The organism is Salinivibrio sp. YCSC6 (genome assembly GCF_004916735.1).
Taxonomy (GTDB): domain Bacteria; phylum Pseudomonadota; class Gammaproteobacteria; order Enterobacterales; family Vibrionaceae; genus Salinivibrio; species Salinivibrio proteolyticus.
The window spans coordinates 2,074,157-2,535,529 of record NZ_CP039516.1; the positions used below are offsets into that span (position 1 = coordinate 2,074,157).

The window sequence follows — 461,373 nt, forward strand, 5'->3', positions numbered from 1 at the left end:
AATGCCATCGCGTACTTTTCTTCGCGCAACAACGCACTTTTGGCGACGGCCAACCAACGACCAATGATCGATGGGTGGTCACTCACTTCAAGGTGCGATGGCTCTAGCTCAGCAAACGGCCCTTGACTGCCTATCAGCCAGCCACGCAGGGTTCGCATACTAACACGCTCACCATCAAATGGATTGAGGTATACGGGGGTGTCTTCTAACTCATCAATGCGCAACAGCAGCTGAGTTGGAAAGCCTACCGGTTTGACGGGTAGCGAGAGGCGCTCACACAGGTACAAAAAGATCGCACCTAGCGAGACTGGGATCCCTTTTTTGCGCGACAGTACATGGTGAATAAAGACGTTCTCCGAGGAAAAGTATTGCTCGAAGTCGCCCGTAAATTGCCATTGATGATAGAAAAGGCGACGCAAGCCCTCGAGGCGCAAAGCCATATCGGGTTCGCTACCCAGCAGATGTTCGGCTTCGTCCGCCAACAGCTCCAGTGAGGCCTGAACGTGATTAACATCGATCGACGGATCGAGCGCGTGGTTCAATGTTAAGGCGCCCTCTGCCAGTGTGAGCTGATCCAGTTGTTGATCGGTTAATGGCATCCTGTTATCCCATTAGGTGTGGTACTTTCGTTAACGCTAAATTGGCTGCTGCATACGCCCAACCCAAGGCGCCAAAGAACGCAAAGGTGCGAAAGAGTTTGCCACGGCTGTAGTGCAAGGTGACAAATCCGAGCGCAATGTAAGCCAGTACACAAGTCAGCTTTTCGGTCATCCACGCCCCGCTTGGCGTAAATGGCACAAAACCTGTTACAAAAATCAGGCCAATTCCGGTGGTCAATAATACGGTATCGACAACATGGGGTGTCACTTTGACCCATTTTTTGTTGAGCATCTCACTGCCACGCATCACCCAGAAAAAGCGGATCACGAACAGCGAAAGGCTCAAGACAATACTCAATAAATGGGTATGCTTTAGTGCCATGTAGATCATAAAAAGTTCCTGCTTCCAGTCAGTTAGAATTATACGTTCTGAGCGACAGTGACTCTATCGAGCCCAGCGAGATCCTGCTGGGTTGCAATATTGCCCCATCCTTGTCGTTGCCAAAGCGCGCGCACTGCTGCGCCTTGGTCATAGCCATGCTCTACCATTAGCCAACCAGATGCGGCCAAATATGTCCGCGCAGTCGCACCAATGTGGCGAATATCTGCCATCCCGCTCTCGTCTGCCACCAACGCACTCGCCGGTTCAAACCGTACGTCGCCTTGCTGCAAATGCGGATCGGCACCGTCGATATAGGGCGGGTTGCTGACAATCAGATCAAAAGGCTGCATGTCGCTGAGCGCATCAAACCAATCACTTTGAATAAAGTGCGCATTGGTGATTTGATTGTCGTGTGCATTCCGGCTGGCTAATAATACCGCCTCAGGCATCACATCGACGCCCACCACAGTGGCATCGGCACGCTCTGATGCAATCGCCAATGCAATCGCCCCCGTGCCTGTGCCTAAATCCAATACCCGACATGGCTTATCCGGTAACACCGCCAGTGCTTGCTCGACTAACAGTTCCGTTTCTGGGCGTGGGATCAAGGTCGCGGGCGATACCGACAGGCGCAGCGTCCAAAAGTCGCGATAGCCAAGAATATACGCCACGGGTTCGCCTTGCAGACGACGCGCAAACAGCTGACGAAACTGGGCAAGCTGAGCAGCGGTCAGTTTACGGTCAGGCCAGGTATACAAATAACTGGTGGGCTGATCGAGCACGTGACAAAGCAGCACCTTCACGTCAATGGCCGCCGAGCCATGCCCGACAGCGCTTAATTCATGGGTACTATCCGCTAACAGTGCGCTAATCGTGGCAGTCATAATTATTGTTGCTCTGACAACGCCGCGAGTTGGTCGGCCTGATGCTCTTGAATCACAGGGTCAACCAAGCTATCCAAATCGCCTTGCATCACTTCATCTAAACGATAAAGGGTTAAGTTAATACGGTGATCAGACACTCGGCCTTGTGGATAGTTGTAAGTACGGATACGGTCGGAGCGATCGCCTGAGCCTAACAAGTTACGACGTGTTGAGGCTTCTTCGGCAGCGCGCTTTTCTTCTTCCGCTTTAATCAAACGAGCGGCCAGTACTGACATCGCTTTGGCGCGGTTTTTGTGCTGCGAACGTTCGTCCTGACACTCCACCACTGTGCCGGTTGGCAAGTGGGTAATACGAATGGCCGAGTCGGTGGTGTTAACGTGCTGCCCCCCCGCACCCGATGCACGGAAAGTGTCCACTTTCAAGTCAGCAGGGTTAATCTCTGGAATTTCTGCTTCTGGCACTTCAGGCAAGATAGCAACGGTACACGCAGAGGTATGTACGCGGCCTTGTGATTCTGTCGCCGGCACGCGCTGGACACGGTGGCCGCCAGATTCAAATTTCAGCACACCATATGCGCCCTCGCCTGCCACGCGCGCGATCACTTCTTTAAAACCGCCGTGCTCACCATCGCTCGCGCTGATGATTTCAATCTTCCAGCCACGTTGCTCGGCATAACGGCTGTACATACGGTATAGGTCGCCTGCGAAAATCGCGGCCTCATCACCGCCAGCGCCGGCACGGATCTCAAGGAAGCAGTTGCGATCATCATTAGGGTCTTTAGGGAGGAGCAAGATTTGCAGCTCGTCGGTCAAGTCGGCAATGCTCTGCTTGGCCTGTTCGACTTCCTCTTGCGCCATTTCGCGCATCTCTGGATCGTCCTCATTTGCCATTTCTTCTGCGGCTACCAAGTCTTCTTGTGCTTGCTTGAACTGACCAAAACACTTAATCACTTCTTCAAGCTGAGAGTATTCTTTTGACAGCGCACGGAACTTGTTCTGATCGTTAATGATCTCTGGCGTACCCAACAGGTGCTGAACTTCTTCATAACGCTCGGCCAGTGATTCTAGCTTGGCTAAAATTGATGCTTTCATAAATCTCTTCGTTAGTTATCACTGTCCAGCCCAAGACAGGCACGCATCACCGCCAGTTTTTCTGGCTCACCATTTTGTGCTGCTTGCTGCATTGCCTGTGTCGGCGTATGGATCAGTTTATTTGTTAGACGATTGCTCAATTGGCGCAATACGCTTTCGGCATCTGCGCCATTGGCCAACGCCTGAATGCTTTGTTCAAGCTCGGCTTGTTTGATCTGCTCCGATTGAGTGCGGAATTGCTTAATACTATCAACCGCCTCTCGTGAGCGTAGCCAACGCATGAAATCGGCGCTTTCTTCCGTCACGATCGCTTCGGCTTGGATCGCGGCTACTTTACGCTGTTCGCGATTGCGTTCCACGATAGATTGCAAATCATCCACACTATACAGATACGCGTCGGCTAGGTTGCCCACTTCTTCTTCAATGTCTCTTGGCACGGCGATATCGATCAGCAACATTGGCTGGTGACGGCGCTGTTTCAGTGCTTTTTCTACCATGCCTTTACCGATAAGCGGCAACGGGGCGGCCGTTGAGCTAATCACGATATCTGCTTTCGCCAAGTGCTCTGGGATCGCTTCAAGCCCAATCACCTGCGCATTAAATTGGTCTGCCAAACACTGCGCACGAGATTGAGTCCGATTGGCCACGATAATGTTGCTGCACTTGTGTTCATGCAGGTGCTTGGCCACTAATTCTATCGTCTCACCGGCCCCGACCAGTAAGGTGGTGACGTCGGATAACGACTCAAAGATCTGACGCGCTAAGGTACAAGCCGCAAAAGCAACAGAGACCGCATTGCCGCCGATGTCCGTTTCGGTTCTCACCCGCTTGGCAACGGCGAACACTTTTTGAAACAGCTTTTCCAGCGGGCCCGCAATCAGATTGGCTTTTCCGGAACTGGCATAAGCCTGCTTCACTTGGCCTAGAATTTGTGGCTCACCGAGTACCAAAGAGTCCAACCCACACGCTACGCGCATCAGGTGTTTCACCGCCGCTTGTTCCTCGTGATAGTAAATGCTTGCCATCAAGCTATCACTGCTTAGGTGATGAAAATTGGTCAACCAATCCACCAGCACGCCGATCCCCGGCTGACGCATGTCGGCGTACAGCTCAGTACGGTTACACGTTGAGACGATCACACAGCTTCGCACTTGAGGGTGGTCGGTCAGTTGCTGCAACGCTTGTTCCAGTTGTTGCGGCGAAAAGGCGACTTTCTCCCGCAAGTCAACGGGGGCCGTTTTGTGATTGATTCCGAGAACTAACAGGCTCATGAAGCGTTGTTACCGACAGCACCAGTAAGGATTGGAGCGGAGGATTTTACTTGATGGCCCCCGTGAATTAAAGCGAACATTGATATGCATCATCCTCTTGGCGTGGAAATGTGAAGCCTCGCGAGATTGGTGGCTTCCTCGCCAAACCCGTACCGCATGCACGGATACAGGCACGATAGGCGTCTTCTTTCTCCGCACAGCTTGTGGCAAAGTAAGCGCATCACGGCCCTGATGCCGCTTTATTGACGTCAAAGAAAGGATACTCAGCACATGCTTGCTCCCCTACGCGCCTGCGTCATCGCCGCCTGTATTGCCATTTTATCGGGCTGTGCCACCGCTCCACCACCGTCGACCCAATGGCAAGCGCATCAGTCGGCGTTAACGGCCATCGATAGCTACACGGCGAAAGGCAAGGTCGCGTTTATTTCACCCCAAGAGCGGTTTTCAGCGAATTTGTATTGGCATCATCAGCCAAAACAATCCACGCTCCGTCTGACCAATTTTTTAGGGACCACGCTGCTCTCGCTGACTATCGGTCCACAGCGTGCCACCGTGGTGGATGACCAAGGCCAAGTTTATACCGACTCAAATGCAGCTCGCTTAATTGAGCGGTTGACCGGCATGTCGTTACCGATTGACGCGCTGCCCGCTTGGTTGCTTGGCTTGCCACAATCGCGAGATCAATTTGAGCTCGGCGATGACAACCGCCTCGCCCGTTTAAGTAACGCCCAAGGCTGGACCATTGATTATCTCGGTTACGATGGTAGCACGCAGCCGGCGCTGCCTTCGCGTATCACCTTAAAAAGCTCCCAGCAAACCGTAAAGCTGGTTATCTCCAATTGGACGCTTGATGATGAATGACACCACATTTTGGCCCGCTCCCGCCAAACTGAACCTCTTCTTGTATATCAATGGCCGCCGTGAGGACGGCTACCACGAACTCCAAACCTTGTTTCAGTTTTTGGACGTGGGCGATACCCTTGCCATTACGCCTAACCAAACAGGGACGATCAGCCTCAGCCCTGCCATGGAAGGAGTGAAAGAAGACGATAACTTGATTGTCAAAGCCGCCAAGGCGCTGCAAGCCCACACAGGATGTCCCTACGGGGCGCACATTGATATCGACAAACGGCTCCCTATGGGCGGTGGATTAGGTGGCGGGTCATCAGATGCCGCCACCACCTTGGTTGCGCTCAATCATTTATGGCAGACCCAGGTCAGCGCTGATGAATTGGCGGCTCTTGGATTGCGTTTGGGCGCTGATGTGCCTATTTTTATTCATGGTCAGGCAGCATTGGCTGAGGGCGTGGGTGAAAAATTTACACCGGTGTTACCGGAAGAAAAAGTTTACTTAGTGGTTAAGCCGGACGTGTCGATTTCGACCGCTGCAATTTTCACGCATCCTCAGTTGCAAAGAAACACGCCAAAGCGCACAGTTTCTGAGCTAATGGGGCAAAAATACGAAAACGATTGCGAAAAGATAGCCCGTAAACAATTCCCCGAGGTTGATAAGGCTGTTTCGTGGCTGCTAGAATACGCGCCGTCTAGGATGACTGGGACAGGCGCGTGCGTGTTTGCCGAGTTTGACACCGCACAAGATGCCCAGGCCACACTCGACATAATGCCTAACTGGCTGACAGGGTTTGTTGCACGTGGGTTGAACCGTTCACCCCTACTTGATGCGCTACAGCAGCAAACTGTGAGTCAGTGACTACTAAATGGATGCAACCCGAGGTTTCCACCGTGCCTGATATGAAGCTGTTCGCTGGTAACGCGACACCCGTTCTCGCCCAACGTATCGCAAACCGTCTTTACATGTCACTGGGTGACGCCACTGTCGGCCGTTTTTCTGACGGCGAAGTGTGTGTTCAGATTAACGAGAACGTGCGCGGTAGTGACGTGTTCGTCCTCCAATCTACCTGTGCACCGACCAATGACAACTTAATGGAATTGGTCGTGATGATAGACGCGTTCCGACGTGCATCGGCAGGTCGTATAACCGCAGTAATCCCTTACTTTGGTTATGCCCGTCAAGACCGCCGCGTACGTTCCTCCCGTGTTCCTATCACCGCAAAAGTTATTGCAGATTTTCTTTCCAACGTTGGCGTTGACCGCGTCCTTACCGTTGATCTCCACGCAGAGCAAATCCAAGGCTTCTTCGACGTGCCTGTCGACAACATCTTTGGCACCCCTGTTTTGCTTGAAGACATGCTAGCGAAGAACTTGGAAGATCCTGTTGTTGTCTCTCCTGACATCGGCGGCGTGGTTCGTGCGCGTGCAACCGCGAAACTGCTCGACGATACCGACATTGCCATCATCGATAAACGTCGTCCACGTGCGAACGTGTCTCAAGTTATGCACTTGATTGGTGACGTTGAAGGCCGTGACTGCATCATCGTTGATGACATGATCGATACCGGTGGCACTCTGTGTAAAGCCGCTGAAGCGCTGAAAAACCGTGGTGCTAAACGTGTATTCGCTTACGCGACTCACCCTGTATTTTCTGGCGACGCGCCGAAAAACATTGCGGAATCTGTCATCGATGAAATCGTGGTGACCGACTCCATTCCGCTAAGCGCAGAAATCCAAGCGACCGGCCGAGTCTCACAACTGACTCTGTCTGGCATGCTAGCGGAAGCGATTCGCCGTATCAGCAACGAAGAATCCATCTCTGCGATGTTTAATTCGTAATAGACGCATCCTTAGTAACAGCGCCCTGCCTCTGAGCAGGGCGTTTTTTTATCTGTCTATTTTCAGTGCTGACTCGACCGCTGAGTCGTAACAATGGTAGGATATGGCGCCTTTTGGGGTGGGCAGAATGCTCACCGGCTATGATGGGTAGATAAACAGCGAGAAACATCGTGAGTAATCAGATCCGCTTATTAGTTGGATTGGCCAATCCGGGGCCAGAATATGCCCAAACACGCCACAACGCGGGCGCTTGGGTCGTGCAAGAACTTGCGCGGATCCACAATGCACCGCTGAAAGAAGAAAAAAAGTTTTTTGGCCTGACCGGCCGCATTACCGTACACGGTCAAGATCTGCGTTTGTTGATCCCAACCACTTACATGAATTTGTCCGGTAAAGCCGTTCAAGCACTGGCTAATTTTTACAATATTCCCGTCGATGCCATCATGGTGGCGCATGACGAGCTAGACTTGCCACCGGGTGTGGCAAAGTTTAAGCAAGGCGGTGGACACGGAGGGCACAATGGCCTGCGTGACATCATCAGTAAATTAGCTAACGATAAATCGTTCTACCGACTCCGGATTGGTATTGGCCATCCGGGTCACAAAGACAAGGTAGCGGGATATGTGCTCACCAAAGCCCCCGCCAACGAGCAAAGCCTGATCGAACAGGCCACGGACGAGGCGGTTCGTAGCCTCGATATCTTGCTCAAAGACGATCTTGCCAAAGCGCAAAACCGTCTGCATACCTTCAAAGCACAGTAATTTTTGATTAAAGGGTTACCATCTCATGGGTTTTAAATGTGGCATCGTGGGCCTACCAAACGTAGGTAAATCCACTCTGTTTAATGCACTGACCAAAGCTGGCATTGACGCAGCTAACTTTCCATTCTGTACCATCGAGCCAAACACAGGCGTGGTGCCTGTGCCTGACTTGCGCTTGGATGCGTTAGCCAAGATTGTTAACCCCCAAAAAGTGCTGCCAACCACCATGGAATTTGTGGATATCGCGGGACTGGTAGCCGGTGCATCACGTGGTGAAGGCTTAGGAAATAAGTTCCTCGCCAACATCCGCGAAACCGATGCAATTGGTCACGTGGTACGTTGTTTTGAAAACGACAACATTGTTCACGTTGCCGGTAAAGTCGACCCTGCGGATGACATCGATGTTATCAACACCGAGCTGGCACTGGCCGACCTTGAAAGCTGTGAGCGCGCCATTCAGCGCAACACCAAAAAAGCTAAAGGTGGCGACAAAGACGCCAAGTTTGAGCTAACAGTGCTTGAAAAACTGCTGCCTGTGCTGGAAGAAGGCAACATGTTGCGTTCTGTCGAGCTAAGCAAAGAAGAAGAAGCGGCAGTACAATACCTCAACTTCTTGACGCTTAAGCCCACTATGTACATTGCCAACGTCAACGATGATGGCTTTGAAAACAACCCTTACCTCGACAAAGTACGTGAGATTGCCGCGCAAGAAGGTGCCACCGTGGTTGCCGTGTGCGCGGAAATTGAAGGCGAAATTGCCGAGTTAGACGCCGAAGAAGCGGCTGCGTTCTTGGAAGAAATGGGGCTGGAAGAGCCAGGCCTTAACCGTGTGATTCGCGCCGGTTATGAACTGCTTACCCTGCAAACCTACTTCACGGCGGGTGTTAAAGAAGTGCGTGCTTGGACCGTGCCAATTGGCGCCACAGCACCGCAAGCGGCGGGTAAAATCCACACTGACTTCGAAAAAGGCTTTATCCGTGCTGAAGTGGTCGGTTATGAAGACTATATTGCGAACAATGGCGAAAGCGGCGCGAAAGAAGCCGGTAAATGGCGCCTAGAAGGTAAAGACTACATCGTAAAAGATGGCGATGTGATCCATTTCCGCTTTAACGTATAAGCGCGTAATGCCTCTTGGGTGAGTTGTCGAGACCCCACCCTTATCAGATAAAACCAGCCTCCGGGCTGGTTTTTTTATTCCCACCGTTCAACGCGGTCCGCCCCCTCCTCGGTAGGCTTTGCCGCTAAATTGTCCAAAATGGCGATTATTGCAGCCAATGAATGCAAAATCGCAAAAAAAACAATAACCAGACCTTGACGACTTTCGCCCAGATCCGCATAATTCGCAGCGTCTTAAGGCACTACGCCTGACAGAGTGGCTACGTAGCTCAGTTGGTTAGAGCACATCACTCATAATGATGGGGTCACAGGTTCGAATCCCGTCGTAGCCACCATTATTTTTATAATTCGGTCTGCGTTTTCGTCACCGGGTTATCCACCTTTTGCGGAGGTGGCGGAATTGGTAGACGCGCTAGCTTCAGGTGCTAGTGTCCGAAAGGACGTGAGGGTTCAAGTCCCTCTCTCCGCACCAAGTTAGGCAACGCCTACTGGGGTATCGCCAAGCGGTAAGGCAACGGGTTTTGATCCCGTCATTCCCAGGTTCGAATCCTGGTACCCCAGCCATATTAAAAAGCCCACATCATGTGGGCTTTTTTGCGTTTAGGGACATAAAAAACGTTCCGCGTTATTTCCCTGCTTGTTGATGTTCATTCCCAGCCAATTCATCCTAACAACGTTTCTCCCTTTCAATTTGCGAGCAAAGAGACCTCGGCCAAGTGAGCGCAGTGCTAGCCGTTCACTTGGACTCTAGTATCTGGCTGATTGCCATAAAAAGCTCGTTGGAGAATCGAAGAGCTCGAACCTAACTAGACCCACACTGTGACTAGTTTTAAAAAAGAAGATATCCTGCGGTAAACCCAACCACCATCACGACGATAGCCGTAAGCGCCATATTGCTGATGACCCATTCGTCCATTATCTACTCCTCATGTATTTGTGCCTTCATAAAACTATACCAGAGAAATACCATTCATTTGTTGTACCGCCTCACCTCTTCATCCTGTGCGTAAAGAAGACTTAGACTTGCTAGACACACCAGTCTGTAATCGTTTCGTACGCACGAAATAATAGATGCTTAAGATGGGGGCTGTATTCGCAATATCTGATGAAAACGAAAACTACACTGACGACAATCTCAGACAACTTCATACTATTACGCTGGAAGTGTGGAGTTAAGTAACTATTGCAGCCCTAATTTCCTCTTCGGGTGCTCTGAACGTGATTTTTCGCAGAGTCCGTATTCGTGGATTCAATCTTACAGCCTTTTAAAACCAAAATCGTTACGTAACTTCTGCATAAGCGGAATAAGGAGAACACTAACCAAGTAAATATCGAAGAGACCGAATATTTACTTATTGTGACAATAAGACATAAAGCCAATCAGGAATAACGAAACAAGCAGCGATTGTCACCACAGCGAACACTAATAATCCGTAATGGCTTGCGGTTGGTTTTGCAAAAAGATGTTTTTGATTAATGATAAAAATTTGTTGTTCTGCAGTCACGAAGCCCCAGCGATGACTTACTAGTACACCAAATAAAAGAAAGACAAACGTACCGATTGGTGCGAACCAAGGCCAAGCCACATCAAGATACTTGGCAATAAATACCGCCATGACACTCGTGATACTCCCAACAATAACGCCTTTTTCATTTGCTTTCGTCCAAAACAGACCAAGTACAAATGAACCCAAGCGTATACCAACAAAAATAGAAGTCAGACTAGCGATGGTTTTGAGCACCGATTCGTTCGATACCGCTAAGAGTGCTGGCACCATTACCATGGCTGCGGCAAGCAAGCTGATCTTTCTTGCAACTGTTTCATAGTGCTTATCGTTGGCGCTCTTGCAAACGAAACGTTTGTAGATATCGAATGTTGCGACCGTCGCCATTGAATTATAAGTTGAATCCAACGTCGACATTGCAGCCGCTGCTAATGCTGACAGAATCAAACCAACCACGATTGGATTAGTATGTTTGAAAACAAAATCCAAAATCACTTCGTTACTATTTTCAAACGATTGAGTTTGATAGAAAACACTCAGCAGCACACCGAGTATCGCAAAGAATAAGTACACAAAAAACGCACCATAACCGCATAACAGCATCGACTTCTGCGCAGTCTTTTCACATTTAGTCGCCAGAGTACGTTGAATGATCAATTGATTGGTACCATACACACTCAAATGCAAAAAGCTCACAGCAATTACACCTGTCCAAAGTGTGGTATCCACGCCTATGTCAAAGTCCAAATTAATTATATTCAGGTGATCACGAGAAAGGTAACCAGCCGTATTGATATCTGACATTAGAATGATAACTATGGCAATACAGCCTACAACCAATACGGCAGATTGCATCATATCAGTCCAGATAACAGTGGAAATCCCTCCTACATAAGTATAGAAGGCGGTGAAAATACTGATGTAGATAATAGCCTCTGAAATACTTATAGGCAGAACTTGTACTAAGATAAGCGCCACTACATACAAGATAACACCAGCAGAAATACATTGAACCACAATAAACACAATCGAGTTGATGGTTCTTGCATACACACCAAAACGGTGCTCAAGGTATTCATAAATAGAAGTTAGACCCAACTTATAGAAAACGGGGACGAAGAAAATGACTGAGAAAAAGATGACAATGGGATAGTTAAGATGAATGCTCATCGCTTCCATACCAGAGCTATAAACCCATCCAGGCATCCCTACAAACGTCATCGCACTAATGTAAGTCGCAAGTATCGAAACACCAGCCGTAAACCAGCCAAATTGTTTCCCACCTGTGGAAAAGTCAGCATCACCACAGTGGCGCTTACCCACTAAGAAGCTGATTATTATGGTAATTGTTATATATAACGCAACTACCAAAAAGCTTGAGTACGTAACCATTAAAAGGTTTCCCTAATGCTGGGTAGCTCATTATCATTTCCAGATATTACTTCAAAAAATCACTTCCGAATAAAAACCCCGCTATAAATGTGATTCTTGTCACTAATAAAGACGAACACATACACATTATTTCCTAGAACTTTAAGTAATGAGATCATTGTCACCAAAACATAAAAATGGGTACGTATTCATCGAAAGGTTGACCATGATCACGGTTCTAATTGACTTAAAAAAACTATGATTCAGCCCAGAGCGAAATAGAAGATGATTCCTACAAAGTCGTGTTCATTGAGTTTGCAAAGCTTTACTCCCCCATTTAAATAGAGGTTTATCGGTCATGGATACTAAAAAACACATGAGCGAAGTTCCTATAGTTCAAAGGATAGCTGCCTATCTGGCGATACTAGTTGGTTACTTTTTTTATTGTTATAACTTTGTGATTATTGACTACGTACGCCCGTATATTGTTGAAGAGTATGATGGTATTAGCTTGTCAGATACTGCCCAGTTTTATACGTGGCAGTCGGTTGGCGCACTCATCGGTGCATTGAGCTGTGCCTGGTTCGCAACAAAACTTGGTAAGAAATCCACGCTTATTACAATCACAGCTCTTAACGGTGGCGCAACTATCATCAATATGATGTTCAGTGACTACACAATGTGGGCAGCAATGCGTTTCATCATTGGTTTGTCACTGGGTGGTTATTTCACCGTGGCCGTTAGCCTAATGATAGGCCTATTTACGCCAACGGTACGTGGTAAGTTGACGGCATTCGCATCTTCTATGTTCTCGGTAGCATTGATGGCAATGGGTGCATATGCAGCATTTATTGCAAGCATCGATGCACCATGGGAAAGCCTAATGCTTGTAGGTGGTATCCCACCATTGGCAGCAGCTGTGGCCATGATCTTTGTACTACCTAGCGACAGCAAAGTGATCGCTTACGGTGAAGAAGAGCAAGCAAAGGCGGAAGTATCAGATATACCAACGAAAAAAGGCTCATGGGGCGAAATGCTAGCCAAGCCTTACCGCAAAATCACATTAACGTGTCTAGTACTAGCTGGCCTTAACTTCTACGGTTTCCAATTCTTTGGTGGCTTTGTAACCACTTACCTACGTGATGTACGTATGTTCGACGGTGCAACCATCGGTCTCATCTTCTCTACCTCAGCTATTGGTTCACTATTTGGTGCATGGTTCTGGGGTTGGGTAGCTGACAAATTCGGTCGGAAGATGAATGCGCTTGGCTTCATCCTAGCAGGTATCATGGTTTCAATCTTCTTTGTTGCACCGGGCGATATGGTGATTGGTGGCCTAAATATGCTGGCTATACTTGGCCTGATTTACAACTTCGGCCTGTCTTCTTCAGCGGTATGGGGTGGTTACTTCTCAGAACTGTTCCCAGCACACCTACGTAGCTACGGCGCAGCGCTATTCCACGGAGGTCGTATCCTCGGTATGTGGGCACCAATGGTACTTATCTTCATCCAAGAGCGTACCGATCTACAAACCGCAATGTGGGGTTCACCAATCATATGGATCCTTGCTGGTCTTCTATGGCTATCACTGCCAGAAACCCTAAAAGGCGGCGTTTTCGACAAGGGCAAAAAAACTGCAGCAGTAAAAGCGTAACTGAATTTCAAAAACTCCGGCTGGTCCCGTAGCCGGATGAAAAAAACTTAATTTCGGGTCCTATTCACAAAGCAGACTCGATAGCAAATGAGAGAGTTTATTATGTCTAAATACCAAGAAGCGAAACGCGTTGTTCGTGAATACTTCAGCGCAATGGAAAACGCAACTCACGAGAACGTGGCAGAAGTACTTAAAGCATACACGTCAAAAGAGTATCTGTGGCGTGGCGTTTATCCATTCCGTGAGCAACAAGGCGCTCAAGCAGCGGCTGATATTTTCTGGGCCCCTTTGATGAAATCAATGACTCGCATGCAGCGTCGTCAAGACATCTTCATCGCTGGTGAGAACGAAGTAACATCAGGTGAAATCTGGGTAATGAGCATGGGTCACTTTATGGGTCTATTCGACACTGAATACCTAGGTATGCGCCCAACTGGCAAAATCATGAACATCCGTTACGCAGAATTTAACTGTGTTGAAAACGGCAAGATCACTAAGACGGGCTTATTCCTAGATCTATTAGGTGTGATGGATCAGGCGAATTGTTATCCACTACCTCCATCAACAGGTAAGCACTTCGTATATCCCGGCCCTCGTAACCATGACGGTCTACTATTTGACGATGCAGCACCAGAAGAAGGTATCGCAACACTAGCACTAGTGAATAAAATGGTTGATGATCTATCTGCACTGAACGACAGCGGCGCCATGGGTTGCCCACCAGAAGTTCTTGAGAAAAGTTGGTCAAAAGACATGATTTGGTACGGCCCATGTGGTATCGGTGCCTCCTACACTATTCCTCGTTACCAACAGCAGCACCAATTACCGTTCCGCAATAATCTGAAAGATAAAAAGTTTAATGGCCACGTTTGTCGTTTTGCAGAGGGCAACTTCTCATGTTTCTTCGGCTGGCCAAATCTATCTAACACACCAATTGGTGGTTTCCTAGGTATGACGGGCGGTGAAATCCGTGCAGACATGCAAGTGGTTGATATTTACTATCGTGATGGTGACAAGCTATCGGAGAACTGGGTACTGATCGATCTTCCTTACTGGTTAAAACAGCAAGGTCTAGATGTATTCGAACGTACTAAACAAATATTCAACCCTTCTATATAAGAAAACTGGGGAGTGACTTTTACACTCCCCTTTATGACTGTGTACCTATCCGTGTTATTCTAGATAAGGTTAAATTTACTTATGAATCGACTTGAATGACCTCTGCAAAACAAACCGCTACATCGAAAGACGTCGCCAGACTGGCTGGTGTTTCTCAATCTACTGTATCGCGTGTATTTGTGGCGGGTAGTTCAGTGTCAGAAAAGACCAAGCAAAAAGTCTTTGAAGCAGCGAAAGCCCTGAACTACCGCCCAAATGCTTTTGCGCGCAGCTTGACTACTAGCGAATCTAAGTTGATTGGTTTAGTTTTCCCGGATGCAGACTACCCTATCCACATGAAAACACTTCAGTTGATTTCAAGTGAGTTACAGAAACAAGGGTACTCAGCAGTATTGATTCCATGGCAAGTGGATGATGAGGAAAACTATTCGATTCCGAACATCTTCCAGTACCGAGTAGATGGTGTAGTTGCTGCTTCTGCCACCTTCAACAAATCACTGTATGAAGAGTGCGAAGAGTTCAACATTCCTATCGTTCAGTATGCACGTGTCGTTGACGGTACAAGGAGTAGTTACGTAATCAGCGATAACTATGAAGCTGGCCAACAAGCAGCGCAGCTACTACATGAAAGTGGCGTGAAAAATGCGGTTTATCTTACTGGTGATGTACCAACGTTTACCAATGTCGAGCGCCAAAATGGCTTCACTTCAGAGTTTAGATACCTTACCGGTATTACCCCGCGCGTCATTGAATCGAGCTACGACTACGCAAGTTCACTGGATGCAGTACGAGAATTGCTAGCCAATAAGAATCGGCCAGAGGCTGTCTTCTGTGCTACCGATAATCTTGCAATGGCAGTTATAGACATAGCCCGGATCGAATATGGCATTAGCATTCCAACAGATCTGAAAGTTATTGGCTTCGACAACATTCCACAAGCAGATTGGTTAAACTACCAACTAACAACTTTCCGACAAGATTTCAATCGACTAGCGCGCGAGTGCGTAAAAATCATCGTTGACCAAATCAATAATGAAAACAGTACTTTGGTGAAGATGATGATACCAGTAAAACTGGTCAAAAGAAGCACTACGTAACAATGCTCCAGCGCCAGCCTAACAGATACTACTTAACTCGTATAAGGTCTGACAGTTAATAAGTATAAGAGCAATGGTTAAATGATCGTCTACACTAGGCCAGCTTAGATTGAGTCATCAACGATAATCTGGGTACCGAAGGCAACGGATTTTGAACCCGCTACACCACGATTCCCAGCTTGGCGAGTTCTGCGCGGCATTGCTGTGCATCGGTAAAGGGGATACCCGCCATGCCTAGCGCTTTGGCACCTTCTACATTCGCAACCCTGTCATCCAAAAACACACAAGAGGCTGGATCGAGGTGGTAGTCATCCAACAAGCGTTGATAAATGGCAGGCTCGGGTTTTAGGTACCCTACTTCGGCTGACACGATGGCACCATCAAACAGCGACCAAAACGCATAGCGCTGTTTTAAGAACGCAACAATTTCGCGCACATTATCGGTTAACGCATAAACATCGTATCCGGCCTGTTTGGCCGAGTGAAGTAACTCGACACTACCGTAAAGGCAAATTTGAGTCTGTTTAATGTAATAAAACAGTGCCTCAAGCTGCGTAGGACTTAGCGACGTTTCTTTGGCAAAACGTTGCTTGGCTTGCGCTTCGGTGAGCGTGCCACGGTTCAGCGCTTGCCAAGTGTCACTGGGGAAGATTTGATTGGCATACGCGTGGGCATCCGCCGCGTCCCCTAAGGTTAGACGGATGATTTCTTCCGGTGACCAACGCACCATCACATTGCCAATATCAAAAATAATCGTCTGGTAGTTCACCATATCGCGTTCTTGCTCTTGTCGCGAAGATTAAAGCCCTAACGCATACTTCAATACATGTTTTTTCACTGGGCCACTGTGTTCGGCCAGTTTGAACACCGCATTGCGCGCCAGTTTTAAAGGCGTAATTCGATTGCTAAACGCGGCATAAAACACATCCATGCCGGTTTGCATCATCATGTTATCGGTGCGGCGGGCTTTCTCATAAGCTGCTAATGTCGCATCATCCTGCCAGTGTTCGCCTGCATCGGCACAAGCATCCAGCAGGGCCGCTACATCTTTAAAGCCTAGGTTCACCCCTTGCCCAGCGAGTGGGTTAATGGTGTGGGCAGCATCACCAATCACCACAACGCCATGACGATGGTACTGCTGCGCATGGCGTCGCGTCAGCGGGAATGCGCCCCAGTTCACAGGCGTTACCTCTCCAACTTCGGCGGGGAAATTTGCCACAATCTCTGCTTTTAACTGCGCCGCATCTAACTGACACAATTGCTGAATACGTTGAGGGCTGTCGTACCACACCAAGGAAGCTTGCTGGCCGCAAAGCGGCAAGAAGGAACGCGGCCCAGAAGGGAAGAATTGTTGCCACGTGATATCTTGCTGCGGCGACGCGGTTTCGACATTGATCAGCATGCAATGTTGGCGATAGTCCCAACTGGTGATGCCAATTTTGGCGTAATCTCGCACTCGGGAGTTTGCGCCATCCGCACCAATCAACCACGGCGCTGTCAGTGTGTCGCCGTTGTCTAACTCAACATAGTGTTGCTGCCCTTTTTGATGCATTGATGTAATCGACGCGGGCGAGAAAACGTGCAAGTTGTCATAGCGTGAGAATTGCTGCCAGAGTCCGAGTTGAATCAAACGATTTTCGACCATATATCCCAGTTGGGGTAAGTCGAGTTGTTCTGCGCTAAAGCAGACACGGCTGTCTTCCGCTTCCCACGTTTCTAGGCGGCGATATGGACACACACGCATAGCTTCAATGTCCGTCCATGCCCCTAACTCGGACAGTAGCGCCACCGACGCATGAGAGATAGCCGAAACACGAAGATCCATTGGCTGTGAGGGCGAAAATGACTGGGGAACTTGGCGCTCAATCAATGCAACCTGACGCCCCTGACGCGCTAATCCCAACGCAGTGGCTGCACCCACCATGCCACCGCCAACAATAATGATTTCAAATGGGTTCATGACTATCTCTTTTTACCAGCAATGAGGGCATTCTACTGAAGGTTAACGAGAATTCGACCTAAATCAGATCAAATTGCGTCAATGTTCTTGGCAGTAACCACCATAAATGCGAGTCAGGTTGTGTCCTTTGTCAATGCCTTACCAAGATTGAAGGTTCTGAGGATCATTTCATCGGCCCTGTGATCTGGTCAGCGTTATTGGAAAGCAGTACAATACGCGGCTTGCCAAGCTGATTGACTGGTTAAAAACCACACAGCTTGAGGGGTAATGTCGACCATAAGATTAAAAACGAGCGTAAAGTTACATGGCTAAGAAACTGCTGATTAAAACCTGGGGTTGCCAAATGAATGAGTATGACTCATCCAAAATGGCAGATCTGCTCAATGCTTCCGGTGGTTACGAGCTGACCGAGCAACCAGAAGAAGCAGATGTTCTCCTCCTAAACACCTGCTCTATCCGTGAAAAAGCGCAAGAGAAGGTTTTCCACCAACTCGGGCGTTGGAAAACACTGAAAGACAAAAATCCAGATTTGGTGATCGGGGTTGGTGGCTGTGTAGCAACACAAGAAGGCGACCACATCCGTGAGCGCGCACCCTATGTGGATGTAATTTTTGGCCCGCAAACGCTGCACCGCCTTCCTGAGATGATCAAACAATCACGCTCAGATCATGCGCCCGTGATGGACATTACCTTCCCGGAAATCGAGAAATTCGACCGTCTTCCCGAGCCGCGTGCAGAAGGACCGACCGCTTTCGTTTCGATTATGGAAGGCTGCTCGAAGTACTGTACCTTCTGCGTGGTGCCTTATACGCGCGGTGAAGAAGTGAGCCGTCCGCTCGACGATGTCCTGTTTGAGATTGCCCAACTGGCCGAGCAAGGCGTCCGTGAAGTGAACCTGCTGGGACAAAACGTGAACGCCTATCGTGGTGAAATGCACGACGGTGAGATTTGTACCTTTGCCGAACTGCTGCGTTATGTGGCCGCGATCGATGGCATTGACCGTATTCGCTACACCACCAGCCATCCGGTTGAGTTTACTGACGATATCATCGAGGTGTATCGTGATACGCCGGAAGTGGTGAGTTTCCTCCACTTGCCGGTGCAAAGTGGTTCGGACCGTATTCTGACTATGATGAAGCGTCCGCACACCGCTATCGAATACAAGTCGAAAATTCGTAAGCTGCGTCAAGCGCGCCCTGATATTACCATCAGCTCTGACTTTATCGTCGGCTTCCCGGGTGAAACGGACCAAGACTTTGAAGCGACCATGAAGCTGATCACGGATATCGACTTCGATATGAGCTTTAGTTTTGTGTATTCACCACGCCCTGGGACGCCAGCCGCCGATATGCCTGACGACACCCCAGAGCAAGTGAAAAAAGAACGTCTGTACCGCCTGCAGCAACAAATTAACAGCCAAGCGATGCGTTACTCACGCCTGATGCTCAACACGGAGCAACGTATTCTGGTTGAAGGCCCATCTCGTAAGAATCTGATGGAGCTACGCGGCCGTACCGAAAACAACCGTGTCGTTAACTTTGAAGGCTCTGTCGATTTGATTGGCCAATTTGTTGACGTCAAAATTACTGAAGTGATGCCAAACTCGCTCCGCGGTGAGCTGGTTCGTACTGAAAAAGATATGGACCTGCGTGTCGCCGTCTCGCCAACCGAAATCATGGCGAAAACACGTAATGAAAACGAGCTTGGCGTTGGTGTATATACTCCTTAAGGAGTTCATCGATTCAAAGGCGCCGGGAAGCCGGCGCCTAAAGCGAGGATAACCTTGTCTAAAATTATCACTCTTGATCTTACTTTAGAGCCAGCCGATAACACCCGACTCGCCAATCTTTGTGGCCCGTTTGACGACAATATCAAACAATTAGAACGCCGCTTGGGTGTGGAAATTAATCACAGACACAATGCGTTTTCGATTGTTGGCAAGCCACATACCGCTAATGCCGCGGTAGATATTCTCAAGCATTTGTATGTTGATACTGCCCCAGTGCGTGGCAGCTACCCAGACATTGAGCCGGAAGCCATTCACTTGGCAATCAAAGAATCGGGCGTACTCGAGCAAACCACCGAATCAAGCATCCCATACGGTAAAGAGATTAATATCAAAACCAAAAAAGGGGTGATCAAACCGCGTACGCCAAACCAAGCGCAATATATTGCTAACATGGTTAGCCATGACATTACCTTTGGTATTGGTCCGGCGGGAACCGGTAAAACCTACTTGGCGGTCGCAGCGGCGGTTGATGCACTTGAGCGCCAAGAAATTCGCCGTATTTTGCTGACACGTCCTGCCGTAGAGGCCGGTGAAAAACTGGGCTTTTTGCCCGGCGATCTCAGCCAAAAAGTCGATCCTTACCTGCGCCCTTTGTACGATGCCTTGTTTGAAATGCTTGGCTTTGAGCGCGTTGAAAAGCTGATTGACCGTAACGTGATTGAAGTCGCGCCGCTGGCCTATATGCGTGGCCGTACCCTCAATGACGCTTTTATTATTCTCGATGAAAGCCAAAACACGACGGTGGAACAAATGAAAATGTTCCTGACTCGGATTGGCTTTAATTCGCGCGCTGTGATCACCGGTGACGTGACACAAGTGGATTTGCCACGCAACGCGAAATCAGGCTTACGTCATGCCATTGAAGTGCTTTCTGATGTCAAAGAAATCAGCTTCCACTTCTTTCAAGCTGACGACGTGGTTCGCCACCCCGTGGTGACGCGTATTGTTCAAGCCTATGATAAATGGGAAGCGGAAGATGCGCGTGCACGCAAAGAAGCCGAAGCGCGTCGTCGTGAGGCACGCGAAGCACAAATGAATACTGAACACAGCCAATCGCAGGAACAATCATGAGTTATTACGTGGATGTTCAGCTGGCGTGTGATAATACTGACGGGTTGCCTTGTGATGATCAGCTCCAAGCTTGGTTTGAACACGCCGTACGCAACGCGCGTGAACAAGCGGAAGTCACGATTCGTCTGGTTGACGAAGGTGAGAGCCAGAGCTTGAATCGCGATTATCGTGGCAAAGATAAACCCACAAATGTGTTATCGTTTCCGTTCGATGCCCCTCCCGGTATCGACATTGATTTGCTCGGCGATCTGATCATTTGCCGCCAAGTGGTTGAGCGTGAAGCTGAACAACAAGGCAAGCGACTAATGGATCACTGGGCACACATGGTCGTGCATGGCAGTTTACACCTGCTTGGTTACGACCATATTGAGGATGATGAAGCCGAGCAAATGGAAGCCTTAGAGCGTGACATTTTAGCTACCATGGGGGTGCCAGATCCCTATGCGAACGACTTCATTGAGCGTTAACTAACTGAATGAATTTGAATGAACGACGATAATTCGCAAAACGCAGACGGTCCGAGTAGGAAGACCTTCTTCGAGCGGCTAGGACAGTTTTTCCAAGCTGATCCTAAAGACAGACAGGAACTGGTGGATGTGTTCCGCGATTCAGAGCAAAACGCCCTGATCGACCATGACACAAGAGACATGCTGGAAGGTGTCATGCAAATCTCCGATATGCGTGTTCGAGATATCATGATCCCCCGCTCGCAGATGGTAACCGTTGAACGATCGCAGTCTTTGGAAGCGATCATTAATATCATCATTGATGCCCAACACTCGCGTTATCCTGTGATCAGCGATGACAAAGACCATGTTGAAGGCATCTTACTTGCGAAAGATCTGCTGCGCTATTTGCGCCCAGATGCCGAAAACTTCGATATCGAGAAGGTGTTACGCCCTGCCGTGGTGGTACCTGAGAGTAAACGCGTTGACCGCTTACTCAAAGAGTTCCAAGAAGAACGCTACCACATGGCGATCGTGATCGATGAATTTGGCGGTGTATCGGGCGTGGTCACCATTGAAGATATCTTGGAAGAAATCGTTGGCGAAATCGAAGATGAGTACGACGAGGACGACGAACAAGAAATCCGTCAGCTAAGCCGCCATACCTTTGCGGTAAAAGCACTGACCACATTAGAAGACTTTAATACACACTTCGGCAGTCAGTTCCAAGACGATGTGGTAGACACCATCGGCGGCTTGGTTATGACCAGCTTTGGCCATCTGCCCGATCGCGGCGAGGAAGTGGATATCGAACATTTCCACTTTAAGGTGACCTCGGCAGACAGCCGTCGTATCATTCAGCTACAAGTCACCATTCCTGACAGTAGCGAACCTCAAAGTGAAAGCGATTAATCACATTGTGCGTCAAATTGGGCAGCCCCTCGCGGCTGCCCTGCTTGGTGCCAGTGCCACCCTTGCCTTTGCCCCCTTCTCTTACTGGCTGCTAATGCCGGTATCGCTTTGGGGTCTATTCCTGTTGCTCCAATCCGCCTCTCCCAAAAAGGCCAGTTTGCTCGGCTTTTGCTGGGGGCTCGGTCAATTTGCCACCGGCGTTAGCTGGGTGTATGTCAGTATTGACCATTTTGGAGGTATGCCCGCCATAGCAGGCTTGTCCTTAATGGCGCTGCTGATAATGTATCTTGCGTTGTATCCCGCGTTATTCGCCGGTGTGTTAGCGCGCTGCTCGGTACGCCATACCGCGATTAAGTGGCTGATTCTTGCGCCTAGCCTATGGCTCGTGGCCGACGGGTTACGAGGCTGGGTCTTCACCGGTTTCCCGTGGCTGTGGCCCGGCTACAGCCAAATTGATAGTCCTTTAGCTGGCGTGGCGCCAGTGCTCGGTGTGCAAGGCATCACTTGGCTGCTGGTGCTAATGGCAGGGTTGGCGACTTTAATCACGCCCAAATGGGGCGCTTGGCAAGGACGCAAGCAGTTAGCTGGTCTCGCGGCGATCGCTGGCCTATCCGCGTGTGCCTACGGACTTAACACCATCCAATGGGTTGAAGCAAATCCTGAGAAACAACAAACGGTTTCACTGATCCAAGGCAATATTCCCCAAGCGTTAAAGTGGCGTCCCGATCAACGCTGGCCAACCTTAATGAAGTACCTAGATCTCACCCGCCAACATTGGGATAGCGATGTGGTGATCTGGCCAGAAGCGGCCATTCCGGCGTTGGAGCGTGACTTACCACGCTTTTTTGAGCAATTGGATACCGCCGCGAAAAATAACCACACCACGGTCATTACCGGCGTGTTAGACCAAAATTCGGCAGGGCAATATTTTAATAATGTGATTGCGGTTGGCGCCGATACGCCTAGCTATCAGTATCCCGCGCCGAAGCAATACAGCAAGCATCATTTGCTCCCGTTTGGTGAATTCGTTCCCTTTGAATCGTTACTGCGTCCGCTTGCGCCTTTATTTAATTTGCCCATGTCTTCGTTCTCACCGGGCGAGGCCATACAACCGGCATTACCGGCCAATGGCTTGGCCTACATCACGGCGCTTTGCTACGAAATTGCGTTTCCAGCGCAAATTCGCGCCAACTTGACGCCGGACAGTAACGCGATTATCACTTTGTCGAATGATGCATGGTTTGGCCGCTCAATTGGCCCATTGCAGCATTTAGAAATTGCGCGGATGCGCGCGCGTGAGTTTGGCTTGCCGGTCATTCGTGCCACCAATAATGGTGTGACTGCGATTATGGATGCACGCGGCAATATTCAGCAATCCCTCCCGCAATTTGAAACCGGTGTGCTTACCACCACCGTCACCAGCACTGTGGGTATCACCCCCTATCGCCAATGGGGTAATACCCCGCTTTGGATTTGGGTGGCGATAAGTGGGCTTATTGGCTGGCGATATCGCGGCCAGCCTTGTCATCGCACCCCACGGAAAATTTCCACACGCGCCTGACATTTGTCCGCCTAAACTGACGTAACGTGTGATGTGAAAGACTCACTTTGATGACGAAGAGGGATAAAAACATGTTACGTCGTTCTTATGTATGGTTGAGCATGGCGTTAGTGGCACTGACCGCCCTAGTGGGCTGTGCTACCCATTCTCAGCAGGATCAAATTAGCCAAGCAAACCTGGCACGCGATCAGTTTTATCAATATCCGCAAACCCAACCCTTTTTTGATAACGCCTATGGCTATGCCGTGTTTCCTTCAGTCGGTAAAGGCGGCTTTTGGGTGGGCGGCGCATACGGTAAGGGCGTGGTCTACCGCCAAGGTCAGCCGGTCAGTGCAGCTGAGTTAAAGCAAGTGTCGGTCGGTCTTACTTTTGGCGGACAAGCCTTCAGCGAAATCGTCTTTTTTGAAGATCAAGCCGCGTATGACCGCTTTATGAAGGGACAAGTAGAGCTGGGCGCACAAGCCTCCGCGACTGCCTTAACCGAAGGCGCCTCTGCGCAAGCCGGCACCGCAGGCACCTCGGCGTCAGCCAGTAATCGTCAGTCAAAAGCCTATTACGTTAATGGTCTGACTGTCTTTACCCATGCTAAGGGTGGCCTGATGGTCGAAGCGGCACTTGCAGGTCAGCAATTTAGCCCGGCCAGCTGGTAGTCGCAGTGATGAACCATCTATCTTAAACGGGACAGCCAAACGAAAAAGGCCAGCGTCATACGCTGGCCTTTCTATTCGTGTGTCGTCGGCATGCGGTTACGAGGCCTGCCAAACAAACCACAGTGTCGTGTCGTCCTCAGCCAAAACATCTCCTTCGAGTGTCGGCTCATTGTTGAGTCGAACGCCCTCGTCCGAGCTATCTAATGCTGAACCGGCTGGCTGCTGTGGTGACGTTTCCATCTTCTCATTACCCGCATAATCGAGCCGTTCTTGCGGAGTCATAAGACGGATTTCGCGATTCGCGGTCAGCTCGTTAATCAGAGCTTGTTGTGACGCAGCTAAACGTACCGTAAATCGCAACGCATCTCCTTCGAGCTCCGCTAGATGTGCGCTTTGTAGCGCATTTAATCCCGCTAATGTGCGCTCTAGCTGGACATAATCATCACCATCTTGTACGCCTGCAATCGCCAACGTCACCGCTTGACTGTCATCATTTTGATCAAACACCACGGCAGTACGGGTCGCATAATAATCGGCAACCGCATTGATCATGGCCGCACTGTCACCTTGCCCGCGCTGTTGATCGGCTTGCAAGTCGCTCGCATCGGGGAAGAATTGCCAACGTATGCCCTGCGGGATCAGTTTGGCAATCACAATACCGTCCGCTTGATAGCGCTGACTTGCGTCGCTAACCGGACCAATAAAGCCTCCCCAAAGATCACTGGCAGAGATAGCCATCAGATCATCAAAATCACCCACCGGCACCAATACGGGCAAACCACGCTTGGCAGCACTGTCTCGCAAGGCGTCAACCAAAGCCACATCGCTTTGTTCCCACACAATCTCGCGTTCAGCACCACGATCGTCCACCAGCCATACTAAAACGGACGGACGCGGCGTACCCCATAAAGGCAACCCCGCATCACGCAGCAGCGCTTGCACTTGCTGGCTATCAAAGCCCACTTCAAGGGTCCGTACCGATTCATTGTTCTCCGTACGCGCCGTTTCACCATACCCTAACTGGGTGATCAAACCATCCACATCATTAAGACGATTCTGCACACTGGGATTATCGGCAATGTCACGTTGTCCCGAGACTTTGACCAACACATCCAGCAAGCCTTGTTGCTTAGCCGCTTGTTGCGATGTTTGAGCGCCGTTATCTAACGGTACGCTTGCATGGTACAAATTACTGGCAAAGGCACTGGGTAGCCACAGCATAGCCATCACGGCCATTACAAATCGGATCATAGTTTTTCCACATTGATTGATGGGATGTTGGGATCATAAGCGCTCTTGTCCTCTCTCAGCAATGCTCTTACCTAAAAAAGACCAGATTCCTAACCGCTAGCTCACATAGTCCTCTCAGCGCGCTGGGTCTCGCCACTAAAGTGCAATCCGTTACATTGTTTTTTTGCTACCGATCTCACATTGATAAATATGACAAGCATCACATCTTGGCTTTGTGCTAATATCTCGCGATTTTTTTTGGAGGTGAGACTATGATGCAAGTTTTACAAGGCGCACAGATGCTATTTGTTGCATTTGGCGCATTGGTATTGGTGCCATTATTAACCGGGCTTGACCCCAATGTGGCCCTCTTTGGTGCCGGTATTGGAACCCTGATTTTTCAACTTATCACCCGTCGCTCCGTCCCCATTTTCCTCGCCTCTTCTTTCGCTTTTATCGCTCCCATTCTTTACGGTGTTAACAACTTTGGTATTCCCGCTACTATGGGCGGTCTAATGGCGGCTGGGGTGGTTTACCTGATTATGGGCGGCATTATCCGTGTCAAAGGCGTCGACATTATTCACAAGTTGTTGCCACCTGTGGTGGTGGGTCCTGTCATTATGGTGATTGGTCTGGGGCTTGCGCCAACCGCGGTCAATATGGCGTTGGGGAAAAGCGGCGATGGCGGCACGCAAATTATCGCCGGTGATGTTGCGATTTGGATTTCGTTGCTATCGCTGCTGACTACCATAGTGATCAGTGTGTTTGCTAAAGGCTTCTTTAAGTTGGTGCCGATCTTGGCGGGTATCGTGGTGGGATATATCGCCAGCCTCATCATGGGTGTGGTCGATTTCAGCGCTGTGACTCAAGCAAGCTGGTTCGCCATTCCCGCCTTTACACTACCGGAATTTAATATCAACGCTATCTTATTCATGATCCCCGTGGCGATCGCTCCCGCTGTTGAGCATGTGGGCGACATGCTGGCGATTTCGAATGTCACCCGCAAAGACTACCTGAAAAAACCCGGTCTTCACCGCACCATGGCAGGTGACGGTGCCGCGACCATTGCCGCGTCTTTGTTCGGTGCACCACCTAACACCACGTACAGCGAAGTCACCGGTGCCGTGATGCTCACCAAAGCGTTTAACCCAGTGATTATGACCTATGCTGCATTAACGGCGATTGTGTTGGCCTTTGTCGGTAAGCTGGGCGCGGTGTTACTGACCATTCCTTTGCCTGTCATGGGCGGGATCATGATCTTGTTATTCGGCTCTATCGCGACGGTGGGATTAAATACCCTGATCCGCAATCAAGTCGATCTACATGACTCTCGCAACCTCGCGATTGTCGGTGTGACCTTGGTCTTTGGTATTGGCGGCATGGCCTTTGGCATCGGCGATTTCAGCTTACAAGGCATTAGCCTGTGTGGTCTAGTCGCGATTGTGCTCAACCTTGTGTTGCCACGTAAAATGGGCGAAAACCATATTGTTGACAGTGCGCAGATGGAAGAAGGCTCGCACTAATCCCCGATCGAAAAAGGGCGCCGAAGCGCCCTTTTGGATTTTCCCACCTAAGGTGGTTGGGTTGATTAACCTTGCGCCGCACGCGCTTCAACAAGCTTAATCGCTTGCTCAATACGCGCGACCACACGGTCTTTACCAATCAGGTGCATGACCGCATCCACAGAAGGCGACTGACCACCACCAGTGACCGCAACACGCAATGGCATACCCACTTTGCCCATACCCACATCCAAATCGGTACAGGTATCGGCGATCACCGCTTTTAAGGCTTCCACGCTCCAGTCTTGCAGCGCTTCAATTTTGCCTTTCGCCACTTGTAATGGCTCTAGTGCCACCGGACGCAGGTGCTTTTTCGCCGCCGCTGGATCGATCTCATCAAAATCTTGATAGAAGTAACGGCTTTGCTCCGCCAGCTCTACCAAGGTATGACAACGCTCGCCGACCAGCTGGATCACGTCGGTGATGGCCGGGCCTTGGCTAATGTCGATACCAGCTTGATCGAGGTGCCACTGCAGGTGCTGCGCGACCTCTTGCGGATCGGCATGCTTGATGTAGTGGTTGTTCAACCACAGCAGCTTTTCAGTGTTAAACGCTGAGGCTGACTTGCTAATCGCTTCAAGGCTAAACAGTTCAATCATCTCATCGAGCGAGAAAATTTCTTGGTCACCATGTGACCAGCCCAAGCGCACCAAATAGTTCAGCAACGCATGAGGCAAGAAGCCCTGATCGCGATATTGCATAACGCTGACCGCACCGTGGCGCTTAGACAGCTTCGCACCGTCGTCACCAAGGATCATCGAGCAATGCGCAAACTCAGGGACCGGTGCGCCCAGAGCTTTGTAGATATTGATCTGACGTGGGGTGTTGTTGATGTGGTCTTCACCACGCACAACTTGGGTGATCCCCATATCCCAGTCATCCACAACCACACAGAAGTTGTAGGTTGGGCTGCCGTCGGTACGGCGGATAATCAGATCATCCAGTTCACTGTTCGCAATTTCAATACGGCCGCGGATCTTGTCGTCAAAGACAACCTTACCCTCTTTCGGGTTGCGGAAACGGATCACATGGGGGTCATCCGCCTTGGCGTTTTGATTCGCTTCAATCACTTTTGGATGATCAGCGTCGTAGCGTGGCTTAAGACCGTCTGCTTTTTGTTGCTCACGGATCTCATCGAGCAGCTCTTTCGGGGCATAGCATTTATAGGCTTTGTCTTCCGCCAAAAGTTGGTCAACAAGCTGGTTATATCGGTCAAAACGCTTGGTTTGATAATATGGACCTTCATCCCACGTTAAACCCAACCATTCCATCCCTTCTAAGATGGCGTCGATGGCCTCTTGGGTTGAACGCTCAAGATCAGTATCTTCAATACGCAATACAAATTGACCGCCTTGGCTGCGTGCTGCTAGCCAAGAATAGAGTGCTGTACGCGCACCGCCCACGTGCAAAAAGCCGGTTGGGCTGGGGGCAAAGCGGGTTTTGATAGTCATTAGGATCCCTATCCCAGTGGTGAGAATGATGAGTGACAGTTAGTTTACCAGTACAGGTAAATTCCACAATCGAGGCCACGGGATTCCCCCGAAGCCTCGCGGTATTTATTGGTTAATCAATGCCAGCATGCCGTCTTCATCTAACACGGTCACACCTAAATCTTGCGCTTTGGTCAGTTTCGAGCCAGCGGCTTCACCGGCAATCAAGATATCTGTTTTCGCCGATACGCTTCCGGTCACTTTAGCCCCTAACGCTTGCAGCGCGGCTTTTGCATCCGTGCGCGACATTTGCGACAAGGTACCAGTCAACACGATGGTTTTTCCCGCCAAAGGCTGTGCTTGCGCATCCGTTTGTTGGGCCACTTCCGGCCAGTGGATCCCAGTTTCCAACAGTGCATCCAACACATCTTGGTTGTGGGGCTCGGCAAAGAAGCGAACAATATGGCCCGCCACAATCGTCCCAACATCAGGGACAGCAATCAAGGCTTCTTCATCCGCGGCGCGCAGCGCGTCGAGGGTTTTAAAATGTGTGGCCAGATTTTGTGCCGTGGCTTCGCCAACCTCACGGATCCCCAACGCATAAATAAATCGAGGCAAGGTGGTCGCTTTGGCTTTTTCTAGCGCATCAATCAGATTTTGTGCTGATTTTGGCCCCATCCTATCCAAGGAGGTGACACGGCCCGCCGTGAGGCGAAACAGATCTGCGGGAGTATGGATCAGCTCTTTTTCAATCAGCTGCTCAACGATTTTATCACCGAGGCCATCAATATCCATCGCCTTACGCGAGGAGAAATGCTTGATGGCTTCTTTACGTTGCGCAAGGCAAATTAACCCGCCAGTACAACGCGCCACGGCCTCACCCTCAACACGAGTGACCGCAGAATCACAGACAGGACAGGCTGTTGGAAAAACAATCGGCTGCGCATGTTCAGGACGGCGGCTTTCTACCACACCGACCACTTGTGGGATCACATCCCCTGCGCGACGGATCACTACGGTATCCCCGATATGAACCCCTAAACGCTCAATTTCATCGCCATTGTGTAAGGTCGCATTGCTGACCGTCACGCCCCCGACAAAAACAGGTGCCAGTTTTGCGACCGGTGTGATGGCTCCCGTCCGTCCCACTTGGAACTCAACATCGTTGAGAGTGGTAATTTCTTCTTGAGCCGGGAATTTATAAGCAATCGCCCAGCGGGGAGCGCGCGCAACAAAGCCTAAGGTTTGCTGGCTTTCAATGCTGTCGACTTTTATCACCACCCCGTCAATTTCATAGGGCAATGCATCACGTCGGGCTAAGATGTCTTGGTAGTAGCGTTTGACACCAGCTAAATCCGTCACCTGTTTGACTTCAGGGCTAAGCGCTAGCCCCCACTGTTTAAGCTTTTGCAGGCGTTGGAACTGCCCTTCGCCAAACGGTGTCGACATAATGCCAACGGCATAGGCGTAAAAACTAAGCGGACGACTGGCGGCGACTTTGGGGTCCAGTTGACGCAGACTACCAGCGGCAGCATTGCGCGGGTTGGCAAAGGTTTTATCCCCTCTCTTGAGGGCCGCTTCATTCAGTGCCTCAAAGCCCGCTTTAGGCATAAAGACTTCACCGCGCACCTCAAGGCGCGTCGGCCAATCTCCCGCCTGCAACGTCAACGGGACGTTACGAATCGTTTTCACATTGTGGGTGATGTTTTCACCTGTGGTGCCATCGCCTCGGGTAGCAGCTTGCACCAAGACACCATTTTCGTAAATCAAGCTAACCGCCAAGCCATCAAGTTTTGGCTCACAGGTATAGGTGACCGACTCACCATCACCGAGTCTGTCTTTAACACGGCGTTCAAAGTCAGCCAGATCGTCATCACTGAAGGCATTGCCCAAAGATAACATCGCCAACTCGTGGGTGACCGTCTCAAACGCGCTAAGCGGTGCGCCACCCACACGCTGACTCGGCGAATCAGCCGTCACCCATTCAGGGTGCTCTGCTTCAATGGCCAGCAACGTTTGCATTAAACGATCGTACTCCGCGTCCGGCAGCTCAGGGCTGTCTTCGACATAGTAGCGATAGGCATGGTAGTTAAGCTGATGCTTCAACGCATCCAGTTGTTCTTTGCTGTAAGCCATGATTGATCTGTTGTGACTGATTGAGTGACAGGCAAGTATATACGTATTAACGGCGAAGATGGAGATGTGCTCGAGCAGGTGGTCGGCCGATGAACAATCACCGGCCAACTTCGACCTATGCGGAGAAGGCTTTAACCCGATCTCGGTATTCGTCAAGGCGAGACGGCGTCATCATGGCGCGCGCATCGTCAAGCACCAGCCCGCCGAGCTCATCGGCAATCTGCTGCGCGGTTTGTAGCATCAGTTTGAAGTTTTGTTCCGGCTCACCATAACAAGGCAAGGTCATGAAGAAGCTAATTCCAGGCGTTTCAAAGCCATCAATATGACCGATATCAAAGGTCCCTGGTTTTACCATGTTCGCGACACTAAACAGCACCTTGCCCGTGCCTGACGGATCGGAATGACGGTGATAAATCCCCATATCACCAAAGCGCAAGCCATGCTGTTCAAGGCTGTTGGTTAACTCAAGACCGTTGAAAATGGCATTGTTATTGGCATGAACATGCAAAACAAGCACTTCAGTTTCATCTTCCGACTCAGCGGCATCATTTTGCTCTGCGTCATGCTCGGCAGTATCTGGTTGCGGCGTGTCATCACTGACCGGCGCAGTATCCTCACCGTATTCTGCTTGATGGGCGGTAAAGGGCGCGGCGGATTGCTCGCTAGCAGCAGGCTCAGGGGCATCGTCAGCTGCCGACATGGATGGAAAAGCAGGCTCGACGGGGTCTGTCTTCGCCGATTCGTCGGCAAACAAAGGGTCGACATCGGGCTTATCACCAAAACTAACCGCTGGCTCTTTGCGGCTGGGTTTCGGATTGTCGCCAGAGGCGCTTTTGACGACTCGGACTGCGCCTATCCCGTCTTGATCAAACCCTTGGCCGTCTTTGCTGTCATCCAATTTTCCCAGCGGCTTTTCACCAAACTTGGTGCTCTTTTCTTTCTTATTGGTCCAGAGGCCATGCAACAGCAAAGCTGCAATTGCTAATGCTCCCAAAACAATCAGTACAAGGCGCAATTCCTGCATCGTCGATTCTCAAATCTGTGTTTGTTCAGCGTATTGATTAGCTTATGGCATAGCGTGCGCAGATACGCAAACGCTTTGTCGATCATAAGCGGGCCACATTGACTAACGCAATGCGTAATCGGTCAACTTAGTTAACTGTATCAAAAGTTGGGGAGAATTTAACGAATACAGCGACAGAAATGCGTAAAGTTTCCACGCATTTGACCGTTGTCAGCACCTCGGTTGGGCCAGTAGTATAACCACAAATCAAAAAGGAGATGTCATGACCCACCGTGTTCATCCTCAGCTTCGAAGCGGGGCTGGCTATTTGTTACAAGGTTTTTCACTAATGCTGACGCCGGGATTACGGCGTTTTGTCGTGATCCCGATTATCGTCAATGTGTTATTGATGGGCGGCGCATTTGCTTATTTGTTGTCTCAATTTGGCGATTGGATTGATACTTGGCTTGCGACCCTCCCAGAATGGCTATCTTGGCTGTCCTTTGTGCTTTGGCCGTTGGTCGTGATTGCTATCTTAGTAGTGTTTTCCTACTTCTTTAGTACTTTAGCTAACTGGATTGCAGCACCATTCAACGGTTTATTGGCGGAGCATTTAGAGGCCAAGCTGACCGGCGCCCCCTCGCCTAATGACGGCATGCTCGATGTGGTTAAAGATCTGCCACGGGTAATGAAACGCGAATGGCAAAAACTGATGTACTACATTCCCAAGGCGCTGGGATTGCTGCTGCTATTATGGATCCCCGCCTTAGGCCAAACACTCGGTCCTGTGTTGTGGTTTTTATTTAGTGCTTGGATGATGGCCATTCAATACTGTGACTATCCATTTGATAACCACAAGGTGGCCTTCCCCACCATGCGCGACAGCCTGAAACAACGCAGAGGCACATCGCTCAGCTTTGGGGCTGTGGTGATGCTGTTTACCATGACGCCAGTCCTGAACCTGTTAGTTATGCCTGCTGCCGTATGTGGCGCCACTGCATTGTGGGTCGACACTTATAAGTCACGACTCGGGCGCTACTAGCTGGTTGTGACCTTACCCAAAAGCCTCTACGCTCAGAGAGAAAAGCTCACAATTTCAGTGGGCTTTTCTTCTATTTGCCAATCATATATTGGTCGATGTCACAATAAGATATAACCAACTGATCCTTTTCAAAACAGGCATCAGAGATATGCTTATAGCCAAACTAATCGGTGTCATGAAGGAACGATACAATGGGTAAGATTTACGAAGACAACACACAAACTATCGGTAATACCCCGCTGGTTCGCCTCAATCGCGTAGCTAAGCCAAACGTGCTCGCCAAAATCGAAGCGCGTAACCCGAGCTTCAGCGTCAAGTGCCGAATCGGCGCCAACATGATTTGGGACGCCGAGAAAAAAGGCACCTTGAAACCCAGTATTGAGCTGATTGAACCGACCAGTGGTAACACGGGGATTGCACTCGCTTATGTTGCCGCCGCACGTGGTTATAAACTCACCCTAACGATGCCTGAGTCGATGAGCTTAGAGCGTCGTAAGCTGCTTAAAGCGCTGGGCGCGAAGCTGGTGCTGACCGAAGCGCCGAAAGGCATGAAAGGGGCGATCGCAAAAGCAGAAGAAATCATGGCCGCAGAGCCCGGCAAATACCTAATGCTGCAACAGTTCGATAACCCTGCTAACCCTGAAATTCATGAAAAGACCACGGGACCTGAGCTGTGGGACGATACAGATGGTGAGATTGACGTGTTTGTTGCGGGTGTCGGTACTGGCGGAACACTGACCGGTGTTAGCCGCTACATCAAAAACACCCAAGGTAAGGCGATCACGACCGTCGCCGTTGAGCCTGCAGAGTCGCCTGTGATTGCACAAACTTTGGCCGGTGAAGATGTGCAACCTGCCCCTCACAAAATTCAAGGCATTGGCGCGGGCTTTGTTCCTAAAAACTTGGATGTCAGCCTGATCGACAAAGTGGTTTCCGTCACCTCAGATGAAGCCATCGACATGGCACGTCGTCTGATGGAAGAAGAAGGCATTTTGGCTGGTATTTCATCAGGTGCGGCTGTGGTCGCTGCCAACAAAATTGCTGAGCTTCCTGAGTTTGCAAACAAGAAGATCGTCACAATTTTGCCAAGTGCTGCAGAACGTTATCTCAGCTCACCGCTGTTCGCAGGCATGTTTACCGAGCTAGAAAACGAACAGTAACAGCAGGTTAGTGCGTAAAGCACATTTACCTCCCCCTGACAAAAGGCCCACATCGGGCCTTTTTTGTTTGATTTTTATATTAAGCTTTAGTAAAAAACGTCTGCCTTTTTATTTTCCGCATCAAAATAAAAGCGACATCACCTGATGAGCGGAAGGTCAAAAACGGCAAAAAGATGACAGGAAATTGACATGGATTAAGCTATACGGTCAATTTCTTGGTTAGGTTAACGCCAACGGATAGCGAAAATGCCCGTCAGCGGTTAAGCTAATCTTAGATTTAATACATAGATTTAAAAAAATAGAGATACGGGGTGAATCATGTATAAGAAGCAAGTTGAAATTACTGCAGAAAACGGCCTACACACTCGTCCAGCAGCGCAGTTCGTGAAAGATGCGAAAGCCTATGATGCTGACATCACTGTTGAGTCTAACGGTAAAAGCGCGAGCGCAAAAAGCCTGTTCAAACTTCAAACCCTTGGCTTGACCAAAGGCACCATGGTGACTATCTCTGCTGAAGGAGCGCAAGCACAAGAAGCGGTTGATCACCTAGTAAAACTGATGGGCGAGCTGGAGTAATCCGGCTCTTTTTCTATCGGTTTTAAGTTTGGTAAACGTAAGGTAAAGCTATGATTTCAGGCATCCTGGCATCACCTGGTATTGCTTTCGGTAAAGCACTGCTGCTGCAAGAAGAAGACGTTGTAATCAATAAAAACAAGATTGCCGCGTCTCAAGTCGATCAAGAAATTCAGCGCGTATTGGATGCTCGCGAAAAGTCTAAGACGCAACTTGAAGCGATCAAAGACAAAGCAAGGGAAACCTTCGGCGAAGAGAAAGAAGCCATCTTCGAAGGTCACATCATGCTGCTAGAAGATGAAGAGCTGGAAGAAGAAATTGTCAGCTTCATCAAGTCAAACCTAGCAACCGCCGACCACGCCATCTACAGCGTGATTGAAGAACAAGCGGTGACGCTTGAGTCACTCGACGACGATTATCTGAAAGAGCGCGCCGCAGACATTCGTGACATTGGCTCACGCTTTGTGAAAAACGCGCTAGGCATCAACATGGTGTCTCTCAGTGCAATTAACGAGCAAGTGATCTTGGTCGCCAACGATTTAACGCCTTCTGAAACGGCGCAAATCGACCTGAACCATGTGCTGGGCTTTATCACAGACATTGGCGGACGTACGTCTCACACCTCGATTATGGCACGCTCACTTGAACTTCCAGCCGTGGTGGGTACTAACGATGCGACTGCGAAAATTAAAAATGGCGACATGCTGGTACTGGATGCCGTAAACAACAAGATTGTTGTGAACCCATCTGAAGACGAGTTGGCGAAATTTAAAGCCATTCGCGATCAGTACCAAGCAGAAAAAGCTGAGCTGGCGAAATTGAAAGATTTGCCTGCAATTACGCTGGACGGTCATCAAGTTGAAGTCTGCGGTAACGTAGGTACTGTCAAAGACTGTGACGGTGTCAACCGTAACGGTGGTGAAGGTGTCGGTCTTTACCGCACCGAGTTCCTATTTATGGACCGTGATTCACTGCCTACCGAAGAAGAACAGTATCAAGCGTACAAAGCGGTCGCTGAGGCGGTTGATGGTCATCCAGTGATCATCCGTACCATGGACATTGGTGGCGATAAAGATCTGCCGTACATGGATCTGCCTGACGAAATGAACCCATTCTTGGGTTGGCGTGCAGTGCGTATCAGCTTGGATCGTCGTGAAATTCTGCGTGACCAACTCCGTGCTATTTTGCGTGCATCTGCACACGGTAAAGTCCGCGTGATGTTCCCAATGATCATCTCTGTTGAAGAAATCCGTGAGCTGAAAACCGCGCTAGAGACCTACAAAGCTGAGCTGCGTGAAGAAGGCCTCGCCTTTGATGAGTCACTAGAAATTGGTGTGATGGTAGAAACACCAGCGGCCGCCGCCATTGCTCATCACCTTGCTAAAGAAGTCGACTTCTTCAGCATCGGAACTAACGATTTGACCCAGTACACCCTGGCTGTCGATCGTGGCAACGAACTGATTTCTCACCTGTACAATCCGCTGTCACCTGCAGTATTGACGGTTATCAAGCAAGTGATTGATGCCTCACATGCCGAAGGTAAATGGACCGGAATGTGCGGAGAACTTGCAGGGGATGAGAAAGCAACGTTACTATTGATGGGTATGGGCCTGGATGAGTTCAGTATGAGTGCCATCTCTATCCCTCGCATCAAGAAGATTATCCGTAATGCCAACTTTGCTGATGTGAAGGCGATGGCCGACACAGCCCTCAATCTGCCAACTGCGGCAGAAATCGAAGCCTATGTCGAAAAATTTATTGCGGAAAAAACCGTCTGCTAATATACAATCAGCAAAGAATTACTGCTTAGGAGCAACACTATGGGTCTGTTCGACAAACTGAAGAAGTTGGTGTCAGAAGACAGCAACGACGCAAGTGCTATTGAAATTATCGCCCCATTATCGGGTGAGATCGTCAACATTGAAGACGTGCCTGATGTTGTGTTTGCTGAGAAAATCGTCGGTGATGGCATTGCAATCAAGCCTTCAGGCGACAAAATGGTAGCACCTGTAAACGGTACTATCGGTAAGATTTTCGAAACCAACCACGCTTTCTCTATCGAGTCTGAAGATGGCGTTGAGCTTTTCGTTCACTTCGGTATTGATACCGTTGAGCTGAAAGGCGAAGGCTTTAAGCGTATTGCAGAAGAAGGCCAAACAGTGAAAGCGGGCGACACCGTGATCGAGTTTGACTTGGGCATGCTGGAAGAAAAAGCTAAATCAACGCTAACACCGGTTGTTATCTCTAACATGGACGAGATCAAAGAGCTGACTAAGCTTTCTGGTGCCGTCACTGTGGGTGAAACACCTGTACTGCGCGTGACCAAGTAATTCAAATTTGGTCGACGATAAGAAAACGCAGCCTCCGGGCTGCGTTTTTTATTGCCCGTTATGCAACACCGGGTTGGCTAAGACGCTCCACATATTGCGCTAACGTGGTCTGTGAAGGCATAAACATAATGGCGCCGGTCACCGCTTGGGTAAAGCTTAACATCATGTCGGTTTTGCCATCGCGTTCACCAAACATGCTATCTAACATCACATCCAACGGATGTTGCTGTTGGCAATAGGCGAGAAACAATAGCCCATGCTCGCCACTGACACTGCCGTATGGCAGGCTCTGACGAAGAATTTTCAGGCCGACCCCGTTTTCTTTGATGTCCACCCGCCCAACGTGGGATGTATCCGGCATGTCCTCAAGTTCGATGGAGTCAGGCTTGGTGCGTCCAATCACCTTTTCTTGTGCCGCTTGCTGTAACCGCTCCCAAGCTGGTAGATCATGGACATAGCGTTGGACCAAAGCCACACTACCCCCAGCAAACGGTCCGTCTGGGATCACTGCAACCGCTTCACGCGCAAGGCCTTGCGGATTTTCCGTGCCATCGATAAAGCCTGTCATATCACGCGCATCGAGATAGCGGAACCCTGCTGTTTCATCCACCACATCCACGACTTTCTTAATGGGCGTTAACCATTGTTGAAAAACATAGAAATTCAAATCGTGCCGCAAACCATGAAGATGAATAAAAACATCACAGTCAGTGTGAGGCGCCCGATGTTTGCGACTCTCTCGGGGATGAAAGTCTGTCACGCCCTCCGGATAAGCTAACCCGTGGGCACGACAAAAAGCCGGGCTAAATCCAACCGCCACGCCCATCTGAGCATCACCGAAGACCTCTTGCGTTTGCTTAGCAATCTCAGCCAACCGCTGACATTGCTGTAGCACCAAGGCGGCATCGTCAGTGACCTTAAGCATCACATACAATGCATAGGGGCCACCATCAGGGACAATCGCGGACTGTGCCTGTGTCATGTTACTTCTCCTTTGTACTTATTGTTGTCTGTGGCGCTTAAATGTAAGCCGCGGATAAATTGGTAAAAAAAACGTTTCACCCGTCGGCTTCTTAACCAATACAAGCTCCCCCACACCACCCATAATCCGTGGCATGCAATCAACCAATGAAACTGCCCGTCAGTGGCCATTAACGTCCTAAGCACCTGCGCCCCTTCCCAGCACCAGACCGGCCAAATTAAGGCATAGCCCCAATGCCAAAGGCGCTGAGCCCACCAAGGTGCGCGGTGACAATTGCCAACCAACAACAGAAGTATGAGAGGCAACACGCCCACCGCCAAACTGGCGTACAAAGCAGATTTGTCTGGATAAAATAGTGCCAACAATTCACTGCCTTGCTGTCGACTAACCCCTGCCATCGCCAGCAGCCACCATGCACGGCTTAATAAAATAAGACAGACCAGATAAGTTACGGGCGCTTTTAAAAAGCCCTTCTCGTCATAATGATGAAGTGTGTCCATGTGTATGCCAATATCATTGCGCTATTGACCAACATGACGCCCACGCCGAAAAACTGCAAGATCCCGATGAGAATTTGTTACTCTATTCACCTGATTTATCATCCGCAGTACGGAGCGAACATGGGTAAACAAGCAGCCGCTGTCTCGCCTGAAACACAGCAAGAAGCCATGCGTGTGGCCAAAGCGACACAAAAGCCCGGGCAAACCAAAGCCCAAACCAAACTGATTGCCCAAGGCATCGAGAAAGGTATTGCGCAATATAAGAAAGAGCAAAAAGCCAAAGCGCGCGCACACGACAAAGCTCGGAAGAAAAAACAAAAACAAGCGAGTGAGCATACCGACACTGTCACTGCTAGCGCACCGCCACAACCGACAACATCTGCGCGCGATCGCAGCGATAGCCGTCTACCTTGGCTATTATTGGTGATCAGTTGGATTGGCTTTATTGGTTACCTATGGGTGGGATAATGATAAGAACACGGACATTGGGGTTACTCGTGGCATTGACGCTTACAGGGTGCTCGACAGGAGACAAGATCATGAAACAGCCGCCGGTTACCGCCTGTGGAGACAGCCCTAACTGCGTATCAAGCAAGGATACTCGACCCAAGTTTGCATTATCACCTTTCACCCTGACCAGTGAGTCTGTCCGGTTTGACGATATCGTCAACACCATTGCCAGTCTATCGGGCGCGAAGCTTATCTCTCAACAAGATAACTATGCCCACTTTACCTTCACGACCCCAGTGCTGCGCTTTGTCGACGACGTCGAAATATCAGTGCACGGCACAGAACTGGCGCTGCGCTCCGCATCTCGTGTTGGCTACTATGATTTTGGTGCCAATCGACGACGCGCTGACGCAATTCGTCAGGCGTTACGCGATACCAAACTCATTACACCGTCGCCTTAGTTGATATAAGAACGAATATCGCGCTTCTTATCTTCAACCCAGTCGCGGCGGAAGGGGCCCCAGTCTTTTAGCTGGTAGTACCCATCATTATGGCGCTTGCCATCTTGGATAAAGGTCATATCGATTCCCAAACCCGATAGCGACTTTAAGACATCTTGAATGGTGCGACGTGGCCAGCCCGTCGCTTCAATTAAGCGCGGTACATTAGGGCGTTCCATTTCTTCAACAAGCGCGGCGAGATACAAGCGCCGTGCAAACACAGGATTTAGTTCCATACGAACCTCCGAAAGTTCTGATTAATCCCATTATTCATGTCGGGTAATAGGAGGTTTTGCGTTCGATCAAAACGCCATCAAATCGACGTGCTGCAGGCGTATTTAGCGGGAGAATTCACAGTCTGCGCGAGATCTCTACCTTGCTATTCATCAGCACATCGATCCCGCGCTAGGTATTGCGTTCACTCTCAACCAGTGTCACTCTTTAATCACGCAAAAACACGACCTAAAAAATCATGACAACTGTATTTGGCATTAAAAACTGCGACACCCTAAAAAAAGCGCTGAAATGGTTAGATAACCAAGGCATCGACTATCAGTATCACGATTATCGCAAGGATGGCTTAGACGCGTCGCTGCTGCGCACCTTCGTTGCTGAGCTCGGCTGGGAAGCGTTGGTGAATAAACGCGGTACGACCTACCGCCAACTGAGCGATGAGCAAAAAGCCAGCCTCGATGAAGCCAGTGCGATAGCCATCATGCTCGATAACCCTGCGATCATTAAACGCCCCCTACTCGTACACAAGGGTAGCTACTATCTCGGCTTTAAAGAGAACCAATACGCTGACATTTTTGCGTAATGTGATATTCCGTTCATTCTCGTTGTAAGGAAACTAAGATGACTGACAGTGCTACCCTGTCTTTGGCAAAAGATTTGATTAACCGTGAATCAGTCACCCCAGAGGATGCGGGCTGCCAAGATGTAATGATTGCACGCTTAAAAGCATTGGGCTTTACCATTGAGCCGATGGTCTTTGAAGATACCACCAACCTGTGGGCACGCCGTGGCACCCAAGGACCATTATTTGCCTTTGCTGGTCATACCGATGTGGTGCCCGCCGGACCGCGCGATCAGTGGCACACGCCACCGTTTGAAGCCGTGGTGATTGACGACCATCTCCATGGTCGCGGCGCCGCCGATATGAAAGGTTCACTGGCCGCAATGGTGGTGGCGGTTGAGCGTTTTGTCGCTGAAAACCCAAACCATCCCGGCTCGATTGCCTTTTTGATCACCTCGGATGAAGAAGGGCCATTTATCAATGGTACGACGCGCGTGGTTGATACACTGGTCGCACGCGATGAAATCATTGATATGTGCATTGTTGGTGAACCTTCGAGTACCCATCATGTGGGGGATGTGGTCAAAAATGGCCGTCGTGGATCGATCACCGGCGATTTGTATGTGCAAGGCACTCAAGGGCATGTGGCCTATCCTCACTTAGCCAATAACCCCGTACATCAGGCCATGCCGGCCCTGACTGAGCTCGCGCAAACGGTGTGGGATAACGGGAACGACTTCTTCCCGCCGACCAGCTTTCAAATTCCTAACATTCAAGCGGGAACTGGGGCTGCGAATGTGATCCCGGGCGAGTGTCATGCACAGTTTAACTTCCGCTTTAGTACCGAGCTTGATAGCGAAACCATCAAGCAACGGGTCTACTCCATCCTTGATGCTCACGGGTTGGAGTATCGTCTTGAATGGACCCATAGCGGCGATCCCTTTTTAACCGACAAAGGCACCCTACTCGATGCAGTGGTCGAAGCGGTGGAAGAAGTCAATCATCAAACGCCCCAGCTGTTAACCACAGGCGGCACGTCTGATGGTCGCTTTATTGCTAAAATGGGCGCACAAGTGATTGAACTGGGTCCGGTGAATGCCACAATTCATAAAGTGAACGAGTGCGTCAGCATTCCCGATCTTGAAAAGCTCACCGACATGTACCAAAAAGTGCTGGAGAAAGCCCTACGTTGACCTTAAGCCTTGCACAATTAACCGGGCAAGATACGCAATTTCTCGTGCCAATCAATGCCCGGCCAAATGCGCCTTGTTTGCACCCCGAAGTGCTTGAGCACCTTGAGGCATTGCGCCACAGTGCGCATCAAGCCGGCTTTACGCTAACCATCGCCAGTGCCCATCGGCCTTTTGATAGACAACTGGCGATTTGGAATGGCAAATATCGAGGCGAAAAGCCGGTCTTAGACGACCACGGCCAACCGATTGACATTCACACCCTCACGGATAATGAACGAGTGCGAGCAATCTTGCGTTGGTCCGCCCTGCCGGGCACCAGCCGTCATCATTGGGGAACGGATTTGGATGTGTTTGACCAACAGGCATTGGCACCCGGTGAATCGTTAGCGCTGGCACAAGCAGAATACGATCATGGGCCTCAGGCCCGATTCGCAACCTGGCTGCACGCTCATGCGCCGCGCTACGGATTTTTCTTTCCCTATGCGCAGGACCAAGGAGGCGTTGCTCGCGAGCCGTGGCACATTAGCCATATTGCCACTAGCCAACCTCTGCTTAATGCCTTGACCTTAGATGGCTTGCATCACGTAATTGCGCAAGCGCCCATTCTGGGACAGCAGGCTATTCTTGAACAACTAGATTGGATATATTCAACCTATGTCACCAACATCTGCGAGGTGCACTCATGGAATGGCTAACCAATCCTTATGTGATTATCGCGATTGTGGTCGCGGTCGTGGTCAGCAATATTATGGCGCTTAAGTACACAGCGAATGCTAAGTTTGGGCTTAAATATAAAGATAAAGATAAACCTGACGATAAAACCGACGCCGACGAAACACACCCCGACGACACACCATCGACAAAAAAATAGCGCCATCATGGCGCTATTTTCTCTTAAACAAACGCAAACGTTTGCGTTTTTAAGCCAAAAAATTACAGGTTCAGGCCGATACGCTTCGCCACTTCGATGTAGGCTTCAACAACGCCACCCAAACCTTGACGGAAGCGGTCTTTATCCAGTTTTTCTCGGGTGTTGGCATCCCACAAACGGCAGCCATCTGGGCTAAACTCGTCACCGAGGACAATGTTACCTTGATGGTCAACACCAAACTCGAGTTTGTAATCCACCAGCAACAAGTCACCTTCAGCAAACAAAGCTTTCAGCACATCATTAACCTGATAGGTCAGCGCTTTCATGGTTTCCAGTTGTGCTTGTGTGGCAAACCCTAGCGACTCACAGAGCGACTCATTGACCATAGGGTCATGCAACGCATCATTTTTAAGAAACAGCTCAAATGTCGGTGGCGTCAACGCCGTGCCTTCTTCAACGCCTAGGCGGCGACACAAAGAGCCGGCGGCAATATTACGGACCACACATTCTACTGGGATCATCTCCAGTTTTTTTACCACCGCTTCGGTATCAGACAGTAGCTGATCCATTTGGGTCGGGATGCCAGCCGCTTCCAGTTTTTGCATGATGAAGTGGTTAAACTTGTTATTCACTTCCCCTTTGCGATCTAGCTGCTCCACTCGCTCACCGTCAAACGCAGAGGTGTCGTTACGAAAGTGCAGAATAAAGCGGTTTTCATCATCAGTTGCATACACAGACTTCGCTTTGCCGCGATACAACTCAGCACGTTTTTCCATTACCTATACTCTCCATTAGGCGCTAAAAACGAGGGACGCCATAAGGCGTCCCTGGGTGATTATGGGGTTGGCGCATTGCCAAGCTGGGCAATAACCGCTTTCAGTGCAGGACTCAAGGCTTTGAGCGTTTCCTCTTTCACTGGTTTCCCTTTGCTGGTGGTCACGTTGATTGAGGTTCGGTTCCCCAAATCGCCTAACAGCAAGGTATAGCTATTATCGCTTAAACTAATTGGCGCAACGCCCAACGCTTGCCAACTTTCATCGCTGGGTGCGACGTGGCGTGTTTTCACAGTGCCTTGCGACTGATTGCGGCTTTCAATGGAAAAACCGAGCGGCTTGATGATCGCTGGCAGCTTTTCCCACACCACATCATACGGCGCGCGGGCAATAATAACCGGCAAACCGCTGCGATCAGTGCCAAAGCTGATTGGAATATCAGACTGGCGCTGCTGTGCGACACGGCGAGCTTCGGCACGCAAGGCGGCATCATGACTCACCGTGATCAAATTAGTCATCAAGGTGTTATAACGCTCGCTTAGGGCGGGTGTCAGCGGCTGCTCACCTTTTTGCGCACGCCATTCAATCAAGTTGACACCGAGGGCGAAACGACGGCCCTGCTCCAGGCGAGCAATACGAAAGCGCGCCTGATGCTCGCTGTCTTCTTTTTCCCACGCAATCCAGCCCGTCTCGAGCTGATTCTCTTCGCGCTGAGCAACCGGGATGGTGCCGTCATCCGCCAAGCGCTCCACGGTTTGCCAAAGTGACGACAGCTGCTTTTCATTCACCACCGCTAAGGTAACCCCGCGGCTGTCTCGCTCAATACGTGCTCCCGGCACAAGGTCCAACACCTGACGCGGCGGACGAATGTCTACGTCTTTGCCCACCTCTCCCTCAAAATCTTGTGATGGGATTTGGTAGTTGCTTGAAAAGTAGGGCGCTTGGTCTGGCAAAGTTTGCCATTCTGAAAGCGGGGTCGTGTTTAAATAGTCGAAATCATCTTTCGCCTGACGACGTTGCTCGGCGCCACCACTGCAAGCAACCAATCCGGTTACCATGATGGCACAAAGGCCGAGCCTAAATACTGGTTTCATTCGCACTCCAACAGCTTAAACAACACCTGCAACCTGCATGGCCTCGCGCACGGCGGGGCGCAAGTGTTCGCTTAATTCGGTTAATGGCAGACGTAGATGGCCATCCTCAATCAAGCCCATTTCACGGACTGCCCATTTCACAGGAATCGGATTGGCCTCGTCAAAGAGGTGGCGATGCAATGGGATCAAGGTTTCGTTAATCGCGTGTGCTTGGTCAGCCTCTCCAGCACGGGCGAGTTGGATCATTTTCGCCATCTGTGCCGCAGCCACGTTATTGGTCACGGAGATCACACCGTGGCCCCCTGCAAGCACAAAATCGAGCCCTGTTAAATCATCGCCACTGAATAAGAGGAAATCGTCGCCACAAAGTTCCTTATGAATGGCTACGCGGCTCACATCTGCCGTGGCATCTTTTAAGCCGATGATGTTGTCAAACTGTGCCAAACGCGCCACGGTTTCGGGTTGTAAGTCAACGGCGGTACGCCCAGGCACGTTGTACAAGATTTGTGGTAAATCGCTTGCTTCGGCGATCGCTTTGTAATGCTGGAACAAGCCTTCTTGAGTGGGCTTGTTGTAATAAGGGGTCACGCTCAAACAAGCTGCAACGCCTGAGCCTGCAAACATTTTACTGAAGGTAATAGCTTCATGAGTGGCATTGGCCCCCGTACCCGCGATCACAGGGATACGGCCATCGGCGAATTCCAAGGTCTTTAAAACGACCTTGATATGTTCGTCAACCGTAACAGTCGACGACTCACCGGTCGTACCAACTGCGACAATAGCATCGGTTCCCGATTGGATATGGAACTCGACCAGTTTTTTCAGGCTAACGTAATCAACTTCGCCGTGTGCATCCATTGGTGTGACAAGCGCCACAATGCTTCCAGAAACCATGTTTGTCTCCCTTCGTGTTAATGATGCAATGTTACTTTTGGCGTCTGGCAAACACAAGAACAACCCTACGCGCAACACAGGATTACCAGAAAATTTTTTCGTCGCTGCCAGACCGTGTGATAAAGGTACCATTCAAGGTGACCAACATGGGGTTAATTTCCGGTCAAAGGATGTCAGCGCACAGTGATCGCCACATCAGCGGGTTGCGTAAATTCGTCAAGTCCCTATCATCGTTGAATAACTCGCGAACAACAAAAAGGAAACCTCCCGCATGCAAACCTTGACTGCTGGCGCCACCGCGCCTGACTTCTCACTACAAGATCAAAATGGCGATACGGTCACGCTTAGCCAATTCAAAGGCGACAAGCGTGTTCTGGTTTACTTTTACCCAAAAGCTATGACCCCGGGCTGTACGACGCAAGCTTGCTCACTGCGTGATACCAAAGCCGAACTGGATGCGTTGGACACCGTGGTGTTGGGGATAAGCCCCGATCCGGTAAAAAAACTGGCGCGCTTTGTTGAGCGTGACTCACTGAATTTCACCTTGTTAAGCGACGAAGACCACGCTGTCGCGGATGCTTTTGGTGTTTGGGGACCGAAGAAATTCATGGGTAAAGAGTACGATGGCATTCATCGCCTCAGCTTTTTAATTGGCAAAGATGGCAATGTTGAACATGTGTTCAACAAGTTTAAAACCAAAGACCATCACCAAGTTGTGTTGGACTACTTACAGCAAGCCTGATAGCGGTTATCACCATTCTTTTCCCTTAACGACAAAGAGCATGGCAAACGCCATGCTCTTTTTGTGGGAGCCAATACGCCATTAACCCACGGGTTTGGCTAATCCTTCTGGGTAGCCCCGCTCCGTTGCTAATTGACACGCGGTCGCAACGATCTGCGCGTGACTCGGACGCGGCAAAGGATAGGTTGCGTCAGGCGAAAGCCATCCAACATCTTCAAAGTGCGAGAGAACCTTGTTGATGGCAGTCAGTGCCGAAGAGGCTTTGACAATCTCTAAACGTGCATAACGATCACCATCGAACGACACATCAGAGGCACGCAAAGACGGATCCTCTCCGGGGATCTGTTGTGCGCCACACAGTGGTTTCCCCCCCACTTCAGCGTCCTGAAAATCAGGGAGCCACTGCGCGAAGTGCGCAATTGCCCGCTCGGTGCGCTCGCAGGCATGTGACCATGACCAACCTTGATCGATGTTTTTCACATACTCGGCAGCCACAGCCGGCTGCGCCGAGTCGTGGGTGCTACTGACTAAGCCCCCTTCGAACAAAGTAATGTCTTTGGTCATGCCATGGAGCTGGAAGAAGCCATCAGGATACGGCGTCAGCTGCGCCATGCCTTGTGGCGTACCGCGTTCACCGTGAACAATGATTTCTGGCCACTGACAAGTAGTGCTTGGCCAATGGGCAATGTAAGCCGCTTTGTATTCGACAAGACGACGACGCGCAAAACCCGCTTGATCATCAATGGTACCGGTTCTAAAACCCGCCGCATTAATCAGATAATCCACATCCGTTGATTGAACTTGCCCGTGTGCATCTTGGTAGGTGACTGTCCACCCCGCGCCATTTGCTTGGGTGTTAATCACTTTATGATTAAACGCGAGCTGGCAGTGCGAGACGTCGGCAAGGGCGAGTTGCGCTTCAGCGGCAAGGCGGAAAACACTCAAACCATACTCTTGTACCAATACCAGCGGATACTTCATACTATCGAGGCGCAAGGACTGTGCAACGGGCCACATCCAGCGTTCGGCCGCGTCGGTTAAGCTTTCATAGTCTCGCTGTTTCAGCGCGGCTAAATCGGCTTGATGGAAGAGGCGAAAATACTCTTCGGGTTCGCCCATCACCTTGTTGGCATTATCCATCTCGACAAGTTGCGCGTAGCGTGCATGCAGGGTCTCTAGGCGCGCAATCACACTATCCAGAGATCCTTTATCTTGCTGAGGAACAGCCAGAACCGTAGGACGACGGTTGACTGAGTGTGGGTACATGCGCACTGTCGCAACGGACTGCTCGAGCAAGGTTAAGCACTGATCGAGTGAAATTTCGCGGTAGAGGTTGCCCCCTGCATGCAAGTGACAAATAGGGGGACCATTCACTAACCCAGTGCCTGCTTCAAACAACTGGGTGTCGATGCCACGCTCTGCCAGCCGCAGCGCCGCCGTTGTTCCCGCGACACCGCCACCAATGACCGCGACACGAAACCGATTTACCTGTGTTTGTTGTTGCCTATGTTGTTCCATGCCAACTCTTTTCTATGTACTGCTTTTTCTGGGCCAAATTGGTGCGGAAAGGCATGCGCTTCCCCGCTCAACCTTGTTTATTAGAGCGGCGAACGTGAGATGGATCACTGAGCATCAGGTTTCGGGTCGTCCTCAAGCTCAATCACAGGCAACGCCTGCCAAACCGCCTTCACCAAGGTCGCCAATGGAATAGCAAAAAATACGCCCCAAAAGCCCCAGAGTCCACCGAAAACCAGTACGGCTATTATGATGGCGACGGGATGCAAGTTGACAGCCTCAGAAAACAGCACTGGCACTAGTACATTGCCATCAAGCGCTTGAATCACGCCATAAGCAATCATGACGTACCAAAACTCAGGCGTGAGCCCCCACTGAAACAGCGCCACGATTGCGATTGGTAAGGTGACAACCGCCGCACCGATATAGGGGATCAGCACCGAGAACCCGGTCGCTACGCTAAGCAGTACCGCATACTCGAGCCCTAACACGCTGAACGTCACATAGCTCACGCTGCCTACGATCAAAATTTCCGTGACCTTGCCACGAATATAATTGGAGATTTGTTGGTTCATTTCATGACCCACACGCGAGGCTAAGCGTCGATTACGGGGCAATAAACCTTTAAACGTCGCCAACATTTCTTGCTTATCTTTAAGCAGGAAAAATACCAACAGCGGCACTAACACGAGATACACCGCCAAAGCGACCAAGTTCACGAGCGAAGACAGGGATCCTTTCACCAAGGTTTCGCCCATACGTAGCACGTTATTTTGCAGCGTATCGACAAAGGTGTTGATCATATGAGGCTTGATCAATTCAGGGTAGCGTTCAGGCAAGCTTAGCATCAGCGCCTGCACGTTATTAAACATGTTGGGCACATCCGCCACCAAGTTTACCCCTTGGTTCCAAATGGTCGGCACTAAACCAAAGGCCGCCATCATAGTCATGCCCACGAACAAAGTGCTGACCACCATCACCGACAAGGTGCGCGGCAAACCAATGCGGGTTAAGCGATTAACGGGCCAATCCAGTAAGTAAGCAATCACAATGGCAGCCAGTAACGGCGCCAGTAAATTGCCAAAGAAATAGATAGTGATAAAGCCAACCAGCAAGATGGCAACCAAGCTCACTGCATGTGGGTCGGAGAAGCGCCGCCGATACCAGCGGTTTAACATATCAAACATAATCGATCCGTTATTCTTTGGTTACTTTCAAGCGCGCCTGTTGTGGCCTATCCAGCCACTCGATGATAAAGGTTTGCTGTTCAAAATAGCGCGGAATGTCTTGTTGCGCGCCGGCATCCCCCAGCAAAATGATAAGCTGATCACCCTGTCCTAACTGTGCGGCAGCACGTTTGGCAAGCAGTAATGCCATCGGGCAGACATGCTCACGTAAATCAAGCGTTTGACATTCCATTCTGTCTCACCGGTAGGTATTATCGCCTGCATTGTAATGGACATTAGACAGAACGCCAACGAAACCCACACGCATTTTATTGGTCTGTATCCTAGGTTACATTCCGTTTGCTAACGAAAGGTTCACGCTATCATGCCGCTACGTGCTTTGCGCCATTCACACTCTCTTCTGCCGTCTAAACGGTCGGGTCGCCGCTTGTTGGCCTATCTGTTAGCGGGCCTTTTGGCTACCGCCCCCGCAACCGCCAGCACCGAGCAATATGGATTCGATTTACCGGATATCGGCACCGCCGCTGCGGGGACACTGACCATTGCGCAAGAGAAGGAATTTGGTGATGCCTATATGCGGATGCTGCGCGCCAGTAAACCCATTATCAGCGACCCATTGCTTTCTGAGTATGTGAATGCGCTCGGCCATCGTCTTGTCGCCAATGCCAATGATGTGCGCACCCCTTTTCAGTTTATTCTCATTGATAACCAAGCGATTAATGCATTCGCGTTCTTCGGCGGTTATGTCGCTATGCATTCTGGCTTGTTTTTACATGCCAATACTGAGAGTGAACTTGCGTCCGTCATGGCGCATGAAATCGCCCACGTGACCCAGCGTCACTTAGCCCGCAGCATGGAAGACCAAGCCAAGAAATCCCCACTGACAGTGGCCGCACTGGTGGGGTCGCTGATGCTCGCCATTGCCGCACCAGAGGCCGGTATTGCCGCTGCCCATGCTGCCACAGCAGGCACCATTCAAAGCCGTATCAATTATACGCGCCGGAACGAAGAAGAAGCCGATCGGATCGGAATCGACACCTTAGCTCGCGCCGACTTCGATGTCAGTGCAATGCCTCGCTTTTTCACTCGACTGGCCGATGAATATCGCTACGCCAGTAAGATGCCGGAATATTTCAGCACTCACCCGTTACCCGAATCACGTATTACCGACTCTCGGGCTCGAGCGCGGCAATACCCTCAAAAGCGTGTGCCTCTGTCGCCCGACTACCAACTGGCACGTGCTCGCATCGTGGCCCGTTATAGCGGCATCGCCGCCGAATCGGCCATGGATTGGTTCGAGCGTAAGCTGAAAAAAGCATCACCGGCGGAAAAACAAAGCCTCAACTATGGCGTGGCACTCTTGCACATTGATGCGCGTCGCTTCGATGAAGCACGCGCTTTGCTAACCCCCCTTATTCAAGCGCAACCAAACAATCGCTTTTTCATCGATGCGATGACAGATCTTGATATTGGCGAGAAGCACTTTGAGAAAGCGCTTTCACGGCTAAATGATGCACTCGCCAATCAGCCCGACAATCGCGTCCTACTCCTGAACCGTGCTTATACGTACGTCAAAGCCCAACGGGGTCAGGAAGCCATTCCGGCGCTCGAGCGTTATACCCATCAATATCCCGATGACAGTAACGGCTGGTTTTTGTTACAACAAGCGTACGAGAGTACCGGTACGCATCGGGATGGCGAGCTTGCCGCCCAAGGCGAGCGCTACGCGTTGCGTGGTCAATGGTCAAAAGCCATTCGTAATTACACACAAGCCAGCCAACTTGTCGAGTTGGGAAGCTTGGCACAAGCACGCTATGATGCGCGGCTTGATCAGCTTCGTCATCAGCAAGCGCGCTTTAACGCCCTAAAAGATCGTTAATTCATTCAAATAAGGATATCTGTCGTGACCACTATTACGCTTTATCACAACCCGCGTTGTTCCAAAAGCCGTGAAACACTTGCACTGCTCGAATCCAATGGCGTGCAACCAAACATCGTTAAGTATCTGGAAACGCCTCCGTCAGCCGACACGCTGACCGCCTTGAAAGATAAGCTCGGCATCCTCTCATTCCGCGACATGATGCGTACCAAAGAAGCAGACTATAAAACCGCACAGCTGGGTGATGCCAGCGTGACGGAAGCACAACTGCTCGACGCGATGGTCAACAACCCTAAACTCATTGAGCGCCCGATCGCCGTTAAAGCTGAGCGTGCCGTTATTGGTCGTCCACCAGAAAATGTCCTGGATCTTTTGGCATGACAAAGGTACTGGTGCTTTACTACAGCCGCTCAGGCAATACGCGCAAACTGGCGCAACAGCTTGCGCGAGGCATTGAATCTCAGGGCGTGGAGGCAGTGTTACGTACGGTGCCAGAATTGCCGAGTTACACAGACGGAAAAATATCGGCCCATTCAGCCAGCGATCCTTTTGTGACTCGCCAAGACTTGCTCGACTGTGACGGGCTAGCCTTGGGTAGCCCGGTGCGTTTCGGCAATATGGCCGCGCCACTCAAGCATTTTATCGACAGTACCAGTGCCGAGTGGCTCTCTGGGGCCTTAATCGATAAACCTGCCGCTGTGTTTGGGGCCGGTTCTATGCTTCATGGTGGACAAGAAACCACCCTGCTCACCATGACGGTGCCCCTGCTACATCACGGTATGATTCTTGTTGGCGTACCGCACAGTGAAAGCGCACTGCACACCACTCAAGGCGGTGGTTCGCCCTATGGAGCCTCGAGTGTGAGCGACGCTCAAACGCCTTTGCTCGCCGATGAGAAAAAAATAGCCAACGCGCTCGGCCGACGGCTCGCTTCACTCGCGCGCACGCTCAACCCCACTAGCTCGTAAAAGGACATCACAGTGACTGACCCTCGTCTTGCATTGATGCGTAAACTCTCGCTTGCCAGCAACCTTGGCCTAATCGCTTGGGTAGCGCTTTGGCACGCCTACCTATCTCCTCACCCACACTTAAACGCGTGGGCGGTCACGATCGGTTGGCTGGTGCCTTTGCTGTTGCCACTGCCTGGATTGATTAAGGGCAAAGCGTTCACTCACGCTTGGGCCAACTTTATTTTAATGTTTTACTTTTTGCATGCCCTGACCCTGATATATGTCGATGAGGGCGAGCGCTGGCTGGCAGTCGCCGAGCTTGTGCTGGTCAGCTGTGCATTTTGGAGTAATATTGTGTTTGCCCGCTGGATGGGAAAAGCGCAAGGACTTAAATTGCCTCGACTATCTCAGGTTGAGAAAGAAGAAAAAGCACGCTTTGAAAGTGCCAAAGGTGAAGAATAAGCCCGCCTGAGGCATGGATAACGCAAGGGCCGGGATTGCCGGCCCGCTTTTGATTTAGGCTGGGTAAGCGCGACGGGTAAAAAAGCGATGCCCGCATTTCACACAAGGATGAATCACATCCACGCGATTATGGCGAGTCTGGTGCTGGCATTGTTCACATTGCAATATACCTAACCCCACAATCTCCCCGGCTTCATACACCCCTTGATGCTGCAAATCATCAAACACTTCACGCCATTCCAGCTGCGTTCGGTCGGTGATCTCCGCCAGTTGTTCCCAAATGGTGTCAGCAATCAGGTCGTTAAAAACTTCACTGTCTATCTCATCGGCCTGTGATTTGTCATATTGCGCGCCAAACGCTCTGACATCACGTTTGAAGTACGCCTCAATCAATGCCCATTCATCTTTGGTTAAATCCGCTGCGGCCTTAAGGTATTGCTCCGACAACTCCACCCAGCGCGCAAGGGATTCAGGACTGTTTTCCAGCGCCTCTTTAACGCGCTCGATGATGCTTTGTTGGGGATCTTTCTCTTTATTCATCGTCCTGCTCCTGATTCAAGTGTTGTTGCGGTCTTTGCCTTTCGTTATTCTATGACGATATTTCTCTTTCAGGTTTTACCTTTCTCACAGAATCTCGGAAGCCATCGATGCAAGAACAATATAGCCCGCAAGATATTGAACAAAAAGTTCAAGCCCATTGGGACGAAAATAAAACCTTTGTGGTTCATGAAGACCCTAACAAAGAAAAATTTTATTGTCTTTCTATGTTCCCGTACCCTAGTGGTCGTTTGCACATGGGACATGTGCGCAACTACACCATCGGTGACGTCATTTCACGCTACCAGCGCCTGCAAGGTAAAAACGTGATGCAGCCTATCGGTTGGGACGCTTTTGGCCTACCCGCTGAGGGCGCGGCGATTAAAAACAAAACCGCACCGGCACCTTGGACCTACGAAAACATTGATTACATGAAAGGCCAGCTGAAAATGCTGGGCTTTGGTTACGATTGGAACCGTGAAGTCGCCACCTGTAGTCCCGATTACTACCGCTGGGAACAGGAGTTCTTCACCAAACTTTACAACAAAGGGTTGGTATACAAGAAAACCTCGTCGGTAAACTGGTGTCCGAATGACCAAACCGTTTTGGCCAATGAGCAGGTGCACGAAGGCTGCTGCTGGCGTTGTGACACACCGGTCGAGCAAAAAGAAATCCCGCAGTGGTTTATTAAAATCACCGACTATGCAGAAGAGCTGTTGCAAGACATCGATAAATTGGATGGTTGGCCAGAAATGGTTAAAACCATGCAACGCAACTGGATTGGCCGCTCTGAAGGGGTTGAACTGACTTTTGAAGTAGAAGGCGATCACCCTGCACTGGATGTGTACACCACGCGTCCTGATACCCTGATGGGCGTCACCTATGTGGGCATTGCCGCTGGTCACCCACTTGCGGATGCCGCTGCCAAACAAAATCCAGCGCTGGCTGAATTTGTACAAGAGTGCCGTAACACCAAGGTTGCTGAAGCAGAGCTTGCAACCATGGAGAAAAAAGGCATGGCAACCGGCTTGTACGCGACACACCCTCTAAACGGTCGTCGTGTGCCTATCTTTGTCGCCAACTTTGTCTTGATGGACTACGGCACAGGCGCTGTCATGGCCGTGCCAGCACACGACCAGCGTGACTTTGAGTTCGCCAGCAAATACGGCCTCGATATTGAACCGGTGATCCTTGACGAAAATGGCCAAGCGCCAGATCTGTCCGAACAAGCGCATACCGAGAAAGGCAAACTGTTTAACTCTGGCGAATTTGACGGCCTAGACTTTGATGCCGCTTTTAATGCGATTGCCGCCAAGCTTGAATCGCTGGGTAAAGGCAAGAAAACCGTTAACTTCCGTCTGCGTGACTGGGGCGTTTCTCGTCAGCGCTACTGGGGTGCACCTATCCCAATGCTGAACACAGAAGACGGTGAAGTGGTGCCTGTCCCTAGCGATGAGCTGCCTGTAATCTTGCCAGAAGACGTGGTTATGGACGGCGTGCAAAGCCCGATCAAAGCCGATAAGCAATGGGCGCAAACCCAGTATCAAGGCAAGCCTGCACTGCGTGAAACCGACACCTTTGATACCTTCATGGAGTCATCTTGGTATTACGCGCGCTATTGTTCGCCACAAGCAGACCAAATGCTCGACCCAGCAGCCGCGAACTACTGGCTGCCGGTGGACCAGTACATTGGCGGAATTGAACATGCGTGTATGCACCTGCTTTACTCACGCTTCTTCCATAAACTGCTCCGTGACGACAACATGGTCGACAGTGACGAGCCGTTTAAGCAGCTACTTTGCCAAGGCATGGTGCTTGCCGACGCCTTCTACTACAACGATGAAAAAGGCGTGCGTGTTTGGGTCTCGCCAACCGATGTAACCGTCGAACGCGACAGCAAAGGCAAGATCATCAAAGCTATCGACAATGAAGGACGCGAAGTCGTGCACACTGGCATGACCAAGATGTCAAAGTCGAAGAACAATGGTATCGACCCACAATTGATGGTCGAAAAATATGGTGCCGACACCGTACGCTTGTTCATGATGTTTGCCGCGCCAGCAGAAATGACCCTTGAGTGGCAAGAGTCAGGCGTCGAAGGCTCTCACCGCTTCTTGCGTCGCGTGTGGAAATTGGTTTACGAGCACAGCGCAAAAGGTGCCGTTGCAGCACTCGATGCTAGCGCCCTGAACAATGAGCAGAAAGCACTACGCCGTGACGTTCACAAAACCATTGCTAAGGTGAGTGACGACATGGGTCGTCGTCAGACGTTCAACACTGCGATTGCTGCGATTATGGAGCTGATGAACCGTTTGGTGAAAGCACCACAAGAGAGCGAGCAAGACCGAGCCGTGCTGGATGAAGCGCTGAAAGCGATTGTTGTGATGCTCTATCCAATCACCCCACACATCAGCTTTACGCTGTGGGAAGCGCTGGGTGAACAGCACATTGATGACGCCCAATGGCCACAAGCTGACCAAGACGCCATGGTTGAAGATGAAAAGCTCATCATCGTCCAAGTTAACGGAAAACTGCGTGCCAAAATCACCGTTGCCGCTGACGCCGAAAAAGATGCGGTCGAAGCACAAGCGATGGCTGATGAAAATGTGGTTAAGTTTACTGACGGGAAAACCGTGCGCAAAGTCATCTATGTACCAGGTAAACTGGTCAACATTGTTGCTAACTAAACAAGGAGCAGTAGCGTGACCCTGTTTAAACCTGTGTTTCGCTTCCTGCTTGTTGCGGTGGTCGCTTTGACCACCGCCTCTTGCGGGTTTGCCTTACGTGACAGCTACAACTTACCGGACGAGGTCACGCAAGTGTCGTTAACCAGCGTCGACCCCTACGGTGAGCTCACACGCCAGCTTCGCAATCAACTCAATCAACATAAGGTTGAACTGGTTGCACCAGCCAATACAGTGACCAATATTCACCTGCTTGGCGAAAGCAATAGCGAACAAACTCTATCGCTTTACCAAAACAGCCGTGTCGCAGAGAAAGAGTTCCGCTACGTCGCTCGCTACCGGGTGACTGTGCCGCAAAAAGGCAGTTATACTTTTTCAACCACGCTAAGTCGTAACTTCCTCGATAACCCGCTGACTGCATTGGCTAAATCGGTCGAGCAAGACAAGCTGGTTGCGGAGATGCGGACCGAAGCAACACGCCAAATCATGCGTCAACTCTCTCAGCTTAAAGGTGATATTGCCGAGTTTGAGCGCCGTGAGGCTGAACAAGCAGCGTTGGAACAGCTTGAACAAGGTGAGCGTCCAACCAAGCCAGAAATCATTATTGAAACGCGTCAGACTGAGACTGATACCGCGCAATGATGAGAACCTATCCAGAACAATTGGCGCAGCAGCTCAAGCAGCCACTGCGCCAAACCTATCTTGTGTTTGGCTCTGATCCTCTGCTTAAACTCGAATCACGCGATGCAATTTGTCGCTCCGCTCGAGAGCAAGGGTTTGAAGAGCATCATCGCTTTATCATTGATGCTCAGCTCAATTGGCAGGAGGTGATTGATTGTTGCCAAGCGCTGAGTTTGTTTTCTTCACGCCAGATTATCGAAATCACCTGCCCAGAAAACGGCCTTAACACCACACAAGCCAAGCAATTGGCTGACATCGCGCAATGGCTTAATCCTGATATTTTATTGCTGGTGCAAGGCGAGCGTTTAAATAAAAAGCAAGAGTCTGCCAAGTGGTTCACCGCCTTGTCTCAGCACGGGCTCTATGTGGTGTGTAACACACCCGATGCCCGCCAGCTGCCGCGTTTTATCGAGCAGCGCTGTCAAGGGCTGGGGCTTAAACCGGATCAACCGGCATTGCAGCTATTAGCGCAATGGCATGAAGGCAACTTACTGGCGTTGGTGCAAAGCCTGCACATACTGCAGTTGCTCTATCCGGACGGCGCTTTAACGCTCCCTCGCATTAAAAGCGCCCTGTCGCGCCATCATCATTTTACGCCTTTCCAACTTACCGATGCGCTATTAGAAGGAAAAGCGCAGCGCGCGCAGCGTATTTTGGAGCAGCTCTATGCAGAAGGAAACGAGCCTACCTTATTGCTACGATTGATCCAAAAAGAGCTCAAGCAGCTTTATGTGATCCATGAGCAAGGCCAACAAGGGCGACCATTAAACAAAATATTCGACCAACTGCGGATCTGGCAAACACGCCGACCAATGATGATTGCCGCGCTGAATCGCTTAACGCGACCGCGTCTGACTCAGCTTTTGCGGCAACTGGCTCAGCTCGAAATCAGTCTAAAAACCGATTACAGCCGCGATCCTTGGCCTGAATTGCACTATTTTTGCGCACTCATGTGCCAAACGCCTGAACCTCAGCCGCGCTAATGTGTCCAAATGGCAAGTGAGTGATATACTCGCTTGCCAGTAATCCAAACGGTAACCATAGAGGTCTCTTTTGCAAGCTACCGAGTTACAACAGTTTGTGGCCGATAAGGTCGATGATATGAAAGCCAGTGACATTGTGACACTGGATGTCCGTGACAAATCTTCCATTACCGATTTTATGGTGCTGTGCACCGGTAACTCCCGTCGCCATGTTGCTTCAATTGCAGAGCATGTGCGTGACGAAGCCCAAGCTATCAATATCGGCGCGATGGGCATGGAAGGCCAAGACGACAGCGAGTGGGTCGTGGTCGATTTGGGCGATGTGATGGTGCATGTAATGCAAGAAGAACAGCGCCAGCTCTATCAACTGGAAAAGCTCTGGAACTAATTGATGAAGATTCAGTTGATTGCCGTCGGCAATAAAATGCCGAAATGGGTTGAGCAAGGCTTCGCCGAGTACCAGCGCCGTTTTCCCAAAGATATGCCGTTAGAGCTGATTGAGATCCCCGCGGGAAAACGGGGCAAAAACGCCGACATTGCCCGCATTCTGCAAAAAGAAGGCGAAGCTATGTTAGCCGCGGTCAACCGCGGCAGCCGTATCGTGACACTCGACATTCCCGGTAAACCATGGGATACCCCGCAATTGGCTGAACAGTTAGAGAAATGGAAGCTTGACGCTCGTGACGTGGCGATCTTAATTGGCGGGCCAGAGGGATTGGCACCAGAATGTAAGGCCGCTGCGGAACAAAGTTGGTCTTTATCGCCACTGACACTGCCCCATCCGCTGGTACGTATTGTCATGGCTGAGAGCCTATATCGTGCGTGGAGCTTAACGACTAACCATCCTTACCATCGAGAATAATCACGGATGAAGCGCCAACGAAGTCAAATTCGCGACCATAGCGCCGAAGCGGCGCTGTTTGTCCGCCGAGCGATTGTCTGCTTCGTCGGGATTATTGCCTTAGTCGGGATCTTGCTGACCAACCTCTACCACATTCAGGTGGTTGAGCACCAAGATTATCAAACGCGATCAAATGATAACCGCATTAAAGTGGTGCCTGTCGCGCCCAACCGCGGTCTTATCTATGATCGCAACGGCAAATTGCTCGCAGAAAACCGTCCGGTATATCATCTCGAAATCACCCCTGAGCAAGTCGATGATATGCCCGCCACCTTGGCGCGCTTACAGTCATTACTGTCGCTGTCTGACAGTGATATCGACAACTTCCAAAAAGAACGCAGACGTTCGCGTCGCTTTAACGCGGTGCCGCTAAAGACCCAGTTAACCGATAAAGAGGTCGCCATCTTTTCCGCCCACCAGCACCAGTTTTCTGGGGTGGAAATCAAGGCGTATCTAAAACGCCACTACCCTTACGGCGATGCGCTGACCCATGTGCTCGGTTACGTTGCAAAAATCAACGACCGTGATATTGCCAAACTGCGTCAAAAAGATGTGCTTAATAACTATCGCGCGACGCGTGACATCGGCAAACTCGGCATAGAAAAATATTACGAGCCCGTGTTGCATGGTAAAGCGGGCTATCAAGAAGTCGAGGTGAATAGCCGAGGCCGAATCATCCGCACCCTAAAATATGTGCCACCCGTGCCGGGTAAGGATTTGATCCTCAATCTCGATATTGATTTACAACTTTATATCCGTGGCATCCTAGGCGATCGCCGTGGTGCTGTAGTTGTGCTCGATCCGAAAACATCTGGCGTTTTAGCCATGGTATCGACCCCCAGCTATGACCCGAACCTTTTTGTTCACGGCATTTCCAGCACCCAATACAGTGCCCTGCTCAATGACAGAGACAGACCATTGGTAAACCGTGCGACATTAGGCATCTATCCGCCGGCGTCGACGGTGAAGCCCTTTATTGCCGTCGCGGCACTGGAAGAAGGGATTATTACCACCAAGACGACCCGTAACGATCCCGGTTATTGGCGGATCCCCAACTCTAATACTCGCCCTTTCCGCGACTGGCTTCCATGGGGGCATGGCCGCGTTAATATCGTTCAGTCGATTGAAGAGTCGGTAGACACCTTCTTTTATCAAATCGCCTATGACATGGGTATTGATAAAATCTCTTTGTGGATGGAGAAGTTCGGCTTCGGCCAATACACTGGCATAGATATCCAAGAAGAAAGCAGTGCCAATATGCCTAACCGAGAGTGGAAAATGAGCCGCCACCGCCAACCTTGGTACAAAGGAGACACCATTCCTGTCGGCATTGGTCAGGGCTATTGGACCGCAACCCCAATGCAAATGGCCAAGGCACTGACCGTGGTATTGAACCGCGGCGAAGTCAGAGCGCCTAAATTATTGATGCTATCGCGCGATGAACAAGGCATGCATAAACCAACGCCTGAACCTTACCCACCCATAAAAGGGGTGAGCGATAAGTATTGGGACGTCGCCCTTGAAGGGATGCGATTGGTTAATCACGGTCGTAAAGGCACCGCAAGACGCTCGTTCCGTACCGCAAAGTATGTCTCTGGCGGGAAATCCGGTACCGCGCAAGTGTTCGGTTTGGGCGAAGATGAAGAATACAACGCCGACGAGATTGCTGAGCACTTACGCGATCATGCGCTTTACATTGGCTTTGCCCCCTTTGAACATCCCAAGGTGGCAGTCTCTATGGTATTAGAAAACGCCGGAGGCGGGTCAAGCAACGGGGCGCCCATTGCCCGTCGTATTTTTGATCATATCTTGATTGAAAAAGACGCTGAAGAGAACAAAGAGGCAAAACAATGAGTTCCTTAGCCCAAGTAAGCAGTAAGCGCTCGTTATTCGATCGCTTACACCTCGACTTGCCCTTGCTCATTGGCATTCTATTACTGATGGGCTTTGGCCTTGTGGTTATGTACAGCGCCAGTGGCCAAAGTATGGCGATGATGGAGCGTCAAGCAGTTCGGATGCTGCTAGCCCTGTCGGTGATGTTTGCGCTGGCGCAAGTGCCCCCGCGTCATTATGAGTTTTGGTCACCGTATTTATATGTGATTGGCGTGGCCCTTCTGGCGGCGGTCTTATTGGTAGGGGAGACGGCAAAAGGAGCCCAGCGTTGGCTTGACCTTGGCGTGGTCACCTTTCAGCCTTCCGAGATAATCAAACTGGCGGTGCCGCTCATGCTGGCCCGTTTTATCGGCAAGGATCCGCTCCCGCCGAAGTTTACGACCTTGCTGATCGCGCTCTTTTTGTTGTTTATGCCTACCATTATGATCGCGAAGCAACCCGACTTAGGCACCTCTATTCTTATTGCCGCGTCAGGCGTCTTCGTACTCTTTCTCGCGGGGATCAGCTGGAAGCTGATTACCGCCGCTGTCGTTGCTATCGCAGGGTTTATTCCTGTGCTGTGGTTTTTCTTAATGCACGACTATCAGCGCACCCGCGTGCTCACGCTCTTTAATCCAGAGTCTGACCCATTGGGGGCGGGCTATCATATTATTCAGTCTAAAATTGCAATTGGTTCCGGCGGGCTGGCCGGAAAAGGCTGGTTACATGGCACACAATCGCAGCTCGAGTTTCTCCCTGAGCGCCATACCGACTTTATCTTTGCGGTCATTGCCGAAGAATGGGGATTAATTGGTGTTTGCGCCCTGCTCGCCTTGTACCTGTTTTTGATCGGTCGTGGGCTCATGTTGGCTAGCCGTGCCCAAACTGCATTCGGCCGTATGATGGCCGGTAGTATCGTACTCAGCTTTTTTGTTTATGTTTTTGTCAATATTGGTATGGTCAGCGGCATTTTGCCTGTGGTTGGGGTACCCTTACCTCTGATCAGCTATGGCGGTACCTCTATGGTGACCTTGATGGCTGGTTTTGGCATTCTCATGTCCATTCATACTCATCGAAAAATGCTATCTAGGGCTTAATAAACATGCGAGCGATTGTAATTCTTTTCGCCATGCTCCTGAGCGCGTGCAGTACGCAACAGGGCCGATATCAAATGGCTGACGACCAAGCACCCGAGCGCCTTCCTGAGCAGGTGCACACTGATGATGCCCAGCCAAGGTATGAGCCTTATAGCTTAGCTGGCAACAAAGACTACACCTTAAATGGTCAACGCTACGAAATACTCCGTGAGCCTCGCGGTTACCAAGAAGCGGGTATTGCCTCTTGGTACGGCCAAAAATTCCACGGCCATAAAACCTCTAATGGCGAAGTGTATGACATGTATTCCATGTCTGCGGCGCACAAAACCTTGCCTTTGCCGAGCTACGTCGAAGTCACCAATCAAAATAACGGTAAAAAAGCGATTGTACGCGTCAACGATCGCGGCCCTTTCCATAACGAGCGCCTGATTGATCTCAGCTATGCGGCTGCAAAAAAGCTTGGTGTTTTGCAAACAGGTACCGCACCAGTCGCACTTCGTTTAATCTCCCCAGAGAAACCCGCGCAAGATGAGTGGCATTCGGCCCGCCATCATGCGTACTATGTCCAGTTGCTTGCATTGTCCGATGGATTAAAAGCCAGCCAAAGTGCGGAACAATTAACGAAAGCACACGGTCTACCTACCCACATTGCTCGCCGCGACCAAGTGTATCGTGTGCGTTTTGGTCCGTTTTACGACCGTGGCCAAGCTCAGCAAGCGATGCAAGTCGCTAAACAGCATCAACTGCCGGGCGCTTTTATCGTCACCGAAGCACTTGTTAATGACGACACATCTGTCACAAGTGCTAAAACAAACAATCAGTGAGTTAAAGGAATCGAGCCTGTCTCTCTGTGCTCAATTTGGTATAGTGAGCTTACAGTATCGACATCGATAACCGACAAAAGTACTAAAAATGATGAAAAAATCCGTTTCCCGCATGCGTACATTGCTATCTGCTGCGCTTTTCGTATCAGTGACGGCCCAAGCCGCGCCCGCTGTTGTACCCGATGCTCCACAAATTGCCGCCAAGGGCTACGTGCTTATGGACTACCACTCCGGTGAAGTCCTTGCCGAAAATAATGCCTACAAACGCCTTAACCCGGCCAGCCTCACCAAGATGATGACCAGTTATGTGATTGGCCAAGAGGTTGAGCGCGGCAACATCTCCATGGATGATGACGTGGTGATCAGCGAAAATGCGTGGGCGAAAAACTTCCCAGGTTCATCCAAGATGTTCATCGAAGTCGGGACCACGGTGAAAGCAGCCGACCTTAACCGAGGCATTATCATTCAATCAGGCAACGATGCCTGTGTCGCGATGGCGGAACATGTCGCGGGCTCTGAAGATGCTTTTGTGGATCTGATGAACCGTTGGGGTGAAACACTGGGCATGGACAGCACGCATTTCTCGAATGTGCATGGCCTCGACTCTAAAGATCTTTACACTACCCCTTATGACATGGCGTTACTGGCGCAGGCGCTGATCCGTGATGTGCCAACGGAATACCGCATTTACAAAGAGAAAGCGTTTACCTACAACGGGATTACCCAATACAACCGCAATGGCCTATTGTGGGACAAGAGCCTTAACGTTGACGGTATCAAAACGGGCCACACCGATGGTGCCGGCTATAACCTGGTGAGCTCAGCCACTGAAGGCGAGATGCGTTTGATTGCTGTCGTGATGGGCACCAAAAGTGCTAACGCACGTAAAGCTGAAAGTAAAAAGCTATTGAACTATGGCTTCCGTTTCTTCGAAACCGTCGCCCCACACAAAGCAAATGAAACCTTTGTGACTGAAAAAGTGTGGATGGGGGATACCGATGAAGTGTCACTCGGGGTGACCGAAGATACCTACGTCACACTTCCTCGCGGCAAAGCACAAGATCTAAAAGCGAGCTTCGTGCTGGAAAAAACCCTTGAAGCACCGATCAGCAAAGGGGATGTAGTAGGCAAGCTGTTCTATCAAGTGGATGGAGAAGATGTTGCCGAATACCCTCTGGTTGCGTTGAACGACGTCGAAAAAGGTGGATTATTCAGCCGGTTAATTGATTACATTGTTATGATGTTTCAAAACTTACTGGGCTAAGCCGCTTACCATTTAGTCCCATTCCCGCCCACCAACTTGGTGGGCGGCTTGTTTTCTGTCCCAGAGCAGATTAGTATTTCGCGTTAATCGTGATCCATCGCACATAGGTATGCCGTTCTCGGCCTGCCCATTGGGAGTTAACATGCAAGAGCAACCAAAACTAAAAGACTTGCTGGAGTTTCCTTGTCAGTTTACTTACAAGGTTATGGGCCATGCTAAGCCTGAATTGCCGGACCTTGTTCTAGGTGTGATCCAGCAACATGCGCCAGGTGACTACAGCCCAAAGGTGAAACCGAGCGCAAAAGGTAACTATCACTCGGTATCGGTGACCATTACTGCCACCTCTATCGAGCAAGTAGAAACCTTGTATAAAGAACTTGGCGAGATCGAAATCGTTCGTATGGTTCTTTAATCAGAATACCCACACGGCTGGCGGCTTTTAATCACGCCGCCAACCTCTATAATACCCCCACAGATAACAATATGGGTAATCGGTTTGCAGCACCAACTAGTTGTTAGATATCTGGGCCGCCGACCTTATCCGCAAACCTGGCAGCAGATGCGTGACTTCACGGATAGCCGTGATGCACATACTTGTGACGAAGTCTGGTTGGTCGAACATGATCCCGTCTTCACCCAAGGTCAAGCGGGTAAACCGGAACACGTTTTGGTCCCTGGAGACATCCCCGTCGTACAATCAGATCGAGGGGGACAAGTGACCTATCACGGTCCCGGTCAGTTAGTCGTTTACTTTTTAATTGATTTAAAACGTAAAAAAGTCGGCGTTCGAGAACTGGTTAGCCATATTGAAAATCTCGTTGTCGCTACCCTCGCCCATTATGGCGTAACCGCCTACGCGCGTCCCGATGCGCCCGGTGTGTATGTGGATAGCGCAAAAATCTGTTCCCTTGGGCTCCGTATTCGTCGCGGGTGCTCATTCCATGGACTGGCACTCAACATCAATATGGATTTATCTCCATTTCAACGCATTAACCCCTGTGGGTATGCGGGGATGGCGATGACGCAACTGAGTGATCAGGTTGAAGGCGCAACCCTAACAGACGTCCAACCTGTGCTAGTAGACACTTTAACTCAACAACTGGGATATACTCAGGTTGAGGTTACAACGGAAAGCAGCGATTTATGAGCAAACCGATTCAGATGGAACGCGGCGTTAAGTACCGCGATGCCGAAAAGATGGCGCTTATCCCGGTCAAAAATATGCCGACCGAGCAAAAAGAAGTGCTGCGCAAGCCTGATTGGATGAAGATCAAGCTCCCTGCCGAAACCTCTCGCATCAAAGAAATTAAAGATGCGATGCGCAAAAACAACCTTCACTCTGTGTGTGAAGAGGCCTCCTGTCCAAACTTGGCAGAGTGCTTTAGCCACGGTACCGCCACTTTCATGATTTTGGGTGCGATTTGTACCCGTCGTTGCCCATTTTGCGACGTCGCCCATGGCCGTCCGGTTGCCCCTGATGCGGACGAACCCAAGCATCTGGCGCAAACTATTAAAGACATGAAGCTTCGTTATGTCGTGATCACCTCAGTTGACCGCGATGACCTTCGCGATGGCGGGGCACAGCATTTTGCCGACTGTACCCGTGAGATCCGTGCGCTCAACCCTGAGATCAAAATCGAAACCTTGGTACCTGACTTCCGAGGCCGAATGGATCGCGCCCTAGATATCCTGCGTGACAATCCACCGGATGTGTTTAACCATAACTTAGAAACAGCGCCTCGCTTGTATCGTAAAGCGCGCCCCGGTGCCAACTATCAGTGGTCACTGGATCTGCTGAAAAAGTTCAAAGATATGCACCCAGATGTTCCTACTAAGTCTGGACTCATGATGGGCTTGGGCGAAACCAAGGAAGAGATCATTGAGGTTCTGAAAGACCTACGCGCCCACGGTGTCACCATGCTGACGTTAGGTCAATACCTTGCGCCAAGCCGCCATCACCTTCCGGTTGAACGTTATGTGCCGCCCGAAGAGTTTGATGAGCTCAAAGCTATCGCGCTGGATCTTGGCTTTACCCATGCTGCATGTGGTCCCTTTGTCCGCTCTTCATACCATGCTGATTTGCAAGCCAAAGGTGTCGAGATTAAATAAGTCTCTATGCTGAGAATACAAAAAAGCCGCGCTCGCGCGGCTTTTTTTACGTTTTGCATATAACTTGCGTTTGTATGCTTAAGTTATTGACGCGTCAGGTAATCTGCTTTTCCGACCCACTTATACGTGGTCAGCTCTTCGAGTCCCATCGGGCCGCGCGCATGCAGCTTTTGCGTTGAAACAGCCACTTCCGCGCCTAAACCAAACTGGGCACCGTCAGTAAAACGGGTTGAAGCATTGACATAGACTGCAGCCGAGCCCGCACCATTGATAAAGGCTTCAGCAGCATCAATATCATTGGTCAGAATCGTGTCTGAATGGCTCGCATTGTGTTCGCGCATATGACCGAGCGCGTCGTGCACATCGTCAACCACAGCAACACCGAGCGTTGGACCCAACCATTCAGTATCAAAGTCTCCCTCAGCGGCTTCACGAAGCTGTGCGACACCGTCAAGGTAGGGCAAAGCACTATTCGCTGCGACAATCTTCAGTTTCTGTGCGTTAAGCGCTGGGATCAGGCGTATAAACAACTGTGCCGCGACTTGCTTGTGCACCAATAGCGTATCCAAAGCGTTACAAGCGGATGGACGGTCTGTCTTCGCATTAATGATCACATCCGGTGCGCGTTCAAGATCGGCACTTTGATCCACATATAAATGGCTGATCCCAAAACCACCAATAATCACCGGAATCGTGCTGTTTTGTTTACACATTTTATGCAAACTAGCACCGCCGCGCGGAATAATCATATCCACGTACTCGTCCATGGTCAGCAGCTCTGCGACCAATTCTCGGTCAGGCTTTTCGATGTATTGCACCGCTGATTGCGGTAGTTCAGCCTTGCTCAGTGCAGATTGAATCACAGTGACCAACACTTGGTTGGTCGCAAAGGTTTCTTTACCACCACGTAAAATACTGGCATTGCCCGTTTTTAGACACAGTGCGGCAATATCGATGGTGACGTTAGGGCGCGCTTCATAAATCACACCGACAACCCCCAGAGGCTCACGGCGCTTCGATAACGAAAGGCCATTTTCGAGCACTTTATGGTCAAATTCTTGCCCAACCGGATCGGGCAACGACACCACATTACGCACATCTGCAGCAATCGCCGATAAACGTGCTGGCGTGAGTGCTAAGCGGTCGATCAACGATTCGCTCATACCCGCCGCGCGTGCGGCTTCTAAGTCCGTTTGGTTAGCCGCTAAAATACTCGCTTGTTGCGCCTCTAATTCGTCCGCAATGAAGATCAGCGCGCGATTTTTTTTCGTGGTGGAAGTTGTCGCGAGTTGGTAAGCCGCCTCTTTGGCCGCTTTCCCCATCATTTGTAAACTCATGTTGTGTGCATCTCTTTTATTGATCGCCAATAACGACAAGGTCGTCTCGGTGTATGGCTACCGGTCCATACTCATAGCCTAAAATATCTGCGATTTGTTGGCTATGTGCACCTGCAATACGGCGAAGATCGGCCGCGGAATAACGGCAAATACCGCGCGCAAGGCATTGCCCCTCTACAGAGTAAATACGTGCGACTTCGCCACGCGCAAAGTCACCTTTGACGCGTACGATGCCTTTACTTAGCAAGCTGCTACCTTTTTGCGTCACTGCCGTCACCGCACCGGTATCAATGGTAATATCTCCCGCAGGAGGTGGTCCGGCTAATATCCAGCGTTTACGGCTCTCTAATGGGCTTTCTAACGGCAAGAATCGAGTGCCTGCGCTGTTACCGGCGACCACGTTTTGGATCACTTCAGGCTTGCTGCCAGCGGCAATCGTGACTTCTATGCCCGCACGTCGCCCAATATCTGCAGCCTGCAGTTTCGTAGCCATGCCACCGGTGCCAAGACCTGTAACACTGCCTCCCGCTAATTTGCGTAAGGTTTCATCAATCGTATGGACTTCCCGAATAAGCTCGGCATCGGGTTGCGTTCTCGGATCCGCCGTAAAGAGTCCGGGTTGGTCAGTAAGCAGCAATAATTTATCTGCGTTGGCTAAAATTGCCACCAGCGCTGAGAGGTTGTCGTTATCACCGACTTTGATCTCAGATGTCGCCACCGCATCATTTTCATTCACAATGGGAATGATGCCGTTGTCGAGTAAAGCATGGAGCATGTCTCGCGCATTGAGAAAACGCTCGCGGTGATCCAAATCAGCGCGGGTCAGCAGCATCTGTCCGACTTGAAAGCCATAAAGACTGAAAAGATGCTCCCAGGTTTGAATTAAACGGCACTGCCCGACGGCTGCGAGCATCTGCTTATTGGCGACCGTGTCAGCCAATACCGGATAATCAAGGTGCTCTCGTCCAGCAGCAATCGCTCCCGAAGAGACAATGATCACTTGATGGCCTTGTTGGCGCAGGCGCGCGCACTGACGAACCAACTCAACCATGTGGGCTTGGTCAAGGTGTTGCGAACCGCCAGTCAGCACACTGGTGCCTAATTTTACAACGATGGTTTGAGAAGAGACGGTGGCTGCAATGTCACCGTCTCGAAGCGCGTCTTGAACTGTCATGATTGCCTGATTGACTAAAAGATAGATGTCTCTTTTATCAATCCCATGCCCATTTAACAAGGACTGAAATCAGGCAAATCACGTTTTAGTTAGAAAGGGCGAGTTCAGGCTCGGTCAGTTTTTGACTTGGGGAAAGGGAGAGCGATAGTTCATCGACCACCAATTGGCATAATTTGGTGTAGAAACTATCAAGGGTTTTCTCAACCTCAGCGCGCTGTTTGGCAGGGACAGCTTTTGCTAACCATTCCCCGTGCTCGTCATAGAGGCCATAACCGTAGTGATAACGGAACCCATCGTCTTCTGGGGTAAGCACTAGCCACCAGCCCCAGAATTCGCGCGCGTCGGGCTCCTTTTTCGCATCGACGCAGACAGACAAGCTATCAAAAAAATAGCTTTGTTCATCAGATTGCCCATCACGAAAATAAGGGCCCAGCGCAGTAAAACGTGTTTTTAACCGTCCATGAGAAAGCGGGAGCGTTTGGGTCATGGTGTCCTCCAGTGGCACTCTATCTACCTAAGTTCAAGGTATATCATGACGTTATCAATCAGGTGAACGCCAATCCCCCGCTTTCCGCACTCGATCACACCTTCGCCACCTTAGTTACAAAATATTGGCAAACCAAGAGACGGTCTCACACAACGCACGATGATAGCCGTCATGCAAAGGCGTATTCGGCAATGTCACCGCTTTACCACCACGACTATAGGTCGCAATCAGTTTATTGTCGGATTCTGGACAAACCGGATCATCTTTTAAGCTCAAGGCTAAAATGGGCACATCGGTGCGCCGTCCGGTGAGTAAGCCTTGGTTTTTGAGTGACCACGCCTGCAAGCGTGTCCGAAGCGTGTCGATAGGAATATGGCGACCGAGCCGCGACCCTAGTGTATCGAGGTACATGGGCGGCATTTTCTTCATCATTTGTGCATTGGTTAATAGCGAATGCACGATGCCTCCCAGCGCCGCACTCGCTTTGACTCTATGTGGTTCAAGAAAGGCTAACCGAACCGCTGGATTGGCGCCAAACCGGATCCCCATGGTGCCCACGCGGTGGTGATCCACCCAAGGTACCTCCGCCAGTTTATCTAACATGGCACGATGTAAGCGGCTGGTATCTTCATTGAGATGCCAATGACTGCTGTGCCCCACTGAGGGCATATCTAAGGTCAATACTGCGATATCTGCGGGAGCAAAGTAATCGACGAATACCCGCCATAAATCGGTTTGCAAACTGTCTAAGCTGCCACTGAGAATAACCACCGGCAGAGTCGCATCGGTTCTTGGCAGATACAGGTAACCTTTTAGCGATTTGCCATCGAGCGTTGTTTCTACGGTTTTAACCGTGAAGGGAAGCTTATCCATGGCATGCTCAAAGGCTTTGTAGGCCAGCGTTTCCGATTGCAAAGCGAGCGTATCGCCTTTGAGGTGAGGATACGCCGCGATACCGAAATAGGTACAGGCTTGCAGCCATTGCTGACTCGCTGCTTGATGCTCTCCTTTGTCTACCAGCGCTTGGGCGCGCTTTTGGTGCTGCATGCCCACTGCTGTCCACTCGTAGTTCCAATTTCCCGAGCGGTAGCCTTCTACCGTATCCAGCAGACTGTCAACGGAGCGTGAATTATCCGAATGAGCAATACGGGCAAAAATGGCTTCCATCTCTACCGGATCCACTCCTTGCCACGTCCATTGTCCACGACGCCGCATTCGATACCAGCTGCGCTCACTATCTCCATCAAACGCCGAATAACTCGCTTGATCGATTTGCTGGATAGCGCCAAACAATGTCGACGTTTCTTTGGCATGTCTGTGTTTGGCAAACAGCTTGACCGACAAATTTTGAGATTCGCTTTCCGACACGTTCACTCCCGAGCGTTCAGTTTATGACGCTCCTAGTGTAAACCATACTCACAGCAAGGCCATGATTTTCAGTCAATCGCGTCCCTAGAAACGAAAAAACGCCGCAACTGTGTGCGACGTTTTGTTGACAGCAGATTATCAATAACCTTGCTGGCTATTATTTGGCAATCGGATCCACATAGCTCACCGCCATATCCCACGGCTGCTCAATCCATGTGTCTTGCGCAATATCGACGATATAATCGTCAACAAGATGCTTACCCGCCGGTTTGGCGCTTACAGTCACAAAGCGTGCTTTAGGATAGAGTTGGCGCACCATTTCTGCGGTTCCGCCTGTATCAACCAAGTCGTCCACCACAATAAAGCCTTCACCATCCCCCGGTGCTTGTTTCACGACACGCATATCGCGCTGATGATCATGATCGTAGCTCGAGATACACACCGTATCGACATAGCGAATGCCTAGCTCACGGGCCAGAATGGCGGCAGGCACCAAGCCACCGCGACTCACAGCAATAATTCCCTGCCACTGGTCAGCGGGTAGCAGCCTCTCCGCCAATTGGCGTGTGTACATCTGCATGTTGTCCCAGGTGATGATGAACTTGTTACTCATGATGAAAACCTCGTGGCGTTTCTCGCCTTGTTATAACGTCAATGTGGGCGGCTGTTTTACACCAAGAAAACGAACTTGAGTAAGAACAATCCAGCCAAGATCCAGATACTGACAGGGACCTCACGCCCTTTGCCCGCAAAGGTTTTTACGGCACAAAACGCAATAAAGCCAAGGCCAATCCCGCTCGCAATCGAGTAAGTGAGCGGCATCAGCAAGCACACCACGACCACCGGTGCGGCTTCGGTCAAATCTCGCCAGTTAATCCCTACAAGACCTGACATCATCAAAATCGCAACATAAAAGAGAGCGCCAGCTGTTGCATACGCTGGGACCATACCTGCTAGCGGCGCAAAAAATAGCGCAAGCAAGAATAAGATCCCCACAACGACAGCAGTGAGTCCTGTACGGCCACCCGCTGCTACCCCTGACACACTTTCAATATATGAGGTTGTATTCGACGTGCCTAAAAGCGCCCCGACCGATGTCGCGGTACTGTCTGCCAGTAATGCACGATTTAAACGCGGCAGTTTACCATCTTTGTCCAAAAGTTCCGCGCGCTGTGCCACACCCACTAAGGTTCCTGCAGTATCAAAGAGGTCAACAAACAAAAATGCAAACACAATAGACACCAGACCAACTTCAAGGGCTCCGGCAAAATCAAGCTGCATAAAGGTCGGCGCGAGGCTTGGCGGCGCAGACATCACGCCATGGTAAGGGACATCCCCCGCGACAATACCAATCACGGTGACCACTAAAATCGCAATCATGACCGCCCCTTTTAGGCCACGATGCACCAAACCGATAGTAAGGAAAAAGCCAAGTGCTGCCATCGCCGGGGCAAATGCCGTCACATCACCCAGTGCGACAAGGGTTGCCGGGTGATCCACAACGATCCCCGCGTTTTGCAGTGCGATGAGCGCTAAAAACAAACCGATACCCGCCGAGATACCGGTGCGCAGTGACATAGGAATCGAGTTGATAATCCACTCACGAATTTTCAACACACTGAGTAGAATAAAACACAAGCCCGAAATAAACACCGCAGCCAGCGCAACCTGCCACGAGTGACCCATTTGCAGCACCACTGTGTAGGTGAAGAAAGCGTTAAGGCCCATACCTGGCGCTTGAGCGACCGGATAGTTGGCGACAATTCCCATCACAAAACAGCCGACGGCAGCAGCCAAACAGGTGGCAACAAATACGGCGCCCTTGTCCATTCCTGCTTCAGCCAAAATAGATGGGTTCACGAAAATGATGTAGGCCATGGTGAGGAAGGTAGTCACACCGGCAATAACTTCGGTGCGAAGATCCGTGCCATGATCGCTGAGTTTAAATAAACGCTCTAACATCGTTGGTATCCCGAATAAAAGGTGGCGCATCATAAGATGCAAAAGGAAAACGTTTGCGTGTCAAAAATTGGCGCAAATCTTACCGATCGATGAAGGAAATTTCCAGCACGAAACCGCATGAATTGATCGGAATGTCATGGCTCTCGTGATGGTTGCCAACAAGATTGTCTATCATGACTGGCTTATCAGGCACCTGACATACAACCCATAAAAAAAACGCCACAACATTGTGTGGCGCCAGAACTAAAGCGTTTGCTTCTGGATCAGAAATGTCTCTGTAAGAGCGGGGGAATCGTAAAACTTACTTGCGGTACCCGAACGGCGCCGGATACGTAAATCCTTTGGTATACACTGACTGTTGGTTCCAGTAGTAGTTAGATACCATACCTTCCATCGTTTTTACCTCTCTCAAGTTTAAACCTAATGTTGTTCACATTTTGTCTCGGTTCCTTGGAGGCGAATACTCGGGTTCACTCCATGAACAATCGATAACCTGTGTTATCAGTGTCTAGATAATAACCCACACGTAATTATATTACAAGCAATAGAGTGACTAGAGTCACAAAAAGTTCATATTTGGTAGTTTTATTACGCCTATCACGCCTAGATATCCGGCATGCACTCTGTTTTTCCTTCCCTTGATCCTGCGACTGTCACCACCTAGTCGACAGTGGTATGCTTGGTAAAGTCCATCTATTTCAGTAAGGCCTACTGTTTAAAAGGCCAACAATAAAATAAAATGGAGTCTACCGTGTCTGAGATCAGCCAATTATCACCCCAGCCTGTTTGGGCTTTTTTTGACCAGATTTGTGCTATTCCACATCCCTCTTACCACGAAGCACAATTGGCAGCATTCATTGTCGATTGGGCGAAAGGCCGAGGTTTAGAGGTTCGCCAAGATCCCACTGGCAATATTTTTATCCGCAAACCGGCGACGCCGGGAATGGAAAACCGAAAAGGTGTAGTACTACAAGCCCACCTTGATATGGTGCCGCAGAAAAACGAGCACACCGAGCACGACTTTACCACCGATCCGATTCGCCCTTATATCGATGGCGAGTGGGTCACGGCGGATGGCACGACATTAGGCGCCGATAACGGTATTGGAATGGCCTCCTGCCTTGCCGTCTTAGCGGCTGATGACATTGAACATGGTCCGCTCGAAGTGTTGCTCACCACCAACGAAGAAGCTGGGATGGACGGTGCATTTGGCCTAGAAGCAGGCTGGCTTGAAGGGGAAGTGTTACTGAACACAGACTCCGAACAAGAAGGGGAAATCTACATGGGCTGTGCGGGCGGCGTCGATGCTAGCATGCACTTTCCGGTCGAGCGTCATCCCATCGGCGACAATTTTGCGCGTTTTACTGTCGGTATAAAAGGCCTTAAAGGCGGCCACTCTGGGGTGGATATTCACACGGGTCGCGCCAATGCCAATAAGCTACTTGCACGCATGCTCAGCCATCACCTCAGTGGGGTTGATGTCAGTCTGATTGCATTGCGAGGCGGCACATTGCGTAACGCCATCCCGCGCGAAGCCTTTGCAGATATTGCCGTGCCAGTCGAACAAAAAGACGCATTAGCCGCGGCGATAGATAACTACGCGCAGTTGCTTCACGATGAGTTGGGACGCTTGGAGGAGAACGTCACTGTTGTACTCGATGCGTCCGACAATCAAGCCGACCCATTGACCCGTGCCGTACAATCTCGGCTACTCGCGGCCTTAAACGCGGCGCCAAACGGTGTTATACGGATGAGCGATGATGTTCCGGGTGTGGTAGAAACCTCACTGAACTTAGGCGTTATCCAAACCGATGAGCATACTATTACGGGATTGTTTTTGATCCGCTCATTGATCGATTCAGGGCGAGAAATGGTGCAAGGCATGCTGCGCTCACTGGCCGGTTTAGCAAACGTGACCGTCGAGTTTTCCGGCGCATACCCGGGGTGGAAGCCTGATCCGGACTCTGAAATCATGCATATTTTCCGCGATACCTATGAAGCTATCTATCAGCGTAAGCCTGATATCATGGTGATCCACGCGGGATTAGAATGCGGTCTATTTAAAAAACCTTATCCGGATATGGATATGATCTCGTTTGGTCCAACGATTAAGTTCCCTCACTCACCTGATGAGAAAGTGAACATTGAAAGTGTGGGTCACTATTGGCAACAAATGCGCGCTATCTTAAAAGCAATTCCTGACAAGCGTGCTTAAGCGAGTAAACTTAGCTGGGGGTCATTGTCGTCCCCCAGCCCTACCGACAAACCAATCAGCCGCACCGCTCTACCCTCGCCTCGATAAAACGCTTCATGCAACAAGGTATCAAATAGCCCTCGATCTAACCGCTCACAGCGGTGTGCAACCGTCGTGGTTTGAAAGTCGTTGAATTTGAGTTTGACTCCTTGGCGACAAATCCGCCCATTCGCATCGGCTTTTTCGAGTCGCCGTTGGAGCTCTTCGTATAAAGTGTCTAGCCACTGTAAACAATCATTCAGCGCTGCAAGATCTTGCGATAAAGTGCGCTCTACGCCAACGGATTTACGTATCCGCTCCACTTGCACTGGACGTCGATCAATACCGTGTGCTCGCTGCCATAGTACCTGCCCAAATTTACCAAACCGCTGGATCAGTTCACCATGATCGCTACACTGCACATCTCTACAGGTAAACAAATTCAGCTCATGAAGCTTGGTTAAGGTGACACGTCCTACGCCAGGAATGCATTGCAAAGGGAGCTCAGCCACAAAGGTGTCGACCTCGTCAGGGGTGATCACGCATAAGCCATCCGGTTTGTTGATATCTGAGGCGACTTTGGCGAGAAACTTGATTGGCGCGACGCCTGCCGACGCGGTTAATGATAGCTCGTCGCGAATAGTGTGACGAATCGCTTCTGCAATGCGGGTTGCCGAGCCTTGATGACTGTCGCAATCTGTAACATCTAAGTAAGCCTCATCAAGAGAGAGGGGCTCAATAATATCGGTATAACGATGAAAAATAGCATGAAGCTGCTGAGAAACGGCGCGATACTTGGCCATATTGCCACGCATAACCGTCAGACCGGGACATAGTTTAAGTGCTTGAGCCGTCGCCATCGCGGAACGGATCCCAAAGCGACGCGCGGGATAATTGCAGGTTGCAATCACCCCTCGCCCATCAGGTGACCCGCCAATCGCAAGAGGCACCTGTTGTAAGGCAGGGTTATCACGCATCTCCACTGCCGCATAGAAACAATCCATGTCGATATGGATGATTTTCTTCATGACAATCCTGCATGGCCACCAGATAAGACAGAGTGACTCACTGGTGGCTATCTACTGTACACCTGATCGCGTCAGGTCTTTGCTAGATAATTTGGTTTTTCTTCCACTCACGGGTTTTCTCTGCACGCGCTTCTCGCTTTTTACGTGCATCGCACGGCTCTGGGCAGTCGCATTCTTTTTCAATACCGATTGCGCCTAGGCCACCACAGCTCCCACTGATGGTTTTTTGCTGTACGATGTAGCCGATCGCCATCCCTGCAATCACAAGTACAAAAACAGCAAAGGTGATAAGAAATACTGACATAATTGCTCACCAACTATCGTTATTGCGTATTTAACGCTTTAAATAAGGCTTAAACGCCTCAGATGCGATTTCTTTAAAACCGTCATCCGTTTTCACTACCATAAAGGCAGGAATATTGGCTTGATTTGCCAATGCAACGGCTTTCTCTGGTCCAAGTACCATGAAGCCTGTTGCCAAACCATCCGCCGTCATACAAGACGGGTCTAACACAGTGACAGACACTAAGCGATGATGAATCGGTCGTCCTGTTGCTGGATCAATGATGTGCGAATAGCGTACCCCATCATGCTCAAAGTAATTGCGATAATCCCCTGACGTGGCAACCGCCATATCCCCAGGCTCAATAATCTCTTGCACCGACTGTGTGCCGGCACTAGGCTTTTCAATCGCGATGCGCCAAGGTACACCGTCTTGGTTCACACCTTTTAATTGTAACTCACCACCAATCTCAACCAAATAGTTATCGAGACCAAGTGACGCCAAATACTCAGCGACCACATCTACGCCGTATCCTTTGGCGATCGTTGACAAGTCGACATAAAGGTCAGGATTGGTTTTGGTCAACTGATTTCCCGATAAAGACAGGCTCTCTAACCCCGTCATCGCCATTCGCTGTGCGATTTCTTCGTCGGTCGGAATATTCTCTGGTCGTTTTTCAGGGCCAAAGCTCCAAAGATTCACTAACGGTCCAACCGTGACATCTAACGCGCCGTCGGTGAACGCGTTAAGACGCATCGCTTCTTTCACCACTTTCGCCGTCGCGTCAGATACCTCAACCGGAGAGTCAGCACGATGTTGATTGAAACGGCTCAGCTCCGAATCGTCTCGATACGTCGACATCTGGTCATTCACCAGCTCCAAACGCTTATCGATTTCTTTTTGGATAACAGCCTTCTCGGGCGTGTTTTCCGTTGCAATGTACTTAATGGAGTAATACGTACCCATTGTACTGCCATTAAGATGGACCAGCTCAGGTGAACGCTCACAACCGACCAAAGCCACGAGCAGTGTCAGCGTTGCCACACAGCCTAACCAAAACTTCTTCATATGGGTGTCCTTCGACGCGAGGTTGATACGTAAAATGGCTGACCCAAAGGCCAGCCATTAAAAGGTAAGTCGCACGTTGTGATCTTAGCCGCCGAAGTCATCCAGAAGGATGTTTTCGTCTTCAACACCTAAGTCCTTCAGCATACCAATAACGGCTGCGTTCATCATTGGTGGACCACACATGTAGTATTCACAGTCTTCTGGCGCTTCATGATCTTTGAGGTAGTTCTCATAAAGCACGTTATGGATAAAGCCTGTGTAACCATCCCAGTTATCTTCTGGTAGTGGGTCTGACAGTGCACAGTACCACTTGAAGTTATCGTTCTGCTCTTGAAGCATATCGAAATCTTCAACGTAGAACATTTCACGCTTAGAACGTGCACCGTACCAGAAGGTGATCTTACGATCTGAGTTCAGACGTTTAAGTTGGTCAAAGATATGCGAGCGCATTGGTGCCATACCGGCACCACCGCCGATAAAGACCATTTCAGCGTCGGTATCTTTCGCGAAGAACTCACCGAACGGTCCTGAGATCGTACACTTATCACCCGGCTTCAGTGACCAAATGTAAGACGACATTTGGCCTGGTGGCACATCAGGGTTACGTGGTGGTGGCGTTGCCACACGCACGTTCAGCATGATGATGCCTTCTTCTTCAGGGTAGTTAGCCATTGAGTAAGCACGGATGATTTCTTCATCCACTTTTGACTCATACCGGAACAAGTTGAACTTCTCCCAGTCTTCACGGTATTCCTCAGGAATATCAAAGTCTGAGTACTTAATGTGGTGCGGTGGCGCTTCAATTTGAATATAACCACCTGCACGGAAAGGTACAGACTCACCGTCAGGAATGCGCAGCTTCAGCTCTTTGATGAAAGTGGCTTTGTTGTCGTTAGAAATAACTTCACAATCCCACTTCTTCACGCCAAAGATTTCTTCTGGCAATTCGATCTTCATGTCTTGCTTTACAGCAACCTGACATGACAGACGCTCACCTTCACGTGCTTCACCTTTGGTGATGTGATCAAGCTCGGTTGGCAGAATATCACCGCCACCTTCTTTGATTTTTACGCGGCACTGGCCACATGAACCACCACCACCACAGGCAGAAGAAACAAACACACCAGCACCGGCCAGTGCACCAAGCAGTTTACCGCCTGGCTGAGTAACGATCGCCTTTTCAGGATCGTCATTGATATCAATTGTGACGTCACCGGTTGGTACCAGCTTGGACTTGGCGAACAAAATCACCAATACCAGCGCCAGTACAATCAGAGTAAACATCACTACACCAAGAATAATGTCCATTGACTATTCCTTTTCTCGCAGTTTACCCGGCTTACAGTTGCACACCAGAGAAAGACATAAAGCCCAATGCCATCAAACCAACTGTGATAAAGGTGATCCCCAAACCACGCAGTGCTGGCGGCACGTCTGAATATTTCATTTTCTCACGGATACCCGCTAGGGCGACGATGGCTAGCATCCAGCCCACCCCAGAACCGAAGCCGTAAACCACTGACTCTGCGAAGTTGTAATCACGCTGAACCATGAATGATACGCCACCGAAGATGGCACAGTTCACCGTAATAAGCGGCAGAAAGATACCCAGCGCGTTGTAAAGCGGCGGGAAGAAGCGGTCGAGTACCATCTCAAGAATCTGTACCAACGCCGCGATAACGCCGATGAAGGTAACAAAGTTCAAGAAACTCAAATCGACGCCTTTCACCAGCGCGTCTTCACGCAGAACCAAGTTGTAAACCAAGTTGTTAACCGGCACTGAGATGGTCAGTACCACAACCACGGCCACACCCAGACCAAATGCGGTTTTTACTTTCTTGGATACGGCCAAAAAGGTACACATACCAAGGAAGAATGCCAGCGCCATGTTCTCGATGAAGATAGAGCGCACTAGCAGGCTCAAATAATGTTCCATGTGCTATTACTCCTTCGCTTCAACTTGTTCAGGTTTGAAGGTACGCACAATCCAAATCAAAAAGCCGATGAGGAAGAATGCAGATGGGGCCAGAAGCATCAAACCGTTTGGCTGATACCAACCCCCTTCATTGACCACAGGTAGAATAGACACACCAAACACTGAGCCAGAGCCCAGTAGCTCACGGAAGAACGCGACTGTCATCAGCACAAAGCCGTAGCCTAGTGAGTTACCAATACCGTCAATAAATGATGGCAATGGCGACGACTTCATCGCATACGCCTCAGCACGGCCCATCACGATACAGTTGGTAATAATAAGACCAACGAATACCGACAACTGCTTAGAAATGTCGTACACGAACGCTTTCAATGTTTGGTCAACCACGATAACTAACGACGCAATGATCGCCATCTGGACGATGATACGTACGCTGTTAGGAATGTGGTTACGGATCAAAGAAACACACAGGTTTGACATCGCCGTTACGAACATCACCGCCAACGTCATAACAAATGCAGTTTGCATCTGTGTGGTCACCGCCAAGGCCGAACAAACACCGAGGACCTGTAAGGCAATCGGGTTATTGTCCAGTACCGGTGACAGAAGGTTTTTCTTCAGTTCTTTAGCTTCAGCCATCGATCAGGCCTCCCTCGCGAACTTTTGCTAGGAATGGACCAAAGCCCATGTCACTTAGCCAGAAGTTAAACTGGTTCTGAACACCATTACTGGTTAGGGTCGCTCCCGACAATGCATCGATACCGTGCTCACTACCTTGAGGAGCGCCGCCTTTAACGATGCGAATCGCTGGCTCGCCCTGCTCGTTGAATAGCTTTTTGCCATCCCACTGCGCGCGCCATTTCGGGTTTTCAACTTCACCACCTAGCCCTGGTGTTTCACCTTGCTCGTAGTAAACGATGTCAGCAACTGTGTTACCGTCGGGTTCTACCGCTACGAATGCGTACATCATGCTCCAAAGGCCAGAACCATTGACGGGCAGAATCAGACGCTGAGTTTGGCCCGCATCATCTTTAACCAAGTAGACCTTGGCCACGTCAGGACGACGACCGATATCAGCAATGTTTTCATCGCCACTCAGCTTTTTCGACAAGGCCGGATCATTGGCAGCCGCACGCTGATCGTAATCAGCTGCCGATTCAACGTTGACCGTCTCAGGGCTAACAAATTCACCGTCATCTAGGCTGACTAGACGAGTCTCAATGTACTTGTTGTAAGCATCATTGATCGCACTTTTGCCACCCGTGACATCAATACCAGCCACCGAAAGGATGTTTTTCTGTACGTCTAGCTTTGCATTAATTTGTTGCAAAGGACGTAGCGCTACTGCTGCACCAGACACCACAATCGAGCACACCAAGCTCAATGCGATAACAACGAGCAGCGTCTTTTTAATACTATCGTTACTACTTGCCATTACGAGCCAGTCTCCGTTTGATGTTGCCCTGAATCACCAGGTTATCGAACAGTGGTGCAAACAGGTTCGCGAACAAGATCGCCAGCATCATTCCTTCTGGGTATGCTGGGTTAACCACGCGAATAATCACGGCCATCGCACCAATCAAAATGCCGTACCACCATTTTGCTTTATTGGTGAACGCAGCAGAGACAGGATCCGTCGCCATGAACATCATACCGAACGCAAAACCACCCAGTACAAGGTGCCAATGAGCAGGCATGCTAAACATTGGGTTGGAATCAGAGCCAATCACATTGAACAAGGTTGCCGCGGCGACCATACCGAGGAAGGTACCCAAGATGATTCGCCATGATGCAATGCGCATGTAAACCAGCGCCGCACCACCAATCAAGATGGCAAGCGTCGATACTTCACCCATTGAACCTGGGATGTTACCAATAAAGGCGTCCATCCAAGTCATGGTTTGACCGGTCACGTTGTGCATCAGCGCCATTTCACCGCCGGTTGACCATTGACTCAGTGCAGTCGCACCCGAGAAGCCGTCCGCAGCGGTCCATACCAAATCACCAGAGATTTGAGCAGGATACGCGAAGAACAAGAATGCACGGCCAGCCAACGCAGGGTTCAAGAAGTTACGGCCTGTACCACCAAAGATTTCTTTTGCAACCACCACACCAAAGGTGATACCCAAAGCGGCTTGCCACAATGGCAGCGTTGGCGGAACGATCAGTGCAAAAAGAATCGAGGTCACGAAGAAACCTTCGTTCACTTCGTGCTTACGGATAATACAGAACAGTACTTCCCAGAAACCACCCACGATAAACACGGTGGCATAAATAGGCAGGAAGTAGGTGGCACCCAAGACCATTTTGGTACCCCAACCTGCACTCGCAAGCGGCCCCGCAATCGCCTCAGTCAGCCAGTAGTGCCAGTTCCCTTCAATGATTTGCGCAAGCTGCGCGCCTTCATATAAATGGTTCAGGCCCATAATGGCTTGGTTACCTGTGTTGTACATACCCCAGAACATTGCGGGGAACACAGCAAACCACACCATGATCATGATGCGTTTCAAATCGATGCTGTCACGCACGTGAGCGCCAGCTTTGGTCACCATGCCTGGCGTGTACAAAATGGTCGCGACCGCTTCATACAATGCAAACCACTTCTCGTGTTTACCGCCTGGCTCAAAGTGTGGCTCGATTTGCTCTAAAAAGTTTTTCAGGCTCATCTGTTACCCTTCCTTCTCAATTTTTTCCAGGCTCTCGCGGAGCATTGGGCCAAATTCGTACTTGCCAGGGCAGACAAATGTACAAAGTGCCAAATCCTCAGGATCTAACTCCAGCGCGCCTAACTGTTGCATACTATCTGTATCACCGGCACAGATATCACGCAGCAGCATAGTCGGCTCGATATCCAGCGGCATTACTCGCTCATAGTTACCGATTGGCACCATGGAACGATCACTACCGTTGGTCGAGGTGGTCATATTGAAAAGTTGGCCTTTGAACAGGTGGCCGAGGTACGCACGGGTCACAGAGAAGCGGTTTTTGCCGGGAGATAACCAACCGAACAGCTCTTTCTCATTACCTTCGCGTAATACAGACACTTGCAGGTGGAAACGGCCAAGATACGCATGAGGACCAGTCGCTTTGGTGCCCGAGAGTACAGAACCAGAGATAATACGGCACTCGCCAGCCATTAACTCACCGTCCGTCAGCTCATCGAGGTTAGCGCCCAGTTGAGTACGTACCAAGCGTGGCTTATTGACCATAGGGCCAGCTAAGGCAACCACGCGATCGGTGTTAAGTTCACCGGTCAGGAATAAATGGCCAAACGCAATGACGTCTTGGTAGTTTAGGTGCCATACCATTTTTTCCATACTTGCTGAGCGCAAGTGATGGATATGGGTACCGACAAGACCAGCTGGGTGAGGACCAGCGAAGACATGCTGCTCAACGTTTGATTGCTTGCTAGTCGGTAACTCTACGTCTGCTTTACAAACGAATACCGTTTTTTCGGTAAGGCGAGAAACCACATCTAGGCCCGCAACGAAAGCCTCTTTTTGCTCATCAATGATCACTTTCGGATCCGCAGCAAGCGGATTGGTGTCCATGGCATTGACAAAGATAGCTTCCGGCACGGCATCAACCGCAGGCGACTTGCTAAAAGGACGAGTACGAAGCGCTGTCCACATGCCAGACTCGACCAGTTGGTCAACAATGGCTTGGCGATCTAGCGATGCCAACTGTGAGGCTTCATATTTATTAAACGTGACTTGCTCGTTTCCATCGACTTCAATGACGACAGACTGAAGAACACGCTTGGCACCGCGGTTAACTTCAACCACTTTACCAGCTGCTGGTGCAGTAAATTTCACGCCCGGATTCTTTTTATCTTCAAAAAGAATCTGACCTTTTTTCACTACATCACCCACACGCGCGTGCATGGTGGGGCGCATTCCAACGTACTCTTCGCCAAGCAAGGCGACTTTCTTGACGGCTGGGCCGTCATTTATCACCTGAGTAGGAGTCCCGGCAATAGGGATATCCAAACCCTTTTTTATTGTAATCATACGCACTTGCACTACATTAACGGGAAAAAGAATTCTGTTATTGCGCAGTTAAAGACACGACTTTCGACTGTTTGGCGGCCATGACGGCCCACCGTCGCAACATCCTGCTAACCAAATCGTTACACAAAGGTAGCCTAGGTTAGTCTTTAAGCGCCGTATTCTATCACTAACCCCAGCGTTGATTCTATGGGTATTGTCACTGGAGCGTGGCAATTATCCATACCTGTACAAACAATACTCGCTGTAAGGTCACAGTTTCACTGCTGTTTTTTTGTTCACCTTAGCAGGCAATGCGAATGCTCGCCTGTGCTGATGAAACGAAAGCCCTACGCAGTTACCACTCACCGAACCGCTCATATTTATGTAAGAATTTGTTGCCACAACGTGAAAACTCAACATCAGCGCTGGCGCTATTTGCCCCCACCGCGACAAGCGGGTGAATCCGGAGCTTGCGCTTGTGACGTCCACTCTTGCGGCGTGTAAGTGTGGATCGCCAACGCATGAATATGATGGGCCAACTCATCAGATAAGGTCGCATTCACTGCGCGGTGACGTTGAATTAAACGCTGACCGTCAAATGCCTCTGATACCACCACGACTTTAAAGTGGCTCTCTGACCCTTCTGGCACGTTATGCATAAAGCTTTCATTACGCACATCCAGAAAGCTAGGCGAAAAAGCCTGCTCGAGCTTCTCGGTGATCTGTGTTTGTATTTTCATTTTGCTTCCCACATTTTACACGGGGAGCACAGGTGCTCTCAGTGTAGATGCTATTGATGATTTTGCGACTTTCGCGGTGGCGTGAGCTTTCAACACCAGAGATGACGCCACGTTTTAAATTGCAGTCTCTGGCTGAGTGCGACAATATACCCACTTTATCTATCGCGACGCAAAAACTCCGATGAAGACTGAAATGACGACGCCTGCGGGCCAGCCATTAATACTCCACCGTTATCCCCGACGTAAAAACGAGACGCTGCAAGCGTTCGACGCAGCCGACGAATACTTGATTGAGCACGTGGCTGAGTTGTCATTACCGGCCGGTGCGCGTGTGTTGATCATCAATGATCACTTTGGCGCGCTAAGCTGCTGGGCGTCACAACAAGGCTATGACACGATTCAAGTCAGTGATTCGGTGGTGGCACAACAAGCAACTGTCCAGAATTTAGCCGCCAATGCCCTGCCTAGCGTCGTCCAATTAACCAGCTTAGAGCCGCTGCCAGAGCGCATCGATGTGGTGCTATTACGGATCCCGAAAAGCACACGCATGTTGTCATGGCAATTACAGCAACTTGCCGCGATCACCGATTCATCCATTCCCGTCATCGCCGCGGCGAAGGCCAAAGAGATTCACACCTCAACGTTAAACCAGTTTGAGCACCAGCTCGGCAACACAGTGACTTCACTGGCGAAGAAAAAAGCACGCTTAGTATTTTGTACGCCGCGTGACGACAAACCCGAGTTAATCGACCAGCTACATACGTTCGATGTGCCTGATTACGCCATGACACTGGCGAATTTCCCCAATGTATTCTCTGCGCAAAAACTGGATATTGCGGCGTATTTGATGTTACCGCACATTCCGAGTGAACCCGGATTAAAAAGGATTGTCGATCTAGGGTGTGGTAATGGTGTGCTTGCCTTGCAAGCCGCTCGAAACAATCCAAATGCCTTTATTCATGCCGTTGACGAAAGCCATATGGCTGTCGCATCGGCGCAACGTAACCTTTTAGCGCATCACATTGCGCCCACGCGCTTTGAGTGTGAAGCGCGGGATTGTTTGAGCGAGTTTGCACACCATGATGTGGACTTGGTGATGTGTAATCCACCATTCCATCAACAACAAGCCATTACCGATCATATTGCTTGGCAAATGTTTTGTGACGCAAAACGTGTTCTGACCAATCGTGGCCGCCTTTTAGTCATCGGAAACCGACATCTCGGCTATCATGCTAAGTTAAAACGCCTTTTTGGTAATGTCTCCGTCATTGCGTCGAATAAAAAATTCGTTATTCTTCAAGCAGTACACGCCCAACATTAAGTAAAGGATGCTGAACACAATGAAAAAACTGCTCGTTGCCGCTGCCGTGCTTATCCTAGCAGGCTGTTCATCGCCGCGTGATCCGCAACTGACTATCGCGCCCAAACCCGCCACCTCAAACCAACAGCAAGTGAATAACTTGCCCGTAGTTGTGAAAAGCCGTGATCTACGTACCGCCCAGTTTGTGGCTGTCATTGACAGTGGTCGCTCTAACGTGAAGCCACTGCATGCTAGCCAGAATCTGCGCGTTGTCTTAGAAGACACCCTTTCTCGCCAACTTTCTTCGCAAGGCTTCCGTGTGGTGGCGAATGGCCCGGGAACACTGCGCCTCGATATTCTTGATGCCCTCGTGCGTGTAAAACACACGGTGTTTAAGCACAATATGGAAGCGTCGGTCCAGCTTCAGCTGGTCGCAGAGTCTCCTGATGGTCGCTTCGTGAAGCGTTACACTGGCAAATCAACCCAAGAAGGGATCAGCAGCGCATCGCCTGATGATATCGAAATGGCTCTGAACAACTTGCTTGAGGCGGTACTGCAAGATATTGCCAACGACGAGCAGTTGCTTAAGCACATGAAAGAGCACTTTTAATCATGCGTACCTTCTGCATGATGTGCATGCTTGCGTTGGCTGCATTGCCAGCGCAGGCGGAAGTGTTGGTGAAGGTGGATACAACGCTCGGCGCATTTACGCTCAGTCTTGATGAGCAAAAAGCGCCCAAAACCGTGGCTAATTTTCTCCGTTATGTTGATGATGGCAGCTATGTTGGCTCTCAATTTCATCGCGTGATCCCGGGGTTCGTGGTCCAAGGTGGTGGGTTTGATAAAGACCTTGAGCGCCTGCCGGTATATGACACGGTTGACAATGAATCCACTAATGGCCTGAGCAACCGACGCGCCACGATTGCGATGGCCAGAACCAATGACCCCGATTCGGCCACGCGTCAATTTTACATTAATATCAACGATAACGGCTTTCTGGACGCCACGCCCAACAAGCTTGGCTACACCGTTTTTGGTCGAGTGGTTGAAGGCTTTGTCACGGTGCAAAACATTTCATCTCAATCAACCGTGACGATCCCAAGCAAGCGGATGCAAGACGTACCACAACAACCCATTGTGATAAATAGCATCTCTCGAATATCTTCTCAGTAGCTGACAGGCAGGCTTGCGATCATGTTACCTAATCTTAAGGGGGCGCTTGCGCCCTATGCCGACCGCCGACTCCTTTATGTGTTCTTAATGGGCTGCTGTAGCGGCTTTCCTTGGGTGTTAATCGGCTCCAACTTAAACGGCTGGCTCGCGGATGAAGGGCTCTCTCGTACCGCGATTGGTCTATTCGGCTCGGTGTTTGTGCTGTATGCGGTGAACTTTCTCTGGGCGCCTTTGATTGATAGACTCAAAGTGCCCATGCTTAATGAGCGCTTCGGACAACGCCGCAGTTGGATATTGCTCACCCAAGCGCTGATTCTGATCGCAACCTTGGCCTTATCTCAGCTTAATTTACACGGCTTGACAGCCATTGATCCTTGGGTGACCACTGTGGTGCTTTCATCGCTGATTTTTGCGATTGCACTCGCCTCTGCCACTCAAGATATCGCCATTGATGCCTTTCGTATTGATAATTTTGCGGAGCATGAGACCGATAAGTTCCCACTTGCCTCTGCCATGTCCGTCATTGGATGGTGGACGGGATATTCTCTGCCCGGTTACATCGGTTTTATCAACGCTGACGCCATCGGTTGGAATCAGGTGTATGTGATCATGGCAGGGTTTGTAGGCTTAATGTTACTGGCCACCTTATTCGTTAAAGAGCCTGCCAGTGACCGCGAACAGCGCCAAGATGCCGCGACCCGTTACTATCTAGGGAAAGGATACAGCAGTGCACGCACTTGGTTAGTAGTGACTGTGTTTGAACCTTTTGCCGAGTTTTTCCGCCGCAACGGTGTAAAAGTTGCGTTAGCCATTCTGTTGTTTGTTTTTCTCTTTAAGATTGGCGAGGCCTTTTTGGGCCGGATGTCGATTGTCTTTTACAAAGATGTTGGCTTTAGCAATGAGCAAATTGGTTATTACTCCAAGCTCGTAGGTTGGGGACTGACCGTGGTGTATACCCTAATCGGCAGCTACATTAACTTGCGCTTTGGGGTAATCAAAGGCTTGTTTATTGGCGGGGTGGCCATGGCCTCCAGTAATTTGATGTTTGCTTGGCTTGCTGTGGTGGGACCAGACGAGCACCTGCTGCTAGGCGCGATACTGGTGGATAACTTCACCTCGGCTTTCGCCACCATTGCCTTTGTCTCTTTCTTGACCTTCTTAACCGGGCGCGCTTTTTCCGCCACTCAATACGCGCTGCTTGCATCGTTGGGTAACCTTGGCCGTACCTCTCTCGCATCCTTTAGCGGTATGATGGTGGATTGGCTGGATAGCTGGTCAACATTTTTCGTAATAACCTCATTGATGGTGATCCCAGGTCTAGTCATGCTGCTCTATATTGGTAGACAATTTAGAAAAGAATCATCGCACCATGACGAACTTTCTGGACAATGTCTAAAAACCCGGCAGGACTAGCGTTTCCCCATCACAGCGGAGTGCAAAAAATTGTGCTCCGCACGTCATTTTCTTTCAATCAAGATCACATAAAAATGACATGTAATCGAATACATGCCATCTTCAGTCACATCTAAAATTCATGTCTACATTTGTTACATTCTTTATGGTGAACTTAATCAATATACTGCCTCCATTGAACTCAACGGTTACACACTTAAGCAGAGGCAGTCACCATGAAAAAGTCCCTACTCGCACTTGCCGTCATGGCAGCTAGCGCCGCACCTATCGCCAACGCGGCTGATTACTCAGACGATATCTATAAAAACGATCATAAATGGCTTCAGTTTAACGCCATGTATGCCATCAACGAGAAACCTCAGTTCGGTCCTGACACCGATAAAGATCATAATTACCTCGAGATGGAATTTGGCGGCCGTAAGGGTGTGGTTGATCTCTATGGCTATGTGGACATCTTCGATCTTGCCGAAAGCGATAGCGACAACAACAATAAAAAAGGCGCGCCTAAAGCCTTTATGAAGCTAGCACCACGCTTCTCAATTGACGGCATCACCGGGCAAGACTTGTCGTTTGGCCCTGTACAAGAAGTATACTTCTCGACTTTGTTTAACTGGGGTGGTGGCGATAGTGACACTAACAACTCGTTCTGGGGTGTCGGTGCCGATGTTGAACTGCCTTGGTTTGGCAAAGTAGGCATGAACCTTTACGGTTTGTATGACATCAACAAAAAAGACTGGAACGGTTACCAATTCTCGACCAACTGGTTTAAGCCTTTCCACTTTTTCGACAACGGTAGCTTCTTGTCTTATCAAGGCTATATCGATTACCAATTTGGTGCCGATGACACTTTCAAAGGCAAGAGTCAAGCGACCCACGGCGGCGCGATGTTTAACGGCCTATATTGGCACTCAGACAACTATGCCCTCGGTTATGGCCTTAAAGCCTATAACGATGTCTACTTGATTGAAGATGGTGGCACAACGGAAAGCTCAGGTATTTCCCACTACCTAAGCGCCACCTACAAATTCTAAGTGACTGCGCCGGCCTCTCGGTCGGCGCTTTTTTCCTCCCCCAACTTGTTTCTCTGTCTTGCTCCTACCTCGTGATAAACTATGCACTTTTAACCGCTCTGAGCTTGTCATGAACATAACTTTTATCGGTGTAGGCGCAATTGGTACTTTGTGGGCAACCCAATTAGTACAAGCCGGTCATCGCGTGCAGGTGATCACCCGTGCAGGCACAGAAGTGTGTCGGCAATTGGTACTCGACAGCCATACCGTGACGGTCCCCGCTAACCAGCCACAAGCCATTACCGATTGCGATCTATTAATGGTGTGTACCAAGGCTTATGACGTCATGCCTGCCTTACAACCTATCATCGAGCAGCTTCATCCCGATACAATTATCGTCTTAATGCACAATGGGATGGGACCGCATGCGCAAATCAAAACGCTAGTGAGTCCGTCGCAACCTTTATTGCTCGCCACCACCTCACACGGCGTCTTTAGCCCCTATCAAGGGAGCTATCAGCATACCGGCCACGGAGAGACTTACATCGGCGCGGCGAATCAAGCAGGTCAGCAGTGTGCCTTTGTCGCCGAGGTGTTGGATCATGCCTTATCGCCAGTGTACTGGCACGAAGCGATTATCCATCAGCTATGGCATAAGCTGGCGGTTAATTGTGTGATCAATCCACTCACCGCGATTCATCAAGTGAATAACGGAGCATTATTATCTGCCGACTACCAAGACACCATCCAGTTACTTTGCCAAGAACTTGCCCGTGTGATGCAAGCTGACGGACTCGCCACCCATGCCGAACAGCTAAAAACACAAGCACTGACAGTGGCACGCGCCACCGCAAATAACTATTCATCAATGAATCGCGACTGCTATCATGGCAGAAAGACAGAGCTTGAGCAGATCACAGGCTATTTATTGGCTCGAGCGGCACATCATCAGATTAAGGTGCCTACCCACCAGGCGCTATATGATGCCGTGAAGCAACGTGAGGTACAAAAAGGATAATCATGAAACCGATTAACGTCTTAGTATGCGTGGCACCCGGCAGCGAGGAAATGGAAACCGTCACCGCCATTGATGTGATGAAGCGGGCTGGTTTTTGTGTCACCGTTGCCAGCGCCGACCCTGAAGGTTCACTCACTTTAACCTGTTCTCGTGGCGTACAATTAGTGTGCGATGCACCTTTGGCGAGTGTGGCCGACCAGCCGTTTGATTGCGTCATTTTACCCGGGGGTATTGATGGGGCGCAGTGTTTAGGCGACAGCGCGATCGTGACAGAAATTATCAAACAACAGCAAAGTGACCATGCATGGGTCGCGGCTATCTGCGCGGCTCCCGCGCTTGTTCTGCAGCGCCACCAGCTTTACCCCACCTCTCATATCAGTTGCCATCCCAGTGTCAGCGAGCAGATCCCAGAGCAATGGCGCAGTCGTCGCCGTGTGATGACTGATTATGATCACAAGTTGATCACCAGCCAAGGCCCGGGATCTGCGCTCGAATTTGCCATTGAGATTGTTCACGTCTTGGCAGGGAAAGCACTGGCCTGGCAGGTTGCCGAACCTATGGTCCCCCTCCCAAACTTGCAGTACGAGAAAAAATTCGCCGAATAAAAAAACAGGCAGCGAGGCTGCCTGTTTTTTTGCTTAAATCGAGCTTTTTCGCGATTAGCCGCGATAAACTTTGACATTTTCAAAGCCCATATCTTTTAGATACAGCGCTTGAAGACGGCTCATCACACCACGCTCACAGTACAGCAAGTAGGTTTTGCTTTGGTCTAGGTCGCCAAAGCGGGTCGCTAATTTAAAGAAAGGAATATGAACAACGTCAGTGCCGTCGATGTTCAGTGGCTTTTCCTCTTCTTCATCACTGCTGCGAATATCAATGACAATCGCGCCTTGCTCGGCCTCGTTAACCAGTTCAACCTCGGGAGCCTTTTCCTGACTGAGTTTCTCGATATCGCGAATATCCATCACCGAGGCATTGTTAACCACTTGCTCCAGTAACGCGAAGTCAAATTTCGCTTCCTCGGCCTCAAGTTTGGCTTTCTCGGCTTTGATCGTTGGGCTTTTCGAAATCACACCACAGAATTCAGGCATGGTTTTAGCGAAGTCTTCAGTGCCGATTTTGCGGGCTGTCTGGATAATGTCTTCTTTATCCCAGTTGATCAGCGGACGCAGGATTAACGTGTCCGTCACGTTATCAATCATGCGTAAATTGGTTAGAGTTTGGCTCGACACTTGCCCTAAGGCTTCGCCGGTGACCAGAGCTTGAATACCGAAACGCTCGGCAACCATGCTTGCCGCACGCATAAACATCCGCTTGAGCACGACTCCCATCTGACCATCATCGATGTTTTCGAGGATACTGGCGACAACCGGCTCAAAGTCGATAGAAATAAATTTCACTTTCGCCGACGAGCCAAACTTGTTCCACAGGAAGTGCGATACCTGCTGCACACCCGTTTCATGGGTTTTGCCGCCTAAATTGAAGAAGCAATAATGAACCTTGCTACCGCGCTTAATATGCAAGTAACTCGACACCCCTGAGTCGAACCCTCCCGAGATCAAGCTCAGCACATCTTCTTGCGTGCCGAGAGGGAAGCCACCCAAGCCAGTATGACGGTGCTTTACCAAGTTCAGCTTATCGTGGTCCACTTCCATCATCACGGTCACGTCAGGCTTTTTCAGCTGTACGCTGGCGGTCGGAACGGCTTGGTTTAACCCACCTCCTACGTAACGCTCTACATCAATCGAGGTAAAGTCATGCTGGCCGCGGCGTTTTGCACGCACGCAAAAGGTTTTTCCTTCGATTTGATGACGAACACCCTCAAGGGTGAGTTCATAGATGTGGTGTAAATCGTTAAATAACGTTTGCTCAACCTCAAGCACCGTCTGCACGCCCGGCGTGTTGGTTAATACATCCAGGACAAGCTGACGCTCGTTTGGTTGTTTTAACGTCACCTCAATGTGATCCCTACGGTTATATACTGCCGTATTATCTGTCCGACGCTTTAAAATATTACGAATATTGCATTCGAGGATTTTAGTAAAACGCTTTCTAACAGACTCACTTTTGACGATCACCTCAGGGTGAATTTTAACGATAAACTTCATAACCGGTTCGATACAGCTGGAAACAAGGTCGCGGATTATACAATAACCACGTCCCAGCTGAAACCGGGCATTTTTGCGTCTAAACAAAAGTGAAAAACCTGACCGTAATAAACGTTTTTAATCAATCCATTACGGTCAGAATCTAGCTTATGGGGTAGGTGGAGCCGCATTGTCGGCCGATATTTCATCTGAAAAGCTGGGTTTTCCTTGGATCACAGCGATTTCTACACGGCGATTGGCCGCACGGTTATCGGGCGAGTTATTGGGCGCGCGAGGCTGAGTGTCTGCCAACCCTTCCACTTTCATGCGCAAATGGTTAAACCCGGGCACTTTTTCCATTTCTTGCGCCACCGATACCGCACGCTGCGCGGATAAATCCCAGTTGGAACGGTACAGCTCCGATTCCAAAGGTGTGCTGTCCGTGTGGCCTGACACTTTGATTTCACCGGGCACATCTTTCACCAGTTCCGCAATTTGGCGCACCATGGGGCGGAACTTGGGTTGCAAAAAGGCCGAATTTTGTGGAAATGCGCCTTTTTCCCGAATACGGATCACCAGTTGTTGACCCAAGTTTTCAACTTCAACGGCTCCTTCTTCGATTTCACGCTCTAACGCCTGCACAATCATCTTTTGCAACTGTTCCATTTGCTGCTGGCTTTGTTGCTGCTCCAGTTGAGAAGCAACCTGTGCACTGGTGCCTCCCTCCATATCCGACGCAGTGCGTTGTGAGCCGCCCGAGCGGTCCGATTCGCCTTCTTGGAAATTAAGCGTTCGTTGGGTCATGTCGATGGTTTGCTGCATGATCACTTCGATAGGGGTCGGCTCTGGTCGCCCCGGACGGAACTCTTGCGCAATCACACTGGTACCTTTGGGAATGTCTTTAACTTCCAGAACATTTTGTACCCCGAAGGCAAACTTCATCGACCCTGCTATCTGCTTAAACTTCAAAACGTCCATCTCAGAGAAGGACAGCAAAAGCACGAAAAAGCACATCAGCAGTGACATCAGGTCAGCGAACGTCCCCATCCACGGCGGCAGGCCGGGCGGTGGACATTTGCATTCCTCTTCTTCTTGTTGTGCCATCTAGACTCCTTACCCACGGTTCACTGGCGTGAGCGGCCAGTGCTTAATTATCGACATCCACTTCACGTTTGCTCTCGTTGAGGTAGTTTTTCAAAAATCCGTCGATAACACGCGGGTTTTGCCCATCCTGAATGGCCAACAAGCCATCCATAATTAAGCGCCGATTCAGTTTTTCTTGCCCTTTACGCAACGCAAGCTTGTTAGCGATCGGTGTTGCAACCATGTTGGCGAGCATGGCGCCGTACATGGTGGTCAACAAGGCCACGGCCATCGCAGGGCCTATGGCTTTCGGGTCATCCATATTGGAGAGCATCGCCACCAGACCAATCAAGGTCCCGATCATCCCCATTGCCGGCGCAACATCGGCTAACGCCGCATAAAAACTGATCCCGTGGTCGTGACGCTCCTCGGTCAGACTAATGTCTTTTTGCAGGGTGGCTCGCACCACGTCCGCATCGTGTCCATCCACCAGTAAGTCGACCCCTTTTTGCATAAACGAGTTACTGACTTCCATCTCTTCTAACGCCAAAAAGCCGCCTTTACGGGCGGCATCTGCCATTTCAATAATCTTGGCAATCAAGTCTTCCGGATCGTCCGACTTAAACATGAACGCCTTGCCTGCAATCTTAAAGCAAGCAAAAAACTGTCCCATGGTGTATTTGGTCAACACCACGAAAAGACTGCCCCCGATAACAATCAGCACGGACGGCACGTCGAAGTACATGTTCATGGTGCCGCCCAACAGCATGGCCATAATGACGAATGCGAACGAGCCTATAATGCCGATGAGCGTCGCTATATCCACGTCAGTCTCCCTTAGATTACATCGGTTCGTTATTATTTGTTTTTGTTGTCTTTGGTTGTATCGGCAACCAATCCTATAGGTTTAGCGCAAATCCGCAAATACCAACAAGCAGAATGCGTGATTTGCAAAGCAGCGTTTGGGGCACAAAAATCGCCTGATGAATTTGACCCCCTGTCAGCACTGGGTTAACGTCTGCCCCTCCCTCTCTAATTTTATTGCATCATGGCTGTGAAGAAACCAGAAAATATGACCTTTGAGGACACCCTCAAAGAGTTGGATGCGATCGTCGGTGCTTTAGAGACTGGCGACCTCGCCCTTGATACGGCAATGAAGCGCTTTGAGCGCGGTATTGCGCTTGCGCGCCAAGGACAAAAAACCTTAGCAGATGCTGAACAGCGCGTTGAGATTCTGCTCTCTCAAGATGATGACGCGCCACTGACTGAATTTTCTCACGACGACAATGACTGATTCCGTTGTACAGCTCGCGCTGCGGGAGACGCAACACCGCAGCAACCAACAGCTATCGCGTTGGCTAGACACACTCTCGCATCAAGATTTACCGCTTATTAAAGCAATGCGCCACGGCTTACTGCTCGGCGGCAAGCGCGTTCGTCCTTTCTTGACCTATGCTACCGGACAATTGTTTGGCGTGCCCATCACTGATTTGGACACGCCCGCTGTGGCGGTAGAGTGCATTCACGCGTACTCCTTGATCCACGATGATTTGCCCGCCATGGATGATGATAGCCTGCGACGAGGTCAACCGACTTGCCATATCGAGTTTGATGAAGCGACCGCCATTCTCGCCGGGGATGCCTTACAAACCTTGGCGTTTACGGTGTTATCCGAAGGGTCGCTCAATCCAAACGCTGAATCTTACCGTATCGATATGATCAGAACGCTTGCAAACGCCAGTGGCGCCAGTGGAATGTGTCTGGGTCAAGCGCTCGATCTCGCCGCCGAAGGCCAACACGTCGGGTTAGAGGCGTTAAAACAAATCCACCGTAACAAAACGGGGGCATTAATTCGAGGCGCGGTCAGACTGGGGGCTTTTGCCGCTGGCGAGAAAGGGGTGACGCACCTTGATGAGCTGGATACCTTTGCCAACGCCATTGGCCTCGCGTTCCAAGTGCAAGATGACATTTTAGATATCACAAGCGATACCCAAACATTGGGGAAACCGCAGGGATCTGACATGAGCGCGGATAAAAGTACCTACCCTGCGCTACTCGGTTTACAGGGCGCGCAAGAAAAAGCACAGCAACTTTACCAAGAAGCACTACACGCGCTGCATGCGATCCCCTACAATACCGAACAACTGGAAGTTTTTGCCCGATATATCATCGAGCGCAACAACTAGCATTACCAATAAAAGCGCCGAACCACTATGACACTGGATATATCAAAGTACCCTACACTCGCGTTGGCTGATACGCCGGAAGAGTTACGCACCATTCCGCGTGATCACCTTCCTGAACTGTGTGATGAGCTGCGTACCTACTTACTTAATACGGTCAGCCACTCAAGTGGTCATTTTGCGTCTGGACTTGGCACTGTCGAGCTGACTGTCGCACTCCACTATGTCTATAACACTCCTTTTGATCACCTTGTTTGGGATGTCGGTCACCAAGCCTACCCACATAAAATTTTGACGGGTCGGCGCGAAAAAATGCCGACGATTCGCAAAAAGGGCGGATTGCATCCCTTCCCGTGGCGCGAAGAAAGCCCCTACGATGTGTTGTCGGTAGGCCACTCTTCGACGTCAATAAGCGCCGCATTGGGGATGGCCATTTGTGCCGAAAAAGAAGGGAAAAACCGCAAAGTCGTTAGTGTGATTGGAGACGGAGCCATCACCGCGGGGATGGCATTTGAGGCGATGAACCATGCTGGGGACGTGAAACCCGACATGCTGGTGATCCTCAACGACAACGAAATGTCGATTTCAGAGAATGTTGGTGCTCTCAACAATCATCTGGCGCAGCTTCTTTCTGGTAATTTGTATACCACCATCCGAGAAGGGGGCAAAAAAGTCCTGTCGGGCGCGCCACCAATTAAAGAGCTGGTCCGTCGTGCTGAAGAGCACCTCAAGGGGATGGTAGTACCGGGGACCATGTTCGAGGAACTCGGCTTTAACTATATCGGCCCTATCGATGGTCATGACGTGGAAGAGCTGGTTAAAACGCTAAAGAACATGCGTAACCTGAAAGGGCCACAGTTCTTGCACGTGATGACGAAAAAGGGCAAAGGCTACGCGCCTGCGGAAAAAGATCCGATTGGGTATCATGCCGTCCCTAAATTCGATCCAAGCGTGCATACCCTGCCGAAATCAAAGCCAGCCAGCCCGACATTTTCTAATGTCTTTGGTGACTGGTTGTGTGATATGGCCGAGCAGGATGACAAACTGCTCGCCATTACCCCGGCGATGCGTGAAGGCTCTGGTATGGTGCGATTTTCCAAGGCGTACCCTGACAAATACTTCGATGTTGCGATTGCCGAACAACATGCCGTCACCCTAGCGGCAGGTATGGCGATTGGTGAATACAACCCTGTGGTAGCTATCTACTCCACCTTCTTACAGCGTGCGTACGATCAGCTGATCCATGATGTCGCCATTATGAACTTACCGGTGTTGTTCGCGATCGACCGCGGTGGCATCGTGGGCGCCGACGGCCAAACGCACCAAGGGGCATTTGATTTAAGCTACCTAAGATGCATCCCGAATCTAGTGGTGATGACGCCAAGCGATGAGAACGAATGCCGGCAAATGCTCTATACCGGTCATATTCATCAGGGCCCGGCCGCAGTGCGCTACCCGCGCGGGGGAGGCATGGGCGTTGATATTGAGCGCGATATGCATGCACTCCCTATCGGTAAAGGCGTGCAAAAACGCCAAGGTAAGCGCATTGCGCTACTTAACTTTGGTACTCTGTTGCCCGGCGCCCTCGCGGCAGCAGAAGCGCTTGATGCAACCGTGGTAGATATGCGCTTTGCTAAACCTCTGGATACCGATTTAGTGGCAGAAATGGCGAAAACGCATGATTGCCTTGTCACTATTGAAGAAAACGCCACCGCTGGCGGGGCGGGAACCGGTGTGATTGAAAGCTTAATGACGCAAGGTATCATTAAGCCGGTATTGCAAATTGGCTTGCCCGATCGCTTTATTCCACAAGGCACTCAGCAAGAATTGCATGCTGAGCTGCAATTAGATGGTGAGGGGATCGAAGCGCAAGTGCGTACTTACCTCGATAAAATAGGCCTGTCTTTATAAGACGGGACATTTAGACTAAAAAAGCCCGCGATATTAAGCGGGCTTTTTGATCCGTTATTACGCCATCATCTTGGCGATGATGACGATTACTTGGTACCGAAGATTTTATCGCCGGCATCACCTAGGCCAGGTACGATATAGCCTTTGTCATTCAGCTTTTCATCGATAGATGCAGTATAAAGCTCGACATCCGGATGCGCTTTTTTCAAAGCTTCAATACCCTCTGGGGCAGAGACTAACACCAACACTTTGATATGTTGACAGCCTTGCTCTTTGAGCAAATCGATAGTGGCAATCATAGAACCACCCGTTGCCAGCATAGGATCGACCACCAGCGCCATACGCTCGTCGATATTGCTCGCCAACTTGTGGAAATACGGTACAGGCTCTAGCGTTTCTTCATCACGGTAAATGCCGACCACACTGATACGGGCACTTGGCACATGCTCCAGCACACCGTCCATCATACCGAGCCCTGCACGCAAAATAGGCACCACGGTGACTTTTTTGCCTTTGATTTGATCAACGCTGACTGGACCGTCCCAACCTTCGATGGTCACTTTTTCTGTTTCGAAGTCTGAAGTGGCTTCGTATGTCAGTAGGCTACCCACTTCAGTGGCAAGCTCACGAAATCGCTTAGTGCTAATATCCCGCTCACGCATCAATCCAATTTTATGCTTCACTAACGGGTGCCCGACTTCCACGACCTTCATCTTAGACTCCTTACAAAAAACAAATTCTCGGTAGTATACACGAAAGGGTTTTGCTAGCGTAGATCAAAGGCTTGACATCTCGCCTATTTCCTCACCAAACAGCTGACGCAAACGTTTTCCTTTCTAATTATCTACTGATAGAATAGCGCCGACTTTTGACTTCCAACTCCGGCGAGGAATTGCAGTGAGCGGTAAACAATCATCTCTTAGCTACAAGGATGCAGGTGTCGATATTGATGCGGGTAACGCCCTAGTCGACCGTATCAAAGGCGTCGTCAAACAAACTCACCGTCCTGAAGTAATGGGCGGCTTGGGCGGGTTTGGTGCCCTGTGTCAGTTACCGACCAAGTATAAAGAACCCGTGCTGGTGTCCGGCACTGATGGGGTAGGAACCAAATTACGTTTAGCGCTTGATGCCAATAAGCACGATACGATCGGCATTGATTTGGTCGCCATGTGTGTGAACGATCTGATTGTTCAAGGGGCTGAACCACTCTTTTTCCTCGACTACTACGCGACCGGAAAATTAGACGTCGAGACAGCGGCCGATGTGGTCACAGGGATTGCTCATGGATGCCAACAAGCCGGTTGTGCCCTGATCGGTGGCGAAACCGCTGAAATGCCGGGCATGTACTCAGGGGATGATTATGATGTCGCTGGGTTTTGTGTCGGGGTCGCGGAAAAATCCGCATTAATTGATGGCAGTAAGGTCGGTGAAGGCGATGCTTTGATTGGTCTGGCTTCTAGCGGTCCTCACTCAAACGGCTACTCTCTGATCCGCAAGATCTTGGAAGTCAGCGAGGCTGATTTAACCATGCCACTCGAAGGCAAACCTTTGATTGAGCACTTGCTGGCACCGACCCGTATCTACGTAAAGTCAGTACTCACTTTACTTGAGCAATACCCTGCTCATGCCATTTCTCATATTACCGGTGGTGGCTTCTGGGAAAACATTCCCCGCGTATTGCCTCAAGGTACAAAAGCCGTTATTGATGGAAATAGCTGGCAATGGCCAGCCATCTTTAACTGGTTGCAGGCACAAGGCAATGTCAGTGACTATGAAATGCTGCGCACCTTTAACTGTGGCGTCGGCTTAGTCATCGCGCTACCGCAAGCACATGCCGACCAAGCGATCGCACTGCTCAATGAGTCAGGGGAAACCGCTTGGCAGTTGGGCCATATTGCAACAAGTGCTGACGGCGAAGCGCAAGTGGAGTTGGTGTAATGACAAAACGCATCGTGGTGTTGATCTCAGGAAGTGGCAGTAATCTTCAGGCTTTAATCGATAAGTGCCCGCAAAACGCAAAGATTGTCGGCGTGATTGCAAACAAGCCAGATGCCTACGGCCTAACCCGCGCGGATAATGCTGGAATCGAGACTCGCGTGCTCGAAAACTCGCGCTATGACACTCGCGACGCTTACGATCATGCGTTGGCAACCGCCATTGATGCGTTCGCTCCTGACTTGGTCGTTCTCGCCGGCTTTATGCGTATACTCACCCCAGCCTTTGTCGAGCACTACCAAGGACGGATGCTGAATATTCATCCGTCCTTGCTCCCCAAATACACGGGCTTACATACCCACCAGCGCGCGATTGATGCGGGTGATACCGAGCATGGCACCTCAGTGCATTTTGTCACAGAAGAATTGGATGGTGGCCCGGTGATTTTACAAGCACGTGTCCCCATTTTTTCAGAAGACGACGCCAATACCGTTGCAGCACGGGTGCAACAACAAGAGCACCAGATTTATCCTTTGGTTGTTCGCTGGTTTGTCGAAGAGCGCTTACGCATGGAAGCTGGCCAAGCTTGGCTTGACGGTACGCCTTTGGGCCCTGCTGGCTATGCCGCTGATGACGATGACGACCTAAAAGCCTAGTGTGATTCGCCCTGATCAAAAAAGGCGCCTGATGGCGCCTTTTCTATGCTGGCAAGACCGCAATCAGGTCGTTGTATACTGATCTTGATTGGTGCAATACACTTCACCAAAATGGAAGACGCAGTACTCTCCTTCTGCCATTTTGTGCCAGTTTTCATTATTGGTTAGCGGCTGGGTCGCGATCACAGTGACGACATCATTGGGCGTAGTCTCCTCATGAAAATCAACCGTCATTTCCTGATCGATCAAGCTCGCTTTACCAAACGGGGCCCGCCGCGTAATCCAGTGCAAGTTATTACTGCAATACGCCATCACATAGTCACCATCGCTAAACAGCATGTTGTACACTCCAAGTGCACGTAACCGATCGCAGCGCGAGGCGATAAAGTCGAACACCTCACACATGTTATCGGGTTGCTGTGGGTAGTGCTTGTATAGCTCATTAAGCAGCCAACAGAAGGCTTTTTCACTGTCGGTTTCTCCCACAGGCTTAAAGTGGCCCGTTTCTAAGCTTTCAAACCCAGATAGCTGACCATTATGGGCAAACGTCCAATAACGTCCCCAAATTTCGCGAGTAAAAGGATGCGTGTTTTCAAGGCTGACGCCACCTCGATTAGCCTGACGAATATGACTGACTACCGCACAGCTTTTGATCGGATAACTGGTTACCAACTCAGCCACTTTAGATTGGCAGCTTGGGGCGGGATCTTTAAAGGTGCGAAACCCTTTCCCTTCGTAAAAGGTAATGCCCCAGCCATCTCGATGCGGCCCTGTTTTTCCGCCGCGCTGAATAAGCCCAGTAAAACTAAAACAGATATCCGTCGGCACATTGGCACTCATGCCAAGCAGTTCACACATTCTTTCATCTACCTCCGAGCATTAGGCCGCCATTTCCTTTTCCACCAGCTGGATAAGAATATGGATAATCTTAATATGGACTTCTTGAATACGATCCGCATAGCCAAAATGAGGGACACGAATTTCGATATCCGCAAGACCAGCCATTTTGCCGCCGTCTTTCCCAGTCAGCATGATGGACTTCATGCCTTTCGCTTTCGCCGCATCGATCGCGTTAAGAATGTTGCCTGAGTTTCCTGAGGTAGACAGACCAAAGAGGACGTCGCCTTTCATGCCGACGGCTTCAACATAGCGTGAAAAAACAAACTCATAACCAAAGTCGTTGGAAACACAAGAAAGGTGGCTTGGATCAGAAATCGCAATCGCAGGATACCCCGGACGGTTTTCACGATAACGGCCCGTTAACTCCTCGGCAAAATGCATGGCATCACAGTGCGAGCCACCGTTCCCACACGAAAGCACCTTGCCACCCGCTTTGAAGCTATCGGCCAATAGCTTGGCAGCTTCTTCAATTTGTTGAATGTTTTTGTCGTCACTTAAAAAGGCATTCAAAACGGTAGCTGCTTCCGACAGCTCACCGCGAATAATATCTTGGTACATGGCATGTTCCCATCGTTGAAAAAGGCCAGGCTCTCACTCTGTGCACCGGGGGTGAGAGCGGATTTAAGGTCAGTGTAACCGTATCGTTTTGTGCCTGTCGACTGCCGCTTGCGTGTTGGTCTCGAGCTAGGTCACGTTTGTTCAAATGGCAACCTATCTTTCCAACTTTGGCGGAGAATGATTGATGATTTTCTCACCTTGCAAGCCACATCACACCGTACCAATTTACAAATATTTAAATTTTTGCTTACATTAAGTGGTACGACCTCTTACCTCAATTGAGGAGAGGCTAACTAAATCGAAGGAGATGACGTGATGGCGACAGGGTTATTTATCGCTGCCATGCTGATTGTGGCAGGCGTACTCGCATACCATCGTGCCAATTTGCTGGTTTCAACAGCTGTATTGGCTGCGGGACTAGTAGTAGGGACTTTACTGGGGAGTGTTGGACAGATCACTTGGCTGATATTTGCCGTAATCGCACTGCCACTAAATATCGCGACATTCCGTCGCAACTGGATCAGTAAACCAGCGTTTAAAGCGTTTAAATCTGTGATGCCAGAAATGTCAGCCACAGAAAAAGAAGCCATCGACGCAGGTACAGTATGGTGGGAAGCAGATCTTTTCCGTGGTACGCCTGACTGGAACAAATTGCATGATATCCCAGCACCACGTTTAAGTGCCGAGGAGCAGGCGTTCCTGGATGGCCCTGTGAATGAAGTCTGCCGTATGGTTGATGACTATCAAGTCACCCACGAGCTGGCAGATTTACCACCTGAGGTATGGCAATACCTGAAGGACAACAAGTTCTTCGCCATGATCATCAAAAAACAATATGGTGGCCTCGAGTTCTCCGCTTACGCCCAGTCTTTGGTGTTACAAAAACTGTCTGGCGTGTCAGGCGTACTGTCATCTACGGTCGGGGTCCCTAACTCTCTCGGTCCGGGTGAGCTATTGCAGCACTATGGTACCGAAGAGCAAAAAGACCACTACTTACCGCGCCTTGCCGAGGGTAAAGAAATTCCATGCTTTGCCTTAACCAGCCCAGAGGCTGGCTCCGATGCGGGCTCGATCCCTGACTACGGAGTTGTCACAAAAGGGATGTGGGAAGGCAAAGAAGTGCTGGGGATGAAAATCACCTGGAACAAACGCTACATCACCCTAGCCCCTGTCGCTACCGTACTCGGTCTCGCGTTTAAACTTCGCGATCCTGACCATCTACTTGGCGATCAAGATGAACTTGGTATTACCTGTGCACTGATCCCGACCGATTTAGAAGGTGTCGATATCGGCCGTCGTCACTTCCCTCTCAACGTTCCATTCCAAAATGGTCCGACACAGGGTAATGACGTCTTCGTTCCAATGGACTTTATTATTGGCGGCCAGAAAATGGCGGGCCAAGGTTGGCGTATGCTAATGGAGTGCCTGTCGATTGGTCGTGGTATCACCCTACCATCGAACACCACCGGCGGCTTGAAGTCAGCAGCATTGGCAACCGGTGCTTATGCGCGTATTCGTCGTCAGTTCAAATTGCCGATCGGTAAAATGGAAGGTATTGAAGAGCCTCTAGCACGTATCGCAGGCAATGCTTACGTAATGGACGCCGCCAGTGCCCTGACCGTGACTGGGATTGACTTGGGAGAAAAACCGTCGGTGATCTCCGCCATCGTCAAATATCACTGTACGCATCGTAGTCAACAAGGTGTGATTGATGCGATGGATGTTGTGGGCGGTAAAGGTATCTGCCTTGGTCCTAAAAACTTCTTGGGACGCAACTATCAAGGCTCTCCCATCGCCATAACCGTTGAAGGCGCGAACATTTTGACGCGTTCGATGATCATCTTCGGTCAGGGGGCGATCCGCTGCCATCCGTTCGTACTGGATGAAATTCGTGCCAGCGAAGACACCGATTCGCAACGTGCGTTAAGTGCCTTTGATCGCGCACTGTTTGGTCACGTTGGCTTTGTGATGAGTAACCTTGCTCGCACATTGTGGCTGGGCCTGACCGATGGACGCTTCTCGAAAACACCACGTAAAGATGAAACACGACGTTATTACCAGCAAATGAACCGCTACAGTGCGGCATTAGCGCTGCTGGCTGACGTTTCAATGGCGGTTCTCGGGGGTAATTTGAAGCGTAAAGAGCGTCTGTCTGCGCGTCTGGGTGATGTGCTTAGTCAGCTTTATCTTGCCTCTGCAACCATGAAACGTTACGCCGATGAGGGCTATCAGAAAGACGATCTGCCATTGGTTCATTGGGGTATGCAAGATGCCATGTACCAAACTGAGCAAGCGCTGGATGAGTTCCTTGCCAACTTCCCAAATCGTATGATTGCAGGATTGGTACGTGCCCTCGTGTTCCCATTAGGTAAAGGTCGCCGCAAACCAAGTGATCGCTTAGACGGTAAGCTTGCAGTAATTTTGCAATCGCCAAGTGCAACACGTGATCGCATTGGCCGTGGACAATTCTTCGAGCCTGGTAACGCCATTGGGAATATCGAAAAAGCGCTTCACGACATTCTCACTGCAGAGCCGATCCACAAAAAAGTTTGTGACGGTATTGGCGAGAAACTGCCATTTATGTTCTTAGACCAAGTGGCACAGAAAGGTCTGGATGCGGGCGTGATCAGCGAACAAGAAGCACAGCTACTCCGTGACGCCGAAGTGGGTCGACTAGAAACCATCAATGTTGATGACTTCGATCCTGCAGAGCTTCCTGCTGCATCAACCAAAGTGGGAAAGATGCATGATGCAGCTTAATGATTCGCGTTAAGCTGCCCAACCAAACCAAAAAGAGAAGGCAATTGCCTTCTCTTTTTTTATTCTTTACTTCTCTTTTTTATTCTTTATCCGGTTTATCCATGTCCAACTCATCGCCCATCTCTTCACGCGCACCTTCATCGGGTGGCGGCGCTTCCAATTCTTGAGCCGCTTCAGCGAGCTTACGGGCTTTGCGCTTTTTCAACACAAACCAAACCGCTGCGCCGAGCAAAAGAATCAATAGATTCCCTACACCGATAATCAGTAACGATGTCGTGCGTGCCTTTTCCTTCTCTCGCTCACGACGCCGCTCTTCCGCTGCCGCTTGCAATTCGCGCTCTCGCGCCAACCGCTCGGCTTCTGCTTGTTCAAGCGCCTCATAATCGGTCACTGCAAACGTCTGCTCAGGTAAACTAAAAACCAGCGGTCGGCCTGACAATAAATCCGTCGCATAAAGCATACTACTCCATTTGTACTGGCCCGGCGTGGATGCATACGGGATGTCCAGTGTCATCGTCATGGATTTATCATCGTTCGATGTTTGGTAAACTGTGGTCTTCCCTTCCGTGTCGATAAATTTAGCATGCACCGATATGCTACCCGGCTCAATACTGGCTTCCTCGGCCTGAATAACCAGCTTGTGTGGCTCATCATCAATTTGGCTTTGTTTAAACGTCGCCATCAATGGCGTCGGGTACACCAGCACTTCTTGCTCTAAGGTGCGGAAAAAAATGCCATTGCCTGACGTCACACGCGCTCGGTATTTACCGGGCATCACATTCACCGGCAGTGCGACGGTGAAGATGCCATCATTGGGCTTTTCATCTAACCCCGTCCCGTCGTCACTAAAATGCCCGAGTGAGCGAGGCTGAGGGCGCTGATCAGGGTTGAGCGATTCAGGATCTTCGACGTACTCGGTAAAGGTGACATTCAAATCAACGCGCTCGATGAAATCGCGCAGGATGAGAGGCTCATCGCCAAGTTTTAATCGCGCCGTGAACTTCACCGTTTCCCCCTGATATAAACGTGGAGGAAGATCATCAACCTGCATACGCAGATCGCTTAGCACTTTTACTTTGTTATCAGGGCTAACTCGGCCAATCGCTTGCCACGGACCGGGCATGGGATCAGTGATAGAAACGATATCCATGTCCGATTCTTGGTGCCAAGAAACTTTATCTGGGTGTCGCCATGCGTAGTACTTAGTGCCGTCGGGGCGCACAAGGACCACAGGGACACTGGGATCTTCTCGGTAAATCACGAACGCGGCACGCTCAATGGTAGGATCAACCCGAAAGCGGTTTTCCAGCAGACGTATTTCTTGCTCACTGGCTTGCGCCAATAATGGGATACAAAGACAGGCAGTCCACCACCGCTTTTTCATGTGCTCTCCTACTGTCGCCAAAGACAGCTACCATTTTGCTCAATAAAATCTAAACGCGCTTCGTGTGCACTTAGTTCATCGGCGGATGCGGGGATAATCTTTAGCGGTTTCTGACGTTTGACCGAACGCGGCGCCATTGGGCTCGCATTGTCCGTATCGGTTCCCGCGTTAAAAGACAGGCTGGTTTGCCCGCCCGTCATCAGTAAGTAAACGTCGGCTAAGATCTCGGCATCAAGTAATGCCCCGTGCAACGTGCGGCGAGAATTATCAATACCATAGCGCTCACATAAAATATCTAAGTTATTGCGCTTACCCGGGAAGATTTTCTTCGCCATGGCAAGGGTATCTGTAATCGAACAGATCTCACTCGTCTTTAACGCCACTCCCAGATTTTTAAACTCGTAGTCCATGAAGCCGACGTCAAAGGGCGCATTGTGGGCAATTAACTCCGCCCCTTCGACAAAGGACACAAATGCCTGATGCACATCGGCGTATGTCGGTTTGTCGGCGAGAAAAGCATCCGTGATACCGTGTACTTCAATAGCTTCAGGATCAATCGCACGTGTCGGTTTAATGTAGGCATGAAAGTGCCGACCGGTTAGCTTACGATTGATAATTTCAACCGCGCCGATTTCGATAATGTTGTGTCCCTGGTAATGAGGGCCACCTTCGCGGTTCATACCTGTGGTTTCGGTATCAAGAACAACAAGGCGATCGTAATTCGCTTTCATGGCAATACTTATGTCAAACTTGGCAGATTCTAATTCCCGATAGTACCAAAGATGACCAAGCAGGTAGAAATTTTCACAGACGGTTCATGCCTCGGTAACCCAGGTCCCGGTGGTTACGGTGTGGTGATGCGTTATAAACAGCACGAAAAAACCTTGAGCGCCGGTTATACCCTCACAACGAATAACCGTATGGAGCTCATGGCGGCTATCGTCGGACTGAACGCCCTTACCGCGTCATGCGAGGTCGTGCTTACCACAGACAGCCAATACGTGCGCCAAGGGATCACACAATGGATCCATAATTGGAAAAAACGTCAGTGGAAAACTGCAGATAAAAAGCCAGTGAAAAACGCTGATTTATGGCAGCAACTCGATGCTGCAGCCGCCAAGCATACGGTGACGTGGAATTGGGTAAAAGGCCACGCTGGCCACCCTGAAAACGAACGTTGTGATGAATTAGCCCGAGAGGCGGCCAATCACCCTACTCTGGTTGATGAAGGGTATCAGCCGCAATAAGCAGGTTTTTATCCACCGTTTGGCACCACCCCACCTAAAGGCGCAACGGCTTTTTTCAGTTTCCAGCGTGGTTTGATGGGCTTTAACGGATAGCTGCGTTTACGGGCGATAATAAAGTAGACGCAGCCGACAAAGGGCGTGAATTCAGCAAAGCTGCTTTCTACCCAAGCGTGTCTCGCCTTGGGCTGTTTCGTTGGCCACAAACCAAAGTGCGTTGCAGTGGTCACCTCATAATTCATCACACTTAGCCAATCGCGGATCCTCAGTGGAGAAAACATACGTCCACTCCATGGCAGTCGCTGTCCGCGTCCCCGCAATACGCGCTTGATTCCCATCACGCTGGTCGGGTTGACGCCGGATAAAATAAGATATCCATCGTCAATCATCACGCGATCCACCTCACGCAGCAGCCGGTGAGGGTCATCGCTATAGTCGAGCTGATGAGCCAGTAAGCACGCATCAAACGATTTTTCGATGAAAGGAAGCGCATAATGGTCTGCGGTTAAGTTGCGCATTGGATTACGTTTATCCACACAGACTTGGTGTTGAATGTTACACTGTTGGCTGACCAGTTCGCAGCTTAGCCCGCCGAGCTTCAATAAATGGTAGCCAAACAGGTTAGGCAAGCATTCATCTAAACGCGTTTGTAACTGCGCTCGTGTCCAATCCCCATACGCAACTTGGTCCCACGTATAGGGGTAATCATAGTGATAATCGATGCGCGCTGGTTTCATGGTCAAGGCTCATTCTATTGCTGGAGAACCCAATGCTCAGTGTCAAAAGCATACCTGCATTTAACGATAATTACATATGGCTCATTATTAGTGAAGATAACCGTTGTGCGGTGGTCGATCCGGGTGAAGCACATCAAGTTATCGACTACATTCAGGCACATGAGTTGACCTTATCCTGCATTTTAATCACACACCATCACTGGGATCACACCAATGGCATTGAAGATTTAGTACGCTTTGCGCCAAGTGCTGCGGTGATAGGTCCCGATGTAAAGCCTATCCCTCGACTTACGATGGCAGTGAAAGACGGTGACCAGATCGATGTATTTGATCACCGTTTTCTGGTGGTGGGCGTAGAAGGCCATACCGAGGATCATATCGCGTTTGTCGGCGATGGTAAGCTATTCTGCGGCGATGCTCTATTTTCAGCAGGATGCGGCCGCTTACTCGGAGGCACCGCAGAACAAGCCGTTAACTCATTGAAAAAGCTTGCATCCTTACCCATCGAAACTCAGGTTTTTTGTGCGCATGAATACACGGCGGCCAACGTCGCTTTCGCATTAACCGTTGAACCGGAAAATGATGCGCTACATTTGTATAGAGAAGAAGTAAATAGGTTGCGTGCGCAGCAAAAACAGACTCTACCGAGTACCATTGAGCGCGAACGGCGCATAAACCCATTTTTACGAACGAGCGAACCGACTGTGATTCAAGCGGTGAGTGGCCGAGCCACTGATGACAGTGAGCTAGAAGTATTCAGGGCTCTGCGGCAGTGGAAGGACGAATTTTGAGCTGAGTCTCTTGTCATCAATAGAGCCAGCCCCTATTATCATCGGCTATTTTGGACGAAGGTTTTATGCAATGAAGTACCGTTTTGTTATCTTGAGCACCCTGTTGCTGAGCGGCTGTCAGCTGACAGGTGATGCTCAGAATACGGATATCGCAACAAAAAAGACCCCAGTCGCGGCTACTCCGGTTAAAGCAACACCGACCGTTTCCGCGACCAAGAAACAACCGACCCCAGCGACACCAACGGTACTTTCACCGCAAATGCAGGAGGATGTGTGGCAACGAATCAGCATGCAGCTGTCACTGCCCGTCCCTAATAACAGCGCTATCCGCCAGTACCGCAATTGGTACCTGAAATATCCAAACCATATTGCCACCGTCGCGGAACGTGCCACTCCTTTCTTGCACTTAATTGTTGAGAAAGTAGAAGCGCGCAATATGCCGCTTGAGATCGCATTGCTACCTATCGTCGAAAGCTCGTTTGATCAATTTGCATACTCTCACGGTCGTGCCGCTGGCTTATGGCAGTTTGTACCAGCAACCGGTGAACGCTTCGGGCTGGAACAAAATTGGTGGTATGACGGTCGTCGTGATGTGGCAAAAGCCACCGATGCCGCCTTGGACTACTTGGAATACCTTAACGGTATGTTTGATGGCAATTGGCTTCACGCTATTGCCGCCTACAATTCCGGTGAAGGCCGCGTTGCTCGTGCGATTCGTAACAATGAGAAACGGGGCAAGCCAACCGACTTTTGGCACCTCGATTTACCCAAAGAAACCAGTAGCTACGTCCCCAAGCTGATTGCACTGGGCGACGTCATTCGTCATAAAGATAAATATGGCCTTGAGGTTCCCGCCATCGCGAACAAACCTGCACTGGCATTGGTTGAACCCAATATCCAAATGGACCTAGCACTGGCAGCCAACTATGCTGGCCTGAGCGTGTCAGAGTTACAAAGCCTTAATCCGGCTTACAACCACTGGGCAACCGCACCTGCCGGCCCGACCCACTTGTTACTTCCCATCGATAAAGTCGATCGTTTCAACACCGAACTGGCGAAAAATAACAACCAAGGGCTACGTGTGGAGCGTTATTACGTCCAATCGGGCGATAGCCTGAGTGAAATTGCCGCCCACTACAACACGACGGTCAAGGTACTACAGCGCGCTAACCAACTGAGTACCACACGTATCCGTGTCGGTCAGCCTCTGATGATCCCAGTCTCATTGAAAGACGAATCTCAGTACACCTTAAGCGCCCCTCAGCGCCTTGCAGCATTACAAGCCGCTGAGCGCGACGGTTACAAGCGTACCCATACAGTGCGTAAAGGGGATAGTTTCTGGACAATTGCTCGCCGCTATGACGTTGACTACCGACAACTGGCAAAATGGAATGGCATGAGTCCTCGAGATACCTTGAGTATTGGGCAAAAGCTGGTCGTTTGGGATAAAAACGATAACGCAAAACGTGTTTGTACCATCACTTATCAGATTCGCCAAGGCGACTCCCTAAGCAGCATTGCGCAGCGTTACAATGTGTCCGTGTCTGATCTGGTTAAGTGGAATCAGCTACGCAAGAACGCCTATATTCAGCCGGGCCAGCGCCTCACCCTGCATATTGATATCTCGCGGAGTAGCGGCTCATGATGGTAGCGTCCTCCAATCCTTTGTTCGCCTTGCGTGATATCGTAATCCGGCCGAGTGCCTGCTTTGCCGCATTGAGCCAGCGTCCTGCATGGGCGTGGTTGGCGTACTTATTACTGTGCTTTAGCTCAATGGCGTTTTGGAACGCCTACTTCGACCACACTGATCTGGCTACCCTTCAGCGAGTGTTAATTCAAACACTCTCTATGTCCGAAGGCGATGCCCAGCAATGGTTGGAACGTGAGACCCTATTGGCGTCAGAGGTGCTAGGAGACTGGTTTGGACGCGCGGCGGTCATCTTCGCGCTGGCACTTTGGTTCCGTCTTGCCACTAAACAAGAAGCACCAACTTTTGGCTACCGACATTGGCTTGCGGCAACCAGCTTTATCCTACTGCCCGCCATCGTGGGTGATCTGGCCAGCTATACCAATATGATGTTGTCACCGAGTTTCATTCTACCTGCCCACGCAGATCTCAACAGCCTGAACGGACTGTTAAAACTGCCGTTGACGTCAGAGTGGAGTGCTTGGGCGGCGAGTCTACCCATTCTTCTTCCTTGGTATTGGGTGCTCAGTATTACCGTCTTGGCCCTCTGGACGCCACTTGAACAAGGTAAAGCGATTGTGGTTGCCACCCTGCCTTGGTTTGCCGTCTTTGGAGGATGGGCCCTGATGATTGCCGTTAGCTAATCACCCTCAACTGCGCCTCCATCGGAGTATGATCGGAGGCGCCGTTATCCAACGCTTTTGCGCCTTCCACCACTAACCCTCGATAAAAAACATGATCCAACGGCAAGCCAAATTTCGTGATCCGCTCATCAGGGCTAAACGCCATTTCCTGAAGCGATAATCTAGAGACCATTGCCCTTACCGCCTCTAAACGACGCTGAGACCAAGTATTGAAGTCTCCAGCGAGAATAATCGGCCCTTCAACCTGCGCGAGCACTTTTTCTAACGCCGCCAGCTGTTTCTTATACGCTGACATGGCGTACGTAAAGTTAATGCTATGAATATTGACCACTGCCAGTCGCTGACCATTAGACAGTTGATATTCGCTGTACAAAGCACTTTTCGGCAGCCTTAGATAAGGTTCAACGGCAGTATATGCACAGCTATGCATCGGATTAACCTGAGACAAATTCATCACCCCAGCCACAGCATCTTGCATAGCAAACGCATAAGCCTGATCGTAGTGAAGTGAGGCTTGGTTTATCCAGCGAGCAAGCTGAGGACCAAAACTGGCTTCTTGCAATAACATTAACCGGTGAGGGTCACGGTATTGACTCAGCGCCGTCTCCCAATGAGGACGTTGCTGTTTATAAATATTCCACACCAGTAATGAAAAATGCCCGTCTTCATCCAATGGAGAAGCATGAATATAATCAACACATTGCCGGTGAATACCTGAGACGGTATGCAACTGGGTACTATCTGGCACGGTAAAATAGCCATTTACACCCACCACAGCGGCCGGCACTAGAATCGCTGTGCCCCACGCCATCGCTTTACCAATTCGCCGTTTCATCACGTCTACCACTTTTGATTACTCAGCCACTGTGAGTATAACCTGCCATCAGTTCGGGCGCCGATTTTGCGCGTCTTGCGGTTAAAATACAAGCAAAGATCTCACTTTATGACTTGCCGATAATCGAGCCCCAGAGATAGGATGTGAGAGCAATAATAACAATATACATTCAAGGAGCGACGCCACATGCTCAATAACCTATTTGTGTATGGCACCCTGTGTCCGGGGGAACGGAATCATTATTTACTTGCCGATGTTCAAGGAGACTGGTATCCCGCTACATTGCAAGCAGTACGCACGGATCGTGGATGGGGATCGGCAAAAGGCTATCCAGGGATTGAACTCAGTGACAATCCCGACGATATCGTGCACGGTTGGTTGTTAAAAGCAAAAGACCTCACGGCGACCATCCCCCAATTAGATGAATTCGAAGGGGCAGGCTATCAACGCGTTATTGTAGAAATTCGTTATCAACCAAATATGGATATGGTACAGACCACGACCGCCTTCACTTATGAGCTCTGCTTTAGTCATCAGCCAGAAGAAGCAGGCCCAAGCCAGTTTGTCGCCAAAAACTATTAGCGCTGTCAGACAGTCAAAAGCACCGACAAGCGTCAGTGCTTTTTGAGTAGCAGAGATAGATGGGTTCGACCGGTAATATTGAGATCAAAAAAAAGCACCGACAAATGTCGATGCTTTTTAGATGGCAGGGGTGGAGGGATTCGAACCCCCAACACGCGGATTTGGAATCCGCTGCTCTGCCAATTGGAGCTACACCCCTATAAGTAGTGGCGGAGTGGACGGGACTCGAACCCGCGACCCCCGGCGTGACAGGCCGGTATTCTAACCAACTGAACTACCACTCCGCACCAATTCTTTCTCATCAAAGTCTTACGCATATCTGCTTTGATGCTTAAATTGTGTCTAATTAAAGTCCTACATGTAGCTGCTTTAATTAGGTTATCTTATTTGATGCGATGAGGATGTTGAATCGAGACGCGCAGTGTATGCCAATACATGAGCATCGCAGATATCAACAGCATCGAGCTATCAATAAGATGAGCCGTTTTTGCCTTCAGATTTTTCCAAAAATCTGAAAACAAGAAAGTAAGCCTGGCGATGTCCTACTCTCACATGGGGAGACCCCACACTACCATCGGCGCTGCTTCGTTTCACTACTGAGTTCGGCATGGAGTCAGGTGGGTCCAAAGCGCTATGGTCGCCAAGCAAAATTTTGTGTGTCTTCACTTTTCAGTCAAAACACTTAATCTAGAAAGCTGTTCGTTCTCGCCACAATCAACTGGCTTATTTTAAGTCCAACCCAAAACCTCTTGGGTGTTGTATGGTTAAGCCTCACGGGCAATTAGTACAGGTTAGCTCAACGCCTCACAGCGCTTACACACCCTGCCTATCAACGTCGTCGTCTACGACAACCCTTTAGAGAGCTCGAAGCTCTAGGGATGACTCATCTCGGGGCCAGCTTCGCGCTTAGATGCTTTCAGCGCTTATCTGTGCCGAACTTAGCTACCGGGCAATGCGTCTGGCGACACAACCCGAACACCAGCGGTTCGTCCACTCCGGTCCTCTCGTACTAGGAGCAGCTCCCCTCAATCATCCAACGCCCACGGCAGATAGGGACCGAACTGTCTCACGACGTTCTAAACCCAGCTCGCGTACCACTTTAAATGGCGAACAGCCATACCCTTGGGACCGACTTCAGCCCCAGGATGTGATGAGCCGACATCGAGGTGCCAAACACCGCCGTCGATATGAACTCTTGGGCGGTATCAGCCTGTTATCCCCGGAGTACCTTTTATCCGTTGAGCGATGGCCCTTCCATTCAGAACCACCGGATCACTATGACCTACTTTCGTACCTGCTCGAGCCGTCACTCTCGCAGTTAAGCGGGCTTATGCCATTGCACTAACCTCACGATGTCCGACCGTGATTAGCCCACCTTCGTGCTCCTCCGTTACGCTTTGGGAGGAGACCGCCCCAGTCAAACTACCCACCAGGCACTGTCCTCACCCCGGATAACGGGGCTAAGTTAGAACATCAAACATACAAGGGTGGTATTTCAAGGATGGCTCCACAGCAACTGGCGTCGCCGCTTCAAAGCCTCCCACCTATCCTACACATGTAGGCTCAATGTTCAGTGCCAAGCTGTAGTAAAGGTTCACGGGGTCTTTCCGTCTAGCCGCGGGTACACAGCATCTTCACTGCGATTTCAATTTCACTGAGTCTCGGGTGGAGACAGCGTGGCCATCATTACGCCATTCGTGCAGGTCGGAACTTACCCGACAAGGAATTTCGCTACCTTAGGACCGTTATAGTTACGGCCGCCGTTTACCGGGGCTTCGATCAATGGCTTCTCTTGCGATAACCACATCAATTAACCTTCCGGCACCGGGCAGGCGTCACACCGTATACGTCATCTTTCGATTTTGCACAGTGCTGTGTTTTTAATAAACAGTTGCAGCCACCTGGTATCTGCGACTGCCCATAGCTCCATCCGCAAGGGACTTCACCGCGGGCAGCGTACCTTCTCCCGAAGTTACGGTACCATTTTGCCTAGTTCCTTCACCCGAGTTCTCTCAAGCGCCTTGGTATTCTCTACCCGACCACCTGTGTCGGTTTGGAGTACGGTTGCTACTTACCTGAAGCTTAGAGGCTTTTCCCGGAAGCATGGCATCAATGACTTCACCACCTTGGTGGCTCGACATCGTGTCTCGGCCTTGATTTCCCGGATTTGCCTAAGAAATCAGCCTACGCACTTGAACCTGGACTACCATCGCCAGGCCCACCTAGCCTTCTCCGTCCCCCCATCGCAGTAAGCAGCAGTACGGGAATATTAACCCGTTTCCCATCGACTACGCCTTTCGGCCTCGCCTTAGGGGCCGACTTACCCTGCCCCGATTAACGTTGGACAGGAACCCTTGGTCTTCCGGCGAGGAGGTTTTTCACCCCCTTTATCGTTACTCATGTCAGCATTCGCACTTGTGATACCTCCAGCATGCCTCTCAGCACACCTTCAACAGCTTACACAACGCTCCCCTACCCAATATCCATAAGGACATTGCCGCAGCTTCGGTGTATCGCTTAGCCCCGTTACATCTTCCGCGCAGGCCGACTCGACCAGTGAGCTATTACGCTTTCTTTAAATGATGGCTGCTTCTAAGCCAACATCCTGGCTGTCTGAGCCTTCCCACATCGTTTCCCACTTAGCGATAACTTTGGGACCTTAGCTGGCGGTCTGGGTTGTTTCCCTCTCCACGACGGACGTTAGCACCCGCCGTGTGTCTCCCGGATAGTACTTACTGGTATTCGGAGTTTGCAAAGGGTTGGTAAGTCGGGATGACCCCCTAGCCTTAACAGTGCTCTACCCCCAGTAGTATTCGTCCGAGGCGCTACCTAAATAGCTTTCGGGGAGAACCAGCTATCTCCGAGTTTGATTGGCCTTTCACCCCTAGCCACAGGTCATCTCCTAACTTTTCAACGTTAGTGAGTTCGGTCCTCCAGTTGATGTTACTCAACCTTCAACCTGCCCATGGCTAGATCACTCGGTTTCGGGTCTAATGCTAGCAACTACACGCCCAGTTAAGACTCGGTTTCCCTACGGCTCCCCTATGCGGTTAACCTTGCTACTAACATTAAGTCGCTGACCCATTATACAAAAGGTACGCGGTCACCCCACAAAGGAGGCTCCCACTGCTTGTACGTAGACGGTTTCAGGTTCTATTTCACTCCCCTCACAGGGGTTCTTTTCGCCTTTCCCTCACGGTACTGGTTCACTATCGGTCAGTCAGGAGTATTTAGCCTTGGAGGATGGTCCCCCCATGTTCAGACAAGATATCACGTGTCCCGTCCTACTCGATTTCACGACTAAGGCGCTGTCGGTTACGGGGCTATCACCCTTTATTGCCAGGTTTTCCAACCTGTTCACCTAACGCCTAAGCCGCTTAAGGGCTGCTCCGGGTTCGCTCGCCGCTACTGCCGGAATCTCAATTGATTTCTTTTCCTTCGGGTACTTAGATGTTTCAGTTCCCCGAGTTCGCCTCTTAGCGCTATGTATTCACGCTAAGATACCTGCTTATGCAGGTGGGTTTCCCCATTCGGAAATCCCAGACTCAAATGGCTTTTACTGCCTTATCTGGGCTTATCGCAAGTTAATACGTCCTTCATCGCCTCTGACTGCCAAGGCATCCACCGTCTACGCTTAGTCACTTAACCATACAACCCCAAGAGGTTTTATTTACGGCGAGATTGTCTAAAAAAGAAATCTGCGTCGCAAAACCACTGAGTGTTGAATCATCAACTAATTAAGATTTTGTTTTTGCCGGACTCAAAATAGAGACTTTGCTTATCACTAAGACAAAGCCCAAGCACACTTGATTGTGTGAGTGACATTTCTGTCACTGATTGAGAACTTTACTGTCATTCTTTAAGAATGACTTGTCAGCTTTCCAGATTGTTAAAGAGCATGTGTGTCTATCATAAAGACAAACCACTTTATTATTTGCTTTCAGACACAGCTTTTCGCAACAGGAGATAACTGCTGTGAAAAACGAATAATAAAGTGGTGGAGCTATGCGGGATCGAACCGCAGACCTCCTGCGTGCAAAGCAGGCGCTCTCCCAGCTGAGCTATAGCCCCAATATGATATGGTCTTTCTCTTTGAAAGAGAAATGGTGGGCGATACCGGGCTCGAACCAGTGACCCCCTCCTTGTAAGGGAGGTGCTCTCCCAACTGAGCTAATCGCCCATCCTTCAGACTTGGTGGAGCTAGGCGGGATCGAACCGCCGACCTCTTGCATGCCATGCAAGCGCTCTCCCAGCTGAGCTATAGCCCCGCGTCTGAGAAATGGTGGGTTGTACAGGATTCGAACCTGTGACCAATTGATTAAAAGTCAACTGCTCTACCAACTGAGCTAACAACCCAAGTGGCGTCCCATAGGGGAGTCGAACCCCTGTTACCGCCGTGAAAGGGCGGTGTCCTAGGCCTCTAGACGAATGGGACGCATCGATATGTTTGGGAACATATCCTCTTTAATACTTCAACCTATACAATCTGTGTGAACACTCGCAAAAATAGCGTCAGTAAGGAGGTGATCCAGCCCCAGGTTCCCCTAGGGCTACCTTGTTACGACTTCACCCCAGTCATGAACCACACCGTGGTAAACGCCCTCCCGAAGGTTAAGCTATCTACTTCTGGTGCAGCCCACTCCCATGGTGTGACGGGCGGTGTGTACAAGGCCCGGGAACGTATTCACCGCAGCATTCTGATCTGCGATTACTAGCGATTCCGACTTCATGGAGTCGAGTTGCAGACTCCAATCCGGACTACGACAAACTTTAAGGGATTCGCTTAACATCGCTGTCTCGCTGCCCTCTGTATCTGCCATTGTAGCACGTGTGTAGCCCTACTCGTAAGGGCCATGATGACTTGACGTCGTCCCCACCTTCCTCCGGTTTATCACCGGCAGTCTCCCTGGAGTTCCCGACATTACTCGCTGGCAAACAAGGATAAGGGTTGCGCTCGTTGCGGGACTTAACCCAACATTTCACAACACGAGCTGACGACAGCCATGCAGCACCTGTCTCAGCGCTCCCGAAGGCACTCCTCTATCTCTAAAGGATTCGCTGGATGTCAAGAGTAGGTAAGGTTCTTCGCGTTGCATCGAATTAAACCACATGCTCCACCGCTTGTGCGGGCCCCCGTCAATTCATTTGAGTTTTAACCTTGCGGCCGTACTCCCCAGGCGGTCTACTTAATGCGTTAGCTCCGAAAGCCAAAGTCTTAAACCTCAGCCTCCAAGTAGACATCGTTTACGGCGTGGACTACCAGGGTATCTAATCCTGTTTGCTACCCACGCTTTCGCATCTGAGCGTCAGTCTTTGTCCAGGGGGCCGCCTTCGCCACTGGTATTCCTTCAGATCTCTACGCATTTCACCGCTACACCTGAAATTCTACCCCCCTCTACAAGACTCTAGCCTGCCAGTTTCAAATGCGGTTCCGAGGTTGAGCCCCGGGCTTTCACATCTGACTTAACAAACCGCCTGCATGCGCTTTACGCCCAGTAATTCCGATTAACGCTCGCACCCTCCGTATTACCGCGGCTGCTGGCACGGAGTTAGCCGGTGCTTCTTCTGCAGCTAACGTCAAGCAATGCACGTATTAAGTACACTACCTTCCTCACTGCTGAAAGTGCTTTACAACCCGAAGGCCTTCTTCACACACGCGGCATGGCTGCATCAGGGTCTCCCCCATTGTGCAATATTCCCCACTGCTGCCTCCCGTAGGAGTCTGGGCCGTGTCTCAGTCCCAGTGTGGCTGATCATCCTCTCAAACCAGCTAAGGATCGTCGCCTTGGTAAGCCATTACCTTACCAACTAGCTAATCCTAACTGGGCCCATCCCGACGCGATAGCTTACATGTAGAGGCCACCTTTGGTCCGTAGACATTATGCGGTATTAGCCGTCGTTTCCAACGGTTATCCCCCTCGTCAGGGCAGGTTCCCAGCCGTTACTCACCCGTCCGCCGCTCGACGTCCAGTAAATCCACCGAAGCTTCAATACTGCCGTTTCCGCTCGACTTGCATGTGTTAGGCCTGCCGCCAGCGTTCAATCTGAGCCATGATCAAACTCTTCAATTAAAGTTTTTTCGAAACCGAAGTTTCAGCTCAATGAATACTGATTACTGTTTATCTCCGAAGAGAAAAACGAATTGACTGTGCCGAATAACTAAAAGTTATCGTTTGGTCACTCAGTTCATCGAATAAATCTTTTTGTCTATTCTCAACGAGTGCCCACACAGATTGCATAGGTCAAATTGTTAAAGAGCGTCGCTCAATCTTGAGCGGGAGTGGCATTTTACGCCACCGAGGCAGTGAGTCAAGCTTTTTGTTTACTTGGCTTTGCTGCCGTTTGTTAGCGCGGTTTGCCGTGCCAACGAGGAGCGAATTATAGGGTGATAAATTTAAGTCGCAAGTCTTTTTTTCAACGAAATTAACCGTTAGAACAAATTATCACCAAAAAGGTACAAAAGTGTGATTCTGATAGGCTCGCGTGTGAATTAGCTCAATGTACTCGGAACATCTGCGATGGAATCCACCACGCAGGTTGCTAACGATTCCCCTTCCTCGGTCACAGGCTTTCCTGATCTCACGAGAATACGGGTAGCCACACCGGCAGCTTGTGCAGCCTTCATGTCATCAGCTTTATCACCGACCATCACCGAGCGTGACATATCAATATCGAGCTCCTGCTGAGCCTCAATCAACATACCCGGCTTGGGTTTGCGACAATCGCAATCAATCCGATACTCACCGACCCCTTCACTGGCATGGTGTGGGCAGTAATAAATACCGTCAAAGTCCACGCCCTTGTCAGCAAAGTTCCAATCCATCCATTCCGTTAGCTGCAAAAAGTCTTGCTCAGAGTAATAACCACGGGCGATACCGGCTTGGTTGGTCACCAGCACTAATAAATACCCTTTTTCTTTTAGGGCGCGGCATGCGTCGAACACACCTTCGATATACTCAAAATTATCGATATCCGCCACATAGCCGTGGTCGACATTGACCACACCATCGCGATCAATAAAAACAGCGGGAAAACTCACTCACAATTCCTCATTCAGTGTCAGGCGATAATTATGACATGCTGCGTGGTTGCTTGCATCTTTGCATACTCAATGAAACTCGCGTGTTAAGATTAGCGTGCGTCTATTAACCGAACTTCACCCTATGCAAGATACTTTCTCTATCTCTCCTGTTGGCACTTTGATTTCTCCGTTTAAAGAAAAGTTTGCTGTGCCGCGACAACCGGGCCTAGCGCCTAGTGCCTTGGCATATATTGAATTGCGCGGTGACGCGAATCAGCTTGATGCGGTAAGAGGCATTGAGCAGTTTTCCCACCTTTGGTTACTATTCTTGTTCGATCGTAATTTAGATAAAGGTTGGTCCCCGACAGTTCGTCCCCCGCGTTTGGGTGGAAACGAGCGAGTCGGCGTCTTTGCCAGTCGTGCGACCTTTCGTCCCAATGGTATCGGAATGTCGGCGGTAGAGCTGGTTCGCGTTGAATCTACTCCGGGCCAAGTCCGGTTAGTCGTACGGGGGTGCGATCTTGTCAATCGAACGCCAATTATCGATATCAAACCTTATATCCCCTACTCTGATTGTCTTGATAGTGCTCAGGGCGGGTTTGCTCAGCAAAAGCCTGACTTGATGCCAGTGCATTTTTCCAACCCCGCCCTCGCGACACTCTCTCAACATCCTGAGGGCACATACCAACGCCAAGTGATTGAAGAGGTGCTCGCACAAGACCCTCGCCCTGCCTATAAAAAGGGCAAGCCAGATGCTAAGCACTATGCCGTCCACCTGTTCGATTTCAATGTGCGTTTCACGGTGTCTGACGACCAGATTCACGTTGAGACCATAGAAGCTTTTGTCGAAACTCCCCCGCGCTGTTAATATGCCCTACTTATTATTGATCGCTAATATCAACGGATAACTTTAAATGCGTACCAGTCAATATCTGCTTTCTACTTTGAAAGAAACCCCTAGCGACGCAGAAATTGTCAGCCACCAGCTGATGCTGCGCGCAGGTATGATTCGTAAACTTGCTTCAGGTCTATACACTTGGCTGCCGACCGGTGTACGAGTGCTACAAAAAGTTGAGCGCATTGTACGGGAAGAAATGAACAAGTCAGGCGCTGTCGAGACGCTTATGCCAGTGGTACAGCCTGCAGATCTATGGCAAGAAACAGGACGCTGGGAAAAGTTTGGTCCAGAACTGCTTCGCATCGCGGATCGTCACGAACGTCCCTTTGTACTTGGACCCACGCATGAAGAAGTGATTACTAACTTGGTGCGCAACGAGATTAACTCGTATAAGCAACTGCCGATCAATCTGTATCAGATTCAAACCAAATTCCGTGATGAAGTGCGTCCGCGTTTTGGCGTGATGCGTTCACGTGAATTTATTATGAAAGATGCATATAGCTTTGATATCGATAAAGCGGGTATGGAGCAAAGTTACGAGAAAATGCGTGCCGCCTACTGCGCCATTTTTGATCGTATGGGCCTTGATTACCGCGCGGTATTGGCAGACACAGGAGCGATTGGTGGCTCCGCGTCACATGAGTTCCACGTACTTGCTGGTAGCGGAGAAGACCTGATTGCTTTCTCCACCGAGTCCGATTACGCCGCCAACATCGAAAAGGCAGAAGCACTCGCGCCTAAAGATCAGGCTGAGGCGCCAACCCAAGCGATGGAATTAGTCGACACGCCAAATGCAAAAACCATTGCCGAGTTGGTGGAGCAATTTAAGTTGCCGATCGAAAAAACCGTCAAGACCTTGTTTGTTAAGGCCTCTGATGAAGTAGACGCCGACCTGATCGCGCTGATTATCCGCGGCGACCATGAACTCAACGAAGTGAAGGCAGAAAATCTTCCTGAAGTTGCAGCGCCATTAACCTTTGCGACAGAAGAAGAAATTCGCGCCTTAGTCGGTGCCGGTCCCGGTTCACTAGGTCCGGTCAATCTTCCTGCGCCGTTTATTGTCGATCGCAGCGTCGCGGTAATGAATGATTTCGGCGCCGGTGCCAACATTGACGACAAACACTACTTTGGCATCAACTGGGGCCGTGACGTTGAACTTGGCCAAGTTGCCGATTTGCGTAATGTAGTTGAAGGCGATCCTAGCCCATGTGGCAAAGGCACCTTGATGTTTAAGCGCGGTATTGAAGTTGGCCATATTTTCCAACTGGGTAACAACTACTCGGAAAAAATGGGCGCAGGCGTCCTCGGCCAAGATGGCAAAAATACAACCCTAGAAATGGGCTGTTATGGTATTGGTGTGACACGTGTAGTTGCCGCTGCGATTGAACAAAACCATGATGAAAATGGCATCATTTGGCCAGACGCGATTGCACCGTTTACCGTTGCGATTGTGCCGATGAATATGCACAAGTCTGAGCGTGTCCGTGAAGCGGCTGAAAAGCTTTACGCTGATCTTACTGCTGCCGGTATCGAGGTACTCTTTGATGATCGTAAAGAACGTCCTGGGGTAATGTTCTCAGACATTGAACTAGTGGGTGTGCCGCATACCATCGTAATCGGTGAGCGCAGCATGGATAATGGCGTATTTGAATATAAGCATCGTCGCGACGGTGAGAAAGTGCCGTTCGCTATCGACGACGCCTTGTCGTTTATCCAAGCAAAACTGGCTTAAGCCTTATCGTCTAGAGAGTAAATGCCCCGCGTTGCGGGGCATTTTTTTAACCGATCGCTTGCTGGTACGCTTTTTCAGCAAATGACCAATTCACCACCTTCCACCACGCGTTCACGTAGTCAGGACGTTTGTTCTGGTAGTTAAGATAATAAGCGTGTTCCCAGACATCACACCCTAAAATCGGTTCACCTTTGACCTCTGCAATATCCATCAATGGATTGTCTTGATTAGCCGTTGAGGTGATCGCAAGCTGGCCATCCTCTTTCACCACCAGCCACGCAAAACCTGAGCCAAACTGACCAATTGCCGCCTGACTAAAAACCTCTTTAAATGCATCAAGCGAGCCGAAGGTCTCGACAATCGCATCGTAGAGTGCGCCTTCTGGCGCAGGCTTAGGATTCGGCGTCATCGATTGCCAGTAAATCAGGTGGTTATAGTATCCTCCCCCATGATTACGAATCGCTGCTGGCAGCGACGAGATATCTCGAAACAAATCCTCAACCGGCTCACCATCGCGGTCTGTCTCTTTTATCGCAGCCACGAATTTATCGAAATAGGTTTTGTGGTGACGCTGGTGATGAATGCGCATGGTTGCCTCATCGATATGCGGTTCGAGAGCATCATAGGCATAGGGTAAATCGGGAAACGAATAAGTCATCTTGTCACTCCATCGATTAATTGACCTCCTCACCATAGATCGAATTGATAATGATTTTCAACCTCATTATCTGTAATGAAAAAGAAACGGACGTTGTGATGACTAACGCGCGACAGGGCGCCTGAAGTAACTATAATCAAGCTGTTAGCCTTTTAACGTCGTCGGTTATATGTCTACACACAAGCCTAAAATCGCTCTCGTTCTGACTGGTGGTGGTGCGCGTGCGGCCTATCAAGTCGGTGTATTGGCTGCCATTGCTGAATGGTACCCTCGCGTTCACACCAGTCCATTTACGATATATTCCGGCACATCTGCCGGAGCAATCAATGCGGTGTCTCTGGCTAGCTACGCGTCATCTTTTCGACTTGGCGTCAAAAAGTTGTCATGGCTGTGGCATCGGCTCGATACATCGCGTATTTTTGCCAGTCAGCCTCTTGGTCTGTTAAGTCACCTTGCTAGCCAAACAGGACAGCGCTTTCAGTCACGCTATCAACCCACTTCACCTTTTGGCCTGTTAAATAATCGCCCATTGCGTGAATTGCTTAATCAAACCATTAATTTTAATAAGTTAAACTATCAATTACTGTCCGGTCACCTTCATGGCCTATCGGTGACCGCTTCCAACTATCAAACCGGCCAATCGGTCAGTTTTTTTCAAGGTGATGCCAGTATTTCGCCATGGGAGCGGGCACGAGCTGTCGGCCGACGCAGTCAACTCTCGACAGAGCATTTACTGGCCTCTTCAGCCATTCCCTTCGTGTTCCCTGCCTCACGCATTGGCCATGAGTTTTATGGGGATGGTGCGATTCACCAAATCGCCCCTTTGCGACCGGCGATTAAAATGGGGGCGGAGCGGATCCTCATTTTGGATTTAACCACAGGTATTCGCACTGCTGGCAATATCGACCCGTCAGCGCCAGGGCTCGCGATGCTGGGCGGTCACCTGATGAACGCAATATTCGCTGATACCTTGTCGGCCGACTTAGAAAACTTGCAGCGCATGAACCAAATTCACCTTGCCCTGAACGACGCGCAGCGCCACCAGCTAGGGTTAAGAAAAGTGAATGTCTTACACCTGCGTCCATCGGTCCCTTTCGAGCCCGTAGCCAAGCGTTTTTATCGCCATATGCCCTTTGCCGCACGTGCCCTGTTAAGGCTTTTAGGCATCAATGCCTCACAAGATGCTACCTTTGCCAGTTATTTATTGTTCGAGCCGGCATATCTTCGCCAGTTAATTGACATCGGCTACCAAGACGCACAGAATCACAGATCCCAAATCCTCTCCTTGTTGATAGAATAGTCATCCAAAAAGAACGAGATAGATCGCAGCCAAACGACGTCTCTTCGCCTTGATAATAGGCTGGCATGGATTCTGCTTATTCAGCATGACCCACAAATCAGATAGCTGTTGATTATTAATGACTGCCTCGCACTTAAAGCAATTCACACACTCTGGCATCGCCCCGCGTAAAGTTCCGCTGGGTGCTGATCAGCGTTTGTTGTTGCTACAAAAACTGCAAGGACACCTCGATATCAAGGTATTGTTTGAGGTGTATGCACGAGAGGTAGAAAAGCAGATTGATATTGGTCGTATCATTTGGGAGCACGACGAAATCTCAAATATTATCCGTCGGGGTGAGCAACATACTTTCCGCCAAACCTTCGCGATTAAATTTAATAAGCAACCATTAGGGGTGCTGCAGTACTCCACTCCGTATAAACTTGATCCGGATGAAATTAGCCTGTTACACACCTACCATAAGTTGCTTGCCGGTCCGCTGACCAATGCGGTTGAATATACCCGTGTAAAGAACATGGCACTGCTGGATGGATTAACCGGACTGCACAACCGAACCAGCTTTGAGCAGGATTTGCAGCACGCGGTTGCAGTTTGTGAGCGGCAAAATATTGGCTTGGTCATGATGATGTTCGATATGGATAACTTTAAACAAGTCAATGATAACTATGGCCACCTAGACGGTGATAAAGTGCTTCGTCGTTTTTCGCTGCTGGTCAAAGAAGCCGTGCGTGGTAGCGACCGCTGTTATCGCTTAGGCGGTGACGAATTCGCGGTCTTGCTACAGCCCGCCGGTGATGATTCAGTCGCCAATGTCACCCATAGAGTCAAACATCTGGTCACCAATGACCGATTACTCAGCGCGCACGATATCAGCGCGTCGGTTGGCTATGCCCAATATCGTAAAGGTGATAACAGCGTTTCGCTTTATGAGCGTGCCGATCAGAGCATGTATCGCCAAAAACGCGCTCGCTAACCCTTTTCTCAACGCCTCTCCTTTCGCTATAGTGCGTGCAGTACTATTGAGGAGATCCATTATGAAAGTTGCAGATTGCTGTGAACTCATCCGCCAGCGCTATGCCGAGATTGGCAGTGGCGAACAAGGCTACATTCCTGCCGCTATCAGCTGCGCGCTGAAAGCATTAAATGATGTCGCAAGTGACGAGAGTGTTTCGCCAGCTCGTCGTGAACAAGCCGCATTTGCTGCTGCCAATTTATTGATTAGCGATCACGAGGATTAAGATGGATTTGAAAAACTATGCCTCGATGGATCCTGTCATGCTCATGAGCATTATTAACATGAAGCTACGCGATGAGTTTGTCAGTTTAGAGGACTTAGTACGTTACTATGATATCGACCGCGAGACCTTGTGCGCGCGCTTAGCGGATGCTGGCTTTACGTATTTAGAAGACGCCAAACAGTTCCGTTAACTCATCTCGCCTTGCCTGTTAAGCAGCGATAAAAAAGCGGACCGATGTCCGCTTTTTTAGTGTCATCATTTGGCTTTTAGCCAAGTGAGACCCACAACACTGTGGCTACCAACACAGGGCAAACAAACTTCACATACACAGGCCAGATTTTCCAGAACAGACTCTGCTCAATATCATCATAACCTTCGCGCAATGCCGCTAGCTTGCGATCACGCGACCAAATCCAACCACCAAACAGACAGAAAAGTAGCGCCGCAAAGGGTTGGAAATATTGGGTCGCCACCCTCGCAACTAAGCCAAATAGCGCACCGAAGTTAAACACAATCACCGCACTGCAGAGCGCAATCACACCCCCTAACACCCAGCTGGTGATTTTCCGGCTTGAGCCCAAGCGCTCACTGGCCAGCGCAACAGGACATTCCAGCATAGAAATCGAGGATGTCAGGGCCGCGATGGTCATCAGCAAAAAGAAGACGAGAGACACGTACGGACCTGCCGCGCCTAAACTTTCAAACAATAAAGGCAACACAGTAAACACCAAGGTATCGGCACTGAGCAAACTGCCGTCTTGCGCATAAATCTCAACGCCTTGATGCATGGCAACAAACATCGCTGGCAACACTACTAGCCCGGCAATCACCGCCACAGCGGTATCGACCAAAGTGACACTCAGTGCCATTTTCGGCAGGTTTTCTTTGTGGCTAAGGTACGAGCCATAAATCAGCATGGAGCACCCGCCAATCGTCAGAGAGAAGAAGCCCTGTCCCATGGCTGCTAATAGCAAATCTTTGTCCATCACTTTGCTAAAGTCGGGGATCAGGTAGTGCTTTAAGCCTTCTGTCGCACCGGGTAGCGTCATGATATAGACAAACATCGCAGCAAAGAGGACAAACAGCGCGGGCATGAGACGGGTTGACCAACGCTCAATCCCCTGCTTAACCCCCGCCTGTACGATCACAATGGTGAGCACATAAAACACCACCGCCCCAAAGAGATTACGTGATGCTGAGAAGCCTTTTAACCAAGCGGATGCGTCTGAAAACTGGAAAATGTCTGCCACTGCAGCCAATAAAAAAGAGACTAACCATCCGCCTACAATGCTGTAAAACGCCAAAACCATACAAGGTACAGCCAAGCCAATCAGCCCCACGCCACTGCCAAAACGCTTCAGAAGAGGGTTATCACTCAGCGCACGCATGCTGTCCAACGGGTTAGCGCGGCCATGACGACCAATCGCCATCTCCACCACCAACATGGGAAAGGCAACGAGTAAGATCATCAGTAAGTAGACTAATAAAAAAGCGCCGCCCCCGTTGCTCGCCGCCTGCGTTGGGAACCCCCAAATATTGCCTAGTCCCACAGCCGCGCCGGCTGCAGCAAGGACAAAGCCTATTCGGGTGCCAAATAATTCACGACTCGATGCCATTACTTCTTTACCTCAATGTATCATTAGACTAGTACATTAAGTAATTCGGACAATTTTAGCAAGTGTCGTTTATCTGACTGGTGGTTTTATGAGCAGGCAGATAATTGGCGTGTAAGGGATAAGTTAAGCAGTGTTTTCCCGCTCCCAGACTAAACGCCATACCTTCCCGACCGCTGATTGACTCACAAAGCAATCCGCCACGGCGATTACACCACGCTCGTCGCAAAGGATTGGCAAGCGACGCCGCTGCCAACTTGGAATACCGTATTCTTGATAAAGCTTCTTGAGTTTACGACGGCCTTGCCGCCCGGCAGGATGGGCGCTTAACCCGCTGGGATTAAACTGCACCGATAGCCAAGACTGTGGCAAAGGACCTAATGCCAATCCTTGCGCGCGCTCTGTATAAGGAAGAAGCACCAAACGCCCTAATCCATCCGGCAAATGTAATGGCGATTGTGGCGTCAGTTTACCTTGCCATGCAGTGACATCCGCGGAGTCAGCAATAAGATACAAACGCTGCTGATAACGACGAATGCTCTTTCCATCAACCGACAGTTGCGGGTTAGCATCCGCTCTTGCCTGCACCACATCCTGGATCAGCGTATTAAGCTGAGCCTGAGTTAAAATCAGATCATGGTACTTCAACCAGTGTCGTAACATCGCTCGACACAGAGCAAGATCCGTAAGAGGGAGATGTGCCAAAGACAAACTGTTGTCCGTATCGATGGCGTTTTCGACCAAAGGGGCGACAAATGTTGCTAAGAGTGCCGCTTGCTCTTGGCACAATTGCTGCGTGCGTTGCACGGCAGTGCGAAACCCCGGCCAACGCGCGTCAGCTTCTGGGAGCCATTGTTGACGGATAAAATTACGATCAAAGTGTGTATCTTGGTTGCTCGGGTCTTCCACCCATGCCAACCCTTTTTGACGCGCGTAGTGATGCAATTGCGCCCGTGACGCTGCCAACAAAGGACGGACTAAGAGCCCTTTGCCGAGTGTTCTCACAGTGGGCATTCCCGCCAATCCTTCCAGACCACTTCCTCGCTTCAATGCCAAAAAGAAGGTCTCGACTTGATCATCGCTGTGTTGCGCGGTAAGAACGAGTCCATGGGGTTGGAGTAACTCTTGAAAGGCTTGATAGCGTGCCTCTCTAGCTGCATGCTCTGTGCTTAACTCTGGGTCGAGAGTGACATGTTTTAGGATGAAGGAAAAACCCGCTTGCTCCGCCCAAACCTGACATTGTGTCGCCCACTTATCGGCATCAGCATGCAAACCATGATGAACATGACACACGGAATAGTCGTGCTGCGGATGCTGGCCGCGATAACTGGCCAATAGATCCAGCAGCACCCGAGAGTCTAATCCCCCACTCAGGGCTAAAAGAATTTGTCGTGGCTGAGCCGTTAGCGGCGCCAGTGTGTCTGTCAGGTATTGGATGAGCATAAGCATCTGTCATTGTGAGTCTGCGCCTATTGTTGCTGGCGCGTAGCAAAAAGAAAAGGGCCATTAGGCCCTTTCATTGTGCTCGATTGCCGAGTGGCAATTAGCAGTAACCATAACTGAGCAAACGCTGATATCGGCGGTCGCGTAGGCTTTCAGTATCCAATGCTTCCAAATCCGCGAGCTGGCTAATCAAGGTTTGTTTAATGCTTTGTGCCGTCGCTTTCATATCGCGATGCGCACCACCTAGAGGCTCTTCAATCACAGCATCAATCAAGCCCAGCTCTTTCAAGCGTGGCGCAGTCATACCCATTGCGTCTGCCGCTTGTGGTGCTTTGGCCGAATCACGCCACAAAATAGAGGCGCAGCCCTCGGGCGAAATCACTGAGTATGTTGAATACTGGAGCATATTGACGTAGTCACCAACACCGATCGCCAAGGCACCGCCTGAGCCGCCTTCACCAACCACATTACAGATCACCGGCACGGTCAGGCCCGCCATTTCCTTCAAGTTACGTGCAATGGCTTCTGACTGACCACGCTCTTCTGCCCCCACGCCTGGGTAAGCACCGGCAGTATCAATAAAAGTGATCACTGGCATGTTGAATCGCTCTGCCATTTTCATCAAGCGTAATGCTTTGCGATATCCTTCAGGCTTTGGCATACCAAAATTACGCTTTACCTTCTCGTTGGTATCACGGCCTTTTTGGTGACCGATGACCATCACTGGACGCCCTTCTAAGCGTGCAATACCGCCTACTAGGGCTTTGTCATCCGCATAGGCGCGATCGCCCGCCAGCTCGTCAAATTCGTGAAAGATAAGATCGATATAATCATAGGTGTAAGGACGTTGAGGGTGGCGCGCCAGTTGTGCCACTTGCCATGCCCCTAAATCACCAAAGATCTTGCGCGTAAGCTCAAGACTCTTGGTTTCCAGTTGTTCAATTTCCTTATCAAGATTAACCGCATCTTCTCCGCCACGCTTGGAGACAGCGCGAAGGGCTTCAATTTTAGCTTCTAGCTCTGCGATCGGTTGTTCGAATTCTAAAAAGTTAAGACTCATACCAAGAGAATCCTATTGGTCACCGCCGGTGTACGCGATGCGTCACCAGCTAAGCTTAGTTAAACTCTAATTCGACCTGCTCGTCGCCAAGCAAGCCTTTTAAATTATCGATCAGTTCATCCGCGGGGGTAATTCGCCACTCCGCCCCTAAACGTAACCGCGCCCGTGCATCACGGCGCTGGTAATAAAGATTCACTGGCACAGTCCCTGAACGGTACGGTGCCAACGTATCATGAAACCGTTCAAAAAACGGGGCATCAATTTGCTCTTCCATGATAGAGATGCCCAAACAGCGCGCATATTTTTCTCGCGCTTGACTGATGTCCATGATTTCACGGGCCGTCATTTTAAGCCCACCATTGAAGTCATCAAAGCTGACCTGTCCTGAGACCACCAGAATTCTGTCTTTCTCCACCAGATCGAGATATTTGTCGAGTACGTCAGAAAAAAGCATCACTTCCATGCGGCCCGAGCGATCATCAAGGGTTAAGATCCCAAGACGAGAACCGCGCTTGGTGGTCATGACACGCGCCGCAATCACAAGACCGGCGACCGTAGACACCACATCACGCTTAGTGGCATGCGCGTCTTCCAATCGCCATGTCACATAGTGTTTAAGCTCTTTACGATAGCTATTGATGGGATGGCCGGTCAAATACAACCCTAGGGTTTCTCGCTCCCCTTCCAGCCACACTTTATCTGGCCAAGGTGCCACATTCGCATAGGCGTGCTCGACCTCTTCCGGTGCATCCGTGAGGACACCAAACATATCGGTTTGTCCGTAAGACTCGGCTTGATGATGCTGACTGGCCGCGCGAATAGCGTCATCGAGTGATGCCATCATTGCCGCTCGATGAGGGCCAAGCCTATCCATGGCGCCTGCGCGAATCAAGCGTTCAATCACACGCTTATTGACTTTTTTGGTATCAATGCGCGCACAGAAATCAAATAAGTCACGGAAGTAGCCATCTTGCTCTCGCGCCGCAACTATATTGTCGATCGGCCCTTCACCCACCCCTTTAATCGCGCCAATACCGTAGACAATCTCCCCTTTGTCATTGACGGTAAAGCGGTGCAAACCCGCGTTCACATCTGGGGGGAGTACCGTTAGTTTCATGCGACGGCACTCTTCCACCAGTCCGACAACTTTATCGGTGTTATCCATATCCGCGGTCATAACGGCGGCCATGAATTCAGCCGGATAATGCGCCTTTAACCACAGTGTTTGATAAGAGACCAAGGCATAAGCGGCGGAGTGTGATTTGTTGAAACCATAACCGGCAAACTTTTCCACCAAGTCAAAGATACGCATGGCAAGTTCGCCATCAATGCCGTTTGCGATCGCGCCTTTTTCAAAGATGTCGCGCTGCTTGGCCATTTCTTCGGGTTTTTTCTTACCCATCGCACGACGTAGCAAATCGGCGCCGCCGAGCGTATACCCGGCTAAGATCTGGGCAATTTGCATCACCTGCTCTTGATACAAGATGATGCCGTAGGTCGGCTCAAGGGTCTCTTTCAGTGACTCATGTTGCCACTTTTCATCGGGATAAGAGACTTGTTCTCGTCCGTGTTTACGGTCGATAAAGTTATCCACCATCCCTGATTGCAATGGGCCTGGGCGGAACAGAGCCACCAGTGCGATCATGTCTTCAAAACAGTCCGGTTGGAGACGCTTGATCAGCTCTTTCATGCCCCGCGATTCCAGCTGGAACACAGCTGTCGTCTCTGCCTTACGCAGCATCTCGAATGATGCTTGGTCGGCCATCGGAATCGCCGCGATATCGATAGGATCTTTGCCTTGCGCTTGTAAGCGAGGGTTAATCATTCCCAGCGCCCAGTCGATAATGGTCAGCGTCCGCAGCCCCAAGAAGTCAAACTTCACAAGACCGGCCGTCTCAACATCGTTTTTATCAAACTGGGTGACAGGGTGGTGCCCTTCACTGTCACAATATAGCGGTGCAAAGTCCGTAATCGTCGTAGGTGAAATCACCACCCCGCCCGCGTGCTTACCCGCGTTACGTGTCACCCCTTCGAGCATGCGGGCCATGTCGATCAACGCTTTGACTTCTTCGTCTGCGTTATAAACCTCAACCAACTGCGGTTCAGCTTCAAACGCCTTTGCCAGCGTCATGCCCGGGTCGGGCGGCACCAATTTAGAAATACGGTCAACAAACCCATAGGGGTGACCCAATACACGACCCACGTCTCGGATCACCGCTTTGGCCGCCATGGTACCGAAAGTAATGATCTGGGATACCGCATCCCGGCCGTACATTTCGGCCACGTGGTCGATCACCAAATCACGCTTATCCATGCAAAAGTCGACATCGAAGTCGGGCATGGAAACCCGCTCTGGGTTCAAGAAGCGCTCAAAAAGCAGATCAAACTCTAGGGGATCCAAATCAGTGATTTTAAGGGCGTACGCAACCAAGGAGCCGGCCCCGGAACCCCGTCCGGGTCCCACCGGAATATCGTTATCTTTTGACCATTGGATAAACTCCATCACGATCAAAAAGTAACCAGGGAAGCCCATTTGGTTAATCACACCGAGTTCACGGTCAAGGCGTTCGTCGTATTCAGGTCGCTTAAGGGCGCGCTCTTTCTCATCGGGGAAAAGAAACGCCAGTCGCTCTTCTAGGCCTTCTTTGGCGCGTTTGACCAAGTACTGATCAATCTCCATCCCTTCGGTTGGGAAGTTCGGCAGGAAGTATTCATTAAGTCTGACCGGCACATTACAGCGCTTGGCAATTTCCACGCTATTTGCCAATGCTTCTGGGATATCCGCAAAGAGCTCGCACATCTCTTGCTCGGTGCGCAGATATTGCTCGGCACTGTAGTTTTTCGGGCGACGTGGGTCGTCTAACGTATAACCATCGTGGATGGCCACACGGATCTCGTGGGCGTCAAACTCGTCGGGCGAGATAAAGCACACTTCGTTCGTCGCCACCACTGGCAGGTCGTGCTCGGTGGCAAAGTCGACCGCAAAGTGTAGGTACACTTCTTCATCCTGACGTCCGGTGCGAACGAGCTCCATGTAATAAGCATTGGGGAAATGGGCTTGATAAAAACGGGCGCACTCTTCAGCAAGCGCCTTATTGCCTTTCAGTAAGGCTTTGCCCAAGTCTCCTCGGCAACCGCCAGATAATACAATCAACCCGTCAGCGTGTTCTACCAGCCACTCTTGGTCGATCACTGGCGTATGTTGAACATGGCCGCGCAAGTAAGCTTTGGAGATCAGTAAAGTGAGGTTTTTATATCCCGCTTTATCCGCGGCAAGAAGGGTCAGCTGACATAATTCATCGCCAAACGCCTCCGATTGCACCTTAAAATCGGCACCAATGATAGGTTTCACACCCACATTATTCGCGGTGTTATAGAACTTTACCAACCCACAAAGGTTGCTAAAGTCTGTCAAGGCCATCGCAGGCATGCCCATTTCGGCCACTTTCTTAACCAGTGGCGGGACTTTGGACAACCCATCGACCATGGAGAAATCACTGTGAATACGTAAATGGACGAAACGTGGCTCAGACATAAAACTCGTTACTATCTAGGGATTGGAAATGATAAAGCGCCGTCACTTACGCTAAACCAAGGGCGCGTTTAACCGGTTTAAAGCTTTTTCTGTGCATTGGTAAAGCGCCATGCTCACTCAATGCGGCCATATGCGCCTTGGTAGGATAGCCTTTGTGCTGGGCAAATCCATAGGCCGGATAGGCGATGTCCAACTCAGCCATTTCTCTATCACGGTCTACTTTCGCCAAGATCGACGCCGCACTGATCTCGGCGACACGCAAGTCGCCTTTCACCACTGCTTGCGCCGGCATCGGGAGCGAGGGAACACGATTACCATCAATCAATGCGTAGTCGGGAGTCACGGCAAGGCCTGCAATAGCGCGTTGCATCGCGACCATGGTGGCCTGAAGAATATTTAAGCGATCAATTTCTTCGGGCTCTGCGCGCCCTACCGACCACGCCAGGGCTTTGGCTTTGATTTCATCGTACAACGCGAGACGTTTTTTCTCACTCAGCTTTTTTGAATCGGTGAGCCCTTCAATCGGTTGATTCGGATCGAGGATAACAGCCGCTGTGACAACCGCGCCCACCAAAGGACCTCGCCCAACTTCATCCACGCCAGCAATCAAGCGTGCGTCAGGGTATACAAATGCCTCATCTGTCATGATTTTTTACTAACTCTAATACTGCGGAGGCTGCAGAGGCATCCGCATCTTTACGAATGGTTTGATGCAGCTGTGTAAAAGTCTCAAGCAAGGCTTGGTTATCGCCATCCAACATGCGTGAAACAGCTGCTGCCAGCGCCTCAGGCTCGCACTCTTCTTGCAATAATTCGGGCACCAAAGGGGCATCAGCGAGGATATTGGGCAAAGACACATAGCGCGTTTTGAGCAAACGCCGTGCTAGCCATGCAGTCAAAGGCTTCACTTTATAGCCTACAACCATGGGACGCTTCAGCAACATACACTCAAGGGCAACGGTACCAGAGGCCAGCAGCACCGCATCAGAAGCACTGATCACTTGCCTTGCCGTATCATTCACCAAGGTAAATGACAATTCCGGCGCATGGATTTGCCACGCCTGCTCGAATTGTGCCCGGCGTGCGTCATTCACCAAAGCGACCACAAAGCCGAGATCAGGATACTGCTGTGACAGACGCTGGCAGGTTTGCAAAAATGGCGGCGCCAACATTGCCATCTCACTCCCACGACTTCCCGGCAAGACGGCTAACCAACGTTTGTTGGTATCCAGCCCCAACGCTTGTTGTGCCTCGCGCTGATCGACTTGCATGGGAATGCTATCAGCCATGGTGTGGCCGACAAACGCGCAAGGGACGTTGAACTTATCGTAAAACGCTTTTTCGAACGGCAAAAACGCCAAGACAAGATCGGTCGCGGCCGCAATTTTAAAAATACGCTTTTGACGCCATGCCCAGACCGAGGGACTGACATAGTGAACCGTTTTAATGCCGGCCTGTTTTAACGATGCTTCGAGACGTAAGTTGAAATCAGGCGCATCAATACCGATAAACACATCGGGGGGATGGGTAGTGAAGTGTTTGACGAGGCTCGCTTTAACCTTCAGCAAACGGGGCAAACGGCCGAGCACTTCAACCAGCCCCATTACAGCAAGCTCTTCCATATCAAATAGGCTCTGGCAGCCTTGCGCTATCATGCGCGGCCCACCAATACCGACAAATTCCACATTGCCGTATTGGGCCTTAATTGCCTTGATAAGACCTTCACCTAAAACATCGCCGGAGATTTCTCCGGCGACAATTCCCACTCGTAATGGACGTTCGCTGGGCAACATTAACGAATGATGCCTCGTGTTGAACGTTCAAAGAAATCAACAAACAGGGCCAAGGCAGGATCGTCCTCGACCTGGCTAGCCAACATCTGTTTGACCTCTTCAAGGGTTTTACCGGAACGATACATGTTCTTGTAAACCGCACGAATCGCACGAATCGATGCTTTCTCGAATCCGCGACGCTTCAATCCTTCCACGTTAATGCCGAAAGGCGCGCAGTGGTTCCCCTGAGCCATCACATAGGGGGGGATATCTTGGACCACAATAGAACCGCCCCCCAACATCGCATGGCTACCCACCACACAGAATTGGTGAATCGCAGACATGCCGCCCACAATGACGTAATCGTCGATGTGTACATGACCGGCTAGGGTCGCATTGTTGGCAAAAATACAGTGATTTCCGATCACACAATCGTGTGCCACGTGGGCGTTGATCATGAATAGGTTATCATTGCCAACTTTGGTCTCACCTTTGTCTTGTACCGTACCACGGTGCATGGTGACACTTTCACGAATGGTGTTGCGATCGCCAATTTCTAGCGTCGTGGGCTCACCCGCATATTTCAGGTCTTGGCACGCTTCACCGATCGATGCGAATTGATAGATGCGGTTATCTTGGCCGATACGCGTAGGACCTTTAATCACGACATGCGTCATGACTTCAGTACCCGCACCAATCTCAACACCTTCTCCGATAAAAGAAAATGCGCCAATCTTAACGTTTTCTCCCAATGTCACCCCGTCTTCTACAACGGCGGTCGGGTGGATATAGGCAGTTTCGTGGATCACAATTAGATCTCTCTTCTTGCGCACTTCAGTTCCGCCGAGCAGACAACGTCTCCGTCTACTTTCGCTACTCCGGTAAAGGCAGCAATTCCTCGGCGCTCTTTAATAAACTCCACCTCGAGGACCAGTTGGTCTCCCGGTGTAACAGGACGGCGGAATTTCGCGTTATCAACGCTTGCAAAATAGTATAGCTCGTTGTCTTTTGGCTTCCCGAATGTCTTAAATGCCAGCAAGCCAGTGGCTTGCGCCATTGATTCAAGGATCAATACGCCAGGAAACACAGGCAACTGAGGAAAGTGGCCGGTAAATTGAGGCTCATTCACGGTAATGTTTTTTATCGCGTGAAGGTATTGGCCTTCTTCATAATCGGTAACGCGATCGATCAACAAAAACGGATAGCGATGTGGTAGCAGCTCTTTGATTTCGTTGATGTGTAACACTTTGTTTTCGCGAGTCAAGGTAGTATTCCCGTTCAAATCCAATACTGACTTCTTTAACGCAAAACGGCCCGCGTTTTTGAGGCGGGCCTGCAATCTGTTGCGTTAAGCTTGGTTATCGAGCTGTTTTTCGAGCTCTTTTAGCCGCTTGTGCATCTCGTCAATCTTGAGCACACGCGCGGCTGTTTTCCGCCACTCGCGGTTGGGCTGTAACGGAATGCCGGACGAGTACATGCCCGGCTCAGTAATCGGTCGCATTACCATCGCCATACCTGTGATGGTAACGTTGTCTGTGATTTCCATATGGCCATTAAACACACTGGCGCCGCCGATGATGCAGTGCTTACCTACTTTTAGGCTGCCTGCCATCACAGTTGCACCAGCCACTGCCGTGTTTTCGCCGATCGATACATTATGCGCAATCTGACACTGGTTGTCGATAATCACGCCATCAGCAATGCAGGTATCGTCCAATGCACCACGGTCAATGGTCGTACACGCACCAATTTCGACCCGATCACCAATCACAACACGACCTAGCTGCGGGATCTTAATCCACTTACCTTTTTCATTCGCGTAGCCAAAGCCATCCGCGCCGATTACGGTTCCCGCCTGTACCAAGCAGTCCTCACCCAAAACCACATCATGGTAAATGGTGACATTGGCCCAAAGTTTGGTTCGTGCACCCAGTTTGGCGCCTTTACCGACAAAACAGCCCGCACCAATCTGCACGCCATCACCAATTAAGGTTCCGGACTCGACCACCGCGTTAGGACCAATCGCCACGCCTTCACCCAGAATGGCATCTTCGGCAACGACCGCCGTCGGCGCAATGTCAGTGGCACAGGCAGGTGTGGTATCTAAAATTTGGGCCACTTTGGCATAAGCCACATAAGGGTCAGCAACCACCAAGGCATTGCCTTGGCAGTATGACACGTCCGCTTCTTTCAGCATCACCGCACTGGCACGGCACTGCGCCAAGTGTTTGCGGTATTTCGGGCTCGATAAGAAGGTGATTTGCCCTTCTCTCGCTGAATTCATCCCTGCTAGCGAGGTTATTGTTACAGCACCGTCTCCGTGGAGCTGAGCGTCCAGTTTTTCCGCTAATTCAGCGAGAGTAATCGAAACCATGGGCTCCTCGATTGTTTGTTATTTTACTGCATTAATGACTTTTTCAGAGAGATCGTCGCCTGGGTTAGCGTACAAGATGGCATTGGCATCCAATACAATGTCGTAACCTTCTTGCTCAGCCACTTGATCGATGGCGGTTTTTAGCTTTTTGACCAGTTTAGACTCTTCTTGGCCACCACGCTTGCGTTGATCTTCCTGTAACGCTTTTACTTTTAATTTGTAGTCCGACTCCATCGATTGGAGTTCACGCTGCAGTTTGATGCGCTCATCTTCGCTCATCAGCTCGCCGTTGCGTTTCAGCTTTTCAACCCCTTCTGAGAGCTTTTCTTTCATGCGCTCAATTTCCGCTACACGGTCTTTGAATTCAGCACGCAGCTTTTCGTTAAGGTTGTTTTTTTGAGCCAGCTGAGACATCACCGCCCCAGTCGATACGTAGCCCACTTTCTGTGCAGCATCAGCCGCTGATGCGTACATGGACGTGGTCAGAATTGCGACACTAAGTCCCGCTGCTTTCAAAAATGATTTCACAATAGTCTCCTTTCTGATGATCAGAATGTGCGCCCGATAGTGAAGGTAAAGAACTCTTCATCATCGCCAGGCTGGCTTGTAATAGGTTTTGCAATAGAAAACACCAAAGGTGCCATCGGTGACATCCATTGTAGGGCTACCCCGTAAGAGGCACTGATATTGGATGGATCTGAGTAATCTTTCGTGCCAGCGGGATAACCATTTGCTACCAGTTCACTACTGTCAAACTCGGTGTCCCACACTGAGGCGGCGTCCACAAAGACACTGGTACGAATTTGCTGACGCGCTTCGTCAGAGGCAAACGGAGTGGGCACAATCAGCTCTAAGCTACCTTGTGCGATGGCGTTACCACCCACTGCATCACTCGAACCATAGCTACCTTCGCTATACTCTTTATCTCCGTCCGGCTGAACAGAACCGCCACTTTCCTTGTCTTTGTAAATGGCTTTGGGTCCAACAGTGTTCGAGCGGAAACCACGCAAGGTCGAGAAACCACCCGCGTAATAGTTTTCATAAAACGGCAACATATGATCTTGGCCATTGATCTGGCCATAGCCATTGCCGTAACCAAGGCGACCACGCATCAACAGCGTGAACTCATGCTCTTGAGTTAACGGCACATACTGGCGGATATCATATTGCATTTTAAAATACTGGACGTCAGAGCCCGGCACTGTCATTCGGTAAGAAGCTCGCTGATAGTTACCTGCCGTAGGGAAATAACCACGGTTGAGGTTATTACGCGTCCATGAAACGGATAAATCAAAGTCATCAACTTCCAAACCACCATTGCTAGTTTGATGATCCTTGTGACGCTCCATAAACTTGTCAATTTGGTAATACTTACCGATGTTTTCGATTTTGTTGTGGGTATAGCCCAACCCAAAATCAATTGAGTTCAGTTCATCGGTCCAAAAGCCCCACGTCAGTTTCGACCCATAACTTTTATTTGTGTACTCGACGATGTTCGCGTCTCGCGCCTCAAACTCGTTATAGAACACCTTGCCTCCGAGGCTAACACCATCGAGGGTAAAGTAGGGGTCACGATACTCAAGCGTCAGGTTCTTACGGTAATCGTTAACCATGGCATTAATACCAAAGCGATTACCCGTACCAGCAAAGTTATCTTGCTGCAGGCCCAGCTGTAAGCTCGCTCCTGATTCGGTACCATAGCCGATACCAAAGTTGATACTGCCCGAGTTGGCTTCTTTAACCTTATAATTCACATCGACCTGATCGTCGGTGCCAGGAACCCGCTTAGTGTCTACTTCAGCACTTTGGAAAAAACCGGTTCGGTTGAGACGCTCTTTACCACGACTCACGGCTTTAGCATTAAGCCAAGTGCCTTCAAGTTGACGCATCTCACGGCGCAGCACTTCATCCTTGGTGGTGGTATTACCGGTAAAGCGAATGTTTCGGACATAAATACGTTTGCCCGGCTCAACGTTGACCGTCAGCGACACTTGCTGATTCTCATCATCAAACGTCGGCAAGGTACTCACTTTCGGGTAGGCAAAGCCGGTTTCACCGAGGTGGCGTTTAATCGCCTCTTCCAACGCTGTGACCTTGTCCCCGTTATAGGTATCACCTCGGGTAAAGTTCACTAGCGAGCGGTAGATCTCCTCATTCTCAGGATCGCCACGGAAGCTTAGATCCGCCACTTGATAGGGCTTGCCTTCGTTAACATTTAAGGTGATGTATACACCTTTTTTATCCGGAGAAATCGCCACTTGGGTCGACTCAACGCGGAACTTCAAATAGCCGCGATTTAAGTAGTAGCTGCGTAGCTTTTCCAAGTCACCCGCCAGCACTTGCTTTTGGTATTTCTCGTTAGCCAAGAAGTTCCACCAAGGAACATCAACACGCAAGTCGAAATTATCGCGCAGCTCTTCATCACTGAAGACTTGGTTGCCCACAAAGTTAATCTGCTCGATTTTTGCAGAAACACCTTCGGTGAAGACAAATTTCAGATCCGCACGGTTACGTGGTAAGGGTGTGACCACGGCTTTCACCGATGCACTGTATTTTCCCACGCTGTAGTAGAAATCTTCTAAGCCTTTTTCAATCTTGCTGAGCTTGGTGCGGTCTAACGCCTCACCTACACGCAACCCTGATGCGGTCAGGTTTTCTTTCAGTTGCTCTTCTTTGATGGCTTTGTTGCCTGAAAACGAAATGCTGGCAATGGTTGGGCGCTCGATCACTTTCACTAAGAGTGCATCATCATCACGATAAACCCGCACATCCTCAAAGTTACCCGACGCAAACAGAGCATTGATGACATCCGCGACATCGCTATCATCCACCTTGTCTCCAACACGCACCGGCATAGAGAGCAATGCTGCCCCTAAACTAACTCGCTGTAGGCCCTCAAAGCGGATATCGCTGACTTGGAATGTATCCGCATGCGCCACACTGCTACTGACTAAAAGAGACGCTATTAATAGTTTTTTCATCGCCATGTGCTTCTGACTTATCCTTGAATACTAACCGTTTAAAGTCGGGCGAAGTCGTTAAACAATGCCACTGCCATTACCATCATCAACACGGCAGCGCCGATGCGATACCCAAAGTCTTGTACGCGCTCTGGTACAGGCCGGCGTGTTACCGCTTCAATACCAAAGAACAATAAATGCCCGCCGTCCAAGACCGGTAGAGGTAGCAAATTGATAATGCCGAGGTTAACGCTGATCAGCGCCATAAATCCTAAAAATGAGATCAACCCGATCTCTGCTGTCATCCCTGCGCCTTTGGCGATAGAAATCGGCCCGCTCAGGTTATTGACACCCACATCCCCAACAATCAGCTTTTTCACCATATTCACGGTGAGGCTGATAACCTGTCCGGTTTTACTCACTGCCTCAGGGATTGCCGCCAGCGGCCCATATTGCTGCGTAAAACGATAAGCCTCCGGCCAAGGTGCCATTTGCGGCGCAATACCTGCGTACCCGGTGACCTTGCCATTACTTTCACGCGCATCCGGTGTTAGGTTTAACACCTGCTCACGCCCGGCGCGCGTCACCGTCACCTGCAGCGGTTGATTCGGGCTTGCTTGTACCGCCTCAACCAGTTCAGACCACGCTTGTAATCTGTTGCCATCAATCGCCACTAAGGTGTCACCAGACGCAATACCAGCCTTCGCAGCGGCACTGCCCTCCACCACCTGGGCCACATCGAGTGTAATCGCAGGACGGTAAGGGGTGATCCCTAAGGTTGTCAGCGGAGACTCAGTCTCTGGATTAAACTGCCACGCGGTTAAATCCAATCTGTAGTCCCGACTATAACTGGATGCCACATCGGGCTTTGCTGTCATGGTCATCTGCTCATCACCGATATGGTTGATGAGTGAGAAATTAACAGCCTGCCAATCTGCGGTTTCGACGCCCGAAATATGGGTAAGTTCCATACCCGGTTCAATTCCGGCCTCTGCAGCGATGGAGTTGGGGGTTATTTGACCAATGACGGGTTTAACCGCTGGGATCCCCATCATGAAAATCAACCAATAAGCGACCACCGCAAAAAGAAAATTGGCAATAGGCCCTGCGGCGACAATTGCACTGCGTTGCCACAGCGGTTGATTATTGAATGCACGTGGTTTGTCATGCTCAGCGACCGCCTCAATGCGTTCGTCGAGCATTTTGACATAACCACCTAACGGAATGGCAGCAATGACATACTCGGTATCGTCTTTGCCCCGCCAGCGCCATAGTGCGCGCCCAAAACCAATCGAAAAGCGCTCAACTTTTACGCCACAGCGGCGCGCGACCCAAAAGTGTCCATACTCATGAATGGCCACCAACACACCGAGAGCGACAATAAATGACGCTGCGTTCCATAGAAATGCACTCATTTTGCAACCTTAGCAATGTGCTCCTTAGCCGTAATTCGCGCCATTCTATCCAGCTCCAGCAGGCAATCCAAGCTTGATGGCGAGCGAAGTGTGCTTTGTGATAACACCGCCTCATTAATCCGTGCGATGTCCATAAAGCCTATCTGCCCTTTCAAGAAGGCATCCACTGCTTGTTCATTGGCGGCATTGAGTGTCGTTGTCGCCGCCTGCCCCTGCTGGCACGCCTCAATCGCCAAAGACAAGCAAGGATAACGACGGGCATCCGGTGCCATAAAGGTAAATTCGCCAATTTGGGTAAAGTCGAGCGGTGCAACCGACGTCGTCACACGTGATGGATACGCCATCGCATGGGCGATAGGCGTACACATATCAGGGGTGCCTAATTGGGCGAGTACCGAACCATCGCTCATTTGCACCATCGAGTGAATAACCGATTGGGGATGAATCACAACCTCGAGCTGATCGGCACGTGCATTAAATAACCAGCGTGCTTCAATATACTCCAAGCCTTTATTCATCATGGTGGCGGAATCAACGGAGATTTTTGGTCCCATCGACCAATTGGGATGAGCAACTGCTTCCGCTACGCTCACGGTATGCAAGGTCTCAGGTTCACGATAACGGAAAGGCCCCCCTGAGCCTGTGAGCAAGATTTTGCTCACGCCAGCAGCACTCAGATCGCAGCGGCCAGGGTTAGCTTGTACAACCTGCGGTAAGCACTGGAATATCGCATTGTGCTCACTATCGATAGGTAATAGCTCTGCCCCATGTTGATAAACTGCATCAATAAAGAATTGCCCTGACATCACCAAGGCCTCTTTATTGGCAAGCAAAACGCGCTTACCCGCTTTCACCGCAGCCATAGTCGGCATCAAGCCTGCCGCCCCCACCACGGCTGCCATCACCATATCCACCTCAGCCAAAGATGCGAGCGTGCATAAACCTTGCTCTCCGGCCAACACTTCTGTGTTAAGCCCTTTCGTTTTCAGCGCTTGCGCCAATTCCAATGCAGCGTTCTCATCGGCCATGGCCGCAAAACGCGGCCGCCAATGCAAACACAGGCGAGTCATCTTTTCCACATTGGTATTGGCCGCCAGTGCGGTCACTTCGAACTGTTGAGGGTTAGCCTCAACCACAGAAAGCGTACTGGTTCCGATCGAGCCAGTGGCACCTAATACAGTGATTTTTTGCATGTGATACGCTCGTTTTACTTAATTCGCAAACGCGAAATACAGCACGGTAAAAACGGGAAATGCAGCGGTCAAACTATCAATTCGATCCAAAATACCGCCGTGGCCAGGTAATAAATTCCCACTGTCTTTCACGCCAGAGACACGCTTAAACATGCTCTCTGCCAAATCGCCCAGCACCGATGCTAACGCTGTGACCACAGCGATACAAAGCAGCGCGCCCACGCTCGCAAAGTGAATATCGAGAAGCTGCGCACCGGCCCATGTCACGGCAACGGCGGCCACGAGCCCACCAAGCAAACCTTCTAGGGTTTTATTGGGGCTCACCGCCGGCGCCATTTTATGTTTACCGAACGCTTTACCCGCAAAGTAGGCACCGCTATCCGCACACCACACCAACACAAACACCAGAAGGACCAGTTTCGCACCGTAATAGGTGGAAAACTGATAGTCTGCGGCGCGTAAAATCAACACGCTCCACATAAAGGGCAATAAGGTCAAAAGACCGAATAGCTGGCGCAGTAAGCGACTGTGCGTCCAAAGCGCTCCGGATTTTGGAAAGGCTAAGACCAACCCGGTGGCAAACAACCACCATGCTGCCCCCGCCGCTGCTACCGAAAAGGGCGCCACCGCTAAGTGGCTCAGCGCATAGGCACTAAAAGGGAGACTATAAATGGATAGCGCCAATGCCGCAGCTGGAACGATAAAGGTGAGCCATCTTGAAGAGCTGGACACAAACTGTGTCCACTCCCAATGCCCGAGCAGCGTCACAGCCGCAATCACCGCAACAAACGCGGGAAAAGGCAAATAAAAAACAGCGGCGACCACCAAAGGGACTAACAAGGCCGCGGTTAAAACACGTTGTTTGAGCAAACTGATTCCTCGTGGTTACTTATCGGTTGTTAGCATGGCTTTGATTTGCTCGCCGGTACAGCCAAAGCGTCGTTCACGATTGACATACCAAGCGACCGCATCGAACAGGCTTTGCTCGTTGAAATCGGGCCAATATTGTTCTGTAAAATACAACTCGGCATAGGCGGCTTGCCACAAGATGAAGTTACTAATGCGACATTCGCCACTGGTGCGGATCATTAGATCCACATCGGGTAAGTCAGATAGCATCAATTGACGAGCAATATCTTGCTCTGTGATATCGCTGACCTGTAATTGACCAGTCGCGACTTGCTCTGCGACACGACGTGCCGCTTGAGTGATATCCCATTGCCCACCATAGTTAGCCGCAATATTGAGCACGAGTTGATCGTTATTTGCGGTCAAAGCTTCAGCTTCAGCAATTTTTTGTTGTAGCGATGGGTTAAATCGAGAGGTATCACCGATAACGCGAAGTTGGACACCATTTTTGTTCAAGCGTTTGACTTCGCGAGAAAGCACACTGATGAACAACTCCATCAGCACACTGACTTCATCTTCTGGCCGACGCCAGTTTTCACTGCTGAACGCAAACAAGGTTAGGGCTTTTACCCCAAGCTCCGACGCCGCCTTCACCGTTTTACGCACTGCTTTAACACCGGCTTTATGCCCAAATACACGGGCTTTGCCTCGCGCCTTTGCCCAACGTCCGTTTCCATCCATGATAACGGCAATGTGCTGCGGTAGGGCGGCAGACTCGAGCTGCGCATCAAGAGACTGGGAACTCATGTTTCTCCTTGGCAAATAAAAAGCGCTGTACTGCACGCACAGCGCTTTGACATTGGTGGTAAAGTCTAATGAGATTTAGACTTCCATCAACTCTTTTTCTTTTGCATCAAGAAGCGCATCAACATTCTTCACCGCAGCATCCGTCAGCTTTTGAATTTCATCTTGTGCACGGCGCTCGTCATCTTCAGAGATTTCTTTGTCTTTCAACAGTGCTTTAAGGTCACTATTAGCGTCACGGCGGATGTTACGTACCGCAACGCGGCCTTGTTCGCCTTCTGCGCGCACCAACTTGACCATCTCTTTACGACGCTCTTCTGTCAATGGAGGAAGCGGCACACGAATCACGGTACCTGCTGATGCTGGGTTAAGGCCCAAATCTGCAGTCATGATCGCTTTTTCAACGGCTTGTGCCACTTGCTTGTCAAAAACAGTAATCGCCAAGGTTCGTGCATCTTCAGCAACGATAGAGGCGAGTTGCTTCAACGGTGTTGGTGCACCGTAGTATTCAACCGTAATGCCTTCCAACAAGCTTGGGTGGGCACGACCGGTGCGAAGTTTTGAAAGATTGTGTTTAAGCGCTTCTACACTTTTATCCATACGCGCTTTGGCGTCTGCTTTAATATCGTTAATCACTGGAGGTATCCTTGCGATTGAATTTTACTGTCCGATTATGCCACTAAATCGGCTTAGCTGTTAGTAATCAGAGTGCCTTCTGTTTCACCCATCACGACACGGCGTAAGGCGCCCGGCTTATTCATGTTAAACACACGGATCGGCATTTGGTGATCGCGTGCTAACGTAAATGCGGCCAAATCCATTACTTTCAACTCTTTTTCGAGTACATCTTGGTAACTCAAGGTTGAATAAAGCTCAGCATCTGGGTTTTTGGTTGGGTCATCACTGTATACGCCGTCGACTTTTGTTGCTTTGATCACCACGTCAGATTCAATTTCAATGCCGCGTAGGCACGCCGCTGAATCCGTGGTAAAGAAAGGGTTGCCCGTTCCGGCAGAGAAAATCACCACACGGCCATTACGAAGCTGGCTAATCGCTTCAGCCCAGTTATAGCTGTCACACACACCATTAAGTGGAATGGCGGACATCACTCGTGCGTTCACATAGGCACGATGAAGTGCATCACGCATTGCCAAACCGTTCATCACGGTGGCCAGCATACCCATGTGATCGCCCACAACACGGTTCATTCCCGCTTCGGCAAGACCAGCGCCACGGAATAAATTACCGCCGCCGATGACTAATCCGACCTGAACACCTAACTCGACCAATTCTTTAATTTCTTGTGCCATACGGTCTAGCACAGTTGGATCGATACCGAATCCATCGTTGCCCTGCAGGGCTTCACCACTGAGTTTAAGTAAAATGCGTTGATATGCAGGCTTAGGATTTGTAGTCATGTCACTACCTTATATTAGGCACTAAGTTAGGGAAGAAGGTTATGGAAAGGCCGCGGCGAATACCGCGGCCTGAATCAGAAAAATTAGCCTTTTTGTGCAGCAGCTACTTCTGCAGCAAAGTCTACTTCTTCTTTCTCGATGCCTTCGCCCACTTCAAAGCGGATGAAGTTAGTCACTTCGGCACCTTTTTCTTTCAGCATTTGGCCCACAGTTTGCGCTGGGTCCATAACAAATGCTTGACCAGTCAGAGAGATTTCGCCGGTGAATTTCTTCATACGGCCAACAACCATTTTCTCTGCGATTTCAGCAGGCTTGCCTGACTGCATCGCGATATCAACCTGGATTTGTTTTTCTTTCTCAACCACGTCAGCTGGTACGTCTTCTGGGTTAACGTACTCAGGCTTAGATGCAGCAATGTGCATAGCAACGTGCTTGATGGTTTCTTCGTCAGCGTTTGCAGCTACAACCACACCGATGCGGTCGCCGTGACGGTAAGAACCTACTTTCGCGCCTTCGATGAATGAAACACGACGGATGTCCATGTTTTCACCGATTTTTGCAACTAGCTCAGCACGCTGCTGTTCGAATTTTTCTTTCAGCGCGTCGATTTCTAGGCCTTCTGCCAAAGCAGTTTCAGCCACTTGGTTAGCAAATGCAGCAAAGTTAGCATCTTTAGCAACGAAGTCAGTTTCACAGTTGATCTCAACGATCGCTGCTTTGCCTTCGCTTTCTTTAACCAGAATCACGCCTTCAGCAGCAACACGGCCAGCTTTTTTCGCTGCTTTAGCCGCACCACTTTTACGCATGTTTTCGATCGCGACTTCGATGTCTGCGTTCGCTTCAACCAGTGCTTTTTTACATTCCATCATGCCAGCGCCGGTGCGCTCGCGCAGTTCTTTAACCAGGGCAGCGGTAACAGTTGCCATTGTTCAATCCTCGATTCGAAACTATTTGGGTAAAAAACAGGGGCCCGACTTCGGCCCCTGCTAACCATACTTAGCTTACAGCATGAAAGATGACACGCTGATGGCTAAGAACGCTCACAAGGAGCTGTTGTCTTACTCAGCGACTTCAACCAGCTCGTCTTCTGCTTGCGCAACGATGTCTTGGCTACGGCCTTCTTTGTATGCGTCAGACGCTGCGTTCAGGTAAAGTTGGATAGCGCGGATTGCGTCATCGTTACCTGGGATTACGTGGTCAACGCCGTCTGGGTTAGAGTTAGTATCTACTACCGCAAATACTGGGATACCCAGGTTGTTCGCTTCTTTGATAGCAATGTGCTCGTGATCCGCATCGATAACGAACATTGCATCAGGCAGGCCGTTCATGTTTTTGATACCACCCAGAGACTTCTCAAGTTTTTCCATCTCACGAGTGCGCATCAGCGCTTCTTTTTTGGTCAGCTTTTCAAACGTACCATCGGTAGACTGGGTTTCCAGGTCTTTCAGACGCTTGATAGACATACGAACGGTTTTCCAGTTGGTCAGCATGCCGCCCAACCAACGGTTGCTCACATAAAACTGCTCGCAGTTTTCTGCTGCCGCTTTTACCGCTTCGCTTGCTGCGCGCTTAGTACCAACGAACAGGACTTTACCTTTACGCTCACCGATTTTTGACAGTTCAGCCAAAGAATCGTTAAACATTGGTACAGTTTTCTCAAGGTTGATGATGTGTACTTTGTTGCGAGAACCGAAGATGAAAGGCTTCATCTTAGGGTTCCAGTAACGGGTTTGGTGACCGAAGTGTACGCCCGCCTTGAGCATGTCGCGCATTGAAACAGTAGCCATGATAATTTCCTCTTGGGGTTAGGCCTCCACATATCCCATTTGACCGACCCGCACAGGGCACCCCGGACAATGTGACGATATGTGTGTGATTTAAAATAAAAAGTGTTTAGTGAAATGCCATCAAGATGAAACCTGACAAAAACAGATTGATCACAATGACGGATTTCGGCGCGCTTTATACCACATAAAGTAGGCAAAAATCCAGATAAATTGCCCAAGCGAAGGCCGGTTTGTCGTATTGCCGCACCACTGCCCAAACGGCGAAAGGTGTGGTTCTGGTTTCCAGAAACCGCCCAGCTTGATACCATGTGCCCACTTCAATGTGTCTGCCCCGCGCTACCGGTGACCAAAGCGTAGCAGGTCAAAGCAGCGCATGCCTGATTTATCAGGGTGTGAGGTCCCTCACGCTCTGACGCTCATTGCCTCGATGAGCGAGACGAATTAAGTGAGAAAGCAAAATGACGATCCCAATTAAAACAGCAGAAGAAATAGAAAAAATGCGCGTTGCCGGTCGGTTGGCCGCAGAAGTGCTGGAAATGCTGGCCCCACATGTAAAGCCAGGCGTTACTACGCGTGAACTGGATGACATCGCGCACAAATATATGACTGAGGTGCAGGGCACCACACCCGCTACCTTGAATTATCACGGCTTCCCTAAATCCATGTGTACCTCTATCAACCACGTGGTTTGTCACGGGATCCCTTGTGACGAAGATGTGCTCCAAGATGGCGATATCGTCAACATCGACGTCACCGTTATTAAGGATGGCTATCACGGCGATACATCGAAAATGTTTTTGATTGGTGAGGTCTCTTTGGAAGACAAGCGCCTTTGCCGTGTCACCCAAGAAAGCCTTTATCATGCCATCAAAAAGGTGAAGCCGGGCGCTACAGTTGGTGACATTGGTACTGCTATCCAAAAATTCATCAAAAGCAGCAACACTCGCTATTCGATCGTTAAAGAGTACTGTGGACACGGTATCGGTGCGAGCTTCCATGAAGATCCACAAGTGGTGCACTACAAAAACAACGACCGAACCATCCTCAAACCTGGCATGTGCTTTACCATTGAGCCTATGATTAATGCAGGTAAATACGGTACCGTGCTTGATGAAGACGATGGTTGGACGGTTTATACCATTGATGGCAAGAAGTCAGCGCAGTGGGAGCACACCCTGCTGGTGACCGAAACTGGGGTGGAAATCTTAACCCTTCGTGAAGAAGAAACCATCCCACGTCATATCAACCACTAAGACTCTGATAAAAGCCGGGCTTGCTCCGGCTTTTTTATGCGCAAAGGAACGCCATGACAGACACAGTGATCACACCACAAAGTTTGACCCAAGACCAATTGAGCCCAGTGGCACTCAAAGCCCAATTTCAGCACCTCCTTGAGCAACAGAAGCAAGACTTCCTCGCCAATGTTCCGGTGCCTGAACTGGTCTATCAGCGTAGCGACTACATGGATGCGCTGATGCACAGGCTTTGGCAGCATTTTGGTTTTGACCAGCACCCTCATCTCGCCTTGGTTGCAGTAGGTGGCTACGGTCGGCGTGAACTCCACCCCCTGTCTGATATTGATCTGCTATTACTTTGCCAAGGGCCATTAGACGAGTACCAGCAACAAAAACTCAGTGAATTACTGACCTTATTGTGGGATCTCAAACTTGAAGTGGGCCACAGCGTGCGCACGGTCGATGAGTGCATCAGTGTCGGGCTCGACGATCTGACGGTGGCAACCAACCTGCAAGAAGCACGCTTATTATGCGGCAGCGAGCGGCTATTCAATGCGCTGGAACAGCGCGTTCATGCGGATGACTTTTGGCCCAGCGAGCGTTTTTATCGCGCGAAAGTGGAAGAACAGAAAGCCCGCCATCGCCGCTATCATGACACCGCCTACAAGCTGGAACCAGATCTGAAGTCAAGCCCCGGTGGACTGCGCGACATCCATACCCTCGCTTGGATCGCCCGACGCCATTTTGGCGCCACCAGCCTGCGTGAGATGAGTCACTATGGCTTTCTGACTGATGCCGAGTATCGCGAACTGAATGAGTGCCAAAACGTACTCTGGCGGATTCGCTTCGCGCTTCATTTAGAACTGCGCCGCTATGACAACCGGCTGACCTTCGCGCACCAAACCTCCGTTGCCGAATTGCTAGGCTATCGTGGCGAGGGAAATCGTGCGGTAGAGCAAATGATGAAAGACTTCTTTCGCACGCTCGGTCGGATCGGCGAGCTTAACAAGATGTTGCTGCAAATCTTCGATCAAGTGATTATCGACAATGGCCGCCCGGGCCAAATCGACATTCTGAGTGACGATTTTCAGCGCCAAGGCAATGCGATCGAAGCGCGCAAACCGGCACTATTTCAAGCACGCCCTGACACCATTCTCGATATGATGCTCCATGTGGCTGATGACACCACCATAGAGGCCATATCGGCGCCGACCCTTCGTCAACTGCGCACGGCACGTCGTCGGCTTAACCATTTTTTGTGTCAGCAACAAGACGCTCGCGAAAAATTTATGGCCTTGGTGCGCCACCCCAATGCGCTGCATAAAGCCTTTAGTTTGATGCACCGCCACGGCATTATGTCAGCCTACCTGCCGCAGTGGAGTCAGATCGTCGGACAAATGCAGTTCGACTTGTTCCACGTCTATACCGTGGATGAGCACACCATTCGCTTGCTTAAACACATGCGCCTTTTTGACGATGAGGCCAACCGAGAACGTCACCCCATTTGTTGTGATATTTTCCCTCGACTCGCACGCCGCGAGTTACTGCTAATCGCAGCTATCTTTCATGACATAGGCAAAGGGCGCGGCGGCGATCACAGCGAAATTGGTGCCATCGAAGCCCATGACTTTTGCCTTGAGCACGGCTTATCTCGCCCTGAAGCGAATATTGTCAGTTGGCTGGTGCGAAACCACCTCCTGATGTCCGTGACTGCACAACGTCGCGATATTTACGATCCCGACGTGATCACCGACTTTGCCAAAGAAGTGCGCGATGAGGAGCGGCTTGACCTGCTAGTGTGTTTGACCGTCGCCGACATCAATGCCACCAACCCTGACTTATGGAATAGCTGGAAACGCACCTTGATCGCAGAGCTCTATTACTCGACGCAAAAAGCCTTGCGCCGCGGACTAGAGAATCCGCCGGATGTCCGTGAACGGATCCGCCATAACCAACACTTAGCAGCCGCCATGCTGCGCAAGCAAGGGCACAGCCCGCGTGATATTGAGTTGCTTTGGCAACGCTTTAAAGCCGATTACTTTCTCCGCCATACCCACAAGCAAATCGCTTGGCATAGTGAACATTTGCTCCACCATCAAAGTGACCAACCTTTGGTGTTGGTGAGCAAAAAGGCGACCCGAGGCGGAACCGAAATCTTTGTTTATTGCCAAGATAGGCCCAGTTTATTTGCGCGCGTGGTTGCCGCATTAGATAAGAAAAACCTGAGTGTCCATGATGCACAGGTTATGACCAGCAAAGATGGACATGCACTCGATACCTTTATGGTCATGGATCAAAATGACGAGGCGATTCCCCTCGACCGTCATCCCCGGATTATCGAAGGGGTCGCCAAGGCCATTGAAGAAACGGGCAAGATCACCATTCCGCGTCGTCGAGCGCCACAAAAGCTCAAACACTTTACCGTCAAAACTCAGGTCCTTTTCTTACCAACCAAAAATGGACGCCGCACCTTGATGGAGCTGGTAGCCCTCGATACACCGGGTTTGCTGGCCCGCGTTGGTGCCGTGTTTGCGCGGCAAGGCGTCAGTGTTCATGCAGCGAAGATCACGACCATTGGTGAGCGGGCAGAAGACTTTTTTATTGTAACGGATGCCCAAAACCAAGCCCTGACATCTGAACATCAAGCGCAACTAAAAACCGCGCTAGAGAAGACGCTATCGCAAGCAAAATAGCCAAAGTGGTCACGGTAATTGGTGTAGCTGACGGGCTACACTGAGCCCTGTATCGAAACGCTGGCTCACAGCGTGTACGACGTCAACTTATGAGGTGGTTATGTACCAACAGTTAAAAAATATCGGCGTTGAGCATCCAGAGAAAATCGAGCGTTATTCACTGCGCCAAGAAGCCAGTTATGACACGCTGAAGATCTATTTTGAAAAGCAAAAAGGCGAATTGTTCGCTAAGAGCATGAAGTTTAAATACCCACGCCAGCGTAAAAATGTGGTCGTGGACAGTGGCACGGGGCGCTTTCGTGAAGTCACAGAGATCAATCGCAGCTTATCACTGGTGATTGATGAACTGGACCAAATCGTCCAACAAGAACAAGCCGAACATGATGTAAAACAGAAGATCCTGACCGATTTACGTCATCTTGAGAAAGTCGTCGCCAGTAAAATCGCTGAAATTGAATCTGAGCTGGAAAAACTCTAATCAGCGCAGGCAGCTCCAGCGCTCATACAGCCTAACAATGCGTCGTGCTGTTCGGCACGACGCCCTGCTAATTTCCCATTAAATCCGCGTTATCAGGCCATTGCCAGGCAAACGCCTCCATCAGCGCTTGCCACTGGTTGTCAATCGGCGCCGTCACCGTTAGAGACTCACCAGACACAGGGTGTTCAAAACACATCTGGCTTGCGTGCAACAGTAAACGATGACAATCAAAGTGGTGACGAAAAACCCGGTTATGCCGTCCATCGCCGTGGGTGGTGTCGCCAATAATCGGATGACTGAGATGATGCATATGTCGACGCAACTGATGTTTGCGACCGGTATGCGGCTGCATGGCGACTAAACTATACCGGCTGGTTGCATAACGCCCCGTCGCGATCGGTAACTCTATTTTCGCTAATGGCTGATAGTCGGTGATCGCCGACTTGGCTTCCGGCGCCTGGCTGGCATGCTTATCAGCAATCTTGTCTTGTTCTTCCACCAGCGGATAATCAAGCTGGCCGGCGTCTGTTATCCAGCCTCGGACGATGGCATGGTAGCCCTTTTTAATCTGGTTGTTGGCAAACTGTGGCATCATTGCCGCGGCAACGTCACTGGAAAGGGCAAACACCAAGACACCAGAGGTGGGTTTATCAAGCCGGTGGAGTGGATAGACATGTTGGTCAATTTGATCCCGTAACGTTTGCATCACAAAACGGGTCTCACCTTTATCCAACCAAGAGCGATGAACCAGCATACCGGCAGGTTTATTGACCACCACCAAGTGATCGTCTTGATATAAAATACTCAGCGGCAGGTCTGTCATTGATCGGCAAACAAACTATCAATCCGCACAACCACAGCGACCACCTCACGATGTCCCGCTTGCTCTTTCATTGCTTCTTCCACATAAGGTGAAATTTCAAAGTTACGCGGTAAAGTCTGCCCAGCATCAATCAGTGCACGCATCTTAGGTACAAAAATCCATTGCAGCCATTCGTGGCATGCCAACGTATCGACAGCAAAAGGCTCAGTGCTCGCGAGACGCTCATCCGACGGTGGCGTCGTTTGCCATAGCGCGTGATCATTTAGCACTTGCTCCAACTCATCAAGAAGTTGGATACATTGAAAGTGAAGACTCATTGATACCCTCATCACTTAGTGTTTATGGAAACCGCGAAGCATACCATGATCAAGCCAAAGACAACACGCACAAGGCAAGCATCAACTGGGTGAAAACTGATATACTCCCGCCCATCAAGCGAAAACAGCGAGCGGATATCATGGAATCTTTTCACGCGCTGAGCACCCTTTTTGATCATGCCCAGTGTCAGTTTAGCGTCTACGACTTAGGCCGACGTGTTTGCCTTCTCGACGATGCCGAGTTTCGTGCCGTTGAGGCGAACCAACAACCTTACCCTTACCCTCTGCGCCATCATGCGCATATGGCTGTCGCGTTCTGGCCAAAGGGCGGCGCACCTTGGGTATGGTTTTTGAAAATGCCACTGGATGAGCGAGGGCTACTCAGTCACACCGCGATGGGCGACTTTCTGCAATATGTCAGTGCAGCCATGGGGGAGAATTTAAGCGCAACGCCGAACAAAGCGCAGCGAGAGAAGCTGGCTAACAACCCTTACACCTTCACCCCAACCGATGACAAGATGGCGATGTTTCATGCTTCGCTCACCTACTCGCTCGGTCGTCCCGCGAGCCAATATTACGAACAAGCTCAACACTATTTAAACGGTGAACTCGGCTGGGATAACTGGCAAGGCGTTGGCCTACAAGGCTTGGCAGATATTTGCGTGCGTATGCACGAGCAAAACAATGCCACGCGAGTAAGAAAAGCGATCGCCAATATGCCAACCACGCCGCAATATGCATTGCTGGGGTGCTTGGAGCACTGCACCTTGAGCGACAAGCTTGCTGCCACCTTGCGCACGCTATTTAGCGATTTGTGTGAGAGCCAAGAAGTCGACCTCTTTTTCGTTAGCGCATTATTGCGCGCCCATGCGGGTGCACCAAAAGCACAGCGCGATCAATTGATCCGTGCCGTATTAGCTAAACGCGCACTCCACCATCAAGAGATCTTTGTCGCCATCGCGGGGCGGTGCTGGGATGGATTAACCGATGATGCGGTATTGGATGCCTTTTTAATTGCGATTGCCGACCAACATGACCCGGCGCTATTCCAACAAATCTATGCCGATCTGGTGATGATGCCTGAGCTTCGCGGTGCATTATTAAGCCGCTTGCATGGCAATACCTCTCCGGCACTGACTCAGGCGATGGCTCGTCTGCAATCGGCAGTGAAGCAACCCCATCATGATCACTGATCTTGTTACCCTGTTACTCGTCTTTGTCGTCGCGATGCTGTTTTGGCAACAGCGGCGGCAAAGCGAGCACGCGCATCGATACATTCAGCATTATTGCCAACATATGGGGCTTCAGGTGTTATCCATTGCGCGCGGTAAGCATCGGCTCACACACACCGATCAGGGCTGGCGCTGGGTAACACATTACTGGTTTGAATTTTCATCGACCGGGCAAGATAGCTATACCGGCCATGCGCAGTTGCGAGGATTTCGCTTAAAAAGCATCGACACGCCGGTCCATACCATGCCTGTACAATAAGGCCCATACCCACACAATCGCGCCATATTCGCGCAAATGGATAAGCTGTACTAGAGTAACAGTATGATGCACACGTCGCGCGACACGCGAGTAGTACGTGACAGGGAGTCACCGGAAAAGATGGGGTAACCGCTCATGTTTACCGGCTACAAAAAGGAAGGGCGCAGCTTGCGCCGCGCCCGAGAGTTTTACTTGCAGCTATCCTGCTACTAAAAGGTGCTCCCTGCATCATTCCTTGATCAGTCGCCGATTCCTTCAGCGTCGTTCCATGTCTCTCCGTCTTGGAGGTGTCCTTTCGTCATCCTGACAAACCGAAATTCCCGTTTTCGATAAGCTCTCCATCCTGGAGGTGTCCATGACTTCGTCCTGAAGTATTCCTTAAGCCCCCATCCTGGGTTGTCCTAAGTCTTCCTGACGTACAAGCTTCCTGCTTGTAGAGAACGGTTCCATCCGATGTCCTTCTGCAATCCTTGCCAGCGCTTCATCCTGAAGTACTGCCTCATCCTGAGGTACCGAGTCCTTGGTGATTCCTGTTCCCTGTGTCAGTTCCCTTCCGACACCGATAAGATTACGCGACTGAGCCTTTGGCACAAGGCATCACAACGTGCGCGATGTCTCAATTTTATCCCAATCTTATAAAACAAAACATAAACTATTGTTTTTATTAAACTAAAAGCCAACCCCTTCTCGTTTAACCCGGTACGATTCTGCTTTTCTCCCACGCCTTTGTAAGAGATATCTCACAAGCGAACCAGCACTTTGTCCCTACCAGAGTACAAGGCAAGCTGTCTAGAGGATTGCTATAGTCAAATAATGGATGCATAGACTAGGTTTGAGGAGCGACAATGGAAACTTTCCAGCACGATTTAACGCACTTGTTTGAGCAATTAGGCCTAGCAAGCGACCAGCAGGCTATCGAGCATTTCTTAACAAGCCATTGTCTGGTCGATGGTCAATCTTTGGTAGATGCGCCGTTTTGGAACACCGCCCAACGGACTTTTATCCATGAAGCGTTACAAGAGGATGCCGATTGGGCCGAACAAGTCGACACCCTTGATGCTTTGTTGAGAAAATCTTAGATTACGACGAGGTCAGCGCGGCAGCGAGTTAGCCAAGCGCACGTATTAATGAGATTGAGAATCACGATGAGTTATCAAGCGGCACTAGAACGCGCAATCCACACCTTGGTCCAAAAAGGGCAATCAGTCACCGTGGCAAAGCTGAAAGCACAGCTTGATACCCCGGTGCCGTTGCCCCTGATTATTCAAGCGGTAAAAAGTGCCAAATCTAATTCACCGTTACCCGACATGGCCGAGGCAGAGACTGCTCCTTCAGAGGCAATGCGAATTGCGGCGCTCGAGCAGCAAGTCTCCCAACTGACGGCGCGTCTGAGCGAATTGGAAGAGCGCTTAAGTGAGCTTGAAGTCCCACGAAAGGTTTGAGACCAAACGGCAAGCCTCGCACTTGAACAGGAAAATATCGTGCAGTGGTGTTTCCAATCGCCACTGTCCACCACATTTAGGACAAGGGCGCGCTAACTCACTGTCCTTATCTTTACCACCGACACGGTATTGATAGTAATATGTGGGTATACCCGTGAGGTATTCAATCCGTCCACGCAAATCCCAGCCACGTTGGAACAATCGAGTTTGCGGGTTTTCTAGCTCGTTAAGCCCGGCAAACTCCGCATCACTGGCACCCGCCATCTGCAATTCATCACACGCTTGCCATTCCGTTTGCCACTTGATCACAGATTTGTGGTCACCATTAAAGGTCGCGGGTAAGCGATATAAAGGGATCGGCAATAAGGTATCGCCACACCGTAATGGCGAGCAGGTGTGCACAAACGTGGTGTATAGCACCTGCCAGCTCGGCGAGGTGCTCGGCGCCGCTTGTTCGGAGTTAAGGTCGCGACCTAAAAGGCGTACCTTAGGCTGAGTCAGACACGCCTCGGACAATTGATTCAATGCTCTCTTGACTTGAGGGCTATTAAATTTTGGCTGCAACGCATCTTCATCCGGACAAACAACCCGAAGCTGAAACTGCCCTTCTTGCATCAGTATCGGGAATTCACGCCCCAACACCTGACCGTTGTAACGCAACGCATCCATCAAGCCATTAATCGCGCGGTCAACCGCGCTCACCGTTGTATTGTCGAAGCACTCGAAGGTTAGCTCGGTAAGGATCATGATACATCCACCTCTAACGCCTCAATGAATTGCTCAACATCGTCCGCCAACACCTCTCGCGATCCTTTATTGAGTACTTCTTTCACCACTTGGCCCGTGACATTATCAATAGCAATAATCGTCATTTCATCATCAGTGGTCGCAATAAAGACACTCGGGGAGCATTTACGCTGGCGCTGCATCATTAAATGCCCAAGAATATTTTCTTGTAAGCGGGCCAAGTCATCTTCACTCCACACTTGCAGTAAATTGAAGCGCTCACCGCCAAAATGCACCGGCAAATCTGCGCAGTACATAAAGTTATAAAAGTCTTTAATGTCGCTGTGCAGACGTAACTCAATCGCGTGCTCCACGTTGGTGAAGTCTGCCAAGGTATCACGCTGAACCGGTTGCCATTGCACTTGGTGGGCATTTTCGCTCTCGACACACGGTGACGCTAAGCCTAAATACGCCTCCGTGCACGGCAAGCACTGCTGCACCTTTCGCCATTTGGCAACATATTTCTGGGCTAGCGCCCAAAGGGCGTTATGTAATGTGTTCTCCATTAGCAACCTATAGCAAGATTCAGTAAACTTTACCCATTCTACTTGAATCGATGGCAAATCCGTATGAGCAATTACCAAGATGCCGATGCCCTAGCCGGTCTGTCGCTAGGCCAACACACTGACTACCCGACGCAATACGACCCGTCACAGCTACGCGCGGTCCCGCGTGAGCTGAATCGTCAAGCCATTGGCCTGAGCAATGAGACTGTGCCCTTTACCGGCTATGATACCTGGACACTTTATGAGCTGTCTTGGTTAAACCAAAACGGCCTTCCGCAAGTAGCCATCGGTGAGGTACGCCTACCCGCTTCTAGCCCAAACTTGATTGAGTCTAAATCGTTTAAACTGTATTTAAACAGCCTCAATCAAACCCGCTTCGAGAGCTGGCAAAAAGTCGCCGATGCACTTCAGAAGGATTTGTCTGCCTGTGCAGGCGAAGAGGTGGATGTGACCCTCTCGCCACTGAGCGAACTGGAAGGCGAAACCATTGCTGGAATGGCCGGTGAGTGCATCGACCATCAAGATATCAGTATTGATGATTATACTTTTAACCCTGATTGGCTCGATGGCGCCGCGCAAGGGGCGATTGTGTCAGAAACGCTGCACAGCCACTTGCTAAAATCCAATTGCCTGATCACCAACCAGCCTGATTGGGGGTCGGTGCGCATTGCCTATAAAGGGAAAAAGATTAACCGCGAGAAGCTACTGCGTTATCTCGTGTCCTTCCGTGAACACAACGAATTCCACGAACAATGTGTGGAACGGATTTTCATGGACATCATGCGTTTTTGTCAGCCAGAAAAGCTCACGGTTTACGCGCGTTATACACGTCGCGGCGGACTCGACATCAACCCTTATCGCACCAACATGGGTAAAACGCCGAGCGAAAATAACCGACTCGCACGTCAATAACCATGATTCAGCGACGTCTCGTTGCGGCCTCGTTGCCGCAACGTTGAGTCAGCGCGCAGACATGGCTGCCTCAAACTGGCAGCCTTCATTTTTGTTCAGACGCATTTTTGAGGATAGCGCATGCGCTTTAGCCGCCCCTTCCTAGGCCTGCTCTTATGGTTAACGTCGTCCATGGCGTTGGCTTCTATCCATTCCTCGCCTGTACTAACCAATGCAGAAGAACTGTTAGCCACCGCGCCTGAGCAATCGTTAGAGATCAGTAACCGTTTCTTAGCGCAGCGACGACTCACTACGGGTGCAAACCGCTCTCACGTCAATAACGATACCGATCGCTCAATTCGCACCCCCTTGCATACGGTGTACGCCTATCTGATCAGTGCTCGTGCTTACGCACACCTTGAGCAACCGCTAGAAGCCAAAGCGGCATTACAAAAAGCCTATCAAGTCGTCGAAGAACACGAACTCAAACACACACTGGTGCAAGTGATGCTGACCGAAGCGTCCCTCACTTGGCATTTAGTCGGCGATGATAAACAGGCATTGCATAAACTGGATGAGGTCGATGCGGCATTGAATGCGCTCCCTGATAACAGTCTCAACATCCACGACGTGCGTTTTAACAGCGCCTTGTTGCGCGCCAATATTCTCGCCGCCACAGCAGACAGTGAAACGGCGCTCATCGCTTATGAACGTGCACGCAGCCAATTATCCACACACCCGGAAAACCTACGTGATAAAGTCGAGTTTCAACTCTCATTGGGGGCTTTCCTACTCGATGAAAAACAGCATGAAAGCGCATTGACCGAGTTGCTCAGTGCATTTTGGATAGCCAGTGAAAATGAGTACACCGCGCTCATCGCTCGCGCCAACATGCAACTTGCGCAACTGTACTTTCAGCAAGGCGTGCTCAAACAAGCCCTCGAGCACGCGAACCAAGCAGCAGCGTTTTTTGAACACTTTTCACTGAGCCGTCAGCTTTCCGCTTCCCAGCGTTTATTGGCCGCGATTTACGAACAACAAGCGCGTTATAACTTTGCGTTAGTGCATTACTTTAACGCGCTTGAAATTGAGCAAAACCTGTCCAGACCTAAGCCTCTGGCCGAGGTCCACTTTGCCATTGCAAGAACCTATTTCGAGTTATCTCACTACCCATTAAGCGACCGCTATATTCAAGATACGTTACGCTTAGCCGGTGCAATGCCCAACTCGCAGCTCACAACCCAAGCAATCCTGTTGCAAGGGCAAATTCATTTAGCCCTGTCTAAACCCAAACTGGCCGAAAAAGAAATCCAAACTGCGCTTGAACAGGCCCAAGCCCAGCAAGACCTCGCCACCGTCACGCGAGCTTATCAGGCTTTATCCGCTGCGTTGGAAGCACAGGGTCAGTATCAACAGGCACTCGCCATGCAACGCGAGTACGAACGCTTACGCGCCCGTCAAACCGAAACCGAGCAACAAAGCCAGGCCGATACGTTCAAACAACAGCAACGTGTGGTCGAGCGCCAATTACAAATGGACGAACTACAGCGTCAACTCGATGGCGCGCGTCAAGAGCAGATCCATTTGCAAAAAGTTAACTATTTCTTGCTCGGTAGCCTTGGTGTGCTGCTGGTCATCGTCTATTTGCGCCACCGAGCCGCCGTGATGCGCCAAATCGAGCTTGAGCAATTGCGTGACGATTTTTATGCCCACCCTCGAACTGGGCTACGCAACCTACGGATGCTCAATGCCAAGCTGCCCCGTTCGTTAGAAAAAAGTAATGCCAATTTTGAGCAATGGTACTTAAACGACATGATCCACCAGCCACTCAGTGACCGGCTGCGGTTCGCAATGTTTGATGTCGCCTTTTTAAAGGATTTATTTTTGCACCATGGCTATCAATATGCGCAGGATATCGAACGTCAGCTGGGTGAATACCTCTCTGATAAAGTCACGGGAACCGGTCGCCTATACCACTTTTCCGATGCCCTATTTATTTATATTGAAACCAACTGGGAAGAAGATGCCCAACCCGACGCCCTTGCCCATTTTGTTCAATCTTTGATTGAAGATTTTGTCGCACATTATCATCAGCAACCCGACGACAGTGATCAGGATGATACGCTATCCGCAAATATCAGCCTCTCAACTCAGGTTTGTGTCGGGCTGGCTGAGTACCCTTTCTTGCCGCGAGCGTATACCTCGATCAACGATCAGGAATTGATTGAAATTCTCCTCACGGCCACCAATAAGGCATGCGAGCTCGCGGAGCAAAGTGGTGATAGCCATTGGGTACATTTAAGCGCCATTGATACCGCGCCTGCCGCCAGCTTCGTCAATACCAACTTACGACATGCCTGCCTGCGCGGTATTGACTCCGGATTAGTGAAGGTTAAAACGTCAGCGAACACATCAATTAACTGGCAGACGGATCACGAATCTGATAAAAAGCGAGGGTTAATTATTGATGATCGAAGCAATAAGTCGGTATAGCTAGAGACGTTTGGCTGGCGAACCCCGCCGCCTGTTGCGTCATCGCAAATGTTGTCAGGTGTATCCCCGAGAAATGAATAAGTCCAACCCACAGCCGGTAACGGCAGGCACCGCGTCTGCGGTCCAAGAAGATACGCCATACGCGTATCGGGACTTGGCCTTAAAATCACGTCGTGAGATCCATATTCTCAAGCGCTTGGTGACTCGCTTTGTCGCAACCTGTACCGGAAAAAGCTCGCTACTCGATAAAAAGTTGGCTGAATTCCGTGAGCTGTTACATGTTACGCAGGATGTCAGCCCTCTGATCCCGCGGTTAGCGATTATAGAACGCATGGTGGGTCAGCACGATATGACACAAAAGAAAGCCGAGTCGCATCTTAGTGCGCAGTTTCATGCCAGTGGCGAAACGCTAAAGCGCGTACCCGGCTTACCGGCACAACTGAAGCGCGATTTGCGCGATCTTTTATCTCAGCCGGCGGACGATCAAACCACCCGCACCCAGCAGTTGGTCAAGTTACTCCAACTGTATGAGCGCGCTGTTACCTTGCAAGCGGTACGTCCTGGCGCTCGACACTCGGAGACCACCCTCGAACAGGATCAAATTCGCCGTGTTGCCGACGAATTGCAAAACCTGATCACTGAACTTGATCTCGACGGGGAAGCAGGTCGACGCTTGCTCGATATTCGTCAGCAGCTACTCGACGCACTCTCACCTGCGACCATCATTGCACTCACGTTAGAATCGCTCAAGCTTATCCTTGAAGCGACACACGCCGAACGGCGGGCCTCGCAAGCATTTCTAGCGCAAGTGAATGATAATCTGATTGCGATCAGTCAACAAAATACCCGCGCCTACGATCATGCCCATAGCCTGCGCCAAGACCACCAGCGTATTGATACCTTACTGGGTGGCACTATCGCTAACATTGAACGCGATCTGAGTGCACCTAGCGCCGATGCCACTGCACTAAGTCGCTCGTTAGCGCATGCGCTGGCCGATCTCAAAGCGCTTGCCGACGAGAATGAAGCGCTAAAAAACCGCGAGCAGTCTTTGGTTGAGCAATTGGCGCACAATCAAAACCAGCTGAACGCGGTTGCCGAGCAAACCATGGATCAAAGGCGCCGCTTGGGTGACCAAGAGCGTAAGCTGTTACTCGATCCGCTCACCCGTGTATACAACCGCGCAGCGTTGCACGACCGTCTGGAGCATGAATACCGTCTATGGCGCAAATATCAGCATGATTTCTGTCTCGCGGTAATCGACATCGATCACTTCAAAGAGGTGAATGTCCAATTCGGTCATCTTGTCGGTGATAAAGCCCTCAAGATTATCGCGCGCAGTATTTATCAGTGTCTGCGTGATACCGACTTTATCGCTCGCTTTGGCGGCGAAGAGTTTGTGGTCTTACTGCCTGATGCGGATGAAAAAACTCGAACCGACATTTTGGCGAATGTGAGTCATACCATTCGTCAGTTGCCGTTGAAATTTAAAAACCAACGCGTCTCGATTACAGCATCGATTGGCGCCACGCTGTTCTCCGGCTCAGACACGCCAACGCATGTGCTTGAGCGTGCCGACCAAGCCCTCTATCAAGCGAAAAACGCCGGTCGCAACCAAATCATTTGGTGTTAATTTTTTCTGGTCAATCTGCCAACCTGTGTGTATTTTTAATTAACACACTGATTTTTATAGCACCGCTCTGCCCTTCCTAATTTGTCTTCAAGAGGTTGTCGCTATGATCACACACATTAGCCCTATCGGCACCATGGACCTGCTTTCTCAAATCGAGGTCGATCGTCTTAAAGCGAGTGCAAGCAGCGACTTATACCGACTTTATCGAAATTGCTCACTGGCCGTTCTGAACTCAGGCAGCCACACCGACAGCTCCAAAGCCTTGCTAGAAAAGCATACCAACTTTGAGATCCGCGTATTGCGTCGCGAGCGGGGGATCAAACTAGAGCTGGTCAATCCCCCCGATCATGCGTTTGTCGATGGCAAAATTATTCGCGGTATTCAAGAGCATATGTTTTCCGTCTTGCGCGATATTATCCATGTCAATGTTCAGCTCGAGCACAGCCCGACACTTAACCTTACCAGCTCTCCCCATATCACCAACCTGATATTCGGCATTTTACGCAACGCAAAAACACTGCGGCCGCGGGTCGATCCTAATCTCGTGGTCTGCTGGGGCGGTCACTCAATCAATGATATTGAGTACCAATACACCCGAGAGGTTGGTCATGAGCTGGGGTTACGTGAACTAGACATCTGCACAGGATGTGGCCCCGGCGCGATGGAAGGGCCAATGAAAGGCGCCGCGATTGGACACGCGAAACAGCGTATCTACGATAGTCGCTTCATCGGTCTCACTGAGCCATCTATTATTGCCGCGGAGCCACCGAACCCCATGGTCAACGAACTAGTGATCATGCCTGACATCGAAAAACGCCTTGAAGCTTTTGTCCGTATCGCCCACGGCATTATTATCTTCCCTGGCGGGGCAGGGACCGCAGAAGAACTGCTCTACATTCTCGGTATCATGATGCACCCAGAGAACCGTGAACAACCACTACCCATTGTGCTAACTGGGCCAAAAGAAAGCGAAGACTATTTCCGCAATATCGACACCTTCATTCGCGAAGTCCTTGGCGACCAAGCGACCCAATATTATGAAATTGTGATTGACGATCCGGCCAAAGCCGCGCGTTTAATGAAAAATGCGATGCCGGCGGTAAAAGAACACCGTAAAGCTACTGGAGATGCATATTCCTATAACTGGTCACTCAAAATCGAGCCAGAATTCCAACTGCCTTTTGCACCGACCCATGACAACATGGCGAACCTGAATCTACATATGAATCAACGTCCTGAACTGCTGGCATCAGCATTGCGCCAAGCGTTTTCAGGCATTGTGGCAGGTAACGTTAAAGATGAGGGGATCCGCAACATTGAGCAACATGGCCCGTTTAAAATTGACGGCGATAAAGTGCTGATGGCGAAAATGGATAAGCTGCTGCAAAGCTTTGTCGATCAGCAACGAATGAAATTGCCGGGCACTGAGTATGTGCCTTGCTATCAAATCGTCTCTTAATCCCATCGGGCGGCTTTGCCCACCCGTGTAAACTGGTACAATGGGCAGCATGCTGCTCATTGTTACCGGTTAAGTCTATGTCCAAGCTTCACGTTGTTATCATTGATGCCATGAACCTGATCCGTCGCGTTCATGCCGCCCAGCCCGACACTCATACCCTTGAGGCAACCACACAGACCTGCCTGAAAACACTCGATAAAATCATCAGTCACAGTGAGCCCAGCCATATCGTTGCCGTTTTCGATCATACCGGCCAAGATCGTGGTTGGCGTGCCGATATTCTGCCTGAGTACAAACAGGGCCGGAAACCCATGCCTTCCGACCTCGAACAAGGGTTGGACACCATTCAAGATACATTCTGGCAGCGTGGTGTAGACTCCTTGCTCTCACAAGGGGATGAAGCCGATGACATGATCGCAACGCTCGCATTAAAAGTCGCGGCTCATCGCGAGCAAGTCACCATTGTTTCCACCGATAAAGGCTATTGCCAACTCTTACAGCCCACATTGCGGGTGCGAGATTATTTCCAGCATCGCTGGCTTGATTTAGCATTTGTGGAAAAGAGTTTTGGCGTTCGCCCTGAACAGCTGTGTGACTTTTGGGGGCTCGCCGGCATCAGCAGCAGTGAGATCAGCGGCGTACCGGGTATTGGCCCGAAAAGCGCAGCCAGTTTACTGTCCCAGTACGGTGATCTGGACGCCATACTCTCGGCTAACGATCTGGCTGAAAAGTGGGCGAAGAAGTTAGATGGTCACCACGATCTCGCACGCAAATGTAAGGCCGTGGCACAACTAAAAACGGATATCCCACTGGGTTTTAACCTACAGGATATCCGCTTTCAACCGACCACAGTCAGTGCCTAACCATTCAACGAGTGTTGACGTTTTACACGACGCAAGTACACGGTGATTTCTTCACGATCGTGATAAAGGTGTTTCGCCTTCATCTCGTAGGGAATGTTGTGCTGCTTTAAAAACTCACCCAAGGTGTCGAGGTTATAAGAAACCTGCTCATATCGACGGCTCATGGGAAGCTTCAAGTTGAACATGGCCTCTTTCGCCCACCCTGCAATCAACCACTCCCCCATGAGTTGAGCGACGCGGGAAGGTTTTTCGATCATGTCACAGACCAACCAAGTCACATTTTTTCTCGAGGGCTCAAACTTAAAGCCATCTTCGGCATGATGGAATACTTGACCAGTTTCCATCAAGCTTTCATCCATCGCGCCGTTATCAACCGCATGCACAAACATCGAACGCTTCACTAACTGGTAAGTCCACCCGCCGGGACAAGCCCCCAAGTCGACCGCCCATAATCCGGGCGCGAGTCGCGTATCCCACTCTTCTTTAGGAATAAAGTGATGGAACGCCTCTTCTAACTTTAAGGTCGAGCGACTCGGCGCATCGGCAGGAAATTTCATGCGCGGGATGCCCATGTAATGCGGTGAGTTATTGGTGGTCAATGAGTAACCCACAAAGCATGTCCCCGGCGCGATAAAGCAAAGATGAATAACCGGCTTTTTAGGATTGTCTTTTGCTAACATCACGCCCTGCTTTCGCAGTGCCTGACGCAATGGAACGGTGAACTTACGACAAAACTTCAATAAGGCTTTCGCCTCGTCATTATCCGGCGTCTCCACCCGTAAGTCTCCCGCTTTAGGCAGTGCATCCGCAACAGCCAAAATCGGGGAAATTCGGTCGTCCGGATCCAGATCAGAGAGCGATGCGGTCACCGCAATCATTTGCCGGGCAAAGATCAGGGAATCGAGCGGCAGATCACGGACAATCTGCTCAGCCTCACCGTCTTGGTAGCATTCAAACAGCACATAGGCGCTGTTGTTAATCACTCGCGGAAATCCGTAAATACCCATCTCAGTGGTTTTTTGTTGAATTTCCGCCGCACAGTCTTTTTCAAACCCTGCACGACAGTAAAGCAAAACCTGATTCATGACTTCCTCTGGTTTGGGTCACCGTCACGATTATCGTGACAAAAAACAAGCTGCGCATTATATATGCCAAACGGTTAGGAAAGAAATGCCAACCCTGACGATTTTGGTTTACTGGCGACCCGCGCGCCATGCTCCAAACGCCAATGCGCCCCAGCCGACTAAAAAGCTTAGCCCACCGAGCGGGGTGACAGGCCCGAGCCAAGTCATGTGTGTCAATGCCAAAAGATACAAGCTGCCACTAAAACAGAGTATCCCGACCCACCATGCGATACCCGTTGTAACTACACAGCGCTCAGGCAGTTGAGGCGCAACCGCCCCAAGACACAACAACGCCAAACTGTGCCACATTTGATAATTGACGCCGGTTTTAAAAATCGCGAGCTCATAGTTGTTGAGCGTCGCTTTCAAGCCATGTGCGGCAAATGCGCCGAGCGCCACTGCTAATCCGGCACCGAGCGCCCCTGAGATAATCCAATGCTGACGCCTCATCAATTTGCTCCTTGTTGGTGAATAAACTGGCACAGATGCGAAACGGCGGTTTGGCGATTTTGCATCTCTGTCAGCCCCGAGGCTTTGCGAGGTTTAAAGCTATGATCGCCATCGGGCAAGAACGCGACCTCGACACTGGGTGATAGTGAATAATTCACCACCTCTTCTTGGCGGCCAAAGGTGTCTCGCTCACCTTGCAAAATCAATACAGGACGAGTGACTGACGCTAAATGTTCGCCCTTGTATTTTTCAGGTTTGCCCGGCGGATGGAACGGAAAACCCAAACAGATCACACCTGAAACACTTGGATTTTCGGTTAAGTGACTGGCCATTCTTCCCCCCATCGATTTACCGGCCAGCCATAAACGGCTGGTCGCAGGACGCAGACCATTCACCTGCTCAATCACAGCTTCAAAACAGCTCAGCAGAGCAGGCGCACGGTCTGGCGGGCGTTTTTTACCATCGACTTTTCGCTTATCCATGTAAGGGAAATTAAACCGTACCACACAAGTATGCTCGCTCAATCGTGCTGCCATATCGGCCATAAATTCATGATCTTTGTCCGCGCCCGCACCGTGAGCAAAAATAATCCAATCCGTTGCAGTCTGCTCACCATCAATCAAAAGTTCTGTCATAAATTCATCTTCTCCTGCTCCTTCGCAGCCGTTTCTAGCATCCACTCTCGAAATGCCGCAATCCGACCGGTTTCCGCATCACGCTGTTGGCTAACCAAATAAAAGCCATTGTCACTTTTGAGCACTTGTTCAAAGGGATGCACAAGTCGTCCCGAAGCCAATTCAGGTTGAGATAACACATTATTACCTAGTGCGACACCTTGGCCGTGGGCTGCCGCTTGTAACACCATGGAAGAGTGGCTAAAGATAGGCCCATGTTCCAAATTGATATCCGTCAGTTGATGCGCCTTCGCAAATGCTTTCCACTCTTTGCGTGAGCGATCGTGCAGTAACACATGGTGTTTGAGATCATCAGGACAAGTCAGCGGCTTACCTGACTCTAGTAGCAAAGGTGAGCAAACCGGCAGTAGGCACTCTTGGTATAAAAGATCGCAACGTAGCCCCGACCAATTCCCTCGGCCGTAGTAAATAGCCACATCCACATCATCCGTCAGTGATCCGTCTTCCAAATCAACTGCTTTTATCCGAACATCGATATCGGGATGCGCTTTATTGAAATCAGCTAAACGCGGTACTAGCCATTGAATAGCAAAACTCGGCGGAAGACTAATGGTGAGCGCCCCTTTCGCACTTCGCTCCAATACTTTATCGGTCGCATAGGAAAGCTCGGAAAAAATATCTTTAATATCAAGAAAGTAACTCTGACCTTCTTCGGTTAGCAGCAAAGATCGGTTGCGACGCCGAAAGAGCTTAAGGCCAAGGAACTCTTCCAGCGCTTTGATTTGGTGGCTAACTGCAGCCTGAGTCACAAAAAGCTCTTCGGCAGCCCGTGTAAAGCTTAAATGTCGCGCCGCGGCCTCAAACACTCGAAGCGCGTTCAGCGGTGGGAGACGCCTTGCCATAAACAGCTCACCTCTAGTTATTAGTTTTTCTAATCGTTGGCATTATAAATTGTCGATTGCTGATATACCAGCAACCTCCTATAGTGCACCCCGCATCCACAAGTGACGTCTCTCTATTTAAGACTGTTTCCGTGGTTGCGATGTTGTGTTTGCATTTGTCTAACACTGGTTAGACAGGTAGTCGTATCTACCACTTTTAACTTCCTGTATTTTGACATTGTCTGTCATTACATATTTGTTGGCACTGAGCTTTGCTCAGTGCTTTTTTTTGTCTGTTTGATAACGCCTATCCGCGCGATACGCCCTCTGAGCGATAAAGTTACTTGAGTTCCAGCCAAGAGATAGGGATCATAAGCAAGATTCAGTTTGGACAGCTCGTACTATGACGCAACATTTCGATATTCACGCACTACGCGCCCAATTTCCTGCCTGCAAAAATCCGGACTGGGTGTACCTCGACAGTGCCGCAACAGCACAAAAGCCCCAAGCGGTGATTGATGCCATCAGTGATTTTTATACGTCGCCGTTAGCCAATGTGCATCGCGGCCAGCACCAAGCGTCACTCACTGCGACCGAGAAGTTCGAACAAGCACGTCGAGATGTGGCGGCATTTATTGATGCTAAACCCAACGAGATCATCTGGACCCGAGGGGCTACCGAGTCGATCAATTTATTGGCTTACAGCCTGAGCCAACATTTCACTGCGCAGGATGAAATCTTGGTCAGCGAAATGGAGCACCACGCCAACCTGATTCCATGGCAATTAGTCTGTGAACGCACTGGCGCGACCTTAGTCAAAATCCCCTGCTGTCCACACACCGGTCAGCTCGATTTACATGTGTACCAACAAGCACTGAATACTCACACGCGGATTGTTGCCGTCAGCCATGTCAGCAATGTCACGGGTACCCGCCATCCTATCGAAAAGATGACCGCCATGGCGCATCGTTATGGTGCAATTGTGATCGTTGATGGTGCACAAGGTGTGGTTCATGACCCCATCAGCATGGCCGAGCTTGATGCAGACTTTTACGTGTTTTCCGGCCACAAACTATACGGGCCAACCGGAATTGGCGTACTTTATGGCAAACAAGATAGCCTCGCCGCACTGCCCGCTTTTCACGGCGGAGGCAAAATGATCACTGACGTAAGCTTTGAGCAGCATACTCTCGCCCCGATCCCTGCTCGCTTTGAGGCCGGTACCCCAAATGCGGCTGGAGCGATTGGGCTGGCAGCCGCCATCCAATGGTTAACACAATATGACTTGCGCGCAATAGACGCTCATCTCAGCACCTGTTATCAAGCTCTTGTCGAGGGTCTGAAGCAACGTCCTGCCATTCAGCTTATCTGTCCACAACCGCATAGTACTATGGTGTCTTTTGTGGTGGATGGCGAGCACCACGCGGACATTGCTGAGCTACTCGGCCAACAAAATATCGCGGTGCGTTCGGGCCATCACTGTGCGCATCCGTTTATTAAGGCGCTCAATGTAGAGGGCACAGTCCGTGTATCGTTGGGTGCCTATAATAGCCAAGAAGACATTGACCGCTTCCTGACGGCACTGGATAAAACGTTATATTTACTCGGTGTTTAATCGCTAATTAATAGGATTCACGATGGACTTACCCTCTCACCCATTTGGCAGTGAGCTCGACCAACACACCGTTGCCGAGATGCTGGCACAACACACCAACTGGGAAGACAAATATCGCCAGCTTATTATCTGGGGAAAACGTTTACCGACCTTCACTGACGCGCAAAAACAGGCTGCGAGCCAAGTATCGGGCTGTGAAAGTGATGTGTGGTTTTTGCACCACAAAGACGCGGAAACGCACTACTTTGCCGCCGACTCCAATGCGCGTATTGTAAAAGGACTGCTAGCCGTGGTTCTCGCCTGTGTGAACGGCCAAAACCACGCACAGATCGCTCAGCTAGATTTAAATGCGGTATTCTCGCAAGCCGGGCTTGCACACCACCTCAGTGAATCACGCACCAATGGCTTGCACGCCATCGTGCAACATATCCATTCCGAGATTAAATAATCAAGCGTAAACAGGCGGATAGCAACAATAAACACAGCAAAAAGCCTGTTTACCCACCCACTCAATTGCCTAATAATCCATTCATATTTAGCCACTAAGCTATCTTAAGACCGCCAAAATGCAATCGATAACATTGCCAATAATTGAGTCGTTATAACTGCTAATAATCGATCAAATAAAAAACCAAAAACAAACACATCATTTACATTTGATTTCATTTTTGCGGTTAATCATTGACATAGATCTCGAATAGATAAAAGAACGCGTTTTTACTTTGCGTAATTTCTCAGATTCGTTAGGTTAATTATCGGCGGTCATAAAAGGGTCACACCTTAACGATAGACTGCCCAGCAACAGTGACAGAAGATATTAATCATTATTGGCATAGGTCTTGCTGTTACTCACAGACAATAAGGATGACTGTAATTCTGGCGTGAGTGGTTCCAGATGCGGCTTCAGGCATCTCGTTTAATTTGCTTGTTGTAGTGAATGGAGTCATACATGAAGAAACTGGCATTAGTTACCGGCGCAAAAGGCGGTATTGGTTCAGCGATCACAGAACAATTGGTTCAAGAAGGATACCGCGTGATTGCGACCCACTTCACCGGCGGCCAAAGCTGCGCTCAAGAATGGTTTGAAGAGAAAGGCTTCAATTCAGAGCAAGTGCGCCTTTTTGAACTCGATGTCACAGATACTCAGCAGTGTGCAACACGTATCGCCAAACTGCTTGAAGAAGAAGGCACTGTCGATGTGCTCGTGAATAACGCAGGCATCACGCGCGATAGCGTCTTTAAAAAGATGGATGCCACCCAATGGCATGACGTCATTAATACCAACCTCAATAGCCTCTTTAACGTTACCCAACCTTTGTTCGCCGCGATGTGTGAAAAAGGCGGTGGACGTATCATTAATATTTCATCGGTTAATGGCCAAAAGGGCCAGTTCGGCCAAGCCAACTATGCTGCAGCCAAAGCTGGCATGATGGGCTTCAGTAAGTCACTGGCTGCCGAAGGTGCTCGCGCCGGCGTGACCGTCAACGTGGTGGCCCCTGGCTACACAGCAACGCCTATGGTCACCGCCATGCGTGATGACGTTCTAGAATCCATCACCAATCAAATACCGATGAAACGCCTTGCTAAACCTGAAGAAATCGCCGCGGCTGTGACCTATCTCGCTAGCGATGCAGGTGCTTACATTACAGGTGAAACGCTGTCGGTAAACGGCGGCTTATACATGCAATAAATCAGGGAACGATGATGGAACGCATTTATATCGTAGCAGCGAAGCGAACTGCTATTGGCGCCTTTTCAGGCGCGCTAAAAGATATCCCAGCAGGTCAATTGGCCGCTCATGCAATCAAAGGCGCACTACAGGCTGGATCGCTCAGCGGCGACGCTATCGATGAAGTCATCGTCGGTAATGTGGTCAGTGCAGGACAAGGCATGGGTATTGGCCGTCAAGCCGCCATTTACGCAGACATTCCAGCTAGCGTGCCCGCCTATTCTGTCAATATGGTTTGCGGCAGTGGCATGAAGTCAATTATGGATGCTGTGACGCACATTCGCGCAGGAGACGCACAGGTTGTAGTCGCTGCAGGGGTGGAAAACATGTCACAGATCCCGTTTGCGGCGGCAGGCAATTTACGCACCGGACAAAAGATGGGCAATTTTGCGATGAAAGACTTGCTCATCAATGATGGCCTTACCGATGTGTACAACCAATATCACATGGGCGTGACAGCTGAAAACGTTGCCAAAGAAGTCGGGATTACCCGTGAGCAACAAGACAGTTTCGCACTAAGCAGTCAGCAAAAAGCGATTGCGGCAATCGAAGCGGGTCATTTCAAGCAAGAAATTGTGCCCATTGAAGTCAAACAACGTAAGCAAACACTCACCTTTGATACCGATGAATATCCAAAGGCTGATGCCACGTTAGAAGGACTCACCAAGCTACGTCCAGCTTTTGATAAAGAAGGAACGGTCACTGCAGGCAATGCGTCTGGCATCAACGATGGCGCCAGTGCCGTCATTGTTGCCTCTGAATCTGCCGTCGCCAAACACGGCCTGACACCGCTTGCTGAAATTACTGCTTACGCGCAGCACGGTATTGACCCGAGCATTATGGGGCTTGGTCCAGTTGGTGCGGTCAATGCCGCGCTCGATAAGGCCAACCTGACTATCGACAACATCGATTTGTTTGAGCTGAATGAAGCCTTTGCAGCCCAAGCGCTCGGTGTGGTTCATCAATTAGCACAACACCATCAAATCACTCCGGATGCTTTATTGGAGCGTGCAAACGTGAATGGCGGTGCCATTGCACTCGGCCACCCTCTTGGCGCGTCTGGTAACCGGATTGTGGTCACACTGCTACACGAGCTGACCCGAAGAAGCGCAACCTATGGCGTCGCTTCTTTGTGTATTGGCGGCGGCATGGGTACGGCTTTGGTTATCAAGCGTACACAAGCGTAAATGGACATTTGCGACCTTGGGAACTATCCCAGACAACACTATCAGGAGATACACCATGTACACAGATATGTTTAAAGCGTTTTCTGAGCAATCTGAAAAAGCCTTGGCTCCATACGTTAACTTCAACAAATTGGTAGCCAAAAACGTAGAGACTCTTACCGAGCTGCAAATGAATGCCATGCGCACATACAGCCAGCTAGGTCTGGAGCAAATGAAAGCGGCGAGCGAAGTGAAAGACGTATCAACACTGACGTCATTCAGCAGCCAGCAGCTTTCTGCGCTGACAAAACTGTCTCAGCAAATGATGGATGACAGCACCAAGCTGCAAAACATCGCCAAAGAGTTCAAAGAAGATATCGACAAGTTGACTGCCGAAAACATGAAAACTGGCACCCCAGCATAAGGGCAAGGCCACTACAACAGCGCCTGCTGCCTTGTGGGTAGCAGGCCTTTGTGGTGTTTATCCGTTTAAGAGGGCAAGACTATGTTTCATCACTTCTTTTCGGACTACCTTGCCAGGCTGCAAGAACAAAACCAGCAATGGTGGCAGGATCTTGAGCAGGGCAAGGCAGCCGTAAACACACCGTTCAACCAAGCCATGCAGGAAATTAGCCTGCAAGACACTGCTCAGTTGCTGGAAGGTGCGGCTCAACAACCCGCTGCACTTTTACAGGTACAAATGCAGTGGTGGGAACAACAACTTCAAATTTGGCAAAACGCCATGCTCGCGCGCGACAATACCGAAGAGGTCGTCAGCGAAGAGCGAGATGACAAGCGTTTCAAAGACAAAGCATGGCAAGAAGACGTCTTGTACAACTTTATCAAGCAGTCTTACTTGCTGTTCGGGCGCACCTACATGCAAACCATCGATGCTATTGAAGGCCTCGATGAAAAAACCCGTGAGCGTCTCTCTTTCTTTTCACGTCAAGCGATTAACGCTATGGCGCCAAGCAACTATATCGCGACCAACCCTGAACTGTTGAAAATGACACTGGAATCTCAGGGCGAGAACCTACTTCGTGGTATGGAGCAGCTAAAACAAGACATGGAGTCAAGCGCCGATATTTTGAAAGTGCGCATGACCAACAACAATGCCTTCCGTGTCGGTGACGATGTAGCGAACACCCCAGGGGATGTGGTGTTTAAGAATGAGGTGTTTGAACTCATCCAATATCGTCCTATGACGGAGAAAGTACACGCGACACCCATCTTGGTGGTGCCTCCGTTTATTAATAAGTATTACATTCTCGACTTACGTGAGAAAAACTCACTAGTGCGCTGGCTGGTCGAACAAGGCCATACCGTATTCTTGATGTCATGGCGTAACCCTTCTGCAGCTCAAGCGGAGATCGGGTTTGAAGACTATGTGACGCAAGGCACTGTCAAAGCGGTTAGTGCTATCGAAGAAATTACAGGACAGTCGCAGATTAACGGCGTGGGTTACTGTATCGGTGGCACCGTACTGGCCTGCACGATTGCTTACTATGCCGCGAAACGCATGAAGGCGCGCATCAAGTCGGCGAGCTTCTTTACCACCTTGCTCGACTTCTCTCAGCCGGGTGAAATTGGTGCCTATATCAATGACAGCCTGATCCGAGCGATTGAAGCGCAAAATACAGCGCGTGGTTATATGGACGGCCGCTCACTCAGCGTCACATTTAGCTTGCTTCGTGAAAACAGCCTGTACTGGAACTATTACATTGAGAATTATCTCAAGGGAAATAGTCCCGTTGATTTTGACTTGTTGTATTGGAATAGCGATAGCACCAACGTGGCAGCGAAAACCCACAATTTTATCCTGCGCGATTTGTATCTTGAAAACAAATTGGTGCAAGACAAAGGGGTTAAAGTCGGTGGCGTCTGGATTGATCTCAACAAGATCAAGGTACCAAGCTACTTCATCTCGACCAAAGAAGATCACATTGCCTTATGGCAAGGCACCTATCGCGGTGCACTGAATGTCGGTGGCAATAAAACCTTTGTGTTGGGTGAGTCTGGTCACATTGCGGGGATTGTTAACCACCCTGTGAAGAAAAAGTACGGGTTCTGGACCAACGATAGTCTGCCTGATTCAGCCGATGAGTGGCTCGATAACGCGTCACATCACACGGGCTCTTGGTGGACGCATTGGGAGAAATGGCTGCGTAGCTATAGCCCAGAGGAACAGGTAGAGCCTTATGCGATCGGCTCTGAGAACTATCCGGTTCTTTATGCGGCACCGGGTGAGTATGTTCGTCAGGTTTTGCCGATTCACACAGAGGCAAAAACCGAACCTGAGCCTGAAGAAGCTAACGCGTAACCAACTACTGTCTCAATAATAAGAATGGCGGCGCAATTGTGGCTCATAGAGAGCGACTGCGCCGCCACTTTATTTCTCCTGCACTATACTCCTCTCATAGTCACGAGAACGCTCAGGAGGCAGTATGAGGCTGATGGTGCAATGGGGATGCGCATTGTTGCTGATCCTTCCAATGCTCACACATGCGCAATCACTCCGCCTGGCGTCGGGTGAATACCCTCCTTTTATTTCGCAACACCTACCCAACCAAGGCCCATTAACTGAAATTATTGTGTTGGCCACCGAAGAAGCTAATCTCGATGTGTCTTTTGGTTATTTTCCTTGGCATGAGTCGATGGCGCTGGCTCAGCAAGGTCAGTGGGACGGTACGGTCGGCTGGGCTTTCACCGAAGAGCGCGCACTGGATTTTATCTATTCAGATGCCATTTATACCGAAAGTGCCGTTTTCTTTTATCACCGAGATAAAGCATTCGATTGGTCAAAGTCCGAGGATTTAGCCGGCCTTGCAGTCGGTGTCGGCCTTGGATATATCGACGTCAAAACACTGAGCCAATTACAAAAAGCCGGTATTGATGTGAAGTTACAAGAATTTGACAAAGAAGAAGAAAAACTCCACGCGTTACTAAATAATCAGATCGATCTCGCACTAGGCAACAAAGATGTTTTGCAGCACATCATTCAAACGACTTTCAGTGCTGAGCAAGCTCGTCAGTTGACGCATCATCCTCGTCCCTTTCGCGTAACCCCCTTACATGTGCTGTTTAGTCGTCAGATTGAACAGGGCTACGATCATTCCCGCGCATTTAATAAAGGGTTACGACGCATAAAAATGGATGGTCGCTATCAAGCAGTTTGGAATCAATTTCGACGGCAAAAAATGTCCGAATAGTCTCAATTGAAGACTTATCGATATTGGTTTTGGTAAACGTCCGTTGACTCAGGAGTTGTTATGTGGCGATGGCTAATCATTTTATTCGCGTTCACCCTCCCGGTGGTTGGTGTTGCCACGCCAAATTTGGTGCTCACGTCTGGCGACTACCGTCCATTTATTTCTGATCAATTAGCACATCAAGGGGTGTTAGCGCATATCGTCAAAGAAGCTGGCAAGCGACAAGGCATGGAGATAGAGATCAAGTTTGTCCTTTGGCAGCAAGCCAAAATAGAGGCGCAAATCGGGAAAGCACACGGCACGGTTGGTTGGGGCTACACCCCAGAAAGAGAGCGCGACTTTATTTATTCAGCCCCCATTTATACTGAGTCTGTGGTCTTTTTCCACCTCAAAAATCGCTACTTCGATTGGCAGTCTTTAGAGAGTCTCAATGGTCTCAACGTCGGTATTAGCGAAGACTATATTGAAGACAATATGCTGGAAACCTTTAATCAAGAGGGTGGCAGCGTCATCATCCACAAATACCCGAACGAGCTCGAGAAGGTGAAAAGCTTACTAACCGGTCAAAGTGATGTGATTATCGGCAATCAATACGTCATCCATGACGTGGTGCGTAATCAACTTCGCAACGACGAAAGTCGTCACATCACATTTCATCCCAAGCCGCTTCGAGTGACCCCATTACATGTCTTATTCAGTCGTCAACACCCCCAAAGCGCACTGTGGGTCAGTCAGTTCAATCGAGGATTACGCCAGTTAAAGATGAGCGGTGACTATCAGCGCGCTTGGAGTGCGTTTCGTATGGGAGAGTATGGGCTGATCGGCATCCCCGCCGAGCAGCCGTAGTTAATCGGCTTGGCGTCTTTTATCCGCCTCGATCAATTTATGTAAAATGCGCGACACCGCGACGAACCCGAAACTGGCCGTCACCATGGTTGCCGCACCAAAACCACTGGCACAATCCATTCGCTTCGGCCCTTGTGCAGATGCCTTGCTTTCACAGACACTGCCATCAGGTTGTGGGTATTTGAGTTGCTCGCTTGAAAAGACACAGTCAATCCCAAATTTTCGACCTTGAGTCTTAGTAAAGCCGTAAAAGCGACGCAAATTGTTACGCAGCTTCGCCGCGAGTGGGTCTTGAATCGTTTTAGTCAAATCCGCCACTTGGATCTGGGTGGGATCGATCTGTCCCCCCGCGCCACCTACAGTAATGACTTTGATTTTGTGCCGCTTGCAGTGAGCCAACAAGGCTGTTTTGGGCTTGATGCTATCGATAGCATCAAGCACATAATCAAAGCGCTTGTCGATATACTCGGCAATATTATCCGGCGAGATAAAATCATCAATCACAGTCACTTGGCATTCTGGATTGATCGCCGCCACACGCTCGGCCATCACCTCGCTTTTGCTTTGGCCAATGGTCGCTTTCAAAGCATGAATTTGTCGGTTGGTGTTAGTGACACACACATCATCCATATCAATCAGTGTGATGGCCCCAATCCCTGTCCGTGCCAGCGATTCCACTGCCCACGATCCCACGCCACCAATACCGATGACACAAATATGGCTCTGGTGAAACACCTCAAGCGCACGACGTCCATATAAACGAGCCGTACCGCCAAAACGTTGCAGATAGGATTCTGATAGGGATTGTGTCATAACCATAGTCTTCATTGATCGCGCAGACAGGCGTTATACCGACTTGCTGATGGGATGTCTAGCCGGATCCCCTTTGAGGGCATCATACAACCAATTGATCACGTGCATAACCGCTGGTGAGCGCTGCTTATATCGCGCGCTGTAAAGATAATAGCCATAGCCGCTATCGATACTTAGCCCCAACGGATTCACAATCTGATCGTTTGACAGAGCAGCTGAGGCCATAAAGGTGGGGATTAACGCCATCCCCATCTGTTGTTTTACGCCTTCAAGCGCCATAAAAAAGTGCTCAAACCCCGCTCCGTATTGCGGATTACTGTCAGCTAGCCCAAATTGTTGCCAAAACTGCTCCCACAGTGAAGGGCGCGTCAAATGAGATAAAACCGGCACTTCTGATAACAACGCGGTCCGATCCAAAGGCTCTGGTAGCAAGGTCACTGATGCAACAAGCGATAAGTGTTCGTGAATTAAACAGACTCCTTGCGCGCCTGCCTGCTGATGAGGCTGACAGCGGATTAAAATATCCAGTTCACTCTCTTTCCCTTGGGGCACATAGTCACTGGCACTGACCACCACAGAAATATCAGGATGCTGCGATTTAAACGCTGGCAGCTGAGGGATCAACCAAAGGCTAGCAAACGAGGGCGGCACCAATAAGCTGACGGACTCATGCCTTGCACTTTGCTGACGCGCTTGCGCTGTGGCATTGGCGATATCATTGACGCTGGCCGATATCATAGTTAAATAAGGCTCTCCGACTCGGTTGAGTCTTACTCCCCCAGCATGTCGCTCAAAAAGTGGTTGACCAATTCCTTCTTCGAGCTGCTGTATTTGCTTGCTCACCGTACTTTGGCTGACATGCAATACCTTCGCGGCTTCTGAAAAACTTCCTGTTTGAGCCACCGCAATCAGTGTTTGAAGCGAGCGCATCGACGGCAAACGCACATTCATCATCCCATTCCTTTTTTGCATGCCTGGTGAAAATATATCCTTTGCGGTTTAAAACACAAGTTCACCATACTGAGTTATCACGCTTGCATTGAGGCCCTCGTATGAGTCATGTCTTTCACCGTCACTGTCATCATCTCCCCCCTACCATTGCCAGTGGTAATGGGATGTACTTAATCGACACTCAAGGTAACGAGTATCTCGATGCATGCGGAGGCGCAGCCGTCTCTTGCCTTGGGCACAACCACCCTACCGTGTTAGAGGCTATCCACCGTCAACTGGATGCTATTCCTTATGCGCATACCGGCTTTTTTACCTCCGCACCGAGTGAAGCACTTGCCGAGAAGCTGGCTGAGCTTGCCCCTTCTTCCATCAACCATGCTTACTTGGTCAGTGGTGGATCTGAGGCAATGGAAACCGCCCTCAAGCTCGCTCGCCAGTACTGGGTGGAAGTCGGCGAGCCCCAGCGCCAACATTTTATTGCTCGACGACAGAGTTATCATGGCAACACCTTGGGCGCCTTATCTGTGGGAGGGAATGCGTGGCGACGTGCGCCATTTGCGCCTTTATTGATGGATACCAGTCTGATTGCCCCCTGTTACGCCTATCGCGATCAAGGTCCCGATGAAACCGCTTACGAGTATGGTCAACGGGTGGCCAACGAGCTTGAAGCCATGCTGTTAGAAAAAGGCCCAGATACCGTCATTGGGTTTGTCGCAGAACCTGTGGTGGGCGCGACAGCCGGTGCATTGACCGCAGAAGCTGGCTATTTTTCTCGTATCCGCGCGATCTGCGACCAGTACGATATTTTGCTGATCCTCGATGAAGTCATGTGCGGTACGGGACGCACTGGGCGTTTTTTCGCCTTTGAGCATGAAGGCATCGTTCCAGATATTGTTGCCATCGCTAAAGGGCTGGCTGCCGGTTATCAACCCATTGGCGCGACCTTAGTCACGGATAGAGTCTATGAAGCGATTGCATCTGGGTCAGGCTTTTTTCAACACGGCCATACCTTTATGGCTCATCCAACGGCATGTGCCGCTGCCTTAGCAACACTCACCACACTTGAGCAAGAAGGATTAGTTGACGCGGCGGAAAAACAAGGTGAGGCGCTTAAAACGGCGCTACATCATCAGTTTGATTCACACCCTTTTGTCGGCGACATTCGCGGACGTGGACTGTTTGTCGCGTTGGAGCTCGTAGCAGACAAAACCAGTAAACGTCCCTTTTCATCTGATCTCGCGCTCCATCAAACGATAAAACACACCGCCATGCATAACGGGCTGATGTGTTATCCCATGGGCGGTACCATTGATGGTAAGCAGGGGCATCACATCTTACTCGCACCGCCCTATATCATTGAATCAACTCATATCGCGGCCATCACCGACAAGTTAGCACTAACATTAGAGATGTGCTTGCCTTCTCAATAACGATACATTAATAGACGAGGGGAAAAGAATGCAAGACGCAAGGACGATCATGGTTGCCCCCAATGGTGCACGCTTACAGCCCTCACACCACCCGAGTGTGCCTGTCACCAGCGAACAGCTTATTCACTGCCTGCACGAATGTGCAGAGGCAGGCGCAACCATGGCACATATCCACGCCCGAGATACACAGGGGGCTCATAGCCTTGATCCCGCGCTAAACCAAACGCTATATCAGCAAGTGATGGATGCCATCGGCGATCGCATGGTGATTCAACTCACCACCGAGGCAGTAGGCCGCTATTCTCCCCAGCAACAGATGGCTCTTATCCGAACCGTCAAACCAGAAGCCGCTTCCTTTGCGCTCAGAGAGCTTGTTCCTGATCATCAACCGGCTCACCAAGCCGTGAAAGATTTTTTTGCTTGGACAGTGGAGGCGCGCATCTACAGTCAGTTTATTCTCTATCACCCTCAAGAATTGGCACGCTATTACGCGTTGAGAGAACAAGGCATTCTTCCCTCGCAAGGTCATCACCTGCTTTTTGTTGCGGGCCGCGACCGAACGCCTCCCAGAGGTGCACCGGAAGATATCGTCGCCATGTATCAAGCTCGTCACTTAGATGACACTGTTCCGTGGTCTGTCTGTGCATTTGGCCAGCGAGAGCTTTCCTGTTTAACCACGGCCGCCTTACTAGGAGGAGATATGCGGATTGGTTTTGAAAACAACACCTTCGATGTCCATGGTCGCGCTGCCCCCAATAACGCATACCAGATCACACAACTGCGCAACACGCTGGAAAAGCTGGGATATTGTACTAAACCTGTACAAGCATTGAGGCAAACCATGACCCAGTCGTTTTAACCCAATACTATTGCTTGCAAATATTGTTAAAAGATTGAAAAAATAGCGCGGTGACACTTTTTTGTCATATTTGCATCGAGTGTCATACCATCTTCGAGGGTGCGCCCGGATAGCAACCTCTAACTAAAAAGGAATCTTAAGCATGAAAGCGATGAAACCAACTCTGATTGCGCTCAGCTTTTCCGCTGCACTAGGAACCGCAGCAACCGCTCAAGCAAATCAGTTTGTGACCATTGGTACCGGTGGTGTTACTGGTGTTTATTACCCTACGGGTGGTGCAATCTGCCGTCTGGTCAATAAAAGCAAAGATGACCATGGTATTCGCTGCTCAGTAGAGAGTACGGGCGGTTCTATTTACAACATCAATACTATCCGTGCTGGCGAGCTAGATATGGGTATCGCCCAGTCTGACTGGCAATATCACGCTTACAAAGGCACCAGCAAGTTTAAAGACCAAGGCGAGTTCAAAGATCTGCGCGCGGTCTTCTCGATCCACCCTGAACCCTTTACTGTGGTCGCGCGTGCGGACGCAGGGATTAAAACCTTTGATGATCTGGCTGGCAAACGCGTCAATATTGGTAACCCAGGCTCAGGTCAACGCGGTACCATCGAAGTATTGATGGACCAAATGGGTTGGGATATGGACAAGTTCGGTCAAATCTCTGAGCTAAAGGCAGCAGAACAATCCAAGGCATTGTGTGACAACAAAATTGATGCCATGGTCTACACAGTCGGCCACCCAAGTGGCGCAATCCAAGAAGCGACTACCGCCTGTGATAGCGTGCTAGTGGAAGTGGCGAACGATGCCGCTAAACAGCTGATTGCTGACCGTGATTACTACCGTAAAGCCGTGATCCCAGGTGGCATGTACCGTGGTAACGATGGCGATGTCACTACGTTCGGTGTCGGTGCGACCTTTGTATCATCGACTCAAGTACCAGACGACGTGATTTACAACGTCGTGAAAGCGGTGTTTGAGAACTTCGATGATTTCCGCCGTTTGCACCCTGCCTTTGCGAATCTGAAGAAAGAAGAAATGGTAAAAGATGGCTTGTCTGCACCGCTTCATCCCGGCGCAGCACGCTACTATCGTGAAGCTGGCTTGATTGAGTAATCAATCACGTTCAAAGGAAAAGCGAGCATTCAATGCTCGCTTTTTTATCGCTTCAACTCCGTGAGTGACACTCTCTAAGGCTGACTCGCAAGCTGGGGCGCCAACGCTTCAAGCTTCCAAACTCGGCCAAAGTGTTTGTAATGCCCCGCACGTTCTCCAGCGTCATTGCCCATACCGTGGTACAAATCAAGATGATTTTCTTTCACCGCCCCACCGGTATCTAATGCCATTAACAGCTTGAGTACATGCTCGCCTGTCCAGTTGCCTTGCTCATCCAACTGAGGCACTTCAGCAAGTAGCACACTTCCCATCGGTAAGTAACGTCTATCCGCCGCCACAGATGCGCCGGCTTTCAATGGAATACCTGCCGTGCCACTCACGGGATCTGCCGCCTTAGGCGTGAAGAAAACATAAGAGGGGTTTTGCTCCAGTAACTCACGAACTTCCTCTTCACCATGAGCCGCCACCCAGTCTTTGATCGCTTTCAGCGACATTTTTTCACGCGGCACTTCACCGTTTTCAATCAAGACCTTACCGATGCTGACGTAAGGGTGGCCATTCTTGCCACCGTAGGCAAAATACTCGAGTTGGTCGTTGTCGCCAAAGTGGACAAAACCACTGCCCTGAACTTCCATAATAAAGTTATCAATCAAAGAAGCGCTATAACCCAGCTCTAACCCCAACCCATCTAAGGCTCCATCGTAAATCGCTTTGCGATCTGGGCAGTCGTCATCGCAAAAGGGTTTGGCATAAACCGGATAGCGGAACAAGGCATCGGGTTGATGGCGCATCTCAATCACTGGTGAGAAATAGCCGGTAAACATCACGTTACCAAAGTCATCACCACCGCCCATTTGGTCGACACCCAGTCCAAACTCAGCAAGTGCTTCCACATTGCCTCCTGCATCCAGCCACGCTTGCAAACGCTGGTATACCGCTTGATGCTTGGCCACTAGCGAAGGCGATTTCGCTTTTACTTCGGCTAACTGATCATTAAACAGACTAAAGTCACGTGGGCTATCAGACACCACGTGTGGCACTGGAGTTAAAATTGATTCAAACCGCCCATCAACATATTGTTGACCACGGTCAGTGGGACGTACACACCCTGCGAGTGCGACCACACACCCCATCACGACTAACGCTTTTTTCACACTGTAATCCAATCAGTAGTTTGTAGCGCTAAGGCTCGCAAAAAGACCTACACTTCGCAATCACTTCTCATCGCTAAGTTGTAACTGTCTGCAAATCAATACAAATTGAATGTGATCAAACCTCGCTTACCTGCCTGAAGTAGGCGACATTCATGAAAGTGTCATATAATTGTTATGTACTGTGTCTGAAACAAAATTGCATAATAAATGCAACATCAAGGGAGTACAGGTTGCTATGGATCTGAAAGTTGGGCGTTCAACGCTTCTTGATACCGATGCAGTGGAATACCAATGGATTCGAATGATGGCCAGTGAGGGCTGCACTCGAAACACTATCAATACCAGCATTCAACGTTGTCTCGGTGGCGATGAAACCACCGCCGATATTCTTCGCCGCGTGGCCATGAAACAGTGTTCGGTTAATGAACTGCTTTCATCTCTCGACGCGGTTAAATACTAGCGTGTAAAGTGGCGCCATATTGCCATTGAACGCAATTGGCGCCTCTTCACTTGCAGCAGCGCTGCGCGCAAACTTAATTCGCCTTACCGAACATAGACGTATAGTGCGCTGGCGATAGCCTTTCTAGCGTTGATTTATTCTCTACGCGATACAGATACTCTTGTGTGCCAATCGTGTACGACAGCTCATCGCCATCAAACGTATAAGCGGTAGTCGCACGACTGCCATTGGTATAAATGCCATCCGAGCGCACCTCAAAACGGTCAGCCGCATAAGGGGCCACCTCTAGTTCCACCCACTCACCGTATAGATCTTTTTTGGTCATCTCAGGGGCAAAAAACTCGGGGCGAGTTGCCACAAGAAAACTGGCGCCACCCGCTAGAATAATAAACACCAGTAAAAATATTTGTTTGGTCAACCGCACGCTACAACCTCACTCACTGATAATCAGGATATTTTAACCAATCCCATTGTCTACTTTAGACGCAGTTTGCAAATCTTGTGAGTTTGGTTCCCAAACAGGAGCTAATTTGCCCCGTTACCTTGCCTCTTTATCGCTTAAGCGCGCAGACGACAGCGCATAGTAAAATGACTAAAGGCTTGACACTTATCACCCAAAGAGAATAAAAAGGCACTGTAAGTGAATATTTAGACGGAAAGGCACGTGAAGATAAGAAGTACCGCACTGGTTAAAGGGTTTCGCCAATCGGCGCCGTATGTCAACGCTCACCGAGATAAAACCGCGGTGATCATGCTGGGTGGCGAAGCGATGGCGGATGAGAACTTTCAGAATATCGTCAATGATATCGCCCTACTCAATAGCCTAGGCATGAAGCTAGTATTGGTGTTTGGCGCCCGTCCGCAAATCAATCGCGCTCTTAATCAGTACGGACTAGAAACGCCTTATCATAAAGGAATACGCATCACCGACAGCCACGCACTTGAGGTGGTCAAACAAGCAGCCGGCCAAGTGCAGCTCGACATTACGGCGCGTTTATCTATGGGGCTCAACAACACCCCAATGGCGGGCGCCCAGATTAATGTGATCAGTGGTAATTTTGTTATCGCGCAACCCTTGGGCGTCGATGATGGGATTGATTATTGCCATAGTGGCAAAATTCGCCGCATCGATATTGACGGCATTCAGCGCCAGCTCGATCAAAACGCAATCGTACTGATGGGACCGGTAGCCAGCTCAGTCACAGGCGAATGCTTTAACCTTACCTCCGAAGAGGTGGCGACTCAGGTCGCGATTCGGTTACGCGCAGACAAACTGATTGGCTTTTGCTCCGAGCAAGGGGTCTTAAACCAAGACAATGAGGTGATTTCTGAGTTACTACCCACCCAAGCCCAGCCACTTCTAGAAGCGAGAGAAGCCGCTGGCGATACTGGCTCTGGCACCAGTCGCTTTTTACGAGGCGCGATTGCTGCGTGTCGCGCGGGCGTTACGCGTAGCCATTTGATCAGCTATAAAAAAGATGGGGCCTTAATCCAAGAGCTGTTCTCGATTGAGGGGATCGGCACCCAGATCGTGATGGAGCGTGCCGAAAAAGTGCGCCAAGCCCAGATTGACGATATCGGTGGGATCTTGGATTTGATCCGACCTTTGGAGCAACAGGGGATCCTAGTGCGCCGCTCGCGAGAACAATTGGAGCAAGAAATCCCACGCTTTACCATCATCGAACGGGATGGGTTAGTGATAGGCTGCGCCGCACTCTATCCGTTTAATGAAGCGCGTACCGGCGAGATGGCATGTGTTGCTATTCATCCAGACTACCGTGATGGCGACCGCGGCGTCATGCTCCTCAATCACCTCAAGCAACGTGCCAAAGCCAAAGGGCTCGAGACCATTTTTGTGCTCACCACCCACAGTTTGCATTGGTTTTTGGAACAAGGCTTTTTGCTCTCCGATGTGTCAGCACTCCCTAACACTCGCCAAGAGCTGTACAACTATCAGCGGCGCTCTAAGGTGCTGACTTTAGCGCTTTAGCGTATCTCGCTACACTCAAGGCGCTATCAAAGCATCCGGTAAACCACTATACCGGGCGGTGCGTGCGCCCACACCGTGGCGCAGCACCGGCCAAGACGCATAAAGATCAAGCTGGCGCTTCGCCCGCGTGATGCCGGTGTAAATCAGCTCGCGGGTGATCACCGGTGAAATGGTGGGCGGACATACCAACACTGTATGCGCAAACTCCGAACCCTGTGATTTATGCACCGTCATCGCAAACGCAGTTTGATGGGCGGGCAGACGGCTGGCAAGCAAATAGCGCACCTCGCCATCGTGGGTTTCAAACGCTACTCGCGTAATCCCCCCTTGCTGCACCGCAATCCCAATGTCACCGTTATACAACCCCAGAGCATGATCGTTTTGCAAAATCATGATCGGTCGGCCGTGGTACCAGGTGTCACGCTCTTTGGCGATCAGCCCTGCCGACGCCAAGTGCTGCTCAATGGCTTGGTTGAGACCAGCGACGCCAAATGGACCTTCAGTCAATGCACACAACAAACGAAATTGGCTAAAGGCACTCAGCACGTCCGCCATCGATAACGGATTTTCGAGCGTTGCATTGTCGAGTGCCGTTAAGTAACTGCGATATCCTGTCACCGCTTGTTGCATCAGGGCCTGATAGCTGTCATCACTCAACACATGGTGGGCAATATCGCTATAGCCGCGTTTTAACACCGCCCCCACCTCAGCCATTTCTCCTCGGTTCACCGCAAAGGCGAGCTGGCCAATGCCGGATTGGGCATCAAAGCGATAGCTCTTTCGCAGCAGACACAGAGCACTGGCAATCGCTGGCGCGTGCGGGTTTTCGGGTACATCAAAGCCAGTCAGTTGGCTTAAACGCGCTGCTTGCGCCGCTGGATAGCCCGCCTCGGCGTACTGACAAATATCGCCTAGCACCGCCCCCGCTTCCACAGAGGCAAGCTGATCTTTATCCCCCAGCAAAATAATGCGTGTTGAGGGCGCCAAGGCATCGAACAGCTGTGCCATCAAAGGCAAGTCCACCATTGAGGCTTCATCGACAATCAACACATCCGCATGCACGGGATTATTTTTATGATGGCGAAACGCCACTCGCTGCGGAATCGCCCCTAATAATCGGTGAATGGTACTGGCTTGGGTTGGCAGCGCCGCTTTCACGTCATGATCAACAGGCAAAGCGGCAATCGCCCGCCCCAGTGATTCAGTCAATCGGTTAGCCGCTTTGCCGGTCGGGGCCACCAGCTTGATAGTGAGCGCTGCAGAGGCTGTACGCTCGGCGTGGTGCGACGCCACCAGCGCCGCCAACAAACGGGCGACGGTGGTGGTTTTACCCGTACCCGGCCCACCCGAAATCACCGCAAAAGGCTGGGTCAACGCGGTGGCTGCCGCCACTTTTTGCCAGTCTATCTCTGCCTGTGAGGCGGCAAATAAATTATCTAGGGTTTGTCTGGCCTCATCCGGTACCGGCAGCGCCGCGAGACGCTGGCGAATATGCCCTGCCACTTGCTGCTCGGCATGCCAGTAGCGATGCAAATACAGTCGGTGTCCGGCAAGTACCAAGGGCGTCGCTTGCGTTCCGTCAGACACCACCGACGCCTGTGCCAATTGCTCGCTTGGCGCTTGGCTATCAATGTGCGCCAATAAAGGCTGCCAAGCGACGTCACTGGGTGGTTGCCACTGGTGAAAATCAAGGCAGACATGGCCTTTGCCCACTTCGCGACTCAGCAGCGCCGCCCATACGGTGATAGCAGCCTTATCTAATTGGGTGTCTTCTTCACCCATCAAACAAGCAAATTGCACATCAATCGCTCGTAATTCCCCGCGCTGGTAAAGTGCCATTAATGCTTGTTTCATACCGACTCTCCAGCAAAGAGGTTGTCCAAGGCGTCAATCAGCGCCTTGTCGGGGCGATGCGCGAATACACCGGTCTCGCCGCTATCACTGGCGCCCCGTAAAAAGAAATAAAACACGCCCCCCACATGGGTGTCGTAATCATAATCTGGGATCCGCTGGCGCAAAAAGCGGTGCAGCGCCAAGGTATAGATCTGGTACTGAAAGTCGTATCGGTGCGCGATCATCGCCTCTTTGAGCGCATCGGGATGGTAATCGGCCACGCTGTCCCCTAAATGGTTCGATTTCCAATCCAGCACGTAATACTTGCCACCGGCGCGGAAGGTTAAATCGATAAAGCCTTTTAGCATCCCGCGCGCCGTCTCAAAGGTGAGCTGGCCAGCTCGGGCAGACAGTGCATCATATCGCGCGGCGAGTCGGTTCAGTCGCTGGCAGTCTAGTGCGGCCAAAGGCATCACGAACTCCATCTCCGTTAATCGACTGGCGTTGTCAATTTGGTTCAGCCTCAACCCTTGTTCATTAAGAGGGTGCTTCAATACCTGAGTCATCCACTGCTGCAATATCGGGCACCACTGTGGGTCATAGTTTTCCAAGCTAAGATGATGGGTAATAAGCTCAGCGACTTCTTCACTCATCAAGTCGGCGGTAAAGTCCACTTCTTCAAATAAGGTGTGTAAAAAGGTACCGGCTCGCGCGCCTTTGGGAAACGCAAAAACCGACCAAGGATCCACCGCCACATCCGCCGTCTCCTCGTCAGCGAGATCATCGTCCGCGTCCAAGTCGTAACTGGCTAATGTTGGCAAAGCACTGATGTGATGGCTTTGTTTTAGCAGCCCTGAGTAACTGGTTAACCGCCACTGTCGGTCAATTTTGCCGTCAAACTGACGGGCGGTTAGCGCCTCGTGCGCCCCCGTTTGAGGGGTATAACGACTATCATCTGGCTCAGGTGGTGCGACCACCGCCACCGCATCGCTCGCGCTCGCCAATCCAGCCAAACTCTCGGCCAGCAAGCTAGCATCACCGGCTTCTCCATGCTGGAGCAAATAACCGAGGGCCGTTAAGTGCAAAGCCGAGTCTTTTTGCCGACTGTTACCTTGTTTAAGGGGCGCACAGCCGATAAAACACCCATACACGGCACGGGTCACCGCCACATACAGCAAGCGGATATCTTCAGCCAGCCGCTCTTTTTCAGCGTGTTCTTTGCCTTCATCGACATTATCCAGCGCCAGCACCGGCTGATACTGTTCATCATGATAAAACGGTTGGCTGCTTTCGCGATACTGACAGGCAAACGGCAAATAAACCAGATCGTATTCCAAGCCTTTCGATTTATGGATGGTGACGATTTGCACCAAATCACGCTCCGACTCCAACCGCACCTGCTGCTCCTCCGATTGTTGAGCCGGCTCGGCCATTCGCTCTTGTAACCAGCGGATCAGCGCGTGTGGGTTGTCCAATTGCTGGCTGGCACTTTGCAGCAACTCCGCGATATGCAAAAAGTCGGTCACACAGCGCTCGCCTTGCGGCATCGCCAACCAGTTTTCTGCCACTTGGCGAGCACTGGCGACTTGGCGAAGCATCGGCATCACCCCACGGCGCTGCCAGGTATCACGGTAATGGCTAAAGGCCACCACCTCTTGCTCCCACAAGGCTTCGTCTTGATTGAGTAACGCCAGCTGCTCAGCGGTCAGGCCAAATAAGGGGCAGGCTAGCGCTGCCCGCAACTTACGCTCGTTTTCAGGCTGCATCACCGCCACTAAGATGCGCTCAATATCGCTGGCGACAGGGCTGGCGAACACATTATCACGGTTAGAAAGATACACAGACGCCACGCCTTTTTCGGCTAGCGCTTGCTTGACCAGCTGTGCCTCGCGTCCGGTGCGCACCAACACAGCGATATTGTGCGGCTGAATGTCGGCTCGGCCGGAAGGTGTTTGTAGATAACTATTGCCCGCCACCGATTGGTTGAGTACCTGAGTGATATGCTGTGCGGTACTCACCGCCAAGGTCTGTTCAAAATCTTGCTTGGCACACAATTCATCCGGGCTGTGATGCCAAAAGGTGAGCGCGGGCTGCTCGTTTCCCTCCACCACCAGCGCCTTTTGTTTGGCGCTAGGCGAAGAGGCCACCTCTAAAAAGGGAATACTGTCTTGATAGACAAACGGTGCCTTCGCACGTGAGAACAAGGCATTGACCCCGCGCACCATGCCATCTGTCGAGCGCCAGTTGGTGGCAAGGTTATAGTGATCACTCACCTGTGCACGGGCATGAATATAGGTGAAGATATCGGCGCCACGAAAGGCATAAATCGCCTGTTTAGGATCGCCAATCATCATTAAACCGGTGCGCTCATCCTCTTCCCCTGTGTCTGTCTCTGCGTCTGCGAATACAGGGGCATCGTCCGCCACTGGCGGCTGATAGACAGTGCTAAAAATCTGATATTGCAGCGGGTCGGTGTCTTGGAATTCATCAATCATTGCCACCGGATATAAGCTGCGAATACGCGCGGCCAACTGGCCTTGGCTATCTTGGTCAAGTGCGCTGGCAAGCTGAGAAAGGAGATCGTCAAACGAGAGCCACCCTTGACGGCGTTTTTCTTGGCGGAGCAGCTGCCGAACTTCTTTAATCGCCAGCGCGGTTAATCCCGGTTTTAACGTCGGCGGCTGATCAACCAATGCCTGAATTTGATCAAATAGCGCTAGACTCGGTGGCTCAGCTTTACTTTTGGCCGCCAATGTCTGTTGGGCGAATTTTTCCAATTTGTCAGGCAACTGGTAATCAAGCGTCTCGGCATTGGCCCATTGTTCCATCGCATTCAGCCAGTTTGCCAGATGATCTTTGCGATAACTGCGGCCATCGAGTTTAGCGGCGCTTAGTTGTTCGGTGATCTGCTCTCCCGCCTCGCGCCATGCGCGCTTCACCCCGTCAATCTTAGCAATCGCCGCTTGGTGTGCCGCCATGAGATCTTCGCCGAGATCAGGTGCCTTGACCGTGACAGCCGGCCCGGATAAATAGGGCGCAATCTCTTTTAATAAGGCTTCCGGTGCGGGCCAGTAGCTGCTCACCACACCGGCTAACGATTTAGGCAGCGGATAAAAACGACGACGCCAAAAATCGGCCGCCGCGCGCGCTTTGATCTGTCGCTCGTCGGTGACAAATTCATGACTGAACAGGCTGCCCGACTCAAACGCATTTTGGGTCAGCATCCGCTGACAAAAACCGTGAATGGTATAGATGGCCGCCTCGTCCATCTGACGTTCGGCCTCTAACAGTCGCTGCGCCGCGGTTTTACGATCGCTAATCTCTGCCAGCAAAGGTTCAATGATAGGATCGTCACTCTCACCGCGCATAAAGGCAAAACGGGCCTCATGAATGCGACGCCGAATACGGTCTTTTAGCTCTTGGGTTGCCGCTTCGGTAAACGTCACCACCAGTATTTGCTCGACCCGACACGGCGCTGTGCGGCCATGCCCAAGCAACAATCGCAGGTACAAGCCAGCAATGGTAAACGTCTTTCCGGTGCCAGCGGAGGCTTCGATTAATCGGACGCCATCAAGTGGCAAGGTGAGCGGGTTGAGGATCTGCGGTTCCATATCATTATTTCATCGCCTAGTCTGCCCGCTATTGTAGCAACCCCTTGGGGTAAAACATATTCTAACGAAGGTAACCAAGCGGAGCCGCTAACGTTTTAAGAAACGGAAGTACATCCTCGTTGGTCACTCAGCAGCCACGCTTGCCGGAAGCCTTAAACCGCCCTCTTCATAGCTGAATCGAATAAAAGTCTTGATGAGGTCACGATCTTTTTCTTCACTACGTTGGTACGCCTCTCCAACTAGGTCACGAACGACGGATTGCCAGAAGAAATGGGCCGGCGTGTTTTTCAGTAAAACGCGAATTTGCCAGCTCCCTTGATGCTGAGCGACTAATTGCTTGAAAGCAGCCTTGCCAACGTTTGAACCACGAAAACGGTTTATGATAAAAAACTGATCCATATCTAAACACGACATATCCTCAGGATATCGACGTAGCATCGCAAACCCTGCCAGTTCATTATCCGCATAAATAAAGTAGGCCCAATGATGAAGGGCGTCATCATACGGTGCGAGAACATGATCGGGGACACTAAAGCATCCTTCCTCAGTTAATGGCAACGCTGTAAATGCCGACATGTCATACATATAAAGCTGAAAAAGGTTCTTCAATACTGTGTGAGATTGGGAAGAGACGGGAGTTAGCGTTATGTCCATACTACCACCTTTTGGTGCTGCATAAGCTGGCAGCATGGTGAATCACTTGCTGCTTAAACTTATGATCCTAAGAATAAAACAGGTTATACCATAAGCAGAAAACGCGTCACGATCAAAAAAGGCCAGCATCGCTGGCCTTGGTTCATTGATTGAGACTCGAGGTTTACGACTGAATCCACACTGGGTTGGTCCATGCCGTGCTGCCGTCTTTATCTTCCACTTCTAGGTTGATCCAGCCTTCTGCATCCGCAGGAATAGACAGCGATAGCTCAAGACGCTGTGTGCTCTCTTCAGGGTTAATGGTAATGCTGTTTAGCACCTCACCACCTTGACCGATTAAGCGCACTTCTTTGAGGCCATCAGCGGCGACGACGTTAATATCCCATTTATCACCTGCCTTGGCGGTTTCACCAAACATGATGTTTTGTGGGTACAAGATTGGTCCCTGCGTGGCATAGCCGTGACCGGCTTTTAACGCTTTGGCAAAGGCGAGCGGCGTCAATTCGCCGTCAACGTGCGCCATCATACGAATACGACCGGTGAGCTGGTTCCACGCATCATGGGTATCAGTACCCGCGGTGAGGTACATGGCTTCGCCTTGATCCCAAAGCTTGTGCGCTTTTTCAAGCGTCGGCTCGTTATCGACACGTGCGTTAAGTTCCATCAGATCGAAACGGTCGGTCTTACCGCCCGGCACCGCATCCTTAGCGATATTGGTGAAGTAGCCATAATCGTTATATGGATGGTTCATCGGCACCACTTCTGCACCCATCTCATGTGCAGCATCAATCAGAGTATGTACGTCATCAGTACCCGGATCGACCGTCAGCGCCGCGCCATTATCGATGGGGAATGGATTCATGTGACCCCACGATGGCGAAATCTCAATCGATGGAATGAAAGGCACACCACGTTTCGCTGATAAGTCAGCAAACACTTTGTGATTAATGGTGGAGTCGTGATCACTGATAAAGGTCAGATCCAAGTCGGTAGCTAGCTGAGCACGCACCACGATTTCTGGTGGGGTTACTCCTTCCAACACATTACCGTGGTGGTGCAAGTCAGCGCCATACCAATGGTTACGATTTGGGAAGGTAACCTGAGGCACTTTCACCACTTGTTGGTTGGTTTTGCCCGACTCGAGCGTTACATCCAAGGTTTGTGATTCTGCAGTAAAGCCCGCACCGGCGTTAATGCCCAGCTTGTATTCACCCGGTGCCAGTTTTAGCTCAGCATGGCCGGCTGGCAGCAAGTCAGTGAAGAAGGTGCGTTTACCCAAAAATTCAACCGGTGGCGCTTGGCCTTCAATGATAGTCACACGCGCATCTTTGGCTACACCAGAGTCGGCTTCTTCTACGTTAAGCGCAAGCGTCGCTGGGCTTTTCAGCGATGTGAAGTCCAGTGTCTGCTCACTGTCCGCACTCACGGTAATAGATTGCGGCTGGCTGTTCGCATGGCCGGTTGCCGTGCCATAGACTTGGTACTTGCCTTCTGGCAAGGCCATGCTGTACTGACCATCTTTAGCAAGCGTCCACGCGTAAGGGTGGCCGTCTTTTTCAATCATCACAATCGCATCGGCAGGCACGTTACCATTGTCGGCGCGAAGTTGGCCGCTAATGGTGCCCGTCGCTTCGCCATGACGCTCAGCTTCGGCTTTAACAATCGGCGCCATATCACCGTTTGGAACAACCTGCAGCTTTGAGTCAAAGGTACGGGTCTCACCGGCTTTAAGCGTGTGGCCCAAATACATGTCGCGGCCATTGTATTTGATGCGATCAAAGTAAGGCGCATGCAACGCAAACGCCCAATCTCGGTCATACGCGACCATGCGATCGGCAAGGGCGTTATCCGCCATCGCTTCTTCATTGCCTTCAAGCCCCGGCACTGCGAACTGATAACCCGTATCCGGCCAAATCGTGTGGCCTGATTCCAGCTCAAGATCGTCTTCGCCTTGGTTGGTCATCACGGTTTTCAGCCCAATCGAATCAGAGCCAGCTTCCAAGGTATACCAAGTGGTAATGTCGACCTTGTCGAAGTTACGGCTCACTTTGATCACCGCTTTTTCATCGCTGTCTTCCACAATCTCAATCGACTTACGCTCGTTCGGCCAAGCCGACCAGCTGTTGGGGATGAAATCTGCAAAAGCGACTCGGTCTAGATCAATTTTGCCATTTTTCACCGCCGCGAGATCCACCAAGGTGCCACGTGGCACACCCCACGGTGGCGCAGACTCAACCGCCAATGCAAACGCGACATGCTCGTTTTTTACAGTGATGTCTTGGGCGTGCGTTGCCTCGCCGTCGGGAATCGCCGTTTTACCCTGTGTAATGCTGACGTCGGCATGCGCTGAGGCACCCAACAGTAGTCCAGACACTAAGGTCGCCACCGCGCTTTTTGAGAATTTATGCATGAAGGCACATCCTTTTTTCATGGTTTGTTATATGAATTTTCGATGACATTGTGCGTTAACTTAATTATACGTTCAAATAAAAAACCAACAAAACCCATCAACAAACCCCAACAAAGGTATGCACACTAATTTTATTTAATTAGTCAATTTGCTGATATTTATAAACAAAATTATATAATCAACCCAAAAAACAATAGGCAAACGAATGTTTAGACCACGAACAAATTAATCCATTAAACACATGCTTTTGACTAATAAACAAACAACAACGTGATAACAATCTGCTCTATTGGCGTCTCACGATGCATCGCATTTAACCGTCTTGTTCACCACGCTCCTAAAAGAGATATCGGTTAAATATTCTTTTTTTGCGCATAAAAAAGCCAGACAAGACGTCTGGCTAATAAGGTACGGCAGGAAGATAAGACGCTAACGTTTTTGTCGCTGCGCTAGCATCGGCATTAAGTGGCGATCGCCTGTCGCTAGCAGCGCCTGGCCGAGGCTCTCTCGCCATTGCGGCCAAACACGGTAGATGTAAGGATCTTGCCCTTCGCCAGGATTAAATCCCCCCACAAACGTATCGCGTATCGCTTTTAGGGCTTTGTCTTGGCCGGTTTCACTGTTATCAAAGCCTTTTTTGCCATCTCTGGCTTTTATCCCCGCTCCGACTGAGCTTGGCAGATAGGTAAGCGGCTGGTTGAGGCCATGTTGATAGTCTTCAACCAAAGCTTGTAAGTGTGCAAGCGCGTCATCTTTGCTGAGTGGGGAAAACTCGATGGTTTCTTTCACCCCCACCAGCGTACTCGGCACGGCTTCGCCCATCGCGCATTGACATAAATGATCGATCCATACCGCAAGCTGATGACGCACGGTCAGATCGCCGCAATGAAAGCGGACCAAACAGTCTTGATAACGCCGGTTGAGCCAACCTTGCAGTTGTACCTCACCCAACGCAGTGGGAAGGGTCAGATTAAGCTCAAGATCTGGGCGCGGCGCGGCGAGTAAAGGCGTTAAACGTTGGTACATATCACGGATCACCGTGACTTGCGTATCTAAGGTCAGTTCGCCAAAGTACGCCAAAGGCAACTTGCCCTGCCCACGCTGTCGAGCCATAAAGTCCTGCACACTTTGGAGGCTGTCATCGGTTTCAATAAAGTGCGCTAACAGCTGATCGCGCAGCTGAAAGCGGTGCAAGGTATCTAAACTAAAGGGTTCAAATTCTTCTAACGGCGCTTCTAACTGCTCAAAGAAGACTTTTAAGCGGCGTTGGAAAAAATAGCGCACTGGCAACCGCCAAAAGCGCTGCAATTCAGCCAACTCAATCACAGGATCCTGGTGGCTGTGCGGATCAGGGTTTAACGCATCACCAATAAATGCCGGCAATTGCGTCCCTTGTCCTTGAGCAGCTGGTAGCCACTCTTGTGCATAACTTCCAGCACCGGAAAAGGCATCAGGGCTAAAGGGCGTTAGCGGATGGAACTGGATAAGTTTTTCTTCCAACTGCTGGCGTGACTGCGCTTCGGGTAAGTCGCGGTCACCGGCCAAACAGTAGCCTTGGGTGCAATACTCAAGCAACTCGGTGACCAGTACCGATGGGACTTTTAAACTGTTGTCTTGCACTGAGCGACCGACATAACTGATATACAAACGCTGCTGTGCTGACTGCAACGCTTCTAAAAACAGGTATCGATCATCGTCACGGCGCGAGCGATCTCCCGCCCGCGTGCGTCCCACCATCAAATCAAAGCCGACACTGGGCACTGTGCGCGGGTACACGCCATCATTCATCCCAAGCAGACACACCACACCAAAGGGAATGGAGCGCATCGGCATCAAGGTACAAAAGTTGACCTGGCCGGCCAAAAAGCGCTGGCTGACTCGCTCGTTATTGAGGCGACCATTAAAGTAATCGCGCACCACGGGCAAGGTTAGCGTATGGGTAAAGGCGGCATCGCTAAGCTGCGTTAGCCAACTGTCTAACTGAGTACGGATCAATTTGACCGCTAACTCTTCATCGCCTTCAATGGCGAAGCAGTCATCCAGCATTTGAGTCAATCGCGCCACCCATGCCTTGCCATCGCATTCAATCGCCAACTGCTGCTGGTAGTAAATTAAGGTGTCAATAAACAATCCTAAACGCCCAGCCAGCTCCGCATTAAGTCCTTGGACTTCATCATAAGGGACGGTGTCTGCAAACAAGCCGGCCTCACTCGGCATCGCGTAGCCGAGTAACATACGTTTCAGGCCAAATAGCCACGTATTTTGATACTGCTCGGGCAAGGCAAATTGGCTTGCGGTATGGGTATCAAGCCCCCAGCGAATACCGGTTTCTTCCACCCACTGCTTAATCTGATCAAACTGTTGGCTGTCGATGGCAAAACGGCGCGACACCGCCGGCACCTCAAGAATTTCCAACAGCTCCGCCGCACTGCATCGACTATCAGGCAGGGTGAGCAGACGCAAAAAGGCGGCTAACACCGGGCTTTCTTGATCGGCGCTGCGATCTGAGATGGAAAACGGAATAAAACGCTCACTCGGTGCATTACCAAACACCGCTTGAATGGCGGGGCTGTAGGCATTGATATCCGCCACCATCACAATCACATCGCGGGGGCTCAGTGATGGGTTGGCCTCAAACATCGCCAGTAGCTGATCGTGCAGCACTTCGACTTCGCGCATCGGGCTGTGACAGGCATGGATTACGATCGAAGCATCATCTGGCTCGATTTCTGTTTTCGCCGCACTGGTTTCAGTCTGCTTGGGATCGCCCGGCTCATTCAAATCCAAAATATCGGCTTGGATGTGATGCAGAAGATTATCGCGAGTGACCTCAACAAAGCCGCTATCAATCTCATTACAGGCCATTTCCGAGAGCAGCAGTAAGTTATCGCGCCCCAGTTTTCCCATCGACGCCAACAAGCTGTTTCCTACTTCACCGTGCTCAGGCTCATCAAGCCCCAGTGCCAATTGGCTCTCTGCGGGGATGTCTTCAATTCGGCTGATCTTATCCCGCGCCAATGCGGCACGTTTAGCCAGATAGCGCTTGTCGCGAATATCGCCCCAATAATAACGGCATGGATTGGTGAACATAAAATGCACCTCCACATGCTCGCCCAGTGCTTGCAACGCATCCAGATAGCGTGGTGGGAGCGCGGAGATGCCAAACACAAAGACCCGCTCAATATCAGCCAGTCCCTCAGTTTTGTGCTGATGACTGGTTAAGGTATCGATAAACTCTTGATACAAGTTGGCGCGATGATAAGGCGATTGACCCAACGCCAAGGTGTGATCGTATAAGCGGCGCCACAGTTTTTGCTGCCAAGGCTGCACATCGTCAAGCTCGGGGACCGGTTGTTCTTGCTCCCATGCCAGCACCCACTCGGGGCGATAGACCAAATACTGGTCGAAAATATCGGCCACTTTTTCGGCCAGCTGGTAAGCACGCTGCTGATCCTGGCTGTCTTCCAAGTACGCGGCTAAATCAGCGAACTCTGGCGCATCCAGACAGCTGGGTAAGATATCCATCAGCTTCCATGTCATCGACTCTTTATTGAAATCACTGCGCTCAGGCACGCCATCCAACACCCGCAAAAACAGCTGCCAGATAAAGGTAGCGGGAAGCGGGAATTCGACGTTAGCGACAATCTGCTGCTCATTGGCGAGTGCCATTTTTAACCACTGCGCCATGCCGGGGCTTTGCACCAGAATAAGTTCTTTTTGAAAAGGGTCAGACAGCGGTCGCTGTTGGATCAGGGAGACCAACAAGGATTTCAACAGATCGAGCTGATTAGAGTGATAAACAGTAAACACAAGGCGCACACATGGGAAAGATAACTGGCATCGATTGTGGCCGATTGCCGTGATAAGCGCAAACCGCCACCAACACGCCGAGACCTCGCACACGACTTGCTAACCGTGTGATAGCACAGCAAATCGCTGCGCGATTAAACGCGATTGTCACCCACACTGAATGCGATCAGCTGGCTGATATGGTTCAGTGAACGGCCTGACTCTTGTTGCCACTCATTAAATGCCTGTTGCGCCGCTTGCATCGCCCGCTTAGTCTCTCGGCCGCTATCAACGATTTTAGTCGCGCGCAGGTAGTGCTCGATATCGCGGGTGAACAAGAAGGTGTCCTTGCCCATTCGGCGCAAGGTATAAGCACCCGTATTACCGCCTAAACGCTTACCATGCTTTTTTAAATACTGCCATAAACCGACAATGTCTTCGCTGGGCCAATCGGCGACAAACTGGCTAAAACTGCCGTGCGATTGCTGCACGCGGTGGATCATTTCCGCGTTGTGCGGAATGGTCATCACCTTGGTAAGGTGACGAATAATCGCTGGATTGGTGGCTTTTTCTTCCCACATTTCCGGCGGCGTCAGCAGCATTTTCTCAATATCAAAGCCCCAGAACACCTCTTCAAATCCGGGCCATTTTTTACGCACAACCTGCCAACTAATGCCCGATTGAAACACCTTCTGGCTAAACGCCGCGAGCCAGCGATCATCTGGTATCTCACACAAGGCATCATATTCAAGCGGTGCCACCAGCATATGCTCTAACGCACGTTGACCGCCTTTGCGTTCGGCGGCACGTTGATAAATAGTGCTAAATTTTTCTCTCATGTCACAATCATGGCAGGGTCAGTAGACAATGGCCCTTATCGTACTGTATAAAAAGACAGTAAATCAACGAAGAGAGGGTGATTATGGCCGTTATCGTCAAGTACGTGGTCGAACGCGAAGGAGAAGAGAAGATGACATTTACCTCCAAAGCCGAAGCCGATGCCTACGACAAAATGTTGGACATGGCAGACGCCTTGTTCGATCTGATTGAAGAAAGCAAACTGGTAGACGACGAAGAAAAGCGTGAAGCCTTGTCGCTATACCTAGCTGAACATAAAGACTCTGTCCTCGAAGCGCTGGGCGCCAAGCGCAAGGCGGCAAAGAAAAAGCCGGCTAAAAGCGAGACCAAAGCGGACACAAATAGCGACGACAAAGACGCCGACGCAGCCTAATGTTGTGATTGCTGACCCTTTTAGGATCCGCGAAAGAGCAAGCCCAGTGGCTTGCTTTTTTTATGCCCGCCCCCTTCACCACCTATGCATTAAGGCGCATCGCTGCCCCGACCTGTGCGGTTTTTTCGTCAGCCGCCGTTTGATCGCTTCCAACCACTGCCGCTTGTCTTTAAGATGAAGCGTTAGATGTTTTAAGCCCAAATATACACAAGGAGATCTTCCCCGATGGCAAGCTTTGCTCTGGCGCTAGGTACAGCGACCAAAAACCAGGACGGTAAAATCATTGAGGCCTACTTCCCGGCACCGCTACTCAACCCGAGCGATGAGCTGGTTAACGCACTTAGCGCCCTCACCGACTATACGTCGGGTAACCAAGTGATCGAGGTGGCGCCTGAAACATGCGGTGCGATCAGCGAAGCCTTCTCAGCGGCTGACGCCTCTCAAGCGGCAACCTTTGCCAATAAAGCGCAACAAACCACACAACCCTTGGTACTGGTGATCCTCGAAAATGACATCAAGCCAGCGTCAGTGGCGGAAGGCTTCCTCAAGCTTCAACTGATCTCACACCGCTTAGTCAAACCACACGGTGTGGTACTTGACGGACTCTTTGGTCTGCTACACAACATTGCTTGGACCAACCAAGGCCCGATTGACTTGCCGGAACTGCCTGAGCGTCAAATGGAAGCTCGCCTGAAGGGCGAAACATTGACCGTTGAGTGCGTGGATAAATTCCCGAAAATGACCGATTACGTGGTGCCTGCTGGCGTGCGTATTGCGGATACCGCCCGAGTGCGTTTAGGTGCCCATGTAGGCGAAGGTACGACAGTGATGCACGAAGGCTTTATCAACTTCAATGCCGGTACTGAAGGTGTCAGCATGGTTGAGGGCCGTATCTCTGCAGGAGTCATGGTCGGCAACGGCAGTGATATTGGTGGCGGCGCATCAATCATGGGAACCTTGAGCGGCGGCGGCCAGATTGTCGTTTCGATTGGCGAAAACTCACTACTCGGTGCCAACGCCGGCCTTGGCTTCCCATTGGGCGATCGTTGCACCATCGAGTCAGGCCTGTATGTCACCGCAGGTACCAAAGTCACCATGCTCGACGCCGACGGGAATGCGGTCGAAAGCGTTAAAGCACGTGACTTGGCGGGCAAAGCCGACCTCCTGTTCCGTCGTAATTCAAAAACAGGTGCCGTTGAGTGTTTGACCAACAAGAGTGCGGTTGAGCTCAACCACGAGCTACACGCCAATAACTAATGCTTTGATTATTTATCAGCGCATTATCAGGCGGCCATCATGGTCGCCTTTTTTATGCCCAGTTTGCTTGAGCTACTCTCGTTTCACCGCAGTGCACCAAAAAGCACAAGCTGATTTGTGGCACATTTTTAACCACAGCGAAAAGTAGAAAAACACATAGGCGCGACGCGGCCCTGACTGGCGGGTAAATCAGCATTCGTGACCTCTCCCAAGGTAGCATTTTTGTCTTTAAGTTCAAGGGATTTCATGCTTAACAAATGTCAGGATCCGTGAAGGCTCACAGTTCAACTTTTCGTTTTTTCTCCCCCCTTTAAACTTGAGCCAAGTCACGTTATCAAAGGAGGAAAGCGGTAATCTGAATATGAACCTAATACAGGGGAACAAAGAGGAACGAGTATGAGAGTGGAAATTGCAGGCAAAAACATCGAAATCACTCCCGCCATCCGTGAGCGCATCGAAAGCCGCTTTGATAAGTTGGCCAAGTGGCAGGTGGCACTCATCAATCCTCATGCTGTGATCAGTAAGGAGCCAAACCATCAGTTCAAAGTAGAAGCCAAAGCAGGGTTGCCAGGATCAACCATCGTGGCCTCTGCAGAAAGCGATGACATGTATAAAGCGATCAACGAGGTGGGCCAGAAGCTCGAAAAGCAATTAAATAAGGTCCAACACAAAGGCGAAGCACGCCGCAACGACAAATCAACGGCAACGGTTGCAATGGAAGAAAATGCAGCCGACGAGGAAATCTAACCCGCATTGCATTACCTCACCCGCTAAACATGTCAGCCCCGCCCCCGCGGGGCTTTTTGGTGCTTGACAGCATCCCCCGCTGTCAATATGGTTAATTGACACGCAAACATAACAACCAAGGCCCTATGCTGATTATTGCTCGTTTCTTTCGCTTCTTTTTTATCTCGCCTGTGCGGGAGGAAGCGTGCTAAGCCTTAACAGCATGGCGCTCTAACCTCCCAACCGGGAGGTTTTTTTGTATTAGAACAAGGATAATGTATGCCAGACACGCCACTTTCACTGGACGAGATCCGCACGCGGATCAGCCAGTTAGACCACGAATTGCTGACTTTACTGGCCGAGCGCCGCCGCCTCAGCGTGGATGTCGCGAAAAACAAAATCGCAATTCAAAAACCGATTCGCGATCAAGCGCGAGAACAAGCCTTATTGGAAAAATTGGTCAGTGATGGCAGCGCTCACCAACTGGATGCCCATTATGTGCTGAGTATTTTCCACACCATTATTGAAGACTCGGTGCTGATCCAGCAGCGTTATCTGCAAGCGCTGGCCAACCCCGATAATCAACGTCCGGTAGCTCGGGTTTCCTTTTTAGGCAGCCAAGGTTCGTACTCCTATCTCGCCGCGCGCCAGTACTTTAGCCGCAAGCAAACCGAATTAGTGGAAATGGCTTGTGACAGCTTTAAACAAGTGGTCGAAACGGTAGAAACCGGCCATGCCGACTATGGCTTATTGCCTGTCGAAAATACTAGCTCAGGATCGATCAATGAAGTGTACGATCAGCTGCAGCACACCCGGCTATCTATCGTTGGCGAATTAACCCTTCCCATTGCTCATTGCTTACTGACCGTTGGCGACCAAGATCCCAGCCATATTGATATCCTATACGCGCATCCCCAGCCTCATCAGCAATGCAGCGAATATGTCGATACTTTAGGAAAAATTAAGAAAGTGTACTGTTCAAGCACCGCTGACGCGATGCAACAAGTGGCAGATTTAAACCAACCTAATGTGGCTGCCATCGGCCATGCCGCCAGTGGTGAGTTGTATGGCCTCACGGCAATCAAAACAGACATAGCGAATCAGCAGCAAAACTACACCCGCTTTATTGTAGTGGCCCGTAAGCCGGTGAAAGTGTCCAAACTTACGCCTGCCAAAACCACGTTCATTATGTCGACGTCGCAGCAAGCAGGGTCTTTGGTGGAGTGTTTGATGGTATTGCGAGAGCGCGGCATCAATATGACCAAGCTGGAATCTCGGCCCGTGCTCGGCAACCCATGGGAAGAGATGTTTTATGTCGATGTTGAAGCCAATATGGCCAGTGATGTAATGCAAAGTGCACTGGACGAGCTCACCACCCTGACCCGTTATCTAAAAGTACTCGGTTGCTATCCGTCAGAGACCATTTCTCCCACCGAGGTATCGCTGCCGGACAGCAACGACTAACTAAACTATCCATTGCCCACAAATCAGTTGCCCATAAAAAAGCCCACAGTGTGGGCTTTATATCAGGCAATCGCGCGACTATTTATACTCGAATGGCGCATTCCAGCCAGTGAGTTTGGCTTCACTCCAATCGCCGTACATAGCGTTTGGCAATACAATCCAATCTTGACCAAAATGCTTAGCATGTTTGCTCACTAAGGCACGTTGTTGCTTAAGATCCGCATCACCAAACTCGCCAGAAAAGTCATGCAGAGAGTCGCCTAGCTGCATCACTAAGGTATGTTTGCTCTCGACAATTTTACGGCGCTCGGCTTTAGGTGGACCTAAGAGTAAGACATGGTCATCCGCAACTTGCGGCAAGGCCAGAGCTTTCAACGTCGCCAAGGTGTCTGATTTATTTTCTTGATAACGATCAGAGACATAATAAATCGCCACATCATGTTGGTCGGCAAAGTCTAAAAATGCTTTTGCCCCAGGAATAAGGCGTGGCTGCCCTTCGCGCTCCCAGTGCTTCCAAGTATCCCAACTGGTGAAATCGTGACAGGCCTGCATATCTCTGACTAGCAAGGCACCATTATCAATAATGGTCTCATCTAAGTCTGTCATGATGGCTAGGTTTGCATTCTCGCCATGAGATTGGATTTGTTGCTCTAAACGGAAAGTGGCGAGTTCAAACGTTTGACGCTGCATCGCAATCACTTCTGCGGATTGCTGCTGATAACGAAGCCCCATTGCATATTCAGCCTGTTCACAGCCAGCGCCATCTTGCGCAACCGCATGACCCGATGTCATGAATGCTAGGCTGGTGAACGCTGTGGCGACAGCAATATTGCAGTATCGGGCGATTCTCATGAAATCATCTCCATTGATGTGTGTATGTAAGCTGCAAGCCCTCCTCACAGCAAAGTTACAAGATGTAACTTTAAGTTACACTTTTCATCATAATGTATTTCTATATCATCATCAAACCAGCACAAAAAACCAACAAGAAACTATATTTATGGTTTTTATAACCAAATATTGGTTAACTATCGATAGTTTTAATGGTCATGGCATACAGCATCACTGCGCTCTAGTTGAGTGCAGGAGAAGTCTGTAAGCACCGACGTATTACCTTTCAGCGCTCATCGACGCCTAGACCGAATCACGCAAAAAAGCCCACAATGTGGGCTTTTTTAATGCTAAGTGAGCTGATTTACATAAGCTAGGTCGCAGTACGATGGGTGGCGTCGTTGGCTTGTCGCAACAGGCCTTGGCTTTCTTGTAAAAAGCGCGGCGCGTAATCGCCAAACCAGTTTTCGACTTGGGCAAACGCATCGACAAAGGTGGCTTTGTCGTGCTGTTCAAGCAAATCAATCGCTTCCCCAAAACGCTGGTAAAAGCGCTTAATCATCGCCAAGTTTTGCGGTGAGGACATAATAATATCCGCATACAAGCTTGCATCTTGGGCAAACAAACGCCCCACCATGGCAAGCTCCAAGCGATAAATCGGTGAGCTCAACGCTGTCAGCTGGTCCAAGTTGGGGTTTTCTTCTGCCAGATGGACCCCGTAAACAAACGACGTAAAGTGACGCAGCGCTTGTATCAACGTCATGCCCTCATCATGCTCAACAGCACTGATCCTGTGTAGTCCCGCCCCCCAAATACGAAATTGCTCGAGCAGCCATTGGTAGGCTTCTGGCTCGCGGCCATCGCAGTAAACAATGACCTGCTTAGCCAGGCTAGCCACATCAGGACCAAACATGGGGTGCAGCCCCACAACGGGGCCTTGATGCGCCGTTAACATGGCTTGTAGCGGGCCAGATTTAACGGAGGTAAGGTCTGCTAAGATACAGTCTTTCGGAAGCTGCTGGAGGGCGCTAATCACGGTTTCGGTGACATCAATCGGCACAGAGACCACCACCATGCCGGCATCTGCGAGCAATGCCTCTGCGTTGTCCCAATCGTTTTTCTCCAACACAGACACTTGATAGCCCGATAAGCGGAATAAGCGTGCGAATAAGCGACCTAACTGCCCTTCTCCGCCAATCACCACGATGCGGCGCAAATCCGGGTTTAGGCATTTAAACCCTGAGTCGTTTTCGCTGCTGTACGACTCGCGCATTGTGCGTCGCAGCACATCTTCAATCAAATCGGGCGGCACCCCTTGCGCTTCGGCTTCTGCTCGTCGAGACGCTAACATGGCCGCTTCACGGTCAGGCGCATAAATGGGCAAGCCATGCTGACTTTTTACCTCTCCCACTTCCGCAACCAGTGCCAGTCGTTTGGCGAGTAGAGTTACCATTTGTTTGTCGACATCATCGATTTGATCGCGCAGTCGGCTTAGTTCCGCCACCATGATTTAGTCCTGTTGAATCCGTTGTTGTAGAGAAGTTGCCAACGCTTGGTGCGTATGACGCAGCAATTGTTCGGTAGACGCCCAATCAATGCAAGCATCAGTGATCGAGACGCCGTACGCCATCTCTTCTTTGGGCAGATCCGCCGACTGATTCCCCGCATGGATATGGCTTTCTAGCATCAGACCGATAATAGACCGGTTGCCCTGATTGATCTGGTGGATCACATCTTCAGCGACCAAGGTTTGGCGACGGTAATCTTTGCGAGAGTTCGCATGGCTACAATCGACCATCAGCGATGGCGTCAGGTTAGCATCGCGCAGTTGCTGCTCACACTCGGCCACAGAGACTGAATCATAGTTGGTTTGCTTGCCGCCACGTAAAATCACATGGCCATTGGGGTTACCTTGTGTGGTCAATAATGCCACTTGGCCGGCTTGGTTAATCCCCATAAAACGGTGCCCTGAAGCAGCCGCTTTCATCGCATTGGTGGCGGTGGCCAGATTGCCATCCGTACCATTTTTAAAACCAATCGGCATCGACAGGCCACTCGCCATTTCTCGATGGGTTTGTGACTCGGTGGTACGAGCACCGATGGCTGCCCAACTAAACAAATCGCCAATGTATTGTGGACTGATGGGGTCGAGCGCTTCGGTGGCCAGCGGCAATCCCATTTCAGCAAGCTCAGTGAGCAGACTGCGTGCTTGCTTTAAGCCAAACTCAACATCAAAGCTGCCATCCAAGTGTGGATCATTGATAAGCCCTTTCCAGCCCACTGTGGTGCGTGGTTTTTCAAAGTAAACCCGCATCACAATAAACAAGTGATCGCTCAGTTCATCCGATAGGGCTTTCAAACGACGGGCATAGTCTTTCGCCGCGTCGACATCATGAATTGAGCAAGGACCACAGACCACAAGCAGGCGGTGATCACGCTTGTTGATAATATCTGCCACGGTTTGACGGGCCTGACTAATCGCCGCTCGGGTGCTTTTGGCGATAGGAAATTGATCGCGAAGTTGCTCTGGTGTGAGAAGCACTTGTTCATCGCGAATGTTGATATTGGTTACCGAATCTTGCTGCATGACCTTGCCCTAAAAGATGTTCACTATGTTTTACATAGACAATACCAGCCCATATTTTAAAAGCAATAGCAACTGTACCATTTAAATTACGGTGTAATTTTTAGTTTACACTCGCATTTTTAATTAGAGTCTTTTATCACCAACAGTTACTATAACGGGGAACTCTAGTTACCCCTTTTTATTGTTATGGCGTTAGTGCTTTCATTGCTGCAGCAGATGAGCGTGTATCTTGTGATCGCGTATTTGCTGAGCAAAACTCCTGTGTTTATGCCGCTGCTCAGTATTTCTGGGCGGCTATCGCACAAGTATGTCTGCTATGTGCTCTTTTCCGGCTTCTGTATTCTCGGCACCTATTTTGGGTTGCACATCCAAGACGCAATCGCGAATACCCGCGCTATCGGTGCCGTGCTTGGCGGTCTGCTTGGCGGCCCTGTAGTAGGCTTTTTGGTCGGCTTAACTGGCGGACTACATCGCTATAGTTTAGGAGGGTTTACAGATTTAGCCTGCGCGATCTCGACCACAGCAGAAGGCGTGATTGGCGGCTTAATGCACCGCTACTTGGTCTCTCGCAACCAAACCAGCCGTTTGTTTTCCCCTACTGTGGTCCTGAGCGTGACGTTCGTAGCAGAGCTGGTACAAATGGCCATCATTCTCGCCGTCGCCGAACCCTTTAGTCGTGCTTATGAGCTCGTCAGCGCAATTGCTGCGCCCATGGTGATCGCTAACTCAGTCGGCGCCGCGATGTTTATGAGCATTATTGTTGATCGCAAGACGTTGTTTGAGCGCTATTCCGCGGCGTTTTCTAGTAAAGCGCTTAAAATTGCTGAACGATCGGTCGGTATTTTAAGTAGCGGGTTTAATCAACAAAGTAGTGAACAGGTCGCCGCCATTATCCAGCAAGAAACCGGCGTGGGGGCGGTGGCAATCACAGATCGCGAGAAAATCCTCGCCTTTACCGGCATTGGTGATGACCACCACTTGCCCGGCACTCCCATTGCGTCCGATTATACCCGACGTGCCATTGCAGATGACCAGCTCATCTATATCGACGGCGCGGATACCCCTTATTGCTGCTCACTGTCTCCCCATTGCAAACTGGGCTCTGTGTTGGTGATCCCGCTACGTGGCGGGGATGGCTATGTGCTAGGGACGGTGAAGCTTTATGAGCCAAAACGTAAACTGTTCTCGGCGATCAATGTCACCATGGGAGAAGGGATCGCGCGTTTGCTCTCCAACCAAATTTTAACCGGTCGTTATCAGCGCCAGCAAACGTTGCTGACCCAAGCGGAGTTAAACTTGCTACGCGCCCAAGTGAACCCTCACTTTTTATTTAACGCATTGAACACCATCAGTGCGGTGGTCAAGCGCGAGCCAGAGCGCGCCCGTCAGTTAATCCAGCACTTATCCACCTTCTTTCGCAGTAACTTAAAACAAAATCGCGAAACCGTCTCGCTTGAGCAAGAGCTGAACCATCTTGATGCCTATCTGGAACTCGAACATGCCCGCTTTGCCGATCGAATGAGTGTTGAAAAGCAGATTGATCCGGCTATCTTGCACGCGGTGATCCCCAGTTTTACCTTACAGCCTTTGGTTGAGAACGCGGTGAAACATGGGATCAGTCAATTAATGGCCGACGGTCAAATCATCATTCGTGGTTGGCAAGAAGGCGAATGCCTGTATTTACAAGTCGAGGACAATGCAGGTCTCTATCAACCAGCGGCACAGCATGCTGGGCTGGGGCTTCGTATTGTCGATAAACGGATACGCGGATTATTCGGCGGACAATACGGGCTTAAAATGACATGCCAGCATGATCACTGGACACGTGCCACCGTGACCTTGCCATTAACCGATACTGCCCCAAACAAGGAGACCATGGCATGATTCGAGCGTTAATCGTGGATGACGAATTGTATGCACGAGAAGCCTTGGAAGATGAGCTGCTAGGATTAGGCGGTGTAACCATCATTGGTCAATGCAATAACGCCATTGATGCACTGAAAACCATTAATCACAGCCGCCCCGATGTGGTGTTTTTAGATATTCAAATGCCTCGCGTCACCGGCCTTGAGCTGCTTGCGATGCTTGACCCCGAGACCATGCCCAAAGTGGTGTTTGTCACCGCCTATGATGAGTTTGCCGTACAAGCCTTTGAGGACAACGCATTTGATTATTTGCTCAAGCCCATCGAAACCGCGCGCTTAAAAAAGTCGCTCGACAAACTGTCGCGTGAGTTAAATCGACAAGAGGACTATCAGGCGATCACGCCCGCACTGGAGCTGCTCCCTTGTGCGGGCCATAACCGGATTACCTTAGTGCCTCACCAAGACGTCGAAGTGGCACGCACCTCAGTGACTGGCGTGACACTACTCACCGCCAATGGAGAATCCGTCACCCATTTAAGCTTGAAAGTCTTGGAAGACAAAACGCCCTTAATGCGCTGCCACCGACAATTTTTGGTGCACCCTGCCGCCATTCGGGAGATCCGGCTGTTAGATAATGGGCTCGCGGAGGTGGTGACCGCCTCCGCTCATTCGGTACCGGTAAGCCGACGTTATCTTAAGGCAATAAAAGATAAACTTGGTCTTACCCATAATTGATGCCGGCACCGGTTTTAGCGCTAGTAAAACTGGCTATTCGCTTGGCTTTGGTAATCGTTATAGCCACGTTGCCACTCCATACGAAAACGCTGTGAACCGGGTCGGCTTTCGCACACGCCCATATAGGGGTTGCCATCCAACCCGAGTTGATACGCATGTGCAGGATTGCAGTATGCGTCAATGCCATGAATATAGCCTTGCTCGTAGTCGAGGTAATTGGCGGTCATACGGTCGCCCACTTTGTTCGCCAGTGTGCGTAAGTCGTTTAAGGTTCGCTGTGGTAGCCCGCGCTGGCCATCTTGCTCACCCAGTCCATACCAGTTTTGCTCATCCACTAACGCTTGTGTAGTCGACGCTGCACACCCCGTCATCAGCACAATAGTCAGTAACGAAAAAAGCGCGTGTTTCATGCCACCATCCTTTTGATCAAAAAAGCCCCAGCGAGTGCTGAGGCTTTGATCTTAGCGCATTTTATGCGTTATTGCTGTAATACCAATTGGTTAGGATGGCATCATTGCTCATCAGCAATCAGCTGAGGGTTCGGCTTATAGACCACGAGGAACGCAATACTCGCCACCACCGTTGTTACCAAGCCGATGATGGTTGCTGTGTTCATCGGTAAGCCAAAGCCGATATCGGCGTTAGCTAAGTAGGTCACGGTGACTGCGGTCATAAACATCGCTGGAATGGTGCAGACCCAGTGCAGCTTATCACGCTTAATTAGGTAGGCTGCCGCGGCCCACAACATGATCATGGCCGTGGTTTGGTTCGCCCAACCAAAGTAGCGCCAAATCACGCCAAACTCGGCCTTGGTGATCAAGTAACCCACCACAAACATAGGAATCGCAATCAGGAGACGTTTCATCAATGGCTTTTGCTGAATATTCAAAAAGTCAGCAATGATCAAACGCGCAGAACGGAACGCGGTATCCCCTGAGGTAATAGGCAATACAATCACACCTAATACCGCCATAATGCCCCCGACGGTGCCCAAGAGCGACGTAGAGACCTCATGCACCACAGCGGCAGGACCGCCATTGGCGAGCGTTTGGTTCAACGCATCCGTGGATTCGTAAAAGCTTAATCCTAAGCTACACCAGATAAGCGCAATCACACCTTCGCCAATCATGGCGCCATAAAAGATAAAGCGACCCGATTTTTCATTCTGCATGCAGCGCGCCATCAATGGCGACTGGGTGGCATGAAAACCTGACACCGCCCCACAGGCAATAGTAATAAAGAGCAGTGGCCACAATGGCAGATCGGTGGGATGGAAGTTAGTGGCAAAATCGAGCCCTTGGCTGTAGAAGCTGTGATCGCTCACGGCCAAGCCAATCATCAAGCCGACCGACATAAAGACCAATAAGGCGCCAAAGAACGGATAGAAGCGGCCAATAATTTTATCGATCGGTACCACAGTCGCGAGGATATAGTAAGCAAAAATGATCGCCACCCATACCGGTACACTCATCGCCGATAAGCTACCTAGCAGCTTGGCAGGGCCCAAGACAAAGACCACGCCCACCAGCATCAAGAGTAACACCGCAAAGAAGTTCATAAAGTGTTTCGCGAAGTTACCTAAGTGCTCGCCGACTACCGCAGGAACCGATGCACCCTTTGCTCGGACACTCAGCATGCCCGAGAAATAGTCATGAACCGCTCCGGCAAATATACAGCCAAACACAATCCATAACATGGCCACCGGTCCATACAAGGCACCGAGGATTGGACCAAAAATCGGCCCGAGACCTGCAATGTTAAGCAGTTGAATAAGATAAACTTTTTTATCAGATAGCGGGACGTAATCCACACCATCATTCATGCTCATGGCGGGTGTCGCTTGTTCGGGCTTAGGACCGAACACCTTGGTAATAAAGGTGCCATAAGTGAAGTAGCCGGCGATCAAAGCCACTACGCAGAGTAGAAACCAGGACATTCTCGTTCTCCGTCTCGATACGCAGCGATGCTGCTAATCAGTGAGTAAGGTACAGATGCCATTTTGCCCTATTGTTTGTCTATGTCTTGCGCTCTTTCAGTGAGTGGCAACATAGCAAGTTAAATGGTCGTGACGGGCATTAAGTGGTTTCGTGACCTGACTGTAAGAGAACAATAAAAAAGCCCGTCCATCGGGACGGGCTTTCTGAGCAATAAACGCCGGAGCGATTACTTCTTGTTAAGACGCTCTTTGATTCGAGCTGACTTACCAGAACGCTCACGCAGGTAGTACAGTTTGGCACGACGTACTGCACCGCGACGTTTAACAGTAATGCTGTCGATAACTGGCGAGTGAGTTTGGAAAGTACGCTCTACACCTTCACCGCTAGACATTTTACGTACGGTGAATGCAGAGTGCAGGCCACGGTTGCGCTTAGCAATTACCACACCTTCGTATGGCTGCAGACGCTCACGGTTACCTTCTTTTACTTTAACCTGTACCAGGACAGTGTCACCTGCTTGAAACTCAGGCAGGTCTTTTTTCATTTGCTCGTCTTCGAGCTGCTTGATGATGTTACTCATTGTCTATAACCCTAGAATAAACTGAAACTCAATTTGATTCGGCACTTGCTCGATGCTCTTTAATGAACTCGGCAAGTAGTGATTCCTGTTCGTCAGTCAGAGCTAGGTTTTCCAGGAGCTCTGGTCGTCGTAGCCAAGTGCGACCTAGCGATTGCTTTAATCGCCAGCGACGAATGTCCTTGTGGTTTCCGGATTTTAGCACCTCTGGTACCGCCAACCCATCTAACAACTCCGGACGCGTGTAGTGTGGACAGTCTAACAACCCGTTGGCAAAGGAGTCTTCCTCTGCTGACGCCATGTCGCCTAAAACGCCCGGTACAAACCGAGCAACAGCGTCTACTAACGTCATCGCGGGCAGCTCGCCCCCACTGAGCACAAAATCTCCCACCGACCATTCTTCATCGACGTGAGTTTGTATAATGCGCTCGTCTACCCCTTCGTACCGGCCACAAATCAAAATAAGTTTTTCATTGCTGGCCAGTGATTCGACCCCCGCTTGGTCGAGCTTACGCCCTTGCGGAGAGAGGTAAACCACTTTCGCGTTATCGCCTGCGGCTTGTTTGGCAGCATGAATGGCATCGCGCAACGGCTGAACCATCATTAACATACCGGGGCCACCGCCGTAAGGTCGATCATCAACCGTACGATGTTTGTCTTGAGTGAAATCACGCGGATTCCACGTTTCGACGTTTAACAGCCCTTTTTTAACCGCTTGGCCCGTGACTCCAAAATCAGTGACGGCTCGGAACATTTCTGGAAAAAGGCTGATAATGCCAACCCACATATTTCCGCTCGCTTACTGTTGGAGTTTAAAAACCAGGATCCCAGTCAACTTCGATCCGTTGAGCAGTGCGATCAATCGACTTGATGACCTGCTCTTCAAGGAACGGAATTAAGCGTTCCTTTTTGCCAAAAGCATCTTTCAGGTTGGCTTTAACGACAAGTACGTCGTTCGAGCCCGTTTCAAGCATGTCTGTCACAGTACCGAGGTGATAGCCTTTCGCATTCACCACGTCCATGCCAAACAGCTCACGCCAATAAAACTCTTCATCCGATAACGCTGGCAGTGCTTCAGCACTAACGGCGATTTCGGCATTGGTCAGCATCTGCGCGTCTTCGCGCTGATCCAGCCCTTTGAGCTTGGCAACATACCCTTTGTTGTGGCGCTTCCAGTCTTCTAACTCGAAACGTTGCCACTCGCCACGCACCTGGATAAACCAAGGTGAGTAGGCAAAAATGCTCTCAGCTTCTTCAGTGTAAGAAAAAATCTTGAGCCAGCCTCGAATGCCGTATGACGAGCCAAGCTTGCCGACGACGATAGTTTCTTGCTCACTCATTTCTTCTTTTAACCCTGACACTGATTGCTTACGCTGCTTTCGCTGCGTCTTTGATCAGCTTAGCAACACGGTCAGAAACCGCAGCGCCTTCGCCAACCCAGTGGTTTACGCGATCCAGGTCAAGGCGTAGTTTCTCTTCCTGGCCTTGAGCTACAGGGTTGAAGAAACCGATTTTCTCGATGAAGCGACCGTCGCGCGCCTGGCGGCTGTCAGCTACAACGATTTGATAGAATGGGCGTTTTTTCGCGCCATGACGTGCCAAACGAATGGTTACCATATCGTCCTCATTTGCATTACTTAATAAAATTGGCCCCGTTTCGCGTAAGCAATGCGGGGCCTCGTGCCAAAATAAAGCTCGGGAATTTTACTCTTTATTGCTGTGATTGCAACTGGTTTAGCCAAATTTTCACCAGCTGTCCCAAGCCTCACAGCGAGTTGTCATGCAGGCTGACGCTTCATCCGCCTGCAAAATGGGCTAGCCCATAAAGCCACCACCAGGTCCACCCGGCGGCATCATGCCTTTCATCTGACGCATCATGTTACGCATGCCGCCTTTTTGCATTTTCTTCATCATTTTTTGCATCTGAGTAAACTGCTTGAGCAGACGGTTCACGTCTTGCACTTGGGTCCCAGAGCCGGCTGCGATACGTTTTTTGCGCGAGCCTTTGATAATCTCAGGGCGTTGACGCTCACGTGGGGTCATCGAATTGATGATAGCTTCCATTTGCACGAACATCTTATCGTCAACGTTATCTTTCACGTTGGCCGGTAAGTTCGACATGCCCGGGAGCTTATCCATCATCCCCATCATGCCGCCCATGCTTTTCATTTGCTGCAGTTGGTCACGGAAATCGCCCAGATCAAAGCCTTTCTTTTCTTTGAACTTCTTGGCCATTTTCTCGGCTTTGTCTTTATCGACATTACGCTCGAGATCTTCGATAAGTGACAGCACGTCACCCATGCCCAAGATACGGGATGCCACCCGGTCAGGATGGAAGGGCTCTAGTGCATCAGTCTTCTCACCCACACCCAAGAATTTAATCGGCTTACCGGTAATATGGCGAACCGACAACGCAGCACCACCGCGCGCATCACCATCGACTTTGGTCAATACCACACCAGTCAGTGCTAACGCATCATTAAAGGCCTTGGCGGTGTTCGCGGCGTCTTGACCGGTCATGGCGTCTACCACGAACAAGGTCTCAACTGGGTTAATCGCATGGTGGACGTCTTTGATCTCGTCCATCATGGCATCGTCAACGTGCAGACGACCGGCGGTATCGACGATCACCACGTCGTAGAATTTGAGCTTCCCTTCATCGAGCGCCGCTTTGGCGATATCTACTGGATTCTGGTCTGCGCTCGACGGAAAGAAATCAACGCCAACTTCACTGGCCAGTGTTTCCAACTGTTTGATCGCCGCGGGGCGATACACGTCAGCCGATACCACCAGCACTTTTTTCTTATGACGCTCTTTGAGCATCTTACCCAGTTTACCCACACTGGTAGTTTTACCAGCACCTTGCAGGCCCGCCATCAGGATCACCGCGGGAGGCTGGGTGGCAAGATCAAGCTGCTCGTTGGCATCGCCCATTACCGCTTCCAGCTCGGCTTGAACGATCTTGATGAATTCTTGCCCCGGGGTCAGGGTTTTCGATACCTCAATCCCCACGGCGCGCTCTTTAACGCGTTTAACAAAATCACGAACCACAGGGAGCGCGACATCGGCTTCCAGTAGCGCCATACGCACTTCGCGCAGGGTTTCCTTGATATTGTCTTCCGTTAATCGACCTCGGCCGCTGATATTTTTTAGCGTCCGGGATAAACGTTCTGATAAGTTTTCAAACATGCGTTACTCGCCCACTCGTCCTATTGGCCCATGACATTGACCGTCAGGGTGCAATCGCTGTCGCGAAATTAATTGAGATTATACCGCAATCCCCCCATCGCTTGCATGTATCGATAGCGACAGAGATTGAGGCAAGGTATACTCACACCTTCATTCTTATTGATTAACTGACTGATCGGTGACGATGGATATTCTGACAGCCTTATTGGCATCACTGCTTTATCTGGCCGCCATTTTGCAGATCATCCCCGGCTTGTCCAGCAACAATCAGATTAGTGCGAAGCCGGTCTTCTTTACTGCACTGGCTGCGCTGGCATTGCACGCATATCTGCTCAAGGATTTAATCCTTTCTGGCAGCGGGCAAAATTTAAGCATACTCAACGTCGCGTCGTTGGTAAGCTTCATCATTGCTATGATGACTACCGGCCTGATTTTCCGACTCCGTTTATGGTTTTTGCTGCCGGTTGTCTATGCCTTTGCGGGGTTAAACCTCGCCAGCGCGACCTTGCTACCCGGTGCCTTTATTACCCATCTAGAGTCACACCCTGAGGTGTTGTTGCATATCTCCTTGGCGCTGTTTGCGTACTCGACCCTGATGATTGCAACCTTGTACGCACTGCAGCTGGCTTGGCTCGACTATCAGTTAAAACATAAAAAACGTCAGGTCATCAACCATAACGTCCCACCTTTAATGATGGTGGAGCGCCAACTTTTCAACATTATTTTAGTGGGCCAGAGTTTACTGACGGTCACCTTAATTACTGGATTTGTCTTTGTCGATGATATGTTCGCGCAAGGAAAAGCGCATAAAGCCTTCCTCTCGATGGCAGCATGGGTGGTCTATGGTGTGCTACTATGGGGCCACTATCAATCTGGCTGGCGTGGACGTCGAGTGATTTGGTTTAGTATTGTAGGCGCCTTTCTACTCACATTGGCCTACTTTGGTAGCCGATTTGTTCGCGAGATCCTTATTGCGGGTTAATCGTCACCCTAGAATGCATGATGGGTGCGCTCGCCACCCAACGGCATGTCAGTGTTATACTCTCGAGCAGACGCTCACATTTTAAAACAAACGTAAGGAACAGTTCGTTGGACGACATATCGACGGGAATATTAATTTCCTTCTTGGTATTGCTTATCGTCATTTCCGGTTATTTTTCCGGCTCTGAGACAGGCATGATGGCACTGAATCGATATCGATTACGCCACCTTTCTAAACAGGGCCATACCGGTGCCAAGCGAGTTGAAAAACTGCTAGCACGCCCGGATCGTTTGATTGGACTCATTCTAATCGGCAATAACCTCGTCAATATTCTTGCCTCTTCTATTGCGACTGTCTTAGGGCTACGCCTTTATGGTGATGCCGGTATTGCGATTGCGACCGGTGTCCTGACGATGGTGATTTTGGTGTTTGCAGAAGTGACACCGAAAACCTTAGCAGCCTTGTACCCTGAGCGTGTTTCCTTTCTCAGCAGCTTTGTACTCACCATCCTGATGAAGGTGTTTTACCCGGTTGTAAGCTTGGTGAACTTCATCACTAACGGCTTTCTACGCTTGCTTGGCTTGGGCGTGAAAAGTGATGGGAAAGACAATTTAAGTACCGAGGAATTGCGTACCATCGTTAATGAGGCCGGCAGTTTAATCCCTCGTCGTCACCAGCATATGTTGATCTCGATCTTAGAGCTCGAAGAGGTGACGGTAGACGACATAATGGTTCCCCGTAACGAAATCACAGGGATCAATGTCAACGATGACTGGAAGTCCATTATGCGCCAGCTTACCCATGCGCCACATGGTCGTATGGTGCTGTATCGTGACACCATCGACGAAGTGGTCGGCATGTTACGGGTACGAGAAGCGTACCGCTTGATGGTCGAGAAAAACGAATTCAATAAAGAGACCTTGCTGCGCGCTGCGGATGAAGTGTACTTCATACCGGAAGGCACCCCGCTCAACGTGCAGATGCTAAAGTTCCAGCGTAACAAGCAACGCATTGGTCTGATTGTGGACGAGTACGGCGACATTATCGGTTTGGTGACCTTAGAGGACATTCTCGAAGAGATCGTAGGGGAATTTACCACCTCACTTTCGCCAAGCTTGGCCGAAGAAATCACTCCGTTGACAGATGGCGGTTATCTGATTGAGGGTAGCGCCAATATCCGTGATTTAAATAAGAGCCTGAACTGGGATCTCCCTACCGACGGTCCCCGCACATTGAACGGTTTGATCTTAGAGCACTTGGAGGATATTCCTAATAGCCGCTTAAGCGTGGAAATTGACGGCCATCTAATTGAAATCGTCGATGTTGCCGAGAACATGATCAAACAAGTGAAAGTGCTGCCGATCCAAAAGCAGAAAGTCAGCACCGAGTAGAACAGAATTCGCCGTTAAGTTTTCTGACGTTAGAACAGCTTAACGGCTCTGCCTTTTCCCCGTTATATTGACCTTATACGCAAACCTCTCACTGATCAGCAGGGCTCTGCTCCATCATTGCTTGCCGCTCGGTTTGGTAATAACGCAATGCCTCAACAAAGCTGTCTTCTTTGATGGGTTTCACAATCACATAATTTGCCCCTGCCTCATAAAAGGCATCATGCACACTGCCATATGCATCAGCAGTACAGGCATAAACCGGCACATTCAGCCCCAGCTCTTGGCGAATAGCCTTAGTAGCATCAATCCCCCCCAAATTAGGCATTTGGTTATCCATCAACACAAGATCATAGGTGGTTTCACGTAACGAGGTAAGCGCTTCCTCACCATCTTTCACCCAATCTACGCTGATGTCGTGTTTTTTACAGAACGCTTGTGCCACCATCGCATTAATCTTGTTGTCTTCGACTAGCAGCACACGCTGTATGCCCGCCTGCCCAGCATCAAACACGGTGCTTTCCGCCATGGTTTTGGGCTTATTATCTACGTGTTCGACCGGCACTGTCAGCGTAAAGCAGCTGCCTTTCTCTGCTTCACTGGTCACCTCAATCGTACCGCCGAGTAAGTCGAGCAGGCTCTTGACGATGGAAAGCCCCAATCCACTGCCGCCGTATTTGCGCGTCACACTTGAGTCGGCCTGAACGAAAGGATCGAATAAGGTGTCCAGTGCGTCTGCACTCATGCCCACCCCTGAATCTTGCACTTTTATCATCAAGCGGTGCTGAGCCCCCTCCATTGGGGTAAGTTTGACTTCAAGCGCTACATTCCCCTGATGGGTAAACTTCACCGCGTTACTCATCAAGTTAAACAGTATTTGGGTCAAGCGCGATTGGTCAGAGCGTATCACGGTGTCGTCCGCGAGGTTAGACTCGATAATCAGTCCAATATGCTTACTCTCGCACAGCGGCGTATAGATGTTTTCTACCGTACTGATGATATCGTGCAAGTAAAAATCACCGTACTCGATGGTCATCTTACCTTGCTCTATTTTGGAAAGATCCAAAATATCATTCAGAACAGTCAGTAAGTGCTCACCACTTTGGTACAAGCTTCCTAACAGCTCACTTTGCGCTTTATCTTCCACTTTATCGCTGAGTATTTGGGTAATGCCAAGGATCCCATTGAGCGGTGTTCGGATCTCATGACTCATCTTAGCGAGGAATTCCGATTTTGCGCGAGCGGAGGCTTCTGCCGCTTCTTTGGCACGTTGACTTTGCTGTTCGGCTTCAATCAGCGACGTAATTTCTTGCCCTTGCCCGATGACAGCCTTGACTTGGTTATCGACCATCAAAGGAGCAAGGTTCCAACGATACACGCGGTTATCGATATGAATATTAACGCCTTTAAGGATGGTGCCATCGACGGCACGCTTAAGATAAGGCGAGATAGCGCGCATAAACTGCATGTACATCCAGCTCGTTTGCTGCGCATCGGCGTCATAATTCAGTTTTAACTTGGCTGCCGGGTTAATCCGCGTGATGGCAAAGTCGGTGTCCCAAACAATAATGGGTGAGAGCGCATAATCAAACAAATCCTGCAATGACCGCTCTTTTTCGTAAAGGGCATCAAATGTCGATTCGAGTGTCTGACCGATGTGATCAAACTCTTCAATATCAGAGCCCGCAAAAGGCAAGGTTCGCTGGCGTGAGGTCGCGCCCAGGGTATAACGCATCAATTTGTCGAGCGAACCGGCAATGCGCGTTTTGACAAACCGGTTGACCCAAATAGCCGCCACTAAAATCACTAACGTGGTGAGTAAAAGGTTGATCCCCATTTGGCGCTGTAACGCGAGCACATTGTCGTTGCGTTGTGCCGACAGTACAGCGATATCGGAGTTTTCCCCTTCAATACGCAAATTAGCGTGACTGATAAGGTAGTTGCGGAACGCTTGACTACTCCCCTTGGTGGGTAAGGTGAGTTCGTTAGCGAAATTATCATCCCCAGTCAGTGTGGAAGCGAGCGTTAACTCTTTGACCGATAACCAAACGGCTTGCGTACCACTGGCCCGCTGCAGGCTTTTGACAAAAGAAAAGTTGCCATTGAGCATCACCGCAACATACAAGTAACCGCCCAACTTACCACTGGCTTGGAAAACGATTGGGGTTTTGCGCATAAGCACATATCCCTGCTCCATCTCGGTGGTAATGGTGGTCAGTGTCCAGCGGTTGATATCTCGCAGCTGCGCACGCAAGCGTTCAAGCCCCTTGTCATCAATGCCATGAAAAAGGCTACTCCCATCGTGCCATAACAACTCGCCATCACGGGAAATAAAACGAAAATCAGGGGTATTGGCGGCATCTTGCTGCTCTTGCTCAATAAAATAGTCGTCGAGAGCAATGCGATCGCCTCGTGCCACCAAGGCTTGCAGCGTCATACTGGATGCATTGGTGTTTTGGTGGATCTGTAGCGAGTCTAGGCGACTATCAAACACATTCTGCAAAAGGCGTGACGTTTGAGTCAGCGTACGCGTCACTTCCTGATTAATGCCTGCCAGCGTCAGTTGATAGCTCTGGACATAAACGCCTACAGTCACAAACAAGAAAAACACCACGATAAGACGCGTGAGTAGCTGTGAAAGTGACAGTTTTTTGGAGCCTGACATGGTCATGATGCGTTAATCCGAGTATCTGAAAGCCTGCTTCTTAAGCGCATTAATGCGCTCAGGACTGTCCTCTTTCGTGACAATTTCAAATCGGCCGGAGTATACCACGGGCACAGCCTGATCCTGCAGATCGCGTTTAATCGCCTCCGCCATTGCTACGCCTGTGTCATCATTCATCCGCATCACAGTAACATCCAGATCGCCACGTTGCAGGGCATCAAGCTCTGCTGAGCCGCCGCCCCAGCCATTGATCACGACCTCATGCCGGTTCAAGTCATCCAGCGCATTAATTGCACCAAAGGCGACGTCTGTGGCGCACGCGTAAATAAAATCAAGCTTCTCATTATTGTTGAGCATTGCTTTTGCCGCTTCATAGCCAGACGCTTGGTCGCCTTTGGTGTAATACGCGGAGACTAAATGATTGTGACTGTGGTTATTCATTGCATCGATAAATGTATCGCCACGCGCGTCGCTAACATAGCCTTGCGAAAAGTAGAGAACCGAATACGCGGCTCCTTGCGGGTAGCGGGCATTGAAATAATCTGCTAACGCTAAACTGCCCTCTTGGTGGTCAAAGCCAACATACAGAAACGGCTGATTGTCCTGCCACGACTTAACCGGTGTGGTGATATTTTGCAGGATCAGCTTGGTTTTGTTTTGCGACAATACATGGTTAATAAATTTGCGATGACGAACACTGTTGAGGGTGAAAATTAGATAGTCGGCGCCATCACGAAGCGCAGCGTACAAAGAGGCACTCTGCTCGCGAATATCATTGTTGGGCCGCGTGGTCACTTGCTCCAATTCATACTGAATATTCAGCGCTTGCAGCCGACGTTCCAGAGCGAGAATATTACGCTGCCAGTAATCTGAAATCTGCTCACCCGGCACAACAACCGAGATCTTAATCGGTTGAGGAGCGGCTTTAAGCGGCTCGGGCTCTGCTTGTACTTGTCTATCAAGTTGCTCTGTCAGCGCATTTTGCTCAGGGTGAAGACGCAGATATTCACTGTAAGACCAATAATCATTAAGGGCAGCCAGCGCATTAGACGTCATCATCCAGATAATGACGCCACATATTGCACGAACAATCTTGAGATGTGTGGGTTGCCGCTTGCTCAATTTCACGTTGGGTCTCACTGCCTTATCACTTGCCAGATACCTATCAGCTTAGCGAATACCAGCACATTGCGCAGCGCCGAACTTCAGAAGCGTGCTTCATTAAACAAAAAAGCTGCAATCACGCATACTCCTTCTCGCAATTTATCCAACAATCAAGACAGGCTGGATTCTGTCTCAATCTTGGTAGCAGATAAAGGGAACGATAGTATAAAAAAACGCCACCGAACGGTGGCGCCTTAAAGGTCTACTTTTTTATATCCGATGTGCACCTATTTCTGCAAAGAAATTAATCCACACGCAAGGTTTGTAGCATCGACTCGGGTAGCGACAGATCATCGTTCTTATTCACGGTGATCCCAGCATCAATGATCGCGCGTGCAATGTCCTTCGCTTCAGAGAGCGAATGCATTGCATAGGTGCCACATTGGTACTCATTCAGCTCTGGGATTTTATCTTGCGACGGTACCGTCAATACATCTTCCATCGCCGCTTCCCAAGCGCGACCCACATCACTTTCTTTAGGCTGACCAATCAAGCTCATATAAAAGCCCGTTCGGCATCCCATTGGGGAGATATCAATGATTTCAACATCCTTGCTGTTTAAATGCTTGCGCATAAAGCCTGCAAACAAGTGTTCCAACGTGTGGATGCCTTTTTCCGTCAAAATCTCTTCATTGGGTCGGCAAAAGCGCAGATCGAACACGGTGATCGTATCACCACCGGGCGTTTTCATCGTTTTAGCCACGCGCACTGCTGGTGCATTCATACGGGTATGGTCGACCGTAAAACTATCCAATAATGGCATTTTGCCCTCCTTTTAATTCATCACTGTGGCTTAGAAAGGCCACCAGCTCAGATTATCCTCTAAACGTTGCCGACAGCCTTTAAGCTGCCAGCCATAATCCTTGGCTTGCTGCTCTACTTTTCGCGCGACACGTTTAAGTCCGGGTTTGCGCTCAAAAGAGCCGCGCTGAAAACCGCCGCGTCCTTCATGGTAAGCCAAATATTGTCGGTACACATCCCATTTAGACACACCAAGTTGACGATAGGTTTCGTTGGTGTACCAACCAATAAATTGCAATGCATCATCGAAGTTGGTGCGTGACCCGCCATTACCGGTTGCCTTTTGATAATCCGACCATGCAGGGTCTTGCGCTTGTGCATACCCGTAGGCACTGCTCACTCGCCCCCAAGGTAAAATCCCCAAGACATAATCACGAGGCGGCAAAGCATCATGGACAAACGCACTTTCTTGTTTCACGAAGGCCATCGCGACTTGGATGGGTGTCCCCCACGCCTTTTCCATCTCCACCGCCGCTTCAAACCAATCTGGATTCTGTTCAAAAATCGCACATAGGTTATTCGGATTATCCGGCGGTGGTGTTGCACAGCTAGACAGTAATAATACCGCCCCTAGTGCCGCGAAAGCTCGGCTAACACACACCCAAGTCATCCTCCGATTTACCAGCTTTCTGCCATTGGCACATCTTTGAAATAGTCTTTCAAGAAGGCCTCAAAACTAAGTGTGTCACTCGCTTCAACGTCCTTTTGACGAGCGAGACTGGCAGCCGCTTCTTGCAAAAATTCCGCATCACTGTGCACACGATAGTCATCGCCACTGAGTGCCGTCTTGTGCGCACTGGCTAACCCTAAGCCCACATTACCAATACCACCTTGAGCGATAATATCGGCAAGTAGGCGTCCAGAGAGAGTGAGCTCTGGATTGTCAAAGCAGGCCATCATTTTATCGCAGACGGCTTCGTAGCGATTATCACCCACCGCTCGGTCCATCACGACAGCCAATTGTTTGAGCTCAGCCATCACGTGTAACCCCCACTCTGCTTGTGTGCGCTGATGGCCGTCACACCCGGTGGTAAGCAATAAGCCTGGCTTGCGCCCCTCAATCACTATCTTGTTCCAGTTCTCACGCCAGCAATTGAGCTCCGCATCCGTCATCGGATCTGACGGTGAGAGCGCACACCAACTCACAAAGAGATCTAAGAAATGGATTTGGTCTTGTTCAATGCCAACCGGACTGTAAGGGTTAACATCTAGCGAGCGCACTTCAATGTACTCGACACCGGCACGGTCCAAGGCTTCTGTGGGCTTTTCACCACTTTGTGCATTACGTTTCGGGCGGATAGGCGCATAGAGTTCATTTTCTATCTGCAAGACATTGGTATTAAGCTGGCGATAACTGTCACCATCACGGATCCCAAGCTTGGCAAACTCATGCGAGGGGGTACGAATCGCACTGCGCAGTCCTTCCAAATATTGCTCAAGGGTATTAAAGCCGATTCTTAGCTCGGCTTGCGCGTTGTTGGTATAGCCTAAATCACTGAGACGCAACGAGGTTGCATACGGTAAGTAACAGGTACCTGATGGCAAATGCTCAAACGGCAAACGGGTCTGTGCATGCTTAATAAAGGTGCCACACAAGGCAGGTGACGCACCAAACAAATACGGGATCATCCAACCGTGACGGTAGTAGTTACGGATAAGATCAAAATAGCCTTGCGTGACTTGGGCTTGCGTCACGGACTCCGTGTGGTAGAGATGCTGCCAAAATGTCTCTGGGAGGGAGATGTTAAAATGCACCCCAGAGATCACTTGCATCACACTGCCATAGCGATGTTTGAGCCCTTGACGATAAAGTGTTTTCATCCGCCCGATATTCGAGCTGCCATATTGTGCCAAGGTAATATCGTCTTCAGACGCGACCACACATGGCATGGACATGGGCCATAGCTGCTCGTCACCCATTTGCTTGTAAGTAAAACGGTGAATGTCTTGCAGCTCATCGAGCATTCCGTTGACCGATGTATTGACGGGCGTAATAAATTCCAACAAAGACTCCGCAAAGTCCGTGGTGATCCATCGATGCGTTAGCGCTGAGCCAAGTGCATCTGGATGCGGCGTCTGTGCCAAGTGCCCGGTTGGCGTGATCCGTAAGGCTTCACGCTCCAGTCCTCGGCCAATCCCCTTTAATGCTTCTGGGTTTTGCGCCAAACGCGCTAACCGCTGGGTGAAATCAGTCAAAACGTTTCTCTTATCTTTGTGCTGCGTGACGGGTTAGGATAAACAAGCTATCACTCAAAAGCCATCACGCAGCGACATGTGTTTACTCGAGGCGGCGTTAGCGATACTCAAGCGTAAGCGGATTCACCGGCAAACCAAGCGCTTTCAGCTCTGGCGCAAGCTGTTCGGCATCTCCGACAACGATGATTTGATAGTCATTCGGATTAAACCAACGTTTCGCCGCTTGATTTAAGCGTTCGAGATCAATCGTTTGAATGATCGCTTGCTGCTCATCGCGGTAGTTGTCGGATAAATCAAACTCCTCAATATGGGCAATTAAGCCTGCCTTATCCCACGGGGTTTCATAGTTCAGCGCATCTTGTTGTCCGCTCGATTGGCGCAGATAAGCAAGCTCTTGCGGTGTGAAACCATTTTCCGCCACATTGGCCATTTCCTGCCAAAGCTGGTTGATTGCATCTACCGTCGCGTTCGCACGCACATCAGCATCAAACTCAATGGTGCCGAGTTGACGCCCACTGTACACACCGCCACCAGCGCCATAGGTATAGCCTTTATCTTGGCGCAGGTTCTGGTTAATACGAGAGTTGAAGTTGCCGCCAAGATTAAAGTTGGCCAAGCGCGTGATAAACATTTCGCCAGTCGCATCATAAGGCATACCGTGGCGCACCATACGGATACTGGTTTGCGGCGCTTTCGGTTTATCTACGAGCCAAATTTGTGGCTGTTTTTCATCACGAGGAACCGCGCGGGCGATTTGGGGCTGCGAACGAGGCGCCTCTTGCCACGGTGTTATTTGGTTCGCCAACGTCACGGCTTGATCGCGTGACAAATCGCCCACGACCACAAGCTGGCTGCCTTTCAACACATAATGTTGGCGATAAAACGCGCGAACGTCATCAATGGTGAGCGCTTCAATATCTTTCGCTACACCGCCTTGCGGTGAACGGTATACCGCATCTTGGAATAAAAGCTCTCGAGTGGCTTGGTCTGCGAGCCAGCTAGCATCATCGGCACGCGAGGCGATCCCTTCCAGCAGTTGCGCTTTGAGACGCATGAAGTCTTGCTCGGAGAAGGTGGGCGAGCTGATGGCTTTGTGAACGAGTTGCAAGGTTTCATCCACATGTTTTTTCAGCGCAGTCATCGTGATAAAGGTTTCATAATCACCGGCTTCAATACTCGCCTGACTCCCCAATTGCTTCAGGGCTTGGGTTAACTCAGCCGCACTCATCCCCGCCCCACCTTCGGTGACCATCTGGGCAGTAAGGTTAGCGAGACCGCGCTTGTCATTCGGCTCCATTAAGGTACCGGCAGGCAAGGTCATATACAGGGTAACCGTCGGCGTTTCGCGACTCTCTGTCCCGACAAGATGAATGCCATTATCGAGGTTGGCACGATAAATTTGCGGCACGTTTACCGTCACACTACCAGCAGTAGGAGGCACTTGGGTGCGATCAATATTTTCCGGCGTACGACGTGGTGGCAGCTTCTCGTGTGAAGGCGCGATGCTTTGCGCGTAGTCGGGGCGCTGATACACAAAGTTAGCTGGCTTCGCCACTAAATCCGTGCGCTCGTACGGCACCACACTCAGATACACGGCAGGCTTATTCTTCACCCAGCGGTGGAAACTTTCCATCACGTTTTCAGGGGTCACCGCCTCAAGACGCGCCAAACGTGCTTCTAAGCGATTGGCATCACCAAATAAACTGAAGTCGCTAGCCAGCTGCTCGACTTTGCCGTCCACGCTTTGCAGCGCGAAGATGTCATCTGCTTCAGCCATGGTTTTGATGCGGGCAATACTTGCCTTCGACACCCCTTGTTGCTCAAAAGTCGCAAGTGAGTCCATCAACAGGGTCTCAACCTCAGCCAATGATTGCTGCTGGCTGCCTACGCCATAGAGCTCAAACGTACAAGCTAGTTCACCACAACGGTGGGAAGCGCCCGCGCTCAACAGCTTACCTGACTGCACCAATGACTGATAAAGCAGGCTATCGCGATCTTGTCCAAGCACGCTGGCAAGAACGCCTAAGCGGGTGCTGGTATCTGTGTCCGGCGTACCGGTTGGGAAGGTAATGACCAATACGGGTTGGGAGATTTGGTCTTCCAAGGTCACATAGCGGTCCGCCTCAAGCGTGACGGGTTGTGGTTTAGGGTCAGCGACCTCTGGGCCAGCAGGAATATCACCGAAGTACTTGTTCACCCAAGCCAGTGTTTGTTGTACATCAATATCTCCACCGATGGTCAAGGTGGCATTGTTTGGTCCGTACCAGCGTAGGAAAAATTGCTTCAAATCCCCTACGTCAACACGATCAAGATCCTCAACGTAGCCAATCACAGGCCACGAATAGGGATGGCCTTCAGGATAAAGCGCTTGATTAATGGTTTCATTAACCCGGCCATAGGGCGCATTATCGATACGATAAGCACGTTCGTTTTTCACCGTATCACGCTGGACTTCAAATTTGCGTTGCGAAACCGCGTCTAGCAAAAAGCCCATTCGGTCCGACTCAAGCCAAAGTACGCGCTCTAACTCATTGGCGGGAACGGTTTGATAATACTGAGTGGTATCGCGATCGGTCGAGCCATTGTTATATCCCCCCACTTCTTTGATCCGTTTGCCGTGATCATCCACATGCTTGGAGCCTTCAAACATCATGTGTTCAAAAAAGTGTGCAAAGCCCGATTTACCCGGTTCTTCACGGGATGAACCGACGTGATAACGCATATCGACTTTCACCAAAGGATCGGAGTGGTCTTGATGCAACAGAACGGTCAGCCCGTTATCAAGACGAAACTCTTGATAAGGCACCTGTGCGCTACCCTTTGGCGGCGACACGGTTTTAATCCAAGTAATACCTTCAGGGGTTGGCGTGGCTTGTGGGCCAAGTAACTGACACCCTGTCAGTGAGGCAAGAACAAAAAACGAGACGAGCAATAAACGTTGCATATGATAATTTCCTACCCGGCTACCCAATGATATGACAAGACAAGAATAAGGTAGCGCGCTGTTTTTGCAGAAAAAATAACTAGCCAGCACCAAGACTGGCGTAAACGTAGCCACCCGGCGACGACACATAGGGGATCACCAATGGCGGGCACCCAACTTAACAATAATGCGGCATAACCGTATCGCTTTAACCACGCCAGCGCGTGGCGATCCCAGCGCCGCTTGGGTTGATAGTCAGGTAACCAACGACCAATCGCATAGTTGGTCATACCGCCTAGCGTATTGCCCACGCTGGCAATCGCAATAATGACGCTTTCGGGGTAGCTATGGTGATGAAGCAAATACACCATATTGGCTTCAGAGCCACCCGGGAGCAAGGTGGCACTGAGAAAGCTGGTTGCAAACAACATAACCAGCGATGACCAATCGCCCATTCGACCGCAGACTCCCCTATTGGTTCAGGCGTTTAGGCCCTGAATGACCACTCTTTTTATCCATTTATGCAGACGGCATTTCGAGGACGCGTTTACCACGCGTATGACCTTCTTCAAGGGCAACGTGTGCTTGTGCAGCCTCCGCTAACGGATACACAGCCGCAATATCAATCCGTAAATCACCTTGGTCAAGCATGTCGAGTAGGCGCTGAGTTTGCCATGTATTGGGCTCCACCAGCATCCCAGTGGCTTTCAAGCCCCGTTCGGCCGCTGCTGAGGTAATCATATCGCGGGTATTGGTCGGCACGGTCACCACACGTCCGCCAGTGCGTAAACTGGCGAGCGCATCAATCCCAGTTTCTCCTCCAACCAAATCAATCAGCACATCAAATTCACCATGAGCCGTTGCCCAATGGGTTTGGTGATAATCAACTGGTTTTGCATCAAGCTGACGCAAGAAATCATGATTGGACGGCGACGCGGTCGCGTAAACATTCGCCCCAGTTCGAACCGCTAATTGAACCGCCAAGTGACCCACGCCACCGGCACCGGCCAAGATCAGTACTTTATCGTCTGCCTGTAATTGCGCATGCTCGAGCGCTTGCCATGCGGTGAGACCTGCCAGTGGTAAGGCAGCGGCATCTACCATAGGCACACTCGGTGGAACGGTCGAGAGTACCCCCGCGTCCGCTACTACGTACTGGCTATAACCGCCACCCCCAGTGGGAAAGCCAATCATACCTGCAACGCGGTCGCCCACATCAAACTTGCTTTCGTTGGTGCCATTAGCCACCACAACACCCGCAACATCATATCCCGGCACCCAAGGTAATTTGTCTTGGTTATGCTCTGCGGCCCAGCCAAGGCCTGCACGCGTTTTTGCGTCAATCGGATTCACGCCTGCCGCTTTTACCTGAATCAGCACTTGTTCTTCAGACGGGGACGGAATAGGACGATTAACGGCGGTTAACACCTCAGGTCCGCCAAATTGGGGGATCGCAAGAGATACATTGTTCGACATAAAGACTCCTTTCGCATGCCGTTGCCCGGTTGAGTCACCTGACTCATCACTTCATAGCAAAGCACTGCGTAATCGCAAACCGTAAACCTCTAGTCTTAACAAAAACGGCGATAGACACAATGCCTACCGCCGTTTTCTTTTCGCCTTTTCTCGTCACAAGACAGGGCGTATTATCCGACCAACGCCAACAAGATACCCGCAGCCACCGCCGAGCCCAGCACACCGGCCACATTAGGTCCCATGGCATGCATTAACAAGAAGTTGTGTGGGTTGGCATCTAAACCAACTTTGTTGACAACCCTTGCCGCCATGGGCACTGCCGACACGCCTGCTGCGCCAATCAGCGGATTGATCGGATCGCGGCTAAAGCGGTTAAGCAGCTTTGCCATCAGCACGCCGGCGCCAGTCCCAATACTGAATGCCACAGCACCGAGTACCAAAATGCCTAACGTCTCAAACTGAAGAAACTTATCCGCTTCTAACTTAGAGCCCACCGCCAAGCCAAGGAAAATGGTGACAATGTTAATCAGCTCATTTTGCGCGGTGCCGGATAAGCGGTCGACAACCCCACATTCTCGCATCAAGTTCCCGAGGCAGAACATCCCGACCAGCGGTGTTGCCGACGGCAAGAACAAGATGGTCATCATTAATACCGCCAGCGGAAACAGCACTTTCTCAGTTTTCGACACATGGCGTAACTGCTTCATCTCGATTTGACGCTCTTTTTCCGAGGTAAACAGCTTCATGATCGGAGGCTGAATAATCGGCACAAGCGCCATGTAACTGTAGGCGGCGACTGCAATGGCGCCGAGCAAATCCGGCGACAGCTTGCTGGCGAGGAAGATTGCTGTTGGCCCATCCGCACCACCAATAATGGCAATCGAGGCGGCATCCTTGAGTGTAAATGCCATCCCAGGAACCAAGTTGAGCAAAATGGCACCAAACAAGGTGGCAAAAATGCCAAACTGTGCCGCCGCCCCCAATAGCAGCGTGCGAGGATTGGCAATCAGCGCGCCAAAATCGGTCATCGCGCCAACGCCCATAAAAATCAATAGCGGGAAGACGCCCGTATCGATACCGACATGATAGACGTAGTAGAGCAAGCCGCCCGGCTCGTTAAATCCAGCGTTAGGAATGTTCGCCAGTATCGCCCCGAACCCGATAGGCAAAAGCAACAAAGGCTCGAACCCACGGCGAATGGCCAAAAAGAGCAACAAGCAACCGACGGCGATCATCACAAGCTGAGGCCATTGGAAATTCGCCAAGCCCGTTTCTGACCACAAGATCATTAATCCTTCCATGTTGCCCTCTTACCCTAAGTGCAATAGCGGCATACCCACGGTCACCGCATCGCCTTCTTTTACTTGGACATCCTGAACTGTGCCTGCTTGCGCCGCTCGGACCTCGGTCTCCATTTTCATCGCTTCGAGCACAATCAATACATCCCCTTCTTGCACGTGCTCACCCGGCGATACCATCACTTTGAAGATGTTACCCGCTAAAGGAGCAGTGACGGGTTCGCCTTGTGATTGAGCGGCGCTAGGTTGAGGGGCTGATGTCACTGGCGACGCGCTGGGCTGAATGTCTCCTAACGCGCCATCTGGACCCACATCCACGTTAAAGACCTGCCCATTCACACGCACGCTATAGGTTTCAATCTCACCGCCTGATGTCGGCTTGTTGGCCACAGAGGCAGACTCTGCTTCACCGGTTGGTGCTGGTTCAAAGGCATCGGGGTTGCCGCGATTTTGTAAGAACTTCCACCCCACCTGCGGAAATAACGCATAAGTTAAAACATCGTCGATTTTATCGTCTGACAAAGACACGTTTTCGGCGTCGGCTTTTTCAATGAGAGCCTGCGTGAGCGCATCCAGCTCAGGCGCTAATTTATCTGCAGGACGGCAAGTAATCGGCGCCTCACCATCCAGCACTTGGGCTTGCAGCTTCGCATTGACCGGTGCGGGCGCTTTTCCGTATTCTCCCTTGAGCAGCGCCGCCGTTTCTTTGGTAATACTCTTATAACGCTCGCCAGTCAGAACATTAATCACTGCTTGCGAGCCGACAATTTGGGAGGTGGGTGTGACCAATGGGATATAACCGAGATCTTCGCGGACACGCGGGATCTCATCGAGTACCTCATCCAATCGGTCGGCCGCACCTTGCTCTTTAAGCTGGCCTTCCATATTGGTGAGCATGCCGCCCGGCACTTGTGCGATCAAAATCCGAGAGTCAACGCCCTTGAGCTGCCCCTCAAACTGCGCATACTTTTTCCGTACCGTTCTAAAATAGGCAGCCACAGATTCCAACTTGTTGAGGTCGAGCTGCGTATCGCGCTCTGTGTTCTCCAGCATCGCCACAACGGTTTCCGTCGGCGTATGGCCATAGGTCTGGCTCATCGACGAAATCGCGGTATCTAACACATCGAGCCCCGCTTCAACAGCTTTAATGGCAGTGGCGGTTGATAAGCCGGTCGTCGCGTGACAGTGCAGTGATAAAGGGATATCACACGCCGATTTGATGCGACTTACTAGCTCATAGGCTTCATACGGCTTGAGCAAGCCAGACATGTCTTTAATACACAGTGAATGACACCCTAAATCTTCCAGTTGCTTGGCAAGATCTGTCCATGTGTCCAAGGTATGAACAGGGCTTGTGGTATACGATATCGTTCCTTGTGCATGTGCCCCGACTTCTACCGCGGCACCGACCGCCGCTTTGAAATTGCGCACATCATTCATGGCATCAAATATACGGAACACGTCCATACCATTGGCGTGCGCACGTTCGACAAATTTATGCACCACATCATCGGCATAGTGGCGATATCCTAGCAAATTTTGCCCACGTAACAACATCTGCATTGGCGTGTTCGGCATCGCCTTTTTCAGCTCGCGCAAGCGCACCCAAGGATCTTCCCCCAAGTAGCGAATACACGCGTCAAAGGTCGCCCCACCCCATGTTTCGAGTGACCAAAACCCAATTTGATCAAGCTCGGCGGCAATCGGCAACATATCGTCCAAACGCAGGCGCGTGGCAAACAACGACTGATGGGCGTCACGAAGCACCACATCGGTAATAGCTAACGGCGTAGACATAACAAACTCCTTTTTTATATGTGCCTTACCACTCAACGCTGGCGTTGGCGATATTGCTGAACAGCGACAGTAATCGCAGCAATCACATCCGGGGATGCTCCCGGCTGAGCTTTAACGGGGGTAGACGTGACAGACGATGCTGGCGTAGGCGGGGTAGGATCGCCAAAGCGAGCTAGCTGACGTACCAGAAAAATCAGAATTGAAAGAAATACGAACACCACTGACATGCCAGTGAGCATGAGCATCAGTGCCTGTTCTAAAAGCGGGCCCAGTTCCATGGTTATCGTCCTTGTCACCTATTCCCCTTTAACAATGATTTGATTCCTCACAGAGTTTAAAGGGGTATTTAATCGTTTGCGGTCAAAATACTAACTATTTGCATAAATGACAATCGATGTGTTGCGTTTTTGTTACCTGACAACGCAGGTCATCACCGCGCTAGACGCGATAAGCTTCATATGACGTTTACGTAAAGGTAAATTCATAGATTGCACATATTACGGAGAGTACTGAGGGTTTATCAGAGTTGCGAGCTTGTCTATGCAAGGGTTTCGATGCGGGAATCCAAATGATTTTGCGAATTTTGGAAAAAACCTTTTTCTTCTCCATAGCCAATCACTCTTAGGGACTGATAAAAGGAGAAAGCGTTAATAAACGCATCACAAGGATTGACCAGTAGGATGGATCACATGAGCGAGAAAAACAGACTGAACGGTCGGTATTTAACACAACGATAAATGAGGGAGTAACGCGAACTGCCACGGTAGCGTGACGAACAATAGGAGGAAATGAATTTGGGATTAAAGCAAAGAAATGGCGCGTCCGGGAGGATTCGAACCTCCGACCGCCTGGTTCGTAGCCAGGTACTCTATCCAGCTGAGCTACGGACGCGCTGACGGATTTGCATGATTGAAGATGGCGCGCTCGGGAGGATTCGAACCTCCGACCGCCTGGTTCGTAGCCAGGTACTCTATCCAGCTGAGCTACGAGCGCGTGTCTACAATCGGTTCATCCTGAACATCGTTTGCAAGTCTTCCGTGAAGGGTGATGGCGCGTCCGGGAGGATTCGAACCTCCGACCGCCTGGTTCGTAGCCAGGTACTCTATCCAGCTGAGCTACGGACGCACATCAGTTTTACAAGGCAGGCTTGTAAGTCATGGCGGTGAGGGAGGGATTCGAACCCTCGATACGGCTACAAACCGTATACTCCCTTAGCAGGGGAGCGCCTTCAGCCACTCGGCCACCTCACCACAAGTAAATGGCGCGTCCGGGAGGATTCGAACCTCCGACCGCCTGGTTCGTAGCCAGGTACTCTATCCAGCTGAGCTACGGACGCACATCTATCTTGCTTGCAGCAACATGGCGGTGAGGGAGGGATTCGAACCCTCGATACGGCTACAAACCGTATACTCCCTTAGCAGGGGAGCGCCTTCAGCCACTCGGCCACCTCACCGTCGCTGCGGGGGCACATATTACTTTGAGCCACAAATATGTCAAACACTTTTCGGGCAAAAATCGCTTAGCCCCAAACAAATGGACAATTATCACCCAAAGATCGGCTTTTTTGTTGGTTTATTGGTCGTTTAGACGTAATTATTCTGCAACTTTCTGGCATAAAAAAGGCCGACCTAGGTCGACCTTTTCTGCACTCAATTAGTAGTCGTTCTGACCACCGGCTGGGGTGCCTTTCTCTGCTTGTATGCGCATGTAAATTTCTTCACGGTGTACAGAGACTTCTTTTGGTGCGTTCACACCGATGCGAACTTGGTTACCTTTCACACCCAAGACGGTGACGGTGACTTCATCACCAATCATCAAAGTTTCGCCAACACGGCGAGTCAAAATCAGCATTCTTCTACTCCTTGAGTATCAATCTTTTACTTATTCAATCAGTGTCTGAGCCAGATAACCCGCCTGCGTACCGGCCCGCTATCTGTGATCGTATGACCATTTCCCTGCTCGTGATGCTAATGCGACGGTTAAATAAACGCCGCAACACACACTATGGCTGAATTATCAGACCATATCCAGAAAAGGGCAGAGAAATTTACTGTTTTATCATCATGCCGTTAGCAATGTTAGCGCTTGACCTGAGATAACAGTGTAAGAGAAATCTGTGTTGCACTGGTTGGCAAAGACGTAAAACCTAAGCCATATCACGTCTTCTCGCCAGCGCATTGCCTAAGGCGTTGCACTATACAGAATCAAAAAAAAAGTGCAATTATTAATCTAGATCACAAAAAAGGGTCGCCCATGGCGACCCTCTTGACTTTAACACTTAGCTGTGAACTCGATTAAAGGCGCTCTGCCAGCCATGCATCGACAGATTGAATCGCTTGCGGTAATGCCGCCACATCACTGCCGCCCGCTTGCGCCATATCTGGGCGACCACCACCTTTACCGCCGACTTGTTGCGCGACAAGGTTGACTAACTCACCGGCTTTGACTTTGCCAGTCAGATCTTTGGTCACACCGGCAATCAGACCGACTTTACCATCGGCAACGTTACCGAGCAGGACAATCCCGCTACCCATCTGGTTTTTCAAGTCGTCAACCATGCTACGTAGCGCTTTGTTATCTGCGCCATCGAGCTGGCTCACAAGCACTTTAACACCGTTAAGTTCTCGGACTTGATTGATAAGCCCTGCACTCTCCTGCGCCGCCAGCTTTTGCTTAAGCTGCTGAATTTGCTTCTCAAGCGCCTTGGCTTTGCCGTGTGCATCGTCAAGCTTGGCTTCATAGTCAGCTTGTTGCTGATACACACGCTCAATCGCATCTTGTCCGGTGATCGCCTCAATGCGGCGTATACCCGCAGCAATGCCACCCTCAGAGGTGATCTTAAACAGGCCAATATCACCGGTACGGTTTGCGTGCGTCCCGCCACACAGCTCGATGGAGAAGTCACCCATGGTCAGTACGCGTACTTTGTCGTCGTACTTTTCGCCAAACAGGGCCATCGCCCCTTTTTGTTTGGCCGCATCGATATCCATCACATCAGTTTGCACGCTGTGATTGGCGCGGATTTGCTCATTGACGATTCGCTCAACCGCTTTTAATTCGTCGTGACTGACCGCTTCTAGGTGCGAGAAGTCAAAACGCAATCCGTCTGGGCGCACCAACGAGCCTTTCTGTGCCACATGCTCACCTAAGACTTGACGCAGGGCTGCGTGAAGTAAGTGAGTGGCAGAGTGATTAAGTGCAATGGCTTGACGACGCGCGGCATCAACCTGCGCCTTCGCAGTGCTACCGACAAGCAGTTGCCCTTCTACTAAACTGCCGTAGTGCGCAATGGCCTGACCGACTTTTTGCGTATCTGTCACTGCAAAGCGGCCTTGCTCGGTAATCAGCACACCCGCGTCACCACATTGACCACCCGCTTCGGCATAGAAAGGGGTATGGTCGAGAATCACAACCGCGTGATCACCCGATGCGAGCGTCTCAACAGAGGCACCATCGACAAAAATCTCGGTAATGCTTCCTTCGCCCTCTGTGCCGGTGTAACCGCAGAAGTCTGAACCATGATCCACTTTGATGGCTTGGTTGTAATCAGTACCGAACTGACCCGCTTCGCGCGCACGCTGACGCTGTGCTTCCATCGCCGCTTCAAATCCGTCTTCATCGATGCGATAGCCGCGCTCACGGGCAACATCGTTGGTTAAATCAGCCGGGAAGCCATAGGTATCGTAAAGCTTGAAGACGGTTTCGCCGTCCAGCACATCGCCTTGCACTTTATCCAAGGCTTCTTCCAGCATGACCATGCCACGCTCAAGAGTGCGACCGAAATTTTCTTCTTCGATTTTAAGCACTTTTTCGACCATGGTTTGCTGCTCACGCAGCGCGTCGCCAGCCGTGCCCATAATCGCCGCCAAAGGACCAACGAGCTTGTAGAAAAAGGCACCTTTCGCACCCAGTTTATTGCCATGGCGCACCGCACGACGAATGATACGACGTAGCACGTAGCCGCGGCCTTCATTGGATGGCATCACGCCATCAACAATCAGGTACGCGCACGAACGGATGTGGTCTGCCACCACACGCAGCGATTGGTTACCCAAATCGTCGACGCCAATGTTGTCAGCCACTTGCTTGATCAGTTGCTGGAACACGTCAATTTCGTAGTTGGAATGAACGTTTTGCTTGATGGCTGCAATACGCTCGATCCCCATACCGGTATCAACCGATGGCTTCGGCAAGTTTTCCATGGTGCCGTCAGCTTGACGGTTAAACTGCATGAAAACGATATTCCAGATCTCGATAAAACGGTCACCGTCTTCTTCTGGAGATCCTGGAGGTCCACCCCAAATATGGTCACCATGATCGTAGAAAATTTCAGAGCATGGGCCGCAGGGTCCAGTGTCACCCATTTGCCAGAAGTTGTCTGACTCGTAAGGCTTACCGCCCTCTTTATCACCAATGCGCACGATACGATCAGCCGGTACACCGATAGTGTTGTGCCAGATATCGAAAGCTTCATCGTCGGTTTTATAAACGGTGACTAGGAGCTTTTCAGTCGGCAGGCCAATCGTTTCGGTCAGAAATTCCCACGCGTACTGAATCGCGTCTTGTTTGAAATAATCGCCGAAGCTGAAATTACCCAGCATTTCAAAGAAGGTGTGGTGACGTGCTGTGAAGCCGACATTTTCTAAGTCGTTGTGCTTACCGCCCGCTCGTACACAACGCTGCGCGGAAGTGGCGCGTGAGTAGTCACGTTTTTCGATCCCTAAAAAGGTATCTTTAAACTGGTTCATACCTGCGTTGGTGAACAAAAGCGTTGGATCATTGGCAGGCACGAGCGATGAGCTGGGCACAATCTGATGCCCTTTGCTTTCAAAGAACTTGAGAAACGCGGTGCGGATCTCATCAGTGCTCATATACATTGGCTAATCCTGATAATCGAGTGTTGCGTTAGCAACCGGTCGTAGTAATGACGCGATGGTAACATAATTTTATTTGCGCCATTGTAAACAACCGATCGCGTACGGAAAAGAGACAGTGCAGGATTCAGCGATAATTGATGAGGAATTTAGTCGTTGGAGAGCGCGTATTGAATTTGATCGAAGTTAAAGCCTCGCGATTGCAAAAAGCGCATCCGCTTGGCTTTGAGTTTTTGATCCGCGGGTGGGATCACGCCGTCAATATCAGCATATTTGCGCTGGGCGGTTTCTTTTGCCAAGGCAAACCAATCAATCTCAGCTGCTTGCTCTGCTTGAGAAAGTAACTCGCTATCGACCCCTTTACGCTTGGCATCTTGGCAGATGCGCAACCAGCCATGTTGTTTGCTGATCCCTTGGCGTAATAGGCTCGCTGCAAAACGGGCATCATCTAACCAACCCCGCTCTAAGCAAGTTGCCAAGGTGCTTTCAATCGTTTCGCTATCAAAGTCACGCTGCTCAAGCTTTTGGCGCAACTCTTGTACAGAATGATCGCGGCGGGCCAATAAGCCCACCGCAATCTCTTGGCACGATGACGACATTACAAATCGTCTTCTGTTTCTGCCTGCGCGTCAGCTTCTACCACTTCGTTATTCAATGCGGTTTGCAACAGCATTTCACGCAATGTGGTATCGAGCTCTTTCGCAATATGTGGGTTTTCTTTGAGGTACTTACAGGCGTTAGCTTTACCTTGGCCAATTTTATCGCCTTTGTAGCTGTACCACGCACCCGCTTTCTCGACCAGCTTGTGCTTGACCCCGAGATCAATCAGTTCGCCATGCAGGTTAATGCCTTGTCCATAAAGAATTTGGAATTCAGCTTGCTTAAAGGGCGCCGCGACTTTGTTTTTCACCACTTTCACTCGGGTGTCGTTACCGACCACTTCGTCGCCTTCTTTGATCGCACCAATACGACGAATATCCAAGCGCACCGACGCATAGAATTTCAGTGCGTTACCACCCGTGGTGGTTTCGGGGTTACCGAACATCACACCAATCTTCATCCGGATTTGGTTGATGAATACCATCAAGGTGTTGCTGTTTTTGATGTTGGCGGTCAATTTACGCATCGCTTGTGACAGCATGCGTGCCTGAAGACCCATGTGCGAATCACCCATCTCACCTTCAATTTCCGCTTTTGGTGTCAACGCCGCTACCGAGTCAATCACGATCATATCGACAGCACCGGAGCGGGTCAGTGCATCCGCAATTTCCAGCGCTTGCTCACCTGTGTCTGGCTGTGACACCAAAAGGTTATCAATATCGACACCTAACTTACGGGCGTAAACAGGATCTAGTGCGTGCTCGGCATCGATAAACGCACAGGTTTTGCCCATTTTTTGGGCTTCGGCAATCGCTTGTAGGGTCAGGGTTGTTTTACCCGATGATTCCGGACCATAAATTTCAACAATACGGCCAAATGGCAATCCCCCCGCCCCTAGCGCAATATCCAGAGACAATGAGCCGGTCGATACGGTTTCGATGTCCATGGTGCGGTCATCGCCAAGGCGCATAATAGAGCCTTTACCAAATTGCTTTTCGATTTGTCCAAGCGCAGCGGCAAGCGCCTTTTCTTTGTTATCGTCCATTTCAGTCTCCAAGAAATAAAACTCAATCTATGCGACGAGAAAGCTGTCGTTAATGCGGTCAAGTATACTGTCCATTTATACAGTGTCTAGAGCTGATCAGAAAAAATCTGATGTGTCCCACAACCCAAACACGTCACTGTAGCCGATTTAAAACATGACCAAGTGCGTGCGCAATGGTTTGCTCGCGTACTTGACGGCGGTGGCCATCAAAGTGACAGACTTCGGTCTCGGTTTCATCCTCTCGCCATGCCCACGCAAACCAGACGGTGCCGACTGGTTTTTCTTCACTCCCTCCTGATGGCCCGGCCACGCCACTAACGGCAATCGCAACATCTGCGTTTGCATGCTCACGCGCGCCCTCAGCCATTGCCGTCACCACAGGTTCACTCACTGCGCCATACTGCTCGAGCGCCATATCAGGTACCTTCACTAAACGCTGCTTCGCGTCATTGCTGTAAGTCACGAAGGCTTGATGGAACCATTGTGAACTACCCGCAACATCCGTCAGGCAATAGGCGATTCCCCCACCCGTGCATGACTCAGCGGTGGTGATGGTCAATTGTGCATCAGCCAGTACATCACCTAGCTGCTTTGCCAGTGAATATAAGTGGTCCACGTGTTTCTCCTTTTTCATGGCACCGAAATCCACATGACGTGGCTTTACCCTGTGCCCCGACATCACGTATTCTAAGCGGCCTTAACGTTCCATTTTGCAGGTCTAGTCGTGACAGTACAAGCGCTCGAAAAACACACGCCCATGATGCAACAGTATCTCAAGTTAAAAGCTCAGCACCCTGAGGAGCTGCTCTTTTACCGTATGGGAGATTTTTACGAACTCTTTTACGACGACGCCAAACGCGCCTCACAATTGCTTGATATCTCACTGACCAAGCGCGGTAGCTCAAATGGCGAACCCATCCCAATGGCAGGCGTGCCTTACCATGCGGTAGAAGGATACCTTGCCAAGCTTGTCCAATTGGGCGAACCCGTTGCCATTTGCGAGCAGATTGGCGATCCGGCCACCAGCAAAGGACCCGTCGAGCGCCAAGTTGTGCGTATTGTCACACCCGGCACCGTCTCTGATGAGGCATTACTGAGCGAGCGAGTGGATAATTTAGTGGCCGCCATCATCGCCGATGATATTGGCTTTGGCTTTGCCACCTTAGATATTACGTCCGGCCGTTTTGTGTTGAGTGAGCCACAAACGTTAGAACAAATGCAGGCAGAGCTGCAGCGTACCCAACCGGCCGAACTGCTCTATCCTGAGGATTTTGCCTACCCCGACCTGCTTTCGGTAAGCAAAGGCGCCCGCCGTCGTCCGATTTGGGAGTTTGACCTCGATACGGCCCGTAGTCAGTTGACCGCCCAGTTTGGCACCCGAGACTTGATTGGTTTTGGCGTAGAAGACTGCGCGCGCGGGCTCAGTGCCGCAGGCTGTTTGTTGCAATACGCCAAAGATACCCAGCGCACTGCCCTGCCTCATATTCGGGCGATCATCAAAGAACAACAAGACAGCGCGGTGGTGCTAGATGCTGCGACACGCCGCAACCTTGAGATCACACAAAACCTTGCTGGCGGCCATGATAATACCTTGGCCGACGTGCTGGATCGTACCACCACCCCGATGGGAAGCCGCTTGCTTAAGCGTTGGCTACATCAACCGCTCCGCGACCGAAGGGTACTCAATCAACGATTGGATGCGATAGAGACATTGCTTGATACTGGGCTTTATGGCGATCTCGCCGCCGAGCTCAAGCCCGTTGGCGATATTGAACGCGTGTTAGCACGCTTGGCGATGCGCTCTGCTCGCCCACGCGATATGGCCCGCCTACGGACTGCGCTTGCACAGCTGCCGGCGATTCAGTCACAGCTCAGTGAATTGAATCACCCCGCGTTTGCACACTATGCCAAAGCAACTCAGCCTATGCCTGAGCTTACAGATTTGCTGACGCGGGCAATTGTCGATAACCCGCCGGTGGTGATCCGCGATGGTGGAGTCATTGCCCCCGGCTATCACGCGGAACTCGATGAATGGCGTGAGCTGTCTGACGGCGCATCGCGCTACCTTGAGGAGCTAGAACAGCGCGAGCGTGACAAGTACGGCATTGATACTTTAAAGGTCGGCTACAACCAAGTGCATGGCTTTTATATCCAGATTAGCCGCGCACAAAGCGATCGCGTCCCTGCGCATTACATTCGCCGTCAAACGCTTAAAAACGCGGAGCGCTATATCATTGCTGAGCTCAAAGAGCATGAAGACAAGGTGCTAAGCTCCAAGTCTACGGCTTTGGCGCTGGAAAAACGGTTGTGGGAAGAGCTGTTTGATTTATTGCTTCCTCACCTCGCTCAATTGCAGGGTGCGGCTGAAGCGTTATCCGCCCTCGATGTGCTGTGTAATCTCGCCGAGCGCGCTGACACGCTTAATTATCACCGCCCTCAGCTCAGTGACCGAGCCGGTGTGGAGATTGAAGCAGGTCGCCATCCAGTCGTCGAACAAGTGATGACAGACCCCTTCATTCCGAACCCTATCTCACTGAGCCCTGAACGGCGTATGCTGATCATTACCGGCCCTAATATGGGGGGTAAGTCGACCTACATGCGTCAAACCGCGCTGATTGCTTTGTTGGCCCATATTGGTGCGTATGTGCCTGCCGACAGTGCCGTCATTGGACCGGTCGATCGCATTTTCACCCGTATTGGTGCGTCTGACGATCTTGCCTCAGGACGCTCCACCTTTATGGTAGAAATGACAGAAACGGCCAATATTTTGCACAATGCAACCGCACACAGTTTAGTCTTGATGGATGAAATTGGCCGTGGCACCAGTACCTATGATGGCTTATCACTGGCATGGGCCAGTGCTGAATGGCTGGCCGAGAAGATTCAAGCTATGACTCTGTTTGCCACTCATTATTTTGAGCTCACCGAACTACCGGGGCAAATGGACGGCTTGGTGAATGTCCACCTGGACGCGGTGGAGCATGGTGATGAGATTGCCTTTATGCACGCCGTACAAGAAGGCGCGGCGAGTAAATCTTACGGGCTAGCGGTGGCAGGATTAGCTGGCGTCCCTAAACCGGTGATCCGCCGAGCCAAGCATAAATTGGCGCAGTTAGAACAAAGTGGCCAACAAAAAGTCACTGGCGACACATCTAACAATCAGGCCGTGCCAACACAGCTCCCTTTGCTTCCTGAACCCAGTGAGCTCGATCAGGCCGTTGACGCGCTCAACCCCGATGAGATGACACCTCGTCAAGCGCTTGATGCACTCTATGCACTCAAAGCCCTCCAACAGTCTCGCTAATCATCCAATAACGCATTAAAAAGGACGGCACCTTGGCCGTCCTTTTTTGCTTATTGCGATTAGAGCCGTTATTGCTCGACATTAAACAAAGACTCAATACTCAGTCCTTGCTGGGTCAACATATCGCGTAGGCGACGCAATCCTTCAACTTGAATTTGACGCACGCGCTCACGGGTTAGACCAATTTCACGCCCCACGTCTTCAAGCGTGGAGGCTTCGTGGCCAAGAAGGCCAAAGCGACGCGCCAACACTTCACGTTGTTTGGGGTTCAGCTCTTGTAGCCATTGCACGATCGACTTTTTCATATCGTCGTCTTGGGTGGTGTGCTCTGGACCATCTTGTTTTTCATCGGCGATGATATCCAGCAGCGCTTTTTCTGAATCCCCACCAATTGGGTTATCTACCGAGCCAATGCGTTCGTTCAAACGCAGCATGCGATTGACGTCTTCAACCGGTTTATCGAGTTGGGCGGCAATGTCTTCGGCAGTCGGTTCATGGTCAAGTTTTTGTGCCAGTTCACGCGCCGTACGCAGGTAGACATTCAGCTCTTTCACCACGTGAATCGGCAAGCGAATGGTACGCGTCTGGTTCATGATGGCACGCTCAATGGTTTGGCGAATCCACCATGTGGCGTAGGTAGAGAATCGGAAGCCTCGCTCTGGATCGAACTTTTCAACGGCGCGAATCAGACCTAAATTGCCTTCTTCGACCAGATCCAATAGCGCAAGACCTCGGTTAGAGTAGCGTCGAGAAATTTTCACCACCAAACGGAGGTTACTCTCGATCATGCGTTTACGTGCCACTTCGTCACCACGTAGGGCACGACGCGCATACAACACTTCTTCCTCGGCGGTCAGCAGGGGTGAAAAACCAATTTCACTCAAGTAGAGTTGTGTGGCATCTAGGGCTTTGGATGTCGCAGCGTGCTGTTGTACAGCCTCTTCAACCTCTTCGGCAACCTCTTCAACTTGCGCATCCAAGGTCTCGAAATCCACGTCTTGATCCAAGCCGTCCAGTTTTTTCGCGGTGTTAGTTTGGCTCATAGCGCCTCCCTTATGGCGTAGCAGCTAAGCAGAGCGCATCTCTGCTTTCACCGGCCCCGTCACACTGGTGGCTTGACGATATCACACCTTTGTAGCGCTATCGCTTAGGCAAGTAATGCAACGGATTGACCGATTTTCCTTTGTAGCGAATCTCAAAATGCAACCGAACACTGTTTGTACCTGTACTGCCCATTGAAGCTATTTTCTGCCCCTTTTTGACAGACTGGCCTTCTGAAACCAAGAACCTGTCATTATGTGCATACGCACTCAGGTAATCATCATTGTGTTTCACTATTATTAATTTGCCGTAACCTCGAAGCGCGCTTCCGGCGTATACGACTTTTCCGTCTGCCGCTGCCTGAATGCTTTGTCCTCGTTGTCCAGCAATATCTATGCCTTTATTGCCTCGTTCAGTGCTAGAAAATCGCGACACCATTCGGCCGTTGGTTGGCCACTGCCAGCTTATCTGTTGGTTAGATACGCTCGCCGTCCGCTTGTTGTTAACAGCTTGTTTACTTTTTTGTTTAGTTTGACTGTACCCTGTGGTTGATTGGGCTTCAACTGCTTTTTGTTGCGAAACCGCCGTTTTCGCCTTCTTTTCTTGACCGAATTTACCATTTTCGGTGCTTTTACTAGAAGATACTGCTACCGCCGCAGCTTTTGCAGCTGAACTTGTGGCAGAGGCCACATTTGTTGCCCCTGAGGTGGACTTTGCCACATCAGGACGCTGATACGCAGGCTTCCACAACGCTAAGGTTTGACCCGGATAAATGGTGTAAGGCGGTTGAAGGTTGTTATGTTTGATGATGTCGTCAATATCACGATCGGTGATGTAGGCGATATAGTAGAGCGTATCGCCTTTCTTCACTTCGTAGTAGCTACCGCGGTAGCTACCTCTGTCGACACTGGAGTAGTCAGGCGTCACACTAGATACGGGTGCCGGGCCATGCCAAGCACACCCAGAAAGTATGACTACTGATAAAAGAAAAAACGCGATTTTCATCTGTTTTTAGTTTCTACTCCATAGACAGCGTAGTTAGGCCAGTTCGCCGGCAACAAGGGGCACAAAACGCACCGATTCAATCGTTTCGGTCAGAAACTCTTCGCCCTGCCTTGTCACCTTGATGAGCGTTTGTTGGTGCTCTCCAACGGGAATTAACATCACACCGCCTTCTGTCAATTGTTGGCATAATGCATCTGGAATACGCTCTGCCGCCGCGGTGACGATAATCCCATCATAAGGACCTTTCGCCGGCCAGCCTTGCCAACCATCACCGTGCTTGGTGGCCACATTATAAATGTCGAGCTGCTTGAGGCGTCGCTTGGCGAGCATTTGCAGCTGCTTAATCCGTTCAACGGAATAAACCTGATCCACCAGCTGAGCAAGTATCGCTGTTTGATAGCCAGAGCCGGTTCCTATTTCCAAAATGCGACTGTCGCGTCGCAAATTGAGCAATGTTGTCATCTTAGCCACAATATAAGGTTGTGAGATAGTTTGTCCCCACCCAATCGGTAACGCATTGTTTCCATATGCTTGGTGAGTCATGGCTTCAGAGACAAACAGATGCCGGGGCACTGCTTGCATTGCGTCTAGAACGCTTTGGTTATCAATACCTTGTTGCTGCAAAAATTGAATAAGTGATTGCGCTTGACTCAACGTCTGCTTCCTTTATCACTGAGTATTAATCGAACGAGATAGGCTAGCGCGTTAACTTCGCCAGCTTGTTTTCAGTAGCTATTCCGCTAACCACTGAGAAAACGCTCCGAGCGTGTCGTGAGCGGTAAGATCCACCTGAAGCGGCGTAATAGAAACGTATTGTTCCGCTATGGCGTGAAAATCCGTGCCCGGTCCGGCATCTTGCGTTTTTCCGGGCGCCCCGATCCAGTATATGGGTTTCCCACGCGGATCGCCTTGTTTTATCACATCTTCGGCATGGTGACGGGCACCAAGACGGGTCACCTTCCATCCTTTTAACGCTTCAATCGCCACATCCGGCACATTGATATTAATCAGACGATGACTGGGGGCGGCATGGCGCTGGTTTTTAGCCAAAAACTGCTTAATCACATGGGCGGCGGTGTCAAAATGCTGATGACCACATAGTGAAACCGCGATCGCAGGGGCACCGAGAAAGAACCCTTCCGTGGCCGCGGCAACGGTGCCGGAGTAAAGCACATCATCGCCCAAGTTTGCACCGTGGTTAATGCCGGTGATCACGAAGTCAGGTTGCCACGGAACCAATTGGTTCAACGCTAAATGGACTGAGTCAGTGGGCGTACCTTGCACCGCAAAACGCCCAGGACCGAGTTCACGAACCCGCAGCGGATTCTCAAGCGTTAAAGAGTTCGACGCGCCCGAACAATTTCGATCCGGCGCAGCGACCACCACCTCGGCAATCTCACTCAGAGCGTGAGTGAGCGTTTGGATCCCTTGCGCGTGGTAGCCATCGTCATTACTGATCAGTATGCGCATCCTGCTCTCCTTGTTCTTGTGGGCTAATCAGCTCGCGCATCACTGTGGTGGCGAAAGCGCCGGCAGGCAGAGAAAAACGCACACACAAGCTGTCTGCATCCAGCTCCCACGTCATATTTTTCGGCAACAAGCGGATCTCTCGGCGGTCATGGCGCATGCGGTTATTGCGGATCACGGCGAGCAGATCCGGCTCTTTATCGAGAACCGCCTGCTCAAACTGCTGCGCACTGTCTGTGGTGGGAAGGGCGTTGTCACCGGTCAGAGGGGCGGTAATACGCATCCCTTCAACGCCGGCTTGGTTGCAGGCGACGAGTTGGTCGGCATCGTCAACGCACAGATCACCCGCCAGTGTTTGGCTAAAACAGCCTGCCTCGAGGCGTGCTGAAACCACGTGATTAAACAGCAATGAACGCGCCGCAGAGAGGTAAAAACTGCGCTTACTTTTATCTTTCACTTTGCGCTCACCGCGTCCCCATGCTCGCGCTGCGTCAAGGTTGTTCCCTTCTCGGCCGAACCGCTGCTCACCAAAGTAATTAGGGACGCCTTGGGTTGCAATGGCCTCTAAGCGCGGCACCAATGCACTCGGATTGGCTAGAGCGCGGATCTGCAGCACAAAATCATTCCCGATAAGATCACCCGGCCGCAGTTTTTGATGGTGGCGAGCGGTCGCTTCAATGCTCAGTACGCCAGGATGCGTGGCGACAAACTCGTTTAAATCAGGATCGGCTTTGCCCGGTAATTGTACGCTGAACCACTGCTCGGTCACCGCATGCCTATCTTTCAGGCCCGCCCAACTCACTTGTCGTGATGACACACCGCATGCTTTAGCCAGCTCATTGGCCACATAGCGCGTATTCTCGCCACGCTTTTTGATTCGCACTAGAAAGTGTTCACCGGCTCCCGACGGGGTAAAACCGAGGGTTTCCGAGACGTAAAAGTCGTCTGGCGAGTGTTTGATTTGGCCGGATTGAGTCGGCTGGCCATGCATATAAGCCAGGGGAGCAAGTACGTCTGTCATAGCGTCTCTTTTGTTAGTAGCACAACGGCTTCACAAGCAATGCCCTCTTTACGCCCGGTAAAACCGAGTCGCTCTGAGGTGGTTGCTTTTACATTAATGGCATCGATGGGGGCCTTTAGATCGTCAGCAATCGCCGCACACATGGCGGGAATATGCGGGCCCATCTTTGGCGCTTGGGCGATGATAGTGATATCTGCATTACCCAAACGATAACCTTTTTCTTGTACTTTGCGGTAAACGTCGCGCAGCAACATACGACTGTCCGCGCCTTTCCACTCATCACTGGTATCTGGGAAATGCTGGCCAATGTCACCGGCCGCAATCGCGCCCAACAATGCATCACACAGGGCGTGAAGTGCCACATCACCGTCCGAGTGCGCAAGCAACCCTTGTTCATAAGGCACAGCAACACCACCAATGATCACCGGGCCATCACCACCAAATTTGTGTACATCAAACCCATGTCCAATTCGCATCATGATTTGCCTTCTTGTTGCGATAAGTAAAACTCGGCCAGCACCCTATCTTCAGGATGCGTCACTTTAATATTACTGGCACTGGCAGGAACTAATAGCGGGTGGCCACCCGCCGCCTCAATCGCCGACGCGTCATCAGTCACCTGATCACCAGCGCTTGCCAATGCCACTTTTAAGTGCAGGGTGGGAAACATTTGTGGCGTCAAGGCATGCCACAGTGCCTGTCTGTCGACAGTCTGTGCAATACAGCCATCCGGCTGTGCCCGCTTCATAGTGTCGCGAACCGGAGCAGCTAAGATCGCGCCGTCAGAATGGCTTTGGGCTGCGTGAATCAAGGCATCAATGTCTTTGTGAGTGACGCAGGGGCGTGCTGCATCATGCACCATCACCCAACGGGTCTGTACTGCCTCAAGCCCTGCCTGTACCGATTGTGCCCGCGTTGCACCGCCTTTGACGACGGTAATATCCGGATTGCCGCCCAGTCCGGTCTCAGCGAAATAGCCATCGTTCTCACCGATCGCGATAATCACGCGGTCAATCGCAGCATGACTCAGCAAGCGTTCAACGGTGTGGGTGATTAACGGCTTACCTGAAAGGTGTAAATACTGCTTTGGACAGTCTGCCTGCATGCGACTGCCTACGCCAGCGGCGGGCACCACCGCTGTAATTCCTGATTGCAAAGAGGCTTTTTCTACCACGCGTTTTCTCTTTGATTAGTCCGCGATCGTGCGGATGATGGGTTATCGCGTTGCGTCGACTAAACGAAAAAAGGTTTCGTCAGGTTTAATCATGCCCAACTCATTACGGGCGCGCTCTTCAATCGCTTCTTGTCCACGTTTGAGATCCGCGATTTCGGCATACATTTGTTGGTTGCGCTTCACCAGCTTTTGGTTCGCTTGTTGTTGCACCACGACGTTTGCCTGAGTGTGCCAATAATCCATAACGCCATTCTTGCCCAGCCACAATTCATATTGCAGCCACGCCAGAGTGATAAATAGCGCAACAGATAGCAGTCTCATGGTTTCACTCCTTAGGTGTTCAGTGGGCCAGCAACGTCAATTATGCTAACCGCATAGGCTAGCGGATCAGACCGCCGGTGTCATGGTTTTCTGTTTATCTGGCGCGTGAAGATGCGCTCAAACGCACCTCTTATCCATTCATACGCCCTTGAATACAAAAAAGCCGCCATAAAGGCGGCTTTTGGGGTCAACAGTGAAAGGCAAGGTGCCTTTCCATCACAGCCAATCGGCTGCGACTTTTATTATTGACCTTTAACTTCTTTCAGACCGTTAAACGGTGCTTTTTCACCCAGCGCTTCTTCGATACGGATCAGCTGGTTGTACTTGGCAACACGGTCAGAACGGCTCATAGAACCAGTTTTGATTTGGCCTGCTGCAGTACCAACCGCTAAGTCAGCGATGGTTGCGTCTTCAGTTTCACCTGAACGGTGAGAGATTACGGCAGTGTAGCCCGCGTCTTTCGCCATCTTGATCGCAGCCAAGGTTTCGGTCAAAGAACCGATTTGGTTGAATTTGATCAGGATAGAGTTCGCCACACCTTTCTCGATGCCTTCTTTCAGGATCTTGGTGTTGGTTACGAACAGGTCATCACCCACTAGCTGAAGTTTGTCACCCAGCAGTTCAGTTTGGTGCTTAAAGCCATCCCAATCTGACTCGTCTAGGCCGTCTTCGATAGACACGATTGGGTACTCTTCAGCCAGTTTCGCCAAGTAGTGGTTAAACTCTTCTGAAGTAAAGGTTTTACCTTCACCCTTCATGTTGTAGATGCCTTGCTCTTTGTCATAGAACTCAGACGCAGCACAGTCCATCGCTAGAGTGATGTCTTTACCTAGCTCGTAGCCTGCTTTCTCAACCGCTTCTTTGATCGCAGCAAGCGCAGCAGCGTTTGACTCTAGGTTAGGCGCGAAACCACCTTCGTCACCAACAGCAGTGCTTAGGCCTTTGGCCTTCAGAACTTTGGCTAGGTTGTGGAATACTTCCGCACCAATGCGCAGTGCTTCTTTCAGGGTTTTCGCACCAACAGGTTGGATCATGAACTCTTGGATATCAACGTTGTTGTCCGCGTGCTCACCACCGTTGAGGATGTTCATCATTGGTAGAGGCATTGAGAACTGACCCGCAGTGCCGTTTAGTTCAGCGATGTGCTCAAACAAAGGCATGCCTTTCGCCGCCGCAGCAGCTTTTGCGTTAGCCAGAGAAACCGCTAGGATCGCGTTAGCACCGAACTTAGATTTGTTCTCAGTGCCGTCAAGGTCGATCATCACCTGATCGATGTCAGCTTGGGCTTTCGCGTCTTTACCTAGCAGTGCTTCTGCGATTGGGCCGTTAACCGCTTCAATCGCTTTCAGTACGCCTTTACCCATGAAACGTGACTTGTCACCGTCACGCAGCTCTAGTGCTTCGCGAGAACCGGTAGACGCACCTGATGGCGCTGCCGCCATACCAACAAAGCCACCTTCCAAGTGCACTTCTGCTTCTACAGTTGGGTTACCGCGTGAATCGATAATTTCACGACCTAGAACTTTAACGATCTTAGACATTGTGATTCCTCTCGTCTGTCATTGTATTCAAAAAATAAAAAGCGGCCGCCCGTCAGGACTACCGCTTCACATTTGTGTTATAGCTCACCGCGCTGCTTTTTACCTGCAGCCGCAACGAACCCGGCGAATAGCGGGTGGCCGTCGCGAGGAGTCGAGGTGAACTCTGGATGGAACTGACAGGCCACAAACCATGGATGTGCTGGGTTTTCGATGATTTCTACCAGCTTCTTGTCCGCCGACAAGCCCGATACAAGTAGACCGGTTTTTTCCAATTGTGGACGCAGCAAGTTATTCACTTCGTAGCGATGACGATGGCGCTCGTGGATTTGAGTGTTGCCATATAGCTGATGCGCTTTAGACCCTTCAGACAGGTGGCAAAGCTGTGCGCCTAGACGCATAGTGCCGCCTAAATCAGAGGATTCGCTACGCTCTTCCACGTTACCTTCTTCATCGACCCACTCGGTGATCAGTCCCACCACTGGGTATTTGCTGTCTTTGCTGAATTCGGTGGAGTTAGCTCCTTCCATCCCAGCAACATTACGGGCGTACTCAATTAACGCCACTTGCATGCCTAAACAAATGCCAAGATACGGCACTTTGTTTTCACGCGCATATTGTGCGGCAAGGATTTTGCCTTCGACGCCGCGATCGCCAAAACCGCCCGGAACCAAAATCGCATCTAAACCGTCGAGCAGCTCAGTGCCGCGGGTTTCGAGATCTTGTGAGTCAACATACTTGATGTTGACAGTCAGACGATTTTTCAATCCGCCATGCTTCAGCGCTTCGTTGACAGATTTATACGCGTCAGGCAGTTCGATGTACTTACCCACCATACCAATGGTGACTTCACCCATTGGGTTGGCTTCTTCGTAAATGACTTGTTCCCATTCAGACAGGTCGGCTTCCGGCGCTTGGATGCCAAAGCGCTGACAAACCAAGTCGTCCAGTCCTTGAGAGCGAATCAATGAAGGAATTTTGTAGATTGAATCCACATCCTTCATGGTGATAACCGCTTTCTCTGGCACGTTACAGAACAGTGCAATTTTTGCACGCTCATTGGCTGGAATTGGACGCTCACTACGGCAAACAAGGACATCCGGCTGGATACCAATTGATAGAAGCTCTTTTACCGAGTGCTGGGTCGGCTTGGTTTTCACTTCACCCGCCGCAGCCAAGTATGGCACCAAGGTAAGGTGCATAAACATCGCACGCTCACGGCCGACTTCCACGGTCAGTTGGCGAATCGCTTCAAGGAATGGCAGTGATTCAATATCACCGACAGTGCCGCCAATTTCCACGATCACCACGTCGTGACCTTCACCACCGGCGATGATGCGGTCTTTGATCGAGTTAGTGATGTGTGGAATCACCTGAATGGTCGCTCCCAGGTAATCTCCGCGGCGCTCTTTGCGCAGAACATCCGCGTATACGCGACCAGAGGTAAAGTTATTACGCTTGGTCATTTTGGTGCGGATAAAGCGCTCGTAGTGACCGAGGTCAAGGTCGGTCTCGGCGCCGTCTTCCGTGACGAATACTTCCCCGTGCTGGGTAGGGCTCATTGTCCCTGGATCCACGTTGATATAAGGGTCGAGTTTCATGATGGTGACGTTGAGGCCACGCGCTTCAAGAATGGCTGCCAATGAGGCTGCAGCAATACCCTTACCGAGGGAGGATACAACACCGCCCGTAACAAAAATGTAATTCGTCGTCATGCTAAACCTGAGAGTTGGATTTAGAGGAAATTAATGGAAATCTGGACGGGAAGTCATGATACCAGACCCCACTCACTCCCACAACGTGAAAACTATCACACACCATACTGTTTTTATTTGTCGCAAATCAATGATGAAACTTACAGCGTGTTGCTTTTTTCCTGCTTTTTGACCTGTTGCCAGGCCGATTCCAGTTCATCTAACTGACATTCTTGAATATTTTTTTCATCATTGCGTAATTGAGTTTCAACTTGACGGAAACGTCGTTCGAATTTTTGATTCGCGTTACGCAACGCGGATTCCGCATCCGTGCCTACGTGGCGTGCCAGATTTACCACCGAAAACAATAAATCGCCGATTTCTTCTTCCACCCGCGCGGGGTCTACCGGCGTGATTGCCAGTTCTTGCTCAACCTCGGCAATTTCTTCGCGTACTTTATCGAGCACCGGCGCCACCGCATCCCAATCAAACCCCACTCGCGCACAACGTTTTTGCAGTTTGTGTGCCCGCACCAGTGCGGGAAGGCCTAACGTAACGCCGTCTAACACGCTAGTGGGTTGCTCTGACGCCGCTTTGTCGGCACGCTCCTGCGCTTTAATCCCTTCCCAATCCGGGCCGTGCAGCGGCTCACCTTGGCTATCTTTAGGATCAAAGACATGCGGGTGACGACGGGTGAGTTTGTCACAAATCGCCCCCACGACGGCATCAAAATCAAAGCGATTTTGCTCGTGTCCCAATTGACTGTAGAACACTATTTGAAAGAGTAAATCGCCTAATTCATCTTTTAGGTCCGACCAGTGCTCACGCTCAATGGCATCGGCCACTTCATAGGCTTCTTCGAGCGTGTGAGGCACGATGGAGGCAAAAGTTTGGGCTTTATCCCAATCGCACCCTTTTTGTGGGTCGCGCAAGGTCGCCATGATAGTCAGTAAATCGTCAATCGACGCCATACTTCGTTATCCTTAAAAAAACGCCCTGTCGATAACAGGGCGTGATGTTTATCTGAGTCGTTTGGCTTCTACCACATCCTTGACCTGCTCCAGCCGGTTTACAATTCGGCTAAGCGTGTCGAGATCCGAAATCTCTAAATCAAAGTCCATGATAGACATCTGCTTTTTGTAATCGACTCGGCTTTGCATGCCCGCAACGCGGACTTTTTCATTGCTGAGCACGGTATTAATGTCTTTGACTAATCCGGTCCGTTCATTGGCGGATAAGCGAATGCGCACATGGTATTGCCCGACATGCCCTTTCCCCCAGACGGTCGCGATGATTCGCTCCGGCGCATGGTGACGAAGTTCGTTCAGTTGCTCACAATCCGCACGGTGTACTGAAATACCGCGTCCTTGGGTCACAAAGCCCATAATGTCATCACCTGGCAGCGGCTGACAGCAACGCGCGAGGTGGGTCATCAGGTTATCAACCCCTTCAACCACCACCGCATCACGATGGGTTTTTCCACCTACAGTTTTTTGTTCACTTTGCTGAAGTTTTTCCAGCAACTGTTGCTCTTCTTCTTCCAAGCTTGGCTTGTTGATCAGGCTGTTAATGTGATTAACCACCTGATTGATGCGCAGATCGCCACTTCCGACCCCCGCATACAGCTCTTCCAGTGAATTCACATTGAAGCGCTTAAGCGCCAAACTCGCATCTTTACTGGCACCGCCAATTTTTTGTAGTTCGGTATCGAGAATTTCTTTACCCGCGGCAATGTTTTTATCTCTGTCTTGTTTGCGGAACCAAGCGTTGATTTTTGCTCGCGCTCGGCTCGAATTCACAAAGCCTAAGCTTGGATTCAGCCAGTCACGTGAGGGGTTGGGCTCTTTTTGGGTGATAATTTCAACCTGATCCCCCATCTGTAAGTGATAGGTGAAAGGCACAATGCGTCCTTCTACCTTGGCACCAATGCAACGATGGCCGACTTCAGAGTGAATGTGGTAGGCAAAGTCGAGCGGCGTCGCACCGCTTGGCAAGTCGACCACATCACCACGCGGTGTAAAGGCATACACGCGATCATCAAAGACTTGGCTGCGCAACTCATCCAGCATTTCGCCTGAGTCTGACATCTCTTCTTGCCACGCCAAGAGTTTTCGCAGCCAGGTAATTTTCTCATCGTAGCCACTACGTCCACTGGCCGAGCCTTCTTTATACTTCCAGTGCGCCGCCACCCCAAGCTCCGCATCATCATGCATTTGACGGGTGCGAATTTGAATTTCAACCGGTTTGCCTTCCGGCCCCAATACGACGGTATGAATCGACTGATAACCGTTGGGTTTAGGGTTGGCGACGTAATCATCGAACTCTTTCGGCAAGTGGCGATATTTGGTGTGCACCGCGCCCAATGCGGCGTAACAGTCTTGTAGCTCTTCGGCGATAATGCGCACCGCACGTACATCAAACAGTTCATCAAACTGCAGATTTTTTTTCTGCATTTTGCGCCAAATACTGTAGATATGCTTGGGACGGCCATACACTTGCGCGTTGATATGAGAAGCTTCCATCGCCTGCTGCAGATCGGTGACAAACGCGGTAATGTAGTTTTCGCGATCGATGCGCCGCTCAGCCAGTTGCTTCGCGATTTGTTTATAGGTCTGCGCGTGCTGGTAGCGGAAGGCGTAGTCTTCGATTTCCCATTTTAACTGACCAATACCGAGACGGTTGGCCAATGGTGCATAGATGTTGGCACTCTCTTTCGCCGCCTGCAGACGCACCTCTTCCGGTGCATCTTTAACTTCACGCAGATAGCAAATACGTTCCGCCAGCTTGATCACCACGCAACGGAAATCTTCGACCATAGACAGCAACATACGGCGAACATTATCCACCTGCGCGGAGGTCGCTTCGGCATCGGTTTGGGTATTCAAATGACGGATGGCGGCGGTTTGCTGCACGCCCTCAATCAGTTTGACAATCGCGGGCGAATAGCGCTCTTCCAAGGTATCGAGCGCCAGCAATTTGGCTTCCACCACCGGGAAGAAGAGCGCGGCGAGGAGCGTGTCGGCGTCCATACTCAGGGTCACCAAGATTTCAATCATCTCTCGGCCACGCCACAGCGGTTGGCTCAGCGCCGTTTCATCCCCTAACGTACGACAGTAATTGTACCCATCCAGCAGTGCTTGAGCGGTTGAGGCGTCTTGTCCTAACCGCGCAATCCAAGTTTGAAGATCAAAGGCTTCATCTTCATGCAGATGGGCTTCTCGTACCGCAACCATAACTGTTCCTATCCTTATCTTTCGCCTCAGCGAAAGAGGCATATCCATGTTTAACCGCGTGGCTTTAGATCGAACACATCATTGACGACGCCTAGCGTCGAAACAGTGCCATGGATTCCAAATGCCCTGTTTGCGGAAACATATCAAGCATACTCAAGCGAGTTAGTTGGTAACCCTGCGCCAACAACACGCGACTATCCCGCGCCAGCGTTGCTGGGTTGCAGGACACATAAACAATGTGTGTAGCGCTAGATTGTGCCACAAAGTCCATCACTCCGGCAGCCCCTGCTCGGGCAGGATCGAGCAGGATTTTATCAAATGCGTGCCGTGTCCAGTCCCCATTCAGCGTCTCACCATTGAGATCTGCTTGGTAAAACTGCGCATTGCTTACTTGGTTGACCTTCGCATTATCCTGAGCTTGCGACACCATCGCCTCAACCCCTTCTACACCAATCACGGTTTTCGCCTGTTTTGCCATGGGGATGCTGAAATTGCCAAGACCACAAAACAGATCCAACACCACATCGGTTGACGCAAGCTCTAGCCAATTCAGAGCTTGGGCAACCATCTTTTGGTTCACCGCCGCGTTGACTTGAATAAAGTCGCCAGGCTGAAAATGGAGGCGGGTTTGTTGGCTCTCGTAATACGGGGGCTCGCCCACCACTCGCTCAAGCGGCCCGTCAGCTTGCTGCCAATACAACATGCAGCCTGTCAGCTCTGCCCATGTTTGAAGCGCTTGCCTATCTTCTGGGTGCAACGCCTTGGTGGTGCGCAACGACGCAATACAGCCATTGTCTGCCTCAATCAAATCAACATGGCCGAGGATTCGGCGTCCTCGCAGCCCATCTAAACAAGGCCGTAAGCTAGCAAGCAGCTGATTTAATGGTTCACTGAGAACAGGACAGTGGCCCACATCGACAATGGCATTGCTTTGACGGGCTCGAAACCCCATGGTCAGCGCCCCTTTATTATCGACTTTCAAGCTGATGCGCGCGCGACGACGATACTGCCAAGGGCTATCGATGGCGCCATCCGACAGCTCGACCGTCTCGTCTCCGGCAAATTTTTCAATCAATTCTGTCAGCACTGCGCGCTTGTGTGCCACTTGGCCTGAGTGGCTTAAATGCTGCAAACTACAGCCGCCACATTGCCGATACAAAGGACAAGCCGGCTCAATGCGAGTTTCCGCGCGCTGGTCGAGTTTAATCAGTTTGGCCCGCGCATACTGGCGCTTTTGCTCGGTGAGCTGCACCAGCGCCTGTTCACCGGGCAAAGTACCCGGAACAAAGACAGGTTTTTTCTGCCAATAGCCGACCCCATCACCGTGGTGGTCGAGGCGTTGAATCGCGAGCAGCTGATGCTTTTGTTCAACGTTTTTTTTCTTCTGAGGCTTAAAAAAGCGCGCCATGGTGGATTCCAGTGTCAAAGTGCTTGTCGTCGCAAGCGAGTCAAAGAGGTCCTGCCAGTGGGAGTTGTGATAGTTCGCTGACTATTTAGTTATTGAATCATGTACACTGGCAGCTAATTACAGCCATTATTTTCCCATAGTTTATCCAGCATGACCAAATATGGACTCCGCACCCGTGTCTCCGTGTTGACCATTGCGCCTACCTTGATTGTTGGCCTCCTGCTGAGTGCGTTCTTTACCAGCACGCGTTATCAGGATTTGGAACAACAACTTACCATCACAGGGTCTGCCATTATCGAGCCTTTGGCGATTGCCAGTGAGGTTGGATTAAAAAACGATAGCCGTGAAAATGTGCGACGCTTGATTGGCTTTGCGCACCGTCAGCACTCCCAGTTTGTGCGCAGTATTGCGGTGTTCGATCGCCACAACGAATTGTTTGTTACCTCCAACTATCACCGTGATTTGGCGATGCTATCGGTCAATAATGGCCAACCCATCCCGACCCAGTTACAGGTAAGCCAACAGCAAGAGACCCTGATTTTACGGGCGCCTATTCTGGAAATTGGCCGTTTTACGCCTGGGTTAAACGTCGAGCGCCCCTTAGGCTATATTGCGATGGAGCTGGATCTAAGCTCGGTGCGGCTAAAGCAATATCAAGAGATGATCACCGCATTGGTGATGGTCGCACTCGGCGTGATCCTCTCATGCTTCTTTGCATACCGATTGATCTCAGATGTCACCCATCCCATTGCGAATATGGTGAGCTTAGTCGATAGGATCCGTCGCGGGCACTTGGATGTTCGTATTGAAGGTGAGCTGCTAGGTGAGCTCGATACCCTCAAAAATGGCATCAACGCCATGGCCATTTCGCTTTCCGAGTATCACTTGGAAATGCAGCAAAGCATTGATCAGGCTACCTGTGACTTGCGCGAAACCCTCGAGCAGCTCGAGATCCAAAACGTTGAATTAGACATTGCCAAAAAGAATGCTCAAGAAGCCGCTCGGGTGAAATCTGAGTTCTTAGCGAATATGTCTCACGAGTTGAGAACGCCTTTGAACGGGGTGATTGGCTTTACCCGTCAGATGTTGAAAACAGAGTTGAGCAGTAGCCAACGCGATTACTTGCTAACCATAGAAAAGTCGGCCAACAACCTGTTGACCATCATCAACGACATTCTCGACTTCTCCAAACTCGAAGCTGGGAAACTGCTGCTGGAAAACATTCCTTTTGACTTCCAAGACATGCTGGATGAAGTCATGCGTCTGCTCGCACCCATGGCGCATGAAAAAGGGCTGGAGCTAACCTTACGTGCCGATGCCCGTATCCCTGCTGGCGCGGTTGGTGACCCGTTACGTATTCAGCAAGTGCTGATCAACTTAATTGGTAATGCTGCCAAATTCACAGAGCGCGGCAATATTGATGTCAGTGTCGATTTAAAACAGCTACATGATGAAACCATGGAGCTGCAGTTTATGGTCAAAGATACCGGCATTGGCATCTCAGAACGCCAGCAAGCCCAGCTTTTCCAAGCTTTCCGTCAGGCCGATGCCAGTATCTCACGCCGTTATGGCGGGACAGGCCTTGGGTTGGTGATCACCCAAAAATTGGTGCAACAGATGGGCGGGGACATCGGCTTTACCAGCCGCCTCCACCAAGGTTCTTCATTCTGGTTTACGTTGAAACTCACTCAGACTGATTTACCCGTCTCGCAGCCAATTGATATCGAGCCGTTGGTTGGCCGTGATCTGGTCATTGTTGAACCCAACCCTCGCACACGGGAGATCCTCCGTCATCGATTAGGGCAAGTGGGGTTAAACATCGATACCGTCGCCGATGTCGAGATGCTCAGCGATCACGCATACACCTTTGCGCTGTTATGCTTTGACGCCGGAAAAATGCCAGAAATCGAAAGCATGAAACAAGCCGTGCTCGCCTGTGAGCAGCGAGCAAACAGTGTGATTGTGTGTCTACCGACCACTGAGCTGGAAGCCTCCGAACACTTATTAAAAGCCGGCGTCAGCGCCTGTATTGCAAAACCTATCCCACAACGCAAGCTCCTTGAGACATTACTAGGCTCGCCCGAGCCTACGCCGCTACCACTGCCGAAACCCAGCAGCCATCAAAAAGCGCCGTACACAGTGATGACCGTCGATGATAACCCCGCCAACTTAAAGCTGATCACCGCTTTGCTGGCCGAACGGGTCGAGAAAGTGGTGACCGCCGAAAATGGGGTTAAAGCCTTAGCACTTGCCCACCAGCAAGCCTTCGACATCATCTTGATGGATATCCAGATGCCAGAAATGGATGGGGTCACGGCCTGTCAGGAAATTCGTAAAGCGGGCATGAATCAGCAAACCCCCATTGTGGCTGTCACCGCCCATGCGATGCCGGGCGAGCGCGAGCGCCTATTGGAAGCGGGGATGGATGACTATCTGACTAAACCGATTGAAGAAGCCATGTTAGAAAGCACCCTCGCACGCTGGCTACGCTTTGACGAGCTTTCCGCCGTGATGGTGAGTGATGTGGAACCCGCCCCGAAAGCGGTTTGCACCGATCAAAGTGCGCGCCACCTCGACTGGCAACGAGCGTTAAGCCAAGCCGCGGGTAAAGAAGATCTCGCCAAAGAAATGCTAGAGATGCTGATTGCCTCATTTGCTGGTGTCAAAACCATCGTGGAGCACGCATTGGCCGGTACCTGCTCTACCGAGGATTTATGGCAAGCAATTCATAAGTTACATGGCAGCTGCGCATACAGCGGGGTTCCGCAACTCAAAGCGCTGTGTCATGAGCTAGAAACGCAGCTCAAAGCAGGCGCAGATATCGACACCGTCGAGCCAGAGTTATTGGAACTACAAGATGAGATTGCCCATATCGAGCAGCTGGCGCCCCAGTATTTGAACGACGACGCGTAAAACACCCTCGGCGGCCTTAAGCCGCCGGTGTGCCTTCAAGGATTACGTGCGCCACCGCATAGGCTTTTTCATCAGAGAGCGTCAGCCAGCAATGGCTGACACCTCGGGCTATCGCTAGCTGTTGTGCCTTGCCAGACAGGGTCAGCACAGGCTGCCCCGACGGTTGATTGCTCACCGTAAAGTCTTGAAAGCTGACCCCTTGAGCAATCCCGGTTCCTAGTGCTTTCGCGGCAGCTTCTTTCGCGGCAAACCGTTTCGCCAAATAGCGCCCTGGCTGCTGAGTTGCCGCCATTTGCGCCTGCTCTGGCTCAGTCAGAATACGATCCGCAAAACGGGCACTGCGAGACAGCGCCGCCTCAATGCGCGCTATCTCAACAATGTCAGTGCCAACGCCTAAAATGGCCATTAGCGACGCGCAGACTCCATAATCGCTTTCATATCCGCCACTGCTTTTTGCAGGCCATCAAACATGGCGCGGCCAATAATCGCGTGACCAATATTCAGCTCATGCATTTCTGGCATCGCCGCAATCGGCGTGACGTTATGGTAAGTCAGGCCGTGTCCGGCGTTCACTTTAATACCCAGATCCGCCGCGTAGCTGGCAGCAGCAGAAATCTTCTTCAATTCAGCTTGGCGGTCGTTGTCGTTACTGGCATCAGCATAGTGACCTGTATGCAGCTCAATATAAGGCGCACCACACTGGTGAGCGGCATCAATCTGCTCACGGTCAGCATCGATAAATAGCGACACTTTTATGCCCGCCTGAGTCAGGGTTTGTGTTGCCGCTTTTACTTTGTCTAACTGACCGGCGACATCTAACCCTCCCTCCGTGGTCAATTCTTCACGCTTTTCGGGAACTAAGCAGACGAATTCTGGTTGGGTGTCGAGGGCAATTTTCACCATTTCATCGGTCACTGCCATTTCTAAATTCATGCGCGTTTGTAGCGTTTCTTTGAGAATGCGCACATCGCGGTCCGTGATATGACGACGATCTTCACGCAAATGGACAGTGATGCCATCCGCTCCGGCACGTTCTGCCATTTCAGCCGCGTGGACAGGATCTGGGTACGCGGTGCCACGCGCATTACGCACGGTGGCAATGTGATCAATATTCACACCCAAGTAAATCTTATTCATGATTATTTCCTTCTAAACAATTCTCTGCTTTTTAGCGGCTTAGGGCCTAAGTATGGCTTAAGCGCAATGCGTGTAAACCGCTTCGCAGCCCGCAATTGGTCGCTGGTGTCAAATTGACGCGTCGCCAGCGCACGCAGATCGTGACCGGTAAACTGCCGCTGTTGGCTTTTCATCAGGGACGCGACAAACCCTTGTTGTTCGCGAAACAGATACGTCATGTTATCGTCAATCGGGTCACCACTGCCAGCGCAATGAAGAAAATCAACCCCATAGCCCAGCGCCTCGAGTAACGCGAGTTCAAAACGGCGCAGTGCCGGCTCGGGGTTGTTATAGCGTGCTAGTTGCGTCAGTGCAGTGACATAATCGAGGAAGACCGTCGGGTACGGCGTTTGCGGCTCAAGGACGCGCATCAAAACTTCGTTGAGATAAAAGCCAGAATAGAGCGCATTTCCAGAAAGTGGTAACGCCAAACCGGTCGCTTCAGCGCTTCGTAAAGTACGCAATTCACCGCGACCGCCCCATTTTAGCAACAGCGGGGTGAAAGGTTGTAAGGCGCCTTTGAGTGCAGAGCGCTTACCGCGCGCGCCTTTAGCAAGCAAGCTAACTCGGCCCTCGCCTTCAGAGAACACATCAAGGATCAAGCTGGTTTCGCTATAGGGGCGTGAGTGAAGCACAAAACCGCGTTGAAAGCCGTCCACGCCGCCCCTCCTGTGTATGGCTACCGAGTGGGTAACTTAGAGATCGTCAATGTAGCCCAAGCTGCGCAGTGCACGTTCGTCATCTGCCCAACCGGATTTTACTTTGACCCAAAGCTCGAGGTAGACCTTGCGCTCAAACAGATCTTCCATATCGAGTCGGGCCTCACGGCCGATACGTTTGATTTTCTCGCCGCCTTTACCAATCACCATTTTCTTTTGGCCATGGCGCTCGACCAAAATCAGGCCATTGATATGAAAACCATCCGTCTCTGGATTGTAATCAAAGCGCTCGATTTCGACGGTCACAGAGTAAGGCAACTCTTCACCCGTGAAACGCATTAGCTTTTCACGAATGATCTCTGACGCCATAAAGCGTTGCGAGCGATCTGTCACATACTCTTCAGGGAAGTAGTACTCACACTCAGGTAAGGCATCGCGAACACGCTGCTCGACCACATCGATATTGGTACCGTGTTTCGCGGACACTGGGATCACATCAACAAACTCCATCTTTTCCGACAAGGTTTGTAGGTGCGGGAAGAGCTCAGTCTTTTCACGCACATTATCGACTTTGTTAACCAAGAGTACGGTTGGCAACCCTGAACGCGCCAGCTTGTTCAGAACCATTTCGTCATCTTTGGTCCAGTGGGTGCCATCCACCAAGAAAAGAACGAGCTCCACATCGGTCAACGAGCTGTTTGCCGCTCGGTTCATCAGGCGGTTGATCGCGCGCTTCTCTTCAATATGCAGCCCCGGTGTATCTACATAGACGGCTTGATAGTTATCACGGGTATCTACGCCCATGATACGGTGGCGCGTGGTTTGCGGTTTGCGTGACGTAATCGAGAGCTTTTGCCCAACGAGACGATTGAGCAAGGTCGATTTGCCGACGTTTGGACGCCCGACAATAGCGATAAATCCGCAGTGCTGTGCTTGTGTCATTGTGCCAACTTCTGTAATGCTAATTCCGCAGCCGCTTGCTCTGCCTTGCGACGACTGCTGCCTTTACCTATCACAGAACGCTCCAGTCCTGCCACTTGACACTCCACCGTAAACTCTTGGTTGTGTGCCTCGCCACGTACTTTCATTACCGTGTAAGACGGTAGCGGTTTACGCTTGCCTTGTAGGTGCTCTTGCAAGCGGGTTTTGGGATCTTTTTGGCTGACGCCCGGCTCAATGGTATTTAAGCGTTGTTGATACCAATTGAGGATAATGCGCTGCACCGTATCAATATCACTATCCAAAAAGATAGCACCAATCAGCGCTTCTACCGCATCCGCCAAAATTGAGTCTCGGCGGTAGCCGCCACTTTTAAGTTCTCCTGGGCCAAGGCGCAGTACTTCGCCCAGTGAAAACTCACGGCCAATCTCAGCCAAGGTATTGCCACGAACTAAGGTCGCGCGCATACGACTCATATCCCCCTCATCCACTTTAGGAAAACGGTGGTAGAGATCGTCAGCAATCACAAAGCTGAGAATGGAATCACCCAGAAACTCCAAACGCTCATTGTGGGTGCCATTGGCGCTTCTGTGTGTCAGTGCAAGCTCAAGTAATGCCGCGTTATTGAATTGGTAACCAATCTCACGCTGCAGTTTATCTGTTAGTGTTGTCATCATGTTCCAGAATTAATTAATACCACCAATACGGTTAAAGCGAACGCCTGTCGGCACCCAAGATGGTAGCCAGCTATCACTGTCGCGTTCGAACTCAAAGCTTACCCATATAGCTACCGCCTTACCGACCAAGTTGCGTTCAGGGACAAATCCCCAGAAACGGCTATCGGCACTGTTATCTCGGTTATCCCCCATCATGAAGTAGTGGCCTTCTGGCACCACCCAGCGGTTGACGCCCGGACGAGGCTGATACGCAGCCACGCGGTCATTGCGGGATGGGTTCACGAGGATCTGGTGTGCTTGCGCGCCCAAAGTTTCTTGCGCCTGAATCAAATTCACACCGCCTTGGGAAAACTCGCTCGGCTCAATATTATCAATGGGCACAGGTTCGCATTGTGATTGCCCTTTAGGCTGGATACACAGTCGTTTTTCTTTGGTATAGACAATGGTATCGCCGGGCAATCCGATCGTTCGCTTGATGTAATCGATATTCGGTTGTGGTGGATACTTAAAGACCACGATATCACCGCGTTCCGGTTTGCCGGTTTCAACCAGCTCGGTATGAAACGCAGGATCACGCAGCCCATAGGCAAACTTTTCCACCAAAATAAAATCGCCAACCAGCAAGGTTGGCATCATGGATCCTGATGGAATTTGAAAAGGCTCATAAATAAAGGATCGCAAGACCAATACCACGGCAATGACCGGGAAAATCGATACCGCGTTCTCAATCCAGCTGGGCTGAGGCGCCACCTTGGCGACTTGTTCGCTATCGACATCGCTGTCAGACACATTAAGGGTTTTTGCGGCCGCTTGGCGGCGTTGCGGCGCCCAACGGTACTTGTCTAATACCCAAATTATGCCGGTGACCACAGTCACCAGCACCAGTATCAAAGAAAATGTATTGGCCATACTTTAATCCGTTATTATTTGTCTTTGCCCACGTGCAAAATGGCCAAAAAGGCTTCTTGCGGCAGTTCGACGTTACCGATCTGCTTCATGCGCTTCTTACCTTCTTTTTGTTTTTGCAGTAGTTTTTTCTTACGACTCACGTCACCGCCATAACATTTAGCTGTAACGTTTTTACGTAACTGCTTCACGGTTGAGCGTGCAATGATGTGGTTACCAATCGCCGCCTGAATCGCAATATCAAATTGCTGACGTGGGATGAACTCTTTCATCTTCTCAACCAAATCACGGCCTCGAGGCTGGGCATTATCACGGTGAGTAATAATCGCCAAGGCATCAACACGGTCGCCGTTAAGAAGAATATCTACCCGCACCATGTCTGATACTTCATAGCGCTGGAAGTTGTAATCCAAAGAGGCGTAACCGCGGGACGTCGATTTAATCCGGTCGAAGAAGTCCAAGACCACTTCAGCCATTGGGATATCGTAGGTTAGCGCCACTTGGTTGCCGTGATACACCATATCTACTTGCATGCCGCGCTTCTCCACACATAAGGAGATGACGTTACCGACAAACTCACTTGGCACCAAGATGTTACAACGGGCAATCGGCTCACCGATGGTGTCGATATCGTTGATCGGCGGCAGCTTCGCAGGGCTATCCACGTACACCACTTCTCCGTCGTTTTGTGTCACTTCGTACACAACCGTCGGGGCGGTGGTAATCAGGTCGAGGTTGTATTCACGCTCAAGACGCTCTTGGATGATTTCCATATGGAGCATGCCAAGGAAACCACAGCGGAAACCAAAGCCCAATGCCGCTGAGCTTTCTGGCTCATAAAACAGTGAGGCGTCGTTTAAGCTCAGTTTACCTAGCGCATCGCGGAAGTTTTCATAATCATCCGAGGAGATCGGGAACAAACCGGCATACACCTGTGGCTTGACCTTTTGGAAACCTTCAATGCGCTTTTCACAGCCATTTTTTGCATGGGTAATGGTGTCACCCACTGGCGCGCCAAGAATGTCTTTAATGCCACAGATCACCCAGCCCACTTCACCCGTTTTCAGCCCTTGGAGCTCTTTGCGTTTCGGCGTGAAAATGCCGATGCTATCAATGTTCCACTCTTGGCCGGTGCTCATGATTTTGACTTTATCGCCTTTTTTGAGCTCACCTTCACGGATACGCACCAATGACACCACCCCTAGGTAGTTATCAAACCAAGAGTCAATGATCAGGGCTTGCGTGGGAGCATTCGGATCGCCTTCTGGTGGCGGGATAAGACGTACAATATCTTCCAGTACATCATCCACGCCCACGCCGGTTTTCGCCGAACAGCGGGTAGCATCAATGGCTTCAATACCCACGATGTCTTCAATTTCTTGCGCGACGCGATCAGGGTCGGCAGCCGGGAGGTCGATTTTGTTCAGAACAGGCACGACTTCCAAGTCCATTTCAATCGCGGTGTAGCAGTTTGCTAGGGTCTGAGCTTCCACGCCCTGTCCAGCATCTACCACCAGCAAAGCACCTTCACACGCTTTCAGTGAGCGTGACACCTCATAAGAGAAGTCGACGTGTCCTGGCGTATCGATGAAGTTAAGCTGATACTCATTGCCGTCTTTGGCTTTATAGTTCAGTGTCACACTCTGTGCTTTGATGGTGATACCGCGCTCGCGCTCTAAGTCCATAGAGTCGAGGACCTGAGAAGCCATTTCCCGGTCAGTAAGGCCCCCACATACTTGAATGAGTCGATCGGAAAGGGTCGACTTACCGTGGTCAATGTGGGCGATGATCGAAAAGTTACGAATATGCTTCATGTGTTAGTGTGACTTACTCGTTATCTATAAGAATGGGATCCTAGGATCAGGTGGGGCGGATTCTACCGAAAATAGTGGCTAGTCGCTATCCTGACGTGCTGCATTTATCACCGCGAGCTCGGAAACTGGCTCTCCCATCACGCGTAATAACTGGGGCTGCTGTTGCTCAGGCGTGCCTACCCGTGCCGCCAAATAGCGCGCAATCAGTACACCGAGTGTGCCAAAACCAACACTGGTGGCAATCACACCAGCCTCGCCGCCACTGGCAAGCTCGGTAAACACAAACTGACCAAGCAGTGCGCCTACCATCAACATCACCAGCGGCACCAGATACACAATCAACGCGGAACGCACCAAGGTGGCTTCCGCGAGACCAATTTCAACCAAGGTCCCGACCGGTAATGCTTTGGGGGCACGCACTTTGACATGATTGACCTTACCGGGCAACGCTTTAGACACGATACCGGTGCCACACTGACTTTGTGATTGGCAACTGCCACAGCTGGTTTGTTGCTGACACGCCAGTGCCAGCCAGCCATCTTGATATCCAGTCACTTCCGCAAGCGCTTTAATCATTGTTCAACCTGTTGCGATGCTTTCTCTCCATTATCGGTGATACGCACCGAATTAGCGACACGTTTAGCGGTTTCAGGCGGAATATCACCCACCACGGTAATCTCTGCGTTTCCGCTAATCACACTGTGCAACGTCCGGCGCCCCTGACGAACAATTTGCTCGCGTACCGAGACATCGTCCGCTTTGGCCAAATAAACCGAAAAACTGAACAGGCCGTCGCTAAACATTTGGCTCTCAACCGCACGCTTGGTCATCATTAAGCGATGGCGATTGCTGTACACAGGCTCAAAACCATCCGGCAATTGGGTGACTTGCCAATCTAATGATGAGTGGTTAGTGGCAGGCAGTTTGAGTACAGGTGGGAGCGTGAGTTCTGCCAGTTGCTGCATTGCTTCGCTAATGCGCGGCGTGACCACGAGCGACAATGCGCGATATTGCTCCAGCGGGTCACCATCTCGGTCCAATAAATCCGCGCGGACCGGAAGCTTGCTCTCTTCATCAATCCACAACAGATACGAGTAACGCTCACCATCTTTTGGGGTGATTCGCACCACTTGGCAAGCCATACCCGCTTCACGAGATTCACCCATTGAGACAAAGTCATACTGACGTGCAAGGACATCAATATCGGTTTGAATCAAGGTAGGAAGTGGCGCAACGATATGATCGCTGGCGATGGTAAAGGGGTCATACCCCGGCTCAAAGTAGCTCACTTCATCGCCGCGACGGATCACTTCGCGCGGCGGTCCGCTGAGGTACATTAAGTGCCCGAATGCATGCTCACCCACGCGCGCATGACGAAAGCGCATCGGCTCTAAACTATTTTTGCCGACCATGATGTAGGACACTTCATAGTCTAATGTGTCGCTTGCGACGTCCATTTGATGTAACAAAGCCTCGGCAGAAGGTTCGGCCGAGGCTTGCGCAGACATCAAACCGACCAGCGCAAGCGCACCGATCAGAGTTTTTTTCATTGATTTGTACTGCTCATCGACGGTGCCAGTGTCTGATTCTCAGACAGCCTATCTTTATTCAAACGAAGCTGCAATTCGTAGTCTTTCAACATCGCATTAATCCGGCGACGTTGCTCCATCAACTGCGCTTCAGTGGGCGTTGAGCGAAAATCGTCTCGGCTCAGGCTCACCGGTTCTGCGGCACCCGAAAAAGGAATGGTTTCTAGTACCGGTGGCTGCGTGGCGGTACTCGCTACCGGTGATGTGCTCTCCGGCTGGTTATACTGCTGCACACCGACAATCACGGCCAATGACACACAGGCGGCCATCCCCACTTGCGTGACTTGTTGAAGCCAGTTGGGCAAGTGACGACGGGCTTTTTCTGGCGTCGGCTGCGCTTCATGCATAGGTACCACATCACTGTCGTGATGATGAACAGGGGTATGCGCTGGCTCCTTGTCTAACGCAGACGCCACCGCCCCAGCAATGTCCCACTGTGCGGCACTTGGGGTTTCGCCTCGCATTACGTCACGGAGGGTCCCGAAACTTTCCCATGTTTGCAGCGCGTCATTATCGTGCTCGAGTTGGTGGATCACTGCGTTATCCACGACCTCACCATCTAACAACGCTGAAATTTGTTCTCTATCCGTCATTCATGTCACCGTCATGCAGCCAGCAAAACACGTTACCGTTTCATCAGTGGTCGGATGCGCTTCTCCACCGCTTCTCGAGCGCGGAAAATACGAGACCGTACCGTACCGACTGGACAATCCATTACCTGTGCAATTTCTTCGTAGCTGAGTCCATCGAGCTCACGCAACGTAATTGCGGTTTTTAAGTCATCAGGCAGTGATTCGATCGTCGAAAAAACTACCTGCTTCAGTTCCTCTGACAACATCAAGTTCTCAGGGTTCGAAATTTCTTTTAGTGAGCCGCCGCTTTCAAAATTCTCTGCGTCTTCTGCGTCTATATCACTGCCGGGTGGACGACGCCCTTGCGCCACCAAATGGTTCTTTGCTGTGTTCACCGCAATGCGATACAGCCAAGTATAAAACGCACTCTCACCACGAAACCCCGGTAAGGCACGATAGGCTTTAATGAACGCCTCTTGTGCGATGTCCGGAATATCGCCACTGTGTGTTCCCACGTAGCGGGCAATAAGGTTGCACACCTTATTTTGATATTTGACGACTAACAGGTTGAATGCTTGCTTGTCACCATTCTGTACACGTTCTATTAGAACCTGATCGGTTAGCTGCTCGCTCATTCGAGCGTTTACTCCTTGGTTGTTCTTTCCGCCCGATTATCGAAATTCTGTGCCCGACGTTGTCAGAACGCGGTTAAACCCTCTTGCGAGCATTCGCACATACTACGACGAAGTGGCTGGGGAAAAGTTCCTCACCATATTGGTTTTATTTTGGGTGTCATCACATTACTGTGACGGGATGGCTAAATTATGACAACCTAGCCCGCCTATATTGTCGCCCGAAGGATAGCATGGTTGCAAACTTTCCCCCTCCGTTCACTGTGATTTGATCCAAGTGCGCGCAGGCGTGACAAATTGGTGTAACATGGGCCGCGTAGAAAGAGGACCAGGGATCATGACGACCACAACTCAGGAACATCAATGTGATGTGCTGGTTATCGGCAGCGGTGCCGCCGGCCTATCATTGGCGCTACGTTTGGCGCCCACACATAAAGTGATTGTGCTTAGCAAAGGCCCATTAAGCGAAGGAGCCACCTTATACGCGCAAGGTGGTATTGCCGCGGTTTTTGATGAGCAGGACTCTGTCGAGTCACACGTTGAAGACACACAAATTGCAGGCGCTGGCATTTGTGATACGCAAGTTGTCGACTTTATCGCTCGAAATGCGAAAGATTGCGTACAATGGCTGATCGATGGCGGCGTGCCTTTCGATCAAGAAGATACAGAGAGTGACACGCCGAAATATCACCTCACCCGCGAAGGTGGACATAGTCACCGCCGCATTCTTCATGCCGCGGATGCCACCGGCATGGCCGTGCAAACCTCACTGCAAGATAATGTACGCAACCACCCCAATATTACCTTGCTCGAACGCCACAATGCGCTCGACATTATTACGCGTAAAAAAATCGGCCTTGGTGGTCCCAATCATGTGTTAGGTGCCTATGTCTGGAACCGCGACCGCGAAGTGGTCGACACGGTACGGACCAATTTTGTAGTGCTGGCAACCGGTGGTGCATCCAAGGTGTATCAGTATACCTCGAACCCAGATGTGTCATCTGGTGATGGCATCGCTATGGCTTGGCGTGCGGGCTGTCGGGTCGCTAATTTGGAATTTAATCAATTCCACCCAACCTGTTTGTATCACCCTGATGCCCGTAACTTTTTGCTTACCGAAGCATTACGAGGTGAAGGCGCCCATCTCAAACGCCCAGACGGGACACGATTCATGTCAGAGTTTGATGCGCGTGGCGAGCTAGCCCCACGTGATGTGGTGGCGCGCGCCATTGACTATGAGATGAAGCGCCTCGGGGCTGATTGCATGTACTTAGATATCAGTCATAAAGATCCTGACTTTATCACCAAGCACTTCCCGACCATTTACGAGAAGCTGCAGACCTATGGGTTTGATCTCACCAAGGACGCGATTCCGATTGTACCGGCCGCTCACTATACCTGTGGCGGTGTGATTGTTGACCAAAACGGCAATACCGATTTACCGGGCCTCTATGCAATCGGCGAAGTGAGCTATACCGGCTTGCACGGCGCCAACCGGATGGCGTCTAATTCGCTTCTGGAGTGTGTGGTCTACGCGTGGTCTGCCGCTGAACATATCAAAGCGCACCAAGATCATGTTGAGCCGCTTGCACCGCTACCTGCTTGGGATGAGAGCCAAGTAATTTGCTCCGATGAAGAAGTGGTTATCCAGCACAACTGGCACGAGCTGCGTTTGTTCATGTGGGATTATATGGGGATTGTTCGCTCCACCAAGCGTCTGGAGCGCGCACTGCGTCGTATTGAACTGCTCAAGCAAGAAACTCACGAGTACTACGCCAATTTCCGCGTGTCGAATAACTTGCTAGAGCTGCGCAACTTGTTACAAGTGGCGGAACTGATGGTGCGATGTGCCATGCAGCGTAAGGAGAGCCGAGGGCTGCACTACACCATTGATTATCCAGAGCAATTACCCGACTCTGGGCCAACCATTTTGGTGCCCGATCAACCTTGCTAACCATGTGACGATAATAATAAAGGCCAGCAAACGCTGTAATGCCGATCAGTTAAGCAAAAAATGATCGGTTGAACGATCCTGAGAGGGTGTCAAAATCCGAGTGTTTCTGCACACTCGGATTTTTTATGTTCTTAAGACAAGCCCTCGACCGAATACATCAATTCTCTGCTGACCAACTCAATGGTCTATCCGATCTCCTTTGCCCTGAACTCATTCACCAATGTCTTGAGGACACAGGCGTCGCGACGATTCGTAAGCGTAGGCTCCCCATGGAATTGATGGTATGGAGCGTTGTGGGAATGTCACTTTATCGGCATCTATCGATGAGTAAGGTGGTCTCTCAGCTAGATATATTGCTACCGGGCAAGAAACCCTTTGTTGCGCCGAGTGCGGTTATCCATGCCCGTAAGAAGTTGGGGCACAAGCCAGTCGAAGCGGTGTTCAACCAAACTCAGCAATTGTGGCATGAGAAGACCCCACATCCTGACTGGTACGGACTCACTTTACATGCTGTTGATGGCGTAGTTTGGCGAACACCAGATACGGCCGACAACGATAAGGCTTTTAGCCGAACCGGTAATAAAACAACGACGTCAGACTATCCTCAAGTTCGCATGGTCTGCCATATGGAATTAACGAGCCATCTGCTTAACAGTGCTGCCTTTGACTCCGTCTCCGTCAGTGAGGTTGACCTGACCGCTCAGCTTATCGATAAAGCCCCAGATAATAGCCTCACCCTGTTTGACAAAGGCTTTTATGCCTTAGGGCTTCTCCATCGTTGGCAAAGCCAAGGTAAGGAGAGGCACTGGCTAATTCCGTTACGAAAAGGGGCGCAATATAAGACATTGAGAAAACTGGGGCGTGGTCAGGAGCTAATTGAACTCTCGCTAACTGCTCAAGCGAAAAAGAAATGGGCTGATGCGCCAGATACACTGGAGGCGAGACTCATTACCACCAAGGTCAAAGGGAAAGAGGTCAAACTGCTGACGTCAATGACCGACCCCAAGCGGTATATAGGGGCCGATATTACAGAGCTCTACAGTCATCGTTGGGAAATCGAATTAGGCTATCGAGAGATGAAGCAGTACATGCTTCAAAATAGCCTTACGCTAAGAAGTAAAACACCGGCGTTAGTTAAACAGGAGCTTTGGGGGATGTTGCTCGCCTACAACCTACTGCGTTTTATGATGTGCCAGATGGCGTATTCATTGAACACGGTAATGCCATACCAAATAGGCTTTAAGCAGGCATCAATATTTTTAGTGAGTCAGTTGCAGATGCTCCCGGCTGTCGCACCTGGAAGATACCCAGAAGTGCTCCGATATATCCTCGACATGGCAGAGAGCTTTGTACTTCCAGAGAGGCGAGAGAGGACATATCCAAGAGCAGTGAAGAAAAGGCCCAATCGCTATGCGACTAGGCCTTCTAAAAGACGTAACTCAGCTTAATTCACATGCATTACAGCAAACGCTGGCCTTTTCTCATTGAACGAAACAGCACTCAATCTACTGCATTGTGCTCAGCTTTTAAACTGGCTCACTGCGCGCTCTAGGTTCGCCGCCTCTTCCGCCACCTGATGGGCTGCATCACGGTTTTGCTGGGCGCGATCGGTACTGGTTTGAGCAATATCCTGAATGGTATGCACGTTTTGGTTCACTTCTTTGGCAACCGAACTTTGCTCTTCAATGGCGGTCGCGATCTGGGTGCTCATGTCCATGATATGTTGCATATCAGCCATGATTTGCGCCAACTCTTGGGAAGCCGCCTCTACTTTAGACACCGACGTTTGCCCATCTTCGCGGCTTTGCTCCATACGCTCCGCGACCGACTGGGTTTGGTCCTGCAACGAACCAATAATACCGGCGATTTCATCGGTCGATTCTCGCGTACGGGTCGCCAGCTGACGTACCTCATCGGCAACCACCGCAAAACCACGCCCTTGTTCACCGGCTCGAGCCGCTTCAATCGCCGCGTTCAGGGCCAGCAAGTTCGTTTGCTCGGAAATGTCTTTGATGACATCAAGCACCGACCCAATTGTCTCGGACAGTTTACTCAGCTCCAACACTTCGTTGCTGGTATTGCTGAGCGTTTCTGACAAAGTCATGATCATGGTGCGGGTATCATCCACCACTTGCTGGCCATTTTGCGCGCGTCCCAAACTAGTACGGGCGTTTTCGGCGGCTTGATCGGTATTACTGGCAATATCACGAATGGTGCTTTCCATCTCGTTCATCGCGGTTGCTGCGTGGGTAGTTTCATCTAACTGGGTGGTCAGTGCAGAGCTGGTTTGATGACTACGCGATTCGACTTGCTCGGCACTTTGATGCAGCGCTTGCACCGCAGAGCGCACATCCGTCACCATGGTTTGGATGCCAGCCAGCATCTGATTAACATCTTTGGCCATCGCCGCAATTTCATCACGACCCGCCTCATCGGCCCGCAACGTCAAATCTTTTTGTTGCGTGATCTGGCTCATTTTCTCACTAAAGCTATAAATGCGGCGTTGAATCCCTCGATTCATCCACAAAGAGACCACCGTCATTATCAGCGCCAAGAGAATAACAATCGACGCAGTCAGTACCATGGTTTCTCTTTGTGCCTTGGTAATAGCACTTTGGTATGACTCACTTAGGGTTTCAAACATCTCTTCAACTTGGTGGGTCTTGCCACGGATATTGCCCAGCAGGCCTTGGTCATGCGCCAATCCCAGTTGCTCTTTTTGCGTTACCACCGCCTTTACCGTCGTGTGGTGCGCTTGGAATAACGCTAACAAATCGCCTTTTAGGTAGGCAGTCAGCTCGTTCATTTGCCGTTGATATTGCTCGATGTGACTTATATTGCTGCTATTAACGAACAGCTTCGCCTCCGCCACCAACAGTCGGGCGCTGCTTTCCAGCACAATATCGTTTTTGGTCGCCGCAACCAGCTTCTCACTGGCTTGTTGCATATCACCACGCAAACCTTGTCCAGCCTCTAGGCCGAGACGTTGATAGCCCGCGCCAAGGTCACGAAACCCCTGCGCGTAGCCTTGCATCGCTGTCGACACTTGACCAATGATTTGCGTATCGAGGCCAAGCGCTTGGCTTTCCGTGCGCAATTCACCGAGCAGGCTATTGAAGGCATCAACATTATTATCAAATCGGGAGAGATATTTGGGATCCATGCGGGCAAGAAAGTCTTTTTCATTACGTCGCAAATTAAGCAGAATCACTTCAAGGTCAGACACTGTAGTTAACTGACGGTGCATGTTGCCAAGCTTGCTCTCCGCTTTCCATGCCACACCCGCCACGGCCAACAGGGCTACCACCGACATCGCGGTTAGCAGCAATAGTTTTTGCTTTATATTCATAGTCACCCTACAACCAAACTCAGAGTTTCAATAGCCCTACACATTGTGTGCACCTTTTACTATCGGCCAAGTTGAGCAAAAGTAAAGCGACGTAAACACCTCGTCACAATAATGTCACAAACTATCCCTAACGGCCGTACAGCAGTGACGATAAATTAGACGAAAGTGATAGTCTGGCATCCCGCGTCGCCACAAAAAGATCCGCGACTCCCCTTGTGCATTTTCGAGGACAACCAACCAAGGCGTCGCCCAGACACAGGACATTTTCCCTTTCGGTTGGGTATTCATCTGAACATAAAAATGGCGATCAATGGATAAGGTGCCTTGGCTAGCCAGTAACTGGTGGTAGAACCTTCGACCATCGCGGATTAGGTAAATAATCGCAAGGGCGCGGGCACTCAAAGGAAGGGCAAGGTGAAAAGTGATCAGCCATGCCGCTATCACGCCGAACAGGATCAGGCTAATAGCGACATAGCGAGGACAGCGGAGCTGACTATGTACGAAGCTTGCTTCGGTTATGGGCAACGATCTTGTCAACGATAGATTTCATCTTAGGATCGTCAGGTTTACCATGCCCCATCAGCCACGCAAACAAATCAGGGTCATCGCTTTCCAAAAATGCGATGAAGTCTTGCTTGTCACTGTCACTCAAGGTGTCATAGCAAGCTTCAAAGAAAGGCATAATGATTACATCAAGCTCTAACATGCCACGGCGGCATGCCCAACGGATCCGCGGTTTATCGTCGGTATTTACCATGTTTACCTCAATCACTGATGTCAGTGGATGCATAGTATCAGCGCCAACGGAGGGCGACTACTTTTCCTCTCAACTCGGCGATGAAGATGAGAGCTATCCCCTGATGTTTATCAATTCTACGTCGCTTGCCATCAATACCCTTACAATACAAAGGCTGACAAGCTGACAACGCACGATTAGTATACGTGTCATACTCTGTGTTTTTCTCAACTGCGAGCGTGATTTCTATGAGCGAATGGTATCAAACAGTCGCCTTTACCCCAGCCGAGCGCAATGCAAATAGCCCACTGCCTGATTTGGCCTTGGTCGCATTAGATAACTGGTCATTGACGCAAGTGAGCGGCGACGACACTCAAAGCTATCTGCAAGGCCAATTGACCTGCGATCTGAGCCAACTCGACAAACATCAATCGACCCTCGCGGCTCATTGCGATCCCAAAGGCAAAGTATGGTCGGTATTACGGCTTTTCCATCACGGCGACGGTCTGGCCATGGTGCAGCCAATGTCGATTGCACAAACGCAACTCACCGAGATAAAAAAATACGCCATCTTCTCGAAAATCGACTTTCAGCCTAGTGAAGATGTATTGCTCGGCGTCGTCGGCCAACAGGCGGAACAAGTGATCGAGAAACATTTCGGCGCTCAAGGTGACGTGCGTCACAGCGAGCACGGCACAGCGGTGAGGATCGAGCCAACCCGCTGGTTGCTTGCCATCAGTCCTTCTGCGGCGGATCAACTGGTTGCAGCCTATCAGGAAAGTGCCTTATTGGTTGACAACACGCTATGGGAGCAATGCGACGTCGATGCTGCCTTGCCGCGTATTGAAGATGCCACAAAAAGCGAGTTTATTCCGCAATCCCTCAATCTGCAGGTACTGGATGCGATCAGCTTTACCAAAGGCTGTTATACCGGTCAGGAAACGGTCGCACGCGCGAAATACCGTGGCATCAATAAACGCGCCATGTATAAATTGGTAGGACAGGCCGATAAGGCCCCTAAGCCGGGAGATAAAGTGGAGCGTGCGGTAGGGGATAATTGGCGAGCAGGCGGCACCGTCATTGCTGGCGCTACCTACTCAGATGGTCATGCAGCCGCCTTAGTGGTTTTACCCAATAACTTGGACGACGACACCGCCTTTCGATTCGCGGATGCGCCCGATGCCATTTGGCAGCGCGTCGCACTCCCGTATTCACTCGAAGAGGAAAAATAACCCTTGGTCGCTTCTCCTGCCTCTATGCCACTGCACACCGCCGTCACTGCCACGCTGGATATGGCAGGGGTGGCTTATGAGGTGCTGTGGCAATCGCAAGCTACCCAATCCATCACTGACACAGCGGCAGCGCGCGGGATCTTACCGGCGCGTATGCTAAAAACGCTGCTTTTACGTGATATGGGTAACCAGTACGCATTAGCCTGTGTTCCCGGCGACCGTCAGGTCGATCCACGGCGTGTGCGCGAGCAGTTAGCGTGTCGGCGAATGACACTGGCTGACGCAGATAAGGTACGCGCAATGACAGGATATACGCTTGGCACGGTCGCGCCCTTAGGGTTACCTCGGCCACTGCCAATTGTGTTTGAAGAGCGTATTTTCGACCACGATAGTGTCACGATCAGCAGTGGTGATCCGCACGCTGGGCTGTGGGTGAAAGTGGCGGATCTAGTGACACTGTGCCAGCCGCTACGCGCCGCCATTTGTCGTGACGATACCCCCTAGGAGTCAAAGCTAAGCTAGGAGTCAAAGCTAAGGATGGCGCAAAAACAGTGGCGTAAATACGACCTCAACCTACTCGTAACCTTTATCACCTTAATGGAAACGCGCAGCGTCACCCGCGCAGCTGAACGTTTGGCCTTAGGGCAATCGGCCATGAGCCATAGCCTGTCGCGTTTGCGTGTGATGCTTGATGACCCCTTATTTGAGCGCCGCGGCCATCAAATGGTGCCCACTGCCCGCGCGATAGATATCGCGCCTAAGATTCAGGCATTACTCGATACGCTCGCCAGCGAGGTGTTGGTGCCACCTTACTTTGATCCCCAACACTATGATGGACAAGTGCGCATCGGGCTCACGGACTATGCGGAGCTGATTTTTGCCCCCGCCTTATTTGATAGCTTTACGACTCACCTGCCTCACGCCCAATTGAGCCTTCGCCCTGTCGACAAGAAACGTTGTCAGCAGGCACTTGATGACGATGAGGTCGATGTCGTGATTGGTGTGCTTCCAGAGGGGATGGAAAACATGGCCAGTCAGCTCTTGTATCACGAACAGCACGTCTGTCTGTTTGACCCCAAAAGCACAGGGCTGCAAGCCCCCATTAGTTTGGCCGATTTTGTCGCAACGCCACACGCGCTGGTTTCCACCCAAGGTCAGTTAACGAGCCCTATCGACCAAACCTTGACCAAGTTAGGCTATCACCGTCACGTGGTGATGGGATCGCAGCGATTTCTCACCGTGAGGCAATTGCTAAAACAGCGCCAATTACTTTGCACTGTCCCGGAACTGATGGCACGTATCGATAATTTCGATGATACCGACACCCTTGCTCTGAGTACACCTCCCATTGATGTGCCTGGGTTTGATATCCATCTGGCATGGCGACAGCAAATCAGTGCCCACCCACGTACCCAGTGGCTCATTGCCCACATCACCGAAACCGTTTTAACCCGAGTCGATGCCCTAAAAGCCGACCCAAGCTACGATGGAAAGGAGTAAGCGATGCCGTTTTTACCTTTAACCGATGTGAACATCAATGACGTTGCTGAACTGGTCCGCGAGACATTTACTCACAGCGAAGGGCCGGATGAGGGGAAATTGATTGGCCAACTGATTCATCAGCTGCACGACACCACACCAGAGGGTGAATGGCTTGGGTTTGTCGCGATCGATAACTCAGTGCTGGCTGGGGCAGTCTTTTTTTCTCGGTTAAGCTATCCAACCATGCCCGACGCGGCACTGCTTTCGCCGATGGCGGTCCACCCAAGCTATCAAAAACAGGGGCTTGGGCAGTCATTAATTCAGCATGGTCTTACCGCATTAAAAGTGCAGGGCTATCAGTTGGTGATGACCTATGGCGACCCAGCGTTTTATGGCCGTGTGGGATTCACGCCAATTTCTCCAGAGGCCATTCAACCACCGCATCATTTGAGCTACCCACATGGGTGGCTGGGGCAATCATTAACCGATGCACCATTAACGGCACTGAGAGGAAAACCCAGTTGCGTACCCGCATTTAACTGCGCTGATTTGTGGTAAAGATCCCAAACTGAGGATGTACACTAACGCTGTCATCCCCTCGCCATAAACCCTTTGCACAATCTGCGCCGTTGTATGTCGCTATTTCTCGATATCACAACTATGGTTACCACCTAGAATAGGGTTACCACGTCAGAGCCGCCATGCAAAGTGGTCAGGACTCAAGGTTTATTTCATTATCCAAGAAGGGTTTATGCGCGTTTTTAATCGCTATGTGCCAAGGTTGGTCGCAAAACATGTGGCGCGACTTTTTTCAGGTCGACTTTATATTGCCGGACGAGGACGCTTCGATTTCGAAAACGGTTGGCTAAAAGCGCCTCAAGACGCCACCATCACGCACTATCAAACCGTCAAAGAAGTTAATGCGGTGATACGAGAGAACTATCAGCAAGCGATGCGTGATGAGACTCAGCCTCACACGGTCAATACACGCCGCTGATTCACGTTCAGGACGAGCTTAAATCAACAGGCCCCGCCAAAAGGCAGGGCCTGACGATGACGCAAAGGCAGCCAACCTTATTCGTCGTCGTCTTCTTCCCCTAGGGTTTCTTCGTAGCTTTGCGCATCCAAGAGATCATCAATTTCAGACTCATCGGTGGCGCGAATTTGGAATAACCAGCCATCACCATAAGGGTCGCTGTTCACCAATTCCGGAGAACCGTCCAGCTCTTCATTCACCGCAACCACTTCCCCAGAAATAGGCGCATAAATATCAGAGGCGGCTTTGACAGACTCTGCCACGGCACAATCGTCTCCCGCATCAAAACTGTCGCCCTCGTCGGGCAAATCAATAAATACCATATCCCCTAATAGGGCTTGCGCATGATCCGAGATACCAATGGTAAACAAGCCATCGCCTTCTGGGCGCACCCACTCATGCGTTGAAGTAAATTTTAATTCTGATGGGATATCACTCATAGTTTTGTTCCTTGTTGCACCCAGTGACACATCGTCGTTTCAACAAACTTCGTGGTTCACTAATACTTGGTTGATTAACTACACAACAACTAGCACACAGATATCGATTCGCCAATAATCTCAGCTAGACGATTCAGAAAATGTTGCACAGGCGAGCTTGGGTAGCTCGCCACTTAGCCCTAGCGCCCGTTTAATAAATGGCAGTTTAGCGCCCGGCAAATGATTCACAGCCTGCATGCCGACACCACGGATCAATTTTTTGATCGGATGAGCGCCGTCAAACAAACTTCTAAAGCCTTGCATGGCGGCGATCATTTGCGCCGCTTCTGCTTTTCGCCAGCGTTCATAACTGCGCAGTGACGCATGCAGGCCAATGTCTTTTTCTTGCTCAGCAAGGTGTATGAGTGTTTCGGCAAGCGCTGCGGCATCTAGTAACCCTAAATTCACCCCTTGGCCGGCCAGTGGATGAATGGTGTGCGCCGCATCCCCCACCAAGGCCACACGGTCAGCGGCAAATTGCTGTGCATAACGCATGGTTAATGGATAACTGGCGCGCGGTCCCACGGCTTCGCAAAGCCCCAAAGTCACATCAAATTGTGCCGTTAAGGTCTGATTAAATGCCGCGTCGTCCATATCCATATAGTGCTGCGCCAAGCACGGCGACACCGACCATACAATCGAGCAAAGGTGCGGATCACTAAGCGGTAAAAAAGCCAGTGGGCCATCCGGTGTGAAAATTTGCCGTGCAACGCCCTGATGAGCAACCTCAGTGCGAACCGTCGCAACAACCGCGTGATGCCCGTAGTCGCGTTGCACCAAAGGTAAACTGGCTTGGCCTCGCACCCAAGAGCGCGCACCATCTGCCCCCACCACCAATTTAGCGGTCACGCCGCCACCAGAGGCAAGCTGTAGCCAGGTTTCTCGTTCACCCATCATCATCGATTGACACTGCTCAGGCATCAGCAGCGTCACATTACTTTGCTGTTTGATTTTATCGAGGAGCGCCAACTGAATGACACGGTTTTCAACAATATGGCCCAGATCACGCTGGCCCAGACTTTGTGCCTCAAACGCTATCTCGGCAAAACTATCTTGCTCCCAAACGTGCATGGCTTGATAACTTGCCATGCGGCGAGATTCAATGCCCGACCAAGCCCCCACGCCGCGCAATATGCGTTCACTGGCGCGGCTTAGGGCTGACACACGGTTATCCGGGATGGTATCCAAGCTGGGCTCAGGGGTTTTCCCTTCAATAACCACCACACGTAAAGCGCTGTGCTCCAACGCTGCCGCCAAGGTGAGCCCCACCATGCCGCCGCCAATGATGGCAATATCTGCATTGATCATCTTCATGTGCGCGCTACCCATCCTATGGTGCGTTGAATAAGAGGTTGTTTAAGACTCGGTAGAGCTGACATCAACCCCAGTCCGAGATTACGAGTGGCCGATAACATCGCATTTTGGTTAGAGAACAGGTGCACTAATCCGGATGTGGTGGCGATGGTAGTCTCTCGGTCAGCTTCTCTACGTTGCGCGTAGCGAGTTAAGACTGGCATGGCACCCAGATCCTCGCCGTGTGCTGACGCTGCCGTCAGAACCTCGGCTAGCGTGATCACATCTCGTAGACCGAGATTAAACCCTTGCCCCGCGATCGGATGGAGGCTTTGTGCCGCATTGCCGACCACAGCCACACGGTGGCTGACTGGACTCACCACTTGATTAAGCACCAGCGGATAGGCATGCCGAGTGCCAACATGAAGGAGTTTACCCAAGCGCCATCCAAAGGCAGTCTGCAAACCGTCCAAGAAGGTCGCCTCGTCGCACGAGAGCCAATGGTCGACCTCATCCGGTGACACACACCAGACCACTGAGCACCGCCCCTGCGACATCGGCAGTAGCGCCACCGGCCCTGTGCGAGTAAAGCGTTCAAATGCCACCCCTTGATGCGGCAGTGCGGTACTCACGTTGGCAATGATCGCCACCTGATGGAAATCGTGCTGCTGACGCGCGATCTTCAGCTGTTGACAGCATGGCGAGCGTCCGCCATCGGCAGCCACCAGCAATTTTGCCTGCAAGGTCTCTCCTTGCTTGAGCTCAACGGTTACCGACGCTTGCTCTCTATGGATATGTTCGACGTAATCGGGACAATAAAGATCAATGGCGCTGCGATGACTGAGCTGCTGATGAAAGACACGGCCAGCATCCGCAAGCTCAATCACTTGCCCCAAATAAGGAACACCTTGAGCATTCGCATCAATCTGTGTCTGCCCCGCATGGCCGCGGTCCGAGACATGGATATGCTGAATCGGGGTGCCAAATGGCGCTAACGCCGACCATAATCCCAGCGATTCCAGTGCAGCACAGCTTCCCTGTGCCAAGGCAATACTGCGTGCATCATACCCAGGGTGATTGGCATGATCGGGCAACATCGCCTCAACCACGGCAATACGCAGCTGACCGCCACTTAATGTATCCAGCGCAAGTGCGGCCGTGGCACCGGCCATCGCGCCACCGGCAATGATTATATCGTAGGCTTTCATCCCACCTGTCCCTAATCCCATACTGTATGGGGTCATCGCATGTCAGCGATGTTGATTCATTGATTAATGGAGTGTCTTTGGAGTCTCATCCGCATCCGGACGCGCACCCAATTCAGCATGCACTACCATGCAGCACACACGAACATGCTCGCAAACTTGCTCAAGCAGCTCCGCTTGTTCTTGCATATCACCGTCTTCGTCAATGCCAAGCTGGGCAATGGCTTTAAGGTCGCTCAGCGCCTCGGTGACGTCATTGGAGAGTTGACGGCCTTGTTTACCGATCAGCCCTACCCCTGCTAAAAACGCATTGATCCATTCGACAAGGGCTTCTGCTCGAGCGACTACGCCAACCTGCTCGTCGTCAGGGACATAGATATCGAGATCTAAGTCGTCCCCGGTCAATTGTGTTTTCAGCTGGTGATAGCTTTGCATGGCGAGGGTTTTCGCCTCAGTCGGCCATCCCATACCTTGGTTGGTATAGTCGTAAAGCATGGTGAGCCAGCCCCCATCTTCCAGCGCCATACCCCCACTTAACATACCGGCGATTAAGCCATGCATTTCGGCGGGTGTGACGGCAAGGCTATCTGCCGATAAAGTCGTCGCGGCTTGCGCATAAAGAGGTAAACGGGTATCAGTCACAATCTTGCCCTTGGTCGTGCATGTTATAAAACCCACAGTCTACCATTTCACACCGCGTGGCTGAATCGCTCCCGTATCAAAAGCACGCAAACACGCCTTGATACCTCTTCCGATACGAAGGCACGGATAAAATCGTTTCATCGTGGCTGGCAGTGTAAATCGACGCGCTACGCAACGGGCATGACAAAGATCAATTCATACTCGGCTTGGCAACTGACCATAATAAACTGCGGCTTAGCTCTCATCTGCCAACCTGTCAGGGCATGCATCACCCGTTTCCATGTCTAAATTGACAGCAGATACACAGCTTAAGTATTTCAAAGTGGTGTATCACTAAAAATAATTGCTAGAATAGCGGGCATTGTTACTGTGTCGTTGGCCCAAGAATAAGAGGCCGCACGAGGAGCCAGCCAACCATTATGAGCACACAACCGGTTGAAATTAAGATCCTTGATCGCTTTGTTCGGGTCAATTGTCCACCAGGACAAGAACAAGCGCTTAAAGAAGCAGCAAGTGAGTTCGATCAACGGTTGCAACAACTGGCTGAGCGCACTAAAGTAACCAACACAGAGCAGTTAATTGCCATTGCTGCTTTGAATGTTTGCCACGAGCTAAATGAAGCTAAGCAATCATTGGTCGACGTCCAAGATCAGGTTAAGCAACGGAGCGCCCTGATGGTGTCAAAGTTGGACACAGCAATGGCCACGCAAGGACCGCGTAAGTAACCCGAATTCCCTGGGGTGTTTGTCAGCGGATCTACGTCCCTGAGCCGATAAGCAAACCTAAGGGTGTGTTGTTACAAGCTACTGAGCAAGCTCGGCACGTACCGAGAAGCCTACGGTTTGTACTGCCCGCCCGCCTTGAACCAGCGGGTTCAAGGGCCTTCGATCCCGACGGCATCCCGGGGCCCTCTTCCAGACAGGCTAGCATCAAGGACAGTTATGCAGCCCAGACAGCAAATACGTCAACAAGTCCGACACGCCCGCCGGCAACTGAGCGCTGAACAGCAAGAGCACGCCGCCCACGCGGTCATGACACGCTTTATGGCCTTGCCGTCTGTGATCGCCTCTCAGCATATTGCCTTATATTTATCGTTTGATGGTGAGCTTGATACCGCGCCGTTGATTAATGCCTGCTGGCAGGCCGGAAAGTCTGTCTATCTGCCTGTTGTCCATCCATTCAGTCAGGGCCACTTACTGTTTTTACATTACACCCCGACCACCCCGATGCAGTCGAACCGCTACGGGATCGCCGAGCCCAAACTGGATATTCGCTACCTCTTACCCACCCACCAATTGGAGGTGATTGCCACACCCTTGGTTGCCTTTGACGATCGCGGTCAACGGCTGGGCATGGGCGGTGGCTACTATGATCGTACCTTGGCGCTCTGTACACACCCAAGTGCTACGGCGGTCGGCCTTGCTCATGACTGTCAGCATTGGGGCCAATTACCCACCGAGCAATGGGACATGCCCCTTCCCCACATATTAACGCCCAGTCACCATTGGCACTGGTCAGCCACGAATTCGCGACCTCTATCCTGACGGCGTCGACGCGCTTCGCTATAATCGCCGCCAAAACCCCCATTAGGAGTGATCATGAACCAAGACGATAAAAAAAGAGCAGCTGGCGAAGCGGCGGTGGAATATGTCAAACCCGGCAGCATTGTTGGCGTAGGGACAGGCTCGACCGTCAACTACTTCATCGATGCCCTTGAGCCGATTAAATCGCAAATTAAAGGCGCTGTTTCCAGTTCAGAAGCATCCACCGAGCGTTTGAAAGCACTGGGCATTGAGGTGTTTGATGCGAACGACGTCGCAAGTCTTGATGTATACGTGGATGGCGCAGATGAAATCAACGCGCGCAAGCATATGATTAAAGGCGGAGGCGCCGCCCTCACCCGTGAAAAGATTGTCGCGGCGATCGCAGACAAATTCATCTGCATTATCGATGACACCAAACACGTTGATGTTCTTGGCGAGTTTCCGCTTCCTGTGGAAGTGATCCCGATGGCACGCTCTTATGTGGCTCGCGAGTTGGTCAAACTCGGGGGCGATCCTTGCTATCGTCAAGGGGTAGTGACCGATAACGGCAACGTGATCTTGGATGTGCACAATATGAAAATCCAAGATCCAAAAGCGCTCGAAGATACCATTAACGGTATCGCTGGTGTAGTGACTGTCGGCTTATTCGCCAACCGTGGTGCCGATGTCGTCTTGACCGGCACCGAAAACGGCGTGCAAAAAATTGCAGACTAAACGCATAACCCACCATGCATAGTTGGTGAGAAACGTATTATCTCCCGCAAAAACCAAACGTTTGCGTTTAGTGTAATCAATAAGTTAAAAGCGCCTTTTTTAAGGTGCTTTTTTTATGGTCTAGAACGGATAATTCTTACCCCTTCGCAAAATTTTTGTTATCTTGGTCACTGTTCTGATACCGGCACATCGCGCGCCCTCCTGCGGCTTCGCGAATGAGATCAGCCTAATGACAGCGCTTCTAGCCGCTTTTTCTTAGCAGACGCGTTAAGGGCACAGGGTCACGATGCGCCCCGGCACTCAGGCGCAACATTGCTACCACTATTGTTTCTAAGGAAGAGAACAGCCCGCATGTCACACTATTCACTGGACAAGAATAAGATCAAAATTCTGCTCCTCGAAGGCGTCCACCCCACGGCGTTAGAGGCCTTCAAGCAAGCTGGTTATACCAATATTGAGTATCACAAAGGCTCCCTCACCGGTGAGGCGCTGGAAGAAGCGATTCAAGATGCTCACTTTGTCGGCTTGCGTTCACGTACCCAGCTGACTGAATCGGTTTTCGCAAAGGCGAAAAAATTGGTCGCAGTCGGCTGCTTTTGTATCGGAACTAACCAAGTTGATCTCGACGCAGCTGCTCAACGTGGTATCCCGGTTTTTAATGCCCCCTTCTCAAATACCCGCAGCGTCGCCGAATTAGTGCTTGGGGAGATCCTGCTGCTGCTACGTGGTATTCCGGAAAAGAATGCCAAAGCACATCGTGGCGAATGGCAGAAATCCGCCGAACGCTCGTTTGAAGCACGCGGAAAAGTATTAGGGATTATCGGTTATGGCCACATCGGGACGCAGCTGAGTATTTTGGCAGAGAACCTTGGCATGAACGTTTGTTATTACGATATCGATAACAAGCTCTCACTCGGAAATGCCGTGCAAGTCAACTCGCTGACTGAATTATTAAACCGTAGTGATGTGATTTCATTGCACGTTCCAGAAACCGAAAGTACTCAAAACATGATTGGCAGTGAAGAATTCGCCCGCATGAAGCCCGGTGCTATCTTTATTAATGCCTCACGCGGTACAGTGGTGGACATTGATGCCCTATGTGGCGCGCTCGAGAGCAACCATTTGTCCGGAGCGGCGATTGATGTATTCCCTGTTGAGCCTAAAACCAATAATGATCCCTTCAGCTCACCGCTGCAGGCCTTTGATAATGCGCTGCTCACCCCACACATTGGTGGCTCGACACAAGAAGCGCAGGAAAACATTGGCCTTGAGGTGGCAGGCAAGTTGATCAAGTACTCTGATAACGGCTCGACACTCTCTTGTGTCAACTTCCCAGAGGTGTCACTGCCAGAGCATCAAGGGCGTTCTCGTTTACTCCACATTCACGCGAACCGTCCCGGTGTGTTGACCAAAATAAACACCACCTTTGCCGATGAAGGCATCAACATCGCCGCACAATATCTGCAAACTTCAGCAAAAATTGGCTATGTGGTCATTGATGTCGAAACCGAACAGGCTGATAAAGCACTGAAAAAGCTGAAAGCGATTGAAGGCACGATTCGCGCCCGCATTCTTCACTAACTGAAAGCGATAAAAAAAGCCCCATTGGGGCTTTTTTTCATTGAGACACAAAGCCGCATCGGCTGACACTTGTCGTAACCTTATTGCCTGTGCGTTACTGTTCTTCACGCAAAAAGACCAACTCATTTCCTTTGGACTGTGCCTCGCTAAAATAGTAGCCGCCAACATCAAATGTCTTGATAGCTTCAATGGATGTCGCACGCTGATCAATCAAATAGCGCGCCATCATGCCACGGGCTTTTTTGGCGTAAAAACTGATCACCTTGTATTGACCGTTCTTACAGTCTTTAAAGACAGGGGTCACAATGTCGCCGTCGAGTTTTTTCTTGTTTACCGCTTTGAAATACTCATTGGAGGCCAAGTTCACCAGTAATCGATCACCTTGCTCTGCCAAGGTGCGATTCAATGTCTCAGTGATGATATCGCCCCAAAACTGATACAAGTTATCACCGCGCGATGTCGCCAGCTTGGTGCCCATTTCAAGGCGATAAGGTTGCATCAAATCCAATGGCCGCAATAGGCCATACAGCCCCGACAGCATACGGAAATGTGCCTGCGCCCAATCAAAGTCCTCTTCAGACATTGAAGTGGCATCCAGACCCGTATAAACATCCCCTTTAAACGCCAGTACCGCAGGGCGTGCATTATCAGTGGTAAAGGTTGGAGACCATTCGGCAAAACGGACCGCATTCAGACTGGCAATTTTATCACTCACCTTCATTAACGCACCGATATCGGCGGGCGTTAATTGGCGACATACCTCGATCAATGCTTGAGAGTGCTCAGTCAGCATGGGTTGGGTATGACGTTGCGTCGGCAATGGTGACTCATAATCCAATGTTTTTGCGGGGGAGACCACAATCAGCATCTTGCTAACCCTTATGTTATCTGTCTGTTGCCAAGACTATCATTCCAGCATAAAAAAGCCACCGCATCACGGTCACTGCTTGGGCAAAGGCCAAGCCTTTTCGTCCAATTGGCTGTGAAGTTCAGGGAAACGGCGACTATCAAAAACAGGCACTCGCCCTAACGAACGTTGGGTGTGGTAATCAGCGGCCAAGCGCTTAACAATGCCAGACAGCAATAAGATAGCAATCATGTTCACCAAGGCCATCATGCCCATTGATGCATCCGCAAGCGTCCACACTAAGGGGAGCTCGGCCAACGCGCCAAACATCACCATGCCCAATACCAATGCTCGAAAATAAGGCAGTGCCGGGCGCAAACGACCATTGATAAACAACAAATTGGTTTCTGCATACGAGTAATTGGCAATGATGGAGGTAAACGCAAAGAAGAAAATGGCCACCGCCACAAATTGCTCACCCCAATCGCCGACCTGAGCACTTAAGGCACGCTGTGTCAGTTCCACCCCCGTGACTTCGCCACCGGGAATATACTCCCCCGATAGCAGAATAATCGCGACGGTTGCGGTGCATATCACCAGAGTATCGACAAAGACGCCCAGCATTTGCACATAGCCTTGAGAAACTGGATGAGGCGGATAGGGTGTGGCGGAGGCGGCGGCATTCGGCGCCGAGCCCATGCCCGCCTCATTCGAGAAAAGGCCACGCTTAATCCCCTGAATCATCCCTTGCGCCAAGGTGTAACCCAACGCGCCAGAAGCGGCTTCATGAAGACCAAAAGCACTTTTAACCACCAGCGATATCACGGCGGGCACTTGCTCGAGATGGGTCAACATTACATAACACGCAAGAGATAAATAGAGCAGCGCCATCACAGGGACTAAAACCTCAGCTGTGCGCGCAATTTGACGTAAGCCACCATAAATAATCAACCCACTAACCAGTGCCAGCCCTGCACCGACATAGGCGGGAGGCCAGCCAAAAGCCACTTGGGCAGCCTGTGAAATCGAATTCGCTTGAACTGAGTTAAACACCAAACCAAAGGCAAGGATCAGCAGCAACGAGAACAATATCCCCATCCAGCGCATCCCCAAGCCATGCTCCATGTAGTAAGCCGGACCGCCTCGGAAGTAGCCATCCGGATCGCGAACTTTATAGACCTGTGCCAAGGTGCTTTCCGCAAAGGCAGTCGCCATTCCCAGAAACGCCATCAGCCACATCCAAAAAATCGCCCCTGGTCCACCAAGAGAGAGTGCAACCGCCACACCAGCCATATTGCCTGTCCCGACACGTGCAGCCAGTCCAGTACACAAGGCTTGAAACGACGAAATTCCCGAACTGTCGCGGCGGCGACTATGACGCATCACAGAAAACATATGAGAGAAGTGACGGAACTGAATGCCACCGAGTTTTAGCGAAAAGAAGACGCCACCGCCGATCAGCACATAAATGAGCACCGAGCCCCATATCAGGTCGTTAATAAAGGTTAAAAGGCTCAAATGACTGTCCCTCGTCGTGTCGTGATTGCTGTCTGCGGCGCAATCTTCGCTTGTCTGACCGGTAAGATCAATTGATGGCCGCCCTTGGCTGTGCTGGTCATCACTGTTTTTAAAAATTCAGTGATGACGTTCTCATAAAAAGTTCATCAATCTGCCACAAATGAGAAATACTTCAATTTTACGGTAGGGCGAGCTGTGGTATTTAAAACCTAACCGCAAGGTGAACAAGGGGTGACTATGGATAACTTTGCCTTTAACGACATGTTCGAGCAAGACAAGCCACAACGCAGCGGACGCGCAAAACCAGTCAAACGTAAATGGAGAGAAATTGAAGCGCTGAAGGACAAACAGCGACTGAGAAAAGAATTGGAAGAAATCGATATGTATGGCGATTTCTCTCAACTGGACCTTGATTAACTCACCGATAAAAGGATGCGAAAAAGGTGCTCACTGAGCACCTTTTTTATTGGTCAGGTTTTATCTGACCAAGACGGCTTTGCCCCTCAATCACTTGGCTTTCTGCGCATCATCCAGTGTGGGTTGCCAATCAATGGGCGCTTTACCTTGCTCGCGCAATAATGCGTTAGTTTGTGAGAAATGGCGGCAACCCAAGAAGCCTCGATGCGCTGACAGTGGAGAGGGATGTGGCGCAGTTAAAACATGATGGCGCGTACGATCAATCGCTTTACCTTTTTTCTGAGCATGCGCGCCCCAAAGCAAGAACACCACACCGTCACCATGCTGATTAACAGCCTCAATCACTCGGTCAGTAAAGGTCTCCCACCCCAGCTTGGCATGAGAGTGCGCCTTTCCTTGTTCCACAGTCAGTACCGTGTTTAACAATAACACGCCCTGCTCTGCCCAGCTTTTCAAGTAGCCATGTGAAGGGATCTGAAACCCCTCGATATCCGTCGCTAGCTCTTTATAAATATTGACCAGCGAAGGTGGCGTTTTTACCCCGGGTAATACGGAAAAGCAGAGCCCATGGGCCTGATTGGGCCCATGGTAAGGATCTTGGCCTAAAATCACGACTTTCACATCACCAAGTTCAGTAAAACGAAAGGCGTTGAATACATCCTCTTTGGGAGGAAAAACCGTGACGCCACTGGCCCGGACCTTTTCCACATAGGCTAGCGTATCGCGAAAATACGCTTGCTCCTTCTCGTTGGCTAGCACCTGCTGCCACGTTTGCGCCTGAGTCATGGTTGCTCCTTATCATCACACTGGCGCCATTTTAACGAGACAAACAGATGAAATCAGTGTGTGGCGCGATCTTTTGCTCTTTCTGTATGAGCATGGTAATGACGCTGGCAGCGCCCTTGTACCGCTCGGTTCGGGGTCGGTAAGCTCGCGTGTGAACGTGGCGATAATGTTCTAGTCATGGGTCGTTCCTTATCTGTGCGTGTGCCTAGAACATCATGAAAAATCAATGCCAAGTTTAAATAACCATATATTTCAAACAATTAATAAAATTCGAGAAGAATACTCCGCCAGCCATGTACCAATATGGTGCAAAACTGCCTACCCATCGATCAATCTCGCCCTTAATTTTGTAGTAAATTTACAACAAAATAGCGCTATAAATACGAATGCTTGTCGCTGCGCGTTGTGCTCTTATCATCAAATTGATTTTGTTCACAATAATATTGATATCAAATAACTATCTTCACGATAAAGGCGATTGAATATTGACCTAAATCAAAATAACCCCACAAATAAAAAGGTATATATGAACGTCGAAAGTGATGAAATCTTACATCACTAAAGTCACTATCAGAAAAAGGGGATAGGCCATGATCACCGGCATTCAAGTAACCTCAGCGGCCAATGATGACCTCATCAATTCTATTTGGTTGATTGATAAAGAAACCGACCAAGCACGCTGTGTCTGTGCAAAACAAGGCTTTGAGGCGGATCAAGAAGTCGCGCTGTCTTCTTTGGGTGAGTTTGACTACCGTGAAGTCAATATCGAAACCCAAGCGGTTAATGAAGGGGGTCAACACCTGAACGTTAACGTGCTGAAGCGTGAAACCTTGGAGGATGCAGCAAAGCACCCAGAAAAATACCCGCAACTGACCATCCGTGTCTCGGGCTATGCGGTTCGCTTTAATTCTCTGACCCCTGAACAACAGCGCGATGTGATCACCCGTACGTTTACAAGCTCACTGTAAACACACAGGTTATAAAGAAACAGCCCGCTTTGGCGGGCTGTTTTTGGTTAAGCGCTCAAATTAAGAAGGTACGCTCTTAAGACCGAGAAATCGGCCTCTTGCTCACTCGACAATAAATCCATCTGCGCATGTTTTGCCAATGGCCCTGGCAGCGGAATATCCTTGTGTAAAATCGCATCGACCGACTCTTTAAACTTGGCCGGATGCGCGGTACACAAGAAAATCCCCTCTTCTTCCTCGCTAAGCTGTTGCGCTAACAAGCGATAGGCAATGGCTCCATGCGGTTCGCATAAATAGTCTTGCTCAGCAAGCTGCGTCAAACTCTCTGCGGTTTGCGCATCGTCTGCGCGTCCTGATGCCAATTCGCTCAGCGCCCACCCTTCACGGCGGAAAAGCTCTTCGATACGCGGCCAGTTGTTCGGCTGACTGACATCCATCGCATTCGATAAAGTTGCGACTGTGGTTTGCGGCTGCCACTGCCCGGAGGCTAAATAGCGTGGCACCGTATCATTGGCATTGGTGGCAGCGATAAAGCGTTTAATCGGCAGCCCCATCGCCTTGGCCAGCAAGCCCGCCGTCAGGTTGCCAAAGTTACCACTGGGTACAGCGACAACTACTTGGTCTCGCTTGTGCTGAGGGATCTGCGCAAGCGCTTCAAAATAGTAGCAAATTTGCGCCATCAGCCGGCTGATATTGATTGAGTTTGCTGAGTTTAAGCCAATGGTTTGACGCAGCTCTTGATCATCAAAGGCTTGCTTCACCATCGTCTGGCAGTCGTCAAATGTGCCGTTCACTGCCACGGTGTGAATATTGCCGCCGAGGGTACAAAACAGCTTTTCTTGCAGTGGGCTAATTTTGCCTTTCGGATACAAAATCACCACGTTGATGTTTTCAATGCCATAAAACGCATGAGCAACGGCGGCACCGGTATCGCCTGATGTGGCGGTGAGAATCGTGATCTTGTTGCCGTCTGACACTGCCGCGAGAGATTGCGCCATAAAACGACCACCAAAATCTTTGAAGGCGAGCGTTGGCCCATGGAAAAGTTCTAACGCATGAATGCGTTCAGTAACAGATTTGAGTGGTGCCTCAAAGGTAAACGCCTGCGCCACTAGCTCATGGATTTGGCTTTTTGGCAGTTCGTCGCCAATCAAGGCCGAGAGGATCTCAGTGCTACGCTCTACCAGTGGCATCGACAGCAAGGCATCGATGTCCTCAAATTGCGGTATGTGCTCGGGGAAAAACAGCCCTTGTCCACGCCCCAATCCTTGTTTGACCGCTTGCGCGAACGACACGGTTTCACTGTGATCTTTGATGTTGTAAAGCTTCATGCCTGACTTCCTATTTCTTTTGCGCCCTGTCCATCAATGCGACATACATGAACAAAGCCATCATTATTTTGTACGTAGTGCTCGCGCAGCCATTGTGCGAGTCGCTCGGCAACCTGTAAGTCATCACAGATGCTAAACAAGGTCGGCCCAGAGCCTGAAATCCCTGTCGCAAGTGCGCCACAGCTGTCTGCATACGCCCGCGCTTCAACAAAGCCCGGCAACAGTTTTTGCCGATAGGGCTCTGCAATCACATCACAAATCAAGCTCGCCGCCAGAGCCGGTTGTTGAGTGTGACACGCGTGAATAAAGCCGCCTAGATATCGCCCGTGGGCAATGACATCTTGACGGCGATACTGTGCGGGCAAGATAGTGCGTGCTTCTGCAGTCGAGACTTTAATCCCGGGGTAAGCCATCACCCAATACCAGTTGTCAAAATGTGGTACGGCTTGGCTGATCACGCCTTGGCTTTCCAGCATCAGTTGCAAGCCACCTAAGTAGCAAGGCGCCACGTTGTCATAGTGTAAGCTGCCCGAAATACTGGCTTCCATCTCCCCCATTAGCGCGAGCATGGTGGTTTCATCCAGTGGGTTACCGTGAAAGCGGTTTAACGCATCAAGTGCTGCAACAATCGAACACGCACTGGATCCCAATCCGGAGCCGATGGGCATATTCTTTTCCAGCAACATCGCCACCGGCTTTACCGCGATCCCTTGAGCCTGCAGCGCATGTGCATACGCTTGGTAGGCCTGATAAACAATATTGTCCTTTTCATCAGCAGGAAGCTTGTCGGTAAATCGCCCTTCACAGCGCAGCGAAAAGGGGCGGTCGCTGCCCGCCTTCACTTCAACCACATCCCCCAGCAAGCTGCCATCGATAGGGCTGACCGCTGCACCTAACACATCAAAACCCACACTCACATTACCAATTGAAGCGGGTGCGTAAACGCGTACTGTCATCACTACACTCCTAGCTTCCAACCCAAGGTGCGCATCAAATCAGCGAACACCCCTGCCGCCGTCACGGCGGTGCCTGCTCCATATCCGCGCAAGACCAATGGAATCGGCTGATAATAGCGGCTGTAAAAGGCGAGTGCATTTTCGCCATCTTTAATTTTGTGCATCGGATCGTCACTGTCTACGGCTTGAATTTTCACGAAGCATTGACCATCTTCAATACCGCCGATATAGCGCAGCACCTTGCCCTCTTGAGCCGCTTGCTCTGACCATTGCTTAAAGTAAGCATCCGCCTCCGGCAAGCGTGCCATAAAGGACTCCACATCACCCGATTGATCAAAGCCTGGCGGCAACGCGGGCTCAACTTCGACATCTTCCAGCTCTAAATGCATGCCAGCTTCTCGTGCCAAAATTAACAATTTACGCGCCACATCCATGCCAGATAGATCGTCACGTGGATCGGGCTCGGTGAAGCCACTGTCACGCGCAACCTTGGTGGCATCACTAAAGCTTACGCCTTCATCTAACTTGCCAAAAATGTGTGATAGCGACCCCGACAAGATCCCAGAAAATCGTGATAACTCGTCCCCCGCAGCAATCAGGTTTTGCAGGTTTTCAATGACGGGCAAGCCAGCCCCCACCGTGGTTTCATACATAAACTTACGATGTGTCGCGCGCGCCGCCTGACGCAGCTGTTGGTAGTAAGCCATGCTACTGGTATTGGCTTTTTTGTTAGGCGTGATCACATGGAAGCCCGCACGTAAGAAGTCCGCATACTGATCCGCGACTTGTTGTTCTGCTGTGCAGTCAATCAACACTGGGTTGATGATATGATTACGCTGCACCAACTGAATCATACCGGCAAGGCTAAACGGTGAAAGGTGATTAGGCAGCTCATCACGCCAGCTATCAAGGTTAATGCCTTGGCTGTTCAGCCACATGCCTTTACTATTTGCCATTCCACAGACACGCATCACAATGCCTTGCTGCTGTAGCTTCGCTTGTTGACGACGAATTTGCTCAATCAGCTCACCACCGACCCCGCCCACACCGACGATAAACACATCGAGGTGGTGTTGGCTGTTAAACAAGTTTTCATGGCAGGCTTTCACCGCTTCCGAGACACGCTCCGAGGGGACAACCGCCGAGATAGCACGCTCTGACGAACCTTGAGCAATGGCGACAATATTGACATTCACTTCCGCTAGCGAGGTGAAAAAGCGCGCCGCAATCCCTTTCGAAGTGCGCATACCATCCCCCACTAGGGAGACAATCGATAGGTGATCGATAAACTCGACAGGCTCAAGCAAACCATCTTTAAGCTCAAGTTCAAAGTGGGTCCGCAACGCCTTCTCAGCTTTCACTTTATCCTGCGCTTGAATACAGAAGCTAATGCTGTACTCCGACGACGATTGGGTGATCAGCACGATGGAAACGCCCGCGGATGACATGGCGCCAAACACACGTGAAGCCATACCAACCATTCCCTTCATCCCAGGACCAGAGATATTGACCATACTCAGATCGCTAAGCGTGGTAATCCCTTTAATGGCAAGCTTATCCTCACCAGTATCATCGCCAATCAAGGTGCCTGCGCCTTGAGGATTGGCCGTATTTTTAATCAAACAAGGGATATGGAAGCGAGCAATAGGGGCGATGGTTTTAGGGTGGAGCACCTTAGCACCAAAGTACGACAGCTCCATCGCTTCTTGATAACTCAGCGACTTCAGTAAACGCGCGTCTGGCACCAAGCGGGGATCGCAGTTATAGACACCATCGACATCCGTCCAGATTTCGCAGCACTCTGCACGGACACAAGCGGCCAGCACCGCAGCAGAATAATCGGAGCCATTGCGTCCTAAGGTCACCAGCTCCCCTTGCTCATTGCCAGCCATAAAGCCTGGCATCAAGCCAACATGATTAGCGGGAATGGGAGACTGTTTAAAGAGTTGCGAGGAGGTTTCAATGTCGACTTCAGCACTCAGGTAACTGCCAGAAGCGGCAAAATAACTGACCGGATCAATCTCAAAGACTTGATAGCCACGCGCCACTAACAGCGCTTGCATGGCCGCTACGGACAAACGTTCCCCCTTGCTCACCACGCGCGCATAGGTGCTGTCCGGACAAAGCCCTAGCAGGTTCATACCGTGCACGTATTGGCGTAGTTGTCCGAGACTGCGAGAAAGCTTATCGAACAAAGGTTGGGTATCGAGATTGGGCTGGCGTTCGGCAAGGCCTTGGAACAGCGCGGTGAAAATGGTTTCTAGCTCTTTGAGTGGCAGCTCAGCCTCTCCATGTTTAACCGTATTATCCACCACGGACACCAGAATATTGGTAACACGCGCTGGGGCGGACAAAACAGCAGAGACGTCACTCTGACCCTGATTGCTAACAATGATGTCAGCGGCACGACTGAATCGCTCTGCATCAGCAAGCGATGTGCCACCAAATTTTAAAACTCGCATCCGTTTGGGACCTCTCTCTTAAGATAAAAAAAAGCCCGTACCGGTGAGGGTACGGGCTTTTTTTGGAAATTCTGTGCGTATCAGCCCGCACCAACACACATTGTGCCAGTAATAATGGTGGTTGTTGTGGTGGTAAGGGTGCTGATCGTCAGTTGCATGTGTGTTGCGTTTATCGTTTGTTTTGTTGAGTTCTATTTAGGTGTATCGAATCATGCCGCCGAGGTCAACAAAAAAGTGACACTGATTGCTTTTTCGCCAAAACTCTGAGAGGTTGAAGAGAACAAAAACGGCATGGAAGCAGGGAACGCGAATGACACAGGACGCCATGGCGCAATTAGTCGCAAATACGATATTACAGGGCTCGGATGCCATGTATGGTCGCTTCTTAGATGTGACGTCAGGCGCTCAAGAGCGCTTTGAGCAGCAAGATTGGAAAAGCGTGCAGCAAGCACTGAAAACGCGTATTCAATTTTACGATCACCATGTCGGCTTAGTGAGTCAGCAACTGCGCGCTATGCTGGGCAAAGAACACGCCACACGCTCCTTTTTGATGGCAGTGAAAGCAGCCTACATCAAACTCCTTGATGATTACCCGCGCTACGATATCGCTGAGAGTTTTTTCAATTCGGTGTATTGCCGTATTTTCGAACACCGAAATATTCGTCGTGACAAACTGTTTGTACAAAGTTCGCAAGGCGGACGCATTCCTAAGTATCCAACGCCCTTGTTGCGACGCTTTCAATCGCAAGCTGGCATTTATGCCACGCTAGAGCGCATGCTAGACAGCACCCCCTTTACCCTGCCTTGGCGAGATAAAAGTGGCGATCTTAAGCGCATTACGCAAATCCTTCAGCAACGCTTTGGCCCACAGTTAACCATGAGCTTCACCATTGAAATGGTGCGTCAGCCGTTTTTTCGCAACAAAGGAGCGTACTTAATTGGCCGTCTGGATATGGCGAACCAACGCCGCCCCCTCGTGCTGCCCTTGCTTATCTCAGACAACGGCGAGCTGTATATTGATGCATGTATTACCGATAGCGACGATGTGAGTATCGTATTTGGTTTCGCGCGCTCTTATTTTATGGTGTATGCCCCCGTCCCAGCGGCTTTAGTCGACTTTCTCAATCAGTTGATGCCCAATAAAACCCCAGCAGAGCTCTACACCGCGATCGGCTGTCAAAAACATGGTAAAACCGAGCTATACCGCGAATTTCTCTATCATTTGGATAATTCTGATGACTTGTTTGATATTGCGCCGGGGATCAAAGGGATGGTGATGTCGGTGTTCACCCTGCCCTCATACGGCTTTGTATTTAAGATCATCAAAGACAAATTCGCACCGCAAAAACAAATGACGCACGCCCAAGTGCGCGAGAAATACCGCCTCGTTAAAGAGCACGATCGGGTGGGACGCATGGCCGACACGCAGGAGTATCGGAACTTTATCTTTCCTCGTCACCGTTTCAGCGATGCACTGATTGACGAATTGCTAAACGTGGCGCCTTCGTGTGTGTCCGTCACTGACACAGAAGTACGGATCCGCCATTTATATATGGAGCGGCGGATGATCCCGCTAAATATTTACCTCGAGCAAGCCAGTCCTGACGCCTTAACTCAAGCAGTGCAAGAGTACGGTGATGCCCTCAAAGAGCTCGCAGCTGCCAATATTTTTGCCGGTGACATGTTGTTTAAAAACTTTGGCGTCAGCCGTCATAATCGGGTGATTTTCTATGATTATGATGAAATCGCCTATCTCACTGAGGTCAATTTCCGTCGTATACCACCACCGCGTTATCCAGAAGATGAGCTAGCCGCAGAGCCTTGGTACAGCGTGGGAGAAAATGATGTATTTCCCGAAGAGTTTCGTACCTTTTTGTTGGTCAACCCTTCGCTACGTGATGAGTTTGAGCGCCTGCATCCCGAGCTTTTTGAGGCCGAATTTTGGCAGCAACTGCAGCATCAGGTTCAAGAGGGCTACTTCCATGATGTGCGTCCCTACAGCGATGCGCTTCAGTTAGTCAAAGCCTAAACACGCCTAACCTGGCGTCCATTTTGCTTGTTGTTTAATCGTCGCCATCACACGCTGGCACCTATCAGATACGTCAATAGCATGACGTTTTTTTTAGACAAAGTTGCGACCGCGCACACTTTATTGTCTACACTGATCATCAGCGGTGACGAAACCGACAAAAATAACAACGCAAAGGAACCTAGAGTGAAACAATTCGGATTGTTCGCACTCGCCTTGCATTTAGTGGCAACCCCTGCATTTGGCGAGCAAATGCTATCGTTCGAGACCGAGACGATAGCCGACTCCAATCGCTTTTTTATCCAGTCGATGCCCTCGGCCGGAGACGGATTTGATAGCTGGACCATAGAGTCAGGCTATCGCTACCCCTTGAGTAATCTCTCCGTTTACCTTGGCACGCAAATGAAAAGCGAAACCCAGACAGCCCCCACGCAACGCGGCTTACTCAGCGGCATTGAGTACCGATTTACCGACAAGTTACATGTTTCAAGCCAACTGAGCCACGGCTACCAACGTGATAAAAGCGTTAACCAATGGGGCGTCAGCAGCCGCTACCAATTAAGTGATTCTTTCGATGTCAATGCCGGGCTAGATGTGGAGTTTGATCCTGAAAAAGACACCGAGTCTATTTACCAACTCGGCGTCGGGTTACGCTTTTAACAACGTGTAACGACAGCGTGAATGCTTAATCCACGTCGCTGACTGTGTTCAAGGGCTGCGCGCAAACCAGCACACCGTTTTTGTCAGCATACAGGTAATCACCCGGGGTCACTAACACCCCTTCCAGCGTTAGCACCACATCTACCTCTCCCCAGTCCCGTTTTTGGGTTTTAATCGGACAGACGCCGAGTGCTTTAATGCCAATAGGCAAGGTGGCGAGAGTTGCCACATCTCTCACTGGCGCGGCAATCACCACCCCTGCCCAACCATTGTCGACCGCACTTTTTCCGATCATATCGCCCAATAGCGCACGATCCATCGCACCGCCGCCATCAACCACTAAAACCTGACCTTGGCCGGGCGTTGCGAGGAGCGCTTTCACTTTGGAGTTATCGTGATAACAGCGGATAGTACGTATCCGTCCTTCAAAGCCGCTCACCGCGCCAAAATCTTGCCACTGAATGGGTAACCAACGTACAGCGTCTGGGTGGTTGTCGCATAAATCAGGTAGTCTATCGTCCATGATGCTCTCCTTAGTCCATTGATGAGTCTGTCAACGCCAGCAGTGATGAAAACGTCACGCCTAGTGACTGCGGCGCAAAACCTGTCATCAGTGCAGGCAGTAACCATAATGTATCGTCCTCCACCCAATAAATCGCGTTTTGCTGCCATGTTTTCGCCAATGCAATCGCTTCGTCTTGATTCAGAGCAACGGCAAAACCCGGCTCAAACCAGCTGCCATCAGGCGCCCCACCATTCATTGCCCAATAGCGAATCCCCGCTTTCTTCATCTCATCCACGAGCTGACGATTACGCAATTGATTCTCTTTCTCAGATAAAGGTTGGCTACGAGGGTTAAATGCGGTAAGAATGGCAAAAGAGCGGACACTGGGTGCTTGGGGTGCCCGAAATGCGATCTGCTGGTAAGTTTTCCACAAATCGCTGGCGTTATTCTGATCACACATTATTTACACCTGTTCGTTACTAACATTATGCTTAATTGCTAATTATGCGCTAGTATTCATAAAGTTAAACGGGAAGTTGACCCTAATCACCAACAAAGATGCTTTTGATTGGGGTCAATAAAGGATGAAAAAAATCATCAACGTTCACCGTAATATATTGTTAGCGCGCTGTTAAATGAATACAATTAGCGGCAATCAATGGATGTAACAGTGATTGCCTCTGAGGCTTACGAGGGCCGATAACGCCCCGCCTCAACTGGAACACACGGTGCGTTGTCTAGCATCGACACACACCTCTCTATGGATGGCGTGCCATATGTTGATTGCGAGGTTCGCGGAAGGCATCCTCTCGCAATTTTGTAAATTTTTTTCATGGCCTAGTGGAACTAGACTGTGAAGCGCAACCGGATTCTATTTAGATATTAGGTATCGCCAATGCAAACCCCGCAAATTCTGATTGTAGAAGATGAACAAGTCACACGTAACACGCTGAAAAGTATCTTTGAAGCGGAAGGTTACAATGTCTTTGAAGCCAGCGATGGCGACGAGATGCATCAAGTCCTATCCAATCATCAAGTGCACTTGGTGATCATGGACATCAACTTGCCCGGTAAAAACGGCTTACTGCTCGCGCGTGAATTGCGCGAACAAGGCGACATGGCATTGATGTTCTTGACGGGCCGTGACAACGAGGTCGACAAAATCCTAGGGCTGGAAATTGGTGCCGATGACTACATTACCAAGCCATTTAACCCTCGTGAACTGACCATTCGTGCACGTAACTTGTTAACCCGTGCGATGAGTAGCGTGAACGGTGGTGAAGAAAAACGCAACGTTGAACAGTATGTGTTTAATGGTTGGGTTCTTGATATCAACAGTCGCTCTTTGATTAATCCTGAAGGCGAGTCGTTCAAATTGCCACGTTCAGAGTTTCGTGCCCTGCTGCACTTCTGTGAAAACCCAGGCAAAATCCAGACCCGTGCTGAGCTGTTGAAAAAGATGACAGGTCGCGAGCTAAAGCCGCATGACCGTACTGTGGATGTCACAATTCGTCGTATTCGTAAGCACTTCGAATCACACAGCGACACCCCAGAGATCATTGCCACCATTCACGGTGAAGGCTATCGCTTCTGCGGTGAGCTCGAAGATCAATAAGCTGTACACCCTATATGAATAAGGCGCCTGATGGCGCCTTTTTTGTTTAGCTTATTGGTGGCGTTTAGGAGGATTGCTCATCTAACCACGCTTTTAACACCGTCAGATCGTGCTGATAGCCTACTTTAATTTCATCAACCCAATCGGCAATATTCTCCCACCACGCCGGTAACTCGGGAGACTGCGCTTTTTGAGCCACTTTTTGCACATGCTTTAAGCCCACTGAGCCTGCCGCACCTTTAATTTTATGCGCTTCCGACACAATGCCATCTTGGTCGCGTGCGGTCATATTCGAGTCAAGAATCGCGATGTATTCCGGCATCAATTGTTCAAACATTTCAATGCTTTTTCGCACAGGCTCGGTGCCAACCAGCTCGACATAGCCGGTGAGCATGTCCATATCCAACAGCTTTTCCGCTTGCTCGCTTGCGACTGGCCGCGTCGACGCACTCTCGTCAGTCACCGCTTCTTTCCCCTCCGCCAACGCATAACGCTCAATCACTTGGCTAAGTGCCGCGACACTGATCGGCTTGCTGATCGCATCATCCATGCCTTTGTCGATGTACTCTCCTTTGTCTTTGATCACATTGGCGGTTAATGCGACAAGTGGTGGTAAGCTCGACTGTGTTTCGCGTAATGTTGCGGCAATATCAAAGCCGGTCATATCCGGTAATTGAATATCTAACAGCAATAAATCAAACGCTCCGGGCATAAAGGTGTTTAGCGCCGACTGACCATCTCGAGCAACGGTCACCTCATGGCCTAGACTTTCCAATAAATTGGTAGCGACCGTGATGTTTAGCTCAATGTCTTCGACGAGCAAAATTCGCAAGCGGCTATCACTGCGCGTGGGCAGTTGGACCTCATCATCCACAGGCTCACTCAAAGGCACGGAAACCGTGACGGTAAAGGTACTCCCTTCACCTTCTTCGCTATCGACGGTAATGTCGCCTCCCATCATACGCGCTAACTGGCGAGACACGGCGAGTCCAATCCCTGTTCCCACAGCATGCAAGTTTTCTTCGCCTTGTTTTACCTGATAGTACATGGCAAAAATTTTATCTTGCTCATCTGCAGGGATCCCGACCCCGCTGTCTTCGACTTCAAAGCAAAGATGCGCGTGGTCATCTTCCACATCTGCACTAACAGTGATGATCACACAGCCTTGCTTGGTGAATTTGACGGCATTCCCGACCAGATTCCACAAAATTTGACGTAATCGTGTCGCATCCACGGCGACAAATTCCGGCAAGTCTGTCACCCGTTCAAGTTCAAACCGCAGCCCTTTTTGCTCCGCCATCAGGCCAGAGATGTTTTCAATCTCAGTAACAAATTCACGCAGATCGATGCTGGTGGGGTACAAGGACAGTCGGTTTCGATCGGATTTATCTAAATCGATAATATCGTTGAAAATATTACCCAAGGTGATGGCACTGACGTAAATGGTACGTAAGTAATTGCGTTGATCATCATCCAGCGGCGAGTCCAATAGCATGCGGCTCAATCCGACAATCCCATTCAGCGGTGTGCGCAGCTCGTGACTAATGGTAGAGATAAAGGCGGTTTTATCTCGGCTCGCTTTCTCCAATGCATCTTGATAACGCTTACGTTCGGTGATTTCGCGGCCAAAGCCAAGCAATCCCAGATGACGCCCGTCTCGCGCAAAGAAAGGGACTTTGCGCAGTTCAAAATAGGCCTTGCGTCCATCTTGATACTCAAGCCATTGCTCGTAGGTAATGGAGACATTGTTATCAAAGACTTGCTGATCGGTCTCTACCACTTTAGCGGCGATATCCTCGCGATAGACATCCCACGGCGTCAGGCCCTTCAGCGCCTTCTCTTTATAGCCGGTCAGCTCTTCCATCGCGCGGTTACAACCAGAGAACTGCCCCTTGGCATTGCGGTAATAAATCAGATCCGGCGACGCATCAATAAACGAGCGCAGCAATGCGGTTTGCTCGGCCAGCTCTAGCTGAGCTTTTTCCCGCTGATACACCTCGTTTTCTAGATCCTTGATCGCCTCTTGGCGCGCACTCTCAGCTTTTTTACGCTCTTCGATTTCTAAATTCAGTTGCTCAATATTTTCGGTCAACTGCCGGTTAAGACGCATGTCTCGCGCACGCATCTCTTCCAATTTAGACACCAGCTTAGATAAGCGCTGCCGCGATTCTTCCAGCTGATCCACCACCACGGACAAAAAATAAACCGCCCAAGGGGTAATCACCAGGCCGAAGAAAATCGAGCGGATAATGTCGATATTTTGCACCGTGCCTTCCAGCACCAAGGTGATGCCCACTTGCACCACCACGGCCAGTGCCACAAGCGCTAGCGCGAGTAACATGCTGAAGCGGACAATGCCCAGCTTGACAAGCAAATCAACATAATACTGCGCTAATACTTTGAGTTGTTTCATAAAGGCTTACTACACGCCAGTTAAGAGTGGAAGTGTTCAGGCTCAGGGCGCGGCGCATCATTCTCTGTGACGCAAGACGTTGGTCCCATTAAGCTGACTTGATTACGCCCAAGTCGCTTCGCCTGGTACATGGCTAAGTCGGCTTGATGGATAAGCTCCCCATAATCCCCTTCGGGTGAGGGGATCATACACGCAACGCCGAGACTCGCGGTCATCACCGCCGCGACCGGCGAATACTGATGCGCGATTTCACGCTCGGCCAACGCAGCTCTTGCCCGCTCGGCAACTAAGGCGGCCCCATCAAGCTCAGTGTGAGGCAATACAATAGCAAATTCCTCTCCCCCATAACGCGCGACCGCATCAAGTGGTCGATTAATCGCCGACTTAAACGCGTTCGCCACTTGCTGCAAGGCCCAGTCGCCTTGTTGATGACCGTAATTATCGTTGTAAAGTTTGAAATGGTCGATGTCACAGAGGATCAAGGCAAGCGGCGTTTGTTCACGGGCGTGAGAGCGCCACAACTTGCGCAGTTGCTCATCAAAGCTGCGTCGATTCGCCACTTGGGTCAAACTATCCACGAAGCTCATTTCTTGGAATGACATGATCGCATCCGCCAGCTGTTGTTGGGTGTGCTTACGCTCGGTGATATCGCGCGCCATCACCAGTACTGCAAAGCTGTCAGTCACCGGATCATCAATACGCGATTTAGTCACTTCAAACCAAGTTTGCTCGCCGCTGGGCCGCCAAATCACATCTTCATAGGTCACGGTTTCCCCAGTATCCAGTACATGCTGATCGCGCTGACGATGCTGATCAAAAATATCTGCATCGACGACCTCTTGCGCTGGAGAGGTTTCAAGCGCTTCAATGGAGACCCCAAGCGCATCGGCATAGGCTTGATTACAGGCAAGGTGGTAATAGTCCTGATCAAAGATCCCAATCGGATCCACACTGGCATTAAAAATCGCGCTCAATAAATTGCTCCGTTGCTGAAGCGCTTGTTCGGCCGATTGGCGATGATGCACCTCGCGTTGCAAACTTTGCTGCATTTGGTGCCAGTCAGTCACATCATGACTGATGCTCAAGGTGCCAACCACCTGTTGCTGATCATTTTTAAGCGCGGTGATATTGGTTTCAAGCAAACAGCTTTCGCCGTTTAACTGCGATGCCCACGTACGCACCGTCTTTGAGCCAGACAAAGGCTGATCGGCATGCCACATAATGCCCTCTTGCTCGCGGCCTCGCCAAAAGCGGTCAAAGGCCGCATTGGTTCCCACCACATTGCCATCGACATCTTGAAAGCAAACCAATTCAGCCAACGAATTAATCACGCTAAGCAAAACACCATGTTCTTGATGCTGTAGCTGCCATTGCGCGTGGCGCGCCAGCGGTGCTAGCGACACTAACCATGCTTTTTTACGCCGACAACGAATGGGTAAGCCCGACAAGCGCACGCCAATGCGTACTCGATTCGCGCCGGGTGCTTTGACCTTAGCTTCGACATTAGAGAAAGGACGTGGCCACTGCTGCGCAACAATGAAGGCACGTACTGCTTGTCGCTGGTGCTCATTGGCCGTTTTAAAGTGGCTTTTGCTGTCCACCAATGAAAATGCCTCCACACAAGCAGCATTGGCATACAAGATGTCACCCTCATCGGCGGTAACAATGGCATGGGGAGTATCGAGATCAGCCATATACACACGCCAATGGGTTAATGCGACGGTTTCTTGTCGCGCACGCCACGCGTAGCCAAGCACCGCACCTAAAACAAGAAATGTAAATAAAATGAAAAATGCCATGCGGCTCCTGTGTGATCACAACCATCCTTGATTCGCGACATCTTTTTCCGTTGCGCCGCTTATGGAACCGCTATTTTGCCACAGTTTTCTCAAAATACATGGCTACGTGCCTCACAGGTTTTTACTGTCAGTTGTCATTTTTTACATCAAATCACAGCGTATCTTGCTATGAAACTGAAGACATAAAACGCACCCTGCTTTATTTCTTTAGTTGGTTAGAATTTATGCTCGAATTTGGCCTTAAATTAATAATTATTTAACAAAACAGCATAAACGCGAATAGCTATTATTCCTGAAAAAATTGACACAAAACCTGAAAATATCAGGCGTTTAATTGACATCACACCAAGCTTCATGGTGCATAAAGGCTGCATAATAAAATTTGACCTTTAACTGCTTTGCCGTTAATTTGAAAGGTCGCTGAATAGCGCTTTCTGGATACGGCAGGCTAGGCATCGCGTTGAAAATCAGTAATTTAATTACTTACAAGCACGCGATTTTCCCGTTAAAAAAACACAACATAACGGGTGAGCTGTCACAGTCCTAGACGCTTTCAGAGTGGTCAGGAGGATCACGACAATAAATGCAATCACTGCGAGTGACGCAGTAGCAAGGGAGAATTGCAATGTCGCTGTACAACCCAATGTTGGAAAAGGATAACTGTGGTTTTGGTTTGATCGCCCATCAAGAAGGTGAGCCCAGCCACAAGTTGGTTCGTACCGCCATTTCCGCACTTGATCGCATGACCCACCGCGGAGGGATTAACTCCGATGGTAAAACCGGGGACGGTTGTGGGTTATTGCTCCAAAAGCCCGACCGTTTCTTTCGCCTTATTGCCGAACAAAACCAATGGAACCTAAGCCGTTTGTATGCGGTGGGAATGCTGTTCCTGAGCACAGACCCGGTGAAGGCGCAGCGCGCCCGCGCGGTGTTTGAACAAGAAATTGGTGCCGAAACCCTCTCCGTGGTTGGTTGGCGTACGGTACCAACCAACCCTGACGTGCTGGGTGAAATCGCCAAGCAGTCACTCCCCGTTATCGAACAAGTCTTTATTAATGGCCCAGCCGGTTGGCGCGCACGCGATTTAGAGCGTCGCCTGTATATTGCGCGCCGCCGCGCAGAAAAAGCGTTAGCTGACGACACAGACTTCTACATTACCAGTCTGTCGACCCAAACTATTGTCTACAAAGGCTTGTGTATGCCGGCAGATTTGCCGCGCTTTTACACTGATTTGGCCGATTTACGCCTCGAGTCTTCGATCTGTTTATTCCACCAGCGTTTTAGTACTAACACGCAACCACGCTGGCCGCTCGCTCAACCGTTTCGTTACCTTGCACACAATGGTGAAATCAACACCATTGAAGGTAACCGCCAATGGGCACGCACACGGGCATACAAATTTAACTCGCCCTTGCTGCCAGACCTCCATCAGGCCGCGCCTTTTGTCAATGAATCAGGGTCGGACTCGTCAAGCCTCGATAACATGCTTGAAGTGTTTTTGTCCGGTGGTATGGATCTCTTCCGCGCCATGCGTCTGCTTGTGCCACCCGCTTGGCAAAACCATCCGGATATGGATGATGAGCTGCGTGCATTCTATGACTTTAACTCCATGCACATGGAGCCATGGGATGGTCCTGCCGGTATAGTGATGTCTGACGGCCGTTATGCGGCTTGTAATCTCGACCGCAACGGCTTACGCCCTGCGCGTTATGTGGTCACTAAAGATAAATTCATCACCCTCGCCTCTGAAATTGGCATTTGGGATTACGCGCCTGATGAGGTCGCTGAAAAAGGGCGTGTTGGCCCGGGTGAATTGCTGGTGATCGATACCCGAGAAGGCAAAATTTGGCACTCAGCGGAAATCGATAATGAACTGAAAAGTCGCCACCCCTATCGAGAATGGCTCGATGCTCACGTGCGTCGCCTGACCCCGTTTGAAGAACTTGATGATGATGCCAGCGAAGGCAGCCGGAGCTTGCAAGACACCCAACTGAAGGTTTACCAAAAGCTGTTTGGGATGTCGAACGAGGAAGTCGAGCAAGTCGTCAAGGTGCTCGGGGATATCGGTCAAGAGGCGACCGGTTCGATGGGCGATGATACGCCAATGGCAGTATTATCTTCTCGTCCCCGCTGTGTGAGTGACTACTTCCGTCAGAAGTTTGCTCAGGTTACCAACCCACCCATTGATCCCTTGCGTGAAAACCACGTGATGTCACTGGCCACCTGTATCGGCCGGGAAATGAACGTTTTCTGCGAGACCGATGGCCACGCCGAGCGCGTCGCGTTTAAATCGCCCGTACTCTTATTCTCAGACATGGTGCAGTTACTCGAGCTCGACGATACCTATTATCGCAACAGCATTCTCGATATTAACTACGATCCGAACGAGAAAGATCTGCAGCAGGCCATCTTAGATCTTTGCGATCAAGCCGAGCGCTGCGTGCGCGATGGCACGGTACTGGTAGTTCTGTCTGATCGTAGCATCAACAAAGACAAACTCCCTATCCCTGCCGCTATGGCAGTCGGGGCGGTGCAAAAGCGTCTGGTCCGCGAAAACTTGCGCTGTGATGCCAACATCATCATTGAAACCGGGAGTGCACGCGATCCGCACCAATTTGCCGTATTACTAGGCTTTGGTGCCACGGCTATCTACCCGTATCTCGCCTACGAAACGCTAGCCAATCAAGTTGACATTGGCGCAATCAAAAAGCCCTATCGCGATGTGATGGTGAATTTTAGAAATGGCATCAACAAGGGCCTGTATAAAATCATGTCGAAAATGGGGATATCGACCATTGCCTCTTACCGCTGTTCGCAGCTGTTTGAAGCGGTCGGCCTACATGACGATGTGGTAGAGCTTTGCTTTAAAGGTGTCGCAAGCCGCATTCAAGGGGCGAACTTTGATGATTTCCAGCAAGACTTAGTCAACCTTTCTCGTCGTGCTTGGATTAAACGTAAGCCGCTAGAGCATGGTGGGTTACTCAAATACGTCCACGATGGCGAGTATCACGCTTACAACCCAGATGTCGTAAAAAATCTGCAAAGTGCAGTGCGCTCTGGGGAAGCGATGGACTACAAAACCTACGCGAAAACGGTGAATGAACGTCCGGTGGCAACCTTGCGTGACCTAATGCGCTTGAAAAAAGCCGATACACCATTACCACTTGAACGCATTGAGCCCGCCACCGAGCTATTTAAACGCTTTGATTCCGCTGCCATGTCTATTGGTGCTTTGAGCCCTGAAGCGCACGAAGCGTTAGCCATTGCGATGAACCGCCTTGGCGGCCACTCGAACTCCGGTGAAGGGGGGGAAGACCCACGCCGTTTCAATAGCGAGCGTAACTCCAAAATCAAGCAAATTGCATCGGGCCGTTTTGGGGTCACTCCCCACTACCTCACCAATGCTGATGTGCTGCAAATCAAAGTTGCACAAGGGGCGAAACCCGGTGAAGGCGGACAATTGCCCGGCCATAAAGTCACGGCAGAGATCGCCAAATTGCGTTTCTCAGTCCCCGGTGTCACCTTGATTTCGCCACCGCCACACCATGATATCTACTCGATTGAAGACTTGGCGCAGCTGATTTTTGATTTAAAGCAGGTCAACCCAAGCGCATTGGTATCGGTCAAACTGGTCTCCGAACCGGGCGTGGGCACCATTGCCACCGGTGTGGCAAAAGCCTATGCCGACCTGATCACCATTTCAGGGTATGACGGCGGCACAGGGGCAAGCCCATTGACCTCGGTGAAATACGCCGGTAGCCCTTGGGAATTAGGCCTTGCCGAAACCCAGCAAGCCCTTGTGGAAAATGGCTTACGCCACAAAATTCGCTTACAAGTCGATGGCGGCCTCAAAACTGGCCTCGATATTGTAAAGGCCGCCATTTTAGGTGCAGAGAGCTTCGGCTTTGGCACCGCGCCTATGGTGGCGTTGGGCTGTAAATATTTGCGTATTTGCCACCTGAATAACTGTGCAACCGGTGTGGCGACCCAAGATGACACGCTTCGTCGCGACTACTTTAAAGGCTTACCTGAGCAGGTAATGAACTTCTTTAAAGGCTTAGGCGAAGAAGTCCGCGAGCTACTCGCTGAGCTTGGTGTCGAAAAACTCACCGATCTCATTGGCCGAACGGACTTGCTGGAAGCGGTTGATGGCTTTACCGCCAAGCAACTAAAGCTCGATTTGAGCCATATTCTAGAGGCGCCCACACCCTGGCCGGGCAAAACCTTATATTGCAGTGAGCCTAATACGCCTTTTGATAATGCACCGCTTAACCAAGCCTTGCTCAGTGAGCTAGGGGAGGCGATTGACGCTAACCGACGAGCCAGCATCTACAAATCGGTACGCAATACCGACCGTTCAGTCGGTGCTAGCCTCTCTGGCGCGATTGCAAAACGCTATGGCAACACAGGCATGGCAGCCAATCCTCTGGATATTCAATTGCAAGGCACAGCGGGTCAATCTCTCGGGGTGTGGAATGCGGCAGGGGTTAATATCACCCTTGTCGGCGATGCCAATGACTATGTCGGCAAAGGGATGAGTGGCGGTGAGATCGTGATCCGTCCTCCTGTGGGATCCGCCTTTGCCAGTCATGAGTCCACCATCATGGGCAATACCTGCCTGTATGGTGCCACTGGTGGCAAGCTGTTTGCGGCAGGGAAAGCAGGCGAACGGTTCGCCGTGCGTAACTCAGGGGCCCATGCGATCGTCGAAGGCGCAGGAGATAACGCCTGTGAGTATATGACGGGCGGTATCGTCGCGATTTTAGGTCGTACTGGCGTCAACTTTGGCGCTGGAATGACCGGCGGCTTTGCCTATGTGCTCGATGAGGAAGGCGATTTTAACGGCCGCATCAATCCAGAGTTGGTTGAAGCGCTGTCGCTAGAATCACTGGCCATTCATCAAGAGCACTTACGCGGACTGATCGCGCAACATTTAGAGCTGACAGGTTCAGATCGTGCGCAACAACTGCTGGCTGATTTTGACCAATGGGTACACCGTTTCTATTTGGTCAAACCTAAAGCCGCTGATGTCAGCACCTTGTTAGGCCACCAGAGTCGCAGCGCTGCCGAGCTGCGAGTTCAGGCGCAGTAAAGGAGGGATCCATGAGCCAGAACGTATATCAGTTTATCGATGTGCAGCGTATCGACCCGCGAAAAAAGCCGATTGATACCCGCAAAATAGAGTTCGTGGAAATCTACGAGCCGTTCACCGAAAAAGAAGCGTCGGCACAAGCCGATCGCTGCTTAGATTGCGGTAACCCCTATTGTGAGTGGAAGTGCCCCGTGCATAACTACATTCCACAATGGCTAAAGCTAGCCAATGAGGGACGCATCTTAGAGGCCGTTGAGCTATCGCACCAAACCAATAGTCTGCCTGAGGTCTGTGGCCGCGTGTGTCCTCAAGACCGGCTTTGCGAAGGTGACTGTACGCTCAATGATGACTTTGGCGCTGTGACCATCGGTAATGTCGAAAAGTACATCACCGATAAAGCGTTTGAAATGGGCTGGAAGCCCGACATGTCACATGTTGAGTGGACAGACAAAAAAGTGGCCGTAATCGGTGCCGGCCCAGCAGGGCTTGCGTGTGCCGATGTGTTGGTACGCAATGGCGTCAAACCCGTGGTGTTTGACCGCTATCCGGAAATTGGTGGCTTGCTTACCTTCGGGATCCCGTCATTCAAACTGGAAAAAGAGGTGATGCGCAACCGCCAACGGATTTTCACCGAAATGGGCGTGGAGTTTCGTCTCAACACCGAAGTCGGTAAAGATGTGGCCATGCAGACCTTGATTGATGAGTTTGATGCGGTCTTCCTCGGTGTCGGGACGTACAAGTACATGCGTGCTGGTCTTGCCAACGAGGACGCACCCGGTGTGTTTGATGCACTGCCATTTTTAGTCTCCAACACCTACAAAGTGATGGAACTGAAGAACGCGCCACCCTTCATCGATATGGCAGGTAAGCGTGTGGTAGTCCTCGGGGGAGGCGATACGGCGATGGACTGTGTCCGTACCTCCATTCGTCAACAAGCCGCCAGTGTGACTTGTGCCTACCGTCGTGACGAAGCGAATATGCCCGGCTCGCGCCGCGAGGTGAAAAACGCGCGTGAGGAAGGTGTCAACTTTATGTTCAACCTTCAGCCTCTTGGCATTGAAGTCGACGAAAACGGCAACGTGCGCGGGGTTACCGTGGTAAAAACCCAGCTCGGTGAGCCTGATGCTGCAGGTCGCCGCCGCCCAGAGCCGATTGAGGGCAGTGAGCATGTGCTAGAAGCAGACGCCGTGATCATGGCGTTCGGTTTCCAACCTCATGCCATGGAGTGGCTGGAGCCCTATGATGTGGCCCTTGACGAGCGTGGTCGCATCAAAGCGCCAGCCAAAGGGGACATCTTATATCAAACCACCAATCCGAAAATTTTTGCCGGTGGTGATGCAGTGCGCGGGTCAGATTTAGTGGTCACCGCCATTGATGAAGGGCGAAAAGCGGCCGAAGGGATCATGGACTATCTCGAAGTCTGATCCTCTCCCACCCCGACTGAATAGAAGTGCCTCAAAGGAGGCACTTTTTTATTGCCTCATGTACACTAACCCCATTCTATGTGCTAACAGGATCATCAAGATGAAAATCGGCATTATTGGCGCTATGGAGCAGGAAATTACCCTGCTGCGTGATAAGCTCGCGAACCTTACCACTCATCACGAAGGAGGTTGCACCTTCTACTCTGGCACACTACAGGGTCGTGATGTGGTATTGCTCCAATCAGGCATTGGTAAAGTATCAGCAGCGGTCGGCACCACCTTGTTGCTGTCACAGTTTAAGCCAGATTGCGTGATTAACACCGGATCAGCCGGCGCTTTTGAACCCTCATTAAACCTCGGTGACGTCGTTATTTCCTCGCAAGTGTGTTACCACGACGCGGATGCAACCGCCTTTGGCTACCAGATGGGTCAAGTTCCTCAGCAACCGGCTCACTTTGACTCCGACGACGCACTGATGGCACTGGCCGAGAAAGCCATTGATGACGAGACACACGTGGTACGCGGGTTAATCTGCACCGCGGATACCTTTGTGCACACAGATGCACACCGTCAACACATTCGCACCCACTTCCCTAAAGCGGTAGCGGCAGAAATGGAAGCGGCGGCGATTGCACAAGTGTGCGCCCAGTTTAAGATCCCATTTGTGGTCGTGCGCGCCATCTCTGATGTGGTGGCAGAAAAAGAATCACCGATGACGTTTGAGGAGTTTTTGCCGCTGGCTGCGAAAAGCTCGTCCGCCATGGTTGAAAAAATGGTTGCGCTTTTCGACTAACTCTTCGAACGCTTATCATGGATGAACCTTGCCATTATGGATGCACTGCTTAACCCGCAATATTGGCTGACTATGGCCGCCAACCACCCAAGCTTCTGGGCGCTGTGGTTGGCGCTATTAATCCATTGGTTACTCCCCTTATCCGCCAATTATTCTCCGTTTCAGTATTGGCAACAGTACGCGCTCATTTTAGCCGACCAAGTCAACCAACCGACCGACCCGAAACGGCAGAGAAAGCTCGCAGGTGGGCTGGCACTGGCACTCATGTGTGGCACACTGGCGATCTTGCTGATTGCCACCCGAGAGCTGGTCTGGTTTCGCCCTTTATTTGATGCGCTACTGCTGTGGCTTGCCCTCGATTGGCGCAATATTGATACGTTTTCCCAAGCATTTGCCGATGCCATTGAACAACACGACAAAGGGACAGCACGCGCGCTTTTGGCCAACCGCGTCAACCGAGAAACTGAGTCTTTGTCGATTGTCGGTCTGGGTAAGGCAGGCGCAGAAACGCTATTGCTTGGCACCGCGCGTCATGGCGCCTGTGTGATTTTTTATTTTGTGCTATTTGGTGGTGTCGGCGCCCTGCTGTATGCCAGCTTAGTCCGTCTTGCGCGCGTGTGGTCGCCAAGCCGTCTCACCTTCTACCCATTTGGCTTAGCGGTCGCACGTCTTCTCAACGGACTCGATTACGTTCCTATGCGTCTATTTGCCCTCTTGTTCGCTCTGGGTCGTTCCCCACTCACGCACCTTAAAGCGTGTTGGCAACAGGGAAAGCGCTGGCGCACGCCGGGGCCGGGCTGGCTATTGGCCTGTGCCAGTAGCCGCTTTCAGCTCTCCCTCGGAGGCCCTGCCATTTATCAAGGCACCAAAACATTGCGCACAAAAATCGGCAGTGGCGTGACACCGGCCTGCTACCACCTTTTGTTATTACGTCAAAAACTCAGAGTGAGCATGCTCATTTGGATCGCCTTTAGCGCGTTATGCTTGCTCATCGTGTAAGGATAAAAAACATGCTCGGTCTCTCTCCTCGCAGCGTCGGACTTTTGGTTGCCGCTTTTCTCTTTACCACGGCCGCTTATGCACACCCTGCCCCACCTCGTGTGATCAGTCTGGCGCCTCATGCCACTGAGCTCGCTTATGCTGCAGGCCTCGGTGAACAACTCGTCGCCGCCAGTGCGTACAGTGATTACCCCGATGAGGCAAAAACGCTTGAGCGCGTATCGAACTATCGGGGCATCAAACTGGAGCGTATTGTGGCGCTTAAGCCGGACTTAATCCTGGCGTGGCGAGGCGGTAACCCACCTAAACCGCTGGAAACATTGGCGCAACTGGGTATCGAGATCCGCTACCTTGATGTCGAAAAACTCGACGACATCAGCGGCTTTATTCGCGAACTGGGCCGTTATGGCCGCCACCCCGAGATAGCACAGAAAAATGCAGCCGCTTTCGACCAAAAACTGCGTGCACTGCGCACCCGCTATCAAGACGCAACGTCAGTACCTTACTTTTATTTATTAAGCGGTGCGCCACTAATGACAGCCAGTGATCATGCCTGGCCAAGCCAGCTTTTTAGGCTATGTGGCGGCGCAAACATTTTTGCCGATAGCCCCGCGGCTTATCCGCAAGTGAATATGGAGCAAGTGATCACCCGCAAACCGCACACTGTGTTTTATACCGGTGGTGAACTGCCTGCTAGCTGGCAAAGTATGAAAGACTTACTCCCCAGCCTTGCTCAGCACTATGCGTTTCAATTAAACCCAGACTGGCTAACGCGAGCAACGCCCCGTGCGTTGCAGGCTGCAACCCAAATCTGTGAGGCACTTGATACGGTGCGCAGCGCAACCTAGGACCCATGATGACCCAAACCATGATTTTGTATTTATTTGATTTATTTGGCACGGCAGTATTTGCCATCTCAGGTGTACTCATGGCTGGCCGTTTACGGATGGACCCTTTTGGCGTCGTGGTCCTTGCCTGCGCCACCGCGATTGGGGGCGGAACAGTACGCGATATGGCGATGGGAGCAACACCCGTTTTTTGGATCAGTGACACACTATATATTTGGGTGATCCTCGCCACCTGTGTTGCCACCATGCTGCTTATTCGCCACCCCCGCCGACTCCCTTGGTACGTACTACCCTGCGCCGATGCCGTCGGTTTAGCCGTCTTCGTCGGTATCGGTGTCGATAAAGCGTTAAGCTATGGGACTTCTCCACTGGTCGCGGTGATCATGGGTGTGATTACCGCGTGTGGGGGCGGCATTATTCGTGATGTGTTGGCCAGAGAAGTGCCCATGGTGCTGAGAACCGAGGTCTATGCCACCGCATGTATTGCCGGCGGTATCGTTCATACACTCGCAGTTGAAGTAGGGCCAGATGCCGTCACCGCCTCAATTGCAGGCATGGTCACCACCTTGCTGATCCGCTTGGCGGCGATTCGCTGGCATTTATCCTTGCCACCTTTTGCCCTTGATCGTTAAGGATAAAAGATTGGGGGTTGAAAGATCGCACCTCTACCCTAAGGACTGTTAGACAGCCACCAGCAAGGAGCCACAATGTTACGTATTGCGATCATTTATCATTCGGTCAGTGACCACACACACGCACTCGCCACCACGATTGCAGAAGGGATCCAAGCTGGCGATGCCGATCCCCTCGTCTATCGTATTGAGCCTGATGTGATTGAACATGGCCGTTTTATCGACCAAAAGGTCTTTACTCAGCTTAAAGATGTGGATGCGATTATTTTTGGTGCACCCACCTACATGGGCGGGCCAAGCGCACAATTTAAAGCGTTTGCCGATGCATCCAGCCCAACATGGGAGCAGCAAGATTGGCGTGGTAAGCTAGCTGCCGGGTTTACGGTAGGAAGCCAAACGGGAGGAGACCAATCAGCAACCCTCAACTACTTCCAAACGTTAGCCAGTCAACACGATATGCTATGGCTTAGCTTAGGTCGCGCCAATATCGGGGTCGAGAACATCAACCCAACCGGCACGACGCATGGCGTCACCGCCCATGAAACCGGAGAAGGACTGAGTGAAGCCTGCTTACAAACCGCCTTCTATCTAGGCCAACACATGGTTCGCGCCTTGAAAGGGGTTTGGCACACTTAATTGGAACTTCATTAATAGAAGGCCCTCGATAAATACGAGGGCTTTTAGCATTTACATTTCTTCTAGATACGATTAGCACTGCCACACATCTGTATTTTTTTCTCTACGATATGACGCATTGCATTCATACCTGGAACTAAGTACTGCCTAGGATCACTCGCGTCTGGATGCGAGCCCAAATAACCTTTCATTGCATCAGAAAACGCAATTTTCAGCTCTGTGGCGACATTCACCTTACAGACACCTAATCCGATACAATGCTGCACGTCTTCGTCCGAAATACCAGACGCACCATGCAGAACAAGAGGAACATCAACGCATTCATGAATCGCTTTTAACCGTTCAAAGTCTAATTTAGGCTCTGATTTATATAGCCCATGGGCCGTTCCAATGGCAACAGCTAAAGAGTCAATACCTGTTCGCTCTGCAAACTCTCTAGCGGATGCGGGATCGGTAAGTTGAGCATCTTTTTCATCAATAACTAAATCGTCTTCTTGCCCGCCCAATAAACCTAGCTCAGCCTCGACACTCACTCCTAACTTGTGGCAATACTCTACGACTCTTTTAACTCGAGCGATATTCTCATCAAAAGGATAATGCGAAGCATCTATCATCGCTGAACGAATACCTGCGTTGACCTTTGACTGAATATCTTCCCAGTCTTCATGATGATCTAAATGCATCACGAGAGGCAACTGATGTTTCTTGGCCGCCGACTGGCAAATTGATATTAAGTAGTCGACTCCTGCATGCTTGTATGTACCGGGAGTGCCAGCAAGTATGACAGGAGACCGCAACGCTGCAGCAGTTTCAACAACAACTTGCACCGTTTCAAGATTATGGATATTAAAGGCTGGCACCGCATAACCATTGCGCTGAGCGTCTTTTAACATTTCATGGGAAGAAATTAGATACATAACTGCTCCTTACAGCCCTAAATGGCTGCACGTAAAAATTTATAGACGATTAGCAATCCGCGTTAGTTAGGCCAAACCTGCTTACCATTAACCCAGGTCGCACTAACATCAAGACTCTCCGTTAGCGACACGAAACTTGCCGATTTGCCGAGTGCAATACTGCCAAGACGATCTGAAACCCCAAGAAGTTTTGCTGGAGTTATTGTTGCCATATTGATGGCATTTTCGAGTGACTCTCCCACTTCATTAACTAAGGTACGCACGGCTTGACTAAGCGAGAGAGTGCTCCCCGCCAACCCGCCGTTTTCAGTACGAACAATCCCGTTTTTCATCGTCACAGGCACTTCTCCTAGTAGGTATGGGCCGTCAGGCATACCTGCAGCCCGCATAGCATCACTGATCAAAACCAATCGATTTGGTGCACATCGACAACACACTTTCATGACAGCTGGGTGGACGTGATGACCATCAGCAATAAGTTCAAGCACAGCGCTATCGTGGCTTAACCCTGCACCTACAGCACCTGGCTCACGATGGTGAACACCTTTCATTCCATTGAAACAGTGCACAAGTCCATCAGCGCCAGCCTCCAATGCGCTAGATGTCATCTCGTAGTCTGCGGCACTGTGGCCCAACATGACATTTACCCCGCGGGACTTAAGATATTGAATGGCAGTTATTGCCCCCTTTTTTTCAGGCGCCAACGCAACTACTTTCAACGTGTTATTACTAATGTCTATCCAGTGACACAGCTCAGAAACGTCAAGCTCACGAAACAAAGACTCTGAATGAGCACCTTTGTTTTCAGGAGTAAAGTAAGGCCCTTCGAGATAGCTACCCAAAAGCTCCGCCCCATCAACCCCTTGAAAGTATGAATTTGATACTTGTTTAAGCGCCGCTTCTATATCTTCAAATGGCGCAGTCACTGTGGTTGCTAGAAAAGCCCCTACTCCTTGACTAGCCAAATAGGTCGATAGGGTATTCAATGCATCATGATGGCCGTCCATCACATCAACGCCAGCGCCACCGTGAACATGCGTATCGATAAATGCGGGCACCAAAAGATCCACATCAAACTGATTGTTACTGATGGCTTCCTCATCACACGCCTTAATCGCGGTAATCACGCCATTAATAGCTGTCACGATGCTATTTTCAACCCAACCAAGATCGGTCAGCATCCTCTTGGCTCGTATCAATAGTTCGGCCATTCTAGATACCCTCACATGCGTTCGTATCAGTAACTTTTTTTTGCATCTCATCAGCAAGACTTGTCATGCCCCTGTGTCCACATATCAGAGCTTGAGAGCAAAATTCCTTGGGCGTTAACTCTTCTCTTTCCATCATCATTTCTAGGACCAATTGCAAGTTTGCGCCCGTGATGACTTCAATATCAGCTCGAGATATAGCCAATGTTGATGCCACGCGAAATGGACTTCCTCCCAAGAGATCAGTGATGAAAACCACGCCATCACCTGAGTCGACCTCGTTAAGAGCAACTAAAAACTGCTGTTCAAGTTGTTGAGTCGTCGAGGAGGCAGGAAAGTCTATTGCGACTACTTGGGTTTGATCACCCAGCACTTGCAACATCGCTTTTTCTATTCCACTAGCAAAACCACCATGCCCACTAATAATCACACCTAACATACTATTTCTTCCTATTCTCAGAGAGATAAGGCCTACGAGAGGCCTTATCTCCCCTGTGCTAACTCATAGAAAGCCAGCAAACTTACCGACTACACCCAATATCACTGTCATAATGATTAAACGAATAGGGCTCCATCCTCGCTTGACCAATGCATACATAGCTAAGGTGTACACAAGTGGTAAAAATGCAGGCATTAATTTATCAATAACCCCTTCTTGCACTTTCACAACCGCATCTCCTGCTGTAATTTCGAGTGTTGTGGCAAGCCTTACATAAGTCGCAACCAAAGCACCGATAACCGTCATGCCAACAATGGAAGCTGCATGACCAACTTTCTTGGTATTCGCTTTTATTAGAGGGATAGCTGCAACACCCATACGATAGGCATAGTGTGCGAGTCCGAAACGGAGGCCAAAGTGAACGACATTGAACAAACAGAAGAAAACAACCGCACCCATGATGGAACCTTGTAACGCTAAGTCAGCGCCAATTCCTCCACAAATAGGTAATAGCGTTAACCAGAACATCGCATCACCAATACCACCAAGTGGTGCACCAACGGCAATTTTTGTACTTTGAATACTATTAACATTCTGCTTCGAACGTTCCATGGCGAGCACGATGCCCATAACAAAAGTCACCAAAAATGGATGGGTATTGAAAAAACCCATATGTCCTTTCATCGCTTTTGATAAATCAGAGCGATTGGTATGGATTTTTTTCAGCGCAGGCAATAAGCCATAAAGCCAACCGGACGCTTGCATCCGTTCAAAGTTAAACGAGGCCTGTAACAATAAAGAGCGCCATGCCATTTTATTAATATCTGACTTTGTTAGCTCTGCACCGATGGATTTATCTTGATACTCATCAGTGGTTACGTCTTGCAATTGGCTAACATCACTTTTTTGATTAGATTCCATCTTCAACATCCTCCGGCTGCGCAGCCTGTTCAGGTTCGCGTTTGCGCATAAAATCAATCAATGCCATAGCGACAGCTGCTGCCGCTATCGCTAATACGGGAAGCTCTAGCCAAGCAGCTCCTACAAACCCCAAAATAAAATACGGAACGTAGGCGTTCTTCATCATTATTTTCATTAGTACGGCAAAACCAATTGCCGGCATAATGCCACCTGCGACTCCTAAGCCATCGATTAATGTTTTAGGTAAGGCTTCTACAGCTACTTTCGCGTGCTCCGCCCCAAAGTAGATAGGCAGAAACGCCCATAGAAAATAGAAAGTGCCGAGTACAGCCAAAGCAAAATAATTCACCTGCTCTATGCCTTTGGTGTCAGCGTTATCTGCCATCTGGTCACACTTAGACATCATTGGTGCCATGGCAGAAAATAAGAAAGTGATCCCCATCTGCACTGCAACAGCAAACGGTACAGCGACCCCCACCGCCACATCAGCATCTACGCCTGAAGATATGGCAAACGTAGCGCCGACGATCGTGCCAATAATCACATTGGGTGGTTGAGCTCCTGCTAGTGGAGCAAGCCCCATCCAGACCAACTCTAAAGTCCCACCAACCAAAATGCCTGTATGAAGATCTCCAAGAATTAACCCCACGATCGGCCCGAGAACCACAGGCCGATGGAAGTGCGTTAATCCATTAAACAGATCTAGTCCGGCGAAAAAGGCCAAGATCCCAAGCAACAACGCTTGCAGAAAACCAATATCCATCTTTCCGTCCTCACTTCTAAACGTTTATAGCAACGTAAAGACATCCGTTGCTGTTTCAGTTGGAACCCCTTGTACCTGACAAGACACACCTAGAGACTGCAGGGCGCGTAAACTGTCGATATCTCTATCATCGACAGAGACAGTTTTGTGAATCTGACGCTTTCCTTCGGCATAGTGCATGTTGCCAATATTAAGTTTCTGAATAGGAACACCTCCCTCGACCAAAGTGACAAAGTCAGCAGGAGATTTGGCAACGAGAAGAATCTTCTGCCTATCTGCTGCCTTACCTATGGTCTCAATCACTTTTTGTAAGGACCAAAAACGGATACCAATTCCCTCAGCCAGCACCATCTCCATTAGACTTTGCTGGATCTGATCATTAGCGACTTCATCGTTGGCAACAATAACCAGGTTTGCTCCTGCAAATCCGACCCACTGCACACCTACTTGTCCATGGACAAGGCGCTCATCAACTCGACTTAAAACAATATTTGGCATAGCGAATATCCTTAGTTCACTCTGTTGATCACATCAGCTTCAAAGGGGTAAATATTAACGCCCTGTACAACGCGATTTACTTCTCCGCTTGGGCAAGGGTTATCAGGTCCTATCGCCAAATTCACCGAACGAAAGAAGGCATACATCTGTGCAACAAGTAGAAAGGGAAAACAAAGCGCAGCATCGTCAGCATCAAGAGCTTGTGGAACGAGTAAATGCTCTCCTTGGGTTATTCGAGGATCTGGCAAATCCGCGACAGCTATCACTCGGCGAGCTTGCCCATCGTTACGAAGTTCATTCAGCAGGTCTAAGTCATACTGACGTGTATATGTATCGTTAGAGATAAACACCATGACGAGGCTATTACTGTCGATCACAGATTTAGGGCCATGGCGAAATCCAACAGGAGAGTCATAACAAACCGATAATTTTCCGGCAGTTAGCTCTAGCAACTTAAGAGAGGCCTCTTGAGCAACACCTTGTAAGCTTCCACTTCCCAAGTAAATAACCCGTTCACAAGGTTCCATGGCAATTTGAGCAATAATGTCTGATTGCTCTTTAAGTAAAAACTCGCAAGCTTGAGCTACTGATAGGAAGGAAGTAGTCGTAAATCGGTTTGGCAGAAAAGCCGACAAACAGGCAAGCATCATACTAGTCAAACTGCTTGTCATCGCAAAACCACGGTCATTGGTTTCTTCAGGCATCAATAGTGCAAACGTTCGCTTATCATTTAGGCTACGCTGGTATAATTCACCATCCGCATTACATGTCACTACAAGGTGAAAACAGTCTTTAAGTTGATGGCTTGCAAGCTCAACCGCCGCAACGCTTTCAGGACTGCATCCAGAACGAGCAAAGGACACTAATAAAGTGGGACACGGCTCCGCAAAGTACTCGCTTGGATCGGTGACAATGTCTGTCGATGCAATAGCCTCTACACGACGTTGCATTTGACCACTCAAATAGGGAGCCAATGCTTTCCCAGCAAATGCAGATGTCCCTGCCCCCGTTAGCACAATCCTTAAGTCATTTAACCTCAAAATCTGCGCAAGGAATCCATCCAATTGAGATCGTGCTCCCTCTATGCTTGCCAAGGTTTTCATCCAACTCTGTGGTTGTTGGCAAATCTCTTTGGCTGTAGCTTCAGCTCGAATAGCCTGTAATGTTTGTGGGGTATAACCTAGGTACATCATAAACCTCGCTTTATAGCTGATACTCGGAAGCTGCACACGCCTGTGAATACATGGACGTGACTTCCATAATTTTGTCTATAACAAGTTCGTGAGCACGGTTGGCCAGCGTCCCCTCTCGAACATGATGGTATTGGATAGGTAGGTACTGACTAAGCAGTGGTAAAGGAATCTCAATCGGTTCAAGGTTGCGCAATAGTATTTCAACGCCTTGTGCTACGCTTGAATCCGGCCAGTAATAGCGAATGCGATCAGAGTAGCTATAGCTTCTTGCTAAGCGCTGCTCCATTTGGGCACCATGGTAGTAATCTTGCCAGTGATCAGGTTCAGCCTGCATAGCCAGCTCTAACACTTCACGTAGTCCTGAGCATGAGCGAGCTGGTATGATTTCTTCTTCTATACATGAGAGCGCGAATAGAGCTTCACGTAGAGCAAATGTGAGAGCAGGACCAACTTTTAAAATGGCAAAATGATCCGCTACCAGCTGACCGTATGCGCTCGCCGTTTGATAATCTGTGGAGTGAGCCTCAAACACCAAATGCTCATAGCCCTCAATCCATCGACTTAGCGCCCTTGCTTTCTCCGGTTGATAGTCGATGACACCACCGTGATCGAACTCAACACCAGGTTGAACAACAAGTCCTATGACTCGAGAACAAAGATCTGATAATTGGAGTTTTTCAAACTCAGCCCAATGCGCTTGAAGTGTTTTTTCAGCAGCCGATGAGGTAGTAATGACAAGTTCATTTAACGTATCATTTGCTCCCCCTGGTACAGGAACTTCAGTCCCAATCACGTACAAAAGATCACTTACGCCAAACTTTTCTTGGCAGGTTCTTTCTGCCACCATGGCTAACCTAGCCGCTCTTTGTGCGACAATGTCATCAGACAGAGGAACGGGATCGCCAACGCAAGACATGCTGCAATCAAGATGAATTTTCTTAAATCCGGCAGAGACATAGTCCGCTATTAGGATTTCAGCTTTCTCCATCGCGACAGTGGCTGTTTCTTTCTGCCAACGGTTGGGGCCAAGGTGATCCCCGCCAAGAACAATATACTTGCTTGGAAAGCCATGCTCTCGTGCTATGTCATAAACAAACTGTTTAAAATCCTCTGGTGTCATGCCGGTATAGCCACCATATTGATCAACTTGGTTTGACGTTGCTTCAATAACCAATAAGCTCCCATCTTTTTTCGATTGGCGAATCGCCGCTTCAATTACAAATGGATGGGCGGAGCAAACAGAATAGATCCCCACGTTTTGCCCTCTTTTATGTGCATTGACAACACAACGCAACATTTCCATAAATCCTCCAGCAGAAAACCACAACCGAAAACTTTCATTACCTTTCGAAGTGAGGTTATACCCACACACAAAAAAATAAATAAAAAGAAAACGAAAGGTTGATATGGTTCACAAATAAAAATTGAAAGAAAAGAAAAGCAAACAAAGAGGCATAAAAACATGGGCAATGTGCTTCCATGTACAACTTTCTGCGACTTACTCTTGGATGAAAGGAAAGACATAGAAAGGAAACAAAAGAAACGTTACTTTTAATTTAAAACACAACTTCCTATAATCGCTCTCAGTAAGCACAAGAGGCGGATACTTTAATGAAGAGTACAAGTGAGAGGCGTGAGCAGACCCTTGCTATGATAAGAAAGCAAGGCAGTGTACAGGTTACTGACTTAGCAAAGTGGTTTGACGTGTCGACCGTGACAATACGTAATGATCTCGCTTTTCTTGAAAAACAAGGAATTATAACTAGAGCATATGGTGGTGCTTTTTTGAATGAAGGCAGTACAGCTTATCCAGAGCATTCGTTCGAGGACAAAAGCCAACTGAATCCCAGCGTCAAGTCACAAATAGGCAAAGCGGCAGCAGAGCTCATCTGTAATGGAGACACTATAATTTTGGACTCAGGCACGACAACAAATTACATCGCAAACTGTATGTCTGACCTCAAAGACGTCATTGTTATGACGAATGGACTCAACATTGCTAATACGCTTATGCCAGCTCAAGGGGTCGAAGTGATTATGTTAGGTGGGCATCTTCGCAGGAAATCAATGTCTTTCTATGGTAGTCAGGCAGAGAAAACGCTAGAAAGCTATCACTTTAATAAGCTATTTCTAGGAGTAGATGGGTTTGATCTCGCAAAAGGGATTACGACTCATAACGAGTACGAAGCACAGCTAAACCGACGCATGTGTGACGTTGCTGATGAAATTATTGTTGTCACCGATTCAAGTAAATTTGGTCGGATTAGCTTACACAAAATTCTAGAGCCAGGAAAAGTGAGTAAAGTGATCACCGATCATGCTATTCCTGAATTTTATCTTGAAGGGCTCCAACAAGCAGGGATTGACGTGACTCTGATCAATGTTGACTAACCGCGCTAAAAAAAGGAGGCAAAGCCTCCTTTTTTAGCATTACAAGCTTAACCTAGCGTCACCCGAGCGAACTTACGTTTACCCACTTGGTAAACGGCTTCGCCCGCCGCTGGCACCAGCTTGGTGTCTTCGACTTTTTCGCCGTCAATTTTCACCGCGCCTTGACGGATCATACGCAGCGCATCTGATGTTGAGCTAACCAAGCCGGCATCTTTCAAAAGGTTACCAATCGCGATGCCTTGCTCGAAGCTAAAGCTTGGCATCTCGTCAGGCATCGCCCCTTTTTGGAAACGATTGATAAAGGTCTGCTCGGCCGCATCCGCATCCGCGTCTGAATGGAAACGCGCAATGATCTCTTTCGCTAGCAAGATTTTAATGTCACGTGGGTTTTTGCCCGCTTCGACATCTTTCTTGAACTGAGTCACTTCCTCTAAAGGACGGAATGACAACAGCTCGTAGTAATCCCACATCAAATCGTCAGAGATAGACATGATCTTACCGAACATATCATCCGGACGTTCGCTCACACCGATGTAGTTATGGGCGGACTTGGACATTTTCTTCACGCCATCCAGCCCCACCAGCAACGGCATGGTCATAACAACTTGCGGTTTCTGTCCGGCTTGCTTTTGTAGCTCACGTCCCATCAGCAGGTTAAACTTCTGATCCGTCCCGCCCAGTTCTACGTCTGCTTCCAACGCGACAGAGTCATGCCCTTGTAGCAGCGGATAGATAAATTCGTGGATCGCAATGGGTTGGTTGCTGCTGTAACGCTTTTTAAAATCATCACGCTCTAGCATACGGGCCACGGTTGAGCTCGCCGCAAGGCGGATCATGCCATCAGTGCCCAACTCACCAAGCCACGTCGAGTTAAACTCTATGCGGGTTTTAGCCGGATCGAGAATTTTAAACACTTGCTCTTTGTAGGTTTCTGCGTTTTGCAGCACTTGCTCACGCGTCAACGGTGGACGGGTCGTGTTTTTACCACTCGGATCACCGACCATGCCGGTATAGTCTCCGATCAAGAAGATGACTTCATGGCCGAGCTCCTGAAACGCGCGCAGCTTATTTAGGATCACTGTGTGCCCAAGGTGGATATCCGGTGCCGTCGGATCTGCACCCAATTTAATACGCAGAGGACGATCTTCTTTAAGCTTGGCAACCAGCTCGTCTTCAGGGATTACTTCATCAACGCCACGTTTTAGTTCTGCTAGCGCAGCTTCCAGGCTCGCCATAGTCTCTCGCTCCTACAAAATAGGCAAAAATGTGATAAACCGACATACTACTCGAATAGCGACAGTTTTTGAAACCAGTTAGACTTATAGCCAGTGTGCAAGGTGTGCACAGTGGCTGCCGGCAACAGATGTTTGTGGTCTTTGTGTTAACCGTGTCAAATTATTATCAGGGCATCATCCCCAATAAACCGATTGGGAATCTGACTGTCATATTTTGTATTCGCAGTGATTCAACATAGTTTTCATGCCGTTAAAAAAACTCGCAGCTTTACCTAAATTACATAAACTCACGATAGGTGCACTGAGCGCGTTCGTGGTATTACTCATCCTTGTCCCTGATGGCGCAAGCACGCCACGCCCTGAGCCTAATTTTGAACTTGGCAAGCATTACCCCTTACCCGTTGATGCCGTCTCTCTGCTGCCGCCTGAAGGTGAAATGCCTGCGCAGTTTAAACGCCATATCAACTGGCAAAGTTATGAAGTCCAGCATGGTGAAAGCATGGCCTTGCTGTTTAATCGTGCCGGTTTGAGTCCAACCACACTCTATCGTCTGGTTAACGCGGATGAAGGTACCAAAAGCTTGGCCTATCTCAAGCCGGGGGATGAAGTGCGTTTGGGCGTTGATGAAAACGGTGAACTGGTGCAACTCATTCAGCCACGCGGCACCAATGAAACCCTGATCGTGAGCAAGGTCGATGATAAATATCAGTCGCGCATCGAGACAAAAAACATTGATACACAACTGAACTTCGCCCGCGCTACCATCAAATCAAATTTCTGGCAGGCCGCTACCGATGCAGGGTTAGATCCGAATCAGATTATGCAGCTTGCCGGGATTTTTGGCTGGGACGTAGACTTTGCGCTCGATATTCGAGAAGGCGATAGCTTCTCTGTGCTTTATGAAGAAGAGTTTGTTGAGGGTGAACATATTGGGAGTGGCAACATCTTGGCTGCCACCTTTACCAACCGAGGGGATACGTTCACCGCGGTACGTGCCAAGAATGGCAAATATTACACCCCCACGGGCAAAGCGATGAAAAAAGCCTTCTTGCGCTCTCCTGTGAACTTCCGTTATGTCAGTTCGAACTTTAATCCGCGTCGCTTACATCCAGTGACAGGACGCGTAAAGCCGCACCGAGGGACAGATTATGTCGCTCCGGTTGGCACCCCTATCAAAGCCGCGGGGGATGGCGTGGTCATGAAAGCCTCATACAACCGCTTTAATGGCAACTATGTGTTTATCCGCCACAGCTCAACCTACATCACCAAGTATTTGCACTTAACCAAACGTAAAGTGAAAACCGGTCAACGGGTCAAACAAGGGGATATCATTGGTACCTTGGGAGCTACAGGCCGGGTAACAGGGGCGCACCTGCACTATGAGTTTTTGGTGAATGGTGTCCATAAAAACCCGCGTACGGTGCAATTACCCGAAGCTAAATCACTGCAAGGGCAAGAAAAACAAGCCTTTGTACGCCTCGCCGAGTCGCGTATGGCGCAGCTAAGTAAGTTTAATCAACTGCTTGCCTCAGTCGGACCGCTCAGCTATCACGCCAATAACGGCGGATAACCGAGCTGCACACAAACACAAACGGCGCCTGTCGGCGCCGTTTGTGTGATAGCCAAAACTATCCGTTATAGACGTCTCGTGAACCCGTTATACGCTAAAGGATGCGCCACACCCACACGTCGTGGTCGCATTCGGGTTATTAACAAAGAAACGTGAGCCTTCGAGCCCTTCGGTATAGTCCACCACACCGCCCATTAGGTATTGCAAGCTCATGGGGTCAACCACTAACTTCACGCCGCTTTTTTCGATTTCCATATCGCCTTCATTCACGTTTTCGTCGAAGGTAAAGCCATATTGAAAGCCGCTGCAGCCACCACCTGTAATGTAAACACGCAGTTTCAGATTTGGGTTTTCTTCTTCCTGAATCAGCGTTTTAACCTTAGTCGCCGCTGCTTCTGAGAACTCTAACGGCAAAGGTGCATCGCTCATTGTTACCTCACATGCTCATCGTGCTTAGCGTTGAATTATCTAATACCTGAGTAAAGTGTTCAAGTATTACCCGATTGATCGAGGATGTGATCAGTACGTATAAATTGCCACTCAGGGGTCAATCAAATCATACTCCATCTCGCCAGTGATCCGTATCTTTGGTTAAAATGCCCCAACGCAATTTAGGCTTACGCCTTACATAACAGGATATGTCATGACCAAATCAGCACAACTTTTCCTACAAGCAAGACGCACCATTCCAGGTGGCGTGAATTCTCCCGTACGTGCTTTTGCCGGCGTCGGCGGCGACCCTGTCTTTATGGAGCGCGCCGATGGCGCTTATATTTTCGATGCCGACGGTAAAGCCTACATTGATTTCGTCGGCTCATGGGGCCCGATGATCTTGGGTCATAACCATGCTGCTATTCGTGAGGCTGTGATTGATGCCGCTCATCGTGGCCTAAGTTTTGGCGCCCCGACAGAAAGTGAAATCACATTATCAGAATTAGTGGCAGAGCTGGTGCCGTCGATGGAAATGGTCCGCATGGTCAACTCTGGCACAGAGGCGACCATGAGTGCGATTCGTTTGGCACGCGGCTTTACCAAGCGGGATAAATTCATCAAGTTTGAAGGAAACTATCACGGTCATGGCGACTGCCTGTTGGTTAAAGCGGGCTCTGGCGCTCTCACCTTGGGTGAGCCTAACTCACCGGGGGTGCCTGCTGACTTTGCGAAACACACGCTGACATGTACCTATAACGACCTCGACTCTGTCCGTCAGACCTTTGAAACCTATCCAGACGATATCGCCTGTATCATCGTTGAGCCTGTATCAGGGAACATGAACTGCGTCCCGCCACAGCCAGGCTTTTTGGAAGGACTACGCGCTCTTTGCGACGAGTTCGGCGCTCTGCTGATCTTTGATGAGGTGATGACCGGCTTTCGTGTGGCTCTAGGCGGCGCTCAAGCTTATTACGGGGTGAAACCCGATCTCACCACACTGGGTAAAATCATCGGTGGTGGTATGCCTGTGGGGGCGTTTGGTGGTCGTCGTGATGTAATGGAGTATATCGCACCGACAGGCCCAGTCTATCAAGCCGGTACCCTTGCCGGTAACCCTGTGGCTATGGCGGCGGGCCTCGCCTGTCTCAGCGAATTGCGTCAGCCAGGCAACCATGATTATCTGGACAGTATCACCAAGCAGCTGGCCGATGGCTTTAAAGCCCTTGCGGACAAACACGGTATTGCACTGACCACCAACCAAGCCGGTGCAATGTTCGGTTTCTTCTTCACCGATAACGACACGGTCACATGTTTTAAAGACGTACAGCAATGTGATACAGAACGCTTTAAGCGCTTCTTCCACTTAATGCTAGAGCAAGGTGTCTATCTTGCACCGTCCGCTTATGAAGCCTGCTTCACGTGCTTAGCGCACGGGCAAAAAGAAATCGACGCCACCTTGTCGGCGGCCGACCATGCCTTTGCTACCCTAGCCGCTGAGGCATAAGCACGCGCAACCTTGGATGACATCTGTGGTTGAGTCACAAGCAAAAAGCCCCGCGAGATCTCGCGGGGCTTTTTTTCACTTGCGCTGATGGTGTTAGGCCTCATCACCGCCAAAAACTAGAATATCGAGCGCCCAATTCTTGCTGATAGGAGCTCAAGGGCAGCGGTTCCTGCCAACGAGTTGCCGGAAGGGTCAAGCTCGGGCGACCATACCGCAATCGACATTTCTCCGGGAACAACCGCAATAATGCCGCCGCCCACGCCGGATTTGCCCGGCATCCCAACACGGTAGGCAAATTCACCTGCACCATCATACAAGCCACACGTAGCCAGTAGTGCATTCAATTGCTTGCTCTGGGTTTTGGTGAGGATCGCGCGCGCGCCCCCCAACGGCTTGCCCTGATTAGCAAGATAGAAAAACGCTTTCGCCAAGTCCACACAACTCATTTTCAGCGCACAATAATGAAAATAATTGGTTAGTACCGGCACGACCTCGTTTTCAAAATTACCAAATGCTCGCATCAAATAGGCGATTGCGGCATTGCGGTCACTGTGCTGCATTTCCGAGTCCGCGACCACTTTGTCATAGCAAATATGAGGGTTTGCCGCCAGCGCACGAACAAACTCCAACATCCGCTGGCGCGGTGCCGATTGACGCGTATGCAGCATGTCACTGACCACCAGTGCCCCTGCATTGATAAATGGATTACGCGGGATACCTTGTTCCATCTCAAGCTGAATAAGCGAGTTAAAGGCTTGTCCAGATGGCTCTTTGCCAACACGCGCCCAAATCTCATCCGCTTTGTAGTTTTGCATCGCAAGGGTTAGGCTCAACACCTTGGAGATCGATTGAATCGAAAAGGCTTCATCTGCATCCCCGGCGCGAATAATCTCACCGTCGTTGTAACACACCGCGATGCCTAACTTATGATTCGGCACGTCGGCCAGTGCGGGAATATAATCGGCAACTTTGCCTTTGCCGATCAGCGGACGCACATCATCTAGGATGTCAGATAATAATTGAGAACTGGGTTTCACTTGCTTGCTCCCTTTACAGCTTGGGACAAAAAAGCCAACCCAAGGTTGGCTTTCAGTGCACATCGAAAAGTGGCGCCCACAAGGCGTCAATCAATCACGCCGTGCGTGTGTATTTAATATCCCACACACCATGACCGAGTCGATGACCGCGTTGCTCAAATTTGGTGAGCGGACGATCATCAGGGCGCGGAACATAATACCCCTCTTGGGCGATGTTTTGATAGTGTGGCGCAGCTTCCATCACTTCAATCATATGCTCGGCGTAGTTTTCCCAGTCCGTTGCCATATGGAATACACCACCGACTTTAAGCTTATCTCGGACCATTTCAGCAAACGGGAGCTGAACAATACGGCGTTTGTGGTGGCGCTTTTTATGCCACGGGTCGGGGAAGAAGAGTTGCACCGTATCCAAGCTTTCTTTCGGCAGCATTTGTTCAAACACTTCCACCGCATCATGGCACATCACACGCAGGTTAGTCACACCGGCCTCACGCGCCGCCATCAGGCATGCACCCACACCTGGGGTGTGTACTTCAATGCCAATAAAGTTTTTCTCTGGTGCGTTTTTCGCCATTTCAACCAAGGAAGCACCCATACCAAAGCCAATCTCTAACACCACAGGATTGTCATTGCCAAACACCTGCTGCCAATCCAATTCAGTGGCCTCAAAATCAATGCCCATGGTTGGCCAGCATTCATTCAGCGCTTGTTCTTGGCCTTTGGTTAACCGGCCTTCGCGACGCACAAAGCTGCGAATTTTGCGAATGACTTTTCCATCCTCGGTCAGTTCGGTTTTAGTGACTTCAGTCATGATTGTATGCCTGTGATGCAGTGATTGGGACTCAATGATTCGCGCAAGACCCAAGATTGTTGGAAATCTAAACGGACTGCGCATTATGCAAAGTTTTCACGCCAGCGCAAGTTGGGATCAAGTGATCCTATTGGTGATCCCTGTCGTTAGTGTACCCTGTGCCCTGCATCCGTGCACGTGTGAGCAAAACAATAAGAGAGATCGCAGTGAGTCAATCCTTTTCAGACGCCATCTTGGCATGGTACGACCAATATGGACGTAAAACCTTGCCGTGGCAGCAAAACAAGACGCCTTATAAAGTCTGGCTAAGTGAAATCATGCTTCAGCAGACACAAGTCAGTACGGTTATTCCTTATTTTGAGCGCTTTATGGCGCGCTTCCCAACTGTGACGGACTTGGCGAACGCGGATCAAGACGAGGTTCTCCATTTGTGGACAGGGCTTGGCTACTACGCGCGGGCACGCAACTTACACAAGGCCGCAAAGGTGATTGCCGAGCAATACGACGGCGTTTTTCCTACCACCTTAGAGGCCGTGATGGCCTTACCCGGGGTGGGACGTTCCACCGCAGGTGCGGTACTTTCCCTATCGCTTAAACAGCCACATCCCATACTCGACGGCAATGTAAAACGCACACTCGCGCGTTGCTTTGCCGTCGAAGGATGGCCGGGTAAAAAACCAGTTGAAAACAAGCTCTGGGCGTTGGCAGAAACACTGACACCCACAACAGACACGGATAAGTACAATCAAGCCATGATGGATATGGGCGCTATGATCTGTACCCGCAGCAAGCCGAAGTGCGAGCTTTGCCCCGTCGCGGAGCGGTGTGAAGCGCGTGCGCAAGGACGCCAACTCGATTTTCCCGGAAAAAAACCGAAAAAAACGCTACCTGTCAAACAAACCAGTTTTTTACTGATTCAGTATCAAGACGAAATCTGGCTAGAGCAGCGCCCACCCAGTGGCCTTTGGGGTGGACTATGGTGTTTACCTGAAGCTGAAGAGCAACACGCCGAGCAAGCAATTCAAGAGAAGCTACAAGGCCTCGTCCCGCTACGCACCGAAGTATTAACCGCGTTTCGCCATACCTTTAGCCACTTTCACTTAGATATCGTGCCGATCAGCGTCACGGTATCGCAACGCCCTCAAATCGTCATGGAAGCCAATCAAGGGCTTTGGTATAACTTGTCACAACCCGCAAAAGTTGGATTGGCGGCCCCAGTGAAAAAGCTGTTAACCTTGCTTAATCACGAACGCCAACGCCCCCAAACAGGCGATAATGAGGAACCTAGATTATGAGCCGTACCGTATTTTGCCAACGCCTCCAGAAAGAAGCTGATGGCCTTGATTTTCAACTCTATCCCGGTGAGCTGGGCAAGCGTATTTACGATAACATCTCAAAAGAAGCGTGGGCTGACTGGCAGAAAAAGCAAACCATGCTCATCAATGAGAAAAAGCTCAACATGATGGATCCCGAGCACCGTAAATTGATCGAGGCTGAGATGGTGAAGTTCCTTTTCGAAGGCCAAGACGTGCAGATCGATGGTTACGTGCCACCGGAAGATAACCAATAACGCGCGCTGCGCCACAAGCAGATTGCGTTATCACTGCAAATCACCCGCATTGTGTTAGGCTAAATGCGGGTGTTTTTTTATGCTAACGCGATGAAAGATGACGCGATTACTCTGTTTACTGATTTGCTGTCTAAGTTTACTGATCACAGGTTGTAGCCGCGAAAGCGTCGAGCAGTACGTGGGCGTCAGCTATAAAACGACCAACCGATTTGCGAAAAACCTCGCCCCTCTTCCCGGTCAATTTGAAAAAGACATTGACGCGCTCAACCAATTAATCGGTCAGTTTACTGGCAACATTGAAGTGCGCTGGGGTGAGAATCAAGTCTTTGTGTCGGGCAAACGCGACTACGTTAAATACACAGATAACTATAAAAGTCGGGCTCGAATTGATTTTGAACGCGGTGTTATTCAAGTTGAAACCGTCGCCACAGACAATCCAAAATCGCATTTAAAACAGGCAATTATCACCACCCTGCTCACACCTCAAGACCCTGCCTCTGTCGATCTTTACTCGGCGGCTGAGGTGCCACTCGAAGGTCGCCCCTTTTTGGAAGGACAAGTGGTGGACCACGAAGGTAAAGCCATTAGCTGGCAGTGGCGCGCGAATCGCTTTGCCGAATACTTACTCGACCACCGTCTGAAGAAAAAACAAGTCCGTTTTCAGAATATGTATTACGTCACCATCCCTATGGTGAGTGATCACGTCGCGAAGCGAAGTTATCAGTATGCTGATATCGTCCGCCGCGCCGCCAAGCGCTATGATATTTCAGAACAGCTTATCTATGCGATTATCAAAACGGAAAGCAGCTTCAACCCCTATGCGGTAAGCTGGGCGAATGCTTACGGGTTAATGCAAGTTGTCCCCAAAACCGCAGGACGCGATGTGTTTAAATTAGTGAAAAAGCGTCCTGGCCAGCCCACCCCGAAATACCTTTTTGATCCAGAGAAAAATATTGATACTGGCACTGCGTACTTCTACATCCTTAAAAACCGGTATCTTAAAGCCGTACGCGATCCTCTCTCTTTGCACTACAGTATGATTTCCGCCTACAACGGTGGAACGGGAAATGTGCTACGAACCTTTGATCGCAATCGCGATCGCGCCATGCGAGACTTAAATAGTCTAAAACCTAATCAGGTATTTTGGGCGCTTACTCACCGCCACCCTTCTTCGGAGTCTCGGCGCTACCTACAAAAGGTAACGCGTTACCAAAAAGAGTTTGCGAATTTACCCCAATAAGCTCTGATGAAACCCTGAAAATTGTGCACTTTTATGGCATTTCGCTGCCTTTTTATCCAAACAACACGATTAGCGCACTTTTTTCAAAAAAACAGTTGACGGTGAGACGGAAAATCCGTTTAATAGCGCCCCGTTGGCCCGGATAGCTCAGTTGGTAGAGCAGGGGATTGAAAATCCCCGTGTCGGTGGTTCGATTCCGCCTCCGGGCACCATATAATGAAATAATGGTGTGACACACAGTATTTCGCGATTTGTGTGCCGGCTTAGCTCAGTTGGTAGAGCAACTGACTTGTAATCAGTAGGTCGCCAGTTCGACTCCGGCAGCCGGCACCATTGCCTCGATAGCTCAGTTGGTAGAGCAGGGGATTGAAAATCCCCGTGTCGGTGGTTCGATTCCGCCTCGAGGCACCATTATTCCCCCATAGTTCAGTTGGTAGAACGGCGGACTGTTAATCCGTATGTCACTGGTTCGAGTCCAGTTGGGGGAGCCACATTTAAAGAAAGCGTTAACCGAAAGGTTGGCGCTTTTTTTGTTTGGCTATCGCCAAATATGTCACTGGGCTAGGCGCCCCCGACTAGGCGTCCCCGATGAGTCCAGCCGGGGAGCCACATTTAAAGAAAGCGTTAACCGAAAGGTTGGCGCTTTTTTTGTTTGGCTATTGCCAAATAGGCCACTGGGCTAGGCGCCCCCGACTAGGCGCTCCACCCCAGTTACAAGCCTATCCGTTACGCTTGGCCATTGTTAAGCTTAAAAACTGCTTCAACGGCTCGACCTTGATCACTGTAGCTAAACTGCTCGCATATCGATTTAATCAACGTAATCCCTCGCCCAGACAAGCTCTCCGCATCATGGTTGGTTTCTCGGATTTGACGTTCATAATCAAAGCCCTTCCCTGAGTGCGCTATCTTCAAAATAAAACGCTGTACCTTGGGCTGAAAATCTAACTCCAACTCAATGTAATGCTCACCACTTAGCGCATCGAGTTTTTCTTGCCGTGATAGATAGTAATTAAAGAAACCATCCACATCGTTTTTCGATACGGACTCTAGGCCCAAAATACCATAATCGAGCGCATTATTGAGAAGCTCTGATATCACAGTGCAAATTAAATCAAGGTCAGTACTTTCTCCCACGATGCCTTTTACTCGCCCTCTTAAATCAGCGATTAAATCGGCTTTTTTCAGTAACTCGGTATCAAAACGAATTTGAGTACACGATGGGACGACAGAATAAGGTTGCAGTGAAACTGTATGGTCCAGCCTTTCAGGGCAAGCAATCGGAAAAGAAAGCTCTAACATGGAAATGTCATCAGTGACGCCAGCATCCCCTGCGAAGGCTGAAAGTGTACGCTTTACTTGCTCAATTAAGCTGCCCTGACAACCACTTAGCGCTCGAATAAGTCCAATTTCAGATAGCTGCTTATCAGACTGATTTCTCGCTTCAATTACGCCATCTGTGGCTAGGAATAAACGCTGCCCTTCCCTGAACTGTAACCGCGTGATAGTCGCATCAAAGCTCGCCCTGTCTTGCGCCCCTAGTGCCATGTGTCGGCCGTGATGGGTTTCTAACACTTGCCCATATTGATCAAGACTGTAAGCATCCGGCATCCCACCGGTCCACATATTCACAGTTAATCCATCTGGCATCACTTCCAAAACCGCACCAGCGAGCATAGTGCCAACGGGCATAAAGTTGCGTAAGTGAGTATTAACTTCACTGGCAATATCGCCCACCGGTAAGCCTCGTTGAGCGGTTGTGATAAAGGTTTTCACTGCTGGAATAGTACTTATTGCAGCAGGAAGTCCATGCCCTGTGGCATCAGCAATCAGGATATATAGCCCACCCAAAGGCCTAGGTAATATCATGGTAACATCGCCATTAAACAGACTGTATGAGCCTGAGTAACTATCAACCCCTGATACGCCCGATAAACTAAATGACATCAAACGCTCAAAAATTTGGCTTGCCATCGCGTGCTCATAGACGGTAGCCTCTTGGAATTGTTTCAGCTGGTCGCGTTGGAAGGTGACTTCGCGGAACAGACAGGTATGACGAAAGTGGGTCCGCACTTTAACGATAAGCGTCGCAACATCCACCGGCTTACTCAAAAAGTCATCACCGTATTGCATGCAGCTTGCATAAATATCTTGGTCATCAATGCCGGTCAAAAATATGATAGGTAGCAACTTTTGCGGGAAACGCCTGCGTATTTCCTGCGCCATTTGAAACCCATCAATTTTAGGCATGTTGACATCAGAGATGATCAAGTCTGGAAACATTTCCGGCGAGATAGCCCCCAACAGTTGAAGCGCCTCGCTACCATTCATCGCCATGCTGATATTATCAGCTTCGTCCTTTAAGGCTGCTGCAATATAGTGCACCAACGCCGGCTCATCATCGACCACCAACACGTTCATAGGCGACTCACTCTATTTTGAATTTTTTCTCAAATTTGGCGATAAACAACACACGCTTAATCGCATCCGGACAGTTGATTAGCCGAATTGAACCATCAGATTTGTTTAAATAGTCCTGCATGTTCAAAAGAATACCGAGTCCCGCACTATCCATATAGGTCGCTTCTCGGAGGTCAACAACGACTTCTTGGCTTTTAAGATCCGCGTATGCCTCTCGAATCTCCTGCACTAAGGTAAAATTAAACTCGCCTTTAACATGCAAGATCACTTGTTTTCCATCACCTTGATCTTCGCGTCGAATTCTCATTGGCACCTCTAAAATAATTCTATTTCACCCTCATCGAGGGATTGCTGTTTCGCAGGCGCTCGATCAGCAGAGCCTGCTTTCTCTTCAATTTCATTAACCTTTTCATTTAGCGCATGCCAATCGATATCCTTTTCAGACATGGTTTCAATAATCAATGCGTTCAATTCTTCCAAAATATGCAGATTGTCGAGTATGTGACCTCCTTGTTGCGTGATAATGTCAGCAAATTGTAGGTTCTTGATGCACGAGCTGATTTCTCTTTGTACTTGCTCACCCAATGTTGATACTCTCTCAATCTCTTTCCCTACCTGATCGTTGACCGATTTCACCCCCTCTAATAAGGAGTCAATACGTTCTTTGGAACGAATAGACTCGGTCATATCTAGAGAAGCGATTTCACCCACGGTATCCTTGGTTTTATCGACACTTTCTTGGGCAAGGTCGATATGCTTGTGGATTTCAGTATTGAGATCCGTCGCTTTAATCGCGAGCGAACGAACCTCTTGGGCTACGACCGCAAAACTGCGTCCATTTTCGCCGGCGCGCGCCGCTTCAATAGCAGCGTTCAATGCAAGCAAGTTAGTTTGATCGGACATGGCTTGCACATCATCCAACAGCTCAAACACCTCATTGAGTTTGCTCGACATTTCTTCAATGGTATAAATGGACGACACGCTTTTATCACTGACCTTGACCATAATGTCGATATAAGCATCAATCGCACGTTCAGTTTCGGGTAACACCTTGGTCAGGCTGTACTCGCTTTCTTCGTTATGCAGTAGTTCATTTGCCATGCTGGTCGTGGTCGCGACTTGGTCCTGACACGCACTTTGCATACTAAAGAAACTCCCATTTAGGCTTTCAACCGATTCATCAATCACCTCTCGTTGACGCGCTAACTGCTCACGGATTGGTACCAACTCAATCGATAAAATATGATGAATACGGCGTAACAGTTGTTCAGGGGCATCCTTTTCCACCATGTCGGCCCCTTCTTCCATATCAATCGAAGCGCGCTTTTTCGATAAATGAAGAAGCTGTCCCCCCATTAATGCGAATACCAACACAGCAAACACACCGGCTTGCCACGTCATCGACCATAACGCAAAGCCAATCGTGAGGAGTAACGTCAATATCGGTGGCCATATTAGGGACTTTGAATCACTTGCCATAGACTGTCTCCACTAAGAAATTTGCCACATTAGAGAGCGGAAGGACTTGTGATGCGCCCCCGAGTTCAATTGCGACACGTGGCATCCCCCATACCACAGAACTGGCTTGATCCTGCGCCGCGGTTAATGCACCGGCTTGATGCATTTTTAGAAGACCGGACGCCCCGTCTCTCCCCATTCCAGTTAATATGACCCCCACCGATTTAGCACCGACGGCTTCCGCAACAGAGGAAAACATCACATCAACAGACGGGCGGTGACGCTCAACCGGCGCTTCATCGGTCGGTTGGCAATATAAATGACCTTGTCTATTTACCACCGTAAGGTGGCGATCGCCCGGCGCCACATAAACATGCCCTTGAATAAGCGGCATGCGATCAGCCGTTACTTCTTCGACGGATAAACGACAAGCTCGGTCTAACCGCTGAGCGAAAGGCCCACAAAAAGCCGCCTTGATGTGCTGAGTAACGACGATGGGCGGCATGTGTTCGGGCAGTCGTTCAAGCACCCCCCTTAGCGCCTCCGTACCACCAGTGGAAGCACCCAGCGCAATAACTTCATATCCTTTGCGATTATAATGATGGCGATTGACCTGCACGGGTGCTGCTTGTTTACCCCACAGAGGTTGACCGATGTTGGCTTGGGCCGCCGCTTTCACTTTACTCACTAGCTCATCCCGTTCTTGGGTCATGGCGGTAGCAATATTGGCAGACGGTTTAGGCACATAGTCGACCGCACCAATCTCCAATGCCGATAAAGTGACCTCGGCCCCATGCTGGGTCAAGGTCGATACCATCACCACAGGCATTGGCCGTAAGCGCATCAAATTTTTAAGAAATTGAATACCGTTCATCTTCGGCATTTCAATGTCTAACGTAATCACATCCGGATTTAGCTTCTTAATTTTTTCCCGTGCTTCATAAGGATCTTCCGCCGCCCCTATGACCTCAAGGGCAGGATCACTCTCAAGACACTCCCGAATCAATGTTCGATAGAGCGGTGAGTCATCAACGATCAGTACTTTATAGCGATACTTACTCATCAAAACAGCTCCACATCTTGATTATCAGCGCTGTCATCTCGAGATTCTTGCAGCAAGCGTTGATTGTATTGGGCCTCTTCTGCCACCAGCTCTTTTTGACTGAGAGACTGAATTTTCTTCACCCAAGCTTTTCCAGTTCTGGGATCAAACAACACGCGGCGAGGAAAAGACTGGCCAAGGTCTTCCGAGACTAAGGTCAGATCTTCATTGGCAACATAGCGACGAACAAACTCAATGTTTTTGCGCCCTATAGCGATGTTCTGCCCCATGATATTGCCCCCACCAAAGAGCTTGACGCGTAAACGGTTTTTTATCGCCCCTTGTTGCAACAAGGTATTGATGAGGATCTCCATGGCATAATTGCCGTATCGGGCCGCATGAGACATGTATTGCTCTGCACTCCATTCTTTCGCCGCTTGGTCATCTTTAAGTGGCAACATAAAGTGATTCATGCCGCCAATATTGGCGAGAGGATCCCAGATACATGCAGCAATGCACGACCCTAACCCTGTCGCGATAAGCTCGTCGTCCGAGCTGACGTAAATCTCTCCCGGCTTCAATTTCACCATGTGCCTGTCATGCTCTGGACTAAAAAAACGCTTTACGGTTTTTTCTTGGGCATGATGGTGCAGTTCTAGTGCTTGGTGCATATCACTCCCGTTTGCGATACATGGTATGGCCGAGGTTGTCGAATTTATCCGCCATTTTTCCAATGCCTTCAGAGTGGCCGATAAATAAAATGCCGCCCGGCGCTAATTGGCGCCAAAAGCGCTCAATTAACCATTGCTGCGTCTCGCGCTCGAAATAAATCATCACGTTACGACAAAAAATCGCATCCATTGCATGCTTGTGAGGCCATTCACCTTTTAGATTAAGTTGCTTAAAGCTAATAATGTCGCGTAGCGCTCGTTTGGCTTTAAATAAATCCTGCTTAATCCCTTTTCCTTTGAGAAAGCCCGGTTTGAGATACTCCGGCGGGATGGTGTTAACAACCTCCAAGCTGTAGGTGCCGTTGCTCGCGGTGTTCAATACTTGGGTGTCGAGATCCGTTGCCAATAAATGAACATCCATTTGACCACCAATCATGCCGTGACCCGCCAATACTGACGCAATGGTGTAAGGTTCTTCACCGGTAGAGCACCCTGCCGACCAAATCCTCACCCGCTTTTGCTTACGTTGTTGCCACAGGGGGATCAACTGATGGGCGAGGAAATCAAAGTGATGACGCTCGCGAAAAAATTGCGTTTTATTGGTGGTGAGTGCATTGATAAAAGCCACTCGCTCGTCAGCACTTTTCTCCACCAACGCAAAATAGTCATCAAAGTTTGCCACGCCCGTTCGGCGCAAACAGCGCGCCAAACGGCTATACACCATACTTTTCTTTTTGTCCGCCAACGAAATACCGGTTTCATTCAGCATAAATGTCTGCACAAACTTAAATTGCGTTTGGCTGAACGAGTATGCACTCGCAGATGACGAGCTCACCGGCGCACTCACGCTTAAAACTCCTCCCACTCATCACTGACTTCAGACGCCGCGCTTTTCCCCGAATTCACCGCTTTTAGCCGTGCTGCTGGCGCGGCTTCTCCATTGCGATAAGGCGCTGGTTCTTTCTTCACCGCGACCGATGAACGGGGTGAAGCGGGTTTCGCATTCGATTGTGCAAGTTGCTTATCGACTAACTTTTCGGCATCAATATCGATTTGGAAGAAACCGATTAGATTAATCAATTCAGCACTCTCATCGCGCATTGACTGGCTAGATGCTGCGGCCTCTTCCACCAAAGCTGCGTTTTGCTGCGTCATTTGGTCCATACGCGCCACAGAGCGGGTGATCTCGTCGATTCCGGTCGCCTGCTCTTGGCTCGCCGCGTTGATCTTGTCAATAAGCTGAGATACTTCCATCACCGAAGAGACAATTTCTTCCAACATCTCCCCAGATTCATCGACCAGTTTCGAGCCTTGAGTGACTTTCTCTACACTGTCTTTGATCAGTTCTTTGATTTCTTTGGCGGCACCAGCACTGCGCTGCGCCAAATTACGGACTTCGCCCGCGACAACGGCAAAACCTCGACCTTGCTCGCCCGCTCGCGCCGCCTCAACGGCCGCATTCAGCGCCAATAGGTTGGTTTGGAAGGCGATTTCATCAATCACGCCAATGATGTCAGCAATTTTCTTACTCGCATCATTGATTTCGGCCATGGCTTCAACGGTTTCTTTGACCACTTCACCACCTTTGCGCGCTTTTTCACTGGTTTTAGACGATAAAGTATTCGCAGAGGCCGCACTTTCCGCATTTTGCTTCACCGTAGCCGTCATCTGCTCCATACTCGCTGCGGTTTCCTGTAAATTGGCCGCTTGTTCTTCAGTGCGTTCACTCAGATCGTTGTTACCCTCGGCAATCTCAGCGGAGGCAGACGCCACACGTGCTGAAGAATGGGTGATCTTCTCTACCATATTGCGCAAGTTGTTGATTGAAGCATTCACCGCTTGGCTCAGATCTTCAAAGTCCCCTTTGTAATCCTCGGGCATATTGATTTTCAGATCACCTTTCGATACGCCACGCATCACGCGAATGCATTCGTTCAATGGGTCGACGAAACTATCGAGTAATTGGTTAATTCCGTTACCCAATTTGGCCATTGAACCTCGATACTTCTTGGTATTCATGCGATCGCTTAAGTTGCCTTCTGCCGCTTTAGCAATCAGTCGCTCCACTTGACGCTGGCCGTCCATTTGCTCGGTAATGTCTTCCCATTGAAGCGCAGGGCCGATGTATTCGCCGTCATCGTCATAAAGGGCAATACAGTTAAGAGCAAACTCCACCTCACCTACGGTAATTTCCGCTTTAAACGGCATACGTTCTGGAGACGCAATAATCGAGAGTTGATGGGCAGGATTTTTGTGGAACTGATCAATGCTGGTACCCACCAATTTGTCGGCAGAAAATCCAGGATAGATTTGGCGCATCTCCTCTTCACGACCATTAAACAAGTCTGTCACCGCGGGGTTGAGATAACGGATAATGCCGTCTTTATCCGCCAGCATCACATTAGTGGTCATGCCCTCTACCACAGCCGCCAGTAGCGAACGCTCAGCTTCCTTCTTGCGACGTTCTGTCACATCACGCCACTCTATGGTAGTGCCGATGTGGCTACCATGTCGGTCGTAACTTGCCGTCGCATGAAACTCAAAACGGGCTGATTTAAAGCGAATATCACGATTAATGGGTAAGTTATTCGGCGACAAGAAGGTGTCGCGCTGAAGCTGTGGAAACAGATAATCGATTTGCTTACCGATAATATCGTCACGATTCGCAACAAACGCATTGTTTTTACTGCGAAATGTCTGCTCATGCTGCTTACATAAGCGGACGGTTTGCTCATTCACATGCGTGATCTCACCGTGCGTTCCTAAAATAACAAACGCACTGTGGGTATTATCCAATGCGCCTTTTAGCAAGCTATGCTCTTCGCTCTGGTGAGCGCGTGCGGTTATATCACTGAGCTCAACACTAAAGCCTTGCCCATCCGTCACTTTGCTGGCAGACACGCGCAGCTTCCCAGCGCCAATTTCAATGTTTTGTACCGAGGGCTTGTCGTCTAATAGCTGCTGCCATTGCTGATAATCGACCAAGTCTGACGGCAATACTGCACTCATTGGTTTGCCAAAAAGCATGTCACTTTGGGCAGTGAATTCGGTATTACCGCGCTCTCGAATCGCCGCTTGATAACATTGCAACAACTGCAATGCCCGTCGGTTAATCAGTGTAATTTGCAGTTGATTGTCGAGCATAATGAGTGCAGCAGGCGCGACATTGAGTGCCGCAAGAAGCTGCACATTCTGCTTTGTTTGTTGGGTTTGTTGCTCTTGCTGTACTTCCCTTTTAAACCACGCCATATTCTAGTCCTCGTTCGCGATCTCGGGTTGTGCTGTTTGCTGTAACTGATCAAAGTCGAATAACTGCTCTAAATTAATCAGGACCACATGCCTATCATTCACCGAGGCGATCCCTTCCATATACCACTCTTCGCGTCGATGTAGCCCAGGCGGGGCTTTAATTTGCTCTGTACTCAAGTTATGTACCTCTGCCACGGCATCGACCACGATGCCCAACGAGATACCTTGCTTGTCTCTTACGATGATAATTACGCTCATTGAGGTCAGCGTGGCTGGCGGCATACCAAAACACTGGCGAATATCCATGATGGGGATGTATTCTCCCCGTAACTCCAGTACACCTAACATGTGCGGCAACGAATTAGGAATGCGTCGCACTTGTGACCAACCGCGAACTTCTTTCACATCCAAGATGTGCACGCCGTACTCTTCGTCTTCCAGTAAAAAACTCAAATACTCTCGTGATTGCTCCATATTTATTTCACCTATATCCAGTGCTCGATACGCAGCAACTCATCAACATTGATTAATGACATTACCCGCTGGTCAACATTGAGCAGGCCACTTACGTAGGCAATCACTTGGGAATCACCGATAGGTGGCATAATCTGTCCTTCACCTTGATCCACCACATCTGATACCGCATCCACCACAACGCCCATGACCTTGTGGTTCGCGGCTTCACTGGCGCGTAAAATCAGCACGACCGTTTCACGGTGGTAGTCCGCTTTTTTGGTGTTAAACCGCACACGTAGATCCATGACAGGCACAATCATGCCGCGCAGGTTAATGACGCCGAGAATAAATTCCGGAGAACGCGGCAATAGTGTTGGCGGCTCCCAAACTCGGATCTCTTCGACGGTTTGGATATCCACGCCATAAAGCTCACCCGCTAAATCGAAGCTCAGGTAATCGCTGCCTTGTAAACGATCGACGCGGTCGTCAATGTCCACCACGTCTTCCGACTGCATCAGATTCTGCATGGCCTCTCCTTATGCCGCGGCGATATGACCGCTAGCGTCACTGACGCGCGACAAGAATTGCGTAATGAGTCCTTGGATATCGAGGATGAGTGATACCGAGCCGTCCCCCAAAATAGTGGCACCGGAAATACCTGCCACGCGGGTATAATTAGACTCTAAGCTTTTGATCACGACTTGCTGCTGACCCAGTAATTCATCGAGCAACAGCCCGACTTTCTTATCGCCCGCTTCAACCAAGCAAAGCAATTGCTTATCGAGATCCTCGCCACAGTGCCCTAACCCAAATTCTTCTTTTAAGCGCAAAATAGGGATGTTTTCATCGCGTAGGCGATAAAGTTGTACGCCAGACGCGGTTTTAATTTGTTGGCTATCAATTTGAATGGATTCGATAATAGAAATAAGTGGCACCACATAAACTTGGCCCGCCACCTTGACGAGTTGTCCGTCTAAAATCGCCAGCGTTAATGGCAAACTGATTTTGAATGTGCTGCCTTTTTCGGGTGCTGAGTGCACATCGATATTACCGCCCAACTGCTCGATATTACGGCGCACGACGTCCATCCCCACACCGCGCCCTGATACGTCTGATACCTGATCAGCGGTTGAAAAGCCCGGAGCAAACACAAGATTGAACACTTGCGTGTCCGTCAACTCATCAATCGGTAAGTCATCTGAGATGAGGCCCTTATCCAGCGCTTTTTGCCAGATTTTTTCTTTGTTCAGTCCGGCACCATCATCGCTAACTTCAATCACAATAGAGCCGCCTTGATGATAGGCATTCAAATGCACTAGCCCAGTTTCAGGTTTGCCTTTTTCTTTGCGCTCTTCGGGGGATTCCAAGCCATGGTCGACCGCATTTCTCACCAAGTGCACCAGCGGGTCGGAGATACGCTCTAAAACCGTTTTATCCAGTTCAGTGTTTTCCCCTTCAATCATGAGCTCTACACGCTTACCCAACTGCGATGACAGGTCGCGAATCAAACGAGGGAAACGGTTAAAGGCAAAGCTAATCGGCAGCATGCGGATATCGAGCACACTCTCTTGTAGCTCTTTGGTGTTTTGCATCAACTGCTCGAGGCCTGACTGGAGTTGCTCGAGTTTTTCTGGCGAGAAGTTACTACTGAGTTCAGCCAGCATAGATTGTGTGATCACTAATTCGCCGACCAAATTGATCAGGTTATCGACTTTGTCGATCTCAACACGAATGGAGGAAACGCTAGCATCACTTTTCGCAGCCGGTTTGGGCGCCGTTTTTTTGCTACTGGATTTGCTGGCCGGCTGAGCCTTGTCCGATGTTTGTTCCTGTGCAGGCTGCGCTGATGCCACAGGCGCGTTGTCAGAAGCCACTGTATTCTCTGAAGCTGAAGCAGTCGCCGAAGAAGCTGATCCTGTCGATGCTTCCTCATTGCGCGTAATACTCAGCTCACACTCATCTTCGACCCAATCAAAAATCGCTTCGATATCTTCACGGGGAATATGCCCATCAACGCGCACTTGCCATTTTAAAAACAATTGCTCGGGATCGAGTTCGGTAAAATCTGGCAGAGCAGAGGGATCACACACAATATCCGCTCCACCGGGTAGTGCTTCGAGTTCTCGAAGAATACGTACCGGATCATTGCCGGAAAACAACATGTCTGGGTGAGGCTCAAAACCAACCAGCCATTCGCCCGCTACCGAGACAGCGGGGACTTCAGCGACGTCAGGCGTTTGCGCTTCGGAGGGCGCTGCGGCCTCATTTCCCATGATGGCGTTTAACGCTGCGGTCACCGCATCACGTTCAGAGCTGTCATAGTCAGTGTCGTTTTCATACGACTCCAACATGGACAAAATGCAGTCCCCACCACGCAGCAGCACATCAATAGTGTGACTATCTAGCTGCCGCTTCCCTTCACGCGCTTCATCAAGCAGCGTTTCCATGTCATGGGTGAAATGACTAATATCATCGAGATTAAATGTCGCGGCCCCTCCTTTAATCGAGTGAGCAGCACGGAATATGGTGTTAATTGATTCTAGGTCAGTGGCTTCGGGGTCAAGAGCCAATAACTCTCGCTCCAGCACTTCCAGATTCTCGCGGCATTCTTCATAAAAAATGCGCCGTAGCTGGTCCATGTCCATGGCCATAGAACCCTCCGTCGATGCGCCTTACAACACGCGCTGTAGTGTTTTCAGTAAGGTGTCTGGATTAAACGGCTTAACGATCCAGCCCGTCGCTCCGGCAGCTTTACCGGCCGACTTTTTCTCTGCTGAGGTTTCGGTGGTCAACATCAAGATGGGAGTAAATTTGTACTGCGGCACGCCGCGTACTTGTCGCACAAATTCCAACCCATCCATCACTGGCATATTGACGTCTGAAATAATGAGGTCGAATTTCTTGGTCTTCGCTTTGCGCAATGCGTCTGCGCCATCGTTTGCCGTTTCAACTTGGTAACCGGCTTCTTTCAAGGTATGACTCACCATTTGCCGAATGGATACTGAATCATCTGCTGCAAGTATATTTGCCATCCTCTTACCCCAACTCCATGTTTAACGATTGAGCTTTAGTAGCTCGACCATGCCTGCGGTTTGCGCCGCGCCATAAAGACTTTCAGACACGTTTTGCCATTGCAGTTCCTCTTGAGTCCGAACCAAGCAAAGCAACAACTGAAGGCCCGCACCATCGATACGATTGACACTGCCCGCGTCTAGGGTGCACTGCTTTTCGTCGCCGATTTTGTTTGCGATTTCTTCTTTAATTGATTGAATCTGGGTGATATCTAATGACTCTCCAAGGGTAATTTCCATCACAAAGCTGCTCTAACTGTTTGTTTAAAAACATATGTTTTCTATTTCGTTTTATAAGTGTAGCAACTATCGGCTGAGTGACGGTTTTTTAGCCACACAAATACAAAGAGAATGTTAAGAAATACAACCATCCGACGAGAGAAAAATAGACATTAAAGACAAAAAATACAGTCACTTAAACATTGGATGGGACGACGAAAGAAAGGCGTATAAAGAAATGCATGCCGCATGCCGGATTTGAAATTAGCGAGAATGCTCACACTTCGTACAAAACAGGGTGTAATCAGTAATGAATATTGTTTGTTAGGCGTTTAAGCTGAAATTTACTTTGACATTATGCAGTTAATACTATTAAATAGCGCTCCTTAGCCCGGATAGCTCAGTCGGTAGAGCAGGGGATTGAAAATCCCCGTGTCGGTGGTTCGATTCCGCCTCCGGGCACCATATTTATGAGAATCCCTGCTCACACGAGTGGGGATTTTTTTATGTCGACACCGTGTCGGTGGCCTTGCAGGTCGCAATCTATTCCGCCTCCGGGCACCATATTTATGAAAATCCCTGCTCTCACGAGTGGGGATTTTTTTATGCCGACACCGTGTCGGTGGCCTTGCAGGCCGCGATAGATTCCGCCTCCGGGCACCATATTTATGAGAATCCCTGCTCTCACGAGTGGGGATTTTTTTATCTGTTTTTTATCTCGTTATCTCCACACTCACGTTTATCATCTGTCCATCACGCTTCATGTTGGTTTTCCTATCTAGCTAGGGAAAAACGCCCGCCGAATCAATTAAAGTCGGCTATCTTTGTAATACATCAGTGGCAACATGATTGAGTGGGGATATCAGAGATATCAATAGTCTGTGTGACACCCCGCATTAAACCACATACTGTACTGGTAGTATGGCGTAACACCACATTCATTCACGGACCAAACAGGCGCAAATCTCCCAGAGTGAGCATGGCAGCAGGTAGCATTAAGCTTTCGACCGAACGGCTACAAGCCGGTTTATATATAAAACTCCCACTGAAGTGGCGTGATCACCCTTTTATGCTGAATCGTTTTCAAATTGAGAGCGATGCACAAGCCAAGGTGATTCGCTCGCTCCCGATTAGTTTCGTGTATTACTACCCAGATAAAAGCATTTCGACGCCTCTCCCTGCACTTGCCGAGAAAACGGAAAATCCTGACGAGGTGGATCCCAACGCCGTGCACCGTGAAAAAGAAGCCATGGAGCAAGAAAAGCAGAAACGGATAGAAGAGCAGCGCCGTTTTCGCGCCCGTATTCAGAAAGTACAGCAACACTATCAACGTTCTATGGCACAGCTTCGCGCTATCAATATGAAGGTGTCACAGCGCCCCCAAGCCGCCAATGAGGATGTGCGCATGCTGGTGGATAGCCTCATGGTTGTCGGTAGCGAAGCGAATGTCACCTTGCATTTAATGGACGACCCTTCGCTTGCGGAAGATATGTATGCGCATTCGTTGAATGTGGCGGTATTGGCCCTGATGCTGGCCAGAAGCCATGGTTACGACAATGATAAAATCCGCGCTCTTTTAACCGGCGCCGTTCTTCATGATATTGGGACCAAAAAAGTCCCGTCGGCGATTATTCGTAAAAAAGAGCGCCTGACTGAACCTGAGATGAATTACTATCGCTTGCATGTCGCTTACGGCTCGGAGCTGATTACCGAGATGGATGAGTGTACGCCGAGCGTGGAGAAGATCCTTGCCCAGCACCATGAGTACGCCGATGGCAGTGGTTTTCCTGACGGCCTTCAAGGGGATAATATCGACGAGATGGCGCAAATCGTCAGCATGATGAACTTTTACGATCGGTTATGCCGCCCTCAATTTGGTGCGCCGGCACGCATGCCATTTGCCGCCCTATCTCATCTTTTTAAAGACAACAAAGAGAAATTTAACCCGCGGTTGCTGGCACTGTTTGTCAAAATGATGGGCGTGTATCCACCCGGCACCGTGGTGAGGCTTTCAAGTGGTGAGACGGGAATGATCGTATCGGTCAATAGTAGTGCTCTGCTGAAACCCAACGTCATGCTTTACGACCCAGAAATTCCCGCGGATCAAGCGACCATTATTGATATGCGAGAGAGCGATCTAGAGATAGACACCGCCGTGCCTATCTCTAAATTACCGCAGGAAATTAAAGATTATTTGAAACCAAGAACACGGATTTCCTACTTTATGGATGGTGATGGCTAGTGACTGGCTGACTCGGCTTTTTCAGCCTTGTCCGCGGCACGCTGTAACTCAACCACCAGATTGTCAATTAAGCGAGTCTGTCCCAAGTAAGCCGCCACTAAGATAACAGCTTGACGACTCTCTTCAGTGACTTGGCCAAGGGTTGACGCATCACGGATATAAAACTCATCCGGTTGCAAGCCAGCGGCACGGAGTTGATCGTGCGCATCTTCAATCAGATCGTCCAGATCACGACGGCCATTACGCATCTGTGCGCTCATCCAACGCATCGTTTTCGCGAGTACGGGCGCGCGTTGACGCTCGTCGACAGTCAGGTTGTTGTTGCGAGAGCTCATCGCCAAGCCATCACTCTCACGCACAGTTGGCACACCGACAATCTCAATCGGCATCGCCATATCTGTGACCATTTTGCGGATCACAGCAAGTTGCTGGAAGTCTTTCTCGCCAAAGCACGCCACACTGGGCTGTACTAAGTTAAAGAGCTTAGTGACGACGGTCGCCACCCCACGAAAATGTCCGGGGCGCGATGCGCCTTCCAGCATAGTGGAGAGCCCTGGGACGTCCACCGTGGTGTGTGTCTCAAGCCCTTGAGGATAAAGCACCTCAGCACTCGGGGTGAAGACGAGATCGACGCCCTCTTCACGCAATTGGGCTAAATCGTCTTCCAAAGTGCGTGGATAATTGGCCAGATCGTCTGCACGGTCAAACTGCATCGGGTTCACAAAGATGCTCACCGCCACCACTTCACCAAGCTCACGCGCCTTACGCACCAGCGTTAAATGCCCTTGGTGTAAATTGCCCATTGTGGGTACAAACGCAATGCGTTTATCGGCTTTTCGCCACTGGCTAATCTGATCGCGCAGCGGCGCAACCTCAGAAATCACCTGCATACTCGGCCTCTCTATTTAAACGTATGTGCGGGACCCGGAAACTCACCGCTTGCTACTTCTTTGACGTACTTGGCCACCGCTTCACGCGCATCGCCAGTTTCAGCCAAATAGTTTTTTGAGAATTTAGGCATGTAATTAGCAGAGACACCGAGCATATCATGCATGACCAAAATTTGACCATCGGTGTCACCGCCCGCACCGATTCCAATCACGGGTACCGACACGGTGTCAGTAATACGCTTAGCCAGTGAGGCGGGAACGCATTCCAGCAAGATGATCTGCGCGCCGGCTTTTTCTAGCGCGACCGCATCAGCCACCATCTGCTCGGCTTTATCTTCCTCACGGCCTTGTACTTTAAAGCCACCGAAAATATTGACCGATTGCGGGGTGAGACCCAAGTGCGCACAAACAGGTACGGCACGCTCGGTCAGCATTTTTACTGCGTCCACCAGCCATGATCCGCCTTCAATCTTTACCATATTGGCGCCAGCTTTGATCAGCTCAGCAGCATTGGCACAGGCTTGCTCCGGTGTGGCACAGCTCATAAATGGCATATCTGCCATCAGCAAGCTATTTGGGCTACCCGCACGCACGCAACGGGTGTGATAAGCCAATTCTTCAACCGACACCGATAAGGTATCGCTCTTTCCTTGCAGAACCATTCCAAGCGAATCGCCCACAAGTAAAACAGGCACTTCCTGTTGCTCGAACAATTGGGCAAAACTCGCATCATAAGCCGTCAGTGATGCAAACTTTTGGCCCTGCTGCTTCCATGTCATCAGATCAGTGATTGTGATTTTTTTCATTATGTCTCCCAAAGCCTGAAACTGGGGCCCACCGATTAAGCGTGATCGCTAATACGGGTTAAACCATTACGATCGACGCGCGTCAGGCTCGCGGCGAGGGTGCTGCCGTCGGGCAAGCACAAGTCGGGGGCAATGTCGGCAAGTGGATAAAGCACGAACTCGCGCACTTTCATGCCGTAGTGTGGCACCGTCAGTCGCGGATGATCGATGACGCGATTGCCATAGAGCAAAATGTCGAGGTCCAAGGTTCTTGGCCCCCAGCGTTCTGCTTTGCGTTCCCTGCCATAATCAAGCTCAATCGCTTGCGTTGCATCCAATAGTGTCAAAGGGTCAAGGTGGGTGTCCAGCGCAATCACTGCGTTAATATAATCCGGCTGATCAGCTGGCCCCATAGGTTTACTCGTGTAAAGCGGAGATACCGCAACAAACTGACTTTGCGGCAATTGCTTTAAGGCAGCAATCGCTTGGTTCGCCTTTTCTATCGGGTTCCCCAAGTTACTACCAATGGCGATATACACACGATTCATGAAGATGAATTCGATTGTGGTTTACGTCGTCGTGGCGCTTGCTTACGACGGCGAGGTTTACGTGTATTACTCACTTTATTAATGGCGCGGACCATTTTCTGTCGGCCACCTTGGTCGGCACGTTGGAAATCACGCCACCATGCACCTAGCACCTCGGTATCTCCACCTTCAACCGCACCACGCATTTCTAACAAATCAAACGCCGCACGGAATTTGGATTCGTCGAGCAATTTGAAGGCGCGAGCCCCTGTGCGACGCGTCATGCGCATTTGCAGTTGCCAGATTTCTCGTACCATTGCCGTGAAACGGCGTGGAATTGCCACCGTTTTCACTTGCTCGTCCAGGATGTCGTTAGCGGCCACCATAAAGGCATCGTAATAACTCAAGCCACTTTCGAACGTCATCTCCTCAGCACGTGTTACCACGGGATACCAAAGCATGGCCGCAAACAAAAAGGCCGGATTAATCCGTTGACTGTTGGCGATCCGTTTATCCGTGGAGCTTAAGACCTGCTCAAGCATTTGTTCGGTTTGACTGGTGTGCTCTTCGGTAAAGTGCGCCGCAACCGCAGGGAAAAGCTGTTCGAAGAGATGATACTCTCGCAACATTTTATAGGTTGCCAAGCCTTGACCTGCTTGCAGCAGTTTCAGACTTTCTTCAAACATGCGCGCCGACGGGATTTCTTGTAGCAACGGGGCCAAGGTTTCAATCGGTGCGGCCGTGGCCGGATTGATGGTCATGTCGAGTTTGACGGCAAAACGTACCGCACGCAACATCCGCACCGGATCTTCGCGATAGCGCGTTTCAGGATCACCAATCAAACGAATAATGCGGTTGTTCAGGTCGTCCACACCACCGGCGTAATCTCGAATCGAAAAATCAGCGATGTTGTAATACAACGCGTTAACGGTGAAATCGCGACGTTGTGCATCTTCATCAATGCTGCCATAGACATTGTCTCTTAGCAGCATGCCGTCTTCTGAACGCGCCGTGTGCTTACTTTTCTTCGGATCAGTGTGATGACCTCGGAAGGTCGCCACTTCAATCACATCACGGCCGAACAGAATATGGGCAAGACGAAATCGCCGTCCGACAAGGCGGCAGTTTCGGAATAACTTACGCACTTCATCTGGCGTGGCATTGGTGGCGATATCAAAGTCTTTGGGGTCACGCCCCAAGAGTAAATCACGCACACCGCCACCGACGAGGTACGCCTCATAGCCCGCTTTATGCAGGCGATAGAGCACTTTCAGCGCATTTTCGCTGATACCTTTTCGCGAAATGCCATGTGCTTTGCGGGGGATAACTTCCAACTTAAGATCCTCTATTGCTCGTGATTTATTATCACGATTCAGAACCTTACGGCAAAAGCTGGTCACTCGATTAAAGATAGCTCACCTCGTCATTTACAGTTCGGGCCATGAAACAGCGGCATATAATATATCAGGGTGGGAAATTTTAGAATGCTGTCTTTACCTCTGTTTCCCGTGGCAGGGTGGCTATTGACCATCTTTTTACTGCTTCTGCCAATAATTCTCCCGGTTTCGCCGAGCGCCAATCCGGAGAAAATGGCATTCCCAAAAACGCTAATGCGGCTAGCAACGCTGGCATTGGGTCGGCGCGATTAATCGCGGGAGCATGATTCTGCTTAGATAATTTGTTCCCATCGGCATTGACTGCCAAGGGCAAGTGTAGATAGCGTGGCGCCACCTTACCCAGCTTTTGATATAAGGCAATGTGACGCCCTGTGGGCATAATTAAATCCGCGCCGCGCACCACATCCGTAATGCCTTGGTCAATGTCATCCAAGACCACCGCGAGATTATAGGCATACAGACCATCACGCCGTTTGATAATAAAGTCTTCACGGGCAAGTGCCGCATCCATGTCTAGCGTACCGTGAAGCCGGTCCTCAAAGGCGAGGATTGCTACCGGGCTTTTTAAACGTACCGCCGCTTGCTCTGGCCCGTGATGCTTCTCTCGGCATGTCCCTAAATAGATGCCACCTGCCGCTTTAATTTGTTTACGTGTGCACGTGCAATAGTACGCCTCGCCCGAGGCTAACCACGCATCAATCTGCGCTTGATAATCAAGCAAGTGCTCACTTTGATACCGCACCGCACCATCCCAATGCAGCCCATAGGCTTCGAGTGTTTGCAAAATATCACTCGCTGCCCCTGCAACCTCTCGCGGCGGATCAATATCTTCGATTCTCACCAGCCATTGTCCATCGTGAGCGCGTGCATCTAAGTAGGAGCCTAGCGCAGCGACCAAGGAACCAAAATGCAAAGGGCCGGACGGTGAAGGCGCAAAGCGGCCAATATAGTGCGTGTGCGAGGTCATGATAAGCGGGCAATCAAGGGCATAAGCCTAGTGGCAACAAGGAATAGCGCAAATTGTACGGGGATATAGCCTGAACACAAGCATACCAAGACACAAAAAGGGAGCCGAAGCTCCCTTTTATCCAATTGGGTATACCGCCAATTCACTGCATTGGCTGTCGGGGCAATTAGCCCGCCATTTGCTTTTCTTTAAGCTCAGCAAGCGTTTTGCAGTCGATACATAGCTCGGCGGTCGGACGCGCTTCAAGGCGACGAATACCGATTTCCACACCGCACGAGTCACAAAAACCGAAGTCATCGTCTTCAATGCGTTGTAGGGTTTTGTCGATTTTTTTGATCAACTTGCGCTCACGATCGCGGTTACGCAGCTCCAAACTGAACTCCTCTTCCTGCGCCGCTCGGTCAACAGGATCGGGAAAGTTTGCCGCTTCGTCTTTCATATGGTTAACCGTACGATCGACTTCTTCCCTGAGCTGATTACGCCACGCGTTGAGGATTTTACGGAAATGCTCGAGCTGTGGCTCGCCCATATATTCCTCACCAGGCTTCTCCTGGTATGGCTCTAATCCGGCAATGGCCAGGATGCCCAGCGATTTCTTTTCTTTGCTTTCTGGCATTCAGCTTCTCCTAAAAACACCTTGACATGACCCGTGTCAGTCAAATGAGGGCGCTATCTATATCAGAAAGCCTATAGGGTGGCAATCTTTGATTTACGCCCTGCTACGCCCAGTGTGAACATGTCTACACTTTTGCTGTATTCGCAACAAAAGGTACGGAATTAACCAGTATTAGCTCACTTGGCGACAACTCAGCTTGGTAACAAATTACTTCCACACCCGCCGCCACCGCGTCATTTAATAACTGATTATAGTCCGCGTCGATATGGGGGGCACCGGTGACTTTTTCAATCCCTGAATGCAAAACAGCAAACAGTAATACGGCACGATGGCCTTGTTCGACCATTGAAATCAGTTCACGCAGATGCTTTTGCCCTCGGGTTGATACCGCATCTGGGAAGGCTCCCCAGCCATCCTCCTCTAATAAGGTGACACTCTTTACTTCTATATAGCAGTCCGTTTTGTCATCGTCACGTAATAGAAGGTCTATGCGACTGTTTTCGCTGCCATAGCGTACTTCTGTCTGTAATTGTGCGTAGCCAGCTAGTTCAGGAATACGCCCAGCCTCAATCGCCTCGACCACTAAGGTGTTGGCGCGGGCCGTATTGACACAAATCCAGTGACCTTGCTGAGTGTAATTGAGCTCCCAACTATGCGGATATTTACGCTTTGCATTGTCCGATGTGGAATACCACACGGTATCGCCGGGGGTTGCACAACCCGTCATAGCGCCTGTATTGGCACAATGCATCGTCAAGGTATCGCCATTGGCCAGCGTGACATCGGTTAAAAAGCGTTTATAACGGCGCACTAAGGTGGCCGACTGGAGTGGTGGCGAAAACTGCATGCTCAATTCCTGCTAGTAAGATCAAACGCATGTAAGCATTGGTATAAGGCTATCCCCGCACTATCACGCGGGCCATGTGTGGCTTGATGAGAAGGCGAAGCGTAGAGACCAAAGCGTTGGCAAGTAAATGTTAGCGACGGTAGCGGCGGTCCGTCCAAATCTTGAACGGTTTTAACCCCTCGACGTAACGTGATGTGAGGAGTAAACGCATGACTATCACGCTGTGCTGACCAAGCTGCTAACTGGCTTAAGCGATGGGCCAGATCGCACAACATAGCGGGCGGCGTCGCGACGGTGGCACAAGCGATGTTTGGCCCTGACCAGACGGCTAATTGTGATAATGTCAGGGAAAATGAGGAGAGACGAATAGCGTTGGCCTCTTCATACAACGCTGGTAACACCGACTCCGGCACGTCTCCTAAAAACGCTAGCGTGAGGTGCAAGTTGGCGTCAGGCACGGCGCGCCCTTCCCCCGATAGCTGATTTTTATAGTCAGCCAGCGCCTTTCTGGCAGCAAGATTCACGCTCTCATTCAAGCCCAGCGCGAAAAATACTCGCATGGGGTCTCCTTTTCCGTCTGGTTCGTTAAAATAACTGCTTTGATTCTGACACAAAGGGCAAACGCTTGTCTCAGCTTCCGATTGATGCCGTGATTCCGCCGTTAATTGACGGCTTGCGCCAGTACCCACAAATCATTCTATCGGCACCACCGGGCGCCGGTAAGTCAACGCGCCTGCCACTCGCCCTGCTCGAACGCACCTCGTTAACCGGCAAAATCCTACTCCTTGAACCAAGACGTTTAGCTGCGCGAAACATCGCTGCTTTTTTAGCGCAACAGTTAAATGAACCAGTTGGACAGACCGTGGGACTGAGAATGCGTGGCCACACACAAGTCAGTGCCAACACCCGCTTAGAAGTAGTTACCGAAGGTGTCCTGACGCGCTTACTGCAACAAGACCCCATGCTGGAAGACGTAAGCCTGATCCTGTTCGATGAGTTTCACGAGCGCAGTTTACACGCCGATCTAGCGCTGGCCCTAAGCCTCGACAGCCAAGCGGGCCTGCGCGAAGACTTACGTTTAATTGTGATGTCAGCGACCTTAGACAATCACGCCTTATGTCAATGTCTGCCTGACGCATTGGTACTCGCTACCGAAGGGCGCAGCTTTCCAATTCACTATCACTATCAGCCAATCGCTCGTCGTGACCAGTGGGAAAGTGCGGTGGCACGCGCTAGTCTCGACTTTATCCGACAACACTCAGGCTCGGCACTGATGTTTTTACCCGGGATGCAGGCAATACGCCGCGTCCATCAAGCGCTACAAAACACGCTTCCCGACGACATGGATTTACACCTGCTTCACGGTAGCCTCGACTTTTCAGCGCAGCAAGCGGCTATCGCACCTGCACCCAAGGGAAGGAGAAAATTGGTACTGACCACCAATATTGCAGAAACCAGTTTGACGATTGATGGGGTTAAGCTGGTCATTGATTCGGGTCTTGAACGTTTGGTGACCCACCACGCGCAGACGGGTATCGATAAGCTCGTCACTCGGCATATTGCGCGCAGCTCTGCAGTTCAGCGTGCTGGACGGGCCGGACGACTCAGCGAGGGACATTGCTTACGTCTTTATAGTGAGGAGCAATTCCAGCGTCTGCCTGCGACCCCTGATGCACCGATTCTGCGTGAAGACTTAACCGACTTGGCCCTGAATGTTATCCAATGGGGCTGTGACGTCCAAGATTTACACTGGCTTGACGCGCCCCCCGCGAAACATTGGCAAGCTGCCTGCCAAAGACTGACACAATTAGGCCTGACGGATACACGACAGACATTCACCGCGCTCGGGCAACGGGCTAGCCAATTGGCCGCCCAACCTCGCGCTGCAGCGATGCTCGCACGCGTGGAAACGGCCGCCACATCAGTGCAATCGACCGCTTGCTGGTTAGCCGCTTGGGTGGATAAACCGGTCAGAGGAAACGGATCATTATCGCTTATCGATCAGGTGCGCGCCGCGATGTCATCGCGAGAGCACCAGTCACGGGCCAAGTCGCTGGCTCACGCACTTGGCATCCGTTTGACCCACACACTTGATGAGCAGGCATTGCCGTTATTGGCCGCTTTCGTTTGGCCCGATCGCATTGCGCAATCACGTGGGCAATCGGGGCGCTTTGTGATGGCAAATGGTCACGGCGTCACACTCGACAGCCAGGATCCCCTGAGCCATGCGGACACGCTGGTGATCTGTGATGTGATGGCCAGCGAGCGCAGCGATAGCCGGGCCTACTGCGCCATTGCGTTATCCCTAACGTCCTTGAATGAGGCTCGTCCCGATTTGTTTACACACCGAGAAGTGATCGCGTGGGATGAACAGCGTGGCACGCTACGCGCAGAAAAACAGCAATGTTTGGGAGAGCTGGTGCTTAGTCGTCAACCGCTTGATACGCTCACCGCGGAGCAGCAAGTGCAAGGGTTGCTTGATGCGGTTCATCAAAAAGGCCTTCAGGCATTGAATTGGCAGCCAGAAAGTCAGTCCTTACTCACACGGGCGCGCTGCGCACAGGCGTGGGGGCTCGACATTGCGCTACCGCCTTTAAGCGATGCGGACTTGCTTAACACCCTTGATACATGGCTTGCGCCGTTTATGCATGGCCTGTCGCGTTGGCAAGCACTTAAACAGTTGGATCTAAAACCAGTACTCGAAGCTTGGTTTGGGTATGAGACGATGCAACAACTTAACGCCGCCCTACCCACTCACCTAACGGTGCCGACTGGCTCTCGCTATCGATTACGCTACGAGCCTAACAAGGCACCGGTTTTGGCGGTGAAGATGCAAGAGATGTACGGACAAGCGCAAACACCGACGCTTGCCAATGGTAAGGTAGCGGTCCAGCTTGAGCTGTTGTCCCCTGCCGGACGACCGTTACAAATAACCCAAGATTTAGCGGGCTTTTGGCAAGGGGCCTATAAAGAGGTGCAAAAAGAAATGAAGGGACGCTACCCTAAACACCTTTGGCCGGATGACCCAGCCAATCATGTGCCCACACGCAAAACGAAACGCCATTTTAACCAGAGTTAACCGATTGTATGGCTAATAAAAAAACACGCACAAGCACTAAGAAACGCACTGCGCCGACCCGTCGCACTAAAAAAGCGACCGCCAAGCCAAGCTGGACCAAGCGCTTACTTGCCTTCGGCTTTAAATGCAGTTTGGTCGGTATAGCGGCTATCGTTATCCTCGGTATTTACTTAGATGGCAAAATCCAAGACAAATTTAGTGGTCAAATTTGGCAGCTCCCGGGCGTTGTCTATGGCCGTGTGATTAGCCTGTCACCGGGAAGCGATTTTTCCTTGGTTCAGTTGCGCCAGCAGCTAGATGCACTCAACTACCAAAAAGTGCGTACCCCCAAGCGCCCCGGTGAATACTCAGCGTCGCAGACACGGTTAGAAATAATCCGCCGTCCGTTCGACTTTGAAGACGGTCCGGCCACCGCTCGGCACGCCATGCTAAGCTTTAACGGCAACCAAGTGACCAAAATCACCGAGGTAAGCAGCAACCAACCGCTTGGACTGTTGCGTATCGAACCCAAGTTATTGGGGATGATGGAGTCTGGGATCCACGAACAGCGTTTATTTTTACCCCGGGAGCGCTTTCCTGAATTTCTGGTAGAAGCCCTGATCACAACCGAAGATCGCGACTTTTACCACCACGAGGGGGTCTCTCCAACGGGGATATTGCGAGCCTTGGTGGCCAATATTCGTGCAGGTCGCACTGTACAAGGTGGCTCAACCCTCACCCAACAACTCGCCAAAAACCTGTTCCTAACCCGTGACCGCACCTTGTGGCGAAAAGTCCAAGAAGCCTACATGGCACTGTTGCTCGATTTTCGGTACAGCAAAGATAAAATCCTCGAGGCTTACCTCAATGAAGTGTATCTCGGTCAAAACCGCGGTGAACCTGTGCATGGATTTCCATTGGGCGCCAGGCTCTACTTTGGACGTCCCATCAACGAGCTGCGCGTTGACCAACTTGCGTTGTTGGTTGGCATGGTCAAGGGGCCGTCTTATTACAACCCGTTCCGTCATCCCGAGCGCGCGAAAACTCGTCGCGATCTCGTTTTACGGTTAATGATGGAGCAAAACCTACTCACCAGCGCAGACTATGATGCGGCCGCCAGCCGCCCGCTAGATATTCAAAGCACGCCTTCGCTGGCAAGCCCCCAACCGGCTTACTTTGATCAACTCAAAGAAGAAATTCGTCAAAAGGTCGGCGACAAATACGCTGCTGGTGCTGGCCTGCGCATATTCACCACCCTCGATCCTGTCTCTCAACAGGCCATCGAACGAGCGGTGACCACTAAGGTCAAAGCATTAAAAGGACGGGCCGGTAACCAATTAGAGGCCGCAGCAGTGATTGCCGACCGTCGCAGTGGAGAAGTTCGCGCCATGGTTGGCGGCGCCAAGCCCGGTTTCGCCGGATTTAACCGCGCCCTGAACGCAAAACGCCCGATCGGATCATTGGCCAAACCTGCGGTGTATCTCGCGGCATTAAGCCATCCGACCCGTTTTCAGCTTACCAGCGACATTGACGACAAACCCATTCGTCTTGAGGGCAGTCAAGGCAGCAGTTGGCAACCGCGAAACTATGACCGCCAATACCGAGGCAGTGTGTCTTTGCTCACGGCACTGGCCAAGTCGTATAACGTGCCCACGGTGAACCTCGGCATGCAACTGGGCTTAGGTGAAGTGATTGACACCTTCGGCAAGCTGGGTGCCAATACTGATGCCATTCCACGCGTGCCATCCGTGCTGCTTGGTACATTTAGCATGAGTCCGTTTGACGTTACTCAAATGTATCAAACCCTCGGCAGTGCTGGTCAGCGCGCGCCTCTCACCGCACTACGGGCTGTGACGACCAAAGAAGGCCATAGTCTTTATCGCAACTGGCCCAAAGCAGAACGTGTCGTACCAGAGCAAGCCGGTTGGTTAACCTTATATGCGATGAAACAAGTCGTTCAACAAGGAACGGGCCGCTACTTGCAGCAACATCATGGCCAGTTTGCACTCGCCGGTAAAACAGGTACAACCGACGATAACCGTGATAGCTGGTTTGTTGGCATGGATGATAAGGAAGTCACCACTATTTGGTTAGGCCGTGATGACAACCAATCAACGGGACTGACCGGTGCATCAGGGGCGTTACGTGTCTATGACGATTACCTCACGCGCCGCGGTGCGAGCAACCTCAGCGTAGCGTGGCCTGCACAAGTCACTACGGTCACCGTGCAGCATAACGCGAGTCGCTATCAACTGGACTGTTACGGTAACCAAAAACTCCCTATGTGGGATCCGAGTGGTGAGTTGGCGAAACGGTGTGATAAACCAGACCCAGTCGGATGGCTGAAAGGCTTGTTTAACTAAACCAAAAAGCCCCAGTTTGGATAGCTGGGGCTTTTTTAACGATCAATCAAATAGCGCGTCATCTTAGCGATGATTACCCCTCGCTTAGCTGCGCAATCCGGTGCCGCGAGAAATTAATCCCCATGCCAAGGCATACAGCCCCGCAATAAACAGCAGTAAGACACCAAACGAGGTGGTAATCCCCACATCCGAGACACCCAAAAAGCCGTAACGGAAGGCGTTAACCATATACACAATCGGGTTCAGTTTTGACACGCCCTGCCAAAACTCTGGCAACAGTGATAGCGAGTAAAAGACCCCGCCTAAATAGGTCAATGGCGTGAGGACAAAGGTTGGGATCAAGCTTATATCGTCGAAGGTTTTGGCGAAGATAGCATTGATTAATCCCCCCAGCGCAAACACCGCCGACGTCAGCACCACGGTCGTAATAACAATCAGAGGGTGCGCGATTTGCAAGTCGACAAAAAAGAGCGATGTCATGGTCACCAAGGCTCCCACAGCCAAGCCGCGACACATGCCACCACCAATGTAGCCGGCAATGATCACGTAGTTTGGAATCGGCGCGACCAACAACTCCTCAATATTATGTTGGAACTTGGCACTAAAGAAGGACGATGCCACATTCGAGTAAGAGTTGGTGATCACCGACATCATGATAAGCCCGGGCACGATGTACTCCATGTAAGTGAAGCCTTCCATTTCACCAATTCGAGAGCCAATCAGGTTACCGAAAATAATAAAATAGAGGCTCATGGTAATCGCTGGTGGCACCAAGGTCTGTACCCAAATACGCGTAAAGCGGACCACTTCTTTGTGGATCAGGGTACGAAAAGCGACCCAATACAAGGCATTCATGCGTGGCCCTCCCCGTTTTGCTGAATCAAGGTGACAAACAACTCCTCAAGACGATTCGCCTTGTTTCGCATCGACAGCACTTGCACACCTTGTTGCGACAATTGTTCGAATACCGGCGTCAGTCCGACTGATTTATTCACCTCCACTTCAAGGGTGTTAGTGTCGGTTTTTTGCCAATTCACGCCCTCTAAGGTGCTGAGCTTATGTCCGGGCTGCAAATCAAGAATGAAGGTTTCCGCGTCCAACTTGGCAAGCAGTGCTTTCATGGACGTGTCTTCCACCAGCTCACCCCGATTGATGATACCGATATTTCGACACAGCATCTCCGCCTCTTCGAGATAGTGGGTGGTCAAAATAATAGTGATTCCTTGGCGGTTTATCTCACTGAGAAAATCCCACATCGAGCGACGCAGTTCGATATCCACCCCAGCTGTCGGCTCGTCCAAGATCAATAAGCGAGGCTCGTGCATTAACGCGCGGGCAATCATCAAACGACGCTTCATCCCGCCCGATAAGTTCCGTGCCGGCTCATGGCGTTTATCCCACAAGTCGAGCTGAGAGAGATATTTTTTCGCACGCTCTTTGGCCTGAGCACGCGGCACACCGTAGTATCCAGCTTGGTTCACCACAATCTGCTGCACTTTTTCAAACTGGTTAAAGTTAAACTCTTGCGGCACAAGGCCAATTTGCTTTTTGGCTTCCACCTTTTGCGTGTCTAAGTCGTAGCCAAAAATGCTCACCTGACCTTGGGTCTTGTTGACCAGTGAGCTCAATATGCCAATGGTGGTCGATTTTCCCGCCCCATTAGGCCCCAATAGCGCATAAAAATCGCCCTCCTCCACGGAGAGCGATACCCCTTTAAGCGCCTTGACATTGGACCCGTACGTTTTCACCAGGTCCTTAATTTCGATTGCTTTCATAAGCTCCCGTTACGTTTAAGCCATAACTTCGGTCACTTTGTGCGCGGCGCGTAATGCGTCATAACGGCTATCAAAGGTGTGGTCGTCAGTGAGCCAATTTTTTACATGCAAGCGCTCTAATTGGTCCCGCGTTTTTTGGTGGGGACAGAGCAAAAAGACTTGGCAATTCACGTCTAACGCATCTTTGATGGCATTTTCCAGCGCTAGACCGACAGTCATATCAATCATGGGCACGTCGCTAAGGTCGAGGATCATGACATCAAATTCCTCAATTTTGCTATGTTGACGTGCAATCGCTTTTGAGACACTGAATATCATTGGGCCTGAGAGGTAGAAAAACAACACTTTTCCGTTCGCGCTGTCTAATAAGGCACGCTCCATATCGTTAAGCGGTACATCGTCCTCATCGGCATCACTGATCGCTTTCACCTGCTTTTCTTGCTCTCGGCTCAGGTGTTCAATCGCGATAATATTGGCGATAAACACCCCAACGCCGACTGCGACAATCAAGTCCACCAGTACGGTCAGCACCATCACACCATACATGATAACGGTTTGATGCAAACTGACTTTATGCGCACGCTGAATGAAGGTGCGGTCGAGAATATTAAAACCGACATAAATCGCGATACCCGCCAATACCGCCATCGGAATGGGCTCGGTCAGAAAGCCAGCGACTAAGATGACCGCCGCGAGCAAGAGTGCACGGATTATGGCCGACAACGGAGAGCGTCCCCCCACCTGCACATTGACGACCGTCCCCATGGTACCGCCAGCCCCTGGCAACGCGCCGAATAACCCAGCAACCATATTCGCTAACCCTTGGCCGCGTAACTCTTTGTCCGAGTCATGTTCCTCGCGAGTGAGTGAATCGGCAATCACCGCTGACAATAAGGTATCAATACAGCCTAAGGTCCCGAGTACCAAGGCATCGACCATCATGGTGGTGAGCATTTCACTGTTAAATTGAGGCAACACCAAGGTCGGCAGCCCGGTTGGGATCTCACCAATCCGGCGAATCGCTGCCAAATCAAACCATGCAATCGACAGTAAAGTGACCACAACGAGCGCAACCAGCTGCACCGGCATATAGCGCCGGTAACGCTGTGGAAAGGAGAACAAAATACCCAGTGTCACCAGCCCCAACAGTAATTCGCTTTGCTGAGTGTGAGCAATCAGATCGGGAAGACTTTTAAGCGTGCCTAACACCCCGCCATCAGGCGTGGCTTGGCCCAGCAAGGGTGGCAGTTGGAGAATAATCAGGATAACGCCAATCCCCGACATAAAACCGGAAATCACGCTGTAGGGCATTAAGGTCACGTATTTGCCCAGTTTGAGCGTCCCCAATATCACTTGGAACAGGCCGGCCATCATCACCACGGTAAAGCCCATTGCCATGCCGCCCTCGGGATAGCGCGACACCATGGTAGTGAGCACCGCGGTCATAATCACCGTCATCGGCCCAGTTGGCTCAGAGATAAGCGTTGAAGAGCCACCAAATAAAGCAGCAAACAAGCCCACTAAAATGGCGCCCCACATTCCGGCTTCCGCCCCCGCCCCTGACGCTACCCCGAACGCCAGCGAGAGGGGCAAAGAGATAACCGCCGTGGTGACGCCCCCAAACAGGTCCCCTTTGAGGGTCCAGTTTTTGAATCGTTCGAATTTCAAAACCTTTGATCCTTTCAAGTCGTATGCAGTTTCACGGCCATGACGGCTTTACTCACTGGCACGGGACTCACCCGGTGCGCGGGCGCCAGTATATAGGAATGTGTGTAAGATCAAATCAGGTAGGAAAACACGTGGTCAAGTTTCAAGCAAATGATTCGAAATGCGTAGAAATGTGGCAAATTTAAAATAAAAGCATTGTAAAATAAGGTTTGCCAAAAACTTAGCATCGCTAAAAAATCGCGAAAAGCGCGACATCACCGTCAAGGCCACGTCGCGCTATGAGGTTATGGCATTACTTCAACTAACCGGTTAGCCGCTTCGAGCGCCGGCTTACGTGTGGTGAAAATGTGCGCATCGCGAACCCAATCACCTATGTGTAAGCGCTGCAATTGCTCACGCGTTTCGTCATGTGGACACAGTAAAAACACCGTACAATTCGCTTCTCGTGCATCTTTGATCGCGTTTTCGAGCGCCAGCCCAACGGTCATATCCAGCATAGGCACATCACTTAAGTCCAAAATCATCACACGGAACTCATTGATATGCGCATGCTGACGCGCAATGGCTTTAGAGACGCTGAAAATCATGGGGCCGGATAAATAGAAGAACAGTACTTGTCCATTACTGGCATCTAAAAGGGCACGCTCCTCATCATTGAGCGGTACTTCGTCATCCTCGGCATCACTGATTGCGCGCACTTGTTTCGCTTGCTCGCGACTGAGTCGTTCTATTACCAGTAAGTTAGCGATAAAGACCCCTAATCCCACCGCCACGATTAAGTCAACGAACACAGTCAGTGCCATCACGCCATACATGATCCCCGTCTGCTGCAAACTAATTTTGTGGGCGCGATGCAAAAAGCTCCAATCTAAAATATTAAAGCCGACATACAAGGCGATGCCCGCCAACACTGCCATCGGGATGGGCGCGGTCAACGCGCCGGCCACCAACACCACCGCAGCCAGAATAAGCGCCCGCAAAATGCCCGACAGCGGCGAACGCGCCCCCACTTGGACATTGACCACCGTACCCATGGTAGCCCCCGCGCCGGGCAAGGCGCCAAATAGCCCTGCGATCATATTGGCAATGCCTTGTCCGCGCAGCTCACGGTCCGAGTCATGCTCTTGTCTGGTCAGCGAGTCCGCAATCACGGCGGTTAACAGGGTATCAATACAGCCGAGCGTCCCGAGCACCAGTGCATCTATGACCATGGCGGTAAAATGCTCGGGGGTGATATGGGGGATCAAGAGCGACGGCAGGCCGGTTGGGATCTCACCAATTCGACGAATGCTGTCCGAATCAAAGAGTACCACCGACACCAAGGTAATACTGACAAGCGCCACGAGTTGCGCGGGAATGAAACGACGGTATTTGGCGGGAAAGTAAAACAAAATTCCTAGCGTGAGCGCGCCGAGAAAGACTTCTTTAATGTCGGCATTGACCAGTAAATCTGGCAAGGCTTTTAAGGTACCGAGGACACCGCCCGATGGCGCAGCTTGCCCTAATAGCGGCGCAAGTTGGAGCAGAATCAATATCACGCCAATACCCGACATAAACCCAGAAACGACACTGTAGGGCATTAAAGTCACGTACTTGCCTAAGCGCAGACTGCCAATCAGTACTTGGAATGCGCCGGCCATCATCACCACGGTAAAGCCCATTGCCAAGCCACCTTCCGGGTAGCGTGCCATCATGGCAGTTAATACCGCCGTCATGATCACCGTCATGGGGCCGGTCGGCTCTGAGATCAGGGTGGATGAGCCACCAAAAAGCGATGCAAAAAGCCCAACTAAGATGGCTCCCCAGAGTCCAGCTTCTGCACCGGCGCCTGAGGCGACACCAAAGGCTAACGCCAAAGGCAATGAAATAATGGCAGTCGTCACGCCGCCGAACAGATCGCCCTTTAATGACAGTTGTGCAAATCGTCCTTTATCAAACACGCACTACCTCTACTGCGGTTAAGATCATGATGGAGCGAACAGTATACGAATTTTCTCGCATTAACCTATCCGAGCAGTGGCCCGCGCCGTTAACAGCGTGATCGCTCGGGCGTCATAAATGTAAAAACATGTGAATATTGATCTCAGTATATTTCACGGCGTAACAGTGAGGTATAGTGGCAATTGATATGTTTGCCAAAAGACACGTTACCCATGGCCAAAATCAAAGCTTTATTTGCTAACAACAGAGCATGGTCGCAAGATATTCGCGACAGTAACCCCCAGTTTTTTGCCAACTTGGCCCAAGAACAACATCCTGAATACCTCTGGATTGGCTGTGCTGATAGCCGCGTACCCGCCGAGCGCCTTACAGGATTAGACTCGGGTGAGTTGTTTGTTCACCGCAATGTCGCCAATCAAGTGATTCACACCGATCTCAATTGTTTATCTGTGGTGCAGTACGCCGTCGATGTCCTGCAAATCAAGCACATTATTGTCTGTGGTCATTATGGGTGTGGTGGTGTCCACGCGGCCATCGATAATCCAGAGCTTGGTTTGATCAATAACTGGCTGCTTCACATTCGCGATTTGTATCTCAAACACAAACATTATCTCGGCTGCCTGCCGCCACAAGAGCGCGGTAATCGCCTGTGTGAAATCAATGTGGCTGAGCAAGTGTATCATCTGGGTAATTCCACCATTTTGCGTGCAGCGTGGGAGCGCGGCCAAGACGTGAAAGTACATGGTTGGTTCTACAACACCACCGACGGTATTTTGCGCGATTTAGGCATGACCGCAGATAGCCGCGAGTCGCTGGAAGTGAACTACCAAGCGGCGATGAGTCATTTAGTACCCGACTCTGCCGCGCCGGTTTCTTGTGAGAATTGACACATTGCTGACACAGTCACACTTGTGATCGCGACTTAATCGTCGTACAACACCGCCATGACTCCGATCGCGCACGCTTCATCATCAACAACGCACCGCTCTCCGCTCACCATGTGGCTGATGGCGGGCATGATGCTGTTTGCGGTACTGGTCAATGTGGCAGCGCAAGCGCAGGTTTCACCGTTCCGATCCAGCAGCCAAGTCCATGCCCTTCAGCAAACACCGGCGCTCGTTTCTACCGCGAGAGCCAGTGTTGCCTTGCCTGCGGCCTTGCCTGACGACGATACCCAACCGCCACATTTAGTCGCGATTCTTCCTCCCCCGCACATTCACCTTGCTTGGCACCTGATTGCCTTTTTGTGCACACTTGGGGTGTGTCTGCCACGCCAGTATCTTGCCTTTTCGCTCCCCCGCCTTGGTGGCTGGCGAGAACACAACCTGCAATATCGCTTTATTCATTCGCGTTAATCGTTCGCTTTCCTAAAGGCCGTTGCGCCTTTCCCCCAATCACAATATCGAGCTGACGCTTGGTATTAGGTTTTGCTGTGCGTGATGCACAGCCAAGGAGAACGAATGAATAAATTATCCCCCGTTAATCGCTATTCTTTATGGCACTACGCCGCATTAGTCCTGATGTTGATCGTCCTGACCGTGCAGGCGTTACCAAGCTTTTTTGGCGACCACCCAGTGGTGAGCGTGTCGCATCACTCGCACCAGGGACTGCAAAACTGGCTGAAAACTCATCCCGAGGCCGTGAGTGAAGTGCGTTATGACTCGCAAGGGACGGTTACCTTAATCACGCCCGATATTAGCCAGCAACAGAACGTACAACAGCAATTAAAAGGCACTCTAGGGCCAGACGCGGAAATCACCCTCGATTATTTGTCCGCAGCACCCACATGGCTGTCGCGCCTCGGCGCCGAGCCGGTAAAACTAGGGCTCGATCTGCGTGGCGGTGTACAGTTGTTACTTTGGGTTGATACCGACCAAGCACTCGCCCATCAAGCCGAGGCGTTAGTGCAAGGACTCAACCTTTGGTTAGACAGTCAGCACTTACCCGCTAACGCCACGGTCAACACCAAAGATAACACCACGGTGCAATTGCCGATGCTCAGTGCCCGCGATCGCAGCAAAGCCAGCGCTTGGTTTACCGAGCATTATCCGCAATGGCGATTCAATAGCACCGCAAATGGCTGGCAGATGACCGATACCGAGCAAGACGCGATGAGTCATCAAGCCGTGCGTCAGAATATCGATATTCTTCGCAAACGTATCGACGCCTTAGGCGTGGCTGAGGCGAGTGTACAACGTCAGGGTAAAGACTATATTCGTATCGAACTGCCCGGGGTGCACGATCCCAAGCAAGCAAAAAATGTTATTGGCGCGACAGCCTCACTCGCGTTCTATGCCCTCGATGCCGCAAGCCCGAAACGCCTGTATGACGCACAGCACAATGTGGTGCCGTTAGCACGTCATGCCATTTTGGGTGGGGAACACATTATTGATGCACGTACCAGCGTTGATGAAATGCGTCGTCCACAGGTTGATATTCGCTTGGATGGCCCCGGTGGTGAGACCATGTTGGCCTTTACCCGACGTCACTTGGGCGATCCCATGGCTACTGTGTACCGTGAGTATCAAGCCAATGAGCAAGGTGAGCTGGTTGCCAATGAACGGGTGATCAACGTTGCGACAATTCAAAGTGCGCTCAGCGATCGGTTCCGGATCACGGGCCTATCGAGCCCAGAAGAAGCCCGTAACCTCTCGATGTTGTTGCGCGCTGGCGCCCTCACCGCGCCGATTAAAATCGTTGAAGAACGCGCGATTGGCCCGACCTTGGGCGCCGATAATATCAAGGCCGGATTTTCTGCACTGGCCGTTGGCATGATAGGTATGGCTATCTTTATGATGCTTTGGTATCGCCGCTTCGGATGGGTCGCGATTGTCTCGCTGGTTGCCAACTTGATGATGCAAGTCGGCCTACTCGCGCTGCTGCCCGGCGCAGTGCTGACCCTACCCGGCATCGCCGGTTTAGTGTTAACCGTGGGGATGGCGGTCGATACCAATGTACTTATCTTTGAGCGTATTCGCGATCGCTTACGTGCCGGCGCAAGCCTAGCCAATGCGATTGATACGGGTTATCGAGCGGCCTTTAGCACGATTTTTGACGCCAATATCACCACCTTAATTTCTGCGGTCTGCTTGTATGCGGTCGGCTCAGGCCCATTACAAGGATTTGCCACCACACTGATCCTGGGACTGTGCGCCAGCATGATAAGTGGCATTGTCGGCACGCGAGCCATCATCAACCCAATTTGGGGACGCGACCGCCGCCGCGCCGTGACCATTTAAGGAGCCTGTTTATGAAACTGACACACGTCCGCTATGCCAGCTTGGCACTCTCAGGGGTACTCACCCTGATCAGCCTCTGGGCGATCGCTTATTATGGCCTAAACTTGGGCATCGATTTTACCGGCGGCATCGTGATTGATTTCGCCTTACCCAGCCTAGCGGGTAGTGATACGCTGCTCGCCGCCCTGCACAGTCAGTTCGGCGAACTGGCAACACTCACGCCAAGTACCACTCAAGGCCAGTGGCAGCTTATTTTACCTCATGCGCCCCAATGGCAAGATCCGCAACAGGTCATCGCCCACATCAGCAGCGCACTCGCCATGCCTGTCACCTTGGTTCAAGCGAACGTCGTCGGCCCTCAAGTGGGTCAGGTACTGTTTGAGCAAGGGGGGTTGGCACTGCTGGTTGCCTCGTTGGCCATCATGCTTTATTTGGCAATTCGCTTTGAGTGGCGTCTTGCTCTAGCGGCGATAGGGGCGCTAGTGCACGATGTGACTCTCACCTTAGGCCTATTGGCGATACTTGCGGTGCCGATGGATCTCAATGTCATTGCTGGCCTTCTCGCCGTTATCGGTTACTCGCTCAATGACTCGATTGTGATCGGCGATCGGCTGCGCGATGTGCTCAGAGCCAAACCGGATCAATGTGTGTATGTCAGCACCAATATTGCGGTCTGTGAGACTTTTTCGCGCACCATGATCACCGCCGGCACGACGCTATTTACCATCGGATGCTTGTTGGTATTAGGTGGCGATGCCTTGTACGGCTTTGCGCTGACACTCTTTGTAGGCGTGCTCACTGGCACCTGGTCATCGGTCGCGGTGGCATCTTGTCTACAAGAAATGCTGGGATTGTCTCCCGCGCATTATCAGCGCGCGCTGGCTCCCGAACGAGAAGGCGCCTACTAACTCATTATGGAGATAAAAAAACCGAGCGTCTGCTCGGTTTTTTATGGCTTATCATCGCCTGACAGCCAAAAAGGCTCAGCGCTCAGAGAATACCGTCACGATTAATCGAGCGGCACCACTTTACCGATAAATGGCAAGTGGCGGTATTTCTGCGCGTAATCAATCCCTACGCCAACCACAAACTCGTCTGGGATAGTAAAGCCAAGCCAATCGACTTTTACATCCACTTCACGACGTTCTGGTTTATCAAGTAGGGTACAAATACGCACGGAATTGGGCTCTCTTAGCGATAGAATTTCGCACACTTTGCTAAGCGTATTGCCAGTATCAATGATGTCTTCGACCAAAAGAATGTCTTTTCCTTTGATATCATCATCTAAGTCTTTGAGGATGCGCACGTCACGTGTGCTTTCCATGCTATTGCCATAACTTGATGCGGTCATAAAATCAACCGAGTGTGGCAAGTCAATGGCACGACATAAGTCAGCCATAAAGACGAACGAGCCTCGCAACAATCCAACCAACACTAGGTCTTTTGAGTCTTTATAATGCTCGTTGATCTCGGCGCCCAGGGCTTTTACTCGCGCCTGTACGTCCTGTTCTGAAATCATCACTTCAACGGTGTGTTTCATATCTGCCCCGATGGTTTGTCCCCACGTTTGCGGGGGTCGATAACAAAGGTGGCATAGTCTAGCACTAAATCGATTGCGGATCCCAATTCCACCGATTGACCTTGATGCGTACCCTTACACTAGTTAACTATCACACTGATTGATAAGAAAAAATAATCCCTGCCTGCGTTTTTATTAATAGATGACTTTTTTTGCAGACAAAATTACCGATTTACGGCCCAGATCGGCCTTCCAGCCGTTGTCACGCCACGGAGAGCTGGTATAAACTCAATTCGCTAATTAAGAAAATTATTAGCACAAACAATAATTAATTTGTACAAACTAAATATAAGTTGGCAGGTTTTAGGATGGCTCAATCAAATGAAAGAACAAGGACGCGACTGTCACCAGAGAGACGCAAAGAGCAGTTGTTAACTTGTGGTTTGGATGTGTTTGCAAAACGGGGAATCGGTCGTGCCGGTCACGCTGATATTGCTGATATGGCGAATGTCTCTGTGGCAACCGTCTTCAATTACTTCCCGACCCGTGAAGATCTGGTCGAGGAAATTTTGGCCCAAACAGAAAAGCATTTCATTGCGTTAATCAATGATTGCACCCGCGATAGTCAATCGATGCGTGCATCGCTTAACTGCATTACCTCGCAGATTATCGATACCGCATTGGAAGACAAAGCATGGATGAAAGTCTGGTTTGAATGGAGTACATCGATTCGCGAAGACATTTGGCCACGCTTTGTAAAAGGCAGCCGCGATGCTGTCGAGCAATTTGTGCACGTGTTTGAGCGAGGCATGGCGCAAGGTGAACTCACTCACCGTCACCAACCTCGCGAGCTGGCAAGCATGCTCGCAGGGATTTGCTATGTGTTGTTTTTACAAGCGCACCAGCAACCCGATAAAGCGGCATTAAGCGAAATGGCACAAAAGTACATCGATGTACTGTGTCAGCAAGGCGCTTAAATTGTGCGCTGATGACGAAAAGCCAACCTCGCGGTTGGCTTTTTTCGTTTAAGCATCAATAAAGCTGGGCCCATCGTTAAATAGCACCGGCTCATGAGGGCGAATGGTTAGGCTTACCGTATCCCCCACCGATAATGGTTCACGGGCATGCACCGACAATTTTTGACCGTGAATATCAATGGTGTACCGGCTGCTATCCCCCATAAATTGCTGCGACAATACCTGCCCCTCGCCTTGCGCATCCGCACGGATACTCAAAAATTGTGGGCGAAGTAACCACCAATGTGGACCCGGGTGACAATGCACTGGCCGTGGCCAAGGTCCCAGCGGCGTCTGCATTTGTTCTTGCGCCGACACAGTCACAGGTACATAAGAGCCTTGCCCTAAGAAATCAGCCACAAATCGGCTTTTCGGCTGGTAATACACCTCAGTCGTATCCCCGAATTGCTCGATAATCCCTTGATTCATCACCGCCAATTTATCCGCAAAGGCAAAGGCTTCCTCCCGGCTATGCGTGACCAAAATCGCCGTCACTCCCTGTGATTTAAAGATCCGGCGGATCTCTTCAATCAAGTCATGGCGAACTTGGGTATCAATATTGGAAAACGGCTCGTCCAACAGCAACAGATCAGGCTCATAAGCCAGCGCACGCGCAATCGCAACCCGTTGTTGTTGACCACCGGATAACTGGTGCGGATAGCGCTCCCCCAGTCCCTCAAGGCGCACGAGCTTGAGCATATCAACCACTTTTTCATGGCGCGCAGACGCGGCCAGAGACGTAAGACCAAAGCCGATATTCTCAGCAACGGTCAAGTGCGGAAACAACGCATAATCTTGAAAAATCATACCAATATTGCGCTGCTCAGGCGGCACCGAATGCTGGCCATCTTCCATGATGTTACACCCAATCGACAGCGTGCCCGCGCTAAGAGGGATTAACCCAGCCATGGCTTTCAACAAGGTGGTCTTGCCGCAGCCGCTGGCGCCGAGCAAACACACAATCTCACCCGGTGCGACTTGCAAAGACAAATCTTTGAGTACTGGCGTGCCGTTATAACTGCAGGTCAGGTTTTCTATCGACAGGGCGCACTTCATTGGTATTTCTGCTCCAGCGAACGGTTAATCAAAATAAGCGGTATCAGCCCCACCGCCACCAGCAAAATGGCAGGTAAGGCCGCATATTCGAGGTGCTCATCCGAGGTAAAGTTGTACACGTAGGTGGCAAGGGTTTCGAAGTTAAACGGACGCAGTAAAATCGCCGCATTCAACTCTTTCATCGACTCGATAAAGACCAGCAGCATCGCAATTAAAGTCCCCCGACGAATTAAGGGGAGATGAACACGACGAATCACGCCGCTGGTCGTGCATCCCATAGTACGCGCCGCCATGTCGAGTGAAGGCGGTATTTTTGCCATGCTAGACTCAATACTGCCGATCGCGACCGCACTGAAACGCACCACAAAGGCAGTGAGCAAGGCAAACATGGTGCCAGAAAGCACCAAACCGGGGCGTCCCCAGTCATACGCCTTGGCGATGTCATTGATCAGGTGATCGCCTCGAGTTAATACCAGCATCACCCCAATCGCTAATACCGTGCCCGGCACCGCATACCCCATAGAGGCGAGACGCATGGGCGCGACACTCAAACCATGACCGCGTAAGCGGCGATACACATTGACGGTCCATGCAATGCCGACCGCAACCACAGCCGCAAGGCTGGAGGTATAAAAGCTGTTGTAGCTAAAGGTGAGAAAATCGTCGATGGCATTTTGCGCATAGTAGTGCCACGCATAAATGATCAGTTGAAGCAGCGGCAATATAAACGCAAGCGATAGCAAGCCCCAACACCAGACAACCACGCCCACTTTTTTCCAACCGGACAGGGGGGTCTTCTCTATCGCATCACTGCTTGATGACGGCGTAAATTGCGCTTGCTTACGTCGTCCATAGCGCTCGGCACTGATCAATACAAAAATGGCCACCAGCATAATGGCAGAAATCTTAGCCGCTGCCGTTAAGCTTGAGTAACCCAACCAAGTATCATATACCGCGGTGGTTAATGTACTCACGGCAAAATAGTTAACCGTACCAAAATCCCCTAGCGCTTCCATTGCCACCAGCGATGCCCCGACGGCAATGGCGGGACGGGCCAAAGGCAGGGAGATACGGCGAAAACTTTGCAGTGGCGAGCATCCCAGTAAACGCGCAGAATGCGTCAAGGTGACACTTTGCTCCATAAACGCGGCGCGAGTCAGCAGGTAGATATACGGGTACAGCACCAATGCCAGCACAAAACACGCCCCCGGTAAGGTACGCATATCTGGGAACCAGTAATCATTGACACTTTGCCATTCAAACCAATGGCGCAGCAGGCGCTGTAACGGCCCGGCATAATCAAACCAATCGGTGTAGATATAACCGATGATATAACCGGGCATGGCTAATGGCAGCACCATCGCCCATTGCAAATGCCGGCTGCCCGGCACTTGATACATGGCAAGCATCCAAGCCGTCGGCACACCCAAGGCGATCGCAATAACCACGACCCCCACCACCAGTAAACTGGTATTGAGCGTATACGTCGGCAGCACTGTCTCAAACAGATGGGAGAAAATATCATCTGTATCACCGATTGCGGTGTAGAAGATTGCCAAGATCGGCAAAACCAGCAGCAGAGCAAGGCCCCAACTGCTGGTTTTAATAACGGGTAATCTGTCTTGCATAGCCTACAACATTCAGGCGTCAGAGAAAGACAACCGGGGTGTTATACACCCCGTGTAGAGGCTTACAGATCGAACTGGACTTCATCCAGTAGCTTCACTGATTTGCTGTAGTTATCAGCAATAGCCTCTAGCGGCATAGGATCGTGCTTATACTCGCCCCACGATGCCACTAGCTCAGACTTTTCTACGCCAGGTTTCACTGGCTCTTCAAAGTTCACTTCAGCATACATGTGCTGCGCTTTGTCTGACGTTAGGAATTCCATGAGTTTAAGAGCGTTTTCTTTATTCGGCGCATACTTCGCCATCGCCATGCCGCTCACATTCACTTGGGTGCCGTGCGCATTTTGGCCAGGATAGTTAATGTATACCGCTTCCGCCCACGCTTTTTGTTCTTCGTCGTTCAGCATCTTACCAAGGTAGTAGCTGTTCCCCAAAGAAACGTCACACAAGCCTTCTTTAATCGCTTTAACTTGTGCACGATCATTCCCTTGAGGTTTACGCGCCAAGTTCGCTTTCACCCCTTTCAGCCATTCTTTAGCAGTGGCTTCACCGTGATTTTCGATGATGGCAGACACCAAAGATACATTGTAAGGGTGTTTGCCTGAACGGGTGCAAATCTTGCCTTTCCATTCAGGTTTTGCCAAGTCGAGATAATCAAAATCATCACCCAGTTTACCGACACGCTCACGCGATGAGTAAACGGCGCGAGCACGAGTGGTTAACGCAACCCACTTATCTTCACTGTCACGGAACTGCTCAGGAACGTTTTGATCGATCACATCACTTTGCACTGGCTGAACCACATCGTGATTAACCAAATCTTTAAGGCGAGAAATATCGACTGTTAGCAACACGTCAGCAGGGCTGTATTCGCCTTCCTGCTTTACCTTCTCCGCCATGCCTTGTTTAGCAAACTTCACGTTGACTTTGATGCCTGTCTCTTCAGTAAACGCATCGAACATAGGCTCAATCAAAAAAGGTTGACGATACGAGTAGACGTTCACTTCTTCAGCGGCAAAGGCGGCGCTCGTTCCTAATAAGCTAGCCGTAACAGCAGAGGCGATTAGCAGTTTTTTCATCGTAACAGTCCTTAAATTAGACGATAAATGATAACGTTTCTCAGTTTCGTTAGTATACAGCTAATGATTTTGGGCTCAATATTCTGCCACGCAAAAAAAAACGAAACCCAACATCAAAAATGTAAGGTTTCGTTTCAGAGTTTAACGAAGTGTCGTGCGAGTGACTATTTCACGCTAACGAATTCGGGATATGCATCAATACCGCAGTCATGCAAATCCATGCCTGACATCTCTTCTTCTTCGGTAACACGAATACCCATGGTTTTCTTCAGTACCAACCACACCACAAAGCTCGCACCAAAGACCCAAGCGAAGATCACGGCTGCCCCCAACAATTGTGCACCAAAGCTTGCGTCTGCGTTGCTCAGCGGCACAACCATCAAGCCAAAGAAACCACACACACCGTGCACCGAAATCGCACCCACGGGATCGTCGATTTTAATTTTATCGAGGCCGACGATACTAAACACCACGATGGCACCTGATACCGCACCGATAATAAGCGAAGCGACTGGCGTGGGCGATAAGGGATCAGCGGTAATGGCGACCAAGCCGGCCAATGCACCGTTTAAGATCATGGTCAAATCGGCTTTGCCCCACAGTGTTTTACACACCAGTAAGGCAGCAATCGCACCGGCTGCCGCCGCCGCATTGGTGTTCAAGAAAATTTGTCCTACCGCTGTGGCGTTTTCAAAGTCTGACACCATCAGCTGCGAACCGCCGTTAAAGCCGAACCAACCGAACCACAGGATAAAGGTACCCAGAGTCGCTAGAGGTAGGTTCGAGCCAGGAATCGGATTCACTTGACCATTCTTGCCGTATTTACCTTTACGTGCCCCCAGCAAGATCACGCCCGCTAATGCAGCTGACGCGCCCGCCATATGCACGATGCCTGAGCCGGCGAAATCGCTAAAGCCTGCTTCGGATAGGAAACCACCACCCCATGTCCAGTAGCCTTCTACCGGATAGATGACTGCGGTGAGTACCACAGAAAACAGCAAGAACACCCATAGCTTCATACGCTCTGCCACGGCCCCTGAGACCACCGACATGGCGGTAGCAACAAACACCACTTGGAAAAAGAAGTCCGACTCAAGAGAGTGATCCGCGTCGGCCGCCTGCGTTCCAATCAGCGAACCAAACGAGGGCATAAAGCCACCCGCACTGTTATCGACATACATGATGTTGTAGCCCACCAACAGATACATGGTACAGGCGATCGCGTACAAGCAAATATTTTTGGTGAGGATCTCGGTGGTGTTTTTCGAGCGAACTAGCCCTGCCTCTAACATGGCAAACCCAGCCGCCATCCACATCACCAACGCACCGGATAAAAGGAAAAAGAAGGTGTCTAGTGCGTAACGTAACTCAGTAACCGTATTGACCAATTCCATTGTGATTACTCCCTGTGATTAAATTGCTTCCAGATCCATTTCGCCAGTGCGGATCCGCACGGCTTGCTGGAGGTCAAAGACAAAAATCTTACCGTCGCCGATTTTGCCGGTTTGTGCCGCCTTGGAAATCGCTTCCACCACGGCATCAACACTATCGCTCTGGACGGCGATTTCGAGTTTTACCTTCGGCAAAAAATCGACTTGATATTCGGCACCGCGATACAATTCGGTGTGTCCTTTTTGGCGGCCAAACCCTTTCACTTCTGACACTGTCATGCCGTCAATGCCGACGTCGGATAGTGCTTCACGGACGTCATCAAGCTTAAAAGGCTTGATAATGGCGCTAATCAGTTTCATATCCTTCTCCTGAGTCCTTATGTTTGCATCAGTCAATAAGTATCAAGAGACATGCCAACTATTAACTAGATAAAAATCAGCACATTACAGAAATTAACTAGGGAAAGGCGCGCATTTGCACTTTTTTAGTGCAAACTATTCACCATCTCGACGCATAGATTCATCGCGAGGAGGACGATGCACCAAAGCGAGCCATGATGAGATGTCTGATAGGAAGGAGGCGAGTGTCAGCGTCACTCGCCGGCAGGTTAGCGCGTACGGCGTCCGTAGCGAGCAATAAAATCACGATACGCTTCGAGCATGGCCAGAAAGTCTTCATAACCACAAGCGGCGCTGCTTTCTTGATCGTAAAACTGTAGGTCTTGTGCGCTCAACGTATCCGTCGCCTCGTCAGAGGGCGTTTGCAACATCGCATTGGCCATCACCACCACTTCTTCAGGATTGGCCGTCAGCGTGAAGGTGTGTCCTCGCCATTGCTGCTCTTGGCGCAACTGGGTAAAGGTGGCTAACCACGCATCCACCTCACTCAGCTCGGTACCCAACTCATCAAGCAACCAACGCCCCATAGCCTCATGCCCCATTGAGAACACAATGCGATAGCTGTCATCAAAACTATTGCGGGAAAATTCGTAATCCACGTCCACCTCCAAAATGAGAGGCTATTGTCCGAGTTTTTCTATCAATTGCCAACTCGAGACTGTTCTCAAACTGTCACCTTCGCCATACTTAAATACGATACCCAAACAACTTGGCGTTGCAGGTAGGCTGTGAGTGAATCCCCATGAGCATAGATAGATTATGTGATTGGAATGAAAGAACGTAGCTGCAGCTTCAAGTAGGAAGGGTATATCAGCCTCATCAACGTGGTCGCGTCTGGAAAGGAGTAGCCGATGCATATAGTGATAGCCCCTGATTCGTTCAAAGAAAGCCTTTCAGCTGGCGAGGCGGCGCAAGCCATCCATGACGGCATGGCGCGTATACTACCCAAGGCGCATCTTACTTTGCTCCCCATGGCCGATGGCGGCGAAGGGACAACGCAAAGTTTTGCCCAGCAGTTAGACGGCGATTTTCACACTTGCCAAGTGACTGGTCCCGATTTTTCATCGATCACCGCCAGCTATGTTATCGTCCCTTCGCAGCGACTCGCGATCATCGACGTGGCCAGCGCCTCTGGCTTGCCCCTGCTCGCTCACCATCAACGCAACCCGCTACACACCACCAGCCTAGGGACTGGAGAGCTGATTCGTGCCGCCCTCGCATATGATGTCGATGAAATCATTATCGGCTTAGGCGGCAGCGCCACCACAGATGCGGGCGCAGGTATCTTGGTGGCCTTGGGGGCAAAGTTGCTTGATAGCCAGGATGCACCCATTTCGCCAACCGGTGATGGCTTAGGTAGGCTCGCACAACTTGATCTGAGCCAGCTCGACCCTCGACTTAAACGCGTCCGATTAACGGCTGCATGTGATGTGGATAATCCGCTATGTGGTCCGCAAGGTGCGGCAACCGTATTTGCGCCCCAAAAAGGCGCGTCACCGGAGCAGGTTCGTCAACTGGAGCAACACCTGCATCGTTTTGCCAGCCTCTGTCGCTATCAGCTCGGCAAATCGATTGCACAATTTGCGGGCGCCGGCGCGGCTGGTGGAATTGGTGCCACCTTGGGTGGCTTGCTGGGTGCACAATTGGTCCCCGGTGTGGCGCTCTTGCTCGAACGCAGCCAAGCCACCCCTTACATAGCAAAAGCCAATTGGTTGGTGACAGGCGAAGGAAAAGTCGATGGTCAAACGCTGCATGGTAAGGTGCCCGCCGCCCTGGCACAGGTCGCGAAACAGTTTGATGTTCCTGTGGTAGTACTAGCAGGCCGCGTTGGCGACGATTGTGAAGCCTTATACGAACGCGGAGTTACCACTATCTTGCCGATTCAATCAGGCCCCTGTGATTTACAACATGCTTTTGAACACACTGCGGAGAATCTGCGCCGCACTGCAGAGAATGTCGCCCGCCTGATTGCCGCGCAAAGTGAACAATAAGCCATTCAGACCGACAGCATCACCAGGATAAAAAAACGCCCTCCGAAGAGGGCGTTGGATAAAGCCAGCTAGACCGCGGCTTTGATAATGACGTTATCCGCTTTTTGCGTGTATTCGTCCATACGGTGGAAGTTCAGATAGCGATAGGTATCTGCTGCAGTCGCATTAATGTGCTCGGCGTATTCGAGGTATTCCTCTTTGGTAGGAATACGTCCTAGGATCGCACCTACCGCCGAAAGCTCAGCTGAGGCAAGGTACACGTTGGCGCCGGTTCCCAAACGGTTTGGGAAGTTACGGGTCGAGGTCGACAATACGGTCGATTTCTCTGCCACACGTGCTTGGTTCCCCATACACAATGAACACCCTGGCGTTTCAATCCGCACCCCAGCACGGCCATAAATACCGTAATAGCCTTCTGCTGTTAGCTGATCTCTATCCATCTTCGTCGGTGGTGCCACCCACATACGGGTCGATAAACTGCCACCGAATTTATCCAACAGTTTACCGGCCGCACGGAAGTGACCGATGTTGGTCATACAACTACCGATAAAGACTTCATCGACGCTATCGCCAGCAACATCCGACAAGGTGCGAGCATCATCTGGGTCGTTCGGCGCACACAGAATCGGCTCTTTGATGTCTGCCAGATCGATTTCGAGCACATGCGCGTACTCGGCATCTTTATCGGCTTCCATCAAACTTGGATTAGCCAGCCATTGCTCCATCGCTTGGATACGACGCTCGATAGTACGACGGTCGCCATAGCCTTCGGCGATCATCCACTTCAACATCACAATGTTCGACTCAAGGTACTCTGCCACCGAGTCTTGTGACAGCTTGACCGTACAGCCAGCCGCTGAACGCTCTGCGGATGCATCCGACAGCTCAAAGGCTTGCTCAACGGTCAGGTGCTCCACCCCTTCAATTTCCAATACACGGCCTGAGAATTCGTTGATCTTGCCGGATTTCTCAACCGTCAGGAGACCTTGCTTAATACCAAAATATGGAATGGCATGTACCAAGTCACGTAAGGTGACCCCAGGCTGCATTTCGCCTTTAAAGCGCACCAGAACTGACTCTGGCATATCCAGTGGCATCACGCCGGTCGCGGCCGCAAAGGCCACCAGACCTGAACCGGCAGGGAACGAAATACCCAGCGGGAAACGCGTGTGTGAATCACCGCCAGTCCCCACGGTATCGGGCAGCAGCATTCGGTTTAGCCATGAGTGGATAACACCATCACCCGGACGCAATGACACACCACCACGGTTCATAATGAAGTCCGGCAGTGTGTGGTGGGTTTCGACATCCACAGGCTTTGGATAAGCGGATGTGTGGCAGAATGACTGCATAGTGAGATCGGCGGTGAAGCCAAGACACGCTAAATCTTTTAACTCATCACGCGTCATCGGACCCGTGGTATCTTGTGAACCCACAGTGGTCATTTTTGGCTCGCAATAGGTACCAGGGCGGACACCCTCGACACCACAGGCTTTACCGACCATTTTCTGTGCCAACGTAAACCCTTTGGTAGAGTCCGCAACAGGACGCGGACGACGGAATACGTCCGAAGGCTCAAGGCCTAAACTCTCACGCGCTTTATCGGTCAGACCACGGCCGATGATGAGAGGGATACGCCCCCCGGCACGCACTTCATCGTATAAGATATCGGTTTTCAGTTGGAAGGTAGACAGAACCTCATCGGTGCCATGCTTGCATACCTTGCCGTCGGCCGGATACAAGTCAATCACATCGCCCATATTGAGCTTGCTAACATCCAGCTCAATCGGCAAGGCACCCGCATCTTCCATGGTATTGAAGAAAATCGGCGCGATTTTTCCGCCTAAACAAAAACCCCCAAAGCGCTTGTTCGGCACATTAGGAATGTCTTTGCCCATAAACCACAGCACAGAGTTGGTCGCTGATTTACGTGACGAACCCGTACCGACCACATCACCCACGTAAACCAGTGGATGACCTTTTTCTTCCAGCGCTTTCATTTGCGAAATCGGACCAATCTCACCGGGCTTATCCGGCTGAATGCCCTCGCGCTCGTTCTTCAACATGGCCAGTGCGTGGAGAGGAATATCAGGGCGCGACCAAGCATCGGGGGCTGGCGATAAGTCATCGGTATTGGTTTCACCCGATACTTTGAACACCGTCAGCGTCACTTTTTCAGGGATTTGCGGCTTGTTTAAGAACCACTCGGCGTTAGCCCAAGATTCCATCACTTGCTTGGCGTAGGTATTCCCTGCTTTCATTTTATCTTCAACGTCATAAAACGCGTCGAACATCAGCAGAGTATGAGACAAGGCCTTTGCCGCAATCGGTGCCAACGTGGCATCATCAAGCAGTGCAATCAGCGGTTCGATGTTATAACCGCCTTGCATGGTCCCTAACAGCTCAGTCGCGCGTTCACGACTAATGAGCGGAGAGCTTGCTTCTCCCTTCGCAAGCGCGGCAAGAAAGCCGGCTTTTACATAAGCCGCTTCGTCCACGCCGGGCGGAATTCGATTTTCAAGTAGGTAGACCAGTGTTTCTTCTTCGCCAGCGGGCGGGTTTTTCAACAGTTCTATCAGACTGGCGGTTTGCTCAGCGTTCAGCGGTTTAGGCACAATGCCCTGAGCGGCACGTTCTTCGACGTGTTTACGGTAGGCTTCAAGCACGACTATTTCCTCTTTTCTCGGTCAGATCGTGTGATCCAACATCCTTGGAAAGTGTTAGTACTCGTATCACGCTTATCCGGCGAAGTTTATTAAAATTTTCCAGCAAGACGAGGGTTCGAGCACGTAACCGCTGCGTGAGGATAGCATTTTTAACTTAAAATTAAAATCTACCCCTTTTATGAAACATACGACTTAGGTCTTAGTGACGCAGCGCGCTAATCCCTATTCTTCTCACACTACTCACAGCATGTGTCGCGGTTGTGACTGATTCTACACCGCTTTTTTCCACGACGCAGTAATCAGTCTGTTATCAAGTTCACAGCTTCACATCGGCAGTAGAGAGGTATTATTCCCCTTTGCTGTTGAAACTGCGCACTAGGTGTTATTTTTATCAATAAAACCGACGGGTTCCGTTAAGTTTGTGGGGTTCTCGCCGATACGTCGTTAACCATTCACACACTTCTGCTAACTTAGACATTAGTACCATAAAAATATCTCAGTCTTTGTCACCCTATTGCGTGGCAGACTCTGTATTCATTGACTTGTAGAGAGAAGGGCATGAAGCTAAACCAACTCACTATTAAACAAAAACTCATCTTGGCCTTTGTGTCAGCCGTTATCGCCTCCACAGCGATTATCAGCTACATGAGCTTAAGCCAAGCTCGAGATATTATGGAAAAGCGGCTGTTGGAGAACGAGCTGCCAACCACCCTCACCCAATTTCGCGATACGATTGATAGTGAAGTAAACCAGCTACAATCCGCCGCACGCCAGTTAGCCTCAAACCCTGTGATGCTCGATATGATCAGTAGCGACATGAGTGCCAGTGAAGAAGCGCGTGTCATCGAGCAACTCAATATTTTGCGAGCACAATATGGTCTGAATGACGCCAGTATTGCGAACCGTAAGACGGGGCAGTACTGGAATCAGAATGGCTTCTTGCGGGTCCTGACCCGCGATAAAGACGGGTGGTTCTATAACTTCCTAGACAGTGGCAATGCCACCATGGCGCAAGTGTTCCAAGAGGATAACGGGGATCTCAAACTGTTCGTGAACTTCCAGCAACTTAACGGGACAGGCCTCGCTGGGTTTTCACGCTCACTGGATGACATGACGCAGTTTCTGAATCAATTCAAGATTGAGCAATCCGGCTTTGTTTTTCTCGTCAATGCGCAGGGCGAAGTGCAGCTCCATCGCGACACCGGCCTAATGGGAGAGAAAAACCTCACCGACTTGTATGGAGCCCAAGCACGTAGCCTTCTCAATAAGGGTGACTTCAATTTACTCGACACCCAAGTCAATGGTGATGAACTTTTACTCGCCTCGAGCTATGTGCCTTCCATGGATTGGTTTGTGATCGCAGACGTCCCAGCAGACGAGGTCTATGCCCCGCTGAATCAAACGCGCAACCAAATTTTAATGGTCTCTGTCGTCGTCGGACTCTTGTTCGTTGTCGTCGCCATCTGGCTTGCCGCGACCATTACCAAGCCTATCCAATATGTCGCCAATGTATTCCGTGAAATAGGTGAAGGCGAAGGCGATCTGCGCCAACGTGTGGACATCAACAGCCAAGATGAAATTGGCCAACTCGCATCTGGTTTCAATAGCTTTGTAGAAAAAATCCACCGCTTAGTCTCAGATGTAGCCGCCACGGGTGGTGAGCTAAGAAGCGCCGCCGAACAGGTCTCAGCACAAGCCAGCGCCACGCAATCGCAAAGTGAACATCAGCGAGATCGTACCGTTCAGGTGGTGACCGCGATTAACGAGATGGGCGCTACCGTCAATGAGATTGCTGGGAATGCGGCCAATGCCGCCAGCGCTGCGAATCAAGCCTCTGATGGTGCAGCCAGTGGCCAACAAGTCGTCACCCAAGCGCGAGATACCATTGCACGCCTAGCCGATGACATGGAGAACATGTCCAAGGTCGTCAGTGCACTAGCAGAGAATACTGACTCGATTGGCGGCATTTTGGATGTGATCCGCGGTATCTCCGAGCAAACGAATTTACTGGCACTCAATGCGGCGATTGAAGCGGCACGAGCGGGCGAACAAGGGCGCGGATTTGCGGTTGTTGCCGACGAGGTGCGCAGCTTGGCAAGTCGCACATCTGACTCTACCGATGAAATCCAAACCATGATCGATCGCCTCCAACAAGAAGCGAGCAATGCCGTGCAAGCCATGGAGCAAAGCCGAGCGATGACGGCCGAAGGGGTCAATGCTTCCGACGAGGCGTCACAAGCACTCAATTTGATCAACGAGCAAATTGTCCAGATCTCGGATATGAACACCCAAGTGGCAACGGCTACCGAGGAGCAGTCCACCGTGGTGAATGACATTAATCAAAATATTGAAGAGATTAATCACAGCTCGCAGCAAACCGCTGATACCGCCAACACCATGGCAGAAGCCAGTGAGTCACTACGTGATCTTTCTAAACGTCTTGATACCTTGGTTGGGAGCTTTAAGCTTTAAACGCTATCTTCTGACGCACGAAGCGGGCTTTGGCCCGCTTTTTTATTGTGCTGAACGAGGCCGCGCACTAGCAACGTCTTTTCCATCTTGCCATAGCTGGCGCCATAAGGGTTTAACGCCCTCCTCAACCCCTAAAATAACGCACAAAAAGCCAACTCCCCCCACTAATAATAACGGTGCCAATGTCAAACTCAGCAAACCTGAGTAAAGAAACAAGAATGGCACAAAGCATACATAGCCAAACACGGTTTTTGTCATTTCCAATAATGTGTTCATTACCTCTCCTTACCTAAAGCCAAAATTGAGCGCGCTCACTAACAATAAATTGAGCATGCTCAATTTACAATATTTTTAGGCTAAAAAAGGACAAACAGTCTTAAGATCGAGGAAAGGATCATGGCAAGCACCACACCAAGTCAGTATCATGAAACAAAAAAGGAGTGAATGTGGATACACCCAAAAAACAGGCGACACGCCAGAAGATCCTCGACAGTGCATGGGCATTATTTGTGGAACAAGGGTTTGCGGATACCACTACTCGTCAAATTGCGCATAAGGCGGAGGTCGCGACAGGAACTGTCTTCTCACACTTTCCGTTGAAGATTGACTTGCTAAAAGTTGGGCTGATGACACGTATTGATACCGTGCTCGAAAACGCTGCCAAATTGGATCACTCAGACACGCCAACGCAACGACTTCTCCATTATGCCGATCACCTCTATGCGTTTTATCTCGCGCATCCAGACTTCAGCCGAGAGCTCTTTCGCGCACTCTTGTGGCAGCAAAAAGCCTTGGCGCATCACATCGCACCTTTTCAAGCTCACCTTTCTGTTGAGCAAAGTCCAAATCATCAGGCGCAAACTGCGTTAATGATGGATGCCTATTTCATGACCTTGTTTCAAGGCTTAAGTGAGCCTATCTCCACCAAAGAGGTCATGCTTAGCCGCCTAGCTGATAAGCTTGCGACCATCGCGTAACCGTATCGCAGCTGTTGTAAATGACAGATATAAAAAAGCCCCGCATGGCGGGGCTTAATCAGAAAACGATAAACGCGCGGTTTATTTCTTTTTCTTTGCTTTTGGATTTGGCAGGTCAGTGATTGAGCCTTCAAACACTTCTGCGGCAAGACCAACAGACTCATGCAAGGTTGGGTGAGCGTGTACTGTCAATGCGACATCTTCGGCATCACAACCCATCTCGATAGCAAGGCCAATCTCGCCTAACAGTTCACCACCGTTAGTACCAACAACCGCACCACCGATCACGCGATGAGTGTCTTTATCGAAGATCATCTTAGTCATACCGTCGGCACAATCAGACGCGATCGCACGACCAGACGCTGCCCATGGGAAGGTAGCCACTTCGTAGTTAATGCCCTCTTCCTTACACTCTTTCTCGGTCTTACCGACCCATGCCACTTCTGGCTCAGTGTATGCGATAGATGGGATCACTTTAGGATCGAAGTAGTGCTTCTTACCAGCAATGACTTCTGCGGCAACGTGACCTTCATGCACACCTTTATGCGCAAGCATTGGCTGACCAACGATATCGCCAATCGCATAGATATGTGGCACGTTAGTACGCATTTGCTTATCAACACGGATAAAGCCACGGTCATCAACTTCAACGCCCGCTTGACCGGCGTCAAGTAGCTTACCGTTTGGTGTACGGCCGATAGCAACCAGAACGGCATCATAGCGTACAGGCTCTGCTGGCGCTTTTTTGCCTTCCATGGTGACGTAGATGCCGTCTTCTTTGGCTTCTACCGCGGTCACCTTGGTTTCTAGCATCAGGTTAAATTTCTTGCTGATACGCTTGGTGAAGACCTTCACCACGTCTTTATCCGCAGCAGGGATCACTTGATCGAACATTTCAACAACGTCGATTTGTGAACCTAGCGAGTGATAAACCGTACCCATTTCTAGACCGATGATACCACCGCCCATTACCAGCAGTTTCTCTGGTACTTCTTTGAGCTCAAGCGCGTCCGTTGAGTCCCAGATACGTGGGTCTTCATGCGGGATAAATGGCAGTTCGATTGGACGAGAGCCCGCCGCAATAATGGCATTATCAAAATTGATCGTGGTGGTTTCATCACCTTCAACCACTAGGGTGTTCGCGCCAGTGAAACGGCCTTTACCGTTAACAACAGTCACTTTACGCTGCTTGGCCATGCCACCCAGACCACCGGTCAGTTGACCGATAACCTTATCTTTCCAAGTGCGAATTTTATCGATATCGGTTTGTGGCTCGCCGAAAACCACACCGTGATCCGCCATTGCTTTGGCTTCTTCGATCACTTTGGCAACGTGAAGTAGGGCTTTAGAAGGGATACAACCAACGTTTAGACATACACCACCTAGGGTGTTGTAACGTTCAACCAATACTGTTTCCAAACCTAGGTCGGCACAGCGGAAGGCGGCGGAGTATCCAGCAGGACCAGCGCCAAGGACGACGACTTGCGCTTTGATTTCTTTACTCATTCTGACCTCGTTGTAGTCTTATTCCCTGACAGGCTAAGAGCGGTAATTTTTTATTGTTGTGGGAGTTTGGAAGCCACAGTTTACAGCCATGTTAATGGGCTGAAAAATAAAAACCCATAGCCTGTGAGCTGCACAACAATTCCCAACCGGCCCGTAACGGGCCGGAGGGTGTTGTCGGTGACGCGATTACAGTACCAAACGGCGGATGTCTGACAACAAGCCGTTGAGGTAAGTAATAAAGCGCGCGCCTTCGGCACCGTCAATCACACGGTGATCGTAAGACAGAGACAATGGCAGCATTAGGCGAGGTTCAAAGTCCTTACCGTTCCATACTGGTTTCATTTCTGACTTAGACACACCCAAGATAGACACTTCTGGTGCATTGACGATTGGCGTAAATGCCGTACCGCCCAGGCCACCTAGGCTCGAGATGGTAAAGCAACCACCCTGCATATCAGAGGCAGTGAGTTTGCCTGCACGAGCTTTCTTAGAAACCGCCATCAGCTCTTCAGATAACTCGTAGATGCCTTTTTTGTTCACGTCTTTGAACACAGGCACAACCAGACCGTTTGGCGTGTCAACCGCGATACCGATGTTGACATACTTCTTCAGGATCAGGCTTTCACCGTCTTCAGATAGCGATGAGTTGAAAGAAGGGAAAGCTTCTAGCGCTTTCGCAGCCGCTTTCATGATGAACACCAATGGGGTGATCTTCATGCCAGACTCTTTCTTCTTCTCGATCGCATTTTGTTCTTTACGGAACGCTTCCACTTCAGTGATATCAGCGTTGTCCCACTGCGTCACGTGCGGGATCATTACCCAGTTACGTGCTAGGTTCGCACCAGAGATTTTCTTAATGCGAGACAGTGGTTTGACTTCGGTTTCACCGAATTTGCTGAAGTCCACTTTTGGCCAAGGGAGCAGACCCAGTGCGCTACCGTCGCCTGAACCCGATGCTGCACCCGATTCAAGGCGTTTCAGCGCTTCTTTTACAAAGCTCTGAACGTCTTCTTTCAGTACGCGTCCTTTACGGCCGCTACCTTTTACCTTCGCAAGGTTCACGCCAAATTCACGGGCCAGACGACGAACAACAGGAGACGCATGCGCGTATTCTTTGTTCTCTACAAACTCGTCTTTGCCAGCGTCAGCTTTAGCCGCTGGGGCGTCAGCTTTGGCTGCAGGCGCTGGTGCCGCCTTTTCAGCAGCAGGTGCCGCTGCAGGTGCAGGCGCTGCTGGTGCGCTACCGGCAACTTCGAAGACCATGATCAACGAGCCCGTCGAGACTTTATCGCCCGCGGCCACTTTGATTTCTTTCACTGTACCCGCAAACGGTGCAGGGACTTCCATTGACGCTTTGTCGCCTTCAACGGTGATCAGTGACTGCTCTTCTTCAATGGTATCGCCAACCGCAACCATGATCTCGGTAACTTCAACTTCATCGCCACCGATATCAGGAACGTGAACGTCTTTAGCTTGTGCTGCTGCAGGCGCTGCTGGTGCCTCGGCAGCTGCAGGCGCTTGCGCTGGCGCGCTACCACCCACTTCGAACATCATGATCAGTGAGCCAGTTGACACCTTGTCACCCGCCGCGATCTTGATTTCTTTAACGGTACCCGCAAACGGTGCAGGCACTTCCATTGAGGCTTTATCGCCTTCAACAGTGATCAGTGACTGTTCTTCTTCAATGGTATCGCCAACCGCAACCATGATCTCGGTAACTTCGACTTCGTCACCACCGATATCAGGCACGTGTACTTCTTTGATTTCTGACGCAGCTGCTGGTGCAGCAGGGGCGGCTGGCGCCGCCTCTTGAGCTGGTGCGCTTTGCGCTGGCGCATCGGCTTCGAAGATCATAATCAAAGAGCCAGTGGTCACTTTGTCACCCTCAGCAATTTTGATTTCCTTGACCACGCCCGCTTGTGATGCAGGCACTTCCATGGATGCTTTATCACCTTCAACGGTGATTAACGACTGTTCTTCTTCGACCTTGTCGCCAACGCTAACAAGGATCTCAGTCACTTCTACTTCATCAGCACCGATGTCAGGTACATTAATCTCGATTGACATTATTTCAGCCTCTTACGCGAACAGCGGGTTTACTTTGTTGGTATCGATGTCGAATTTCTTGATAGCGTCCGCTACCAGTTTCTTGTCAACATCGCCACGCTTAGCCAGCTCGTTAAGCGCCGCAACAACCACATAGCCTGCGTTCACTTCGAAGTGACGACGTAGGTTTTCGCGGCTGTCAGAACGACCAAAGCCGTCAGTACCCAGAACTTTGTAAGATTCCGCTGGGATAAACGCGCGAACTTGGTCAGCGTAGTTCTTCATGTAGTCAGTCGCAGCAATCGCAGGCTCAGTTCCCATTACAGTTTGGATGTAAGGAACTTGTGCGTCTGCATCTGGGTGCAACATGTTGAAGCGCTCTGCATCTTGGCCGTCACGTGCCAGCTCGTTGAACGAGGTCACGCTGTATACGTCAGACGCTACACCGTACTCATCGCTAAGCAGTTTCGCCGCTTTGCGCACTTCAGTCATGATGGTGCCTGAGCCCATTAGCTGAACTTTCGCTTTGTCGCCCGTGTAGGTTTCTAGCTTGTAGATACCTTTACGGATACCTTCTTCCGCACCCTCAGGCATGGCAGGCTGATGATAGTTTTCGTTCATCAGCGTTAGGTAGTAGTAGATGTTTTCTTGGTCAGGACCGTACATGCGACGGATACCGTCTTGCATGATCACCGCCACTTCGTACGCGAAGGTTGGGTCGTAAGAAACACAGTTAGGTACAGTGCTCGCCAGAATATGGCTGTGACCGTCTTCGTGCTGCAGACCTTCACCGTTCAGGGTAGTACGACCGGCAGTTGCACCCAATAGGAAACCACGTGCTTGTTGGTCACCTGCCATCCACGCCATGTCGCCAACACGTTGGAAGCCGAACATTGAATAGTAGATGTAGAATGGGATCATTGGCAGATCGTTGGTGCTGTAAGAGGTCGCCGCCGCTACCCACGATGACATCGCGCCTAGCTCGTTGATCCCTTCTTGCAGTACTTGACCGCCTTGGTCTTCTTTATAGTAAGACACTACACCACGGTCTTCAGGGGTGTAAGTCTGACCATGTGGGTTGTAGATACCTACTTGACGGAACAGGCCTTCCATACCGAAAGTACGCGCTTCGTCAGCAATGATAGGTACAATGTTTTTGCCGATGTTTTTGTCTTTCAGCAATACATTCAAAGAGCGTACAAAGGCCATGGTGGTGGAGATATCACGCTTCTGCTCAGACAGCAGGGCTGAGAAATCATCCAGTTTTGGCAGGGTTAGCTCTTTAGTAAAGTTAGGCAGACGTTGCGGGGTGTAACCGTGCAGCGCTTTACGGCGCGCGTGCAGGTACTCATGCTCCGCTGAACCTTCTTCCAACTGTAGGTAAGGCAGGTTTTGTACGTCTTCATCAGACAGCAAGTCTTGCAGGCCAAGACGATCACGCATGGCAATGACGTGCGTCATGTCCATTTTCTTCACTTGGTGCGCGATGTTCTTACCTTCTGCCGCTTCACCCATGCCGTAACCTTTAACGGTTTTCGCTAGGATCACGGTTGGACGGTCATTGCACTCTTGTGCCGCTTTGAACGCAGCAAACAGTTTTGATGGCTCATGACCACCACGCTTCAGCGCAAAGATTTCTTCGTCGGTCATATCCGCAACCAAGGCGGCTGTTTCTGGATACTTACCGAAGAAGTGCTCACGCACGTAGGCGCCATCTTTTGACTTGAAGGTTTGGTAATCGCCGTCGATGGTTTCGTTCATCAACTGCAGCAGTTTACCTGAAGTATCTTTCGCCAGCAGTTTATCCCAGCCAGAACCCCAAACCACTTTGATCACGTTCCAACCAGCACCTTTGAATAGGCCTTCTAGCTCTTGGATGATCTTACCGTTACCCATTACAGGGCCATCAAGGCGCTGCAGGTTACAGTTGATCAAGAAGCATAGGTTATCCAGTTTTTCACGGGCCGCGAACGACAGCGCACCACGTGATTCTGGCTCATCCATCTCACCATCACCCAAGAACGCATAAACGCGTTGCTCTGAGGTGTCTTTCAGACCGCGACCGTTCAGATACTTGAGGAAACGCGCTTGGTAGATAGACGCAATAGGACCCAGACCCATAGAAACGGTAGGGAATTGCCAGAATTCAGGCATCAGTTTCGGGTGTGGGTAAGAAGAAATACCTTTACCGTCTACTTCTTGGCGGAAGTTGTCGAGCTGCTCAGCAGTGAGACGACCTTCAACAAACGCACGCGCGTAGATACCTGGAGAGATGTGACCTTGATAATACACCAAATCGCCGCCGTCTTTTTCATTCGGCGCACGGAAGAAGTGGTTGAAACAGGTCTCGTAGAAAGCAGCCGATGACTGGAATGATGCCATGTGGCCACCCAGCTCTAAATCTTTCTTGGACGCACGCAACACGATCATGATTGCGTTCCAACGAATGATAGAACGGATACGACGTTCCAGATTCACATCACCTGGGTAAGCAGGTTCTTGATCGGCAGGAATGGTATTTACATAGTTGGTGGTCACGCCAGTTGGCATGTCAACACCGTCTAAACGTGCTTGTTCCAGTACTTGCTCCAGAAGGAACTGGGCACGTTCTACACCTTCTTCACGAACGACTGACTCGAGGGCTTGTAGCCACTCTTGAGTCTCAAGTGCGTCCACGTCATGTTTCATGACTTCAGACATGGCGATCTATCCTTTCGTTGATTGACTCATACAAAACAAACGTTGTCGCAGCTGGAGACACCGCTTGCCCTTTCTTTTGGGCGAATCCGGTATTACTCCAACTCGTCCTTGCGTTGTTGAATTCGACGCAGAGACCGTTCTCGACGGCTTTCTTCACGGCCAAGATCCAACAGAGTTTCCTCAATGTAAGCTAAGTGTGCATGTGACGCCTGTCTGGCTTTTTCTGGTTCGCCAGCAGTAATCGCATCCACGATCTCAGCCCGGTGTCGGCTGACGTTTTCCACCGTTTCTTGGCGGCGGTAAAGTAGCTCAAAGTTTTGCAGAATATTCTGCTCCAGCAGCGGCGCAAGACTGCGCATAATATAAAGCAGCACCACATTGTGTGCCGCTTCCGTTACTGCAACTAAATACTGCATGACAGCCGAGGCTTCTGCCTCTAAATCCCCTTTTTGCTGCGCATGACGAATCGCATCATGGCAGTCACATATCCGCTTGAAGTCTTCTTTCGTGCCGCGGAGGGCGGCAAAGTAAGAAGAGATGCCTTCCAGCGCATGACGTGACTCCAGCAAATCAAGTTGGGTTTCAGGATGGTCCGCCAATAACTCTAGCAGGGGTTCAGAGAATCGCTGCCACAGTCGTTCACTGACAAAAGTGCCGCCACCTTGTTTACGCGTCAGCAACTTTTTAGCTTCAAGTCGCTGGATCGCTTCACGCACTGACGGACGCGACACATCAAATTGTTTTGCCAACTCCCGCTCAGGCGGTAACTTCTGGCCCGGCGATAAAGTGCCTTCCAGAATTAAACCTTCGAGCTCTTTCTCGATAACATCTGAGAGTTTGGGTTGACGAATTCTTTGATATGCCATTGTTTTTGTTGACCATCCGTCTTAGCAGCTTTCACTGCCTTCGACAGAAACTGACTGGTTGTCAATTGGTAATACCAATTTTTTATAATCCTTTAAAGTTACCAGACAGCAAATATTGTGTCCACCAGAAGTTTGATTGACATCATGGAAACGACTGTATCTTTAAGGTGACAGTCGGCACAGTCTAGCTCGCAAAAATTGGTCTGACCAATAAACACTTTATTAACAAGCCGCTTTTTTACAGCCCCACGAGCCTAAACAAGCGCGTGATGCCGCCACACTATTTGGCGATCAGCGAATTATAGTAGGGCCAATCAAATGCAGGGCCCGGATCGGTTTTTCTCCCCGGCGCAATATGTTCATGGCCGGTAATGCGATCACAGGTAATGGCTGGATAATACTGCATCAGCGTACGGGTGATCGTCGCTAAAGCTTGGTACTGCGGATCGGTATAAGGTAGGTCATCCGTGCCCTCGAGCTCGATACCGATCGAAAAGTCATTGCATTGCTCGCGTCCATCAAAACACGAAGCGCCAGCATGCCACGCACGCTCGTTGAATGGTACAAACTGGATCACACTTCCATCTCGTCGGATCAGTAGGTGCGCGGAGACGCGAAGATCGGCGATCTCAGCAAAATAAGGGTGCTTACTCACGTCGAGCTGACCTTGAAAAAACTGTTCGATATAGGTGCCATCAAACTGTCCTGGCGGGAGGCTAATATTGTGGATGACCAGTAAGGAAATCTCTTCCTCATCGGGTCGTTGGTTGTAGTGGGGAGATGGGCAAGCGCGCGCGCCCACCAGCCAATGATCGTTGATGTTTGAAAAAGACATGCCGCTATCCATGGTTGGACTGGACGATTACTCTATCTCGCGGGTGTTCAGATTGGAATAGAAGCAGCAACCCGCGCTTGGGTTCGCTTTGGCATGATACATGGCTGAATCAGCTTGATTCATCAATTGTTGCAATTCCAGTCCATCGGTTGGGAAACAGCTCACCCCGATACTCAGAGAAAGCTCCAGCTCTGCACCATTGGTCACCATTGGCGCGCGCATTTCTTGAATAATACGCTCAATCACCTCTTGCAGTGCCTGTTTATCCGCCAATAAATCGAGCCAAACAATAAACTCATCCCCACCTAAACGCCCGACTAAATCCGAACGTCGCACCGCAAGCTTTAACCGCTGGCTAACGACTTTTAGCAATTCATCCCCCACCCCGTGACCATAGGTATCGTTCACTTCTTTAAATCGGTTTACATCGATAAACAGCAACGCGGCTTTGGTTTGCGCGCGTGAAGCACGCATCAAGGCAACCTCCACATGTGACTCAAACGCACGGCGATTAAACAGTCGAGTGAGTTCATCATGCTCGGCTAAGTACATTAGCTGCTGCTGTTGCTCTCGCAGTTGCTGAGTTTGTTGGGCAATCTCTTCGGCAAGCTGTTCTTTGCGCACCATAGTATTTTTCAACGTGCGCTTCATCTCGTTAACGTGGGCGGCAAGATCAGACATTTCATCAGAAGTGTCGAGTGAGAGCTGAGTGGTTAAATCCCCTTGCTTGATTTTCGCCACATCGTCATGCAGCTCCTCAAGCCGCTGAAAGAAACGCCGCCGTGTATTGGTGGCTAATGCGGTCACTAACAGCGCCAATAAGATCAGCACCCCGCCATGGAGGAGAAGCAAGGCTTTTTGTTGCTGCCCAGCTGAGTGCATCGCTTCTTGACGCATGGAGAAGGCCGCCTCACTCATGGTTTGTAGTAGCATGTTATAGCGAGAAAACACCATCAATCGCGCACTTTCCGTGGTATTGATATCGCTCTGACGCCGTGCCGATAACACTAATAAAGTGTCAATACTTTGTGCCGCTTGGCGAATCGCTTGGAGCGGCTGGATCGGCAATTCACGATTTTTTTCACGAAGGCGTTGCAGCAAGGTTTGGTTGGCATGATACGCATCTTGGCGTGTTTCCGCGCTATGGTACTGTTGATATAACCAAAGCCTTCCCCGCACCGCATCAATTTGTGAATGCAAAGAAACAATGGCATCAAGACGATGTTGGACCTGCGTTTGTTTATAAAACAACTCTACGGTGATAAGTAAGGTGATCATGGTGAGCGCAGCACAGGCGTACACAACGACACTTAACTGTTGTCCTATCTTCATTTTAATAAGCTCGCCTTATGCGTCGCCTCCGTTAAAGGACCAGGATTTAGCAAACGACGAAAGCCCGGTTCCGTCCCTGCCACTAGCCCGGCTTCTCGTGCCCACATAGCTTGATTTTTTAAGCTCAGGAGTAAAGCGTCGCTCAAGGAAAGCCGAAAAAGATAGTCTTGCCAAAGCCATGCCAGCTGGTTGTCGGGAATTGACAAGTAGTCGGCCACGACTGTCTTTGATTCATCGGGATGGAGATGAATATAGTCAATCGCATCATTCAGCCCTGCAATCACCTGACGCATACGCTGGTGTTGATGAATGTTTAACGGGCTTCGGCTCGCTAGTAAAAAAGAGAGGTTGTGCAGCCCCTTACTGTTAAATTGCGATACGCGCTGTTGCGCCTCTTGCATCACTTGATAGCCATAAGGCTCCCAAATTGAAATCGCATCGACTTCTCCACGCAATAACGCGCCGGGGAGTTGGTCTGGGGAATAGTAGGCTTTTCTTATCGGCAACTCAGACAGACCATTCAGATTGAGCATTAAGTCTAAGAAGAACTCACTGGCGCTCGATTGCACTACGCCAATACGCGCATTCGCCAGCACATCGAGCGATTGGTGAATCGGCAACGTCAATGACCAGAGTTTGACGTCGTTATTGGACTCTACAAAACTGGCGAGGATATTAAAGTCATCACGTTGAAAGCTATTAAACATCGCGACGGTTTCCGACACCGTCGCGAGATCGGCCTCTCCCGCCATCAGCGTATTAAAACTTTTAACCCCACCATGAACCGGTAAAAGGCTAACATTCACACCGTGGCTGGCAAAAAAACCCTGTTTCTTCGCGATGATAATGGGTGCGGCAAGCGGTGTGAGCGATACTGCAATCGTCACGGTCGGACTGCTGTTGTTGACAGGCGCACGCACTCCTTGCCACGCCCAATACCCCAGTATCGCGATGGCTAACATGGCACATAATGCAAATAGTCGTTTCATTGTTGCGCCTCATAAGTGTGTGCTGACACCAAGTATAGTCAAGGTTTAGACAGGCCATGCACAAAAAACAAGGCGATAAAAAAGTTTACCGCTGCAGTGGCTGCATTTCATCACCAGTGAGGTTATCATTTCGGCAACTTTTGACTGCACCAGTGAGCCAAGATGACGTCGACAACTTCTCCATTTCGCGCGGTACACGATAGCGATAGCCGCTTTGCTTACCTCACCTCGCACCTTGATGCGGACGTAAAACGTCTAGTTTCTGAGACACTTCGAGAAGACTTGGGAGGAGAGATTGATCCCAGTCAGGACATTACCGCAAGCTTGATCCCTGCCGACTCGGTCTCTACCGCTATTTTAATCACTCGAGAAGCTGGGGTATTTTGTGGTCAGGCGTTTGCCGATGAGGTATTTCGTCAACTCGGCGGGGCCGTGTCGCTCACTTGGCATGTCAAAGATGGCGACACAGTGACACCAAATCAAACTTTGTGCACCCTGCACGGCCCCTCGCGGATTATTTTGACCGGCGAGCGCAATGCGATGAATTTTATTCAAACGCTATCCGGTTGTGCGAGCAAGGTGGCGACTTATGTGGCGGCGCTTAATGGCACGCACACCCAATTACTCGACACCCGCAAAACCATTCCGGGAATGCGGAGTGCGTTGAAGTACGCGGTCGCGTGTGGTGGCGGCCATAATCATCGGATTGGGGTGTTCGATGCATATTTGATTAAAGAAAATCATATTCTTGCCTGTGGGGGCATTGCCAATGCCGTGCAAGAAGCCCGTCGCCTTAACCCCGATAAGCCAGTGGAAGTAGAAACAGAAACCTTGGCCGAGCTGCAACAAGCCATTGATGCAGGGGCCGATGTGGTGATGCTGGATAACTTTACCATTCCCATGATGCATGAAGCGGTTGCGCTCAACCAAGGCCGTGTCGCCCTCGAAGTATCTGGAAACGTCACCTTGGACACCCTCGCCGACTATGCCGCCACAGGCGTCGATTATATTTCCGTGGGCGCGCTGACCAAGCATGTTACCGCGCTCGATTTATCCATGCGCTTTCAGTAATCCACCTGTTCGCAAGATAATGAGGCCGCCTCTTACCCGCGGCCTTTTTTATAACAATTCTGTGACAAAAAATTTGTCGTCTGTCGAACACTGCAACAGAAAAAAACCACTGTTACATCAAGGTTTTATCTTTGACTCTCAAACTCATGTTTCCCCTCTTTTCTGCGCCACACACGAGCGTAAAGTGCTGGCACTGATTGTTGCCCACTCACTTTGCGGCAGCTCATGATTACGAGGAGAGAAATAGGATGAAAAAGCAACAAGGGTTTAGTTTGATTGAGTTACTGATCGTCGTCGGTATTATCGCAGCGCTGTCTGCCATCGCTGTTCCCGCTTATGTTAATAAACAGAAAATTGCCGAATTTAACTCAGGGTTAGCATCAGGCCGTGCTCTCCTTACACGACTAGATCTTTATTTGGATGAAAATAGTGGCTCTTCAGCGAGTGACTTTAAAGCAGCCTTAGGTGACGCAGCGAATCTCGGAGAGCTGGCAACAGTCAACGTCTCAGGAGCTAGTGGAGAAGGCGAAGATGCCACATCGACAGAGCTTACAGTAACGTTTACTCAAAATAGTTCTATTAACGGAACAGTAATTACCTTTGAGAAAAGCGACCTTGCTTGGGTATGTAAATACTCAACGAGCGAAGCTTTCGAAGCTGGTGATATTAAAGGATGTAAAAAAGCATAAGTAGCCAATGATCCCAACCGCTCAGTTGTATCAAGCCGGTTTATTGACTGATGCCCAGCGCGATATGCTGGGCATTGGCGAACATACGTCGCTCAGTCTTGCGCATATACTCGATGCTGGGGTTGACCCCACCGCGCTCGCCAACACCCTCGCCACGCTGTACCATCTTCCGTTCGCAGAGAGCCATCAATATCCGTTTAAAGACACCTGCTATGCCCTCGACCGACGCGATTTAATTCAGCGTCACCAAGTGTTACCGCTTGCTCAGCAAGGCCAAGAGCTATTACTGGGGGTCAGTGACCCAGATAACGCAGAAGCTGTCGCCGACTTTCGCTTTTCTACTGGGCTCAATGTCCGGTTAGTGGTGCTCAGTCAGCCAGATTTGGATGCTGCGTTGCGCCACTTATATGGGGCAGATATCGATGGCACTGGCGATGGTATCACCATCAGTGATCAGGACTTGGCGGCCCTGACCGTCACCGATAGCCCACAAGAGGACAGTGCCGAGCTACAAAGCGATCAGGCGCCCATCAGTCGTTACATTCAACAGATCTTGGTGGATGCGGTGCGCAAAAAAGCCTCCGACGTGCATTTCGAGCCCTTTGAGCATCACTACCAAATTCGTTTTCGCCAAGACGGTTTATTACAAACCTATGCTCATCCTCCAGCAGGGGTCTCGCGGCGACTGTCGACCCGGCTCAAAATCTTAGCCCAACTCAATATTGCCGAACGACGTTTGCCACAGGACGGGCGCATCAAGCTGACCCTCACTGCCGACCATACCGTCGATATGCGCGTCTCTACCCTGCCAACCATTTGGGGCGAGAAAGTAGTAGTTCGTCTATTGGATAATGGCCAGCAGCAATTAACCTTGCATGATTTAGGCTTAACCGAGTGGCAACGCCAGCACTATCAAGACGCATTGGATAGACCGCAAGGCATGATTTTGTTTACCGGCCCAACCGGCAGCGGCAAAACCGTCTCCTTGTACAGTGGGTTAAAGTATCTCAATCAGCCCGAGCGTAATATTGCTACCGTCGAAGATCCGGTTGAGATCCAGCTAGAAGGCGTCAACCAAGTCAACGTTAATACGGCCATTGGTTTAGATTTTGCCACCGCACTCCGCGCATTTTTGCGCCAAGATCCCGATGTAGTCATGGTGGGGGAAATTCGCGATCTCGACACCGCTGAAATCGGGATCAAGGCCGCGCAAACCGGTCATCTGGTGTTATCAACCCTGCATACCAATTCCGCCGCCGAAAGCATCACCCGTTTGTCCCATATGGGCATTGCCCCCTACAACCTTGCCAGCTCTCTAACTTTGGTGGTGGCCCAACGTTTAGTCCGCCGTTTATGCCCGATGTGTAAACAGCCGCACCCAGCTGATGATCCACACCTTCAGCACTTAGCTAACCTCTATCCGACGTTAACCCCAAACACCTTGTACCAAGCTCATCCTCACGGGTGCTATCAGTGTTATCAAGGCTATCAGGGTCGCACAGGGGTGTATGAGGTGCTTCCTGTCACCGAGACTATTGCCAGCGCCATTTACCGCAATGCCAGTGCCATCGAACTGACCCAACTGGCGACGGAGGAAGGGATGTGGCGATTAGCCGAGTCCGGGATTGCCAAACTCAATCAAGGGATCACCAGCATTCAAGAGCTTACTCGCGTTATTCAGCTTGCCTAAGGAGTCTTCATGGCCAAACCCACGCTGTTTCTCTTTCATTGGCGCCAAGCCGCTGCAGGCGGCGACAAAAAAGGCCAGGTGTTCGCCTATACCGAGCAGGATGCTCGCCAACAGCTGGCGAGCCAATCGATCTTGCCCACACGCATCATTCGCCGTCGACTATCGAGCTTTCAGCAGCGCCGTCACAAAGCCAAAGCGGCGGATATCACTCAGTTTTCCCGCGATCTCACCACTCTGCTAGAGTCTGGGATCCCTATCGTACAGGCCCTCAACCTCATCGCGCTCAATCAGGTCAAAGCCGAGATGCGCTTGCTGGTGCGTCATATTCGCCAGCAACTCGAAGCGGGCACCAGTTTAAGCGATGCGTTGGCGCAAGCGAGTCCCTTGTTTGATCGCTTCTACTGCGATCTGGTCGCAACAGGCGAGCAAACCGGGCAGTTACCACAGGTCTTTGCTCGTTTAACCTTGTATCGTGAAAAGCAGGCGCAGCTTCGCAGTAAAGTGATTAAAGCCATGATCTATCCCAGCATAGTGATCAGCGTGGCCTTGGGAGTGAGTGCCTATCTGCTGGTATTCGTGATCCCGAAGTTTAAACATATTTTTGACTCCTTCGGCGCCGAGCTACCTTGGCTGACCCAACAAGTGCTCGCCTTATCCGACATCGTCAGCCAACACGCATTAACCATCACACTGATGATGGCGGGCCTTGCCGCTGCCCACCAATTGCTACAGCGTAAAAACGCGACTTACCACTATTACTATGACCGCTGGCTACTCCGACTGCCCGTCATTGGTGAAGTGGTGAGTAAAGCCTGCATTGCCAAATTTTCTCGTACCCTCGCCACCACCTTTAGTGCTGGTATCCCGTTACTTTCTGGCTTACAAGCGGCAACAAAATCCATGACCAACGCTTATTATGTTCACGCGCTTAATGCAGTGTATCAGCACACCGCAACGGGTATTCCACTCCACCAAGCATTGCGTGACAGCGACAGCTTCCCTGTGATGGTGACCCAAATGGTGATGATTGGCGAAGAGTCGGGCTCACTCGATAATATGCTCAACCGCATCGCGCAAATCTATGAAGCCGAAGTCGATAACACCGTGGACAACCTCGGTAAAATTATCGAGCCCCTGTTAATTTTAGTGCTGGGGCTATTGATTGGCGGCTTGGTGGTGGCCATGTATTTACCGATTTTCAATCTGATGTCCGTTCTTGGCTAGCCAAGATAGAGTCTCTCGCCACAAGGCGCTATGATGCGCACAAGGTTTATACCCAGAAGGTCCCATGTTGATATTCTCATCGCCGTTATTCATCGTTCTTGCCGGCCTATTCGGCCTGATTATCGGTAGCTTTTTAAATGTGGTCATCGCACGTTTGCCGATCATGATGGCGCGTCGTTGGCGCCAAGAATGCTTAGCCACCTTTCCTGATGCAAACATTGAGGCCCCCGATGGGCAGCGTTTTGATTTGTGCCTTCCCGCGTCTCACTGTCCGGCCTGTGAGCAAACCATTCGCTGGTATGACAATATTCCGCTACTCAGTTGGCTGGCTTTAAAAGGCCGCTGCCGCCATTGCCAACATCCCATCAGTAAACGCTACCCATTGGTGGAGCTGACCAGCGCGATACTTTGCATGCTCCCCGCATGGCTTTTCACCTCCCCGACGTGGGCCATCGCGGTGATGGCGGCTAGTTTAGTGTTGTTAGCCTTAACCTTGATTGATTGGGAAACCCTGCTGCTGCCCGATCAACTCACCTTACCCTTGATGTGGTCCGGCATCGGCCTTGCGCTGATCGGCATCAGCCCCGTCACCCTCAGTGAGAGTGTCATTGGCGCCATGGTCGGTTATGTCAGCCTTTGGAGCCTCTTTTGGGCCTTTAAGCTCACCACCGGCAAAGAAGGCATGGGCTATGGCGACTTTAAGCTCTTTGCCGCCTTGGGGGCGTGGCTGGGATGGCAAGTACTGCCGCTCTTGATCCTGCTGGCCTCATTAAGTGGCGCCGTGATTGGCGCGATCCTACTCCGCCGTCAGCAGCAAGGACTGCAGCAACCTTTCGCCTTTGGTCCTTTTATTGCGATCGCCGGCTGGGTCTGCCTCCTGTGGGGGGATGGCCTGTTACACTGGTATCTTTCACAACTATTGGGAGTGCGTTAATGGGATTAGTGATTGGGCTTACTGGCGGTATCGGTAGCGGCAAAACCACGGTTGCCAACCAGTTTGCGGCCAAAGGCATTGAGGTGATTGATGCAGATGTGATTGCACGCGATGTGGTGGCGGTTGGCAGTGAAGGGCTTGCGGCAATCGCCGCGCGCTTTGGTGAGTCAGCCCTGCTGCCCGATGGGCAATTGAATCGCGCTTGGCTCAGAGAACGGGTCTTTTCACACCCAGACGACAAACGGTGGTTGGATGACTTACTGCACCCGATGATCCGTACCCAGATGATCAGCGCTTGCGCGCAAGCACGCTCTTCCTACTGTTTGCTTGTGGTGCCGTTATTGGTGGAAAATAACCTTATGGCATTAGCGGATCGCATTTTGGTGGTCGATGTTGATGAGCAAACCCAAATTGCACGGACATTAAAGCGAGACGGCGTGAGCCGCCAGCAAGTGGATGCCATTCTGGCTGCCCAAGCAACCCGTGCGCAGCGACTTGCGGTCGCCGACGACATCATCAACAATGATCAACCAGAGACGGAACTCCAACACCAGATTGATGCCTTACACCAGACGTATTTAACCTTGGCCGCCCACCATCACACCGGGGAGTAACCGGATAGGATCGCGAAACATTTATGACCAGCCTCACTTTGTATGAACACCCACTCAATGAACAGGTGCGAATTTATTTGCGCCTAGAGTACCTGCTCGATCAATTGGACGAAGTGAGCGGATTATCGGCCCCTTGCCACCATATTCAATTTTTCCGCAGTCTATTTGATTTGCTGGAAATTCTCGAACAAGTGCAAGTGAAAGCGGATCTTGCCAAGGATTTGGATAAGCTCAAGAAAAAGCTCAACGCTTGGGCGCATGTGCCACAGGTCGATCAACAGCAGCTGCAACAACTGCTCGAGCAATTGGCCGAGCACCAACGTGCGGTCTTGCAAGCCAAGCGTTTTGGCCAATCGCTACGCGAAGATCGCTTCCTGACCAGCATCAAACAGCGATTCTCCATTCCCGGTGGCAGCTGTAGTTTTGATTTACCCATTTTCCACTATTGGTTACATCAGCCTTTGGCCGCCCGCCAAAACGCGATTAATGGCTGGCTCGCCACACTATCACCGCTACGTCATGCCCTAGCATTTTGGTTACAACTGACCCGAGAAAGCGCACAAGGTGGGCATGTCGAGGTTAAACAAGGTTTCTATCAACAAGACGCTGATGGCGCGTGCCTGATCCGAATTCAGGTTAACCCCGATCTGGGCGTTTATCCGTTGGTTTCAGGACACAAAAACCGTTTTGCGATCCGTTTTATGCCATTTGACGATGATCGCGAGGTCGCCGACAATATGCCGGTATTTATCAGTGTCTGTTAAGGAGATGAGCGTGAGTGATACCCCCGCGGTGGTGAAATGTCCAACCTGCCAACAACCTGTTGTTTGGGGCGAAATCAGCCCGCATCGCCCGTTTTGCAGCAAACGTTGTCAGTTGATTGATTTAGGGGAATGGGCCAATGAAGAAAAGGCGATTCCCGGTGCACCAGACAGCTCTGATGACGACCTATGGTCAGAAGGACAGGCGGAGTAATCTCCACCTGCCAAGACGAACGATCCGTGCTTAAAACCGAGCACGGATTTTCTCAAGTACCGCGTCATTCGCTTCAGGGAAGGTATACTCGGATAAACGCGTAATCGGTGCCCACTCACCATGCTGACCTTCCTGCCCTTGCGGTTCCCCTTCAAAGCGACTGACTAAGAAAAAATCAAAGCTTAACGCTTTATCTGGAAAATCAAAGTCTAGCGAAATAAAGGGGCTGACGTCGGTGGCATCAATCCCCACTTCTTCACGCAGCTCCCGCACCACGGCTTGGCGCGGTGTTTCGTTGGCTTCTATTTTTCCGCCGGGGAATTCCCACTTTCCGCCTTGGTGCACATCTGCATGGCGACGTGTAATAAATATCTTATCTTGCGCGGCATTAACAATCACACCAGCGGCAATACTTACCCGTTTCATGAATACTCCTACTTACTACCGCCTACGCGCTATCCACTGTCTGTCGATATGGATGCAAACACGTCGGCGAACGCGCGTCTTGGGGTATAAAAAAAGGCCGCTGAACGGCCTTTTTAGTCATACATAGTCAGGGTTAGATTTTACCGTGACATTGTTTAAATTTCTTCCCTGATCCGCATGGACACGGCTCATTACGGCCAACTTTTCGTCCATCGCGCACCACAGTTTCGTTGCCTGAAGCATTCGCCTCGCCGTCACTGAGTGGGTTATCGGCTTTGGCATGATTCACTTGCTGTTGGCGAGCCGCTTGCTCTGCACGTGCTTGACGCTCCGCTTCCATACGCTCAACGTCATCAGGCTGTTGCACACGAACGCGGCTGAGTGTGGTGATCACGTCGGTTTTTAGCGCTTCTAGCATGTCTTCAAACAGCTCGAACGATTCACGCTTGTACTCCTGCTTCGGATTCTTTTGCGCATAGCCGCGCAGGTGGATACCTTGGCGCAGGTGATCCATCGCCGCCAAATGCTCTTTCCACAGCGTATCCAAAGTTTGCAGCATGACCGCTTTTTCGAAGTTGCGCAGTGTTTCAGCACCCACCGCCGCTTCTTTGCTCTTATAGACATCAATCAGCGATGACAGAATTCGCTCACGCAATAATTCTTCATACAGCTTGTCGTCTTCATCCAACCATTGTTGGATAGGCAATTCGATATCAAAGTCTGCTTTTAAGCGCTGCTCTAGGCCGGCGATATCCCACATTTCTTCCAACGATTGCGGCGGAATATATTGGCTAACCAGTGCATTCACTACATCTTCACGGTTATGCTCAATCATTTCACTGATATCGCTGGAAACCAGCAGCGCGTCACGCAATTCGTAGACCACTTTACGCTGATCGTTGGCCACATCATCGAATTCCAGCAGCTGCTTACGAATGTCGAAGTTACGTCCTTCTACTTTACGTTGCGCGTTTTCAATCGCCTTGTTCACCCAAGGGTGTTCAATCGCTTCACCTTCACCCATCCCGAGGCGTTTCATCATGTTAGAGACTTTTTCTGAGGCAAAAATGCGCATCAGTGAGTCTTCCATCGACAGATAAAAACGCGTCGAACCTGGGTCACCTTGACGACCAGCACGGCCACGAAGCTGGTTATCGATACGGCGTGACTCGTGACGCTCCGTACCAATAATGTGCAAGCCACCCGCCTCAACCACTTGGTCGTGGAGCTGCTGCCATTTCTCTTTCGCCGCTTCGACTTGGGCGTCTGTTGGCTCGTCAATATCACCCAGTACCTGCTTCCAGCTACCGCCTAGAACAATATCCGTACCACGACCGGCCATGTTGGTTGCAATCGTCACGGTGCCCGGATAACCGGCTTGTTCAACGATTTCGGCTTCATGGGCGTGGAATTTCGCGTTGAGGACTTGGTGCTTGATGCCATCTTTTTTCAGCGCATTAGAAAGAAGCTCTGATTTTTCAATCGAGACAGTCCCGACGAGTACCGGCTGGCCTGCTTTCGCTCGCGTTTTAATGTCTTCAATAATCGCAGCAAATTTCTCACGCTCGGTCATGTAAACCTGATCAGCATGATCTTTACGCACCATCGGGCGGTTGGTCGGAATAACCACGGTATCCAATCCATAAATCGACTGGAACTCAAAGGCTTCGGTGTCCGCGGTCCCTGTCATCCCTGACAGCTTTTCATAGAGTCGGAAGAAGTTCTGGAAGGTGATCGAGGCCAGTGTCTGGTTCTCGTTTTGGATTTTCACCCCTTCTTTGGCTTCCACCGCTTGGTGTAACCCTTCAGACCAACGACGTCCCGGCATGGTACGGCCGGTGTGCTCATCAACGATGATCACTTCGTCTTCTTTAACAATGTAATCGACGTCGCGCTCAAACAGCACATGGGCACGGAGTGCGGCGTTAATATGGTGCAACAAGCTAATATTCGCGGGCGAATACAGTGTATCGTCTTCTGCCATCAAGCCGTTTTTCTTTAGCAGCTCTTCGACAAACTCTTGGCCGTTTTCGGTCATGTAGACCTGTTTGGCTTTCTCATCGACGGTGTAATGCCCATCGCCACGATATTCTTCTGAGTCTTCTTCGTCTTGCTTTTCGAGCTGAGGGATCAACGCGTTGATCCGCTGATACATTTCTGAGCTATCTTCTGCTGGCCCTGAAATAATCAGTGGTGTACGCGCCTCATCAATCAAGATGGAGTCCACCTCATCGACAATTGAGAAGTAGCGATCGCGCTGCACGCGATCTTCCGCACGAAACGCCATGTTGTCACGCAGGTAATCGAAACCAAATTCGTTGTTGGTTCCGTAAAGAATGTCACACGCGTAAGCGGCTTTCTTCGCTTCCGGTGGCATGTTCGGCACATTCACGCCGACCGTCATGCCAAGAAAATCGAATAGCGGACGGTTTGTTTCCGCGTCACGTTGCGCCAAGTAGTCGTTGACGGTAACGATATGCACGGATTTGCCTGTCAGTGCATTCAAATAAGACGGCAAGGTCGCCGTCAGGGTTTTACCTTCACCGGTGCGCATTTCTGCAATCTGGCCACTGTGCAGCACCATGCCCCCGATCAGCTGAACATCGAAGTGGCGCATACCAAACACACGCTTAGATGCTTCGCGGACGGTGGCAAAGGCTTCAGGAAGCAGATCGTCCAAGCTTGCGCCTTGGTCGAGACGCTCACGGAATTCGACGGTTTTCGCTTTTAGCGCATCATCACTGAGGGATTCAAATTGGGGCTCTAGCTTGTTGATTTCATCAACGACTTTTCGCAGCCGACGCAAAGTGCGGTCATTACGGCTTCCGATAACTTTAGTCAGGATTTTCGATAACATGGCGTTGCCGGTACTCTTTTTAATGGTCTTCCCACATGGGCGGCAGCTGCACAGCAATGATGCTGGTGTGCATTCAGTTCAACGCGGATAGGCTATGGTTCATCGATTCGACAGAAGATGCCAATGCGCGCATCTTTATTAGGTGGAGCCAAATCGGAAAGAATTCAAGGGCGGACAGTGCCGCTTAACAACTTATTTTCCGCGAAGCTGATTGTGAAATTAACAGGCTGCATTGAAAACACTATGCCTGTCGCTCTACCCATGCGACACTTACCTGTGAATGATTCGGTCACTTATAATAAGGGAAATTGAACCGACATCCTATGAATAATCAGGGACAGATAGGATCAATTAGGAAAAATTAGACGCTGTGCGACTGTTCACGCACCGAATTGACGATAAAAAAGACAATAGCCATGCGAGATCACCGACCCCGCTCTACGTTGCACTTGTTAGAGAGCGACAACAACAATATCGCTCAACGCGCTGTTGAGCTTGCCAAGCTAAATAAGTTGATCTTGGCCTTGTTACCGGGCGAAACCTCTAAGGCTTGCCGGGTAGCAAACTATCGTGAGGGCGTGCTCGTGGTTGAAGCTGGCAGCGCTGCTTGGGCTATGCGGCTCAATTACGAGCGCCAACACCTTTTGTCCGTATTACGGCAAAAAGGCCTCGCCAGTCTCACCACCATTGAAGTGAAAATTAATCCAGCCTTGGCCGCCGTGGATAGAGAAGAAGATGCCACCACACCCGCGCGCCATTTGAGCAAAGCCTCGGGTGAGTTACTGCATGAGCTGGGGCAAAGTGCCTCACCAAAGTTAAAAGCGCGTTTAGAGGCCTTAGCCAAGCTAGCGACAGACACAAAAAAGCCAGAGTCGTGACTCTGGCTTGATTTAATAGGGTGCTGAGCAACTTACCATGATGAGGCAGCTCTGCCCTATTTAGGTGCAAGTGTTAGGCAAGCACCATATCTGGATCAGCAAAGGCAACCGGTGATTTTTCCGTTTCTTCAAACGTTACCCACTCCCACGCTTCTTGATCCGCCAACACCGCACGCAGCAGCTGGTTGTTCAGTGCATGGCCCGATTTATAGGCGCGCATTTCACCGATGATGCTATGGCCACACATGTATAGGTCACCAATTGCATCCAACACTTTGTGCTTCACTAATTCGTTATCAAAGCGCAGACCTTCTTCGTTCAAGATGCGGTAGTCATCCAGAACAATGGCGCAATCAAAGCTGCCGCCCAAACACAGGTTCTGTGATTGTAGGTATTCAATGTCGCGCATAAACCCAAAGGTTCGCGCACGACTGATATCTTTGATAAACGACTGTGTCGAGAAGTCCATCACCAAATTTTGTTGCTCTGATTCAATCGCAGGATGGTTGAAGTCGATGGCAAAATCGAGGCGGAAACCGTTATACGGCACCAGCTCTGCCCATTTGTCGCCGTCTTCAATGCGAACAGGTTTTTTAATGCGAATGAATCGTTTTGGTGCGTTTTGTACTTCAATACCGGCAGATTGCAGCAAGAAGATGAATGGGCTTGAGCTACCATCCATAATCGGGATTTCTGGCGCATTGACCTCGATAATAATGTTATCGATGCCCATACCGGCAATCGCGGCACTTAAATGCTCGACAGTCGAGATACGCACGCCTTCGTCATTAACGAGCGCGGTACACAGCATAGTGTCGCGTACATCCGCTGGATCAGCCGGAAAGTCAACCGGCGGCTCCATATCGGTACGGCGATAAATCACGCCGGTGTTCGCAGGAGCCGGACGCAGAGTAAGCGTAACCTTACGCCCAGAGTGGAGGCCCACACCGGTCGTTTCGACAATACTTTTTAATGTTCGCTGTCTTATCATCGGCTTATCTCAACTTTTTCTCAAAAAAGTGTGCTCTGCGTCACTCATTACCCTGTCACCTTAGACAAAGGGAGCGTGATGATAGCACATCGCTGGCTACAAACCAAGCACTGGCACTAGTCAGCTTGCTTACGCAAAAACGCAGGAATATCGAGATAATCATGCTCGGTCTGCGATTTTGGCGCCGCGTTTGACGACGACGCAGCTGGCTGCTCTTTTGCCGCAGGCGTTGCCGCCTGAGGTTTTTCTTGCAAAGGCTGTGCCTTTTTCGGCTCGGCCGGTGCTTGCCCAGACTGTGCGTTGGTCACCAAGGTAATATCTGGCTTACGTTCGTTGCCAATCCCCGTTGCCACCACAGTCACTCGCAGCTCGTCGCTCATTTCCGGATCCATCGAGGTACCAATCACGACAGTCGCATTATCAGAGGCGAACGCTTTAACCGTGTTACCGACCGTCTCGAATTCATCAAGACGCATATCGAAACCAGCGGTAATGTTCACCAGCACACCGCGTGCGCCTGCTAAGTCGATGTCCTCAAGTAGCGGGCTAGAAATGGCCATTTCAGCCGCTTCTTCTGCTCGGTCTTCTCCCGTAGCAACCCCGCTTCCCATCATGGCGTGCCCCATCTCTGACATCACAGTGCGGACATCCGCAAAGTCGACGTTAATGTGGCCCGGACGGGTAATCAGCTCAGCAATACCTTGCACCGCGTTACGAAGTACATCATTCGCTTTCGCAAACGCATCTAGTAAGGTTATGCCACGACCCAGTACTTTGAGCAGTTTTTCGTTAGGAATCGTGATAAGCGAGTCAACATTCTTAGACAGCTCTTCAATTCCTTGCTCAGCAAAGGCCAGTCGCTTCTTACCTTCGAAGCTAAATGGTTTGGTGACCACTGCAACGGTGAGGATACCCATTTCTTTCGCAATTTCTGCGATGATAGGTGCTGCACCTGTCCCAGTACCGCCGCCCATTCCTGCTGCGATAAATACCATATCGGCACCTTCGAGCTCAGCTTTAATCGCATCGCGATCTTCAAGGGCAGAATCTCGACCTACTTGAGGGTTTGCCCCCGCGCCTAGGCCTTTGGTGATGTCGCCACCAATTTGAATGACGGTGCCAACGCTACTTTTACGCAACGCTTGGGCGTCAGTGTTAATACTAATGAAGTCAACGCCTTCGATTGACTCACGTACCATATGCTCGACAGCGTTACCGCCGCCACCGCCAATGCCAACGACTTTAATTACCGCATCGTCAGACATTTCCATCATCGGTTCAAACATGAGTTCTCTCCGTCCTTCCTGTTCGCATCAGGGTTAAAATTCTTTCTTAAACCAGCTACTCAGCTTGCTTACCCAACTGGCAACAGCCCGCTTTTGCTCTGGTTCACTCGTTTCTGTCAGCAAGTTTTCTTTGCCGTAATGCAAAAGCCCAACCGCTGTTGCATAACATGGTGCTTGTACATAGTCAGTTAATCCGGTGACACCCACAGGCTGCCCAACTCGTACTTGATTCTGAAATACACGCTCAGCACATTCGACCAAACCGTGCATCTGTGCCGCACCGCCAGTCAGTACAATGCCTGCGGCTAACTGGTGCTTCACGCCTTCACTGCGTAGCTTGTCTTGAATGGCAACCAGCTTCTGATTGACCAATCCCAACAGCTCAGAACAACGTGGCTCAATCACTTCTGCCAGTGTCTGGCGCTGCAATGTCCGTGACGGGCGTCCGCCCACACTGGGCACATTGACTTTGGCATCCTTGCTGACCAATTCGCTAAGTGCGCAGCCGTACTTCACTTTAATGTCTTCTGCGTCGGCAAGCGGTGTTCCAAACGCGTAAGCAATGTCGCTGGTAATCACGTTCCCCGCATAAGGGATAACCTCTGCGTGGCGCAGCGCGCCTCCCGTCCAAACTGCGAGATCCATGGTACCACCGCCAATATCGACAACGCAGACACCCAGCTCACGTTCGTCCGGTGTAATCACCGCATGGCTTGCTGACAAGCCGGAGAAAATCAGTTGATCAACTCTAAGACCACAGCGTTCAACCGCTTTCTCAATATTTTTTGCCGTGTCATTGTGACATGTGATGAGGTGCACACTGGCTTCCATACGCACACCTGACAACCCCACTGGGTTTTTGATCCCTTCTTGATAGTCAATTTTATATTCTTGTGGGATCACATGGAGCACGCGTTGCTCATCACTAATCTTCACTGACTTAGCAGTGTGGATCACATTGTCAACGTCATCTTGGGTCACTTCCTCATCGGAAATCGTACCCATCCCTCTTTCAGTCTGGCAGTGAATGTGCTTTCCTGACAAAGAAAGATACACAGAACTGATTTGGCAATCCGCCATCATTTCTGCTTCATTCACCGCACGCTGGACGGATTTGACCACAGATTCTAGGTCGTTGACGCCACCTTTATCCATGCCACGAGACGGGCTGGTCCCCACGCCCAATACGTTGATGGTGCCGTCTGGCAGCACTTCACTGACCAGCGCAGACACTTTGGACGTACCGATATCCAGTCCAACAATCAGTGATTTATCTGTCGCTTTATTCATTCACACCATCTCTTAATCTTGGCTAGTCGTCTCTTCCGTCTCTGTTTTCCAACCTACGGCAGCACCTGTGTCATAGCGTAAGTCCACGTAAGCGATCGGTGTTTGTTGTTGCTGTATCTCAGGGTAAAGGTGCACAAACCGCGCTAAGCGCTCTTCTCGTGCTTCTCGACCCAATTCAATCCGTATGCCGCTGCGTGTCACGATACGCCAAGAGCGTCGCTCGTTCAGTGATAAGGCTTGAATCGACAAGCCAATGCGATTGAGCTGCGCATTTAGAGTCTCACTGGCGGCAAGCACCTCTTTTGCACTCTCTGGCATACCGTGCAAAGACACCAGCTCCTGTCCTGCAACATCCGCCGGCGTGCCATCAAAAATCTCGCCCTCAGGCGTTAACAGCTTCTGTCCATTCCAGATAGCTCGCGCTTGATACTCGGTAATATGGACTTTCAAGGTGTTCGGCCACTGTTTGCGAACCGCCACGTGCTTAACCCAAGGCAGCGCCTCGATGTTTGCCTGGATGCTATTCACATCTTGCAGCATAAAACTTTTCAAGGTGCCGACCGACAACACAGCGTCGCGCACTTGCTGATCACTGACCTGAGTCCGAGCGCCTTCGATAACCAACTGAGACAAAGGCAGCTGCTGCTCATCGCTCATCCAATCAATCACTCGCACAAAGCCGGTCACCATCAAAAGAATGACTGCGGTAAGAAACACCAATCCCGCCCATTGCTGACGTTCAAGGTTCACCGTTTCTTGTATGCGTGTGAGCGCATTTACCATGCTCATACCTTTGTTATCGCCTTGTGTCGAGCAAGCTTGACACACCCAGCGAAAAAACCGACTGATTATAGCGATCCCGCGCCTCGTGCTCCAACTTGATTGATGCTTTGTATCAATAAGCTGAGATCTGTTCCGAGCAATTTTGCTCTGTGATGCGAAAAAAGCCGCCTTTTTATTCGGATCATCCGATTATGACACAGCTTTTTATCACATCAGTTTGTTTTTTGTTGTGCCATTTTTGCTTTATCCAGCGCCATTGCCGCTAAATTTCGCGCTACTTTACCAATGTCACCCGCGCCTTGTGTTAAAACTAAGTCATTCGCTTGCAGTACATTGGCCAATGCGGCCGGTAACGCCTCGGCATTTGGCACAAAAATCGGATCGAGCTTACCTCGCGCCCGAATGCTACGACACAAACTTCTACCGTCAGCCCCCGCAATCGGTGTTTCTCCCGCGGAATAGACATCCAACATCAACAGCACATCCACGTTTTCCAGCACATTGGCAAAATCATCATAGAGATCTCGGGTACGGCTGTATCGGTGCGGCTGAAAGATCATCACCAAACGGTGATCTTGCCAGCCAGCGCGTGCCGCTTTAATGGTGACATCCACTTCACTAGGGTGGTGACCATAATCATCAACCAACAACGCCCTTCCTTGCTCGACAGGGAATTCTCCCAGTTGGTCGAAACGACGCCCTGTTCCTTCAAAACTGGCAAGCGCACGCACAATGGCAGCGTCATCCACACCGTCTTCGGTCGCGACAGCAATCGCGGCACTGGCGTTTAATGCGTTGTGTTGTCCCGGAATATTGAGCTCTATGGTCAAGGTCTCGCGTCCCGGACGGGTGACTTTAAACATCCCGCGCTGACCTTTTTGGTGATAATCGTGCAAACGCACATCGGCATCATCAGAAAAGCCATAGGTGATCACTTGGCGACCAATCGATGGGATCAGGGCGCGTACCACAGGATCATCAATACACACCACCGCTAACCCGTAAAACGGTAGATTGTGAAGAAAATCAATAAAGGTTTGCTTTAGCGTTTCAAAGTTACCGCCGTAGGTATCCATATGGTCGGCTTCAATATTGGTGACGATGGCGACCATAGGTTGTAAATGCAAAAAAGAGGCATCGCTTTCGTCCGCTTCCGCAATCAAATATCGGCTACTCCCCAAACGCGCGTTGGTGCCAGCACTTTTCACTAATCCCCCATTAACAAAGGTGGGATCTAAACCGGCTTCCGAATAAATCTGTGTCACTAATGCAGTGGTCGTGGTTTTACCATGAGTGCCGGCAACGGCAATACCGTGCCGATATCGCATCAATTCGGCCAACATTTCGGCACGACGAACCACCGGAATGCGGAGCGATTTTGCCGCGACCACTTCCGGATTATCGGGCTTGATGGCGGTAGAGACCACCACCACGCTTGCTTTCTCAATATGACTGGCTTGATGACCGATAAAGATCTCTGCCCCCATGGACGCCAAACGCTCGGTGACCACATTTTGTGCAAGATCCGAGCCGGTTATTTGGTAACCTTCATTAATCAGCACTTCAGCAATACCACACATACCCGCACCGCCGATGCCCACAAAGTGGATCCGTTTCACCCGACGCATTTCCGGGATCATGGTACGAAGTTTTTCTAGCTGCTGATTATCCAATTTACCCATTCATCTTTTCTCTATTATTTTGCTTGTTCGGCAATCACTTGTGCCACACGTGCATCCGCATCAATGATCGCGGCATCGCGCGCGGCATTCGCCATCGCAAGGAGGCGCGCTCGGTCTAAGCCGTCAATTGTCTCAGCCAGCGTAGCGGCTGTCAGTGATGGCTGTTCAATCATCAGTGCTGCATCACGTTCAACCAAGTAATCACCGTTTAGTGCTTGCTGACGGTCGGCATGCATAAAGGGCACAAAGATCGCCCCCACACCGGCTGCCGCGAGTTCCGAGACCGTCAAAGCGCCACTGCGACAAATCACCACATCGGCCCAAGCATAAGCACTGGCGACATCATCAATAAATTCGGTCACGGTCGCATCGGTAACGCCCTCAGCGTGATAGGCCGCTTCGGTACTTTGCGCGTTTCCTTTACCGGCTTGGTGACGCACCATGACTGGCTGCGCCGTTTGTGCCACCGCAACAGGCACGGTTTGGTTTAAGATGCGCGCACCTTGGCTGCCGCCCATCACCAGAATACGTAGCGGTCCGTTGCGATCACGAAAGCGCGCTGTCGGTGACGGCAAGGCACACACATCACGGCGCACCGGATTGCCGACCACAGGTTTACCCTCAAACGCTCCCGGAAAGGCTTGCAGCACTTGCTTAGCCACTTTTGCCAACCATTGGTTGGTTAACCCAGCCACCGCATTTTGTTCATGAAGCACCACAGGTACACCACTGAGCCAAGCGGCGATGCCGCCGGGGCCACTCACGTATCCGCCCATGCCCAACACCGCATCGGGTTTATAGCGCTTAATGATTTGGTGCGCTTGCCAAATGGCGCTAAGGATCATCCACGGCGCACGCAGCTTGCGGATCAGGCCCGAACCAATCAAGCCTTTGACACGAATAAACTCAATATCAATGCCGTGTTTGGGAACCAGATCGGCTTCCATACGATCCGCAGTCCCCAACCAACGGATCTGCCAGCCTTGTTGCTCTAAATATTTAGCGACCGCGAGGCCAGGAAACACATGTCCACCGGTTCCCCCCGCCATTACCAATAAACGTTTACTGCTCATCGTGTTGAATTTTATCCTGATAATGCTTGATTTGATGGGCTTGGGCCGTGGCTAAACGGTACTCATGGTCGATACGTAACAGCAGGGCGACCGCCATTGCCATGATCAAAAGGCTGGAACCGCCATAACTGATCAGAGGCAGCGTCAGCCCCTTGGTCGGCAGCATGCCCGCGGCAGCGCCCACATTCACCATGGTTTGAAACGCAAACCAAATCCCGATACCAAAGGCGAGAAAGCCACCAAACAATTGTTCTTGTTCAAGGCAACGTCTTCCAATAAATAAAGCTTTGAAGACCAAGCAGAAAATTAAAACCAAAATGACACTAACGCCCACCAGCCCTAGCTCTTCGGCAATCACGGCAAAAACAAAGTCGGTATGCGCTTCAGGCAAGTACTCCAATTTTTGAATCGAGTTGCCCAAGCCTTGCCCAAACCAATCACCGCGCCCAAAGGCCATTAACGATTGGGTAAGCTGATAGCCACTGCCAAACGGGTCTTGCCAAGGGTCAAGGAAAGCGGTAACACGCCGCACCCGATAAGGCTCTGCAATGATCAAGCCTCCCACCAGCGTAAGCCCTGCCACCAGCAGCGCGATAAATTGCCATAATTTGGCGCCGGCAATAAACAACATGCCCACCGTGGTCACAAACATCACCACCACTGAGCCTAAATCGGGCTGGGCAAGGAGCAAGCTGGCAAATAACAACAGCACCGCAAGCGGCTTCGCAAAGCCACGAAAGTGCTCGCGCACTTCACCATGACGGCGGACTAGGTATCCTGCCAAAAAAACAAACAGAGATAGCTTGGCAATCTCCGCAGGCTGAACATTGATCCCAGCAATGGAGATCCAACGCGCTGCACCGTTGACCGAGCGCCCGATGGCTAACACGGCCAGCAGCAACACCGATGACAGCAATAGCATCCAACCACTGTATTTTTGCCAAAGCCGCACGGGAATATACATCACCACCACAGCCGCTATCACGGCTACCGTGAGATAAATCGCGTGCCGTTTCGCAAATAAAAATGGGGCATCGGCCAAGCGAAGGGCAACCGGGATAGACGCTGACGTTACCATCACCAGCCCAATCACCATCAATAACAGGGATACCCAGACAAGTTGGCGATCATAGAGCACACCCGGCGATGGGGTGCGCAGCCAAGACCAACACTGTTTGGGCCAAGTGCGTATCATCGGACATCACTCACGGTAAGTTGTTTGACGGCATCGGCAAAGGCATCGCCACGTGCCATAAAGTTGGCGAACTGATCGAGGCTCGAACAGGCTGGTGACAATAGCACCATATCCCCCGGTGCAACGTGTTGGGCAATGACATCAATCGCCTGTTCCAAGGTATCAAAACACTGCGACGAGCGGCTCAATGCAGCCAGTTTGTCACCATCCCGCCCAAAGCAATATAGCTGGGCAGACAGCTTATCCAACACAGGTTGAAGCGCCTGAAAATCCGCACCTTTACCATCACCGCCGAGTAACAAATGGAGCTTCCCTTGCAGCGTTAAGCCATCCAAAGCGGCTAACGTGCTGGCCACATTGGTCGCTTTGGAATCATTAACCCAAGTTACGCCGTTGATCGTTGCCACCGTCTGGCAACGATGAGGCAAGCCAGTATAGGTTTGCATTGCCTGAACTTGTCCATCGCGACCGATACCGACACTGTCTGCCAATGCCATTGCCGCTAAGCAATTGGCAACATTATGACGCCCAACGAGCGCAAGCTCGGCCACGGGCAGAACAGGAATACCCTCCAGACTGAGCCACTCTTGGCCTTGATGGCTGATCAGACGATAGTCACCGTGCTGAAAACCAAATAAAACGAGAGGTTGCTCACTGTGCGTTGCTTTATCATCAGCGTTGGCAATCCGGGTGTGTGCGTGAGCGAAAATACGTAACTTGGCCGCGCGATAATCGGCCAAGCTGTCGTAACGATCCATGTGATCTTCAGAAAAGTTTAAAAACGCGGCGCCATTCAACGCCAATGACGCCGTGGTTTCCAGTTGAAAGCTCGACAGCTCCAGCACATATAAGTCATGCCCTTGGTCGAGTAAATCAAGCGCCGCGACACCGATATTGCCACCCACACCCACACGGATAGCCGCTGCTTTGGCCATCTCGCCCACTAAGGCGGTGACAGTGCTTTTCCCGTTCGACCCGGTAATAGCGACCACCGGCTTATCGCAATACCACGCAAAGAGTTCAATATCGCCAACGATGGGGATGCCCGCTTGATGAACTGGGCCAAGCGCGGGCGTCGTCAGCGCAATGCCCGGGTTGGTCACCACCAGATCGGCGTCGGCTAACCACTGTTCCTGCCAGCTGCCGGTATGTAATGTCACCTGAGCCGGCAGTTGATCACACCCCGGAGGTTGAAGACGCGAATCCATCACGCGAATCGTTGCCTGAGGATGATGGCGGGCAATAAAGCGCACCACGGATAATCCAGTCACCCCCAAACCCATCACCACGATATGATCAAACTCGGTTAACGAACGCTGGCTCACGGTTGACATGATTAACGTACCTTCAGCGTTGCCAGTGCAATCAACACTAGCATCAAAGAAATAATCCAAAAGCGGACAATGACTCGTGGCTCCGGCCACCCTTTTAATTCATAGTGATGATGAATCGGTGCCATACGGAAAATACGCTGTCCTCGCAATTTATAAGAGCCGACTTGCAAGATCACCGACACGGTTTCCATCACAAACACACCGCCCATGATGATCAACAGCAATTCTTGGCGTACCAAGACAGCAATGGTGCCTAGCGCGCCACCAAGGGCCAACGAGCCAACATCGCCCATGAATACTTGAGCTGGATAGGTGTTAAACCACAAAAAGCCTAAGCCAGCACCGACGATGGCGGCACACACCACCACCAGCTCACTGCTGTATTTGATGTAAGGGATATGCAGATAGCTGGCAAAGTTCACATTCCCCGTTGCCCACGCAATAAACGCAAAGCCTCCCGCGACCATCACCGTCGGCAAAATCGCGAGACCATCCAACCCATCGGTTAGGTTCACCGCATTGCTGGTGCCAACAATCACAAAATAGGTAAAGACGATATAAAACAGCCCCAGTTGAGGCATCACATCTTTGAAAAAGGGCACAACCAGTTGCGTCGCAGCGGTGTCACTACCATGCGCATACAGCGCAAAGGCCACACCTAGCGCAATGGCGGATTGCCAAAAATACTTCCAACGTGCAATTAAGCCATCGGTGTTTTTGCGCACCACTTTGCGATAATCATCGACAAAGCCAACCGTGCCGTACCCGAGCAACACTACCATCACCGCCCATACATAGGGGTTCGATAAATCTGCCCATAAAAAGACGGTCAGGGTAATGGCGGCCAGGATAAGCACCCCGCCCATAGTAGGTGTACCACGCTTGCTAAAGTGCGATTCGGGCCCTTCTTCTCGTACCACTTGGCCAATCTGCATCGATTGCAGATATTTAATCAGTCGCGGTCCCATCCATAACGAGAACACAAGCGCAGTTAACGCACTCACAATGGCGCGAAAGGTCAAATATTCAAACAGTCGCATTGACGGGAAAAAGCCCTGCAATGCCTCAGCTAACCATACCAGCATCAGCAGGCCTCCTTAATGGCGGCAACAACCGCCTCCATCGCCATACCTCGGGCGCCTTTGACCAAAATGGTGTCGGGATTATGTGTTTTCATCATGGTTACTACATGCGCGATCAGCGCGTCTTTTGAGTCAAAATGACGGCCGTGACAGCATTCGCTGATCACACGGCTATCGGTTCCTGTGGTAAACACCTGCGTCAGCCCCACCTTGGCGGCGTGCTCACCCACTTCTCGGTGCATTTGTTCGCTGTACTGCCCTAGCTCGGCCATATCGCCTAAAATCAACCAACGCTCGCCAGAATAACTGGCAAGCACGTCGATAGCGGATTTCATCGCCGGAACGCTGGCATTATAGGTATCGTCAATCAGGCGGAGTCCGGCACGCGGCTCACTCACTTCGGTGCGGCCTGCGGCATTTTTCATCGCCGCAAGTCCTTGAGTAACGTCCTCTAAGGTCACGCCCGGTAACTGCATCGCGGCACACCCTGCCATCAATGCGTTGGTAATATTGTGTTTGCCGGGCAGCGGTAACGTCACCGTAGATTGCTGCTCGCCGTCACTGAACACTAAGCGGTAGCAGCCCGCCTCGACCAGCTCGCTCTCCACCAGTTGCAAAGGCGCAGCCGCTTGCTCAGTCACCTGAATCACGTTTTTGTCTGCCAGTACGGCTTGCCATTTCTCACCGCCATGGCTTTGCGCGTTAACCAGCGCTATGCCGCCTTGAGGTAGGCCTTGATAAATTTCACCTTTGGCGGTCGCGACCCCCTCTAGCGAGCCAAACCCTTCAAGATGGGCAGCCGCAAGGTTGGTCACCATGGCAATATCCGGTTTGACAAGCGATGTGGTGTACGCAATTTCACCGATATGGTTCGCACCCAGTTCAATCACGGCATAGTCATGATCGGGCGTGAGACGAAACAAGGTGAGCGGCACCCCGATATCGTTATTAAAATTGCCTGCGGTCGCCAAGGTCTTCCCTTTGCGCGACAAAATGGACGCGAGCATTTCTTTAACCGTGGTTTTGCCACAGCTGCCTGTAATCGCGATGGTAGGAACCTGACACTGCCCTTTAACCCACGCGCCCAGCTGGCCCAGCGCGATACGAGTATCGTCGACCACCAATTGCGGCAAGTCGATATCCAGTGGTGTCGATACCACCAGTGCCACAGCGCCCGCCTGCTTGGCTTGCTCTGCAAAGTCGTGCCCATCAAACCGTTCGCCTTTCAACGCCACAAATAGCGCGCCTTTAGTCACCTGTCGGGTGTCTGTGGTGATCGCGGCAACGTCAAGCGCCGGTGGGGTGTCCACACCGTGCCATTGCGCGGCCAAAACATCAGCAAAGGTTATGAGTGCGGTGGTAATCATGGTAACTCCTTCAATAACGCAGCCACGGTTTCACGGTCGGAATAATGCACTTTGCCGTCGGCAAGGACTTGGTAGTCTTCATGGCCTTTGCCCGCGACCAGCACGATATCGTCAGCTTTGGCCGCCTGCATCACCCGTGACAATGCACGCGCGCGATCGTGCTCAACCCACGCGTTATCGGGGGCCTGCATCCCAGCAAGCATGTCATCGGTAATCGCATTGGGCGCTTCACTGCGCGGGTTATCGTTGGTCAGTACCGCCTGATCGGCATATTGCTCGGCGATGCGAGCCATCACCGGACGCTTGCGGGTATCACGATCGCCGCCGCAGCCAAAGACACACCACAACTTACCCCGACAGTGGCGGCGCAGCGCGATCAGAGCCTTCTCCAGCGCATCGGGCGTGTGAGCATAGTCAACCACCATGGTCGGTTTGTCAGGGGCAAGAAAAACCTCCATCCGGCCAATGACGGCATTCAATTGATCGCTAGTCGCTAACAGGGCATCCAGTGAATAGCCTAAGCCTAATAGGGTCGCCAAACTGACCAAGAGATTGCTGACGTTAAAGTCACCCACCAAGGCAGCATTCAACTCCCCTTGTCCCCAACTGGTTTCGACCATCACACGTACGCCGTCGGTGGCAAAATCAATCTGGGTGGCACGCACATAAGGGCCGTCGTGGTGTTGCAAAGAATCAGCGTGCAGCGCGACCGCAATCGCCTTGGGCCACTCGCGCAGCCATTGGCGTCCCACCTTATCGTCGGCATTAATGACTTTGAGCGGGTTACCCAATGAGAAAAGCTGCTTTTTCGCCTCAGCGTATGCCGCTAAGGTGCCGTGATAATCAAGGTGGTCATGGCTGAGATTAGTAAATACCGCCGCATCAAAGGCCAAGCTCGCCACGCGGCCTTGCACCAATCCGTGCGAGGACACTTCCATCGCCACATGCTTGGCACCTTGGTCGGCAAAGGTCGCTAGCTGCGCTTGAATGCTAATGGCATCGCCAGTGGTGTTTTCCGCTGCCTGCAGTCGGCCGATAAAGCCATTGCCTGTGGTGCCCATCACGGCGGTGGGTGCATTTAGCGCATCAAGCCATTGTGCAATCAGCTGCGACACCGTGGTCTTACCGTTGGTGCCAGTCACGCCAATCAAGCCTACTCGCTGCTGCGGGTCGTGATAGAACCGAGCCGCCAACGCTGACAATAAGGCGGAGAGATCCGGCAAAGAGATAACCGGCACCTCGTGGTGCCAATCAAGACGCGCCATTGCATCATCGGCTTGCTGAACAATCGCCACCGCACCGGCCTCGATGGCCGCAGGAATAAATCGACGACCATCCACTTGATGGCCGGCAATGGCAACAAACACATCCCCTGACGTCACTTGGCGACTGTCCAACGTGAGTCGGTTTACTGTGATACTCGGTGCATCAGCTAGCCAAGGGCTTAGCCACTGCTTTAAATCATTCATTCGCATCCACTTGGTTAGAACGCTGAGCTACTTGAAGCCCCGGGCCGGTCTGAGCGTCCGGAGCAATATTTAAAATCTGAAGCGCACTTTTCATCACGCTCGAAAATACAGGGGCTGCCACTTGGCCGCCGTAATACTTGTCACCTTGGGGTTCGTTGATCACCACCACCATCGCGAGTCGTGGGTTACTGATCGGCGCCAGCCCCGCGGTGTAGCCAATGTATTCGTCACCGTATCCTCCCGCGACTGCGACTTTTGCCGTCCCGGTTTTAGCACCAACACGATATCCATCCACCGCCGCACGACGCGCACTGCCACCTTCTTGGGTGACACCTTCTAGCATCTGCAGTACTTTATAAACATTGTCGCGGGTGGCGACTTGTTTGCCTTCCGTCACCCCTTCATGCTTGATGATACTCAACGGACGATTCACACCCAGTGAGCCCAAGGTGGCATAAGCACGGGCAAGTTGTGCAGGCGTGACTGACAAACCATAACCAAACGCTAAGGTCGCACGTTCAAAATCGGACCAACGGCGACGCGTCGGGAAAATACCCACCGACTCGCCCACCAGCTCAACGCCTGTGCTCGCCCCCAAACCAAAGCTGCCATACTCGCCAAGTAAGGTTTCGACCGGCATCGCCAGTGACAGCTTACTGACACCGATGTTGCTGGATTTTTTGAGAATGCGCGCCAGATTGGCTTTTCCGACTTTCGACACATCACGCACGCGGCTGCCGCCGATTTGCATGATGCCGTTTCCGGTATCAATCACGGTATTCATGTCGGCGACCCCATTTTCTAACGCTGTCAGCACCACAAAAGGCTTCATGGTAGAGCCGGGCTCAAACACATCGGTGATCGCACGGTTGCGCATATTAAAGCTTTTCAGATCACCACGGTTATTGGGGTTATAGGAAGGCGCATTGACCATGGCGAGTACTTCACCGGTTTTGACATCCACCATCACCAGTGAACCAGACGTCGCGCGGTAATCTGCGACCGCTTGCTTAATCGCGCGATAAGCAATGGCTTGCAGACGCTGATCAATGCTCAATGCGATAGGTTGGCCTTCTTTTTTATCTTCGGTGGCAATGTGCTCTACCACGCGACCAAAGCGGTCTTTGCGTACGGTACGTTTGCCATGTTCACCGGTAAGCCACTCATCGTAACGGCGTTCAATCCCTTCCAAACCGTGACCGTCGATACCGGTCACACCCACTAAGTGAGCACTCACTTCAGCACTAGGATAAAAACGACGAGATTCTTCTTTTAAGCCCACCCCGGGCAGGTCGAGCTTATTGACATAAGACGCCATGGCCGGGCGGACTTGGCGTTGCAGGTAGATAAACCGGCGGTTGCGGTTTGCTTCAATTTTGTCGATCAGAGCTTGGCGATCCAGTCCCAACACATCCGCAAGTGCGTACCAACGATCTTTTTTCGCTAATCCCTGATGCTTAAATACCGTGACAGGATCCGCCCAGACTGCTTGGACAGGCACACTGACCGCCAGAGGCTCACCATTGCGGTCGGATATCATCCCACGGGCGGAATGTACTTCTTCCACCCTGACCGAACGTAAGTCCCCTTCGTAGCGTAAACGGTCGGGCTCAATCACTTGAATAAAAGCCGCCCGAGCCACCAGTGCGGCGAACGCGAGACCAATAAACACACAAATAAGGCCAAAGCGCCACTTGATAAAAACAGGTGGCGCTTTTGGCGTGCGTCGATTTGCTGGCTTCTGGGTACGCTTTTTCACGGGTTCGTACTCAAGGGTCGTTTAACGATCACTTCATTTTTTTGCGTGGGCCGAATCATACCAAACGCGTTTCGCGCCACAGATTCGACATGGCTATGTTCCGACAAGGAGTTTTCCTCCAACAGTTGGTTTCGCCATTCCACTTCTAAAGTTTCACGCTGGTCGAGCAACGCATCTTGTTTAGCAATCAAGTTGCGAGTGGATTGTGTCATCAATACCACCGCAATTGCCGAGACCAGCACGGCGCCGAGCAGCAACAAAGGCACCTTGCCTACTGCCAGTAGGTCGTGGCGAATTTGTTTAGCGAGGCTCGGGCGTCTTTCCATGGTTTATCCAAGCTTTTCTGCTACACGCAGCACCGAACTGCGTGCACGGGCATTGTGCTCAATTTCTTGTGACGATGGTTTGATCGCTTTACCGATGGGTTTCATCGCCGCCGAACCAAGTTCAGCAATCTGCGCCTCGGTCAGCGGCACCCCTCTCGGCACCTCCGGCCCTTTGCTTTGTTTGCGAATAAAGCGTTTCACCATGCGATCTTCGAGTGAGTGGAAACTGATCACCGATAAGCGTCCTTGAGGCGCCAACACCGCCAATGCGCCTTGCAAGGCCAGTTCTATCTCATCGAGCTCACTGTTGATATAAATGCGGATCGCCTGAAAGCTGCGGGTCGCGGGGTGCTTTTTCTTCTCTTTAAACGGCACCGTGTTGTCGATCAACTTGGCCAGTTGACTGGTGGTTTCAAGCGGCGGGGTCTCTTCATCTTCACGGTATTTGACGATCGCATGAGCAATCCGCTTGGCAAAGCGTTCTTCACCGAAAACTTTTAGTACCCAAGCAATGTCATCGGCGCTTGCCGTTTCCAACCACTGCGCAGCAGACTGGCCGGCGGTCGGGTCCATACGCATATCGAGCGGACCATCACGCAAAAAGCTAAAGCCACGGGTCGGATCATCCAGCTGTGGCGAAGACACGCCCAAATCGAGCAACACACCATCGACTTTTCCTGCCAATCCTAAATCGGTGAGGTAGGTTTCAATGCCCGAAAATGGCCCATGGATAATTTGGAAACGCGGATCCTTGATGGTGCCGGCTTCTTCGATGGCACGAGGATCGCGATCAATCGCATACAAACGCCCGTTCTCGCCCAACTGAGACAAAATATGTCGCGAGTGGCCGCCACGGCCAAAGGTGCCGTCGACATAAATGCCGTCAGGTTTAATGGCAAGGCCGTCCACAGACTCATTTAAAAGGACGGATACATGGGTATATTGTTCTGACATAAATTCGCTTCATTAATTACAGTGACAGATCTGCTAATCGTTCACTGATGAGGTGGTTTGACTCCGCCTGTGTATCCATATCCTGACGAATTTGCTGCTGCCAAGTTTGCTCGTCCCAAATTTCAAATTTGTTGAGCTGGCCGACCAACATCGCTTTGCCATCCAGTCCGGCATATTGGCGCAACGTGGACCCAAGCAGCAGTCGCCCTTGTCCGTCCATTTCGCAATCAAATGCGTGCCCGAGCAATAAACGCTGTAGGCGTCGTTCTGCAGGCTGAAAGCTGGATAATTTTGAGAGCTTGTCTTCAATCACTTCCCATTCAGGGACCGGATATAAGGCCAAGCAAGGGAGTTGGTGATCAATGGTGCACACAAAGCGGCCTTCGCAATGCGCGACTAACGCATCACGATAACGGGTCGGCAAGGCAAGCCGTCCTTTTTTATCGACCGAAATGGCGCTGACGCCTCGTAACATGGCGTTATTTTCCCTTTTTCACCAAAATTATCCACTTTACACCACATTTTCCCACCCAGAAGTGTACGTAGCAGGTAAAAAGAAAGTCAAGCGAGTCACGAAAGTGATTACGATCACATATTATGAAATAAAAGAGGCAATTCAGCTGGTTAGTCTGTGTTCACTTATCGACTATTGATAGCAATATAACTAAATCATCTGACCAATCGCTGAAAACAAGAAGGCGAGCCCAAAAAGGCTCGCCTATAAATGCGGTTGAGTTGGCCTGTAAGCCGGGTTCTGTACCGTAAAAACGGCGGTAACCATTCGTCTAGGCCTGCAATCGCTCACAGGCTCCAGCAACCTACCCGTCCCCAAACGCGGGCCGCGCCAATAGGGACCTATTTGGTCTTGCTCCGGGTGGAGTTTACCGTGCCACGAACTGTTGCCAGACGCGCGGTGCGCTCTTACCGCACCCTTTCACCCTTACCTGTGCTCCGAAGAGCCATCGGCGGTCTACTCTCTGCTGCACTGGTCGTAGGCTCACGCCCCCCAGGCGTTACCTGGCACCCTGCCCTGAGGAGCCCGGACTTTCCTCCCCTTTATCAGTCTCCCAAAGGACATCAATAAAGCAGCGGTTACCCGGCCAACTCGAGCGGGGGAGTATATAGAAGATTGTCAGCGCAAGCCAGCCAAAATCACGCCCAGTTACAGATTCTCCAAGCCCCACTTATAGAGTGCGTTCTTTTTAACCGAATACAGTTCCGCGACTAACGCCGCCGCTTTTTTAAGAGGTAACTCAGCGGCAAGCAACCCTAATGCGCGACAGGCGGACTGTGGCAACGCATTTTTATCCGCACGGTGGCCGGCCACTAGCAACACCATCTCGCCTTTTAAGCGGTTGGGATCTTCATTCAACCATTCAATTAATGTCCCCAAGGGCGCGCCGTGAATGGTTTCAAAGGTTTTGGTGAGCTCGCGCGCCAGTACCACGCGGCGTTCTGGCCCAAGCACTGCCAGCATATCGGCCAAACTATCGCGGATACGGTGCGGCGACTCATAAAAAATCAAGGTGCGCGGGTCATCGGCTAAATCACGGAACGTGTCTTGGCGGGCTTTCGTTTTCGGCGGCAGGAACCCTTCAAAACTAAAGCGGTCTGAAGGCAAGCCTGATGCACTCAATGCAGTCACCACCGCACACGCGCCCGGCAGCGGAACCACTCGGATCCCCGCGTCGCGGCATTGCGTCACAAGGTGATAGCCTGGGTCACTGATCAGCGGCGTGCCCGCATCGGAGACCAGAGCTATCGACTGACCTTGCTGTAAGCGATTAATCAGCGCAGCCGCTTTTTGCTGCTCATTATGTTCGTGCAGGGCAAACGTTTTGGTGCTAATCGAGAAATGCGACAATAATCGAGCCGTGTGCCGCGTATCTTCGGCAGCAATCAGGTCAACATTGGCTAACACCTCTAACGCACGTTGCGTGATGTCAGCCAAATTGCCGATTGGCGTCGGTACAATATATAGCGTGGGAAGTGCCCGCTCGGATAGATTTGCATCAGTCATTTGTTTAACAACCCTTCGGCGATTAAGATAGGGGCAACGTTGTCACGGTTGAAACATGTTCATGCTTAAACTTACCCAGAAGCGTCAAAGTGTAACACGACTTGTCACGCCTGTAGCCTTGGCGTTGGCACTGGCGGCCTGTAGCGCGCCAACCACAGGACCCACAGCTCGCCATGCGATCAGTCAACCGGCGAAGGAGAACTCAACCTTCTACCTGCTGCAAGCAGAAACCAGTGAAGGCAACCAGCAAAATGACTGGTTTTTACTGGCGATCAAGGCGCTCATTAACGAGCAACAGTTCAACCAAGCAGACGTTTTGCTGCAACGCTTGGAGCGACGCCCTCTTACCACCGATCAACAGATCGAGTGGACGCTGACACGGGCGCGCTTTTTAGCGGAAACCGGCAAGCTCCCTCAGGCCGATGAAGCACTCACCCTCAACCCAAATTGGCAGTTGAGTGCCGAGCAACGCGCGCGTTTTTATCGTCAAAAAGCTACCATTGCGCGTCAGCAAAGCAATGCATTCGCCGCAGTGACCAACCAACGCTTGGCCGCTGGCTATTTGGACGGCAGCGAGGCTCGCCAAGCGTGGAATACTTTGTGGCAAGATTTGCAGCAATTAAACCAGCGCGAAGTGGAACGGATTGAAAGCGGCGATGATGACATTCTCGCCGGTTGGGTTCGCTTGCTAGACATTGCTCGGCGCTACAGCCGCGATCCGGCTCAAATGCAAACCGCACTTGACGATTACTTAAGTCAACATCCCGCGCATCCGGCCAATCGGTACTTGCCCGATAACTTGGCGGATATTCAGTCGCTCACCATCACCCAACCAACGCGTGTCGGTGTGATGCTGCCACTGAGCGACAAATTTGCCGAACAAGGGGATGCCATTCGCGACGGCTTTGTCGAAGCAATGCTCGATGACAAGAGTGAGCAAAAGCCGACGGTATTTTTCTATGATACCAATGCGCTCGATATGCAGGCCCTTGAACAGCGCGTGCAAGACGATCGCCTCGACTTTGTGGTTGGCCCGCTCCAAAAACACATGGTCGCCGCAGTGAGTGAGGCAATCGCCGGTCAAGTGCCTTTGTTGGCCTTAAACCAGCCCAACGATGATAGTTTCACTCCCGGAGTGTGTTATTTCACCCTCTCTCCCGAGCAAGAAGCGGCACAAGCCGCCGATCACCTTTATAACCAAGGCTATCAGTTCCCGATGGTGCTGTATCCTGACTCCACCTTTGGGCGTCGAATGAGCGAAGCGTTTTCCACCCGCTGGCAGGCTTTGACGGACACCCAAGCGGAGCAAGCCGCCTTTGGGGATCGCAGTGGCATGCAAGCCCGCATTCAATCCATTTTTGGATTAGACGGAAGTCAGCGCCGTATTCAGCAAATGAAACAACTGACCGATCTACCCTTGTTATCGCAGCCAAGAAGTCGCCGCGATATTGATGCGGTGTACATGGTAGCCGGTGCCGCTGATCTGACCTTGTTGAAACCTTTCATCGAAGTGGCGATTAACCCTGATGTGGTTCCGCCTAAACTGTATGCCAGCTCACGCAGTAACAACCGCGCCGATGGCATGGGACAACTGGGCGAGTTACAAGGCATTGAGTTTAGCGATGTCCCCCTTCTGATCAGCCCAGACAGCGAAGCACACCAGCAACATGCGCGTCGCCACCCAGCACAAAGTAATAATACCGCGCGCTTACATGCGCTAGGGGTCGATGCTTACGCCCTCCTAACCGGCCTGCCCCAAATGCAAGCGCTGCCCGGTTATCAGGTTAATGGTCAAACCGGACAACTATCGCTCGGTGACAACTGCGTCATTAACCGTAAAATGCAGTGGGCACGCTTTGGCAAAACCGACATCGAGCCGGTTGCCCCGACGGATAACGGAGCAAGCCAGTAATGCAAGGTCAGCCAACTAAGGAGACGGGGCAAGCCTACGAGCAACATGCTTGCCAATACCTGCTCCAACAAGGGCTGACCTTACTGGATAAAAACGCCCATAGCCGCCGAGGCGAGCTGGATTTAATCATGCAAGAGGGCAAGTGCTTAGTCTTCGTCGAAGTCCGCTTCCGACGAGGGCGCGGTTTTGGCGGCGCTGCCGCAAGCATCACCGCCACCAAACGCCGCCGCTTGTACCTTGCTGCCGAACGTTGGATGCAACGTCACGGCTTTCACAGTCACCACACCGAGTTTCGCTTTGACGCTGTGACCTTTGATGGCCACGTTGAAGCAATCAACTGGATAAAAAACATCGTTGAAGGGTAAGTAATGCTAGAAAGCATCAAAGAAAGCTTTACCGAGAGTATTCAAACACAAATCGCGGCCGCAGAAGCGATTCCAGAGCATCTGTCACAAGCGGCACAAGTGATGGTGCAAAGCCTGCTGAATGGCAATAAAATTCTTTGCTGTGGCAATGGCGGCTCTGCGGCTAATGCGCAACATTTCGCCTCCTGTTTGCTAAACCGCTTCGAAACCGAACGCCCCAGCTTACCGGCGTTAGCGCTGACCGCAGACACCACCACGTTAACGGCGGTTGCGAACGATTACAGCCACGATGAAGTGTTTTCCAAGCAAGTGCGCGCGCTTGGCCAAGCGGGGGATGTGCTCCTCGCCATCTCGACCAGCGGAAACAGCAAAGACATCATTAAATCCATGGAAGCCGCGGTAACGCGTGATATGACCATCATTGCCATGACAGGCAAAGACGGCGGCGAAATGGCAGGCTTGCTTGGCCAACGAGATGTCGAAATTCGTATTCCCTCACAGCGTACAGCGCGAATTCAAGAAGGTCACCTACTTGCCGTGCACTGCCTGTGTGACTTGATTGATCAGGTGCTTTTCCCTTCTCACGGAGAATAAACATGCGTGTGTTATTGACCGTTTTACTCGCCTTTACCTTACAGGCTTGTTCCGCCGTTTACTCGTCTGACCCGCGCACCACTGGCGAAGAATGGCAAGATACACAAATCGGTCTCAATACCGCTGGCATTGTCAATAAATCGCCGTTTAGAAATAAGATCCGCGCGAAAGCCGCGGCTTTCCAAGGTCAGGTTCTCTTGGTGGGGCAAAGTGCCGATCCGGCATTGACCGAGGAGTTTGTTGCCCGCATTCGTGCGCTCGACAATGTGGATGTGGTCTACAACCAAATTCGCCAAGCGCCGATGTTGGGCTTGGCTGATATTAGTACCGACAGCTGGCTCACGACCCGCGTTAAAGCCGCGCTTGTTGCCGATGACACCCTACGCAGCGTGAACATCAAAGTGGTGACCGAGGCACGAGAAGTCTTTCTTCTTGGTGCAGTGACCCAAGCACAAGCGGATAAAGCGGCTGATATCGCCCGCAATATTCGCGGCGTCAATCAGGTGATTAAAGCGTTTCAGTACACGGACCAGCGCTAGTTCATATATCTGCGCTCTTATCCATGTAAAAGGCCAAGGAAATCATACCTTGGCCTTTTTTGTCTTCGTCATGTATCGATGCGGTGGCTACAATTTGCGTCTAAGCAGTAGCAAGGTGACGGCCAAGAAAATCAAACTCGGCGTCACAGCCCCTAACGCTGGCGGCAGCTTATACACCAAGCTCATCGGCCCAAACACTTCGTTGGCAATATAAAAACCGAACCCGAAAATCACCCCAGACAGTACTCGAGCACCCATGGTGACACTGCGAAGCGGGCCAAACACGAAGCTCAGTGCCAACAGCATCATCACCGCTATCGACAGCGGCTGCACCGCTTTTCGCCACAACGCGAGCTCATAGCGCGACGCATCCTGCTGCGAGGCTTTCAGATAGGTGACATAGCTATACAAGCCAGACAGCGGCAGCTCTTCCGGTTTTACCGTCACCACCGCCAATTTATCGGGGGTGAGCGTGGTTTTCCACACCAGTTGGTCTTGCTTCACATTAGTAAAGGCGGTGTGATTTTGCATGCGCGTAATGGTGACATCTTTGAGCATCCAACTGTCTTTATCGAGGTAGTCGGCACGTTCGGCAAACACCACATTGGTCATCACTTGGTTATCATCAAACTTCCAGATGCTTACGCCATTGAGGTTGTCTTGCTCGTCGGCCCGAGCAATATAAATAAAATCATTGCCATCTTTGGCCCATACCCCGCGTCGTACCGACATGACATTCCCGCCGGATTTGGCAATCGAACGCAGCTCACGCGCGGCTTTTTGCGCATCAGGCGCGCCCCATTCACCAAGCACCATGACAATCAGCATCAAGGGGATCGCGGTTTTCAGCACCGACATACCGATTTGCAGTTTCGACACACCCGCCGCCTGCATTACTACCAGCTCAGAACTGGACGCTAGCATCCCAAGTCCAATCAGGGCGCCGAGCAATACTGCCATAGGGAAAAACATTTCAATGTCACGCGGCATGCTCAGTAGCACGTAGAAAATTGCTTTGCCCATGGTGTAAGCGCCATCCCCGACCGAACGCAGCTGTTCGACGAACTTGATGATGGCGGATAATCCAACCAGTGTGGCCAAACACAGTGATGAGGTGCCGATCAGGGTGCGGCCGATATACCAATCTAGGATGCGAAACATCAGGCGGCTCCTTTCAAACTGGCTTTGAGTTTACGCATAGGTAATGAGTCCCAACTGGCTAAAATAACCGCGAGTAACAAGGCCGCGACGTTAACACTCCACAACCCAATTTGCGCGGGTAAGTCACCATCTTCGACCGCGGATTTTGCTGCACTGATAGACAAGAAATAGGCCAGATAAATCAATATCGCAGGGAAGAGCTTGGCAAAGCGTCCTTGGCGAGGGTTCACCGATGACAAGGGGACCACAATCATGGTCATCAGCGGGATACACAGGACCAGTGAGATCCGCCATTGCAGCTCGGCACGGGCTTTTAAGCTGCTTTCCCCAAACAGTTGCAAGGTCGGTACCGCGTCCCAATCTCGGCTTTTTTCACGTACTTCACGCTGACCAATCAATACCTGATAGTTTTTATAGGTCGTCACCCCGTATTCAAGGCGACTGGGGATCCCTTCGGTGCGGGTGCCATCGACTAAATCAAGCACCTGACGCCCATCTGGCAACTCCGAGATATAGCCTTTATCCGCCACCACCACGTTAGGCAGTAGCGACTCGCGCGGCACAGGCTGAGCGACAAAAATACGGTTCAAGGTCTTGCCGTCGTTTTCGATGTTGTCGACAAAAATCACCGCTTGTCCAGACGGTGCACTCTGGAACTGGCCTTGTACCAAGAGCTCCAGTCCCGACTCTGCCTCCAGTTGCTCCATCACCTTGAGTTCTTGGTTATTGGCCCAAGGTGTTAGCCATAGCGCATTAAAGGCGGCCACGGAACCTGTGATCAGTGCCAAATACAGTGCGGCGCGGATCAAAAATTCGTTACCAATCCCGGTGGCATTCATCACCGTGATTTCACTTTCCGCGTACAAGCGACCAAAGGTGATCAATATCCCAATGTACAAACTTAGCGGCAACATCAACATGGCCATGGACGGCATGTAGAGTCCCACCAAGGTGATAATTTGATCACTTGGAATCGACCCTTCTGTCGCATTGGCAAGAACACGGATAAACTTTTGGCTAAAAAAGACCAGAAATAACACAAATAAAACTGCAACTTGTGTCTTAACCGTCTCCCGGATCAAATATCGAACAATTATCAAAGCGAAGGCACCTATGGAAAACTTGTTTTTTTACTCGAATAACTATAGTTTCTGGTTTAATTAGTTGTTTTCTAATCTTTCGGCCATTTGTTGACCGCCGGCTGATCCGGGCGCAATAGAGCGTTCAACAACATAGAGGCGGCATTATCCAACATTTGGTCTCAATTGTCTTTAGGATCTAGGAGTACAAATGGAGTTCAGTGTAAAGAGCGGTAGCCCCGAAAAGCAACGCAGTGCCTGTATTGTCGTGGGCGTATTTGAACCTCGCCGCCTGTCACCCGTCGCCGAGCAACTCGACAAAATCAGTGACGGCTATATCAGTGCCTTACTGCGCCGCGGTGACTTGGAAGGAAAGCCAGGCCAAGTGCTCCTGCTACACCATGTCCCGAACGTCCTGTCTGAGCGTGTCCTGCTGGTCGGCTGCGGTAAAGAGCGCGAACTCGGCGAGCGCCAATACAAAGAGATTATCAAAAAAACCATCAACACCCTCAATGAAACCGGGTCGATGGAAGCGGTGTGCTTCTTAACCGAGCTGCACGTGAAAGGCCGTGACACCTACTGGAAAGTCCGTCAAGCCGTTGAAAGCACCAAAGACACCCTCTACACCTTCAACCAATTCAAGAGTGTAAAGCCAGAAATCCGTCGCCCACTGCGCAAGTTGGTGTTCAATGTACCAACCCGTCGTGAATTGAATTTGGGTGAACGTGCGATTGCGCATGGCTTAGCCGTTTCTTCAGGTGTCAACGCGTGTAAAGATTTGGGCAATATGCCACCCAACGTGGCTAACCCTGCCTATCTCGCCTCGCAAGCCCGTCGTTTGGCTGACGACTTTGATACCGTCACCACGCGCATCATCGGCGAGCAAGAAATGGAAAAGCTCGGCATGCACTCCTACCTTGCGGTTGGCCGTGGCTCGAAAAACGAGTCGATGATGTCAATCATGGAATACAAAGGCCATCCTGACCCAGACGCCAAACCGATTGTGTTGGTCGGTAAAGGACTGACCTTCGATTCAGGCGGCATTTCCATTAAGCCCGGTGCAGGCATGGACGAAATGAAGTATGACATGGGCGGTGCTGCGTCTGTCTTTGGGGTGATGCGTGCCCTTGCTGAGCTCAACTTACCGCTTAACGTCGTCGGTGTGCTCGCCGGCTGTGAAAACATGCCTGATGGCCAAGCCTATCGTCCCGGCGATATTCTCACCACCATGTCAGGCCAAACCGTGGAAGTGCTCAACACAGATGCTGAAGGCCGTTTAGTCTTGTGTGACGCCCTGACTTATGTTGAACGCTATGAGCCAGACTGTGTGATCGATGTGGCCACCTTAACCGGCGCCTGCATCATGGCCCTTAGCCATCACATCAGTGCTTTGATTGCCAACCAGAACCCACTGGCGCATGAAATCATCAATGCCTCTGAGCAAGCGGGTGACCGCGCTTGGCGTCTGCCGATGACTGACGAGTTCCAAGAGCAGCTCGACAGTCCCTTTGCCGATATGGCCAACATTGGCGGCAAAGGTGGTGGCACCATCACTGCAGGCTGTTTCTTGTCGCGCTTTGCCAAGAAATACAACTGGGCGCACCTAGATATTGCCGGTACCGCATGGAAAAGCGGCGGCAAGGAAAAAGGCTCAACCGGTCGCCCGGTGCCTTTGCTGGTGCAGTTCTTATTGAATCGCTCTGGCCTCGAAGTGGTCGAGTAATTGCCAAGGAGGCCAAACGGCCTCCTTTTTTTGTCTGAACTTTAATCGACACTGGTGTCAGCGCGCACAATCCGCTATGTTGGTTATCCCGCGCTTGACCGGACACCACACTTTTGGGACGGAGGCCGTTTCTCAACTTTAGGAGCGTATATGTCCACCGCCACCTTTTATTTGTTGGCGCCACCCGACGGCGTGTCATCTGACGATGGATTGACGCCCGAACAACAAGCGCGCGAACAACAAACGTTAATAGACACCGCGATTCATTTGGCCTTCTATTACTATCAACAGGGACAACGTATTTATCTCGCCGCCCGCGACCAGCAACAGGCCCATCAACTGGATGATGCCTTATGGCAGCGCGACGCCGATACGTTTGTTCCCCATAATTTGGTAGGAGAAGGACCACGAGGTGGTGCACCCGTAGAAATCGGTTGGCCCGGTGTACGTCACTCCGGGCACCGCAGCGTGCTAATCAATTTGGCGACAGAGGCATCAAATTTTGCGCCTTCGTTTGCACAAGTGGTAGACTTCGTCCCTTGCGATGAGACGCTCAAACAGCACGCGCGTCACCGATATAAAGCATACCGACTGGCAGGCCTGCAACTTCAAACCCTTGCCATCGACCAATCGCCCAAACCTTGACGATCTTTCAAGAGCGCTATGGAAAAGACATATAACCCACAATCAATTGAAAAAGCGCTGTACCAGCGCTGGGAAGAGGCGGGCTATTTCCGACCTCATGGTGATACCAGCAAAGATGCCTATAGCATCATGATCCCGCCGCCAAACGTCACTGGCAGCTTGCATATGGGTCACGCGTTCCAAGATACCATTATGGATACCTTGATCCGTGCCGAGCGTATGAAAGGCAAAAACACCTTGTGGCAAGTGGGTACCGACCATGCCGGTATCGCAACACAAATGGTGGTGGAACGTAAGATCGCAGCCGAAGAAGGCAAAACCAAGCACGACTACGGTCGTGACGCGTTTGTCGACAAGATCTGGCAATGGAAAGGCGAATCAGGCGGCACGATCACTCAACAGTTGCGTCGTCTCGGTGCCTCTGTCGATTGGGATCGCGAGCGCTTCACCATGGATGAAGGCTTTTCCAATGCCGTTAAAGAAGTCTTTGTTCGCCTTTACCAAGAAGATCTTATCTATCGTGGTAAGCGTTTGGTGAACTGGGATCCGAAATTGCACACCGCGATTTCCGATCTCGAAGTGGAAAACAAAGACAAGAAAGGCCACATGTGGCATTTCCGTTATCCACTTGCCGATGGCGCGAAAACAGCCGAAGGCAAAGACTACATTGTGGTTGCCACCACCCGTCCGGAGACTATGCTGGGCGATACCGGTGTTGCGGTTAACCCAGAAGACCCGCGCTACAAAGACCTGATTGGTCAGCACGTGTTGCTGCCAGTGGTGAATCGTCGTATCCCTATCGTGGGCGATGAGCACGCTGACATGGAAAAAGGCACCGGCTGTGTAAAAATCACCCCAGCGCACGACTTCAACGACTATGAAGTGGGCCAGCGCCACCAGCTGCCAATGATCAATATTCTCACGCTGAACGCCGATATCCGCGACAGTGCTGAAGTGTTTGATCACAAAGGTCAGCCAAGCAATGCTTACCCAACCGATATTCCTGCCAACTACCAAGGTTTGGAGCGTTTTGCCGCGCGTAAAGCGATCGTGGCTGAATTTGACGCACTGGGTTTATTGGAAGAAATCAAAGATCACGATCTCACTGTCCCATACGGCGATCGTGGCGGCGTCGTCATTGAGCCAATGCTTACCGACCAATGGTACGTACGTACTGCACCACTGGCAGAGCCTGCCGTAAAAGCGGTAGAAGATGGCGACATTCAATTCGTACCGAAACAATACGAGAACATGTACTTTGCGTGGATGCGTGACGTACAAGACTGGTGTATTTCTCGTCAGCTTTGGTGGGGTCACCGCATTCCTGCCTGGTACGACGACCAAGGCAATGTCTATGTTGGCCGTGACGAAGACGAAGTCCGTCGTGAAAACCAACTGGCAGACGACGTAACGCTGCGCCAAGACGATGACGTACTGGATACGTGGTTCTCATCGGCACTTTGGACGTTCGGTACCCTAGGCTGGCCAGAGAACACCGATGCGCTGAAAACCTTCCACCCGACCGACGTATTGGTGTCAGGCTTTGACATCATCTTCTTCTGGGTGGCGCGCATGATCATGATGACCATGCACTTCATCAAAGATGAAAATGGTAAGCCACAAGTGCCCTTTAAGACGGTCTATATGACCGGCCTTATCCGCGACGAAAGCGGCGCCAAGATGTCTAAATCTAAGGGTAACGTCCTTGACCCTCTCGACATGATTGACGGCATTGGCATCGATGAGTTGGTGGCGAAGCGCACCGGCAACATGATGCAACCAAAGCTAGCTGAAAAAATTGAGAAAGCGACCCGTAAAACGTTTGAAAACGGCATCGAAGCCCACGGCACCGATGCACTGCGTTTTACCCTCGCAGCGCTGGCCTCTACCGGTCGTGACATCAACTGGGACATGAAGCGCCTTGAAGGTTACCGCAACTTCTGTAACAAACTTTGGAACGCCAGCCGCTATGTGCTGATGAATACCGAAGATCAAGATTGCGGCATGAACGGCGGCGAGATGCAATTCTCACTGGCTGATCAGTGGATTGAATCTCAGTTCCAGCAAGCGGCGAAAGACTTCAACACCCACCTCGACAACTATCGTCTCGATATGGCGGCGGGTGTGTTGTATGAGTTTATTTGGCACCAATTCTGTGACTGGTACTTGGAACTTACCAAGCCTGTCCTGTGGAAAGGCGACGAAGCACAACAACGTGCCACCCGCTATACCCTGATCACGGTATTGGAAAAAACCTTGCGTCTGGCCCATCCGGTGATCCCTTACATCACCGAAGCGATTTGGCAAAGTGTTAAACCGCTGGTTGACGGTGTGGAAGGCGATACCATTATGCAGCAGCCACTGCCGCAATTCGATGCTAGCCGCGTGAACACCCAAGCGTCAGAAGACATTGAGTGGATGAAGCAGTTTATCGTTAGCATCCGTAACCTACGTGCTGAGTACGATATTGCGCCAAGCCAGCCGCTTGAGGTGATGCTGAAAGCCGCTGATGAACGCGATGCCGCTCGTGCGAACACCAACAGCGCGACCTTGCACGCCCTTGCCAAACTTGGCAGCTTCAAGGTACTGGATGGCAGTGAATCTTTACCAGCCTGTGCCTCTGCCTTGGTCGGTAGCTCAGAAATCTTGATCCCGATGGCGGGTCTGATTGACAAAGATGCCGAACTGGCGCGCTTGGATAAAGAAATCGCCAAAGTAGAAGGCGAGATCAAACGCATCGAAGGGAAACTCGGCAACGAAAGTTTTGTCTCCAAAGCCCCTGAAGCAGTGGTCGCCAAAGAGCGCGAAAAACTCGATAACTATCGTGTCAGCCTCACCAAACTGGGTGAGCAAAAAACCACGATTGCGGCGCTATAAATCAAGCGTTGACGTCGGACGTTTTACATCGATAGACCTTCGCAATAAACCACGCCATCTGGCGTAATGCATGTGAATTAAGCTGAGTTACGTCTTTTAGAAGGCCTAGTCGCATAGCGATTGGGCCTTTTCTTCACTGCTCTTGGATATGTCCTCTCTCGCCTCTCTGGAAGTACAAAGCTCTCTGCCATGTCGAGGATATATCGGAGCACTTCTGGGTATCTTCCAGGTGCGACAGCCGGGAGCATCTGCAACTGACTCACTAAAAATATTGATGCCTGCTTAAAGCCTATTTGGTATGGCATTACCGTGTTCAATGAATACGCCATCTGGCACATCATAAAACGCAGTAGGTTGTAGGCGAGCAACATCCCCCAAAGCTCCTGTTTAACTAACGCCGGTGTTTTACTTCTTAGCGTAAGGCTATTTTGAAGCATGTACTGCTTCATCTCTCGATAGCCTAATTCGATTTCCCAACGATGACTGTAGAGCTCTGTAATATCGGCCCCTATATACCGCTTGGGGTCGGTCATTGACGTCAGCAGTTTGACCTCTTTCCCTTTGACCTTGGTGGTAATGAGTCTCGCCTCCAGTGTATCTGGCGCATCAGCCCATTTCTTTTTCGCTTGAGCAGTTAGCGAGAGTTCAATTAGCTCCTGACCACGCCCCAGTTTTCTCAATGTCTTATATTGCGCCCCTTTTCGTAACGGAATTAGCCAGTGCCTCTCCTTACCTTGGCTTTGCCAACGATGGAGAAGCCCTAAGGCATAAAAGCCTTTGTCAAACAGGGTGAGGCTATTATCTGGGGCTTTATCGATAAGCTGAGCGGTCAGGTCAACCTCACTGACGGAGACGGAGTCAAAGGCAGCACTGTTAAGCAGATGGCTCGTTAATTCCATATGGCAGACCATGCGAACTTGAGGATAGTCTGACGTCGTTGTTTTATTACCGGTTCGGCTAAAAGCCTTATCGTTGTCGGCCGTATCTGGTGTTCGCCAAACTACGCCATCAACAGCATGTAAAGTGAGTCCGTACCAGTCAGGATGTGGGGTCTTCTCATGCCACAATTGCTGAGTTTGGTTGAACACCGCTTCGACTGGCTTGTGCCCCAACTTCTTACGGGCATGGATAACCGCACTCGGCGCAACAAAGGGTTTCTTGCCCGGTAGCAATATATCTAGCTGAGAGACCACCTTACTCATCGATAGATGCCGATAAAGTGACATTCCCACAACGCTCCATACCATCAATTCCATGGGGAGCCTACGCTTACGAATCGTCGCGACGCCTGTGTCCTCAAGACATTGGTGAATGAGTTCAGGGCAAAGGAGATCGGATAGACCATTGAGTTGGTCAGCAGAGAATTGATGTATTCGGTCGAGGGCTTGTCTTAAGAACATAAAAAATCCGAGTGTGCAGAAACACTCGGATTTTGACACCCTCTCAGGATCGTTCAACCGATCATTTTTTGCTTAACTGATCGGCATTACGCCATCTGGCGTGGTTTTTTTATTCTCTCCCATCCGCAACTCAGCACGCCGCAGCTAAAACCCGCCACACTTGATAGCTCCGCCCTATCTAAAAGATAGTGAGAACCGTTTTTATTTATAGACACAGACACGACATACTGTCAGTGTTGATTAAACGCGTGTTGCCGTGAAGGAGCTACACCATGAAGAAGACATTAAGCTTTGCCGCTATCCACTTTTCTATCGCCTTTACCGTGGCCTATGTGCTGACGGGCGATATCATCATCGGTAGCTTGATTGCGATGACAGAGCCCACCGTCAATACCGGCGCGTTTTATCTTCATGAAAAGCTCTGGCAACTGAGCCGCCGCGCACGTCCCGTGGTGAAAACCGCCAGCTTTGCGGTGGTGCACTTTAACGTTGCCTTCTTAGTGGGCTATGTGATCAGTGGCGATTGGTTGGTCGGTGGCGCACTGGCACTGGTTGAGCCAAGCATCAACACCCTTGCCTACTTCTTCCACGAAAAGGTATGGCAGCGTCGTCATACGGTAAACCCCGCACCGCGGCACTTGGGGCATCATCATTAAAAAAGCCACGATATATCGTGGCTTTTAAAACAGGATGGATGGCCGACTTACTCGTTGTCGTCGCCGTCTTCGTCTTCACCCGACTCAAAGTACGTGCCCCAGCCGTCGTAATCGATATCGTGTTTTTCAGCAAGCGTCATTAGCTTTTCTACTTGCTCATCAATACGCTCGGCATTGAGTGCCGTTTCCATCACCGCATCAAAGCAGACGATGGTTCCGCCCTCTTCCAGCTCTAGCTCTTCGGCTTCCGCCACTTCAAAGCCCAGTTTAAACGCCTCAACAGCGGCATCTTCTAACTCAGCAAACGTGGCAGCCGATAGGTGATGCTCAATGGTGTAAAGCGCATCCGGATCGCTTCCATCCGCCAGAAGCTCCTCAATAATCATGCGAGTATCTTCTTGTTGCTCTTGAATCATTTCTGCCAGTGACATGCCGCGACTCCAAATAGTGAATGTGGGGCGCAATATGGCACGGTTTAGCAAAAATTGCCACGTTGATAAAAAGGCAAACTGACCAGAAAGTCGCCAAGTTGATGAATTTTCTGTGACCTTGCTAGTTCGCTGGGATTGTTAGTGAATTGTAACATTGACCTGCTTTCAGAAGGTTGTCATTATTCGACCATCCAAGGAGGACATGAGACACGCCCGTCCCTCGAGCAAGACCTGCACTCCCCGCACCACTGGTGACACACAATGACGTGTGTAAGGCGATGTAGTCTGTCTCATTGCCTGGCCCGTAGAAAGGAAAAAGAGGACCTACCATGAGTGAGTTTTACGTTGGATCAGAAGTTGGGCAACTGAAGCGGGTATTGCTTCACCGCCCTGAACGAGCGTTAAACCACCTGACGCCATCGAACTGCCATGAGCTGTTATTTGATGATGTTCTGGCGGTGGAACGAGCCGGAGAAGAGCATGATATGTTCGCCCGCACCTTAACCAACGAAGGGGTGCAGGTTTATTTGCTTCATGATTTGCTGGTTGAAACCCTCGCCGTGCCAGAAGCAAAACAATGGCTACTCGACACCCAACTCAACCAATACCGCCTCGGCTACCAATTTGCCAACGACGTGCGCGCCTACATGGCCGATATCGATCACAATGCACTCGCCGACATTTTACTCGGCGGATTAAGCTACATTGATTTGCCCGTGCAATCATCCTCAATGATGCAAGCGATGCACGACAAAACCGATTTCGTGATTGAGCCGCTACCGAACCACTTATTTACTCGAGATACGTCCTGCTGGGTATATGGCGGTGTCTCACTCAATCCAATGGCAAAATCTGCACGCCAACGTGAAACCAATCACCTGCGCGCCATTTATCGCTGGCATCCCGAATTTGCAGAAAGCCAGTTCATTAATTACCTCGGTGATGAAGTGCGTGATTACGACAACGCCATGATTGAAGGCGGCGATGTATTAGTGATTGGCCGCGGCGCCGTCTTAATTGGCATGTCGGAACGCACCACGCCTCAAGGGGTTGAACAATTGGCGCGAAGCCTGCTGTTTAGTGGTCAAGCCAAAGAAGTGATTGCGGTACAACTGCCGAAAAGCCGCTCGTGTATGCACCTTGATACCGTAATGACCCATATGGATGTGCATACCTTCTCGGTCTACCCCACCGTAATGCGTCCTGATTTGCCATGCTGGCGCTTAACCCGCAAAGGGGAAGACAGCCTGAACGTGGAAGCGCAATCTTGCTACCTCACTGCGATTGAAAAAGCGCTGGATGTCGGCCCACTCAATATCATTACCACCGGTGGTGATAGCTACGCGGCCGAGCGTGAGCAATGGAACGACGCCAACAACGTGCTAACCGTACGTCCTGGCGTTGTCATTGGCTACGAAGGCAATACGTACACTAATGAAAAGTATGATAAAGCCGGTATCAAGGTATTATCTGTGCCCGGCGATCAGCTCGGACGAGGTCGCGGCGGCGCGCGCTGCATGAGCTGCCCGCTTGAACGCGACGGTATCTAACCGCCTGTTAGCCGCTGCCTTGTCAGCGGCTTTTAAATTCTTTAATTACAAAGGGTTAAGCTGAAAAAAGATAAAGATTGCCCCTCCTCTCAACCCGCTATATACTCCCGCCGCTTTTAGACAGGGATCACATAAAAACACGTCACACCGCCTATGGATCGGGCCCCAACTTAACCATTAAGAAAAGAAGCTATCCATGAAAATGAAGTACTTATCGCTCGCACTGATCAGCCTCTTTGCTGCGCCTACAACATGGGCTGAAATGACTAAAACTCAGCAAGAGCAAGTCATTCAAGCGCTCAAAACCGTGCCACAAAACGCAACAATTCTCTCCCCACTTTCGATGAACGATGATGACTATCAGTTTACGTCTACATGGCATTGGGATATTGAAAACAGTCTCTATGTAGGCGGTGAGCTTGGCTATATTCGCTTTGGTAGCGACACCAATAGCAATACAACAAAACAGCTCGCAAACGATATTGATGATGGTGGTATGGCGACGCTGAAAGTCGGTAGCTATTTTGGCCCCAACGTGCGCATTTATGGCTTTTTGCAGCGTAATGGCGAAACCGAAGTTTCGTATCACCTCTTCCCGAGTAACAATGAATTCAATTCAAAAATGAGCAGAGAAGGCTACCAATACGGTGTAGGGGCTGACTACCTGTACCACTTTATGCCAAAAAACTATCTCAGTATTGGGGCACGAGTTGGCCATTACGAAAACGAAATTCATTACTCTGTTAGCGCTATGGGTGGCACGCAAAAAGGACAAAAAAAGACCAATGGGCTCGCGACCGGTATCAGCACCAGTATTGGTCACGATTTTACCGAGCATTTAAGTCTCGAGCTTGGCTACCGCTACGAAAAACTCGAAAAAGACGACAATGTCTTGCTAGGCCAACGCATTACCTTTGAAGACACCCATCAAGCCTTTTTAGGCTTCAATTACACCTTCTAAGACTTCGCCTGACCCAACGGTGGCCGGTTGTCTCGGCCACCGCTTACTGTTTTACCGGCTACCATCATGTTTACGCTCAGCGTGCCTTCTCACTTCTGACTTTTATTTTTTGCCAGATTTATCACCTAATAACTATTAAATCACTCAATAATTCAGCGCGTTACTCTCACCTATTCGATTTTGATGCTTAAACAAAGCCCCTACTTTTATCATTCCTTTTTTGTATTGAGTGTTTACTCTACTGCCAAAAATTACTAATTTCGCATTAGAGTTTCATGTTTTTTGTGAACTATGTTCACAGCCCTTTTTATTAGAGATAGCGTGTTTGAAGACAAGCATCGCAAGATACAAAGCGTTAGCCTCGCTAACGTCAGTTGGAACACAACAAAAAGGAAATGCGATGAATAAAAAAACACTGATTTCGCTGCTATTTGCCGGTCTTACTCAAGTTCTTGCTCCTGCTTTTGCCGGCAGTGCAGACAACACCGTGGTTGAGATCAAGCGCGATACCGCCAAACAACTGAGCCAACAGTACGAGCTGATTGCGCCGACCTTGCACCGTAGCATTAACAGCTACAGCTTAAGCGCGTCACTCTCATCACTCACCGAGCCCCAAACGCGTAGCGCGCGCAGTAAACGCAGCATTGACTCGCAGCTATACAGCGCCGACCGTGCATTGCGTGAAGCGCAAGGCGTCGAAGAAGTGGCCGACCAGTTGCTCGAAGTTCGCTTGGCCGACCCAAGCATGCTCGCACGCTGGCAAGCGGGTCAATCGCCGCTGTTCGCCTTTGAACCTGCTGGCGATGAGCAAACATGGACCCAAATCGAAGCATTTGACATTGAAGGCAATACCCACTGGCTCGACGTCTACCAAATGCCAGACCGTCCTGTCTTAGTGGTCGACACCAATGGCAAAGCCTCACTGAAAGCTGGCCTAGAAGTGATGCGCCGCACCCTCGCAGAGCAAAACCCAGCACCGCGAGTCCGTCGCAGCGCCCCGATGATGGCAGCAGAGCCACAACCCATTCACACCACAGTGCTGAAAACGATTCGCCTTGAAGATGACAAAGAACCTTGGATCTCAGGTGCGGCGGAAGTGTATGCCATTGTGACCGGTGTGAACCCAAGCCGTGACGAACCGACGCTCGACATTGTGGATATGCCTTATTTGGATTACGACAAAACCACCTATCATCCTAATCAGGTAATGATCCACTGGGACCGTTATCGTTGGGGCGCCGCGGACGTTATCTTGATGGAACAAGACGACGGCACCAACTACAAAGAGCTGGCGCTTAAACTCAACGAAATTGCTAGCGATATCATTGCAGCAATCCCCGATCTTGAAGTGCAAGCTTACGGCGTGATCACCAAAATCACCGGTAAGATCATCGAAGCCATCCCCGACGGCTGGCTCACCAACGATGATGACTTTGTGGACGTGTATTACACCCTCCTCAAAGACCGTACCTACCAAGATCACGTCGGTGCTGGCGGCAACGCCACCGCTACTTGGGAGCCTCTGGTTATCGAGCCAACTAAATAATCCAGGCTTGGTTTCATTGAGCTAGATAGACAAAACGCAGCCTCAGGGCTGCGTTTTTCGTCGTAACAACAAGCATGGTAGTTGATCGTACTCGTTCACATACTCCGACGTAGGAACCGGAGAACACTGGATAAATTCTTCTTCCGTAGACTAAATCTGACGTTTCTCTTCAAATGAGGCTAGGTTTGCACCTTTCATTTTAAAAAGAAGAATGAAGAAAGAGAGCGAACTCACGGCAGAAAGAAGTAGCATTGCACTTGTATATGAAGCCATAAAGCCCTTAGTGACAATCTGAGTAGCAACGCTTTCAGCTAGATTTAACTGCTCCTCTAATACCTTAATTAATTGGCTAATGTCACTGTAACCCTCCCCAAAAAACTGGTCATTAGCAATTAGAGTTTTTCCGTTTACACTGAAACAAACGGAGAACGCATGATGAAAAAATCACGCTACACAGAAACACAAATCGTAAAGATCTTGAAGGAAGTCGAAGCAGGCCGAAAGGTCAACGAAGTCTGTCGCGAATGTGGCATCTCTGATGCGACATACTACAACTGGAAGTCCAAGTATGGTGGGATGGAAGCGTCAGATGTTAAACGGCTTAAAGAGCTTGAGGATGAGAATCGGAGGCTCAAGCAAATGTTTGCCGACCTAAGCCTTGAGCACCGTATCGTTAAAGATATTCTGGAAAAAAAGCTGTAGGGCCATCGGTTAAGCGCGAGCTTGTCGATTACGCTCGCAAACACTATCAGGTCAGTTTGCGAATGGCCTGCCGCGTAGTTGGCATTAGCGACTCAGTCTATCGTTACCGACCAGATCCGCATAGAGATGATGAGGTTATCGCGACGTTGCAGGACGCAGCAGAGCGTTATCCTGCCTAAGGTTTTGGCAAATTATTTAAAGTACTTAGGCGCTGGGGACACCGATGGAATCATAAACGAGTCCATCGAGTGTACTGTTCGCTCAAGCTAAACCTACGGCGCAAGGGAAAAAAGCGCCTACCAAAACGAAATCCAGCACCATTGGCATGTCCAGAGTCGATCAACAGTTGCTGGTCTATCGATTTCATGAGTGACTCTTTGCTCTGCGGCAGGCGCTTTCGTACGTTCAATGTCGTGGACGATTTCAACCGTGAGGTGCTAGCGATTGAAGTAGATCTCAATCTGCCAGCACCACGCATTATAAGGGTGCTAGAACGCATTATTGCTTGGCTAGGGTACCCCAATAAGCTTCGCATGGATAATGGCCCTGAATTCATCTCGACCACGCTGGCTGAATGGGCGGAAGAGAACGCAGTTGAGTTGGAATTTATTCGCCCAGGCAAACCAACGGAGAACTCCTATATAGAGCGATTTAACCGAACTTATCGGACAGAAATACTCAACATGTACGTGTTCAAAACCGTGAGCGAAGTCCGAGACCTGACAGAAAAATGGATGAAGGAATACAACGATGAACGCCCTCATGACTCACTCGATGATCTGACCCCTTGGGAGTATTTAGCAAGGCATGAAAGTAGGAAAAACTCTAATTTAGAATGCCACTAAAACAGGGAGGGTTAGATCTACTGTTCTTCGTCTCTTAAAGATATAATCTCCATTATTATATCAATTACGTTATTAGCATTAAATTTTTCAGTCCCTAATTTTTTGTATAGCTCTTTCATTCTCAACGACAGGTCTGTTCTTTTTTGGATCTCAGAGTTTAACTCAGTCCAAAGCTCTTCAGCCATGTAACCTGTAGAGCCAACCGGAAGCAGAAGAAGTCCTTGCTTTTTTGCTATCTCATATTCTTCACGCATGCCGTTTGATAAAATAATATCGTTTCCAGCTTGTTTGTTACCGAATAAAAATAAAGCAATGCCCGCATAATTAATCATATCTTCGCGATACTTTGTCCATAGAGAGCTTAAAGGTTGTTCTCCTTCTGTGGATTGAGGAAAAGGCCGTAAGACAAGATGGTCCTCAATTTTTGCCAGTTTGTTATTAAAGGTTTCCTCAAGCACGCTAGAAATTACAGTACTGCCAATTCCAACACCAAACCCAGAAACAATTCTTAAATTATATTTCACTAGCATTTTACTTAGTTCATAGACAAACCTTAATGCTTCTTTTTCTTCTAAATCTCCATACTCACAAGCAGCTCCAGAAATGAATATAGTTCTTGATTTGTATTTTATTTCTAGTTTTATAAGAAGATCAGTAATTTCTTCATATTCATCTACAAGAATTGTCTTTATATTGAATCTCTCTAAATCTTTGATGAAAAAAAGTTGTTTTCTTTTTCTGTATTCAAAGTCTGCTTCTTCCTCATTTTTATCTTTCTTTATGTTTCTAATGAAACAATAATGTCTTCTTTGATTTTTTTCGTAAGCAACTCTAACTCGACTAAGAATATAATCCAAGTTTGGATCGGTGAAGCTAAAACCTATGAATATAAATGTTTTAGAAATGAGGTCACTTTTAAGATTGGCCAAATATTGATCCATCTTTACATGATAGCGTTCATAGTCATCTTTTGTTAATACAGCTTGGCTTGCATGTTCTACATCACCATGCATCTTATATACAACAGCATCACGCTTTGGCTTTGTTGTTGATAAATGATCATTAGTGTGCTTAACATCAGAAACTTTCCCTGATTTTTCAAGCGCATTTTCGATTATTTTATCGTAATTGGTTGTCCAGTAAGTACGTATTGGTAGGCGGCATAAAATTCGGTGATTTTCTGTTTCTATTGATTTACGTGAAAACTCATCTATCAGTCTTTGATTTAATTGGCTTCGATTGTTAGCGTTATCGTTGCAATGATATTGAGCAAGAGCAACGAGATCATTCTCTTTATCAACATCTAAACCTAGCTCTTCAGCTATGGGACGAAGAAGTTCGGCCCAATTAACAAAACCTGATCCTGCTGACATTCCAGCTCCAGCAAAAACAGCAACATTCTCTTCAGCGAGTTCTTTTTCCAAATCTCTTAGAAATGCCTTTTTCCGTAAGTCCATCATAGATATTCCATTTTTACATTAATCTTAGAATGGTTATTTATAAAAAATAACAACCAAAATTTAATAAAGCTCTCCAGTTCCTTGGTCCACTCTTTTATAAAAGTCAGAAAACTGACATGGGTCGGAAATAATAATGTTTTTATCACTGTGAAATTTAATATCGATTTCTTCTATTATCTTTTTAGCGGGTTCTGATTTGTCTAAAGAGATTTTTTTATAGTTTCTAATTCGATTATACCCAATTGATCCTAAATCTATTTCAATTGCCTTATCACCGAAATAATAAAAGTGGTCTGAAATCAACACTTGATTCGCTTTTGTATCACGATATAGATTGGTAATATTAAATGAACCATCAGGATTGCTATGATGAGAGTCTTCTTGAATCCATTCACCATTTCTATCCTTATGATATATGTTATCACCTAAGACCTGAACACGACTCCCATTTCTTGCTGGTTTTTTTATAGAAAACCTATGATCATCCCAATAATCATCAAAGCTCATTTTTTCAGTAACTTTCATTAATAGAATGCACTTCTTTTTCGCGTTCTTTAAGTTTGCTCCACCAACTCCTAGTATCCAGTCACCTACCTTAGCAGTGTTTCTAATGTCTGGTTTACATGTTGCTAAAGTACAAAAACCATGGAATGGGTTAGGGGCGAAACCAAAATCTCGCGTTATTGCATAAGCATAAAGAATAGAGCTAGGTTCAATTAGCATACGACATTACCCCCTTGTATATTATCACGCTCTGTACCATCAGGTTTTTGAAAGCTAATTTTTCCTTCTAATGCATTTATAATAGCCTCGCCTCTCCAAGAAACGATAGATGTAGCATATTTTTCGAGGTTTTCGGGTAGTGTTACATTTCCTGTTAAACCATTCTCGTACACACCAATGATAGGTTTTCCAAGTTGATGAGCAGCTTGAATTTCCCAGTTTACCCACGGTCTAGTATGTGTTTCTTTCCCTATAACAACTATTACCTGACTTGCCCATCTCATTTTCATTCTAAGCAAGCGAGCTATAGTCCTATCACTAACCTTTTTTTCTTCAACACGTCTCTCATTTTCAGGTTTCATTCTTACAGAACTATTTCGTAACTGGTAACCTTTTCCCGCTGCTAGACGTGATATTCCATCAACACTAGCATCATCTTTGTGATGATGGCTCACAAAAACATTTTTCTTGACTTCTTTAACCATTAGAAAACCCTTATTGGTTATTTATATTCATTAAAATAACTTTAAATTATTATCTTGGTAATAATATTTTTGCTTTGGTCTCTTATTATTAAACTTAGTTCGACATCTTTTATCGATCTCACATGCACCGCTATTTTCCATGTCCATTAATGTATATTTTCTTTCTTCTTTGGGGAGAAAGTGGAATATTTTATCCATATCCCATTTTTCTTTATACTCTTCTGATATTTTATTTTGATTTAAAGTAAACCAGAAAAGACATTCTTCGCTATTCATTCCGTCTCTGTCGGAAAATATCCAATTTATTCCCCTTTCACATCCTGGACCTGATACGACAAAATTCATCTCTGTAAAAGGAAATTTATTTATATATGTTAAGTCTACGAAAATTTGGTAGGCGAGAAAATCACCAATTCCTGAAAATGACTTTAGGTGATTAAATACTTCTAGTTGGTTTGCAGAAAAATTTACGCCATTTACTATTTTATCTTGGTTGTAAAAAACAAATTTTATCATCCTTAAAATCATGTTTTTTTCAGTTTTACCTTCTATTTCCTCTAGAAATTTACCAAAGTTAACTTTGGGTCCTCCAAGTATGTAGGCTGCACTGAAAAAAACATAGTTTGGATTTTTTAAAGATATATTATTGAGCTGTTCTCTGATTGTTTCATTAATGTATTTTATGTTCATTTTTGAAAAATCAAATGGTGCATTTATTTCTCTTAAAGTATCACTCTTGTTTATAACTCGAAATAAAAATGAGTTGAGTATTTTGTTATCATAGCTTACTGAATGGTTGTTGATGACATTTTGTAACAACCATTTCGTTTCTCTATCCCAAGTTCTTTTTGTATTTACAAATTTGTAATTCTTCAATATTTCATCATCTGTCCAATAAGGAGGGAGACAAAGTATTTCTTTTTTGTAATAGATTGATGTTCTCTCCCTTTGATGATGAAACCATTCTCGAATAACACTATCATTTAAAACTGGTTTAGAGTTTTTTATCTTCCTCTCTCTTACATTACAGAAGAGCTGATCATTTTTAATATCCACTAGATAACACCTCTTCTATGAAGGTTTTAAAATCACCCATTCCATATTCATTATTTATAAACTGATAATCCGCTTTTGTTTTATTTAAATTTATATACTTGTCAATGTCATATTTTTCATAATTATTGTTGCTTCTTTCTATGTAAATTACTATGAATCCATTATTCTTACACCATATAAATTCGTCGTTAGATCTTATATCAGTAATGATTATATTTTGATTTTCTTTGTATCTTTCTTCCAAGTTAATTAATTCTTCTGATAGCATTCTGATGAATATTCTATCTTCTATTTCTCTAAGTTTATTAAGATGTAGCCAAATGTCTCTTGGGGTGTGTTTGATTGACTCACCAGTGGACAATGTAATGTTTATTGGTAACGTTTTTTCTTCGGGAAAATAGTCCTTTTCCATCCATGGGTAAATGTGGTTGGCTAGTTCTTTCAATTGATCACTGAAAGATAATCTAATGAAGTCATGTTCATCTATTAGATATCTAGCTAGAAAATCTTTACCACTTCCGGACACACCCATGAATGCAATTTTCATATATTTCCCTCATTGGTTTTATTGAAGTAATTTGAACTTATACTGAGATTAAAGTCATCACTGAAATCATCTTTTATCACAATGGGTTGATTGAATTTCTCTTGATGTATATATGATAGAACTGCTTCTGCGTATCCCCAAAGTAAGTTTTTTTCTTTCTCTACGCAATACTTTTCAAAAATACCTTCTAAAATATTAACTTCTTCTGGAATTCTTTCTTTATTATGGCTTTCTGTAATAATAGTATTAAAAAATTCAACTATATCAATAAATAATGACTTTATTCTAGGTAGTGAGTTAGGGAATTTTATTTCGTCATTGTTTAGTATCTTGGTTTGTTGTTTCTCCTTGTTATTATATATATTCTTGGCTTGTTCTATTCTTTTTTTATATATGTGTAGATTTGTTACTGATTGATGTAAATATCCAACTTTAATTTCACTATCTACTTCGTTTTGTAAAACTGATACTACTATTTCTTGAAGTAGACTAAATTCAAAAATATTGATATTACTTATACCAAATATAAGATCCCCACTTCTTTGTATGATCTTTATATTTAATTTTTTGTCCGGAGTAACGAAGAAATGTATTAAGTTATTGCAAGGAATATCTACGCTGTTTTGTAAGTTATATACATTCTTTAGACTTTCGTCGGTGTCTCTGTCAGGCATGTATAAACTAAGGACGGCTCGTCGTGTGAAAATGCCATCTTTTTTGAATTGATTTATGACATGCTCTAGTTGCCCATGAGCATATAGCCTTTCTCCATAGGCTGCGCGCCAAACTACTCCGTCATCTGAATATTTAGGTGCTCTTGGGAGAAAAAACTTTAGATATGGTTCAATTCGGTTATCACCAGCGAGAACCCACATAGCTTCAGCAAAAGTGGAAAAGATATTGTTTTTCCTGCCCAATAGACTTAGATGCCTTGATCTTGGATTATGTAAGATCAAACTAGCATCATAGATGGTTAAAGCATCTCCGTTCCTCGTTGATAGGCAGGTACCTTCAGTGAGTACCTTTTCTAGGATTTTCATTATTACATCGTTAATAGTATCTCCATAAACGATATGCATAACCGGAACCTCATGCTTTTAAGTTGGCATTTTTAGTTGATAAACTGCTTCAATAGTCTCCGTCGCATGACTCTCTAGGTTAAAGAGGTCCCTTGTAAACCTACAAATGGCTTGTTTCTATAAAATGTAACAGCCTTTAAGGAGCTCTAAGTCATACGATGTTTCCAGTTTATAATCTACTATTATCATATTGTGCGTTTTGGGGGGAGTGAAGTGATGAATTGCACATTTGTCTACTACTTATCACAGAAATGCGTAGGTATGGCTCGGCAATGGTGTAGCCGTTATCGAGACTTGGTGCTCATTTACTAAATTGCTGTTATTACTGGGCGCCCCTGAATTCAGATAATAAGTGCAACACTCATGGTTAAACGGGCGAGAGGAAGTCAACTGCTGATAGTGGTACGCTTCTCATCGCCAAAATCAAAACGTGATTACCATGAGTTACCAGCAGTTGACCGAAGGACAACGATACCAGATTTCTGTCCTTTTGGCCCGTGGCTGTTCACAAACAGTCATTGCCTATCCAAGCCTTCTTTTTGAATAGCGCCTGCTTGGGTTAACCGAATAATGTCTAATGGCCCTGTCACAAGATTGGCAGGCAGGGGTGAGACCGCAGTAAGAGACCTTCTATATGTGTTTGCCGTAAGCAATGACTTAATGGCGGAAATGACAGAACGAAGTAGACGACTTTGTTGTTCGAGAGCATTGGCTGCTGGCGCAGCCAAAAAAATGCTATTGCCTATTGACCGGAGAAGGGCTCATATGTGTTATACAAGTGGTTGCGTCATGTGTACAACATAGGCATATCTTTGACCATCGTTTTTTTTAATGCTTTGACAAAATTTCAACTGCAAATTTTCATTCAATCCTTTTTCGATTAAGTCAAGAGCGTTGACTGGGCTAACTAAAAGCGAGTGATATTCTGTACCAACCCTTACCGTATACTCAGGAAACTTAGCTGTATATTCTGGCTCAATATCCGCGATTATAAGAGAACCATTAGGTTTTAGTAGTGAAGCCGCTTTCTTGATATCAAACGGATATGGAAGGGAGGTTAGAACAAACGATACTACAATCGCATCAAACTTTTCCTCACAGGAATTCAAGAATTCGTTTAAGTCGGACATCTTTGTTGTAAATTTAAAATCGGCCATTTCTACATTTTTTTCAAATGCAGTTTTCATTTCTGACGAAGCATCTACGTAATTCCATGTTACGTTTGTTCGGTTAAAGAAGTGAGCAGCAACATTGATGCCTGTACCACCACCCAAATCAAGCACTGAAGCCGAATCTAGTTCATCAATTGCCTTTTTCAAATGCTTAACTGTATTGATGTGCGATTCTTTCAAAAACTGAGTATTGCGTTCATCATAGTCATTAGCAATTTTACCATAAAACAATGCAGCTTGTTCACGGGCGTAAAATTTTCTCTTTTGTTTTTCACGATAAAACACCCCAATAAATGCAGCTACACTTCCAAGCGATACGATTAAAGGCTCGTATGTAAATTCAGTAACTGCCCATGCGACTGAGATCAATAATGTTAATACTGATAATAACTTAATGATAATTTTCAAATTGCTCTCTACTTATTTGAATTTGAATAACGCAAAGTTCAATTGACATATATTTTGTCAATTGAAACGCCTTGTTAGGTTTATGATTCTGTTATCCTAATAGTTTTAATAAAATCGTGACGAGCATTGACAAAATCTTTTAACCTCTGCTTTTCAACCTCAATATCAAAATATGAAAGAGTTCTATTTTTAATATTATCAATACAATAATTTTGATTATGTAGGTTGTGGAGTTGGTTTTGAGCCATATAATCGTATGACCAACGATAAAATGAATTAATGTTGTTAATTTCGTTAGCGTTGGTGAACTTACGATTTTCTAAGATATCTGAAAGTTTCCATGTTATATCATTTAAGTCGTTAAAACACTTTTCAACTTTTTCTTCTAATCTTTGAACACTCTCATCATCTATATTCCCAGATACAATACACTCTAATACAAGAGATACAATGTAATTAGACAGAGCATACCTAGCAATTAGGTAGTTATTAGCTATGCTTTGGGGATCAAAAAACTGTGTATTTACCCCATCTTCTAGACGCGTTATGAACGTATGGAATACCTGCTTTAAATCTATCCGGCGTTGCTGGATATTTGTTAGCGTCGCAATACTCAGATTATTTGATTTAGAAATATGTTGTATCTCTTCAGATACATCTTGAATAAATTCAGCAATTGACTTTAATTTACTAATCTCAGGAATAATAAATTGATCCTGAATTTGACTTAAGTAATGATTGTTTTGGTTAATTAAATCGGAATAAATAGATGTTAATCTTTGGTTTAGCATCGGCATAACACATGTCATCAATTGTTGCACGACATCCATACCATTAAGAATTTCGAAACCTTGATGCTGTGAAAAGCCACCTTTCACGGATTTTTCCATCGAAGAAAAACTTCCGTTCTTGTACCTGACGATTCTTTCCAATGGCAGACTTGTTTGAAAAAATGGTGCAGATGTATCAAAGTAATGTTTTAAGCCAGAAAATAGATCACTCGATACAATATTTAGAATGTTGCTATTTTGATTACCTTGAATATTTAATTTTGGAACGACAACCTTTGAGCCTAATATAACCTCAAGCAAGGTTAGTTTTTCTACATTATTTGACACTTAAATTTCCTTTTACTCTGAGTAACCTAACGCCGTGCTCTAGGGCAAGCCGGAGCGCAGCGTAGGTTTGTCCCTAGCAGCACTTTGTTAGCTCCGACCTTTGCTGGCACGGTACTCTTTATCAATTTTATGACAGTACTCTTCTTTAAATAATTCGGTAGTCATGATTATAGAGTACGGGTCGAATTCATTTACAAACTTCCTAGCATTCACCTGAACATGATCTTCGCGTTTAAAAAACAAACCGTCATCATGGCTACCGTCAGTAATAAAGGCCAAATCTTCCCTTTTTATGGTCTGATCCACCATAAAACCATCACGAGACGTTTTTTCAGTAGTAATTTCTAACCAAACTCGCTCTTTTGGTTGTACGATTCTTACCGACACAATTTCATCTTGCAAGTGATCAGGATATTTCTGTAACAATAAATCAGTTATATCTACAGCCTCAAACTCATCTTCCCGATCTTGAGTGCTATTTAACTCCTGTAGCAGCGCGATTGCTTTATCTAGCGGGTATCGGAAAAACTCTCTGTTGGGATTTACCCTGAAATCGGACAGTTCGCTATGAATGTTTTTCTCTAGCACATCATAGTCAAACGAAAATAATTCGAATGCTACTTTAAAGGGTGTTGGCACGGATGTCTTTGATAGCTCTTTGGCTCGCTCACGAGAGTCCCTTGCAGTTTTACCAATCTTTATAAGATCTGGCATAGAAGCATTTGTCAGAATATAAACATAGCCATTTTTCATAATTCGATCTTTATCATCTATAAGAGCTAACATTGTATTAGTGCGCACGCACGATTTCCCAAAACCGTTATACGCACTCTTGCCCACCTAACTGTCTGTTACCAATATAATTTCTCACCTCTAATGGATACTACTCGTCCGCGAAAGTGTGCATACCACCTATCTCTATTCTGGTATTCACACTATCCCCAAGCGTGAGCCTGTAAATACCTGACTAATAAACTCTTTTTGTCATCCGTTCTGCGATAGTGTGAATCTATCACGGATAAACGCGCACGCTTTTGGCTCTATCTAGCAGATAAGCTGGTCAAGCATCCAGTGGTTAGCCATGCTACCGCCGATCAGTTGTCGGCACCTAACACGCCATCGTATTGGCAGATTTGTAGATGAGTGTATCAAGCCGTGTGTGGGTTTTCGTGCGCTGTTATCTAAAATGTTAGATGGCACAGGTTTTGTGATATGGATATAAAGGTGGGCTTTGGCAAAGCGAAAGGTTAGATTAGCGGACATCAGCCCTATCTCAATAAATAGTCACCTCAAATAAATTCCAGACCAGTCTCGATTGACAAGACTTAATTGCGGCACTAGTTTTGTGGATCGGTCCCGATGGAAGGAGCACCCCTTGGGCAATTGGAGCCCAAGCCGACGCAGCCATTGGGACTTTTTCTATAGTTTCTATAGTTCGCACAATCCTCTCGGAGGATCATCGGCTATATGCCATTTGTGTTCACGTAGTAAGCGTTTATGCTCATAAGCTGTCAACACTGAGTAGTGTTACTGCTGTCACCAACGAATTTAAGCCCTGATGGAAGGTGCGCTCCTTGGGCAATCGGAGCCCTTGCAAACGCAGCTATTGGGGCTTTTTCTATTCCTCTCCCCTAATCTAGCGTTTTGAGCTATCGATTTGTCACCTGATTTATTTTGATGCGAAACAGCAAGAGTAGTGCGTTCTTGTTTGACTAAGTGTTTGACTAAAAATCAGCAGGTACAAAAAAGGCGTAGTAGGTACTAACCTGCTACGCCTCGCTATAACTGGTGGCCCCTCCCAGACTTGAACTGGGGACCAATCGATTATGAGTCGACTGCTCTAACCACTGAGCTAAGGGGCCGAGTGGGTTGGGATTATAGGGGATGCCCGACAGGGTGTCTAGCTGTAAGGGGGGTGAATTCAGTATGCTTTTTGAGCACTTAGCGCGGTAAAACCAAAACAAGCGCCGCCAATGTGGCGGCACTCACGCTTTGCTTACTTAGGTTGTCTTCGCCTTACTGCATCGCAGGGTCTTGGCTAGTGTCGTCGGCGGGCCAAGTGTTCTCTTCTTCAGCAGGCCAAGTGCTGTTGTCTTCTTCTGGCATCGGCTGGGTATCACAGTCGGTGCTTCCGTCTGGGCAGGTCACAGCAGGCTGTCCGTTTGCTGGCTGCATTGGCTCATCGTTTGCCATCGCAGGGCCGGCTAGGCCAACCATCATCATTAATGCGCTTAGGGTGAGTGCTTTGTTGTGTGCTTTCATCACTTTCTCCTTCGTTTTTGTCGTTGCCCTTGAGGACAAAATCAGTATCTCGCGATGCCAGCGGTGTTCTGTCATTGAGACGCTATAGGTTGGTAAAAGGCGCGCAGAGTTTGTCGCCGGTTTTTTAAGCGTGTCAGCTGTCGTTTAAAAAGCCCCCTCCCGGTCAGAAAAACATCAGAATGATAGATTTTTGGTCAACATGTTGCGCTTGCGTGGGGCAATAGGCTTGCATCTCATCGTCTCTCCCCTTACTATCAAAAAGAATAATTAAACATTTTTATTGGCTTTATATTCACAAATAAGCCATAAAAAGGGATAGATATGAAAAGCAACCTCTACCAACACTCACTGCTCACTCTGTTAGATCTGTCCCCGTCGCAGATCCAAGATTTGGTGGACGACGCTGCGATGTTAAAAGCGGCGAAGGCCAATGGTGAAGAAGTTGCCCGTCTAAAGGGTAAGAATATTGCGCTGATTTTTGAGAAAACCTCGACGCGAACGCGTTGCGCCTTTGAGGTAGCTGCGTTTGATCAAGGCGTACAAGTGACCTATCTCGGCCCAAGCGGTACGCAAATTGGTCATAAGGAAACCATCAAAGATACCGCGCGCGTGCTGGGAAGAATGTACGATGGCATTCAGTATCGCGGTTTTGGGCAAGGTGTAGTGGAAACCTTGGCAGCATACGCGGGCGTGCCGGTTTGGAATGGACTAACGGATACCTTTCACCCCACCCAAGTCCTTGCTGATCTGCTCACCATGCAAGAGCACAGTGACAAGCCGCTTAATCAAATCGCCTTTGCCTATTTGGGGGATGCGCGCAATAACATGGGCAATTCCTTGCTGGTTGGGGCCGCTAAAATGGGAATGGATGTACGCCTGATTGGACCCAAAGCTTATTGGCCCGAAGAAAGTTTGGTTGCGCGTTGCCAAGATATTGCCGCCAGCACTGGCGCGTCGATCACCTTAAGTGAAGAGACTGCCGCGGTGGAAGGCTGTGATTTTGTGTATACAGATATTTGGGTATCGATGGGCGAGCCCGAGTCGGCATGGGCACAACGCGTGGCCGCGCTTACGCCTTATCAAGTCACCCCAGCCTTGATGCAAGCGACACAAAACCCTCAGGTGAAATTTATGCACTGCCTGCCCGCGTTCCATAATGATGAGACCCAAGTGGGCAAGCAAGTGGCTGAGCAATATGGATTAAATGGCCTAGAAGTGACTGAAGAGGTGTTTGAATCTGCGCAGTCGATCGTCTTTGATCAGGCAGAGAATCGCATGCATACCATCAAGGCTGTGATGGTCGCCACACTCGTAAAACCACAGGCGTAAACGATTGCACTTTTGCTTGCACCCCACAAAAAGGCGCGTATAATTCGGCCAGATTTCATTACACGGCCAGTCGATATGTTTGTTATTCCACCCACAAACAGCGCGCTATCCGCCCCTCAGGGGGACAGCACCCGCATTGGTCGTGATCGTAAAAACCTCCGTTTCGGAGGTTTTTTTTTGCCTGTAGCACACTGCAAAGAAAGGGACTCGCGTTATGGCCAATACCCTGTATAACAAACACATTATTTCCATTCCCGAGCTCAGCCGCGACGAGCTGGAGTTAATCGTTGCCACGGCGGGCGAACTCAAGGCACGCCCTAACCCGACGCTGCTAAAAAACAAGGTGATTGCCAGCTGCTTCTTTGAAGCCTCCACCCGCACACGCTTGTCGTTTGAAACGGCCATTCAACGCCTAGGCGGCTCGGTGATTGGCTTTCCCGATGGCGGCAATACCTCATCAGGTAAAAAGGGTGAAACCTTGGCTGACTCGGTGCGTGTGATTTCATCATATGTGGATGGCTTTGTGATGCGTCATCCAAAAGAAGGCGCGGCCCGTTTGGCCTCAGAGTTTTCGGAAGGTGTGCCTGTGGTGAATGGCGGCGACGGCGCCAATCAGCACCCGACCCAAACCTTGCTGGATTTATTCTCCATTTATGAAACCCAAGGTCGTCTGGATAACCTCAACATTGCCATGGTCGGCGATCTGAAGTATGGCCGTACCGTGCACTCCCTTACTCAAGCCTTGTCCAAGTTTGAAGGGAACCGTTTCTTTTATATCGCCCCCGATGCGCTCGCCATGCCCGAGTATTTGCTCGATGAGCTCACTGCGGCGGGCCACCCTTACAGCCTGCATAGCAGTATTGAAGAAGTGGTGCCTGAGTTGGATGTTCTGTACATGACCCGTGTGCAAAAAGAGCGCTTCGATGAGTCAGAATACGCCCATATCAAAGCTGCGTTTATCCTAAACGCTGCGATGTTGCGTGATGCGAAACCCAATATGAAAGTGATGCACCCACTGCCACGAGTGGATGAGATTACCGTGGATGTCGATAAAACCCCGCATGCGTATTACTTTGAGCAAGCCGAAAATGGCGTCTACGCGCGCGAAGCACTATTGGCCTTGGTGTTAAATGAACAAGTGGAAGGAGTCGCCTAATGAACACTGATAGCAAACTACAAGTAGAAGCGATTCGCAACGGCACTGTGATTGACCATATTCCAGCGCACATTGGCTTTAAGATCCTCAACCTCTTTCAAATGCATGGCAGTGAAGAACGGATCACCATTGGCTTGAACTTGCCCTCTTCCGCGCTCGGCAGCAAGGATTTGATCAAAATTGAAAACGTGGTGATCAGCGAAGATCAAGCCAGCCAGCTGGCACTTTATGCGCCACAAGCGACGGTGAATCAAATCGAAGAGTATCAAGTGGTCGCCAAGCTGCCGCTGACATTACCAGAGGTGATTCGAGGCGTGTTCCGCTGTCCGAACAGTAACTGTATCACGCACGGTGAGCCTGCAGTGGTCAGTAGCTTTCGAGTGTTAACTGAGCAGCAAGATGTCAAACTGCGCTGCAAATACTGTGAAAAGGTCTTCTCTCGCGAGATCATGACCGAAAATCACTAAGCACTCGTTATCCGTGCCGACTAGCCCTTGGTGAGGAATATCAAGGGCAACAAAAAGCCAGCTTAATGCTGGCTTTTCTAATCAAGCGATCAGACTGTTTCAATAAACAGCGATGAGATCGGTTATTTCACCACAGTCAGGGTCGGTTTCCCTTTTTTCGCCGGGGCGGCTGGGATCTCATCCTCTTCGGCTTGTGGCAACGCTTCCGGATCGTCTACGCTATCGACCGACACAAGCGATGGCTCGTCATCATCGATATTCAGTTCATCAAAGGCTCCCGATACCATCTCTTCATCTTCTGGCGAGGCATACGCAGGCTCCATTTCAAACATGGTGCCGGCGCCGTTTTCGCGAGCATACAATGCCATCACGGCCGCCATCGGTACATTGACCTGTTGTGGCCGTCCGCCAAAGCGGGCATTGAAACTGACGAACTCGTTACCCAGCTCAAGGTTACCGACCGCGCGTGGCGCGATATTGAGAACGATTTGACCGTCTTTGACATAATCAAACGGTACCTGCACGCCCGGCAAGGTTGCATCAACAACCATGTGCGGAGTGAGCTCGTTATCGAGTAACCAATCATAAAAAGCACGCACCAAATAAGGGCGGCGTGGTGTCATCGAGAATTCTGATGTAGACATTATTGACCCGTTAGTCGCATTTCACGTTCAGCTTCTGTCAGTGAGGCGAGAAATGAATCACGCTCAAACAGACGCGTCATGTAGTCTTTGACTTCTTTAGAGCCTGGGCCTGCCAGCTCAATGCCCAGAACAGGCAAACGCCACAGCAGTGGTGCAAGATAGCAATCAACAAGGCTAAACTCTTCACTCAAGAAGTACGGGCTTTCCGCAAACACAGGCGCCAGTGCCAGTAGCTCTTCGCGCAGTTGTTTACGTGCCTTGTCGGCCTCATCAGCACTACCGTGGCTGATCTTTTCAACCAAGGTATACCAGTTACGTTTGATGCGATACATCATCAAACGGCTTTGCGCACGCGCAACAGGGTAAACTGGCATCAATGGCGGGTGAGGGAAACGCTCATCCAAGTATTCCATGATGATGTCTGCGTTATACAACGCAAGTTCACGGTCCACCAAGGTCGGAACAGAGTTATAAGGATTCAGATCAACCAAGTCCTCTGGCAGATTGTTCGGATCTACCAACTCAATTTCTACACTGACACCTTTCTCTGCGAGGACGATGCGTACCTGATGACTATAGAGATCAGATGCGTCAGAGAATAACGTCATCACCGAGCGTTTATTGGCAGCAACAGCCATCAACCCCTCCAGGATGTTCAATATCAATAGAAAGCAATGGGGACAAAGCGTCCCCATTGCGGATTAGCAACACACTAGATTAACCGATCAGTGCACATCGCGCCAATATTCTTTCTTGAGTAGGTAACCCAAAATAAGGAATATCACGAAGAAGCCAATCACCCACCAACCTAGTTGCTGGCGCTCTAACTTCACAGGTTCGCCGGCATACTCAAGGAAGTTAACCAGATCACGCACGGCATTGTCGTACTCGCCGGAGCTGAGCTCGCCATTGCCGTCAGATTCGAGGCCAACGAACTCTTCAACCATTTTACCGTCAACCATACGTTGCTCGTAAACTTTACGCGGTGTCCCTTGCAGCTCTTCCAATACATGGGGCATACCGACGTTCGGGAAAACCACGTTGTTCACGCCAAATGGACGAGAAGGGTCAACATAAAACGAGCGTAAATAGGTGTATAGCCAATCCACACCACGCACTCGCGCGACCAACGTTAGGTCAGGTGCCGGCGCACCAAAGTACTGGCCGCCAGATTCTTGCGACATGGCGTTTTTCATCAAATCCCCGTACTTGGCGTTTTTATCGAAGATGAGATTATCTTCCATCAAGTCTTTCGGGATATTCAGATCGTCTGCCACACGCTGATAGCGCTGATATTGCGTGGCGTGACAACCAAAGCAGTAGTTCATAAACAGCTTGGCACCACGTTGCAATGAGGCTTTGTCCGTTAAGTCGTTGTTGGCATCGTCCAAATGAACATTACCACCGGCGGCCATCGCCAAAGAGGGCAACAGCGCGCATAACATTACAATCCATTTTTTCATTTGAATGTCACCCTCTCTGGTAGCGGTTTTGTTGCTTCATTTTTGCTGTAGAAGAACAACAGCACGAAGAACATGAAGTAACAGAAGCTGAAGATCTGCGCCAGCAAGGTATAAGTTGGCGTCGCAGGCAACGCACCGAGAATGCCCAGAGCGATAAAGGCAATCACGAATTGCACAATGTTCGCCAAGTGCAACTTGCTGCGGTAGCGGTATGAACGCACGCGACAGCGGTCAAGCCATGGCAACAAGAACAGCACCACAATCGATGCACCCATGGCGATAACCCCAATCAGTTTGTCTGGAATCGCACGCAAAATCGCATAGAAAGGCGTGAAGTACCAAACCGGGGCAATGTGCTCAGGTGTCTTCAGCGGGTTCGCCGCTTCAAAGTTAGGTGGCTCAAGGAAATAGCCGCCCATTTCAGGGTTAAAGAAAATGACGTAGGCAAACAAGATGCCGAACACACCGATACCAATCAGATCTTTCACCGTCCCGTAAGGGTGGAAAGGGATCGAATCGAGGATGTCATATTTCTTGGTGTAGTCAGGGTGGAACTTAAACTGTGACTGGTAATCGTCGCCCATCTTGCCTTTTGGCAGTTTGGTATCAATACCGTCTGGGTTGTTTGAGCCCACTTCGTGCAGTGCCAGTACGTGAAGCACAACAAGCAACAGCAGCACAATTGGCAACGCAATGACGTGCAGCGCAAAGAAGCGGTTCAGTGTTGCGCCAGAGACGACGTAGTCACCACGAATCCACAGGGTGAGGTCGTCACCGATAACCGGAATGGCACCAAACAGTGAAATAATAACCTGCGCGCCCCAATATGACATCTGACCCCATGGCAGCAGATAGCCCATAAAGGCTTCAGCCATTAGCACCAAGAAAATCAACATACCGAACAGCCACAGCAGTTCACGAGGCTTTTGGTACGAGCCGTAAATTAACCCGCGGAACATGTGCAGGTACACCACCACGAAAAAGGCTGAGGCCCCAGTGGAGTGCATATAACGAAGCAGCCAGCCGTACTCCACATCACGCATGATGTATTCAACCGACGCAAACGCGCCTTCTGCTGACGGTACATAGTTCATGGTTAGCCAAATCCCTGTAAGAATTTGGTTAACCAAAACAATCATGGCCAACACACCGAACATATACCAGAAGTTAAAGTTCTTCGGCATAGGGTATTCGGTCATGTGTTTACGGTACGCATTCATCGCTGGAATACGTTTTTCAACCCAGTTCAGGAAATTTTCCATTACGCATTCCCCTCATCTTGTCCCACGATTATGCGCTTGTCGTCCAAGAACATATAAGGCGGCACTACCAAGTTAAGTGGCGCTGGAACACTTTGGAATACGCGTCCGGCCATATCAAACTTGGAACCGTGGCACGGGCAGAAGAACCCGGCTTTCACCCCACTTACCTGCTCGCTAAAGCTGTCTGGCAAATAGGTTGGTGAACAACCAAGGTGGGTACAAATACCAACCGCAACAAAGATTTCTGGCTTAATAGAACGGGTTTGATTGGTTGCATACCCTGGCTGCTGAGGTTGCTCAGACGCGGGGTCACGAAGTCTGTCTTCAAACGTAGACAACTCTTCGAGTATTGCTTGGCTGCGACGGACCACCCATACAGGCTTTCCTCGCCATTCGACGCGGATCATCTGGCCGTCTTGCAGTTTACTGATATCGACTTCAACTGGCGCACCCGCGGCCTTTGCTTTGGCGCTTGGGTTCCAGGACTTAATAAAAGGCACGGCAACTGCTACGGCCCCTAAACCGCCAACAACTGACGTCGTCGCAGTCAGGAAACGGCGTCGGCCGGTATTCACTGGCGCATTGCTCATCCAACATTCTCCCATGTGCTCCCGCTTGGATTTTTATTGTGTCCTTTGCGTCCATGGAGCGTACGGCTAACTCAAAAACGAATATGTAATAACGGCTGACCGGGATCAGTTCGATTAAATCTTAGCTGCTATTACGTCGGCTAGATGATAGAGAAAACCCTACTTTTTGACAAGATAAAGCTACCTTTTTGTAACAAATGTGAGCGGTGTGCACAGAATTAAGGAAAGGGTAATAGAAATGTTGGAAAATGCGTGCTTATACGCTGTTTTGAAAGGAAATATATTTGTAAGCCGTTTGGTGCAAAGATAAAAAAAGCCCGGTGTAACCACCAGGCTTTTTGAGGCAAATATTGCTCGGGCGTAAATTAACGCTTCGAGAATTGTGGGCGACGACGTGCTTTGCGCAGACCCACTTTTTTACGCTCAACTTTACGCGCGTCACGAGTCACGAAGCCAGCTGCACGTAGTGCAGGACGTAGAGACTCATCATATTCCATCAGTGCACGAGTGATACCGTGACGGATAGCGCCCGCTTGACCAGAGATACCACCACCAGAAACGGTGATGTACAGGTCTAGCTTGTCGATCATCTCAACCAACTCTAGTGGCTGACGAACAACCATGCGAGCAGTTTCGCGACCAAAGTAAGTGTCCAGAGAACGCTTGTTGATCTCGATGTTACCGCTGCCCGGCTTGATGAATACACGAGCTGCGGAGCTTTTGCGACGACCAGTGCCGTAGTATTGTTCTGCCATTGCTATATTCCTCTTAGATGTCTAGTACTTGCGGTTGTTGTGCCGCGTGCTTGTGCTCAGAACCCGCGTAAACTTTCAGTTTACGGTACATCGCACGACCTAGAGGACCGCGAGGCAGCATGCCTTTAACGGCTTTCTCAATAACCAGCTCAGGTTTTTGCGCGATCAGCTTCTCAAAGCTGATTGACTTAATGCCACCAATGTAGCCAGTGTGGCTGTAGTACATTTTGTCAGACGCTTTGCGGCCAGTTACAGTAACTTTCTCAGCGTTGATAACAACGATGTAGTCACCGGTGTCAACGTGAGGGGTGTATTCTGGTTTGTGCTTACCACGCAGACGAGATGCAATTTCAGTAGCCAGACGGCCCAGAGTTTTGCCTTCAGCGTCTACAACGTACCAGTCGCGTTTTACAGTTTCTGGTTTAGCAACGAAAGTTTTCATGCTAATGATTACCCGATTTAATAAGTTTCACTTAAGGAGCCGAAGCTCCCACTGTTAAGAGTCCATACAACACCCCTTCGAGTGGTGGTACCCTCGGCCTAAGCCTTTCAACAGTAACGGTGGGTTGCGGGATTATAGGGAAGAGTGGAGAAAAAATCACCTCTTTTTCAAAAAAAATCCCACCAAAATGCGCAACTGGTTATTGTTTAGCAATCGCTTGATGCGCAAAGCGCCAACAGGCGCGCGACAGCCTATGGTAAGTGCGCCAATGCAAGGTATTCGTGGCTTTGCATCTCGATAAGACGTGACTGGCAGCGCTCAAATTCGAACCGTAATCGCTCGCCCGCATACAGGCTGTCCATCGGCACCGCTGCAGAAATGATCAGCTTAACGTTACGTTCGTAAAATTCATCCACTAGGGCAATAAAACGGCGGGCAGCATCTTCTTGATTAGCCTGAAGTTGTGGCATATCGGCCAGCAATACCGTGTGATACAAACGCGCCAATTCCATATAGTCGGTTTGGCTACGTGCGGACTGACACAGCTCAGCAAAACTAAAATGCGCGACACCATCACCATTTTCGATGGTTTGCAGCGCGCGGTGGTTCACGTCAATCACATCATCGCGCACCCCACCCTCGCCATTGAGCTTACGAAAGTAGTCGTCCATTTTGGCACGGGCACTGTCTCCCAAGGGATGATGAAAAATGTCTGCTTGCGTGAGGGTGCGAAGACGATAATCCACCCCTGAGTCAACGTTCACCACCTCGCAATGCTGATTGATTAAATCGATCGCAGGTAAAAACCGCTGTCGCTGAAGGCCGTTGCGATATAACTCATCTGGCACAATGTTTGACGTGGCCACCAGCGTAATACCGCGTGCAAACAGGGCTTCCATTAAGGTGCCGAGGATCATCGCATCAGTGATATCAGAGACAAAAAATTCATCGAAACACAAAACGCGCGTCTCTTGGGCAAATTTATCCGCGATTTGCCAAAGCGGATCGGCCTCGCCATCCAGCACTTTTAACTCTTGGTGTACCCGATGCATAAACCGGTGAAAGTGCATGCGCATTTTGTTTTCAAAGGGCAGCGCATGGAAAAAGGTATCCATCAGATAGGTTTTACCGCGTCCGACACCGCCCCAAAAATAGAGCCCTTTGACCGGTGTAACCGGCTCAGGAGTCGATTTACGCCATGGCAGCCATGCACGCTTGTCTGGCTTAGGCGCAGCCACAGGTGTGTGCAGTAAGCGGTGATAGAGCGCATCGAGTTTCTCAACGGCCATGCGCTGTGCGGGGTCTTCGATAAAATCGTTTTGGTTCAGATCGTTATTATAATGTTCGAGCGGCGTCATTCCTTGAAAGCCTCGTGTTATTCGCCTGCCTTGATAGTACCACGTCAGACGATTGCCATGTATAGTGAGCAGCAATCACCAACCTTCACCTTTCTCAATATAGTGCGCTAAAGTTGAAGCAAGCAGACGCGTTTCGCTTGTCTTTTTAGGCGGGAAAATGGTATCTGTGGTTGGTCAACTTGTGACTACAAGGAGCAGTTATGGCCTGGATTAATAGCCTGATCTTTCTCATCATCGGCGTAGCGGTTGGCTTTTTAATAGCCCGCATGACTACGCGTGACCTCAAACAACAAAAAGATTTAAAAAGGGAGCTGGAAAAGTCACGTTACGAGCTGGAGCAATATCGCCAAGAATTGGTCGATCATTTCGCCCAAAGTGCTGACCTGCTCGATACCATCTCGAAGGATTACAGCAAGCTGTATCAGCATATGGCAAAAACGTCTTCCGATCTGATGCCTAATTTACCCGAGCAAGATAATCCTTTTGCGAAGCGCTTGGGCAAGATCACCGAGATTAAAGAAAACACTGACAGCGACCAACCGCCACGCGATTACTCTGACACTGGCTCTGGGCTATTGAAAGGGGAAGAAAAGTCGCGCGTGAGTTGATCAAGGATTGAACTTTTTAAGATAGGCCCCACTCTTATCCATACTCGGACAATCGGAGTGAGTCTATGATGAAAAAGTCTTTACTAGCGATTAGTGTTGCCGCGTTGACCCTTGGCGCGGCATTTTCTCCTCTTCCTAGCCATGCGGCACTTCCTCAAGCGGTGAGCGGTCAAACCATGCCTAGCTTGGCGCCAATGCTTGAGAAAGTTTCTCCTGCCGTGGTCAGTATCGCTGTCGAGGGTAATAAAGTTTCGAAACAACGTGTTCCTGAAGCGTTTCGTTTTTTCTTTGGCCCCAACATGCCTTCTGAGCAAGTCCAAGAGCGCCCATTCCGCGGGTTAGGCTCTGGCGTCATTATCGATGCGGACAAAGGCTACATTGTTACCAACCATCATGTGATTGACGACGCCGACCAAATTCGCGTCCAGCTGCAAGACGGCCGCGAATATGACGCTCGTCTAATTGGCAGCGATGAGATGTCAGACATTGCCCTGCTGCAACTGGATGACGCTGCGAAAAACCTCACCGCAATCAAACTGGCTAATTCAGACGCACTACGCGTCGGTGATTTTGCCGTCGCGATTGGTAACCCCTTTGGACTGGGGCAAACCGTTACCTCAGGGATTATCTCTGCGCTCGGACGCAGTGGTTTGAATTTAGAAAACTTTGAAAACTTTATTCAAACCGATGCCGCGATTAACAGCGGTAACTCCGGCGGCGCTTTGGTCAACCTAAATGGTGAGCTGATTGGTATCAACACCGCGATTTTAGGCCCCAATGGCGGTAACGTCGGGATTGGTTTTGCCATCCCAGCCAACATGGCGAAAAGCTTGGTCGACCAAATTCTCGAATATGGCTCGGTACGCCGCGGCATGCTGGGCGTGACCGGCCGTGAGCTGACCTCTGAGTTGGCAGATGCATTTGGCCTTGCCACCAAACATGGTGCGTTTGTAAGCCAAGTGATGCCGGACTCTGCCGCCGAAGAGGCTGGCTTAAAAGCCGGCGACATTATTGTTTCGGTCAACGGTAAGAGTATCCGTACCTTTGGCGAGCTACGCGCAAAAATCGCGACCTTGGGCGCAGGCAAAGACGTTGAGCTGGGTGTGATCCGAGATGGCGAAACCATCACGGCCAAAACCACGCTGAAAGAAGCGAGCCAGACGCAAGCCAAAGCCGATGACCTGCATAAGGCGTTGAAAGGCGCTGAGCTGAAAAACCATGATGGCGATCCTGCCGGTGTAGAAGTCGCTGCGGTCGCAGAAGGGTCTTTGGCGGCGCGCTACGGGCTGCGCGAAGGAGATGTGATTGTCGGGGTGAACCGACATAAGGTCGAAAACCTCGGTGATTTACGTAAGATTTTGGAAGACAAGCCGAATGTGCTGGCTCTGAATATCGCCCGAGACAACGGCTCCTTGTATTTAGTGATCCGTTAATCCCGCCTTTGCAGTACGCACAATGCCTGCCACTTGGCAGGCATTTTTTGTACAAAGCTCACCGCTTAGCATTTCCACAAACGATTGTTGCAATGCTATCCTCTAGCCTCGCAGTTGGCTTCGTTGAGGATAGCATTATTTATGCTGGCACTATTGGTTCGCTCCACGCTTATTGGCTTATTCACTGCCGCCCTAATTTTGGTTGCGGTGCCTGATCTACGCTCAGGCCTTTTTAGTGTTTCATCCTTGCCCGATTTTGATGAGGTCCAACAGCCTGAACTGGTTTCATTCAGTTATGCGGTCAAGCGCGCCTCTCCCGCGGTGGTGAATATTTATACCCGCAATTACGTTCGCGGCGACCGTTTGCAGCTCAATACCCAAGGACTTGGCTCAGGCGTGATCATGAGCGCCAAAGGCTATGTGGTCACCAATTATCATGTCGTCGCCAAAGCGGATCAGGTGATTGTTGCCCTGCAAGACGGCCGTATTTTTACCGCGCAAATGGTCGGTAAAGATCAACGCACGGATCTGGCGGTGCTGAAAGTTCCAGCTGAAAACTTACCCGTGATCCCGGTCAACCAAGACTATCAACCTGCCGTTGGCGATACCGTTCTTGCGATTGGTAACCCGTATAACCTCGGACAAACCACCACTTACGGCATTATCTCCGCCACGGGCCGCACTGGGATGAGCTTTTATGGCCGCCAAGACTTTCTGCAAACCGATGCCGCGATTAACCGTGGGAATTCCGGCGGCGCGTTGGTGAACAGCCGCGGTGAGCTGGTGGGGATCAACACAGCTTCGTTTCAGCAGGCAACCGATCTGGAAACCTACGGGATTTCCTTTGCCATTCCCTATCGCTTAACCGAAAAAATCATGAACAAACTGATTGCTGATGGGCGCGTGATCCGAGGCTACATTGGTATCGATGGTCGTGACGTCAATCCAGTGATGGCGCGCTTGCTTGATGCCGAGCAACAGCGCGGTGTCATGGTGGCGGACATGGATAAAGGCGGGCCGGCAGAAAAGGCGGGAATTCAGCCGCAAGATTTGATCATTAAAATTAATGATAAACCGGTTAAAGGCGCCCGTGGGGCAATGGATATTGTCACCGATGCGCGTCCTGGCACAACGCTTTCGATTACCCTTATCCGCGATGGGGAGAGTTTAACCCTGCCGGTGACGGTCGGGAACGAGCCAGACAGCGGCGAATAGTCGACGGCAACGCATCGTTAGCACACGCTGACGCCTCACAAAGACAAAAACGCCAGCCCCATCAAGGCTGGCGTTTTTTCGTTAATCTATCGCACGACGCGCTTACTCGCCGTCAATACGCTCGATTTTCGCGCCTAGCGCTTGCAGTTTATCTTCGATACGCTCATAACCGCGATCGATATGATAAATGCGATCCACCACGGTTTCGCCTTTGGCAATGCATCCAGCAATCACTAAGCTTGCCGAGGCACGCAGATCGGTGGCCATCACTTGCGCGCCACTGAGGCTATCGCAATCACCACACACCACAGTGTTGCCTTCTATTTCTGCATGTGCACCCATACGTTGCAGTTCAGGCACATGCATAAAGCGATTCTCGAAGATGGTTTCGGTAATAATCCCGGTCCCTTTTGCCACCAAGTTCAGCAAGGTAAACTGTGCTTGCATGTCGGTTGGGAAGCCCGGATGCGGCGCGGTACGTACATTCACCGCTTTCAGTTCGCGACCGGTCATATCCAACTCGATAAAGTCATCGCCTGTGGTGACCTTAGCGCCAGCTTCTTCTAATTTATGAAGCACGGCTTCGAGTAGATCCGGTGAGGTATTGCGACAGACAATATGGCCGCCTGAAACCGCCGCGGCCACCAAGAAGGTCCCGGTTTCAATCCGATCAGCAACCACCGCATGTACGCCGCCGCCAAGACGTTCAACCCCTTCAATTTCAATCCGGTCGGTGCCTGCGCCTTTGACTTTCGCCCCAAGGGTATTGAGGAATTTCGCCGTATCCACGATTTCTGGCTCGCGGGCGGCGTTTTCAATCACGGTCGTGCCTTCTGCCAAGGTGGCAGCACACATCACAGTGACGGTAGCACCCACGCTGACTTTATCCATCACAATGTGGGCGCCTTTTAGACGACCATCGACGGTGGCACGCACATAGCCTTCATCGAGTGTGATGGTGGCGCCAAGTTGCTCTAAGCCGTTAATGTGCAAATCTACCGGACGGGCACCAATCGCACACCCACCGGGTAAAGACACTTCCCCTTTTCCGAAACGTGCGACCAAAGGGCCGAGCGCCCAAATCGAC

General features: G+C 50.3%; 416 protein-coding genes, 22 tRNA genes, 3 rRNA genes, 2 other RNA genes, 2 pseudogenes and 1 other annotated feature (2 of these 446 only partly in view). Of the genes and pseudogenes, 180 read left to right on the forward strand and 265 right to left on the reverse strand.

Translation table 11 applies throughout. From position 1 onward, the window contains the following. The 5 genes in view from E8E00_RS09505 to hemA are tightly spaced (at most 32 nt apart) and all read right to left on the reverse strand, a layout consistent with a single transcriptional unit that may run on beyond the window. Positions 1–599 carry the 5' portion of a SirB1 family protein gene (locus E8E00_RS09505; RefSeq protein ID WP_069587373.1) on the reverse strand. The gene continues 208 nt to the left of window position 1, outside the view, so only the first 599 of its 807 coding nucleotides appear in the window; the start codon lies at positions 597–599; its stop codon lies off the left edge, out of view. Positions 600–603: 4 nt separating this feature from the next. Beyond that, positions 604–987, reverse strand: coding sequence for a SirB2 family protein (locus tag E8E00_RS09510; protein WP_069587478.1), 384 nt, complete (start codon positions 985–987; stop codon positions 604–606). A 32-nt stretch (positions 988–1,019) separates the two neighbouring features. Then, entirely contained in the window at positions 1,020–1,865 is an 846-nt protein-coding gene (prmC, locus tag E8E00_RS09515; protein ID WP_096631213.1) for a peptide chain release factor N(5)-glutamine methyltransferase, read from the reverse strand. 2 nt (positions 1,866–1,867) lie between these two features. Beyond that, on the reverse strand, positions 1,868–2,956 hold the full coding sequence (gene prfA, locus E8E00_RS09520) for a peptide chain release factor 1 (protein ID WP_069587375.1): 1,089 nt from the start codon (positions 2,954–2,956) through the stop codon (positions 1,868–1,870). Between the two features lie 11 nt (positions 2,957–2,967). After that, the gene (gene hemA / locus E8E00_RS09525; protein WP_069587376.1) at positions 2,968–4,227 is read right to left on the reverse strand and encodes a glutamyl-tRNA reductase; all 1,260 of its coding nucleotides are present in this window, start codon (positions 4,225–4,227) and stop codon (positions 2,968–2,970) included. 270 nt (positions 4,228–4,497) lie between these two features. Between hemA and lolB the strand changes: the two genes are divergently transcribed. The 8 genes from lolB (at position 4,498) to E8E00_RS09565 (ending at position 9,359) form a co-directional block, all read left to right on the forward strand. Beyond that, the gene (gene lolB / locus E8E00_RS09530; protein WP_096631211.1) at positions 4,498–5,088 is read left to right on the forward strand and encodes a lipoprotein insertase outer membrane protein LolB; all 591 of its coding nucleotides are present in this window, start codon (positions 4,498–4,500) and stop codon (positions 5,086–5,088) included. After that, positions 5,078–5,938 carry a 4-(cytidine 5'-diphospho)-2-C-methyl-D-erythritol kinase gene (gene ispE, locus E8E00_RS09535; RefSeq protein WP_077457334.1) on the forward strand — a complete coding sequence of 287 codons (861 nt, stop codon included), beginning with the start codon at positions 5,078–5,080 and terminating at the stop codon, positions 5,936–5,938. The genes lolB and ispE overlap by 11 nt, the downstream gene beginning before the upstream one ends. 32 nt (positions 5,939–5,970) lie before the next feature. Then, positions 5,971–6,918 (forward strand): ribose-phosphate pyrophosphokinase, encoded by a 948-nt coding sequence (locus tag E8E00_RS09540; protein WP_131825056.1) that lies wholly within the window; start codon positions 5,971–5,973, stop codon positions 6,916–6,918. Between the two features lie 170 nt (positions 6,919–7,088). Next, the gene (gene pth, locus E8E00_RS09545; RefSeq protein ID WP_069587379.1) at positions 7,089–7,679 is read left to right on the forward strand and encodes an aminoacyl-tRNA hydrolase; all 591 of its coding nucleotides are present in this window, start codon (positions 7,089–7,091) and stop codon (positions 7,677–7,679) included. Between the two features lie 25 nt (positions 7,680–7,704). After that, positions 7,705–8,796 (forward strand): redox-regulated ATPase YchF, encoded by a 1,092-nt coding sequence (ychF, locus tag E8E00_RS09550; RefSeq protein ID WP_069587380.1) that lies wholly within the window; start codon positions 7,705–7,707, stop codon positions 8,794–8,796. 257 nt (positions 8,797–9,053) lie between these two features. Continuing rightward, positions 9,054–9,130 (forward strand) — tRNA-Met (locus E8E00_RS09555). Between the two features lie 50 nt (positions 9,131–9,180). After that, positions 9,181–9,267 (forward strand) — tRNA-Leu (locus E8E00_RS09560). Between the two features lie 17 nt (positions 9,268–9,284). After that, a tRNA-Gln gene (locus E8E00_RS09565) sits at positions 9,285–9,359 on the forward strand. Positions 9,360–10,147: 788 nt separating this feature from the next. Here E8E00_RS09565 and E8E00_RS09570 read toward each other — a convergent pair. Beyond that, positions 10,148–11,692, reverse strand: a complete 1,545-nt coding sequence (locus E8E00_RS09570; protein ID WP_096631205.1) for a sodium/solute symporter — start codon at positions 11,690–11,692, stop codon at positions 10,148–10,150. Positions 11,693–12,029: 337 nt separating this feature from the next. On the opposite strand from E8E00_RS09570, the gene E8E00_RS09575 reads away from it, so the two are divergent. From E8E00_RS09575 to E8E00_RS09585, 3 genes are all read left to right on the forward strand, one after another. Continuing rightward, entirely contained in the window at positions 12,030–13,325 is a 1,296-nt protein-coding gene (locus E8E00_RS09575) for an MFS transporter (RefSeq protein WP_096631203.1), read from the forward strand. A 102-nt stretch (positions 13,326–13,427) separates the two neighbouring features. After that, positions 13,428–14,444: a nuclear transport factor 2 family protein gene (locus E8E00_RS09580; RefSeq protein ID WP_096631201.1), complete on the forward strand. Its 1,017-nt coding sequence runs from the start codon at positions 13,428–13,430 to the stop codon at positions 14,442–14,444. A 95-nt stretch (positions 14,445–14,539) separates the two neighbouring features. Beyond that, positions 14,540–15,541, forward strand: a complete 1,002-nt coding sequence (locus E8E00_RS09585) for a LacI family DNA-binding transcriptional regulator (RefSeq protein ID WP_096631198.1) — start codon at positions 14,540–14,542, stop codon at positions 15,539–15,541. Between the two features lie 160 nt (positions 15,542–15,701). Here E8E00_RS09585 and E8E00_RS09590 read toward each other — a convergent pair whose 3' ends face one another. Together E8E00_RS09590 and E8E00_RS09595 are read right to left on the reverse strand one after the other, a co-directional pair. Continuing rightward, positions 15,702–16,313 carry an HAD family phosphatase gene (locus E8E00_RS09590; RefSeq protein ID WP_096631196.1) on the reverse strand — a complete coding sequence of 204 codons (612 nt, stop codon included), beginning with the start codon at positions 16,311–16,313 and terminating at the stop codon, positions 15,702–15,704. Positions 16,314–16,340: 27 nt separating this feature from the next. Next, positions 16,341–17,501, reverse strand: coding sequence for a 2-octaprenyl-3-methyl-6-methoxy-1,4-benzoquinol hydroxylase (locus tag E8E00_RS09595; RefSeq protein WP_096631193.1), 1,161 nt, complete (start codon positions 17,499–17,501; stop codon positions 16,341–16,343). A gap of 304 nt (positions 17,502–17,805) precedes the next feature. Here E8E00_RS09595 and miaB point away from each other — a divergent pair, with 304 nt between their 5' ends. The 6 genes from miaB (at position 17,806) to E8E00_RS09625 (ending at position 23,930) form a co-directional block, all read left to right on the forward strand. Beyond that, a complete protein-coding gene (gene miaB, locus E8E00_RS09600; protein ID WP_069587386.1) occupies positions 17,806–19,230 on the forward strand; it encodes a tRNA (N6-isopentenyl adenosine(37)-C2)-methylthiotransferase MiaB in 1,425 nt (474 codons plus the stop codon). Positions 19,231–19,284: 54 nt separating this feature from the next. Next, positions 19,285–20,361 (forward strand): PhoH family protein, encoded by a 1,077-nt coding sequence (locus E8E00_RS09605; protein WP_069587387.1) that lies wholly within the window; start codon positions 19,285–19,287, stop codon positions 20,359–20,361. Continuing rightward, positions 20,358–20,828, forward strand: coding sequence for an rRNA maturation RNase YbeY (gene ybeY, locus E8E00_RS09610; RefSeq protein WP_096631191.1), 471 nt, complete (start codon positions 20,358–20,360; stop codon positions 20,826–20,828). Before E8E00_RS09605 ends, ybeY begins: the two co-directional genes overlap by 4 nt. 18 nt (positions 20,829–20,846) lie before the next feature. After that, complete coding sequence (gene corC / locus E8E00_RS09615) at positions 20,847–21,719, forward strand: CNNM family magnesium/cobalt transport protein CorC (protein WP_069587389.1); 873 nt, start codon at positions 20,847–20,849, stop codon at positions 21,717–21,719. After that, a complete protein-coding gene (gene lnt, locus E8E00_RS09620) occupies positions 21,715–23,280 on the forward strand; it encodes an apolipoprotein N-acyltransferase (protein ID WP_096631624.1) in 1,566 nt (521 codons plus the stop codon). Before corC ends, lnt begins: the two co-directional genes overlap by 5 nt. Before the next feature lie 71 nt (positions 23,281–23,351). Next, a complete protein-coding gene (locus E8E00_RS09625; protein WP_077455604.1) occupies positions 23,352–23,930 on the forward strand; it encodes a YSC84-related protein in 579 nt (192 codons plus the stop codon). Positions 23,931–24,026: 96 nt separating this feature from the next. Here the strand turns inward: E8E00_RS09625 and E8E00_RS09630 are convergent, their stop codons facing one another. After that, positions 24,027–25,181, reverse strand: coding sequence for a DUF2066 domain-containing protein (locus E8E00_RS09630; RefSeq protein WP_096631189.1), 1,155 nt, complete (start codon positions 25,179–25,181; stop codon positions 24,027–24,029). 251 nt (positions 25,182–25,432) lie between these two features. Between E8E00_RS09630 and E8E00_RS09635 the strand changes: the two genes are divergently transcribed. Then, the gene (locus tag E8E00_RS09635) at positions 25,433–26,683 is read left to right on the forward strand and encodes a uracil-xanthine permease family protein (RefSeq protein ID WP_096631187.1); all 1,251 of its coding nucleotides are present in this window, start codon (positions 25,433–25,435) and stop codon (positions 26,681–26,683) included. Positions 26,684–26,748: 65 nt separating this feature from the next. Here E8E00_RS09635 and gltX read toward each other — a convergent pair whose 3' ends face one another. From gltX to zipA, 3 genes are all read right to left on the reverse strand, one after another. Beyond that, the gene (gene gltX, locus E8E00_RS09640) at positions 26,749–28,173 is read right to left on the reverse strand and encodes a glutamate--tRNA ligase (protein ID WP_077640521.1); all 1,425 of its coding nucleotides are present in this window, start codon (positions 28,171–28,173) and stop codon (positions 26,749–26,751) included. Positions 28,174–28,278: 105 nt separating this feature from the next. Then, positions 28,279–30,288, reverse strand: coding sequence for an NAD-dependent DNA ligase LigA (gene ligA, locus E8E00_RS09645; RefSeq protein ID WP_096631184.1), 2,010 nt, complete (start codon positions 30,286–30,288; stop codon positions 28,279–28,281). Between the two features lie 115 nt (positions 30,289–30,403). Then, on the reverse strand, positions 30,404–31,312 hold the full coding sequence (zipA, locus tag E8E00_RS09650) for a cell division protein ZipA (protein ID WP_096631181.1): 909 nt from the start codon (positions 31,310–31,312) through the stop codon (positions 30,404–30,406). A 262-nt stretch (positions 31,313–31,574) separates the two neighbouring features. Between zipA and cysZ the strand changes: the two genes are divergently transcribed. From cysZ to crr, 5 genes are all read left to right on the forward strand, one after another. Beyond that, positions 31,575–32,333, forward strand: a complete 759-nt coding sequence (gene cysZ, locus E8E00_RS09655) for a sulfate transporter CysZ (RefSeq protein WP_096631178.1) — start codon at positions 31,575–31,577, stop codon at positions 32,331–32,333. Positions 32,334–32,524: 191 nt separating this feature from the next. Continuing rightward, on the forward strand, positions 32,525–33,493 hold the full coding sequence (gene cysK / locus E8E00_RS09660) for a cysteine synthase A (protein WP_096631176.1): 969 nt from the start codon (positions 32,525–32,527) through the stop codon (positions 33,491–33,493). A 318-nt stretch (positions 33,494–33,811) separates the two neighbouring features. Further along, positions 33,812–34,069, forward strand: a complete 258-nt coding sequence (locus E8E00_RS09665) for an HPr family phosphocarrier protein (RefSeq protein ID WP_069587399.1) — start codon at positions 33,812–33,814, stop codon at positions 34,067–34,069. 50 nt (positions 34,070–34,119) lie between these two features. Next, a complete protein-coding gene (gene ptsI / locus E8E00_RS09670; protein WP_069587400.1) occupies positions 34,120–35,847 on the forward strand; it encodes a phosphoenolpyruvate-protein phosphotransferase PtsI in 1,728 nt (575 codons plus the stop codon). Between the two features lie 39 nt (positions 35,848–35,886). Further along, a complete protein-coding gene (crr, locus tag E8E00_RS09675; protein WP_069587401.1) occupies positions 35,887–36,396 on the forward strand; it encodes a PTS glucose transporter subunit IIA in 510 nt (169 codons plus the stop codon). 58 nt (positions 36,397–36,454) lie between these two features. Here crr and E8E00_RS09680 read toward each other — a convergent pair whose 3' ends face one another. Beyond that, entirely contained in the window at positions 36,455–37,378 is a 924-nt protein-coding gene (locus E8E00_RS09680) for a Dyp-type peroxidase (RefSeq protein ID WP_096631173.1), read from the reverse strand. Continuing rightward, positions 37,375–37,878, reverse strand: coding sequence for a DUF2919 domain-containing protein (locus E8E00_RS09685; RefSeq protein WP_096631171.1), 504 nt, complete (start codon positions 37,876–37,878; stop codon positions 37,375–37,377). The genes E8E00_RS09680 and E8E00_RS09685 overlap by 4 nt, the downstream gene beginning before the upstream one ends. Before the next feature lie 120 nt (positions 37,879–37,998). On the opposite strand from E8E00_RS09685, the gene E8E00_RS09690 reads away from it, so the two are divergent. Together E8E00_RS09690 and E8E00_RS09695 are read left to right on the forward strand one after the other, a co-directional pair. Beyond that, entirely contained in the window at positions 37,999–38,346 is a 348-nt protein-coding gene (locus E8E00_RS09690) for a DUF2956 domain-containing protein (RefSeq protein WP_069587480.1), read from the forward strand. Between the two features lie 71 nt (positions 38,347–38,417). After that, positions 38,418–38,789, forward strand: a complete 372-nt coding sequence (locus E8E00_RS09695) for a DUF1499 domain-containing protein (RefSeq protein WP_158011252.1) — start codon at positions 38,418–38,420, stop codon at positions 38,787–38,789. On the opposite strand, the gene E8E00_RS09700 is transcribed toward E8E00_RS09695, so the two are convergent. Continuing rightward, complete coding sequence (locus tag E8E00_RS09700; protein ID WP_025740011.1) at positions 38,786–39,064, reverse strand: helix-turn-helix domain-containing protein; 279 nt, start codon at positions 39,062–39,064, stop codon at positions 38,786–38,788. The two genes, E8E00_RS09695 and E8E00_RS09700, sit on opposite strands and share 4 nt — an antisense overlap. 233 nt (positions 39,065–39,297) lie before the next feature. Here E8E00_RS09700 and E8E00_RS09705 point away from each other — a divergent pair, with 233 nt between their 5' ends. The 4 genes from E8E00_RS09705 to E8E00_RS09720 are packed head-to-tail and all read left to right on the forward strand — an operon-like array spanning position 39,298 to position 41,688. Next, positions 39,298–39,645, forward strand: coding sequence for an ArsC family reductase (locus tag E8E00_RS09705; protein WP_069587405.1), 348 nt, complete (start codon positions 39,298–39,300; stop codon positions 39,643–39,645). A 38-nt stretch (positions 39,646–39,683) separates the two neighbouring features. Then, positions 39,684–40,817: a succinyl-diaminopimelate desuccinylase gene (dapE, locus tag E8E00_RS09710; protein WP_069587406.1), complete on the forward strand. Its 1,134-nt coding sequence runs from the start codon at positions 39,684–39,686 to the stop codon at positions 40,815–40,817. Beyond that, positions 40,814–41,512 carry a M15 family metallopeptidase gene (locus tag E8E00_RS09715; protein WP_096631168.1) on the forward strand — a complete coding sequence of 233 codons (699 nt, stop codon included), beginning with the start codon at positions 40,814–40,816 and terminating at the stop codon, positions 41,510–41,512. Before dapE ends, E8E00_RS09715 begins: the two co-directional genes overlap by 4 nt. Continuing rightward, the gene (locus E8E00_RS09720; protein ID WP_096631165.1) at positions 41,500–41,688 is read left to right on the forward strand and encodes a DUF2897 family protein; all 189 of its coding nucleotides are present in this window, start codon (positions 41,500–41,502) and stop codon (positions 41,686–41,688) included. Before E8E00_RS09715 ends, E8E00_RS09720 begins: the two co-directional genes overlap by 13 nt. A 62-nt stretch (positions 41,689–41,750) precedes the next feature. Here E8E00_RS09720 and purC read toward each other — a convergent pair whose 3' ends face one another. The 3 genes from purC to dapA are packed head-to-tail and all read right to left on the reverse strand — an operon-like array spanning position 41,751 to position 44,449. After that, a complete protein-coding gene (gene purC, locus E8E00_RS09725) occupies positions 41,751–42,464 on the reverse strand; it encodes a phosphoribosylaminoimidazolesuccinocarboxamide synthase (RefSeq protein ID WP_077640509.1) in 714 nt (237 codons plus the stop codon). 59 nt (positions 42,465–42,523) lie between these two features. Then, the gene (bamC, locus tag E8E00_RS09730; protein WP_096631162.1) at positions 42,524–43,555 is read right to left on the reverse strand and encodes an outer membrane protein assembly factor BamC; all 1,032 of its coding nucleotides are present in this window, start codon (positions 43,553–43,555) and stop codon (positions 42,524–42,526) included. Positions 43,556–43,570: 15 nt separating this feature from the next. Beyond that, the gene (gene dapA, locus E8E00_RS09735; RefSeq protein WP_096631159.1) at positions 43,571–44,449 is read right to left on the reverse strand and encodes a 4-hydroxy-tetrahydrodipicolinate synthase; all 879 of its coding nucleotides are present in this window, start codon (positions 44,447–44,449) and stop codon (positions 43,571–43,573) included. Positions 44,450–44,720: 271 nt separating this feature from the next. Between dapA and bcp the strand changes: the two genes are divergently transcribed. Next, positions 44,721–45,191, forward strand: a complete 471-nt coding sequence (gene bcp, locus E8E00_RS09740; protein WP_077480223.1) for a thioredoxin-dependent thiol peroxidase — start codon at positions 44,721–44,723, stop codon at positions 45,189–45,191. Positions 45,192–45,272: 81 nt separating this feature from the next. Here the strand turns inward: bcp and E8E00_RS09745 are convergent, their stop codons facing one another. The 3 genes from E8E00_RS09745 to E8E00_RS09755 all read right to left on the reverse strand — a co-directional run bounded on the left by E8E00_RS09745 (position 45,273) and on the right by E8E00_RS09755 (position 48,125). After that, positions 45,273–46,709, reverse strand: coding sequence for an FAD-dependent oxidoreductase (locus tag E8E00_RS09745; protein ID WP_096631157.1), 1,437 nt, complete (start codon positions 46,707–46,709; stop codon positions 45,273–45,275). A gap of 104 nt (positions 46,710–46,813) precedes the next feature. Further along, positions 46,814–47,893, reverse strand: coding sequence for an AI-2E family transporter (locus E8E00_RS09750; protein WP_096631154.1), 1,080 nt, complete (start codon positions 47,891–47,893; stop codon positions 46,814–46,816). Between the two features lie 10 nt (positions 47,894–47,903). Then, on the reverse strand, positions 47,904–48,125 hold the full coding sequence (locus tag E8E00_RS09755) for a sulfurtransferase TusA family protein (RefSeq protein ID WP_069587415.1): 222 nt from the start codon (positions 48,123–48,125) through the stop codon (positions 47,904–47,906). A gap of 132 nt (positions 48,126–48,257) precedes the next feature. On the opposite strand from E8E00_RS09755, the gene E8E00_RS09760 reads away from it, so the two are divergent. Genes E8E00_RS09760 through E8E00_RS09775 form a run of 4 tightly spaced genes read left to right on the forward strand, consistent with a single transcriptional unit; the run spans position 48,258 to position 51,184 of the window. Next, positions 48,258–49,772 carry a M48 family metalloprotease gene (locus E8E00_RS09760; protein ID WP_096631151.1) on the forward strand — a complete coding sequence of 505 codons (1,515 nt, stop codon included), beginning with the start codon at positions 48,258–48,260 and terminating at the stop codon, positions 49,770–49,772. Positions 49,773–49,796: 24 nt separating this feature from the next. Further along, the gene (arsC, locus tag E8E00_RS09765; protein ID WP_096631148.1) at positions 49,797–50,153 is read left to right on the forward strand and encodes an arsenate reductase (glutaredoxin); all 357 of its coding nucleotides are present in this window, start codon (positions 49,797–49,799) and stop codon (positions 50,151–50,153) included. Further along, the gene (wrbA, locus tag E8E00_RS09770) at positions 50,150–50,740 is read left to right on the forward strand and encodes an NAD(P)H:quinone oxidoreductase (RefSeq protein ID WP_096631145.1); all 591 of its coding nucleotides are present in this window, start codon (positions 50,150–50,152) and stop codon (positions 50,738–50,740) included. Before arsC ends, wrbA begins: the two co-directional genes overlap by 4 nt. Before the next feature lie 36 nt (positions 50,741–50,776). Then, complete coding sequence (locus tag E8E00_RS09775) at positions 50,777–51,184, forward strand: DUF2069 domain-containing protein (protein WP_069587482.1); 408 nt, start codon at positions 50,777–50,779, stop codon at positions 51,182–51,184. 54 nt (positions 51,185–51,238) lie between these two features. Here E8E00_RS09775 and E8E00_RS09780 read toward each other — a convergent pair whose 3' ends face one another. Beyond that, positions 51,239–51,724, reverse strand: coding sequence for a zinc ribbon-containing protein (locus tag E8E00_RS09780; RefSeq protein WP_069587418.1), 486 nt, complete (start codon positions 51,722–51,724; stop codon positions 51,239–51,241). Positions 51,725–51,831: 107 nt separating this feature from the next. Between E8E00_RS09780 and leuS the strand changes: the two genes are divergently transcribed. From leuS to lipA, 12 genes are all read left to right on the forward strand, one after another. Further along, a complete protein-coding gene (leuS, locus tag E8E00_RS09785; RefSeq protein WP_096631142.1) occupies positions 51,832–54,408 on the forward strand; it encodes a leucine--tRNA ligase in 2,577 nt (858 codons plus the stop codon). Positions 54,409–54,423: 15 nt separating this feature from the next. Further along, positions 54,424–55,047 carry an LPS assembly lipoprotein LptE gene (lptE, locus tag E8E00_RS09790; RefSeq protein ID WP_069587420.1) on the forward strand — a complete coding sequence of 208 codons (624 nt, stop codon included), beginning with the start codon at positions 54,424–54,426 and terminating at the stop codon, positions 55,045–55,047. Next, a complete protein-coding gene (holA, locus tag E8E00_RS09795; protein ID WP_096631621.1) occupies positions 55,047–56,069 on the forward strand; it encodes a DNA polymerase III subunit delta in 1,023 nt (340 codons plus the stop codon). Before lptE ends, holA begins: the two co-directional genes overlap by 1 nt. Before the next feature lie 70 nt (positions 56,070–56,139). Next, entirely contained in the window at positions 56,140–56,457 is a 318-nt protein-coding gene (gene rsfS / locus E8E00_RS09800; protein WP_069587421.1) for a ribosome silencing factor, read from the forward strand. Positions 56,458–56,460: 3 nt separating this feature from the next. Then, entirely contained in the window at positions 56,461–56,931 is a 471-nt protein-coding gene (rlmH, locus tag E8E00_RS09805; protein WP_069587422.1) for a 23S rRNA (pseudouridine(1915)-N(3))-methyltransferase RlmH, read from the forward strand. A gap of 6 nt (positions 56,932–56,937) precedes the next feature. Beyond that, on the forward strand, positions 56,938–58,824 hold the full coding sequence (mrdA, locus tag E8E00_RS09810; RefSeq protein ID WP_096631140.1) for a penicillin-binding protein 2: 1,887 nt from the start codon (positions 56,938–56,940) through the stop codon (positions 58,822–58,824). Then, the gene (gene rodA, locus E8E00_RS09815; protein WP_077455581.1) at positions 58,821–59,939 is read left to right on the forward strand and encodes a rod shape-determining protein RodA; all 1,119 of its coding nucleotides are present in this window, start codon (positions 58,821–58,823) and stop codon (positions 59,937–59,939) included. The genes mrdA and rodA overlap by 4 nt, the downstream gene beginning before the upstream one ends. Before the next feature lie 5 nt (positions 59,940–59,944). Next, on the forward strand, positions 59,945–60,763 hold the full coding sequence (locus E8E00_RS09820; protein WP_096631137.1) for a septal ring lytic transglycosylase RlpA family protein: 819 nt from the start codon (positions 59,945–59,947) through the stop codon (positions 60,761–60,763). A 112-nt stretch (positions 60,764–60,875) separates the two neighbouring features. Beyond that, on the forward strand, positions 60,876–62,027 hold the full coding sequence (locus E8E00_RS09825) for a serine hydrolase (protein ID WP_371414237.1): 1,152 nt from the start codon (positions 60,876–60,878) through the stop codon (positions 62,025–62,027). 142 nt (positions 62,028–62,169) lie between these two features. Next, complete coding sequence (gene ybeD, locus E8E00_RS09830) at positions 62,170–62,439, forward strand: DUF493 family protein YbeD (protein WP_069587426.1); 270 nt, start codon at positions 62,170–62,172, stop codon at positions 62,437–62,439. Positions 62,440–62,523: 84 nt separating this feature from the next. Further along, entirely contained in the window at positions 62,524–63,174 is a 651-nt protein-coding gene (gene lipB / locus E8E00_RS09835; protein ID WP_069587427.1) for a lipoyl(octanoyl) transferase LipB, read from the forward strand. Further along, positions 63,171–64,136, forward strand: coding sequence for a lipoyl synthase (lipA, locus tag E8E00_RS09840; protein WP_069587428.1), 966 nt, complete (start codon positions 63,171–63,173; stop codon positions 64,134–64,136). The genes lipB and lipA overlap by 4 nt, the downstream gene beginning before the upstream one ends. 83 nt (positions 64,137–64,219) lie before the next feature. Here the strand turns inward: lipA and E8E00_RS09845 are convergent, their stop codons facing one another. The 6 genes from E8E00_RS09845 to E8E00_RS09870 all read right to left on the reverse strand — a co-directional run bounded on the left by E8E00_RS09845 (position 64,220) and on the right by E8E00_RS09870 (position 70,464). Then, the gene (locus tag E8E00_RS09845) at positions 64,220–65,473 is read right to left on the reverse strand and encodes a glutamate-5-semialdehyde dehydrogenase (RefSeq protein ID WP_096631135.1); all 1,254 of its coding nucleotides are present in this window, start codon (positions 65,471–65,473) and stop codon (positions 64,220–64,222) included. 16 nt (positions 65,474–65,489) lie between these two features. After that, the gene (gene proB, locus E8E00_RS09850) at positions 65,490–66,647 is read right to left on the reverse strand and encodes a glutamate 5-kinase (RefSeq protein WP_096631132.1); all 1,158 of its coding nucleotides are present in this window, start codon (positions 66,645–66,647) and stop codon (positions 65,490–65,492) included. Between the two features lie 85 nt (positions 66,648–66,732). Continuing rightward, on the reverse strand, positions 66,733–67,134 hold the full coding sequence (crl, locus tag E8E00_RS09855) for a sigma factor-binding protein Crl (RefSeq protein WP_069587431.1): 402 nt from the start codon (positions 67,132–67,134) through the stop codon (positions 66,733–66,735). 114 nt (positions 67,135–67,248) lie between these two features. Then, positions 67,249–68,502, reverse strand: coding sequence for an esterase FrsA (gene frsA / locus E8E00_RS09860; protein WP_096631616.1), 1,254 nt, complete (start codon positions 68,500–68,502; stop codon positions 67,249–67,251). A 157-nt stretch (positions 68,503–68,659) separates the two neighbouring features. Beyond that, positions 68,660–69,115 (reverse strand): xanthine phosphoribosyltransferase, encoded by a 456-nt coding sequence (gpt, locus tag E8E00_RS09865; RefSeq protein WP_069587432.1) that lies wholly within the window; start codon positions 69,113–69,115, stop codon positions 68,660–68,662. Between the two features lie 56 nt (positions 69,116–69,171). After that, entirely contained in the window at positions 69,172–70,464 is a 1,293-nt protein-coding gene (locus E8E00_RS09870; RefSeq protein WP_069587433.1) for an NCS2 family permease, read from the reverse strand. Between the two features lie 739 nt (positions 70,465–71,203). Between E8E00_RS09870 and E8E00_RS09875 the strand changes: the two genes are divergently transcribed. Then, a complete protein-coding gene (locus tag E8E00_RS09875) occupies positions 71,204–72,679 on the forward strand; it encodes an aminoacyl-histidine dipeptidase (protein ID WP_205907387.1) in 1,476 nt (491 codons plus the stop codon). Here E8E00_RS09875 and dinB read toward each other — a convergent pair. The 10 genes from dinB to bolA form a co-directional block, all read right to left on the reverse strand. Beyond that, positions 72,676–73,725 carry a DNA polymerase IV gene (gene dinB / locus E8E00_RS09880; RefSeq protein WP_077455575.1) on the reverse strand — a complete coding sequence of 350 codons (1,050 nt, stop codon included), beginning with the start codon at positions 73,723–73,725 and terminating at the stop codon, positions 72,676–72,678. The genes E8E00_RS09875 and dinB overlap by 4 nt on opposite strands. An 82-nt stretch (positions 73,726–73,807) precedes the next feature. Next, positions 73,808–74,029 carry a (Na+)-NQR maturation NqrM gene (gene nqrM, locus E8E00_RS09885; protein WP_069587436.1) on the reverse strand — a complete coding sequence of 74 codons (222 nt, stop codon included), beginning with the start codon at positions 74,027–74,029 and terminating at the stop codon, positions 73,808–73,810. A gap of 30 nt (positions 74,030–74,059) precedes the next feature. Then, positions 74,060–75,076, reverse strand: coding sequence for an FAD:protein FMN transferase (locus tag E8E00_RS09890; protein WP_069587437.1), 1,017 nt, complete (start codon positions 75,074–75,076; stop codon positions 74,060–74,062). A gap of 84 nt (positions 75,077–75,160) precedes the next feature. After that, positions 75,161–76,384, reverse strand: coding sequence for an NADH:ubiquinone reductase (Na(+)-transporting) subunit F (gene nqrF / locus E8E00_RS09895; protein ID WP_069587438.1), 1,224 nt, complete (start codon positions 76,382–76,384; stop codon positions 75,161–75,163). Positions 76,385–76,415: 31 nt separating this feature from the next. Then, positions 76,416–77,012 carry an NADH:ubiquinone reductase (Na(+)-transporting) subunit E gene (nqrE, locus tag E8E00_RS09900; protein WP_069587439.1) on the reverse strand — a complete coding sequence of 199 codons (597 nt, stop codon included), beginning with the start codon at positions 77,010–77,012 and terminating at the stop codon, positions 76,416–76,418. 6 nt (positions 77,013–77,018) lie between these two features. After that, a complete protein-coding gene (locus tag E8E00_RS09905; RefSeq protein ID WP_069587440.1) occupies positions 77,019–77,651 on the reverse strand; it encodes an NADH:ubiquinone reductase (Na(+)-transporting) subunit D in 633 nt (210 codons plus the stop codon). Further along, a complete protein-coding gene (locus E8E00_RS09910; protein ID WP_069587441.1) occupies positions 77,644–78,447 on the reverse strand; it encodes a Na(+)-translocating NADH-quinone reductase subunit C in 804 nt (267 codons plus the stop codon). Before E8E00_RS09910 ends, E8E00_RS09905 begins: the two co-directional genes overlap by 8 nt. After that, entirely contained in the window at positions 78,437–79,678 is a 1,242-nt protein-coding gene (locus E8E00_RS17240; RefSeq protein WP_069587442.1) for an NADH:ubiquinone reductase (Na(+)-transporting) subunit B, read from the reverse strand. The genes E8E00_RS09910 and E8E00_RS17240 overlap by 11 nt, the downstream gene beginning before the upstream one ends. Positions 79,679–79,681: 3 nt before the next feature. Beyond that, complete coding sequence (locus E8E00_RS17245) at positions 79,682–81,022, reverse strand: Na(+)-translocating NADH-quinone reductase subunit A (RefSeq protein ID WP_096631612.1); 1,341 nt, start codon at positions 81,020–81,022, stop codon at positions 79,682–79,684. Positions 81,023–81,432: 410 nt separating this feature from the next. Further along, positions 81,433–81,741, reverse strand: a complete 309-nt coding sequence (gene bolA / locus E8E00_RS09925) for a transcriptional regulator BolA (protein ID WP_077455570.1) — start codon at positions 81,739–81,741, stop codon at positions 81,433–81,435. 193 nt (positions 81,742–81,934) lie between these two features. On the opposite strand from bolA, the gene E8E00_RS09930 reads away from it, so the two are divergent. The 7 genes from E8E00_RS09930 to E8E00_RS09960 all read left to right on the forward strand — a co-directional run bounded on the left by E8E00_RS09930 (position 81,935) and on the right by E8E00_RS09960 (position 88,260). Beyond that, the gene (locus tag E8E00_RS09930) at positions 81,935–83,062 is read left to right on the forward strand and encodes a methyltransferase (RefSeq protein WP_240531930.1); all 1,128 of its coding nucleotides are present in this window, start codon (positions 81,935–81,937) and stop codon (positions 83,060–83,062) included. A 19-nt stretch (positions 83,063–83,081) separates the two neighbouring features. Beyond that, positions 83,082–83,651, forward strand: a complete 570-nt coding sequence (locus E8E00_RS09935) for a YajG family lipoprotein (RefSeq protein ID WP_069587446.1) — start codon at positions 83,082–83,084, stop codon at positions 83,649–83,651. A gap of 2 nt (positions 83,652–83,653) precedes the next feature. Beyond that, positions 83,654–84,214 carry a peptidylprolyl isomerase gene (locus E8E00_RS09940; protein ID WP_069587447.1) on the forward strand — a complete coding sequence of 187 codons (561 nt, stop codon included), beginning with the start codon at positions 83,654–83,656 and terminating at the stop codon, positions 84,212–84,214. Between the two features lie 21 nt (positions 84,215–84,235). Continuing rightward, a complete protein-coding gene (locus E8E00_RS09945; RefSeq protein ID WP_096631125.1) occupies positions 84,236–85,627 on the forward strand; it encodes an MFS transporter in 1,392 nt (463 codons plus the stop codon). A 215-nt stretch (positions 85,628–85,842) separates the two neighbouring features. Continuing rightward, entirely contained in the window at positions 85,843–86,658 is an 816-nt protein-coding gene (locus tag E8E00_RS09950; RefSeq protein WP_096631123.1) for an outer membrane protein OmpK, read from the forward strand. Positions 86,659–86,767: 109 nt separating this feature from the next. Beyond that, positions 86,768–87,655, forward strand: coding sequence for a 2-dehydropantoate 2-reductase (locus E8E00_RS09955; RefSeq protein WP_096631121.1), 888 nt, complete (start codon positions 86,768–86,770; stop codon positions 87,653–87,655). 2 nt (positions 87,656–87,657) lie between these two features. Further along, the gene (locus E8E00_RS09960; protein WP_096631118.1) at positions 87,658–88,260 is read left to right on the forward strand and encodes a DJ-1 family glyoxalase III; all 603 of its coding nucleotides are present in this window, start codon (positions 87,658–87,660) and stop codon (positions 88,258–88,260) included. A gap of 54 nt (positions 88,261–88,314) precedes the next feature. Here E8E00_RS09960 and thiI read toward each other — a convergent pair whose 3' ends face one another. The 3 genes from thiI to pomA all read right to left on the reverse strand — a co-directional run bounded on the left by thiI (position 88,315) and on the right by pomA (position 91,651). Further along, on the reverse strand, positions 88,315–89,763 hold the full coding sequence (gene thiI, locus E8E00_RS09965) for a tRNA uracil 4-sulfurtransferase ThiI (RefSeq protein WP_069587452.1): 1,449 nt from the start codon (positions 89,761–89,763) through the stop codon (positions 88,315–88,317). Positions 89,764–89,910: 147 nt separating this feature from the next. Continuing rightward, positions 89,911–90,846 carry a flagellar motor protein MotB gene (locus E8E00_RS09970; protein ID WP_096631116.1) on the reverse strand — a complete coding sequence of 312 codons (936 nt, stop codon included), beginning with the start codon at positions 90,844–90,846 and terminating at the stop codon, positions 89,911–89,913. A gap of 43 nt (positions 90,847–90,889) precedes the next feature. Continuing rightward, positions 90,890–91,651, reverse strand: coding sequence for a flagellar motor protein PomA (gene pomA / locus E8E00_RS09975; RefSeq protein ID WP_096631114.1), 762 nt, complete (start codon positions 91,649–91,651; stop codon positions 90,890–90,892). A gap of 222 nt (positions 91,652–91,873) precedes the next feature. Between pomA and xseB the strand changes: the two genes are divergently transcribed. From xseB to dxs, 3 genes are read left to right on the forward strand one after another with little or no spacing between them, the layout of a single operon-like run. Then, positions 91,874–92,119 carry an exodeoxyribonuclease VII small subunit gene (xseB, locus tag E8E00_RS09980; RefSeq protein ID WP_069587455.1) on the forward strand — a complete coding sequence of 82 codons (246 nt, stop codon included), beginning with the start codon at positions 91,874–91,876 and terminating at the stop codon, positions 92,117–92,119. Beyond that, complete coding sequence (gene ispA, locus E8E00_RS09985) at positions 92,112–93,011, forward strand: (2E,6E)-farnesyl diphosphate synthase (protein WP_069587456.1); 900 nt, start codon at positions 92,112–92,114, stop codon at positions 93,009–93,011. The genes xseB and ispA overlap by 8 nt, the downstream gene beginning before the upstream one ends. A 27-nt stretch (positions 93,012–93,038) precedes the next feature. Beyond that, positions 93,039–94,919 (forward strand): 1-deoxy-D-xylulose-5-phosphate synthase, encoded by a 1,881-nt coding sequence (gene dxs, locus E8E00_RS09990; protein WP_096631112.1) that lies wholly within the window; start codon positions 93,039–93,041, stop codon positions 94,917–94,919. A gap of 86 nt (positions 94,920–95,005) precedes the next feature. Here dxs and upp read toward each other — a convergent pair whose 3' ends face one another. Further along, positions 95,006–95,632, reverse strand: coding sequence for a uracil phosphoribosyltransferase (gene upp, locus E8E00_RS09995; protein ID WP_096631109.1), 627 nt, complete (start codon positions 95,630–95,632; stop codon positions 95,006–95,008). A 184-nt stretch (positions 95,633–95,816) separates the two neighbouring features. On the opposite strand from upp, the gene purM reads away from it, so the two are divergent. Together purM and purN are read left to right on the forward strand one after the other, a co-directional pair. Next, a complete protein-coding gene (gene purM, locus E8E00_RS10000; protein ID WP_096631107.1) occupies positions 95,817–96,857 on the forward strand; it encodes a phosphoribosylformylglycinamidine cyclo-ligase in 1,041 nt (346 codons plus the stop codon). Then, positions 96,857–97,510 (forward strand): phosphoribosylglycinamide formyltransferase, encoded by a 654-nt coding sequence (purN, locus tag E8E00_RS10005; RefSeq protein WP_096631105.1) that lies wholly within the window; start codon positions 96,857–96,859, stop codon positions 97,508–97,510. Before purM ends, purN begins: the two co-directional genes overlap by 1 nt. A 63-nt stretch (positions 97,511–97,573) precedes the next feature. Here the strand turns inward: purN and E8E00_RS10010 are convergent, their stop codons facing one another. Continuing rightward, a complete protein-coding gene (locus E8E00_RS10010) occupies positions 97,574–98,368 on the reverse strand; it encodes a class II glutamine amidotransferase (RefSeq protein ID WP_069587461.1) in 795 nt (264 codons plus the stop codon). A gap of 21 nt (positions 98,369–98,389) precedes the next feature. Next, positions 98,390–98,968 carry a D-sedoheptulose 7-phosphate isomerase gene (lpcA, locus tag E8E00_RS10015; RefSeq protein WP_069587462.1) on the reverse strand — a complete coding sequence of 193 codons (579 nt, stop codon included), beginning with the start codon at positions 98,966–98,968 and terminating at the stop codon, positions 98,390–98,392. A gap of 315 nt (positions 98,969–99,283) precedes the next feature. Here lpcA and fadE point away from each other — a divergent pair, with 315 nt between their 5' ends. After that, entirely contained in the window at positions 99,284–101,728 is a 2,445-nt protein-coding gene (gene fadE / locus E8E00_RS10020; RefSeq protein WP_077640483.1) for an acyl-CoA dehydrogenase FadE, read from the forward strand. Between the two features lie 79 nt (positions 101,729–101,807). Here fadE and E8E00_RS10025 read toward each other — a convergent pair whose 3' ends face one another. Both E8E00_RS10025 and dnaQ read right to left on the reverse strand, forming a co-directional pair. Beyond that, positions 101,808–103,112: a TIGR03503 family protein gene (locus E8E00_RS10025; protein ID WP_077640482.1), complete on the reverse strand. Its 1,305-nt coding sequence runs from the start codon at positions 103,110–103,112 to the stop codon at positions 101,808–101,810. A gap of 8 nt (positions 103,113–103,120) precedes the next feature. Then, positions 103,121–103,843: a DNA polymerase III subunit epsilon gene (dnaQ, locus tag E8E00_RS10030; RefSeq protein WP_096631103.1), complete on the reverse strand. Its 723-nt coding sequence runs from the start codon at positions 103,841–103,843 to the stop codon at positions 103,121–103,123. Positions 103,844–103,894: 51 nt separating this feature from the next. Here dnaQ and rnhA point away from each other — a divergent pair, with 51 nt between their 5' ends. After that, positions 103,895–104,359 (forward strand): ribonuclease HI, encoded by a 465-nt coding sequence (gene rnhA, locus E8E00_RS10035; RefSeq protein ID WP_069587466.1) that lies wholly within the window; start codon positions 103,895–103,897, stop codon positions 104,357–104,359. 8 nt (positions 104,360–104,367) lie between these two features. On the opposite strand, the gene E8E00_RS10040 is transcribed toward rnhA, so the two are convergent. Continuing rightward, positions 104,368–105,093, reverse strand: a complete 726-nt coding sequence (locus E8E00_RS10040; RefSeq protein WP_069587467.1) for a methyltransferase domain-containing protein — start codon at positions 105,091–105,093, stop codon at positions 104,368–104,370. Positions 105,094–105,125: 32 nt separating this feature from the next. Here E8E00_RS10040 and gloB point away from each other — a divergent pair, with 32 nt between their 5' ends. The 3 genes from gloB to E8E00_RS10055 all read left to right on the forward strand — a co-directional run bounded on the left by gloB (position 105,126) and on the right by E8E00_RS10055 (position 108,215). Continuing rightward, positions 105,126–105,884, forward strand: coding sequence for a hydroxyacylglutathione hydrolase (gloB, locus tag E8E00_RS10045; RefSeq protein WP_069587468.1), 759 nt, complete (start codon positions 105,126–105,128; stop codon positions 105,882–105,884). 70 nt (positions 105,885–105,954) lie between these two features. Next, positions 105,955–107,529 carry a LysM peptidoglycan-binding domain-containing protein gene (locus E8E00_RS10050; RefSeq protein ID WP_096631100.1) on the forward strand — a complete coding sequence of 525 codons (1,575 nt, stop codon included), beginning with the start codon at positions 105,955–105,957 and terminating at the stop codon, positions 107,527–107,529. Further along, entirely contained in the window at positions 107,526–108,215 is a 690-nt protein-coding gene (locus E8E00_RS10055) for a YIP1 family protein (RefSeq protein WP_077455554.1), read from the forward strand. The genes E8E00_RS10050 and E8E00_RS10055 overlap by 4 nt, the downstream gene beginning before the upstream one ends. Here the strand turns inward: E8E00_RS10055 and E8E00_RS10060 are convergent. Beyond that, on the reverse strand, positions 108,208–109,050 hold the full coding sequence (locus tag E8E00_RS10060; protein WP_096631098.1) for an endonuclease/exonuclease/phosphatase family protein: 843 nt from the start codon (positions 109,048–109,050) through the stop codon (positions 108,208–108,210). The genes E8E00_RS10055 and E8E00_RS10060 overlap by 8 nt on opposite strands. Positions 109,051–109,236: 186 nt before the next feature. On the opposite strand from E8E00_RS10060, the gene E8E00_RS10065 reads away from it, so the two are divergent. Beyond that, entirely contained in the window at positions 109,237–109,632 is a 396-nt protein-coding gene (locus E8E00_RS10065) for a gamma-glutamylcyclotransferase (RefSeq protein ID WP_069587470.1), read from the forward strand. A 122-nt stretch (positions 109,633–109,754) separates the two neighbouring features. On the opposite strand, the gene E8E00_RS10070 is transcribed toward E8E00_RS10065, so the two are convergent. The 11 genes from E8E00_RS10070 to gmhB all read right to left on the reverse strand — a co-directional run bounded on the left by E8E00_RS10070 (position 109,755) and on the right by gmhB (position 116,671). Next, a tRNA-Trp gene (locus E8E00_RS10070) sits at positions 109,755–109,831 on the reverse strand. 8 nt (positions 109,832–109,839) lie between these two features. After that, positions 109,840–109,916 (reverse strand) — tRNA-Asp (locus E8E00_RS10075). 245 nt (positions 109,917–110,161) lie between these two features. After that, positions 110,162–110,277 (reverse strand): 5S ribosomal RNA (rrf, locus tag E8E00_RS10080). A gap of 115 nt (positions 110,278–110,392) precedes the next feature. After that, positions 110,393–113,280, reverse strand: a 23S ribosomal RNA gene (locus tag E8E00_RS10085). A gap of 347 nt (positions 113,281–113,627) precedes the next feature. Continuing rightward, positions 113,628–113,703, reverse strand: a tRNA-Ala gene (locus tag E8E00_RS10090). Between the two features lie 33 nt (positions 113,704–113,736). Next, a tRNA-Val gene (locus tag E8E00_RS10095) sits at positions 113,737–113,812 on the reverse strand. Between the two features lie 12 nt (positions 113,813–113,824). Continuing rightward, positions 113,825–113,900 (reverse strand) — tRNA-Ala (locus E8E00_RS10100). A 12-nt stretch (positions 113,901–113,912) separates the two neighbouring features. Then, positions 113,913–113,988 (reverse strand) — tRNA-Lys (locus E8E00_RS10105). A 3-nt stretch (positions 113,989–113,991) separates the two neighbouring features. After that, positions 113,992–114,067, reverse strand: a tRNA-Glu gene (locus E8E00_RS10110). Positions 114,068–114,148: 81 nt separating this feature from the next. After that, positions 114,149–115,703, reverse strand: a 16S ribosomal RNA gene (locus tag E8E00_RS10115). The 16S, 23S and 5S rRNA genes sit together here with 7 tRNA genes alongside, the layout of an rRNA operon. A 419-nt stretch (positions 115,704–116,122) precedes the next feature. Next, entirely contained in the window at positions 116,123–116,671 is a 549-nt protein-coding gene (gene gmhB / locus E8E00_RS10120) for a D-glycero-beta-D-manno-heptose 1,7-bisphosphate 7-phosphatase (protein ID WP_096631095.1), read from the reverse strand. Between the two features lie 124 nt (positions 116,672–116,795). Between gmhB and tsaA the strand changes: the two genes are divergently transcribed. Together tsaA and E8E00_RS10130 are read left to right on the forward strand one after the other, a co-directional pair. Continuing rightward, positions 116,796–117,521, forward strand: a complete 726-nt coding sequence (gene tsaA / locus E8E00_RS10125) for a tRNA (N6-threonylcarbamoyladenosine(37)-N6)-methyltransferase TrmO (protein ID WP_077455968.1) — start codon at positions 116,796–116,798, stop codon at positions 117,519–117,521. A gap of 46 nt (positions 117,522–117,567) precedes the next feature. Then, complete coding sequence (locus tag E8E00_RS10130; RefSeq protein WP_069588640.1) at positions 117,568–119,283, forward strand: proline--tRNA ligase; 1,716 nt, start codon at positions 117,568–117,570, stop codon at positions 119,281–119,283. A gap of 46 nt (positions 119,284–119,329) precedes the next feature. Here E8E00_RS10130 and E8E00_RS10135 read toward each other — a convergent pair whose 3' ends face one another. Continuing rightward, positions 119,330–119,941: a superoxide dismutase gene (locus tag E8E00_RS10135; protein WP_096631093.1), complete on the reverse strand. Its 612-nt coding sequence runs from the start codon at positions 119,939–119,941 to the stop codon at positions 119,330–119,332. A gap of 169 nt (positions 119,942–120,110) precedes the next feature. On the opposite strand from E8E00_RS10135, the gene E8E00_RS10140 reads away from it, so the two are divergent. From E8E00_RS10140 to E8E00_RS10155, 4 genes are all read left to right on the forward strand, one after another. Continuing rightward, positions 120,111–121,241, forward strand: a complete 1,131-nt coding sequence (locus E8E00_RS10140; protein ID WP_069588636.1) for a patatin-like phospholipase family protein — start codon at positions 120,111–120,113, stop codon at positions 121,239–121,241. A 118-nt stretch (positions 121,242–121,359) separates the two neighbouring features. Continuing rightward, positions 121,360–122,214: a GGDEF domain-containing protein gene (locus E8E00_RS10145; RefSeq protein ID WP_069588634.1), complete on the forward strand. Its 855-nt coding sequence runs from the start codon at positions 121,360–121,362 to the stop codon at positions 122,212–122,214. A 61-nt stretch (positions 122,215–122,275) separates the two neighbouring features. After that, complete coding sequence (locus tag E8E00_RS10150) at positions 122,276–122,479, forward strand: YaeP family protein (RefSeq protein WP_069588633.1); 204 nt, start codon at positions 122,276–122,278, stop codon at positions 122,477–122,479. Position 122,480: 1 nt separating this feature from the next. Further along, positions 122,481–122,669 (forward strand): DUF4250 domain-containing protein, encoded by a 189-nt coding sequence (locus E8E00_RS10155; RefSeq protein WP_096631091.1) that lies wholly within the window; start codon positions 122,481–122,483, stop codon positions 122,667–122,669. A gap of 76 nt (positions 122,670–122,745) precedes the next feature. Here E8E00_RS10155 and E8E00_RS10160 read toward each other — a convergent pair whose 3' ends face one another. The 19 genes from E8E00_RS10160 to rpsB form a co-directional block, all read right to left on the reverse strand. Further along, complete coding sequence (locus E8E00_RS10160; protein WP_096631088.1) at positions 122,746–124,095, reverse strand: sodium-dependent transporter; 1,350 nt, start codon at positions 124,093–124,095, stop codon at positions 122,746–122,748. 123 nt (positions 124,096–124,218) lie between these two features. Then, complete coding sequence (tilS, locus tag E8E00_RS10165) at positions 124,219–125,535, reverse strand: tRNA lysidine(34) synthetase TilS (RefSeq protein ID WP_096631086.1); 1,317 nt, start codon at positions 125,533–125,535, stop codon at positions 124,219–124,221. Positions 125,536–125,635: 100 nt separating this feature from the next. After that, the gene (gene accA / locus E8E00_RS10170) at positions 125,636–126,595 is read right to left on the reverse strand and encodes an acetyl-CoA carboxylase carboxyl transferase subunit alpha (protein ID WP_096631083.1); all 960 of its coding nucleotides are present in this window, start codon (positions 126,593–126,595) and stop codon (positions 125,636–125,638) included. 55 nt (positions 126,596–126,650) lie between these two features. Further along, a complete protein-coding gene (gene dnaE, locus E8E00_RS10175; RefSeq protein ID WP_096631081.1) occupies positions 126,651–130,130 on the reverse strand; it encodes a DNA polymerase III subunit alpha in 3,480 nt (1,159 codons plus the stop codon). Positions 130,131–130,176: 46 nt separating this feature from the next. Next, complete coding sequence (rnhB, locus tag E8E00_RS10180; RefSeq protein WP_077480448.1) at positions 130,177–130,776, reverse strand: ribonuclease HII; 600 nt, start codon at positions 130,774–130,776, stop codon at positions 130,177–130,179. Continuing rightward, positions 130,766–131,923, reverse strand: coding sequence for a lipid-A-disaccharide synthase (gene lpxB / locus E8E00_RS10185; RefSeq protein WP_096631079.1), 1,158 nt, complete (start codon positions 131,921–131,923; stop codon positions 130,766–130,768). Before lpxB ends, rnhB begins: the two co-directional genes overlap by 11 nt. Beyond that, positions 131,923–132,711, reverse strand: a complete 789-nt coding sequence (gene lpxA / locus E8E00_RS10190) for an acyl-ACP--UDP-N-acetylglucosamine O-acyltransferase (RefSeq protein ID WP_096631077.1) — start codon at positions 132,709–132,711, stop codon at positions 131,923–131,925. Before lpxA ends, lpxB begins: the two co-directional genes overlap by 1 nt. 2 nt (positions 132,712–132,713) lie before the next feature. Continuing rightward, positions 132,714–133,166, reverse strand: coding sequence for a 3-hydroxyacyl-ACP dehydratase FabZ (gene fabZ, locus E8E00_RS10195; protein WP_069588651.1), 453 nt, complete (start codon positions 133,164–133,166; stop codon positions 132,714–132,716). Between the two features lie 84 nt (positions 133,167–133,250). Next, positions 133,251–134,276 carry a UDP-3-O-(3-hydroxymyristoyl)glucosamine N-acyltransferase gene (lpxD, locus tag E8E00_RS10200; RefSeq protein ID WP_077663042.1) on the reverse strand — a complete coding sequence of 342 codons (1,026 nt, stop codon included), beginning with the start codon at positions 134,274–134,276 and terminating at the stop codon, positions 133,251–133,253. A gap of 18 nt (positions 134,277–134,294) precedes the next feature. Further along, positions 134,295–134,804 carry an OmpH family outer membrane protein gene (locus E8E00_RS10205; RefSeq protein ID WP_069588615.1) on the reverse strand — a complete coding sequence of 170 codons (510 nt, stop codon included), beginning with the start codon at positions 134,802–134,804 and terminating at the stop codon, positions 134,295–134,297. Positions 134,805–134,824: 20 nt separating this feature from the next. Continuing rightward, complete coding sequence (gene bamA, locus E8E00_RS10210; protein ID WP_077455957.1) at positions 134,825–137,263, reverse strand: outer membrane protein assembly factor BamA; 2,439 nt, start codon at positions 137,261–137,263, stop codon at positions 134,825–134,827. A 32-nt stretch (positions 137,264–137,295) separates the two neighbouring features. Then, a complete protein-coding gene (rseP, locus tag E8E00_RS10215) occupies positions 137,296–138,651 on the reverse strand; it encodes a sigma E protease regulator RseP (protein ID WP_069588612.1) in 1,356 nt (451 codons plus the stop codon). Next, entirely contained in the window at positions 138,648–139,844 is a 1,197-nt protein-coding gene (ispC, locus tag E8E00_RS10220) for a 1-deoxy-D-xylulose-5-phosphate reductoisomerase (protein WP_096631075.1), read from the reverse strand. The genes rseP and ispC overlap by 4 nt, the downstream gene beginning before the upstream one ends. An 18-nt stretch (positions 139,845–139,862) precedes the next feature. Further along, positions 139,863–140,714 carry a phosphatidate cytidylyltransferase gene (locus E8E00_RS10225; RefSeq protein WP_096631072.1) on the reverse strand — a complete coding sequence of 284 codons (852 nt, stop codon included), beginning with the start codon at positions 140,712–140,714 and terminating at the stop codon, positions 139,863–139,865. A gap of 15 nt (positions 140,715–140,729) precedes the next feature. After that, positions 140,730–141,500: an isoprenyl transferase gene (locus tag E8E00_RS10230; RefSeq protein WP_069588608.1), complete on the reverse strand. Its 771-nt coding sequence runs from the start codon at positions 141,498–141,500 to the stop codon at positions 140,730–140,732. 75 nt (positions 141,501–141,575) lie between these two features. Next, positions 141,576–142,133, reverse strand: coding sequence for a ribosome recycling factor (gene frr / locus E8E00_RS10235; RefSeq protein ID WP_069588606.1), 558 nt, complete (start codon positions 142,131–142,133; stop codon positions 141,576–141,578). Positions 142,134–142,186: 53 nt separating this feature from the next. Further along, positions 142,187–142,915: a UMP kinase gene (gene pyrH, locus E8E00_RS10240; RefSeq protein ID WP_069588604.1), complete on the reverse strand. Its 729-nt coding sequence runs from the start codon at positions 142,913–142,915 to the stop codon at positions 142,187–142,189. An 83-nt stretch (positions 142,916–142,998) separates the two neighbouring features. Beyond that, on the reverse strand, positions 142,999–143,841 hold the full coding sequence (gene tsf / locus E8E00_RS10245) for a translation elongation factor Ts (RefSeq protein WP_096631070.1): 843 nt from the start codon (positions 143,839–143,841) through the stop codon (positions 142,999–143,001). Between the two features lie 132 nt (positions 143,842–143,973). Continuing rightward, positions 143,974–144,702: a 30S ribosomal protein S2 gene (gene rpsB, locus E8E00_RS10250; protein WP_069588601.1), complete on the reverse strand. Its 729-nt coding sequence runs from the start codon at positions 144,700–144,702 to the stop codon at positions 143,974–143,976. 458 nt (positions 144,703–145,160) lie between these two features. On the opposite strand from rpsB, the gene map reads away from it, so the two are divergent. From map to E8E00_RS10265, 3 genes are all read left to right on the forward strand, one after another. Further along, positions 145,161–145,955 (forward strand): type I methionyl aminopeptidase, encoded by a 795-nt coding sequence (map, locus tag E8E00_RS10255; protein ID WP_069588600.1) that lies wholly within the window; start codon positions 145,161–145,163, stop codon positions 145,953–145,955. A 53-nt stretch (positions 145,956–146,008) separates the two neighbouring features. Then, on the forward strand, positions 146,009–148,630 hold the full coding sequence (glnD, locus tag E8E00_RS10260; protein WP_096631068.1) for a bifunctional uridylyltransferase/uridylyl-removing protein GlnD: 2,622 nt from the start codon (positions 146,009–146,011) through the stop codon (positions 148,628–148,630). Positions 148,631–148,730: 100 nt separating this feature from the next. Further along, positions 148,731–149,108, forward strand: coding sequence for a DUF3461 family protein (locus E8E00_RS10265; RefSeq protein WP_069588596.1), 378 nt, complete (start codon positions 148,731–148,733; stop codon positions 149,106–149,108). Between the two features lie 67 nt (positions 149,109–149,175). On the opposite strand, the gene truC is transcribed toward E8E00_RS10265, so the two are convergent. Together truC and E8E00_RS10275 are read right to left on the reverse strand one after the other, a co-directional pair. After that, positions 149,176–149,931, reverse strand: a complete 756-nt coding sequence (gene truC, locus E8E00_RS10270; protein ID WP_096631065.1) for a tRNA pseudouridine(65) synthase TruC — start codon at positions 149,929–149,931, stop codon at positions 149,176–149,178. Then, positions 149,928–150,248 carry a YqcC family protein gene (locus E8E00_RS10275; protein WP_096631063.1) on the reverse strand — a complete coding sequence of 107 codons (321 nt, stop codon included), beginning with the start codon at positions 150,246–150,248 and terminating at the stop codon, positions 149,928–149,930. The genes truC and E8E00_RS10275 overlap by 4 nt, the downstream gene beginning before the upstream one ends. A 140-nt stretch (positions 150,249–150,388) precedes the next feature. Here E8E00_RS10275 and E8E00_RS10280 point away from each other — a divergent pair, with 140 nt between their 5' ends. The 4 genes from E8E00_RS10280 (at position 150,389) to E8E00_RS10295 (ending at position 153,181) form a co-directional block, all read left to right on the forward strand. Continuing rightward, the gene (locus E8E00_RS10280) at positions 150,389–151,441 is read left to right on the forward strand and encodes a DUF3549 family protein (protein WP_077455950.1); all 1,053 of its coding nucleotides are present in this window, start codon (positions 150,389–150,391) and stop codon (positions 151,439–151,441) included. Beyond that, positions 151,431–151,739, forward strand: coding sequence for a DUF3301 domain-containing protein (locus E8E00_RS10285; protein ID WP_069588591.1), 309 nt, complete (start codon positions 151,431–151,433; stop codon positions 151,737–151,739). The genes E8E00_RS10280 and E8E00_RS10285 overlap by 11 nt, the downstream gene beginning before the upstream one ends. Positions 151,740–152,584: 845 nt before the next feature. Then, the gene (locus E8E00_RS10290) at positions 152,585–152,818 is read left to right on the forward strand and encodes a DUF2789 domain-containing protein (RefSeq protein WP_096631061.1); all 234 of its coding nucleotides are present in this window, start codon (positions 152,585–152,587) and stop codon (positions 152,816–152,818) included. A gap of 66 nt (positions 152,819–152,884) precedes the next feature. Next, entirely contained in the window at positions 152,885–153,181 is a 297-nt protein-coding gene (locus E8E00_RS10295; protein ID WP_077455947.1) for a hypothetical protein, read from the forward strand. Here E8E00_RS10295 and E8E00_RS10300 read toward each other — a convergent pair. Next, positions 153,149–153,928: a Zn-ribbon-containing protein gene (locus E8E00_RS10300; protein WP_096631059.1), complete on the reverse strand. Its 780-nt coding sequence runs from the start codon at positions 153,926–153,928 to the stop codon at positions 153,149–153,151. The two genes, E8E00_RS10295 and E8E00_RS10300, sit on opposite strands and share 33 nt — an antisense overlap. Further along, entirely contained in the window at positions 153,925–154,473 is a 549-nt protein-coding gene (gene syd, locus E8E00_RS10305; RefSeq protein ID WP_077455946.1) for a SecY-interacting protein, read from the reverse strand. Before syd ends, E8E00_RS10300 begins: the two co-directional genes overlap by 4 nt. A 63-nt stretch (positions 154,474–154,536) precedes the next feature. On the opposite strand from syd, the gene queF reads away from it, so the two are divergent. The 5 genes from queF (at position 154,537) to xni (ending at position 161,812) form a co-directional block, all read left to right on the forward strand. Continuing rightward, positions 154,537–155,385 (forward strand): NADPH-dependent 7-cyano-7-deazaguanine reductase QueF, encoded by an 849-nt coding sequence (queF, locus tag E8E00_RS10310; RefSeq protein WP_069588581.1) that lies wholly within the window; start codon positions 154,537–154,539, stop codon positions 155,383–155,385. A gap of 120 nt (positions 155,386–155,505) precedes the next feature. Then, positions 155,506–157,857 carry a GGDEF domain-containing protein gene (locus E8E00_RS10315; protein ID WP_096631056.1) on the forward strand — a complete coding sequence of 784 codons (2,352 nt, stop codon included), beginning with the start codon at positions 155,506–155,508 and terminating at the stop codon, positions 157,855–157,857. Between the two features lie 73 nt (positions 157,858–157,930). Next, positions 157,931–159,490: a diguanylate cyclase gene (locus E8E00_RS10320; protein WP_096631054.1), complete on the forward strand. Its 1,560-nt coding sequence runs from the start codon at positions 157,931–157,933 to the stop codon at positions 159,488–159,490. A gap of 103 nt (positions 159,491–159,593) precedes the next feature. Further along, entirely contained in the window at positions 159,594–160,949 is a 1,356-nt protein-coding gene (gene ppnN, locus E8E00_RS10325; protein ID WP_069588576.1) for a nucleotide 5'-monophosphate nucleosidase PpnN, read from the forward strand. Between the two features lie 77 nt (positions 160,950–161,026). After that, on the forward strand, positions 161,027–161,812 hold the full coding sequence (xni, locus tag E8E00_RS10330; protein WP_096631051.1) for a flap endonuclease Xni: 786 nt from the start codon (positions 161,027–161,029) through the stop codon (positions 161,810–161,812). On the opposite strand, the gene rlmM is transcribed toward xni, so the two are convergent. The 4 genes from rlmM to E8E00_RS10350 all read right to left on the reverse strand — a co-directional run bounded on the left by rlmM (position 161,809) and on the right by E8E00_RS10350 (position 164,923). Then, positions 161,809–162,897 carry a 23S rRNA (cytidine(2498)-2'-O)-methyltransferase RlmM gene (gene rlmM, locus E8E00_RS10335; RefSeq protein ID WP_096631049.1) on the reverse strand — a complete coding sequence of 363 codons (1,089 nt, stop codon included), beginning with the start codon at positions 162,895–162,897 and terminating at the stop codon, positions 161,809–161,811. The genes xni and rlmM overlap by 4 nt on opposite strands. Positions 162,898–163,005: 108 nt before the next feature. Then, on the reverse strand, positions 163,006–163,386 hold the full coding sequence (locus E8E00_RS10340) for a DUF423 domain-containing protein (protein ID WP_096631046.1): 381 nt from the start codon (positions 163,384–163,386) through the stop codon (positions 163,006–163,008). Then, positions 163,386–164,021, reverse strand: coding sequence for an alpha/beta fold hydrolase (locus E8E00_RS10345; RefSeq protein ID WP_096631044.1), 636 nt, complete (start codon positions 164,019–164,021; stop codon positions 163,386–163,388). The genes E8E00_RS10340 and E8E00_RS10345 overlap by 1 nt, the downstream gene beginning before the upstream one ends. Then, a complete protein-coding gene (locus E8E00_RS10350; protein WP_069588567.1) occupies positions 164,018–164,923 on the reverse strand; it encodes a transcriptional regulator GcvA in 906 nt (301 codons plus the stop codon). Before E8E00_RS10350 ends, E8E00_RS10345 begins: the two co-directional genes overlap by 4 nt. Positions 164,924–165,305: 382 nt before the next feature. Between E8E00_RS10350 and E8E00_RS10355 the strand changes: the two genes are divergently transcribed. The 8 genes from E8E00_RS10355 (at position 165,306) to E8E00_RS10390 (ending at position 173,467) form a co-directional block, all read left to right on the forward strand. Next, positions 165,306–166,517 (forward strand): aminotransferase class V-fold PLP-dependent enzyme, encoded by a 1,212-nt coding sequence (locus E8E00_RS10355; protein ID WP_096631042.1) that lies wholly within the window; start codon positions 165,306–165,308, stop codon positions 166,515–166,517. A gap of 22 nt (positions 166,518–166,539) precedes the next feature. After that, positions 166,540–166,965 carry a cysteine desulfurase sulfur acceptor subunit CsdE gene (gene csdE / locus E8E00_RS10360; protein WP_069588564.1) on the forward strand — a complete coding sequence of 142 codons (426 nt, stop codon included), beginning with the start codon at positions 166,540–166,542 and terminating at the stop codon, positions 166,963–166,965. Positions 166,966–167,466: 501 nt separating this feature from the next. After that, positions 167,467–168,207: an SDR family oxidoreductase gene (locus tag E8E00_RS10365; RefSeq protein ID WP_069588562.1), complete on the forward strand. Its 741-nt coding sequence runs from the start codon at positions 167,467–167,469 to the stop codon at positions 168,205–168,207. A 14-nt stretch (positions 168,208–168,221) separates the two neighbouring features. Continuing rightward, positions 168,222–169,433, forward strand: coding sequence for an acetyl-CoA C-acetyltransferase (locus tag E8E00_RS10370; RefSeq protein WP_096631039.1), 1,212 nt, complete (start codon positions 168,222–168,224; stop codon positions 169,431–169,433). A 55-nt stretch (positions 169,434–169,488) separates the two neighbouring features. Then, on the forward strand, positions 169,489–169,836 hold the full coding sequence (locus E8E00_RS10375; protein ID WP_069588559.1) for a phasin family protein: 348 nt from the start codon (positions 169,489–169,491) through the stop codon (positions 169,834–169,836). An 81-nt stretch (positions 169,837–169,917) separates the two neighbouring features. Then, positions 169,918–171,732 (forward strand): class I poly(R)-hydroxyalkanoic acid synthase, encoded by a 1,815-nt coding sequence (locus E8E00_RS10380; RefSeq protein WP_096631037.1) that lies wholly within the window; start codon positions 169,918–169,920, stop codon positions 171,730–171,732. A gap of 124 nt (positions 171,733–171,856) precedes the next feature. Further along, positions 171,857–172,621: an ABC transporter substrate-binding protein gene (locus tag E8E00_RS10385; RefSeq protein WP_077639485.1), complete on the forward strand. Its 765-nt coding sequence runs from the start codon at positions 171,857–171,859 to the stop codon at positions 172,619–172,621. Between the two features lie 60 nt (positions 172,622–172,681). Then, a complete protein-coding gene (locus tag E8E00_RS10390; RefSeq protein ID WP_096631035.1) occupies positions 172,682–173,467 on the forward strand; it encodes an ABC transporter substrate-binding protein in 786 nt (261 codons plus the stop codon). Here the strand turns inward: E8E00_RS10390 and tcdA are convergent, their stop codons facing one another. Both tcdA and E8E00_RS10400 read right to left on the reverse strand, forming a co-directional pair. Further along, the gene (gene tcdA, locus E8E00_RS10395; protein WP_077639487.1) at positions 173,468–174,286 is read right to left on the reverse strand and encodes a tRNA cyclic N6-threonylcarbamoyladenosine(37) synthase TcdA; all 819 of its coding nucleotides are present in this window, start codon (positions 174,284–174,286) and stop codon (positions 173,468–173,470) included. Between the two features lie 27 nt (positions 174,287–174,313). Beyond that, positions 174,314–175,234 (reverse strand): LysR family transcriptional regulator, encoded by a 921-nt coding sequence (locus E8E00_RS10400; protein ID WP_168174069.1) that lies wholly within the window; start codon positions 175,232–175,234, stop codon positions 174,314–174,316. A gap of 98 nt (positions 175,235–175,332) precedes the next feature. Between E8E00_RS10400 and E8E00_RS10405 the strand changes: the two genes are divergently transcribed. From E8E00_RS10405 to E8E00_RS10415, 3 genes are all read left to right on the forward strand, one after another. After that, positions 175,333–176,661 (forward strand): aspartate aminotransferase family protein, encoded by a 1,329-nt coding sequence (locus E8E00_RS10405; protein ID WP_096631032.1) that lies wholly within the window; start codon positions 175,333–175,335, stop codon positions 176,659–176,661. Positions 176,662–176,689: 28 nt separating this feature from the next. Further along, positions 176,690–177,520, forward strand: coding sequence for a 3-keto-5-aminohexanoate cleavage protein (locus E8E00_RS10410; protein ID WP_096631030.1), 831 nt, complete (start codon positions 176,690–176,692; stop codon positions 177,518–177,520). Positions 177,521–177,662: 142 nt separating this feature from the next. Continuing rightward, complete coding sequence (locus E8E00_RS10415) at positions 177,663–178,634, forward strand: TAXI family TRAP transporter solute-binding subunit (protein WP_069588547.1); 972 nt, start codon at positions 177,663–177,665, stop codon at positions 178,632–178,634. A gap of 74 nt (positions 178,635–178,708) precedes the next feature. Here E8E00_RS10415 and mltA read toward each other — a convergent pair whose 3' ends face one another. Then, entirely contained in the window at positions 178,709–179,788 is a 1,080-nt protein-coding gene (gene mltA / locus E8E00_RS10420; RefSeq protein ID WP_069586646.1) for a murein transglycosylase A, read from the reverse strand. A gap of 235 nt (positions 179,789–180,023) precedes the next feature. Between mltA and E8E00_RS10425 the strand changes: the two genes are divergently transcribed. Continuing rightward, positions 180,024–180,248 carry a hypothetical protein gene (locus E8E00_RS10425; protein ID WP_069586647.1) on the forward strand — a complete coding sequence of 75 codons (225 nt, stop codon included), beginning with the start codon at positions 180,024–180,026 and terminating at the stop codon, positions 180,246–180,248. 73 nt (positions 180,249–180,321) lie between these two features. Here E8E00_RS10425 and E8E00_RS10430 read toward each other — a convergent pair whose 3' ends face one another. Continuing rightward, positions 180,322–180,672 (reverse strand): DUF2850 domain-containing protein, encoded by a 351-nt coding sequence (locus E8E00_RS10430; protein ID WP_069586648.1) that lies wholly within the window; start codon positions 180,670–180,672, stop codon positions 180,322–180,324. Positions 180,673–180,912: 240 nt separating this feature from the next. Here E8E00_RS10430 and argA point away from each other — a divergent pair, with 240 nt between their 5' ends. After that, positions 180,913–182,238, forward strand: a complete 1,326-nt coding sequence (argA, locus tag E8E00_RS10435; RefSeq protein WP_077455925.1) for an amino-acid N-acetyltransferase — start codon at positions 180,913–180,915, stop codon at positions 182,236–182,238. Positions 182,239–182,253: 15 nt separating this feature from the next. Here the strand turns inward: argA and recD are convergent, their stop codons facing one another. From recD to E8E00_RS10465, 6 genes are all read right to left on the reverse strand, one after another. Next, positions 182,254–184,092, reverse strand: a complete 1,839-nt coding sequence (recD, locus tag E8E00_RS10440; RefSeq protein WP_096631027.1) for an exodeoxyribonuclease V subunit alpha — start codon at positions 184,090–184,092, stop codon at positions 182,254–182,256. Continuing rightward, entirely contained in the window at positions 184,089–187,682 is a 3,594-nt protein-coding gene (gene recB, locus E8E00_RS10445; protein ID WP_096631025.1) for an exodeoxyribonuclease V subunit beta, read from the reverse strand. The genes recD and recB overlap by 4 nt, the downstream gene beginning before the upstream one ends. A gap of 123 nt (positions 187,683–187,805) precedes the next feature. Then, positions 187,806–188,372 carry a GNAT family N-acetyltransferase gene (locus E8E00_RS10450; protein WP_136588383.1) on the reverse strand — a complete coding sequence of 189 codons (567 nt, stop codon included), beginning with the start codon at positions 188,370–188,372 and terminating at the stop codon, positions 187,806–187,808. A gap of 127 nt (positions 188,373–188,499) precedes the next feature. Next, the gene (locus E8E00_RS10455; RefSeq protein WP_096631020.1) at positions 188,500–190,746 is read right to left on the reverse strand and encodes a CehA/McbA family metallohydrolase; all 2,247 of its coding nucleotides are present in this window, start codon (positions 190,744–190,746) and stop codon (positions 188,500–188,502) included. Positions 190,747–191,175: 429 nt separating this feature from the next. Next, a complete protein-coding gene (recC, locus tag E8E00_RS10460) occupies positions 191,176–194,556 on the reverse strand; it encodes an exodeoxyribonuclease V subunit gamma (protein ID WP_096631016.1) in 3,381 nt (1,126 codons plus the stop codon). A gap of 134 nt (positions 194,557–194,690) precedes the next feature. After that, positions 194,691–195,374: a DNA-3-methyladenine glycosylase I gene (locus tag E8E00_RS10465; protein WP_096631014.1), complete on the reverse strand. Its 684-nt coding sequence runs from the start codon at positions 195,372–195,374 to the stop codon at positions 194,691–194,693. A gap of 83 nt (positions 195,375–195,457) precedes the next feature. Here E8E00_RS10465 and E8E00_RS10470 point away from each other — a divergent pair, with 83 nt between their 5' ends. The 4 genes from E8E00_RS10470 to pheA all read left to right on the forward strand — a co-directional run bounded on the left by E8E00_RS10470 (position 195,458) and on the right by pheA (position 199,213). Beyond that, the gene (locus E8E00_RS10470) at positions 195,458–195,766 is read left to right on the forward strand and encodes a YebG family protein (protein WP_069586683.1); all 309 of its coding nucleotides are present in this window, start codon (positions 195,458–195,460) and stop codon (positions 195,764–195,766) included. A gap of 225 nt (positions 195,767–195,991) precedes the next feature. Next, positions 195,992–197,023: a 2,3,4,5-tetrahydropyridine-2,6-dicarboxylate N-succinyltransferase gene (dapD, locus tag E8E00_RS10475; RefSeq protein ID WP_069586682.1), complete on the forward strand. Its 1,032-nt coding sequence runs from the start codon at positions 195,992–195,994 to the stop codon at positions 197,021–197,023. Between the two features lie 396 nt (positions 197,024–197,419). Then, complete coding sequence (gene hpf / locus E8E00_RS10480; RefSeq protein WP_069586681.1) at positions 197,420–197,770, forward strand: ribosome hibernation-promoting factor, HPF/YfiA family; 351 nt, start codon at positions 197,420–197,422, stop codon at positions 197,768–197,770. 258 nt (positions 197,771–198,028) lie between these two features. Continuing rightward, positions 198,029–199,213: a prephenate dehydratase gene (gene pheA, locus E8E00_RS10485; RefSeq protein ID WP_096631011.1), complete on the forward strand. Its 1,185-nt coding sequence runs from the start codon at positions 198,029–198,031 to the stop codon at positions 199,211–199,213. A 78-nt stretch (positions 199,214–199,291) separates the two neighbouring features. Here pheA and E8E00_RS10490 read toward each other — a convergent pair whose 3' ends face one another. The 3 genes from E8E00_RS10490 to E8E00_RS10500 form a co-directional block, all read right to left on the reverse strand. Continuing rightward, a complete protein-coding gene (locus E8E00_RS10490; RefSeq protein ID WP_077663014.1) occupies positions 199,292–200,065 on the reverse strand; it encodes a 5'-nucleotidase, lipoprotein e(P4) family in 774 nt (257 codons plus the stop codon). 352 nt (positions 200,066–200,417) lie between these two features. After that, the gene (gene tyrA / locus E8E00_RS10495; RefSeq protein ID WP_069586891.1) at positions 200,418–201,551 is read right to left on the reverse strand and encodes a bifunctional chorismate mutase/prephenate dehydrogenase; all 1,134 of its coding nucleotides are present in this window, start codon (positions 201,549–201,551) and stop codon (positions 200,418–200,420) included. Between the two features lie 3 nt (positions 201,552–201,554). Further along, entirely contained in the window at positions 201,555–202,631 is a 1,077-nt protein-coding gene (locus tag E8E00_RS10500) for a 3-deoxy-7-phosphoheptulonate synthase (protein ID WP_069586890.1), read from the reverse strand. A 186-nt stretch (positions 202,632–202,817) separates the two neighbouring features. Here E8E00_RS10500 and E8E00_RS10505 point away from each other — a divergent pair, with 186 nt between their 5' ends. Both E8E00_RS10505 and btsR read left to right on the forward strand, forming a co-directional pair. Continuing rightward, positions 202,818–204,515 carry a sensor histidine kinase gene (locus tag E8E00_RS10505; protein ID WP_096631009.1) on the forward strand — a complete coding sequence of 566 codons (1,698 nt, stop codon included), beginning with the start codon at positions 202,818–202,820 and terminating at the stop codon, positions 204,513–204,515. Continuing rightward, the gene (gene btsR, locus E8E00_RS10510; protein WP_096631007.1) at positions 204,512–205,231 is read left to right on the forward strand and encodes a two-component system response regulator BtsR; all 720 of its coding nucleotides are present in this window, start codon (positions 204,512–204,514) and stop codon (positions 205,229–205,231) included. The genes E8E00_RS10505 and btsR overlap by 4 nt, the downstream gene beginning before the upstream one ends. A gap of 20 nt (positions 205,232–205,251) precedes the next feature. Here the strand turns inward: btsR and E8E00_RS10515 are convergent, their stop codons facing one another. The 7 genes from E8E00_RS10515 to ffh all read right to left on the reverse strand — a co-directional run bounded on the left by E8E00_RS10515 (position 205,252) and on the right by ffh (position 210,934). Next, the gene (locus E8E00_RS10515; protein WP_096631005.1) at positions 205,252–205,641 is read right to left on the reverse strand and encodes a DUF2799 domain-containing protein; all 390 of its coding nucleotides are present in this window, start codon (positions 205,639–205,641) and stop codon (positions 205,252–205,254) included. A 101-nt stretch (positions 205,642–205,742) separates the two neighbouring features. Next, positions 205,743–207,167 (reverse strand): carbon starvation protein A, encoded by a 1,425-nt coding sequence (locus tag E8E00_RS10520; protein ID WP_077457611.1) that lies wholly within the window; start codon positions 207,165–207,167, stop codon positions 205,743–205,745. 227 nt (positions 207,168–207,394) lie between these two features. Beyond that, entirely contained in the window at positions 207,395–207,748 is a 354-nt protein-coding gene (gene rplS / locus E8E00_RS10525; RefSeq protein ID WP_069586885.1) for a 50S ribosomal protein L19, read from the reverse strand. A 28-nt stretch (positions 207,749–207,776) separates the two neighbouring features. After that, positions 207,777–208,532 carry a tRNA (guanosine(37)-N1)-methyltransferase TrmD gene (gene trmD / locus E8E00_RS10530; protein WP_069586884.1) on the reverse strand — a complete coding sequence of 252 codons (756 nt, stop codon included), beginning with the start codon at positions 208,530–208,532 and terminating at the stop codon, positions 207,777–207,779. 25 nt (positions 208,533–208,557) lie between these two features. Further along, complete coding sequence (rimM, locus tag E8E00_RS10535) at positions 208,558–209,085, reverse strand: ribosome maturation factor RimM (protein ID WP_069586883.1); 528 nt, start codon at positions 209,083–209,085, stop codon at positions 208,558–208,560. Positions 209,086–209,113: 28 nt separating this feature from the next. Continuing rightward, positions 209,114–209,362, reverse strand: coding sequence for a 30S ribosomal protein S16 (gene rpsP / locus E8E00_RS10540; protein ID WP_069586882.1), 249 nt, complete (start codon positions 209,360–209,362; stop codon positions 209,114–209,116). A gap of 198 nt (positions 209,363–209,560) precedes the next feature. Beyond that, the gene (ffh, locus tag E8E00_RS10545; RefSeq protein WP_069586881.1) at positions 209,561–210,934 is read right to left on the reverse strand and encodes a signal recognition particle protein; all 1,374 of its coding nucleotides are present in this window, start codon (positions 210,932–210,934) and stop codon (positions 209,561–209,563) included. 184 nt (positions 210,935–211,118) lie between these two features. Here ffh and E8E00_RS10550 point away from each other — a divergent pair, with 184 nt between their 5' ends. Continuing rightward, positions 211,119–211,916, forward strand: a complete 798-nt coding sequence (locus E8E00_RS10550) for an inner membrane protein YpjD (protein ID WP_069586880.1) — start codon at positions 211,119–211,121, stop codon at positions 211,914–211,916. A gap of 107 nt (positions 211,917–212,023) precedes the next feature. Then, entirely contained in the window at positions 212,024–213,307 is a 1,284-nt protein-coding gene (locus E8E00_RS10555; protein WP_069586879.1) for an HlyC/CorC family transporter, read from the forward strand. An 88-nt stretch (positions 213,308–213,395) separates the two neighbouring features. Here E8E00_RS10555 and E8E00_RS10560 read toward each other — a convergent pair whose 3' ends face one another. The 22 genes from E8E00_RS10560 to E8E00_RS10665 all read right to left on the reverse strand — a co-directional run bounded on the left by E8E00_RS10560 (position 213,396) and on the right by E8E00_RS10665 (position 234,759). Further along, positions 213,396–215,975 carry a LuxQ periplasmic sensor domain-containing protein gene (locus tag E8E00_RS10560; protein ID WP_096631002.1) on the reverse strand — a complete coding sequence of 860 codons (2,580 nt, stop codon included), beginning with the start codon at positions 215,973–215,975 and terminating at the stop codon, positions 213,396–213,398. Positions 215,976–215,981: 6 nt separating this feature from the next. Next, a complete protein-coding gene (locus E8E00_RS10565) occupies positions 215,982–217,028 on the reverse strand; it encodes a substrate-binding domain-containing protein (RefSeq protein ID WP_096631609.1) in 1,047 nt (348 codons plus the stop codon). Between the two features lie 349 nt (positions 217,029–217,377). Continuing rightward, positions 217,378–217,896, reverse strand: a complete 519-nt coding sequence (gene luxS / locus E8E00_RS10570) for an S-ribosylhomocysteine lyase (RefSeq protein WP_069586877.1) — start codon at positions 217,894–217,896, stop codon at positions 217,378–217,380. 30 nt (positions 217,897–217,926) lie between these two features. Further along, complete coding sequence (locus E8E00_RS10575) at positions 217,927–218,535, reverse strand: hypothetical protein (RefSeq protein ID WP_371414188.1); 609 nt, start codon at positions 218,533–218,535, stop codon at positions 217,927–217,929. 17 nt (positions 218,536–218,552) lie between these two features. Further along, positions 218,553–220,130, reverse strand: a complete 1,578-nt coding sequence (gene gshA / locus E8E00_RS10580) for a glutamate--cysteine ligase (protein WP_096631000.1) — start codon at positions 220,128–220,130, stop codon at positions 218,553–218,555. Between the two features lie 97 nt (positions 220,131–220,227). Continuing rightward, positions 220,228–223,074 carry a pitrilysin family protein gene (locus tag E8E00_RS10585; protein ID WP_096630997.1) on the reverse strand — a complete coding sequence of 949 codons (2,847 nt, stop codon included), beginning with the start codon at positions 223,072–223,074 and terminating at the stop codon, positions 220,228–220,230. An 11-nt stretch (positions 223,075–223,085) separates the two neighbouring features. After that, positions 223,086–223,508: a YqaA family protein gene (locus E8E00_RS10590; RefSeq protein WP_069586873.1), complete on the reverse strand. Its 423-nt coding sequence runs from the start codon at positions 223,506–223,508 to the stop codon at positions 223,086–223,088. 64 nt (positions 223,509–223,572) lie between these two features. Then, positions 223,573–224,529: an NADP-dependent oxidoreductase gene (locus tag E8E00_RS10595; RefSeq protein WP_096630995.1), complete on the reverse strand. Its 957-nt coding sequence runs from the start codon at positions 224,527–224,529 to the stop codon at positions 223,573–223,575. Positions 224,530–224,699: 170 nt separating this feature from the next. Then, positions 224,700–225,830, reverse strand: a complete 1,131-nt coding sequence (locus E8E00_RS10600; RefSeq protein WP_069586871.1) for a sodium ion-translocating decarboxylase subunit beta — start codon at positions 225,828–225,830, stop codon at positions 224,700–224,702. A 9-nt stretch (positions 225,831–225,839) separates the two neighbouring features. After that, a complete protein-coding gene (gene oadA, locus E8E00_RS10605) occupies positions 225,840–227,624 on the reverse strand; it encodes a sodium-extruding oxaloacetate decarboxylase subunit alpha (RefSeq protein WP_096630993.1) in 1,785 nt (594 codons plus the stop codon). Positions 227,625–227,656: 32 nt separating this feature from the next. Next, positions 227,657–227,902, reverse strand: a complete 246-nt coding sequence (locus E8E00_RS10610) for an OadG family protein (RefSeq protein ID WP_077455254.1) — start codon at positions 227,900–227,902, stop codon at positions 227,657–227,659. 536 nt (positions 227,903–228,438) lie between these two features. Continuing rightward, positions 228,439–228,515, reverse strand: a tRNA-Arg gene (locus E8E00_RS10615). A gap of 25 nt (positions 228,516–228,540) precedes the next feature. Beyond that, positions 228,541–228,617 (reverse strand) — tRNA-Arg (locus E8E00_RS10620). A 55-nt stretch (positions 228,618–228,672) separates the two neighbouring features. Continuing rightward, a tRNA-Arg gene (locus E8E00_RS10625) sits at positions 228,673–228,749 on the reverse strand. Between the two features lie 32 nt (positions 228,750–228,781). Continuing rightward, a tRNA-Ser gene (locus E8E00_RS10630) sits at positions 228,782–228,874 on the reverse strand. Positions 228,875–228,883: 9 nt separating this feature from the next. Further along, a tRNA-Arg gene (locus E8E00_RS10635) sits at positions 228,884–228,960 on the reverse strand. A gap of 24 nt (positions 228,961–228,984) precedes the next feature. Further along, positions 228,985–229,077 (reverse strand) — tRNA-Ser (locus E8E00_RS10640). A gap of 200 nt (positions 229,078–229,277) precedes the next feature. Next, the gene (gene csrA / locus E8E00_RS10645) at positions 229,278–229,475 is read right to left on the reverse strand and encodes a carbon storage regulator CsrA (RefSeq protein WP_069591103.1); all 198 of its coding nucleotides are present in this window, start codon (positions 229,473–229,475) and stop codon (positions 229,278–229,280) included. Positions 229,476–229,918: 443 nt separating this feature from the next. After that, positions 229,919–232,501, reverse strand: coding sequence for an alanine--tRNA ligase (alaS, locus tag E8E00_RS10650; RefSeq protein ID WP_096630991.1), 2,583 nt, complete (start codon positions 232,499–232,501; stop codon positions 229,919–229,921). Positions 232,502–232,647: 146 nt separating this feature from the next. After that, the gene (locus E8E00_RS10655; protein WP_240531929.1) at positions 232,648–233,097 is read right to left on the reverse strand and encodes a regulatory protein RecX; all 450 of its coding nucleotides are present in this window, start codon (positions 233,095–233,097) and stop codon (positions 232,648–232,650) included. Then, on the reverse strand, positions 233,097–234,143 hold the full coding sequence (gene recA / locus E8E00_RS10660; RefSeq protein WP_069591106.1) for a recombinase RecA: 1,047 nt from the start codon (positions 234,141–234,143) through the stop codon (positions 233,097–233,099). Before recA ends, E8E00_RS10655 begins: the two co-directional genes overlap by 1 nt. A 133-nt stretch (positions 234,144–234,276) precedes the next feature. Continuing rightward, entirely contained in the window at positions 234,277–234,759 is a 483-nt protein-coding gene (locus tag E8E00_RS10665; protein ID WP_069591108.1) for a CinA family protein, read from the reverse strand. Positions 234,760–234,867: 108 nt separating this feature from the next. Here E8E00_RS10665 and mutS point away from each other — a divergent pair, with 108 nt between their 5' ends. Continuing rightward, the gene (gene mutS / locus E8E00_RS10670) at positions 234,868–237,447 is read left to right on the forward strand and encodes a DNA mismatch repair protein MutS (protein ID WP_096630989.1); all 2,580 of its coding nucleotides are present in this window, start codon (positions 234,868–234,870) and stop codon (positions 237,445–237,447) included. Between the two features lie 68 nt (positions 237,448–237,515). Here the strand turns inward: mutS and rpoS are convergent, their stop codons facing one another. The 13 genes from rpoS to rlmD all read right to left on the reverse strand — a co-directional run bounded on the left by rpoS (position 237,516) and on the right by rlmD (position 251,349). Continuing rightward, positions 237,516–238,490 carry an RNA polymerase sigma factor RpoS gene (gene rpoS / locus E8E00_RS10675; RefSeq protein ID WP_069591112.1) on the reverse strand — a complete coding sequence of 325 codons (975 nt, stop codon included), beginning with the start codon at positions 238,488–238,490 and terminating at the stop codon, positions 237,516–237,518. Between the two features lie 97 nt (positions 238,491–238,587). Beyond that, on the reverse strand, positions 238,588–239,493 hold the full coding sequence (gene nlpD / locus E8E00_RS10680; protein ID WP_096630987.1) for a murein hydrolase activator NlpD: 906 nt from the start codon (positions 239,491–239,493) through the stop codon (positions 238,588–238,590). Positions 239,494–239,526: 33 nt separating this feature from the next. Continuing rightward, positions 239,527–240,147 (reverse strand): protein-L-isoaspartate(D-aspartate) O-methyltransferase, encoded by a 621-nt coding sequence (locus tag E8E00_RS10685; RefSeq protein WP_069591116.1) that lies wholly within the window; start codon positions 240,145–240,147, stop codon positions 239,527–239,529. Between the two features lie 78 nt (positions 240,148–240,225). Further along, on the reverse strand, positions 240,226–240,963 hold the full coding sequence (surE, locus tag E8E00_RS10690) for a 5'/3'-nucleotidase SurE (protein ID WP_069591117.1): 738 nt from the start codon (positions 240,961–240,963) through the stop codon (positions 240,226–240,228). Continuing rightward, positions 240,944–241,981, reverse strand: coding sequence for a tRNA pseudouridine(13) synthase TruD (gene truD, locus E8E00_RS10695; protein WP_069591119.1), 1,038 nt, complete (start codon positions 241,979–241,981; stop codon positions 240,944–240,946). Before truD ends, surE begins: the two co-directional genes overlap by 20 nt. Further along, positions 241,978–242,457 (reverse strand): 2-C-methyl-D-erythritol 2,4-cyclodiphosphate synthase, encoded by a 480-nt coding sequence (gene ispF, locus E8E00_RS10700; RefSeq protein ID WP_069591121.1) that lies wholly within the window; start codon positions 242,455–242,457, stop codon positions 241,978–241,980. The genes truD and ispF overlap by 4 nt, the downstream gene beginning before the upstream one ends. After that, complete coding sequence (ispD, locus tag E8E00_RS10705) at positions 242,457–243,155, reverse strand: 2-C-methyl-D-erythritol 4-phosphate cytidylyltransferase (protein WP_168174068.1); 699 nt, start codon at positions 243,153–243,155, stop codon at positions 242,457–242,459. The genes ispF and ispD overlap by 1 nt, the downstream gene beginning before the upstream one ends. Before the next feature lie 42 nt (positions 243,156–243,197). After that, complete coding sequence (ftsB, locus tag E8E00_RS10710) at positions 243,198–243,476, reverse strand: cell division protein FtsB (RefSeq protein WP_069591125.1); 279 nt, start codon at positions 243,474–243,476, stop codon at positions 243,198–243,200. 242 nt (positions 243,477–243,718) lie between these two features. Beyond that, a complete protein-coding gene (gene eno / locus E8E00_RS10715; protein WP_077455265.1) occupies positions 243,719–245,017 on the reverse strand; it encodes a phosphopyruvate hydratase in 1,299 nt (432 codons plus the stop codon). 77 nt (positions 245,018–245,094) lie between these two features. Next, positions 245,095–246,729 (reverse strand): CTP synthase, encoded by a 1,635-nt coding sequence (locus E8E00_RS10720; protein WP_069591319.1) that lies wholly within the window; start codon positions 246,727–246,729, stop codon positions 245,095–245,097. Positions 246,730–246,869: 140 nt separating this feature from the next. Next, positions 246,870–247,679, reverse strand: a complete 810-nt coding sequence (mazG, locus tag E8E00_RS10725; RefSeq protein ID WP_096630985.1) for a nucleoside triphosphate pyrophosphohydrolase — start codon at positions 247,677–247,679, stop codon at positions 246,870–246,872. Positions 247,680–247,727: 48 nt separating this feature from the next. Further along, positions 247,728–249,941: a GTP diphosphokinase gene (gene relA, locus E8E00_RS10730; RefSeq protein WP_069591315.1), complete on the reverse strand. Its 2,214-nt coding sequence runs from the start codon at positions 249,939–249,941 to the stop codon at positions 247,728–247,730. Positions 249,942–250,032: 91 nt separating this feature from the next. Further along, complete coding sequence (gene rlmD, locus E8E00_RS10735) at positions 250,033–251,349, reverse strand: 23S rRNA (uracil(1939)-C(5))-methyltransferase RlmD (RefSeq protein WP_096630983.1); 1,317 nt, start codon at positions 251,347–251,349, stop codon at positions 250,033–250,035. A gap of 150 nt (positions 251,350–251,499) precedes the next feature. Between rlmD and barA the strand changes: the two genes are divergently transcribed. Beyond that, positions 251,500–254,262 (forward strand): two-component sensor histidine kinase BarA, encoded by a 2,763-nt coding sequence (barA, locus tag E8E00_RS10740; protein ID WP_096630980.1) that lies wholly within the window; start codon positions 251,500–251,502, stop codon positions 254,260–254,262. A gap of 16 nt (positions 254,263–254,278) precedes the next feature. On the opposite strand, the gene acpS is transcribed toward barA, so the two are convergent. From acpS to rpoE, 11 genes are all read right to left on the reverse strand, one after another. After that, a complete protein-coding gene (gene acpS / locus E8E00_RS10745) occupies positions 254,279–254,668 on the reverse strand; it encodes a holo-ACP synthase (protein ID WP_069591308.1) in 390 nt (129 codons plus the stop codon). After that, positions 254,668–255,399 (reverse strand): pyridoxine 5'-phosphate synthase, encoded by a 732-nt coding sequence (gene pdxJ, locus E8E00_RS10750; protein WP_069591306.1) that lies wholly within the window; start codon positions 255,397–255,399, stop codon positions 254,668–254,670. The genes acpS and pdxJ overlap by 1 nt, the downstream gene beginning before the upstream one ends. Positions 255,400–255,401: 2 nt before the next feature. After that, on the reverse strand, positions 255,402–256,097 hold the full coding sequence (gene recO, locus E8E00_RS10755; RefSeq protein WP_069591305.1) for a DNA repair protein RecO: 696 nt from the start codon (positions 256,095–256,097) through the stop codon (positions 255,402–255,404). 36 nt (positions 256,098–256,133) lie between these two features. Then, positions 256,134–257,039, reverse strand: coding sequence for a GTPase Era (era, locus tag E8E00_RS10760; RefSeq protein ID WP_069591303.1), 906 nt, complete (start codon positions 257,037–257,039; stop codon positions 256,134–256,136). Then, positions 257,036–257,710, reverse strand: coding sequence for a ribonuclease III (gene rnc, locus E8E00_RS10765; RefSeq protein WP_069591301.1), 675 nt, complete (start codon positions 257,708–257,710; stop codon positions 257,036–257,038). Before rnc ends, era begins: the two co-directional genes overlap by 4 nt. Before the next feature lie 12 nt (positions 257,711–257,722). Next, a complete protein-coding gene (gene lepB / locus E8E00_RS10770) occupies positions 257,723–258,622 on the reverse strand; it encodes a signal peptidase I (protein ID WP_077455272.1) in 900 nt (299 codons plus the stop codon). Between the two features lie 14 nt (positions 258,623–258,636). Continuing rightward, on the reverse strand, positions 258,637–260,433 hold the full coding sequence (gene lepA / locus E8E00_RS10775; RefSeq protein WP_069591298.1) for a translation elongation factor 4: 1,797 nt from the start codon (positions 260,431–260,433) through the stop codon (positions 258,637–258,639). 78 nt (positions 260,434–260,511) lie between these two features. Continuing rightward, a complete protein-coding gene (locus E8E00_RS10780; protein ID WP_069591296.1) occupies positions 260,512–261,009 on the reverse strand; it encodes a SoxR reducing system RseC family protein in 498 nt (165 codons plus the stop codon). Further along, positions 261,006–261,983, reverse strand: coding sequence for a sigma-E factor regulatory protein RseB (rseB, locus tag E8E00_RS10785; protein ID WP_069591293.1), 978 nt, complete (start codon positions 261,981–261,983; stop codon positions 261,006–261,008). Before rseB ends, E8E00_RS10780 begins: the two co-directional genes overlap by 4 nt. Next, entirely contained in the window at positions 261,980–262,615 is a 636-nt protein-coding gene (locus E8E00_RS10790) for an RseA family anti-sigma factor (protein ID WP_077639520.1), read from the reverse strand. The genes rseB and E8E00_RS10790 overlap by 4 nt, the downstream gene beginning before the upstream one ends. A 32-nt stretch (positions 262,616–262,647) precedes the next feature. Further along, positions 262,648–263,229 carry an RNA polymerase sigma factor RpoE gene (rpoE, locus tag E8E00_RS10795; protein WP_069591286.1) on the reverse strand — a complete coding sequence of 194 codons (582 nt, stop codon included), beginning with the start codon at positions 263,227–263,229 and terminating at the stop codon, positions 262,648–262,650. Between the two features lie 334 nt (positions 263,230–263,563). Here rpoE and nadB point away from each other — a divergent pair, with 334 nt between their 5' ends. Then, entirely contained in the window at positions 263,564–265,180 is a 1,617-nt protein-coding gene (nadB, locus tag E8E00_RS10800; RefSeq protein WP_069591283.1) for an L-aspartate oxidase, read from the forward strand. Positions 265,181–265,305: 125 nt separating this feature from the next. Further along, complete coding sequence (locus E8E00_RS10805) at positions 265,306–266,628, forward strand: IS4 family transposase (RefSeq protein WP_096629381.1); 1,323 nt, start codon at positions 265,306–265,308, stop codon at positions 266,626–266,628. Positions 266,629–266,699: 71 nt separating this feature from the next. On the opposite strand, the gene E8E00_RS10810 is transcribed toward E8E00_RS10805, so the two are convergent. The 3 genes from E8E00_RS10810 to E8E00_RS10820 form a co-directional block, all read right to left on the reverse strand. Then, positions 266,700–268,529 (reverse strand): methyl-accepting chemotaxis protein, encoded by a 1,830-nt coding sequence (locus E8E00_RS10810; RefSeq protein WP_096630978.1) that lies wholly within the window; start codon positions 268,527–268,529, stop codon positions 266,700–266,702. A gap of 114 nt (positions 268,530–268,643) precedes the next feature. Next, on the reverse strand, positions 268,644–269,054 hold the full coding sequence (locus tag E8E00_RS10815) for a hypothetical protein (RefSeq protein WP_136588384.1): 411 nt from the start codon (positions 269,052–269,054) through the stop codon (positions 268,644–268,646). Beyond that, the gene (locus tag E8E00_RS10820) at positions 269,023–269,286 is read right to left on the reverse strand and encodes a succinate dehydrogenase assembly factor 2 (protein WP_069589792.1); all 264 of its coding nucleotides are present in this window, start codon (positions 269,284–269,286) and stop codon (positions 269,023–269,025) included. The genes E8E00_RS10815 and E8E00_RS10820 overlap by 32 nt, the downstream gene beginning before the upstream one ends. A gap of 227 nt (positions 269,287–269,513) precedes the next feature. On the opposite strand from E8E00_RS10820, the gene ygfZ reads away from it, so the two are divergent. The 5 genes from ygfZ to E8E00_RS10845 all read left to right on the forward strand — a co-directional run bounded on the left by ygfZ (position 269,514) and on the right by E8E00_RS10845 (position 272,976). Further along, a complete protein-coding gene (ygfZ, locus tag E8E00_RS10825) occupies positions 269,514–270,497 on the forward strand; it encodes a tRNA-modifying protein YgfZ (RefSeq protein WP_096630976.1) in 984 nt (327 codons plus the stop codon). 24 nt (positions 270,498–270,521) lie between these two features. Continuing rightward, positions 270,522–271,001, forward strand: a complete 480-nt coding sequence (locus E8E00_RS10830) for an aminoacyl-tRNA deacylase (protein ID WP_069589749.1) — start codon at positions 270,522–270,524, stop codon at positions 270,999–271,001. A gap of 33 nt (positions 271,002–271,034) precedes the next feature. Beyond that, positions 271,035–271,997 (forward strand): LysR family transcriptional regulator, encoded by a 963-nt coding sequence (locus E8E00_RS10835; protein ID WP_096630974.1) that lies wholly within the window; start codon positions 271,035–271,037, stop codon positions 271,995–271,997. Positions 271,998–272,000: 3 nt separating this feature from the next. Then, positions 272,001–272,537, forward strand: a complete 537-nt coding sequence (locus E8E00_RS10840; RefSeq protein ID WP_096630972.1) for a GNAT family N-acetyltransferase — start codon at positions 272,001–272,003, stop codon at positions 272,535–272,537. Positions 272,538–272,730: 193 nt separating this feature from the next. Beyond that, positions 272,731–272,976: a DUF1107 domain-containing protein gene (locus E8E00_RS10845; RefSeq protein WP_096630970.1), complete on the forward strand. Its 246-nt coding sequence runs from the start codon at positions 272,731–272,733 to the stop codon at positions 272,974–272,976. 77 nt (positions 272,977–273,053) lie between these two features. Here the strand turns inward: E8E00_RS10845 and gcvH are convergent, their stop codons facing one another. The 4 genes from gcvH to E8E00_RS10865 all read right to left on the reverse strand — a co-directional run bounded on the left by gcvH (position 273,054) and on the right by E8E00_RS10865 (position 276,634). Then, positions 273,054–273,455, reverse strand: coding sequence for a glycine cleavage system protein GcvH (gcvH, locus tag E8E00_RS10850; RefSeq protein ID WP_069589757.1), 402 nt, complete (start codon positions 273,453–273,455; stop codon positions 273,054–273,056). 120 nt (positions 273,456–273,575) lie between these two features. Then, positions 273,576–274,808, reverse strand: a complete 1,233-nt coding sequence (locus tag E8E00_RS10855; RefSeq protein ID WP_096630967.1) for an FAD-dependent 2-octaprenylphenol hydroxylase — start codon at positions 274,806–274,808, stop codon at positions 273,576–273,578. Continuing rightward, positions 274,805–275,995 (reverse strand): 2-octaprenyl-6-methoxyphenyl hydroxylase, encoded by a 1,191-nt coding sequence (gene ubiH, locus E8E00_RS10860; RefSeq protein WP_096630964.1) that lies wholly within the window; start codon positions 275,993–275,995, stop codon positions 274,805–274,807. The genes E8E00_RS10855 and ubiH overlap by 4 nt, the downstream gene beginning before the upstream one ends. Positions 275,996–276,058: 63 nt before the next feature. Then, positions 276,059–276,634 carry a UPF0149 family protein gene (locus tag E8E00_RS10865; RefSeq protein WP_069589761.1) on the reverse strand — a complete coding sequence of 192 codons (576 nt, stop codon included), beginning with the start codon at positions 276,632–276,634 and terminating at the stop codon, positions 276,059–276,061. A gap of 419 nt (positions 276,635–277,053) precedes the next feature. Here E8E00_RS10865 and zapA point away from each other — a divergent pair, with 419 nt between their 5' ends. The 5 genes from zapA to serA all read left to right on the forward strand — a co-directional run bounded on the left by zapA (position 277,054) and on the right by serA (position 280,473). After that, complete coding sequence (gene zapA, locus E8E00_RS10870) at positions 277,054–277,359, forward strand: cell division protein ZapA (protein WP_096630961.1); 306 nt, start codon at positions 277,054–277,056, stop codon at positions 277,357–277,359. Between the two features lie 4 nt (positions 277,360–277,363). Continuing rightward, positions 277,364–277,546, forward strand: a non-coding RNA gene (ssrS, locus tag E8E00_RS10875) — 6S RNA. A 29-nt stretch (positions 277,547–277,575) separates the two neighbouring features. Next, the gene (locus E8E00_RS10880) at positions 277,576–278,178 is read left to right on the forward strand and encodes a 5-formyltetrahydrofolate cyclo-ligase (protein WP_096630958.1); all 603 of its coding nucleotides are present in this window, start codon (positions 277,576–277,578) and stop codon (positions 278,176–278,178) included. A 54-nt stretch (positions 278,179–278,232) separates the two neighbouring features. After that, the gene (gene rpiA, locus E8E00_RS10885) at positions 278,233–278,892 is read left to right on the forward strand and encodes a ribose-5-phosphate isomerase RpiA (RefSeq protein ID WP_069589765.1); all 660 of its coding nucleotides are present in this window, start codon (positions 278,233–278,235) and stop codon (positions 278,890–278,892) included. Between the two features lie 351 nt (positions 278,893–279,243). Continuing rightward, positions 279,244–280,473, forward strand: a complete 1,230-nt coding sequence (gene serA, locus E8E00_RS10890) for a phosphoglycerate dehydrogenase (RefSeq protein ID WP_069589766.1) — start codon at positions 279,244–279,246, stop codon at positions 280,471–280,473. A 94-nt stretch (positions 280,474–280,567) separates the two neighbouring features. Here serA and yaaA read toward each other — a convergent pair whose 3' ends face one another. Beyond that, positions 280,568–281,341: a peroxide stress protein YaaA gene (gene yaaA, locus E8E00_RS10895; RefSeq protein WP_069589767.1), complete on the reverse strand. Its 774-nt coding sequence runs from the start codon at positions 281,339–281,341 to the stop codon at positions 280,568–280,570. 72 nt (positions 281,342–281,413) lie between these two features. After that, the gene (locus E8E00_RS10900) at positions 281,414–282,838 is read right to left on the reverse strand and encodes a sodium:alanine symporter family protein (RefSeq protein ID WP_069589768.1); all 1,425 of its coding nucleotides are present in this window, start codon (positions 282,836–282,838) and stop codon (positions 281,414–281,416) included. A 237-nt stretch (positions 282,839–283,075) separates the two neighbouring features. Between E8E00_RS10900 and E8E00_RS10905 the strand changes: the two genes are divergently transcribed. Further along, positions 283,076–283,255, forward strand: a complete 180-nt coding sequence (locus E8E00_RS10905; protein ID WP_069589769.1) for a DUF3545 family protein — start codon at positions 283,076–283,078, stop codon at positions 283,253–283,255. Between the two features lie 90 nt (positions 283,256–283,345). Here E8E00_RS10905 and ung read toward each other — a convergent pair whose 3' ends face one another. Beyond that, the gene (gene ung / locus E8E00_RS10910) at positions 283,346–284,041 is read right to left on the reverse strand and encodes a uracil-DNA glycosylase (protein ID WP_096630955.1); all 696 of its coding nucleotides are present in this window, start codon (positions 284,039–284,041) and stop codon (positions 283,346–283,348) included. A 590-nt stretch (positions 284,042–284,631) separates the two neighbouring features. Between ung and grcA the strand changes: the two genes are divergently transcribed. Continuing rightward, on the forward strand, positions 284,632–285,009 hold the full coding sequence (gene grcA, locus E8E00_RS10915) for an autonomous glycyl radical cofactor GrcA (RefSeq protein WP_069589774.1): 378 nt from the start codon (positions 284,632–284,634) through the stop codon (positions 285,007–285,009). 47 nt (positions 285,010–285,056) lie between these two features. Here grcA and thrC read toward each other — a convergent pair whose 3' ends face one another. Genes thrC through thrA form a run of 3 tightly spaced genes read right to left on the reverse strand, consistent with a single transcriptional unit; the run spans position 285,057 to position 289,758 of the window. Continuing rightward, positions 285,057–286,340 (reverse strand): threonine synthase, encoded by a 1,284-nt coding sequence (thrC, locus tag E8E00_RS10920; RefSeq protein ID WP_096630952.1) that lies wholly within the window; start codon positions 286,338–286,340, stop codon positions 285,057–285,059. Next, positions 286,337–287,296: a homoserine kinase gene (gene thrB, locus E8E00_RS10925; RefSeq protein WP_096630949.1), complete on the reverse strand. Its 960-nt coding sequence runs from the start codon at positions 287,294–287,296 to the stop codon at positions 286,337–286,339. Before thrB ends, thrC begins: the two co-directional genes overlap by 4 nt. A 2-nt stretch (positions 287,297–287,298) precedes the next feature. Next, positions 287,299–289,758 carry a bifunctional aspartate kinase/homoserine dehydrogenase I gene (gene thrA, locus E8E00_RS10930; protein WP_096630946.1) on the reverse strand — a complete coding sequence of 820 codons (2,460 nt, stop codon included), beginning with the start codon at positions 289,756–289,758 and terminating at the stop codon, positions 287,299–287,301. Positions 289,759–289,782: 24 nt separating this feature from the next. Beyond that, positions 289,783–289,900: a sequence feature (Thr leader region), on the reverse strand. Positions 289,901–290,068: 168 nt separating this feature from the next. Here thrA and aceK point away from each other — a divergent pair. Both aceK and E8E00_RS10940 read left to right on the forward strand, forming a co-directional pair. Next, a complete protein-coding gene (gene aceK / locus E8E00_RS10935; protein ID WP_096630944.1) occupies positions 290,069–291,787 on the forward strand; it encodes a bifunctional isocitrate dehydrogenase kinase/phosphatase in 1,719 nt (572 codons plus the stop codon). A gap of 186 nt (positions 291,788–291,973) precedes the next feature. After that, positions 291,974–292,447, forward strand: coding sequence for a hypothetical protein (locus E8E00_RS10940; RefSeq protein WP_069589780.1), 474 nt, complete (start codon positions 291,974–291,976; stop codon positions 292,445–292,447). 25 nt (positions 292,448–292,472) lie between these two features. Here the strand turns inward: E8E00_RS10940 and E8E00_RS10945 are convergent, their stop codons facing one another. Beyond that, entirely contained in the window at positions 292,473–292,970 is a 498-nt protein-coding gene (locus tag E8E00_RS10945; protein WP_096630940.1) for a putative 4-hydroxy-4-methyl-2-oxoglutarate aldolase, read from the reverse strand. A gap of 10 nt (positions 292,971–292,980) precedes the next feature. After that, positions 292,981–293,412: a DUF3293 domain-containing protein gene (locus tag E8E00_RS10950; protein WP_096630937.1), complete on the reverse strand. Its 432-nt coding sequence runs from the start codon at positions 293,410–293,412 to the stop codon at positions 292,981–292,983. A gap of 435 nt (positions 293,413–293,847) precedes the next feature. On the opposite strand from E8E00_RS10950, the gene arcA (E8E00_RS10955) reads away from it, so the two are divergent. After that, a complete protein-coding gene (gene arcA, locus E8E00_RS10955) occupies positions 293,848–294,567 on the forward strand; it encodes a two-component system response regulator ArcA (protein WP_069589785.1) in 720 nt (239 codons plus the stop codon). A gap of 64 nt (positions 294,568–294,631) precedes the next feature. Here arcA (E8E00_RS10955) and arcB read toward each other — a convergent pair whose 3' ends face one another. Together arcB and E8E00_RS10965 are read right to left on the reverse strand one after the other, a co-directional pair. Further along, complete coding sequence (arcB, locus tag E8E00_RS10960) at positions 294,632–296,980, reverse strand: aerobic respiration two-component sensor histidine kinase ArcB (RefSeq protein ID WP_096630934.1); 2,349 nt, start codon at positions 296,978–296,980, stop codon at positions 294,632–294,634. Positions 296,981–297,000: 20 nt separating this feature from the next. After that, on the reverse strand, positions 297,001–298,779 hold the full coding sequence (locus E8E00_RS10965; RefSeq protein ID WP_069589787.1) for a diguanylate cyclase domain-containing protein: 1,779 nt from the start codon (positions 298,777–298,779) through the stop codon (positions 297,001–297,003). A 625-nt stretch (positions 298,780–299,404) separates the two neighbouring features. On the opposite strand from E8E00_RS10965, the gene gltB reads away from it, so the two are divergent. From gltB to E8E00_RS11000, 7 genes are all read left to right on the forward strand, one after another. Next, positions 299,405–303,871 (forward strand): glutamate synthase large subunit, encoded by a 4,467-nt coding sequence (gene gltB, locus E8E00_RS10970; RefSeq protein WP_096630931.1) that lies wholly within the window; start codon positions 299,405–299,407, stop codon positions 303,869–303,871. Between the two features lie 11 nt (positions 303,872–303,882). Next, complete coding sequence (locus E8E00_RS10975; protein ID WP_077662309.1) at positions 303,883–305,295, forward strand: FAD-dependent oxidoreductase; 1,413 nt, start codon at positions 303,883–303,885, stop codon at positions 305,293–305,295. 100 nt (positions 305,296–305,395) lie between these two features. Then, positions 305,396–306,088: a 5'-methylthioadenosine/S-adenosylhomocysteine nucleosidase gene (gene mtnN / locus E8E00_RS10980; protein WP_069588469.1), complete on the forward strand. Its 693-nt coding sequence runs from the start codon at positions 305,396–305,398 to the stop codon at positions 306,086–306,088. A 21-nt stretch (positions 306,089–306,109) separates the two neighbouring features. Beyond that, entirely contained in the window at positions 306,110–307,087 is a 978-nt protein-coding gene (locus E8E00_RS10985) for a cobalamin biosynthesis protein (protein ID WP_096630929.1), read from the forward strand. A gap of 11 nt (positions 307,088–307,098) precedes the next feature. Further along, entirely contained in the window at positions 307,099–307,935 is an 837-nt protein-coding gene (btuF, locus tag E8E00_RS10990) for a vitamin B12 ABC transporter substrate-binding protein BtuF (RefSeq protein ID WP_096630927.1), read from the forward strand. 20 nt (positions 307,936–307,955) lie between these two features. Continuing rightward, on the forward strand, positions 307,956–308,567 hold the full coding sequence (locus E8E00_RS10995) for a TRIC cation channel family protein (RefSeq protein ID WP_077662391.1): 612 nt from the start codon (positions 307,956–307,958) through the stop codon (positions 308,565–308,567). 75 nt (positions 308,568–308,642) lie between these two features. Beyond that, complete coding sequence (locus tag E8E00_RS11000) at positions 308,643–309,203, forward strand: flavodoxin family protein (protein ID WP_069588465.1); 561 nt, start codon at positions 308,643–308,645, stop codon at positions 309,201–309,203. 62 nt (positions 309,204–309,265) lie between these two features. Here E8E00_RS11000 and E8E00_RS11005 read toward each other — a convergent pair whose 3' ends face one another. From E8E00_RS11005 to E8E00_RS11040, 8 genes are all read right to left on the reverse strand, one after another. Continuing rightward, the gene (locus E8E00_RS11005) at positions 309,266–310,120 is read right to left on the reverse strand and encodes a tagatose bisphosphate family class II aldolase (RefSeq protein WP_096630925.1); all 855 of its coding nucleotides are present in this window, start codon (positions 310,118–310,120) and stop codon (positions 309,266–309,268) included. 62 nt (positions 310,121–310,182) lie between these two features. Next, positions 310,183–311,331 carry an N-acetylglucosamine-6-phosphate deacetylase gene (gene nagA / locus E8E00_RS11010; protein WP_096630923.1) on the reverse strand — a complete coding sequence of 383 codons (1,149 nt, stop codon included), beginning with the start codon at positions 311,329–311,331 and terminating at the stop codon, positions 310,183–310,185. 1 nt (position 311,332) lies between these two features. Beyond that, a complete protein-coding gene (agaF, locus tag E8E00_RS11015; protein WP_096630920.1) occupies positions 311,333–311,767 on the reverse strand; it encodes a PTS galactosamine/N-acetylgalactosamine transporter subunit IIA in 435 nt (144 codons plus the stop codon). A gap of 63 nt (positions 311,768–311,830) precedes the next feature. Beyond that, positions 311,831–312,688, reverse strand: coding sequence for a PTS N-acetylgalactosamine transporter subunit IID (gene agaE, locus E8E00_RS11020; RefSeq protein WP_096630917.1), 858 nt, complete (start codon positions 312,686–312,688; stop codon positions 311,831–311,833). Then, positions 312,678–313,451, reverse strand: coding sequence for a PTS N-acetylgalactosamine transporter subunit IIC (gene agaW, locus E8E00_RS11025; RefSeq protein ID WP_096630914.1), 774 nt, complete (start codon positions 313,449–313,451; stop codon positions 312,678–312,680). Before agaW ends, agaE begins: the two co-directional genes overlap by 11 nt. A gap of 24 nt (positions 313,452–313,475) precedes the next feature. After that, complete coding sequence (gene agaV, locus E8E00_RS11030) at positions 313,476–313,949, reverse strand: PTS N-acetylgalactosamine transporter subunit IIB (RefSeq protein ID WP_096630911.1); 474 nt, start codon at positions 313,947–313,949, stop codon at positions 313,476–313,478. An 11-nt stretch (positions 313,950–313,960) separates the two neighbouring features. Beyond that, on the reverse strand, positions 313,961–315,139 hold the full coding sequence (locus tag E8E00_RS11035; protein WP_096631603.1) for an SIS domain-containing protein: 1,179 nt from the start codon (positions 315,137–315,139) through the stop codon (positions 313,961–313,963). Positions 315,140–315,152: 13 nt separating this feature from the next. Further along, positions 315,153–316,445, reverse strand: a complete 1,293-nt coding sequence (locus E8E00_RS11040) for a D-tagatose-bisphosphate aldolase, class II, non-catalytic subunit (RefSeq protein ID WP_096630908.1) — start codon at positions 316,443–316,445, stop codon at positions 315,153–315,155. Between the two features lie 308 nt (positions 316,446–316,753). On the opposite strand from E8E00_RS11040, the gene agaR reads away from it, so the two are divergent. Then, positions 316,754–317,533, forward strand: a complete 780-nt coding sequence (gene agaR, locus E8E00_RS11045; RefSeq protein ID WP_096630905.1) for a transcriptional repressor AgaR — start codon at positions 316,754–316,756, stop codon at positions 317,531–317,533. Positions 317,534–317,580: 47 nt separating this feature from the next. Here the strand turns inward: agaR and tyrS are convergent, their stop codons facing one another. Continuing rightward, positions 317,581–318,768, reverse strand: coding sequence for a tyrosine--tRNA ligase (gene tyrS / locus E8E00_RS11050; protein ID WP_077455305.1), 1,188 nt, complete (start codon positions 318,766–318,768; stop codon positions 317,581–317,583). A gap of 244 nt (positions 318,769–319,012) precedes the next feature. Between tyrS and E8E00_RS11055 the strand changes: the two genes are divergently transcribed. Next, complete coding sequence (locus E8E00_RS11055) at positions 319,013–320,338, forward strand: peptidoglycan DD-metalloendopeptidase family protein (RefSeq protein WP_096630902.1); 1,326 nt, start codon at positions 319,013–319,015, stop codon at positions 320,336–320,338. Positions 320,339–320,425: 87 nt separating this feature from the next. Here the strand turns inward: E8E00_RS11055 and erpA are convergent, their stop codons facing one another. Further along, the gene (erpA, locus tag E8E00_RS11060; protein WP_069588460.1) at positions 320,426–320,767 is read right to left on the reverse strand and encodes an iron-sulfur cluster insertion protein ErpA; all 342 of its coding nucleotides are present in this window, start codon (positions 320,765–320,767) and stop codon (positions 320,426–320,428) included. A 214-nt stretch (positions 320,768–320,981) separates the two neighbouring features. Between erpA and hemL the strand changes: the two genes are divergently transcribed. Further along, positions 320,982–322,274: a glutamate-1-semialdehyde 2,1-aminomutase gene (gene hemL, locus E8E00_RS11065; RefSeq protein WP_096630899.1), complete on the forward strand. Its 1,293-nt coding sequence runs from the start codon at positions 320,982–320,984 to the stop codon at positions 322,272–322,274. A gap of 116 nt (positions 322,275–322,390) precedes the next feature. Here hemL and glsB read toward each other — a convergent pair whose 3' ends face one another. Together glsB and trmB are read right to left on the reverse strand one after the other, a co-directional pair. Beyond that, a complete protein-coding gene (gene glsB, locus E8E00_RS11070) occupies positions 322,391–323,311 on the reverse strand; it encodes a glutaminase B (protein WP_096631600.1) in 921 nt (306 codons plus the stop codon). A 94-nt stretch (positions 323,312–323,405) separates the two neighbouring features. Beyond that, positions 323,406–324,122, reverse strand: a complete 717-nt coding sequence (gene trmB, locus E8E00_RS11075) for a tRNA (guanosine(46)-N7)-methyltransferase TrmB (protein ID WP_069588456.1) — start codon at positions 324,120–324,122, stop codon at positions 323,406–323,408. Positions 324,123–324,328: 206 nt separating this feature from the next. Between trmB and mutY the strand changes: the two genes are divergently transcribed. The 7 genes from mutY (at position 324,329) to E8E00_RS11110 (ending at position 327,423) form a co-directional block, all read left to right on the forward strand. After that, positions 324,329–325,417, forward strand: coding sequence for an A/G-specific adenine glycosylase (gene mutY, locus E8E00_RS11080; protein ID WP_096630896.1), 1,089 nt, complete (start codon positions 324,329–324,331; stop codon positions 325,415–325,417). Next, positions 325,414–325,692: an oxidative damage protection protein gene (locus E8E00_RS11085; RefSeq protein WP_069588452.1), complete on the forward strand. Its 279-nt coding sequence runs from the start codon at positions 325,414–325,416 to the stop codon at positions 325,690–325,692. Before mutY ends, E8E00_RS11085 begins: the two co-directional genes overlap by 4 nt. A gap of 97 nt (positions 325,693–325,789) precedes the next feature. Continuing rightward, positions 325,790–326,932: a membrane-bound lytic murein transglycosylase MltC gene (gene mltC / locus E8E00_RS11090; protein ID WP_069588450.1), complete on the forward strand. Its 1,143-nt coding sequence runs from the start codon at positions 325,790–325,792 to the stop codon at positions 326,930–326,932. 136 nt (positions 326,933–327,068) lie between these two features. Then, positions 327,069–327,144, forward strand: a tRNA-Phe gene (locus E8E00_RS11095). 45 nt (positions 327,145–327,189) lie between these two features. Beyond that, a tRNA-Thr gene (locus E8E00_RS11100) sits at positions 327,190–327,265 on the forward strand. A 2-nt stretch (positions 327,266–327,267) separates the two neighbouring features. Then, a tRNA-Phe gene (locus tag E8E00_RS11105) sits at positions 327,268–327,343 on the forward strand. Between the two features lie 4 nt (positions 327,344–327,347). Beyond that, positions 327,348–327,423 (forward strand) — tRNA-Asn (locus tag E8E00_RS11110). A gap of 235 nt (positions 327,424–327,658) precedes the next feature. Here E8E00_RS11110 and E8E00_RS11115 read toward each other — a convergent pair. From E8E00_RS11115 to E8E00_RS11170, 12 genes are read right to left on the reverse strand one after another with little or no spacing between them, the layout of a single operon-like run. Further along, the gene (locus tag E8E00_RS11115) at positions 327,659–329,350 is read right to left on the reverse strand and encodes a fused response regulator/phosphatase (RefSeq protein ID WP_096630894.1); all 1,692 of its coding nucleotides are present in this window, start codon (positions 329,348–329,350) and stop codon (positions 327,659–327,661) included. A 7-nt stretch (positions 329,351–329,357) separates the two neighbouring features. After that, entirely contained in the window at positions 329,358–329,657 is a 300-nt protein-coding gene (locus E8E00_RS11120; RefSeq protein ID WP_096630891.1) for an STAS domain-containing protein, read from the reverse strand. Between the two features lie 8 nt (positions 329,658–329,665). Then, positions 329,666–330,829: a methyl-accepting chemotaxis protein gene (locus E8E00_RS11125; protein ID WP_096630889.1), complete on the reverse strand. Its 1,164-nt coding sequence runs from the start codon at positions 330,827–330,829 to the stop codon at positions 329,666–329,668. Continuing rightward, complete coding sequence (locus tag E8E00_RS11130; RefSeq protein ID WP_096630886.1) at positions 330,819–331,871, reverse strand: chemotaxis response regulator protein-glutamate methylesterase; 1,053 nt, start codon at positions 331,869–331,871, stop codon at positions 330,819–330,821. Before E8E00_RS11130 ends, E8E00_RS11125 begins: the two co-directional genes overlap by 11 nt. Then, positions 331,871–332,521: a chemotaxis protein CheD gene (locus E8E00_RS11135; RefSeq protein WP_077455315.1), complete on the reverse strand. Its 651-nt coding sequence runs from the start codon at positions 332,519–332,521 to the stop codon at positions 331,871–331,873. Before E8E00_RS11135 ends, E8E00_RS11130 begins: the two co-directional genes overlap by 1 nt. 1 nt (position 332,522) lies before the next feature. Then, positions 332,523–333,368: a protein-glutamate O-methyltransferase CheR gene (locus tag E8E00_RS11140; protein ID WP_240531926.1), complete on the reverse strand. Its 846-nt coding sequence runs from the start codon at positions 333,366–333,368 to the stop codon at positions 332,523–332,525. Between the two features lie 2 nt (positions 333,369–333,370). After that, positions 333,371–335,770, reverse strand: coding sequence for a methyl-accepting chemotaxis protein (locus E8E00_RS17445; protein ID WP_096630884.1), 2,400 nt, complete (start codon positions 335,768–335,770; stop codon positions 333,371–333,373). 3 nt (positions 335,771–335,773) lie between these two features. After that, positions 335,774–336,244, reverse strand: a complete 471-nt coding sequence (locus E8E00_RS11150) for a chemotaxis protein CheW (protein ID WP_069588433.1) — start codon at positions 336,242–336,244, stop codon at positions 335,774–335,776. Between the two features lie 11 nt (positions 336,245–336,255). Further along, positions 336,256–336,753, reverse strand: coding sequence for a chemotaxis protein CheW (locus tag E8E00_RS11155; RefSeq protein WP_077455317.1), 498 nt, complete (start codon positions 336,751–336,753; stop codon positions 336,256–336,258). A gap of 9 nt (positions 336,754–336,762) precedes the next feature. Continuing rightward, positions 336,763–338,877, reverse strand: coding sequence for a chemotaxis protein CheA (locus E8E00_RS11160; protein WP_096630881.1), 2,115 nt, complete (start codon positions 338,875–338,877; stop codon positions 336,763–336,765). Positions 338,878–338,898: 21 nt separating this feature from the next. Further along, entirely contained in the window at positions 338,899–339,258 is a 360-nt protein-coding gene (locus E8E00_RS11165) for a response regulator (RefSeq protein WP_069588426.1), read from the reverse strand. Positions 339,259–339,279: 21 nt separating this feature from the next. After that, positions 339,280–339,537, reverse strand: a complete 258-nt coding sequence (locus tag E8E00_RS11170; RefSeq protein ID WP_069588424.1) for a lipid asymmetry maintenance protein MlaB — start codon at positions 339,535–339,537, stop codon at positions 339,280–339,282. A 368-nt stretch (positions 339,538–339,905) separates the two neighbouring features. On the opposite strand from E8E00_RS11170, the gene E8E00_RS11175 reads away from it, so the two are divergent. Then, positions 339,906–339,981: transfer RNA gene (locus E8E00_RS11175), tRNA-Phe, on the forward strand. Positions 339,982–340,495: 514 nt separating this feature from the next. Then, a complete protein-coding gene (locus tag E8E00_RS11180) occupies positions 340,496–341,758 on the forward strand; it encodes an HD-GYP domain-containing protein (protein ID WP_096630877.1) in 1,263 nt (420 codons plus the stop codon). Here the strand turns inward: E8E00_RS11180 and panC are convergent. From panC to thpR, 8 genes are all read right to left on the reverse strand, one after another. Beyond that, entirely contained in the window at positions 341,755–342,648 is an 894-nt protein-coding gene (panC, locus tag E8E00_RS11185) for a pantoate--beta-alanine ligase (RefSeq protein WP_069588419.1), read from the reverse strand. The two genes, E8E00_RS11180 and panC, sit on opposite strands and share 4 nt — an antisense overlap. 11 nt (positions 342,649–342,659) lie before the next feature. Further along, on the reverse strand, positions 342,660–343,454 hold the full coding sequence (gene panB, locus E8E00_RS11190; protein ID WP_077455323.1) for a 3-methyl-2-oxobutanoate hydroxymethyltransferase: 795 nt from the start codon (positions 343,452–343,454) through the stop codon (positions 342,660–342,662). A 35-nt stretch (positions 343,455–343,489) separates the two neighbouring features. After that, positions 343,490–343,981, reverse strand: coding sequence for a 2-amino-4-hydroxy-6-hydroxymethyldihydropteridine diphosphokinase (gene folK / locus E8E00_RS11195; protein ID WP_096630874.1), 492 nt, complete (start codon positions 343,979–343,981; stop codon positions 343,490–343,492). Further along, positions 343,978–345,336 carry a polynucleotide adenylyltransferase PcnB gene (gene pcnB, locus E8E00_RS11200; protein WP_069588471.1) on the reverse strand — a complete coding sequence of 453 codons (1,359 nt, stop codon included), beginning with the start codon at positions 345,334–345,336 and terminating at the stop codon, positions 343,978–343,980. Before pcnB ends, folK begins: the two co-directional genes overlap by 4 nt. Before the next feature lie 103 nt (positions 345,337–345,439). Next, complete coding sequence (gene gluQRS / locus E8E00_RS11205) at positions 345,440–346,324, reverse strand: tRNA glutamyl-Q(34) synthetase GluQRS (RefSeq protein ID WP_096630871.1); 885 nt, start codon at positions 346,322–346,324, stop codon at positions 345,440–345,442. A 166-nt stretch (positions 346,325–346,490) separates the two neighbouring features. After that, positions 346,491–346,940, reverse strand: coding sequence for an RNA polymerase-binding protein DksA (gene dksA / locus E8E00_RS11210; RefSeq protein WP_069586438.1), 450 nt, complete (start codon positions 346,938–346,940; stop codon positions 346,491–346,493). A 124-nt stretch (positions 346,941–347,064) separates the two neighbouring features. After that, on the reverse strand, positions 347,065–347,787 hold the full coding sequence (gene sfsA, locus E8E00_RS11215; RefSeq protein ID WP_077478976.1) for a DNA/RNA nuclease SfsA: 723 nt from the start codon (positions 347,785–347,787) through the stop codon (positions 347,065–347,067). A 2-nt stretch (positions 347,788–347,789) separates the two neighbouring features. Next, positions 347,790–348,347, reverse strand: coding sequence for an RNA 2',3'-cyclic phosphodiesterase (thpR, locus tag E8E00_RS11220; RefSeq protein ID WP_096630868.1), 558 nt, complete (start codon positions 348,345–348,347; stop codon positions 347,790–347,792). Positions 348,348–348,412: 65 nt separating this feature from the next. Between thpR and hrpB the strand changes: the two genes are divergently transcribed. Continuing rightward, on the forward strand, positions 348,413–350,866 hold the full coding sequence (gene hrpB / locus E8E00_RS11225; protein WP_096630864.1) for an ATP-dependent helicase HrpB: 2,454 nt from the start codon (positions 348,413–348,415) through the stop codon (positions 350,864–350,866). Between the two features lie 8 nt (positions 350,867–350,874). Next, positions 350,875–353,208, forward strand: coding sequence for a penicillin-binding protein 1B (gene mrcB, locus E8E00_RS11230; RefSeq protein ID WP_096630861.1), 2,334 nt, complete (start codon positions 350,875–350,877; stop codon positions 353,206–353,208). An 84-nt stretch (positions 353,209–353,292) separates the two neighbouring features. On the opposite strand, the gene E8E00_RS11235 is transcribed toward mrcB, so the two are convergent. From E8E00_RS11235 to E8E00_RS11250, 4 genes are all read right to left on the reverse strand, one after another. Beyond that, positions 353,293–354,063 (reverse strand): ABC transporter permease, encoded by a 771-nt coding sequence (locus E8E00_RS11235; protein ID WP_069586433.1) that lies wholly within the window; start codon positions 354,061–354,063, stop codon positions 353,293–353,295. After that, positions 354,060–354,983 (reverse strand): ABC transporter ATP-binding protein, encoded by a 924-nt coding sequence (locus tag E8E00_RS11240; RefSeq protein WP_069586432.1) that lies wholly within the window; start codon positions 354,981–354,983, stop codon positions 354,060–354,062. The genes E8E00_RS11235 and E8E00_RS11240 overlap by 4 nt, the downstream gene beginning before the upstream one ends. 15 nt (positions 354,984–354,998) lie before the next feature. Then, positions 354,999–356,651 carry a SulP family inorganic anion transporter gene (locus tag E8E00_RS11245; protein ID WP_069586431.1) on the reverse strand — a complete coding sequence of 551 codons (1,653 nt, stop codon included), beginning with the start codon at positions 356,649–356,651 and terminating at the stop codon, positions 354,999–355,001. Positions 356,652–356,935: 284 nt separating this feature from the next. After that, positions 356,936–358,591, reverse strand: coding sequence for a SulP family inorganic anion transporter (locus E8E00_RS11250; RefSeq protein WP_096630858.1), 1,656 nt, complete (start codon positions 358,589–358,591; stop codon positions 356,936–356,938). A gap of 213 nt (positions 358,592–358,804) precedes the next feature. Between E8E00_RS11250 and can the strand changes: the two genes are divergently transcribed. The 4 genes from can to secF all read left to right on the forward strand — a co-directional run bounded on the left by can (position 358,805) and on the right by secF (position 362,739). Then, positions 358,805–359,479 (forward strand): carbonate dehydratase, encoded by a 675-nt coding sequence (gene can / locus E8E00_RS11255; protein WP_096630856.1) that lies wholly within the window; start codon positions 358,805–358,807, stop codon positions 359,477–359,479. A gap of 57 nt (positions 359,480–359,536) precedes the next feature. Further along, positions 359,537–359,947 (forward strand): hypothetical protein, encoded by a 411-nt coding sequence (locus E8E00_RS11260; RefSeq protein WP_136588385.1) that lies wholly within the window; start codon positions 359,537–359,539, stop codon positions 359,945–359,947. 105 nt (positions 359,948–360,052) lie between these two features. Next, positions 360,053–361,831 (forward strand): protein translocase subunit SecD, encoded by a 1,779-nt coding sequence (secD, locus tag E8E00_RS11265; protein ID WP_096630850.1) that lies wholly within the window; start codon positions 360,053–360,055, stop codon positions 361,829–361,831. 11 nt (positions 361,832–361,842) lie between these two features. Next, positions 361,843–362,739, forward strand: coding sequence for a protein translocase subunit SecF (gene secF / locus E8E00_RS11270; RefSeq protein ID WP_096630847.1), 897 nt, complete (start codon positions 361,843–361,845; stop codon positions 362,737–362,739). Positions 362,740–362,840: 101 nt separating this feature from the next. Here the strand turns inward: secF and hpt are convergent, their stop codons facing one another. Then, on the reverse strand, positions 362,841–363,371 hold the full coding sequence (gene hpt, locus E8E00_RS11275; RefSeq protein WP_069586425.1) for a hypoxanthine phosphoribosyltransferase: 531 nt from the start codon (positions 363,369–363,371) through the stop codon (positions 362,841–362,843). Positions 363,372–363,718: 347 nt separating this feature from the next. Here hpt and E8E00_RS11280 point away from each other — a divergent pair, with 347 nt between their 5' ends. After that, on the forward strand, positions 363,719–364,327 hold the full coding sequence (locus E8E00_RS11280; RefSeq protein WP_069586424.1) for a TetR/AcrR family transcriptional regulator: 609 nt from the start codon (positions 363,719–363,721) through the stop codon (positions 364,325–364,327). Between the two features lie 48 nt (positions 364,328–364,375). Here E8E00_RS11280 and E8E00_RS11285 read toward each other — a convergent pair whose 3' ends face one another. From E8E00_RS11285 to E8E00_RS11310, 6 genes are all read right to left on the reverse strand, one after another. Next, positions 364,376–365,422, reverse strand: coding sequence for an ABC transporter ATP-binding protein (locus tag E8E00_RS11285; protein ID WP_096630844.1), 1,047 nt, complete (start codon positions 365,420–365,422; stop codon positions 364,376–364,378). Continuing rightward, positions 365,419–367,050, reverse strand: coding sequence for an iron ABC transporter permease (locus E8E00_RS11290; RefSeq protein WP_069586422.1), 1,632 nt, complete (start codon positions 367,048–367,050; stop codon positions 365,419–365,421). The genes E8E00_RS11285 and E8E00_RS11290 overlap by 4 nt, the downstream gene beginning before the upstream one ends. 62 nt (positions 367,051–367,112) lie before the next feature. Then, positions 367,113–368,129 (reverse strand): Fe(3+) ABC transporter substrate-binding protein, encoded by a 1,017-nt coding sequence (locus tag E8E00_RS11295; protein ID WP_077455341.1) that lies wholly within the window; start codon positions 368,127–368,129, stop codon positions 367,113–367,115. Positions 368,130–368,293: 164 nt separating this feature from the next. Further along, positions 368,294–369,523, reverse strand: coding sequence for an ammonium transporter (locus E8E00_RS11300; protein WP_069586420.1), 1,230 nt, complete (start codon positions 369,521–369,523; stop codon positions 368,294–368,296). 18 nt (positions 369,524–369,541) lie between these two features. After that, positions 369,542–369,880 (reverse strand): P-II family nitrogen regulator, encoded by a 339-nt coding sequence (gene glnK, locus E8E00_RS11305; RefSeq protein ID WP_069586419.1) that lies wholly within the window; start codon positions 369,878–369,880, stop codon positions 369,542–369,544. Between the two features lie 248 nt (positions 369,881–370,128). Further along, on the reverse strand, positions 370,129–370,518 hold the full coding sequence (locus E8E00_RS11310; RefSeq protein WP_069586418.1) for a YacL family protein: 390 nt from the start codon (positions 370,516–370,518) through the stop codon (positions 370,129–370,131). Positions 370,519–370,770: 252 nt separating this feature from the next. Between E8E00_RS11310 and E8E00_RS11315 the strand changes: the two genes are divergently transcribed. Then, positions 370,771–371,910 (forward strand): glycerate kinase, encoded by a 1,140-nt coding sequence (locus E8E00_RS11315; RefSeq protein WP_096630841.1) that lies wholly within the window; start codon positions 370,771–370,773, stop codon positions 371,908–371,910. A 68-nt stretch (positions 371,911–371,978) separates the two neighbouring features. Here E8E00_RS11315 and acnB read toward each other — a convergent pair whose 3' ends face one another. Then, a complete protein-coding gene (gene acnB, locus E8E00_RS11320; RefSeq protein WP_069586622.1) occupies positions 371,979–374,576 on the reverse strand; it encodes a bifunctional aconitate hydratase 2/2-methylisocitrate dehydratase in 2,598 nt (865 codons plus the stop codon). Positions 374,577–375,134: 558 nt separating this feature from the next. Between acnB and E8E00_RS11325 the strand changes: the two genes are divergently transcribed. Next, a complete protein-coding gene (locus E8E00_RS11325; protein WP_077639566.1) occupies positions 375,135–377,048 on the forward strand; it encodes a methyl-accepting chemotaxis protein in 1,914 nt (637 codons plus the stop codon). Between the two features lie 42 nt (positions 377,049–377,090). Here E8E00_RS11325 and E8E00_RS11330 read toward each other — a convergent pair whose 3' ends face one another. After that, on the reverse strand, positions 377,091–377,324 hold the full coding sequence (locus E8E00_RS11330) for a hypothetical protein (RefSeq protein WP_096630838.1): 234 nt from the start codon (positions 377,322–377,324) through the stop codon (positions 377,091–377,093). Between the two features lie 170 nt (positions 377,325–377,494). Here E8E00_RS11330 and E8E00_RS11335 point away from each other — a divergent pair, with 170 nt between their 5' ends. Beyond that, entirely contained in the window at positions 377,495–378,025 is a 531-nt protein-coding gene (locus tag E8E00_RS11335; protein ID WP_168174066.1) for a TetR/AcrR family transcriptional regulator, read from the forward strand. An 81-nt stretch (positions 378,026–378,106) separates the two neighbouring features. On the opposite strand, the gene lpdA is transcribed toward E8E00_RS11335, so the two are convergent. The 7 genes from lpdA to E8E00_RS11370 form a co-directional block, all read right to left on the reverse strand. Then, the gene (lpdA, locus tag E8E00_RS11340; protein WP_069586620.1) at positions 378,107–379,531 is read right to left on the reverse strand and encodes a dihydrolipoyl dehydrogenase; all 1,425 of its coding nucleotides are present in this window, start codon (positions 379,529–379,531) and stop codon (positions 378,107–378,109) included. Positions 379,532–379,717: 186 nt separating this feature from the next. After that, on the reverse strand, positions 379,718–381,598 hold the full coding sequence (aceF, locus tag E8E00_RS11345) for a pyruvate dehydrogenase complex dihydrolipoyllysine-residue acetyltransferase (RefSeq protein ID WP_069586619.1): 1,881 nt from the start codon (positions 381,596–381,598) through the stop codon (positions 379,718–379,720). 12 nt (positions 381,599–381,610) lie between these two features. Beyond that, positions 381,611–384,277: a pyruvate dehydrogenase (acetyl-transferring), homodimeric type gene (gene aceE, locus E8E00_RS11350; protein WP_096630832.1), complete on the reverse strand. Its 2,667-nt coding sequence runs from the start codon at positions 384,275–384,277 to the stop codon at positions 381,611–381,613. A 92-nt stretch (positions 384,278–384,369) separates the two neighbouring features. Continuing rightward, positions 384,370–385,143, reverse strand: coding sequence for a pyruvate dehydrogenase complex transcriptional repressor PdhR (gene pdhR, locus E8E00_RS11355; protein ID WP_096630829.1), 774 nt, complete (start codon positions 385,141–385,143; stop codon positions 384,370–384,372). Positions 385,144–385,423: 280 nt separating this feature from the next. Beyond that, a complete protein-coding gene (gene ampD / locus E8E00_RS11360) occupies positions 385,424–385,978 on the reverse strand; it encodes a 1,6-anhydro-N-acetylmuramyl-L-alanine amidase AmpD (RefSeq protein ID WP_096630826.1) in 555 nt (184 codons plus the stop codon). Between the two features lie 27 nt (positions 385,979–386,005). Beyond that, positions 386,006–387,310, reverse strand: a complete 1,305-nt coding sequence (locus tag E8E00_RS11365; RefSeq protein WP_069586615.1) for a diguanylate cyclase domain-containing protein — start codon at positions 387,308–387,310, stop codon at positions 386,006–386,008. Next, positions 387,307–388,299, reverse strand: a complete 993-nt coding sequence (locus tag E8E00_RS11370; RefSeq protein ID WP_136588386.1) for an ABC transporter substrate-binding protein — start codon at positions 388,297–388,299, stop codon at positions 387,307–387,309. The genes E8E00_RS11365 and E8E00_RS11370 overlap by 4 nt, the downstream gene beginning before the upstream one ends. A 162-nt stretch (positions 388,300–388,461) precedes the next feature. On the opposite strand from E8E00_RS11370, the gene nadC reads away from it, so the two are divergent. The 8 genes from nadC to yacG all read left to right on the forward strand — a co-directional run bounded on the left by nadC (position 388,462) and on the right by yacG (position 395,496). Further along, positions 388,462–389,370, forward strand: a complete 909-nt coding sequence (gene nadC, locus E8E00_RS11375; RefSeq protein WP_096630817.1) for a carboxylating nicotinate-nucleotide diphosphorylase — start codon at positions 388,462–388,464, stop codon at positions 389,368–389,370. A gap of 248 nt (positions 389,371–389,618) precedes the next feature. Beyond that, on the forward strand, positions 389,619–390,059 hold the full coding sequence (locus E8E00_RS17345; RefSeq protein ID WP_069586613.1) for a prepilin-type N-terminal cleavage/methylation domain-containing protein: 441 nt from the start codon (positions 389,619–389,621) through the stop codon (positions 390,057–390,059). A gap of 7 nt (positions 390,060–390,066) precedes the next feature. Further along, positions 390,067–391,749, forward strand: a complete 1,683-nt coding sequence (gene pilB / locus E8E00_RS11385) for a type IV-A pilus assembly ATPase PilB (protein ID WP_096630814.1) — start codon at positions 390,067–390,069, stop codon at positions 391,747–391,749. Positions 391,750–391,758: 9 nt separating this feature from the next. Continuing rightward, a complete protein-coding gene (locus E8E00_RS11390; RefSeq protein ID WP_096630811.1) occupies positions 391,759–392,973 on the forward strand; it encodes a type II secretion system F family protein in 1,215 nt (404 codons plus the stop codon). Between the two features lie 64 nt (positions 392,974–393,037). Beyond that, entirely contained in the window at positions 393,038–393,907 is an 870-nt protein-coding gene (locus tag E8E00_RS11395) for an A24 family peptidase (protein WP_096630808.1), read from the forward strand. Next, a complete protein-coding gene (gene coaE / locus E8E00_RS11400) occupies positions 393,907–394,521 on the forward strand; it encodes a dephospho-CoA kinase (protein WP_096630805.1) in 615 nt (204 codons plus the stop codon). Before E8E00_RS11395 ends, coaE begins: the two co-directional genes overlap by 1 nt. 23 nt (positions 394,522–394,544) lie before the next feature. After that, positions 394,545–395,285, forward strand: coding sequence for a cell division protein ZapD (gene zapD, locus E8E00_RS11405; RefSeq protein ID WP_096630802.1), 741 nt, complete (start codon positions 394,545–394,547; stop codon positions 395,283–395,285). A 4-nt stretch (positions 395,286–395,289) separates the two neighbouring features. After that, positions 395,290–395,496 (forward strand): DNA gyrase inhibitor YacG, encoded by a 207-nt coding sequence (gene yacG, locus E8E00_RS11410; protein WP_069586608.1) that lies wholly within the window; start codon positions 395,290–395,292, stop codon positions 395,494–395,496. A gap of 30 nt (positions 395,497–395,526) precedes the next feature. On the opposite strand, the gene mutT is transcribed toward yacG, so the two are convergent. After that, positions 395,527–395,922, reverse strand: a complete 396-nt coding sequence (mutT, locus tag E8E00_RS11415; RefSeq protein ID WP_096630799.1) for an 8-oxo-dGTP diphosphatase MutT — start codon at positions 395,920–395,922, stop codon at positions 395,527–395,529. Positions 395,923–396,055: 133 nt separating this feature from the next. Then, positions 396,056–398,779, reverse strand: coding sequence for a preprotein translocase subunit SecA (secA, locus tag E8E00_RS11420; RefSeq protein ID WP_077455358.1), 2,724 nt, complete (start codon positions 398,777–398,779; stop codon positions 396,056–396,058). 416 nt (positions 398,780–399,195) lie between these two features. Between secA and E8E00_RS11425 the strand changes: the two genes are divergently transcribed. Continuing rightward, entirely contained in the window at positions 399,196–399,657 is a 462-nt protein-coding gene (locus E8E00_RS11425) for a DUF721 domain-containing protein (protein ID WP_096630796.1), read from the forward strand. Positions 399,658–399,730: 73 nt separating this feature from the next. Here the strand turns inward: E8E00_RS11425 and lpxC are convergent, their stop codons facing one another. The 17 genes from lpxC to rsmI all read right to left on the reverse strand — a co-directional run bounded on the left by lpxC (position 399,731) and on the right by rsmI (position 418,268). Then, entirely contained in the window at positions 399,731–400,648 is a 918-nt protein-coding gene (lpxC, locus tag E8E00_RS11430) for a UDP-3-O-acyl-N-acetylglucosamine deacetylase (RefSeq protein ID WP_069586604.1), read from the reverse strand. A gap of 116 nt (positions 400,649–400,764) precedes the next feature. Next, positions 400,765–401,934 (reverse strand): cell division protein FtsZ, encoded by a 1,170-nt coding sequence (gene ftsZ, locus E8E00_RS11435; protein ID WP_077455359.1) that lies wholly within the window; start codon positions 401,932–401,934, stop codon positions 400,765–400,767. Positions 401,935–401,967: 33 nt separating this feature from the next. Beyond that, positions 401,968–403,224: a cell division protein FtsA gene (gene ftsA, locus E8E00_RS11440; RefSeq protein ID WP_069586602.1), complete on the reverse strand. Its 1,257-nt coding sequence runs from the start codon at positions 403,222–403,224 to the stop codon at positions 401,968–401,970. A 12-nt stretch (positions 403,225–403,236) separates the two neighbouring features. Then, complete coding sequence (locus tag E8E00_RS11445; RefSeq protein WP_096631591.1) at positions 403,237–404,007, reverse strand: cell division protein FtsQ/DivIB; 771 nt, start codon at positions 404,005–404,007, stop codon at positions 403,237–403,239. A gap of 212 nt (positions 404,008–404,219) precedes the next feature. After that, complete coding sequence (gene murC / locus E8E00_RS11450) at positions 404,220–405,689, reverse strand: UDP-N-acetylmuramate--L-alanine ligase (protein ID WP_096630791.1); 1,470 nt, start codon at positions 405,687–405,689, stop codon at positions 404,220–404,222. A 14-nt stretch (positions 405,690–405,703) separates the two neighbouring features. Beyond that, positions 405,704–406,762, reverse strand: a complete 1,059-nt coding sequence (gene murG / locus E8E00_RS11455; RefSeq protein WP_096630788.1) for an undecaprenyldiphospho-muramoylpentapeptide beta-N-acetylglucosaminyltransferase — start codon at positions 406,760–406,762, stop codon at positions 405,704–405,706. Next, positions 406,752–407,957, reverse strand: coding sequence for a cell division protein FtsW (gene ftsW, locus E8E00_RS11460; protein WP_077639583.1), 1,206 nt, complete (start codon positions 407,955–407,957; stop codon positions 406,752–406,754). Before ftsW ends, murG begins: the two co-directional genes overlap by 11 nt. After that, complete coding sequence (gene murD / locus E8E00_RS11465) at positions 407,954–409,291, reverse strand: UDP-N-acetylmuramoyl-L-alanine--D-glutamate ligase (protein ID WP_096630785.1); 1,338 nt, start codon at positions 409,289–409,291, stop codon at positions 407,954–407,956. Before murD ends, ftsW begins: the two co-directional genes overlap by 4 nt. Positions 409,292–409,293: 2 nt before the next feature. Further along, a complete protein-coding gene (gene mraY / locus E8E00_RS11470) occupies positions 409,294–410,376 on the reverse strand; it encodes a phospho-N-acetylmuramoyl-pentapeptide-transferase (protein WP_069586596.1) in 1,083 nt (360 codons plus the stop codon). Beyond that, positions 410,376–411,740, reverse strand: coding sequence for a UDP-N-acetylmuramoyl-tripeptide--D-alanyl-D-alanine ligase (gene murF / locus E8E00_RS11475; protein ID WP_096630782.1), 1,365 nt, complete (start codon positions 411,738–411,740; stop codon positions 410,376–410,378). The genes mraY and murF overlap by 1 nt, the downstream gene beginning before the upstream one ends. Then, a complete protein-coding gene (murE, locus tag E8E00_RS11480) occupies positions 411,737–413,215 on the reverse strand; it encodes a UDP-N-acetylmuramoyl-L-alanyl-D-glutamate--2,6-diaminopimelate ligase (RefSeq protein WP_096630779.1) in 1,479 nt (492 codons plus the stop codon). The genes murF and murE overlap by 4 nt, the downstream gene beginning before the upstream one ends. Further along, positions 413,202–414,968 (reverse strand): penicillin-binding transpeptidase domain-containing protein, encoded by a 1,767-nt coding sequence (locus E8E00_RS11485; RefSeq protein ID WP_069586593.1) that lies wholly within the window; start codon positions 414,966–414,968, stop codon positions 413,202–413,204. The genes murE and E8E00_RS11485 overlap by 14 nt, the downstream gene beginning before the upstream one ends. Continuing rightward, the gene (ftsL, locus tag E8E00_RS11490; RefSeq protein ID WP_069586592.1) at positions 414,965–415,294 is read right to left on the reverse strand and encodes a cell division protein FtsL; all 330 of its coding nucleotides are present in this window, start codon (positions 415,292–415,294) and stop codon (positions 414,965–414,967) included. Before ftsL ends, E8E00_RS11485 begins: the two co-directional genes overlap by 4 nt. A 3-nt stretch (positions 415,295–415,297) precedes the next feature. Then, on the reverse strand, positions 415,298–416,248 hold the full coding sequence (gene rsmH / locus E8E00_RS11495; RefSeq protein ID WP_077639587.1) for a 16S rRNA (cytosine(1402)-N(4))-methyltransferase RsmH: 951 nt from the start codon (positions 416,246–416,248) through the stop codon (positions 415,298–415,300). Between the two features lie 16 nt (positions 416,249–416,264). After that, entirely contained in the window at positions 416,265–416,723 is a 459-nt protein-coding gene (gene mraZ, locus E8E00_RS11500) for a division/cell wall cluster transcriptional repressor MraZ (RefSeq protein ID WP_069586590.1), read from the reverse strand. 252 nt (positions 416,724–416,975) lie between these two features. After that, positions 416,976–417,356: RNase P RNA component class A (gene rnpB, locus E8E00_RS11505), an RNA gene on the reverse strand. A 54-nt stretch (positions 417,357–417,410) separates the two neighbouring features. Then, the gene (gene rsmI / locus E8E00_RS11510; protein WP_069586588.1) at positions 417,411–418,268 is read right to left on the reverse strand and encodes a 16S rRNA (cytidine(1402)-2'-O)-methyltransferase; all 858 of its coding nucleotides are present in this window, start codon (positions 418,266–418,268) and stop codon (positions 417,411–417,413) included. 61 nt (positions 418,269–418,329) lie between these two features. On the opposite strand from rsmI, the gene E8E00_RS11515 reads away from it, so the two are divergent. Genes E8E00_RS11515 through E8E00_RS11530 form a run of 4 tightly spaced genes read left to right on the forward strand, consistent with a single transcriptional unit; the run spans position 418,330 to position 421,678 of the window. Further along, positions 418,330–420,180, forward strand: a complete 1,851-nt coding sequence (locus tag E8E00_RS11515; protein ID WP_240531925.1) for a penicillin-binding protein activator — start codon at positions 418,330–418,332, stop codon at positions 420,178–420,180. Beyond that, on the forward strand, positions 420,180–420,545 hold the full coding sequence (locus E8E00_RS11520; protein ID WP_096630774.1) for a YraN family protein: 366 nt from the start codon (positions 420,180–420,182) through the stop codon (positions 420,543–420,545). Before E8E00_RS11515 ends, E8E00_RS11520 begins: the two co-directional genes overlap by 1 nt. Positions 420,546–420,548: 3 nt before the next feature. After that, positions 420,549–421,139 (forward strand): phosphoheptose isomerase, encoded by a 591-nt coding sequence (locus tag E8E00_RS11525; RefSeq protein ID WP_069586585.1) that lies wholly within the window; start codon positions 420,549–420,551, stop codon positions 421,137–421,139. A gap of 2 nt (positions 421,140–421,141) precedes the next feature. Then, positions 421,142–421,678: a BON domain-containing protein gene (locus E8E00_RS11530; protein ID WP_096630771.1), complete on the forward strand. Its 537-nt coding sequence runs from the start codon at positions 421,142–421,144 to the stop codon at positions 421,676–421,678. 87 nt (positions 421,679–421,765) lie between these two features. Here E8E00_RS11530 and lptG read toward each other — a convergent pair whose 3' ends face one another. Together lptG and lptF are read right to left on the reverse strand one after the other, a co-directional pair. After that, positions 421,766–422,839 carry an LPS export ABC transporter permease LptG gene (gene lptG, locus E8E00_RS11535; RefSeq protein WP_069586583.1) on the reverse strand — a complete coding sequence of 358 codons (1,074 nt, stop codon included), beginning with the start codon at positions 422,837–422,839 and terminating at the stop codon, positions 421,766–421,768. Next, positions 422,839–423,939 (reverse strand): LPS export ABC transporter permease LptF, encoded by a 1,101-nt coding sequence (lptF, locus tag E8E00_RS11540; protein ID WP_077455372.1) that lies wholly within the window; start codon positions 423,937–423,939, stop codon positions 422,839–422,841. The genes lptG and lptF overlap by 1 nt, the downstream gene beginning before the upstream one ends. Before the next feature lie 190 nt (positions 423,940–424,129). Here lptF and pepA point away from each other — a divergent pair, with 190 nt between their 5' ends. The 3 genes from pepA (at position 424,130) to E8E00_RS11555 (ending at position 429,163) form a co-directional block, all read left to right on the forward strand. Next, entirely contained in the window at positions 424,130–425,641 is a 1,512-nt protein-coding gene (pepA, locus tag E8E00_RS11545) for a leucyl aminopeptidase (protein WP_077662354.1), read from the forward strand. A 150-nt stretch (positions 425,642–425,791) separates the two neighbouring features. Beyond that, the gene (locus tag E8E00_RS11550; protein WP_096630768.1) at positions 425,792–426,286 is read left to right on the forward strand and encodes a DNA polymerase III subunit chi; all 495 of its coding nucleotides are present in this window, start codon (positions 425,792–425,794) and stop codon (positions 426,284–426,286) included. 18 nt (positions 426,287–426,304) lie between these two features. Then, positions 426,305–429,163, forward strand: a complete 2,859-nt coding sequence (locus tag E8E00_RS11555) for a valine--tRNA ligase (protein WP_096630766.1) — start codon at positions 426,305–426,307, stop codon at positions 429,161–429,163. Between the two features lie 77 nt (positions 429,164–429,240). On the opposite strand, the gene E8E00_RS11560 is transcribed toward E8E00_RS11555, so the two are convergent. Beyond that, positions 429,241–430,563, reverse strand: a complete 1,323-nt coding sequence (locus E8E00_RS11560) for an IS4 family transposase (protein ID WP_096629381.1) — start codon at positions 430,561–430,563, stop codon at positions 429,241–429,243. Positions 430,564–430,835: 272 nt separating this feature from the next. On the opposite strand from E8E00_RS11560, the gene E8E00_RS11565 reads away from it, so the two are divergent. Further along, positions 430,836–431,219, forward strand: coding sequence for a DUF2061 domain-containing protein (locus E8E00_RS11565; protein ID WP_096630764.1), 384 nt, complete (start codon positions 430,836–430,838; stop codon positions 431,217–431,219). Positions 431,220–431,266: 47 nt separating this feature from the next. On the opposite strand, the gene rraB is transcribed toward E8E00_RS11565, so the two are convergent. Then, a complete protein-coding gene (gene rraB, locus E8E00_RS11570) occupies positions 431,267–431,650 on the reverse strand; it encodes a ribonuclease E inhibitor RraB (protein ID WP_077455376.1) in 384 nt (127 codons plus the stop codon). Positions 431,651–431,979: 329 nt separating this feature from the next. Between rraB and arcA (E8E00_RS11575) the strand changes: the two genes are divergently transcribed. The 4 genes and pseudogenes from arcA (E8E00_RS11575) (at position 431,980) to E8E00_RS11590 (ending at position 437,254) form a co-directional block, all read left to right on the forward strand. Further along, positions 431,980–433,200: an arginine deiminase gene (gene arcA / locus E8E00_RS11575; protein WP_069587982.1), complete on the forward strand. Its 1,221-nt coding sequence runs from the start codon at positions 431,980–431,982 to the stop codon at positions 433,198–433,200. A gap of 196 nt (positions 433,201–433,396) precedes the next feature. After that, the gene (locus tag E8E00_RS11580) at positions 433,397–434,161 is read left to right on the forward strand and encodes an outer membrane beta-barrel protein (RefSeq protein ID WP_096630761.1); all 765 of its coding nucleotides are present in this window, start codon (positions 433,397–433,399) and stop codon (positions 434,159–434,161) included. A 400-nt stretch (positions 434,162–434,561) separates the two neighbouring features. Then, the gene (locus E8E00_RS11585) at positions 434,562–435,707 is read left to right on the forward strand and encodes a DUF3103 family protein (protein ID WP_069587980.1); all 1,146 of its coding nucleotides are present in this window, start codon (positions 434,562–434,564) and stop codon (positions 435,705–435,707) included. A 435-nt stretch (positions 435,708–436,142) separates the two neighbouring features. Beyond that, positions 436,143–437,254, forward strand: a pseudogene (locus E8E00_RS11590) (IS3 family transposase). Between the two features lie 17 nt (positions 437,255–437,271). On the opposite strand, the gene E8E00_RS11595 reads toward E8E00_RS11590, so the two are convergent. The 6 genes from E8E00_RS11595 to E8E00_RS11620 are packed head-to-tail and all read right to left on the reverse strand — an operon-like array spanning position 437,272 to position 442,565. Next, positions 437,272–438,714 (reverse strand): SIR2 family protein, encoded by a 1,443-nt coding sequence (locus E8E00_RS11595; protein WP_096630759.1) that lies wholly within the window; start codon positions 438,712–438,714, stop codon positions 437,272–437,274. Positions 438,715–438,774: 60 nt separating this feature from the next. After that, positions 438,775–439,437, reverse strand: a complete 663-nt coding sequence (locus E8E00_RS11600; protein ID WP_096630757.1) for a hypothetical protein — start codon at positions 439,435–439,437, stop codon at positions 438,775–438,777. Beyond that, a complete protein-coding gene (locus tag E8E00_RS11605) occupies positions 439,431–439,922 on the reverse strand; it encodes a TIR domain-containing protein (protein ID WP_096630755.1) in 492 nt (163 codons plus the stop codon). The genes E8E00_RS11600 and E8E00_RS11605 overlap by 7 nt, the downstream gene beginning before the upstream one ends. A gap of 30 nt (positions 439,923–439,952) precedes the next feature. Further along, the gene (locus E8E00_RS11610; RefSeq protein ID WP_096630753.1) at positions 439,953–440,978 is read right to left on the reverse strand and encodes a nucleotide kinase domain-containing protein; all 1,026 of its coding nucleotides are present in this window, start codon (positions 440,976–440,978) and stop codon (positions 439,953–439,955) included. Then, positions 440,968–441,525 carry an adenylate kinase gene (locus E8E00_RS11615; protein ID WP_096630750.1) on the reverse strand — a complete coding sequence of 186 codons (558 nt, stop codon included), beginning with the start codon at positions 441,523–441,525 and terminating at the stop codon, positions 440,968–440,970. The genes E8E00_RS11610 and E8E00_RS11615 overlap by 11 nt, the downstream gene beginning before the upstream one ends. After that, positions 441,522–442,565, reverse strand: a complete 1,044-nt coding sequence (locus E8E00_RS11620; protein WP_240531924.1) for a thymidylate synthase — start codon at positions 442,563–442,565, stop codon at positions 441,522–441,524. The genes E8E00_RS11615 and E8E00_RS11620 overlap by 4 nt, the downstream gene beginning before the upstream one ends. 478 nt (positions 442,566–443,043) lie before the next feature. Here E8E00_RS11620 and E8E00_RS17165 point away from each other — a divergent pair. Beyond that, positions 443,044–443,127: pseudogene (locus tag E8E00_RS17165) on the forward strand (helix-turn-helix domain-containing protein); the annotation flags it as partial. Between the two features lie 247 nt (positions 443,128–443,374). Here the strand turns inward: E8E00_RS17165 and E8E00_RS11625 are convergent. The 5 genes from E8E00_RS11625 to E8E00_RS11645 form a co-directional block, all read right to left on the reverse strand. Further along, on the reverse strand, positions 443,375–444,184 hold the full coding sequence (locus E8E00_RS11625; RefSeq protein ID WP_096630745.1) for a class I SAM-dependent methyltransferase: 810 nt from the start codon (positions 444,182–444,184) through the stop codon (positions 443,375–443,377). Between the two features lie 80 nt (positions 444,185–444,264). Beyond that, a complete protein-coding gene (locus E8E00_RS11630) occupies positions 444,265–445,302 on the reverse strand; it encodes a hypothetical protein (protein WP_096630743.1) in 1,038 nt (345 codons plus the stop codon). Between the two features lie 87 nt (positions 445,303–445,389). After that, the gene (locus tag E8E00_RS11635) at positions 445,390–446,055 is read right to left on the reverse strand and encodes a GIY-YIG nuclease family protein (RefSeq protein WP_096630741.1); all 666 of its coding nucleotides are present in this window, start codon (positions 446,053–446,055) and stop codon (positions 445,390–445,392) included. 1,033 nt (positions 446,056–447,088) lie between these two features. Further along, positions 447,089–447,164 (reverse strand) — tRNA-Ile (locus E8E00_RS11640). A gap of 154 nt (positions 447,165–447,318) precedes the next feature. Further along, complete coding sequence (locus E8E00_RS11645; protein WP_069589970.1) at positions 447,319–447,564, reverse strand: hypothetical protein; 246 nt, start codon at positions 447,562–447,564, stop codon at positions 447,319–447,321. A 321-nt stretch (positions 447,565–447,885) separates the two neighbouring features. Here E8E00_RS11645 and argF point away from each other — a divergent pair, with 321 nt between their 5' ends. From argF to pyrI, 3 genes are all read left to right on the forward strand, one after another. After that, a complete protein-coding gene (gene argF, locus E8E00_RS11650) occupies positions 447,886–448,893 on the forward strand; it encodes an ornithine carbamoyltransferase (protein WP_096630738.1) in 1,008 nt (335 codons plus the stop codon). A gap of 214 nt (positions 448,894–449,107) precedes the next feature. After that, positions 449,108–450,049 (forward strand): aspartate carbamoyltransferase, encoded by a 942-nt coding sequence (gene pyrB, locus E8E00_RS11655; protein ID WP_069589975.1) that lies wholly within the window; start codon positions 449,108–449,110, stop codon positions 450,047–450,049. Continuing rightward, positions 450,049–450,516 (forward strand): aspartate carbamoyltransferase regulatory subunit, encoded by a 468-nt coding sequence (pyrI, locus tag E8E00_RS11660; RefSeq protein ID WP_096630735.1) that lies wholly within the window; start codon positions 450,049–450,051, stop codon positions 450,514–450,516. Before pyrB ends, pyrI begins: the two co-directional genes overlap by 1 nt. Positions 450,517–450,638: 122 nt before the next feature. Here pyrI and sspB read toward each other — a convergent pair whose 3' ends face one another. The 8 genes from sspB to zapE form a co-directional block, all read right to left on the reverse strand. After that, complete coding sequence (sspB, locus tag E8E00_RS11665; RefSeq protein ID WP_096630732.1) at positions 450,639–451,160, reverse strand: ClpXP protease specificity-enhancing factor; 522 nt, start codon at positions 451,158–451,160, stop codon at positions 450,639–450,641. Continuing rightward, positions 451,160–451,798 (reverse strand): stringent starvation protein SspA, encoded by a 639-nt coding sequence (gene sspA / locus E8E00_RS11670; RefSeq protein WP_069588088.1) that lies wholly within the window; start codon positions 451,796–451,798, stop codon positions 451,160–451,162. The genes sspB and sspA overlap by 1 nt, the downstream gene beginning before the upstream one ends. A gap of 87 nt (positions 451,799–451,885) precedes the next feature. Then, the gene (locus tag E8E00_RS11675; RefSeq protein ID WP_096630730.1) at positions 451,886–452,623 is read right to left on the reverse strand and encodes a cytochrome c1; all 738 of its coding nucleotides are present in this window, start codon (positions 452,621–452,623) and stop codon (positions 451,886–451,888) included. Further along, a complete protein-coding gene (locus E8E00_RS11680) occupies positions 452,620–453,885 on the reverse strand; it encodes a cytochrome bc complex cytochrome b subunit (protein WP_077456390.1) in 1,266 nt (421 codons plus the stop codon). The genes E8E00_RS11675 and E8E00_RS11680 overlap by 4 nt, the downstream gene beginning before the upstream one ends. Continuing rightward, positions 453,885–454,475: a ubiquinol-cytochrome c reductase iron-sulfur subunit gene (gene petA / locus E8E00_RS11685; RefSeq protein WP_077676375.1), complete on the reverse strand. Its 591-nt coding sequence runs from the start codon at positions 454,473–454,475 to the stop codon at positions 453,885–453,887. The genes E8E00_RS11680 and petA overlap by 1 nt, the downstream gene beginning before the upstream one ends. Before the next feature lie 365 nt (positions 454,476–454,840). Further along, positions 454,841–455,230: a 30S ribosomal protein S9 gene (gene rpsI, locus E8E00_RS11690; RefSeq protein WP_069588094.1), complete on the reverse strand. Its 390-nt coding sequence runs from the start codon at positions 455,228–455,230 to the stop codon at positions 454,841–454,843. Between the two features lie 13 nt (positions 455,231–455,243). Beyond that, on the reverse strand, positions 455,244–455,672 hold the full coding sequence (gene rplM / locus E8E00_RS11695) for a 50S ribosomal protein L13 (protein WP_096630727.1): 429 nt from the start codon (positions 455,670–455,672) through the stop codon (positions 455,244–455,246). A gap of 251 nt (positions 455,673–455,923) precedes the next feature. Beyond that, complete coding sequence (gene zapE, locus E8E00_RS11700) at positions 455,924–457,030, reverse strand: cell division protein ZapE (protein WP_096630725.1); 1,107 nt, start codon at positions 457,028–457,030, stop codon at positions 455,924–455,926. Between the two features lie 200 nt (positions 457,031–457,230). On the opposite strand from zapE, the gene zapG reads away from it, so the two are divergent. The 3 genes from zapG (at position 457,231) to degS (ending at position 460,286) form a co-directional block, all read left to right on the forward strand. Then, entirely contained in the window at positions 457,231–457,638 is a 408-nt protein-coding gene (zapG, locus tag E8E00_RS11705) for a Z-ring associated protein ZapG (protein WP_096630723.1), read from the forward strand. A 68-nt stretch (positions 457,639–457,706) separates the two neighbouring features. Beyond that, positions 457,707–459,071 carry a Do family serine endopeptidase gene (locus tag E8E00_RS11710; RefSeq protein ID WP_096630720.1) on the forward strand — a complete coding sequence of 455 codons (1,365 nt, stop codon included), beginning with the start codon at positions 457,707–457,709 and terminating at the stop codon, positions 459,069–459,071. A 141-nt stretch (positions 459,072–459,212) separates the two neighbouring features. Continuing rightward, positions 459,213–460,286, forward strand: a complete 1,074-nt coding sequence (gene degS, locus E8E00_RS11715) for an outer membrane-stress sensor serine endopeptidase DegS (protein WP_069588104.1) — start codon at positions 459,213–459,215, stop codon at positions 460,284–460,286. 102 nt (positions 460,287–460,388) lie between these two features. On the opposite strand, the gene murA is transcribed toward degS, so the two are convergent. After that, on the reverse strand, positions 460,389–461,373 hold the 3' portion of the coding sequence (gene murA, locus E8E00_RS11720) for a UDP-N-acetylglucosamine 1-carboxyvinyltransferase (protein WP_077456382.1). The gene runs 275 nt beyond the window's last position; only the last 985 of its 1,260 coding nucleotides appear in the window; its start codon lies off the right edge, out of view — the gene reads right to left on this strand; its stop codon occupies positions 460,389–460,391.

Coding starts and splice junctions, on each gene's coding strand:
- prmC (WP_096631213.1), bottom strand. CDS start 1,865: ATGACTGCCACGATTAGCGCACTGTTAGCGGATAGTACCCATGAATTA.
- prfA (WP_069587375.1), bottom strand. CDS start 2,956: ATGAAAGCATCAATTTTAGCCAAGCTAGAATCACTGGCCGAGCGTTAT.
- hemA (WP_069587376.1), bottom strand. CDS start 4,227: ATGAGCCTGTTAGTTCTCGGAATCAATCACAAAACGGCCCCCGTTGAC.
- lolB (WP_096631211.1), top strand. CDS start 4,498: ATGCTTGCTCCCCTACGCGCCTGCGTCATCGCCGCCTGTATTGCCATT.
- ispE (WP_077457334.1), top strand. CDS start 5,078: ATGATGAATGACACCACATTTTGGCCCGCTCCCGCCAAACTGAACCTC.
- ychF (WP_069587380.1), top strand. CDS start 7,705: ATGGGTTTTAAATGTGGCATCGTGGGCCTACCAAACGTAGGTAAATCC.
- E8E00_RS09570 (WP_096631205.1), bottom strand. CDS start 11,692: ATGGTTACGTACTCAAGCTTTTTGGTAGTTGCGTTATATATAACAATT.
- E8E00_RS09575 (WP_096631203.1), top strand. CDS start 12,030: ATGGATACTAAAAAACACATGAGCGAAGTTCCTATAGTTCAAAGGATA.
- E8E00_RS09580 (WP_096631201.1), top strand. CDS start 13,428: ATGTCTAAATACCAAGAAGCGAAACGCGTTGTTCGTGAATACTTCAGC.
- E8E00_RS09585 (WP_096631198.1), top strand. CDS start 14,540: ATGACCTCTGCAAAACAAACCGCTACATCGAAAGACGTCGCCAGACTG.
- E8E00_RS09590 (WP_096631196.1), bottom strand. CDS start 16,313: ATGGTGAACTACCAGACGATTATTTTTGATATTGGCAATGTGATGGTG.
- E8E00_RS09595 (WP_096631193.1), bottom strand. CDS start 17,501: ATGAACCCATTTGAAATCATTATTGTTGGCGGTGGCATGGTGGGTGCA.
- miaB (WP_069587386.1), top strand. CDS start 17,806: ATGGCTAAGAAACTGCTGATTAAAACCTGGGGTTGCCAAATGAATGAG.
- ybeY (WP_096631191.1), top strand. CDS start 20,358: ATGAGTTATTACGTGGATGTTCAGCTGGCGTGTGATAATACTGACGGG.
- corC (WP_069587389.1), top strand. CDS start 20,847: ATGAACGACGATAATTCGCAAAACGCAGACGGTCCGAGTAGGAAGACC.
- E8E00_RS09625 (WP_077455604.1), top strand. CDS start 23,352: ATGTTACGTCGTTCTTATGTATGGTTGAGCATGGCGTTAGTGGCACTG.
- E8E00_RS09630 (WP_096631189.1), bottom strand. CDS start 25,181: ATGATCCGATTTGTAATGGCCGTGATGGCTATGCTGTGGCTACCCAGT.
- E8E00_RS09635 (WP_096631187.1), top strand. CDS start 25,433: ATGATGCAAGTTTTACAAGGCGCACAGATGCTATTTGTTGCATTTGGC.
- gltX (WP_077640521.1), bottom strand. CDS start 28,173: ATGACTATCAAAACCCGCTTTGCCCCCAGCCCAACCGGCTTTTTGCAC.
- ligA (WP_096631184.1), bottom strand. CDS start 30,288: ATGGCTTACAGCAAAGAACAACTGGATGCGTTGAAGCATCAGCTTAAC.
- zipA (WP_096631181.1), bottom strand. CDS start 31,312: ATGCAGGAATTGCGCCTTGTACTGATTGTTTTGGGAGCATTAGCAATT.
- cysZ (WP_096631178.1), top strand. CDS start 31,575: ATGACCCACCGTGTTCATCCTCAGCTTCGAAGCGGGGCTGGCTATTTG.
- cysK (WP_096631176.1), top strand. CDS start 32,525: ATGGGTAAGATTTACGAAGACAACACACAAACTATCGGTAATACCCCG.
- E8E00_RS09665 (WP_069587399.1), top strand. CDS start 33,812: ATGTATAAGAAGCAAGTTGAAATTACTGCAGAAAACGGCCTACACACT.
- ptsI (WP_069587400.1), top strand. CDS start 34,120: ATGATTTCAGGCATCCTGGCATCACCTGGTATTGCTTTCGGTAAAGCA.
- crr (WP_069587401.1), top strand. CDS start 35,887: ATGGGTCTGTTCGACAAACTGAAGAAGTTGGTGTCAGAAGACAGCAAC.
- E8E00_RS09680 (WP_096631173.1), bottom strand. CDS start 37,378: ATGACACAGGCACAGTCCGCGATTGTCCCTGATGGTGGCCCCTATGCA.
- E8E00_RS09685 (WP_096631171.1), bottom strand. CDS start 37,878: ATGGACACACTTCATCATTATGACGAGAAGGGCTTTTTAAAAGCGCCC.
- E8E00_RS09690 (WP_069587480.1), top strand. CDS start 37,999: ATGGGTAAACAAGCAGCCGCTGTCTCGCCTGAAACACAGCAAGAAGCC.
- E8E00_RS09695 (WP_158011252.1), top strand. CDS start 38,418: ATGAAACAGCCGCCGGTTACCGCCTGTGGAGACAGCCCTAACTGCGTA.
- E8E00_RS09700 (WP_025740011.1), bottom strand. CDS start 39,064: ATGGAACTAAATCCTGTGTTTGCACGGCGCTTGTATCTCGCCGCGCTT.
- dapE (WP_069587406.1), top strand. CDS start 39,684: ATGACTGACAGTGCTACCCTGTCTTTGGCAAAAGATTTGATTAACCGT.
- E8E00_RS09720 (WP_096631165.1), top strand. CDS start 41,500: ATGGAATGGCTAACCAATCCTTATGTGATTATCGCGATTGTGGTCGCG.
- purC (WP_077640509.1), bottom strand. CDS start 42,464: ATGGAAAAACGTGCTGAGTTGTATCGCGGCAAAGCGAAGTCTGTGTAT.
- bamC (WP_096631162.1), bottom strand. CDS start 43,555: ATGAAACCAGTATTTAGGCTCGGCCTTTGTGCCATCATGGTAACCGGA.
- dapA (WP_096631159.1), bottom strand. CDS start 44,449: ATGGTTTCTGGAAGCATTGTGGCGCTTGTCACACCAATGGATGCACAC.
- bcp (WP_077480223.1), top strand. CDS start 44,721: ATGCAAACCTTGACTGCTGGCGCCACCGCGCCTGACTTCTCACTACAA.
- E8E00_RS09745 (WP_096631157.1), bottom strand. CDS start 46,709: ATGGAACAACATAGGCAACAACAAACACAGGTAAATCGGTTTCGTGTC.
- E8E00_RS09750 (WP_096631154.1), bottom strand. CDS start 47,893: ATGTTTGATATGTTAAACCGCTGGTATCGGCGGCGCTTCTCCGACCCA.
- E8E00_RS09755 (WP_069587415.1), bottom strand. CDS start 48,125: ATGGAATGTCAAACGCTTGATTTACGTGAGCATGTCTGCCCGATGGCA.
- E8E00_RS09760 (WP_096631151.1), top strand. CDS start 48,258: ATGCCGCTACGTGCTTTGCGCCATTCACACTCTCTTCTGCCGTCTAAA.
- wrbA (WP_096631145.1), top strand. CDS start 50,150: ATGACAAAGGTACTGGTGCTTTACTACAGCCGCTCAGGCAATACGCGC.
- E8E00_RS09775 (WP_069587482.1), top strand. CDS start 50,777: ATGCGTAAACTCTCGCTTGCCAGCAACCTTGGCCTAATCGCTTGGGTA.
- E8E00_RS09780 (WP_069587418.1), bottom strand. CDS start 51,724: ATGAATAAAGAGAAAGATCCCCAACAAAGCATCATCGAGCGCGTTAAA.
- leuS (WP_096631142.1), top strand. CDS start 51,832: ATGCAAGAACAATATAGCCCGCAAGATATTGAACAAAAAGTTCAAGCC.
- holA (WP_096631621.1), top strand. CDS start 55,047: ATGAGAACCTATCCAGAACAATTGGCGCAGCAGCTCAAGCAGCCACTG.
- rlmH (WP_069587422.1), top strand. CDS start 56,461: ATGAAGATTCAGTTGATTGCCGTCGGCAATAAAATGCCGAAATGGGTT.
- mrdA (WP_096631140.1), top strand. CDS start 56,938: ATGAAGCGCCAACGAAGTCAAATTCGCGACCATAGCGCCGAAGCGGCG.
- rodA (WP_077455581.1), top strand. CDS start 58,821: ATGAGTTCCTTAGCCCAAGTAAGCAGTAAGCGCTCGTTATTCGATCGC.
- E8E00_RS09820 (WP_096631137.1), top strand. CDS start 59,945: ATGCGAGCGATTGTAATTCTTTTCGCCATGCTCCTGAGCGCGTGCAGT.
- E8E00_RS09825 (WP_371414237.1), top strand. CDS start 60,876: ATGCGTACATTGCTATCTGCTGCGCTTTTCGTATCAGTGACGGCCCAA.
- ybeD (WP_069587426.1), top strand. CDS start 62,170: ATGCAAGAGCAACCAAAACTAAAAGACTTGCTGGAGTTTCCTTGTCAG.
- lipA (WP_069587428.1), top strand. CDS start 63,171: ATGAGCAAACCGATTCAGATGGAACGCGGCGTTAAGTACCGCGATGCC.
- E8E00_RS09845 (WP_096631135.1), bottom strand. CDS start 65,473: ATGAGTTTACAAATGATGGGGAAAGCGGCCAAAGAGGCGGCTTACCAA.
- proB (WP_096631132.1), bottom strand. CDS start 66,647: ATGACAGTTCAAGACGCGCTTCGAGACGGTGACATTGCAGCCACCGTC.
- crl (WP_069587431.1), bottom strand. CDS start 67,134: ATGACCCAAACGCTCCCGCTTTCTCATGGACGGTTAAAAACACGTTTT.
- gpt (WP_069587432.1), bottom strand. CDS start 69,115: ATGAGTAACAAGTTCATCATCACCTGGGACAACATGCAGATGTACACA.
- E8E00_RS09870 (WP_069587433.1), bottom strand. CDS start 70,464: ATGTTAGAGCGTTTATTTAAACTCAGCGATCATGGCACGGATCTTCGC.
- E8E00_RS09875 (WP_205907387.1), top strand. CDS start 71,204: ATGGAGTCTACCGTGTCTGAGATCAGCCAATTATCACCCCAGCCTGTT.
- dinB (WP_077455575.1), bottom strand. CDS start 73,725: ATGAAGAAAATCATCCATATCGACATGGATTGTTTCTATGCGGCAGTG.
- nqrM (WP_069587436.1), bottom strand. CDS start 74,029: ATGTCAGTATTTCTTATCACCTTTGCTGTTTTTGTACTTGTGATTGCA.
- E8E00_RS09890 (WP_069587437.1), bottom strand. CDS start 75,076: ATGAAGAAGTTTTGGTTAGGCTGTGTGGCAACGCTGACACTGCTCGTG.
- nqrF (WP_069587438.1), bottom strand. CDS start 76,384: ATGGACATTATTCTTGGTGTAGTGATGTTTACTCTGATTGTACTGGCG.
- nqrE (WP_069587439.1), bottom strand. CDS start 77,012: ATGGAACATTATTTGAGCCTGCTAGTGCGCTCTATCTTCATCGAGAAC.
- E8E00_RS09905 (WP_069587440.1), bottom strand. CDS start 77,651: ATGGCTGAAGCTAAAGAACTGAAGAAAAACCTTCTGTCACCGGTACTG.
- E8E00_RS09910 (WP_069587441.1), bottom strand. CDS start 78,447: ATGGCAAGTAGTAACGATAGTATTAAAAAGACGCTGCTCGTTGTTATC.
- E8E00_RS17240 (WP_069587442.1), bottom strand. CDS start 79,678: ATGAGCCTGAAAAACTTTTTAGAGCAAATCGAGCCACACTTTGAGCCA.
- E8E00_RS17245 (WP_096631612.1), bottom strand. CDS start 81,022: ATGATTACAATAAAAAAGGGTTTGGATATCCCTATTGCCGGGACTCCT.
- bolA (WP_077455570.1), bottom strand. CDS start 81,741: ATGAAAATACAAACACAGATCACCGAGAAGCTCGAGCAGGCTTTTTCG.
- E8E00_RS09930 (WP_240531930.1), top strand. CDS start 81,935: ATGACGACGCCTGCGGGCCAGCCATTAATACTCCACCGTTATCCCCGA.
- E8E00_RS09935 (WP_069587446.1), top strand. CDS start 83,082: ATGAAAAAACTGCTCGTTGCCGCTGCCGTGCTTATCCTAGCAGGCTGT.
- E8E00_RS09940 (WP_069587447.1), top strand. CDS start 83,654: ATGCGTACCTTCTGCATGATGTGCATGCTTGCGTTGGCTGCATTGCCA.
- E8E00_RS09945 (WP_096631125.1), top strand. CDS start 84,236: ATGTTACCTAATCTTAAGGGGGCGCTTGCGCCCTATGCCGACCGCCGA.
- E8E00_RS09950 (WP_096631123.1), top strand. CDS start 85,843: ATGAAAAAGTCCCTACTCGCACTTGCCGTCATGGCAGCTAGCGCCGCA.
- E8E00_RS09955 (WP_096631121.1), top strand. CDS start 86,768: ATGAACATAACTTTTATCGGTGTAGGCGCAATTGGTACTTTGTGGGCA.
- E8E00_RS09960 (WP_096631118.1), top strand. CDS start 87,658: ATGAAACCGATTAACGTCTTAGTATGCGTGGCACCCGGCAGCGAGGAA.
- thiI (WP_069587452.1), bottom strand. CDS start 89,763: ATGAAGTTTATCGTTAAAATTCACCCTGAGGTGATCGTCAAAAGTGAG.
- E8E00_RS09970 (WP_096631116.1), bottom strand. CDS start 90,846: ATGGCACAACAAGAAGAAGAGGAATGCAAATGTCCACCGCCCGGCCTG.
- xseB (WP_069587455.1), top strand. CDS start 91,874: ATGGCTGTGAAGAAACCAGAAAATATGACCTTTGAGGACACCCTCAAA.
- ispA (WP_069587456.1), top strand. CDS start 92,112: ATGACTGATTCCGTTGTACAGCTCGCGCTGCGGGAGACGCAACACCGC.
- dxs (WP_096631112.1), top strand. CDS start 93,039: ATGACACTGGATATATCAAAGTACCCTACACTCGCGTTGGCTGATACG.
- upp (WP_096631109.1), bottom strand. CDS start 95,632: ATGAAGGTCGTGGAAGTCGGGCACCCGTTAGTGAAGCATAAAATTGGA.
- purN (WP_096631105.1), top strand. CDS start 96,857: ATGACAAAACGCATCGTGGTGTTGATCTCAGGAAGTGGCAGTAATCTT.
- E8E00_RS10010 (WP_069587461.1), bottom strand. CDS start 98,368: ATGTGTGAACTGCTTGGCATGAGTGCCAATGTGCCGACGGATATCTGT.
- lpcA (WP_069587462.1), bottom strand. CDS start 98,968: ATGTACCAAGATATTATTCGCGGTGAGCTGTCGGAAGCAGCTACCGTT.
- fadE (WP_077640483.1), top strand. CDS start 99,284: ATGGCGACAGGGTTATTTATCGCTGCCATGCTGATTGTGGCAGGCGTA.
- E8E00_RS10025 (WP_077640482.1), bottom strand. CDS start 103,112: ATGAAAAAGCGGTGGTGGACTGCCTGTCTTTGTATCCCATTATTGGCG.
- dnaQ (WP_096631103.1), bottom strand. CDS start 103,843: ATGAAAGCGAATTACGATCGCCTTGTTGTTCTTGATACCGAAACCACA.
- rnhA (WP_069587466.1), top strand. CDS start 103,895: ATGACCAAGCAGGTAGAAATTTTCACAGACGGTTCATGCCTCGGTAAC.
- E8E00_RS10040 (WP_069587467.1), bottom strand. CDS start 105,093: ATGAAACCAGCGCGCATCGATTATCACTATGATTACCCCTATACGTGG.
- gloB (WP_069587468.1), top strand. CDS start 105,126: ATGCTCAGTGTCAAAAGCATACCTGCATTTAACGATAATTACATATGG.
- E8E00_RS10050 (WP_096631100.1), top strand. CDS start 105,955: ATGAAGTACCGTTTTGTTATCTTGAGCACCCTGTTGCTGAGCGGCTGT.
- E8E00_RS10055 (WP_077455554.1), top strand. CDS start 107,526: ATGATGGTAGCGTCCTCCAATCCTTTGTTCGCCTTGCGTGATATCGTA.
- E8E00_RS10060 (WP_096631098.1), bottom strand. CDS start 109,050: ATGAAACGGCGAATTGGTAAAGCGATGGCGTGGGGCACAGCGATTCTA.
- E8E00_RS10065 (WP_069587470.1), top strand. CDS start 109,237: ATGCTCAATAACCTATTTGTGTATGGCACCCTGTGTCCGGGGGAACGG.
- tsaA (WP_077455968.1), top strand. CDS start 116,796: ATGCAAGATACTTTCTCTATCTCTCCTGTTGGCACTTTGATTTCTCCG.
- E8E00_RS10130 (WP_069588640.1), top strand. CDS start 117,568: ATGCGTACCAGTCAATATCTGCTTTCTACTTTGAAAGAAACCCCTAGC.
- E8E00_RS10135 (WP_096631093.1), bottom strand. CDS start 119,941: ATGACTTATTCGTTTCCCGATTTACCCTATGCCTATGATGCTCTCGAA.
- E8E00_RS10140 (WP_069588636.1), top strand. CDS start 120,111: ATGTCTACACACAAGCCTAAAATCGCTCTCGTTCTGACTGGTGGTGGT.
- E8E00_RS10145 (WP_069588634.1), top strand. CDS start 121,360: ATGACTGCCTCGCACTTAAAGCAATTCACACACTCTGGCATCGCCCCG.
- E8E00_RS10150 (WP_069588633.1), top strand. CDS start 122,276: ATGAAAGTTGCAGATTGCTGTGAACTCATCCGCCAGCGCTATGCCGAG.
- E8E00_RS10155 (WP_096631091.1), top strand. CDS start 122,481: ATGGATTTGAAAAACTATGCCTCGATGGATCCTGTCATGCTCATGAGC.
- E8E00_RS10160 (WP_096631088.1), bottom strand. CDS start 124,095: ATGGCATCGAGTCGTGAATTATTTGGCACCCGAATAGGCTTTGTCCTT.
- tilS (WP_096631086.1), bottom strand. CDS start 125,535: ATGCTCATCCAATACCTGACAGACACACTGGCGCCGCTAACGGCTCAG.
- accA (WP_096631083.1), bottom strand. CDS start 126,595: ATGAGTCTTAACTTTTTAGAATTCGAACAACCGATCGCAGAGCTAGAA.
- dnaE (WP_096631081.1), bottom strand. CDS start 130,130: ATGTCTGAGCCACGTTTCGTCCATTTACGTATTCACAGTGATTTCTCC.
- rnhB (WP_077480448.1), bottom strand. CDS start 130,776: ATGACAGATGAGGCATTTGTATACCCTGACGCACGCTTGATTGCTGGC.
- lpxB (WP_096631079.1), bottom strand. CDS start 131,923: ATGTTGCCCAGCGAACGTCCATTACGAGTGGGAATTGTCGCCGGAGAA.
- lpxD (WP_077663042.1), bottom strand. CDS start 134,276: ATGGTTTCGATTACTCTCGCTGAATTAGCGGAAAAACTGGACGCTCAG.
- bamA (WP_077455957.1), bottom strand. CDS start 137,263: ATGGCGATGAAAAAACTATTAATAGCGTCTCTTTTAGTCAGTAGCAGT.
- rseP (WP_069588612.1), bottom strand. CDS start 138,651: ATGAGTGCATTTCTATGGAACGCAGCGTCATTTATTGTCGCTCTCGGT.
- ispC (WP_096631075.1), bottom strand. CDS start 139,844: ATGCAAAAAATCACTGTATTAGGTGCCACTGGCTCGATCGGAACCAGT.
- E8E00_RS10230 (WP_069588608.1), bottom strand. CDS start 141,500: ATGAGTTCCCAGTCTCTTGATGCGCAGCTCGAGTCTGCCGCCCTACCG.
- pyrH (WP_069588604.1), bottom strand. CDS start 142,915: ATGACTACAAATCCTAAGCCTGCATATCAACGCATTTTACTTAAACTC.
- tsf (WP_096631070.1), bottom strand. CDS start 143,841: ATGGCAACTGTTACCGCTGCCCTGGTTAAAGAACTGCGCGAGCGCACC.
- rpsB (WP_069588601.1), bottom strand. CDS start 144,702: ATGGCTACTGTTTCAATGCGCGACATGCTCAAGGCGGGCGTACACTTC.
- map (WP_069588600.1), top strand. CDS start 145,161: ATGACGATCCCAATTAAAACAGCAGAAGAAATAGAAAAAATGCGCGTT.
- glnD (WP_096631068.1), top strand. CDS start 146,009: ATGACAGACACAGTGATCACACCACAAAGTTTGACCCAAGACCAATTG.
- E8E00_RS10265 (WP_069588596.1), top strand. CDS start 148,731: ATGTACCAACAGTTAAAAAATATCGGCGTTGAGCATCCAGAGAAAATC.
- truC (WP_096631065.1), bottom strand. CDS start 149,931: ATGACAGACCTGCCGCTGAGTATTTTATATCAAGACGATCACTTGGTG.
- E8E00_RS10275 (WP_096631063.1), bottom strand. CDS start 150,248: ATGAGTCTTCACTTTCAATGTATCCAACTTCTTGATGAGTTGGAGCAA.
- E8E00_RS10280 (WP_077455950.1), top strand. CDS start 150,389: ATGGAATCTTTTCACGCGCTGAGCACCCTTTTTGATCATGCCCAGTGT.
- E8E00_RS10285 (WP_069588591.1), top strand. CDS start 151,431: ATGATCACTGATCTTGTTACCCTGTTACTCGTCTTTGTCGTCGCGATG.
- E8E00_RS10290 (WP_096631061.1), top strand. CDS start 152,585: ATGGAAACTTTCCAGCACGATTTAACGCACTTGTTTGAGCAATTAGGC.
- E8E00_RS10295 (WP_077455947.1), top strand. CDS start 152,885: ATGAGTTATCAAGCGGCACTAGAACGCGCAATCCACACCTTGGTCCAA.
- E8E00_RS10300 (WP_096631059.1), bottom strand. CDS start 153,928: ATGATCCTTACCGAGCTAACCTTCGAGTGCTTCGACAATACAACGGTG.
- syd (WP_077455946.1), bottom strand. CDS start 154,473: ATGGAGAACACATTACATAACGCCCTTTGGGCGCTAGCCCAGAAATAT.
- queF (WP_069588581.1), top strand. CDS start 154,537: ATGAGCAATTACCAAGATGCCGATGCCCTAGCCGGTCTGTCGCTAGGC.
- E8E00_RS10315 (WP_096631056.1), top strand. CDS start 155,506: ATGCGCTTTAGCCGCCCCTTCCTAGGCCTGCTCTTATGGTTAACGTCG.
- E8E00_RS10320 (WP_096631054.1), top strand. CDS start 157,931: ATGAATAAGTCCAACCCACAGCCGGTAACGGCAGGCACCGCGTCTGCG.
- ppnN (WP_069588576.1), top strand. CDS start 159,594: ATGATCACACACATTAGCCCTATCGGCACCATGGACCTGCTTTCTCAA.
- xni (WP_096631051.1), top strand. CDS start 161,027: ATGTCCAAGCTTCACGTTGTTATCATTGATGCCATGAACCTGATCCGT.
- rlmM (WP_096631049.1), bottom strand. CDS start 162,897: ATGAATCAGGTTTTGCTTTACTGTCGTGCAGGGTTTGAAAAAGACTGT.
- E8E00_RS10340 (WP_096631046.1), bottom strand. CDS start 163,386: ATGAGGCGTCAGCATTGGATTATCTCAGGGGCGCTCGGTGCCGGATTA.
- E8E00_RS10345 (WP_096631044.1), bottom strand. CDS start 164,021: ATGACAGAACTTTTGATTGATGGTGAGCAGACTGCAACGGATTGGATT.
- E8E00_RS10350 (WP_069588567.1), bottom strand. CDS start 164,923: ATGGCAAGGCGTCTCCCACCGCTGAACGCGCTTCGAGTGTTTGAGGCC.
- E8E00_RS10355 (WP_096631042.1), top strand. CDS start 165,306: ATGACGCAACATTTCGATATTCACGCACTACGCGCCCAATTTCCTGCC.
- csdE (WP_069588564.1), top strand. CDS start 166,540: ATGGACTTACCCTCTCACCCATTTGGCAGTGAGCTCGACCAACACACC.
- E8E00_RS10365 (WP_069588562.1), top strand. CDS start 167,467: ATGAAGAAACTGGCATTAGTTACCGGCGCAAAAGGCGGTATTGGTTCA.
- E8E00_RS10370 (WP_096631039.1), top strand. CDS start 168,222: ATGGAACGCATTTATATCGTAGCAGCGAAGCGAACTGCTATTGGCGCC.
- E8E00_RS10375 (WP_069588559.1), top strand. CDS start 169,489: ATGTACACAGATATGTTTAAAGCGTTTTCTGAGCAATCTGAAAAAGCC.
- E8E00_RS10380 (WP_096631037.1), top strand. CDS start 169,918: ATGTTTCATCACTTCTTTTCGGACTACCTTGCCAGGCTGCAAGAACAA.
- E8E00_RS10385 (WP_077639485.1), top strand. CDS start 171,857: ATGAGGCTGATGGTGCAATGGGGATGCGCATTGTTGCTGATCCTTCCA.
- E8E00_RS10390 (WP_096631035.1), top strand. CDS start 172,682: ATGTGGCGATGGCTAATCATTTTATTCGCGTTCACCCTCCCGGTGGTT.
- tcdA (WP_077639487.1), bottom strand. CDS start 174,286: ATGGTTATGACACAATCCCTATCAGAATCCTATCTGCAACGTTTTGGC.
- E8E00_RS10400 (WP_168174069.1), bottom strand. CDS start 175,234: ATGATGAATGTGCGTTTGCCGTCGATGCGCTCGCTTCAAACACTGATT.
- E8E00_RS10405 (WP_096631032.1), top strand. CDS start 175,333: ATGAGTCATGTCTTTCACCGTCACTGTCATCATCTCCCCCCTACCATT.
- E8E00_RS10410 (WP_096631030.1), top strand. CDS start 176,690: ATGCAAGACGCAAGGACGATCATGGTTGCCCCCAATGGTGCACGCTTA.
- E8E00_RS10415 (WP_069588547.1), top strand. CDS start 177,663: ATGAAAGCGATGAAACCAACTCTGATTGCGCTCAGCTTTTCCGCTGCA.
- E8E00_RS10425 (WP_069586647.1), top strand. CDS start 180,024: ATGGATCTGAAAGTTGGGCGTTCAACGCTTCTTGATACCGATGCAGTG.
- recD (WP_096631027.1), bottom strand. CDS start 184,092: ATGAAACAAGCATTAATGGCACTTTACCAGCGCGGGGAATTACGAGCG.
- recB (WP_096631025.1), bottom strand. CDS start 187,682: ATGGAACCGCAGATCCTCAACCCGCTCACCTTGCCACTTGATGGCGTC.
- E8E00_RS10450 (WP_136588383.1), bottom strand. CDS start 188,372: ATGCTGCCAGCTTATGCAGCACCAAAAGGTGGTAGTATGGACATAACG.
- E8E00_RS10455 (WP_096631020.1), bottom strand. CDS start 190,746: ATGCATAAATTCTCAAAAAGCGCGGTGGCGACCTTAGTGTCTGGACTA.
- E8E00_RS10465 (WP_096631014.1), bottom strand. CDS start 195,374: ATGAGAGAAAAATTTAGCACTATTTATCAACGTGCCGCCGAACGCAAA.
- E8E00_RS10470 (WP_069586683.1), top strand. CDS start 195,458: ATGGCCGTTATCGTCAAGTACGTGGTCGAACGCGAAGGAGAAGAGAAG.
- dapD (WP_069586682.1), top strand. CDS start 195,992: ATGGCAAGCTTTGCTCTGGCGCTAGGTACAGCGACCAAAAACCAGGAC.
- hpf (WP_069586681.1), top strand. CDS start 197,420: ATGAGAGTGGAAATTGCAGGCAAAAACATCGAAATCACTCCCGCCATC.
- pheA (WP_096631011.1), top strand. CDS start 198,029: ATGCCAGACACGCCACTTTCACTGGACGAGATCCGCACGCGGATCAGC.
- E8E00_RS10490 (WP_077663014.1), bottom strand. CDS start 200,065: ATGAGAATCGCCCGATACTGCAATATTGCTGTCGCCACAGCGTTCACC.
- tyrA (WP_069586891.1), bottom strand. CDS start 201,551: ATGGTGGCGGAACTAAGCCGACTGCGCGATCAAATCGATGATGTCGAC.
- E8E00_RS10500 (WP_069586890.1), bottom strand. CDS start 202,631: ATGCAGCAAGATTCGGTAACCAATATCAACATTCGCGATGAACAAGTG.
- E8E00_RS10505 (WP_096631009.1), top strand. CDS start 202,818: ATGGCGTTAGTGCTTTCATTGCTGCAGCAGATGAGCGTGTATCTTGTG.
- btsR (WP_096631007.1), top strand. CDS start 204,512: ATGATTCGAGCGTTAATCGTGGATGACGAATTGTATGCACGAGAAGCC.
- E8E00_RS10515 (WP_096631005.1), bottom strand. CDS start 205,641: ATGAAACACGCGCTTTTTTCGTTACTGACTATTGTGCTGATGACGGGG.
- E8E00_RS10520 (WP_077457611.1), bottom strand. CDS start 207,167: ATGTCCTGGTTTCTACTCTGCGTAGTGGCTTTGATCGCCGGCTACTTC.
- rplS (WP_069586885.1), bottom strand. CDS start 207,748: ATGAGTAACATCATCAAGCAGCTCGAAGACGAGCAAATGAAAAAAGAC.
- trmD (WP_069586884.1), bottom strand. CDS start 208,532: ATGTGGGTTGGCATTATCAGCCTTTTTCCAGAAATGTTCCGAGCCGTC.
- rimM (WP_069586883.1), bottom strand. CDS start 209,085: ATGAGTGAGCAAGAAACTATCGTCGTCGGCAAGCTTGGCTCGTCATAC.
- rpsP (WP_069586882.1), bottom strand. CDS start 209,362: ATGGTAACCATTCGTTTGGCACGTCATGGCGCGAAAAAACGCCCATTC.
- ffh (WP_069586881.1), bottom strand. CDS start 210,934: ATGTTTGAAAACTTATCAGAACGTTTATCCCGGACGCTAAAAAATATC.
- E8E00_RS10550 (WP_069586880.1), top strand. CDS start 211,119: ATGGATATTCTGACAGCCTTATTGGCATCACTGCTTTATCTGGCCGCC.
- E8E00_RS10560 (WP_096631002.1), bottom strand. CDS start 215,975: ATGACCATGTCAGGCTCCAAAAAACTGTCACTTTCACAGCTACTCACG.
- E8E00_RS10565 (WP_096631609.1), bottom strand. CDS start 217,028: ATGATGACGTCTAATGCGCTGGCTGCCCTTAATGATTATTGGTCTTAC.
- luxS (WP_069586877.1), bottom strand. CDS start 217,896: ATGCCATTATTGGATAGTTTTACGGTCGACCATACCCGTATGAATGCA.
- E8E00_RS10585 (WP_096630997.1), bottom strand. CDS start 223,074: ATGCAACGTTTATTGCTCGTCTCGTTTTTTGTTCTTGCCTCACTGACA.
- E8E00_RS10590 (WP_069586873.1), bottom strand. CDS start 223,508: ATGGGCGATTGGTCATCGCTGGTTATGTTGTTTGCAACCAGCTTTCTC.
- E8E00_RS10595 (WP_096630995.1), bottom strand. CDS start 224,529: ATGTCGAACAATGTATCTCTTGCGATCCCCCAATTTGGCGGACCTGAG.
- E8E00_RS10600 (WP_069586871.1), bottom strand. CDS start 225,830: ATGGAAGGATTAATGATCTTGTGGTCAGAAACGGGCTTGGCGAATTTC.
- oadA (WP_096630993.1), bottom strand. CDS start 227,624: ATGTCTACGCCGTTAGCTATTACCGATGTGGTGCTTCGTGACGCCCAT.
- E8E00_RS10610 (WP_077455254.1), bottom strand. CDS start 227,902: ATGGAACTGGGCCCGCTTTTAGAACAGGCACTGATGCTCATGCTCACT.
- csrA (WP_069591103.1), bottom strand. CDS start 229,475: ATGCTGATTTTGACTCGCCGTGTTGGCGAAACTTTGATGATTGGTGAT.
- alaS (WP_096630991.1), bottom strand. CDS start 232,501: ATGTATATGAGCACTGATGAGATCCGCACCGCGTTTCTCAAGTTCTTT.
- E8E00_RS10655 (WP_240531929.1), bottom strand. CDS start 233,097: ATGTCGTCATCGTGCCAAGAGATTGCGGTGGGCTTATTGGCCCGCCGC.
- recA (WP_069591106.1), bottom strand. CDS start 234,143: ATGGACGATAACAAAGAAAAGGCGCTTGCCGCTGCGCTTGGACAAATC.
- rpoS (WP_069591112.1), bottom strand. CDS start 238,490: ATGAGCCAAACTAACACCGCGAAAAAACTGGACGGCTTGGATCAAGAC.
- nlpD (WP_096630987.1), bottom strand. CDS start 239,493: ATGAAAATCGCGTTTTTTCTTTTATCAGTAGTCATACTTTCTGGGTGT.
- surE (WP_069591117.1), bottom strand. CDS start 240,963: ATGCGCATACTGATCAGTAATGACGATGGCTACCACGCGCAAGGGATC.
- truD (WP_069591119.1), bottom strand. CDS start 241,981: ATGACAGACGTACTTGCTCCCCTGGCTTATATGCATGGCCAGCCGACT.
- ispF (WP_069591121.1), bottom strand. CDS start 242,457: ATGCGAATTGGACATGGGTTTGATGTACACAAATTTGGTGGTGATGGC.
- ftsB (WP_069591125.1), bottom strand. CDS start 243,476: ATGAGACTGCTATCTGTTGCGCTATTTATCACTCTGGCGTGGCTGCAA.
- eno (WP_077455265.1), bottom strand. CDS start 245,017: ATGTCTAAGATCGTTAAAGTTCTAGGTCGTGAAATTATCGATTCACGC.
- E8E00_RS10720 (WP_069591319.1), bottom strand. CDS start 246,729: ATGACGACGAATTACATTTTTGTTACGGGCGGTGTTGTATCCTCCCTC.
- mazG (WP_096630985.1), bottom strand. CDS start 247,679: ATGGCGTCGATTGACGATTTACTGACTATCATGGCGACCTTGCGCGAC.
- relA (WP_069591315.1), bottom strand. CDS start 249,941: ATGGTTGCGGTACGAGAAGCCCATCTGCATGAAGATGAAGCCTTTGAT.
- rlmD (WP_096630983.1), bottom strand. CDS start 251,349: ATGGCGCGCTTTTTTAAGCCTCAGAAGAAAAAAAACGTTGAACAAAAG.
- barA (WP_096630980.1), top strand. CDS start 251,500: ATGACCAAATATGGACTCCGCACCCGTGTCTCCGTGTTGACCATTGCG.
- acpS (WP_069591308.1), bottom strand. CDS start 254,668: ATGGCCATTTTAGGCGTTGGCACTGACATTGTTGAGATAGCGCGCATT.
- pdxJ (WP_069591306.1), bottom strand. CDS start 255,399: ATGAATAAGATTTACTTGGGTGTGAATATTGATCACATTGCCACCGTG.
- era (WP_069591303.1), bottom strand. CDS start 257,039: ATGACACAAGCACAGCACTGCGGATTTATCGCTATTGTCGGGCGTCCA.
- rnc (WP_069591301.1), bottom strand. CDS start 257,710: ATGACAACACTAACAGATAAACTGCAGCGTGAGATTGGTTACCAATTC.
- lepB (WP_077455272.1), bottom strand. CDS start 258,622: ATGGCCAATACATTTTCTTTGATACTGGTGCTGGTGACTGTGGTCACC.
- lepA (WP_069591298.1), bottom strand. CDS start 260,433: ATGAAGCATATTCGTAACTTTTCGATCATCGCCCACATTGACCACGGT.
- E8E00_RS10780 (WP_069591296.1), bottom strand. CDS start 261,009: ATGATTAAAGCGCTTGCGGAAGTGACTGGATATCAAGATGGCTGGCTG.
- rseB (WP_069591293.1), bottom strand. CDS start 261,983: ATGAAAAAAACTCTGATCGGTGCGCTTGCGCTGGTCGGTTTGATGTCT.
- E8E00_RS10790 (WP_077639520.1), bottom strand. CDS start 262,615: ATGACGGATAGAGAACAAATTTCAGCGTTGTTAGATGGTGAGGTCGTG.
- rpoE (WP_069591286.1), bottom strand. CDS start 263,229: ATGAGCGAGCAGCTAACCGATCAGGTTCTAATAGAACGTGTACAGAAT.
- nadB (WP_069591283.1), top strand. CDS start 263,564: ATGACGACCACAACTCAGGAACATCAATGTGATGTGCTGGTTATCGGC.
- E8E00_RS10805 (WP_096629381.1), top strand. CDS start 265,306: ATGTTCTTAAGACAAGCCCTCGACCGAATACATCAATTCTCTGCTGAC.
- E8E00_RS10810 (WP_096630978.1), bottom strand. CDS start 268,529: ATGAATATAAAGCAAAAACTATTGCTGCTAACCGCGATGTCGGTGGTA.
- E8E00_RS10820 (WP_069589792.1), bottom strand. CDS start 269,286: ATGGTAAATACCGACGATAAACCGCGGATCCGTTGGGCATGCCGCCGT.
- ygfZ (WP_096630976.1), top strand. CDS start 269,514: ATGAGCGAATGGTATCAAACAGTCGCCTTTACCCCAGCCGAGCGCAAT.
- E8E00_RS10830 (WP_069589749.1), top strand. CDS start 270,522: ATGCCACTGCACACCGCCGTCACTGCCACGCTGGATATGGCAGGGGTG.
- E8E00_RS10835 (WP_096630974.1), top strand. CDS start 271,035: ATGGCGCAAAAACAGTGGCGTAAATACGACCTCAACCTACTCGTAACC.
- E8E00_RS10840 (WP_096630972.1), top strand. CDS start 272,001: ATGCCGTTTTTACCTTTAACCGATGTGAACATCAATGACGTTGCTGAA.
- E8E00_RS10845 (WP_096630970.1), top strand. CDS start 272,731: ATGCGCGTTTTTAATCGCTATGTGCCAAGGTTGGTCGCAAAACATGTG.
- gcvH (WP_069589757.1), bottom strand. CDS start 273,455: ATGAGTGATATCCCATCAGAATTAAAATTTACTTCAACGCATGAGTGG.
- E8E00_RS10855 (WP_096630967.1), bottom strand. CDS start 274,808: ATGAAGATGATCAATGCAGATATTGCCATCATTGGCGGCGGCATGGTG.
- ubiH (WP_096630964.1), bottom strand. CDS start 275,995: ATGAAAGCCTACGATATAATCATTGCCGGTGGCGCGATGGCCGGTGCC.
- zapA (WP_096630961.1), top strand. CDS start 277,054: ATGAGCACACAACCGGTTGAAATTAAGATCCTTGATCGCTTTGTTCGG.
- E8E00_RS10880 (WP_096630958.1), top strand. CDS start 277,576: ATGCAGCCCAGACAGCAAATACGTCAACAAGTCCGACACGCCCGCCGG.
- rpiA (WP_069589765.1), top strand. CDS start 278,233: ATGAACCAAGACGATAAAAAAAGAGCAGCTGGCGAAGCGGCGGTGGAA.
- serA (WP_069589766.1), top strand. CDS start 279,244: ATGTCACACTATTCACTGGACAAGAATAAGATCAAAATTCTGCTCCTC.
- yaaA (WP_069589767.1), bottom strand. CDS start 281,341: ATGCTGATTGTGGTCTCCCCCGCAAAAACATTGGATTATGAGTCACCA.
- E8E00_RS10905 (WP_069589769.1), top strand. CDS start 283,076: ATGGATAACTTTGCCTTTAACGACATGTTCGAGCAAGACAAGCCACAA.
- ung (WP_096630955.1), bottom strand. CDS start 284,041: ATGACTCAGGCGCAAACGTGGCAGCAGGTGCTAGCCAACGAGAAGGAG.
- grcA (WP_069589774.1), top strand. CDS start 284,632: ATGATCACCGGCATTCAAGTAACCTCAGCGGCCAATGATGACCTCATC.
- thrC (WP_096630952.1), bottom strand. CDS start 286,340: ATGAAGCTTTACAACATCAAAGATCACAGTGAAACCGTGTCGTTCGCG.
- thrB (WP_096630949.1), bottom strand. CDS start 287,296: ATGACAGTACGCGTTTACGCACCCGCTTCAATTGGTAATGTGAGTGTG.
- thrA (WP_096630946.1), bottom strand. CDS start 289,758: ATGCGAGTTTTAAAATTTGGTGGCACATCGCTTGCTGATGCAGAGCGA.
- aceK (WP_096630944.1), top strand. CDS start 290,069: ATGACACAGGACGCCATGGCGCAATTAGTCGCAAATACGATATTACAG.
- E8E00_RS10945 (WP_096630940.1), bottom strand. CDS start 292,970: ATGGACGATAGACTACCTGATTTATGCGACAACCACCCAGACGCTGTA.
- E8E00_RS10950 (WP_096630937.1), bottom strand. CDS start 293,412: ATGTGTGATCAGAATAACGCCAGCGATTTGTGGAAAACTTACCAGCAG.
- arcA (WP_069589785.1), top strand. CDS start 293,848: ATGCAAACCCCGCAAATTCTGATTGTAGAAGATGAACAAGTCACACGT.
- arcB (WP_096630934.1), bottom strand. CDS start 296,980: ATGAAACAACTCAAAGTATTAGCGCAGTATTATGTTGATTTGCTTGTC.
- E8E00_RS10965 (WP_069589787.1), bottom strand. CDS start 298,779: ATGGCATTTTTCATTTTATTTACATTTCTTGTTTTAGGTGCGGTGCTT.
- gltB (WP_096630931.1), top strand. CDS start 299,405: ATGTCGCTGTACAACCCAATGTTGGAAAAGGATAACTGTGGTTTTGGT.
- E8E00_RS10975 (WP_077662309.1), top strand. CDS start 303,883: ATGAGCCAGAACGTATATCAGTTTATCGATGTGCAGCGTATCGACCCG.
- mtnN (WP_069588469.1), top strand. CDS start 305,396: ATGAAAATCGGCATTATTGGCGCTATGGAGCAGGAAATTACCCTGCTG.
- E8E00_RS10985 (WP_096630929.1), top strand. CDS start 306,110: ATGAACCTTGCCATTATGGATGCACTGCTTAACCCGCAATATTGGCTG.
- btuF (WP_096630927.1), top strand. CDS start 307,099: ATGCTCGGTCTCTCTCCTCGCAGCGTCGGACTTTTGGTTGCCGCTTTT.
- E8E00_RS10995 (WP_077662391.1), top strand. CDS start 307,956: ATGATTTTGTATTTATTTGATTTATTTGGCACGGCAGTATTTGCCATC.
- E8E00_RS11000 (WP_069588465.1), top strand. CDS start 308,643: ATGTTACGTATTGCGATCATTTATCATTCGGTCAGTGACCACACACAC.
- E8E00_RS11005 (WP_096630925.1), bottom strand. CDS start 310,120: ATGTATCTAATTTCTTCCCATGAAATGTTAAAAGACGCTCAGCGCAAT.
- nagA (WP_096630923.1), bottom strand. CDS start 311,331: ATGGCCGAACTATTGATACGAGCCAAGAGGATGCTGACCGATCTTGGT.
- agaF (WP_096630920.1), bottom strand. CDS start 311,767: ATGTTAGGTGTGATTATTAGTGGGCATGGTGGTTTTGCTAGTGGAATA.
- agaE (WP_096630917.1), bottom strand. CDS start 312,688: ATGGAATCTAATCAAAAAAGTGATGTTAGCCAATTGCAAGACGTAACC.
- agaW (WP_096630914.1), bottom strand. CDS start 313,451: ATGGATATTGGTTTTCTGCAAGCGTTGTTGCTTGGGATCTTGGCCTTT.
- agaV (WP_096630911.1), bottom strand. CDS start 313,949: ATGCCAAATATTGTTTTAAGTCGAGTTGATGAGCGCCTTGTCCATGGA.
- E8E00_RS11035 (WP_096631603.1), bottom strand. CDS start 315,139: ATGTACCTAGGTTATACCCCACAAACATTACAGGCTATTCGAGCTGAA.
- E8E00_RS11040 (WP_096630908.1), bottom strand. CDS start 316,445: ATGGAAATGTTGCGTTGTGTTGTCAATGCACATAAAAGAGGGCAAAAC.
- agaR (WP_096630905.1), top strand. CDS start 316,754: ATGAAGAGTACAAGTGAGAGGCGTGAGCAGACCCTTGCTATGATAAGA.
- tyrS (WP_077455305.1), bottom strand. CDS start 318,768: ATGGCGAGCCTGGAAGCTGCGCTAGCAGAACTAAAACGTGGCGTTGAT.
- E8E00_RS11055 (WP_096630902.1), top strand. CDS start 319,013: ATGCCGTTAAAAAAACTCGCAGCTTTACCTAAATTACATAAACTCACG.
- erpA (WP_069588460.1), bottom strand. CDS start 320,767: ATGAGCGATGCACCTTTGCCGTTAGAGTTCTCAGAAGCAGCGGCGACT.
- hemL (WP_096630899.1), top strand. CDS start 320,982: ATGACCAAATCAGCACAACTTTTCCTACAAGCAAGACGCACCATTCCA.
- trmB (WP_069588456.1), bottom strand. CDS start 324,122: ATGACTGAAGTCACTAAAACCGAACTGACCGAGGATGGAAAAGTCATT.
- E8E00_RS11085 (WP_069588452.1), top strand. CDS start 325,414: ATGAGCCGTACCGTATTTTGCCAACGCCTCCAGAAAGAAGCTGATGGC.
- mltC (WP_069588450.1), top strand. CDS start 325,790: ATGACGCGATTACTCTGTTTACTGATTTGCTGTCTAAGTTTACTGATC.
- E8E00_RS11115 (WP_096630894.1), bottom strand. CDS start 329,350: ATGAACGTGTTGGTGGTCGATGATGAGCCGGCGTTGGTGCACTATATT.
- E8E00_RS11120 (WP_096630891.1), bottom strand. CDS start 329,657: ATGAGAATTCGACGCGAAGATCAAGGTGATGGAAAACAAGTGATCTTG.
- E8E00_RS11125 (WP_096630889.1), bottom strand. CDS start 330,829: ATGGCAAGTGATTCAAAGTCCCTAATATGGCCACCGATATTGACGTTA.
- E8E00_RS11130 (WP_096630886.1), bottom strand. CDS start 331,871: ATGAGTAAGTATCGCTATAAAGTACTGATCGTTGATGACTCACCGCTC.
- E8E00_RS11135 (WP_077455315.1), bottom strand. CDS start 332,521: ATGCACCAAGCACTAGAACTGCACCATCATGCCCAAGAAAAAACCGTA.
- E8E00_RS17445 (WP_096630884.1), bottom strand. CDS start 335,770: ATGGCGTGGTTTAAAAGGGAAGTACAGCAAGAGCAACAAACCCAACAA.
- E8E00_RS11150 (WP_069588433.1), bottom strand. CDS start 336,244: ATGGAGCAATCACGAGAGTATTTGAGTTTTTTACTGGAAGACGAAGAG.
- E8E00_RS11155 (WP_077455317.1), bottom strand. CDS start 336,753: ATGCAGAATCTGATGCAGTCGGAAGACGTGGTGGACATTGACGACCGC.
- E8E00_RS11160 (WP_096630881.1), bottom strand. CDS start 338,877: ATGGCCATGGACATGGACCAGCTACGGCGCATTTTTTATGAAGAATGC.
- E8E00_RS11165 (WP_069588426.1), bottom strand. CDS start 339,258: ATGGCAAATATACTTGCAGCAGATGATTCAGTATCCATTCGGCAAATG.
- E8E00_RS11170 (WP_069588424.1), bottom strand. CDS start 339,537: ATGGAAATTACCCTTGGAGAGTCATTAGATATCACCCAGATTCAATCA.
- E8E00_RS11180 (WP_096630877.1), top strand. CDS start 340,496: ATGGCAGCAGGTAGCATTAAGCTTTCGACCGAACGGCTACAAGCCGGT.
- panC (WP_069588419.1), bottom strand. CDS start 342,648: ATGCAGGTGATTTCTGAGGTTGCGCCGCTGCGCGATCAGATTAGCCAG.
- panB (WP_077455323.1), bottom strand. CDS start 343,454: ATGAAAAAAATCACAATCACTGATCTGATGACATGGAAGCAGCAGGGC.
- folK (WP_096630874.1), bottom strand. CDS start 343,981: ATGAATCGTGTGTATATCGCCATTGGTAGTAACTTGGGGAACCCGATA.
- gluQRS (WP_096630871.1), bottom strand. CDS start 346,324: ATGACCTCGCACACGCACTATATTGGCCGCTTTGCGCCTTCACCGTCC.
- dksA (WP_069586438.1), bottom strand. CDS start 346,940: ATGCCAGAAAGCAAAGAAAAGAAATCGCTGGGCATCCTGGCCATTGCC.
- sfsA (WP_077478976.1), bottom strand. CDS start 347,787: ATGCAGTTTTCGCCACCACTCCAGTCGGCCACCTTAGTGCGCCGTTAT.
- thpR (WP_096630868.1), bottom strand. CDS start 348,347: ATGCGAGTATTTTTCGCGCTGGGCTTGAATGAGAGCGTGAATCTTGCT.
- mrcB (WP_096630861.1), top strand. CDS start 350,875: ATGGCTAATAAAAAAACACGCACAAGCACTAAGAAACGCACTGCGCCG.
- E8E00_RS11235 (WP_069586433.1), bottom strand. CDS start 354,063: ATGAATGCCTTGTATTGGGTCGCTTTTCGTACCCTGATCCACAAAGAA.
- E8E00_RS11240 (WP_069586432.1), bottom strand. CDS start 354,983: ATGAAAGCAATCGAAATTAAGGACCTGGTGAAAACGTACGGGTCCAAT.
- can (WP_096630856.1), top strand. CDS start 358,805: ATGGCCAAAATCAAAGCTTTATTTGCTAACAACAGAGCATGGTCGCAA.
- E8E00_RS11260 (WP_136588385.1), top strand. CDS start 359,537: ATGACTCCGATCGCGCACGCTTCATCATCAACAACGCACCGCTCTCCG.
- secD (WP_096630850.1), top strand. CDS start 360,053: ATGAATAAATTATCCCCCGTTAATCGCTATTCTTTATGGCACTACGCC.
- secF (WP_096630847.1), top strand. CDS start 361,843: ATGAAACTGACACACGTCCGCTATGCCAGCTTGGCACTCTCAGGGGTA.
- hpt (WP_069586425.1), bottom strand. CDS start 363,371: ATGAAACACACCGTTGAAGTGATGATTTCAGAACAGGACGTACAGGCG.
- E8E00_RS11280 (WP_069586424.1), top strand. CDS start 363,719: ATGGCTCAATCAAATGAAAGAACAAGGACGCGACTGTCACCAGAGAGA.
- E8E00_RS11285 (WP_096630844.1), bottom strand. CDS start 365,422: ATGAAGTGCGCCCTGTCGATAGAAAACCTGACCTGCAGTTATAACGGC.
- E8E00_RS11290 (WP_069586422.1), bottom strand. CDS start 367,050: ATGCAAGACAGATTACCCGTTATTAAAACCAGCAGTTGGGGCCTTGCT.
- E8E00_RS11295 (WP_077455341.1), bottom strand. CDS start 368,129: ATGAAAAAACTGCTAATCGCCTCTGCTGTTACGGCTAGCTTATTAGGA.
- E8E00_RS11300 (WP_069586420.1), bottom strand. CDS start 369,523: ATGGAATTGGTCAATACGGTTACTGAGTTACGTTACGCACTAGACACC.
- glnK (WP_069586419.1), bottom strand. CDS start 369,880: ATGAAACTGATTAGCGCCATTATCAAGCCTTTTAAGCTTGATGACGTC.
- E8E00_RS11315 (WP_096630841.1), top strand. CDS start 370,771: ATGCATATAGTGATAGCCCCTGATTCGTTCAAAGAAAGCCTTTCAGCT.
- E8E00_RS11325 (WP_077639566.1), top strand. CDS start 375,135: ATGAAGCTAAACCAACTCACTATTAAACAAAAACTCATCTTGGCCTTT.
- E8E00_RS11330 (WP_096630838.1), bottom strand. CDS start 377,324: ATGAACACATTATTGGAAATGACAAAAACCGTGTTTGGCTATGTATGC.
- lpdA (WP_069586620.1), bottom strand. CDS start 379,531: ATGAGTAAAGAAATCAAAGCGCAAGTCGTCGTCCTTGGCGCTGGTCCT.
- aceF (WP_069586619.1), bottom strand. CDS start 381,598: ATGTCAATCGAGATTAATGTACCTGACATCGGTGCTGATGAAGTAGAA.
- aceE (WP_096630832.1), bottom strand. CDS start 384,277: ATGTCTGAAGTCATGAAACATGACGTGGACGCACTTGAGACTCAAGAG.
- pdhR (WP_096630829.1), bottom strand. CDS start 385,143: ATGGCATATCAAAGAATTCGTCAACCCAAACTCTCAGATGTTATCGAG.
- ampD (WP_096630826.1), bottom strand. CDS start 385,978: ATGTCTTTTTCAAACATCAACGATCATTGGCTGGTGGGCGCGCGCGCT.
- E8E00_RS11365 (WP_069586615.1), bottom strand. CDS start 387,310: ATGAAGATAGGACAACAGTTAAGTGTCGTTGTGTACGCCTGTGCTGCG.
- E8E00_RS11370 (WP_136588386.1), bottom strand. CDS start 388,299: ATGAAACGACTATTTGCATTATGTGCCATGTTAGCCATCGCGATACTG.
- nadC (WP_096630817.1), top strand. CDS start 388,462: ATGACGTCGACAACTTCTCCATTTCGCGCGGTACACGATAGCGATAGC.
- E8E00_RS17345 (WP_069586613.1), top strand. CDS start 389,619: ATGAAAAAGCAACAAGGGTTTAGTTTGATTGAGTTACTGATCGTCGTC.
- pilB (WP_096630814.1), top strand. CDS start 390,067: ATGATCCCAACCGCTCAGTTGTATCAAGCCGGTTTATTGACTGATGCC.
- E8E00_RS11390 (WP_096630811.1), top strand. CDS start 391,759: ATGGCCAAACCCACGCTGTTTCTCTTTCATTGGCGCCAAGCCGCTGCA.
- E8E00_RS11395 (WP_096630808.1), top strand. CDS start 393,038: ATGTTGATATTCTCATCGCCGTTATTCATCGTTCTTGCCGGCCTATTC.
- coaE (WP_096630805.1), top strand. CDS start 393,907: ATGGGATTAGTGATTGGGCTTACTGGCGGTATCGGTAGCGGCAAAACC.
- zapD (WP_096630802.1), top strand. CDS start 394,545: ATGACCAGCCTCACTTTGTATGAACACCCACTCAATGAACAGGTGCGA.
- yacG (WP_069586608.1), top strand. CDS start 395,290: ATGAGCGTGAGTGATACCCCCGCGGTGGTGAAATGTCCAACCTGCCAA.
- mutT (WP_096630799.1), bottom strand. CDS start 395,922: ATGAAACGGGTAAGTATTGCCGCTGGTGTGATTGTTAATGCCGCGCAA.
- secA (WP_077455358.1), bottom strand. CDS start 398,779: ATGTTATCGAAAATCCTGACTAAAGTTATCGGAAGCCGTAATGACCGC.
- E8E00_RS11425 (WP_096630796.1), top strand. CDS start 399,196: ATGCGAGATCACCGACCCCGCTCTACGTTGCACTTGTTAGAGAGCGAC.
- lpxC (WP_069586604.1), bottom strand. CDS start 400,648: ATGATAAGACAGCGAACATTAAAAAGTATTGTCGAAACGACCGGTGTG.
- ftsZ (WP_077455359.1), bottom strand. CDS start 401,934: ATGTTTGAACCGATGATGGAAATGTCTGACGATGCGGTAATTAAAGTC.
- ftsA (WP_069586602.1), bottom strand. CDS start 403,224: ATGAATAAAGCGACAGATAAATCACTGATTGTTGGACTGGATATCGGT.
- E8E00_RS11445 (WP_096631591.1), bottom strand. CDS start 404,007: ATGGTAAATGCGCTCACACGCATACAAGAAACGGTGAACCTTGAACGT.
- murC (WP_096630791.1), bottom strand. CDS start 405,689: ATGGGTAAATTGGATAATCAGCAGCTAGAAAAACTTCGTACCATGATC.
- murG (WP_096630788.1), bottom strand. CDS start 406,762: ATGAGCAGTAAACGTTTATTGGTAATGGCGGGGGGAACCGGTGGACAT.
- ftsW (WP_077639583.1), bottom strand. CDS start 407,957: ATGATACGCACTTGGCCCAAACAGTGTTGGTCTTGGCTGCGCACCCCA.
- murD (WP_096630785.1), bottom strand. CDS start 409,291: ATGTCAACCGTGAGCCAGCGTTCGTTAACCGAGTTTGATCATATCGTG.
- mraY (WP_069586596.1), bottom strand. CDS start 410,376: ATGCTGGTATGGTTAGCTGAGGCATTGCAGGGCTTTTTCCCGTCAATG.
- murF (WP_096630782.1), bottom strand. CDS start 411,740: ATGATTACCACCGCACTCATAACCTTTGCTGATGTTTTGGCCGCGCAA.
- murE (WP_096630779.1), bottom strand. CDS start 413,215: ATGCGAATGAATGATTTAAAGCAGTGGCTAAGCCCTTGGCTAGCTGAT.
- ftsL (WP_069586592.1), bottom strand. CDS start 415,294: ATGGAAAGACGCCCGAGCCTCGCTAAACAAATTCGCCACGACCTACTG.
- rsmH (WP_077639587.1), bottom strand. CDS start 416,248: ATGTCAGAACAATATACCCATGTATCCGTCCTTTTAAATGAGTCTGTG.
- mraZ (WP_069586590.1), bottom strand. CDS start 416,723: ATGTTACGAGGCGTCAGCGCCATTTCGGTCGATAAAAAAGGACGGCTT.
- rsmI (WP_069586588.1), bottom strand. CDS start 418,268: ATGACTGATGCAAATCTATCCGAGCGGGCACTTCCCACGCTATATATT.
- E8E00_RS11515 (WP_240531925.1), top strand. CDS start 418,330: ATGCTTAAACTTACCCAGAAGCGTCAAAGTGTAACACGACTTGTCACG.
- E8E00_RS11520 (WP_096630774.1), top strand. CDS start 420,180: ATGCAAGGTCAGCCAACTAAGGAGACGGGGCAAGCCTACGAGCAACAT.
- E8E00_RS11525 (WP_069586585.1), top strand. CDS start 420,549: ATGCTAGAAAGCATCAAAGAAAGCTTTACCGAGAGTATTCAAACACAA.
- E8E00_RS11530 (WP_096630771.1), top strand. CDS start 421,142: ATGCGTGTGTTATTGACCGTTTTACTCGCCTTTACCTTACAGGCTTGT.
- lptG (WP_069586583.1), bottom strand. CDS start 422,839: ATGTTTCGCATCCTAGATTGGTATATCGGCCGCACCCTGATCGGCACC.
- pepA (WP_077662354.1), top strand. CDS start 424,130: ATGGAGTTCAGTGTAAAGAGCGGTAGCCCCGAAAAGCAACGCAGTGCC.
- E8E00_RS11550 (WP_096630768.1), top strand. CDS start 425,792: ATGTCCACCGCCACCTTTTATTTGTTGGCGCCACCCGACGGCGTGTCA.
- E8E00_RS11555 (WP_096630766.1), top strand. CDS start 426,305: ATGGAAAAGACATATAACCCACAATCAATTGAAAAAGCGCTGTACCAG.
- E8E00_RS11560 (WP_096629381.1), bottom strand. CDS start 430,563: ATGTTCTTAAGACAAGCCCTCGACCGAATACATCAATTCTCTGCTGAC.
- E8E00_RS11565 (WP_096630764.1), top strand. CDS start 430,836: ATGAAGAAGACATTAAGCTTTGCCGCTATCCACTTTTCTATCGCCTTT.
- rraB (WP_077455376.1), bottom strand. CDS start 431,650: ATGTCACTGGCAGAAATGATTCAAGAGCAACAAGAAGATACTCGCATG.
- arcA (WP_069587982.1), top strand. CDS start 431,980: ATGAGTGAGTTTTACGTTGGATCAGAAGTTGGGCAACTGAAGCGGGTA.
- E8E00_RS11580 (WP_096630761.1), top strand. CDS start 433,397: ATGAAAATGAAGTACTTATCGCTCGCACTGATCAGCCTCTTTGCTGCG.
- E8E00_RS11585 (WP_069587980.1), top strand. CDS start 434,562: ATGAATAAAAAAACACTGATTTCGCTGCTATTTGCCGGTCTTACTCAA.
- E8E00_RS11595 (WP_096630759.1), bottom strand. CDS start 438,714: ATGATGGACTTACGGAAAAAGGCATTTCTAAGAGATTTGGAAAAAGAA.
- E8E00_RS11600 (WP_096630757.1), bottom strand. CDS start 439,437: ATGCTAATTGAACCTAGCTCTATTCTTTATGCTTATGCAATAACGCGA.
- E8E00_RS11605 (WP_096630755.1), bottom strand. CDS start 439,922: ATGGTTAAAGAAGTCAAGAAAAATGTTTTTGTGAGCCATCATCACAAA.
- E8E00_RS11615 (WP_096630750.1), bottom strand. CDS start 441,525: ATGAAAATTGCATTCATGGGTGTGTCCGGAAGTGGTAAAGATTTTCTA.
- E8E00_RS11620 (WP_240531924.1), bottom strand. CDS start 442,565: ATGAAAATCCTAGAAAAGGTACTCACTGAAGGTACCTGCCTATCAACG.
- E8E00_RS11635 (WP_096630741.1), bottom strand. CDS start 446,055: ATGAAAAATGGCTATGTTTATATTCTGACAAATGCTTCTATGCCAGAT.
- E8E00_RS11645 (WP_069589970.1), bottom strand. CDS start 447,564: ATGAAAGCACACAACAAAGCACTCACCCTAAGCGCATTAATGATGATG.
- argF (WP_096630738.1), top strand. CDS start 447,886: ATGAAAAGCAACCTCTACCAACACTCACTGCTCACTCTGTTAGATCTG.
- pyrB (WP_069589975.1), top strand. CDS start 449,108: ATGGCCAATACCCTGTATAACAAACACATTATTTCCATTCCCGAGCTC.
- pyrI (WP_096630735.1), top strand. CDS start 450,049: ATGAACACTGATAGCAAACTACAAGTAGAAGCGATTCGCAACGGCACT.
- sspB (WP_096630732.1), bottom strand. CDS start 451,160: ATGTCTACATCAGAATTCTCGATGACACCACGCCGCCCTTATTTGGTG.
- sspA (WP_069588088.1), bottom strand. CDS start 451,798: ATGGCTGTTGCTGCCAATAAACGCTCGGTGATGACGTTATTCTCTGAC.
- E8E00_RS11675 (WP_096630730.1), bottom strand. CDS start 452,623: ATGAAAAAATGGATTGTAATGTTATGCGCGCTGTTGCCCTCTTTGGCG.
- E8E00_RS11680 (WP_077456390.1), bottom strand. CDS start 453,885: ATGGAAAATTTCCTGAACTGGGTTGAAAAACGTATTCCAGCGATGAAT.
- petA (WP_077676375.1), bottom strand. CDS start 454,475: ATGAGCAATGCGCCAGTGAATACCGGCCGACGCCGTTTCCTGACTGCG.
- rpsI (WP_069588094.1), bottom strand. CDS start 455,230: ATGGCAGAACAATACTACGGCACTGGTCGTCGCAAAAGCTCCGCAGCT.
- rplM (WP_096630727.1), bottom strand. CDS start 455,672: ATGAAAACTTTCGTTGCTAAACCAGAAACTGTAAAACGCGACTGGTAC.
- zapE (WP_096630725.1), bottom strand. CDS start 457,030: ATGACGCCGCTCGAACATTATAATAACGATCTGAACCAAAACGATTTT.
- zapG (WP_096630723.1), top strand. CDS start 457,231: ATGGCCTGGATTAATAGCCTGATCTTTCTCATCATCGGCGTAGCGGTT.
- E8E00_RS11710 (WP_096630720.1), top strand. CDS start 457,707: ATGAAAAAGTCTTTACTAGCGATTAGTGTTGCCGCGTTGACCCTTGGC.
- degS (WP_069588104.1), top strand. CDS start 459,213: ATGCTGGCACTATTGGTTCGCTCCACGCTTATTGGCTTATTCACTGCC.